At 42.9% G+C, this 403,321-nt stretch carries 394 protein-coding genes, 4 tRNA genes and 5 pseudogenes (1 of these 403 only partly in view); 206 read left to right on the forward strand and 197 right to left on the reverse strand.

Going from position 1 to position 403,321, the window contains the following annotated elements; all coding sequences use genetic code 11:
* Positions 1-46 carry the 5' end (the start) of a PAS domain S-box protein gene (locus UH38_RS24570; RefSeq protein ID WP_052672204.1) on the reverse strand. It extends 2,741 nt beyond the left edge of the window, so the window shows 46 of its 2,787 coding nt (coding positions 1-46); the start codon lies at positions 44-46; the stop codon falls past the left edge of the window.
* A 74-nt stretch (positions 47-120) separates the two neighbouring features.
* Complete coding sequence (locus UH38_RS00570; RefSeq protein ID WP_045052661.1) at positions 121-669, reverse strand: response regulator; 549 nt, start codon at positions 667-669, stop codon at positions 121-123.
* 367 nt (positions 670-1,036) lie between these two features.
* On the opposite strand from UH38_RS00570, the gene lipA reads away from it, so the two are divergent.
* Positions 1,037-1,939 (forward strand): lipoyl synthase, encoded by a 903-nt coding sequence (lipA, locus tag UH38_RS00575; protein ID WP_045052662.1) that lies wholly within the window; start codon positions 1,037-1,039, stop codon positions 1,937-1,939.
* Between the two features lie 152 nt (positions 1,940-2,091).
* Positions 2,092-2,235 carry a photosystem I protein PsaX gene (psaX, locus tag UH38_RS00580; RefSeq protein WP_045052663.1) on the forward strand — a complete coding sequence of 48 codons (144 nt, stop codon included), beginning with the start codon at positions 2,092-2,094 and terminating at the stop codon, positions 2,233-2,235.
* A 60-nt stretch (positions 2,236-2,295) separates the two neighbouring features.
* Here the strand turns inward: psaX and UH38_RS00585 are convergent, their stop codons facing one another.
* Positions 2,296-3,165, reverse strand: coding sequence for a branched-chain amino acid ABC transporter permease (locus UH38_RS00585; protein WP_045052664.1), 870 nt, complete (start codon positions 3,163-3,165; stop codon positions 2,296-2,298).
* 200 nt (positions 3,166-3,365) lie between these two features.
* Here UH38_RS00585 and UH38_RS00590 point away from each other — a divergent pair, with 200 nt between their 5' ends.
* The 7 genes from UH38_RS00590 (at position 3,366) to UH38_RS00625 (ending at position 13,039) form a co-directional block, all read left to right on the forward strand.
* The gene (locus UH38_RS00590) at positions 3,366-5,165 is read left to right on the forward strand and encodes a response regulator (protein WP_045052665.1); all 1,800 of its coding nucleotides are present in this window, start codon (positions 3,366-3,368) and stop codon (positions 5,163-5,165) included.
* Between the two features lie 9 nt (positions 5,166-5,174).
* Complete coding sequence (locus UH38_RS24575; RefSeq protein ID WP_052672205.1) at positions 5,175-7,025, forward strand: sensor histidine kinase; 1,851 nt, start codon at positions 5,175-5,177, stop codon at positions 7,023-7,025.
* A 319-nt stretch (positions 7,026-7,344) separates the two neighbouring features.
* Positions 7,345-9,660 carry a GAF domain-containing protein gene (locus UH38_RS24580; protein ID WP_235354987.1) on the forward strand — a complete coding sequence of 772 codons (2,316 nt, stop codon included), beginning with the start codon at positions 7,345-7,347 and terminating at the stop codon, positions 9,658-9,660.
* A gap of 107 nt (positions 9,661-9,767) precedes the next feature.
* Positions 9,768-10,574 carry an ATP-dependent sacrificial sulfur transferase LarE gene (larE, locus tag UH38_RS00610; RefSeq protein WP_045052666.1) on the forward strand — a complete coding sequence of 269 codons (807 nt, stop codon included), beginning with the start codon at positions 9,768-9,770 and terminating at the stop codon, positions 10,572-10,574.
* Positions 10,575-10,621: 47 nt separating this feature from the next.
* On the forward strand, positions 10,622-11,308 hold the full coding sequence (locus UH38_RS00615; RefSeq protein ID WP_045052667.1) for a hypothetical protein: 687 nt from the start codon (positions 10,622-10,624) through the stop codon (positions 11,306-11,308).
* An 8-nt stretch (positions 11,309-11,316) separates the two neighbouring features.
* Positions 11,317-11,994: a histidine phosphatase family protein gene (locus UH38_RS00620; protein WP_045052668.1), complete on the forward strand. Its 678-nt coding sequence runs from the start codon at positions 11,317-11,319 to the stop codon at positions 11,992-11,994.
* A gap of 4 nt (positions 11,995-11,998) precedes the next feature.
* Positions 11,999-13,039, forward strand: coding sequence for a glucokinase (locus tag UH38_RS00625; protein WP_045052669.1), 1,041 nt, complete (start codon positions 11,999-12,001; stop codon positions 13,037-13,039).
* A 68-nt stretch (positions 13,040-13,107) separates the two neighbouring features.
* Here the strand turns inward: UH38_RS00625 and UH38_RS00630 are convergent, their stop codons facing one another.
* The 5 genes from UH38_RS00630 to UH38_RS00645 form a co-directional block, all read right to left on the reverse strand.
* Positions 13,108-14,463 (reverse strand): UDP-N-acetylmuramoyl-tripeptide--D-alanyl-D-alanine ligase, encoded by a 1,356-nt coding sequence (locus UH38_RS00630; protein WP_045052670.1) that lies wholly within the window; start codon positions 14,461-14,463, stop codon positions 13,108-13,110.
* Positions 14,464-14,616: 153 nt separating this feature from the next.
* The gene (locus UH38_RS00635; protein ID WP_200892224.1) at positions 14,617-14,991 is read right to left on the reverse strand and encodes a hypothetical protein; all 375 of its coding nucleotides are present in this window, start codon (positions 14,989-14,991) and stop codon (positions 14,617-14,619) included.
* 281 nt (positions 14,992-15,272) lie between these two features.
* On the reverse strand, positions 15,273-15,434 hold the full coding sequence (locus tag UH38_RS26990; RefSeq protein ID WP_200892225.1) for a hypothetical protein: 162 nt from the start codon (positions 15,432-15,434) through the stop codon (positions 15,273-15,275).
* A gap of 212 nt (positions 15,435-15,646) precedes the next feature.
* The gene (locus tag UH38_RS00640) at positions 15,647-16,570 is read right to left on the reverse strand and encodes a histone deacetylase family protein (protein ID WP_045052671.1); all 924 of its coding nucleotides are present in this window, start codon (positions 16,568-16,570) and stop codon (positions 15,647-15,649) included.
* Between the two features lie 55 nt (positions 16,571-16,625).
* Positions 16,626-16,838, reverse strand: coding sequence for a hypothetical protein (locus tag UH38_RS00645; protein ID WP_045052672.1), 213 nt, complete (start codon positions 16,836-16,838; stop codon positions 16,626-16,628).
* A gap of 228 nt (positions 16,839-17,066) precedes the next feature.
* Here UH38_RS00645 and gyrA point away from each other — a divergent pair, with 228 nt between their 5' ends.
* Positions 17,067-19,676, forward strand: coding sequence for a DNA topoisomerase (ATP-hydrolyzing) subunit A (gene gyrA / locus UH38_RS00650; RefSeq protein ID WP_045052673.1), 2,610 nt, complete (start codon positions 17,067-17,069; stop codon positions 19,674-19,676).
* Entirely contained in the window at positions 19,657-21,207 is a 1,551-nt protein-coding gene (lnt, locus tag UH38_RS00655; protein WP_072044860.1) for an apolipoprotein N-acyltransferase, read from the forward strand. Before gyrA ends, lnt begins: the two co-directional genes overlap by 20 nt.
* A 56-nt stretch (positions 21,208-21,263) precedes the next feature.
* Here lnt and UH38_RS25795 read toward each other — a convergent pair whose 3' ends face one another.
* The 5 genes from UH38_RS25795 to UH38_RS00675 form a co-directional block, all read right to left on the reverse strand.
* A complete protein-coding gene (locus UH38_RS25795; RefSeq protein WP_082065267.1) occupies positions 21,264-26,444 on the reverse strand; it encodes an ATP-binding protein in 5,181 nt (1,726 codons plus the stop codon).
* A 33-nt stretch (positions 26,445-26,477) separates the two neighbouring features.
* Positions 26,478-29,471 carry an ATP-binding protein gene (locus tag UH38_RS00665; protein WP_045052674.1) on the reverse strand — a complete coding sequence of 998 codons (2,994 nt, stop codon included), beginning with the start codon at positions 29,469-29,471 and terminating at the stop codon, positions 26,478-26,480.
* An 83-nt stretch (positions 29,472-29,554) separates the two neighbouring features.
* On the reverse strand, positions 29,555-30,601 hold the full coding sequence (locus UH38_RS00670) for a response regulator (RefSeq protein ID WP_045052675.1): 1,047 nt from the start codon (positions 30,599-30,601) through the stop codon (positions 29,555-29,557).
* 271 nt (positions 30,602-30,872) lie between these two features.
* Positions 30,873-31,001: a hypothetical protein gene (locus UH38_RS27810; protein WP_268748853.1), complete on the reverse strand. Its 129-nt coding sequence runs from the start codon at positions 30,999-31,001 to the stop codon at positions 30,873-30,875.
* Between the two features lie 51 nt (positions 31,002-31,052).
* Positions 31,053-31,259: a hypothetical protein gene (locus UH38_RS00675; protein WP_045052676.1), complete on the reverse strand. Its 207-nt coding sequence runs from the start codon at positions 31,257-31,259 to the stop codon at positions 31,053-31,055.
* 301 nt (positions 31,260-31,560) lie between these two features.
* Here UH38_RS00675 and topA point away from each other — a divergent pair, with 301 nt between their 5' ends.
* From topA to UH38_RS00690, 3 genes are all read left to right on the forward strand, one after another.
* On the forward strand, positions 31,561-34,212 hold the full coding sequence (gene topA, locus UH38_RS00680) for a type I DNA topoisomerase (RefSeq protein ID WP_045052677.1): 2,652 nt from the start codon (positions 31,561-31,563) through the stop codon (positions 34,210-34,212).
* A gap of 175 nt (positions 34,213-34,387) precedes the next feature.
* On the forward strand, positions 34,388-35,335 hold the full coding sequence (gene queG / locus UH38_RS00685) for a tRNA epoxyqueuosine(34) reductase QueG (RefSeq protein WP_082065268.1): 948 nt from the start codon (positions 34,388-34,390) through the stop codon (positions 35,333-35,335).
* Positions 35,336-35,516: 181 nt separating this feature from the next.
* Positions 35,517-36,161 carry an HAD-IA family hydrolase gene (locus UH38_RS00690; protein ID WP_045052678.1) on the forward strand — a complete coding sequence of 215 codons (645 nt, stop codon included), beginning with the start codon at positions 35,517-35,519 and terminating at the stop codon, positions 36,159-36,161.
* Here the strand turns inward: UH38_RS00690 and UH38_RS00695 are convergent.
* Positions 36,156-37,745, reverse strand: coding sequence for a GAF domain-containing protein (locus tag UH38_RS00695; protein WP_052672206.1), 1,590 nt, complete (start codon positions 37,743-37,745; stop codon positions 36,156-36,158). The genes UH38_RS00690 and UH38_RS00695 overlap by 6 nt on opposite strands.
* A 209-nt stretch (positions 37,746-37,954) precedes the next feature.
* Here UH38_RS00695 and UH38_RS00700 point away from each other — a divergent pair, with 209 nt between their 5' ends.
* A complete protein-coding gene (locus tag UH38_RS00700; RefSeq protein WP_052672207.1) occupies positions 37,955-38,959 on the forward strand; it encodes a PstS family phosphate ABC transporter substrate-binding protein in 1,005 nt (334 codons plus the stop codon).
* Positions 38,960-39,090: 131 nt separating this feature from the next.
* Here the strand turns inward: UH38_RS00700 and UH38_RS00705 are convergent, their stop codons facing one another.
* Positions 39,091-39,462, reverse strand: a complete 372-nt coding sequence (locus UH38_RS00705; protein WP_045053024.1) for a hypothetical protein — start codon at positions 39,460-39,462, stop codon at positions 39,091-39,093.
* Positions 39,463-39,664: 202 nt separating this feature from the next.
* On the opposite strand from UH38_RS00705, the gene UH38_RS00710 reads away from it, so the two are divergent.
* Complete coding sequence (locus tag UH38_RS00710; RefSeq protein WP_045052680.1) at positions 39,665-40,195, forward strand: orange carotenoid protein N-terminal domain-containing protein; 531 nt, start codon at positions 39,665-39,667, stop codon at positions 40,193-40,195.
* Positions 40,196-40,279: 84 nt separating this feature from the next.
* On the opposite strand, the gene UH38_RS00715 is transcribed toward UH38_RS00710, so the two are convergent.
* The 3 genes from UH38_RS00715 to UH38_RS00725 all read right to left on the reverse strand — a co-directional run bounded on the left by UH38_RS00715 (position 40,280) and on the right by UH38_RS00725 (position 43,837).
* Positions 40,280-41,044, reverse strand: coding sequence for an ABC transporter ATP-binding protein (locus UH38_RS00715; protein WP_045052681.1), 765 nt, complete (start codon positions 41,042-41,044; stop codon positions 40,280-40,282).
* Between the two features lie 112 nt (positions 41,045-41,156).
* Positions 41,157-42,374 carry an ABC transporter permease gene (locus UH38_RS00720; protein ID WP_045052682.1) on the reverse strand — a complete coding sequence of 406 codons (1,218 nt, stop codon included), beginning with the start codon at positions 42,372-42,374 and terminating at the stop codon, positions 41,157-41,159.
* Positions 42,371-43,837: an efflux RND transporter periplasmic adaptor subunit gene (locus UH38_RS00725; protein ID WP_045052683.1), complete on the reverse strand. Its 1,467-nt coding sequence runs from the start codon at positions 43,835-43,837 to the stop codon at positions 42,371-42,373. Before UH38_RS00725 ends, UH38_RS00720 begins: the two co-directional genes overlap by 4 nt.
* 191 nt (positions 43,838-44,028) lie before the next feature.
* On the opposite strand from UH38_RS00725, the gene UH38_RS00730 reads away from it, so the two are divergent.
* Positions 44,029-44,958 carry an alpha/beta fold hydrolase gene (locus UH38_RS00730; protein WP_045052684.1) on the forward strand — a complete coding sequence of 310 codons (930 nt, stop codon included), beginning with the start codon at positions 44,029-44,031 and terminating at the stop codon, positions 44,956-44,958.
* A 50-nt stretch (positions 44,959-45,008) separates the two neighbouring features.
* Here UH38_RS00730 and tyrA read toward each other — a convergent pair whose 3' ends face one another.
* The 22 genes from tyrA to scyA all read right to left on the reverse strand — a co-directional run bounded on the left by tyrA (position 45,009) and on the right by scyA (position 71,691).
* Positions 45,009-46,124 (reverse strand): bifunctional chorismate mutase/prephenate dehydrogenase, encoded by a 1,116-nt coding sequence (gene tyrA, locus UH38_RS00735; RefSeq protein ID WP_045052685.1) that lies wholly within the window; start codon positions 46,122-46,124, stop codon positions 45,009-45,011.
* A gap of 113 nt (positions 46,125-46,237) precedes the next feature.
* On the reverse strand, positions 46,238-47,302 hold the full coding sequence (gene aroF / locus UH38_RS00740) for a 3-deoxy-7-phosphoheptulonate synthase (protein WP_045052686.1): 1,065 nt from the start codon (positions 47,300-47,302) through the stop codon (positions 46,238-46,240).
* Positions 47,303-47,471: 169 nt separating this feature from the next.
* A complete protein-coding gene (gene trpD, locus UH38_RS00745; protein ID WP_045052687.1) occupies positions 47,472-48,545 on the reverse strand; it encodes an anthranilate phosphoribosyltransferase in 1,074 nt (357 codons plus the stop codon).
* Positions 48,546-48,681: 136 nt separating this feature from the next.
* A complete protein-coding gene (gene trpB / locus UH38_RS00750; RefSeq protein ID WP_082065284.1) occupies positions 48,682-49,914 on the reverse strand; it encodes a tryptophan synthase subunit beta in 1,233 nt (410 codons plus the stop codon).
* A 31-nt stretch (positions 49,915-49,945) separates the two neighbouring features.
* A complete protein-coding gene (gene trpA, locus UH38_RS00755; RefSeq protein ID WP_045052689.1) occupies positions 49,946-50,773 on the reverse strand; it encodes a tryptophan synthase subunit alpha in 828 nt (275 codons plus the stop codon).
* Between the two features lie 32 nt (positions 50,774-50,805).
* Positions 50,806-51,624: an indole-3-glycerol phosphate synthase TrpC gene (trpC, locus tag UH38_RS00760; RefSeq protein WP_045052690.1), complete on the reverse strand. Its 819-nt coding sequence runs from the start codon at positions 51,622-51,624 to the stop codon at positions 50,806-50,808.
* Positions 51,625-51,743: 119 nt separating this feature from the next.
* Positions 51,744-53,987 (reverse strand): anthranilate synthase, encoded by a 2,244-nt coding sequence (locus tag UH38_RS00765; protein WP_045052691.1) that lies wholly within the window; start codon positions 53,985-53,987, stop codon positions 51,744-51,746.
* A 642-nt stretch (positions 53,988-54,629) separates the two neighbouring features.
* Positions 54,630-56,000 (reverse strand): alkaline phosphatase family protein, encoded by a 1,371-nt coding sequence (locus tag UH38_RS00770; RefSeq protein ID WP_045052692.1) that lies wholly within the window; start codon positions 55,998-56,000, stop codon positions 54,630-54,632.
* A gap of 25 nt (positions 56,001-56,025) precedes the next feature.
* Positions 56,026-57,252, reverse strand: coding sequence for a metabolite traffic protein EboE (eboE, locus tag UH38_RS00775; RefSeq protein WP_045052693.1), 1,227 nt, complete (start codon positions 57,250-57,252; stop codon positions 56,026-56,028).
* Between the two features lie 47 nt (positions 57,253-57,299).
* On the reverse strand, positions 57,300-58,490 hold the full coding sequence (locus UH38_RS00780) for a 3-dehydroquinate synthase (RefSeq protein ID WP_045052694.1): 1,191 nt from the start codon (positions 58,488-58,490) through the stop codon (positions 57,300-57,302).
* Positions 58,474-59,130 carry a DsbA family oxidoreductase gene (locus UH38_RS00785; RefSeq protein WP_045052695.1) on the reverse strand — a complete coding sequence of 219 codons (657 nt, stop codon included), beginning with the start codon at positions 59,128-59,130 and terminating at the stop codon, positions 58,474-58,476. The genes UH38_RS00780 and UH38_RS00785 overlap by 17 nt, the downstream gene beginning before the upstream one ends.
* Before the next feature lie 102 nt (positions 59,131-59,232).
* Positions 59,233-60,141: a UbiA-like protein EboC gene (eboC, locus tag UH38_RS00790; RefSeq protein ID WP_045052696.1), complete on the reverse strand. Its 909-nt coding sequence runs from the start codon at positions 60,139-60,141 to the stop codon at positions 59,233-59,235.
* Entirely contained in the window at positions 60,141-61,040 is a 900-nt protein-coding gene (locus UH38_RS00795) for a TatD family hydrolase (protein WP_072044861.1), read from the reverse strand. The genes eboC and UH38_RS00795 overlap by 1 nt, the downstream gene beginning before the upstream one ends.
* Before the next feature lie 120 nt (positions 61,041-61,160).
* A complete protein-coding gene (locus tag UH38_RS00800; protein ID WP_045052698.1) occupies positions 61,161-61,865 on the reverse strand; it encodes an EboA family metabolite traffic protein in 705 nt (234 codons plus the stop codon).
* Between the two features lie 38 nt (positions 61,866-61,903).
* Positions 61,904-62,944, reverse strand: coding sequence for a PEP-CTERM sorting domain-containing protein (locus UH38_RS00805; RefSeq protein ID WP_052672208.1), 1,041 nt, complete (start codon positions 62,942-62,944; stop codon positions 61,904-61,906).
* 114 nt (positions 62,945-63,058) lie between these two features.
* The gene (locus tag UH38_RS26120; protein ID WP_045052699.1) at positions 63,059-63,730 is read right to left on the reverse strand and encodes a PEP-CTERM sorting domain-containing protein; all 672 of its coding nucleotides are present in this window, start codon (positions 63,728-63,730) and stop codon (positions 63,059-63,061) included.
* Between the two features lie 45 nt (positions 63,731-63,775).
* Positions 63,776-64,942, reverse strand: coding sequence for a scytonemin biosynthesis PEP-CTERM protein ScyF (scyF, locus tag UH38_RS00815; RefSeq protein ID WP_045052700.1), 1,167 nt, complete (start codon positions 64,940-64,942; stop codon positions 63,776-63,778).
* Positions 64,943-65,016: 74 nt separating this feature from the next.
* Positions 65,017-66,378, reverse strand: coding sequence for a ScyD/ScyE family protein (locus UH38_RS00820; RefSeq protein WP_045052701.1), 1,362 nt, complete (start codon positions 66,376-66,378; stop codon positions 65,017-65,019).
* A gap of 112 nt (positions 66,379-66,490) precedes the next feature.
* Entirely contained in the window at positions 66,491-67,744 is a 1,254-nt protein-coding gene (locus tag UH38_RS00825; RefSeq protein ID WP_045052702.1) for a ScyD/ScyE family protein, read from the reverse strand.
* A gap of 6 nt (positions 67,745-67,750) precedes the next feature.
* On the reverse strand, positions 67,751-68,713 hold the full coding sequence (gene scyC / locus UH38_RS00830; protein WP_045052703.1) for a scytonemin biosynthesis cyclase/decarboxylase ScyC: 963 nt from the start codon (positions 68,711-68,713) through the stop codon (positions 67,751-67,753).
* Positions 68,714-68,727: 14 nt separating this feature from the next.
* Positions 68,728-69,780: a tryptophan dehydrogenase ScyB gene (gene scyB / locus UH38_RS00835; RefSeq protein ID WP_045052704.1), complete on the reverse strand. Its 1,053-nt coding sequence runs from the start codon at positions 69,778-69,780 to the stop codon at positions 68,728-68,730.
* A gap of 78 nt (positions 69,781-69,858) precedes the next feature.
* The gene (scyA, locus tag UH38_RS00840; RefSeq protein ID WP_045052705.1) at positions 69,859-71,691 is read right to left on the reverse strand and encodes a scytonemin biosynthesis protein ScyA; all 1,833 of its coding nucleotides are present in this window, start codon (positions 71,689-71,691) and stop codon (positions 69,859-69,861) included.
* 1,005 nt (positions 71,692-72,696) lie between these two features.
* On the opposite strand from scyA, the gene UH38_RS25805 reads away from it, so the two are divergent.
* Complete coding sequence (locus tag UH38_RS25805; RefSeq protein WP_200892226.1) at positions 72,697-74,778, forward strand: scytonemin biosynthesis sensor histidine kinase; 2,082 nt, start codon at positions 72,697-72,699, stop codon at positions 74,776-74,778.
* Positions 74,779-74,811: 33 nt separating this feature from the next.
* Positions 74,812-75,639, forward strand: coding sequence for a response regulator transcription factor (locus tag UH38_RS00850; RefSeq protein ID WP_045052706.1), 828 nt, complete (start codon positions 74,812-74,814; stop codon positions 75,637-75,639).
* A 97-nt stretch (positions 75,640-75,736) separates the two neighbouring features.
* On the opposite strand, the gene UH38_RS00855 is transcribed toward UH38_RS00850, so the two are convergent.
* A complete protein-coding gene (locus tag UH38_RS00855; RefSeq protein ID WP_045052707.1) occupies positions 75,737-76,081 on the reverse strand; it encodes a phospholipid-binding protein in 345 nt (114 codons plus the stop codon).
* A gap of 199 nt (positions 76,082-76,280) precedes the next feature.
* On the opposite strand from UH38_RS00855, the gene ilvN reads away from it, so the two are divergent.
* Positions 76,281-76,802, forward strand: coding sequence for an acetolactate synthase small subunit (gene ilvN, locus UH38_RS00860; RefSeq protein ID WP_045052708.1), 522 nt, complete (start codon positions 76,281-76,283; stop codon positions 76,800-76,802).
* A 37-nt stretch (positions 76,803-76,839) separates the two neighbouring features.
* Here ilvN and UH38_RS00865 read toward each other — a convergent pair whose 3' ends face one another.
* Complete coding sequence (locus tag UH38_RS00865) at positions 76,840-78,990, reverse strand: pentapeptide repeat-containing protein (protein WP_052672225.1); 2,151 nt, start codon at positions 78,988-78,990, stop codon at positions 76,840-76,842.
* A 190-nt stretch (positions 78,991-79,180) separates the two neighbouring features.
* On the opposite strand from UH38_RS00865, the gene UH38_RS00870 reads away from it, so the two are divergent.
* A complete protein-coding gene (locus UH38_RS00870) occupies positions 79,181-80,518 on the forward strand; it encodes a Mur ligase family protein (RefSeq protein WP_045052709.1) in 1,338 nt (445 codons plus the stop codon).
* Between the two features lie 69 nt (positions 80,519-80,587).
* Here UH38_RS00870 and UH38_RS00875 read toward each other — a convergent pair whose 3' ends face one another.
* Both UH38_RS00875 and UH38_RS00880 read right to left on the reverse strand, forming a co-directional pair.
* Positions 80,588-80,875: a type II toxin-antitoxin system PemK/MazF family toxin gene (locus UH38_RS00875; protein ID WP_063124287.1), complete on the reverse strand. Its 288-nt coding sequence runs from the start codon at positions 80,873-80,875 to the stop codon at positions 80,588-80,590.
* Positions 80,875-81,111, reverse strand: coding sequence for a ribbon-helix-helix domain-containing protein (locus UH38_RS00880; RefSeq protein WP_045052711.1), 237 nt, complete (start codon positions 81,109-81,111; stop codon positions 80,875-80,877). The genes UH38_RS00875 and UH38_RS00880 overlap by 1 nt, the downstream gene beginning before the upstream one ends.
* Before the next feature lie 85 nt (positions 81,112-81,196).
* On the opposite strand from UH38_RS00880, the pseudogene UH38_RS28035 reads away from it, so the two are divergent.
* Positions 81,197-81,310: pseudogene (locus UH38_RS28035) on the forward strand (DUF1016 domain-containing protein); the annotation flags it as partial.
* Positions 81,311-81,337: 27 nt separating this feature from the next.
* Here the strand turns inward: UH38_RS28035 and UH38_RS00885 are convergent.
* Together UH38_RS00885 and UH38_RS00890 are read right to left on the reverse strand one after the other, a co-directional pair.
* Positions 81,338-81,604, reverse strand: a complete 267-nt coding sequence (locus UH38_RS00885) for a hypothetical protein (RefSeq protein ID WP_045052712.1) — start codon at positions 81,602-81,604, stop codon at positions 81,338-81,340.
* A complete protein-coding gene (locus UH38_RS00890; RefSeq protein ID WP_045052713.1) occupies positions 81,591-81,863 on the reverse strand; it encodes a BrnT family toxin in 273 nt (90 codons plus the stop codon). Before UH38_RS00890 ends, UH38_RS00885 begins: the two co-directional genes overlap by 14 nt.
* Positions 81,864-82,038: 175 nt before the next feature.
* Between UH38_RS00890 and UH38_RS00895 the strand changes: the two genes are divergently transcribed.
* From UH38_RS00895 to UH38_RS00935, 9 genes are all read left to right on the forward strand, one after another.
* Positions 82,039-82,836: a type 1 glutamine amidotransferase gene (locus tag UH38_RS00895; protein ID WP_045052714.1), complete on the forward strand. Its 798-nt coding sequence runs from the start codon at positions 82,039-82,041 to the stop codon at positions 82,834-82,836.
* A 226-nt stretch (positions 82,837-83,062) separates the two neighbouring features.
* Positions 83,063-83,314 (forward strand): UPF0175 family protein, encoded by a 252-nt coding sequence (locus UH38_RS00900; RefSeq protein ID WP_045052715.1) that lies wholly within the window; start codon positions 83,063-83,065, stop codon positions 83,312-83,314.
* Positions 83,315-83,367: 53 nt separating this feature from the next.
* Positions 83,368-83,799, forward strand: a complete 432-nt coding sequence (locus UH38_RS00905; protein WP_082065270.1) for a DUF3368 domain-containing protein — start codon at positions 83,368-83,370, stop codon at positions 83,797-83,799.
* Positions 83,800-84,115: 316 nt separating this feature from the next.
* The gene (gene alr, locus UH38_RS00910) at positions 84,116-85,300 is read left to right on the forward strand and encodes an alanine racemase (RefSeq protein WP_045052717.1); all 1,185 of its coding nucleotides are present in this window, start codon (positions 84,116-84,118) and stop codon (positions 85,298-85,300) included.
* Between the two features lie 283 nt (positions 85,301-85,583).
* Positions 85,584-86,096 carry an SH3 domain-containing protein gene (locus tag UH38_RS00915; protein ID WP_045052718.1) on the forward strand — a complete coding sequence of 171 codons (513 nt, stop codon included), beginning with the start codon at positions 85,584-85,586 and terminating at the stop codon, positions 86,094-86,096.
* A 1-nt stretch (position 86,097) separates the two neighbouring features.
* Positions 86,098-88,212 (forward strand): phenylacetate--CoA ligase family protein, encoded by a 2,115-nt coding sequence (locus UH38_RS00920; RefSeq protein WP_045052719.1) that lies wholly within the window; start codon positions 86,098-86,100, stop codon positions 88,210-88,212.
* Positions 88,213-89,490 carry a glycosyltransferase family 2 protein gene (locus tag UH38_RS00925; RefSeq protein WP_045052720.1) on the forward strand — a complete coding sequence of 426 codons (1,278 nt, stop codon included), beginning with the start codon at positions 88,213-88,215 and terminating at the stop codon, positions 89,488-89,490.
* The gene (locus UH38_RS00930; protein ID WP_045052721.1) at positions 89,478-90,290 is read left to right on the forward strand and encodes a glycosyltransferase family 2 protein; all 813 of its coding nucleotides are present in this window, start codon (positions 89,478-89,480) and stop codon (positions 90,288-90,290) included. The genes UH38_RS00925 and UH38_RS00930 overlap by 13 nt, the downstream gene beginning before the upstream one ends.
* On the forward strand, positions 90,287-90,991 hold the full coding sequence (locus UH38_RS00935) for a galactosyltransferase-related protein (RefSeq protein ID WP_045052722.1): 705 nt from the start codon (positions 90,287-90,289) through the stop codon (positions 90,989-90,991). The genes UH38_RS00930 and UH38_RS00935 overlap by 4 nt, the downstream gene beginning before the upstream one ends.
* 45 nt (positions 90,992-91,036) lie before the next feature.
* Here the strand turns inward: UH38_RS00935 and UH38_RS00940 are convergent, their stop codons facing one another.
* Positions 91,037-92,320 carry a glycosyltransferase family 4 protein gene (locus UH38_RS00940; RefSeq protein WP_045052723.1) on the reverse strand — a complete coding sequence of 428 codons (1,284 nt, stop codon included), beginning with the start codon at positions 92,318-92,320 and terminating at the stop codon, positions 91,037-91,039.
* Between the two features lie 431 nt (positions 92,321-92,751).
* On the opposite strand from UH38_RS00940, the gene UH38_RS00945 reads away from it, so the two are divergent.
* Positions 92,752-93,147 (forward strand): hypothetical protein, encoded by a 396-nt coding sequence (locus UH38_RS00945; protein ID WP_045053028.1) that lies wholly within the window; start codon positions 92,752-92,754, stop codon positions 93,145-93,147.
* Between the two features lie 54 nt (positions 93,148-93,201).
* On the opposite strand, the gene UH38_RS00950 is transcribed toward UH38_RS00945, so the two are convergent.
* Both UH38_RS00950 and UH38_RS00955 read right to left on the reverse strand, forming a co-directional pair.
* Positions 93,202-93,696, reverse strand: coding sequence for an RNA recognition motif domain-containing protein (locus UH38_RS00950; RefSeq protein ID WP_045052724.1), 495 nt, complete (start codon positions 93,694-93,696; stop codon positions 93,202-93,204).
* Positions 93,697-94,255: 559 nt separating this feature from the next.
* Complete coding sequence (locus UH38_RS00955) at positions 94,256-96,352, reverse strand: M48 family metallopeptidase (RefSeq protein ID WP_045052725.1); 2,097 nt, start codon at positions 96,350-96,352, stop codon at positions 94,256-94,258.
* Between the two features lie 845 nt (positions 96,353-97,197).
* On the opposite strand from UH38_RS00955, the gene UH38_RS00960 reads away from it, so the two are divergent.
* Together UH38_RS00960 and UH38_RS00965 are read left to right on the forward strand one after the other, a co-directional pair.
* Positions 97,198-97,995: a glucose-1-phosphate cytidylyltransferase gene (locus tag UH38_RS00960; RefSeq protein WP_045052726.1), complete on the forward strand. Its 798-nt coding sequence runs from the start codon at positions 97,198-97,200 to the stop codon at positions 97,993-97,995.
* A gap of 84 nt (positions 97,996-98,079) precedes the next feature.
* Positions 98,080-98,733, forward strand: coding sequence for a PIG-L deacetylase family protein (locus UH38_RS00965; protein ID WP_045052727.1), 654 nt, complete (start codon positions 98,080-98,082; stop codon positions 98,731-98,733).
* 98 nt (positions 98,734-98,831) lie between these two features.
* Here the strand turns inward: UH38_RS00965 and prfC are convergent, their stop codons facing one another.
* Positions 98,832-100,469: a peptide chain release factor 3 gene (gene prfC, locus UH38_RS00970; protein WP_200892229.1), complete on the reverse strand. Its 1,638-nt coding sequence runs from the start codon at positions 100,467-100,469 to the stop codon at positions 98,832-98,834.
* A gap of 136 nt (positions 100,470-100,605) precedes the next feature.
* Here prfC and UH38_RS00975 point away from each other — a divergent pair, with 136 nt between their 5' ends.
* From UH38_RS00975 to hemB, 3 genes are all read left to right on the forward strand, one after another.
* A complete protein-coding gene (locus tag UH38_RS00975) occupies positions 100,606-100,950 on the forward strand; it encodes a DUF4870 domain-containing protein (protein WP_045052728.1) in 345 nt (114 codons plus the stop codon).
* 147 nt (positions 100,951-101,097) lie between these two features.
* The gene (locus UH38_RS00980; RefSeq protein WP_045052729.1) at positions 101,098-101,838 is read left to right on the forward strand and encodes a CPBP family glutamic-type intramembrane protease; all 741 of its coding nucleotides are present in this window, start codon (positions 101,098-101,100) and stop codon (positions 101,836-101,838) included.
* A gap of 155 nt (positions 101,839-101,993) precedes the next feature.
* Positions 101,994-102,974 (forward strand): porphobilinogen synthase, encoded by a 981-nt coding sequence (gene hemB / locus UH38_RS00985; protein WP_045052730.1) that lies wholly within the window; start codon positions 101,994-101,996, stop codon positions 102,972-102,974.
* Here the strand turns inward: hemB and UH38_RS00990 are convergent.
* A complete protein-coding gene (locus UH38_RS00990; protein WP_045052731.1) occupies positions 102,966-103,442 on the reverse strand; it encodes a hypothetical protein in 477 nt (158 codons plus the stop codon). The two genes, hemB and UH38_RS00990, sit on opposite strands and share 9 nt — an antisense overlap.
* Before the next feature lie 113 nt (positions 103,443-103,555).
* On the opposite strand from UH38_RS00990, the gene UH38_RS00995 reads away from it, so the two are divergent.
* The 6 genes from UH38_RS00995 (at position 103,556) to UH38_RS01020 (ending at position 108,289) form a co-directional block, all read left to right on the forward strand.
* A complete protein-coding gene (locus UH38_RS00995; protein ID WP_045052732.1) occupies positions 103,556-103,777 on the forward strand; it encodes a helix-turn-helix domain-containing protein in 222 nt (73 codons plus the stop codon).
* Between the two features lie 89 nt (positions 103,778-103,866).
* Positions 103,867-104,850, forward strand: a complete 984-nt coding sequence (locus tag UH38_RS01000; protein ID WP_045052733.1) for an alpha-ketoacid dehydrogenase subunit beta — start codon at positions 103,867-103,869, stop codon at positions 104,848-104,850.
* A gap of 73 nt (positions 104,851-104,923) precedes the next feature.
* The gene (gene secD / locus UH38_RS01005) at positions 104,924-106,333 is read left to right on the forward strand and encodes a protein translocase subunit SecD (RefSeq protein WP_045052734.1); all 1,410 of its coding nucleotides are present in this window, start codon (positions 104,924-104,926) and stop codon (positions 106,331-106,333) included.
* Positions 106,330-107,280: a protein translocase subunit SecF gene (gene secF / locus UH38_RS01010; protein WP_045052735.1), complete on the forward strand. Its 951-nt coding sequence runs from the start codon at positions 106,330-106,332 to the stop codon at positions 107,278-107,280. Before secD ends, secF begins: the two co-directional genes overlap by 4 nt.
* A gap of 1 nt (position 107,281) precedes the next feature.
* Positions 107,282-107,692 carry a hypothetical protein gene (locus UH38_RS01015; RefSeq protein WP_045052736.1) on the forward strand — a complete coding sequence of 137 codons (411 nt, stop codon included), beginning with the start codon at positions 107,282-107,284 and terminating at the stop codon, positions 107,690-107,692.
* A gap of 126 nt (positions 107,693-107,818) precedes the next feature.
* The gene (locus tag UH38_RS01020; protein WP_045052737.1) at positions 107,819-108,289 is read left to right on the forward strand and encodes a GNAT family N-acetyltransferase; all 471 of its coding nucleotides are present in this window, start codon (positions 107,819-107,821) and stop codon (positions 108,287-108,289) included.
* Here UH38_RS01020 and UH38_RS01025 read toward each other — a convergent pair.
* The 6 genes from UH38_RS01025 to UH38_RS01050 all read right to left on the reverse strand — a co-directional run bounded on the left by UH38_RS01025 (position 108,249) and on the right by UH38_RS01050 (position 112,857).
* Positions 108,249-109,196, reverse strand: coding sequence for a sensor histidine kinase (locus UH38_RS01025; RefSeq protein WP_045052738.1), 948 nt, complete (start codon positions 109,194-109,196; stop codon positions 108,249-108,251). The genes UH38_RS01020 and UH38_RS01025 overlap by 41 nt on opposite strands.
* 15 nt (positions 109,197-109,211) lie before the next feature.
* Complete coding sequence (locus tag UH38_RS01030) at positions 109,212-109,796, reverse strand: L-threonylcarbamoyladenylate synthase (RefSeq protein ID WP_045052739.1); 585 nt, start codon at positions 109,794-109,796, stop codon at positions 109,212-109,214.
* 97 nt (positions 109,797-109,893) lie between these two features.
* Positions 109,894-110,838 carry a peptide chain release factor N(5)-glutamine methyltransferase gene (gene prmC / locus UH38_RS01035; RefSeq protein WP_045052740.1) on the reverse strand — a complete coding sequence of 315 codons (945 nt, stop codon included), beginning with the start codon at positions 110,836-110,838 and terminating at the stop codon, positions 109,894-109,896.
* Positions 110,839-110,863: 25 nt separating this feature from the next.
* Positions 110,864-111,652 (reverse strand): Tic22 family protein, encoded by a 789-nt coding sequence (locus UH38_RS01040; RefSeq protein ID WP_045052741.1) that lies wholly within the window; start codon positions 111,650-111,652, stop codon positions 110,864-110,866.
* 504 nt (positions 111,653-112,156) lie between these two features.
* Positions 112,157-112,230, reverse strand: a tRNA-Pro gene (locus UH38_RS01045).
* A 93-nt stretch (positions 112,231-112,323) separates the two neighbouring features.
* Positions 112,324-112,857, reverse strand: a complete 534-nt coding sequence (locus tag UH38_RS01050; protein ID WP_045052742.1) for a GNAT family N-acetyltransferase — start codon at positions 112,855-112,857, stop codon at positions 112,324-112,326.
* Between the two features lie 234 nt (positions 112,858-113,091).
* Between UH38_RS01050 and UH38_RS01055 the strand changes: the two genes are divergently transcribed.
* A complete protein-coding gene (locus UH38_RS01055) occupies positions 113,092-114,057 on the forward strand; it encodes an alpha/beta fold hydrolase (protein WP_045052743.1) in 966 nt (321 codons plus the stop codon).
* 29 nt (positions 114,058-114,086) lie between these two features.
* Here the strand turns inward: UH38_RS01055 and tsaD are convergent, their stop codons facing one another.
* The gene (gene tsaD / locus UH38_RS01060; protein ID WP_045052744.1) at positions 114,087-115,130 is read right to left on the reverse strand and encodes a tRNA (adenosine(37)-N6)-threonylcarbamoyltransferase complex transferase subunit TsaD; all 1,044 of its coding nucleotides are present in this window, start codon (positions 115,128-115,130) and stop codon (positions 114,087-114,089) included.
* 319 nt (positions 115,131-115,449) lie between these two features.
* Here tsaD and UH38_RS01065 point away from each other — a divergent pair, with 319 nt between their 5' ends.
* The 3 genes from UH38_RS01065 to UH38_RS01070 all read left to right on the forward strand — a co-directional run bounded on the left by UH38_RS01065 (position 115,450) and on the right by UH38_RS01070 (position 116,933).
* The gene (locus UH38_RS01065; RefSeq protein WP_045052745.1) at positions 115,450-115,953 is read left to right on the forward strand and encodes a photosystem I reaction center subunit III; all 504 of its coding nucleotides are present in this window, start codon (positions 115,450-115,452) and stop codon (positions 115,951-115,953) included.
* A 35-nt stretch (positions 115,954-115,988) separates the two neighbouring features.
* Positions 115,989-116,138, forward strand: a complete 150-nt coding sequence (locus UH38_RS25220; RefSeq protein WP_072044862.1) for a PsaJ protein — start codon at positions 115,989-115,991, stop codon at positions 116,136-116,138.
* A 273-nt stretch (positions 116,139-116,411) separates the two neighbouring features.
* Positions 116,412-116,933, forward strand: coding sequence for a photosystem I reaction center subunit XI (locus UH38_RS01070; RefSeq protein WP_045052746.1), 522 nt, complete (start codon positions 116,412-116,414; stop codon positions 116,931-116,933).
* A gap of 136 nt (positions 116,934-117,069) precedes the next feature.
* On the opposite strand, the gene gmk is transcribed toward UH38_RS01070, so the two are convergent.
* Complete coding sequence (gene gmk / locus UH38_RS01075; protein ID WP_045052747.1) at positions 117,070-117,657, reverse strand: guanylate kinase; 588 nt, start codon at positions 117,655-117,657, stop codon at positions 117,070-117,072.
* A 144-nt stretch (positions 117,658-117,801) separates the two neighbouring features.
* On the reverse strand, positions 117,802-118,062 hold the full coding sequence (gene remA / locus UH38_RS01080) for an extracellular matrix/biofilm regulator RemA (RefSeq protein ID WP_045052748.1): 261 nt from the start codon (positions 118,060-118,062) through the stop codon (positions 117,802-117,804).
* A 394-nt stretch (positions 118,063-118,456) separates the two neighbouring features.
* On the opposite strand from remA, the gene UH38_RS01085 reads away from it, so the two are divergent.
* A complete protein-coding gene (locus tag UH38_RS01085) occupies positions 118,457-120,193 on the forward strand; it encodes an Rqc2 family fibronectin-binding protein (RefSeq protein ID WP_045052749.1) in 1,737 nt (578 codons plus the stop codon).
* Between the two features lie 138 nt (positions 120,194-120,331).
* Here the strand turns inward: UH38_RS01085 and UH38_RS01090 are convergent, their stop codons facing one another.
* From UH38_RS01090 to UH38_RS01100, 3 genes are read right to left on the reverse strand one after another with little or no spacing between them, the layout of a single operon-like run.
* On the reverse strand, positions 120,332-120,598 hold the full coding sequence (locus UH38_RS01090) for a type II toxin-antitoxin system RelE/ParE family toxin (protein WP_045053030.1): 267 nt from the start codon (positions 120,596-120,598) through the stop codon (positions 120,332-120,334).
* Between the two features lie 2 nt (positions 120,599-120,600).
* Complete coding sequence (locus UH38_RS01095) at positions 120,601-120,807, reverse strand: hypothetical protein (RefSeq protein ID WP_045052750.1); 207 nt, start codon at positions 120,805-120,807, stop codon at positions 120,601-120,603.
* Positions 120,808-120,866: 59 nt separating this feature from the next.
* A complete protein-coding gene (locus UH38_RS01100) occupies positions 120,867-121,328 on the reverse strand; it encodes a hypothetical protein (protein ID WP_045052751.1) in 462 nt (153 codons plus the stop codon).
* A 96-nt stretch (positions 121,329-121,424) separates the two neighbouring features.
* On the opposite strand from UH38_RS01100, the gene UH38_RS01105 reads away from it, so the two are divergent.
* Entirely contained in the window at positions 121,425-122,006 is a 582-nt protein-coding gene (locus tag UH38_RS01105) for a Uma2 family endonuclease (protein ID WP_045053031.1), read from the forward strand.
* Between the two features lie 69 nt (positions 122,007-122,075).
* Here UH38_RS01105 and UH38_RS01110 read toward each other — a convergent pair whose 3' ends face one another.
* Positions 122,076-123,164 (reverse strand): CobW family GTP-binding protein, encoded by a 1,089-nt coding sequence (locus tag UH38_RS01110; RefSeq protein ID WP_045052752.1) that lies wholly within the window; start codon positions 123,162-123,164, stop codon positions 122,076-122,078.
* A gap of 146 nt (positions 123,165-123,310) precedes the next feature.
* Between UH38_RS01110 and cysS the strand changes: the two genes are divergently transcribed.
* Entirely contained in the window at positions 123,311-124,744 is a 1,434-nt protein-coding gene (gene cysS / locus UH38_RS01115) for a cysteine--tRNA ligase (RefSeq protein ID WP_045052753.1), read from the forward strand.
* Between the two features lie 215 nt (positions 124,745-124,959).
* Here the strand turns inward: cysS and UH38_RS01120 are convergent, their stop codons facing one another.
* From UH38_RS01120 to coaD, 3 genes are all read right to left on the reverse strand, one after another.
* The gene (locus UH38_RS01120) at positions 124,960-126,960 is read right to left on the reverse strand and encodes a WG repeat-containing protein (RefSeq protein ID WP_045052754.1); all 2,001 of its coding nucleotides are present in this window, start codon (positions 126,958-126,960) and stop codon (positions 124,960-124,962) included.
* 73 nt (positions 126,961-127,033) lie between these two features.
* Complete coding sequence (locus UH38_RS01125) at positions 127,034-127,675, reverse strand: ATP synthase subunit B family protein (protein WP_052672209.1); 642 nt, start codon at positions 127,673-127,675, stop codon at positions 127,034-127,036.
* Positions 127,657-128,136, reverse strand: coding sequence for a pantetheine-phosphate adenylyltransferase (gene coaD / locus UH38_RS01130; RefSeq protein WP_045052755.1), 480 nt, complete (start codon positions 128,134-128,136; stop codon positions 127,657-127,659). Before coaD ends, UH38_RS01125 begins: the two co-directional genes overlap by 19 nt.
* A 260-nt stretch (positions 128,137-128,396) precedes the next feature.
* Between coaD and UH38_RS01135 the strand changes: the two genes are divergently transcribed.
* On the forward strand, positions 128,397-132,185 hold the full coding sequence (locus UH38_RS01135; protein WP_052672210.1) for a CHAT domain-containing protein: 3,789 nt from the start codon (positions 128,397-128,399) through the stop codon (positions 132,183-132,185).
* 167 nt (positions 132,186-132,352) lie between these two features.
* Positions 132,353-132,757, forward strand: a complete 405-nt coding sequence (locus tag UH38_RS01140; RefSeq protein WP_045052756.1) for a hypothetical protein — start codon at positions 132,353-132,355, stop codon at positions 132,755-132,757.
* Positions 132,758-132,778: 21 nt separating this feature from the next.
* Here UH38_RS01140 and ppc read toward each other — a convergent pair whose 3' ends face one another.
* The gene (gene ppc, locus UH38_RS01145; RefSeq protein WP_045052757.1) at positions 132,779-135,799 is read right to left on the reverse strand and encodes a phosphoenolpyruvate carboxylase; all 3,021 of its coding nucleotides are present in this window, start codon (positions 135,797-135,799) and stop codon (positions 132,779-132,781) included.
* Positions 135,800-135,932: 133 nt separating this feature from the next.
* Positions 135,933-136,154, reverse strand: a complete 222-nt coding sequence (locus tag UH38_RS01150) for a hypothetical protein (RefSeq protein WP_045052758.1) — start codon at positions 136,152-136,154, stop codon at positions 135,933-135,935.
* Between the two features lie 311 nt (positions 136,155-136,465).
* Between UH38_RS01150 and UH38_RS01155 the strand changes: the two genes are divergently transcribed.
* The 4 genes from UH38_RS01155 to UH38_RS01170 all read left to right on the forward strand — a co-directional run bounded on the left by UH38_RS01155 (position 136,466) and on the right by UH38_RS01170 (position 138,995).
* Positions 136,466-136,804 (forward strand): STAS domain-containing protein, encoded by a 339-nt coding sequence (locus tag UH38_RS01155; protein WP_200892246.1) that lies wholly within the window; start codon positions 136,466-136,468, stop codon positions 136,802-136,804.
* Between the two features lie 153 nt (positions 136,805-136,957).
* Entirely contained in the window at positions 136,958-137,419 is a 462-nt protein-coding gene (locus tag UH38_RS01160) for a Mini-ribonuclease 3 (protein ID WP_045052760.1), read from the forward strand.
* Positions 137,420-137,555: 136 nt separating this feature from the next.
* Positions 137,556-138,629 (forward strand): 23S rRNA (guanosine(2251)-2'-O)-methyltransferase RlmB, encoded by a 1,074-nt coding sequence (gene rlmB / locus UH38_RS01165; protein ID WP_045052761.1) that lies wholly within the window; start codon positions 137,556-137,558, stop codon positions 138,627-138,629.
* A gap of 75 nt (positions 138,630-138,704) precedes the next feature.
* Positions 138,705-138,995: a DUF1816 domain-containing protein gene (locus UH38_RS01170; RefSeq protein ID WP_045052762.1), complete on the forward strand. Its 291-nt coding sequence runs from the start codon at positions 138,705-138,707 to the stop codon at positions 138,993-138,995.
* A 53-nt stretch (positions 138,996-139,048) separates the two neighbouring features.
* Here UH38_RS01170 and UH38_RS01175 read toward each other — a convergent pair whose 3' ends face one another.
* Both UH38_RS01175 and UH38_RS01180 read right to left on the reverse strand, forming a co-directional pair.
* Positions 139,049-139,927 (reverse strand): alpha/beta fold hydrolase, encoded by an 879-nt coding sequence (locus UH38_RS01175; RefSeq protein ID WP_045052763.1) that lies wholly within the window; start codon positions 139,925-139,927, stop codon positions 139,049-139,051.
* A 43-nt stretch (positions 139,928-139,970) separates the two neighbouring features.
* Positions 139,971-140,549, reverse strand: coding sequence for a Uma2 family endonuclease (locus tag UH38_RS01180; RefSeq protein WP_045052764.1), 579 nt, complete (start codon positions 140,547-140,549; stop codon positions 139,971-139,973).
* A gap of 202 nt (positions 140,550-140,751) precedes the next feature.
* Here UH38_RS01180 and clpB point away from each other — a divergent pair, with 202 nt between their 5' ends.
* Positions 140,752-143,373: an ATP-dependent chaperone ClpB gene (gene clpB / locus UH38_RS01185; protein ID WP_045052765.1), complete on the forward strand. Its 2,622-nt coding sequence runs from the start codon at positions 140,752-140,754 to the stop codon at positions 143,371-143,373.
* A 156-nt stretch (positions 143,374-143,529) separates the two neighbouring features.
* Here the strand turns inward: clpB and UH38_RS01190 are convergent, their stop codons facing one another.
* Complete coding sequence (locus tag UH38_RS01190) at positions 143,530-144,258, reverse strand: Crp/Fnr family transcriptional regulator (RefSeq protein WP_045052766.1); 729 nt, start codon at positions 144,256-144,258, stop codon at positions 143,530-143,532.
* Positions 144,259-144,437: 179 nt separating this feature from the next.
* On the opposite strand from UH38_RS01190, the gene UH38_RS01195 reads away from it, so the two are divergent.
* Complete coding sequence (locus tag UH38_RS01195) at positions 144,438-145,070, forward strand: chemotaxis protein CheB (RefSeq protein WP_045052767.1); 633 nt, start codon at positions 144,438-144,440, stop codon at positions 145,068-145,070.
* Positions 145,071-145,096: 26 nt separating this feature from the next.
* Here UH38_RS01195 and UH38_RS01200 read toward each other — a convergent pair whose 3' ends face one another.
* Entirely contained in the window at positions 145,097-145,537 is a 441-nt protein-coding gene (locus UH38_RS01200) for a GNAT family N-acetyltransferase (protein WP_045052768.1), read from the reverse strand.
* A 169-nt stretch (positions 145,538-145,706) separates the two neighbouring features.
* Here UH38_RS01200 and UH38_RS01205 point away from each other — a divergent pair, with 169 nt between their 5' ends.
* Positions 145,707-146,432: a DUF3891 family protein gene (locus UH38_RS01205; RefSeq protein WP_045052769.1), complete on the forward strand. Its 726-nt coding sequence runs from the start codon at positions 145,707-145,709 to the stop codon at positions 146,430-146,432.
* Positions 146,433-146,434: 2 nt separating this feature from the next.
* Here the strand turns inward: UH38_RS01205 and UH38_RS01210 are convergent, their stop codons facing one another.
* The 3 genes from UH38_RS01210 to crtD all read right to left on the reverse strand — a co-directional run bounded on the left by UH38_RS01210 (position 146,435) and on the right by crtD (position 148,575).
* Positions 146,435-146,644, reverse strand: coding sequence for a hypothetical protein (locus tag UH38_RS01210; protein WP_045052770.1), 210 nt, complete (start codon positions 146,642-146,644; stop codon positions 146,435-146,437).
* Positions 146,641-146,979: a hypothetical protein gene (locus UH38_RS01215; RefSeq protein ID WP_045052771.1), complete on the reverse strand. Its 339-nt coding sequence runs from the start codon at positions 146,977-146,979 to the stop codon at positions 146,641-146,643. The genes UH38_RS01210 and UH38_RS01215 overlap by 4 nt, the downstream gene beginning before the upstream one ends.
* Before the next feature lie 87 nt (positions 146,980-147,066).
* Positions 147,067-148,575, reverse strand: coding sequence for a C-3',4' desaturase CrtD (crtD, locus tag UH38_RS01220; RefSeq protein WP_045052772.1), 1,509 nt, complete (start codon positions 148,573-148,575; stop codon positions 147,067-147,069).
* Between the two features lie 145 nt (positions 148,576-148,720).
* On the opposite strand from crtD, the gene UH38_RS01225 reads away from it, so the two are divergent.
* The 4 genes from UH38_RS01225 to UH38_RS01240 all read left to right on the forward strand — a co-directional run bounded on the left by UH38_RS01225 (position 148,721) and on the right by UH38_RS01240 (position 150,563).
* Entirely contained in the window at positions 148,721-148,951 is a 231-nt protein-coding gene (locus UH38_RS01225; RefSeq protein WP_045052773.1) for a hypothetical protein, read from the forward strand.
* A complete protein-coding gene (locus UH38_RS01230) occupies positions 148,941-149,330 on the forward strand; it encodes a type II toxin-antitoxin system VapC family toxin (RefSeq protein ID WP_045052774.1) in 390 nt (129 codons plus the stop codon). The genes UH38_RS01225 and UH38_RS01230 overlap by 11 nt, the downstream gene beginning before the upstream one ends.
* Before the next feature lie 72 nt (positions 149,331-149,402).
* Positions 149,403-150,248 (forward strand): urease accessory protein UreD, encoded by an 846-nt coding sequence (locus tag UH38_RS01235; protein ID WP_045052775.1) that lies wholly within the window; start codon positions 149,403-149,405, stop codon positions 150,246-150,248.
* 12 nt (positions 150,249-150,260) lie between these two features.
* The gene (locus UH38_RS01240; RefSeq protein ID WP_045052776.1) at positions 150,261-150,563 is read left to right on the forward strand and encodes an urease subunit gamma; all 303 of its coding nucleotides are present in this window, start codon (positions 150,261-150,263) and stop codon (positions 150,561-150,563) included.
* 114 nt (positions 150,564-150,677) lie between these two features.
* Here the strand turns inward: UH38_RS01240 and UH38_RS01245 are convergent, their stop codons facing one another.
* A complete protein-coding gene (locus UH38_RS01245; RefSeq protein WP_045052777.1) occupies positions 150,678-152,273 on the reverse strand; it encodes a peptide ligase PGM1-related protein in 1,596 nt (531 codons plus the stop codon).
* 252 nt (positions 152,274-152,525) lie between these two features.
* Between UH38_RS01245 and UH38_RS01250 the strand changes: the two genes are divergently transcribed.
* Positions 152,526-153,332 (forward strand): MOSC domain-containing protein, encoded by an 807-nt coding sequence (locus UH38_RS01250; protein WP_045052778.1) that lies wholly within the window; start codon positions 152,526-152,528, stop codon positions 153,330-153,332.
* Between the two features lie 103 nt (positions 153,333-153,435).
* Positions 153,436-153,915, forward strand: coding sequence for a GFA family protein (locus tag UH38_RS01255; protein ID WP_045052779.1), 480 nt, complete (start codon positions 153,436-153,438; stop codon positions 153,913-153,915).
* A gap of 103 nt (positions 153,916-154,018) precedes the next feature.
* On the opposite strand, the gene UH38_RS01260 is transcribed toward UH38_RS01255, so the two are convergent.
* The 7 genes from UH38_RS01260 to UH38_RS01290 all read right to left on the reverse strand — a co-directional run bounded on the left by UH38_RS01260 (position 154,019) and on the right by UH38_RS01290 (position 159,684).
* Positions 154,019-155,308: a glucose-1-phosphate adenylyltransferase gene (locus tag UH38_RS01260; RefSeq protein ID WP_045053034.1), complete on the reverse strand. Its 1,290-nt coding sequence runs from the start codon at positions 155,306-155,308 to the stop codon at positions 154,019-154,021.
* A 171-nt stretch (positions 155,309-155,479) separates the two neighbouring features.
* Positions 155,480-155,755: a MoaD/ThiS family protein gene (locus UH38_RS01265; protein ID WP_045052780.1), complete on the reverse strand. Its 276-nt coding sequence runs from the start codon at positions 155,753-155,755 to the stop codon at positions 155,480-155,482.
* Positions 155,756-155,846: 91 nt separating this feature from the next.
* Positions 155,847-157,139, reverse strand: coding sequence for a threonine synthase (thrC, locus tag UH38_RS01270; protein WP_045052781.1), 1,293 nt, complete (start codon positions 157,137-157,139; stop codon positions 155,847-155,849).
* 328 nt (positions 157,140-157,467) lie between these two features.
* Positions 157,468-157,728 (reverse strand): MoaD/ThiS family protein, encoded by a 261-nt coding sequence (locus UH38_RS01275; RefSeq protein ID WP_045052782.1) that lies wholly within the window; start codon positions 157,726-157,728, stop codon positions 157,468-157,470.
* A 3-nt stretch (positions 157,729-157,731) separates the two neighbouring features.
* On the reverse strand, positions 157,732-158,316 hold the full coding sequence (locus UH38_RS01280) for a J domain-containing protein (protein WP_045052783.1): 585 nt from the start codon (positions 158,314-158,316) through the stop codon (positions 157,732-157,734).
* 57 nt (positions 158,317-158,373) lie between these two features.
* Positions 158,374-158,964, reverse strand: coding sequence for an ATP-dependent Clp protease proteolytic subunit (locus UH38_RS01285; protein WP_045052784.1), 591 nt, complete (start codon positions 158,962-158,964; stop codon positions 158,374-158,376).
* A 30-nt stretch (positions 158,965-158,994) separates the two neighbouring features.
* Positions 158,995-159,684 (reverse strand): ATP-dependent Clp protease proteolytic subunit, encoded by a 690-nt coding sequence (locus UH38_RS01290; protein WP_045052785.1) that lies wholly within the window; start codon positions 159,682-159,684, stop codon positions 158,995-158,997.
* Between the two features lie 238 nt (positions 159,685-159,922).
* Between UH38_RS01290 and UH38_RS01295 the strand changes: the two genes are divergently transcribed.
* Entirely contained in the window at positions 159,923-161,170 is a 1,248-nt protein-coding gene (locus UH38_RS01295) for a vWA domain-containing protein (protein WP_045052786.1), read from the forward strand.
* Positions 161,171-161,407: 237 nt separating this feature from the next.
* Here UH38_RS01295 and UH38_RS01300 read toward each other — a convergent pair whose 3' ends face one another.
* The 3 genes from UH38_RS01300 to UH38_RS01305 are packed head-to-tail and all read right to left on the reverse strand — an operon-like array spanning position 161,408 to position 162,969.
* Complete coding sequence (locus UH38_RS01300; protein WP_200892231.1) at positions 161,408-161,659, reverse strand: hypothetical protein; 252 nt, start codon at positions 161,657-161,659, stop codon at positions 161,408-161,410.
* Between the two features lie 43 nt (positions 161,660-161,702).
* The gene (locus UH38_RS25225; RefSeq protein ID WP_072044865.1) at positions 161,703-161,888 is read right to left on the reverse strand and encodes a hypothetical protein; all 186 of its coding nucleotides are present in this window, start codon (positions 161,886-161,888) and stop codon (positions 161,703-161,705) included.
* A 1-nt stretch (position 161,889) separates the two neighbouring features.
* A complete protein-coding gene (locus UH38_RS01305; RefSeq protein ID WP_045052788.1) occupies positions 161,890-162,969 on the reverse strand; it encodes a PIN/TRAM domain-containing protein in 1,080 nt (359 codons plus the stop codon).
* Between the two features lie 332 nt (positions 162,970-163,301).
* Here UH38_RS01305 and hemW point away from each other — a divergent pair, with 332 nt between their 5' ends.
* The 5 genes from hemW to UH38_RS01330 all read left to right on the forward strand — a co-directional run bounded on the left by hemW (position 163,302) and on the right by UH38_RS01330 (position 168,971).
* The gene (hemW, locus tag UH38_RS01310; protein ID WP_235354994.1) at positions 163,302-164,513 is read left to right on the forward strand and encodes a radical SAM family heme chaperone HemW; all 1,212 of its coding nucleotides are present in this window, start codon (positions 163,302-163,304) and stop codon (positions 164,511-164,513) included.
* A gap of 254 nt (positions 164,514-164,767) precedes the next feature.
* Positions 164,768-167,302, forward strand: a complete 2,535-nt coding sequence (nirB, locus tag UH38_RS01315; RefSeq protein ID WP_045052789.1) for a nitrite reductase large subunit NirB — start codon at positions 164,768-164,770, stop codon at positions 167,300-167,302.
* A gap of 109 nt (positions 167,303-167,411) precedes the next feature.
* Entirely contained in the window at positions 167,412-167,765 is a 354-nt protein-coding gene (nirD, locus tag UH38_RS01320) for a nitrite reductase small subunit NirD (protein ID WP_045052790.1), read from the forward strand.
* Between the two features lie 45 nt (positions 167,766-167,810).
* Positions 167,811-168,380, forward strand: coding sequence for a Uma2 family endonuclease (locus UH38_RS01325; RefSeq protein ID WP_045052791.1), 570 nt, complete (start codon positions 167,811-167,813; stop codon positions 168,378-168,380).
* An 81-nt stretch (positions 168,381-168,461) separates the two neighbouring features.
* Positions 168,462-168,971, forward strand: a complete 510-nt coding sequence (locus UH38_RS01330) for a DinB family protein (protein ID WP_045052792.1) — start codon at positions 168,462-168,464, stop codon at positions 168,969-168,971.
* 92 nt (positions 168,972-169,063) lie between these two features.
* Here the strand turns inward: UH38_RS01330 and UH38_RS01335 are convergent, their stop codons facing one another.
* Positions 169,064-170,551, reverse strand: coding sequence for a tyrosinase family protein (locus UH38_RS01335; RefSeq protein WP_045052793.1), 1,488 nt, complete (start codon positions 170,549-170,551; stop codon positions 169,064-169,066).
* A gap of 253 nt (positions 170,552-170,804) precedes the next feature.
* On the opposite strand from UH38_RS01335, the gene UH38_RS26590 reads away from it, so the two are divergent.
* Entirely contained in the window at positions 170,805-170,960 is a 156-nt protein-coding gene (locus UH38_RS26590; RefSeq protein ID WP_160295916.1) for a hypothetical protein, read from the forward strand.
* Positions 170,961-170,980: 20 nt separating this feature from the next.
* On the opposite strand, the gene UH38_RS01340 is transcribed toward UH38_RS26590, so the two are convergent.
* Positions 170,981-171,907: a LysR family transcriptional regulator gene (locus UH38_RS01340; protein WP_045052794.1), complete on the reverse strand. Its 927-nt coding sequence runs from the start codon at positions 171,905-171,907 to the stop codon at positions 170,981-170,983.
* Positions 171,908-172,137: 230 nt separating this feature from the next.
* Positions 172,138-173,085 carry a LysR family transcriptional regulator gene (locus UH38_RS01345; protein ID WP_045052795.1) on the reverse strand — a complete coding sequence of 316 codons (948 nt, stop codon included), beginning with the start codon at positions 173,083-173,085 and terminating at the stop codon, positions 172,138-172,140.
* A 537-nt stretch (positions 173,086-173,622) separates the two neighbouring features.
* On the opposite strand from UH38_RS01345, the gene UH38_RS01350 reads away from it, so the two are divergent.
* The 5 genes from UH38_RS01350 to UH38_RS26595 all read left to right on the forward strand — a co-directional run bounded on the left by UH38_RS01350 (position 173,623) and on the right by UH38_RS26595 (position 179,179).
* A complete protein-coding gene (locus UH38_RS01350) occupies positions 173,623-174,993 on the forward strand; it encodes a CmpA/NrtA family ABC transporter substrate-binding protein (RefSeq protein ID WP_045052796.1) in 1,371 nt (456 codons plus the stop codon).
* Positions 174,994-175,049: 56 nt separating this feature from the next.
* Positions 175,050-175,886 carry a nitrate ABC transporter permease gene (gene ntrB / locus UH38_RS01355; RefSeq protein WP_045052797.1) on the forward strand — a complete coding sequence of 279 codons (837 nt, stop codon included), beginning with the start codon at positions 175,050-175,052 and terminating at the stop codon, positions 175,884-175,886.
* Between the two features lie 107 nt (positions 175,887-175,993).
* Entirely contained in the window at positions 175,994-177,994 is a 2,001-nt protein-coding gene (locus UH38_RS01360) for an ABC transporter ATP-binding/substrate-binding protein (protein ID WP_045052798.1), read from the forward strand.
* A 93-nt stretch (positions 177,995-178,087) separates the two neighbouring features.
* Positions 178,088-178,942 carry a nitrate ABC transporter ATP-binding protein gene (locus tag UH38_RS01365; protein ID WP_045052799.1) on the forward strand — a complete coding sequence of 285 codons (855 nt, stop codon included), beginning with the start codon at positions 178,088-178,090 and terminating at the stop codon, positions 178,940-178,942.
* Between the two features lie 96 nt (positions 178,943-179,038).
* Entirely contained in the window at positions 179,039-179,179 is a 141-nt protein-coding gene (locus UH38_RS26595; RefSeq protein WP_160295917.1) for a hypothetical protein, read from the forward strand.
* Here UH38_RS26595 and UH38_RS28005 read toward each other — a convergent pair whose 3' ends face one another.
* The 6 genes from UH38_RS28005 to UH38_RS01395 all read right to left on the reverse strand — a co-directional run bounded on the left by UH38_RS28005 (position 179,180) and on the right by UH38_RS01395 (position 183,599).
* Positions 179,180-179,938, reverse strand: coding sequence for a carbon dioxide-concentrating mechanism protein (locus UH38_RS28005; protein ID WP_045052800.1), 759 nt, complete (start codon positions 179,936-179,938; stop codon positions 179,180-179,182). It lies immediately after the preceding gene.
* A gap of 38 nt (positions 179,939-179,976) precedes the next feature.
* On the reverse strand, positions 179,977-180,582 hold the full coding sequence (locus UH38_RS01375; RefSeq protein ID WP_045052801.1) for an LbetaH domain-containing protein: 606 nt from the start codon (positions 180,580-180,582) through the stop codon (positions 179,977-179,979).
* A gap of 234 nt (positions 180,583-180,816) precedes the next feature.
* The gene (locus tag UH38_RS01380) at positions 180,817-182,484 is read right to left on the reverse strand and encodes a ribulose bisphosphate carboxylase small subunit (RefSeq protein WP_045052802.1); all 1,668 of its coding nucleotides are present in this window, start codon (positions 182,482-182,484) and stop codon (positions 180,817-180,819) included.
* A gap of 73 nt (positions 182,485-182,557) precedes the next feature.
* Entirely contained in the window at positions 182,558-182,860 is a 303-nt protein-coding gene (locus UH38_RS01385; RefSeq protein ID WP_045052803.1) for a EutN/CcmL family microcompartment protein, read from the reverse strand.
* Positions 182,861-182,863: 3 nt separating this feature from the next.
* A complete protein-coding gene (locus UH38_RS01390) occupies positions 182,864-183,217 on the reverse strand; it encodes a carbon dioxide-concentrating mechanism protein CcmK (RefSeq protein WP_045052804.1) in 354 nt (117 codons plus the stop codon).
* A gap of 73 nt (positions 183,218-183,290) precedes the next feature.
* Entirely contained in the window at positions 183,291-183,599 is a 309-nt protein-coding gene (locus UH38_RS01395; RefSeq protein ID WP_045052805.1) for a carbon dioxide-concentrating mechanism protein CcmK, read from the reverse strand.
* 522 nt (positions 183,600-184,121) lie between these two features.
* On the opposite strand from UH38_RS01395, the gene UH38_RS01400 reads away from it, so the two are divergent.
* The 7 genes from UH38_RS01400 to UH38_RS01430 all read left to right on the forward strand — a co-directional run bounded on the left by UH38_RS01400 (position 184,122) and on the right by UH38_RS01430 (position 192,128).
* Entirely contained in the window at positions 184,122-185,957 is a 1,836-nt protein-coding gene (locus tag UH38_RS01400; protein WP_045052806.1) for an NAD(P)H-quinone oxidoreductase subunit F, read from the forward strand.
* Between the two features lie 154 nt (positions 185,958-186,111).
* Positions 186,112-187,614, forward strand: coding sequence for an NADH-quinone oxidoreductase subunit M (locus tag UH38_RS01405; RefSeq protein ID WP_045052807.1), 1,503 nt, complete (start codon positions 186,112-186,114; stop codon positions 187,612-187,614).
* Positions 187,614-188,756 (forward strand): CO2 hydration protein, encoded by a 1,143-nt coding sequence (locus UH38_RS01410; protein ID WP_045052808.1) that lies wholly within the window; start codon positions 187,614-187,616, stop codon positions 188,754-188,756. The genes UH38_RS01405 and UH38_RS01410 overlap by 1 nt, the downstream gene beginning before the upstream one ends.
* A gap of 104 nt (positions 188,757-188,860) precedes the next feature.
* Positions 188,861-189,976 carry an ABC transporter permease gene (locus tag UH38_RS01415; RefSeq protein ID WP_045052809.1) on the forward strand — a complete coding sequence of 372 codons (1,116 nt, stop codon included), beginning with the start codon at positions 188,861-188,863 and terminating at the stop codon, positions 189,974-189,976.
* A gap of 12 nt (positions 189,977-189,988) precedes the next feature.
* Entirely contained in the window at positions 189,989-191,014 is a 1,026-nt protein-coding gene (locus UH38_RS01420) for an ADP-ribosylglycohydrolase family protein (RefSeq protein WP_045052810.1), read from the forward strand.
* 78 nt (positions 191,015-191,092) lie between these two features.
* On the forward strand, positions 191,093-191,341 hold the full coding sequence (locus UH38_RS01425; RefSeq protein WP_235354996.1) for a hypothetical protein: 249 nt from the start codon (positions 191,093-191,095) through the stop codon (positions 191,339-191,341).
* A gap of 82 nt (positions 191,342-191,423) precedes the next feature.
* Entirely contained in the window at positions 191,424-192,128 is a 705-nt protein-coding gene (locus tag UH38_RS01430) for a hypothetical protein (protein ID WP_045052812.1), read from the forward strand.
* Between the two features lie 221 nt (positions 192,129-192,349).
* Here UH38_RS01430 and UH38_RS01435 read toward each other — a convergent pair whose 3' ends face one another.
* The 5 genes from UH38_RS01435 to UH38_RS01460 form a co-directional block, all read right to left on the reverse strand.
* Positions 192,350-192,664, reverse strand: coding sequence for a helix-turn-helix domain-containing protein (locus tag UH38_RS01435; protein ID WP_045052813.1), 315 nt, complete (start codon positions 192,662-192,664; stop codon positions 192,350-192,352).
* 2 nt (positions 192,665-192,666) lie between these two features.
* On the reverse strand, positions 192,667-193,008 hold the full coding sequence (locus tag UH38_RS01440) for a type II toxin-antitoxin system RelE/ParE family toxin (protein WP_045052814.1): 342 nt from the start codon (positions 193,006-193,008) through the stop codon (positions 192,667-192,669).
* Between the two features lie 549 nt (positions 193,009-193,557).
* A complete protein-coding gene (locus tag UH38_RS01450) occupies positions 193,558-193,983 on the reverse strand; it encodes a hypothetical protein (protein WP_045052815.1) in 426 nt (141 codons plus the stop codon).
* A gap of 17 nt (positions 193,984-194,000) precedes the next feature.
* Positions 194,001-194,630 carry a tRNA (adenosine(37)-N6)-threonylcarbamoyltransferase complex dimerization subunit type 1 TsaB gene (gene tsaB, locus UH38_RS01455; protein ID WP_045052816.1) on the reverse strand — a complete coding sequence of 210 codons (630 nt, stop codon included), beginning with the start codon at positions 194,628-194,630 and terminating at the stop codon, positions 194,001-194,003.
* An 11-nt stretch (positions 194,631-194,641) separates the two neighbouring features.
* A complete protein-coding gene (locus tag UH38_RS01460; protein WP_045052817.1) occupies positions 194,642-194,890 on the reverse strand; it encodes a Ycf34 family protein in 249 nt (82 codons plus the stop codon).
* Positions 194,891-194,953: 63 nt separating this feature from the next.
* Here UH38_RS01460 and UH38_RS01465 point away from each other — a divergent pair, with 63 nt between their 5' ends.
* The 6 genes from UH38_RS01465 (at position 194,954) to UH38_RS01490 (ending at position 201,715) form a co-directional block, all read left to right on the forward strand.
* On the forward strand, positions 194,954-196,195 hold the full coding sequence (locus UH38_RS01465) for a CCA tRNA nucleotidyltransferase (protein WP_045052818.1): 1,242 nt from the start codon (positions 194,954-194,956) through the stop codon (positions 196,193-196,195).
* A 40-nt stretch (positions 196,196-196,235) separates the two neighbouring features.
* Complete coding sequence (gene blaOXA / locus UH38_RS01470) at positions 196,236-197,099, forward strand: class D beta-lactamase (RefSeq protein ID WP_045052819.1); 864 nt, start codon at positions 196,236-196,238, stop codon at positions 197,097-197,099.
* Positions 197,100-197,191: 92 nt separating this feature from the next.
* The gene (gorA, locus tag UH38_RS01475) at positions 197,192-198,532 is read left to right on the forward strand and encodes a glutathione-disulfide reductase (protein WP_045053036.1); all 1,341 of its coding nucleotides are present in this window, start codon (positions 197,192-197,194) and stop codon (positions 198,530-198,532) included.
* Between the two features lie 35 nt (positions 198,533-198,567).
* On the forward strand, positions 198,568-199,944 hold the full coding sequence (gor, locus tag UH38_RS01480; protein ID WP_045052820.1) for a glutathione-disulfide reductase: 1,377 nt from the start codon (positions 198,568-198,570) through the stop codon (positions 199,942-199,944).
* Between the two features lie 3 nt (positions 199,945-199,947).
* A complete protein-coding gene (locus UH38_RS01485) occupies positions 199,948-200,580 on the forward strand; it encodes a YqiA/YcfP family alpha/beta fold hydrolase (protein ID WP_045052821.1) in 633 nt (210 codons plus the stop codon).
* A gap of 1 nt (position 200,581) precedes the next feature.
* Complete coding sequence (locus tag UH38_RS01490) at positions 200,582-201,715, forward strand: histidinol-phosphate transaminase (protein WP_045052822.1); 1,134 nt, start codon at positions 200,582-200,584, stop codon at positions 201,713-201,715.
* A gap of 108 nt (positions 201,716-201,823) precedes the next feature.
* On the opposite strand, the gene UH38_RS01495 is transcribed toward UH38_RS01490, so the two are convergent.
* Positions 201,824-202,384, reverse strand: coding sequence for a hypothetical protein (locus UH38_RS01495; RefSeq protein WP_045052823.1), 561 nt, complete (start codon positions 202,382-202,384; stop codon positions 201,824-201,826).
* A gap of 483 nt (positions 202,385-202,867) precedes the next feature.
* A complete protein-coding gene (locus UH38_RS01500; RefSeq protein WP_045053037.1) occupies positions 202,868-203,485 on the reverse strand; it encodes a GNAT family N-acetyltransferase in 618 nt (205 codons plus the stop codon).
* A gap of 169 nt (positions 203,486-203,654) precedes the next feature.
* On the opposite strand from UH38_RS01500, the gene UH38_RS01505 reads away from it, so the two are divergent.
* Positions 203,655-203,725: transfer RNA gene (locus tag UH38_RS01505), tRNA-Gly, on the forward strand.
* Positions 203,726-203,938: 213 nt separating this feature from the next.
* Here the strand turns inward: UH38_RS01505 and UH38_RS01510 are convergent.
* From UH38_RS01510 to UH38_RS01525, 4 genes are all read right to left on the reverse strand, one after another.
* Positions 203,939-204,316: a hypothetical protein gene (locus UH38_RS01510; protein ID WP_045052824.1), complete on the reverse strand. Its 378-nt coding sequence runs from the start codon at positions 204,314-204,316 to the stop codon at positions 203,939-203,941.
* Between the two features lie 170 nt (positions 204,317-204,486).
* The gene (locus UH38_RS01515; protein WP_045052825.1) at positions 204,487-204,780 is read right to left on the reverse strand and encodes a hypothetical protein; all 294 of its coding nucleotides are present in this window, start codon (positions 204,778-204,780) and stop codon (positions 204,487-204,489) included.
* Positions 204,781-204,826: 46 nt separating this feature from the next.
* Positions 204,827-205,870 carry an ABC transporter permease gene (locus UH38_RS01520; RefSeq protein WP_045052826.1) on the reverse strand — a complete coding sequence of 348 codons (1,044 nt, stop codon included), beginning with the start codon at positions 205,868-205,870 and terminating at the stop codon, positions 204,827-204,829.
* A 245-nt stretch (positions 205,871-206,115) separates the two neighbouring features.
* Complete coding sequence (locus UH38_RS01525; protein ID WP_045052827.1) at positions 206,116-206,628, reverse strand: adenine phosphoribosyltransferase; 513 nt, start codon at positions 206,626-206,628, stop codon at positions 206,116-206,118.
* Between the two features lie 363 nt (positions 206,629-206,991).
* Between UH38_RS01525 and UH38_RS01530 the strand changes: the two genes are divergently transcribed.
* Positions 206,992-207,618: a DUF3038 domain-containing protein gene (locus UH38_RS01530; protein WP_045053038.1), complete on the forward strand. Its 627-nt coding sequence runs from the start codon at positions 206,992-206,994 to the stop codon at positions 207,616-207,618.
* Positions 207,615-208,574 carry a DUF4335 domain-containing protein gene (locus UH38_RS01535; protein ID WP_045052828.1) on the forward strand — a complete coding sequence of 320 codons (960 nt, stop codon included), beginning with the start codon at positions 207,615-207,617 and terminating at the stop codon, positions 208,572-208,574. The genes UH38_RS01530 and UH38_RS01535 overlap by 4 nt, the downstream gene beginning before the upstream one ends.
* Before the next feature lie 40 nt (positions 208,575-208,614).
* Here the strand turns inward: UH38_RS01535 and UH38_RS01540 are convergent, their stop codons facing one another.
* Positions 208,615-210,882, reverse strand: a complete 2,268-nt coding sequence (locus UH38_RS01540) for a transglycosylase domain-containing protein (protein WP_045052829.1) — start codon at positions 210,880-210,882, stop codon at positions 208,615-208,617.
* Between the two features lie 207 nt (positions 210,883-211,089).
* Here UH38_RS01540 and UH38_RS01545 point away from each other — a divergent pair, with 207 nt between their 5' ends.
* Positions 211,090-211,725 carry a hypothetical protein gene (locus UH38_RS01545; protein ID WP_052672211.1) on the forward strand — a complete coding sequence of 212 codons (636 nt, stop codon included), beginning with the start codon at positions 211,090-211,092 and terminating at the stop codon, positions 211,723-211,725.
* Positions 211,726-211,855: 130 nt separating this feature from the next.
* Here the strand turns inward: UH38_RS01545 and lspA are convergent, their stop codons facing one another.
* The 3 genes from lspA to bioB form a co-directional block, all read right to left on the reverse strand.
* Complete coding sequence (gene lspA, locus UH38_RS01550) at positions 211,856-212,332, reverse strand: signal peptidase II (RefSeq protein ID WP_045052830.1); 477 nt, start codon at positions 212,330-212,332, stop codon at positions 211,856-211,858.
* A 49-nt stretch (positions 212,333-212,381) separates the two neighbouring features.
* A complete protein-coding gene (locus UH38_RS01555) occupies positions 212,382-212,969 on the reverse strand; it encodes a biotin transporter BioY (protein WP_045052831.1) in 588 nt (195 codons plus the stop codon).
* A gap of 89 nt (positions 212,970-213,058) precedes the next feature.
* Entirely contained in the window at positions 213,059-214,159 is a 1,101-nt protein-coding gene (gene bioB / locus UH38_RS01560; RefSeq protein WP_045052832.1) for a biotin synthase BioB, read from the reverse strand.
* 305 nt (positions 214,160-214,464) lie between these two features.
* Here bioB and pstS point away from each other — a divergent pair, with 305 nt between their 5' ends.
* The 8 genes from pstS to tilS all read left to right on the forward strand — a co-directional run bounded on the left by pstS (position 214,465) and on the right by tilS (position 222,900).
* Positions 214,465-215,565 (forward strand): phosphate ABC transporter substrate-binding protein PstS, encoded by a 1,101-nt coding sequence (pstS, locus tag UH38_RS01565; RefSeq protein WP_045052833.1) that lies wholly within the window; start codon positions 214,465-214,467, stop codon positions 215,563-215,565.
* Positions 215,566-215,616: 51 nt separating this feature from the next.
* Positions 215,617-216,576, forward strand: coding sequence for a phosphate ABC transporter permease subunit PstC (gene pstC, locus UH38_RS01570; protein ID WP_045052834.1), 960 nt, complete (start codon positions 215,617-215,619; stop codon positions 216,574-216,576).
* 31 nt (positions 216,577-216,607) lie between these two features.
* A complete protein-coding gene (gene pstA / locus UH38_RS01575) occupies positions 216,608-217,498 on the forward strand; it encodes a phosphate ABC transporter permease PstA (protein WP_082065271.1) in 891 nt (296 codons plus the stop codon).
* Positions 217,499-217,697: 199 nt separating this feature from the next.
* Positions 217,698-218,504, forward strand: a complete 807-nt coding sequence (gene pstB / locus UH38_RS01580; RefSeq protein ID WP_045052835.1) for a phosphate ABC transporter ATP-binding protein PstB — start codon at positions 217,698-217,700, stop codon at positions 218,502-218,504.
* 209 nt (positions 218,505-218,713) lie between these two features.
* Positions 218,714-220,375 carry a DUF3352 domain-containing protein gene (locus UH38_RS01585; RefSeq protein ID WP_045052836.1) on the forward strand — a complete coding sequence of 554 codons (1,662 nt, stop codon included), beginning with the start codon at positions 218,714-218,716 and terminating at the stop codon, positions 220,373-220,375.
* 107 nt (positions 220,376-220,482) lie between these two features.
* Positions 220,483-221,481 carry a c-type cytochrome biogenesis protein CcsB gene (gene ccsB / locus UH38_RS01590; protein WP_045052837.1) on the forward strand — a complete coding sequence of 333 codons (999 nt, stop codon included), beginning with the start codon at positions 220,483-220,485 and terminating at the stop codon, positions 221,479-221,481.
* Positions 221,482-221,574: 93 nt separating this feature from the next.
* Positions 221,575-221,913, forward strand: a complete 339-nt coding sequence (locus tag UH38_RS24590) for a KGK domain-containing protein (RefSeq protein WP_052672212.1) — start codon at positions 221,575-221,577, stop codon at positions 221,911-221,913.
* A complete protein-coding gene (gene tilS / locus UH38_RS01600) occupies positions 221,914-222,900 on the forward strand; it encodes a tRNA lysidine(34) synthetase TilS (protein WP_045052838.1) in 987 nt (328 codons plus the stop codon).
* A gap of 27 nt (positions 222,901-222,927) precedes the next feature.
* Here tilS and hmpF read toward each other — a convergent pair whose 3' ends face one another.
* Entirely contained in the window at positions 222,928-224,649 is a 1,722-nt protein-coding gene (hmpF, locus tag UH38_RS01605) for a pilus motility taxis protein HmpF (RefSeq protein WP_045052839.1), read from the reverse strand.
* Positions 224,650-225,822: 1,173 nt separating this feature from the next.
* On the opposite strand from hmpF, the gene UH38_RS01610 reads away from it, so the two are divergent.
* The 4 genes from UH38_RS01610 (at position 225,823) to UH38_RS01625 (ending at position 232,855) form a co-directional block, all read left to right on the forward strand.
* Positions 225,823-226,188 (forward strand): response regulator transcription factor, encoded by a 366-nt coding sequence (locus UH38_RS01610; protein ID WP_045053042.1) that lies wholly within the window; start codon positions 225,823-225,825, stop codon positions 226,186-226,188.
* Between the two features lie 11 nt (positions 226,189-226,199).
* Positions 226,200-226,736: a chemotaxis protein CheW gene (locus tag UH38_RS01615; protein ID WP_045052840.1), complete on the forward strand. Its 537-nt coding sequence runs from the start codon at positions 226,200-226,202 to the stop codon at positions 226,734-226,736.
* 23 nt (positions 226,737-226,759) lie between these two features.
* Complete coding sequence (locus UH38_RS27570; protein ID WP_045052841.1) at positions 226,760-229,387, forward strand: methyl-accepting chemotaxis protein; 2,628 nt, start codon at positions 226,760-226,762, stop codon at positions 229,385-229,387.
* A 117-nt stretch (positions 229,388-229,504) separates the two neighbouring features.
* Positions 229,505-232,855, forward strand: a complete 3,351-nt coding sequence (locus UH38_RS01625) for a hybrid sensor histidine kinase/response regulator (protein WP_045052842.1) — start codon at positions 229,505-229,507, stop codon at positions 232,853-232,855.
* Positions 232,856-232,962: 107 nt separating this feature from the next.
* On the opposite strand, the gene UH38_RS01630 is transcribed toward UH38_RS01625, so the two are convergent.
* Positions 232,963-234,447: a site-2 protease family protein gene (locus tag UH38_RS01630; protein ID WP_045052843.1), complete on the reverse strand. Its 1,485-nt coding sequence runs from the start codon at positions 234,445-234,447 to the stop codon at positions 232,963-232,965.
* Between the two features lie 368 nt (positions 234,448-234,815).
* Between UH38_RS01630 and UH38_RS01635 the strand changes: the two genes are divergently transcribed.
* From UH38_RS01635 to UH38_RS01645, 3 genes are read left to right on the forward strand one after another with little or no spacing between them, the layout of a single operon-like run.
* Positions 234,816-236,078, forward strand: coding sequence for a class I SAM-dependent methyltransferase (locus UH38_RS01635; RefSeq protein WP_200892235.1), 1,263 nt, complete (start codon positions 234,816-234,818; stop codon positions 236,076-236,078).
* On the forward strand, positions 236,075-236,974 hold the full coding sequence (locus UH38_RS01640) for a DUF928 domain-containing protein (RefSeq protein ID WP_052672213.1): 900 nt from the start codon (positions 236,075-236,077) through the stop codon (positions 236,972-236,974). The genes UH38_RS01635 and UH38_RS01640 overlap by 4 nt, the downstream gene beginning before the upstream one ends.
* A gap of 31 nt (positions 236,975-237,005) precedes the next feature.
* Complete coding sequence (locus tag UH38_RS01645) at positions 237,006-237,308, forward strand: type II toxin-antitoxin system Phd/YefM family antitoxin (protein ID WP_045052845.1); 303 nt, start codon at positions 237,006-237,008, stop codon at positions 237,306-237,308.
* A gap of 59 nt (positions 237,309-237,367) precedes the next feature.
* On the opposite strand, the gene UH38_RS01650 is transcribed toward UH38_RS01645, so the two are convergent.
* The 4 genes from UH38_RS01650 to UH38_RS01665 all read right to left on the reverse strand — a co-directional run bounded on the left by UH38_RS01650 (position 237,368) and on the right by UH38_RS01665 (position 239,254).
* Positions 237,368-237,640, reverse strand: coding sequence for a ParE family toxin-like protein (locus UH38_RS01650; RefSeq protein ID WP_045052846.1), 273 nt, complete (start codon positions 237,638-237,640; stop codon positions 237,368-237,370).
* On the reverse strand, positions 237,637-237,858 hold the full coding sequence (locus UH38_RS01655; protein ID WP_045052847.1) for a hypothetical protein: 222 nt from the start codon (positions 237,856-237,858) through the stop codon (positions 237,637-237,639). Before UH38_RS01655 ends, UH38_RS01650 begins: the two co-directional genes overlap by 4 nt.
* 79 nt (positions 237,859-237,937) lie before the next feature.
* Positions 237,938-238,852: an N-acetylmuramic acid 6-phosphate etherase gene (murQ, locus tag UH38_RS01660; RefSeq protein WP_045052848.1), complete on the reverse strand. Its 915-nt coding sequence runs from the start codon at positions 238,850-238,852 to the stop codon at positions 237,938-237,940.
* Between the two features lie 30 nt (positions 238,853-238,882).
* A complete protein-coding gene (locus UH38_RS01665; RefSeq protein ID WP_045052849.1) occupies positions 238,883-239,254 on the reverse strand; it encodes a DUF3110 domain-containing protein in 372 nt (123 codons plus the stop codon).
* A gap of 187 nt (positions 239,255-239,441) precedes the next feature.
* Here UH38_RS01665 and UH38_RS01670 point away from each other — a divergent pair, with 187 nt between their 5' ends.
* Together UH38_RS01670 and UH38_RS01675 are read left to right on the forward strand one after the other, a co-directional pair.
* On the forward strand, positions 239,442-244,856 hold the full coding sequence (locus tag UH38_RS01670; RefSeq protein WP_045052850.1) for a translocation/assembly module TamB domain-containing protein: 5,415 nt from the start codon (positions 239,442-239,444) through the stop codon (positions 244,854-244,856).
* Positions 244,857-245,287: 431 nt separating this feature from the next.
* Entirely contained in the window at positions 245,288-246,403 is a 1,116-nt protein-coding gene (locus UH38_RS01675) for an HAF repeat-containing PEP-CTERM protein (RefSeq protein ID WP_045052851.1), read from the forward strand.
* Positions 246,404-246,457: 54 nt separating this feature from the next.
* On the opposite strand, the gene UH38_RS01680 is transcribed toward UH38_RS01675, so the two are convergent.
* Entirely contained in the window at positions 246,458-249,880 is a 3,423-nt protein-coding gene (locus tag UH38_RS01680; protein WP_045052852.1) for a CHAT domain-containing protein, read from the reverse strand.
* Between the two features lie 172 nt (positions 249,881-250,052).
* On the opposite strand from UH38_RS01680, the gene UH38_RS27000 reads away from it, so the two are divergent.
* Positions 250,053-250,169: a DUF2887 domain-containing protein gene (locus UH38_RS27000; RefSeq protein ID WP_072044866.1), complete on the forward strand. Its 117-nt coding sequence runs from the start codon at positions 250,053-250,055 to the stop codon at positions 250,167-250,169.
* A 148-nt stretch (positions 250,170-250,317) separates the two neighbouring features.
* Complete coding sequence (locus tag UH38_RS27005) at positions 250,318-250,503, forward strand: hypothetical protein (RefSeq protein WP_045052853.1); 186 nt, start codon at positions 250,318-250,320, stop codon at positions 250,501-250,503.
* A gap of 103 nt (positions 250,504-250,606) precedes the next feature.
* Here the strand turns inward: UH38_RS27005 and UH38_RS01690 are convergent, their stop codons facing one another.
* Together UH38_RS01690 and arfB are read right to left on the reverse strand one after the other, a co-directional pair.
* A complete protein-coding gene (locus tag UH38_RS01690; RefSeq protein ID WP_045052854.1) occupies positions 250,607-251,272 on the reverse strand; it encodes an SDR family oxidoreductase in 666 nt (221 codons plus the stop codon).
* 54 nt (positions 251,273-251,326) lie between these two features.
* Positions 251,327-251,740 carry an alternative ribosome rescue aminoacyl-tRNA hydrolase ArfB gene (gene arfB, locus UH38_RS01695; protein ID WP_045052855.1) on the reverse strand — a complete coding sequence of 138 codons (414 nt, stop codon included), beginning with the start codon at positions 251,738-251,740 and terminating at the stop codon, positions 251,327-251,329.
* A 240-nt stretch (positions 251,741-251,980) separates the two neighbouring features.
* On the opposite strand from arfB, the gene UH38_RS01700 reads away from it, so the two are divergent.
* Positions 251,981-252,283, forward strand: a complete 303-nt coding sequence (locus tag UH38_RS01700) for an RNA recognition motif domain-containing protein (RefSeq protein ID WP_045052856.1) — start codon at positions 251,981-251,983, stop codon at positions 252,281-252,283.
* Between the two features lie 4 nt (positions 252,284-252,287).
* Here UH38_RS01700 and UH38_RS01705 read toward each other — a convergent pair whose 3' ends face one another.
* Both UH38_RS01705 and UH38_RS01715 read right to left on the reverse strand, forming a co-directional pair.
* The gene (locus UH38_RS01705) at positions 252,288-253,424 is read right to left on the reverse strand and encodes a WD40 repeat domain-containing protein (protein ID WP_144405600.1); all 1,137 of its coding nucleotides are present in this window, start codon (positions 253,422-253,424) and stop codon (positions 252,288-252,290) included.
* Positions 253,425-253,468: 44 nt separating this feature from the next.
* A complete protein-coding gene (locus UH38_RS01715) occupies positions 253,469-256,057 on the reverse strand; it encodes a CHAT domain-containing protein (RefSeq protein WP_052672214.1) in 2,589 nt (862 codons plus the stop codon).
* A gap of 152 nt (positions 256,058-256,209) precedes the next feature.
* On the opposite strand from UH38_RS01715, the gene UH38_RS01720 reads away from it, so the two are divergent.
* From UH38_RS01720 to UH38_RS01735, 4 genes are all read left to right on the forward strand, one after another.
* A complete protein-coding gene (locus tag UH38_RS01720) occupies positions 256,210-257,031 on the forward strand; it encodes an Rpn family recombination-promoting nuclease/putative transposase (RefSeq protein ID WP_045052859.1) in 822 nt (273 codons plus the stop codon).
* A 116-nt stretch (positions 257,032-257,147) separates the two neighbouring features.
* Complete coding sequence (locus UH38_RS01725; RefSeq protein ID WP_045052860.1) at positions 257,148-259,169, forward strand: FAD-dependent oxidoreductase; 2,022 nt, start codon at positions 257,148-257,150, stop codon at positions 259,167-259,169.
* A 158-nt stretch (positions 259,170-259,327) separates the two neighbouring features.
* On the forward strand, positions 259,328-259,654 hold the full coding sequence (clpS, locus tag UH38_RS01730; protein ID WP_082065272.1) for an ATP-dependent Clp protease adapter ClpS: 327 nt from the start codon (positions 259,328-259,330) through the stop codon (positions 259,652-259,654).
* A 6-nt stretch (positions 259,655-259,660) separates the two neighbouring features.
* Positions 259,661-259,951 carry a DUF2103 domain-containing protein gene (locus tag UH38_RS01735; RefSeq protein WP_045052861.1) on the forward strand — a complete coding sequence of 97 codons (291 nt, stop codon included), beginning with the start codon at positions 259,661-259,663 and terminating at the stop codon, positions 259,949-259,951.
* 2 nt (positions 259,952-259,953) lie between these two features.
* Here the strand turns inward: UH38_RS01735 and UH38_RS01740 are convergent, their stop codons facing one another.
* Both UH38_RS01740 and UH38_RS01745 read right to left on the reverse strand, forming a co-directional pair.
* A complete protein-coding gene (locus UH38_RS01740; protein ID WP_045052862.1) occupies positions 259,954-260,277 on the reverse strand; it encodes a hypothetical protein in 324 nt (107 codons plus the stop codon).
* Positions 260,278-260,543: 266 nt separating this feature from the next.
* Positions 260,544-261,023 carry a molybdenum cofactor biosynthesis protein MoaE gene (locus tag UH38_RS01745; protein WP_045052863.1) on the reverse strand — a complete coding sequence of 160 codons (480 nt, stop codon included), beginning with the start codon at positions 261,021-261,023 and terminating at the stop codon, positions 260,544-260,546.
* 179 nt (positions 261,024-261,202) lie between these two features.
* On the opposite strand from UH38_RS01745, the gene lepB reads away from it, so the two are divergent.
* Complete coding sequence (gene lepB, locus UH38_RS01750) at positions 261,203-261,772, forward strand: signal peptidase I (RefSeq protein WP_045052864.1); 570 nt, start codon at positions 261,203-261,205, stop codon at positions 261,770-261,772.
* 1 nt (position 261,773) lies between these two features.
* Here lepB and UH38_RS01755 read toward each other — a convergent pair whose 3' ends face one another.
* Both UH38_RS01755 and UH38_RS01760 read right to left on the reverse strand, forming a co-directional pair.
* Positions 261,774-262,286 (reverse strand): helix-hairpin-helix domain-containing protein, encoded by a 513-nt coding sequence (locus UH38_RS01755; protein WP_045052865.1) that lies wholly within the window; start codon positions 262,284-262,286, stop codon positions 261,774-261,776.
* 3 nt (positions 262,287-262,289) lie between these two features.
* Entirely contained in the window at positions 262,290-262,676 is a 387-nt protein-coding gene (locus UH38_RS01760; RefSeq protein ID WP_045052866.1) for an NINE protein, read from the reverse strand.
* 259 nt (positions 262,677-262,935) lie between these two features.
* On the opposite strand from UH38_RS01760, the gene UH38_RS01765 reads away from it, so the two are divergent.
* The gene (locus UH38_RS01765) at positions 262,936-263,259 is read left to right on the forward strand and encodes a DUF1825 family protein (protein WP_045052867.1); all 324 of its coding nucleotides are present in this window, start codon (positions 262,936-262,938) and stop codon (positions 263,257-263,259) included.
* 71 nt (positions 263,260-263,330) lie between these two features.
* Here the strand turns inward: UH38_RS01765 and UH38_RS25235 are convergent, their stop codons facing one another.
* The 3 genes from UH38_RS25235 to UH38_RS01775 form a co-directional block, all read right to left on the reverse strand.
* Positions 263,331-263,627: a pentapeptide repeat-containing protein gene (locus UH38_RS25235; protein WP_082065273.1), complete on the reverse strand. Its 297-nt coding sequence runs from the start codon at positions 263,625-263,627 to the stop codon at positions 263,331-263,333.
* Positions 263,596-263,907 (reverse strand): pentapeptide repeat-containing protein, encoded by a 312-nt coding sequence (locus UH38_RS25815; RefSeq protein ID WP_160295918.1) that lies wholly within the window; start codon positions 263,905-263,907, stop codon positions 263,596-263,598. Before UH38_RS25815 ends, UH38_RS25235 begins: the two co-directional genes overlap by 32 nt.
* A 159-nt stretch (positions 263,908-264,066) precedes the next feature.
* Positions 264,067-265,983, reverse strand: coding sequence for a transglycosylase domain-containing protein (locus UH38_RS01775; protein WP_045052868.1), 1,917 nt, complete (start codon positions 265,981-265,983; stop codon positions 264,067-264,069).
* A gap of 301 nt (positions 265,984-266,284) precedes the next feature.
* Between UH38_RS01775 and tyrS the strand changes: the two genes are divergently transcribed.
* From tyrS to UH38_RS01800, 5 genes are all read left to right on the forward strand, one after another.
* Positions 266,285-267,505 (forward strand): tyrosine--tRNA ligase, encoded by a 1,221-nt coding sequence (gene tyrS / locus UH38_RS01780; RefSeq protein ID WP_407640437.1) that lies wholly within the window; start codon positions 266,285-266,287, stop codon positions 267,503-267,505.
* Positions 267,506-267,576: 71 nt separating this feature from the next.
* Positions 267,577-268,290, forward strand: coding sequence for an orotidine-5'-phosphate decarboxylase (pyrF, locus tag UH38_RS01785; protein ID WP_045052869.1), 714 nt, complete (start codon positions 267,577-267,579; stop codon positions 268,288-268,290).
* Positions 268,283-268,852 (forward strand): hypothetical protein, encoded by a 570-nt coding sequence (locus UH38_RS01790; RefSeq protein ID WP_045052870.1) that lies wholly within the window; start codon positions 268,283-268,285, stop codon positions 268,850-268,852. The genes pyrF and UH38_RS01790 overlap by 8 nt, the downstream gene beginning before the upstream one ends.
* Before the next feature lie 44 nt (positions 268,853-268,896).
* Positions 268,897-269,661 (forward strand): Uma2 family endonuclease, encoded by a 765-nt coding sequence (locus UH38_RS01795; protein WP_045053047.1) that lies wholly within the window; start codon positions 268,897-268,899, stop codon positions 269,659-269,661.
* Between the two features lie 342 nt (positions 269,662-270,003).
* A complete protein-coding gene (locus tag UH38_RS01800) occupies positions 270,004-270,963 on the forward strand; it encodes an orange carotenoid protein N-terminal domain-containing protein (protein WP_045052871.1) in 960 nt (319 codons plus the stop codon).
* Between the two features lie 16 nt (positions 270,964-270,979).
* On the opposite strand, the gene UH38_RS01805 is transcribed toward UH38_RS01800, so the two are convergent.
* A complete protein-coding gene (locus UH38_RS01805) occupies positions 270,980-271,687 on the reverse strand; it encodes a uracil-DNA glycosylase (protein ID WP_045052872.1) in 708 nt (235 codons plus the stop codon).
* A gap of 226 nt (positions 271,688-271,913) precedes the next feature.
* On the opposite strand from UH38_RS01805, the gene UH38_RS01810 reads away from it, so the two are divergent.
* Together UH38_RS01810 and infC are read left to right on the forward strand one after the other, a co-directional pair.
* A complete protein-coding gene (locus UH38_RS01810) occupies positions 271,914-272,585 on the forward strand; it encodes a phosphoribosyltransferase (protein WP_045052873.1) in 672 nt (223 codons plus the stop codon).
* Between the two features lie 228 nt (positions 272,586-272,813).
* Complete coding sequence (infC, locus tag UH38_RS01815; RefSeq protein ID WP_200892252.1) at positions 272,814-273,350, forward strand: translation initiation factor IF-3; 537 nt, start codon at positions 272,814-272,816, stop codon at positions 273,348-273,350.
* Between the two features lie 112 nt (positions 273,351-273,462).
* Here the strand turns inward: infC and UH38_RS01820 are convergent, their stop codons facing one another.
* Entirely contained in the window at positions 273,463-273,672 is a 210-nt protein-coding gene (locus UH38_RS01820; RefSeq protein WP_045052875.1) for a heavy-metal-associated domain-containing protein, read from the reverse strand.
* Between the two features lie 248 nt (positions 273,673-273,920).
* Between UH38_RS01820 and alaS the strand changes: the two genes are divergently transcribed.
* From alaS to UH38_RS01860, 8 genes are all read left to right on the forward strand, one after another.
* Positions 273,921-276,557, forward strand: coding sequence for an alanine--tRNA ligase (gene alaS / locus UH38_RS01825; RefSeq protein ID WP_045052876.1), 2,637 nt, complete (start codon positions 273,921-273,923; stop codon positions 276,555-276,557).
* Positions 276,558-276,560: 3 nt separating this feature from the next.
* A complete protein-coding gene (locus UH38_RS01830) occupies positions 276,561-276,779 on the forward strand; it encodes a hypothetical protein (protein WP_045052877.1) in 219 nt (72 codons plus the stop codon).
* A 551-nt stretch (positions 276,780-277,330) separates the two neighbouring features.
* Positions 277,331-277,735: a RusA family crossover junction endodeoxyribonuclease gene (locus UH38_RS25240; protein ID WP_045052878.1), complete on the forward strand. Its 405-nt coding sequence runs from the start codon at positions 277,331-277,333 to the stop codon at positions 277,733-277,735.
* The gene (locus tag UH38_RS01840; protein ID WP_045052879.1) at positions 277,735-278,415 is read left to right on the forward strand and encodes a hypothetical protein; all 681 of its coding nucleotides are present in this window, start codon (positions 277,735-277,737) and stop codon (positions 278,413-278,415) included. The genes UH38_RS25240 and UH38_RS01840 overlap by 1 nt, the downstream gene beginning before the upstream one ends.
* 113 nt (positions 278,416-278,528) lie before the next feature.
* A complete protein-coding gene (locus tag UH38_RS01845; RefSeq protein WP_045052880.1) occupies positions 278,529-278,999 on the forward strand; it encodes a GNAT family N-acetyltransferase in 471 nt (156 codons plus the stop codon).
* Positions 279,000-279,198: 199 nt separating this feature from the next.
* Complete coding sequence (locus UH38_RS01850) at positions 279,199-280,101, forward strand: AraC family transcriptional regulator (protein ID WP_052672217.1); 903 nt, start codon at positions 279,199-279,201, stop codon at positions 280,099-280,101.
* A gap of 168 nt (positions 280,102-280,269) precedes the next feature.
* Positions 280,270-280,665 carry a nuclear transport factor 2 family protein gene (locus UH38_RS01855; protein ID WP_045052881.1) on the forward strand — a complete coding sequence of 132 codons (396 nt, stop codon included), beginning with the start codon at positions 280,270-280,272 and terminating at the stop codon, positions 280,663-280,665.
* Positions 280,666-280,761: 96 nt separating this feature from the next.
* Complete coding sequence (locus UH38_RS01860) at positions 280,762-281,277, forward strand: DUF1993 domain-containing protein (RefSeq protein WP_045052882.1); 516 nt, start codon at positions 280,762-280,764, stop codon at positions 281,275-281,277.
* A 248-nt stretch (positions 281,278-281,525) separates the two neighbouring features.
* On the opposite strand, the gene UH38_RS01865 is transcribed toward UH38_RS01860, so the two are convergent.
* Positions 281,526-282,686 carry an esterase-like activity of phytase family protein gene (locus tag UH38_RS01865; protein ID WP_045052883.1) on the reverse strand — a complete coding sequence of 387 codons (1,161 nt, stop codon included), beginning with the start codon at positions 282,684-282,686 and terminating at the stop codon, positions 281,526-281,528.
* Positions 282,687-282,772: 86 nt separating this feature from the next.
* Positions 282,773-284,284: a TM0106 family RecB-like putative nuclease gene (locus tag UH38_RS01870; protein WP_045052884.1), complete on the reverse strand. Its 1,512-nt coding sequence runs from the start codon at positions 284,282-284,284 to the stop codon at positions 282,773-282,775.
* Between the two features lie 104 nt (positions 284,285-284,388).
* Between UH38_RS01870 and UH38_RS01875 the strand changes: the two genes are divergently transcribed.
* The 4 genes from UH38_RS01875 (at position 284,389) to UH38_RS01890 (ending at position 288,316) form a co-directional block, all read left to right on the forward strand.
* Positions 284,389-285,570: an aminotransferase class V-fold PLP-dependent enzyme gene (locus UH38_RS01875; protein ID WP_082065276.1), complete on the forward strand. Its 1,182-nt coding sequence runs from the start codon at positions 284,389-284,391 to the stop codon at positions 285,568-285,570.
* A gap of 62 nt (positions 285,571-285,632) precedes the next feature.
* Positions 285,633-286,748 carry an anion transporter gene (locus UH38_RS01880; protein ID WP_082065277.1) on the forward strand — a complete coding sequence of 372 codons (1,116 nt, stop codon included), beginning with the start codon at positions 285,633-285,635 and terminating at the stop codon, positions 286,746-286,748.
* 81 nt (positions 286,749-286,829) lie between these two features.
* Positions 286,830-287,900 carry a glycosyl transferase gene (locus UH38_RS01885; protein WP_045052887.1) on the forward strand — a complete coding sequence of 357 codons (1,071 nt, stop codon included), beginning with the start codon at positions 286,830-286,832 and terminating at the stop codon, positions 287,898-287,900.
* 2 nt (positions 287,901-287,902) lie between these two features.
* Positions 287,903-288,316, forward strand: a complete 414-nt coding sequence (locus UH38_RS01890) for a secondary thiamine-phosphate synthase enzyme YjbQ (RefSeq protein ID WP_045052888.1) — start codon at positions 287,903-287,905, stop codon at positions 288,314-288,316.
* Here UH38_RS01890 and queA read toward each other — a convergent pair.
* Positions 288,303-289,505, reverse strand: a complete 1,203-nt coding sequence (gene queA, locus UH38_RS01895) for a tRNA preQ1(34) S-adenosylmethionine ribosyltransferase-isomerase QueA (protein ID WP_082065278.1) — start codon at positions 289,503-289,505, stop codon at positions 288,303-288,305. The two genes, UH38_RS01890 and queA, sit on opposite strands and share 14 nt — an antisense overlap.
* A gap of 176 nt (positions 289,506-289,681) precedes the next feature.
* Between queA and UH38_RS01900 the strand changes: the two genes are divergently transcribed.
* Positions 289,682-290,071 carry a hypothetical protein gene (locus tag UH38_RS01900; protein WP_045052889.1) on the forward strand — a complete coding sequence of 130 codons (390 nt, stop codon included), beginning with the start codon at positions 289,682-289,684 and terminating at the stop codon, positions 290,069-290,071.
* Positions 290,072-290,161: 90 nt separating this feature from the next.
* On the opposite strand, the gene UH38_RS01905 is transcribed toward UH38_RS01900, so the two are convergent.
* Positions 290,162-290,575, reverse strand: a complete 414-nt coding sequence (locus tag UH38_RS01905; RefSeq protein WP_045052890.1) for a YraN family protein — start codon at positions 290,573-290,575, stop codon at positions 290,162-290,164.
* Positions 290,576-290,589: 14 nt separating this feature from the next.
* Here UH38_RS01905 and UH38_RS01910 point away from each other — a divergent pair, with 14 nt between their 5' ends.
* The gene (locus UH38_RS01910) at positions 290,590-291,099 is read left to right on the forward strand and encodes a pentapeptide repeat-containing protein (RefSeq protein WP_045052891.1); all 510 of its coding nucleotides are present in this window, start codon (positions 290,590-290,592) and stop codon (positions 291,097-291,099) included.
* 149 nt (positions 291,100-291,248) lie between these two features.
* Here the strand turns inward: UH38_RS01910 and dnaG are convergent, their stop codons facing one another.
* The 6 genes from dnaG to holA form a co-directional block, all read right to left on the reverse strand.
* Positions 291,249-293,177: a DNA primase gene (gene dnaG / locus UH38_RS01915; protein WP_045052892.1), complete on the reverse strand. Its 1,929-nt coding sequence runs from the start codon at positions 293,175-293,177 to the stop codon at positions 291,249-291,251.
* A gap of 3 nt (positions 293,178-293,180) precedes the next feature.
* Positions 293,181-293,777: an urease accessory protein UreG gene (gene ureG / locus UH38_RS01920; RefSeq protein ID WP_045052893.1), complete on the reverse strand. Its 597-nt coding sequence runs from the start codon at positions 293,775-293,777 to the stop codon at positions 293,181-293,183.
* A gap of 77 nt (positions 293,778-293,854) precedes the next feature.
* Entirely contained in the window at positions 293,855-294,541 is a 687-nt protein-coding gene (locus UH38_RS01925; protein ID WP_045052894.1) for an urease accessory protein UreF, read from the reverse strand.
* Positions 294,531-294,971: an urease accessory protein UreE gene (ureE, locus tag UH38_RS01930; protein WP_045052895.1), complete on the reverse strand. Its 441-nt coding sequence runs from the start codon at positions 294,969-294,971 to the stop codon at positions 294,531-294,533. Before ureE ends, UH38_RS01925 begins: the two co-directional genes overlap by 11 nt.
* A 39-nt stretch (positions 294,972-295,010) precedes the next feature.
* Positions 295,011-295,493: a DUF4168 domain-containing protein gene (locus UH38_RS01935; RefSeq protein ID WP_082065279.1), complete on the reverse strand. Its 483-nt coding sequence runs from the start codon at positions 295,491-295,493 to the stop codon at positions 295,011-295,013.
* A 104-nt stretch (positions 295,494-295,597) separates the two neighbouring features.
* Complete coding sequence (holA, locus tag UH38_RS01940; protein ID WP_045052897.1) at positions 295,598-296,572, reverse strand: DNA polymerase III subunit delta; 975 nt, start codon at positions 296,570-296,572, stop codon at positions 295,598-295,600.
* A 95-nt stretch (positions 296,573-296,667) separates the two neighbouring features.
* Here holA and UH38_RS01945 point away from each other — a divergent pair, with 95 nt between their 5' ends.
* The 3 genes from UH38_RS01945 (at position 296,668) to UH38_RS01955 (ending at position 299,430) form a co-directional block, all read left to right on the forward strand.
* Positions 296,668-297,447: a DUF1868 domain-containing protein gene (locus tag UH38_RS01945; RefSeq protein ID WP_045052898.1), complete on the forward strand. Its 780-nt coding sequence runs from the start codon at positions 296,668-296,670 to the stop codon at positions 297,445-297,447.
* A 14-nt stretch (positions 297,448-297,461) separates the two neighbouring features.
* The gene (locus UH38_RS01950; RefSeq protein WP_045053050.1) at positions 297,462-298,052 is read left to right on the forward strand and encodes a cobalt-precorrin-8X methylmutase; all 591 of its coding nucleotides are present in this window, start codon (positions 297,462-297,464) and stop codon (positions 298,050-298,052) included.
* A 121-nt stretch (positions 298,053-298,173) separates the two neighbouring features.
* Positions 298,174-299,430, forward strand: a complete 1,257-nt coding sequence (locus UH38_RS01955) for a bifunctional cobalt-precorrin-7 (C(5))-methyltransferase/cobalt-precorrin-6B (C(15))-methyltransferase (protein ID WP_045052899.1) — start codon at positions 298,174-298,176, stop codon at positions 299,428-299,430.
* Here UH38_RS01955 and UH38_RS01960 read toward each other — a convergent pair.
* Positions 299,393-300,277, reverse strand: a complete 885-nt coding sequence (locus UH38_RS01960; RefSeq protein WP_045053051.1) for a CPBP family intramembrane glutamic endopeptidase — start codon at positions 300,275-300,277, stop codon at positions 299,393-299,395. The two genes, UH38_RS01955 and UH38_RS01960, sit on opposite strands and share 38 nt — an antisense overlap.
* A gap of 201 nt (positions 300,278-300,478) precedes the next feature.
* The gene (locus UH38_RS01965) at positions 300,479-300,895 is read right to left on the reverse strand and encodes an AbrB family transcriptional regulator (protein WP_144405601.1); all 417 of its coding nucleotides are present in this window, start codon (positions 300,893-300,895) and stop codon (positions 300,479-300,481) included.
* A 713-nt stretch (positions 300,896-301,608) separates the two neighbouring features.
* Between UH38_RS01965 and UH38_RS01970 the strand changes: the two genes are divergently transcribed.
* Positions 301,609-302,601 (forward strand): succinate dehydrogenase/fumarate reductase iron-sulfur subunit, encoded by a 993-nt coding sequence (locus UH38_RS01970; protein WP_045052901.1) that lies wholly within the window; start codon positions 301,609-301,611, stop codon positions 302,599-302,601.
* Positions 302,602-302,625: 24 nt separating this feature from the next.
* On the opposite strand, the gene UH38_RS01975 is transcribed toward UH38_RS01970, so the two are convergent.
* The 4 genes from UH38_RS01975 to psbX all read right to left on the reverse strand — a co-directional run bounded on the left by UH38_RS01975 (position 302,626) and on the right by psbX (position 305,234).
* Positions 302,626-303,150 (reverse strand): TolB family protein, encoded by a 525-nt coding sequence (locus UH38_RS01975; protein WP_045052902.1) that lies wholly within the window; start codon positions 303,148-303,150, stop codon positions 302,626-302,628.
* 161 nt (positions 303,151-303,311) lie between these two features.
* The gene (locus tag UH38_RS01980) at positions 303,312-303,884 is read right to left on the reverse strand and encodes a TolB family protein (RefSeq protein ID WP_045052903.1); all 573 of its coding nucleotides are present in this window, start codon (positions 303,882-303,884) and stop codon (positions 303,312-303,314) included.
* 55 nt (positions 303,885-303,939) lie between these two features.
* Positions 303,940-304,842, reverse strand: a complete 903-nt coding sequence (locus UH38_RS01985) for a Ycf66 family protein (RefSeq protein WP_045052904.1) — start codon at positions 304,840-304,842, stop codon at positions 303,940-303,942.
* Positions 304,843-305,114: 272 nt separating this feature from the next.
* Positions 305,115-305,234 carry a photosystem II reaction center X protein gene (psbX, locus tag UH38_RS01990; RefSeq protein ID WP_045052905.1) on the reverse strand — a complete coding sequence of 40 codons (120 nt, stop codon included), beginning with the start codon at positions 305,232-305,234 and terminating at the stop codon, positions 305,115-305,117.
* A gap of 279 nt (positions 305,235-305,513) precedes the next feature.
* On the opposite strand from psbX, the gene UH38_RS01995 reads away from it, so the two are divergent.
* A complete protein-coding gene (locus UH38_RS01995; RefSeq protein WP_045052906.1) occupies positions 305,514-305,804 on the forward strand; it encodes a YggT family protein in 291 nt (96 codons plus the stop codon).
* A 52-nt stretch (positions 305,805-305,856) separates the two neighbouring features.
* Here UH38_RS01995 and accC read toward each other — a convergent pair whose 3' ends face one another.
* A complete protein-coding gene (gene accC, locus UH38_RS02000) occupies positions 305,857-307,212 on the reverse strand; it encodes an acetyl-CoA carboxylase biotin carboxylase subunit (protein WP_045052907.1) in 1,356 nt (451 codons plus the stop codon).
* A gap of 311 nt (positions 307,213-307,523) precedes the next feature.
* On the opposite strand from accC, the gene UH38_RS02005 reads away from it, so the two are divergent.
* Together UH38_RS02005 and UH38_RS02010 are read left to right on the forward strand one after the other, a co-directional pair.
* Positions 307,524-307,606, forward strand: a tRNA-Leu gene (locus UH38_RS02005).
* Positions 307,607-307,731: 125 nt separating this feature from the next.
* Positions 307,732-308,340, forward strand: a complete 609-nt coding sequence (locus UH38_RS02010; RefSeq protein ID WP_045052908.1) for a chorismate lyase — start codon at positions 307,732-307,734, stop codon at positions 308,338-308,340.
* 28 nt (positions 308,341-308,368) lie between these two features.
* On the opposite strand, the gene UH38_RS02015 is transcribed toward UH38_RS02010, so the two are convergent.
* Both UH38_RS02015 and UH38_RS02020 read right to left on the reverse strand, forming a co-directional pair.
* A complete protein-coding gene (locus UH38_RS02015) occupies positions 308,369-309,787 on the reverse strand; it encodes a M16 family metallopeptidase (RefSeq protein WP_407640438.1) in 1,419 nt (472 codons plus the stop codon).
* Positions 309,788-309,856: 69 nt separating this feature from the next.
* Positions 309,857-311,440, reverse strand: a complete 1,584-nt coding sequence (locus tag UH38_RS02020) for an insulinase family protein (protein ID WP_045052910.1) — start codon at positions 311,438-311,440, stop codon at positions 309,857-309,859.
* Positions 311,441-311,558: 118 nt separating this feature from the next.
* Here UH38_RS02020 and UH38_RS02025 point away from each other — a divergent pair, with 118 nt between their 5' ends.
* Positions 311,559-312,173, forward strand: coding sequence for a TetR/AcrR family transcriptional regulator (locus tag UH38_RS02025; RefSeq protein ID WP_045052911.1), 615 nt, complete (start codon positions 311,559-311,561; stop codon positions 312,171-312,173).
* Positions 312,174-312,268: 95 nt separating this feature from the next.
* On the opposite strand, the gene UH38_RS02030 is transcribed toward UH38_RS02025, so the two are convergent.
* On the reverse strand, positions 312,269-313,195 hold the full coding sequence (locus UH38_RS02030) for a hypothetical protein (RefSeq protein WP_045052912.1): 927 nt from the start codon (positions 313,193-313,195) through the stop codon (positions 312,269-312,271).
* A 288-nt stretch (positions 313,196-313,483) separates the two neighbouring features.
* On the opposite strand from UH38_RS02030, the gene UH38_RS02035 reads away from it, so the two are divergent.
* Genes UH38_RS02035 through UH38_RS02045 form a run of 3 tightly spaced genes read left to right on the forward strand, consistent with a single transcriptional unit; the run spans position 313,484 to position 317,225 of the window.
* On the forward strand, positions 313,484-314,854 hold the full coding sequence (locus tag UH38_RS02035) for an aminopeptidase P family protein (protein WP_045052913.1): 1,371 nt from the start codon (positions 313,484-313,486) through the stop codon (positions 314,852-314,854).
* Positions 314,847-316,577, forward strand: coding sequence for an FAD-dependent oxidoreductase (locus tag UH38_RS02040; protein WP_045052914.1), 1,731 nt, complete (start codon positions 314,847-314,849; stop codon positions 316,575-316,577). Before UH38_RS02035 ends, UH38_RS02040 begins: the two co-directional genes overlap by 8 nt.
* A gap of 57 nt (positions 316,578-316,634) precedes the next feature.
* Positions 316,635-317,225: a DUF3124 domain-containing protein gene (locus UH38_RS02045; RefSeq protein WP_200892238.1), complete on the forward strand. Its 591-nt coding sequence runs from the start codon at positions 316,635-316,637 to the stop codon at positions 317,223-317,225.
* 36 nt (positions 317,226-317,261) lie between these two features.
* Here the strand turns inward: UH38_RS02045 and UH38_RS02050 are convergent, their stop codons facing one another.
* Both UH38_RS02050 and UH38_RS02055 read right to left on the reverse strand, forming a co-directional pair.
* The gene (locus UH38_RS02050; RefSeq protein ID WP_045052916.1) at positions 317,262-317,672 is read right to left on the reverse strand and encodes a GFA family protein; all 411 of its coding nucleotides are present in this window, start codon (positions 317,670-317,672) and stop codon (positions 317,262-317,264) included.
* A 97-nt stretch (positions 317,673-317,769) separates the two neighbouring features.
* On the reverse strand, positions 317,770-317,979 hold the full coding sequence (locus UH38_RS02055) for a hypothetical protein (protein WP_045052917.1): 210 nt from the start codon (positions 317,977-317,979) through the stop codon (positions 317,770-317,772).
* A gap of 129 nt (positions 317,980-318,108) precedes the next feature.
* Here UH38_RS02055 and UH38_RS02060 point away from each other — a divergent pair, with 129 nt between their 5' ends.
* Positions 318,109-318,372: an AbrB/MazE/SpoVT family DNA-binding domain-containing protein gene (locus UH38_RS02060; RefSeq protein WP_045052918.1), complete on the forward strand. Its 264-nt coding sequence runs from the start codon at positions 318,109-318,111 to the stop codon at positions 318,370-318,372.
* Positions 318,359-318,748, forward strand: a complete 390-nt coding sequence (locus UH38_RS02065; RefSeq protein WP_045052919.1) for a type II toxin-antitoxin system VapC family toxin — start codon at positions 318,359-318,361, stop codon at positions 318,746-318,748. Before UH38_RS02060 ends, UH38_RS02065 begins: the two co-directional genes overlap by 14 nt.
* Before the next feature lie 329 nt (positions 318,749-319,077).
* Here UH38_RS02065 and UH38_RS24610 read toward each other — a convergent pair whose 3' ends face one another.
* Complete coding sequence (locus tag UH38_RS24610; RefSeq protein ID WP_052672218.1) at positions 319,078-320,037, reverse strand: HEPN domain-containing protein; 960 nt, start codon at positions 320,035-320,037, stop codon at positions 319,078-319,080.
* 132 nt (positions 320,038-320,169) lie between these two features.
* On the opposite strand from UH38_RS24610, the pseudogene UH38_RS28040 reads away from it, so the two are divergent.
* A pseudogene (locus UH38_RS28040) lies at positions 320,170-320,388 on the forward strand (TetR/AcrR family transcriptional regulator); the annotation flags it as partial.
* 108 nt (positions 320,389-320,496) lie between these two features.
* Here the strand turns inward: UH38_RS28040 and UH38_RS02080 are convergent.
* Positions 320,497-321,108 (reverse strand): helix-turn-helix domain-containing protein, encoded by a 612-nt coding sequence (locus UH38_RS02080; RefSeq protein WP_045052920.1) that lies wholly within the window; start codon positions 321,106-321,108, stop codon positions 320,497-320,499.
* Between the two features lie 122 nt (positions 321,109-321,230).
* On the opposite strand from UH38_RS02080, the gene UH38_RS02085 reads away from it, so the two are divergent.
* From UH38_RS02085 to UH38_RS26605, 11 genes are all read left to right on the forward strand, one after another.
* Positions 321,231-322,472, forward strand: coding sequence for an FAD-dependent oxidoreductase (locus tag UH38_RS02085; protein ID WP_045052921.1), 1,242 nt, complete (start codon positions 321,231-321,233; stop codon positions 322,470-322,472).
* Positions 322,473-322,498: 26 nt separating this feature from the next.
* Positions 322,499-322,759, forward strand: coding sequence for a sarcosine oxidase subunit delta (locus UH38_RS02090; protein ID WP_045053054.1), 261 nt, complete (start codon positions 322,499-322,501; stop codon positions 322,757-322,759).
* On the forward strand, positions 322,756-325,638 hold the full coding sequence (locus UH38_RS02095; protein ID WP_045052922.1) for a 2Fe-2S iron-sulfur cluster-binding protein: 2,883 nt from the start codon (positions 322,756-322,758) through the stop codon (positions 325,636-325,638). The genes UH38_RS02090 and UH38_RS02095 overlap by 4 nt, the downstream gene beginning before the upstream one ends.
* On the forward strand, positions 325,635-326,303 hold the full coding sequence (locus UH38_RS02100) for a methylglutamate dehydrogenase (protein WP_045052923.1): 669 nt from the start codon (positions 325,635-325,637) through the stop codon (positions 326,301-326,303). The genes UH38_RS02095 and UH38_RS02100 overlap by 4 nt, the downstream gene beginning before the upstream one ends.
* Positions 326,304-326,327: 24 nt before the next feature.
* Positions 326,328-327,656, forward strand: a complete 1,329-nt coding sequence (gene glnT, locus UH38_RS02105) for a type III glutamate--ammonia ligase (protein WP_045052924.1) — start codon at positions 326,328-326,330, stop codon at positions 327,654-327,656.
* A 1-nt stretch (position 327,657) separates the two neighbouring features.
* Positions 327,658-328,122, forward strand: coding sequence for a GNAT family N-acetyltransferase (locus UH38_RS02110; RefSeq protein WP_045052925.1), 465 nt, complete (start codon positions 327,658-327,660; stop codon positions 328,120-328,122).
* An 8-nt stretch (positions 328,123-328,130) separates the two neighbouring features.
* The gene (locus UH38_RS02115) at positions 328,131-329,027 is read left to right on the forward strand and encodes a class II glutamine amidotransferase (protein ID WP_045052926.1); all 897 of its coding nucleotides are present in this window, start codon (positions 328,131-328,133) and stop codon (positions 329,025-329,027) included.
* On the forward strand, positions 329,015-329,764 hold the full coding sequence (locus UH38_RS02120) for a GltB/FmdC/FwdC-like GXGXG domain-containing protein (RefSeq protein WP_045052927.1): 750 nt from the start codon (positions 329,015-329,017) through the stop codon (positions 329,762-329,764). Before UH38_RS02115 ends, UH38_RS02120 begins: the two co-directional genes overlap by 13 nt.
* Positions 329,765-329,848: 84 nt before the next feature.
* On the forward strand, positions 329,849-331,186 hold the full coding sequence (locus UH38_RS02125) for an FMN-binding glutamate synthase family protein (RefSeq protein WP_045052928.1): 1,338 nt from the start codon (positions 329,849-329,851) through the stop codon (positions 331,184-331,186).
* 54 nt (positions 331,187-331,240) lie between these two features.
* Positions 331,241-331,936, forward strand: coding sequence for a hypothetical protein (locus UH38_RS02130; protein ID WP_045052929.1), 696 nt, complete (start codon positions 331,241-331,243; stop codon positions 331,934-331,936).
* Positions 331,937-331,987: 51 nt separating this feature from the next.
* Positions 331,988-332,155 (forward strand): hypothetical protein, encoded by a 168-nt coding sequence (locus UH38_RS26605; protein ID WP_160295920.1) that lies wholly within the window; start codon positions 331,988-331,990, stop codon positions 332,153-332,155.
* Between the two features lie 46 nt (positions 332,156-332,201).
* Here the strand turns inward: UH38_RS26605 and UH38_RS02135 are convergent, their stop codons facing one another.
* A complete protein-coding gene (locus UH38_RS02135; protein WP_045052930.1) occupies positions 332,202-332,600 on the reverse strand; it encodes a type II toxin-antitoxin system VapC family toxin in 399 nt (132 codons plus the stop codon).
* A complete protein-coding gene (locus tag UH38_RS02140) occupies positions 332,597-332,842 on the reverse strand; it encodes a type II toxin-antitoxin system Phd/YefM family antitoxin (protein WP_045052931.1) in 246 nt (81 codons plus the stop codon). The genes UH38_RS02135 and UH38_RS02140 overlap by 4 nt, the downstream gene beginning before the upstream one ends.
* Before the next feature lie 79 nt (positions 332,843-332,921).
* Here UH38_RS02140 and UH38_RS28045 point away from each other — a divergent pair.
* The 4 genes and pseudogenes from UH38_RS28045 to UH38_RS02160 all read left to right on the forward strand — a co-directional run.
* Positions 332,922-333,333, forward strand: a pseudogene (locus UH38_RS28045) (glutamate synthase-related protein); the annotation flags it as partial.
* Positions 333,334-333,584: 251 nt separating this feature from the next.
* The gene (locus UH38_RS25245; RefSeq protein WP_072044867.1) at positions 333,585-334,022 is read left to right on the forward strand and encodes a GFA family protein; all 438 of its coding nucleotides are present in this window, start codon (positions 333,585-333,587) and stop codon (positions 334,020-334,022) included.
* A gap of 77 nt (positions 334,023-334,099) precedes the next feature.
* On the forward strand, positions 334,100-334,447 hold the full coding sequence (locus tag UH38_RS02155; RefSeq protein WP_144405602.1) for a hypothetical protein: 348 nt from the start codon (positions 334,100-334,102) through the stop codon (positions 334,445-334,447).
* Positions 334,444-335,439 carry a PDDEXK nuclease domain-containing protein gene (locus tag UH38_RS02160; RefSeq protein ID WP_045052935.1) on the forward strand — a complete coding sequence of 332 codons (996 nt, stop codon included), beginning with the start codon at positions 334,444-334,446 and terminating at the stop codon, positions 335,437-335,439. The genes UH38_RS02155 and UH38_RS02160 overlap by 4 nt, the downstream gene beginning before the upstream one ends.
* Positions 335,440-335,614: 175 nt before the next feature.
* Here the strand turns inward: UH38_RS02160 and UH38_RS02165 are convergent, their stop codons facing one another.
* The 4 genes from UH38_RS02165 to UH38_RS02170 form a co-directional block, all read right to left on the reverse strand.
* Entirely contained in the window at positions 335,615-336,538 is a 924-nt protein-coding gene (locus UH38_RS02165) for an alpha/beta fold hydrolase (RefSeq protein WP_045052936.1), read from the reverse strand.
* Between the two features lie 154 nt (positions 336,539-336,692).
* On the reverse strand, positions 336,693-336,854 hold the full coding sequence (locus UH38_RS26610) for a hypothetical protein (RefSeq protein WP_160295921.1): 162 nt from the start codon (positions 336,852-336,854) through the stop codon (positions 336,693-336,695).
* A gap of 3 nt (positions 336,855-336,857) precedes the next feature.
* Positions 336,858-337,046, reverse strand: a complete 189-nt coding sequence (locus tag UH38_RS26135; protein ID WP_144405603.1) for a hypothetical protein — start codon at positions 337,044-337,046, stop codon at positions 336,858-336,860.
* 287 nt (positions 337,047-337,333) lie between these two features.
* On the reverse strand, positions 337,334-338,359 hold the full coding sequence (locus tag UH38_RS02170) for a DUF2235 domain-containing protein (RefSeq protein ID WP_045052937.1): 1,026 nt from the start codon (positions 338,357-338,359) through the stop codon (positions 337,334-337,336).
* Between the two features lie 119 nt (positions 338,360-338,478).
* On the opposite strand from UH38_RS02170, the pseudogene UH38_RS28050 reads away from it, so the two are divergent.
* From UH38_RS28050 to UH38_RS02185, 3 genes and pseudogenes are all read left to right on the forward strand, one after another.
* Positions 338,479-338,881, forward strand: a pseudogene (locus UH38_RS28050) (glutamate synthase-related protein); the annotation flags it as partial.
* A gap of 271 nt (positions 338,882-339,152) precedes the next feature.
* Positions 339,153-339,587, forward strand: coding sequence for a GNAT family N-acetyltransferase (locus UH38_RS02180; protein ID WP_160295922.1), 435 nt, complete (start codon positions 339,153-339,155; stop codon positions 339,585-339,587).
* Positions 339,588-339,962: 375 nt separating this feature from the next.
* Positions 339,963-340,538: a phosphatase PAP2 family protein gene (locus tag UH38_RS02185; RefSeq protein WP_045052939.1), complete on the forward strand. Its 576-nt coding sequence runs from the start codon at positions 339,963-339,965 to the stop codon at positions 340,536-340,538.
* Here UH38_RS02185 and UH38_RS02190 read toward each other — a convergent pair.
* The 3 genes from UH38_RS02190 to UH38_RS02200 all read right to left on the reverse strand — a co-directional run bounded on the left by UH38_RS02190 (position 340,535) and on the right by UH38_RS02200 (position 342,951).
* Positions 340,535-341,170 carry a class I SAM-dependent methyltransferase gene (locus UH38_RS02190; protein ID WP_045052940.1) on the reverse strand — a complete coding sequence of 212 codons (636 nt, stop codon included), beginning with the start codon at positions 341,168-341,170 and terminating at the stop codon, positions 340,535-340,537. The genes UH38_RS02185 and UH38_RS02190 overlap by 4 nt on opposite strands.
* Before the next feature lie 6 nt (positions 341,171-341,176).
* Positions 341,177-341,437, reverse strand: coding sequence for a hypothetical protein (locus tag UH38_RS02195; RefSeq protein ID WP_045052941.1), 261 nt, complete (start codon positions 341,435-341,437; stop codon positions 341,177-341,179).
* A gap of 68 nt (positions 341,438-341,505) precedes the next feature.
* Positions 341,506-342,951 carry a slr1306 family protein gene (locus tag UH38_RS02200; RefSeq protein ID WP_407640439.1) on the reverse strand — a complete coding sequence of 482 codons (1,446 nt, stop codon included), beginning with the start codon at positions 342,949-342,951 and terminating at the stop codon, positions 341,506-341,508.
* 419 nt (positions 342,952-343,370) lie between these two features.
* Between UH38_RS02200 and UH38_RS02205 the strand changes: the two genes are divergently transcribed.
* The 4 genes from UH38_RS02205 to UH38_RS02220 all read left to right on the forward strand — a co-directional run bounded on the left by UH38_RS02205 (position 343,371) and on the right by UH38_RS02220 (position 345,794).
* A complete protein-coding gene (locus UH38_RS02205) occupies positions 343,371-343,556 on the forward strand; it encodes a hypothetical protein (protein WP_045052942.1) in 186 nt (61 codons plus the stop codon).
* 60 nt (positions 343,557-343,616) lie between these two features.
* Positions 343,617-344,645 carry a zinc-dependent alcohol dehydrogenase gene (locus UH38_RS02210; protein ID WP_045052943.1) on the forward strand — a complete coding sequence of 343 codons (1,029 nt, stop codon included), beginning with the start codon at positions 343,617-343,619 and terminating at the stop codon, positions 344,643-344,645.
* Between the two features lie 102 nt (positions 344,646-344,747).
* Positions 344,748-345,218 (forward strand): helix-turn-helix domain-containing protein, encoded by a 471-nt coding sequence (locus tag UH38_RS02215; protein ID WP_045052944.1) that lies wholly within the window; start codon positions 344,748-344,750, stop codon positions 345,216-345,218.
* Positions 345,219-345,221: 3 nt separating this feature from the next.
* On the forward strand, positions 345,222-345,794 hold the full coding sequence (locus UH38_RS02220) for a PIN domain-containing protein (protein WP_045052945.1): 573 nt from the start codon (positions 345,222-345,224) through the stop codon (positions 345,792-345,794).
* Between the two features lie 651 nt (positions 345,795-346,445).
* On the opposite strand, the gene rlmN is transcribed toward UH38_RS02220, so the two are convergent.
* Complete coding sequence (rlmN, locus tag UH38_RS02230; RefSeq protein ID WP_045052947.1) at positions 346,446-347,504, reverse strand: 23S rRNA (adenine(2503)-C(2))-methyltransferase RlmN; 1,059 nt, start codon at positions 347,502-347,504, stop codon at positions 346,446-346,448.
* An 81-nt stretch (positions 347,505-347,585) separates the two neighbouring features.
* Between rlmN and lgt the strand changes: the two genes are divergently transcribed.
* The 7 genes from lgt (at position 347,586) to UH38_RS02265 (ending at position 351,609) form a co-directional block, all read left to right on the forward strand.
* Positions 347,586-348,476: a prolipoprotein diacylglyceryl transferase gene (gene lgt, locus UH38_RS02235; RefSeq protein ID WP_235355016.1), complete on the forward strand. Its 891-nt coding sequence runs from the start codon at positions 347,586-347,588 to the stop codon at positions 348,474-348,476.
* A 144-nt stretch (positions 348,477-348,620) separates the two neighbouring features.
* Positions 348,621-349,421 carry a precorrin-4 C(11)-methyltransferase gene (cobM, locus tag UH38_RS02240; RefSeq protein WP_045052949.1) on the forward strand — a complete coding sequence of 267 codons (801 nt, stop codon included), beginning with the start codon at positions 348,621-348,623 and terminating at the stop codon, positions 349,419-349,421.
* A 136-nt stretch (positions 349,422-349,557) separates the two neighbouring features.
* On the forward strand, positions 349,558-349,842 hold the full coding sequence (locus UH38_RS02245) for a type II toxin-antitoxin system RelE/ParE family toxin (protein ID WP_045052950.1): 285 nt from the start codon (positions 349,558-349,560) through the stop codon (positions 349,840-349,842).
* A gap of 7 nt (positions 349,843-349,849) precedes the next feature.
* On the forward strand, positions 349,850-350,155 hold the full coding sequence (locus UH38_RS02250) for a HigA family addiction module antitoxin (protein WP_045052951.1): 306 nt from the start codon (positions 349,850-349,852) through the stop codon (positions 350,153-350,155).
* A gap of 121 nt (positions 350,156-350,276) precedes the next feature.
* The gene (locus UH38_RS02255) at positions 350,277-350,897 is read left to right on the forward strand and encodes an SMI1/KNR4 family protein (RefSeq protein WP_045052952.1); all 621 of its coding nucleotides are present in this window, start codon (positions 350,277-350,279) and stop codon (positions 350,895-350,897) included.
* A 225-nt stretch (positions 350,898-351,122) separates the two neighbouring features.
* Entirely contained in the window at positions 351,123-351,356 is a 234-nt protein-coding gene (locus tag UH38_RS02260; RefSeq protein WP_200892241.1) for a DUF4258 domain-containing protein, read from the forward strand.
* A gap of 10 nt (positions 351,357-351,366) precedes the next feature.
* Positions 351,367-351,609 carry a YgiT-type zinc finger protein gene (locus UH38_RS02265; RefSeq protein WP_045052954.1) on the forward strand — a complete coding sequence of 81 codons (243 nt, stop codon included), beginning with the start codon at positions 351,367-351,369 and terminating at the stop codon, positions 351,607-351,609.
* 48 nt (positions 351,610-351,657) lie between these two features.
* Here UH38_RS02265 and UH38_RS02270 read toward each other — a convergent pair whose 3' ends face one another.
* From UH38_RS02270 to UH38_RS02310, 9 genes are all read right to left on the reverse strand, one after another.
* Positions 351,658-352,320 (reverse strand): Na(+)/H(+) antiporter subunit B, encoded by a 663-nt coding sequence (locus UH38_RS02270; protein ID WP_045052955.1) that lies wholly within the window; start codon positions 352,318-352,320, stop codon positions 351,658-351,660.
* Positions 352,321-352,887, reverse strand: a complete 567-nt coding sequence (locus tag UH38_RS02275) for a DUF4040 domain-containing protein (RefSeq protein WP_045052956.1) — start codon at positions 352,885-352,887, stop codon at positions 352,321-352,323.
* Positions 352,877-353,158, reverse strand: a complete 282-nt coding sequence (locus UH38_RS02280) for a monovalent cation/H(+) antiporter subunit G (RefSeq protein ID WP_045052957.1) — start codon at positions 353,156-353,158, stop codon at positions 352,877-352,879. Before UH38_RS02280 ends, UH38_RS02275 begins: the two co-directional genes overlap by 11 nt.
* Positions 353,155-353,406, reverse strand: a complete 252-nt coding sequence (locus UH38_RS02285; RefSeq protein ID WP_045052958.1) for a hypothetical protein — start codon at positions 353,404-353,406, stop codon at positions 353,155-353,157. The genes UH38_RS02280 and UH38_RS02285 overlap by 4 nt, the downstream gene beginning before the upstream one ends.
* Positions 353,403-353,789 carry a Na+/H+ antiporter subunit E gene (locus tag UH38_RS02290; protein WP_045052959.1) on the reverse strand — a complete coding sequence of 129 codons (387 nt, stop codon included), beginning with the start codon at positions 353,787-353,789 and terminating at the stop codon, positions 353,403-353,405. The genes UH38_RS02285 and UH38_RS02290 overlap by 4 nt, the downstream gene beginning before the upstream one ends.
* Complete coding sequence (locus UH38_RS02295; RefSeq protein ID WP_045052960.1) at positions 353,786-355,219, reverse strand: cation:proton antiporter; 1,434 nt, start codon at positions 355,217-355,219, stop codon at positions 353,786-353,788. The genes UH38_RS02290 and UH38_RS02295 overlap by 4 nt, the downstream gene beginning before the upstream one ends.
* A complete protein-coding gene (locus tag UH38_RS02300) occupies positions 355,216-355,551 on the reverse strand; it encodes a cation:proton antiporter subunit C (RefSeq protein WP_045053057.1) in 336 nt (111 codons plus the stop codon). The genes UH38_RS02295 and UH38_RS02300 overlap by 4 nt, the downstream gene beginning before the upstream one ends.
* 28 nt (positions 355,552-355,579) lie before the next feature.
* The gene (locus UH38_RS02305; protein WP_045052961.1) at positions 355,580-356,974 is read right to left on the reverse strand and encodes a cation:proton antiporter; all 1,395 of its coding nucleotides are present in this window, start codon (positions 356,972-356,974) and stop codon (positions 355,580-355,582) included.
* Between the two features lie 434 nt (positions 356,975-357,408).
* Complete coding sequence (locus tag UH38_RS02310; RefSeq protein ID WP_052672219.1) at positions 357,409-357,612, reverse strand: hypothetical protein; 204 nt, start codon at positions 357,610-357,612, stop codon at positions 357,409-357,411.
* A gap of 236 nt (positions 357,613-357,848) precedes the next feature.
* Here UH38_RS02310 and UH38_RS26140 point away from each other — a divergent pair, with 236 nt between their 5' ends.
* The 7 genes from UH38_RS26140 (at position 357,849) to UH38_RS02340 (ending at position 362,198) form a co-directional block, all read left to right on the forward strand.
* Complete coding sequence (locus tag UH38_RS26140; RefSeq protein ID WP_235355018.1) at positions 357,849-358,049, forward strand: hypothetical protein; 201 nt, start codon at positions 357,849-357,851, stop codon at positions 358,047-358,049.
* A gap of 100 nt (positions 358,050-358,149) precedes the next feature.
* Positions 358,150-359,280 carry a sodium-dependent bicarbonate transport family permease gene (locus UH38_RS02315; protein ID WP_045052962.1) on the forward strand — a complete coding sequence of 377 codons (1,131 nt, stop codon included), beginning with the start codon at positions 358,150-358,152 and terminating at the stop codon, positions 359,278-359,280.
* A 106-nt stretch (positions 359,281-359,386) separates the two neighbouring features.
* The gene (locus tag UH38_RS02320) at positions 359,387-359,719 is read left to right on the forward strand and encodes a P-II family nitrogen regulator (protein WP_045052963.1); all 333 of its coding nucleotides are present in this window, start codon (positions 359,387-359,389) and stop codon (positions 359,717-359,719) included.
* 345 nt (positions 359,720-360,064) lie between these two features.
* Positions 360,065-360,544: a flavin reductase family protein gene (locus UH38_RS02325; protein ID WP_045052964.1), complete on the forward strand. Its 480-nt coding sequence runs from the start codon at positions 360,065-360,067 to the stop codon at positions 360,542-360,544.
* 129 nt (positions 360,545-360,673) lie between these two features.
* Positions 360,674-361,027 carry a phenylpyruvate tautomerase MIF-related protein gene (locus UH38_RS02330; RefSeq protein ID WP_045052965.1) on the forward strand — a complete coding sequence of 118 codons (354 nt, stop codon included), beginning with the start codon at positions 360,674-360,676 and terminating at the stop codon, positions 361,025-361,027.
* A gap of 47 nt (positions 361,028-361,074) precedes the next feature.
* Positions 361,075-361,368: a small RNA NsiR4-regulated ssr1528 family protein gene (locus UH38_RS02335; RefSeq protein ID WP_045052966.1), complete on the forward strand. Its 294-nt coding sequence runs from the start codon at positions 361,075-361,077 to the stop codon at positions 361,366-361,368.
* An 80-nt stretch (positions 361,369-361,448) separates the two neighbouring features.
* Positions 361,449-362,198: a DUF561 domain-containing protein gene (locus UH38_RS02340; protein WP_045052967.1), complete on the forward strand. Its 750-nt coding sequence runs from the start codon at positions 361,449-361,451 to the stop codon at positions 362,196-362,198.
* A 128-nt stretch (positions 362,199-362,326) separates the two neighbouring features.
* On the opposite strand, the gene UH38_RS02345 is transcribed toward UH38_RS02340, so the two are convergent.
* A complete protein-coding gene (locus UH38_RS02345) occupies positions 362,327-363,451 on the reverse strand; it encodes a DegT/DnrJ/EryC1/StrS family aminotransferase (RefSeq protein WP_045052968.1) in 1,125 nt (374 codons plus the stop codon).
* Positions 363,452-363,545: 94 nt separating this feature from the next.
* Here UH38_RS02345 and UH38_RS02350 point away from each other — a divergent pair, with 94 nt between their 5' ends.
* The 4 genes from UH38_RS02350 to UH38_RS02365 all read left to right on the forward strand — a co-directional run bounded on the left by UH38_RS02350 (position 363,546) and on the right by UH38_RS02365 (position 367,428).
* Positions 363,546-364,322, forward strand: a complete 777-nt coding sequence (locus tag UH38_RS02350; protein ID WP_045052969.1) for an ABC transporter permease — start codon at positions 363,546-363,548, stop codon at positions 364,320-364,322.
* 41 nt (positions 364,323-364,363) lie between these two features.
* Complete coding sequence (locus UH38_RS02355) at positions 364,364-365,263, forward strand: SDR family NAD(P)-dependent oxidoreductase (protein WP_045052970.1); 900 nt, start codon at positions 364,364-364,366, stop codon at positions 365,261-365,263.
* Positions 365,264-365,359: 96 nt separating this feature from the next.
* The gene (locus UH38_RS02360; protein ID WP_045052971.1) at positions 365,360-366,547 is read left to right on the forward strand and encodes an ATP-grasp domain-containing protein; all 1,188 of its coding nucleotides are present in this window, start codon (positions 365,360-365,362) and stop codon (positions 366,545-366,547) included.
* On the forward strand, positions 366,547-367,428 hold the full coding sequence (locus UH38_RS02365; protein ID WP_045052972.1) for a succinate--CoA ligase subunit alpha: 882 nt from the start codon (positions 366,547-366,549) through the stop codon (positions 367,426-367,428). Before UH38_RS02360 ends, UH38_RS02365 begins: the two co-directional genes overlap by 1 nt.
* A 15-nt stretch (positions 367,429-367,443) precedes the next feature.
* Here UH38_RS02365 and UH38_RS02370 read toward each other — a convergent pair whose 3' ends face one another.
* The 4 genes from UH38_RS02370 to UH38_RS26615 all read right to left on the reverse strand — a co-directional run bounded on the left by UH38_RS02370 (position 367,444) and on the right by UH38_RS26615 (position 370,931).
* The gene (locus tag UH38_RS02370) at positions 367,444-368,271 is read right to left on the reverse strand and encodes a hypothetical protein (protein ID WP_045052973.1); all 828 of its coding nucleotides are present in this window, start codon (positions 368,269-368,271) and stop codon (positions 367,444-367,446) included.
* Positions 368,272-368,393: 122 nt separating this feature from the next.
* Positions 368,394-369,695, reverse strand: coding sequence for a glycoside hydrolase family 10 protein (locus UH38_RS02375; RefSeq protein ID WP_052672220.1), 1,302 nt, complete (start codon positions 369,693-369,695; stop codon positions 368,394-368,396).
* A gap of 448 nt (positions 369,696-370,143) precedes the next feature.
* Positions 370,144-370,347: a hypothetical protein gene (locus tag UH38_RS02380; RefSeq protein ID WP_045052974.1), complete on the reverse strand. Its 204-nt coding sequence runs from the start codon at positions 370,345-370,347 to the stop codon at positions 370,144-370,146.
* Positions 370,348-370,793: 446 nt separating this feature from the next.
* Positions 370,794-370,931, reverse strand: coding sequence for a hypothetical protein (locus UH38_RS26615; protein WP_160295923.1), 138 nt, complete (start codon positions 370,929-370,931; stop codon positions 370,794-370,796).
* 39 nt (positions 370,932-370,970) lie between these two features.
* Between UH38_RS26615 and UH38_RS02385 the strand changes: the two genes are divergently transcribed.
* On the forward strand, positions 370,971-372,335 hold the full coding sequence (locus tag UH38_RS02385; RefSeq protein WP_045052975.1) for an NB-ARC domain-containing protein: 1,365 nt from the start codon (positions 370,971-370,973) through the stop codon (positions 372,333-372,335).
* Here UH38_RS02385 and UH38_RS02390 read toward each other — a convergent pair.
* From UH38_RS02390 to UH38_RS02405, 4 genes are all read right to left on the reverse strand, one after another.
* Positions 372,332-373,558 (reverse strand): BaiN/RdsA family NAD(P)/FAD-dependent oxidoreductase, encoded by a 1,227-nt coding sequence (locus tag UH38_RS02390; protein ID WP_045053059.1) that lies wholly within the window; start codon positions 373,556-373,558, stop codon positions 372,332-372,334. The two genes, UH38_RS02385 and UH38_RS02390, sit on opposite strands and share 4 nt — an antisense overlap.
* A 110-nt stretch (positions 373,559-373,668) precedes the next feature.
* Positions 373,669-373,959 carry a hypothetical protein gene (locus UH38_RS02395; RefSeq protein ID WP_045052976.1) on the reverse strand — a complete coding sequence of 97 codons (291 nt, stop codon included), beginning with the start codon at positions 373,957-373,959 and terminating at the stop codon, positions 373,669-373,671.
* A gap of 11 nt (positions 373,960-373,970) precedes the next feature.
* Positions 373,971-374,129 (reverse strand): rubredoxin, encoded by a 159-nt coding sequence (rd, locus tag UH38_RS02400; protein WP_045052977.1) that lies wholly within the window; start codon positions 374,127-374,129, stop codon positions 373,971-373,973.
* A 75-nt stretch (positions 374,130-374,204) separates the two neighbouring features.
* Positions 374,205-374,999 carry a ChaB family protein gene (locus UH38_RS02405; RefSeq protein WP_045052978.1) on the reverse strand — a complete coding sequence of 265 codons (795 nt, stop codon included), beginning with the start codon at positions 374,997-374,999 and terminating at the stop codon, positions 374,205-374,207.
* Positions 375,000-375,100: 101 nt separating this feature from the next.
* Between UH38_RS02405 and UH38_RS02410 the strand changes: the two genes are divergently transcribed.
* On the forward strand, positions 375,101-375,439 hold the full coding sequence (locus UH38_RS02410) for a DUF4351 domain-containing protein (protein ID WP_052672221.1): 339 nt from the start codon (positions 375,101-375,103) through the stop codon (positions 375,437-375,439).
* 56 nt (positions 375,440-375,495) lie between these two features.
* A complete protein-coding gene (locus tag UH38_RS02415; protein WP_045052979.1) occupies positions 375,496-376,089 on the forward strand; it encodes an HAD family hydrolase in 594 nt (197 codons plus the stop codon).
* 6 nt (positions 376,090-376,095) lie between these two features.
* Here the strand turns inward: UH38_RS02415 and UH38_RS25255 are convergent, their stop codons facing one another.
* The gene (locus UH38_RS25255) at positions 376,096-376,278 is read right to left on the reverse strand and encodes a hypothetical protein (RefSeq protein ID WP_144405605.1); all 183 of its coding nucleotides are present in this window, start codon (positions 376,276-376,278) and stop codon (positions 376,096-376,098) included.
* Positions 376,279-376,520: 242 nt separating this feature from the next.
* Between UH38_RS25255 and UH38_RS02420 the strand changes: the two genes are divergently transcribed.
* On the forward strand, positions 376,521-377,057 hold the full coding sequence (locus UH38_RS02420) for an SRPBCC family protein (RefSeq protein WP_045052980.1): 537 nt from the start codon (positions 376,521-376,523) through the stop codon (positions 377,055-377,057).
* 237 nt (positions 377,058-377,294) lie between these two features.
* Here UH38_RS02420 and UH38_RS02425 read toward each other — a convergent pair.
* A tRNA-Ser gene (locus UH38_RS02425) sits at positions 377,295-377,379 on the reverse strand.
* A gap of 74 nt (positions 377,380-377,453) precedes the next feature.
* Here UH38_RS02425 and UH38_RS02430 point away from each other — a divergent pair.
* Entirely contained in the window at positions 377,454-377,822 is a 369-nt protein-coding gene (locus UH38_RS02430; protein ID WP_045052981.1) for a 2Fe-2S iron-sulfur cluster-binding protein, read from the forward strand.
* An 82-nt stretch (positions 377,823-377,904) separates the two neighbouring features.
* Here the strand turns inward: UH38_RS02430 and hepA are convergent, their stop codons facing one another.
* The 7 genes from hepA to UH38_RS02470 form a co-directional block, all read right to left on the reverse strand.
* Entirely contained in the window at positions 377,905-379,755 is a 1,851-nt protein-coding gene (gene hepA / locus UH38_RS02435; protein WP_045052982.1) for a heterocyst formation ABC transporter subunit HepA, read from the reverse strand.
* A 27-nt stretch (positions 379,756-379,782) separates the two neighbouring features.
* Positions 379,783-380,631: a heterocyst development glycosyltransferase HepC gene (hepC, locus tag UH38_RS02440; protein ID WP_045052983.1), complete on the reverse strand. Its 849-nt coding sequence runs from the start codon at positions 380,629-380,631 to the stop codon at positions 379,783-379,785.
* 510 nt (positions 380,632-381,141) lie between these two features.
* Positions 381,142-383,370 carry a GumC family protein gene (locus UH38_RS02445; RefSeq protein WP_045052984.1) on the reverse strand — a complete coding sequence of 743 codons (2,229 nt, stop codon included), beginning with the start codon at positions 383,368-383,370 and terminating at the stop codon, positions 381,142-381,144.
* Between the two features lie 36 nt (positions 383,371-383,406).
* Entirely contained in the window at positions 383,407-384,501 is a 1,095-nt protein-coding gene (locus tag UH38_RS02450; protein ID WP_045052985.1) for a glycosyltransferase, read from the reverse strand.
* 534 nt (positions 384,502-385,035) lie between these two features.
* The gene (locus tag UH38_RS02460; RefSeq protein WP_045052987.1) at positions 385,036-386,772 is read right to left on the reverse strand and encodes a TolC family protein; all 1,737 of its coding nucleotides are present in this window, start codon (positions 386,770-386,772) and stop codon (positions 385,036-385,038) included.
* Between the two features lie 540 nt (positions 386,773-387,312).
* A complete protein-coding gene (locus tag UH38_RS02465) occupies positions 387,313-388,959 on the reverse strand; it encodes an ABC1 kinase family protein (protein WP_045052988.1) in 1,647 nt (548 codons plus the stop codon).
* A gap of 104 nt (positions 388,960-389,063) precedes the next feature.
* Entirely contained in the window at positions 389,064-390,125 is a 1,062-nt protein-coding gene (locus UH38_RS02470; RefSeq protein ID WP_045052989.1) for a mannose-1-phosphate guanylyltransferase, read from the reverse strand.
* A 108-nt stretch (positions 390,126-390,233) separates the two neighbouring features.
* Between UH38_RS02470 and UH38_RS02475 the strand changes: the two genes are divergently transcribed.
* Positions 390,234-391,595: an LCP family protein gene (locus UH38_RS02475; protein ID WP_200892242.1), complete on the forward strand. Its 1,362-nt coding sequence runs from the start codon at positions 390,234-390,236 to the stop codon at positions 391,593-391,595.
* A 109-nt stretch (positions 391,596-391,704) separates the two neighbouring features.
* Positions 391,705-392,196: a pentapeptide repeat-containing protein gene (locus UH38_RS02480; protein ID WP_045052990.1), complete on the forward strand. Its 492-nt coding sequence runs from the start codon at positions 391,705-391,707 to the stop codon at positions 392,194-392,196.
* A 36-nt stretch (positions 392,197-392,232) separates the two neighbouring features.
* On the opposite strand, the gene UH38_RS02485 is transcribed toward UH38_RS02480, so the two are convergent.
* The 4 genes from UH38_RS02485 to pilM all read right to left on the reverse strand — a co-directional run bounded on the left by UH38_RS02485 (position 392,233) and on the right by pilM (position 397,498).
* Entirely contained in the window at positions 392,233-394,356 is a 2,124-nt protein-coding gene (locus UH38_RS02485; protein WP_052672222.1) for a type IV pilus secretin family protein, read from the reverse strand.
* Positions 394,357-394,843: 487 nt separating this feature from the next.
* Positions 394,844-395,599 carry a hypothetical protein gene (locus UH38_RS02490; protein WP_045052991.1) on the reverse strand — a complete coding sequence of 252 codons (756 nt, stop codon included), beginning with the start codon at positions 395,597-395,599 and terminating at the stop codon, positions 394,844-394,846.
* Entirely contained in the window at positions 395,596-396,384 is a 789-nt protein-coding gene (locus UH38_RS02495) for a PilN domain-containing protein (protein WP_045052992.1), read from the reverse strand. Before UH38_RS02495 ends, UH38_RS02490 begins: the two co-directional genes overlap by 4 nt.
* On the reverse strand, positions 396,377-397,498 hold the full coding sequence (gene pilM / locus UH38_RS02500; RefSeq protein ID WP_045052993.1) for a type IV pilus assembly protein PilM: 1,122 nt from the start codon (positions 397,496-397,498) through the stop codon (positions 396,377-396,379). Before pilM ends, UH38_RS02495 begins: the two co-directional genes overlap by 8 nt.
* 118 nt (positions 397,499-397,616) lie before the next feature.
* Here pilM and UH38_RS02505 point away from each other — a divergent pair, with 118 nt between their 5' ends.
* The 4 genes from UH38_RS02505 to pcrA all read left to right on the forward strand — a co-directional run bounded on the left by UH38_RS02505 (position 397,617) and on the right by pcrA (position 403,050).
* Positions 397,617-398,927 (forward strand): ABC transporter substrate-binding protein, encoded by a 1,311-nt coding sequence (locus UH38_RS02505; RefSeq protein WP_045052994.1) that lies wholly within the window; start codon positions 397,617-397,619, stop codon positions 398,925-398,927.
* 217 nt (positions 398,928-399,144) lie between these two features.
* Positions 399,145-399,525: a YkvA family protein gene (locus tag UH38_RS02510; RefSeq protein ID WP_045052995.1), complete on the forward strand. Its 381-nt coding sequence runs from the start codon at positions 399,145-399,147 to the stop codon at positions 399,523-399,525.
* Between the two features lie 45 nt (positions 399,526-399,570).
* Entirely contained in the window at positions 399,571-400,656 is a 1,086-nt protein-coding gene (gene cax, locus UH38_RS02515) for a calcium/proton exchanger (RefSeq protein ID WP_045052996.1), read from the forward strand.
* A 42-nt stretch (positions 400,657-400,698) separates the two neighbouring features.
* Positions 400,699-403,050: a DNA helicase PcrA gene (pcrA, locus tag UH38_RS02520; RefSeq protein ID WP_045052997.1), complete on the forward strand. Its 2,352-nt coding sequence runs from the start codon at positions 400,699-400,701 to the stop codon at positions 403,048-403,050.
* Between the two features lie 6 nt (positions 403,051-403,056).
* On the opposite strand, the pseudogene UH38_RS28055 reads toward pcrA, so the two are convergent.
* A pseudogene (locus tag UH38_RS28055) lies at positions 403,057-403,206 on the reverse strand (Uma2 family endonuclease); the annotation flags it as partial.
* Between the last annotated feature and the right edge of the window lie 115 nt (positions 403,207-403,321).

Below are 403,321 nucleotides of genomic sequence, written 5' to 3' on the forward strand. Positions count from 1 at the left end.
AGGCTTGCAGTCTGGCAGCTTCATTCTCAGGTAATGGCGCTCTCACTAAGTTATTCCTGTTAGTTACATAACCTCATGCTTTTCTACACTTCAAGTTTTTAAACTCAATATCAGCAAAAGTTACTTGTTTTTGTTGATATAGGCAACAATTTGCCCAATTTGTTGTTTTAAAGCATTAATTTCTGCTTGCATACTGGCAATTTTTTGTTGCATTACCTGGACTTCTGCTGTTCCAGTTGTCATCGAACCCGTGCGGGTAATGCCTGCCGATGTGCCTGTTCCTCGGCGCGGTTTTTGCGATTTTGCCATCGCCGATTTGATCGCCCCGATTAGTTCTTTTTGCTCGAAGGGCTTTAAGATGAATTCAAAATACTCAAAGGGTTCTTGAATTTTCTCTACTACTTCCTCTTTGCGCCCTGACATTAGTACCAACGGAATTTTCTGCAATTCTGGATTTTGTTGAATCTGTTGAAAAACTTCCCATCCGCTCATCTTAGGCAAGAGAAAATCGAGCATGATTAAATTGGGGTGTTCTTGGCGAATTAAGTTGATTCCTTCCAACCCGTCTTTGGCTTCTAACACCTCAAAGTTGCCTGGTGGCAGCATTTCTTTTACTCTGACCCGAATTACTCGACTATCATCAATAACTAAAATTTTGCGACTTGTCACGATAAAATCCTCTAATGGGAAAATTTAACTAAAGTAGTAATATTACAAATTTATGGTCAAGATTGCAGTATCAGATAGCAAGCTTACGTTCATAAACTTAACCCTACCGCCAATCTGCTTCAAGAGAAATTTTACTGAGAACTAGACATAAATTGATTTCCCCTGTTCAAGCACTTAAGTAAATATACGGTAATAATTTATATATGTTCATAACTACCCTACCCGTATATTTACACGTCAAATAAGTTGTATTGTAGCGTGCTGGAGTAATGACTTTTTTCTGGCTTGTCAGTTTGATAATGGGCTAAATTTGCCTCGATCGGGAGAACGATCGCACTTAAACTTAAACAATGTAAATAAATCCTATATGAGCGAGCGGAAAACTGCGGATAAAAAAGCTGAAGTTGAATCAATGCCTGCATGGTTGCGCCGCCCTATCGGCAAAGCTAGCGAAATTTCTACAGTACAGAGAATTATTAAGCAGCGGCAAATTCATACCATTTGTGAAGAAGGACGTTGCCCAAATAGAGGCGAGTGTTACGCCCAAAAAACAGCAACTTTTTTGTTAATGGGACCAGTGTGCACCAGATCGTGTGCGTTTTGTCAAGTAGATAAAGGTCATGCCCCCATGCCTTTAGACCCCCAAGAGCCGCAGAAGGTAGCAGAAGCAGTAAAATTACTAGGATTGAAGTACGTAGTCTTGACATCTGTAGCGCGAGACGATTTAGCCGATGGGGGAGCAAGTTGGTTTGCTGGGGCGATCGCTACTATCCGTAACTCAAGCAGCGAAACCCAAATAGAAGTATTGACAGCCGACTTTTGGGGCGGAAAAGGCGACGGAGAAGAACAGCAGCGCGATCGCATTGCCACAGTAGTAGCGCAAAAGCCAGTTTGTTACAACCACAACATCGAAACAGTAGAACGCTTGCAAGGAGTAGTTCGGCGGGGCGCTAAGTACCATAGATCGCTGCAAGTGCTGAAAATAGTCAAAGACATAGAGCCGCAAATTGCAACCAAATCAGGCTTAATGTTGGGACATGGGGAAACTGCTAGCGAAGTAGTCGCAGCAATGGCAGACTTACGCGCCGTAGGATGCGATCGCTTAACTTTGGGGCAGTATATGCGTCCATCTTTGGCACATCTACCAGTGCAAAAATATTGGACACCAGACGAATTTGACGAATTAGGTGAAATCGCCCGCAAGATGGGATTTACGCACGTACGATCTGGTCCATTAGTTCGCAGTTCATACCATGCAGGGGAGGCGTAGAGACGTAGCACTGCTACGTCTGTACAGAAACGTGGCACTGCTACGCCTGTACAGCAGATGGCAAATTTTAAAAAATATTTCTGCGGATTTCTAGTCAAGGATGGCGTTCTTTGGTATTTCTTAATTAAGTTACAAGATTAGGATTTGTACTTATGACAACTCAAATCAACGATCCCAAAGGTGCAACAGTTAACACTAGCACTGCGCCTTACCCGTTTCGGACAATTGTTTCTTTAATTCTCTTAGCAGGTAACTTTCTAGTTGCAGCTATCTACTTCCACGTTATTAATCCGTAGTATTTTAGCCGGAAAGGAAAAAAGGGAATTGATTTGCACCTTTTCCCTTTCCGCTTTAACCTAAGCGATTGTGCTTTTGAATAAGCCTTTGGGACGAATCAGCAAGACTAAAATCATAAATGCTAAGGCTACAGCTAGTTTGTATTGCGAACCCAACCAGGGAGTGCTGACTTCTTGAGTAATACCGATAATAAAGGCAGCAGCGATCGCCCCATAAGGATTGCCAATTCCGCCTAAAATTACTGAAGCAAACATCGGCAAAATCAAAAACCAGCCCATATTTGGACGCAAACCTGTAGTCAGTCCGTACATACAGCCGCCAATAGCTGTCAAGCTACCTGCTATTATCCAAGTCCAAATTACAACTTGTTCGACATCAATCCCCGATACGCGGGCAAGATCGATATCATCAGCTACAGCCCGCATTGCTTTACCAACTTTGGTGTACTGTAACAAGTAATGTAGTGCCAAAATTGCCAAAATTGCTAATCCGACTACAATTAACTGGTTTTGGGGAATTCTCAGTCCGGCGATCGCTAGTGCTGGGCTAACAGGCAGATCGTAGCTTTGGCTAGCACCGCCCCAAATAAAGATAATGCCGTTACGAATAAATAAAGCAAGTCCGATAGAAATAATAATTAGTGTTGTCGCCGAAGCACGACGATTACGCATATTTGACCACAACAATTTTTCTGATAATAGCATGGCGGCGACTGTGCCAATCGCGCCTAAAACCATTGCCAGCCATATATTTACGCCACTAAGGTTGGCACTCAAAGCTAAATAAGCCCCCAATGTCATAAAGTCACCGTGAGCAAAGTTGGATAGGCGCAAAATGCCGTAAGTCAAAGTTAGTCCGACTGCGGCTAAAGCAATAATGCTGCCTACAGCAATGCCATTAATAAATAATTGCGCTAGTTGTCCAGCCATTTGTCATTCCCGCAAAAAAGCATCTAACGCAGCCAGTATAGGTGTTAAAGTAGAGGCTTTCAACAAAGCCATACTCAAAGATTAGCAACTACACCTTTTTCCCTTTGCTTCTATAAAGTTGTGTTAGAGTGCGATTGGTTACATTAACTCTTTGCGTATGCAAGCAAAGTAGTCGAATATTTTTTATAGTCTGGCAAGTTATGCCGCACCCAAACGAACCCGATCGCAATTTAGAGCAACCTGGCAATACAGGCGACGATCTAGCGGCACAAATTGCCCATCTTCGCGCTGAACTCTGGCTAGAGCAAGGCATCAATCAAATTCAAAGCCACTTAAATAGTTGGCTGAGTTCTCATTTAACTGCTCAAACGCCTGCACTAGAGTTAGAAGCAGTATATTTCTATACCTTTATCAAACAGTTAAATCTGGTTCTGCAAACAGACAGCGTAGCGCTAGCCTTTAGCGACATGGAAGTTCGCAATAGTGCTTTACTCTCAGATGCGGCAAATTGGAAGATTTGTTATGAGGTTGCTGCCCAAAATCTGCAGTTATCAGAAAAATGCGATCGCGCTTTGGCAGTTGTTTTGCCATCAGGTAAACCTTTGGAATTGCGTTTGGGTGCAGAAATTGCTACAGCAGATTTACAATACCTCCAACAACAACCACAAAGAGCTTGGCAACTGCACAATACTGGTGGCTTAAATTGTTGGCTAATTGTTGTTCCTGTTATTGGCGATTTAAATGGTATTAGCCAAGAGTACAAACAACAGCTAATCGAGCGATCGCTGCTAGTATTGCTCTTAGGCGTAAGGACGATCGGACAACTCAAAGCATTAGCACTATACGCTCAACAACTAGCAACTCGTAACCGAGAACTTGTCAAGCTTAACCAACAAAAAAATGAATTTTTGCTAGATACTACCAAGGCAATTCACGCACCGCTAAATTCTCTTGTCAGCTTTATCAACGTGCTGCAATCTCACGGTTATGCTACGAACGCCCATCAACAGGAGTATTTCGATATTATTGCTAGTAATAGCCAGAAATTGCTAGCTTTGGTAGATGGAATTGCAGATTTGGCGGAAATTGAAGCAAATCAACTAACTCTTAACTTGACAGCCATTAATGTGGCTGATACTTGCCGAGAAGCAATTTCCTTAGTGCAAGCCAAGGCGCAACAAAAAAATTTAAACCTGCGCTTAGAAATAGACGCTCTAGCAACAATATTAGTAACCGACAAGTTACGACTCAAGCAAATGCTCGTAAATTTGCTCTTAAATGCGTTGAAATTGACTAATAGAGGTTCTGTAGGGTTGCAAGTCAAACACCAAGGCGTATTTGTCCATTTTACGGTTTGGGATACAGGGGTAGGCATGAACCAAGCAGAGCAAGCAATCCTATTTCAACCGCACAATCAAATTGCTCTTAATGCTCAAACCAATGAAAACCCTAGTTTGGGACTTGCGATCGCCCAAAAACTAGCAGCACTTCACGCCGGATGGATAGAAGTACGCTCGGAAGTAAATCGCGGCTCTCGCTTGACGCTAGTGCTACCTCTAACTCCCGCTGCAGGAGCTAACCAAGGAGCAGGGAGCGCAGCCTCTTTTGCTGCGATTGAATCTAAAGCCACAATTTTGTTAGTAGAAGATAATATTCACAACGCCAAATTAGTCACTACTTATTTACGAAAATTGGGTTATCAGGTTAATTTGGTGAGTAACGCCGCTCAAATGTGGCAAAGTTTAGAGCGCTCCAAACCCCAGCTAATTTTAATGGATATTCATTTACCTGACGTTGACGGCTTAACTTTAATGCAGCAATTGCGCGACCGCCCGCAGTATAGCCAAATGCCAATTATTGCTCAAACTGCAATGGCAAATCCAGGCGATCGGGTTACTTGTTTAGCTGCGGGAGCAACTGAATATATATCTAAACCAATCGATTTAAAGCTTTTAGCCGATTTGGTAGCTAAATATAGCGCAGAAACTATTAAAAAATAGCTACTAGCCATGCGTCGCCTATCTTTTACAAGTCTACGCTTTCGCTTAATCGTGCTGGTATTAATATGCGTTGTACCAGCATTAGCGATGACAATCTATAACAGCTTAGAAGATCGGCGTTTAGCAATCGTTCAGGTACGCAACAATCTGCACCAAGCTAGTAAAATTGCTGCTGCTCAACAATCGCAAACTATAACGAATGCCCAACAGTTGTTGTTTATTTTATCTAAGCTCAGAAGAATCGGCGGTAATGTTCCCGATGAATGTAGGTTGCTATTAAAAGAAATAATAAAATCCTACCCGCTTTACAATAATATTGGCGTAGTTAAGTCAAACGGTCAGATAGTTTGTAGTGCATCGCCACTGACAACACCCCAAAAGCAGCAAGTATGGTTGCAAACAACTATAAAAAATCGCAGTTTTACTGTGGAAAACTATGCTCCTCAGCAAAGCGATCGCCAAGCTCAGATTGTCTGTAGCCACCCCATATTTAACAATAGAAATGAACTAAAAACGGTTGTTTTTTTAACATTTAATTCTAGTTGGCTCAAGGAAATAACCCCTAAAATACCATTGCCTGCGGGTGCAACTTTGAGCGTATTCGATCGCGATGGCAAAGCGATCGCCCGTTATCCAGAACCGCAAAATTGGCAAGTAGAGTCTACCTTGAATGCACCTGTAATTAAAGATATGCTGCTTCAAGGCAAGGATATAGCTAAAGTTAGCGGTGTTGATGGTAGCGAATATTTGTACGTGCCAACAGCAAGGTACAAAGCTAATAACGATGCATATATGGCAGCTATTGGTATTTCCCAAGCCGATCCCTACGCCCATGTCAACCGCACGCTGCGGCGCAACTTATTGGGTTTAGGATTGGTATGTGCGATCGCTATAACTATTGCGTCGATTGGTAGTCATTTATTGTGGATTCGTCCGTTGAGGAAGTTGGTTTGTGCAACTCAACGGATCGCTAAAGGCGATCTAAGTACGCGCGTCAATTTGAGCGATCGCTATCAAGAAATCAGTCAACTAGCTATGGCGATCGATAATATGGCATCATCGCTAGAGCGTCAACTTACACAAATAAAACTAGCGGAAGCTGAAGTTAGAAAACTCAATCAAAATTTAGAACAACGAGTTGCCGAACGTACGGCACAATTAGAGTCGACAAATAAGGAATTAGAAGCATTTGCTTATTCTGTCTCCCACGATTTACGCGCACCTCTACGGCATATCAGCGGCTTTGTTGAAGCTTTAGATAGACAAATAAAGTCCAATCGTAGTTTGGGCGATCGCAAAGTGAATCGATATATAGATGTAATTCAAGATAGTACCCAGAGAATGGGGCAGCTAATTGAGGCTTTACTAGGTTTAGCGCGGATCGGGCAAAAACAGTTAGTTTACCAACCTGTTAATGTTCGCTTGCTAGTTGATGAAGCAGTGGCTTTAGTCAGCCAACATCCAGAGGTTGACGATCGACAGCATATAGATTTTACAATTGCCGAACTACCGATTGTTATGGGCGATCCTACCTTGCTGCAACAAGTGTTTAGTAATTTGATTGATAATGCTGTGAAATTTAGTCGCTTCAGCCATCCACCCCAAATTAATATCGGTTGTCTGACTGACGGCACAATTTTTATTCAAGACAACGGCGTTGGCTTTGCAATGGAATACGCTGATAAGTTATTTGCAGCTTTTCAACGCTTGCATCCCCAAAAAGATTTTCCTGGTACGGGGATTGGGCTTGCGATCGTGCAACGTATTATTCATAGACATGGAGGTAGGATTTGGTTTGAAAGTCAAGTGCAGCAAGGCACAACTTTTTATATTAAATTGCCTCAGCTATGTAGATGTTAGTATATAGCATATAAGCAACCAGCACGTCATTATAGAATAATTTTATACATTATACCTCGATAATTCAGCCCAAAAACACTGAGTTCTATTACGATTAGCATAAGCGCTGTACATCTATAAAAAATAGATATTAGGATATAAATAAAGTACGATTGCTGTTTTTTGGAGTAAATTGCTGCTGGGAGCAATAAAACAAAAAAATAATCTTATTCAAAGTAAAAAATATTTAGATAATTAAAGTATAAAAAGCACAATTTACATACAACTACAGAACCCAGGCAGTAAAAACCTCTGTAACCACTCCATAATTAGTTAACTAATGGACGAGTTAGATCGTAAAGCTATATCGGACAAGTTGCTGATGTCGGTAAACCCACTCGCGCAACTATCCTCCTCATGGCAAGATTTACCAATCGAGTCATCGCTACATTTATTGATTGTAGAAGATGCGATCGCAGATGTAGAACTGTTAGAGCTTGTTTTGGAATCAGCGAATATACCGTTTTCTTTTGATACTGTTGATACGTTGGCGCAGTGCCAGCAACTATTAAATTCCCAAACTTATGACGCGGTACTAGCTGATTATCGCTTGCCGCAGTTTACGGCATATCAAGTGTTGCAAGTATTAGTAGAAGCAAAGCAAGAAATTCCCTTAATTTTAGTTACTGGTAGTTTGGGAGAAGAAGCAGCAGTAGATTGTATCAAAGCTGGAATGACTGATTACGTACTCAAAGATCGGTTATTTCGCTTGCCAATAGTGCTAAAGCGATCGCTGCAAGAATTTACCATGCGTCGTCAGCAAAAAGCAGCGATCGCCCAAATCGAGCGTCAAGCCAATCAAGAGGCAGTTATCAATCAAATAGTACAAGCAATGCGCGGTACATTGGTATTAGAGGAAATGCTGCAAATAACAGCAGATAATCTTCACCAAGCTTTAAATGTTAGCCGCTGCTTGATTTTTCGCCCTGATTTGCAAGGAGAAATGTGGATCTACGATGTCAGTGCAGCTACAGCAGATCGGGAAAATTTTATTGGTATTAAATGTTGCTACTACCCGCACTATGAAGAAAAACTATTAAAAGGTGAAATAGTTGCACTACCCTTAATTGATAGCTCGGTAGTGCCAGAAATTCAAGATATTGCCACAGCAACAGGAGTGCAAAGTTTAGTAATTGCACCATTACTATATCAGCAAATGTATTTAGGTGGAATTATCTTACATCAATGCGATCGCGAACGCTTGTGGAATGATGAAGAAATAGCGCTACTGCAAGTAATTAGTGACAGATGTGCGATCGCTATTCATCAAGCGCAGTTGTTTCGCCAACTTCAAGATAAAGCGGCTAGAGAGCAGACATTAAATAAAATTGCTAGATCAATTAATTCTAGTTTCGATCCTGAATTTATTTTGCAAGAAATAGTACAACTAACAGGAGAATACTTCAAAGTAGATCGAGTAGTGATTGTGTGGATAGATTTAGAATCGGCGCAAATTTCTGTTCGCAATGAGTGGCGAGTAAACGAAGAAGTTGCTTGCCTTCAAGGCTTTCAAGAACCTATGTGGGAATGGCTCGAACTTTTAGAGCCGAGCGCAGATGTCAACCGCTATCAAATATTTCATGCTAGCAACGATCCAAACGTAGTTGAATCGACTAATCGATTAGCATTACTCGAACAAGGACAAATTCTTTCCGGATTAAAGATCCCGATTTATATCCGAGGTAAATTTTTTGGTGGAATAGCTTTGCATACTACTACTAAATATCGGGTATTTAGTCAAGAGGAAATAGATTTATTAGAACAAATTGCCGATCAAGCTGCGATCGCTCTTTATAATGCTCAAAGCTATGAAATGCTTGAAGAATTAGTTAAAGAACGTACTCACCAATTAGAACAGGAAAAGTTGCTTTCTGAAGCTGCTAACTTGGCGAAAAGCGAGTTTTTAAGCAATATGAGCCACGAATTAAGAACTCCTTTGACAGGGATATTAGGGTTTTCTAATATACTGTTGCAACAAATATTCGGCTTTCTCAATGACAAGCAAAAGCAATATATAGAAGGTATATACAACAGTGGCACTCATTTATTAGAGCTAATTAACGATCTACTCGATTTGTCTAAAATTGAAGCAGGCAAAGAAGAATTATTACTAGAAGGTTTCCCAATTGCAGAAATTTGTCAAAGCTGTTTAACTTTGTTTAAAGAGCGGTGCTGGCGCGAACATTTACAACTAAACTTAGCGATCGCAGACGATGTAGAAAACTGGATTGCCGATCGGCGACGGTTAAAACAAATATTGGTAAACTTACTATCTAATGCAGTCAAATTCACAGATTCGGGTTCTATTACCCTCAAAGTAGAACGCCAAGCAGACACTTTAAGCTTTTCAGTTATTGACACGGGAATTGGTATTGCTGAAAGCGAACAAACTAAGTTATTTCAACCATTTCAGCAACTAGATAGCGGGTTAAATCGCAAGTATGAGGGAACGGGTTTGGGATTAGCTTTGTCGCGCAAGCTAGCGCAGTTACATGGCGGCGATATTACGCTGCGATCGCAAGTAGGGCAAGGCAGTTGTTTTACGCTGCATTTACCAATGTTAGAATTACCACCGCCAGAGGAAGATGAGGCGTAGAGGAGCGATCGCCTGTATTCCAGTGACCAGAGGAAGACGAAACGTACAGCAGCGATCGCCTATACTTGCTCTCTACAATAAAGTAGGGTGATTTGAGTAACTAAGAAATGTTAGAGAAACTAGAGCAACTAAAAACTTTATTTAGAGAAATGGAGCAAGCGATAATAGCTTACTCTGGGGGCGTTGATAGTGCTTTGGTTGCTAAGGTGGCTTGCGACGTATTAGGCGATGGCGCGATCGCGATAACGGCTGTTTCTCCTTCTTTATTACCAGAAGAACTAGAGGAAGCAACTATTCAAGCTACAGAAATCGGGATCGCGCATAAAATCGTCCAGACGCACGAAATGGATAATCCCAACTATAGGGCGAATCCTGTCAATCGTTGCTATTTCTGTAAAAGCGAGTTGCACGATACTCTCAAGCCGCTTGCTAAAGAACTTGGCTATCCTTATGTTGTAGATGGGGTAAATGCCGACGATTTGCACGATTATCGACCAGGAATAGCCGCAGCAAAAGAAAGAGGTGCCAGGTCGCCTTTGGCAGAATTAGGTATTACTAAAGCGCAAGTACGGCAAATATCGCAGCATTTAGGCTTATCTTGGTGGGATAAACCCGCACAGCCTTGTTTGAGTTCTCGCTTTCCTTATGGGGAAGAGATTACGATTGCTAAGTTGCAGCGCGTAGGTAGGGCAGAAGTTTATTTACGCAAGTTGGGTTTTAGCAATCTGAGGGTTCGTTCCGAGGGCGATACTGCCAGAATTGAACTACCGCCGGAATTGATTAAAGATTTTGTGATGGCGAACGATTTGCAGGCGATCGTTTCTGAATTTCAAGGTTATGGGTTTATGTATGTGACTTTAGATTTGGAAGGTTATCGTAGTGGTAAATTAAACCAGGTTTTAACGCCCGTGTAGGAACAACATTGTCTGCACATCTTTACTATGTTTATCTCAGAAAATATATGGGTTTTAAATTAGAGAGCGTTGTTCCTTGGGGCAGATCCATGCAAGAATATGTTGGTATGTTCGCCCTTAAAGCTGACGAACTAAACCTAAAAATTCTAGATTGTGGTGGTGGTCCTGCTAGTTTTAATGCAGAGATGTTTCAGCAAGGATATAGCGTTGTTTCTTGCGATCCAATCTATCAATTTACGGCTGATGAAATTGCTGGGCGCGTACGAGATACTTATCAAGCAATTATTGATGGTACAAAAACTAATTACGATCGCTTTGTTTGGCAAGATATTCCATCCCCAGAAGAATTAGGCAAATTAAGAATAACTGCAATGAATAAATTTGTTGCAGATTTTCCAATCGGATTGCAACAAGGTAGGTATGTTATAGATGAATTGCCTAACCTATCATTCAATTTTTCTCAGTTCGATCTAGCTTTGTGTTCTCATTTTTTATTTACTTATTCCGATAATCTTTCCTTGGATTTTCATATAGCAGCAATTAGAGAAATGTGCCGCGTGGCGAAAGAAGTTAGAATTTTTCCGCTATTAGTCCAATTTTCAGGAGAAGTTTCGCTGTGGCTGCAACCAGTTATAGATGAAATGCAAAGATGCGGCTACAAAGTAGAAATTCAGCAAGTAGCTTATGAATTTCAAAAAGGCGGTAATAAGTTACTTAGTGTAGTTAATTATTAAAAGCTCGTATGTCTTCAATTACGAATGCGCGAATTACGAATTATTCCCAAACTATCTGGATTGCTAGACACGCCAATCGCCTTGACTTTGTTAACCCAGATTGGTTTAATACTGCCGAACGCCGCTACGATCCTCCGCTTTCTGATGATGGCTTAGTTCAGGCATCACAGCTAGCACAACGTCTCAAACAAGAAAAAATTACAGCTATTTTTGCTTCGCCGTTTTTACGTACAGTTCAAACAGCTAACCAAGTTGCAGAAGTTCTAGATTTGCCGATAAATTTGGAATCTGGCTTGAGTGAATGGCTAAATCCTGAATGGATGAGTGAAAATCCGGAAAGAATGGCGATCGCCGAACTAATATCGCTGTTTCCGCGTATCGATCCTAGTTATACTTCGCGCGTCCAAGCTGAGTATCCCGAAACAGAAGCAACAGCACTTGGGCGATCGGGAGAAACAGCAAGAAAACTGGCGGCTGAGTTTAAAGAGGAGATATTATTGGTAGGTCATGGCGCATCGGTACTCGGTGCGACATTAGGGCTAGTGGGCGAAATGGCTAGAACCGAAGTAAAAGCATCTTTGTGTTGCTTGATTAAGGTTGTAAGACAAAATCCAAATTGGGTGTTGGAATTGAATGGGGATACTTCCCACCTTAGTGAAGTAGAAGAAATTATCCGGTTTAACTAGGACAATGAACTTATTATTAGCGGGAGATATAGGTGGTACTAAAACCATCTTGCGGCTTGTGGAGGCATCAGACCAAGCAGTTTTGCTGACGCTGTTTGAGGAAACTTATCGCAGCCGCGATTTTCCCGATTTAGTGCCAATGGTGCAGCATTTTCTCTCTACTGCTGCCCAAAAACTAGGCGATGCGTCTCCACCCCAGAGGGCTTGTTTTGCGATCGCAGGTCCAGTAGTTAACAATACTGTAAAACTCACAAACTTAGCTTGGTTCCTTGATGCCAAGCGCTTAGAACAAGAATTAGGTATCGATCGCATCTCGCTAATTAATGACTTTGAGGCAGTTGGTCACGGCATTTTAGGCTTAGATGCTACTGACTTGTATACTCTGCAAAGCGGTAATATTCAACCTCTTGCACCTATTGCGGTAATTGGTGCTGGTACGGGCTTGGGTGAGGGGTTTCTAATTCAAAATGGAGACAGCTACCGCGTGTTTGGTTCCGAAGGCGGACACGCAGATTTTGCGCCGCGTTCGGAATTGGAGTTTCAGTTATTAAAATACCTGTTAGATAAGCACAATATTCAAAGCGTTTCTGTAGAACGGGTTGTCTCCGGTCAAGGTATTATTGCTATTTACCAGTTTTTGCGCGATTGGCAATTTGCTAGCGAGGCTTTAGATATTCAGCAAATTGTCAGGACTTGGGAACAGGAAGCAGGAAGAGGCGAAAGAACTGTAGATCCGGCGGGAGCGATCGCAGGGGCGGCTTTAGAAAAGCGCGATCGCATTTGCGAACAAGCAATGCAAATGTTTGTTGAAGCCTACGGCGCTGAAGCTGGCAATTTAGCTTTGAAATTATTGCCTTATGGCGGATTGTACGTGGCTGGTGGTATTGCTGCAAAGATTTTGCCTTTATTGGAAGATGGTTCTTTTCTCCATGCTTTTACGCACAAAGGGCGCGTTAGTTCGTTATTAAAAAGCGTACCTGTATATATAGTTCTCAATCCCCAAGTAGGCTTGTTGGGCGCTGCTTTGCGTGCTAGTCAGTTGTAAAAGTAGGGTGCGTTTTCAAAACGCACCCTACCAATCTATGGGGATCGAAATTGATTGATGCGCGGATTCTAAAGAAAACCTCCAGAATTAGATAGCGCGTTGACGACTCGATCTAGTCCGACAGAATGGGAGGCTTTGAAGAGGATGCGATCGCCTGCTTGGACAAATTCATGCAAGCGTTGCACTAAATTTGCGTGGCTGGAAAAACACTCTGTTTGTAAAGGAGTAGCCGCTTTTGCCATCGCTTCAGCATCAGCGCCATCAACTAAAACAAATAAAGCATCTAAGTTTAATTTCTGTGCCATAGCGCCTACTTGGGCATGAAAATCTGGCGATCTATCTCCTAATTCTTTCATCGCCCCTAATACTGCTATTCTCCGTTTACCTAGAGTTTGGGCTAATAGTTGCAAGGAAGCAAGCATTGATTCAAGCCCAGCATTGTAAGTTTCATCTAAAATTACAATGTCATTTGCTAGTTCGTAACGCTGCGATCGCCCCTGGGGCATATTAATAACTAAATTCGCAGCAAATAACCGCCAATCAATCTTTAATGCTTCTGCGACGGCTAAAGCGGCAAGAAAATTTGATGCATTGTGTTTCCCAGGTAGGGGTAAAGGTAGCTTGACACCTCTTACTTGCATCGTATCGTTATCTAATAATTCTCCTTGCAGGTCACCGCCTGTTAAACCATAAGTTATAGTTTGCCCTTGCCAAAATTGGGCAGCGGTATTCATTAATCGTGTATTGTCGCAGTTGAGGATGGCTGTACTACTATTAGGCAGTTGGTCTAGTAATTCGCATTTGGCGTTAGCGATCGCTTGTTCTGAACCTAAGCGCCCAATATGTGCAGTACCGACATTTACAATTACCCCAATTGTCGGACTAGCTATTTGAGTGAGTAGGGCAATTTCTCCTTTAGCCCGCATTGCCATTTCAATTACGGCAAAGTCATGTTCTGCACCTAGTTCTAGTAATGTTTTAGGTACGCCAATTTCGTTATTGAAGTTAGCTTGAGTTTTTAAGACTTTGCCTTGAGTTGCTAGTACAGCAGCAACTAATTCTTTAGTCGTTGTTTTGCCTACCGATCCGGTAATCCCAATTACAGGAATGGAAAATTGTTTGCGCCACCACTGAGCGATTTTTTGATATGCCTGTAAAGTATCTTCTACCTGTAATAGCGGCAGTTCGCTACTTGTAAATTTAAAGTCAACAATAGCTGCGATCGCGCCTTTGTCTATTGCTGCTTGCACGAAGTCATGTCCGTCAAAGTTTTCGCCGCGCAAGGCAACAAATAACTCTCCTGGTTTGATGCTGCGAGTATCTGTGGTGATGCTAGTTGACGATGCTAAAGCAGATGCAGATAGATTTATTGGCTGGGCTGTTAAAACTTCAACCAACTGGCTAACAGTGGCACAACAAGGCATACTCGATAGTGTCAAAATTCCTAAGTACGTGTGTTATTATCCCAGGAATTTTGCTACTTGCAAGCAAAAGTCAAAAGTCAAAACATTATGATGCTTACTCTACAACACCAACAGTTGCTTTTGGGCTTCTCAATTTTGATATTAGTTACTAGATTAGCGCGTGCAAGCTACAGTGCTTCTTGCGCGCTCGTTTAATAATAGTTTGCCTTCAGCATCGACACTGATATCTTTACCAGGAATAAACCCTTTGCCAATCAACTGTTTGTATAGGGTAATAGTGGTAAGTTTTCTAATTTCCTGCAATACATCGGCTGGAATTAGGTATTCTACCGTCCATAAAACTGCTTCAGTGTCAAACCACAAGATGCGTTCGATACTGACGATAGTTAAACCCGCAATTACTTCCAACGGTATCTGAGTTTTCAAATACGCAAATAAGTCTTGACCGATTTGGCGGTTGCGAGTCATCATTGCCCTCGCCATTCTCTCAATCTCTAGTTCAAACTGTAAGCAGTTCATATTGGGCATAAGTTCACTTTCCTTGTCTAAAAGGGTGATGCCCTGCGATTGGCGCGATCGCCGTTTGCAGTTCTGCTTAGTATATCTAAAGAATGTACTAAATCTACCTCTGGGAAGATGCGGAATTTTTAATTTACCTATGCGGTAACTAAGAGAAATTACTTAATTATTCGCAATAATAGTTTAAATAGCAGCGTATTTGAGAAATACTAGCAATAAACGCTATGGATGTATATGTCAATTTATACTTACTTTTGACTCGGCTGCGATCGCTTGAAAGCTAGTAATTTTTAGCTAAACCACTTGGTTTTAGAGGTAGAAGTATCGCCTTGTTCGATGACTTCGATTGCCATAATGCCCAAGTAAGAGGCGGCGATTAGCACGATTACTGATAGTAGGTAGCCGTTGGATATGATTCGCAGCGCTGTATCTAAAAGAATGTAGTTATTCATTGCTTAATGTTCTCTACTCTAAGCGGAATTTGGTTCTACTATATTTCTCCACAGGAGGACGGTTGCTTTCCACCGAGAAATTACTAAATTCTGCTTTGTAACAATATATTACACCAGTGATTGTACGAGGGCGCAAAAAGATTTTGTGAAGAGTTTGGGGATGGTGTAGGGGCGCAATGTATTGCGCCCCTACGGGATGTGGATTTTATTTTTCATGCTTGCTTTAAACATTGTTCGATTGTCGCTACTACCGATCGCGATAATGCATCTAAATCGTAGCCACCTTCTAGTCCAAAAACAATCTTGGTTGTTAAATTTAGACAATATTGGGTCAATATTTTGTAATCTTGGGGTTTTAGATTCACCCCTGCTAAGGGATCGGCGGCGTTTGCGTCATATCCAGCGCTGACGATTAATAAGTCTGGTTGAAAGTTAGCAAAAAATGGGATTACTGTTTTCTCAAATAATTGCTGATACACTTCAATCGTGCTGCCTGCAAGTATAGGTAGATTTAAAACGTTTTTGTATCCTCCTTGTTCGGATGCGCTACCTGTACCTGGATAAAAGGGAAATTGATGCAATGAGCAATATGCAATTTGAGGATTGTTTTCAACAACTTCCTGCGTACCGTTACCGTGATGTACGTCCCAGTCTAAGATAGCTACGCGGTTAATTTCAGGGCGCTTTAGGGCGTAAGTAGCAGCGATCGCAGCGTTAGAAAATAGACAAAAACCCATACCGCGATCGCTCTCTGCATGATGTCCAGGGGGACGCGCTAAGACAAAGGCAGGCTTATTTGTCTCTAAAACAGCATCTACACCATCTAGCCACGCGCTGACAGCAAGCAGCCCTACGTCATAACTAGCAGGCGAAACAGGCGTATCGGGGTCGATATAACCGCCGCCGCGTTTGGCTAAATGTTCGACGGTATTGATATGTGCTGCAGTGTGAACTTTGTAGATAGACGCAATTACTCTATCTTCATCTACTGGAGTAGGCGATCGCCATTCCAATTGTGGGGAAAATGCAGAAGCTTTTAGGGCTTTGGCGATCGCGCTTAAGCGTTCTGGTGCTTCGGGATGATATCTACCAGTTTTGTGATTGAGAAACTCGTCAGAGTAGATGACAGGTAGCATAGATTATTTGTGCGGCAGATGAATAAATGCTTTCTGCCATTGTATTAAAGCCTTATTAATCTCGCTTCATATCGTCTCTTAGGTCGCCTGGTTCGTTGTATGTTTGTGGAACTACAGCTGGATTGCTCATCAACTCTTCTGGACTAAGTTCGTTCATGACACTATCTATAGCTGGTGGATGCTTGATGCGATCTAAAACTGCTGGATCTATTTCTGTATCTTCTTCCTGCTCTTGTTCTGCTTGGCTGCGGGGTGTTTCGCTGTTCATAATCTTTGCTCAAAATAATTGCACTTGTACTTTGAGCTTAAATTTCCTTGCCCTCAACCATACACTATCTTCAGGCTTAGATTCCTAGAAGTGCCTGCATCCTTATGGACCGCAAAATGTGCTAAAATTGTAGCAGAAATTGATACATATTTAGCAGCTAGTTAGCACAACCTGGCGCTTTATTTAAGTTGTTTGCGGAAATCTCAGATTTTTGGAGTATTTTAGGCTATGACGACCTCAGAGGAGAGGATTATCCCGACCGATCTGCGTAATGAAATGTCTCGGTCTTACCTAGAATACGCGATGAGCGTGATTGTCGGTCGGGCGCTACCAGATGCTAGGGATGGTCTAAAACCCGTGCATCGCCGCATTTTGTACGCAATGCACGAACTGGGACTTACCGCAGATCGTCCGTTTCGTAAGTGCGCCCGTGTAGTCGGGGAAGTATTGGGCAAATATCACCCACACGGAGATACAGCCGTGTACGACGCGCTAGTGCGGATGGCGCAAGATTTTTCCATGCGATCGCCTCTCATCAACGGGCATGGAAATTTCGGCTCAATTGATAACGATCCCCCAGCCGCGATGCGTTATACAGAGTGTCGCTTGCAAGCATTGACGGGTGACGCGCTATTACGCGATATCGAAGCAGAAACAGTAGATTTTACCGATAACTTTGACGGTTCGCAGCAAGAACCAGTAGTTCTACCTGCGCGAGTTCCGCAGTTGTTGCTAAATGGTTCATCGGGAATTGCTGTGGGGATGGCAACAAATATTCCTCCCCACAATTTGGGCGAACTAATTGATGGGTTAGTGGCGCTAATTCATAACCCTGAAATTAGCGATATCCAGTTAATGCAATATATCCCTGGTCCTGATTTTCCGACTGGGGGGCAAATTTTAGGCACAGCAGCGATTAAGGAAGCTTATACCACAGGTCGCGGTTCGATTTGTATGCGCGGTGTAGCGGCGATTGAAACTATCGAACACCGAGGTCGTCCAGATCGAGAGGCGATCGTGATTACAGAATTACCTTATCAGACCAATAAGGCAGCGCTGATCGAGAAAATCGCGGAAATGGTGAACGAGAAGCGCTTAGAGGGAATTGCTGATATTCGCGATGAAAGCGATCGCGACGGGATGCGGATCGTCATCGAACTCAAACGAGATGCGTATCCCCGCGTAGTATTAAACAACCTGTACAAGCAGACACCTTTGCAGGCAAACTTCGGTGCGAATATGTTGGCACTGGTAAATAACGATCCCCAGTTATTGACACTCAAGCAGTTTCTCAACGTATTTTTAGATTTTCGGATTGAAGCAATTACGCGGCGCACCCGCTACGAACTGCGTAAAGCGGAAGAAAGAGATCACCTGTTGCAAGGCTTGCTAATTGCGCTAGCAAATCTAGATGCAATTATTGTTACCATTCGTCAAGCCGCCGATACGCCTACAGCCAAATCTGAATTAATTGGTTCTTACTCCCTATCCGAACAACAAGCAGATGCAATTTTACAGATGCAATTGCGTCGCTTGACTGCATTGGAAGCTGAAAAGATTCGTCAAGAACACGACGAATTACAAGTGCAGATTAACGACCTGCAAGATATCTTGGCAAGACGCGATCGCATACTAGAAATCGTTGAAACTGAAGTTCAACAGATTAAAACTGTCCATGCTACACCCAGACGCACAGTAATTGAGCCAGATTTAGGCGAAATTGGCGATATTGACTTAATTGCTAACGAAAAAGCCTTGATTTTGCTTACAGAACAAGGTTATATCAAACGGATGCCTGTAAGTACCTTTGAAGCGCAAAGTCGGGCAACGCGCGGTAAAGCAGCAGCTAGGATGAAAGAAGATGACGGCATAGAGCATTTCTTGACTTGCTGCGACCACGATAGCGTACTATTTTTCAGCGATCGCGGTGTAGTTTACTGCCTCAAAGCGTATCAAATTCCTGCCGCATCGCGTACTAGCCGAGGCGCACCTATCGTACAGATGCTACCAATTCCCAGGGATGAAAAAATTACTTCCATTGTCCCTGTAAGCGAGTTTAGCAGCGACGAGTATCTAGTAATGTTGACTCGTGGCGGCTTTATCAAGAAAACTGAGTTAGCAGCATTTAGCAATATTCGCGCTAATGGATTGATTGCGATTTCCCTAGAAGAAGGCGATCAACTGCGGTGGGTAAGACGGGCGAGAAACGAGGATAGTATTATTATCGGTTCGCGTTCGGGTATGGCAATTCATTTTAGATGCGATCGCGATCAGTTGCGCCCGTTGGGGAGAGCAACACGCGGCGTAAGAGCAATGAAACTCAAAGCTGGCGATGAGCTAATTGGCATGGATATCTTGCCTAGCGCAATTTTGGCAACTTTACCTGTAGACGAAGCAACAGAAGTTGAAGAGATAGAAACTGAAGAACTCGAAGTGGTTGCTGGTAACGATGAGGTAGAAATTGAAGAACTCGAAGTAGTAGCTGGTGCTAGTACGGGACCTTGGGTATTAATCGTCACTACAGGCGGTTATGGCAAGAGAGTACCTGTAGCGCAGTTCAAACTATACAACCGAGCGACTAAAGGTAAGATTGCTACTAAATTCAAAAACCGCAAGTCTCAAGATCAACTAGCAGCATTGCACATTGTCAACGAAGAAGATGAATTAATGCTCGTAACCAGTCGCGGCATTATTATTCGTCAAGTTGTCAAAGCAATTCCGCCGCAGTCAAGAACAGCAACAGGGGTAAGAGTGCAGCGTTTAGATGACGACGATGCGATCGCTGCTGTAGCTTTGGTTCCTCCCAGTGTCGGCGATGATGAAGTTGAGGCAGAATAAGCAAAAGCCAGAAAAGAGGCAAGAAAACAAGTATCTTGCCTCTTATTTATTACCCCTTGTAGCGCTTTTAAGCGGTATTTGCATGGGGTTAACAGTAGCACCATTCGGCGCATGGTTCTTAGCCTGGGTATCCCTAGCACCCCTATGGGTATTGGTTCGATCCCCCCTAGCCCCCCCGATCCTCCCTGCCCTCCTTTGGGGAATCGGCTATCATGGCATAGCGCTATGGTGGATTACAGGCGTTCATCCGATGACGTGGATGGGCGTACCTTGGCTGGCTAGTTTGGCGATCGCTGCTTTCTGTTGGACATTTATTACACTATGGGGAGCAGCTTTAGTTGTAGTTTGGGCAGTTATTACAGCTTGGCTGATTCGCAATGCAAACGCTCTAACTCGCGTGTTAATTGGCACAGCTTTATGGTGTGGGTTAGAAAGCTTGTGGAGTAAAGGGGCATTATGGTGGACGACTATTGCTTATACTCAAAGTCCTCATAACATAGCAATTTTACATTTAGGTCAACTATCAGGAACTACTACAATTACAGCGGCTATAGTTGCAGTTAACGCCCTACTTGCTGAAGCTTGGCTTAACCGCCAACACAAAAATACCTATTTAAGTTTGGCAGTTGCATTATTAGCAAGTTTGCACCTAATTGGCTGGCAATTATCTAACCAACCTCTAAATGAATCGCCGCAAACAGCCTTAAAAGTAGGCATAATTCAAGGCAACGTTCCTAACGAAATTAAACTATATTCCGATGGAATAAGTCGGGCGATCGCAGGATACACATCAGGCTACCAAACTTTAGCCGACGGGGGAGTTGATGCAGTTTTAACTCCTGAAGGTGCTTTGCCTTTTCGCTGGAATGATGTGGAACGAACTTCTTTTTATGCCGCAGTAAAGGAAAAAGGTGTAACAGCTTGGGTAGGAGCATTTGGACAACAAGGGCGCAGCATTACCAATAGCTTATTTACTTTAACTGGTACTGGGGAAATTTTCAGCCGCTACAACAAATACAAGTTAGTACCTTTAGGCGAGTATATTCCCTTCGAGCAATTTTTGGGAAGCCTTGTCGATCGCCTTTCGCCTCTAGATGCTCATCAAGTTGCAGGTGCATCTAACCAAATATTTGATACGCCATTTGGGCGGGCAATAGCGGCTATTTGCTACGAATCGGCGTTTCCTGAGCATTTTCGCCGCCAAACAGCAGCCGGAGGTCAATTTATCCTCAGCGCTGCCAATAACGCCCACTACAGCCCTTCTATGCCCGCTCAACACCACGCTCAAGATGTGATGCGGGCAATTGAGAGCGATCGCTGGGCAGTCCGCGCGACTAATACTGGTTATTCTGGAGTTATCGATCCTCACGGCAGAATAGAATGGATTTCTAAACTCAATACTTACCAATTGCACGCCGCCACTATTTATCGCCGAGATACTAAAACTTTGTACGTGCGCTCTGGAGATTGGTTGATGCCTTTATTGTTGGGATTAGGTTTAGCAAGTAAAGTTTTTACTGAATTTGGATAACAACGACGGCGTATCCAACAGAAAGCCCGTGTTTTTGAGCGCGGTGCGATTGAAGGTTAGGAATTATGGGTGATTGTATTACAGGGCATTGACGCAAGCAGCGGTAAGCGGACGATAAAGGTTGCGCCCTGCCCTTCCCCCGCACTTTCGGCATGAATTGTGCCGTTGTGGAGTTCGACTAAGTGGTGGGCGATCGCTAACCCCAACCCTAATCCATGCTTTGCATCAGCATCTCTGGCTTGACGGAAGCGATCGAAGACATGGGGTAGAAAATCGGCGGCAATCCCAATGCCCGTATCGATGACACGAATTTCGGCATAATTGTCATGGGCGATCGCTTCTTTCTTAAATGACAACTCAACATCTACCCGCCCTCCTTCTGGGGTGAATTTAATCGCATTTGACAGGAGATTGCAGATAACTTGCTGGAGGCGATCGCGATCGCCCATTACCATCTCAGCCGTTTTGACTGGAGCGGTGATGCCCCACCCCACTAGCTCGATTTCTTTGGCTTCAGCGAGATGATAGACCGTTGCGATCGCCGTTTCGATTACGGCTGCTAGCTCGACAGGTTGAAGCTGCAACCGGAGCTTGCCTATGTCGAGCCGAGAAACATCGAGCAAGTCTTGCACCAGTTTGGCTTGCAGCGTCGCGTTGCGCTCGATGGTGTCCAACGCTTTGGTCAACAAAGATGAACTAGGTGGACTATTTCGCAGCAAGCGCGTCCAACCCAAAATCGAGACTAGGGGGGTGTTGAGTTCGTGGGAAACTGTCGATAGCAGTTCATCCTTTCTGCGGATGGTAGTTTTTGCCTGATGCAGCGCTTGCGATCGCAGTTGTGCCATCTGAAGATGGGCATTGACGCGAGATATCAGTTCTTGCGCCGAGAAGGGTTTGATTAGGTAGTCGTCTGCGCCTGCTTCCAATCCTTCGACAATTGCTTCTTCTCCAGCACGCGCCGAGAGCAAAATGATGGGAACTTCTCTGGTACGTGGGTCAGCCCGTAATGCAGCAAGCAACTCAAAGCCGTCTAATCCTGGCATCATTACATCACTCAAGACGAGATCGGGGACTTGCTCTCTAATCGCTGCCAGTGCTGCTGCTCCATCTGCAACAGCTTTAACTTGGACGTGCTTACTTAGGATGCGCGTCAGATACTCGCGCATATCGGCATTGTCATCAACCAAGAGGACACGAGCCGAAGTAGAAGTTGGGAGTAAAAAGTCAGTAGTTAGGGTAGATTGTTCCTCGACTGCGAGCTCTCGGTGCTGCTCCCTTGTTGGTAGCCACCGATCTACGTCCTCAACGTAAGAGACTGCACCCATCGCGGTTGATGCTAGAGTACGAGTTGGTCCGATACGATCGCCTTCAAGATGAAGGCGATCGCTCGGTAGATGGTCTGTCCCAAATGGCAGGGCGATCGTAAAGCAAGTTCCCTCTCCTAGCGTGCTGCTCACCTCAATAGTGCCACCGTGTAGGCGCACCAGTTCATCTACCAGGGCGAGACCGATTCCCGCTCCTTCATAGGTTCTCCCTTTTGTTCCTCGCACTTGATAGAACCGCTCAAATAGGCGGGGGAGGTGTTTGGGTGCAATTCCCTCACCCGTGTCTTGAATCTGCAAAATGGCTCGATTGCCATCAGTGGGGTGCAATCTGACCGTAATTTCGCCTTCTTGGGTGAACTTAAAAGCGTTGGAGAGCAGATTGAGGACGATTTTTTCCCACATTTGGCGATCGATATAAACGGGTTCGGGTAATGGTGGGCAATCGACGATGAGGCGCAGTCCTGCCCGCTCAATGGCGGAACGAAATACACTCGCCAATTGGGTTGTAAACATTGCCAAATCGGTCGGTTCGTAAACGGCTTCCATGCGTCCGGCTTCGATGCGGGAGAAGTCGAGCAAGGTATTGACCAATTTCAGGAGTCTATTCGTGTTTCGATACGCCAGTTCTAGTCGTTCTTGTTGAGCGGGGGGCAGAGGATGAGTGCGATCGCTCAAGGCATCTTGCAGGGGCGCGATTAACAGCGTTAGCGGGGTGCGAAACTCGTGACTGACATTGCTGAAGAAGAGGGTTTTAGCGCGATCGAGTTCTGCCAGTGTTTCGGCACGTTGGCGTTCTTCTTCACGGGCGGATTGTTCTTGAATCCGTTGAATCTCCGATTGGCGCAAATCTTCTTCGGCACGGGCGCGTTCGATGGTTGCCCAGATGCGTTCGGCAGTTTCGCTCAATAGTTCAACTTCCGCCGCTGACCACTGGCGCGGTACAGATTCAGTGACGCAGAGTGCACCCACCAATGCGCCCGCTTTAATCAGCGGCAGGGAAATATGCGAGCCAATTCTAATCGCTGCCATTGCTGCCTTGTCGCCATCGGGAACAATATCCGCGCTCTGCGTATCCTCAACAATTACGGTTTCGCCCCTTTGGAGATGAGGTACAATCCAGCCGAAGTCTGTAAACCGATGAATGCCCACAAGCGTTGGCGAATCGCCGCGCAAATAATTCTGATTAACGCGGGCTTGATTCTCTGCTACGTTGACCTCAACATAGTAGGCGCGGTCAATGCCTAAATATTCGCCCAGCAGCCGACTAGCTTCCGCCTGAATTTGCACTGGGTCGGAGAGCGATCGCGGCGCATCCGACAACTTGACCCGAAACGCATCCATTTCAGCAGCGCGGCGCAATTGGTCTTCTGCTTGTTTGCGATCGGTGATGTCGTTAAACACAATGGCAATTTGGCGACTGTCCTCGCCATCGACCCGCGAAAGGTAAACGTCCAACCATCGGTTTAAGCCTTCGACGTAATCTTCAAGGCGGGTAGCAACGCCTGTCTGAACCACTTGGGCGATCGTTTCCAGCCATAAGGATTCAAAGTTGAGATTGAGTTCGACTGCCGTTTTGCCCACCACATTTTCTAAGCCAGTCAATTGCTCAAACGCCGGATTAACTTGCAGATACCGCAAGTCAACGGGTTTTTCGTTCTCGTCATAGATCAGTTCGCAGAGCGCGTAGCCTTCATCGATCGAGGTGAACAGCAATCGGTATTTCTCTTCCGATTCGCGCAAATCTTCTTCGGCACGGGCGCGTTCGATTCCGAGCCAAACGCGCGCGGAGATTTCCCGCAAAAGCTCGATTTCGTCCTCGCGCCAAACCGAAGGCTTGCTGCGCGCGACACCCAGATCGAAAACCCAGCGTCCATTGCTTAAGTAGGGCGTGTTGACGATCGAAGCGATGTCGAACGCCTCAAACGCTGCCATCTGTTCGGGCGATCGCGTTCCGTCGCGCACGTCGTTCATGACCATCGAATGCCCGGCACAGAGCAGGCTGTTTTCCTCTTCGGTGTGATAATCGGCGAGTCTGTAGCTCCCGCCGATTTCAAGCTGACCGGCGGGACGGCTGGGTAGCAGATATATGCATTCGCCCGCCTCCGGGTTAATCTCAACAAACAAGTAGCGAGACAGATCGAGATGTTTGGCGATGCGTTTGCCCGCCATTTCCATGATTTCTTCGGCAGTGGCAAGCGGCGCAAAATCGTTCATCAAATCGGCGAGGAAAGCGAGATTTGCTTCGCGGCGTTTGCGCTCGGTGATGTCAGTGAACAGAAGCGACACGCGGTTGTCGCCCGCCACGCCGACGCGCAGCGCGTAAACGTCATACCAAATGCCCATCGCTTCGGTGTATTGTACGAAGCGCACCGACTGACCTGTTCGGGCGACGCACGCGAACCGCTCGAACCAGAGGCGTTCGAGGTCGGGCTGAAACTCGCTGATGCGCTTACCGATTGGATTGATGAAGCCGGTCTGCTGCTCGAACGCCGAATTCGCTTCTAGATAAATCCAATCAACCGCGTTGCCCTCGTCGTCCTCGATTAATTCAAAAATGCAAAAGCATTCATCAATCGAATTAAACAAAGTGCGGTATTTTTCTTCTGAATCACGCAATGCGGCTTCTGCTTGCTTGCGATCGGTGATATTACTGGCTGCTCCGAACCATTCAATAATGTCACCCTGCTGATTCAGCAACGGAATGGCACGCGAGAACGTCCAGCCGATCGTGCCGTCTTCTCGAAAAACGCGGTGTTCTAATTCAAAATTGCTTTTGGTTTGGATGGCTGACTCAATGGCAGCCCACACTCGCGGCTGTTCATCTGCGGGAATGTATTCATCAAGCCAAGTGCGCTTCGGATTGGTGGTGCTGGCAATAAACTGCTTGCCTTCGAGGTGGTGCATCACGCTCCAATCTGCGCTCATTTTATACACAATGTCCGAACTGGCGTTGACGAGTGCGCGGAAATGCTCTTCATTCTCGCGCAGGGCGGCTTGGGCTTGCCTTTGCTCGATCAAGTCAGCGGCTTGGCGGGCGAGTAAATCGAGAAACCGCAGTTCGCGTTCTGTGGGTCGATGGTGTCTGCTCCAATGGGTGGAAACCATACCGATCGCTTTACCCGAACGGGTAACTAGCGGGGTGGACTGGGCAGAGAGATAACCCGCCTCGACGTGTATTCGCATCGAGCCGTCGGGGTCTTCGCTTTCTGGCACATCGAAATCAACAAAGGTGCGATCGCCATTTCTTAGTGCAATGCCGCAAGGAGTATTAGAACTAGCATTGACGCGGTAGAAATGCTCAATTACATTTCGCTCAAAGCCCTGAGTGGCAAGCAGCAGCAAGTCTTGCGTCGCTCGATCGAGAATTTGCACTGTTCCGGCATCTGCCCGCGTTAGCGCGATCGCTGTTGCCATAATCTCTTGATAAAGTGCCTGAATGTTGCCTTCGGTTACAAGCCTGGCGCTCAGTTCGTGCAGCAGCCGCGTAGCTTTCAGGTCTGACTCGATAGCTGCTTCGGCAAGTTTGCGATCGGTAATGTCGTAGGAAACGGCAAGCACGGCATAGACTTCACCGCTTGCAGAACGTAACGGCGTTCCCCGTGAGATGTAGAAGCGATCGTGGGCGTTGTGTTCAATTTCAAACACTTCTCCCGCCAGTGCTTTACGGTACAGCACCTCATACCTCGTGGCTAAGTCGGGCGGAAATACCTCAAAAATAGTTCGCCCCACCAAATCTTCAGGTTTGAAACCTGCAACCGAGAGCGCTTCTCCTTCAGCAAGCCGATAGCGCAAATTGAGGTCAACTACAAACGCGGCTCCACCTGGCAGATTTTCAATCATCGTCCGCAGGAGTGCTTCAAAATCCTGCAATGGGTCGCTGGTGTGATGCTGCCTGTTGCTTTTGAGTTGCATAGAATTTACGATTTCTGGGTGGGGCGTTTGAGTTCAATCAGTCGCTTTGATGATAGGCAACCTGATGGTAAACGTTGTGCCTTGTCCTTCTCCAAGGCTTGCTACCTCAATTGTACCTCCGTGCAATTGGACCAGGTGACGAGCGATCGCAAGTCCAATCCCCACCCCACCTGGTGTATGACGACTGGGGACTTCTGCTTGCGTGAAGCGATCGAAGACATTGGGTAGAAAATCAGGACGAATGCCGATGCCTGTATCGCTGACGGTAATCTCAATATCAGAATCAAGGCGTTCTAACCGAATTGTGACTTCTCCTCCTTGGGGTGTAAATTTAATTGCATTGTCTAGCAAGTTAGCAATGACTTGTTGGAGGCGATCGCTATCTGCCAGATGAGGGAGTGAAACATTAGATATTGCCTCAATCAGTTGAATATTCTTCGCTTCAGCCGATGGATGGAATGTTGCAACAACGCCTTGTAGCAGAAAAACTAAATCAACGCCTTGAAGGTTTAAGCGCAGCTTGCCCGAAAGAATACTAGAGACATCAAGCAGATCTTTTACCAGTTTTGCCTCAATCGCGGCATTCCGTTCGATCGTATCGAGGGCAATAGCCGCCTTAGCCCAGTCAAACGGTTGTTGTTTTAGTAAGGGCGTCCAGCCGAGGATATTTGCCAGCGGCGTTTGCAGTTCATGAGTAATCGTCATAAGAAACTCATTCTTGAAGCGGTTTGCCGATTGCTCCTGCCGCAATCGTGACATTTGCAGTTGCGTTTCCACTCGTGCAACCAATTCGCGGGCAGAGAAGGGTTTGATTAAGTAATCATCTGCTCCCGCTTCTAGTCCTTCGATTGTTGCCTCTTCGCCTGCTCGTGCCGAGAGCAAAATAATTGGAATACTTTTGGTAACTGGGTCAGCCCGCAGGCTATTGAGCAGTTGGAACCCATCCACCTCTGGCATCATTACATCCGTTAATACTAGATCGGGTAGTTGTTGCTGTATCATATCGAGAGCGATCGCACCATTGGCAGCCGTCTCCACCTGCCACCGCTGACTCAACAGCCGCTTCAGGTAGTCGCGCATATCGGCGTTGTCATCCACCAGCAAGATTCGCCTGGATGCGGATGAGGGGACGTGTGGGTAAGTCGCGAAGGCAACTTTTCTTCCTTCTCGGTTCTTGACTTCTTCGACGCTGCCATTCTCTGGGGTCAGCCACCGCAACGCTTCTTCTACGTAGGGTGATGCCCCCGCCAAGGTCAAAGCTAAAGTGCGATTTGCCCCCCCAATCTGCTGGGCGGGCAGATGAACGCATCCAGTTGGAATAGATACTCTAAAGCAGCTTCCTTCTCCAAGGGCGCTGCTAACCTGAACGGTTCCTCCGTGCAGTTTCACCAATTGCTGCACGAGCGATAAGCCAATTCCCGATCCCTCAAATGTGCGTCCTTGCGCTCCTTTAACTTGATGGAATCGTTCAAACAGACGCTCGATTTCTGCCTCTGGAATGCCAATGCCTGTGTCTTGTACGGCTAGTTCAACAAAGCTACCGATTTGATGCAAACGAACCGCAATCTCACCTGCAAACGTGAATTTGAAAGCGTTTGAAATCAAATTGAGAACAATCTTTTCCCACATCTCGCGATCGACGTAAACAAACTCAGGCAAAGGGGAACAATCAACGACTAAGCGCAAACCTGCTCGTTCGATCGCCGAACGAAAGACACTGGCTAACTCTGCTGTAAAAGTTGCCAGATCGATTGGTTCATAAACAGCAGAGGTGCGATCGCTTTCAATGCGTGAGAAGTCTAGGAGTGTATTTACGAGTTTTAGCAACCGCAAACCATTGCGCTGCATCACTTCAATTCGCTGCCGTTGATTGGGCGACAGCGGATCGGCTAGGTCGGTTAACGCATCTTCTAAAGGACCCAATATCAAGGTGAGTGGTGTGCGAAATTCATGGCTGACGTTGCTGAAGAAGGCGGTTTTGGCGCGATCTAGTTCTGCCAATGCCTCGGCTCGCTGGCGTTCTTGCTCATAGCTGCGAGCCGTTGCGATCGAACTTTCCACCTGTTGCGCCACCAATTCCAGAAAGGAACGGTATTCGCCATTGAACTGGAGTCGAGGGCTGATGCCTGCAACCAGCAGACATTCCACAATTTCTTTGTTGCCCGACAGAATCGGGAGAACGAAGGCAGAATGGGGACTTTCTCCCCACGGTTCGAGGGGGAGCGATCCGAAGCGATCGACCACATCGGTAATTAGCAGCGGTTCACGGCTCTTTTGAACGTCCACCAGCGACCAGCAACTTGAGCGCTCAGTCAAATCCATTTCTCTTGGCGCAGCGGCACTGTCTGCGGGCAGCCCGCTTGAAGCCACCAATTCTACCAAGTTGCCTTGCTCGTTGACCTGATAGAACAGGGCAAAGGGAATATCGTAAGGATTGAGCGCATCGGCGGCAGCAAGACAGGCGGAAGTGCGCGTTTTTGCCCCGTTCCCAGCCCTGGCTAGCTCTCGTAGCATTGTCAAGCGACGTTGACCAATCACTTGCCCGGTCGTCTCAGTCGCGGTACAGATCATCCCACTAACCTTGCCCATCTCATCCCGAACGGGACTATAGCAGAACGTGAAATAGGTTTCTTCCAGGTAGCCAAAGCGCGAGGGGTGAAAAAGCCGATCTGCCGCAAAGAAGGCTTCGCCCGTAGTCCTGACACTTTCAAGTATCGGCTTCGTCTGGTCATGCCAAATTTCTGCCCATGTCTCTCTAGCAGATTGCCCCAGCGCCTTGGGGTGAGTTGCGCCATATATGGGAATCACGGCATCGTTGTAAAGCTGGATGTAGTCTTCTCCCCAGAAAATGATTTGGGCAAAGTGAGACGGGAGCATGGTGCTGACAAGGGTTCGTAGGCTCTGCGACCAGTTTTCGACCGCACCTAATGGGGTGTTCGACCAATCGTGCGATCGCATTAACGCCGCCATCTCGCTGTTACCCGCAAAGATGGTCTCAGACAGAGTATTTGGGGCTTCTGGGGTCATCGTCATACCTGGCTCTCCAAAGGCAGCAATCTCGAAGTGATGGGGTTTGCCAATCTGTGTTCTTATTATCGGGGAATTATTCGCTAAACCTGCTTATCCCGATCGGAATCTGAAGCCTGTCCTACCAATTGACTCACCATCTCAATCCATTTAGTAGGGGGAGTTAACTTGTGCAAATGCGCCTCATAGCCTGCCAAAAGCGCCTTTTCTCGATCCTCGTCTAGATAAGCTGTGAGCGCGACGGCAGGAATATGCCCTCCCTGCCCAGCTTCTAAAGCACGGATTCGCCGAATTAAGCTATAGCCATCTACACCAGGCATCCGAATATCACTTACCAATACGTCAGGATGGAATTGCTCTAGCTCCTCTAACGCCGCTGCTGCGCTGGCAACTGTCTTGACATCAATGCCATAGGACTCGAAAACAGTAGTAATAAATTCGCGGATATCCGCTTCGTCATCGACTACCAGCACCCGTAAGCAATCTAGAGAATGAGGCAATGGCGACAAGGGAATTCTCCCTTCTTTGGGAATGGTTTCTAGGGACTGTTGCCCAGCTAGGGGCGCAAATCGCGATTCGCTGGGCTGGATAGGCGATACTACCTGCTGAGATGGACTCAACTTATACACCCCAATCCGCAAGCTTTCAATTAGCCCATCTAGATTGCGAGCGATCGCAATATGCCACTGCGACGCAAACGCTTGACCGTCTCGCGGGCATAAATTCATCTGCCAAACCTGCGATCCTCGGCTTTGGTCAAGCTGGTTCAATTGAGTCACAAAGGTTGAGCGATCGCCTTCTGCCACATACATAGCCAGAGGATTTCCGACTAAATAGCATTCGGGTATATTGAGGAGTCGGGCGATCGCTCTGTTTGCTTCTAGAATGACTCCATCTGTATTAGTGACTAAATAAGCGATCGGGCAGGACGCAAACAAATCGCGATAATATAGCAGATTGTCCTGAATAACTTCGGTTGCTTCCAAGTTTGTCTGCATCTGCTCGCAGATCACCTGCAGGTCTTCCAGTGTGGCATCAATTTCTCGCCAAGCTTCTGCATCTTCCCTTTGCAATGCTGTAATTCGCTGTCGAATCACTTGAAAATGCAGCCTAACCGAATCGTCACTCATAAATCATCTATTTATTGTGCCTATCTACTGGCTTTACCTGGTCGTCACTCCATGAGTTTCCGCTTTTTTAAGTGGCACAGAGGAAATTCAGCAGATAAATATATTCCTTTAGTCTAGTAAATTTGTAAAGGAAGTAACCACAGAATTTGAGAATTAAGCTGATAGACATTCAAATTACAGCAGCAAAAAACTCAGCTTTATTGTAGGGTGCGTTGCCTTGGAGGGCGGACTCTAATGCTTCCTCTGGCAAATTAAGTGTCTTTTAGCTTATTTAGCTGAAAAAAATTGGTAATGTTGCTGTATAGTGGCTGCGGTCGTATGCAAGACTCAAAGGGCGATCGCTACCAGTTTGATGCCGATTAGACAAATTTATTGGCTGCGATTGAAAATTCAGTTGCACAATCTAATTTCAAAGCACTGTTTGACTAAAAAGCGATCGCACTTATAATTTCTAAATCGGTGGAATCAAATAGCCCTGCGGATGCTCTGGCAATTGGATGAGTATCAATATTTGACCTTTTTCTAGTTTCAAGATGTATATGCTAGAAACTGATGGAACAGAGATAATTTCACCAGAATCTATGCTTTTGACAAGATAATTGCCAGTTTCTTCGTCTCTATCTTCGTATTGGACTATAGATGCCTTTATTTCGCTCATAGATTCTTTACAATAACCTATCTCTTTAACATAGGATAAAACAAATCTTTAGCCCACCCTAACTACAGGTACGATTAAGCACAATGGGCGAAAAATTGCAAAAGCTTGTCAGAACTAAATTTCAGGACTTTTTTTAGTAGTAAATGTAGCCGCTAATAGTAAATATAAGTTAAAGATTGATATAGCTTGGATCTAATGAATAGTTCCGCCACTTAAAAAAGTTGCCCCTTGACATTTGGCAGAAAATTCTTTAATCCTTGGACTTATTAGCCTTGCTGCTATTTGCCCTTTAAAAGTTCTCATGCCTACCCTCGTCATTGTCGAATCCCCTACCAAAGCTCGTACTATTCGTAACTATTTGCCCTCTGACTACCGTGTAGAGGCATCAATGGGTCATGTGCGCGACTTGCCGCAGTCGGCTAGCGATATTCCCGCTGCTGTCAAATCAGAGAAATGGGCGAATTTGGGGGTCAACGTTGATGCAGACTTTGAACCTCTATACATCGTTCCTAAAGATAAAAAGAAAATTGTCACACAGCTAAAAGAAGCGCTGAAATCGGCTGATAAGTTGATACTAGCCACAGACGAAGACCGCGAGGGAGAGAGCATAAGTTGGCACTTGTTGCAACTACTGAAGCCTAAAGTACCGATCGAGCGGATGGTATTTCACGAAATTACTCAAGAGGCAATTAAAAAAGCGTTGAAAAACTGCCGCGATATTGACGAGCAAGTAGTCCGCGCCCAAGAAACTAGGCGAATATTGGATCGGCTCGTAGGTTATACTTTGTCGCCCTTGCTATGGAAGAAAATATCGTGGGGATTATCAGCCGGAAGGGTGCAGTCGGTAGCGGTGCGGTTATTAGTGAATCGAGAACGCGATCGCCGCGCGTTTAAGCAAGGTAGTTATTGGGATCTCAAAGCCACCCTAGAACAAGCCAAAAAACCATTTACAGCGGTGTTAGTAACCCTAGCAGGCACGAAAGTAGCAACGGGTAGCGATTTTGATGAATCGACAGGAAAGATTATTGCTGGGCGCAATGTGGTACTGCTCAACGCACAAGAAGCCCGCAACCTGCAAGAACGCCTCTTAGGTAAACCTTGGCAAGTAACAGCGATTGACGAGCGCCCAGTAACTCGTAAACCTTATCCCCCATTTACTACTTCGACCTTGCAACAGGAGTCTAATCGCAAACTGCGAATGTCGGCGCGGGATACAATGCGGACGGCTCAGAGTTTGTACGAGCAGGGGTATATTACCTATATGCGGACAGATTCGGTGCATTTGTCCGATCAAGCGATCGCTGCTGCTCGTAGTTGTGTAGAAAAGCTGTACGGTAAAGAGTATCTATCACCTTCGCCTCGGCAATATACAACCAAAAGCAAGGGCGCTCAAGAAGCCCACGAAGCAATCCGCCCTGCTGGTAATACTTTCCGTACGCCCCAAGAGACGGGCTTAGGCGGGCGGGAATTTGCCCTTTATGACCTAATTTGGAAGCGGACTGTAGCTTGTCAAATGGCAGATGCGAAGCAGACGCAAATTAGCGTCCAAACTCAGGTAGAAGATGCAGGATTTCGTTCTAGCGGTAAGCGAATTGATTTTCCTGGCTATTTACGGGCTTATGTAGAAGGATCGGACGATCCGAACGCGGCTTTGGAAGATAAAGAAGTAATTTTACCGCCGATGAAAGTAGGCGATCGCCCAAATTGTACTAATTTAGAAGCGATTTCGCATGAAACGCAGCCGCCAGCCCGTTATACAGAAGCGTCCTTAGTCAAAATGCTAGAAAGTGAAGGGATTGGGCGACCGAGTACCTACGCTAGTATTATTGGGACGATTATCGATCGCGGTTACGCTCAAGCGATCGGAAACGCCTTAGTACCAACTTTTACCGCCTTTGCTGTTACAGCTTTACTTGAAGAACACTTTCCCGATTTAGTCAATACCAGTTTTACATCGCGGATGGAGCAAACTTTAGATGATATTGCTACAGGCGAAGTCAAATGGTTGCCTTATCTGCGCCAGTTTTATTTAGGCGATAAAGGGCTAGAGACTTTAGTTAAGGAACGCGAAAGCCAAATCGATCTTGCCAAAGCTAGGACTGTAGAACTAGAAGATTTGGATGTAAAAGTCCGCATTGGCAAATTTGGTCCTTATGTAGAAAAGGAAAATGGTAACGGTACTGTTACCGCTTCTATTCCGCAAAATGTTACTCCTGCTGATATTAATTCCGAGCAAATAGAGGCACTTTTACAAGGACCAAATAAAATAGGGCTGCACCCCGAAACTGGAGAGCCTATTTATCTGAAGATTGGTAGTAATGGTTATTACTTCCAGCTAGGCGATGCTACTCCTGAAAATAAAAAGCCAAAAACAGCTTCTTTACCTGCTGGTGTCAATCCTGAAAATGTGACATTGGAAATGGCTGTCAATCAGCTTTTATTGCCTCGCACTTTGGGGGTTCATCCCGCTACAGGGGGCAAAATTCAAGCTGGATTAGGCAAGTTTGGACCTTTTATCGTTCACAACGTAAGTAAGGATGAGAAAGACTATCGCAGTCTTAAAGCTGGCGATGATGTGTTTACAATCTCTTTGGAGAGGGCTTTAGAAATCCTCGCCGAACCCAAAAAAGTAGGACGTAATAAGTCTAAGCAAGCTTTGAAAGAGTTGGGTTCTCACCCTGCTGATAACGAGCTAATTAACATTTATGATGGTCCTTACGGTCCTTATATCAAGCATGGCAAAACAAACGTCAGCTTACCTGAAGGTCAATCTGTAGAAGATATGACGCTAGCTAAAGCTTTGGAATTGTTAGCTACTAAAAAACCTAGCAGCAAAACAAGTCGCAAATCAGCTAGTGCTAGTAGTAAATCAACTACTACGAAAAGAAAAACTACAACTACTCGCAGTTCGACTACTAAAACAACAAAAACATCGCGATCGAAAGCTAAGTAATTTTGAGAGTGAAGTTTGATGCAATCTCTGGCAAGATAACCTTTTGCTAGAGATTTTATTATGGAGGGAAAGGAACGCAGATAAACGCAGATAAAATAGCGACTAAGTTTGGCAAACAAGTGGATGATTAAACTGGTCACTGGTCACTGCTAACTGGTCACTGAAAAGAGGTCTGATGACTGAGATAGGAATGGATAAATTTAGTATTGAACAAAGAGCTTTGGAGTTAGGATTCCATAAAGTCGGCATTGCTAGTGTAGATAGTATTGACGCAGAAGTACAGCACTTGCGATCGTGGCTTAAGCAAGGTTATCAAGCTGATATGGCGTGGATGGACAACCCCAAACGCCAAGATATCCGTAAAGTTATGCCAGAGGTACGCAGTGTTATTTGTGTCGCCTTAAACTACTACACGCCTCACCAACGCCCTAATAGTCCTGAATATGCCAAAATTTCCCGCTATGCTTGGGGGCGCGACTATCATAAAGTATTGACCAAAAAGCTTAAAGCACTGACTAACTGGTTGCAGCAAACGCCAGGCGTACAAGCGCGTTATTATGCAGATACAGGACCAATTCAAGATAAAGTTTGGGCGCAAAAGGCGGGAATTGGCTGGATTGCCAAAAATGGTAATGTAATTGCTAGAGAATATGGTTCGTGGATATTTTTAGGCGAAATTCTCACAAACCTAGACTTAACGCCCAGTATCCCCCATACTGAACACTGTGGTAGTTGTACTCGTTGCCTCGATGCTTGTCCTACTGGTGCTTTAGCTAAACCTTTTGTTGTTGATGCTAATCGTTGTATTGCGTATCACACAATTGAAAATCGCGCCCAAGAGTTACCAGAAAACATCGTTCCTCATCTGCAAGGTTGGGTTGCTGGTTGCGATATTTGTCAAGATGTTTGTCCTTGGAATCAGCGTTTTGCAAGAGTTACTGATGTGGCTGAATTTCAACCCTACCCTACCAATGTTGCACCCAAGTTAACCGATTTAGCCCAGATGTCTGACGAATCGTGGGAGCAACGTTTTACAGCATCAGCACTGCGCCGGATTAAGCCAGATATGTGGCGGCGGAATGCGCGGGCGAATTTGTTGAGACAGGGACGTGTAGAGACGTAGCAGTGCTACGTCTCCACAGAAGTAGCACTGCTATGTCTCCACAGAACAGGAAGATGCAGAAAAATTTATGTAGGCGGTAGCGATCGCCAAATTTGGTAAACTTAGTTTTTACACGTATCCTAATATAAAATTGGCTTTTATTTATGACTTGTCCTAATTTAATCTTTAACAGTTCGCCGACATGAAGCAGAGAATAATAATATTTGATTTTGATGGCACTATTGCTGATTCTCTAGACACGCTTGTTAATATTAGTAATCGTTTAGCCAAACAACTAGGTTATAAACAAACAAGTCAATCTGAACTTGCCCAATTGAAAAACTTGACTTCTAGAGAAATCATTAAACAATCTGGTATATCTATTTTTAAAGTACCTTTTCTCCTGCGTAAAGTCAAAGCAGAAATGAGTTCGGAGATTAAGACTTTAAGCTTATTTCCAGGAATGAGAGAAACTTTAATCGATCTAGAGAGTATGGGGCATAAATTAGTGATAATTAGCTCCAATTCTAAAAGCAATATATTAGCCTTTTTAGAGCATAATAATTTAGAAAGTATATTTTACTATGTGTATTCTGGCACTACTGTATTTGGCAAAGATAAAGTAATTAATAAATTTATTAGACAAGAAAATATCAACGTAGCAGATGTTATTTATGTAGGGGATGAAACTAGAGATATAGAATCAGCAAAAAAAAGTAAAGTAGTGGCGATCGCTGTTAGTTGGGGTTTCAATACTAAAGAAGCCCTAGCAAAAGAAAATCCAGATTTTTTAATAGAGCAACCCCAAGAACTATTAAGTGTCGTTGAGAGCTTATCGAACTTATAAAAATGTTTCGCTCTCATCTAATAAACTGATACGATCTACTGCTAAACCTATTTGTGCTGCTAGCTGCGAGTACATATCTATTTCTGGCTTTTGCCAAATACGCGCCTCCGAGCATTGGTGAGTAATTAACAAACCAATTAGCTCATTTTTCCGCAATATTGGCGCGACTAAGTTTGCTTTTACGGCGAATTGTTCTAGCGTCCTTCTATAGCAATCAGTTACTCGCGCTGATTTATAAATATCGTTATTTAAAGTTACTTGACCGCTTTTGTAGAGTTCGAGATATTCATTTTTCAAACAAGGATCGGTGATTTTCATCTTCAAAGTTTGCGGTAAGTTAGGCGCAACAGATTCAGCTAAAACTACGCCACTCGAATCGATCGGACTTAAACCGAAAACAATTACGCGATCGCTTTTAATTGCGCGTCTTATCTCTTTGACTGATGTTTTGAGGATATCTTCTATACTCGTACACTCATGAATGTGCATGGTGATATCAGTAATTAGCTGCAATCTTTCAGCTTCGGCTTCTTGCTCTTCTAAAAAACTAACTTTATCGACAGCAAAACCAACTTGGTTTGCCAATTGAGTAAACAAATCTATCTCGGAATTTTGCCAAATTCGAGGTTCTGAGCATTGATGAGCGATCAGCAAGCCAATTAACTCGCTGTTGCGTAGAATTGGTGCTACCAAGTTGGCTTTAACACCAAATTGCTCCAGCATATTGCGGTAGCATTCTGTTACTCGTGGTTCTTGGTAAATATCGTTAATAAACGAAACTTGCCCGTTTCTATACCTTTCTACATGATTTTCGCGAAAGCAAGGGTCTTCGATTTTGACTTTGATAGTTTGTGGCAAGTTGGGTGCTACTGATTCAGCTACAATAATGCCATCCCAATTGCTGACATCAAAACCAAAAATAATCACTCTGTCAGATTTGATCGCGCGTCTAACTTCTTTGACTGTCGTTCTCATTAAATCCTCTAAGCAGATAGCTTCCCCCATGCGTAGAGTAATTTCTTTGAGTAACTGTGCGTGTTCTGATAGCGCTTCTGCATGGGCGCTATTAGTTCCGTTGTTAGCAAATTGCACTTGCTGGATCAGGGGAATTGAACTAGCGGTTTCCGGCGGCGGTGTTTGCTCGTCATCTGTAGCTGGTAATTCTGGCGTACGCATCGCGCGATTAGCCAAAAAAGTAGCAACCAACCCAATTAGCAATAAAGCGGCTACAACCATCTCGACAATCAACAACATTGGTAGTTGTCTTGGCGGTGTAGATGCGATCGCCCGTTCAGTAGCAGAATCTGCTGAAATGCTAGTTTGAGATTGGGAACGCTCTGAAAAATACTCAAATACAACGTTAGTTGCTAAAATTGGCAGCGCAGAAATAACTAGCAAAAATACGACAACTTTGGCGCTTAAAGTTAATTTTTGTCGCCAAAAAGGATTCAATCGAGCGATGCGACTGGTAGGGCGATCGCCTGTTTTGATATCTTTACTTGCAGGTAATGCTTTAAGATCGCGGACACTATTGCTGTGGCGATCGCCTGTGGTAGGCTCGCTAGGAGGGGAAACTGGACTCATTTTGCACTCGCTTCGCTAAATTTTGCTAGTTGCATTTGTAGTATTTTGATGCTAGAAAATCTTTGCTCAAAAAAACAATCTTAATTTATAGATGCCTGTGTTTCAAGTAAAATTATATACATTCTTTTCTGCAATTGTAGGCACATACTGCTTTTATAGGCAATAAATTGCACTTCAACTGGGCAAGAGTAAAATCATTTCAGTAGATAATGGGCAACGCTAAAAACTTTCAATTGTTATTAGGAATAGGTATTATCGCTAGCTTATTAGCTTTAATTAGTGCAATCTTTGGGTTTGTGAACACTACTAATCCACTCAACTCACATAAGCTTGTTAGTACAGCAACTACGCCGAAAGATTGTCAAACTTTTGCTCAAGTGCCTAATGTTCCTGAAGGATTATTTTATTATGGGGGAACAACAACTTTTGCCTCAATGCGCTTTACGAGCTTAGTTTCGGCAATTAATCAAGCCCATCCTCGATTTAGGTTACGTTATACTGAAAAAATTGGTAGCGTGTCTGACTCTACTAATAGCATGAAAATGTTGTTAGCAGGAGAAATAAGTTTTATCCAATCAGCACGACCGCTCAATAATAGTGAATTAAAGGCAGCGAAAGAGCGAGAAATAGTTCTCGACCAAATTCCTATAGCTATTGATGGAGTTGTATTTTTTGTCAATCCGCAGGTATCAATTTCTAGGTTAACCTTGGGACAAATTAAAGATATTTTTAAAGGTAAAATTACCAACTGGAAAAGCTTGGGGGGAAAGGATCTACCAATTACACCTATTAGCCGAGATCCTAATGTTAGCGATACTGCAAGTTTTATTCAAGAGCAAGTATTAACACGCACAAACTTTGGTAAAACGGTACAAATAGTAGACAATACAACCGCAGCTATTCGTAAGGTAGCAACAACGCCTGGAGGAATTAGCTATGCTACAGCTTCACAAGTCAATGGGCAAAAAACAGTTTCTCCTTTAGCGCTATCAAGAGAAGATGGAGAAGCTTTTATATCACCTTTTGCTGATACCAATAGAGTAGTAAACCATTTTGCCTTTACTGATGGTTCTTACCCACTAACTAGAAAATTATATGTAGTAGTTAAAAGAGGTGGCATAGACGAGCAAGCAGGTGTAGCTTATGCCAATTTGCTATTAACTGCTGAAGGACAAAGAGCAATCGTAAAAGCTGGTTTTGCACCTATTCGTTAAAGACAAATAAAAAGGGCGATCGCACTTTTATTGCCATAGCATTAATCGCGCTATATATATTACTTGCAGCGCGATTAATGTTAAAATTAACTAGGAAAACGACCAGCATTTATTACCTGGTACTAATAAATCTATTTACCAGGTTGACCTTTTTCTAAGGCTTTTTGAATTAGATCGTCACTGACATTGCCAACAGCTTCAGTTCCGGCAACATCTTTAGCCATATCCATATAATCGTTAGGATCGCCTGTTTCCTTGGCTTCGAGTTTTGTGTCATTTGATGAGTTAGACGTTTGAAAGTTAGGTGCTGTTGCTTCAGCAGCGGCTTTTTCGCCTTCATCGGTACGATCTATATCGCTAACGCTAAATTGCTGTGCAGCAGCATAATCAGCATCAAAATCAACTGACTGCATCTTTTCTCTGCCTTCAGCCATGCTTTCAGCAGCTAATTGTGCATCTTGAGTAGAAGCTTGGTTAGCATCAGGTTTGATTGTTTCTGACATATAAAAAGTCCTATGAGCTATTTTTAATGGTGCAGATATCGTATCAAAGCGATCGCCTACCTCCATAACCTCATAAAGATAGATTTTGAAAACTTATAGGAATAGCCAAATAATAAAACTCTCTCTCTTGGAGGGCGATTTAGCGTGTTAATCTCTGTTACGCCTAAGTTTGAAGAAACAAATTTAGATCGAGGATAAATTTATGGCTGGAAATCATGGTGAAAATCAACCTCAAGCTCTTACTCAAGATCCCCAAAATGCAGTAAAAGCGTTTGAGTCTTTAGATACTGACGCTAAACTTGCTTTGTTTTATTATATTTATGAAAAGATGGGAGATTCAGTTACTCCTGCGGCTCCTGCGGCAACTGAACCAGAACTCGCGCCCAGATTGCTAGGCGATTTTTATAACTTATCGAAAGACGAGCAGTTAGCAATTATGCGCCAAATCGTTAATTGTGAGGATACAGATTATTCTCGCGCTTATGGGGCTTTGAAAGAAAACAATCAACTAATGGTTTGGTACGCTTGGGCGCAAGCGATGGGAGATACAGTTGTAGGAATGCCCCAGAACCATCAAAAGTCGCAATCTTTGAGCGATACTCTATCTCAAATCGAAAAGTTAGAGTTTGAAGAACAAATTTCCATGCTACGCACAATTGCCAGCGACATGGGTTATACCGATGTCAAGCCAATTGAAACTCAAGCGCAAACAGGGAAAACAGCTAGTTTATAGAGTGCTTTGAGCGAGGGAGACAAGGGGGACTACAGGGGGATACTCCCCTAACCCCCTCTTTAATTACGAATTACGAATTACGAATTAAGAAGCTGCTAGCTGACCTAAATCTGCTGGTGTGAGGTTGGGGTGAATAACTTGCCCGTCGCGGAACCAGACAATTCGTTGAGTTTGGCGGGCTACGTCTGCTTCGTGAGTAACCATAACAATTGTGATGCCAGTAGCGTTAAGTTCGCCAAAAATGTCCATTACTTCTTGCGTAGTGCGCGAATCTAAAGCCCCTGTAGGCTCGTCAGCAAGTAACAAAACAGGTCGATTGACGATCGCTCTAGCAATTGCAACTCGTTGTTGTTGTCCGCCAGATAGTTGATTGGGGCGATTGTTGACGCGATTTTCTAAGCCTACCCGTTTTAACGCAAGCATAGCGCGATCGCGCCGTTCGGCATTGCTAATACCTGCATAAACCATTGGTAACATGACATTTTCCATCGCGCTTAACTGTGATAGCAGATGGAATTGCTGAAAGACAAAGCCAATTTTGAGATTGCGGATATGGGCAAGTTCGGCATCATCCAACTTAGCGACATCTACCTTATCTAGATAATAGTGTCCATCAGTCGGGCGATCGAGGCAGCCAATAATATTCATAGCCGTAGACTTTCCCGAACCAGAAGCGCCCATAATCGCACAGTATTCGCCTTGTTCTACAACCAAGTTGACATCAACAAGCGCTTTTACTTCAGTTTCCCCTGCCCCATATACTTTAGAAATGTCTTCCAAGCGGATAATAACAGCTTTGTCAGCAGGTTTAAGCTTTGGTTCAGCAGTTATAAATTTATTGACTGACATATATTTATATTATTTTTATTAACTCTTAATTAGTAACTCACCCATCCCCGCTTTAACTCAAAACTACTTCTAATAACCTCATAACCTCTTTAACTAAAAACTAAAAACTACTTCAAGCGCTGCGTAAAGCAACAATAGGATCGAGCCTAGCGGCGCGACGGGCGGGGATAACGCCAAAAAATAGACCAATCCCACCAGAAACACCAACAGCAAGAGCGATCGCGATAGGGGAAATTCCTGCTTCTAAAGGAGTAAGCGCTCCAACTAACAGCACGCCGCTAACACCGAAAGCCGTACCTAACAAACCACCAGCAACAGCCAGAATCACAGCTTCAATTGTAAACTGCACTAAAATATCTTGCTGAGTAGCGCCAATAGCTTTACGCAGTCCGATTTCTTGGGTGCGCTCGGTTACAGAAACGAGCATGATATTCATGATGCCGATACCGCCAACAAATAGAGAAATTGAAGCGATCGCACCGAGCATAATTGTTAAAGCACCTGTGACTTTACCTACAGTTTCTAAAGCATCTTTTTGCGATCTAATAGTAAAGTCATCTTCGCCCGTTAGTTTGTGGCGCAGCCGAAGTAAGTTACGTAACTGAAATTCTGCTGCATCTACGCTGTTAGTGTCTCTAGCAGAAGCGACAAGATAAGTTAAAGGAATGCCATAAGGAGAAGTGCGCCCGACAATACGATTTGCCATTGTCGTGACTGGCACAAAAGCAGCATCATCATAATCAGTCCCAAAGCCCGAACCTTTAGATTCTAGTACGCCGACTACTTGATAAGTGGCATTTTTGATTCGCATTTGCTGACCGATAGGCTGCGTGTTGCCAAATAAGCGATCGGCTAAATCTGCACCTAATACAGTAACTTGATTGCTGCGTTGGATATCTATCTGTGTCAAAAAGCGCCCTTTAGCTGTTTCAAAGTCGCGTACCGATAAAAAACTTGGAGTTGTACCAATCACATTGACATCGGTATTTCTGTTGCGGTAGGTGACTACTGCTCTAGAATTGACTTCAGGAGCTACTCCAACTATTGTTGGCACTTGATTGGCGATCGCTTCTGCATCTGCTAGCACCAATGTTTTAGGTAAGTCAAAGGTGATGCGTTGAGTTTCTCGGTTGCCAGGAATTACAAATAGTACGTTTGGTCCTAAAGATTCTAATTCGCCAGCAATATACTTTTGCGCTCCTTCCCCAATACCAATCATGGCAATTACCGAGGCATTGCCAATAATAATCCCCAACATAGTTAAGCTGCTACGTAGCTTATTTGCTAGTAGCGTAGTCGCCGCCATTTTGAAACTTTCTACAGGATTCATTCAACCTCTACATCTGGAAGATCTATTTTGTAATCAGGTGGCGGGGACAAGAATATGCGATCGCCTGGTTCTACTCCCGATATAATTTGGGTTTGGTCTTGAACAGCCGAACCAATTTCTACTGGACTAAACTTTGCTTTATTTTTATCATTGGGAATTAATACGCCTGTTTGTCCCTGTTTGTTGGTGACGATAGCGGCTGTCGGTACTACTAGCGCATCTTTTACATCTGCACCGAGGATTGTAAGATCGACATTCATGCCCGATCGCAATGCATCTTGTCCTGTAACTAAAGCTATCCGCGCTTGAAAGGATGTAACGTTTTGCTCGACTACAGCTTCAGGGGAAATTAGCCGGATTCGACCTTTAAATACTTGGTTGGGATAGGCATCGGCAACTATTTCTACTGATTGTCCTGACTTAATTTGCCCGATATCGACTTCGGGAATTTGGGCGAGGACTTCTAAGCCACGCGCGATCGCGACAATCGATGTAGATGTAGCTGAAGCTGTACTAGAAGCTGAGGTTGTGGGCGTAACAAATGCGCCTTCTGTAGCGTATTTCTGCGTGACGATGCCAGCAAAGGGAGCGCGAATAATAGTATCGTTTAGCTGCACTTGGATTGCTTTAAGTTCGCTAGCTGCGGCGGCTACTGCGGCTTGTCTTTGGGCTATTTCTTCGGGGCGCGAACCATTTTGGAGTTGCTGCAAAGCTTCCCGCGCTTCTGCTACTGCGGCTTGTCTTTGGGCTATTTCTTCCGAGCGGCTACCGCTTCTGACTTCTGCTAACCGCCTTTGGGCTTCTTGTAAGTTGGCTTTGGCACTGCGATCGTCGGCAATGACTTCATCTAAGGTATCTTGAGCGATCGCACCTTGGCTTGCTAGGTTCCGATTGCGCTGTACTCGGCTGCTAGTCAGGTTTACTCGCGCTTGTGCTGCCTCTACTTGCGCTTGTGCTTGGGCTATTTCTTCGGGACGATTGCCTGTACGTGCTTGGTCTAACTGTGCCTGTGCTTGGTCTAGACGCGCTTGTGCTTGGGCTATTTCTTCAGGGCGGCTTCCGGCGCGGGTTTCGTCTAGTTGGGCTTGAGATTGGGCGAGGTTGGCGCGAGCTTTGGTTAGTTGCGCTTGGAGGTCAGTATCGTCCATGCGGGCAATAATTTGCCCTTGCTCTACTTTATCTCCTTGGTCTACAAGTAGTTGTACTAAACGACCAGAGGTTTTTGGACTGAGGTTGACGCTTTGGACTGGTACGACTTTGCCGCTGGCTGTGATGCGGAGGGTGACATCTTTGGCTGTGACGGGTACTGTTAAGGCGGCAATGTCTAATTTGGGTGTGGCGCGATTAGCAATTATAAAATAGGTCGTCCCACTAACTAAAATACCAGCACTTAATATGCCTAGCAGCCACTTAGAAGGATGTTTGACTTTACCAATTAGTGGCAGTTGCATGTGGGTGGTCATGGAGTAAGGAGTTTTAAGCTGATTTGGTGTTGCTTATATTGATTTTAACAATTTGCGATCGGTTGCTATGGGGGGATTAACGAACCATAGGAGGGGTAGGGGCGCTGCGGCATTGTGCCCGTACAGGGGAAAGATAAAATTTGATATGTATGAGATTGTTATAGTGGAAGGTGGTAGCGCTTTATGGGCTGATGGTTATTTCTCTTGATTGGCAGCATCGGGTTGGTTCTCAAAGAGACTGGGTTTGGCGGGGCTGGCAAACTCGTTATACTTATATTCGCTCGGAGAGTAAGACGGGTACGCCGCTGATTTTGTTGCATGGGTTTGGCGCTTCGATTGGACATTGGCGCAACAATTTATCGGTGTTGGCGCAGTCTCACACTGTTTATGCTTTGGATATGTTGGGTTTTGGCGCTTCGGAAAAGCCTGCGGTTGATTATAGTGTGGCGCTTTGGGTGGATCAGGTTTATGATTTTTGGCGGACTTTTATTCGCACTCCGGCGATTTTGATTGGCAATTCTACTGGCTCTCAAGTGACTTTGGCAGCCGCAGCTATGCATCCTGAGATGGTGCAAGGGGTGGTGATGTTGAGTTTGCCGGATTTGTCCGTTAGAGAGGAGGCTATGCCAAAACTACTGCGTCCGGCGATCGCTGCAATTGAAAATTTGGTTGCTTCTCCGCTATTACTAAAGGCAATATTTCGGGTTGTACGCCGACCTGGTATTGTGAAGCGTTGGGCGGGGATGGCTTATGCTAATAGTGAGGCGGTGACTGATGAGTTGGTAGATATTTTGGTAGGTCCGGCTCAAGATCGCGGTAGTGCTAGTGCTTTTGCTGGGGTACTAAGGGCGATGATTGGTTCGCAGTTTGCGCCCAGTGTAAAATCTGTGTTACCGAGTTTGAAGATGCCGATATTATTGATTTGGGGGCAGCAAGATCGGATGGTTCCCCCAATTTTTGCCCGTCAGTTTGCTGACTATAATCCTGAGTACGTGCAATTATTGAGTCTGGAAAATGCTGGACACTGCGCTCATGATGAATGTCCAGATGAGGTCAATCAAGCAATCTTGGACTGGATTAAAGGTTTTAATAGTAGGGCTATGCGTGCTGCAATTGCGTAGATTTTTCCGTTACGCGTTATCTGTGAAGACATAGCAGTGCTACGTCTTCACTACATTTTTGGTACGGGTGCAATATATTGCTGCTTGACTGCTTCTCTACTTTGTTCTGCGTCGTTGGCTGCGATTAGGAGGCTGAGGCTGTCGATAATGTGCTTGGTTTCTTGCATGGCGCGGCTGGCTTCTGGTTGGAAGGCGCGGCTAGTAGATTCAAATTCGCGTTTGAGGGCTACTTTGTCTTTTTGGGCTACTAATTGTGCTAGGCGAGTATATGTGTCTGCTAATCTGCCGATCGCTTGACGGCGTTCTTCGGCAGTGAGCATGATGTCTACATATAAGGATGGATCTTGGGCAAATAAGCGGCTAACTATATCTATTTCTACGCGATACAAGGGGCTAGCAAAGTCTAGGCTGCGGCTGATGTTGATGCCTTCTTCGGCGAGAAATACGCCTAAGCTAAATGTGGAAAAGTGACGGATTGCTTGGATGGCGATCGTCATGCGATCGTGTTCTTCTGGCGTACAAGTAATTAGTTTGCCGCCTCTACTGGCAATTAAATCTAACAGCCATTGAAATGCTTGTTGTTCCCGTCCTGGACAAACTATAACGTTTTGCGATAAAAGCGATCGCACTCCTGGACCAAACATCGGATGCAAGCTCAATACAGGTCCTTTGTGGTGTTGGAGTAATGCTTCAACTATAGGAGTTTTAATACTGGTAATGTCGGCTAAGGCTGTAGTCGGTTTAAGGTAAGGAGCAGTTTTAGCGATTACATCTATTGTGCGTTCGATCGGGACGCAGATTAAGACTAATTCTGCATTTTCAAGGATTTGTTCGGCATTGTCCCAATCTTTGCGAGCAAACACACTAACGTTATGCCCTGCTAATGATAGTTCTCGCACAAAAAAGCTGCCTAAACTGCCATTACCGCCAATTACAACTATATTTCGCGGTTTAACGCCGTTTGAGGATTTAGGTGTAGCGATCGCCGCAGCGCAGCTAGTGTTAATACTTTGCCAAACAAACTCAGGTACGCCAGCTTGCGCCAAGAGTTGATTAGTATCGTCTGATTCTGTTTGTACGGGTAGATTTGATGCATTTAAAATAGCAATTCTCTTACCTAGTAAGTTAATCAGTTCTCGGTCGATATCTCTAAGCATTTCTGACATGGCGATCGAACTCCAAAATTGACTATCAACTGGCTGTATTAATAGTGACCAGTTAAAGAGTTAACAGTATTAACTCTTTAACTGGTCACTGGTCACTGGTTACTGGTCACTGATTAAGCAGTTGCCATTGCAGGCTGAGTTGACCAACGATCTACGGCTTTGCCGATTACTGCCATTTCTCGCACTAAACTATCGAAACTGTCGAAAGTTAGTGATTGGGGACCGTCTGATAGGGCTTTGGCTGGGTTGGGGTGAACTTCAATCATTAGGGCATCTGTTCCGGCGGCGATCGCACCTAATGCCATTGGCGGTACGTATTCAGATTTACCCGTACCGTGACTGGGGTCGATGGTGATGGGGAGGTGAGTTAGACTTCGCAATACAGGGATAACTGATAAATCTAAGGTGTTACGCGCATACTTAGCATCAAAAGTCCGAATACCGCGTTCGCAAAGGATAACGTTGGGATTGCCCGCAGCTAATAAGTATTCTGCTGCCATCAGCCATTCATCAATCGTTGCAGACATTCCTCGCTTGAGTAAGATGGGCTTATCTTGAGCGCCTACTTTTTTTAATAGGGCGAAGTTTTGCATATTCCGCGCCCCAATTTGCACGATGTCAGCTACACCTGCTACTGCATCTAAATCGGCAGTGTCCATAATTTCGGTAACAATGCCTAAACCTGTAGCGGCGCGGGCTGCGGCAAGTAGGTTTAAAGCGCTTTCACCATGTCCCTGAAAGGCATAAGGTGAGGTGCGGGGCTTGTATGCTCCTCCACGTAAGAACTTTGCGCCTGCTGCCTTGACTCGCTTGGCAGTTTCGACAATCATTTCTTCATTTTCTACTGAGCAAGGTCCAGCAATCAATACTACTGGATGCCCTTCGCCGAAGTGAACGGGACCGTTGGGAGTTGATACAATAACGTCGCTAGGTTCTCCGTGACGAAATTCGCGGCTGACGCGCTTGAAAGGTTTTTGTACTCGTAATACTTGCTCGATCCAAGGGCTAGTTTCTTGGATTTGCATTGGATCTAGGCTGGCTGTATCGCCAATTAAGCCGATGACTACTTTGTTGCGTCCAACGATTTTCTCGGACATTATGCCCCAAGATTTATACAATTCTTGCCCAATGCGACTAATTTCAGCTTCGGGTGTACCAGTTTTGATAACGATAATCATGGTTTTCCTGGGTAATTATGTTTGCATGGTGGAGATAGGCGAATCTTGGGCGATCGCCTTGACAATTTTGAGCAGTAGATTTTGATGCACGAACGCAGATAAACGCTGATGAATGCAGATAGCACGCCACATTCGTTGCGTTGGTGATGTGCTTTGGAGAAAATTTGCGTTACTGCATGAATTTGACTAATTGCTCTAATTTTGACCAAGCTGCACCGCTAGTGAGGATGTCGCTGGCGATCGCAATTCCTTGTCTGTAATCTCCAGGTTCGGTTACGCTGCCTACTTGTAGGGCTAAGGCTGTGTTTAAGGCGACTACATCTTGTTGTGCTTTTGTGCCTTTGCCTTGCAGGACGTTTTTGAGAATTTGCGCGTTTTCCTCGACATCTCCGCCGCGAATTTCTGCGGTTGCTGCTGTTTGTAGTCCAAGTTCTTCAGGGTTTAATGTTGTTAGGCGTACTTGCTTGTTTTCTAATACCGCTAGATCGTTGATATCTGCTAATCCTGCTTCGTCTAATTTTTCCCTACCGCGCACGACGATCGCTTTTTGCGTGCCTAGTTGCGATAATGCTTTGGCGATCGTTTCTACTAATGCTGGATCGCAAACGCCAATGATTTGCCCTGTTGGTTGCATGGGGTTGACTAATGGACCTAGCAGGTTAAATATGGTACGCACCTTTAATGTTTTGCGTAAAGGCGCTACAGCTTTGAGGGCGGGATGCCAACCTGGCGCAAATAAAAAGGTAATGCCAACTTCTTCAACTGCGGCTGTAACTTTCTCTGGATGGGAGTTGAGATTTATGCCTACAGCTTCTAATACATCTGCCGAACCTGTTTTGCTAGATGCCGAACGATTGCCGTGTTTGGCTACTTTGACTCCTGCTGCTGCTGCAACGAAGGCTACAGCAGTGGAAATATTAAAAGTAGACGCTCCATCTCCCCCAGTTCCACAGGTATCTATTAAGGGAGTAGTCAGGGAAAATTTGTTAGTAGGAATTGACGATTGGGCGTGTAAAACCTGCGCCATCCCAACTAATTCTTCAGTAGATACTCCTTTGGCTTGAATCGCTGCTAATATTGCGCCCGATAGTACGGGGGGAATTGTTTCTGTCAGCCAGCCTTGCATCAAATCAGCCGCTTGCGGAACGTTAAGACTTTGCCCGTCTAATAGTTGTTGCAACAAACTAGACCACGCAATCGAGTCAATAGAAGTTAAGGCTGGGGCTTGAGTTGTAGCTATCATGGCTGTATTTATAGTTATTTAGCAATTAGCAATAGAAGAGAGTAGAGGAAGTTTTGTCAAGCAGGGAGAGATTTAATATAATTAATCTCCCTTGTCTCCTTGTCTCCTCATCTCTCATTCCACCACGCAAGGCGCTTTAGTCTTTGTGCAAAACCTTGGCTACAGTTTGCACGTCTTTGTCGCCTCGACCCGAACAGTTGATGACAATTTTGGGACTACCTGTAAGTTGAGGGCAAAGAGTGTCTAAATAAGCGATCGCATGAGCGGTTTCTAAGGCAGGAATAATCCCTTCTCGCTGCGATAATAGTTGCAACGCTGTTAATGCTTGTTCGTCGGTAACGCTGTAATACTCGGCGCGTCCAACTTCTTTGAGGAAACTATGTTCGGGACCTACACCTGGATAATCTAAACCTGCACTAATTGAATGCGCTTCTACTACTTGTCCATCTTCATCTTGCAATAAGTAACTCATTGCGCCATGCAACACGCCAACTCGTCCTTTGGTTAAAGTGGCGGCGTGTTTTTCTGTATCTACACCTTCACCTGCTGCCTCAACGCCAATTAATCTAACATTGCGATCGCGGATAAATTCATGGAATATACCCATTGCATTCGATCCGCCGCCTACACAAGCAAGGAGAATATCAGGCAATCCGCCCCATTTCTCCATAGCTTGCCAACGAGTTTCTTGCCCGATCACAGCGTGAAAGTCGCGTACTAGCATTGGATAAGGGTGAGGTCCTGCAACAGAACCGAGGATGTAGTGAGTGTTTTCTACATTTGTCACCCAATCTCGAATCGCCTCTGAAGTGGCATCTTTGAGGGTTCCCGTACCTGCTGATACTGGACGTACTTCCGCACCCATTAATCGCATCCGAAAGACGTTAAGTGCCTGGCGTTCCATATCTTGAACGCCCATATAAATCACGCAGTCGAAGCCAAAACGAGCGCAGACTGTAGCTGTAGCTACTCCATGTTGTCCTGCACCTGTTTCGGCAATAATCCGCTGCTTGCCCATGCGTTTTGCGAGTAATACTTGGGCGAGGGCGTTATTAATTTTGTGTGCGCCTGTATGATTGAGGTCTTCGCGTTTGAGGTAAATTTGCGGGCTGCTGTTTGCTGTGGCGTAATGGGCTGTCAAGCGTTCGGCAAAGTATAAGGGTGTAGGACGACCGACATAATCTTTTAATAGACCTTCTAACTCTGTCTGGAAACCTGGATCGTTGCAATATTTGTTAAATGCTGCTTCTAATTCCTCAAGCGCAGGCATGAGGGTTTCTGGCACGTATTTACCGCCAAATTTGCCAAATCGTCCCAAGGCATCTGGTCTTTTGGGGTCGGTTGCCGTTATATCATAAATTTCTTGGATGCTTACCACTTATTAAAATCCTCTAAATTAATTAATGAACGGGCGCAAGGCGTTGTACGCCTTCTTGTTTTGTTGGCGCGATCGCACTTTTCAATTCTTTGCACAATGATTCTACTGCTTGCAACCCCTCATCGCTGGATAGGGCTTTAACGAAGGCGCTACCGACAATTACTGCATCTGCACCCCATTCTTTGACTTGACGTGCTTGTTCGGGCTGAGAGATGCCAAAACCTACGCCTATGGGCTTATCTGTGACTTGGCGCATTTGAGTTAACAAGTCCGCAACGCGGCTTTGAATTTGCGCTCGCATTCCGGTTACGCCTGTAACGCTGACAAGATAAATAAATCCTTGAGATTTACCTGCGATCGCATCTATTCTGGTTTGAGAACTGGTCGGTGCAACTAATAAAATTAGTTCAATGCCCCAATTTGCAGCAGTAGCAATTAATTCGTCTGCTTCTTCTAAAGGTAAGTCGGGGACAACTAAGCCTTTTACGCCGACACTAGCGACTTGCTCTAAAAATGAGCTAATACCTCTATTTAAAATCGGGTTGTAGTAGGTAAACAAAATTATCGGCGCTTTTAACTTAGGAGTTACTGCTTGCAACATTTCTAGCACTTGTTCTAACTTAGTTCCTTGTTGCAAAGCACGAGTTGCAGCCGCTTGAATTACAGGTCCATCAGCCAGAGGATCGGAGTAGGGAACGCCCAACTCAATTAAGTCTGCACCATTGCTGTCTAATACTTGCAAAGCCTCGGCGGTAGTGGCTAAATCAGGATCGCCAGCAGTAATAAAGGGAATTAATGCACATTGGGAGCGATCGCGTAAAGATTGGAGGCGTGAAGAAATAGCGTTCATTTTAATATTTCACCTAAAAATAAAGCAGTTATCTATGAAAGTAAACTTCTTACTGCTTGTTCTATATCTGGTTGCTTGACTAAAGATTCTCCCACCAAAACACTGCGAACTCCAGCTTTGGCGACTAAAGACAAATCTTGGGGGGTAAATAAACCGGATTCGCTGACAGTTGTAATCCCCAAACAGTGTAATTGTTGTCTTCTACTGACCATCAACTGCTGCGTAGTAGCCAAATCGACGGCAAAAGTATCCAAATCGCGGTTATTAATCCCAACTAGGCGCAGTTGCGAGGACAATACTCTATCGAGTTCAGCAAGGGTATGTACTTCTACTAAAGCCTCCATCCCCAGAGATTGAATCAGGTGCAACAACTCCCACAATTGCTTGTCTGGAAGAATAGCAGCTATTAACAGCACTGCATCAGCACCCGATGCCCTTGCTAAATATACTTGATAAGGGTCAATGATGAACTCTTTACACAACAAAGGCAAATCTACGTTTTGGCGAACTAGGCGCAGATTGTCAAAACTACCTTGAAAAAACTTGCTGTCAGTAAGCACTGAAAGGCAAGCTGCACCACCTTTTTCGTAAGCTTTAGCGATCGCTATAGGGTCAAAATCAGCGCGAATAACGCCTTTGCTAGGAGATGCTTTTTTTACTTCGGCAATTAGGCTAGGATAGCTGGGACTGTTTTTTAAAGCGCCAAGAAAGTCGCGTGGCTTGGGAGATGCGATCGCTTGTTTTTGCAAATTTGCGATCGGTTGCTGCTGCACCATTTGGGCGACTTCTTGTTCTTTTTGCTGCACGATTTTGGCGAGAATATTTTGGGGATTCGCCTGCGTAACCGTCACTATTTTCTCCTATTTTGGGATGTTGCGGGGGCGGTAGAGACGTTGCAGTGCAACGTCTCTACATACGTTGGCGGTTATTTTGTCATATTGCGATCGCGGTTGTTTGACAACATCGCAATTTACGAACCTGTTAGGACTGCACCGTTTAATGTATTACCGTCCATTATTTGGTTTTCGTGGGGTCTATCTTTGGCGTAGGTGAAGATGACGTTAGAAATAATTGATAGTCCTGTTTCCCCTGCTAAAGTCATAATTGACTCTGGATGGAACTGAACGGCGGCGATAGGTAAAGTTTGGTGTTCGATACCCATAATTACATCATCGTGAGAAATTGCCGTTACCTTCAGTTCTGGTGGTAATTTTTGCGGGATGGCAAATAAGGAATGGTATCTACCTACTTCAAAAGATTCAGGTAAGTCTTGAAATAATCCAGAGTTAGAGTCTGTAACAAAAATCCGCGATGATTTGCCATGTTGGGGATAGTTGAGGACTCCTAATTCCCCGCCAAAAGCTTCTACGATGCCTTGCAAGCCCAAACAAACACCAAAAATGGGGATTTGACGGCGAATACAAGCAGCAACGGTGTCTGGTACGCCAAAATCGCGGGGTCTGCCTGGACCTGGAGATAATACAACTAAGTCAGGATCTTCTGTATCAAATACTGATTCCGAGAAACCATGACGCAAAGTTGTTACAGTTGCCCCTGTTTGGCGAATATAGTTAGCTAAGGTGTGAACGAACGAGTCTTCGTAGTCAATTAGTAAGACACGCTTGTTATGAGTATCGTTGATAGGCGATCGCTCTTTGACAATTTCACTATCGGCGACTACACCGCTTGTTACTTGTTTGGCGTTGTGAATTGTCTCAAACAGTGCGGCTGCTTTAGTTCTAGTTTCCTTTTCTTCCGCCTCTGGCAGAGAATCATACAGTACTGTCGCCCCCGCCCGTACTTCGGCGATTGAATCTTTGAGGCGGATAGTGCGTAAGATCAAGCCTGTATTTAAGTCTCCATTGAAGGTCAAACAGCCTACCGCACCACCATACCACCGCCGCACGCTATGTTCGTGTTGTTCGAGAAACTGCATTGCTGCCCGCTTGGGTGCGCCTGTAACGGTCACTGCCCAAGTATGAGTCAAAAAGGCATCTAAAGCATCAAACTCAGGTCTTAGCAAGCCTTCTACGTGGTCTACAGTGTGAATTAAGTGGCTGTATAATTCAATTTGACGGCGACCGATGACTCGTACCGATCCAGGTTCGCAGATGCGCGACTTGTCGTTTCGATCTACGTCCGTACACATTGTGAGTTCGGCTTCGTCTTTGTTGGAGTTGAGCAATTGCAAAATTTGTTCGGCATCGTCAATTGCATCTTGTCCTCGGCTAATTGTGCCACTAATTGGGCAAGTTTCAATGCGTCTACCTTCAACTCTGACAAACATTTCGGGAGATGCACCAATTAGATACTCTCCGCCTAAGTTGAAAATAAAGCCGTAAGGACTGGGGTTGATTTTCTGTAATGTCTGAAATAACTTACTAGGGGATTCTTCACAGGCTGTAAAGAAGTTTTGGCTGGGAACAACCTCAAATAAATCTCCTCGGCGGAAGTATTCTAAAGCTGTCTGCACTTTGCTAGCATACTCGCCTGGTGCGTGATCTGCTTTTTGGCTAGGAACTAAGCGATCGCCCCGATAATCAATTGCTTCACCGATGCGAGGTAAACCAACTGTACTACCTTGTTGCGTTTCAAATTCGTACTGCAACAAAAATGCACTTTGCAAGTAGTAGTCAACAATTACCAGTTCGTCGGGTAGGTACAGCACCACATCCCGCTGATCTTCTGGTCTTTCCCGTAATTTGGCAATAGACTCAAACTGATATACCAAGTCGTAGCCAAATGCGCCGTACAACCCTAAATGTTCGTCTTCGTTGCTAGCAAAAGTATGTAGTAGTTCGCGGACGATTGTAAATGCTGAAGGTTGCTTGCTGCGTTCTTCTTCTGCAAATAACTCGTCTGTTTGCACTACAGCGCCAGCGATACAGGTTTCGTTTACTGTGAGTTGTTCGAGTTGCGACTTTCTCGCTAGACGTTCGGCGAGGAAGGGTAAAAGTATCTTACCGCGTTCGTTTAATGCCTTGAGTGTGAAAGAGCGATCGCACGTACTCAGTTCGAGTGGTGGATTAACAAATCCCATCGCCCATCTTTTATATCTACCTGGATACTCGTAGCTGCTATTTAACAAGCCACCACGTTGAGAATTTAGGCTCCATAAGATATCGTCGAGGGCAGTCTCCATCACGATTTCTGTGACAGATCGAGATATACTAACACCACTTTTTGTTACATAGCAGTGGGAATCAAACATCATAGGTAACTTCTCTGATTACTGCTTGGATATAGGAAGGAAAGCGATCGCTTCTTCACAAGGCTGATTTTCAATAGTAAATAAGTTAACTGCTACAGCCTTTTCAAATGCCATAAATTCGTTAATTTACATACTATTTGGTAGATTACACCCTAAAACTTTATTACCGTTACGAACGTAAAAACTAAATGTAATTTTGATAGCGATCGTGCAGTTTCTATTTTTCTGCTAAATAAAGCCGTTCTATAAGAAGATTAATTGATATTAACAAATAATTACAATGAAAATTTTTTCGATCGGCGCATCAATTCTTTTGATTTCATTGAATAACAATCATTTTCTTCTTAGTAAGATACTTTGCTATTCGTCCTCTTTAAAATTAGTACGTTCTCTAACTTAAGGAATAAACTAAATTGATTTTTATAATACTTTAGACATAGACAAAATCGAGTTTTGCAATATTTTCTATCGAATGTAATTCGCGATCGCATAACAAAGTTTGCCTGCGCGGACTGAGAAGATGCTTGGATAAAACAATTTGGTATTTGCAAGTTTTAATTAAATTGGTCTTTGTTACTTGAAAATTAAGCGGTAATTATAGTAATAAGTCATCGTTTTAATTGTTATCAAGATAACAATTACTATTTAATTAGTAAGGTGTTGCAAAATTAACTGACAAACATCAGTAGCAGCGATCGCATTAGTATGTAAACAAGCACTATTTTGGCTGATAAATAAAGGTTCCTCTTGAGGTGGAACATTGATAGAACCGTGAGAACCGCGAACTAAAGATGCATCTAAAGGAATAACATCCATCAAATAGCGGAAACCTAATTTTTTCTTCAGAAGTTTTGCACCGACATTAAGCAAAGGAAACTTAAACTGCGGATTGATAAAAAGTTCAACCGGATCGTATCCAGGTTTACGGTGAATATCTACAGTTTGGGCAAAATCAGGAGCAAAAGAGTCATTTAACCAATAGTAATAAGTAAACCAGCTATCAGGTGCAGCGATCGCTACCAATTCACCGGATCTAGCATGATTGAGATGATAAGATTGTTTGTCATCCTCTAATACCTGCGCGACACCCTCTATTGATTCCAGAATGTCCCGTACTTTAGCAATATAAACCGGATCGTTGACATAAACATGAGCAACCTGGTGATCGGCAACAGCAAAAGCGATACTAGCACCAGGATCTAACAATTCTCGTCCTAATTCTTCGCGTACTTGCAACAAACCATTTTCCCTTAACACGCGGTTGAGGTGAACTGGGCGCGAAACTTCAGAAATACCGTACTCTGATAAAACAATAACTTGAGCATTACGAGACTCATAGAAATTAATCAAATCAGCGCAAACTGCATCAATTTCCTGCAAATCTGGGTAAATTTTGGCATCGTTAGGTCCAAAACGCTGCAAACAGTAATCTAGATGAGGTAAATAAACTAAAGTTAAAGTAGGGTTGTAGCGTTCCTCAGTCCATTTTGCCGACTCTGCAATCCATTTACTAGAGGCAATAGAAGTATTAGGACCCCAAAAATTGAATAATGGGAATTGACCTAGATCGGCATTAAGATGCGATCGCATTTCGCTAGGCTGAGTATAGATATCAGGAATCTTGCGTCCATCAGCTGGATACATCGGGCGCGGCGTAACTGCGTAGTCTACCGAAGAGTACATATTGTACCACCAGAACAAGTTGGCACAAGTAAAAGTAGGATCGATAGTTTTAGCAATATCCCATAATTTAGGAGCTTGCACCAGTTTATTTGACTGCCGCCAAAACTTAACTTCGCATTCATCGCGGAAGTACCAGCCGTTAGCAACAATACCATGTTCGTTAGGCAGTTTCCCAGTTAGATACGTAGCTTGCACAGAACAAGTGACAGCAGGTAATACAGGTTTAATATTGGCTACTTTTCCTTTACTTACCCACTGAGATAAAAAAGGGGTATGTTCGCCTAATAAGTTGGACGTTAAGCCAACAACATTCAGCACTACTGTTTTTTGCATAATATTTATATATAACTGTTGACTTTTAACTGGTCACTGGTAACTGGTCACTGGTCACTGTTAACACCCACTCATATTCCCTTTGAATAGATGCAAGCAAATCGATTTTCATCTCGCTTGGGAGTACATCCCAGGTATAGGTTTCAATCTCTAGGTGCTGACAGACAGGATTATTTTGCAGCAAGTTTAGAACTGTAACAATATCGTCTTGAGTAGACTGCAATACCTGGTAATCGTGGATAAAAATCGGTACGTGGAAATGAGTGCGCCATTCTTTAGCTGGAGAATCTTCCAAATATGGCAAAGCAGCAGCTAAATCCGCATAATGATGCAATGAACCATCTTCCCAACGTTCAATTACCTGATGCAAATAAGTTGATTCAGCAAAAGGACGCAACCTTTCTAGCAACAAACGCCGATTACCATTCAAAGCAACTTGAATAGCTGCACTAAGTTGAATTTTACCGATTTTGATACCTGCTGCCTGAAAACGAGCGAAAACCTGGCTTGGATCTTCATATTCCACTGCAAAATGACAAGTATCGTAGCAAATCTGGGTGTAATTTAATAAATGCGCCTCAGCGAGTTCTCTAGCCATACCTAAATGTTCGGCTAAATAAGCACCACCAACAGGTAACAACCATTCCTGGAAAAACTCAACAACTTCCAGCGAATTTTCAATTAAGCCATCCGGTTCAGGTTCAATATCAATATGGATAAACTTCCCTGTTTGCTGACGAATTTTCATTAGTTCGGCTGTCAGTAAAGCAAGATGATGACAACTATCTCGAAAAACCTGTTCGCAAGCAGCTTTATCCGTTTTCCACCAAGGTTTATAAGATAGAGGCAATGTTGAAATGCCCCCATCTATTCCTTGTGGCAACAAAACTGCTAAAATCTTTGCCAAGCCTACTGTATAGTCTAACCGTTCTTGCTTTGTCCAATCAGGCGCATAAACGCGATCTTTGACAACCTGATTGTGAAAACCCCCATAAGGAAAGCCATTTAGGGTAAATACGTATAAATTGCGCTCGCCAAGCCAAGTCTGGAAACAGCTTAAATTATCTCCTGCTAATAATTCTCGCACAGCAACATCAGCTAGACGCAGCCCGATGCCAAATGACTCTTGGGGCGACAAACGCGATCGCAAAATAGGAATATACTGCTCTAAGTTGCCGAAAACTTCGTGCCACTTTTCACCAGGATGAATGTTAGAGCAATATGTTAGATGCAAGTTATTTCCGATTTTCATTGCTAGAACTTTTTTAGATCGCTAAATCGCTACTAAACCTCTTGGCGTTATCTCAACATTTCAATCGCCCGCCAATACAAACTCACATCCACTTCATGCACCTCTAAACCACGCCCTACACCTTCTAGCAGCATCAAAGTCAACTCTCCTCCTAAATGTTCTCTAAACTCTGTAAGCCCAGCTAACAAACAACGAGAAGATAGAGGAGATGCTAACTGTTCGGCAAGTTCTGGTACAAATAGATCGAATCCTAAAGCCCGAAGTGTATTCAAAATCTGCTGCCACTGGTTTACTGAAAGCAGCCCAGCTAAATAGGAATACGTACTATCTAAAGCAATCCCAATCGCAACCGCCTCACCATGACGCAAGCGATAATTAGTCAAATGTTCTAACCTATGCGCCGCCCAATGTCCAAAATCCAACGGGCGAGAAGAACCCTTTTCAAACGCATCGCCACTACTAGCAATATGTTCTAAATGCAACTGGGCGCAACGATAGATCGATTGTTGCATCGTTTCCATGTCTCTACGTGCCAATTTCTCGGCATGAGACACAATAAACTCAAAAAAGTCAGCATCTTTGATTAAAGCTACTTTAACAGCTTCAGCAATACCCGATCGCCAATCGCGATCGTCCAATGTTTCCAGCCAAGCAAAATCATTTAAAACAGCATAAGGAGGAGCAAAACTGCCTAAAAAGTTCTTCTTGCCAAAAGCATTGATGCCATTTTTCACGCCCACACCAGAATCGTTTTGTGCCAATACTGTTGTCGGAATGCGAATCAAACGTACGCCGCGATGTGCAGTTGCCGCAGCATACCCTACCATATCTAAAACTGCACCACCACCGATCGCTAAAACATAAGAATGGCGACACAAACCCACATCATTAATAACTTGGTGAATTTGCGCTAACAACTGAGGATCGTTTTTAGCTGCTTCTCCACCTGGTACAACTAAAGGTTCGGTGACTAAAGTTAAAACATCGTCGTAGTGGTTGGTATAGGCTGTTATTTGCTCTACTAAATCCTGATAATGAGGCAATAAACCAGAGTCAAATACTGCGATCGCTCTTTTTGTCCCTGGTTCGCCATCTGCGGCTACAACGTCTGCCAGCATGGGATTATCTAATTCAAATAATCCAGTTGTAAACAGTACGTCGTAGTCAAAAGTAACAGCAACTCGTTGCCGAATGGGTTGTGGATTGTAGGAATGCTTGCGCTTAAGATCGATAACCATGATTTTGAGATAATTGCTTTGAATCTGCTTGCTGTAATGCTTGGAGAGATACTGCTACTGATTGCGAACCACTCACATTAATTTGCTCGTTAAAGCGGAAAAATGGTACGCTACTAATACCTTGAAATCTTGCTGCTTGAGATTGCGCCACAACTTCAGCTAGCGCTGCGTTGCCATGCAATTGTGCGCGTAATTGGCGATCGCTAAAACCAAAATTTTGAGCTAAATTTACAAGTGTTTCCACATCGCCAATATTTAAACCATCTTCAAAATAAGCTTGATAAACTGCTTCGACAACAGCGTTTTGATGTTCTGCTGGTGTCAACGCAATTAGCCGATGAGAATTAGTTGTATTGACAGCCAAAGGAATGTTATTAAAATCTAACTTAACTCCAGCGATCTCACCTGCTTGTTTGGCATAGCTAAATAGCTGCGATAACTGGCTCTCTCCTACACCCTTTCGCTGCATCATAAACGTGCGAAAATCAATCCCTTGGCTCGGAATAGTGTCATCCAACAAAAAAGGCTGCCAGCGAATAGTTACCGCCTCACCTTGCCATTGCGATAGTGCGTCAAACAAATATTTTTTGCCAATCCGACACCAAGGGCAAGCCGTATCGTGAAAAATGTCAATCAACATAAAATTTACATAATTTGTAATAACCACCCACCTGTAGAAACGTTGCAGTGCAACGGCTCTACGGATATGGCAACGTCCATACGGGATACCACAACATTAAATTCACGTCACCGCAAACAATTTCGCCAATCCCATCGACACCAACAGCAAACCCAAAACTAGCAAACCGTACAACCAGCCAGCAAAACCAGCCGCCACAGTAGCATCTAAAAGAATTAGCGATAAAACGCCAGTTTTTACAGCTTTGCGGATAGTATCAGCACTAGGATCGTAAGTAGCCCGAATAAAAGGTGGTAATACCCTACCTGCAAACAACACTAAAAAAGGTAAAGCCGCAACAACAAAGTAATTAGGCAATAATCCCAGCGCTATCAACCCCCCCAAAACGATCGCCAGTAATAGAAGAGCAACTTTTCCTGTGCTACTTTTACCCCCGTGTACCTCGCCTCGGCTAATGGCTGTAATTGCGGCAATATACAAAATGGGAATAAGTGCTAAAAACCAACACTCTCTGACTAGCAGCGGAAATGCACTCATCCCCAAGAGTAAATTACCACCACGACAACAGCCCATATTTAAAGGACCAAGTATGGGATGGTGTTTGTTCCAGGCATCGTAAACTAGCGCCGCCAAAGCAATACTTGCAGCAATTAGAGCGCTAAATAATGAAACTTGAGCCGCTGCAACTACACCAACTATTAATAAACTACTCCCTAAGATAGTTGCCCCGCGAATGGAGGCTCTACCAGTAGGAATTGGTCTTTCTGGACGCTCTTGGGCATCTAATTCGGCATCAAACACATCGTTAAAAACAACACCACCGCCATAAAGTCCGGTTGTTGCTAATAATAGCCAAGCTAAAGGCAGAGGGTTATCTAAACTTGTGACAGCAAAACCAGTTAAGATATCTGCCCAAGCAGTGACAATATTAGCTGGGCGAATTATCTGCAAATAAGCCCAAATGCGATCGCGTACGCTGTAGTTTTGCTGGCGATCTAAGGAAATACTCATTACTCAATTAGCGCATAATCGCGCTCTCCTACTGGTTCTTGTCCGCGCAATACAGAATTATCGTTAAATAATTGCCGTCGATCTATAGGTTGAGGATCGAGCCAATCAGAAGCTTGCATTTGTCCGCTTTGACTGTAAACAGCAAGGGCATTTTCGTAACAAACAGCGCGAATATGACTTTCAAAAATACCCCGTTCTTGCATCAACTGGGCAGTTTTCGGTACAGCTAAAGGATCGCTAATCCCCCAATCAGCACTACTATCGACAATAATGCGATCGCATCCATACTGGCGCACTACTTCCACCATCCGCGCATTACCCATTTTGGTATGCGGATAAATTGTAAAAGCCGCCCAAAAGCCGCGATCTAAAACTTCGCGTACAGTCTCTTCGTTATTGTGGTCAATAACTACTTTGGCTGGATCTAAGCCATGTTCGATACAAACATCCATACTCTGACTCGTACCTGCTTTTTTGTTGCGGTGAGGAGTATGGATCAATACCACCATATCTAACTCTTTGGCTAATTCTAGCTGCGCTCGAAAACACTTATCTTCTGCCTTAGTCATGTCGTCGTAGCCAATTTCACCAATAGCTACAACACCCTCTTTACAAGCAAACAAAGGCAATAATTCCATTACTTCCGCAGCCAAGGCTTCATTATTAGCTTCCTTCGGATTCAAGCCAATTGTGCAGTAATGACGAATGCCAAACTGCCCGGATCTAAAGCGTTCCCAGCCAACCAAGCTACTAAAATAGTCTTGGAACGAGCCAGCATTAGTCCGAGGTTGTCCGAGCCAGAAAGCAGGTTCAATCACCGCCACAATACCCGATTCGCGCATAATCAGGTAATCATAAGTAGTCCGAGCGGTCATGTGAATATGAGGATCTATATACATAAATAATGCCTATATATTGTGTTATGCATTACGTAGAGACGTAGCACTGCTACGTCTACCCGCCACATCTAGCAGAGAAAAAATCAATGCCTACCCACCACGCCCAACAGAAAAAACCGATTATTTTTTACAAATTTCAACCAATTGCCAAAGTTCGGGAGAAACAGAACGATGAGCAGCCAGACGCTCGTTAGCATAATCAGTTAACATCTGTCCTAGTTGGGTGTTAGCGCGATCGCCTAATCCCTGAATTTGATGCAAAGGACTACCTACAAATAGCGCCTTCAGTACCATTTGATTCCAAGCAAGATCGTCAAAATACTCTTGAGGATAAGGATTGCGTAAAGCGATCGCATTAAATACAGCAACGATGTTACTCCGCAGTCCTTCCGCTGCTCGATTGCGAAACTTTTCTGGGTAAGGTAACAACGGCAAGGCTTGATATAACGCTACTAATTCCCCCATATCAGCAGTAGTAAAAACTTGCTCTAATGCCAGTACATACTTTTTTGCCTCATCTTGAGGTAGCGCTAATAATAACAACGTCCGCGCCGCTTGATCTACGCTCCAAGCTTGAGGATTCCAGCCTTGCCTATAGGCTTGTGCTGTTTGTAGTTCTGCTTGTGTTAATGCTAAATCTTGCTTTCCCGTGTAGCGCGGTACGGCACTAAAAGTTGTAAAAAATACTCTTAAAGCAGCACCTTGGGCAATTTGCTGGCTTTTTTGGTCTAGCCAAGCATAAGCCTCTGGGGTTATATGTTGCGAAAGCCAGCGACGTAATAAGTCACTGGTAGAAATTAAGTCAACACCAATTGTAGAAGACATAAAAGTAATATTTATATGTGTTTGAGCGATCGCTAATTTCAGAAATTGTTGGTTGCTCTACTTTTAAACTTCTTAGACCAGAAGAAATACCCTAATCCCAGTGCTAATAATGGCAATGCCGAACTCGGTTCTGGTACAGGCTGCGAACTTATCGGGCGATCGCCACAGCCTATAAAGCAAGCAGCGTTATCGTTACCATTACCTGAAAATCCACTGACCGCGCCTAATAATTGCGCTATGTCAGCTTCAGACATATCGCTCAAACCTTTACCGTCATCAGGACCTTGAGCAAGAATTAATTTATCAAATGTCTGAGCGCCTTCTGCATCAAGATCGCTTGTTAATCCTGCATTTACAAATTCATTACCAAACCTACCCATTAGGTAGTCAACCAAACTATTTACATCCTGTTTTACCTCTGGAGATAAACTCTCTAGAGTATTGATATTTTGATTGGCGCTACCAGTAGTGCCATCGCTATTTAGAAACCAGTTGCCATTACCAATAACTATGTTGTTATCGGTAAACAGCCAATTGCCGTTGCCAATAACTAAGTTGTTATTGCCATAGTCCCAGTTACCGTTACCAATGGTTGAGTTGTCGCTACCAAAGTGCCAGTTACCATTACCAAGAGTAGAATTATCGCTACTATCCTTCAAGTACCAGTTACCGTTGCCGATGGTATCGTTGTTGCTAGCAGAACCACGTTTCCAATTGCCGTTGCCAATGGTGGCATTGTTAGTAGCAGAGTCGGTATTCCAGTTACCGTTACCAATGGTAGCGTTATTATCGCTTAAATCCCAATTACCTGTACCAACGGCAGCGTTATTGTCGCCTGTGTCTCGATTGATAATAAAGGGGTTTTCTCCACCAGCAAGAGGATTACCGCTAGCAAAGGGGTTTTCCTCACCAGCTAAAGGATTGCCACCAGGAATATGGCTAAAGGGATCTTTGCCTTCAGTAGAGGAATTTTCTTTGCTACCATCAGCGAAAGGATTGCTACTACCGCCGCTAGCATAAGGATTGCCGATACCGTTACCAACAACAATGTTGGTTGTACTAGGTTCGTTAGCTGACATTAGTAATCATCCTCCTATTTTTGCTTGATACAGCTTGCAAGAAAAGGAAGATTAAAGCAGTATTTTACCAGTGTTACTTAGACTTTAATCTTCCTTATGTGAGTGCGATCGCGCTTATCGCTCAAATTGGCTAGCTTTTGTTGCCCGCCGGCGCTGCTTAAATTTGCCAGCAGCAATTCCAAATCCAATAACTGCAACACCAATCATTGAAGAAGGTTCTGGAACTGGCGTACTTGCATTTCCTTGGCTGCTGGCGACAAATGCTTGTGAGGGCAGATTTTCGCTAGAAAACTCAGTGGGGTCAACACCACCAGCAAAGGTATCCCAAAAGTTGTCGCCTTCAAGGGGATTGACAGGAGTGCCATTGCCGCCGCCACCGCCGGGGAAGCCACCAGCGTTACCGCCGCCACCGCCGGGGAAGCCACCAGTATTACCACCACCGCCGGGGAAGCCGCCAGTATTACCACCACCACCGCCGGGGAAGCCACCAGCGTTGCTACCGCCTGTGGTAGATGGATTAGAAGGATTTACACCACCAGCAAAGGCATTCCAGAAATTATCACCAGCGAAGGGATTGCCACCATAGGGCGAGTTCTGATCGAAGGAGGGCGCACCACCGCCACCAAAAGCAGCGCCACCACTTGGGGGGTTGATGTTACCGAAAATATCTTCTACACCATCAACGCCAGGAATGTCGAACAACGGACCAAAGGGTGATTGTCTTAGTAACTCTTCGGGATTGCCTTGAGTGCTGCCACCTGTTGCTATAACTTCATTCTCTTCCATTGGTATCTGTCCTCAAGTATTTTGTAGAAAGCTCTGTAATTCTCTTTAACCTTTAACCTTTGCTTTATTTGCAAGACGTTGGCGCTGCTTCAACTTGCCAGCAAAAGCTCCGCCACCTAGCACTGCTAAACCCAACATTGTTGAAGGTTCTGGCACTGGCTCTGAGTTGTTAACGTTTAATACCTGGACGCGACCTTGGAAGAAATCGCCCACATAGAGCTTGCCATCTTTTAGGTCTGAACCTGCCGTCCAATTAAACTTACCTGGTTCGAGGTCTAGGGGATCGCCATAGGGAGAGGGTGCGCCCAACGCTAAAGGTGGTACGATATTTCCTTCTGCATCGCGGGCAGGTTCGCCAAATGCACTCAGAAAGTCACCATTGCTATCGAATACCTGGACGCGGCTATTGATAGAATCTGTCACGTAAATATTACCGTTCTCGTCCACTTCGGCATCGATTGGCTGATTGAACTCTCCCTCTCCAGTACCTTGTTTGCCGAAAGTTTGCAGCGCATTGCCTTCTTGGTCGATCACTTGAATGCGGTTGTTGAACTGGTCAGTCACAACTAAATTTCCCTTAGGCGTAAGTGCTATGCCTGATGGACCTTGAAATTGTCCTGGCGCAGTGCCGTTGCTGCCAATAGAACCAGTTATTTCGCCACTTGATGTATCGAATTTCAGGATGCGATCGCTACTATAGTCGCCCACGAATCCATTGCCGTTATTGTCAAATACAATCCCCGATGGACCGAAGAAAGGTCTGCCTTCAACTAATCCGCTAAATTGACCTTGAGCAATGGATTTGAGATAGTTACCTTGGGGATCGAATATGTTAATCCGGTTGTTGTTAACATCACCCGCATATAAATTTCCAGTCTTCGGTTCAAAAGCGATCGCTGATTGCCCGTCAAATTGCCCAGGTCCGCTACCCGTACCACCAAAGCCTTGAATAAATTTACCCCCAGAATCGAAGACCTGGATTTGATCGGTTACGTCATTGGCTATGAAGACATTACCTGTTTTATCCTGTACGGCTACACCTTGGGGAATGGCAACCGTACCTGGAGTAAATGGAGTTTCTCCTGCGGCGAAGTTAGCTGGTCTACCGATGGAACTTTCGTAGCTAAGAGTAACTGCTTGGGCTTCGGTTGTTGCTACTAGCATCAAGCCGCTACCAGCAACAACTAATGACAAATTTTTGATTAATTCCATGATTTTTACTCCTGATGAGGTGCAAGCTATTTAGATGCGATCGCCCTACATAAGAGCGATCGCGTGCCATTGAATTAAGCCTTAACTTTGCTTGTTAGCTGCTTGAGTTTGCCCTTGAACTTAGCGCCAACTCCAGTAGCACTCAAAGCTAATATGCCTAATACAGATGCAGGTTCGGGAACTGGTTCTGCGCCTCTATTTACCCGCACGACGCTACCATTTTCAGGACCTACGCCGCGTGTTGTGACGTAAATTTGGTTGTCAGGACCAATCGTTAGACCGTCAGCAGACTCTAAGCCTTCGCCCGCAGCAACTAAAGTTGTGCGCGTGCCATCAGGGGCTAACTGAATCAAAGAACCAGGCAACTGCGTCAAGTCGCCTGTAAGCTGGGACTGGTCGCTAAACTGTAAAACTAATAAGTTGCCATCTTTGTCAAAAGTTAGTTCGCTGATATTATTAAATCCTTCAGCAAAAACTTCCGGTTTGCCATCGTCGCCGATGCGGAAGATCCGAGATTTATTTTCAGGATAAGGAAAGCCTGTGTACTCGCCTACATACAAAGCACCATCAGGACCAACTACTCCACCTGTAGGTACAGATTGCAGCCCCAACTTACCATCTTTTTCTTCTAACAGACCTGGCGGAATGGTAGCACCTGGTGGCAGAGAACCTTCAACAACACCTTTATCAATGAAGTTTTTAGGAACTGCTGTTGCTGTTGCATTACCGCTACCTATGTCAATGCTATAAACAGCGTTTCCGCCACCATCTGTAACATAAGCCTTATGACCGTCAATGTCTAGATCGTATGGATTGGTGACAATATCACCGCCATCTGGATTGTTAACAATTTCATATTCAGCAAAGTCGAAAATACTGGTTAGTTCGCCAGTTGCTAAGTCTGCTTTGTATAATTGCGCCAGCTTTGGTGTATTTAATACTTCGTCTGGTGTCGATGGTGGGAAAGTAGCAAGTTGCGATTCGGGGATGGGGTACTTAGAACCAAGTTCGAGAGTCTCTTTATCGCGGTTGCCTGGATAGCCAGCAAACCCAGTTAGCAGATAAGCGTTGCCGTAGGAATCAAACTCTAAAGCTGCAGGACCAGCACCCTGATTGCCAGAGGGTTGTTCTGCTAGAGATTCAAAGTTTTGAAATATCCGTTCTTGTTTGCCATCAGTGCCAACTTTGACGATCGAGCCTGTATTGCCAGCACAAATTGGCTGAAAAAAGGTGCTTGGCGATGGTTGACAATTGCCGTCTCCGCCGACACCTGGCTCTGCTACGTAGAGCGAACCATCAGGACCAAAGCTAACGCCGCGTGCGTTGCTAACTCCCGAAACGATCGTTGTCAAAGAGGCAGCTTGAGCGGTAGTTGTGCCTGCCACAGTAGCAAGACAAACAGAAAAAAATGTAAAAGCAGATAACTTAAACTTCATATTTTTCGAGATTTGACGGCTGGTAGTTGGTGTAATCAAAGTGCATCCCCAGTAATGAGTTCTCGGTTCGAGGGGAAAGTTATACTTTTGCCCTACTTACGGGCAATAAGAACTAATCGCAGTTGCGAGTACGGCGGTTTTTGATTCCCATACCCAAAACACCGAAAGCTAAGATACCGAGCATCGATGCAGGTTCGGGAACTGGCTTGGTATTGTCAATTCGCCAAACTTTGCCACCGCCTGGGCGATCGCTTTGGCTACTAACGTAAAGTGCGCCATCGGGACTAATCGCCAAGCTAGAAGCGGCTTCTAGCCTTTCTCCACTGACTAAAGTAGAGCGAGTCCCATCTGCGGCAATTTCAATTAAGGAAGCATCGAGATTGCCCTTCCAAGCGGACTCGTTGGCATACTGCAAGGCGTATAAATTGCCTTGAGCATCAAATTCCAAGTCAGTTAGCTGTGTAAAGCCATCTGCATAAACTGAAGTTTCCCCATTAGGATCTACTCGGTAGACCTTAGCTCCACCCTCTGGAAAGGGAAAACCAGTAAACAGGCTGACATAATAAGCACCATCAGGACCCTTAGCAACACCTGTAGGTGTCGGTTGAATTGCAATTTGGGCTGGTTCGCTAGGAGAACCATCACCATTTGGGACTTGGGTAGGGTCAAAAGGTACGGAATCAGAAGGTGGAAAGACTGGATTATTTACGATCTGCTCAGGCAATGTGGCAATTGCTTGTAATTTGCTGCCGTCAATATTGCTTCCTAGCAAGGTATTTGCCCCCGCATCAGCAATAATGGCTTTGTCGCCATCGAGCAAGAACGTAGTAGGATTGCTACCAATGTCAGCGCGATCGGGATTATTTGCTACTTCATAGTTAGCCAAATCGGCGACGGTAGTCCAAGAGTTGGTAGCAAAGTTGGCGCTGACAAGTTTGCCTAAATCGGCATTAGGTAATACCGAATCGCGCAGCGCTGGGTCAGCACCATAGCCAAGCAGCACATAAGGATTGCCCGTAGGATCGAACTTGATATCTTGAGCGCCAAAAGAACTGCTGCCCTCGGCTGCTAAAGAAGGCAGGTTTGTCAACACCCGCTCTTGAGTGCCGCTTTTTGGCTGAATTTTTGTTACAGCGCCGCTAGTGCCGTAACATAGATCGCTACCATTTGGCGAAGGCAAACAAGCACCAGTACCGCCGGAACCTGCTTCAGTAACGTACAAAGCGCCATCAAGACCAAAGCTCAAACCCCTTGGATTATCTAAACCGTCTGCAACTAGCGAAAAAGTTGCTGCTAGTGTAGCTTGCGGCGATAAAGTAGTGATGCACCCTGTAATGATAGCGAGGACAGATAGCGATAGTCTCATAACTCTTTACTTCGCACCTACCAAGGAGCGAGGAATATAGCTCATTCCGCGAGCAAAGGTTTCGGTATTGCCAGCTTTGGCTTCTAAGGTGCGCTTGATATTCATGCTCTCAGCGCCGTAATCTTCAATCTGGAGTTTGCCATGAGGCAGTGTTTCACCTACTTTCCAGAAAGTGATGCGGTGCTGAATAAATCCCGATGCTGCTGGATCGTTAAAGGCATAAGCACAAGGAATCAATATTGCAGGCGATCGCTGATAGAATCCGTATTCAGGATAAAAATATTCTTGTTCGAGCAGGTAATACTTGCTCAAGCTATTGAGGCGGAAAGTGACTTTAACTTTTTGCCCGTACTCATCGATAAATTCGCCGCCTTCGGGTGATATCTCGCCTTGAGGATGCAATAAGTGCGCCCACTCATCGACATTGCGGACATCTTTCAGGTATTCCACACCCATTTCTATCGGCGCATCAACATAAATGGTGTCTGTATCGATGTAATAACTCCCTTTAGCTGCTTGAGTATGTCCGGCTTTGCGTTCCAAGTTGCCTTTGAGCGAACGACATTCAGAGCTATGTACTGTATGAATCCCTTCCATAATCATCTGCGGGCGACGAATTGGATCGACAAAGCTCAACCAGTGGAAATAAACACCTTGTTCGTCTGTTCCCGGTTCTATATAGTCGGGAGGAAATAGTAAGACGGGATAAACCTGGAAGTATTGATTGTATTCAATACCGCAGTGCCACTCTATGCCGTAAAACAAAGGGTGTTGCAGCTTTTTGATGTGATAGTACAAATTGTTTTGATAGCCGGAGGCAGTACCCAACCACGTATCGTCATCAACTTGCTCGATCATCCGACTAAATAAAGTCCACTCATCGAGGTTTTTCAACTCGCACAGATACTTAAAAGCTGTCTCTGGCGCAGTGGCGATAAAAGCAGACGTAGCGAATGTATTTTTTTCCACTATTATTAACTCCTTTAAGCTGCGATCGCTTTCAATTTGGCTTTGCTAATCCGCTCTTCTGCCAAGCGCTGAGAAGCTGCAAATGTAGTAATTTCTTGCTTTTGGGCAATCCCAAAGATTTCTAGCAGCGTGTCATAAATGTTATGCAACTGCTTGAAGGCTTTAACTTCGTCATAACCAATCATTTCGTTATAAACGTTGATCAATCCGCCGCCGTTAATGACATAATCTGGGCAGTACAAAATTCCCATCGATGTCAAAACTTGGCTGTGCAGTTGTTCGTTTTCCAACTGGTTGTTAGCAGCACCAGCTATAATCGGCGCTTTAATCAAGGGAATATTCGAGCTATTGAGTATTCCGCCCATAGCACACGGCGAGAACACATCAACATCAAGAGCATAAATTTCGTCAGGCGCTACAACTCTAGCGTTGTATAAGCGCTCCATTTGCTCTGTCCTCTCGCTGCGAACGTCAGTAACGTATAGTTCTGCACCCTGTTCGTACAGGTATTGACAGAGGTTGCTGCCAACATTTCCCAGTCCTTGAACGGCAACTTTGAGTCCGTTGAGTTCTTGACTTCCTAATTTAAACTTAACAGCCGCCTTCATCCCTAACAGCACTCCTTGCGCTGTAATTGGTGCGGGACCGCCAGATTTTTCGGATGTACCAACTACATAACTTGTTTGCCGCCGAATTTTGCGGACATCTTGAGGAGTAACATTGACATCTTGCCCGGTAATAAAACGTCCTTGCAAGCTTTCAACGAAACGTCCGTATGCCTCAAAAAGTCCGTCAGTTTTTTCTTGGGGATTAGCAATAATCACTGCTTTGCCGCCGCCAACCGGAATATTGGCGCAAGCAGCTTTGTAAGTCATGCCGCGACTGAGGCGCAAAACATCTTTTAAAGCAGCTTCCTCGCTAACGTAAGGAAACAAGCGGGTTGCACCCATTGCTGGACCCAAACTCGTGTCGTGGATGGCGATAATTGCGGTAATATCTGGGTCTTTGCTGTGGCAAAAAAGAACCTGCTCGTGACCCATTTCTTTTACTGTCTCAAAAAGCTGCACGCATTTCTCCTAATGGAAGTGAAGGGGTAATAAGTAATGAGCGCCTGACTAGAAAATCAGCATTTTGTACTTGAGGTGTTACACCAAAGGAAAAGAAACTTGTTTGTGTGTAGTCCCTTTAATACCTTGAGCCGCCAAACCTTGATTGCGCCCTTTAGATGGTGCAGGGCGGGTAGGATCGATCAGGACATCCAGCACAAAGGGACCTTCAGATGCGATCGCTTTTGCTAAGGCAGCTTTGATATCGGCTTCTTTGGTTACGCGGATGCCATCGGCTCCCATTCCCCGCGCAATTGTGACAAAATCTGTTTCTGGGATCAGGGCATCTGCACCTGTTAGTCCTAGCAATTTCATCCCTTGGTAGCACATATTGTAACGAGCATCGTTAAGGACAATCCAAATTGCCGGAACTTGATACTTAACGGCGGTGCTAATTTCGTTATTCATCAGCATTGCCCCATCGCCCACAATTGCCACAGCTTTGCCTTTGCTAGCTTGGGCTGCACCCAATACACCAGTTACAGCATGACCCATCGAGCCTACGCCAGTGCTGACGCGGTAGCGCCCAGCTTGAGCAAATCGCAATAAGTGAGTTGACCATGTAAATGAGTTACCCGACTCCGCGAGGATAATGGCATCGCTCCCATCGACAATCGCGCTTTGAATCGCCTGCATCAATACTTCCGGGCGAACTAAGTTATCGGCACTATCAGCTATTTGTTCGCGTTCGGGGCGGGGATAGGTAATATTTGCTGGGGCAATATTTGGCATTTTTTCAAGTAGCGATCGCACAAATACGCCAATATCTGATTGCACTGGGTAAGTTTCAGCGTCGTGATAAGCTACTCCAGGCACTTGCGGATCGATATCTACATGAATAAATCCATTAGGCGGAACCATTGCTTTGCTCCAAAATGAAGTTGGTTCGCCCAAGCGCGTCCCTAGTACCAGCGTCCGTAATGGCGTTTGCTCTTGCATATATGTCATTACAGAGGCGTGTCCGCCCAAGCCTGTTACGCCGACATATTGGGGATGATCTTCAGGAAAAATGCCTTTTGCACGCGGCGATGACATCACAGCCGCCCCAGTTCTTTCGGCTAGCTCTAAAATTTCTTTTGCCGCCCCACTTGCACCAAAGCCCAGCCAAATAGCGAAAGGTCCTTGCGACAATAATCCAACACAATGAGCGATCGCCTCCTTGCTTGGCGTTGCCCAACTATGTGCTAAATCTAAGCTGGGTAAGTCTTGCTCGCACAAACTTGTTTGTACTGCTGTTGGTATGCTCAAGTGCGCGACAAAGCCGCCTGGTTGCGATAATCCTAAAGCAATTCTGCGGAAAATCTGCGGTAGTTGCGCTGCATTGTCAACTATAGTTGCATAGTTGAATAATGCACCAGAAGTAAATATGCCTTCTACTGGTAAGGTGTGAGCAGTAGTTTCTTGAATCGCCCACTTGCCACGTTGCGGTGCTGATGTGCAAGCAGACAGAAATATTACTTTTGCTCCTTCACCACGCGCTGCAAATAAGCCAGTCAAAGCGTTGGTAATACCTGGTCCTGCGGTAGTAAAAATTACTGTAGGGCGCGAATTAGCAAAGTAAGCTTCTACAGCAGAAAATGCGGCTCCCGATTCGTGACGGCAGTTTAATACTTGTATCGAGCTATTGGAGAGCGCACCCCACACCGTTGCCATCGCCCCGCCAGCAACGCCAAAAGCACATTTAACGCCTAACTCTTCCAGCATACTAACCACAGCTTTAGCAACGGTTGGAGGCTCTGGCGCGATGGCTGCACCATCATCTACTGCTAATTCTTCGGGTTCTAGGTATGCATAAGTAGGGTCTGCGGCTGTAGCTTCTACGACATAGCTGTTCGATCCAGTGTCGATGGGACGAGTATAGTTTTCAGTCATTGCTCTTACGTACTCATAGAAATTTACGTTGCAGGTAATTTGCGGTCAATATAGTTGCGATCGCCACTTATAGCTGGAGTAGAAAATTATCGAATACCGAACTTTACGCTGGAAACCTCAAATGCAGCCTTGCTGACTAAAACAGGATTCGTTGTCAGTACGACTAACCCCATTGCTAGTTAAACACTGTAAATAATGTGTCTCTCAGACAACCACACTAGAAGATTTAAACAGTTAGCTGCAATGAAAATTTTATCGATCGGCATATCAATTCTTTAGATACTGCCAACTTTACTCAAGCTGAAATGCTTGCACAATCCAGCTTGAGGATCTATACCATTTGATAGTTACAAGGTGTTGCAACTGACATTTAATTCATCTGTATTTAGTATGTTTTCTTACCTATTTAGTTAGCGATAGGTATAATTAAAAACATCAAACATTAACTTACATTTGCAAGCTTTTTATTACCAATCTTTTTCGACATTGGTGTTCTTATTAATACTTGAATAATTAACACTACCTATGTCTTTAGGAAGATGGGGATTTTACCCATTCACGTTAGATTACTGAGAAAGTTGTTAAGAAAAGTAAATATAAGCTGAAAATGTTGCCTATACAAGTAAACGACGCGATAGCGATCGCATCAAATAGAGTTTTAAGGCGAGTGCAAGTAGCACAATTTAGAAGTTTTTTGCAGATATCTTTACTAATAAGCAGGAGAGTTTTATCTAGCAATAGCTTGGGTTTGAGTTGCATACCATCCCCAAGAAGTAGGCTTGCTATATTAGTCAATCTAAATTTTATTTAATGTTATCTAAATGCTTTGGCAAAATAGGTTTGTTACAATCTGCTCAAGAACAATATTTTTGTCTGAGAATAAAGTTTCCAGCCTGATTTTCAAACTTAAACATATCTTATACACATCTTAGACAATTTTTGCTCCTCTAAGCCTTGTAAAGTTTTTGTAAGTTGTTTTAATAGTTAGGTAGAAGCAAGTTCAACTTGCAAAACAAGAAATCGCCAGACGGAGGTAGCGATCGCGCCAGTAAGTTATCAAAGGGAGTGCGTGGAACTGTGGCTAGCAAACACATTTCGGTTCAACCAAACTCTATAGTTGCAACCCAGGGGGAACAAAAGCTGCAACTGAGTGAAATCATTGTCAACTGCATGAGCGATCCCGCTTTCTGTTTAAGTTCAGAGGCAAAGTTCATGTATGCAAACGATGCAACTTGCGTTCTTGTAGATTATTCTGCCAATGAATTATGCTCTATGAGTTTGCAGGATATAGAAGCTGACTTTTCCTACCAAAGTTGGTCAGAACGCTGGCAAACACTCAAACAACAAGGAAAAGTTGCCTTCAAGTCTCGGTATCGCACGAAAAAGGGGCAGATATTACACCTGGTAATATCTATGCACGATGCAGACATTATTAATGGCGAAGAAGTAAGTTGCGTTTTTGCCAAGCCACTTGGCGAAGAAACCTCTAAGCCAGCAGGAGAGATATGTGCAGCCAAATTAATTGAGACAAACCAGCATTTACGTCAAGAAGTTGACGAACTAAAAAAACAAGAACTTGCCCTAGAAACATCACTTGCAGTATTGCACTCTACTTTAGAATCTACAGCCAACGGAATTGTTGCTTTAAGTTTTACTGGAGACATACTTAGTTGCAACCAAAAATTTGTAGAGATGTGGCAAGTTCCAGATACAACTTTGCTCTCGAAAAAATGTCCCCGCACGCAAACCTTTTTTGAGAACCAAGTCAAAGATCCAGAAGCCTTCCGCAAGTCTATATGGGAAGTACCAAGCAATTCAAAGGCAGACAGCTATGACATTATAGAGCTAAAAGATGGCAGAACTTTCGCTCAGTATTCCCAGCCTCAATGGCTAAATGGTGAAATAGTAGGCAGAGTGTGGAGTATATGGGACATTAGCGAGTTTAAGTGGACGCAGGAAGCCATTATTAGCGATCGCCCTGACCTTAGCACTATAGCCCAAACAACGCAGACAATTATCTGGATTGCTCAAGATCTGCGGATATGCTATGTCAATTCAGCAATGGAGGCAGTTTCGGGCTACGACAAAGATGAACTACTCAGCAAATTGGACTTACCGCAATTAGTCAAGCACGCTTGCCGGAGATCGCCTTCATCTGTGCAATCTGCATCACTTCCTCAGTATCAAGAGATGCAGATTGTAACCAAAAGTGGCGAAGAACGTTATTTAGCTTGTTCTGTAGGAAAACTTAATTTTGCTGGCAAGCCTGCGGAATTAGTCATGGCAATTGATATTACCACTGGCAAGCACGCAGAAGTAGAACTAAAACAAGCATTAGATCGAGCTAAACAAGTAAGCGAAATCAAAGAGCGGTTTGTCTCAATGTTATGCCATCAGTTTCGCACGCCGCTAAATATTGTTTCCTTTTCTGCAGACTTGCTCAAACGCCACGCCTACAAAGAGACAGATGAAAAACAATTACCATATCTCACACATATTCAAGTAGCTGTAGAGCAAATTAGTCAGCTATTGGATGAGATTTTATTCTTTGGCAAGGCAGAAGCAGCGAAACTAAAATGCGAACCAAAGTTGCTCGATTTACAGCAGTTTTGTCTCGATATTGTTACGCAAGTACAACTAGCAAGCGAAAGTCAAACAGAAATTAAGCTGACGTTTAACTGCGATCGCTCTAATTTTCATTTTGACGAAAAATTGCTGCAACCTATATTGGATAATTTGCTTGCCAATGCCCTGAAATACTCGCCATCAGGTAGCACAGTCGATTTAGAGGTTAGTTGTCAAAGTAACGAAGTAATCTTTCAAGTCAAAGATCGCGGGATTGGCATTCCCGCACGCGATCGCTCCAAACTATTTGAGCCATTTCATCGCGGCAGCAACGTAGATAGTATTCCAGGTACGGGGTTAGGACTAGCAATGGTTAAAGCCCTTGTAGATATACATGGCGGGCATATATCTGTCAGCAGCCAAGAAAATACAGGTAGTACCTTTACAGCGGTGCTGCCATTAGTTAGAGAAGACTGCAACACCCCGATCGACACCGAACCAGCAATTTTGGCAGTCAATTGAGCCACAGCACAATCCACCTACTAGGAACGAATAATGATAAAGGAATCTGCAACCAAAATTTTGGTAATTGAAGATGATGCCCGCACTCGCAATATTTTTGTTGATTGCCTCGCGGCTGAAGGTTATTATGCCATTGGCGCAGAAAACGGGATAGTAGGCGTTCAGCAAGCGCAAGCGCATCTACCTGATGTAGTTATCTGCGATATTGCCATGCCTAGACTAGATGGTTATGGCGTTTTAAAAGCATTACGCAGCGATCCAGCAACAGCAATTATTTCCTTTATTTTCTTAACAGCCAGCGTCACCAAAACCGAAATCCGTAGAGGGATGGAAATGGGAGCCGACGATTACCTCACCAAACCAACTACAGTAGAGGAATTGTTAAAAGCGATCGCCGCGAGACTAGAAAAACGGGCAACATTGCGATCTTGGTATGACGCTAAACCCGCATCATTCAGCAAAACCCTAGCTACCGAACCTGCCAAAGCAGTGATGGCTGCTAAATCAATTTTTCCCTCTGTACCTGAATTAAAGGAAGTATTCGACTACATAGAAGCCAACTATCATCAGCCGATTACTTTATGCGATGTCGCGCAAGCAGTTGGTTACTCGCCAGCATATTTGACAAATCGTGTAGGCAGTCAAACAGGGCATACAGTCAACCGCTGGATTGTCGAACGGCGTATGGTTGCAGCGCGGTACTTATTGCAAAATAGCGATCGCTCGGTAGAACAAATTGCCACAGAACTAGGCTATCAAAACACTTGTCATTTTTCTCGCCAATTTCGCCAACATCACGGCGCACCACCTCAAGCATGGCGCAAAGTCCATCAAGGACGTGCTTTAATGAGTATTGCCTGAAGAGAGCAGGGGGAGCAGGGGAGCAGAGGGAGATAATTGGTATTTACATTCTGTCTTTCTTGTCTCCTTGTCTCCTTATCCCCTTATCCCTCACAAATTAACCAATACTCACCTGATCTGCATCTACACTGGTTGCGCCGTGTACCTTTTGAGCAGTAGCAATCATTTTATTGAGAATCTGCTGACTCGGTGCTGTGCCTTTCAATACTACTGTGCTGCCTGTCTGCGCTACGTATAAGGTATCAACATCATCAATATCAGGATCTTCATCAAAAGCTAAGGCTACACGCTTGGCAAGTCCGCTTTGATCGTACTCTCCGCTCAATCCTACACGTTCTGGGGGAATAGATGGTTCCGCGCTTGGCGCTGCTACTGGTGCAGCTTGCGCTTGCTGCCTTGCTTGCGGTTTTTCCATCCCAAATAGGCGTTTTAACCAACCCATAGTTACTATTGCTCCAGTTAATTGACTTAAATTTAATTAAGCATATTATTCTTTCAGTAACATCCCTCTGGAATTAGAGCGATCGCTAACCCTGGACATATATCCATAGTGCAATAAGCTAAAATAAAGGGCTTAAACGGTGCTACTTTTTAGTAGTAGCCTCGCATTAATGCAGCCCTAGCAGACTCCCTTGGCGAACATGAAACATACACTTTCAGTTTTAGTAGAAGATGAAGCCGGAGTTCTTTCCCGCATTTCTGGTTTATTTGCCCGTCGCGGTTTCAACATTGAAAGCCTAGCAGTAGGTGCAGCCGAACAGGGGGGAGTCTCCCGCATTACTATGGTTGTGCCTGGGGATGATAGAATTATCGAACAACTTACCAAGCAACTATATAAGTTGGTAAACGTACTTAAGGTACAAGATATTACTGAGATTCCTTGTGTAGAAAGGGAATTGATGTTGTTAAAGGTAAATGCAACTAGCAGCAGCCGTTCGGAAATAGTGGAACTAGCGCAGATATTTCGGGCGCGAGTGGTAGATGTAGCCGAAGATTCTCTGACATTAGAAGTAGTCGGCGATCCTGGTAAGATGGTGGCGATCGTGCAAGTATTAGAAAAGTTTGGGCTAAAAGAAATTGCTCGTACAGGTAAAATTGCCCTAACGCGTGAATCTGGAGTAAATACAGAATTACTCAAGTCTTTGCAAGCCAAAGTCTTTTAAAGGTAAGGGCGCAGTGCATTGCGCCCTTATCTGCCTGCTATTTCAAATAAATCAACAGATTCAAGCCTGGAATCGTGCGCGATAGCGTCCACAATAATAAAGTGATATACAACAAGCCAATAACCCACTGATACCAAGCTAAAGTAGTAACGATCGCAGGTAAATGTTCGTCACGCAAGCGAATATCGTTAAAGCCTAACTTCAGTAAATTATTCAAACTAAAGTCATAGTAGTTCAGCCAATTCCAACGACGTTCCCAAAGTACGGGCATATAGCGTTCCCGAAATAAGGGAAACCTGGGCATAACTGGCAAACGTCCAATTAATAATCTTAACTGCCGCATACTGCCATCTTCAACAAAATAGCTGCTATTCATTAAATCGTGATAGCGCCCTTTTTGATACAGCCTAATTACCAAAACTGTAGGCAGAGGAAAAATTATCGCTACCAAACATAATAAAGTAAATCCAGGATGCGGTGCAGTACGAAACACAGCAATCAAACCACACAGCACCAAAAAACTAAAACTGCATAATACGCAAATAGTCTCGTAAGTAGAAGGTAAAATCTTTTGCGGGCGCAATCTTCGCCACCTATCGATCAGCCAAAATATTAACCCGAAATAGGCGATCGCAATTGTCCCTACTCCCAAAACTAACCACGAACTCGTACCATAACGACTAAGTAGCAATAACAAACTTAAAGCCAACCATTGCCAGCCTAACAGCAAAAATTCTGCTGAAGATAGCGGAGACGCAGCAACCAAGCGATCGCGTACTTTAATATAAGTATCTAAATCGATCGCTTCTAAGCTCAAAACTTCGCTCAGACTGCGAAAAGGCTGTTTTTGACGATATTTAGCAACTTCTGCCACTTGTTCGGGTGAAAACCCTAATTTAATTAAGCTTTCTGAGTTAGCTGTATTAATATTGATCCCCAGCAAGCGACGGCGCAATTCATCGCGGCGTAGCTTTTGCGTAGTAAAATCTAACTGATTGGCATCGCCTATTTGCTGCAATTGCCGAAAATTCTGCACCAAATTACGCAAAACATTTTCATTTCCTTGCAAAGTCGGTACTTGAATTGCGCTACCAATTTGCCCAGGATTGCCCAAAATCTTTGCTTCCTCAGCATCAAAAGACAAGTTAGAAACATTTATATAAGCACTTTTAGCAAACGCCGCATCGCTAAAATCAGCTTGATTGAGAATACTAGCACCGCGCAAGTTTACAGGCTGATTGAATTGCGTCTCGCGAAAAGTCACTACTTGGTTAAAAGTAGCATCAGTGAGAAACAACGCTTGATTGAAGCGATTTTTGGTAAACAATGCAGGTGCGCCATAACGAACTTGGGAAAAATCGGCATTTCCCAACCACTGCACGCGATTAAATCTAGCTTGGGCTTTAAAATTTGCCCCGCTAAAGTTAGCCGTATCTTCAAAAGTGCTACCGCTAAAAATAGTATCTTCTTGAAACGCAGTGCGATTAAACCCCGCACCTGCAAAAAAAATACTGCTACGAAATAAAGCTTGGTGGCGAAAATTAGCTTCAGCAAAACTAACATTACGACTAAAGCGCGTTTCCGTCCAATTAGCATTTTGGTTAAAAACAGCCCCAGAAGCTTCAACACTTTGGAGGAAAAAAGTATTAGTAAAATTTACTTCGCCATTAAACCGAGTTTGTACCAAATTCAAATTGCCGCGAAACACAGTAATTTGTGCGGGTGCAGCATTTTGAAAACCTAGCAGTGATTTAGACAATTGATTTAATTGTACAAACCGACGGCGATCGCGTTGCAATTGTGCTTGTTCGGCGCTTGTAAATATAGGTGCTAAAGTTTGCCCGTATAAAGGCGATCTTAATCCCAAATTACTACCAATAAAATCGCCCTGAATCGAACTATAGCTCAAATCCAACCCCAAAGGACTAGATCCTGCCCGTTGCAACTGCCCTTGCAACAGTTGGTAGAAAGACTCCGAAAAACCAGCATTTTCTGGACGTAAATCGATGACAAAATGCTGCAAATTAATTGTAGCTACACCTGCGATAGTTACGGGCGATCGCAATCTTTCTTGCAATAGTTCCAAAGTTAATTCTTTTCTTTCCGGTGGTGCTGAGGCGGCGATCGCACTTTGAGGTAGCAGCAATATTAGCAGTAATATAACTAATGCTACAAGACGAACGAGCATTGCTAGAGGTTTGTTGATTTTTTCAGGCATCGATTGAAGTTGTAACACTTCAGTATTGCTAGGCTGAGTCATTACAACGGCTTGCATTATTGTGGTAAAACTATCGCCAATAGAAATATAACTTGCAAAGCAAAAGCGATCGCGGTATAAATAAGCCCAAGTCTAGGAAGCAGCAGCAATAAAGGGTAGCGTGGGCAAGCAAATTCAACCAATCGACAGGCTAAAACTTGGTTTAGCTGTATCAACGGCAAAAACAGTCACATTTTTAGTGCGGCTTTTGCGTTTAGGCGCAGCTAGCGTGCTACCAGGAGAAATTGCCCGTCGCCTCCAACCCAAACTATTGCAACTATTAAGCTTCCAAGTAAAACGCGGCGTAATTCTAGTTGCAGGTACAAACGGTAAAACCACCACATCGCTGCTGTTAAAGACAATGTTAGAACGCCAAGGCTGGAAAGTAGCACACAACGCAACAGGCGCAAACTTAGAAAATGGCTTAATGACAGCACTACTAGAAAGCACCAATATAGTAGGGAAACTAGAAGCTGACTTCGCAATTTTGGAAGTAGACGAAAATATCTTGCGGCGGGTATTGCAGCCAATTCAACCTAGGCTAATTTTGTGTTTGAACTTATTTCGCGATCAGTTGGATCGCTACGGCGAAGTAGATACAATTAGCAAACGCTGGGGAGAAGCGATCGCAACTTTACCAACAGACACAGTAGTAGTTGCCAATGCTGACGATCCTACTCTTGCCTACATGGGGCAACAATTACCACAAAAAGTACGGTTTTTTGGACTAAAAGAGCCAAAACAGTATTTGGACGAAATTCCCCATGCTGTAGACTCCATTTACTGCCCCAAATGCGGTCATTTACTATCTTATGCAGGGGTATATTTATCCCATTTAGGCGATTATGAATGCCCAAGTTGCGGCTTTGCCAAAAGCAAACTCGATATTGACAGCAACCAATGGCAGCAAATTCTCATCGGTTTGTACAACAAATACAACACCTTAGCGGCGGTACTAGCAGCCCAAGAATTGGGTGTAGATAAAAGCATCATCCAGGATAGTATCAGCACCTTCCAAGCTGCATTTGGACGTGCAGAGGAGTTAGAAGTTGAAGGAGTGCGCGTACTAATTTTGCTGTCCAAAAACCCTGTAGGGATGAACGAAACTATCCGCGCCGTCAATCAAGCAGGTGGAAAAACAAAGTTATTAGTATTAAATGACAGAACCCCAGATGGTACAGATGTATCGTGGATTTGGGATGTCGATACAGAAAAGTTAGTAGAAACAGGCGGAACATTAGTAGTTAGCGGCGATCGCGTGTACGATATGGCATTGCGCTTGCGTTATAGCCAGCTAGAAACCAGCGCCAACGTACAGTTGATTATTGAAGAAGACTTGAGAAGTGCGATCGCCACAGCCTTAGATCGCACCCCAGCAGATGAAACCTTGCACATTCTACCTACTTATTCTGCAATGTTAGAAGTGCGCGAAATTCTTACAGGGCGAAAGATTCTTTAATAGCAAATTCAAGCATTGCTATAGATACAAAACTGTTCGCAGTCCTTCGTCTACTTCTACTTGTAATTGTTATATTATTGCTCCAACTCGCTCGACTAAAAATGCTTTATCAATAGTAAAAATTTGCGATATATTAGCTACCGAATCTTTAGGTAAACCTGTGGCTGCGCGAGGTAGTAAAACATTGCCTGGTGCTACCGCTAATTGAATATTAGAGGTAATAATCACAACCAATATTGTACTGATACGGCTTTGAGTAAAAGTATCATCCTGAACGATTAAAACAGGGCGGCGATATCCAGGTTCAGAACCAATAGGATTGGGCAAATTTGCCCGCCAAATCTCTCCACGATACATTACCAATCCTCGTTTGGCAGCGACATAAATTGCATTGTCGACAGCACTGGATCTAGTTCGGAGAATTCCTGCTCGTAAACTTGATTTAGTTTGTTCAAGATTAAATTTTGATTATATTTGCGTAAATATGCTTGCAAAGCTTTCGTGTAGAGTTCGCTGCGCGATAATCCTAACTGTTTAGCTAGTGCTTCTGCCTCTGCAAAAATTGAGTCTGGAAGTGAAATTGCTGTTTTCATTTTTACTTCATGGCGATCGCTATACGCGTAGTTATACCAAAAATTCTTAGGATATTCAAACTGATTGATTTGGAGGGAAAAATATAATAAACCGATTGGAGTAGCTACTTATCAGATGGTTTCAACTTTGCCTCAAGAATTGCAAAACAAGCTGCCCACACAAGAGCAAGTAGCGAAGTTGTTAGCAGGTGTAGAGTAATTGAAAAAACTAACCGAGTGGAAGCAATTAAAAACTTTTATCCGTCTGCTCTAGGGTCGTTCTATTTTGTGCTGTAGAACTTGAGGCTTGACTGTCGCGCATTACACGGATTAGCAGTCGTAGAGCTTCATTGACAGCATCGGCACTAGGAAACATTTGTGCTACATCAGGTTCTAAACGTACTATTGTAGAACCAAAACTTTTACGATTTTTACCTAATTTTCTAACTTTAAGGCTCTTTAAATCGTACTCTGGTTGTAGCTCGTCTTCCATTTTTGATCTATCCTTCCTCATAAGCTTTTATTTCAGTTTTTGTTAGTTCTCTAGCGCTGATAAGCCGAATAGAATTAATTGTCTCTGTGTAGGAGACAATCAACAATCGTCCCTGATTTGATTGTCCAATAATCAAGTAGCGCTCCTCATCCTCTGAATGTTTGGGATCGTAAAAATCAACATACAGTGAATCATCGAAAACAGTTTGGGCTTCCTCAAAAGAGACTCCATGCTTGGAGAGGTTGCTTACTGCTTTATTTGCATCCCACTCGAAATTCATAAGCTCATTCTAACTAAGCCTTACTCTAAGGTTAGAAGACTGGAACAATGCGATCGCTACAGCCGCAGAACATACTCTAATACCTACTTATTGTGCAACCTTCCCAAACCTCTAAACCTCAATTGCAACCCAGGCATTACACTACAACAAGTGCAAAGTTGTAAAATTGCTTGTTATGAATCCTGAAATTACGATTGGTTGGCTTTACCCGACGCTGATGAGTACCTATGGCGATCGCGGTAATGTTATCTGTATTCAAAGGCGCTGTCAGTGGCGCGGTTTTGCAGTCAATATATTACCTCTCGATCGCGCTGCTACCGCAACCGAAATCCACCAAGCAGACATATTAGTAGGCGGCGGCGCACAAGATCGCCAACAAGAAATTGTCATGCGCAACTTGCAAGGCGCTAAAGCAGAAGCACTACGCCAAAAGATTGAAAATGGCACTCCTGGAGTATTTACGTGCGGCGCACCGCAGCTATTAGGACATTACTATGAACCTGGGATCGGACAAAGAATTCAAGGCTTGGGATTATTTGATTTTGTTTCGGTACATCCTGGCGAAAATGCTCGCCGCTGCATTGGTAACTTGGTAATTGAAGTTACAGCCAAGCGTTTAGCGCAAGAACTAACAGCGATGACAGGTTCTACACCTTACCTAGTAGGCTTTGAAAATCACGGCGGACGCACTAAACTCGGACAAGTAGAAGCTTTGGGGCGCGTAATATCGGGGTTGGGCAATAACGGCGAAGATGGTACAGAAGGAGCATTCTATCAAAATGCGATCGCTACATATTCTCATGGTCCCTTGTTACCGAAAAACCCTTTTCTTGCTGATTGGTTGATTCAAACAGCTTTGAGACAGAAATATCAGGAAGAAATTGCGATCGCACCTTTAGATGATAACCTTGCAACTCAAGCTAGAGAAGCTATGTTCAAAAAATTGCGCGTTAGCGTTCCTGCTGCAACTTAAACTTTAATTCATTGCTATCCTAATATTTGCTGCCGCGATCGGTTAGGTGCTTCAACCTTCATGCCTTGACTCGATGACTTGACGAGCAATTCTCGTTCTCAAGCGATCGCCTCAATTGGTACTTGCCAACAACCTCTTTGCCATCCGCACCAACGTAGTATTCTACTGCCACTTACGATCGCTTATCCTTGAATCAAGATAGCCCAATTATCTCCAGCAGAAAACAATGAGCATTGCGATCCCTGACGACATCGTCAAAGCAACTAAAATGACTGAGGATGAATTGAAGCTAGAAATCGCTATTATGTTGTATTCACAACAAAAAATTAGTAGCGGCAAAGTTCGTGCTTGGACTGGGTTGACGGTTCTTCAATTTCAAAAGGAATTGGCAAAACGAGGACTTTGTATTAACTATGATGTAGAAGATTTTCAATCGGACGTTAAAACCTTGCAGTCACTAGACTTATTGCGATCGTAGTTAGCGATACCTCACCCATTACAAACCTCGCTGCCATTGGTCAGTTAGATTTATTGCGCCAACTTTATGAAACCATCGTCATTTCCTTAGCTGTCTATAACGAAATGGTTGCCGTAAGTACAGTTGTCCCTGGTGCAGTTGAAGTACAAACTCTCTGGTGGATTCAAACTCAAACAGTCGCTAATGTTCAAAGTGTTGTAGCCCTTCAAAGCATCCAAGATGACATTGATTTGGGCGAGGCTGAGGCGATGGCTTTAGCACTGGAACTTAAAGCGGACTTGCTTTTAATGGATGAGCGTCGTGGCAGAGCATTAGCAGCAAATTATGGACTTAGCGTGACTGGACTACTAGGCGTTTTATTACAAGCTAAACGTAATGGTTTTATACCTTTTGTTAAACCTGTAATGGATCGATTAATTGAGGAAGCTGATTTTCGGGTAAGCAGTCAATTGTATGCAACTGTTCTAAAAACTGCGGGTGAGTAGTTGAAGAATTAAGGTATCTCAAAACCGCTTCTCTCACCGCGATACCTATGTTTGAATGATATACAGATTTTTTCAGTATCTAAAGGTATTCATCCAGAATTTCCCTAGATATTTTCCCTTTTTATATTAAATTATTTTGTTAAAGATGTTCGCGTGCGAGTATCAAATATAACAAGCTTATGAAAAATCTCCCGAAAAACATAGTTGATTGTTTAAGATACATGGTTTATGGTTGGGATTACTTTCACTGTCCTGCCTAGAGTGTACGCAAGAGGCATAATTACAAAGGTTGTGGTGTTGAGGGAGCGATCGCGTAATGTTGAGTCAAGATGAGCCGCAAATTGCCTCTATTGGGTATAACATCGGTGCAAGTTCGCGCCAACGTGCTTGGGTAGAGATCGATCTAGCAGCGCTAACACATAATGTGCGGCAGTTAAAAAAACTCCTGTCGCCTAAAACCGCGCTGATGGCAGTAGTCAAAGCTGATGCCTACGGACATGGAGCGGTAACGGTGGCAATGGCAGTGCTGCAAGCGGGAGCAAGCTGGCTAGGAGTAGCAACTATACCTGAAGGTATTGAACTACGGGCAGCAGGGATTACAGCGCCAATTTTGGTCTTGGGTGCAACTTTTGCCCCCGAACAAGTTAAAGAAATTGCCTATTGGCAGCTACAACCAACTTTATGCAGTTTTGAGGCAGCTAAATTATTTGCTCAAACTCTCACTGCGATCGACTATGACGGAGCTTTACCCGTACATATTAAGCTTGATACTGGAATGTCGCGTTTAGGTCCTTGTTGGCAGCAAGCGGCTGAATTTGTGCAGTTAGTGCAAAGTTTGCCTCACTTGCATATTGCTAGTATTTACTCTCACTTAGCAACAGCAGAATGTATAGACCAAACTGTGTTAAGAATGCAACAACAGCGATTTGAACAAGCGATCGCTAAAGTTAAAGCTAGTAGTAAATTGCCTTTACCTTGCCTGCACTTAGCTAATTCTGCTGCTACTTTGACTGATTCTAGTTTGCATTACGATTTGGTGCGTGTCGGATTAGCTGTTTATGGACTTTATCCAGCAACTCATTTGCAATCTGTCATTGAACTAAAACCTACTTTACAAGTTAAAGCGCGAGTAACTCAAGTCAAAATAATTGAGCCTGGTACTGGTGTAAGTTACGGGCATAAATTTGTTAGCGATCGCTCTTTACTTATGGCTGTTGTTGGTATCGGTTATGCTGATGGCGTACCGCGTAATTTATCTAACAAAATGACTGTGTTAATTCGAGGGCAGAAAGTTCCCCAAATTGGTGCAATTACGATGGATCAATTAATGTTAGATGTCAGCGCTATACCGGATTTGCAGCCAGGTGAAATTGTAACTTTATTAGGAAAAGACGGTGATGAAACAATTCTTGCTGATGATTGGGCAGAACTGTTAAATACTATTTCTTGGGAGATTCTTTGCGGTTTTAAACATCGTTTGCCGCGTGTTGCTATGTTTTAAGAGAAGATGTAGCGAACGCAGATGCACGCAGATAAACGCAGATGAATAGGCGGATTTGTTGATGGAATTATAGATTTTATCGCTATATTAGGGAACAAAATACTAGCGGTCGCGTCTTGATTTTGCATACATTTGTTTGAGATTAGTTTTATTCTCAAGTTTGTGCTGCTTTCTGCTCAATTTTAAGAAAAATTATCAATGTATTGATGTATAAATCTTGACGCTTGAATGTTTTAAAAGTTAAGTTGTAGCAATCAGTTAGTCTTGAAGTTAATTGCATAAAATGAAAAGCAGTATAGGGAGATCGATTTTAAGTTTTATAACATTAATTGTTTTATCTGTATTAGGAATTAAAACTGAAATTGCAACAGCAACCAGTCAAATTGAGCGACAAACTGTTAATAATGAAACAGTAATAGGTCAAGCTTGCCCTTATGGAGGCAATCGATTAAGGTACGGTAGAGTAGCAACTCTAGATGGAGACGATCTTTATATTCGTTCTCGTCCTAATGGGAAGGTTATTGGCGCTGTTCCTTTTGGTTGGGCAGTAGTTACGGTGAAAAGGGATTCTACTCAAAAGTGGGTTTATATTGACGAATATCCTGCTGTCTCTGCTCCTGCACTTAGAAGCGGTTGGGTAGCAGCAAAGTATATCAAACCACTAGGGCGATTCTGCGAAAAACCGATGTCTCTAATTCGTACTAACATGAATGGTTTGTTTGCGAACAAAAAAATTGTAGTCAATGAAAACTGGGTGCAAATTGGCGATCGCATCTCTACACAAGTAAACTCGTAGCATGGATGGAGATGTACGTCTCAAGCGAGTTTTAGAAGCTGCGGCTAAAGCACCAGGAAACCAGGCTCGTTTTATAGCCGCAGGAATAAATACGCAGGTAAGCAATTGGTATGATGCTTTTTTGCAACTATCCCCAGTTGATAAACAAACAGTACGCCAAAATCCAGGCTTGTTTCTAGCCGATGCGCGAGATGTTGTTTATCGCGGTAGTACAAGCGGTAGTCGAGGTCAATCTTTTGTTTATTTTGCTGGTAAGGAGTGGAACCAAGCACGAATTGAGGCGCGTCGTCAGTCTCTTTCTTGGTGGGGAATTGACGACAATACACCCATTATTAATGTAGCTAGCCGTCTATTACCTATAAGATCCGTCGATCTAGCGATCGCTGGCACAATCGATCTAGACTTTATTCGGCAACTACTAGCTTTAATGCGCGAACGTCCTTGCGTGCTACGTGGCTATCCTAGCCGTTTGTGCGAAGTAGCAAGTTATCTAGTAAGTGCGCCCCCAGTAATAGCGATTATTTGTACCGGAGAATGCTTGTTCGATTACCAAAAAGCTTTGCTGCAAGATGTTTTTCAAGCTCCTGTCATTAATGAATATGGGTGTCAGGAAACGGGTATTTCTGGGTTAACTTGCCCGCAAGCTAACAGGTTGCATTTAGATAGCGATCGCTGTTTGTATGAAATTATCGACGGGCAATTAGTTACAACGGATTTGTATAACTACACTATGCCTTTGGTACGATATAAATGCGGCGATGTGTTGCAATTAGATAGCGGTTGTACGTGCGATCGCCCTGGACTAACAGCCAAAATTCTCGGCAGAATAGAAGATAAAATTACTACTCTTAGTGGCAGCAAGTATCCAGGCGAAATTGTCATGCCACAGTTTGATGGTATTGCTACTTATCAAGTAGCGAAAACCAATGATAATCGCTTAAATATCGCAATTTGCCCTACTGATGAGCCTAACTTAGCACCTCTGGGCAAATGGGTAAACAATACATTCGGTAATATTCCCGTTCAAGTATTTGTAGATAACTTGCAAAATCTAGATAATTTACCTAAGCGCAGTTATGACGATGCTAGTTGGATTGATAGCGTAACGCAAAAACCTTGGGCAAATTGGCTGTATCAACCCCTATCTTTTACAGGCGAAGGGAAGAATATTGCTCAACTACTCCAGCAATTAGTAGCGTCTACAGTTATCGTCAATTCTGGTATCGCACCGACAACTAAAGTTTTATTAGATGAGATTATCGCAAGTCCAAGAGATCGCAATCCTGCATTAGAAAGAATCAAAGCGCGAGTATTATTATTTGCCTGTAGTTTCCTTGATGATGCAAGCCTGTACAACCAAGCTGCACAACGCGCAGATACCAGCGATCGTGCTACATCGATCGACTTATTAGTTCCGACACTATATTTAGATGCAGTTAATCCTAATTTAAATGTGGACCTAGAAGGTAAATTAGATACATTCAACGTCCATCACTTGCTGTATAGTTTTGAGCTAGCTATCCGCAAAGCGACTTCTCCAATCGTAAAACAGCGCCTACTACCAAGTTTGGCTGTGTTGATGGGCGACTTGAATTTTTTTGCATCTCGATTTGGCGTTTGGCTGCTTGCTGCTTGGTTTGAATTATTACGTGGAAAACCTTTTCCTCAATTAGTATCTGTTCCTAGCGACGATTTTTCCCTAGCTTGGTTAGCTTGGCGCAAAGCAATAATGAATAGTGAAAAAAGTAGTTATACTCTGTGTCAGTTGCAAGAAGCAGCAAAAACTCCTGACGAGAAAGCACGAGTTTATCTAGAAAAAGGTTATGGATTGCTGCTAGCAGGGGAAGAACTCAACCCTTACGAGTGGCTAGAAATTATTAAAGCTAATACTACACCTTTGCCTGACTTTCTTCAGCATACCAATAATATAGATATAACGCCTTGGTTGCCAATTGTGCGATCGCTTTGTTCTCCTTTGCTTGCTGTAGGAGATAGAGAAATGGCTTATCAATGTCTAGTCGCCAGTGCGCCGCCTTCGTCTCGTATTTCAGCTTTTGAGCAAATTGCTTTTCAAGTTAACGACAAACAATCGGTTATTTTTGATGAGAATATGTAGATGGTTGCTATATTGCCGATAGTTAATAATGTAGAATGTCTGAAATTCCTCAGTAAGAAGGTTTTTAACTATCGCCAGCAAGTTATAGTTATCGATTCGTTAGTTGATGTTTCTACATTTGGCGATCGCTATTCTATCCAAATCGTATCTTCTCCAGCCGAAATTATCCAACTCCTGCCTACACTACAAGCCGATTTTCTCGCGTATATTCCTTTTAGGCATAACTTTGCGCTACCAGATATTCATTTATTAGCGGCTAACTATTTAGCGCCTTTAGTGCCTGCTGTAACGTTACCTCAAGAAAATGCTAGAGAAATGCCGTCTGAGGCACTAGGTTGGATTGCATCGCTGAATATTGCTAAATTTGCCCTACCAAAGCTTGAAAGCTGGACAATTTTAGAAATTGCTCGAATTTTAGAACTAGCTGGTGTTTCGTTTCGCTGGGGTGGAGTTCGTGCTAGCGATGATGTTAGGCAAGAAAAAATAAATTCCACTTCTTCTATAATGGCGATCGTGCCGCATTACCGCTGTGAAGCTTGGCTGAGAAGATGTTTGCAGAGTTTGGTAGATCAAACTAGAGCGCTAGATAGTATTGTTGTTATCGATGATGGTTCTGGCAATCCGCCTGTCAGTATAGTTAAGGAATTTTCCAATGTTACTTTGCTGGCATCTGCTGTTAATGTTGGACCTTATAGGTTAGTCGAGCAAGTAATATTAGATACAAATTACGACGCTTATCTATTTCAAGATGCAGATGATTGGTCAACTTGCGATCGCTTAGAAAAATTATTGCAAACTGCGGCGCATACTGGTGCTGAATTAATCGGAACGCAAGAATTGCGAGTTGCAAAAGGGCAAATTACACCTGTATGTTATCCATTGGATGTTAATACTGCGCTAGCTGAAAAACCAGGTCATGCACTTATCCATCCTAGTAGTCTAGCCACGCGAGATTTGTTCATGCGTTTGGGTGGATTTGCTACAGGCTTAAAGTTTGGCGGCGATACAGAGTTTCTACTACGAGCAAGATTTGCAGCGAAAATTGTCAATATCCCCGACTACTGTTATTTTCGCAGCAAGCGGACGGGTTCTTTAACTACTGCGATCGCGACAGGGTTAGATTCTCCCGCCCGTTTGCAACTCCTTAAAACTTTGAAAAATAGAGCTTTAGCAAATAATACACTGGTAAAAGCAGGGCAAAATCCATGTTTAGTTCCGTTAGTAAAAGCCAACCCGATTGAGCTTAAATATATCGCAGGTTTGCAATGGCACAATTAGAAGCGATAATTCCTGTCAAGGATCGAGGTGAGTTACAGCAGTGTGTAGAATCACTGTTGGCTGCGATCGCTATAACTAAAATTACCATCTGTGACGGTGGTTCGAGCGATCTTGAATGCCTTAACTATCTCCACGAAATTGCTAAAAACGATCGCATCTGCGTGCTGCGTTTACAGCAGGAAGGATTCAATAAGTCAAAACTACTCAATTATGCGATCGCTTGCTCTAGTAACGAGTTATTGTTGATTTCTGATGCTGATATTATTTGGAACCAAGCTGCCTTAAATGTAGTAACGAGTACAGTCAATGTTAGTACAATCTGCTGTGTTGCAGAGGTAGAAGAATCGCAGCCAAGTACAGTTGCGCTTACGCGCGATCGCTATACTTACAATATTTCTATAGATAGCGATCGCGCTTTAGTTGAAATTATACCTTGGTCGCAGGTAGAGCAATTTCGACCTGGTTGCGGGTTGATCTGTGCAAGTAGAAATACATTAATTAGTTTGGGCGGTTACAAAGAGATTTTTACGGGCTGGGGTTGGGAAGACCAAGATTTATTGATGCGTGCTAAACTGCTGGGCATTAAGGTTGAAGTTGCAGGGAAAGTCATACATCTTTCCCATAGCGATGCAATCCGCAATCGCTACTGCAACAATCTAGAACCAAGCCAAACTCGCAACGACAACATAATTACCTGTTTGAAGTCTTTGTCTCAAGGTATTTTAAGCGGCGACTTGCAGGTAAAAGTCCCCCAGCTACTAAAACCATATATTCTTGACGTGCGGCTGCCAATACTGTGAAACTATCTTTGATTGTTACCTACCGCCAACGCGAAACTCACCTCAAAGCCCAACTTGAGTGGTGGAAACACCAAGCTACGCAAGATATTGAGCTAATAATTGTTGAAGCAGACGAGCAACCTTCTACGTGGATTAAAGCTGCGATCGCATCTCCCATTACATATACTTTTTTACCTTGCCAGGGCGTATTTCACAAAACTAAAGCTTTAAATCTAGGGCTATCTTTAGCGCAAGGTGAGTTTGTTGCACCGTTTGATGTCGATTTGATTCCTTTAGGTAATACTTTATGCCAGCATTTACAAATCGCCCAGTTAGCACCGCAGCTATTAGTTACTGGCTACCGAATTATGTCTCCAACGGAAGAACCAATAGCGATAGATTCTTGCACGATCGCACCTGAAGATATGCCCACAGCGCTATGGAAGCAATTGATTGATGGCGAACGATTTGGGGTTGTACCCTACTTTAACCGCGATCGCTTGCTAAAAATTGGCGGTTGGGATGAAAATTTTGTTGGTTGGGGTGGTGAGGATCAAAATATCATCGAGCGATATCTGCAAACTAGCTACCATCTATGTAGATGTCCAGAACTCGTATACTTACATTTGCCCCATGCGCCTAATCAATTGTGGACAGAGACAGCGCTTGTCGACCAAAACCGCAAACATTACTACTATAAGAGGGAAAAGCTTAAACAGTAGTGGACTAACTACCTAATAAGCTTTTCCCTACCTGCAGCCCTCAAATTAAGCAATCGCTACTGCTTTCGGCTTAACTTCCTCTTCTACACTGGGTTTTTGCAACTCCTCGTACAATTCGCCTAGTTGAGTTGCTACACCTTCCCAACTAAACATCTTTTCTACACGCTTTCTTGCTGCTCGACCCATTTTATTTCTATCATCAGGGTCTAGAGATAAAATGCGGTCAATCGCCTCTGCAAAAGCTGCATCATCTTTAGGGGGTGCAAGTAGTCCAGTTTCTTCTGGAACTACAGTAAATTGCAAACCACCAACATCACTAGCGACTACTGGAGTGCTACTTGCCATTGCTTCAATCGCTACCAAACCAAAAGGTTCGTAGTGGCTGGGAACTACACACACATCAGCAGCAGCATAGTAATTGTGCAGCGTATCGTCGCCCAAACGACCTGGGAAGATTGTCATATCGCTCATTCCCAATTCTGCAACAATTTCCTCAATGCGATCGCGTTCTAGTCCGTCGCTTTGTCCAGGGCGAGAACCGCCACCAATAATCAACTTTATATCTTTCTTGCCGCGTAGCTGCGACTGTCCTACTGCTCTTACTAACGTTTCGATACCTTTGCGGCGATCGAACCTACCTACATACAAAACTACTGCCGCTTCTTTGTCTATGCCTAAAATTTCCCTTGCTTGTTCTTGACTTACAGAACCGAAGCGATGAATGTCTGTACCGCAAGGAATGATATCGATATTACCCTTACTAGACACTAGCGATCGCATATGCTGCTTTTCTTGCGGGCTAGTCGCTACAACCCTTTCTGCTGTTTCTAATAATGTTTTTTCAACTTCCAAACGAGTCTTAGCAATTAAGGGAATTGTCGATACTGACTTGTACTTGACGCAACCTAAAGAATGATAGGTATGAACTTGCTTGCTACCTTGTCTTTTTTTAAGTTGCATCCCTACCCAACTTGATAGCCAGTAGTTCGTGTGAAACAAAGTGTATTTGATTCCCTCGTCTGCTTGAAACTTTAATACTTGCTCTACAAATTCTGGCAAGTATGGGAATAAATTATCTCTTGATATGAATTCTTCTGGTCCGGCGGTTAAACGAATTGTCCGACAATTGGGTAAATGCTCTACAATTCTGGCATCTTCTGCGCTAGCCTTGCGGGTGAACATATCTACTTGCCATCCGAGTTTGGCTAAAGCCTCACCCACTTGACGCACGTAAACGTTTTGTCCCCCGGCTTCTTCTTTCCCAATTTCAATTGCAGGATCGCCGTGTACTGAAATCAGGGCAATGCGCTTTTGATTGGAGGTATTCATGGCTTATTATCACCGGAATTCAACTGTTTTTTTAATGGAGGTCGCCAAGCGTGGTTTCCTCTGGGTGGATAAGATATCGATCTTATGCCTTACTTTACATTTTCTTTACATCATTGACATCCTCTATGGGAAATACTTTTATTGAGGTTGCTTTCATTCTTCAGGATTTGATTTGCACTGGCAGGTATGCCAATAATAGGTTTCACTCTATCTGGAGGTTGAGTAGTTTTTACTGCGTGCCTCCTATTGAACCCAACGACAAGTTTTTTACTACCCAGAGAAAACTTGCAAACTGCACCAGTATTATCTCCGAGATCCACTATACATAACTACAATAAATCTTATGTCTAAGATAAGCAAAGCTAATCAGACAATTATTCTCAATCTTAATGCCGCTCGATATGATAGTTTCCGCTGATAATAAGAAGTCTATGAAATTAGAATTTGTCCCCATCGAAGAGTTTTATTTTGCTTTAACCTTAGCAGTGCGTCCCTTAGAAGACTTAGGCGATCGCGATTTAGTTATGCAAGTGCGATCGCGCCTGCAACAAGAATGTGGCGAACCTTCAACAATCGCTGCTGCTAGGCAAAATAACTTTAACTATGTATTCCGCATCAATGACTACGACAATAGCCCAGCGCCTCAATTAGTCGTATCTGTAGCTGACTGGCAAGACAAACTCCGCCTCAGCAGCGATTACGGTTGGACGTTAGATAACGAACGTAAACCATTACGTACCGAACGCTACGAACAAAGAGCGGCATTTAGTCAACAACTGCGATCGCATTTAGCAACTTGGTTGCAAGTCCCTCTATCTGTCGATTAGAGCTAGCTAGTTGAACTTAGAAGTTAGAGCCTTGTCTAACTTCTAAGCAAAGTATTAACCATTAGTAGTTTGTGCTGCCAACATTTGCTTTAACTTCTCAAGTTCTGTAGCCCAACGCGGATCGGGTTGAACTGCATCTGAGCTTTCGCTTGTATTGCTAGTGCTAGCTGGGCGACGAGACTTTTTATTATTGTTGTTGCGACGGTTAGATGCTGCTTTTTCAGGATGCCCAACGCTAGAGTTACCAGCACTTTCATTAGTAACAGGACGACTTTGCCCTTCTTCGTCTTGTCCTTTAGTTCGAGGTAAAGCTTTTTCAATTTTTATGGGGCTGTCCTTAAATAATTGACCGTTGTATTTTTCAATTATTTTGTCAGCGTGTTCGTCGTCGTTAACAGTTACAAAACCAAAACCGCGACATTTGCCTGTTTTGCGGTCTTTAATTACTTTAGTTACAACTGATTCACCTTCTTCGGCAAAAACTGCTTGCAGTTCTTGACGCTCTACTTCTTCTTTGGGTAGGTTGCCAATATACAGACGGACTGACATGAAAAATACCTCTACATTTGAGTGGAAATAATTTGGTGATAAAACCGTTTACTTAGATTAGTCGTTAATAATTTTAGATTGACCTATGCTGCCACAAATTAACTTTTAACTTGAACAACTAACCTTTGGTGCTTTCGCGCATTAACTATACGTCATAGAAACACTTTAGTTAAACAACTGCCCTTTCTGTTGTAATTAGCAACTTTTTAGCTACGAAAGATACCTCTAACGCTGCTTGCCTGTAACGGTAACACTATTTTTTACAATATCATGCGTGTGACTGCTGCAGTAGCTATTTGACTATATTTACACCTTTAGCGATATTCGCACTTCGATCTATCTGTTTCCATCCTCCTTATGTATGGAATTTGTGTTTGTTTACTATCATTTCTATAGATTTACTCAAAATAAAAACCAGCCATTGGCTGGTTTAATTACTGCTGTGTTGGAACTAGGAGAATTTTGGAGGCAATTACCAAGCTGGGATAGCAATTTAGGTTTGGTAAACTGGCTCATGTAAAGTAATGTAACAGAGTAAGTAGATAATTGCAACATATCTTTACGAATTGGCTAAGAGATAAGCGCCCCAAACAGCGATCGCGATCGCCAAGATCGTAGTCCAGAGGGGATGATTGCTACGGCAACTTTTACCAGACTGGGTTTGTAAAGTATCTACATCAATCCAGCAAGTTGCACCGCGTCGGAACCAGCCATTAATAACAATATGTCGCCCTAGCAAGTCTTGGGGGTTGAGAGATTGACGCAAGAAGATATAGCCAATAGGTCCGAGTAAAGACTGATAATGCAAAGCGATCGCCCCTTGAGGAGATTGTAAAATCAGATCTTGTCCCAACCAGTTACCAATACCACGCCGCCCTAACAGCTTACCTTGCAAGCGTAGAGGCTGACTATTGATAGGTAAAGCCGCAGGATTAGCTGAAAGCTGGGCTAATGTGGGGGCATGGCGCACAGACTTAGAAGTAATATCAGGAAACAAAGGATTGATCCGCACAAAAGTACCAATACTAAAAGCAATAGGCAAAAAAGCTTTAATCAGCAGCCAATCGCCAAACATCCAAGCAAGCTGAGGAATCCACACGATTAGGGAAATTCCGCCGATTAGCCAAAATAAGCCGCTAACCAGCAAGCCTAATAAAACTGCTAAATAAGGAGCAATTTGGAGTAAGAACTGGCGCTTGGAGACAAGCGTTTGAGCAGGAATATTAAGTAAATCTAGCTCAGATTCTAAGTGCCACTGCTGACACAAGCGCTCAAGACGTTGCAAGCGATCGCCAAGTAAAGGATGAGTATTATTAATAGTTAACCAAAAGCGATAAGGGTTGAGGCAATCCCAAGCAAGAACAGGTACAAAATCGGTATGAGGATAAAGACTGCCCAAAGTAATAGATTGGTAATAGCTAGTAGGCAAAAACATATTTAAGCTTTCTAAGAGCGTACTTGTTTGCTCTTTTTGCTGCGTATCTTTAGCAATACCGACAGCAATTTTGAGTAAAGCGCGAGTTAGCCCGTTAGGATTGCCCGTGATATTAACAGCAAAGCGATCGCTATAATAAACGCGCAACTGCGACAGCCATACACCAGGCAAGCCAAGCCACCACCACAAGCCATAAGCCGCGCTAGCAACCGCAGCAGATACGTATAGAATAGGTTGTGACTGGCGATCGCCCCACACAGATATTTGCTCGTAAACTGTATAAACTATTTGCCTTACTAGCAGCAACAGGGACATAAATACAAAATCCCCATGAGCAATATGTGCTAATTCCAAAGCGCAAATTGCCGCAATTTCATCATCTGCTAATTGTTCGAGCAATCCTTGACTAACAACAATTCGCGCAGTACGAGGCAAGTTACCATAAGTCAAAGCCAAGGGTGCAGTTGTAGGCAGAATGCGTAACTGCGGCAAACGCCAATTATGCTGACGGCAATAGCGTTGTATAACTCGACTAGCTTCTGGACTAATTTTAGAAAGTTGAATTAATGATAGTGGTTGCAATCCATAAAACTGCTGCAGCAGTAGATCGAGCAACCAAGGACAGAAAACTGTCAATAGCAATAGTAAACAGAATATTAGTTCAGTATTATTGGAATAAAAAGGTTGATAAGGCTCAAGATAAGGTAATTTGACTAAAATATCGTTAAATAGAAGCATAAAGACCGTCAAAGTAGCGCGAATCAGCCAAAACAAAGCGATCGCGCTACCAACAGCCAAAAGCCGCAAAGGCAACAAATTCACCTGTTTCAAAGCTTGCCAACGCGTAGCCCTCGGCGCATAGCGCCACACAAAAGGTTCGATCCCCCTGTAGTCCTCCTCAACCCCAGATGGCTGTTCAAATGCAACAAACCCAGTCTCATCGCCAACCAATGACGCAACTAATTCAGGATGACTGCTAAACACCCATTCTCTAACTTGCGGTTCGGTACTCTGACAGAGTTCTTGGCAAAGTGCGATCGCCTTTTGCTTTTCCCCGTTTTGTTTGTATGCTTCTAGCAACGCTTTCTGTGCTTGTAGCTTATCTAGGGTATTTTCTTGATTTTGACAAACTACCTCTAAATGAGCGATCGCATCTTGAAAATCGCCTGTTGCTAAAGCAGCTAAACCAGCCTGCAAAGACGATTCGGGAACAGCAGCCATAAAAATTCTTCGCCTCTTGTTTCTTTGAACTTACCCTTAGTTTTACTGGTTGCGATCGCTCATTCCCGCCAGCTTATACAAAAACTTTGGACTTTTTCCCTTGCTGCATATTTGTGGTTAGTTTGACTAAGGAAGGCGCTAAAACGGGCAAAAGATATATAAATCTAACTTATATTAATTCCTATTTTGTTTATGTTTTGTGAGCCTTGTTCTGCAAAGAAGCCACGATTGCATTCGTTATGTGTTTGCTAAATGGCGATTGATAACACTATTTTCGAGATAAACAAGTATAAATACTGAAGTAAATAATAGACTTTCCTCATAATATCTTTATAATTATCGTCTTTCTTAAAGAGTTAATAAAGACTACATACTATGGTTACACACAATATCAAGTGTCAAGATACTTAAGACATAGCTTTGCAAGTAGCAATTTACACTTGCAAAATTAGCGAAAAAATTGACATAAATCTTCCCTAGTCTATAGGACTTCGCAGATAAAATCTAATATTAAAGTATAGATATAGTGCGATTAAATAATATACACTCGACCTAACGTATTTAATCGAACTATCTGCTTGCTATATGCATATATAAACACGTAGGAGAGTAGTAGAGATAGTAAAAGTTGTTGCAGTCAAATTTTTGATTGCTAGGAATTAAAAATTTGCAGCATTGTAGGTGCTTGCAAAGCTTATTCGGTGAAAAGCAATTGTAGAACTAAATAATTTGACCAAATGCATAGAGTTTTTATTTTGTTAGCGGCAGCTTGGGTAACTTTTAAATTAAGCACAAGCTAAATGAAATAATTACTGATTATTCGCTCAAAAAAAGAAGGAGTATTGATGAAAGTAGTTTTATTTTGTGGTGGACTTGGTACAAGATTAAGAGACTATTCGGAAACTATTCCTAAACCATTAGTTCATATTGGCTATAGACCAATACTATGGCACGTAATGAAATATTACGCTCATTACGGACATAAAGATTTTATTCTTTGCCTTGGTTACAAAGCGGACTTAATTAAAGATTATTTTTTGCGATATAATGAATGTATCTCTAATGATTTCACCTTAATGAATGGAGGAAAAAACATAGAGTTAATAAATAGCGATATTCATGATTGGAATATTACTTTTGTAGACACAGGATTAAATTCAAATATTGGCCAAAGATTAAAGGCAGTTCAAAAGTATGTAGAAGACGAAGAAGTATTTTTAGCAAACTACAGTGACGGCTTAACAGATTTATTTTTACCTAAAGCTATAGATGAATTTTATCGACGAGACAAAGTAGCAAGTTTTTTGAGTGTAAGACCAGCACAAACTTTTCATATAATTTCTTCAAATGATAACGGTTTAGTAACATCTATCCAAGATGTTAAACAAGCAAATATTAGGATTAATGGAGGTTACTTTATTTTAAAAAATGAGATCTTTGACTACTTACACGAAGGAGAAGAGTTAGTGTATGAGCCGTTTGAGAGATTAATTCACAAGCAACAACTATTTGCTTATGAATACAATGGCTTTTGGGCTTGTATGGATACTTTTAAAGATAAACAGCAATTAGAAGATATGTTTTCCTATGGTAATGCTCCTTGGGAAATTTGGCGACACGCAGATAAAGTATTAGCTTTTTAAGTACAAAAACAAGCTAATATATCATTGATTTGGATTGTTCAAAAGTAAGTTGAGCAATCTATTTTTATTGATTAGGAAACTAAAATGCTTAAAATTGAGCTAGGCAAAAATAATAATTCAGCTTACAATATACTCTGCTTAGGCTCTCATTGCGATGACATAGAAATTGGCTGCGGCGGAACAATATTAAAATTAATCGAAACTTATCCAAATATTGCTATTTATTGGGTAGTTTTTAGTTCAAATTCGCAAAGAGAGAAGGAAGCTAATATTAGTGCTAATCAGTTTTTAGCAAATATTGAGAATAAAAATATTATCATTAAAGATTTTAGAGATGGATTTTTACCTTTTCTAGGTATAGAAGTTAAAGAAGCTTTTGAGCAGTTAAAAAAAGATATTAATCCCGATTTAATCCTAACTCATTATCGCCATGACGCTCATCAAGATCATCGACTAATATCTGACTTAACTTGGAATACATTTAGAAATCATTTAATTTTAGAATACGAAATTCCTAAATACGATGGCGATTTAGGAAATCCTAATTTTTACGTTCATTTGGATCGCTCCATTTGCCAAAGAAAAGTTGACTATCTAATTGATAGTTTTACAACTCAAAAGAATAAGCATTGGTTTACAGAAGAAACCTTTTTTTCACTGCTAAGGATAAGAGGAATAGAAGCAAATGCACCTGACAAGTACGCAGAGGCATTTTACTGTCGCAAAATGGTTTTTTAAGCAACAGGGACCAGTGCAGTAGTTACCGCTAACAAGATCGCTTTGCACTAACTATTTAAGCAGTAACAACTACGACTAACTGATAAATCTTTAACTGGTCACTGGTCACTGTTATTACTCTGTTGGCTAAAAGTAAGAGGAGCGATCGCACTCAACTTCAATTCTGGATTATCTCCTTCTACCTGCTGGCAATTCCATTCATTGCGAAATAGTAATACTGGTCGTCCCAAGCTATCTTTAACTGTGACGGTATTAAACAATCGCCCAACCTTTTCCAAAGCCTCCCAGCCGCCAGTTACCCAGCGCGCAACGCTGTAAGGTAATAAATCTAACAGCGTCTCTACACCATATTCTTGCATCAAGCGGAACTGCACGACTTCAAATTGTAATTGTCCTACCGCAGCCAAAATCGGTTCGCGTTTAGTTTCATCAGCAGAGTACATAATTTGCACTGCACCTTCTTCGCGCAACTCGGAAACGCCTTTATGAAACTGTTTGAACTTAGAAGGGTTGGGATTGCGTAAAGTCGCAAATAGTTCGGGAGAAAAACTAGGAATACCCTCGTACTCTATTTTTTGCCCGTTATAAATAGTATCGCCGATCGCAAACACGCCAGGATTATTTAAACCAATTACATCCCCAGGATAAGCATAGTCGATAGATTCGCGGTCTTGAGCAAATAATTTTTGCGGACGCGACAGGCGAATAATCTTCCCACTGCGGGAATGATTTACCGTCATATCCTTTTCAAACTTACCCGTACAAACGCGAATAAACGCCACGCGATCGCGGTGTTTGGGGTCCATATTTGCTTGCAATTTAAACACAAACCCCGAAAACTCTGGATAAGTTGGAGGAATTTCGCCTATATTGCTAACACGGGAACCAGGTTTAAGAGCGTAATCGAGGAAAGTATTTAAAAATAGCTCTACACCAAAATTAGTCATCGCGCTACCAAAGAATACAGGAGTCATTTTTCCTTGGTGGACTAAATCGGTATTTAGTTCTGAGCCTGCGCCTTCTAGTAGCTCTAAATCGTCCTTAAATTGATAATACAAGTCTTCTTCTAGCAACTCTTCGATGCGGGGATCTCCCAAATCTACTACTGTGCTAGCGGCTTCACGGCTACCATGAGCGCTACGTTCAAATAAATGGATCTTTTGCTCCCTACGATCGAACACACCTTTAAAGCGATCGCCTATACCAATGGGCCAATTTACAGCATACGTCTGCAAACCTAGTTCTTGCTCAATTTCGTCCAAAAGTTCTAATGGTTCGCGTCCAGGACGGTCGAGTTTATTTACAAACGTGAAAATCGGCAATTTCCGCAGCTTGCATACTTCAAACAACTTGCGCGTCTGCGGTTCCAAACCTTTAGCTGCGTCGATTAGCATCACAGCATTATCCGCTGCTGCTAAAGTGCGGTAAGTATCTTCACTAAAATCTTGGTGTCCTGGAGTATCGAGCAAATTTATTTGACAATGGCGATACTCAAATTGCAACACAGTAGAGGTGATGGAAATTCCTCTTTGCTGTTCCATCGCCATCCAGTCAGAAGTAGCTTTACGCTGCGCCCTCCGCGCTTTGACAGCACCAGCTTCATGAATTGCACCCCCGTACAGTAGGAGTTTTTCTGTTAGCGTAGTTTTACCAGCATCGGGGTGAGAGATAATAGCAAAATTGCGTCGATGCTCAACGGCTGTTTGCAATTCCGCCTCAAGGTCAGTGGATATCATGAAGTTTAGCTAGTAGGATGTTACAGGAGTACAAGATCGGAAGTAAGCGCGAGATTAGGCTTATTTTTAAGATTAACAATGGATGATATAGGTTGTAAGTCCCAAAAAAACCTATTACGAGGAGAAACTTAGTCTTATGTACGACGCAGATCAGCGGAAACTCTTATCAGCACTTTCTCATGGCTCAATATTTTTTAGTGCTGCTTTAGTGTCCATAGGTATTCCCATTGCGATTTTTTTAGTGTCTAGCGACCCAGTAGTGAAAGAAAATGCCAAAGAAGCTATCAACTTCCATTTTAATGTGTGGTTGTATGGAATTATTGTTTTAGTCCTGAGTTTCATTAGTTTTGGCTTACTTGGCTTATTCTTAGGACCGGTGTATTTTCTATTCCATTGGGGATTAGCAATTTTGGCTATCTACCAAAATCTCACCAGTCCCGATACAGCCTACCGCTATCCGTTTATTTTTCGTCCTTTGTAGGTTGAGCGGGCGATCGCTTCACATCGATTGCAAGCTGTCAGCTAAAACTTACGTTATGGTGCATGAGGCGATCGCATACTTAGCGATCGCCTTTACTATATCTATTTACAACGTTGCGGATAATGTGTCATAGATTTCCAGAAAAGTATGTTATTTACAATTGTGTGGTTGATGGGTATGACGGGCGTAGTTTCCCTTTACTGGCTAGCACTACCAATTCCTAAAGAGACGCAACTTTCTGTTACAACTATCAAACTATTGGCTCTGATTCAGCCTACGCTGTTGCTAACTCTAGCAGTCTTTATCGGTGGAAACTTAGCCCCTAAAGTAGGTCTGAGCGCACCGTTAACTGAAGCTATATCTCAATCTGATTCTTGGCTACTAGCAATCAAACCTCAAATATTACCAGGTATAGTAGGTGGTACAGTTAGCGGTATTGCCCTTTTCTTTATATCTACGTGGTGGAAAACATTTTTACCAGCAGATTTCTTAGCAAAAGGCGAAGCATTATCTGAAAATACGCCGTTACTAACTCGGATTCTCTACGGCGGAGTCACTGAAGAAATTTTGCTGCGCTGGGGATTAATGACACTTTTAGTTTGGGTATTGTGGCGCTTGCTACAACGAGGGCAGGGTGTACCTAGTGTAAGTTGTTTTGTCATGGCGATCGCTAGTTCTGCTTTGCTGTTCGCTTTAGGGCATTTACCGCTAGCATTTATTCTCAGTACAGAAATTACTTCCTCATTACTTGCCTACATTATTATTGGCAATGGCTTTTTTGGCTTAGTTGCAGGCTATCTCTATTGGCAGTACGGTTTAGAATCAGCAGCGATTGCTCATATTCTAGTACATATAGTCATGGCAGTAAGCGATCGTTTAAGCAGTTGAGGTATTTGCAAAAACCCTTGGCTGACAATTTTTAACAGCGCTGTTTTTTAGCAAAACTTAAGTTGCAGACATACTATACTGCAAGAAATAAGCATATATGTTGGCGTGGATTGCTTTAGCGCCACTTAATTCAGGTTGTCACTTTAACAAAAACCATGTTTCCCACCCATCGCCCTCGCCGTCTCCGCACCCATCCACAATTACGCCGCATGGTACGCGAGACTGTTTTAACAACCAACGATTTAATCTACCCCTTATTTGCCGTACCAGGTGAGGGAATCGCCAAAGAAGTTAAATCGATGCCTGGAGTCTACCAGCTATCGGTAGATAAAATTGTCCAAGAAGCTAAGGAAGTTTACGATCTTGGCATTCCTGGCATTATCTTATTTGGCATTCCAGCAGATAAAGATACCGATGCTACAGGTGCATGGCATGATTGCGGTATCGTCCAAAAAGCTGCTACTGCCGTCAAAGAAGCTGTACCCGATTTGATTGTAGCTGCCGATACTTGTTTGTGCGAGTATACAACTCACGGACATTGCGGTTACTTGCAAGTAGGCGACTTAACCGGAAAAGTTTTAAACGACCCAACTTTAGAATTGTTAGGCAAAACTGCTGTTTCTCAAGCTAAAGCTGGTGCTGATATTATCGCTCCTTCGGGGATGATGGATGGATTTGTGCAATCAATCCGCATTGCTTTAGATGAAGCTGGCTTTCAAGATACGCCGATTATGTCGTATGCTGCTAAGTATGCTTCGGCTTATTACGGTCCTTTTCGCGATGCTGCTGAATCTACGCCGCAATTTGGCGATCGCCGCACCTACCAAATGGACCCAGGTAACGCCCGCGAAGCTTTAAAAGAAATTGGCTTAGATATTGCTGAAGGCGCTGATATGCTCATGGTGAAGCCAGCTTTGGCATACATGGATATTATCTGGCGCGTCAAAGAAGCTAGCAATTTACCTGTTGCTGCCTACAATGTCTCTGGCGAATACTCGATGGTTAAAGCCGCCGCCCTCAATGGCTGGATTGATGAGGAGCGGGTAGTGATGGAAACTCTAACAAGTTTTAAACGCTCTGGCGCAGATTTAATTTTGACTTATCACGCTAAAGATGCCGCCCGCTGGCTAGCGTAACTCAGATTTAGAGGCGCATAAATAAAGTTGCGTCTCTAAATAAGACTTTTCTTCTACATAAATACTTCTAAGCGCTATTATTATCTGCTCTGACAGTAATAGTTTAATTGTGCCGAGCAGTTGCCCCCAGTTAAATAATTCTGCAATATCTCTACATTGCCCAAACCGATTAGCGTAAAAAGTCGCCCAAAAATCCGGTGCGTGCTTAATTTTTAGCTTCCGCCAGCGCTTGCTCCAGTAGGTAAAATCCTGTCTAGTCGGTGCTTCTACTCCTACAACTGGGGGCAAATCGGCGTAACTAACAAACCTACTCAAACCTTGCCCTACAACCAATATTACCCTTGCCCAACAGCGAATCTCTCTAATCTTTTCTACTGGTACTTTCAGGATTAAAGCGATCGCTTCTTCACTAACAAACCGAGCTAAAGGATGAACGTACTTGGATTGCGGCTGCAATGTTGATATCATATAGTTACTTCCCACATTGTGGGTTTGTTTTGAATCAGGCGATCGCTTTTCAGTTTGCCGACTTTGGGCGATCGCTTTTAATCATAATTTATTTCAGTTGACAAGTCAACTGTATGTCAAACAACGGATTAGTTAGATTAAAAATTAAAGAATTTGCCGCTAGAGAAGGTTGGACGCTAAAGCAAGTTGCAGACAAATCGGGAGTAGCTTATGGCACAATCAAAACTTATGCCGTATCTCCAGGGATGGCAATGGCTGACATCAATGCCTTACGCAAGTTGGCGATAACGTTTGATATTTTGATAGAAGATTTATTAGAAGTAGTGCAGGAATAAGCGATTGCGCTTTGGATAAAGCGATCGCATTATTATTAGTCCCAAGGCGCTAAGATTTTAGATTAACCAGCAAAATAAGTAACGATGTAATGGCTGAAACCTTATTTTTTAACGCCCTGTGTCAGGCTATAGACGAAGAAATGGCGCGTGATTCCACTGTACTTGTATTAGGTGAAGATGTAGGACACTATGGCGGCTCTTATAAAGTTACCAAGGACCTTTACAAAAAATATGGCGAACTGCGAGTTTTGGATACGCCCATTGCTGAAAATAGCTTTACAGGGATGGCAGTCGGCGCAGCGATGACAGGCTTAAGACCGATAATTGAAGGCATGAATATGGGCTTTTTACTCCTTGCCTTCAACCAAATTTCCAACAACGCGGGGATGCTACGCTACACTTCTGGAGGCAATTTTACAATCCCAATGGTAATTCGCGGTCCAGGCGGCGTAGGCAGACAGTTAGGCGCAGAACACTCGCAAAGACTAGAAGCCTACTTTCAAGCTGTTCCAGGTATCAAAATCGTTGCCTGCTCTACACCTTACAACGCCAAAGGACTACTCAAATCTGCCATTAGAGATAATAACCCAGTGCTATTTTTTGAACACGTACTGCTCTATAACTTAAAGGAAAATCTGCCAGAACAAGAGTATTTGCTACCTTTAGACAAAGCTGAAGTAGTCCGTCAAGGTAAAGATGTCACAATTCTTACCTACTCGCGGATGCGTCACCACGTCATGCAAGCAGTAAAAACACTAGAAAAAGAAGGCTGCGATCCAGAAGTAATCGACCTAATTTCCTTAAAGCCATTAGATTTTGATACAATTGGCGCTTCTATCCGCAAAACTCATCGCGTGGTAATTGTCGAAGAATGTATGCGAAGCGGGGGAATAGGTGCAGAACTGACAGCCTCGATCAACGATCGCTTATTTGACGAATTAGACGCACCAGTATTAAGGCTATCTTCTCAAGATATTCCCACACCGTATAATGGCACTTTGGAAAGATTAACAATCGTCCAGCCAGAGCAAGTCGTCGAAGCAGTACAAAAAATGGTAGCGCTGCGAGTTTAAATAATCATGAGATTGCTGCTGCTGACTCGTTCAAAACCTATTATCATAGCATTTGTTAGGAACGGGTCAGAGTATGCAGAAACAGCGCGGGGTATTAGCGTTAATTATAGTTTTGATAATCGGTGCGATCGCCACGATTGCAAATATAGATATTCCTTTGGGACTGGATTTGCAGGGCGGTTCTCAGCTAACAATTCAGGTTAACCCGACTAAAGAAATTAAGCAAATCACTCAGCAGCAGTTAGAAGACGTGCAAAGAGTGATTGAAAATCGAGTCAACGGTTTAGGCGTGTCCGAACCTGTAGTGCAAACGGTAGGACAAAATCAAATATTAGTACAACTGCCAGGAGTAAGCGACCCCCAGCAAGCCGAAAGAGTGCTAGGCGGTACGGCGCAATTAGCCTTTAGAGCGCAAAACCCAGGTACAGAAGCCCAATTTTTTGCCTATCAACAGTCGCGCCAAGAACTTTTAGCCAAACGAGAAGAATTAAGAAAATCGGGCGATAAAGCAGCAATAGAGAAAAACCAAGCAGACTTGCAAAATAACAACGAAGCCATCTCCGAATTATTTGAACCTAATGGCATAACAGGTAGAAACCTTAGAGATGCCTTTGGCGAACCAACTCAAGCTAGCAACAACTGGAACGTAGCTATCCGTTTCGATGCTGAAGGCGGTAAGTTATTTGCCGATTTAACCAAGAAATTGGCTGGTACGGGACGAACTATAGGTATTTTTCTCGATAACGAATTAATTAGTTATCCCACAGTAGGTCCTGAATTTGCTGCTACAGGCATTACAGGCGGTAGCGCCGTAATTACAGGTCGATTCACCCCCCAAGAAGCAAATGACCTCAGCGTGCAGCTACGTGGCGGTTCTTTGCCCGTACCTGTAGAAATTGTCGAAAATCGGACAGTTGGGGCAACTTTAGGACGCGATAGTATCCAACGTAGCATCTACGCGGGAATAGGCGGTCTAGTTTTGGTATTGATATTTATGGTTTTCTACTACCGCCTACCGGGACTAATTGCCGATATAGCTTTAGTTATCTACACTCTACTTACTTGGGCAACTTTTGCCCTTTTAGGCGTAACTTTGACTTTGCCAGGAATTGCCGGATTTATCCTCAGTATCGGCATGGCTGTTGATGCCAACGTGCTAATTTTTGAGCGGACGCGGGAAGAATTGCGGGCTGGCAAAACTTTGTATCGTTCGGTAGAATCTGGCTTTTTTAGAGCTTTTTCTAGCATCTTAGATGGCAACGTAACGACAGTAATTGCTTGCGCTGCGCTATTTTGGCTGGGTTCTGGATTAGTACGCGGCTTTGCTTTGACTTTGGCTTTGGGGGTAGCAGTAAGTATGTTTACAGCCCTAACGTGCAGTCGCACATTCATGTTCATTGCTATTAGTTTGCCTGCACTGCGGAAGCCAGAACTGTTTTGTCCAAATCTACCAGCATCAAAGAAAGCATCGGGGGCAGCATGAAGTTTAGTGTCAATAAACAGCGCAATTTATGGTGGGGTATATCTGTAGCCCTGATCGTAGCTAGTTTGATTTCAATGTTTATTTCGTGGCAACAAATTGGTGCGCCGTTGCGCCCTAGTTTAGATTTTGTCGGCGGTACGCGCTTGCAGCTAGAACGCGACTGTAGTGCAGCGCAAAATTGCGATCGCCCTATCGATTTAGCTGCTGTACGTCAAGTCATGACAGAGCAAGGCTTAGGCAATAGTACCATCCAGCTTGTAGACAAAGAGCGCGATTCCAACAACCAAATTTTGTCAATTCGCACCAAGAACTTAAGTGCAGACGAACGAACACGCCTGCAAGATGCTCTTGCTCAAACAATTGGTAAGCTCGATTTAGAAGCAAGTCAAAACGATACTGTTGGTCCGACAATTGGTAGACAGCTACTTACATCTGGTTTACTAGCTTTAATTGTCTCTTTCGCTGGCATTATCATCTATCTGAGTATGCGCTTTCAGTTTGACTATGCTTTTTTTGCGATTGTGGCGCTATTTCACGATGTTTTGATTACTACTGGGATCTTCTCGATGTTAGGTTTAGCTCAAGGCATTGAGGTAGATAGTCTATTTATCGTTTCTCTGCTGACAATTACTGGTTTTTCAGTCAACGATACTGTCGTAATTTACGATCGCATCCGCGAAGTAATCAAGCTCAGTCCCGATAGACCAATTGAGGAAATAGTCGATGAAGCGGTAAATCAAACATTAGGGCGCTCTATCAATACCACTTTAACCGTGTTGCTGACGTTATTTTCCATCTTCCTATTTGGTGGAGAAACCCTGAAAAACTTTGCTTTGGCGCTGATTATTGGTTTTACTTTAGGAGCTTATTCTAGTATCTTTATCGCCAGTACACTATTATCTTGGTGGCGAGAAAGAAACGCTCAATCAAAACCCGTTAATGCCTAGTATGGAGCCTCCATCAGATCGTTTCTTGGAATTAGATACCCTCAAAAAAGATCCTCAGTTTCAACAGCAAGTACAGAAGTTACACCAAATTACTGTTTATAGTAGGTGGTTGCTAGTTGGTTTGTTGTGGCTGACAATCGCACCAGTAAGTTTGTGGAGTTTGCGATCGGAAATTGCTTTACTACAGCAGTATTTTACCTGGACTGCGGTGCGCTTTGGTCTTTATTACCATCCCTTGGCTACTTTTGGTCTAGCTTTGTGTATTGGCATGACTGTTTCTGTTTTAGTCTGGCAAAGCCGCAATATTTTAGTCGGCTTGCCAGCAGACGAACAAAGGCGTTTAGAACAACAAGTTAGTAAAATTCGCCAGCAAGGTTCTACCCATCCTTTATGGAAATGGGTTTGCCAGTAACAGTTTTGTTTTACTGCCGAGTGCAGAATTAATTTATGTTCGGGCAGTGCTAAATGCCTGAGCGTAACAACACTTGAACAAATATAAAGTAAAATTTACAATAACTGGCAACACCCACAGAGAATTATGGACGGAAGTCACATTCAGTTTTGCGATCGCAAGTCTCAAGTTGACCTCATTCAATTACAAGCCTTATTTAAACTAGGAGCATTTTGGGCAAAAGAGCGCAGCACAGACGACTTACGCATAGCGATTGAAAATAGCGAACCAGTAATCAGCTTATGGGATGGACAAAAGTTGATTGGTTTTGCTCGTGCAACCTCCGATGGCATCTACCGCGCCACAATTTGGGATGTAGTCATTCATCCTGACTATCGGGGTGCAGGATTGGGAAGCAAATTAGTAGAAACTGTTCTTAGCCACCCACGCATGAATCGTGTAGAGCGAGTCTACTTGATGACTACTCATCAACAAAGGTTCTATGAAAAAATTGGCTTTGAGCCTAATTCCACTACAACAATGGTTTTATACAATCAACCACTAGGCGATTCTCTGCCTAATCAAGAGATGTTGTTTCAGGAATCAATAAGGGGATAGCAATTTGAATTCGCGTAGCTGCATCGTCTGTAGGTACTGGCAAAATCTCGCAATTACCATGCATAACTTCTAATAGAGTCTGAGATAGCAGCAAAGTTAGTCCTGGTAAGCTTTTTGCAGGTACTTCTGTAAGCAAGTCTGCTTTTTTGGTAGTAAATGGTGCAGACTGCATTAAGTCTACAGGTTCATTCCAAGTGCTAGCAGCTACAGGTACATCTAACCAAATATAAGCAAGATTATTTTCTGGCATAGCTTGAGCAGAAATATAAATATTGCCTTCATCCATATAAGAAATTGCCGCATCAATTAAGTTTAAAATAGCCTGTCTAAACCAGCGGGGATCTGCCAAAATGTAAATTTCTGCATTAGGTGCTGTTAGTTGCAAGCGATAGTTGCGATTTGCTGCCATCATATAAGTGATGTTGTAGACTTCATCTAAAACAAAACTCAGTTGCAATGGTTGAATTTCCAGCTTGTTTGTCCCATGCTCTATCCGTGAGACATTGAGAACTTCATCCATCAGTTTGAGTAGCTGCAAAGCTGATTGATGAGCTTGAGACACAAACTTTCTTTCTTCGGCTGGATCGTCGCATAAATCGGACAAAATCAATTGATGCAGTCCAATTAGGCTATTAAGAGGCGATCGCAATTCATGGCTAGTGCGCGCCAAAAACCCGCCTTTAAACTGGCTCATTTGTTGTGCCATCAAGTAAGCAAGTTGCGAGTGCTTTAATTCGGTGGCGAGTGACTCATCGTTTAAAACTTGTGCAGGTAGTTGTTGCGCCTGGTTCTTATCTAGATGAGCAACAGATGGCGGTAAAACTGGTTTTGACTTGTTTAACAAAGCGCGACTTGCAAAACCCAACCCCAATCCAATTGCTAAATAAATCCAGTTAGTCAAGTTCATAATATTTCTAATAGTTTAGAACTCTAACTTAACCGCTCCTTGGCGTAACGTCTGCCAATTACCCCCATTCCATTTAACTACTGTAGAGGGAACGCCAATAGACTCTTCTATTGCTAACTCTGTAGGCAACAAAGTTAAAACATCAGGAAATGCCGATTCAATTTCTGCAACTGTTTGCAAAGGTGGTTGACCTGACAAATTAGCGCTAGTAGTAGCCAAAGGTCCTGTCTGGGATAGAATATGCTGGGCGATCGCACTATTTGGCACGCGCAGTCCAATGGTCGTCGGATCGGCTAAATTCATTTCTGGCGGTACGCGCTCTGATGCTGGCAATACTAAAGTTAACGCACCTGCCCAATATTTAGCCGCTACTTGCTGCCAAAGTTGTAATTCCTCACTACTACCAGTCACATAAGACCATAAATCTTCTGCTTTAGCACCCATCAAAATCAGCGGTTTATCTTGACTGCGCTGCTTGGCGGCAAAAATTAGCTCTGCTTTATGCGGCAAAGTCGCCAAAGCTGGCACAGTATCAGTGGGAAAGCTGACTAACGAGCCAGAGAGAGCGCCTTTTACTAGATCCTGGATTGATACTTGCATTTTTTACAGTGACCAGACAATTAACACTGGCTAGCCAGTGTTAATTGTCTGACCTATTAACTATTTCATCATCAGCAGTTACTTAATTATCAGCTACCTAAACAAAAGTATTTTCCTCATTCTCTTTTACCTGATCGCTGTTTCGCTGTGCTTGGGCAAAACGCTCTATTCCAGCAAAATCGGTGTGAATTTGAATATTTGTGTAACTTCCTTGCTCTTTTAATAATTCAATTACGGCTTCTGCTTGCCCTGCCATCATTTCTACTAACCATATTCCCCCGGTTTGTAAATAATCGGGCGCAGTTGTTACTAAATGGCGAATGCAATCTAATCCATCTTCGCCGCCGTCTAGCGCTAGCCTTGGTTCGTGATTGGCAACTTCTGGCTGTAATTGCGGTACTAAAGCACTGGGAATATAGGGCGGATTTGACACCATACCACTTAACTTACCTTTGAGGAATGCTAATGGTTCCCACCAATTGCCTTGATAGAAAGAAATACGATCGCTAAAACCTAAGTTCTCTGCATTTTTTTTGGCGATCGCAATTGCCTCATTGCTGCGATCTACAGCGTGAATTTGCGCTTGGGGAAATGCTTCCGCAAGTCCTAGGGCGATCGCTCCGCTACCTGTACCCAAATCTACCCACTGCCCTTGTTCTACTGGTAAGGGGCTACTTTTAGCTGCTGCTACTGCTAAATCTATTAACTGCTCGGTTTCTGGGCGGGGAATTAATACTGCTGGCGATACTGCAATTTTGAAGTGTCGCCAGGGCGCAACACCAGCAATGTACTGAATTGGTAAGCGATTGTACAGCCTTTGCTGCCACAGTCTATCTAATTCATCAATATCTAGCTGGAGTTGAATTTGCGGCAAATCTTTAAAAGATTCTAGCTTTAGCGCTAACCGCTCTAATGGGGCGATCGCGCTCAATAACCAATCTACCTCCATAACAGAAACATTGGCAGCAAGCGCTTGCTGTTGAGCAATTTTGCGCCACTGCCAAAGTTCTTGACCTGAAATCAAGCGCTGCCGTTGAGTCATAGCAATTATCGACGCGCTAGGTTATTTACTTCTTGCGTCTTTGTTGCTGGGGGCGATTTTGCTGCCCGGAAGCAGGCTTGAGATTTTGCACGAACTCAACTGATTCGCGAGGTGGAACCAGCATGATTTGCTCTAACTGTTTGTCGTTGCGGCTTTGCAGAGTTTGAATTACTCCTTCTAAGTTAACGACTTGAATCTCAACTGTAGAAGCCAAGTCTGGCTGCTGTTTTTTGAAGCGCTCCAACATTGTTTGCAATTCCTCTTGGTTAAAGAAGAAAGGAATTACTTGTCTGTTGTCTGCTTGTTTTACAGTCAAGTAACCTTTCTCTTTGCCTGCTCTAGCGACAAATAGAGGGGTTCCTTGAAACTTCTTGGCATCTTGTCCTGATTTTTTCATTAGTGACATTGCCGCATCAACTTGTTGCTTACCTGGAACATAGGCAAAGTCTAGAGAGTTAGGCTTGTTTTGAGTCGATTGGTCTAGCTTGTAGACTTCTCCTAGAGACACGGGAACTACCCTAACGTTCTTCGCTAGCTCTGGATTTTTTGTTTTGAGTTGATTGACAAAGTTTTCTGCATCGCGTTGGTTGATAAAAACGCCTGCTACTCCTCCTTGTTTTTTGTTGTCGTTGCTAGAAGCAACCAAGGGTGCGCCGTTGTTATCAGTGATAGTGAATACTGGTACAGGTCCTAACTTTTGCACAATTTGATCTTGTGGCAAAGCAAAAGCTGCGCCAGTACCCATAACTGCAGAACCAAACATGACGCTGCCTACTAATCCCAACTTTGCACCCAAGCGAAACATTGATTTCATAACTACTCCTGGCATCAATAGCCAACTATAGGAAGACAAATGGTTATAAGTTACCAAGTGTGATGAAGGACGAATGTGTAAAGGAGGAACAATTATATGTGAGATATTCTACACTCCATTGTTCTTTTTAACCGCGCTTAACTGTTTTTTTTCTAAAAAACTCTCGATAAATTGGCTTTATAGCGTATTATTTTCTATCCCCGATTATCAATTTTTGTTATTTTTGGGCAAAATTGGTGTTTCTTCCCGCTCTGAAAATTTGATAAATAATTCTTTTGCTAGGTATAACTACACAAAATATTTTCTTTTCATAAATAGATAAATATTAGCTGAGTTGCCAATTTTTTACACTCAAAGGCAAGTGACGTTGGCATCTTAGGCATCGTTCCTGACTAGATGGACAAAAATCTTTATCTGTCTTAACTCTTTTCATTTATAGCTGCAAAACAATTTAGCTATTTACTGATTAAATCTAGCAATCGCTCTGTTATTAATAATTTTTAATCGGGATGACAGGATTTGAACCTGCGACATCCTGCTCCCAAAGCAGGCGCGCTACCAAGCTGCGCTACATCCCGAAACAATTTCAGTCCGCATATTAACTTAACATAGAAAAGCGACTTTTTAACAATTTAGTTAGTTAAATTTATCAAAATTTACTTGTACAGCGTTCAATTAGGATACCAAAACATACCTTTGATGCCCTCTGGATCGGAAACAAACCCCAGACCGCGATAAAAGTCAACAACTTGAGGGTCAGCAAATAAAGTGACATTGCTAATGTCTTCGCTTCTGAGTTTTTTGATCGTGTATTTCATCAGCGCCTTACCTAGCTTTTTGCCTTGAAAATCGGGATGAACGACGACATCCCAAATAGTGGCATTGAAGGCATGATCGGAAGTAGCGCGAGCGAAACCAACCAGGCGTTTTTGAGTACCGCGCACCTCCCACATCGAAGCGACGAGAAAACTATGTTCCAGCGCTTTTTTGACCTTACGTAAAGGGCGACGCGACCAACCAACCGCATCGCAAAGTTCCTCTAATTCATAAAGGTCAATATTGCGATCGCAACTAAAAACAATCGAGCGATCGCCATTTTGGGGAGAACCGTTCACAGATTCAAGGGCTGTGTACTCCTCACCTGGCGTTATCTTGGTTCCTGCGGTGGTTTCCGAGCCGCTGAACCAGCTTTTCCAAAAACCCATGCCAACGTGGTGCGATTAGTAAAACTTGTATTTGACTATACTAGCTAGTTTGACAAAGCGATCGGCTAAAGAAGATCAATTTACTATTTGCTTATAAAGTAAAATCCCTCCTCAAATTAAGCGCCTCTAAATCTAGCCATTCTCAACTCTAACACTTTGTCTCCTGTTATTCTTCAGTCTCCTATCTAGCTTTAAAGGTTTTAGAGGTGCAGGTCTTAAGGATAGGATAGAGTAATGGCAACAATTGAGATTCTGGGAATTCAACACGCTTACGAGCTAACGGGTCCTGCGGCAGGTCCCCACACTTTGGTATTTATTCACGGTTGGCTGTTAAGTCGAGAATACTGGCAACCTTTAATCGAGCGCCTATCACCAGATTATCAATGTCTAGCCTACGATCTGCGCGGCTTTGGGCAATCAGCTAGCGGTTTAGAAGTGACAAAGCTAGGTATCTCAGCGGCTAATTCCCTCAATGGGCAAAATTCTCTCAGCCTAACTGCTGACAATGTGGATTTGGTAGCATCAATAACGCAGGAAGATCCACTTACCGAGTGTAATTCTCGCTACACTGCTGCAGCATACGCTAATGATTTGGTATCGCTATTAGAACAGTTAAATATTAATAGTGCTTGGCTTGTAGGTCACTCGTTAGGCGCGACAATTGCCTTATGGGCAGCCGAACAATTACCCGATCGCATCAAAGGCGTTATTTGTGTCAACGCTGGCGGGGGAATTTATCTCAAAGAAGCCTTCGAGCAATTCCGTTCTGCTGGCAGGCAGTTAGTCAAAATTCGTCCGCGTTGGCTGTGTTATTTACCTCTAATAGACCTGTTATTTACCCGCGCTAACGTAGTACGCCCTATAGCTCGTAGTTGGGGACGACAAAGAGTAATTGATTTTGTTGTCGCTCACCCTGAAGCCGCTTTAGGTACTCTGCTTGACTCCACAACAGAGGAAGAAGTCAACCGCTTGCCGCAATTAGTTTCGCAGCTATCTCAGCCAGTTTACTTTTTAGCTGGGGAGCAAGACCAAATCATGGAATCAAAATACGTACGGCATTTAGCTAGTTTTCACCCTTTATTTGAGGAATGCGGCAACAACGTAGTTGAAATTCCCCGTTGCGGACATTTGGCAATGCTAGAGCAAACAGACACCGTTGCCCAGGAAATTCAGGCGATTTTGAACCGTCACCAAATGTAGAGACGTTGCAGTGCAACGTCTACGGTAATTTAATGCTGGTAGAGTTGCATGACTTCGGTTAAGGGCAAACGAGATCGCGTCCCTAATGTAATTGGCGATGTATGCCCTCTATTGAGGTGTTCGGCGGCGGCGCAACCGATCATAGCAGCATTGTCGGTACAAAACTTCATCGGTGGAAATAACACGCGCAAGTTGCGCTCGGCTGCGGCGGCTTGTAAATGCTGCCTTAGTCCGCTATTTGCTGCTACACCTCCACCTACAGCAATCGTATTTAAGCCGTAATCTGTAGCACAAGCGATCGCTCTTTTGGTTAGCGATCGCGCTACTGTGGCTTGAAAGCTTGCAGCAATATCCGCAACGGGTACAACAGGCGAATTTTGCTTTAGCTGTTGCACAAGTCGCATTACTGCCGTTTTTAAACCGCTGAAACTAGAATCGTAAGGATGAAAACCACCATGAGGCAAAGAGATTTTGCCCTCTGGAAGCGCAAATGCTTCAGGGTTGCCTGTTTGTGCCAAGCGATCGATAGCTGGACCACCTGGATAGCCCAAATCTAGCAATCTTGCGACTTTATCAAAAGCTTCTCCTGCAGCATCGTCGCGGGTTTCGCCTAAAGTTTCGTATTTGCCGCAATCTTTGACATAAATCAAGCTAGTATGACCGCCAGAAACTAGCAAGCTTAAAAACGGTGGTTCTAACTTTGGTTCGCTCAAGCAGTTGGCGTAAATATGCCCTTCTAGGTGATGTACGCCCAAAAATGGCAATTGATGCACGATCGCCAATGTTTTGGCGGCTGTTAGCCCTACAAGTAGCGCTCCGACCAGTCCTGGCGCACAACTAGCAGCAATTCCATCTATTTTTGCGATCGGAATTTGCGCTTGGGATAAAGCCTCAGCGATCGCCTGATTAATAATCTCTAAATGTTGGCGCGATGCAACTTCCGGCACTACACCCCCATACTGTTGATGGATAGGAATTTGCGAAGTTACTACGCTACTACAAACATGGCGATCGCTCACAATCGCCACAGCAGTCTCATCGCAGCTAGTTTCTATTGCTAATACAGTTGCCATTTTTTAAAGAAGGGAAAAGGGGGACTACAGGGGGATTGAAGACAAGGAGGACTTTCTCCCCCTGCTTCACTGTTCTAAGGCGTAAATAGGCGAATTATGAATTAGACCGCTTGCTACTCTCATTGCGAAACCTAAACTTTTATTTACTTAAACGATGAACGGATCGCCTGCAAGAGTATGATATCTTCCAAGTTCTGTAAACAACACCTGTACAAGCCGCTTCAATGTCTTGAGAAATTTGATGGGCAGCATTGCTTCGCGCCAAATTTTTGCTTGTACACGTAACTTTATTTCTTTTGTAACAAAGGGAAACAATTTCATGCGACGATTGTTTGCTCTGGTTCTAGTCATTGGTATTTGGTTTAGTTTTGCCCCGCAGGTCATGGCAGCACCGCAATCTAACCTAGTACCTTGTAGCGAGTCACCAGAATTTATTCAAAGGGCAAAAAATGCCCGCAACACAACCTCCGATCCCCAGTCAGGCATCAAAAGGTTCGAGCGTTATGCTCAAGCTCAATGCGGTCCTGAAGGCTTACCACACTTAATTGTTGATGGTCGTCTCGATCGCGCTGGTGACTTTATCATTCCTAGCATTTTATTTTTGTATATTGCTGGCTGGATTGGTTGGGCAGGTCGTTCTTATATTCGCGCCGTCAAGAAAATTGAAGGCTCGTCTCCCGAAAGCAAAGAAATTGCTATTGATGTGCCTTTGGCGCTGCAATGTACCGCAGGTGGCGCTACTTGGCCCTTGGCAGCTACTACGCAGTTTTTGTCAGGCGAACTATACGCTAAAGACGAAGAAATACCTGTTTCACCACGCTAATTTAGCTTATCTACTCTGCTTTTGGAGATCGATTGATGCAAAACAAAAACGACCAAAAAACATACTTCCTTCAGTATCTTTCCTTAGCACCAGTGCTTGCTGTTTTGTCTGTATCTGTTGCTTTTAGTACCTGGGCTATATTCAATTACATTTTCCCCGATCTACTTTTCCATCCTTTGCCGTAGAATTAGTTAGTAGTTAGCTGAAAATTATCTATTTTGTCTTACTAGAATGTAGGCAAATTGTCTAATTTATTGTAGCTAACAGCTTTATTAATTAAAGGCATATTCCTAAAGGAATAAACTCGCTCTCTCTTAGGAGATGGCGAGTTTATTTGTTGTTTGTTTAGCAAAGAATAACTTAATTAATTTTTCTAAAGTTAATAGTAGAAATAGATATTTAGCTGCAAGTATTAACCTAAAATAATCCCACTACCTGTTTAAATACTAAGAGCAAATATGGCGCAAGCAATAGATGCATCAAAAGATCGTCCCTCCGATCCTAGAAATCGGGAAGTTGTGTTTCCCCCAAATCGTGATGCCCAGTGGGGAGATTTAGAAACACCGATTAACAACTCTGGTCTAGTAAGATGGTTTATCAATAACTTACCAGCTTATCGTCAAGGAATAACCAACCAAAGACGAGGTATAGAAGCTGGAATGGCTCACGGCTATTGGATGCTAGGTCCTTTTGCTAAGTTAGGTCCCCTGCGCGATACTGACATTGCTAACATAGCTGGATTATTATCAACTTTGGGTATGGTGGCAATTTCAGCACTAGCGATCGCACTTTATGCTAATAGCAAGCCACCCCTACCCGTAGCAAATGTTACTACCAATAATCGCGTACCAGATACCTTCAAATCTCAAGAAGGTTGGAATACTTATGCTACAAGTTTTCTAATTGGTGGAGTTGGTGGAGCAGTTGTTGCCTATTTCTTACTAGACAACATAGAAGTTATCCAAAGAGTATTTGGATAAATTGACAAAATAACAAATTTCCATACTAAAAGCACGATAATGTGCGAAGTTCCGGCATAGAGCAAGAAAAGTAAAGTTTGCTTACTTAAAGGTAAGGAGTTTTATTTTTCTGCTCTATTTTTATGACTAGGACAAATTACCCAAATATTGCCGTTTCTAATTGCTGCAAAGCTGTATCAAAATCGTCATTAACAATTTGCAGATCGAACTCACTAGCAGCATCAACTTCTATTCGAGCGCGTTGGAGACGACGAGAAATCGCTTCATCTGGATCTTGGCGGCGATCGCGCAAGCGTTTTTCGAGTTCGGCAAATGAAGGAGGTAAAATAAAAATGCGTAAAGCGCTAGGAAAAGATTGACGAATTTGCCTTGCTCCTTCTAGTTCAATTTCCAACAAAATGCTTTTGCCTTGGGCAATTTGTTGTTCTATGGGTAGACGAGGAGTACCGTAGCAATTACCAGCAAACTCAGCCCACTCCAATAGTTGATCTTGGGCAATCATCTTTTCAAAATCGCTGCGACTAACGAAGTAATAATGTTCGCCATCAATCTCGCCCGTACGAGGCGAGCGAGTGGTAGCAGAAATCGACAGATATAACTGCGGATGACGTTGCAGGAGCGATCGCACCAAAGTACCTTTACCAACGCCGCTAGGACCTGTTAAAACAATTAACCTACCTGCTTGACAGTCATTGGCAGTTTGCACAGAATTATGAGTTTGCATTCACACAAGAAAGAGCAATCTATATAATTCACATCCTACCGCCGAAATTGGTCCTGCACTTTAAAGCTAACCTAACGTCAACCACCAGTTTTAGAATAAAGTATTAAATGCACCCATTAATATTTCATTGGTCACTGGTCACTGTTAACCATCTGGTTGCTCGCGGCTAATTACAAACCGATTTGCCACCGTCTCCGGTTGAATTGCTGACAAAATGACATGACTTGAATCAGTAATAATTACTGCTCTAGTACGGCGACCGTAAGTAGCATCAATCAGTTGTCCGCGATCGCGCGCATCGGTAATAATGCGCTTGATAGGAGCAGATTCGGGACTGACGATGGCAACTACTCGGTTGGCAGATACGATATTACCAAAACCGATATTAATTAGCTGAATATCCATGAGAAACTAACACGAAGCGCCGTGTAACAAGCTTTCAAAAATCTAATTTCATGTTATCTACAAAAATTTTGAGTTACAAGCCTAAAATTAGCAAAAAACCTAGTTTTTTCGTCTCTTAGACCCTTTTTTTGCAGTTTTCTACCTTTTGAGCGATATCTAAAGGTAGAGCTTTCACAGTGACCAGCGATTAGTGACCAGTGACCAGGTAAAAGAAAGAGAGGAAAATACTCTTGTCTAAGTAGCCGAGCGCTAATAACTGCTGATGATGAAATCGTTAACAGGTCAGACAATAAACAGTAACTATTTAATGCTTCTTAACTGGTCACTGTAATAGTCCCCCTTGTCTCCTTGTCCCTTGCTTGTTTGATATTCTAAGAAATAAAGAAGAATTGCTTTGCAACCTGTTGACTTTACAACCTTAACCGCTGCTGGTAATGAAATACGCGATCGCTGGCTTCCGGCGCGTAGCGAACAAGTATATCAGCGCGATCGCTATACAATTGCGATCGCTTTACGTACCCTAAAAGAGCGAGGATGGCTGGAAATTTGCTGGCATCCCCAAGCTGCTCATTTTTGCATCGGTTCGCCGCCTCCCCGCACGCCCGATACTTTTACTTTTAGCCAGCAATTGCTGCATCAATTAAATGGTTTAGCATTGGTAGCAATTGCCCAAGTTGCCCCTTGGGAGAGAGTTTTCGATTTACAATTTGCCCGTCGTCCTGGGGAAGATGCGCTTTGGCATTTGTATGTGGAAATTATGGGCAAATATAGTAATGTCATCCTGACTGACGCTAGTGGGGCGATCGTTACTGCGGCGCATCAAGTTAGCCAGCAACAATCTAGCGTGCGTCCAATTCAAACAGGGCAACCTTACGAACTACCACCGTCATTAGGTGGAGCAATCCCAACATTAGAAGAATCTCAAGCCCGTTGGCAAGAAAGAGTCAGTTTAGTACCGCAAGAACTCGCCCGTTGTTTGCTGAAAAATTATCGAGGCTTGAGTCCGGCTTTAGTACAATCGATGGTGCGAGTAGCCAGGTTAGATCCCGAACAGTCTACCGATAGCTTAAATGCAGCCGATTGGGATAGCTTGTTTAGTCGCTGGCAAGAATGGTTACAAGCTTTAGATAAAGGCAAATTCTCACCTGGTTGGACTACCAAAGGTTATACGGTACTTGGCTGGGAAGTAGCCACGCCAGCCAAAGATGTCCAAGATTTGCTCAACCGTTACTATACAGATGAGTTAAATCAACAGGAATTTCAGCAACTTAGCAATCAATTAAGTCAAAAGCTGAAGAATATTTTAGATAAATTGCACCTGAAGGCTAATACTTTTAAAGAACGCTTGGAACAATCAGATCGAGCAGATGTATTTCGTCAACACGCCGATCTATTGATGGCTAACTTGCAACAATGGCAACCAGGGATGAAAGAAATTGTATTGGCTGACTTTGATACCAACGCGCCAATTGCGATCGCTTTAGAACCTGAGAAAAACGCCGTCCAAAATGCCCAAAAACTCTACAAGCAAGCAGGTAAACTCAAACGCGCTCGTGGTGCAGTTGAGCCACTTTTAGCAGAAGTACAGGCAGAAGTAGATTACTTAGAACAAGTAGAAAATGCGATCGCGCAAATAGATAAGTACCAGACAGCAGAAGATTTAGAGACACTCGTAGAAATCCGCGAAGAATTGATCGCGCAAAAATACTTAGCAGATCCAGAATACGCTCGTCGAGATAATCCTGACTCAAGTACAAACTTTCACCGTTACCGCACTCCTAGCGGCTTTGAGGTATTAATCGGGCGCAACAATCAGCAAAACGATCGCCTAACTTTTCGGCTAGCAAACGATTACGATTTGTGGTTTCACGCTCAAGAGATTCCTGGCAGTCACGTTTTATTGCGTTTAGAACCTGGTACTGTGGCAGAACAGGCAGATTTACAATATACTGCCGATCTTGCTGCATACTACAGCCGTTCTTGTCAAAGCGATGCTGTGCCGATTGTATATACTCAACCTAAGCACGTCTATAAGCCTAAAGGTGCTAAACCTGGACTCGCTATATACAAGCACGAACGGATATTATGGGGGCAACCAAGGCAGGGAGAAAAATATCTGGTAGCAACCTAGCTTTGAGGTCAAATGCGATCGCATCCTTGATTAGTTATGATGAATTGCGATCGCGTCTTGCATTTAGAACAGCCATCAACTGTTGCTGAACGCATCCAGAAATTTGGACAAGCTAGTATATAGCATTTTCTCGGCTGCTTAATACACTTCGTCATGGCTACCGATGTCTACAAATACAGCCTTTCCGTCTTCTGTAAAGTAGAACAGTACCCTCTGATCGTAGTCTAGGCTAAAACTCCAAAATTCCTTAAGTTTGCCCGATAGTCTGTGCGTTTTCAAGCTTGGAGCGAATGGATCTACAGTAAACAATTCTAGTTTTTGCCAAAACCGTGCTTCTGAATCTGCGTTGCCTTTGATACGTTTTTTATAGACACGTTTGAACGAAGAACTGAAACTGACTTCCAAAATCACTCCTCTATCAGTTGTTTCAATTCATTAGTATTGGCGGAAAACTTCAGTTCACCTTTTTGTTGTTCGATTTGTGACGATTTGAAGTTGGCATATATATCATCGCGGCGCTCCTCGCGGAGATACTGTTGTAATAACAGTTGAATTTCACGTTTTTCATCTGTAGAAAGGCTTTTGATTACCTCAACCACATCACTGAAAGTCATCGGTTTCAACACCTCATCGTGCTTATCCAATCAATCTAACACGCTGATTGCCTCAAGGTTTACACTTGCGTCCTTACTGATTTGACCCATTCTTGCCGAAAAGCTTCTTGCTCCTCAACTGATACTGGTTCAACATCATCGCCAAAGTCAAAAAGACCGACTAATTGATTGCGAGTTGGAAAAGTATTGAGCGTCGCTCCTTTATATATCTTCATTCCTAAACCCATATCGATTGCCATGCCTGTAATTACAATATTACGGCTTGCACCGTAACATAAGGGGTAAAGACCTAGTAAAGCCAACTGTTGGCGCACTTGTTTAAAAGACTCAAAAAAATTCCAATCTACACAATTAACCTCACTATCTGCCCATTTAAGCGTTATTCTGCACTCTGTACGTCTTCTTCCGCCTTCATTCCAGTCAAGGCAACCTAAATCGACTATTGCTGGTAACAAATGACCGTGTGCGTCCTTGAGGTAAATTTCGCGTTGTCCCAAAGATTTTTCGGGAATGTCTAACATATAAAACTCCAATTATGTTGAGATAGCCCGCTAATTAACCTCAAAACATTGTCTTATCAACAAATTGCAGTTATTTTAACCTTAAACAACAAAAAAATGTCTCAAACATCAACCCTAAACCTAACTTTTGAGGAATACCTTGTATATGATGATGGGACAGATAACCGTTACGAGCTTGTTAATGGTGAACTAATAATGGTTCCACTGCCAAGCGCTGACCATGCCGATATAATCGATTTACTCTTAGAGATTTTTAGAGCAGAAATCCGCAAACTTAATTTACCTCTAAAAGCCTCCGATAAAGTTGGAGTTTACATTGGTAAATCCTCAGCAACAGGTAGGGAATACTCGCGCAATCCTGATATTTGCGTAATGCAGTCCGAAGCTTGGTTATCCCTTAAAGCTAATAAAACAGCCGCCGTCTTAAAAACTCCGCCTGTGTTAGTTGTTGAAGTTGTCTCAAAGAACCGCGCAGATGACTATGTAGATAAAGTAGATGAGTACCAACGTATAGGAATTACTGAGTATTGGATTGTAGACAGGCGCGAGTATAAAATTTCTGTTTTGCTGTTAAATGACGGATGTTATAACGTAACTGAGTTTCGAGGTAGCAATCGCATCATTTCAGCAACTTTTCCTGAGATAGCTTTGAGCGCAGAACAAATACTGTCCGTATAAAAACCTTATCATTAGCTCTCTACAAAATTGGGAAAGGATATAAATTTAACCCTTTCCCTTACACCTGCTTTATTTCCCGAAACCTTTACCCCGACTTGTGGAAGCAGTTGTTACACAGTTTTGTAATTGTGTCATTAAAGTTTCCTTGTCTAGATTCTGTCCGATTAAGACAAGCTGGTTTTGGCGATCGCCTTTCCACTCATCATCATCAATACTAAACCGCTTGCCGCACAAGTGGAAAATATGCCGCTTAGGACTTTCATCAAACCACATAATTCCTTTTGCCCGAAAGACATTCTCTGGTAATTGATTATCGAGGAAATATTGAAACTTCCTAATCGAAAGTGGTTTATCGCTTTGGAAAGATATTGAGGTAAACCCGTCGTTTTCTAAGTGATGGGAATGGTCGTGGTCGGGATGATCGCAGTTATGATGGTCGTGGTCGTGGTCGTGATGATGGTGATGGTCGTGATGGTGATGTTCTTCTGATTTAGTAGCAAAATACTTATCGGACTCAAATAGACCAACGCTAAGAATTAAGGGAATTGCAACTTGCGATCGCGTAGTGCGGATAATTCTCGCACCTTCCTTAATATCTCTAATCTTAACTTCCAACAAATCTAAATCGGCTTCGTCAACTAAATCTGCTTTATTGAGCAAAATAATATCGCCGTATTGAATTTGATTTAAAGCTGCTTGGGAGTTAAATAAATCTAAGCTGTAATTGGCTGCATCTACAACTGTGACAATCGAATCTAAACGAGTCAAATCGCGTAGTTCTGTCCCTAAGAAGGTTAAAGCTACAGGTAAAGGGTCAGCAAGTCCAGTTGTCTCTACAACTAAATAATCGATTTGGTCTTGACGTTCCAAAACCTTATAAACCGCTTCAACCAGGTCATTATTGATAGTGCAGCAAATACAACCATTATTTAGCTCTACCATATCTTCGCCAGTAGAGATAATTAGCTCGTTGTCGATGCCAATTTCACCAAATTCATTGACCAAAACTGCTGTTTTCACACCTGCTTGGTTAGTAAGAATGTGATTGAGTAGAGTTGTTTTGCCACTACCCAAAAAACCAGTAATGATAGTCACTGGCAAACCACGTTTTGAGATTTCCATTACTTGAGATTGGTCGGGACTCACTGCTGATTGCATAGCTACGTTGTCAGTCTAAACGTCAAAAAATTACAGTTGTGGCGTGGAGAGCGCATCGAGCTTTAGCATATAAATGTGCTAGCGATCGCACTATGACCCTCCTCCCTTATTATTAGCCTATCTGCTAATTTCTTCATTGCTCGACCATGACCTTAAAGCTTTACAACACCCTGACTCGCCGCCAAGAAGAATTTGCGCCGTTAGTAGCTGGTAATGTCACAATGTACTACTGCGGCGTAACAGTTTACGATTACTGCCATTTAGGTCATGCGCGGGCTTGTATTGTCTGGGATGTAGTGCGCCGTTACTTGCAATTTTTGGGTTACAAAGTCCGGTACGTGCAGAATTTTACCGATATTGACGACAAAATCCTTAATCGGGCAAGGCAAGAAAATTCATCTATGCAGGAAGTCGCAGAGAAATACATTCAAGCATATTTTGAAGATATGGCGCGGTTGAATGTCAAAGAAGCTGATGAATATCCCCGCGCTACGCATACAATCGACGGCATCAAAAGGCTAATTCACGAACTAGAACAAAAAGATTGCGCTTATGCCACAGGCGGCGATGTTTACTACAAAGTCCGTTCCTTTGCTGAATATGGCAAGCTTTCGGGGCGGAAGTTAGAGGATATGCAAGCAGGTGGTAGTGGAAGAGTTGATGCAGCAGATCTAGAAGCACAAAAAAAGCAAGATCCCTTTGATTTTGCCTTGTGGAAGGGAGCAAAGCCAGGAGAACCAGCTTGGGAGTCATCTTGGGGCGAAGGACGACCAGGATGGCATATAGAATGTTCGGCAATGGTACGCGATCGCTTAGGCGATACGATAGACATCCACGCTGGGGGCGCAGATTTAATTTTTCCCCATCACGAAAATGAAATAGCTCAATCAGAAGCGGTCACAGGTAAACCTTTGGCGCGTTACTGGCTGCATAACGGTATGGTAACGGTAGATGACGAGAAAATGTCTAAATCTTTAGGCAATTTCATCACAATTCGAGAATTACTAGATCGTCCTACAGATCCAATGGCGGTGCGATTGTTTGTATTAATGGCACATTATCGCAAACCAATTGATTTTAGCGATCGCGCTCTTGAATCTGCCCAAAATGGCTGGCAAACTCTAAAAGAGGGGCTGCTGTTCGGTTTACGCTACGGAGAACAACTAGGCTGGTCTAGTAATGGTAAGACTGATTTGGAGGCTACAGAGCGCTTCCAAGTGGCTGTAAATGAAGATTTTAACTTCTCCTCTGGCTTGTCGGTATTATTTGAAATTGCTAAAGACTTGCAACGCGAAGGAAATATTTTAGTCCATCAAGGAAATACCGTTACATCGCCTACCCAGCTACAATCAATGTGGCAGACATTAGTTAAGTTAGCGGATGTGTTAGGATTAGAAGCTCATTTAGAAGCTGAGAGCGTAGAAGGCTTAAGTGATGAGGAAATTGAGCAATTAGTAGAGCAAAGGGCGATCGCACGTAAAGCTAAAAATTTTGCCCAATCTGACCAAATTCGCGCTCGATTACTAGAACACGGGATTACTGTTATTGATAGTGCTGATGGTTCCAAGTGGCATCGCTAAAACTATCAAGACGCTAACCAAATTGCTAAAAATTTCCTCTAGCAATCCGCGCTTCAAGAGTCGGCGTTGCATTTCCCCAAATTTTGGGATGTACTAATCCTGGTTGATTTATATCTTTATTTAGCAACACCCCTGACTTAATTTAGTTTTAGCCTTAAATTGTCCCATACGGGTACAATACGGATTAATTAAGCAATAATTCTGTTAACCCGCGCTCACTTTAGGGGATTGCGAATATAGCCATACTTTTTACTATTTGGTTCCCGTATCCAAGCCAGCCCCTCAAAAAAGCGTCCACCCTCATCAAATTGCGGCTGAATTATAAAATTCCCAGTCTTATCGATATAGCCAATCTTGTCGCTAATTGTCACCCCTGCCAGCCCTTCGGAAAATCTATAACCCCGCTCAAATTGTGGCTGGATTACACGATTCCCGCTCTTGTCGATATAACCCCACTTGTCGCCAATCTTAACTACTGCCAGCCCTTCGGAAAAGTATCCAGCCCTAGCAAATTGCGGCTGGATTACACGATTCCCGCTCTTGTCAATATAGCCCCACTTGTCGCCAATCTTAACTAGTACCAGCCCTTCGGAAAAATCATAACCCTCATCAAATTGCGGCTGGATGACAAGAGTCCCAGTCTCGTCAATATAGCCCCATTTGTCACCAATTTGAACCCTTGCCAGCCCTTCGAAAAAGTATCCAACCCTAGCAAATTGCGGCTGAATTGCAAGAGTCCCGCTCTTGTCAATATAGCCCCCCTTGTCCCTAATTTGAACCGCTGCCAGCCCTTCTTTAGAAAATGGTCCAGCGCGACGAAATGTCCGTTCTATAACAAAATTTCCAGTTTTGTCGATATAGCCACAAGTATTGACGATACAAGCACCTGCCAATCCTTGGGAAAATTCTCCAGCACTATTTTCAGTAAAATCCCAGTTAGTAACAAAGTTTCCTTTCTTGTCTATATAGTTCCAGTTTTGACCAGCAATCCACACTAGCGCCAATCCTTCGGAAAAACTATTAGTTTTATCAAATTTCGGTTCAATGACAATGTTGCCACTCGTGTCAATATAGCCCCACTTACCATTAATTTGAATCTCCGCTAGCCCGTCCGAAAAGTCTCTAACGACCTCAAATTGTGGCGCGATCGCAAAATTGACATTGGTTCGCCTTACAGAATCAGTTGGCGATGGAGATAGTGTTGGTGTAGTGGAAGTCGCTGTTGGTGACGGAATTGGAATTTGTCCAGATGGGTTGAGCGGTTGAGGACGATTGATGAAGGCAAAAGTTGCTAGTATTCCTGCTCCTAATCCACCTATACCAATTAAGCTGCCTCGCACTATAGGTTTAGGAACTTTTGAGATTAAACGAGCAAATGGATGAGTTGGTTGTGGCATTAAAGCATTCACCGCTTGTAAAGCCTCCTTTGCTGATGGGTAGCGCTGGCTGAAGTGAGAGCGCACCATTTTGGTTAAGACTGCCATTAACTCATCACTCACCGATATGTAATGGCGTAATCTCAGTTCCCCTGTATTATCTCGCTGTAATTGTTGGGGGGACAAGCCTGTGAGAGCTTGAATACCAATCATGCCAACTGCATAGATATCGCTGGATAATTTGGGGTCGCGATTGTGTTGTTCGATCGGTATATATCCAGGAGTACCAATAGCAATGGTCGGTGACACCTGACCTTTTGCATTAACTACTAAACTTCCAATCTCTTTAACCGCCCCAAAGTCAATCAATACAATTTTCTTATCCTTTCGGCGGCGCATGATATTTTGGGGTTTGATATCTCGGTGGATAATGTTTTGTTGATGGACAACCTCTAAAACTTCTAGAATATCGTGCAATAGCTTTATCACTTCCTCTTCGCTGAAGCGTCTACCAGGAGTGAGTTCGTGACCTAAGTCGCGTCCATCAACTAATTCTTGAACTAGATAGAATTCCTCATTTTCCTCAAAATGGGCTAACAGTCTTGGTATTTGGTCGTGATGACCTAATTCATCTAGAACTTGTGCTTCCCTCTTAAATAAACGCCTTGCGATCGCTAAAACGGCTGGATTAGTATGTGTCTGTTTGAGATGTTTGACTACACATTGGCTGTTTTTTGGTAAATCGCTGTCTTCTGCAAGATAAGTGTCGCCAAATGCTCCACCTCCTAAGTGTTTAATGATTTGGTAGCGGTTGCGTAATACTATTCCTTGGGCAAGCATATAATCTACTCGAACTTGCTAAATAGTTAAAAGCATTTTGCTTTTAAACTTCAGTTTATATCTGCTTTGTTTCCTACTCCGCCATTGGTTGCTGCAACTGCCTGCGCCCATTTTGAATTATTTGCAGCATATCTTGCAATTGTTGCTCGATATTTTTGAGACTATTATCAGCGTAGGTATCGGCTCCTTGCTGAATTTCTAGAGCTTCGGCGATCGCATTTTGCCGCATTTGAGTCAATTCTTGCTGTGCTTGCAGGCGCATTTGGTCAATTTCTACGTGGTTTTGCTCTAAAGCAAGTTGGCATTCTTGTTGTACCTGAGCTTGCAGTTGCATGGCTGCTTGCTCTGCTTGCTGAAATATCTCTGTTTGGTTGACTAATTGCGCTGCTCTAATTTTTGCTGCTTCAATAATCTGCTCGGCTTCTAATTGCGCTTGTAATATAATTTCCTGTTTTTGGCTAATTAGTGCTTCAGCTTCGCGAAAAACTATCGGTAGATGCATTCGCACCAAATCTAACTGATCTAATAACCGTTCTTCGTCTACCAAGGTGCGGCGAGTTAAAGGAATATTTGGACTAGCAAGGATCGTCTCTTCTAGTCGGTTTAATTCCTGCTGAATATCTACGCCTCCAGTACCATTAATTGACGGTTGGCTAGGAGGGCTAGGGATATTTTGAGCAGTAGGTTCTATGTTGGTTAGGTCTTGGCGTGACATCGGTAAATTTCTATGGCGACGTGCTGGGGAACGAGGTGATCGATAGAACCACCAAATTTGGCAATTTCTTTGACTTGACTGCTACTTAAAAAACTATACTCATTTGAGGTGGCTAGAAACACAGTTTCTATGCGATCGGCGAGGGTTTTATTAGTATGAGCCATTTGTAGTTCTACTTCAAAGTCTGAAAGCGCTCGCAAACCCCGAATTAGAACTTCTGCTTGCCGCATTTGGGCATAGTTAACGGTTAAGCCGTTGAAGCTGTCTACTTCTACATTAGATAAATGCAATGTAGATTGACGAATTTGCTCGATTCTTTCTTGGACTGTAAATAACGGCGTTTTGTTTGGATTTTTGAGAACGGCGACAATTACCCGCTCAAATAACCGACAACTGCGCTCAATAATGTCGAGGTGTCCTAGTGTAATGGGGTCGAAGCTTCCAGGGTAAATGGCAATCACGCTTGAGGTATGAAGTATAAAATTAGCTTGCTGATGGAAAGAAAATGCTTAACTCACGTCAAATATTTGTCTGCTTGCCTACGCTGTTGCCACATATACGCCAACATTTTGTCATCCTCTACATTTAAGAATTCTTTACTCAAAGTTATCTTTGCAATTATATCGATTATCGATCTACAAGTTTAATTTTAGAAAATCATCAAGGTATAAGTTATAACTAGAGGCGCAAAATCTAAATAGAGCCGTTCAGAGTTGTAACTATGCGCCGTCACTTAAATAACTTGAGTTTGCTTGCTGTTACTAGCTTGCTGTTACTTTCTCCCATACAGCTTAAGAATTTATCCTCAATAGTACAAGCACAGACTATCCAAGAGCGTACTAATTCAGCAAAATGGCAAGAATTTTCTACTCAAGAGGGCGGCTTTAGCGTATTGTTACCTGGAAAACCGCAACAAGAGACAAAACCTATAGAGCCTGGTTCTGGTACTTTAAATAACTTTTTTGTCGATCTAAAATATGGAACCTATGGCGTGAGTTATGCTGACTTTCCCAATGCTTCTAATCAACTCGATCCCAAACAAGTAGATGACTTGCTTAATTCAGTCCGCGATAGCGCTGTGGGTAAAGGCAAATTACTAACCGATCGCAATATCACTCTAGATGGTTATAAAGGCAAAGAAATTGAATACGTATCAGCAGGTTTAACTTATAAAACTAGAATATATTGGGTAAAACAACGCTTGTATCAACAGATTGTTGTCCTAGCAAATCCAAAATTAGCTGCTAATAGCGATCGCTTTTTTAACTCATTTAAGCTACTTGCACCTACAGTTGCGGCTAATAGCAATCTAGATTTAGCTCAAACAGGTAGGCAGCAATTAGCAGCAGGTCAATTTAAAACCGCTTTAACAACATTACAACAAGCTTTAGCGATCGCCAAATCTCAAAACGACAAGGCAGGTATAGCTACTATTTTAAATAATCTTGGCGAAGCTTATCGCGGTCAGGGCGATTACGTCCAAGCTTTAGACTCCTACCAGCAAGCCTTACAGATTGTTAGAGCAATTAAAGACAAAACTACTGAAGGGACAATTTTAAATAATATTGGTCTAGCTTATCAAGGTCAAAGTCAGTACGACCAGGCACTTAAGTTTCATCAGCAAGCTTTGGCGATTCATAAGCAAACTAACAATCGCGCGATGCTGGGTATATCTCTAAATAATATTGGCTTAATTTACTACAGTCGCGGCGATTATGCCCAAGCACTACAGTCATTTGAGCAAGCATTGACTATTCAAAAAGCAGCTAATAACCGTCTAGAAGTAGGTACGGCGCTAAGTAATATTGGCTTAGTTTACACCGCGCAAGGTAAGTTCGATCGCGCATTAGAGTCATTTGAGCAAGCTTTAGCTATTCACAAAGCTGCTGGTAATAAAGCAACAGAAGGAACGATCCTCAATAATATTGGCTTAATTTACTACAGTCGCAGCCAGTATCCTCAAGCCTTAGATGCGTTTCAACAAGCGGTAAACATCTCTAAAGACATTGGCAACCGCTCAGGAGAAGCAACTAGCCTCGCGAATGTAGGATTGACTTATACTGCCCAAGGCGAATACGTTCAGGCACTAGCAACTTATCAGCCAGCTTTAAAAATAGCTCAAACTATTGGCGATCGCGCAATTGAAGGAGCGATTATTACTAGCATGGGGCTAGTCTATGTCAATCAAAGCCAGTATGCCCAAGCCCTCAATTCCTACCAACAAGCGCTAGCAATTGCTGGAAAAATAGGGGATAAAGCCAGCGGGGCAAATATTCGCGCTAGTATTGGCGAAGTTTACCTCAATCAAAGCCAGTATCCTCAAGCCTTGGAGTCTTATCAGCAAGCATTGGTAATTGCTAGAGAAATTGGCAATCGGGCAATTGAAGGACAAATTCTCAGCGGTATAGGTTTGGTGCATACTTATCGCGCCGAGTATGCCCAAGCACTAACATCTTTGCAGCAGGGACTAGCTATATATCAGGCTATTGGCAGCCCCGCAGGTGCAGGTAGACTGCTCAATAATATTGGTTTAGTGTATCAAGGTCAAAGCCGCTATGCTGAGGCTTTAAAGGCTTACCAGCAAGCTTTAACGACTGTAAGAGCGATCGGCGATAAAGCTGGAGAAGCAGCTAGTTTTAGTAATATTGGCTTGATATATGACAGTTTAGGACAATACAATCGCGCTTTAGATTCGTACCAACAAGCTTTAAAAATTAGTCAAACTCTAGGCAACCGCTCAGGCGAAGGAACGGTATTAAATAATATTGGTGGAGTTTACTTGCGGTGGGGAAATTACCCTCAAGCACTCAAAAATTACGAACAAGCTTTAGCACTTTTGCAAGCAGTAGGCAATCGCGCAGGTATAGGCACAACTTTAAATAATATTGGTGAAGCTAATCGCCTGCAAGGAAAATACCCTCAAGCATTAGCCTCTTACCAAAAAGGACTAGCAATTACCAAAGAAATCAGCAACCGCGCTATTGAAGGCACAACTTTAAATAATATTGGCGAAATCAATCGCTTTCAAGGTAAATACACCGAAGCCTTGGCATCTTACCAGCAAGCATTAGTAATTCATAGAGCAATTAGCAACCGCTTAGGCGAAGGGCAAACGCTAACTAATATCGGTTTTACTTTATTTAAATCTGGCAAGACAGTTGAGGCGCAGAAAGCTTTAGAAAATGCGATCGCAACTTTAGAATCTTTGCGCCCAGGTTTAAGCGATGCCAATAAAGTTTCTATCTTTGACACGCAAGCAGGTATATATCCAATTTTGCAGCAGATATTAATTGCCCGCAATCAGCCAGAACCAGCGCTAGAAATTGCCGAAAGAGGGCGGGCGCGGGCGTTTTTGGAATTATTAGCAACAAGATCGAACGCTCAGACTGTAGAATCCGTACCTTTGCCTAATATTGGACAAATTCGTCAAATTGCCAAGCAACAGCAAGCAACCTTAGTAGAGTATTCAGTTATTAGCGACGAATTTGAGATAGAAGGTAGAATCCAGCAGCGCCAGTCGGAGTTGTATATCTGGGTTGTCAAGCCGACAGGAGAAGTAATATTTCGGCGCAGCGATTTGAAACCTTTATGGCAGCAAAAAAATACTTCCTTGCTTCAATTAGTTACTAACAGCCGTCAAGCTATTCCAGGGAGAAGCCGCAGCAGCTTACAGCAACTATATCAGCTACTAATTGCCCCCATCGCCGACCAACTACCAACCAATCCAGCGGCGCGGGTGATATTTATTCCCCAAGGTGCTTTATTTTTAGCTCCTTTTCCAGCCTTGCAACAAGCAAATGGTAAGTATTTGATCGAACAACATACGATTTTGACATCGCCTTCAATTCAGCTACTAGAAGTTACTCATCGGCGCAGCCAACAGGGATCGAAGCTGCGAAATGCGGTTGTAGTCGGTAATCCAATTATGCCCAAGGTAGCCCCAGAAGTGGGCGCTACGCCCGTACAATTACCTAGCTTGCCTGCGGCAGAACAAGAAGCAAAAGCGATCGCGCCTTTACTCAAAACTCAAGCAATTACTGGTAGCAAGGCGACTAAAGCTGAGATTGTGTCTAAGTTGCCAAATTCCCGCATCGTGCATTTAGCGACACATGGGTTGTTAGATGATGTACGTGGATTGGGAAGTGCGATCGCTCTTGCGCCTACAAGTAAGGATAATGGTTTATTTACGGCGGAAGAAATCTTGGGCTTGAAACTCAATGCCGATTTAGTCGTGATGAGTGCTTGCAATACAGGTAGAGGGCAAATAACTGGCGATGGGATTATTGGACTATCGCGTTCTTGGATTAGTGCTGGGGTATCGAGTGTAATTGTCTCTTTATGGCTAGTACCAGACACGCCTACAGCCACATTGATGACCAATTTCTATCAAACTATGCAAAAGAACCCTGACAAAGCTCAAGCGCTGCGCCAGGCAATGCTAACAACGATGAAACAACATCCTAATCCCAGAGATTGGGCGGCATTTACATTAATTGGCGAAGCCGATTGAGATCGGGGGTGCGTTGCAAGTCAACGCGCCCTACAGTGGCTTGCGGAAAATACTTATAAACTGATTTTTTCGCCACGATATCTAAATAATGTCAGTGCGATCGCTGTTGTGAGCAACAGTAAATTCAACTTACTCTCAAAGTTAGCTAAGTTACTTCGAGCAGTGCCATGTCTTCTTCACATCCCATACCTAAAGACCGTTCTTTGCAAAAGGCTCTAGCTAATAAAATTGTCGATGAGTATTTCTCAAGTTATGAAAGCTGGCTAAGAGCAATTTTACGGATGTGTATCTTTTCTATGACTTGGGTAGATAGATACCCCGCCTTGGTAATTGAATGCCCAAATCAAGCTGTCGCCAGAAGATTGAGCCGTAAAACTTTACCTTTGCAAGAACTAGCCCAGCACTTTACAAACCATAAATCGATTAGCAGGCGCGTATTAATCTGCGCCCCTGAAGCTAATCGCAAAACTTGGCGCTGTTTTGATACTAGGACAAATAGTTGGAAATCTTGGGAAGATTGCCAAAAACGTATTGCTTCTAAAGGCGATGGCGGTAAAGGCAAAAAAGGCTAAATTACTAGCCTTTTTGCAACTTCAACCCGTATTTCGCATTCCCGCCGCAATGCCGTTAATCGTTAACAGTGCGCCTCTAAGCAATTCCCCTTTGCTATAACGAGAATGAATTATTCCAGAATTAGCGCTATTAGATTGACGCAGGCGCTTGAGCAGCGCGACTTGTAAAAAGCCTAATGGGACAATTGTGCCATTACGTAATTGTACGGAGCGCTGCAAAACAGGATCGCCGTCTAACAAGCGTTTGTGACCAGTAATTGTTAGTACCAGATCGCGGGTAAGGTAGTATTCGTTAGCAATTTGCTCGTAAACTCTTTCTAAGCGAGGTTTATCTTCTGGCAAACACAATTCATCTACATAATGTTGTGCCATTTGAATATCTACTTTTGCTAGAGTCATTTCTACCTTAGAAACAACCATTTTGAAAAAGGGCCATTTGATATAGAAATAGCGCAACAATTTCAAATGTTCTTCTGGCTTTTCTTGCACGAACTCTTGCAAAGCCGTACCTACACCGTACCAAGAAGGCAACAAAAAGCGCGTTTGCGTCCAGCTAAATACCCAAGGAATTGCCCGTAAACCACTCAAATCCTTATTTCCAGATTGACGGCGGGCGGGACGAGAACTAATTTGCAATTGGCTAATTTCCCCAATCGGCGTAACTTGATGGAAAAAGTCGATAAAATCTGGTTGCTCGTAGATCAAGTTACGATAATGGGTACGCGATCGCGCTGATAGTTCCTCCATGATCTCATTCCAAGGCTGAATATTATCAAATCCAGTCCGCAGCAAGCTAGCTTGAATTACCGCTGTAGAAATAGTCTCCAAATTGTAAAGCGCCAATTGCGGCAAAGAATACTTAGAAGCTAGCACTTCTCCTTGCTCGGTAATTTTGATTCGCCCGTTGATACTATGACCTGGTTGAGCCAAAATCGCCTCGTGTGCGGGACCACCACCACGCCCTACAGAACCGCCGCGCCCGTGAAAGATGCGTAAATTGACTTGATAATCTTCAGCTATTTGTTGCAGTGCTTTTTGAGCTTTATGAATTTCCCAATTGCTACTCAAAAAACCAGAATCTTTGTTGCTATCTGAATAGCCGAGCATAACTTCTTGTAAGTTAGGAGTAAGGCTTGTTTCTCCTATTTGCGCCTCGTACCCACCCGCTAAAAGAGCGCGGTATAAAGGCAATTCAAAGAGTTTTTGCATTACCGCCGGAGCGCGTTGCAAATCTTCGACGGTTTCAAACAAGGGTACAACTTGAATTGTGCCTTGAGCAGTGCCAGGATCGTATAGCCCAGCTTCTTTAGCAAGTAGCAATACTTCCAATAAGTCGCTCAGTTCGCGGCTCATGCTGATGATGTAAGTTTGACAGATATTGCTGCCAAATTCTTGTTGCAGACTGCGGACGACTCGAAATGTTTGAATTAGCTCGTTAGTTTTATCGGAAAAGGGCAACTCAGCCGGAATTAACGGACGGCGAGTTTGCAGTTCGCTCGTCAACCAGGCAACTCGCTCGGCTTCTGATAGCTCGTGATATGGTTGGGGTAATATTTTTAGGTATTCTAGAACTTCATTTAAAACATCTGCATGACGCGATGACTCTTGGCGGATATCTAAGTGAGCCAATTTGAAATCATAAATTTCTACTTGGCAAATGAGATTTTCGAGTTCTCGGCAAGTTAGCCCTGTTTCTTGCAAATTGCTGTGAATTAGCCGTAAATCTGCTAAAAATTCGGCTCCAGATTGATAAATTTTTTGGACGTTAACTTCTTGGATTGGCTTTTGCTGCAAGTCTTTGTCATACAAACTGGCATTGCGATCGCGCGTATTTTCCAATCTTTTGAGGATATAGCACAATTTGAGCCGATAAGGTTCTTGGCGATAGCGCAATGCTTGAGCTTCGTACACTTCGCTCATTATTGATTGTTCTTGCTCCAAAGATTCGAGCAAATCTGGCAAAACATCGCTCCAGTGCAGCGACAAACTTAATAAATCGATCAAGCGCTTGACTGACTTGATATATTTCTCTAGCACCATTTGCCGCTGGTAGCAAGCAGTTTGCCAAGTAACTTGCGGCGTTACTGATGGGTTGCCATCTCGATCTGCGCCTACCCACGAGCCAAATTTGCAGAAATTTTTGCTCGGTGGTTTTAGTCTGGGGTAGGTAGTAGCGATCGCATGAGTTAGTCTTTGATACAGCTTGGGAATTTCATCAAATAGCACTTCTTGAAAGTAGTGCAAAGCATATTCTACTTCGTCTAGTACCGCAGGTTTGAACTGGTGCAGTTCGTCTGTGCGCCACCACAACCGAATTTCTTCAGTCAATTGATCTTTTAGTTCTGCTACTTCCCAGGAATTTGCGGTATCGACGGTTGTTATTCCTTCTTCTTGGCGATCGAGTTCTTGCAGCAATTTTGCCATCCGCCTTTGCTTGTCACGAATCGTATGGCGAACAATTTCTGTTGGGTGTGCTGTAAATACTAACTGCACGTCAAGCTGATCGATCAAACGCTGAATCTGCTGGGGTGGCACATTCATATTGTGCAAGTGGGGAAACAGCGTATGGAACGTTTCTTGATTTTGGCGATCGCTATTAATTACTTGCCAATTTTTTTCTAGTAAGTCTACTTCGAGCGTACCATTACTAAATTGCAGGTGTTCTTGATGCGACTTAATAGACACTGCTGCAGTTTTTTGCTGGAAGCGACTAATTTGCTGGCGTTGTTCGTAATGCTGCTCGACGATATTAATTAGTTGGAAGTATAAAGCAAAAGCACGAGCCGCTCTAATTGCTTCGTTAAGATCCAATTGCGAGATCAACTTAGCAACTGAAGCAGCTTGATCGTTAGTTGCTTGTCCTTCTGGAGAACACAAATCGCGCAGGTGTTCTAAAAGATTGACTAATTGTTGACCGCACTCTTGGCGAATTACAGACTCCCACAAGCCCTCTACCACCTGGAGACGCTGGCGTAGGAATAGATCGATGGGAGAAACAGTAACGTCTAATGCGTCAGTAGAGGAGTGAAGGAGCGAACTCATAAGTGTTTGTACGGGTAATAACCGAGAATAATCTAATGATTTTAGGGTTCAAATTCGATTTAAGTAGTTGCACAAACAACAATCTGGCTATTTATTGCAGTGCGATCGCGTTCAATTGCAACCTACAATCAATTTACTCCTGCGTGGGGAAAGGCAGAATAGGTAAGCGATCGCCCCGAAATACTTCCTCACTACTTTGTCCAATTGCTTGCATAGTTTCGGCTACAGCTTTTCCTGCTACCAACGCTGCTAAAACTGGTACTGTGCTAATTTGCAGCAAAATTTGATTGGGAATAGTAAATAAGCCTAGATTGAGTCCATCGCTAGGCAATGTTTGACGACGAGAATCAGCCATAGTTAACTTTTTGCTAATTAATAATATTAAAGATACTTGAGGTTCGGGCAATTTCTACGTTAAGGCTAGTGTAGCGTTCTTCCACCCACAATACTGATACCAAACAGCTAAATTTATATCTCCTGCTTCTACCTGTAGATATAGAATGCTACATTTGCTTCAAACTATTCAAAACTTAAAATTTTAAACTCAAAACTACCTTCCCAGACTGTAGACAATAACTCAACAAAGAATTTATACTTGATCCTCAACTTTACAGCAGACACCACAAGGAGGGTATTATCGCTGAACCACTAAACCTAACTGTTAGCCTGCGAGGTACGCGTGAAGTCCAAGATAACTACCAGCTATTTCGCCTTACAGGTCTGTTAGATGCTTTTTCTGAACCAACTTTCCGCAAAGTTATTAGCAAATGTATTGAAGAAGGACCAACACATATAATTTTGGACCTATCTCAAATAGATTTTGTTGATAGTTCTGGCTTAGGGGCTTTGGTACAACTAACTAAACAGGCTCAAAGCGCCGGAGGTACATCACAAATTGTTACTAATGCCCGTGTCACTCAAACGGTAAAGGTAGTTCGTTTAGAGCAATTTTTGTCTCTGCGCCCAAGCGTAGACATCGCTTTAGAAAATGCTAAACAGTCTTAGCTACTTGCAGCAAGATAAATTATTTATTGCTATCCGATTTTTGCGATTTGGATAGCTTACTTTTTAGATTTTTCGCCTAACTGCGACAATCGAGCCAAGCGATCGCTCATCAGCAGTTATATTAGCTTTGGTGTTAGGAGGAATAGTTGCTTTGTGACCGAGGAGGATTGTTTAATTCGAGTACCAGGGGAAAATTCGGCGGCACAATATTTACAGCCGTTGGCGGGGTTATTAATGGCAGCACAAATTCAACAGGTGTCGCCCGCAGCATTGGCTTATATTGGCGATGCGGTGTACGAACTCTATATTCGGACTAATTATTTACTGCCGCCAAAAAAGTCGCATCTCTACCATCAATTAGTGGTAGAACAAGTACGTGCCGAAACTCAAGCATTACATCTCGCTTCGCTTACTCCTCACTTAAATGCTACTGAATTAGACATTGTCCGGCGCGGGCGCAATATTGCTCACAAACACTCAAGACGAGTCAATCCTGAGATTTATCAACAAGCTACTAGCTTAGAAACCTTAGTTGGTTATCTTTACCTGACTGACTTCCCGCGTTTAAGTCAGTTGCTAGCAAAACTGAGTTTAGTAGCTGAAGCAGAAAAATAATGTAAAGGTTTGCATTATACCATTGCGGGGATCGCAAAGCAATAGCAAAGATCGATCTTTGGATACTAAAATAGATTTTTGATTTCTTTAAATTAGTAATTGGTACGGACGACCAGATTTAAAACAACAAAAGCAAATGGCTGATAAACCTTATAAAAAAATAGCTGCTGGCAAACCGCATCATGGTAAACCGCAAAAAAGTCACGGCAAAGGCATCATTAAGCCCGTACTGAAAAAGCAAGTAACTAAAAGTTACGATCGCGATTTCCCCAAAAAATCTGCCAAGCCAGTGAAAATAAGTTTGTCCGCTCCACAAACTGCAGAGCGTAGCTACAACAAAGAGCGCGAACCAAGATTTTCACCTCCACCGCAGGAACGTACGCCCAGATTTTCCCCGCCACCGTCTGTCGATCCAGAGGAAGATAACGATTTACTCTACGGTCGTCATACAGTTTTATCAGCATTAGAAAACCAACGTCGTCTCAACCGCATTTGGATTACTGCGCGATTGCGCTACGATCCCCGTTTTCATTCTTTGATTGCTCAAGCCAAAGACAACGGCACAGTAATTGATGAAGTCGATCCCAAACGCTTAGACCAAATTACTAATCGGGCAAATCATCAAGGAGTAGCAGCGCAAATTGCTCCTTACAACTACAGCGAACTAGGCGAGTTGATCGAAAAAGCAAAATCTAGCTCCGATCAACCTGTAATTGTAGTTGTCGACAGTCTTACCGATCCTCACAATTTGGGGGCAATTATTCGCACAGCAGAAGCAATTGGCGCTCAAGGTTTAGTTATTCCCCAAAGAAGGGCAGTAGGAGTAACATCTAGCGTCATGAAGGTAGCAGCAGGCGCTTTAGAGACGTTTGCTGTCGCTAGGGTAGTCAATCTCAGCCGCGCCTTAGAAGAATTAAAGGATGCAGGTTTTTGGATCTACGGCACAGCAGCAAATGCTAGCCAACCATTACATACAGTAAAATTTAGCGGTGCGATCGCCCTAGTTATTGGCGCAGAAGGTGAAGGATTGAGTTTGCTAACTCAACGTAATTGCGATGTATTAGTGTCTATTCCTTTGGTCGGAAATACGCCGAGTTTGAATGCTTCTGTAGCCGCAGGTATGGCTTTATATGAAATTTATCGCCAACGCTGGGGTGACAAATTATATTTAGATAAGTTACAAACAGATAAATTGAAAAAAGAAGCGTAAACAAGTATAACAAGTTGGGAATTATATTAACAGCAATTGGACTGGTCAACTTACAAACAGCAGAAGGCAAGAACAATGGGAAACATTTGGCAAGACATCAAAGAGATTTTGACTAATTTCTTCCAAAGCTTAGGTTGGGCTTGGTGGATAGAGATAACAACACAAAACCCTCGTTGCACTTATTACTTCGGTCCATTCTTAAGCACAAAAGAAGCGCATACAGCGATGAATGGATATGTAGAAGATTTGGAGCAAGAAGGAGCAATAGGCATTAGTGTTGCCGTCAAGCGCTGCAAACCAGTAAATTTGACAATTGCCGAGGATATAAGCGAGAAACCCCGTCAGATTCAGCCAGTTTATCAATAAAAGCGATCGCTTTTGGGGATGAGGGGACAAGGAGACAAGGAAGACACATTAAGTTAAATCCTCCCCTGCTCCCCCTGCTCCCCCTGCTCCCCCTGCTCTCTTACCTGTGGATGTAACTCAAGCCAGCAGTCTATGTCGCTAATTACTTGCTGGGGAATTTCCCAAGGAAATAAATGGGCTGTGTTGGGGTAACATTGCCAATCGCAATCTTTGAGGTGTTGGGCAGTTTCTAGGCTCGATTGGGCGGTAATGTGTCTATCTTCTGCGCCAGCTAGCATTAAACAAGGACATTGAATCTGTGCTAATGCTTCTAGACGGTTGTAGCCAGCTTTGAGGGCAGTATTTAGGGCGTTATTAGCTGCACTAGAAGTTTGCAAATAAGCTGTCATGGCATCAGCAGCGAGATAGCGGTAGGTAGCAGGAGTATGTTGTTGGACGAGATAGCGGTAAAGTGACTTTTTGCCAAATGTATCGATATTCCACTGCCAGCTAGGTTGCAGTTGATTGATAATTGAGGCTACGCCAGTATATAAATTATCTTGCCAGCTAATTGGTGGATGGTTGCCTCTAGGTCTTGCGGCAGTAGCAATTAAGATTAAGCCAGTAACTCTTTGTGGCAACTTCAAGGCAAGTTCCATTGCTAAAATGCCACCTAATGACCAGCCGAGGACAAGGCATTTTTCAATCTTTAAACGCTCTAGCAACGCCTCTAAGTCAGCTAAATGATCTTGCATGACAAAATTGCCTTGATAGCGGCTTTTACCGTATCCACGCAAGTCAGGAGCGATCGCCATAAAGCGTTTAGACAAATGTTGAGTAAATACAGACATACTACTGCCCGAACCTGGATGCCCGTGTAAGCAGAGAATCGGAAAGCCTTGCCCTTGAATATGAACGTTAAGCTGATGTGGTTGTCTAATATTGGATGTCACAGCAGAAAGTAATAATTAGCTCAAATTGAATAGAGATCGCACCTCAATCCCAAATCTCTGATAAATCTAGCTCAAACCCAGGCAATACATCCTCACCAGACAAGGAAACAGGATTGCTAAGAACTTCTACATCCCGATTGAGGCGATAAATTTCTACCTGGCGATTTTCAGGAATAATTAGCCAGCCTAGACGAGTACCATTATCTAAATATTCCTGCATTTTGCTTTGCACATCGGTTAGGCGATCGCTAGGCGAACATAACTCCACAACAAAATCAGGACAAATTGGCGCAAATTTACGCTTTTGTGCCTGACTTAAGGTATCCCAGCGCTCTTGTTTTATCCAAGATAGATCGGGAGAACGAATAGCACCATTAGGCAACGTAAAACCAGCCGAGGAATCAAAACCCACACCAAGACGAGTTCTTTGATTCCATATCCACAATTGCCCAGCTAGTCCCCAATTTTGTCTTCCTGTGTCGCTTCCGGCGGGTGACATGACTACTAATTCTCCTTTAGCACTACGCTCAAATCTCAAATCTCGGTTGGAGTGACAAATCTGCTCGAATCGCTCATCGGTGAGTTCCATAGTAGAGTTTAGGTCTAAAGTTAAGGCAGTCATGGCGTTTGTAATAGTTATTTAGCCTATATCCATCATTTTAGAACGATCGCCCAGAGAAACTTGCCGAGGAAGGACGGAGATCCCCGCCGAGAATACGCGATCGCCGATCTAGGAAATCGCCTGCTAATTTTTACAATTAACGGTATAGATACTTTTTACTTTATTAAATATATCTGTCCCTTCGTCTCTACCTAATCAGCCTATGCAACCAACTAACCCCAATCAATTTACCGAAAAATCCTGGGAAGCGATCGCCCATACCCCAGATATTGTTAAAGCCGCAGGACAACAGCAAATAGAGTCCGAACACCTGATGAAATCCTTGCTAGAGCAAGATGGACTGGCAAATAGCATTCTTACCAAAGCCGGAGCTAACTTGCAAAAAGTGAGCGATCGCACCGAGCAATTTATTCAAAAACAACCCAAAGTATCAGGTAGTAGCACTTCTGTATTTCTAGGACGCAGCTTAGATACATTACTAGATCGCGCTGAAGCTTACCGTCAAGAATTTGGCGACGAATTTATCTCCATAGAGCATCTAGTTTTGGGCTATGTCAAAGACGATCGCTTTGGCAAAAACTTACTGCAAGAATTTGGTTTAGATGAAACCAAACTCAAGAATATCATTAAAGAAATTCGTGGGAGTCAAAAAGTGACCGATCAAAGTCCAGAAGGTAAATATGAATCGCTGGAGAAATACGGGCGCGACCTCACCGAAGCCGCCAAACAAGGTAAACTTGACCCTGTAATTGGACGCGACGATGAAATCCGCCGCACAATTCAAATTCTGTCGCGCCGGACAAAAAACAACCCAGTGCTAATCGGCGAACCAGGTGTAGGTAAAACTGCGATCGCGGAAGGTTTGGCGCAGCGCATCGTTGCTGGCGACGTACCCCAATCGCTCAAAGACCGCAAATTAATTGCTCTAGATATGGGTGCATTAATTGCTGGTGCTAAATTTAGAGGTGAATTTGAGGAGCGTTTAAAAGCTGTTCTCAAAGAAGTTACCGAATCGCGCGGCAATATTATTCTGTTTATTGATGAAATCCATACCGTTGTTGGTGCAGGTGCAACTCAAGGCGCGATGGATGCGGGAAACTTGCTCAAACCCATGCTGGCGCGGGGAGAACTGCGTTGTATTGGTGCAACTACTCTAGATGAGTACCGCAAGTACATTGAAAAAGATGCCGCCCTAGAAAGACGCTTCCAACAAGTGTATGTAGATCAACCCAATGTTGAAGATACAGTTTCAATTCTGCGCGGGTTGAAAGAGCGCTATGAAGTCCATCACGGAGTCAAAATATCTGATAGTGCTTTAGTAGCTGCAGCTACTTTGTCCAATCGTTATATTAGCGATCGCTTTTTGCCAGATAAAGCAATCGACTTAGTAGACGAAGCCGCAGCTAGGCTGAAAATGGAGATTACTTCTAAGCCTGAAGAACTCGACGAAATCGATCGCAAAATTCTCCAGCTAGAAATGGAGCGGCTATCGCTGCAAAAGGAAACTAGCGCAGCTTCTAGAGAACGGCTAGAACGACTAGAAAAAGAACTTGCCGATCTTAAAGAAGATCAAAGAGCAATGAGCGCTCAATGGCAGTCGGAAAAGGATGTAATTACAGATATCCAGACAATTAAAGAAGAAATCGATCGCGTCAACGTTGAAATTCAGCAAGCAGAACGCGACTACGATCTCAACAAAGCCGCTGAGTTGAAATATGGCAAACTCACTGACTTGCACAGACAGTTAGAAGCAGCCGAAACTCGCCTTGCACAAGCGCAAACTAGCGGTCAATCGTTGCTGCGCGAAGAAGTAACCGAATCTGACATAGCTGAAGTTATCTCCAAGTGGACGGGAATACCAATTAGCAAGTTAGTTGAAACCGAAAAAGACAAACTCTTGCATTTAGAAGACGAGTTGCACCGCCGCGTCATCGGTCAAGATGAAGCTGTAACAGCCGTAGCGGATGCCATACAGCGATCGCGTGCAGGACTTGCCGATCCCAATCGTCCTACTGCTAGCTTTATTTTCCTCGGTCCTACAGGTGTAGGTAAGACGGAACTTGCCAAAGCGTTAGCAGCATATCTCTTCGACACCGAGGAAGCGATAGTACGCATCGATATGTCTGAATATATGGAGAAACACGCAGTTTCTCGGCTAATTGGTGCGCCTCCAGGATACGTTGGCTATGACGAAGGCGGACAACTAACAGAAGCTATTCGTCGCCGTCCTTATTCTGTTATCCTGTTTGACGAAATCGAGAAAGCGCACCCAGATGTATTTAACATTATGCTGCAAATTCTTGATGATGGGCGCGTTACCGATGCTCAAGGTCATACGGTAGATTTCAAAAACTCCATTATCATCATGACTAGCAATATTGGTTCGCAGTACATCCTCGATTTAGCCGGAGATGACACGCGCTATGATGAAATGCGCCGTCGGGTAATGGACGCTATGCGTAATAGTTTCCGTCCTGAGTTTCTCAACCGCATCGATGAAATTATCATCTTCCATGCGCTGCAAAAACAAGAGTTGCGTCACATCGTTCAATTGCAAGTAGCAAGACTTGCCGAGCGATTAAGCGATCGCAAGATGTCTCTAAAACTATCTGACCCTGCGCTTGACTTTTTGGCAGAAGTAGGCTATGACCCCGTATTCGGTGCGCGTCCGCTCAAACGAGCAATTCAAAGAGAGTTAGAAACTCAAATTGCTAAAGCCATATTAAGAGGCGAATTCAACGATGGCGATACCGTATTTGTGGATGTAGAAAACGAACGTCTTGCCTTCAAACGATTGCCATCTGAGTTAGTTACAGCACAGTAAGCCATTGGGTGTTAGGTAAGATAGTTCAAAACCTAACACCTAATATTTTTATCTATTTTATTCAAATTCATTGCAGCAGCCAAAAACGCCGATATATTGGCGCGATTAAGGTAAACAAGAGCCAATTGCTTGTATTTTAAAACTTATTTAAAAAAGTTATTTTAAACCATAATTGTTGCCGCCAATCAAGCGCTCGAACTCCGCTTTGATCGTTTCGTAACACTCACAGCTTGTTGCTTCTAAGCCGTTGCGATCTAGAATGACTATCTTGCCATAACGGTAGGACATAAAGCCAGCGTTTTGTAACCTAGAAGCTACCTCACTTACACCTGCTCGCCGCACTCCTAACATTTGGGACAAAAACTCATGGGTTAAAGGAAATTCATCGCCTCCTACGCGATCGTGAGTCAAAAGCAGCCAACGGCAGCAACGTTGCTCGATTGAATGTACGCGGTTACACAGTGCTGATTGAGCAATTAAATTAAATAATGCTTGCGTGTAGCGGTGCAGTAGCTCGTACAAAACTGTACCAGGGGTAACTTGAGTTTGCAAATCCTCTGCCCGCATTCTCAAAGCTTCTCCTGGAACTTGAACTATTGCTATCCCTGGAATTTGGTTTGCTCCCAGAAATACTGGCAGCCCAACCATACCTTCATTGCCTATGGTTGCTACTTCTATCAGTTCACCTTTTGATGTCAGCGACAGCAGCGAGCAAACTCCTACTAACGGAAAATAAACAAACTCGATCGGCACGTTTGGCTGATAAAGCTCTAGTTTGAGGCGGAGGTCAACCAATTCTAAATAGGGTTTAAGCCGTTCGTATTCTTCTAGTGGCAAGCTAGCTAGAAGCCGATTTGTTACAGAATTTGAGAAGTTCTGGGACACAAATCCTCGCTATTTAATTAGATCGCTCATAGCTAGCAAGATAATCCAGAACATGAGGGAAGAATCTCTAGCGCAAGGGGAACATAATTGTAAACAAACATTGTACTCTAGCGTACAATATTGACAGAGGTGATTGTACGCCACAGTCCATTTTCAAATCTCAATTGAATTGAACCCCTATGAACTGCGCGATCGCAATTGGGCAACATCGCATTTTCTCTCACTTTCCAAATATCGCGTTCAATGTCGTTGCCTTAGCGGCATCTGTAGGCGGGATTGAGGCAATTAAAACTATTTTGTCTGCATTGCCTGCCAATTTTCCCGCAGCTATTTTAGTTGTCCAGCATCTCAGCCCCAACTACTCTAGCCGTCTTGCTGAAATTTTCAGCAAGCACACAGCGTTGCAAGTCAAACCAGCCGCAACCGGAGATGTTCTGCGTCCAGGCATAGTCTACGTTGCGGTTCCTGCTCATCACCTGGTGGTTCAACCTAATGGCACGCTACTACTTTCAAATACACCAAAGATGAACTTTGTTCGTCCTGCTGCCGATAAACTGTTTATTTCGATAGCCAGCATTTACAAGTCACGAGCGATCGCTGTTGTGCTTACAGGTAGCAACTCTGACGGTGCTTTAGGCGTGCTATGTATCAAAAAGCATGGGGGTATAGCGATCGCTCAGGATGAATCGACATCTGAGTTTTTCCATATGCCAAAAGCGGCAATTGCCACAGGAAAAGTAGATTTGGTGTTACCTATAGAGGCGATCGCATCTACGCTGGTTAATTTGGTTACTATAGATGCGATCGCATAAACCTTGCATTGTTTAACGCCAAACTTTTAACTCTGGCGCTTGGTAAATTTGATTAGCTCGTCAGGTTGAGATTCGTCAGCGATCCAACCAAGATGCTGATAAAAGCCGTAAGCTCTCAACTTAGGGTCATTGGCAGTTAATAACCAAATTTCTGCAAAGCCTTGCGATCGCAACCATTCCTCTGCTTTTGCCATTAAAGCTCGACCAACTCCACGCCCTGCAAATGCTGGCAAAACAGCAATAACAAATATAGAACCTTCTTGGGCATTTGCCATTATAAACGCGATCGCTTGAGAATCAATTTCAGCTAACCATGCATGACAATTAGTTTGCAGCATTCTGGCAACTGTTTTTGGTGTAACTCCTAAAGCCGCCAACTCTTCACGCGATAAATGATTTTCCTCAACGCTAACTCTAATATTAAATAGCGTTTCTATATCCTCTAACTGTGCAGAGCGAATCTTCATCGAACTAATACAAGTATTGGACTAGCAAAATTTTAAACGTCCTCTGCTTGTTTGTAGCAGTAGCATCCTCAGATTTATCGCTAAATTCTTGTCAATCCTTATTCAGGAAGAAGCAAAACCCGCGCGATCGCAGCGATGATAACAAAAGAAAACTAGAAAGATAAAAGCTGTGATTGCCAACCAACACGAGAAAGGATGGGAAATCATTTACCATCGCGCCCATGCATTGCTAGCTGCGGAACTAGCAGGACATTGGCATAGTAAAGACCGCCCTGAACGCATAATTGAAACAGTTGCAGCAATTTCCCATCATGACGACTTAGAACGCGAGTGGGAAGGCAAAAATATTACACCTGCTGGCACTCCCTTAGATTTTACCCTGGACAAAGAAACCGACCTCAAAAAGCTCAAAGAACAGACTACAAATTCCCGCTACCGAGGACGGTGGGTAGCAATGTTAATTTCGATGCATAATAGCTTCCTTAATGAAGGTAAACGCGGAGAATCGCCAGAATTAGATAGCTTTTTAGACGAACAACTCAAAAATCAAGAAAAATGGCGTAAAGAGTTGGGGGTCTCTAAAGAAGAAGCTGAAAAAGCTTATGCATTTTTTCAATGGTGCGATCGCTTGTCCCTGATTCTCTGCAACCGCGAATTACCAGCCGGACAAAGAGCGTTAGAAATCAGCAAAGGACCTGATGGGAAGCGCTACGACATCATGGAAACTAGCGACGGTTCTGTAACTGTGCAACCTTGGTGTTTTAAGCAAGACAAATTTATAGTCTCAGTTGAAGCGTGTTATTTAGACCAAGTGCAATTCAAAGATAGCGCCGAACTTACAGAAGCACTGCAAAATGCACCGATAAAACTATTAGAGTGGAAGTTTGTCAAGTAATACTAGGCATCTACTTGACTATTTTCTGGTGCAGGTGACTTGATTTTGCCCAAGCGGTAAGCATTCAAAGGACTATTACGGATGTCTGCTTCTGCTAGGGCGATCGTTTCATCTAACATCAAATTAAGGATGTCAAATTGACGACAGACCTCACGCATTCTCTCAACAGATCGTCTTCTTGTTTCTGGATCGGGAATTCTAGATTGGTTCATGACAAATTCCAATTTCTCTTTGTTTCTTCGACGCTTGCTTTAGCCGCAGCATCAGTAGCATCTGCTTGCTCGATTGAGCTTTCCAACAACTTTAAAATAGCAGAAGTAGGCAATGGTTGAGACTCATACACTCTCAATAGTAGATTATAAAGTCGAGAGTAAGACGATGTTGCCCTCTCTCTAATATTCTGCAATTGTGCCAGTTCAGGCATTGTTTCTTCTATTTCCCCAAACCGCTCAAAAATAGTTGCTTCTGTTGCTTCATCAATACGATCTAATAATTGCTTTTGCAAGTCAAAAATAATTGTTACTGTCTCTGCTGGTAGCTTTGCCATATAGTTTTATTTGTAGTTAGTGCGATCGCTCTCACCAGATATTAGCCTGCCAAGTAACTAATATTACTAGCAACTCTACGTAAGCAACTAGCGCTCGGCTTCAATTTGTCTAACTACTGTCAAAGCTGAATAACTAACGCCCGCCGTTCCTTCACCAGGATGAGTTGAATCGCCAACTAGCCACAAATCCTTAATTGGCGTGCGGTTAGCAAAGCCAAAAGGACCAAAAGTAGGTATCCTTTGCCCAATCCCGCCAACAATACCCAAATCACGGGCTGTATAGTGGGCAAAAGTGCGGGGAGTTGCAGCTTCTTGATACTTAATTGTCTCTGGTGTTAGGTAGAAAAATTGACCCAATTGAGCGATCGCTTTTTCAGTAAATTCTTGCTTCATTGCTGCATAATCGCCTCGCCACCAAGGATTAGGATCGACAAATGAAGAAGCAATAATCGTCGCCAATCCATTAGGGGCGCGTCCATCGCCTGGATGGCTGACAGAGACAAATAACGAATTATTCTCGCCAATTGGTCCCTCAGCGTCGTAGAGAAATTGCAAATGTGGCGGACAATTAGCCGGAATTGCCTCTTGTTTTACACCCAAATACACTACAAAAGCGCCTGAAGCTTGCGGGAGTTTGTCTACTCTATGTTTATAACCACCAGGTGCATTTTCACCTAATAATTGGACTAAATTTTGGACGGTGACATTAGCAACAATGCGATCGCACGTTTGCGTCCATACTTCGCCTGTCTTTTGGTTGCGGATGACTACGCCTGTTACTTTACCTTTGTCTACCTGGATGCTTTCAACTGTATGGCGCATCAACAGTTTACCGCCATCTCTTTCTAAAGCTGCGACTAAGCGATCGCTTAATACCTGCATACTTCCTTGCAAGTGAAACAATCCTTGAGGTAATTGCGACACATTCAAAGCTGTAGCTGCATATAGTAAAGCTGTCTCTTCTGCATCTACTTGGGAATAAAGCTTGAGTTGCAAGTCAAGGAAAGTCCGCAAACGGCGATCTTGCTCTAATCCACAGCCTCGCAGCGCGTCTCCTACCGTCAAAAAGGTGTAGGGTAAGGTAATCAAAGTTCCAGGGCGTACAGCCTTAGTTAGCTGCCACAGATCCCACAAATTGCGCGGAGGTAATACCGGATCGCGTCCTTGGAACTCCCAACTAGCACCGAATAAATCGTCTAACAATTTCCAAAAGTCTGCGCTACCAGGAAATTGCTTTAACCTTTCCTCATGCCATTTAGTGCGATCGCGCCAGACATTAATCGGCGTACTTTCTCCTGGTAAATATACCGCACAAGCCGGATCGCAGGGTGTAGCGGATGGTAAATCTATCTCTAATTCTGAGAATATGCGGTGATGAATTCCACCAGGTTCTAAGCCTGCTACTTGAGTAGCACCCACATCAAAAGTAAATCCTTGGCGTTTAAAAGTAGAAGCGCAGCCGCCAGGAACTAAAGCTTGGTCTAAAATCAAAACTTCATAGCCGCGATGTGCTAGTAATGCCCCAGCCGTTAGACCACCTATTCCGGCTCCAATTACAACTATACGAGATTTACTAGCAACGGAACTATTTGACATGGATAAATAATGAAAGCTTAGTATATAAAACTTAACATTATTTCCAAGAGGCTTGCATCTTCTTAGATAAAGAATTGCCAGTCAGTAATTATTCAGCAGAGGTATGGCAACTAGAATATATCTAACCTAATCAGGAGCAAGCAAAATGAATTCATCTATTATTGACGAAGTATATGAGCGATTGAAAGTTATGCCGCCAAACTTGCAGCAACAAGTGCTTGAATTTACTCAAAATTTAGCAGATTCAACTAAAAAGCAAGGTGTTCCAGGTTCTCAACTACTACGTTTTGCAGGTACTATCCCACTAGACGATTTGAAAGTGATGAGCGAAGCTGTTAACCAAGACTGCGAACAAGTCGATATCAATGAGTGGTAGTTACTTAATAGATACGAATATTGTTATTGCACTTTTTGCGGATGAGGTAGAGGTTAAAACCAGTTTTGCAGGTGCTAGTAAGGTATTTATTTCTAGCATTACGGTTGGTGAATCGTGCTATGGTGCAATGAAATCTGCACGCTCAAATGAAAACTTGCAGCGGATTGGAGAGTTTGTAGCAAATATTACGGTGCTTAAATGTGATGTAGAAACTGCTCATCACTATGGAAACGTTAAAAATAAGCTTCGTTTGAAAGGGCGACCTTTACCCGAAAATGATATATGGATTGCTGCTATTGCACTTCAGCATAATCTCACGCTAGTTACACGCGATGCCCACTTCCACGAGGTTGAAAATTTGCAACAAATCAGATGGTGACAAATAGAGAAAATCTGATTTATTGCAAACTAAATCAATTGTCGTGCAAATCGAGAAGTATCGCCCTTAAATATGGAGAAAATTGCGGCACAATCTAATAACTGGCATGGCAGCCTCAACCTAGTTTATGCCCAGCATCAAGGGAAAACCCAAGTAATTCACGCTCAAGTAAAAGCGCCCTTAAAGGTGCAACGCCCATTTTACCCAGAAGACGGGGTTTGTCATAGCGTAGTATTACATACCGCGGGGGGAATTGTTGGGGGCGATCGCAATACGCTTTCTTTCCATCTCCAACCCCAATCTCAAGCCTTAATTACCACAGCAGCAGCAAGTAAAATTTATCGCAGTAATGGCAGCAGCGCGAGTCAAAACGTACAAATACAAGTAGATGCCAATGCTTGTTTAGAGTGGTTGCCGCAAGAAACAATCGTATTTAACGGGGCAATATATCGCCAAGACTTACGAGTAGAATTAGCCCCAGGCGCAAGCTGGCTGGGGTGGGAAATTACTCGCTTTGGGCGTACAGCTAGGGGAGAAAGATTTTTGGAAGGAGAATGGAAGTCACATACTGAAGTTTGGCAGCAAGGTAAACCTTTGTGGATTGACAGGCAATGGCTACCAGCAACAGAAACAATTATTAATAGTCATCACGGTTTAAATGGGCAGCCAATTGTCGGTAGTTTCGCATGGATAGGACAACCAGTAACAAAGGAAATTGTAGAACAAGCGAGAAACCTGTGGCAGCCAACTAATTGCCACTCTCTAACAGGTGTAACTCGTCTTCCTACTGGTTTATTATGTCGATATCGTGGATCTTCGACAACGGAAGTGAGACACTGGTTTACAAATGTGTGGCAGCTAATACGTTCGTCTTATTTAGAACGCCCTGTTTGTCTGCCGCGAGTTTGGCAACTTTGAAGGAATCCTTGAATGCAACTGTCGCCGCAAGAAAAAGACAAACTACTAATTTTCACTGCTGCTTTGGTAGCAGAAAGACGTAAGAATAGAGGCTTAAAACTCAACTACCCTGAAGCTGTCGCTTATCTATCAGCGGCAATTTTGGAAGGTGCAAGAGACGGGCGCACAGTAGCAGATTTAATGAGTTACGGTACAACCTTACTAACGCGAGATGATGTTATGGAAGGCGTACCAGAAATGATTGCCGAGGTACAAGTAGAAGCTACCTTCCCCGACGGTACAAAATTAGTTACAGTTCATCATCCGATTTTATAAGTAGGGGGCGGCATTTTTGGGGAGAATCCTTCTTCCCAAAAGATACGAGAGATTGGGGGAGGAAGGATTCCACCCCCAACTCTCTCGCCTTCGCAATGCATTGCGCCCCAACCATTACGCAAAATTGTGATTCAACGTTGTTAATTCAGGATCGATAATCGTGCGTGTCTCGTCGTCTAACACTTTCACAACTTTGTGATAAATTTCCTGCGCCTGTTGAGGAGAATCACCAATACTCGTTAATCCCAGCTTGCCAAATTCAGACAAACAACCCATCAGGTGAAAAATTGTTCCAGTCTCCGTACCCGAATCAAAATGCAGCCTGTGGCTGGCAATAATATCCATCAAATCGTTAGGTAACAAGCCTTGATAGCGTGGTTTTTGCAGGTTATCGGTAGCTGTGTAGTATTTTGCCCGTCCTTGTTGGCTGTAAAATAGCCCAGTAGAAAGGTCGTAGCGTCCATTAGTGAGCAGTTTTAATGACATAAATGGGTGCGTAGTACCACCTTTACGCAGATTTATTTCAATTGCTTGAATATCCCACGTATCAACACCATCAGCATTAGGTTGACGCACAGCCAGAAAATCTACGCCAAAACGCTCCAATGCTCCTTTTTCTGACAGTATTCTGCCAACCTTAATGCCCAAGTCTTGTATCCGCAAACGGTAAGTTTCGTCAGCAGGAAAACGACAGCCAAGATAGATTTGTCCGTCAGGTCCACCTAATATTTGATCGTGGGTAGATAAGATTTCGACTTCGCCGCTAGGAGTAATTCTACCTTGGACGCTGGGCGAGCGCTTTTCTTCTCCATCAATAAATTCCTCTACAATCGCCCCAATTTCGGGAATCCGCTTAGAAAAATTATCCCAGTTCTCTGATTTAGCTTGAAAGCGTAATTGGGCAAATTGCTTGCTCAATGCTGCTACTCTATCAGCATGAGATGCCGATTTTGGGGCAAAATCTGCAATCGGTTTTAGATCCAACAGCGCATTTGCTTCACCAGAAATGCCTTCATTGAGTTTAACTACCATGCGTTTTAGCTGCGGCTGACGTTCCCATAATTGGGCTGCGGCTGTTGCTAATTCTTCTACACTCCACAAACTTTCATCGCTACCATCAGGATAAGGAATACCAGCTTGAGCGAAAATTTGCCGACTACCGCTTTTTGTTCCCCAAATTTGCAATGCTGGATCTGCTGCATATAAGGGTACTCCCAACTGTACGGATAAATCTCGCTCCCAATCTGAGGAGTTATAGCAAATCATAAAAGATTTATCCGCTCGCAATGCTTGCCGAATGCGAGCAATCAATCGGGGACGTTCTAAAATTTTCTGCGTCAGTGGTTTTTGGGAAGAATCGTAAGTAGAAAGCAGTAGCAAGCGATCGCGGGCGTGGGAAAATGGAATACCTGGCAGCAATTGCAAATAGTAATCGATCACGCTAGGGTGCAACGGCTGGGAAGTAACGTATATTAACCGCGTGCGTGGATTTTGCAGGCGAATTAAGGAAAACAGCAAGCGTTCTTCGTAATGGTGAACTCCCTCTATTTTCTGCAATTCCTGCTGATTGACGCTGAGAGATGGTATGACCAAAATATCGCCATCGCTGCGATCGAACACTTCTACACTATGCCAGCGATCGCGCAAAACATCCTGCAACTGGTGAAATTCCAATTGCTGTTCTGATGAAGAATAATCTAAAGTTTGCATCGCCCCAGCCCTACCAAGCGCCCATACATAGCGATCTTACTCTGGCACTCCAGTTAAGCAAAATATATCTGTAGGAACAATCATATATTAGTTTTGGGTTATAAATAACTTTGTCACCTTTTACTGTTTTAGCGGCTCAATTTTTTATATCTCAGCAGTTTCTTTCTTCTGTGCGTAGTATAAATCCCGTGGCACTTGAAGATTCAACCAAAAGTCGGGTGACATTCTATAACAAATATTAGGGGCTTGGTTATGGCAGATGAATCAGTAGTTGGCTCAATCGTTTCGCTGTGGCGCTATCCGGTAAAGTCAATGATGGGCGAAGAACTTAATGCTAGTGAGGTTACAGACAGTGGCTTGTTAGGCGATCGCGCTTACGCGCTGGTGGATGCTGAGACTGGCAAAATTATCAGTGCTAAACTGCCGCGCAAATGGGGCATTTTATTCGACTGTCGCGCTGCGCTCAATTCACCTTTGCAGGTAAAAATTACCCTGCCAGATGGAGAAGTCGTTATGGGTGATACGGCAGATGTAGATCGAATTCTCTCTACGACATTTGGGCGTAAAGTGAAGCTAGAAACCGCCGCACCTGAAAATCCCAGCATTGAAATGTACGCGCCAGACATTGAAGGCTTACCAGATGCCGATGCCGAAACAAACGCAGACATTCGACCTAGCACTTTCTTTGATGCGGCTACTGTGCATTTGCTGACAACAGCGACACTCAATCAATTGCAGTCACTCACTCCCACATCGCGGTTTGAAACTCGGCGGTTTCGCCCCAATTTAGTAATTCAGCCTGCTAATAATGCAACTGGATTTGTAGAGAATAACTGGGTAGGCAAGACCTTAGCAATTGGCAACGATGTACGACTGAAAATTACTGAACCTTGTCCGCGCTGCGTCATGACTACCATGCCCCAGGGAGAACTACCCAAAGATCTCGAAATTCTCCACACCGCAGTCAAGCACAATGACGGTCATATCGGTATCTATGCCAACGTTTTGCAGGGCGGTACGATTCGACGTGGCGATACGGTGGAGATCGTTACTGGGTAGGAAGTTTGAACCTTGCGCGATCGCAAGCCACCGAATGCGCTTAAACCTTGAATAGTTCTGAACAACCGTGCAGTATTACAAATAAAGAACAAGAACGGGTATTATGGACGACTGGAATTTACCCTGGGAAGGCGGATGTCGTTGCGGACAAGTACGGTTTAAGGTGAGTGTCCCGCCTCTACTGACAATGGCTTGCCACTGTACGGGCTGCCAGCGGATGACCGCTAGCGCTTTTTCTTTGAGCATTGCCATCCCCAGTGTTGGATTTTCAATCCTCAAAGGCGAGCCGACTATTGGTGGCTTACACGGCGCAGCGCGACATTACTTCTGCCCATATTGCAACAGTTGGATGTTTACTCGACTGGAAGGAATTGAGGAATTCGTCAATCTGCGTCCGACAATGCTAGATGATGCATCATGGTTCGCGCCTTTTATCGAAACTTGGACGCAAGAAAAGCTACCCTGGGCGAAGACTCCTGCCATTCATAGCTTCGAGACACTACCTAACTATGAAGACTATGCAGGATTGACAGAAGAATATGCCAAACAAGCGTCGAAACCTGCATTCAGGAGTGCAGATTGAAGGCTATTCTAATCTTTAAGGCAGCAACTCCTAGTATTTTTGAGTTGTTTGAGGAGTGGGAGAGCGGGAATCCCCCTGTAATCCCCCTTATCTCCCAGCTTAACTAAATAATCGTGCCATCCTTAATTACGGCATTTTTCATCACTACAACGATGCCGCTACGGATATAGAAACCTTGACTTTCTCTTTCAGCTTCTTCTACTCGATCTTTATTGATAATCTGCACGTCGCAACCTATACGAGCATTTTTGTCAATAATTGCCCGACGAATTGTACTGTTGGAACCGATTCCCAAGGGAACGTTATTGCCTTCGCATTGCGATTGCTCTTCTGCAAAGGGCTGGTAGAAGTCTGCGCCCATGAGTAAGGAATCGTCAATAATACAGCCTGATTCTACACGCGATCGCACTCCTAATACTGAATGCTGAATCCGACAATTTTTTAAAATACAGCCTTCACCGATAATTGATTCTGTCACCTGGCAATCTAAAAGTTTGCTCGGTGGCAAATAACGAGCGCGGCTGTATATTGGCGCAAGCTCATCGTAAAAGCTAAAAGGCGGATGCGGTTGTTTTGTCAGTGCCAAGTTAGCATCATAAAAAGCTTCTATTGTTCCAATATCTTCCCAATAGCCATTAAACAAGTAAGCTTGGACGTTGTGATTCTTGGCTGCTGCAGGAATAATCTCTTTACCAAAATCAGTTTGTTCTAGCGATTGCCGGAGCAAATTGATCAAAACTTCTCTTTTGAAAACATAAATGCCCATTGAGGCAATATATGGCTGCTGCTTGGCTTGTTCGGCACTTAAACCCAACACCGTAGTATCGACTTGCATTTGCCTTAGCTCTTCACCTGTGGGCTTTTCGCTAAAGTCTACTACCCTACCGGAATCGTCAATTTTCATCAAGCCAAAACTCGATGCTAGGCGTTCGGAGATGGGAACAACCGACAGAGTAATATCTGCCTGCGTCTCGCGGTGGCGCTGCACGAACAAGCGATAATCCATCCGGTACAAATGATCGCCTGATAAGATGAGAAATTCATCGACTTCCCACTCTTCTAGCAACCAAATATATTGGCGCACAGCATCGGCTGTACCCTGGAACCAGTTAGGATTTTCTGGTGTTTGCTGGGCAGCTAGCACTTCGACAAAGCCATCTGTAAAGCCAGGAAAACTATAAGCGCGAGCGATATGACGATTGAGCGAAGCAGAGTTGAATTGCGTAAGAACGTAGATTTTGTATATTTCGGAATTGATACAATTACTAACTGGAATATCAATCAGGCGGTATTTGCCTGCTAATGGTACTGCTGGCTTGGCGCGTAGCTTAGTAAGCGGGTAAAGCCGAGTACCCGCACCGCCGCCTAAAATGATCGCTAATACTTTCTTCACTAAAATTCCTCCAGGCTGCCTATCAACTCTCAAGTTTAGTGTCTGATTGTGTGGCTCGGTTGGCAAGGGGGTTAGGGGGATCTCATACCCCCTAAAAGATAAATAGGGTGCATTAATCAATGCACCCGTACCACACCAACTATTTAACAAGTACAAGATTAGCTAATGTTATCAACCGCCAGCAACAGCAGGAACTATACTAACTTCGTCACCTTCTTTTAGCGGTGTATCTGTGCCTTCTAGAAAGCGGATATCTTCGCTATTGACGTATAAGTTCAAAAATCTGCGTGGCTGTCCCTGTTCGTCACACAAACGGGCTTTGATACCAGGGCAACTTTGCTCTAAAGATTCAATTAATTCTGCAATAGTCGCACCACTACATTCTAGGGTAGGCTGGTCGTTGGTAAATTTTTGCAGGGGAGTGGGAATTAGAACTTTGACGGACATATTTGGAGATGGGAAGACAAGGGTTAATAATTCGTAATTCGTAATTCGCGCATTCGTAATTACTAGGGGACAAGGGGGACTACAGGGGGATCTAAACCAACACTGGCTGCCAGTCTAGACGATCTAGCGTACGCGCTCTTTCGATCGCTCTTTCAAAGCTGTCTAACTTAGCTTCAATCGTTAGTGGTTCGCCGATATAGCCTTGTACGGCTTCCTGGGTTTTTAGCCCGTTGCCTGTAATATATACTACTGTGGTTTCTTCAGGATCGATTTTGCCTGCTTCTACTAGCTTTTTGAGTACGGCTACTGTCGTTCCGCCTGCTGTCTCTGTAAATATGCCTTCGGTTTCTGCTAGTAACTTGATGCCTTCAATAATTTCTGCATCGTTGACTGATTCAATATTACCGTTGGTTTTCCGAGCTATATCTAAAGCATATACGCCGTCTGCTGGATTGCCGATCGCAATTGATTTAGCAATTGTACTTGGCTTGACTGGCTTAATAAAGTCTCTATCTTCCCGATAAGCTTGAGCAATCGGCGAACAACCTTCTGCTTGTGCGCCGCTAAAACGGACTTTTTTCTCGTCTACTAAGCCAACTTGAACAAATTCTTGGAAACCTTTGTAGATTTTGGTAAATAACGAGCCAGAAGCTAAAGGCGCAACAATATGGTCTGGTAATTGCCAGCCTAGTTGTTCGGCAACTTCGTAACCGAGAGTTTTTGAACCTTCGGAGTAGTAAGGACGCAAATTGATATTGACAAATCCCCAACCGTATGTATTGGCAACTTCGCAGCAAAGACGGTTAACTTGGTCGTAGTTACCTTCTACTGCCATGACTGTAGGACCGTAGATTAAAGTACCGAGGACTTTACCAGCTTCTAAGTCAGCAGGAATAAATACGCAACAGTCTAGACCAGCATGAGCGGCGATCGCTGCTGTAGAATTAGCTAAGTTTCCGGTACTAGCGCAAGAGACAGTTGTAAATCCTAGTTCGCGGGCGCGGGTAAGAGCGACGGACACTACTCTATCTTTGAAGCTCAGAGTAGGCATATTGACGGCATCGTTCTTGATGTAGAGATTTTTCAATCCCAAGCGTCGCGCTAACCGATTTGCCTTGACCAGCGGAGTCATCCCAGTACCGACATCAATGGGGTTATCGGTAGCTACAGGTAAAAATGCTTTGTAACGCCAAATTGAATTTGGTCCAGCTTGAATGCTTTCGCGGGTGACGCTGCGACGCAGAGCATTGTAGTCATAAGTTACTTCTAATGGTCCAAAGCAAAATTCGCAAACGTGGCTAGCTTTTAGTTCGTATTCTGCGCCGCATTCTTTACACTTTAGGGCGCTAAATGTGGCTGTTGTTTGTGCGATCGCGCTGGTCATTAGAACTGCTCTCCGTCTCTTAGTCCGTCAACTTCGTTTGATACTAACACGCGCTATTTTGCACGTCAAACAAACCCGACTTTTTTTATCGGGTTTGCTTTGTAACATGATAACTAATTAACTAAACGTCTTGTATAGCAACAGTTATAGTTATTGCAGGTAAGTAAAAACAACGATTATTCAGCGCTCGAAACAATAAAAGTCCACGATTTATAAGTAAAATTAATATTTTTCTTTATATTTAGCTTTATCAACAGCCATTGGCTAATCAGTTAAAAGTTCAACATTTGCGTACTAATAACTGGTCACTGGTCACTGGTCACTGTTATTACCCGCCGCTAACAGGCGGAATCATAACTAACTCGTCGCCGTCTTGCAGTAGAGTTTCAGGCGGAACAAACTGCAAATTGACACCGAAGCGAGTGATATTTTGCCATTTTTGCAGTTCGGGATGTTCGGCAATCAATTGTGCTAAGACTGTAGCTACTGAAGTTTGCGCGGGAAGTTGCAGCACTAACTCGGATCGCCCATAAGCTTCTTGATATGCTGCAAATAGCTTGAGCGTGACAGTAATTAAAGACTCAGACATAAGCTACCACAAGCGTTCCAAGCGACGAAAATCTCTTTCTACTTCAGACCACAACTGACGGTTGTGAGGGTCAGTATTTAAGGCTTTTTTGAGGAAAATTCGGGCTTTATCTAGCTGTCTTTGGTCAACTAACTGACTGCCATAACGCTGATATGCGATCGCCTGCCACGATTTTACCTCAAGGTCGTAAGGTAAACGTTGCGCTAATGCTTCGACAAGTGCGATCGCTTTGACAAACTTTTTGTACTTCCACAACTGCTGTAATTGTTGATGGTAGTCGTTTTTCAGCTTTTGTTCGGCAACAGATAACGGCGGCGATTGAGGATAAGGATCTTTGCGCGTTACCTTTGTTTTGGCTGACTGCGTTACTTTTTCCTGAGATTCAACCGAACGTTCGAGCGACGGTTGAACTGTACTCAGTAACAACTTATAAGCATCGCTCAAAGCAATAAACTTTTCTTTAGCTGCGTTGCTAGGATTGATATCAGGGTGGTATTGCCTTGCTAGGCGGCGGTAGGATGCTTTGATTTCAACTAGCGTAGCTCCCGACTTTAATTCCAACAAGTGGTAACAATCTGCAATGTCCATAGATGAAATAATAGCCCCCAGTAGCTAAAGATTTTAACTTGCTGGAGGCTAAAGCAGTTAGACTCGTTCGATAACGCGATCGATTAAACCATAAGCTACTGCTTCTTCAGCAGACATGAAATAATCGCGATCGGTATCTTTCTCAATTTTTTCTAGAGTTTGTCCAGTTTGATCGGCAAGCATCTGATTTAGTTGATGCCTTAGCCGCAAAATTTCTCTAGCTTCAATTTCGATATCTGTCGCTTGACCTTGTGCGCCACCTAGCGGTTGGTGGATCATAATCCTAGCGTGGGGAAGTGCAAGCCGTTTGCCCTTAGTCCCAGCAGCTAGCAAAAACGAACCCATAGAAGCAGCCATACCAACGCAAATAGTCACGATATTTGATTTGATATGACGCATAGTGTCATAGATTGCCAAACCTGCTGTAACCGAACCACCAGGAGAGTTGATGTAGATATAAATATCTTTGCTTTGATCTTCAGAATCTAGATAAAGCAATCTCGCAATGATGGAATTTGCCATACCATCACTAACTTCTCCACTTAAGAAGATAATCCGCTCCAACGAAAGACGCTCGTAGATATTAATCCACTGTGTAAAAGGTTCGCCAGGAAAGCGGTGGGGAACTCTAGGAATACCAATAGGCATAAAATTCTCTCCTGTAAATGAAAATAGAAATTAACGAGGCAGAGCAACAGGTTGAGGAAGATCGCGAGAACTTGCCAAAACTCGATCGATTAAGCCATATTCTTGAGCTTGTTGAGGAGTCATATAGAACATCCGATCCATATCTTTAGAAATTTTCTCTTTCGGCTGACCTGTATTATTAGAGAGAATATCTAAAATAACCCCCTTATTTGCCAAAACTTCTTTAGCTTGGATTTGGATATCTGTAGCTTGAGAGTAAGGAGCGCGACGGCGGGCTTGGTGCAATACAATCGTAGCGTTGGGAAGACTAGCTCTAAAGCCTTTTGTCCCTGCCGATAAAATCATTGCTGCCGTACCCATCGCCTGACCAATACAGATAGTATGAACTGGTGGCTTGATGTAGTTTAGCGTGTCGCAAATGGCAAAAGCTTCGGTTTCAAAGCCGATCGCATCGCCGCCATACCAAGAAGTACCTGTAGAGTTGATGTAAATATAAATAGGTTTTTCTGGGTCATCGTATTGCAAGTAGAGCAATTGAGCAATAATTAGCTCGGTAACATCTACACCAAGTTGCTGCTTATACTCATCGGGAGATACCAAAGGTAGCCCTAGATAAACAATCCGTTCCTTTAAAAGTAAAGACGGTAAATCTGGCGGTGGTGTGCGGTAGGAGGAATCGCCGTAATAAGGCGCTTGAACAGCTTTGACTGGTGAGTTCATAGCAACTGATGCCTGAAATAATGCCGTTATCTGTTAATACATCCTAACGCGACGCGCAACTTCACGAGCAGTACGGATTTCCAGAGGGCGATCGCTCTATTTGTTAACCTACAACTGGGGAAGACCTAAGATATCCTGGGTATTGATAGTGTAGCTATATGAATGACTTTTGATGGCGTTGATGTAACGCTGTTTTGCTCGCTAATAATTTCTCTAGCTTTAGTTAGGAATCTACTTCATGAAAGTTTTATTGCAGCCAGCTTTAAATGATGCCAATTTAGATGCAAATCAAGCAAGTAGCCAGCGTCAGCTAGCCATTTCTATTGGCGCGACTTCTGCAAATAACGGTCGTGCTGTACCCTTAAATTTATGCTTAATTCTCGACCATAGCGGCTCAATGAACGGACAACCGATGGAAACGGTCAAACAAGCTGCTAATCGTTTGGTAGATAGATTGACCTATGGCGATCGCTTGTCTGTTATAGTATTCGATCACCGCGCCAAGGTATTAATCCCCAATCAAGTAGTAGAAGATCCAGACAAAATCAAAGCCCAAATTAACCGCCTCAATGCTGATGGCGGTACGGCAATTGATGAAGGAATGAAGCTAGCCATTGAAGAACTGGGTAAGGGGAAAAAAGAAGCAATTTCTCAAGCCTTTTTGTTAACAGATGGCGAAAACGAACATGGCGACGACGGACGCTGTCTTAAATTCGCTCAAATTGCTGCAGATTACAATTTAACGTTAAATACATTGGGATTTGGCGACTATTGGAACCAAGATATTTTAGAAAAAATTGCAGATGTGGCTGGTGGTAAACTTTCTTACATTCAACAGAGCGATCGAGTAGAAGAAGAGTTTGGACAGCTATTTAGTCGGATTCAATCGGTAGGACTAACTAACGCCTATTTGCTATTTTCTCTAGAGCCAAACGTGCGGTTAGCCGAACTCAAGCCAATTTCTCAAGTTGCACCCGATACAATTGAGTTGCCATTGCAGCGCGAAAGGGACGGACGTTTTGCAGTACGCTTAGGCGATTTGCTCAAAGATACCAATCGGGTAGTATTGGCAAATATGTACGTAGGCAAGCTTCCCGAAGGAAAACAAGCGATCGCTACTCTTCAAGTTCGCTATGACGATCCAGCCCAAGATAAAGTGGGGTTATTATCTGAGGTTATTCCAGTCGAAGCAAATGTTGTCAAAGTTTACCAAAGCGCTCCCAATCCCCAAGTACAAACGCATATTTTGGCTTTAGCTAAGTATAGGCAAACGCAGATGGCAGAAGCAAAATTGCAACAAGGCGATCGCTCTGGCGCGGCGACTATGCTGCAAACAGCAGCAAAAACAGCTTTGCAAATGGGTGATAATAGTGCGGCAACTGTATTGCAAACTAGCGCAACAAGGCTGCAAGCTGGGGAGGAACTATCGCAGAGCGATCGTAAGAAAACGCGGATTGTGTCTAAGACTATATTGCAAGATTCGTAAATTTATTGTGTTAAGGAACGCAGATGCACAAGGCAGTACGCTCAAAGCGGCTTTGCCGACTTGTAGCACCTGCCGCGCAGATGCACGCAGATAAAACAGGATAATTCTTGCAAAAGCTCTAAGTTCATAGCAATTGTTTCAAAATTTTGCAAGTCCTCCTGCGCGGACTTTGTCTGCAACATAGCGAATTATATTCACCCTATACTTTTGCGAAGGTCAGCAAACAATATGGAGGATTTAACTGGTCACTGTCATGATAGAGTCATAGTTATCGTAAATGCTCATTTCTGGACTATTCCAATCATCTGCGAACGAGCCTAAATTAGCTCGTAAAGATTCAGCTTGTAGGCGATCTATTCCATAGGCGCTTAGTTCAATATCATTTGACTCAATAAAAGTAACAATTACTCGTGTTTTATCATTGATGTTAGTTGGCAACTGTGAGAGTTCAATTTTCCCATTACGGTAAATGCCTTCGGTGCTAGTCATTATTACTATGTCTATAGGTTAGATAACTAAACAGTAATGGTAGCTATCGTTTTTTCTTAGCTTTCCAAGTACCACCATAAGTATAGAAGGGATTATTGTCCTTAACCGCAGGCAAACAGGTGTCGCAGACAAATATCCAATCGCCTTCCTCTTCGTACTTCACCCGATACAAAATCGGTACAGTTAGACTGCACCGATCGCATGATTTTTCTCGAATTGGACGGGACATATTAGGCAAAGGCAGAGGCTTGAGGCTTGGCAAATATCATTCTGCCAGCAGAAGTCTGTAAGGCGCTAGTTACAACTACTCTTACTTCTCCGCCAACGTAACTGCTGCCTTCTTCTACTACAACCATTGTGCCATCTTCTAAGTAGCCGATACCTTGACTGGGTTCTTTGCCTTCTTTGAGAATTTTGATATCGATGTTGTCGCCTGGTAGGTAACTAGGACGTACGGCATTAACTAAGTCGTTCACATTCAATACAGGTACTTTCTGCACGCTAGCGACTTTGGATAAGTTGTAGTCGTTAGTTAGCAATGTGCCATCAATTTCTTGGGCAAATTTGACTAACTTAGCATCTACTGTGGTGATATCTTCATAATCCATTGAGTTGATCGCAATGCGATCGGGGTAAGCTTCTTTAATCCGGTTGAGAATTTCTAGTCCTCGTCTTCCCCGTACTCGTTTTAGATCCTTAGCGCCATCAGCTAGCTGCTGTAGTTCTTGCAAGACAAATTGCGGCACTAAAATTTGTCCTTCTAAAAAGCCAGTTTCTAACAGGTTTTCTATCCTACCATCGATAATGCAGCTAGTGTCTAAAACTTTGGTAGGAGAAGGTTTTAGCGATCCTTCTGCCAACAGCATTGTTTCTACGGTATGGGGATTAATTAGCCGCAAGAAGCTACGTCCGTGAGTATCAGCTAGGCTAATTCCCGAAAAGGCAGAGATAAAGCTACCTAAAATAGCAACTAATGGCTTAATAAAGGCAAAGTCTTCAGGGATGGGTAGTAAAAATAAGGGTGCTAGCATTAAATTGGCAACTAATAGCCCTACTACTAAGCCGATCGCCCGTGTCAATAATACATCGACTGGCATTTCTCGGACTTTGGTTTCCACACGATGATAGGTAATTTGGAAACTCAAACCCACTGCACCGCCAACGATCGCCCCAAATACGCCGATAATCGTGCGTAAGGCATCAACATTGCTTACTTCTTTTTGTACTGCTATTGGCAGCAATTCTAGACTGTAGAAGCCAATTCCGGCTCCTGCTATGATAAATGAAAGGACTATGATTGCATCAAGCATTGGTTAAACCCACTTGAATAATTATGTTGCCGTTCCTTGGTCGGGAATCAAACAACCTATATTGATATTGATCTATGATAATATCTTTGTTCTTCTCAGGTAATAGCCAGCTTTGTTCGGCGATCGCACCCTACTAATAAATATGAGAATTTTCTGAAAAAGTTATAGCTTAAGTTAGAGTAAAAACCTTTATTCAGCGCTATTTAACCTGAAAATTGTATAGCAAATTTCACTTTTAATAAAAAATACTTAAATAAATTAATTATTAAATATTTCTGTATTTATTGCACAATTTCAGTTAGTAAAATTAGGCAGAATTTTAGCAAATTAAGGTGTTATTAGATTTATTTACAAAGATAGAAGAAACAAAGCTTAATTCCCCAACTTCTGCCTACGTGCATATTCCTTTTTGCAGGCGGCGGTGTTTCTACTGTGATTTTCCGGTGGCTGTTGTGGGCGATCGCTCGCGTGGGGAAAACAGCGATCGCATTGCTACTTATGTTGATACAATCTGCCAAGAAATTGCTGTAACTCCAGCTTTAGGTAAGCCATTAGCAACTGTGTTTTTTGGTGGCGGTACTCCTTCTTTACTATCAGCTAGTCAATTAACTCAAATTGTAGAAGCTTTAAGCAAACATTTCGGTATCAATGCAGATGCCGAAATTTCAATGGAAATAGATCCAGGTACATTCGATTTCAACCAGTTGCAAGGTTATTGTCAAGCTGGAGTAAATCGGGTCAGTATGGGCGTACAGGCATTTCAGCAAGAATTATTGCAATTATGCGGGCGATCGCACTCTGTTATCGATATCTGGCAAGCTGTAGAGATAATCCGCCAGGTAGGAGTACCAAATTTTAGCCTAGATTTGATTTCCGGATTGCCTCATCAAACCATAGAACAATGGCAAGAATCGCTTTCCAAGGCAGTAGAAATTGCGCCTAACCATATTTCGATCTACGATCTTACTATTGAGCCAGTGACAGCCTTTGGACGTTATTACAATCCTGGCGTTCAACCTCTACCAACTGATGACACTACGGCTTTAATGTATCGTCAAGCACAGCAAGTTTTGACGCAAGCTGGTTACGAACATTATGAAATATCTAACTACGCGCAAAATGGATATCAATGCCGTCACAATCGAGTCTACTGGGAAAATCGCCCGTATTATGGTTTTGGGATGGGTGCAACTAGCTACGTTCAAGGACAGCGCTATACAAGACCCCGCAAGACCAAAGAATACGATCAATGGTGTGCAGAGTATCAAGCAGCCAATGGCGTGTTAGACTGCCCGCCAACGCCCGCAGATGAAGTATTGCTAGAAACGTTAATGTTGGGTTTGCGTCTCAAAACAGGCGTAAGGTTATTGACGTTGCAGCAAATATGTGACGAACCTACATTAAGGCGAATTTTGCAGTGCTTGCAACCTTATCAAAAGCAAGGCTGGGTAGATGTTGAGGATGGATATATGAGATTAACCGATCCAGAAGGTTTTTTATTTTCTAACGTTATTTTAGCAGCTTTATTTGAAAAATTAAGTTAGGAAACAACAATATCCTCTTTGATTTAAAAACAACTTACATTTAGTAACTAAGAATACAGATATATTTGCTCGTTTAGACATAGCCATAACAGCTATTAAATATTTAGTAGAAATTTTCACTTATGCAGAAATTGAATAAATATAGTTCATTTATCGCATCATTTTAGCAATTCTGTTGCTTTTGCTACAAAACAACTAGGGAATTACTCTAAATGTCTTATTAGGATAACTGAGACATCATATAACAAAAATCAATGACAGCCAAAAAGAACCTTGTTGTAATTGGCAATGGCATGGTAGGACATAAGTTCCTAGATGAAATAATTGCCAAAGGTGCGATCGCAAATTGGAATGTAACTACATTTTGCGAAGAATCCCGTGTAGCCTACGATCGCGTTAATCTTAGCGGTTATTTTTCGGGAAAAACAGCAGCAGATTTATCTTTGGTTGAGCCTGGTTTATATCAAGACAATGGGATTAAAATCTATATTGGCGACAAAGCAGTTTCGATAGATCGCCAGCAAAAAATAGTCTACAGTGCCAATGGCGTAAAAGTTTCCTACGATAAAGTTGTACTAGCAACAGGTTCTTATCCGTTTGTACCGCCAATTAAAGGCAAAGAATCTACAGGTACATTTGTTTATCGCACAATTGAAGATTTGGAAGCAATGTCAGCGTATGCCAAAAATTGCCAAACAGGGGTAGTAATTGGTGGCGGATTATTAGGCTTAGAATGTGCCAACGCGTTGAAAAACATGGGTTTGCAGACTCATGTAGTTGAGTTTGCACCGAGATTGATGCCAATGCAAGTAGACGATCTTGGTGGTAATGTTTTGCGTAACAAAATAGAGGAAATTGGCGTTAGCGTTCATACCAACAAATCAACTACAGAAATTGTTAGTCCTGATGGTAAAGTTACCAAAATGACGTTTGCTGACGGTTCAGAATTAGCAACAGACATGATTGTTTTTTCGGCGGGTATTCGTCCCCGCGATGAGATTGCTAGAGAATGCGGAATAGAAGTAGGAAATCGCGGTGGTATAGTTATTAACGAATATTGCCAAACATCAGATCCCGATATTTACGCGATTGGTGAATGCGCCTTACATCAAAATCGAATTTATGGTTTAGTTGCACCAGGCTATACAATGGCGAGTGTTGTAGCTAATGTATTTAGTAACATTACCAGCACTTTTGACGGCGCTGATATGTCTACAAAACTCAAACTTTTGGGTGTAGATGTAGCTAGTTTTGGCGATGCATTTGCTAAAACTTCTGGTGCGAAAGAGATTGCAATCACTGATGCAATTTCGGGAGTCTATAAAAAGCTGGTTGTTAATGAAGATGGTAGCCGTTTATTAGGTGGAATTTTAGTCGGCGATGCATCTAGTTACGGTACATTATTGCAATTCGTGCAAAATAATATTGCCTTACCACCACATCCAGAAGACTTACTGATTCCACCACGAGAAGGGAAAACTGCTGTGGGTATGGGTGTAGAAAGTCTCCCAGATACAGCGCAAATTTGCTCTTGTAATAATGTCAGTAAAGGACAAATTTGCAGCGCTATTGTTGAAAACAACTTTACCGATATAGCTAGCGTCAAAAAATGTACTAAAGCTGGTACTGGTTGCGGTGGTTGCGTACCATTAGTAACCGATTTGCTTAAGTCGGAAATGAAAAAAGCAGGGATAGAAGTAAAAAATCATCTCTGCGAACACTTTGCTTATTCGCGTCAAGAAATATATCACTTAGTCCGCAGCCAAAAGATTATCACTTTTGAGGAATTGCTAGCAAAACACGGTCAAGGAAAAGGCTGTGAAATTTGCAAACCTGCAGTAGCTTCCATTTTGGCTTCTACTTGGAATGATTACATTTTAGATCGGTCTCATGTAGGACTTCAAGATACAAACGATGCATATTTAGCAAACATTCAAAAAGATGGTACTTATTCAGTAATTCCGAGAGTACCAGGCGGCGAACTAACTCCAGATAAGTTGATTGTTTTAGGTGAAGTAGCAAAAGACTTTGGACTTTATACAAAAATTACTGGCGGACAAAGAATCGATTTGTTAGGTGCGCGTGTCGACCAATTACCGCATATTTGGCGGCGATTGATAGATGCTGGCTTTGAATCGGGACACGCTTACGGTAAGGCATTAAGAACAATCAAGTCTTGTGTAGGTAGTACCTGGTGTAGATTTGGCGTGCAAGATTCTACAACTTTGGCAATTGATTTAGAACTAAGATATCGCGGATTGCGATCACCCCACAAACTAAAATCGGCTGTATCTGGCTGTACGCGGGAGTGTGCGGAAGCACAAAGTAAAGATTTTGGCGTAATTGCTACCGAAAAAGGCTGGAATTTATACGTCTGTGGTAATGGTGGAATGAAGCCACAACACGCAATTTTGCTAGCAGAAGATATAGATAAAGAAAGGTTGATCAAGTATTTAGATCGTTTCTTGATGTTCTATATTCGCACCGCCAATAGGTTAGAAAGAACGGCGACTTGGTTTAATAAGCTAGAAGGTGGAATTGATTATCTCAAGCAAGTAATTATTCACGACTCTTTAGGTATCGGCGAAGAGTTAGAAAAAGAAATGCAGCACTTGGTAAATACCTACGAATGCGAGTGGAAAGCAACAATTGAAGATCCTGAAAAACTTAAGCGCTTCCGCCATTTTGTCAATTCAGATAGTACCGATCCTAGCCTAATTCAAGTAGAAGAGAGAGGACAAAAGCGCCCAGCTTACGAGCATGAAAAATCGCTGATGGGTATTTCTTAACAGTGACCAGTAAACAGTAACCAGTGACCAGTTAATCAAAAAATTGAGGGCATTTTACCTACTAAATGGTAAATGATTTAGTTGAGCAAAAAGTAATTAGGAGAACACAATGGTTCAAGCATTAACTAAGAAGGATACTAAATGGGTTGATATTTGTGCAGTCACAGATATTAACCCGAATACAGGCGTATGTGCATTAGTTGCAGGCGAACAAGTAGCAATTTTTCGCGTAGGTGACGGCGATGAAGTGTACGCGCTGAGTAACTACGAGCCATTTAGCAAAGCTTTTGTACTATCTAGAGGTATAGTAGGCGATCGCAATGGCACAATCAAAGTAGCATCGCCAATCTACAAGCAAAACTTTAACCTTGCAACCGGACAGTGTTTAGACGACGAAACAGTTAGCATAGCTACCTATGCAGCAAGAGTTGTGGAGGACAGAGTACAGATAGCTACAAGCTAACTGCATTATCCTAGAAGATAGAATGCCAGGATAAGGAGTTTCGCCATGAGCCAGACTACAACCGATAGAGTGCGCTGGACTACAGCAGATATAGAACTCTTAGCCAATAACGATGGTACGCGCTATGAAATCATTGACGGAGAATTGTTTGTGACCAGAGCGCCTCATTGGAGACATCAAAAAACTTGCCTTAAAATTGGGACAAAGTTAGAACTGTGGTCAGAAGCGAAAGGCTTAGGGGAAACTACTGTTAACCCTGGCATAATATTTACAGATGCCGATAATGTAATTCCTGATGTAGTTTGGGCAAGTAATGAACGATTAGCAGTTTTGCTAGATGAAGCAGGACATCTGACAGGCGCACCAGAATTAGTTGTAGAAGTATTATCTCCTGGTGCAGAACAAGAGCGGCGAGACAGAGAAGCTAAACTCAAACTCTATTCCTTAAGAGGAGTACAGGAGTATTGGATTGCAAACTCCCAGTTGGAGACAGTAGAGATTTATCGCCGCGAAAATGCCGCCTTAGTATTAGTCGCAACGCTGACAGGTGATGATGAATTAAGTTCGCCCATATTGCCAGATTTTGCTTGTTCTGTAAGGCAGTTTTTTGAGTAGAAAAGGGTTGGATGCGATCGCCTCTTCAATGGTAAAAAGCGATCGCTACAATAATAAAATTACCTAGCAACACTTAAATATATGTATGACGGCAGCTATTACCAGTTGATGGCTGAGTACAATCTGTGGATGAATCAAAAGATTTATACAGTTTGTGCAGATATTCCCGACCAAAAGCGCAAGCAGGATCTCAGTGCATTCTTTAAGTCAATTCACGGAACTTTGAATCATTTACTGTATGGCGATAAAGCTTGGATGGGGCGCTTTACAAACCAACCATTTACAATTACAGCGACTTCTCAAGAAGTATACTCTGACTTTGATGCGCTCAAAGTAGAACGAGAAAATACAGATCGAGAAATTTTAGAATGGTCTCAACATCTTACTCCAGAATGGTTGAGCCAAGAGTTTGAATATATTAGTAATGTAGATGGTAAACGTCGCATCCTACCAACTTGGATTTTAGTCACCCATATGTTCAATCACCAAACTCATCATCGCGGACAGGTGACAACTCTAATTAAACAACAAGGCTACGATCCAGGTGTGGTAGATGTTCCCTGGCTACCAAGCTTAAATGCAGTTGTTTAACTTACATTTAGAGTGGCATAAAAAGCGATCGCCTAAATTTTCTATATACTACCAAGCCAGGTAGATATTCCCCTGGCTTATATTTTTTCTGACTACTCCCTAGTAATAGTCACTCCGCTAAAGCGAACTGCTTGTTGCACTTGATTGGGACGACCTCGCCGCCTTCTGTTGCGTTGTTTTTCTTGCGGTGGAACAAATGTTATTGCAATAGAATTTCCTGCAATTAGATTGCGCCTTTGTAACTCGCTGACTACATCAGTAATATCTAGGCTAAAAGTGCCTTGTTGGTGCAGAGAAAATAGCGACAATATCCCAGCATAGTAAGGACTATTAGGATTTGGAGCAACACCTTGAGGCAAGTTGATATAGATATCGTATGCAAGTGGGTTTTCTGCATCGTACTCAACTTCTATGACGTTGAGAGTAACTGTAGAATCCTCAACTAACACCGTACGCGCTAATAGGTTCTGAGCTTGAGCAGTTAAAGTTAAAGGAGTATCGCCAAGTACAAATGTTACTTCTTGTCCGTTAGCAGATACAGCGACTTCTTCTGGCGTGCTAGCAACTGTGCGTTGACTATTTATATCTGCATTTGGGGATAAAGCTACAGCATTACTGCTTCTCGTCAAAGGATCGTCATAGATATAGTTTAGTTGTGTTGCTGTATCGAGGATATTTCTAGCGCTCATCCGCACCGCATTTCTATTTTCATCAAAGAAGGTAAATGTATCATTCATCCAATCAATGTCATCTGTAGGATTGACTCTTCCACCTCCTTGCCTTAGCCAGCGCTCCCAAAGGCGATCGGTATTGGCATGATGGAGCCAAAAAATCGGATCTTGAGCAGCAGTAATTGGATTGCCCATCAAACCACCTATACTGGCATGAACTTGGTCATGGGGTCTTCTTTCCAGTTCTCCTTTACCACTAGCTGTATGACTTGTCTGACTTACCCTGCGCCCACCAAAGCTTGAGCCTGTTGTTGTATGGAAAAAGTTGGTGCGCCGAAATGCCGATGCATATCCTACAATCGTTGCTGGCAATGCAGCACCGCTATTGACATTAATATTGCCAGTGCGATCGCTTTCATACAAAGAATTTGTACTCTCGTTGGCTGGAATCCGAAATGGTGCGGGTAGAACGCGCTGCGCTCCAACATCTGAATAGTTCCAATAGGGAAGCGCTAAAGTAGAGTCGCCGGAAGCTTGGCGGAGAATCCGCTCGAAGTAATATAAGTACATCCGATGCCAAGGGAAGAAAAAGAAAGTCCCATGATCGCAGGTATTCCATGATGCTAGCAACGGTCGAATAGTAGTCCCATGAATGTTTGCCTGATAAGCCCAACTGGTGGGATTGTTAGCAGGTCGGGACTTCATTACCTGAACGCCTCTTCTTAAAGCCGCAACTTTTGCAGGCGACTGCATGAAAGTGTATATGTTCTCGCGCACGAAGGTAGCAGTCTGGGCGTTGGCTTTTTCAACGAAAAACCTGCTAATCAATGGAACGCTACCAACAGCAGTTCCTGCAGAGGCATAACTGACAAGCTTTAAAACTTGACGGCGGGAAAGCTCGTGGCTCATAAATTTCGCTCATACTTGCAATATAACTGTTTGCACGAGAACTCATATAAGTTCTTAGTTAACAAACAATGTTTTCTACAAGAATGAGTAAAGATTTTTAGGTAGCAAGCGGATTTATTTACTCAAAATTCATCAATATTAGCTAAATATAAAAAGTCTGTAAATTCTTACCAATTATACTTTTTGTCCTACTTACCCTTATTTTTTGGCGAAAAATTAGTCGTAATTCTACTTGCACGCACAAGATTACTAAATGACTATTGATACATTACTAAGTGCATCTTATATGAATTTACTCCTACCTAGTTGCCAAAATAGCCGATCTGGCACGAGCAAATATAAAACAAGTCAGACAAAGATTCTAGCGATCGCCATAATTCCCGATGCGATCGCCAACATCCACTTATAGAAAAATTGCTATCCACCCTATCAAAATACACCTTGCAAGCTAGTTTTCTGAGCTATTTCCTTGCCCTCATCGAGTAAATATTCAAAGAAAGTCCGAGCAACGACTGATAGCTTTTTGCCTGTAGGATAGACAACATACCAATAACGCTTGATCGGAAACTCCTGCACATCTAAAACTGTAATTTGGCTGTTTAATCCTTCCAAAGCAAGTACGTGACGGGATAAAACAGAAAGCCCCAAACCACCAGCGATCGCCTGCTTGATAGCTTCATTGCTACCTAAATCTAGCTTGACTTTGACGCTAACTCCATGACGCTCGAATAAGGCTTGTACGGCTTTGCGCGTCCCCGAACCTGGTTCGCGCATGATAAAGGGTTCGTCAGCAAGACTTTCGATGGGGATATTTTTCTCTCCCGCTAAAGGATGCGATCGCGGTGCGAGTACGACTAAAGGATTTTCTAGAAATGGGTGGAAGCTGACATCGATATCTTCAGGCGTTTGGCTGACTATATATAAGTCGTCTCGATTGTGCAGCAAATTTTCGAGGACTCTTTCGTGATTTGTCACTGTCAGCGATACATCAATGCCTGGGTAACGCTGGCAAAATGGTCCTAACAAACGGGGAATTACATACTTAGCTGTGGTAATTGTCGATAGTCGTAAGCCCCCCTGTTTTAACCCTTTTAAGTCTGCAACAACTATTTCAAACTGAGATATCTTCTCGAAAACGTCATGACAAGTTGCGTATAATTCTTGACCTGCTGTAGTTAAATATAGTTGCTTACCCACCTGCTCGAATAATGGGAGTCCAACTGCTTTGGCTAATTGCTTGACTTGCATAGAAACAGTTGGTTGCGTGAGAAATAGTTCCTCAGCCGCGCGGGTAAAACTACTGTGACGAGCTACAGCTTCAAAAACTTTTAGCTGATGAAGAGTTGCTTGCTTCAATCAAGTTTCTCCTAGACAGAGCGCTCATAGATAAAACTCTATCATATCAATCAGAAACAAAGACTGTTCTTTATAAAAGTTCAGGAGTAAGATGAATATACGTAAGACAGAAGCAATCCCTTCCATAACTGGCGTTGTACTATGAGATGGTGTACAGCGCCTTTTTATTTGCTCAGTTTTCAGCCTCACAAGATAGTTTATTCAGCAGCTACAAAGAGAATTGGCAGACATTAGAAGCTCTTGACCAAAGTTCCTTGCATATATTCTAAAGTTGTCTGCTCGGCAATTTGTTTGCCTTCTTCTAAGAAGTAATCCAAAAAAGTCCGCGCAACAACAGATAGTTGCTTGCTAGCAGGGTAAATAATATACCAATGCCGCTGGATGGGTAAGCCTTCCACGTCAAGCACAGTTAATGGACCATTTGTACCTTCTAAAGCCAAGGAATGGCGAGATAGAATAGATAGTCCTAAGCCGCCAGCGATCGCTTGCTTGATTGCTTCATTGCTACCAATTTCCATTTCTACATTTAGCTCTACTCTATTTTCTTTAAAAAATCCTTCGACTACCATCCGCGTCCCCGAACCTGGTTCGCGCATAATAAAAGGCTCTTGAGCTAGACGTTGCAGAGAAATATTTTTCTCTTTAGCTAAAGGATGGTTGTGGGGTGCGATCGCCACTAATGGATTTTCTAATACCGGACGCAGATTGATATCTAAGTTGTCTGGCGGTTGTCCCAATATATAGAGATCGTCTAAATTCTCGTTCAGGCGTTCTAATACTTGCTGGCGGTTGATTACTTGCAAGGAAATATTAATTCCTGGATAGCGATGGCGAAATGGTCCGAGTACGCGAGGAACGAAGTATTTAGCAGTTGTAATTACGGCTAAACGCAAATTTCCTTGCTTTAATCCGCGAAAATCAGCCAATTTCATTTCTAGCTTAGATAAGCGCTCGGAAATATCTTGGCATACTGTCAACACCTCTTGACCTGCATCTGTTAAATACAGACGCTTACCAACTTGATCGAACAAAGGTAAACCAACAGCTTTAGTCAGTTGCTTGATTTGTTGAGAAACAGTCGGTTGCGTCAAAAACAGTTCTTCTGCGGCGCGGGTAAAACTACCAGAACGCGCGATCGCTTCAAAAACCTTCAATTGATGAAGAGTGGCGTGCTTCAATGTCTATTCTCCTGGGAACTGCTCTCATAGAGAAAGTCTATCATCAATTTCTAATTGGTAATGTACGTCTATTCATCAAAAAACGGTAGATCATAGATATTTCGCTATCTTATCGATTCAAATAGACTACCCCTAGGGCTTTTAGCTAAGATTTATGTGCTTACTGCAACTGCTGTTTGCTAACGAAGCGCTATTTGGGACAAAAACCCCAAACTTAAGCAAAAATTAACTATTGACTTTCTCTATACCATGTATCAAAAATTATAGCTTGCTTCTATAGTTGCATCGCGGTATTCTCATATCAATGGAGAAGCGGCACAACGCCCTTCCTCAACGCAGAGACAATCGTGAGTTTTGCAAGCCAAGATTTTCTCATCTCAATAATATTCGCGCTCAGCAATAAGCCAGCTTAGTAAACTACGCAGATTTTCCCAGCAGTTTCCTGGCTTTATTTAGCGCATCTGCACCTAGTGCTATTGATGCGCCTAGCGTCGGCATAGGTTTAGTTGCAACTTGAGTTGTTTACCAGGAGATTTTATGAGTCAGTTTTCTCACCCAGTTTCCCGCCGCAAATTCCTAGTTACTGCTGGAGCATCTGCCGTAGGATCTTTATTACTTAAAGGTTGCTTGGGCAACCCCCCAGATACAATTACTGGTGCTAGTTCTGGTAATCAAGCGACCCAAGTAGCAGCAGTTGACCTTAGCCCCGAACAAACACCAGAAACTACTACAGTCAAGTTGGGATATATCCCTATTGTCGAAGCAGCACCGTTCATTATTGCCAAAGAAAAAGGCTTTTTTGCTAAGTACGGCATGAAGGATGTCAACTTATCTAAGCAAGCCTCTTGGGGTTCGATGCGAGACAATACCGAGATTGGCGCATCAGGTGGCGGCGTTGATGGCGGTCAGTATCAAATGCCTATGCCGCATTTAATTACTGAAGGTCGCATTACTAAGGGCAATCAAAAGATTCCCATGTATGTGTTGGCGCAATTGATTACTCAAGGAAATGGCATTGCCCTGGCTAGCAAGCACGCGGGAAAAGGCTTAGGACTAGACCTATCTAAGAGTGGCAAAGGCGTATTCGACCAACTGAAATCATCAAACACACCTTTTACAGCAGCTTATACCTTTGCCCAAGTTAATCAAGACTTTTGGATTCGCTACTGGTTAGCAGCAGGCGGAATTAACCCAGATACAGATGTAAAACTAATTCCCGTTCCTGCCGCCCAAACTGTCGCCAACATGAAGACAGGAACAATGGATGCTTTTAGCACTGGCGATCCTTGGCCCTCGCGCATTGTCAAAGACAAAATTGGCTTTATGTCGATGCTGACTGCCGAAATGTGGAAAAATCACCCTGAAGAATACTTTGCCCTAAGAGCAGATTGGGTTGATAAAAATCCCAAGGCGACTAAAGCACTTTTGAAAGGAATTATGGAAGCCCAGCAGTGGTTGGATAACTTTGACAACCGCGAGGAAGCAGCCAAAATCTTAGGTTCGCGCAATTACTTCAACTTGTCTCCAGAATTTTTAATCGAACCATTCCAAGGTAAGTACGACATGGGCGACGGGCGCGTAATTGATGATAAATCATTGGCTGCTTACTACTGGAAAGATGAAAAAGGTAGCGTTTCTTATCCTTATAAGAGTCACGATCTATGGTTCTTGACTGAAAGCGTTCGCTGGGGCTTTTTGCCAGCAGACTATTTGACTAACGCTAAAGCGTTGATCGATAAAGTTAACCGCGAAGATATTTGGAAAGAAGCAGCAAAAGAAGCAAATATTCCAGCGGCAGACATTCCCACAAGCACATCTCGCGGTGTTGAAGAATTTTTTGATGGTGTCAAGTTCGACCCAGAAAATCCCCAAGCTTATTTGCAGAGTCTCAAGATTAAGCGAGTTTAAAGCAAGTTATAAGTTTTTGTCCACTAATTACAAATGTTTTGAGGAGAATTTAGTCCATGACAACGCTGCAAAGACGCGCGATCGCCAAGCCCCAAAATACCTGGGCAACTAAGCTCAAAAAGCAATACCCTGACCTAATTCCACCCATTGTCGCGCTGCTCGTGTTTCTAGGTATTTGGCAGTTATTTTCTTGGATTCCAGGCGCGACTTTGCCAGGACCGATACAAGTTGTTCAAGATACTTGGATTCTCATATTTTGGCCCTTTTACGATCGCGGTGGTACTGATAAAGGTCTGTTTTGGCAAATTTGGGCTAGTTTGCAGCGCGTAGCAATTAGTTATACCCTAGCCGCAATTGTCGGGATTGGTTTGGGCATCTTGATCGGTACAAATAAAATGATGTCCAAAGCTTTAGATCCGCTGTTTCAACTACTAAGAACAGTTCCACCTTTGGCTTGGGTTCCTATCTCTTTGGCAGCTTTGCGCCAAAACGAACCAGCCGCTTTATTTGTAATTTTCATTACGGCGATTTGGCCCATTTTGATTAATACGGCAGTGGGAGTTAAGCAAATTCCTCAAGACTACAACAACGTTGCTAAAGTTTTGCAGCTAACTCGCAAAGAATATTTCTTCAATATTTTGATTCCCTCGGCTTTACCCTACATCTTCACGGGCTTGCGAATTGCGATTGGTCTTGCATGGCTAGCAATTATTGCCGCAGAAATCGTTATGTCTGGAATTGTCGGTATCGGCTTCTTTATCTGGGAAGCTTATCAAAACAACAATGTCAGCGAAGTAATTTTGGCACTAATTTACATCGGTATTGTTGGTCTGCTGCTAGATAAGCTGATGGGTTGGGTGCAAAACAAGATTGTGCCAGAAGGACAAAAATAATTGGGCAGGGGCGTTTTGGAAAACGTTGATGCCGCGATATTTAGGAGACGTTGCAGTGCAACGTCTCTACATGAAACAACACACAATTACCAACACAAATAAAGATTATGTCTGTTTTTGTTGCTATAGATTGCATTGATAAGGTTTTTGAATTAACTGGCGGCGGATCTTATATTGCCCTCAAAGGTATCGATTTACAAATAAAAAAGGGTGAATTTGTCTCTTTAATTGGTCACTCTGGTTGCGGTAAGTCAACTTTGTTAAATACGATCGCAGGCTTGGATTTACCTACAGAGGGCATAGTTACCTTAGAAGGACAAAAAATTACTCGCCCAGGTCCCGACCGCATGGTAGTGTTTCAAAATTATTCGCTTTTACCTTGGCGGACTGTACGCGAAAATATTGCCTTGGCTGTAAATGCAGCAATGGCGGATCTGCCAGTAAGCGAACGTCGCTCGATTATCGAACATCACATTGATATGGTGGGCTTGCGCCAGCACGCGGACAAACACCCAGGAATGCTATCGGGGGGACAAAAACAACGAGTTGCGATCGCTCGTGCTTTGGCTATTCGTCCTAAGTTACTGCTACTAGACGAGCCTTTTGGGGCTTTAGATGCGCTGACGCGGGGTAATTTGCAAGAGCAATTGATGCAAATTTGCGAGGAAAACCAAGTTACAGCCGTGATGGTAACTCACGATGTTGATGAAGCAGTGTTGCTATCTGACCGAATTGTGATGCTGACTAATGGACCTGAATCAAAAATCGGGCAAATCCTTGAAGTAGATATCCCCAGACCCCGCAAGCGGATGGAAGTAGTCGAACATCCTAGCTACTACAGCTTGCGAAGCGAGATGATTTACTTCCTCAACCAGCAAAAACGGATCAAGAAGATTCGGGCGCGGAAAACTGCCGTTGTTGCGCGTCATGGCTTAGAAAAAGTCAATCTCGATATCGGCTTTGTCCCCCTAGCAGCTTGCGCCCCTCTAGCTGTTGCCAAAGAAAAAGGCTTTTTTGCCAAACACGGACTTGATGAAGTTAATTTAGTGCGGGAAACAAGCTGGCGCGGCATTGTAGACGGTATTTCTGGCGGTTACTTAGATGCAGCCCAGATGCCTTCAGGAATGCCTGTGTGGATGACTCTAGGCGGTGTAGAGAACAAATCTATTCCTGTGGTCAGCGCTCTTACCCTTACCCGTAACGGTAATGCTATCACCTTAGCAAAGCACTTTTACGACGAAGGTGTATATTCTTTAGCTGATTTCAAACAGTTTTTGCTGCGGACTCGCGACCAACGCCATACATTAGGTATGGTTCACCCTTCCTCAATGCATAACTTACTGTTGCGTTATTGGTTAGCTGCTGGCGGTATTGACCCCGATGTTGATGTCAATCTCAAGACTATTCCTCCAGCTCAAATGGTGGTCGATTTGCAAGCGGGAAGTATTGACGGCTATTGCGTCGGCGAACCTTGGAATATCCGCGCGGCGACAGAAGGAGTTGGCTTTACGATCGCTACAGATCAAGAAATTTGGTTAGGACATCCAGGTAAAGTCTTGGGCGTGCGCGAAGATTGGGCAGCAGCTTACCCCAATACTCATATTGCTTTAGTCAAAGCTTTGTTGGATGCTTGTCAATACTGCGCTGATGAAGCTAATAGCGAAGAATTACGTTACTTATTAGCGCGACGGGAATATTTGAGTACCGATGTGTCTTATATTTATCTTGGCGACCCCAATCCTGATGCTTGCAATTTGTCTCAGCCTATGAAGCAATATGCCCACCATCAATTTTTTGGACAAGGCGTAAATCGTCCTAGTCGTACCGAACACTTGTGGATTATGACCCAGATGGCACGTTGGGGTGACGTTCCACTGCCGAGAAACTGGGTAGAAATCTTAGAACGGGTGTGCCGAGTTGGTGTGTTTAGCACGGCAGCAAGAGAATTAGGTTTAGATGTCAATTACAGTCGCAGTTCGATTGAGCTATTTGATGGCGTATCTTTCAATGCTGAAGATCCGATTGGCTATCTCAATAGTTTGGCGATTAAACGCGATTTCTCTGTTGCGGAAGTTGCCCTAGATTCTCGAACTCTTGCAGTCGCTTAGTTAAAAATCGTATGGGGTTAGACGTAGCAGTGCTACGTCTCTACAACAACTCACTTTCTGCTCTGTTTGTTGACCTTCTATTTATACAAACTCATGTTTAATCGCAATTCGGCTTACACTACGGACACATCGACAGCAACAGCGACTTTAACTCGCAACCGCAATGCTTTTTTAGAAATTGAGGATGTTTCTAAGGTTTACCCCACATCAAAAGGTCCGTTCACGGTTTTGGATGGCGTAAATTTAACTGTCAACGAGGGCGAGTTTATTTGCGTTATCGGTCACTCTGGTTGTGGTAAGTCTACGCTGCTAAATATGGTGGCTGGGTTTAGTACGCCTAGCAGTGGTTCTGTACGGCTCAATTCTAAGCCGATTGTCCAACCAGGTCCAGACCGGATGATGGTGTTCCAAAACTACGCTTTGTTGCCTTGGCGGACGGCTTTTGAAAATATTTATATTGCTGTTAATGCTGTTTACCCCAACAAGCCTAAAGCTGAAAAGTCAGCAATCGTCCGCGAACACTTAGCAATGGTAGGACTCACAGAAGCGGCGGATAAAAAGCCAACGCAACTATCTGGGGGGATGAAGCAGCGCGTAGCGATCGCTCGTGCTTTGGCAATCCGCCCGCAAGTGTTGATTCTAGACGAACCTTTTGGAGCGTTAGATGCGATCACCAAAGAGGAGTTGCAAGAGGAATTACTAAAAATCTGGACAGACCATCAATGTACTGTATTGATGATTACTCACGATATTGATGAAGCGCTGTTTCTTGCCGATCGCTTGGTAATGATGACTAACGGACCTGCAGCTAATATTGGCGAAGTATTAGAAATTCCTTTTGCCCGTCCCCGCGATCGCGCCCGCATTATGGAAGATCCGCAATACTACAAGCTGCGTAACTACGCCCTAGATTTCCTCTACCACCGTTTTGCCCACGACGACGAATAATTATTATCGTAGAGACGTAGCACTGCTACGTCTAGATATGGAGACGTAGCATTGCTACGTCTCTACCGCTAAACAACGGCAACATAAAGAGGAAATATGATGCGATCGCCATTTATCCATTTTCTGTTACTACTGGGCTTAATTGCTCCCCTAACAGCCTGTGATTTCGGCGGAGGAGATGCTGAGGAAGGACAAGAAAATACCGAACAGCAAGATAATGATGACGATGATGACTAATTACTCATCTAAGCGCAAAGGCTCCTCTAAAGGAACGGGTATTTGCTTCAAATCTGGCAGTTCTACTAATTCCAATTCTTTTTCTTTCTCTACAATTTTTGTCGGTATCGCTAAAGGTTGAGGCTTTTCGATCCAACAACTTGCTAGCGGTAAAGTCTGCTCCAAATCTTCCAAAGGTCTAGGAATCACCATTACAGCATTCAATTCGCCAATCCGCGCCGCTTCGTGCATTCCTGCCTCTAAAGCGACAGCAACATCAGCTACCGAACCGCGAATAATTGCCGTACATAATCCCGCGCCGATGATTTCGTGAGCGGAAAGCTCAACTTCTGCCGCTTTGAGCATAGTATCGGCGGCTCCTACCATTGCCGGAAAACCGCGAGTCTCTAATAAGCCGATCGCTTGATTGCTTAATTTACTACTACCACGACCGTAAGTAAGTTGAGCTAAACGACTACCAATCGGCAGCACTACTTCTAAATTAGGTAATGGTCTTGCAATCACTAAGCTAGAAATCAATTGCCCGTTTTGCTGGGCGTTTTCTGCGCCTACCTCCACTGCTAGGCGGACATCAGAAATTTTCCCGCGCACAATTGCCGTACAGTGACCGCTACCAATTTTCTCATAGCCAACTAATATTACTTCCGAAGATTTCAGCATTGCATCAGCAGCACTGACAATCGCTGGAAAACTACCAGTTGAGACTAAACCTAGTGCCTTATCTTTAAAGTCCTCTGTGTGCGGCTGATATACCCCCATCTTTAACCTCAAATTAAATGCTGCTGCTTTATCCTAATCTAACTGGCGTTTGAGGTGGGATTGTCGTTTTGGAGCGGACTATTTAATGTTTGTCTGTGAGGCAACAATGTTGAGAGTAATTGGTTTAAGCGTGCCTGTCCGTAAACTGGAGTGTTATTGTCTGCTGAGGATGAAATTTCTTCTGGTTGTGGAGCAACTTCTGAGCGATCGCTAGTATCTACTGCACCATTATCAACATTTGGCTCTGGTTCAGAAATGCGATCGTCTGTTTCGATAACTTTTTGCTCGGCTTGACGACTTTTATCTCCAATTAAAGAGCCTGGAGAAATTACTTCTCCTCGACTGACAGAACTATTAAAAATAGTTGTCATAGAACCAATACAAGCATTAGCGCCAATCTGACAATCGCCAACTATCAGCACTCCTGTACCAACATTTGTTCCTTCTGCGATCTCCAGTTTGCCTTTGTGCGCGTGCAAAATTGCTCCCATGCCAATACAAACCCCAGATGCAATCTTAATTTCACTGTCTGGATCTGCTTGGAGCAAAACACCTGGTGCGATCGCGGCTCCAGGATCGACAGTTACATTGCCACTAACATAAAACTGAGAGTTACTAATTGGCTGTAGCGGCGGCAAATGCATTGGAATTGAGTTCCTTTAGCGGACATAAATACTGCATTGATGAAGAATAAGGGAAAAGGGAAAAAGGTTTTCTTGTCCTTTTCCCACGCCGAAGAAATTTGCAACGGCTAATTCATCCGTCAAGCAGAAGTTTAGACATGGGAAGGACGACAGGAGAAACGCTGCTTTACAACAGTTATTTCTGACTGCCAATCTTTAAATTTGCTGGGAAACTAACGCTGCTAGAGCGCTGTTTTATTTACCCGGACGTTGAATAATCATTTCTACAACTCTACGCTTGGCTTTAGGGTCAATACCAATTAACCTGACGTATGCGTTGCGCTGTTCGGCCGATCTATTTTCAAGTTCAGCCATTACTTGAGATTGTTGCTTGGTTTGAATTACACCGCCACTTTGCCAAGAGCTAGTTTTAAACCTCCGCTCGTCAGCGTACTCGGTGCTGATCGTGTAACCTTGCGCGAGTAATTGCCTAACTTGGTCAGCAACTTCCGAGCTAAGACTTGAAGAACTAGAAGAATAATTGCTGTAGCTTTGCTCTTGAGGCTTGCTAGCTGCTGGACGGTAGCCATTGCTAGAAGAAGTTGTTGTAGATTGATTGTTACCGTCTGGTCGTTGAATAATTGCTTCTAGCGTCCGGCGCTTACTCTTGGTGTCAATCCCAATTAGACGCACGTATTCACCACTATGGTTGTCCATGCATTCTTCTAAAGCGGCGATCACAGTTGATTCTTGCTTAGAATCTATCGGCGAGCAACTTTGCCAAGAGCTAGTTTGGAAGCGGCGCTTGTCAGCGTGTTCCGTACCAACTTTGTAGCCTTGAGAAAGGATGTGGCGTACTTGATCTACGGTTTCTGGGCTTAACTTGGAACTACCCGAACTGCTATAGCTGGAATTGCTAGAATAAGAACTCTTAAAGCCGCTACTTGCAGATGAAGTAACGCGCCCATCGCCTGGGCGATCGCCTGGTCTTTGAATAATACTTTCTAAAACGCGCTTTCGAGATTTTGTATCAATTCCTAACAAACGCACGTATTCACCTTGGTGTTCGTCTAAGCAGCTTTCCAATTCTCGAAATACATCTGCTTCGCGCTTGGATTCTATCGGAGCGCAGCTTTGCCAAGAGCTAGTTTGGAAACGACGAGCATCGGCGTGTTCCATGCCGATGCGGTAGCCTTGTGCTAATAAGTTGCGGATTTGGTCTTGGACTTCTTCATTTATAGAGGAAGTCGAACTGTAGCTGGTGCGGTTATTATATTGAATCATGCGATCGCCGCCTTTAGATATTTCTTCTCTAACTGATTTAACGGGAGTAAATTTATCAGCTTGCTGATAATCGGAGCGCAGAGCATCATTAATGCCTACTATATGAGTTGCAAATTTCATGTCTGACTCTTGCACGTCAGGCAAATTATCTGCTTGTTGTTGATTGACAATCACCGAACCCGAAGGCACGTACTTACCTGCGGGGACTTCTACATCTTGGATCAAGGCGTGCATCATGACAATACAGCCAGAGCCTATCCTGGCGTTAAATACGGTGGAGCGAAAGCCGATAAAGCAATTGTCGCCAATATAGGCAGGACCGTGAATTAATGCCATGTGGGTAATCGAGACATTTTTTCCCACCCAAACCGAGTAAGAATTATTATCGTCGCCGACAACTCGACCTCGATCTAAGCCATGAATGACAACACCATCTTGAATATTTGTGCCATCGCCAATAATGAATGGATGACCTTTATCAGCGGTGATTGAAGTTCCTGGCGAAACTAACACATCAGCGCCAATGCGGACATCGCCGACAATATTGCTAAAAGAATGTACGTAAGCAGTTTCGTGAATTTTTGGTTCGCCGATACTAGGCGCGGGGGTAGGGGGAGCCGCAGGACTACGGACTGCCATGATTCGGTTCTCCTAACTAAAAGAATGCAATGAGCGATCGCTTGCTCAATTTGCAAAAATATTTTGCTAATATTTAGCGATATTGGTCTCTTTTGCTGTATACAGAACGATTTTCCACGCTTACCGTGTCTATAATCGCTACTACGGCTGCATCTACAGGACGTTGTTCGCTACCTGGTACTTGACGAGCAGCACTGCCACGACTGACAAGTACCCACTCGTCAACCCCTGCCCCCACGTTATCGGCTGCGACTTCGTATTTTGGTAGCTCTTGTCCCTCCTCATCCACAAATTGGAGGAGGAGGAACTTTACGCCTCTAAGACTAGGCTCTTTGTGGGTACTGACAACTGTGCCACGAACTTTGGCAATTTGCATTGATTATGGTCTTGTGTAAGGACCAGCGTGTAAGGCTCTACCACTTACGCTATCGCGAAATTGCTCTACATCGTCAGTGTAACGAATTGGCAATACATACTCTAGGTTTTCGTGCGGACGAGCGATGATGTGGGTAGACAATACTTGTCCGCCATTTACTCGCTTGACATTATCTACACCTGCTGCTACCGAAGCTTGCACTTCCGAAACGTCGCCCCGAACGATTACAGTTACGCGACCGCTGCCGATTTTTTCGTAGCCAACTAGAGTTACCCGCGCTGCTTTCACCATTGCGTCTGCTGCTTCTACAACAGCGGGGAAGCCTAGCGTTTCAATCATTCCTACGGCAATAGCCATGAGTTTTGCTCCTAAATACTTTGCTGATAAATGGACTTAATTAACACAATTTTGCAGGACAGCGTTACCTATGCTACAACCTAAATTGTTCTACTTCTTCGGTGTAGCGAATTGGTAGGACGTACTCAAGATTTTCGTGGGGACGGGCAATAATGTGGGTTGATAAGACTTCGCCACCGTTTACCCGCTTGGCTGATTCCACCCCAGCCGCAACTGAGGCTTGTACTTCCGAAACATCTCCTCGGACGATTACAGTTACGCGAGCGCTACCGATTTTTTCATACCCAACTAGGGTGACGCGGGCTGCTTTAACCATAGCATCGGCTGCTTCTACAACAGCAGGAAAGCCTTTGGTTTCAATCATTCCCACAGCAATTGGCATTTTTTTCTCCTCATGAAGCAATCCACAAAGTTTTGACACGCGAGTTTCACGGCAATACCCACCTGCTAAATTTTGACGGGCAGAGCCATTATTTGCTATATCAAAGTTTTTTGCGTTCTAAATCTAAGAATAGAGCGCGCGCGATCGCTTTGGCAATATAAGCTTTGATGATAATATTAAATTATTAATATTAAATAAGTTAATCGATCCCCCTGATAAACCAGGAAATTCACTAAAATTGAGGTATGTATAGATGTTTTACAATGGCTGATATAGATTTTCTTGGAAAAATCCAATACCTAGTTAGACTCTTAAGTAAAGATGAAGTAAGGCATTAGTTATCTAACTAGCCAAAGATTTTACTTTTGATCTAGATCGAGAGTAATCTGAAACAAAGATAATAATAGCAACTAAATAAAAATAGGTATTGTTTTAGCCTTGATGCCTCAAGCTAGTCAAAACTAATTTGGGTATAGAGACTAAGCAAGGCAATTATGTCAGAAATTTCAATGGTAATTTTCAATGGGTCAATTCCTCCTACAATCGAGTTGGTGGCTTCCTTGTTATGGCTTAATCGGTGCGGTATTGACTTTACCCTGGTCTGCTAATATCGTCCGGCGTACAGGTCCAAGACCAGCAGCGTACTTCAACTTATTAATGACAGTCTTAGCATTCGTGCATGGTGGTTTGTTGTTTAGACTGATTGCCACTAACGAGCCGCAACACTTAGTATTTCACTGGTTGCAAGTTGCAGACTTAGACCTGACATTTTCTTTAGAAATCTCCTTAATTACTGTAGGAGCAATGGAACTGGTAGCGGGTCTAAGTCTACTGGCTCAATTTTTTGCTCTAGGCTACATGGAGAAAGACTGGGCATTAGCGCGGTTCTTTGGAATAATGGGGTTTTTTGAGGGAGCAATGAGCGGGCTTGCCATCAGCAACTCTTTGCTATTGACCTACTGCTTTTTGGAAATGCTTACCCTCTCAACTTATTTGTTGGTAGGGTTTTGGTACGCACAACCATTAGTAGTTACTGCCGCGCGAGATGCATTTTTAACCAAAAGAGTAGGAGATATATTGCTATTGATGGGGGTTGTTGCCCTAGCATCGCTAGCAGGTAGCTTAGATTTTCCTGACCTTTATCGCTGGGCAGATACAGCTTCGTTACCGCCCGCAATGACAACGCTACTGAGCTTAACTTTGATTGCTGGACCTGTAGGCAAATGCGCTCAGTTCCCATTGCATTTGTGGCTAGATGAGGCAATGGAAGGACCTAACCCCGCCTCAATCTTGCGAAATTCAGTAGTAGTATCTTGTGGAGCTTACGTACTAATTAAACTCCAGCCGATTATCGAACTATCCCCAGTAGGGCAGACAGTTTTGATTTGTATCGGTACAGTTACAGCTATTGGGGCTTCCTTAGTAGCGCTAGCGCAGATTGATATTAAACGCGCCTTATCGCATTCAACTAGCGCTTATTTGGGGCTAGTATTTGTTGCCGTCGGGCTGCAATGGACTGGTTTTGCCTTACTATTACTATTTACTCATGCGATCGCCAAAGCATTGATGTTTATGAGTGTGGGTTCGATAATTTCCACCACCCACAACCAAGACCTGACCGAAATGGGCGGATTGTGGTCGCGGATGCCTGTAACTACAACTGCTTATGTAGTTGGTTCGGCTGGATTAGTCGGCTTGTTACCATTGGGAAGCTTTTGGGCATTGCAATTAGGGTTTGATGACTTTTGGCTAGACGAACCTTGGCTAGCAGGAGTTTTGTTAGTAGTTAACGCTCTTACAGCCTTAAATTTGACCCGCGTATTTCGTCTAGTATTTTTAGGGCAACCTCAACCTAAAACTAAGCGTACCCCAGAAGTAGCGTGGACGATGGTTGTACCGATGTTGTCGTTGATTATTACTAATTTATTAGTTCCCTTAATGTTGCAACGCTTGTCATTGCTGCCAACATGGGAATACGTCAGCAAAACATCTGTATCGCTATTAGCTTTATCTGGCTTGATTGGCTGCGCGATTGGTTCGACTATTTACTTACACAAAGCTTGGTCTAGACCGATAGAACTACCTTGGCGAGTAGTACAAGACTTGTTAGCCTACGACTTCTACATTGAGGCGCTTTACAAAGTCAGTGTAGTATTTGCAGTCGATTCCATGTCCAAATTAAGCTACTGGTTCGACCGTTATGTAATTGATGGCGTAGTAAATTTTGTGGGTTTAGCTTCTATCTTTAGCGGCGAGAGCTTGAAATACAGTGTCTCTGGTCAGTCTCAAGGTTACTTATTGACAATTATCGTGGGCGTTAGTCTTTTAGGTTTAGTTATGACCTGGACTATGTGGTAAACGTGGCAAAGTAGCATTCAAGAAGTTTTAGGTATTGAATGCTATTTAACCAAGGAAAGCTTGTAAATCAAAGGTCAAATAAGTAGCTCAAACCATTGTGGGATTAGCATCATACTTTTGACTTTTAACTTTTGACTTTTGACTTTTGACTTTTATGCTCAGTATTTTAATCTGGATGCCCGTGTTAGGTGCTGCTGTAATCGGGTTATGGTCTGGAGGTGAAAATGCTCCTCAACGTTCCCGAATTGTAGCTTTAGTAACAATCTCTTTTTCGCTCATCTGGACGCTTGTATTGGGCAGTCAGTTCGCGATTGGCGGTACGCAGATGCAGTTTTTAGAAAACATTCCTTGGTTAGATCAAATCGGTTTGACCTATCAAATAGGGCTAGATGGTTTATCTTTACCTTTAGTATTTTTAAACAGTCTGCTTACTTGGATTGCTATTTACAGCACAGAAAAAGGTATCAGCCGACCTCGGTTGTATTATGCCTTAGTTTTGCTGCTAAATACTGGAGTAGTAGGCGCTTTCGTATCTCAAAACTTGTTGCTATTTTTCTTATTTTACGAACTAGAACTAATCCCCCTATATTTACTAATTGCGATTTGGGGAGGTGCTAGACGGGGTTATGCAGCAACAAAGTTTCTTATTTACACGGCTGTATCTGGAATCTTGATTTTGGCAGCGTTTTTAGGCATAACTTGGCTTGGTGGTTCTGGTAGCTTTGATTATCAGCCACTACTTGCTCAAGCTTTACCCTTAACGCAGCAATTTGTCTTACTAGGCGCATTGTTGGTAGGATTTGGAATCAAAATTCCCCTAGTTCCATTTCATACTTGGTTGCCTGATGCTCACGTTGAAGCTTCCACACCAGTTTCCGTATTGTTAGCTGGCGTACTTCTGAAGTTGGGAACTTATGGAATATTGAGATTTGGGCTAGGGATGTTTCCTGAAGCTTGGGCTGTTTTAGCGCCTTCTTTAGCAACTTGGGCAACAGTTAGCGTATTGTATGGGGCATTTACAGCGATCGCCCAAACGGATATGAAAAAAATGGTAGCCTATAGTTCGATCGCTCACATGGGCTACGTATTGTTAGCTATGGCAACGGCTACACCTCTAAGTCTTGTCGCTGCTGTGTGCCAAATGATCGGTCACGGACTAATTTCTGCCTTACTATTTCTGTTAGTAGGCGTGGTTTATCAAAAAACTGGTACTCGTGACATCGGTATTTTGCGCGGCTTATTAAATCCCGAAAGAGGTTTGCCTTTAATTGGTAGCTTAATGGTTTTAGGCGTAATGGCAAGTTCCGGTATTCCTGGAATGGTGGGATTTATCAGCGAATTTCTAGTTTTTCGCAGCAGTTTCCCCACTTTCCCAGTTCAAACTCTACTTTGCATGGTAGGAACTGGTTTAACAGCCGTTTACTTCCTATTGTTAGTAAATCGCGTCTTTTTTGGGCGACTTTCCGAGCAAGTGATGAATTTGCCGCCCGTACAATGGTTCGATCGCACGCCAGCTATCATTTTAGCAATATCTATTGTTATTTTAGGATTGCAGCCTAATTGGATGACACGCTGGAGCGAAACGACAACTGCAAATCTTATTCTCCCAAAAGCAGCAGTAGTCGCCCCCATCTCTATGTCTCAGGAGTCTCGGTAATGCTTGATACTACTAAAAAAGTTTTAAAACCTTCAAATCACCCCCTAAACTCATATATCGAGCGGCTCAAAACTGGGGGTGCATTGCTGCCCGATACCAAGGAAAATGTATTAGAAGTTGTTGGCATCCTCAAAAGCTACGGTGTAGTGTTAGATGCTTACTACAAAAACCTAATATACATATCCGAACATCAATTTTTAGTATTTTTCCCCTTTTTCAAGTATTTCAACGGCGATGTTTCCCCGCAAAAACTGTTGCGCCACTGGTTCCACGACAGAATAAATTTTGAGTATGCCGAATACTGCATGAAAGGGATGTTGTGGCATGGCGGTGGGGGTTTGGATGCTTATTTAGATACGCCTGAATTTGCCGAGAGGGCGGAGCAAGCAATTCAAGCTAGAACTAAGCGAAGTTTGTTACTCAAAAGCCTGCATCCCTTGTTTCCAGACTTTTTACCCGAACACATTAGGCAACTTGCTTATTACAGCGGATTGGGGCAGTTTTGGCGAGTAATGAGCGAAAACTTCCTGACATTATCCGATCTTTACGATCGCGGTAAGATTGTGTCTATTGCCGAAGTTGTCGAACATATTAAAGCAGGTTTGGTTGCAGCGGCAGGGATTCCGATTACTTACTCGGTTACTTTAAATAACAAAACTTATGACATCATTCCTAAATCTGCGGGCTTGACATTTTTGCCAGATGTAGCTGTACCTTACGTAGAAGCAGTCTTCTTTCGCGGTACGCCCTTTTCGGGTACTGTTTCCTACAACGCCCAAGCGCATTACATTTCTCCAGATCAAAGTCGCTTTACTTATGGCGCTTTGTATGCAGATCCCTTGCCTATCGGTGGTGCAGGGATTCCCCCTACTTTGCTGATGCAGGATATGCGTCACTTTTTGCCAGAGTATTTACACGAGTTGTATCGTAACAGTCTGCGCGGAGAAGATGACTTGCGAGTAAAAATTTGCCAAACTTTCCAAAAATCAATGTTCTGCGTAACTACAGCAACAATTTTAGGACTAGCACCTCATCCGTTAGATTCTACCGATCCAGACCATATTCAAGCAAATCAAGCGTATTTAGAAAAGTGGATGGATCGTTTTGTAGATTCTCGCTTACACGACGTGCAAGTTGGGTAAAGCTTAATCAGTAACCATTTATAACTGGTCACTGGTCACTGGTTACTGGTCACTGTTTTAAATGCGCTAATCTATTTCTATTGCACTGAGTAGGAAAGATGTAAATGAACTGGTGGCAACGACTGAAAAAAAATCCCTTAGCCCGATTTGGCGCAATATTGCTACTGATATTTTATCTAGCGGTAATTGCAGCGGATTTTGTTGCCCCTTACGATCCTTACGACTCGCAAGCAAATGGTTCGCTTTTGCCACCAACACAAGTTTACTGGCGCAACCAAGCAGGGCAATTTGTAGGACCTCACGTTTATCCTACAACTCAAGGGCAAACAGAATTAGCAACAGGCGATCGCAAATTAATTGTAGATCGCCAAAAACCTGCTGGCTTAAGTTTATTCGTTCAAGGTTCGCCTTACCAACTATTTAAGCTAAGTTTGCCTTTGCCGCCGACATTTGATGATGTGGAGATATTTAGCGGTATTCCCGCAAATTTGCATTTATTTGGCACGACAGGAGCAGCAAGGTTTAATTTATTAGGTACTGACGAACAAGGACGCGATCAATTTACGCGGTTGTTATTTGGTGGCAGGATTAGTCTGAGTATTGGTTTACTGGGAATTGCCATAACTTTTCCCTTGGGAATGATTGTCGGCGGTATTTCCGGCTACTTTGGCAAGTGGACAGATAGTATAATCATGCGCTTGGTAGAAGTGGTGATGACGATTCCTACTTTATATCTTTTAGTTGCCCTAGCTGCAGTTTTACCACCAGGATTAACCAGTAGCACAAAATTTGCCTTAATTGTCTTAATTACATCTTTTGTATCGTGGGCAGGGTTAGCGCGAGTAATTCGCGGACAAGTGCTATCAATTAAAGAGCGAGAATTTGTCCAAGCGGCAAAAGCTATGGGTGGCGATTCATTTTACATTATCCTGCGACACGTTTTGCCTCAGACCGCAAGTTATATTATTATCTCGGCAACTTTAGCAGTACCTAGCTTTATCGTAGCGGAGTCGGTACTAAGTTTGATTGGGTTAGGGATTCAGCAGCCCGATCCTTCTTGGGGTAATATGCTCTCGCTAGCTACCAATGCTTCTATTTTGGTACTGCAACCTTGGTTAGTATGGCCCCCAGCGTTACTGATTATTTTGACAGTATTAGCTTTTAATTTGTTGGGTGATGGTTTAAGGGATGCTTTAGATCCGCGTAGCGTCAGAAGGTAGTTAGAGTTATTCATGACAGTTGAAGATAAAGTCAAAGGAAGTCTATTCGGTCTTGCCTTCGGTGATGCTTACGGCGCACCGACAGAGTTTATGTCTATTGATGAGATTATTAGTAGATGGTCTATTTACGGTCCGCTTGACCTAGAAGGCGATCCCGCTTGCGTGACTGACGATACCCAAATGGCGATCGCTGTTGCTAATGCTTTAATCTCATGTAAAGCTAATTCGTTAACACCAGAATGCCTAGAGAGTGCTTTACGTCATTCCTTTATTGAGTGGCTCAACTCTCCTGACAACAATCGCGCTCCAGGTATGACTTGTCTAACAGCTTGCGAAGCACTAGAAGTAGGCAAACAATGGGTAGAGGCAACAGTCAAGAACTCAAAAGGTTGCGGCGCTAATATGCGCGTGACACCAGTGGGATTATTGCAGGTAAACGGTAGCAATTTAGCAGATGAAACTTGCGCTGCGATCGCTCAATTCCAAGCTGCACTCACACACGGGCATCCAACTGCTTTAGCCGCGTCTAACCTAACTGCTTGGGCAACAAAATATCTGCTGAACCAAAGCAATCTCAACACTTTTAGCAAAGATTTGCGCGAATACGCCATCTCACAACGGCACATTTATCACGCGCAATGGCTGGGTACTCTGTGGCAAAGACCAGCAGTAGAATCGTCTCAACAATTTATAGCTCGTGGTTGGGATGAAGTTTTAAATGTATTAGATCGGCTAGATGCAGCTTTACAATCTCCTGACTACGATGCAGATCCATGTTTAGCAACCGGAGCAGGTTGGGTAGCAGAGGAAGCATTAGTTACAGGACTACTGTGTTTTCTGTTGTACAGCGATCGCCCCAAAAAAGCATTGCAAAGAGCAGCAACCACATCAGGAGACTCAGATTCAATCGCTTGTCTAACAGGAGCGTTCGCGGGAGCATATTTAGGCATGAGCGCTTGGTCAGAAGACTGGGTTTCCAGAATCGAGTATCGAGAACAATTAGAGCGGCTAGCGATCGCCCTTACTAGCAGAAGTTGACGATTTTCAAGAATGCGATCTCGTTAATTAAAGCACTAGCAAAATACAATTAAAAGAAAGACAGCTTTAGGCAAGAAAATGCTGATGTCGTTGCAAGAAGTGCAAAAGCAGGCATTACAACTACCAATTGGCGATCGCTGGCGTTTGGTTGAGTCTGTACTAACATCGATTCAACAAGAAACGCGATCGGCTAATTCTTTAGATGCAACCGTAAAACCTTTAACAGACCTCGATCCTTGGACTCAAAGTTTACTCGGTGCAATTCAGGTAGGAACCAAAGATTCCACAGAATCATATGTGGATTATTTAGAGGAGAAATATAGTTGAAGCGGGTGTTGTTTGACAGCAATGTGTTGCTAGATGTTTTGGCACAACGTCAACCATTCATTAAAGATAGTGTTTATAAGCAATGTCAACTGAGATAGAAGTAGTTAAAGCCAGTATTTTCAAATATTTATCTCATCTTCACGATGCTGATTACCTGGGTGCGATCGCTACTTCCATGCCGTTATCGAAATTTTGCAATATAGTTAGTTTACTTCTCCAGTCTGGGGATAACGAGACTGTCGGTTTAACTATGCTTTTCATTACAGACTTGGTAATGGCTGGTTCTCATCATCCGCAATGTGCAGAATTTGGGGAGCAATACCCAAACTCTCTAGTTGTTAAAACACTTGAGCAAATGGTTTTTTCTCTAAACCACTATATTTGTACTCAATCCGTTTACACTTTAGGGAAAACTTGTAGTTACAATAGCGTTGATGCCATCAATCAAGCTTTTTTTAAGCTGCGAGATATTGCTCCTTTTGCACTACCTAGATTAATGGGAGAGATGGGATGGCTTGGAGCCGATAACTTTTGGGAACTGCTTGAATCAATGATATCTAGCCCAGTTTATGCAACTCGTTGGGCAGTTCTAGACATCTTACATGAATTTAATGGCGACCAACCGACAGAAGAAGATGAACTATATCAGCATAAATGCAAATTAGTCGAGGAGTTGCGCCAAGACTCAAATATTTACGTGCGTTTAGAGGCTGAGTATGAGTACCAACTACTAAAGTTTCGCAGTAAGAGTTACGAATTACCGAAAGCAGAGCGTAGAAAGCAGTGAAAGAATTTGCAACTTCAATACCAACCACGTACTGCTTTGCAGCGATTTCATCTAAGTTTTTAAACACTTTAAACAATAAGGGACAAAAAGAGTATTCCATATCCGAGCTTGAATCATTTATTGATTCACTACTTGAGTAAACTGTAAGTTGTAGATACATCTCTACTTGTTGAACGTTAAATGCTGAATAAGCCTTATGTTGATTATGATATTTCAGATATTTATCCAACTTCCGCTATAACTTTACCTATGTCTTGAGGAGTTGCGCCTGTTGCTAGCATTGCTCGGATTAATAACTCAATCGAAACTGAAGCATCGCCATTTTCTGCATTAGCAATACGTGGTTGGCTAGACTGAATTTTCTTTGCTAGTTCAACTTGGGTCATTAATTTTTGTCGTCTTGCTTTTAAGCTGCGACTAAGAGCTAATTTGATTTCAATCAGGATGTTTTCTTCTGGCGTTAACTCTAGAAATTCTGAAACTGTACCTATATTCCAGCCTTTTGCTTCTAAACGTTCTTTTTTCAATCTGTCCATAACTAATCCTGTATATCTTTATCGTACTTACTCAATCGCTTTTTACAGTTTTCAATAACTTGAGTAGGTGTTGTTCGTGTAGTCTTATCAAACACATCAAGAATTAAAATGGCATCGCTATCGATTCGATAAACAATTCGCCAATTTTTATCCACATCTCGGATTCGTAATTCATGACAATGCGCTCCTACACTTGGCATTGGTCGTGAGTGGGGTAATTCTAGGTTATCGCCTTGCTGTAAGCGTCTCAGCAGAAAACCTGCTTCAATACGCGCTTCCTGGCTAAAAGGTGGAGTTTTGACCTCACCACGTAACCAAATCAAGGGTTTATCATCTTTGTCCATACTTCTTTTATATCATATCTGATATAATAAAGTTGCATTAGTGTACTGAAGTTTAAATGTAGGAAAAAATCAGAAGATTATGATGTTGAGGTGGCTATGAGAACATAAAGAAGTCACCCATTTTTCTCTGTCTTATGACTACAGCAGATTTATTTCCAAGGCTGAGAGAATTACCTCGTGCAGAAAAATTGAAAGTTATGCAATTTCTAATTGCGGAGTTAGCGAAAGAGGAAGAACCAACCCTCCAAGCTGGAGCAACGTAATCCCTTTGGTCGCCCCTCAATTCTCATCGAGCAGCGCACAAGCTTAGTCAACTCCTAAAATCGGATCGAAACGTTTAACCGACAAGTTTGAAGGTTGCTATGACTAAAATACAAGCCCTATGCTCAGAATTCACTATGAGCGATCGCTATCAAACTATAGTTGACGCTGAAATCGAACATTAGACCTCTTGCGCGAATCAAAGAAAGCCCCCTAAATCCCCCAACTTTGGGGGACTTTAAATCCGGTTCCCCCCAAAATTGGGGGGCTAGGGGGGCAAAAGATTATTCACGCAGGAGGTCTATTCATCAAAATTCGTAAATCTTCTTTCTTGTTGACACTGGGTGGTTGCAGACGATTCAAATCAATCCCTAGTTCTTGCTCATCTTCAGTGTCTAAACTTTCAAATCGACCATACTCATCTTCCATCAGTTCAATCGCCGCCGCTGCTTCATCCTCGCAATAGATAGTTCTTCCATCCGAATCAAAAACTTCAGCCTGTAAATCATCAAATACTTGCAGCCGCGCCCATAATACATCTACAAATTCTCCACTCAGGCTGACCGTCCAATCTAGCCACCATTCCTCTTTCATCAACGATCTTACTTTTTTAGCATTGACAAGATTTGCTGCAATCAACTGAAGTTCTTGGCGAAGTTCAGGCAAGCGATAATGATCGCCCTCGCATTCATTAAATGGGGAGTTCAGTGTCAACGTAACAGCCGATCTTCTTACAACTCAACTGGGTGTTGTCCGTAGAAGGGTAATGCTTCTGTCCATGTAGGAAGTTTACCTTGTTGCCAATTTAAATATGCAAGCTCTAAAACGCTGGTGACTGTTTTACCTAACCCACTTTCAGGTTGGATTAATTTATAAGGTGTATGCCAAATTTCTAAGGTATTTTGCCATGCGTCTATTGTCATTACGCTGTCTGGCAACAATGGAGTTACGCTATTACCAGCAGTAACTTGGTAAATTGCTGCATATACACGATCGCTTTGTGCTGGTAGTTGAATTGCTAGTATTTCTGCTTGGCTTTTTTCTGAGTGGGCGATCGCTTCTAAACTAGATATAGCAAATAAAGGTACATCCAACTGTTGCGCCAATGTCCTCGCTGTAACTACCCCCATCCGAGTGCTAGTATAGCTTCCAGGACCTTTAGCTACAGCAATAAAGGCTAAATCTGCCCAAGTTTGGGGCTGGAGAAATGCTGCTAAATGATAGTGTAAATGAGTAGAAAGCGATCGCCCTAAACCCCATACCTGAGAACGCGAGTCACCCGCGAAGTTGCTCAGTGCTAAACCAAGTTCTGGGCTAGTAGTATGTAGGGCAAGAGCGTATTTATTTGTCAAATTCTCCATACCCTCTTACTTCATGTTGGCACTAATTCGCCTGGGCGTAATTTTGCCCATTTGCCATTTTCTTGCTTAAAACTCAAGCAACCAACAACATCCCACTCCATTTGAATTTCATCTTCAGTTGTGCGGATGTTCACATTGATTGATGGTTCGTTTGGTTCAAAATCAGGTGTTTCGCTCAGGTGCGGCTGTTGGTGCTGGTGTTCTACTGCATTGTAGGTGATGCAGCGATCTACATAATGGCAGTTTACGCAAATACACATAAATCTGTCTCCAAAGGCTTTTCTGCTAATCTAGCTCAATTGACAGTTAGTTGATGGCTATTTATGTCTCTTTCTGCATTATCTCCCGAAACTTGGTGTTTTGACTTAGCGTGGATACCCCAAAATGCTTATTTGGTAGGTGGTGCGGTACGCGATGCAATCTTAAAGCGCGAATCTGAATATTTAGATTTGGATTTTGTTCTACCAGATGTAGCAGTACAAGTAGCCAGAAAAATCGCTAGTCACTATAAGGCTGGTTTTGTTTTATTAGATAGCGATCGCCAAATTGCTAGAGTTGTATTCAAGCAAGCTACGGTAGATTTTGCCCAGCAGCAAGGGGAAAGGCTAATAGATGACTTGCATAGACGAGATTTTACAATTAATGCGATCGCTTATAGTCCCCATACTCAAGAATTTATCGATCCCCTAAAAGGATGTAACGATTTGCAGCAGCGCATTATCCGTATGGTATCGCCTGCAAATTTACAAGACGATCCTTTAAGACTACTACGAGCTTATCGCCAAGCTGCTCAACTTGGGTTTGAAATTGAAGCAGAAACTCAAGCAGCTATTGTTAATTTTGCACCTTTACTGAGTAATATAGCGGCGGAAAGAGTACGAGTAGAACTTGGCTACTTGTTAAATAGTTCTATGGGTAGTCGAGGGTTGATAAGTGCTTGGCAAGATGGATTGCTAAAAACTTGGTTTGCTAATACCGAGCGATCGCATTTATCTAAATTAGCTCTAATAGATGCAAGTGCAATTACTCTCAAGCAACTGCCATTATCGCAACCTTTGAGCGACACGATCAAAACTACTTGGTTAGGCATTGCTAAATTAGCGTGTTTAGTTACTCATAGCATTGAATTAGCAGAAATTGAACTACAACAACTAACCTACAGCCGCGCCGAAATTCGTGCTGTAACAACTGTGTTGAAACTACTGCCACAATTACAAGCTACAGCAGGCGATCTGAGCTTAAAAGAGCAATATTTGTTATTTCGTCAAGCTGGAGTAGTTTTCCCCGCCTTAGCGGTGCTAGCAGCAGCAAATGGGATGTCAAAAGCAGACTTAACCCCGTTAACAGATCGCTATCTCAACCCCACAGATCCAGTTGCTCATCCACAGTTACTTGTAAATGGTAAAGACCTGATGCAAGCATTGCAAATAGCTCCTAGCCCTTTGGTGGGAGAATTGTTGAATAAAATTGCGATCGCCCAAATTGAAGGTAAAATCTCTACACCTATTCAAGCTATAGACTTAGCAGCTACCTTGCTAAAATCTGCGGGAACTATAGACCGATAAATTTCTACTAGGTAAACGACTAAATTGCAGAGGTAGTTAAATGTCTTTACTTCGTGGGATTGCGATCGCATCAGCTTGTCTTATTTTGCTACCATCTGCGATGCCGAAGGCGGTTCGCCCTGCGACCATCGCTACAGCTTCACCTACTCAAGTTTTACTTACTCAGCAGACAAAAAGTACCTGGCAAGAACGCCCAGATTTTGCTAAATATTTTCAAAAAGCAGGTGTCAAAGGTACTTTTCTACTGTATAACCGCAAACAAAATCTATATCTTGTCTATAATCGTCAAAGCGCTAACTCTCGCGTCGTTCCTGCTTCTACTTACAAAATTCTTAACTCCCTAATCGCCCTGGAAACTGGCGCAATAGCAGATGAAAATGAGGTTATCAAATGGGATGGCGTAAAAAGAGAATTTCCAGTTTGGAATAAAGACCAGACAATGAGAACTGCAATTAAAGACTCTGTTGTTTGGTTTTACCAAGAACTAGCAAGGCGTATCGGTCAACAGAGGATGCAACGCTATATCAATCTAGCAAATTATGGTAATCGAGATATTAGCGGCGGCATCGATCGCTTTTGGCTAGATGGAGGTTTGAGAATCACCCCTAAAGAGCAAATAGATTTTTTGGTGAAGTTGCAACAAAATAAGTTACCTTTCTCTGAACGTTCGATGGCGATCGTCAAAAATATTATTATCAACGAAAAAACCAGCGATTACGTGCTAAGAGGTAAAACAGGCTGGCAAAAACAAGTTGGTTGGTATGTAGGCTACTTAGAACGCGGTAGTGATGTCTATTTCTTTGCTATTAACATGGATATCGCTAAACCAGAGGATGCTAAAGCTAGAGTGGCTATTACCAAAAGTATTTTGCAAGATTTGGGATTAGTAGCAAAAACTAAATAAATCCACCATGCGGACGTTCCCTAAATCTAGCTTCTAGAGCCAAGATGCAAATTATCCGCTTTTTTGAGCTAGAAATATTTGCATCTATACTCATGACATTTGACTACGATCTATTTGTAATTGGTTCGGGTTCAGCAGGAATAGCAGCTTGCAAACAAGCTGTCACCTATGGGAAGCGCGTCGGCGTTGTCGAACAAGAAGATTTTGGCGGTACTTGTATCAATCGCGGTTGCATTCCTAAAAAATTTATTGTCTATGCTGCTGATTTTGCCTTGCAAAACCAAGTTGCATCTAGTTATGGATGGGATAACATTCAAGGTAATTTTGACTGGGGACGTTTTATTCAATCAGTACACCAGCAGATTGCCAAGCGCCAGCAGTCATACTTGCAAAAGTTACAAGCAACCGGAGTAGAAATGCTCCAAGGTAAAGCAACTTTCGTCGACGCGCATACTGTAGAAATTAGCGATCGCAAAATTACAGCAGACAAAATTATTATCGCTGTAGGTGGAGAAGCGATAAAACTAGATATACCAGGTGCAGAGTACGCCATTACCTCCCGCGAGATGTTTCTGCTAGAACAATTACCCAAACGTTTAGCAATTGTTGGCGGCGGCTATATCGGCGTGGAATTTTCTAGCATGATGAATGCTTTTGGCGTTGAAGTTACCTTGATGGATAACGACGAGTTGATTCTATCGGGCTTTGATGGCGATATTCGCTCTGGCGTACAATCAGGGCTAATGAAAAGGGGAATAAAGTTTCTTGGCAAAACTACAGCCGAAGAGATTGAGAAAACCGATCGAGGATTGCAGTTAACTTTATCAGGCGATCGCAAAACAATTACTGTAGATACTATCTTGTTTGCTACTGGTAGAAGCCCCAAAACCAAAAATCTCGGTTTAGAAAATGCAGGGGTAGAAATTACCGAAAAAGGTGCTGTGCAAGTAGATGAATACAGTCGCACTACTCAAGATAATATATTTGCAATTGGCGATTGTACTAGCCGCATTCCTCTAACTCCCGTTGCTAGAGCAGAAGGTAAAGCTGTTGCTAAAACAATTTTTGACAGCAGTTCTGTCAAGCTAGATTACAATTGCGTCCCCTCGGCTGTATTTGCGCGTCCAGAAGCCGCTAGCGTGGGTATGAGCGAGGCGAAAGCCAAAGAAAAGTTTGCAAGCGTTCAATGTCATCGCACTGAGTTTGAGGCATTATTTGAAAGCATGACAGAGCGAGAAGATTGCACGATGATGAAGTTGGTTGTAGATGGTAGTAGCGATCGCGTTTTAGGCGCTCACATGGTAGGAGAACGCGCTGCTGATATTATTCAATCTCTGGCTGTAGCCATCAAAAAGGGCATAACTAAACACGATTTTGATGCGACAATTGGCATCCACCCGACCACAGGAGAAGAGTTTCTAGTGCTAGATTGAACTCAAATGCAGCTATAAGGGGTATCAGGTAAGTCATGACGTTTGATTACGATCTTTTTGTAATTGGTGCGGGTTCTGGGGGTTTGGCAGCCTCTAAACGCGCCGCTAGCTATGGGGCGAAAGTGGCGATCGCCGAACAAGATTTAGTCGGCGGTACTTGTGTTGTGCGCGGCTGCATTCCCAAAAAATTAATGGTTTACAGTTCTCACTTTCCCCAACTAATTGATGGTGCAGCAGGATACGGTTGGCAAGTGGGCGATCGCCAGCTAGATTGGCAGCATCTAGTTAAGGTTGTAGATAATGAAGTCCGACGATTATCAAATTTGCATATCAATTTTTTAGAAAAAGCTGGCGTAGAACTTATTCCCAGTCGCGCTACTTTGTTAGATCCTCACACTATAGAAGTTGACGGGCGCAAAGTTACTGCTGACAAAATTTTAATTGCTGTAGGCGGTCGTCCTGTTAAACCCAATTTACCAGGTATGGATCTAGCAATTACATCTAACGAGATGTTCCACTTACCAGAAAAACCCAAGCATATTGCAATTATTGGCGCTGGCTACATTGGCGTAGAATTTGCCTCGATTATGAGAGGTTTGGGTTGTGAAGTTACGCAAATTATTCGTGGCGATTTGATTTTACGCGGGTTCGATCGCGATATCCGTAACGAGATTCAACATGGCATGAGCCATCATGGTGTCAAAATTTTAACTAACACTGTAGTCAAGCAAGTAGAAAAGGTAGCAGAAGGATTAAAGCTAACTTTAGCTGGCGAGCAAGAAGAACCTATAATTGCTGATACTTTCCTAGCTGCAACCGGAAGAGATCCTTATTTAGAGGGATTAGGTTTAGAAAACGTCGGAGTTGAAGTTATTTCTAGTCACGTCGATGGACTTGGCTATAGTACCAGAAGCGCGATCGCTGTCAATGAATTTAGCCAAACTTCCCAGCCAAATATCTTCGCTGTAGGCGATTGTACAGATAGAATAAACCTCACTCCCGTAGCAATTGGCGAAGGTAGAGCGTTTGCTGATACCGAATTTGGTAACAATCGGCGATCGCTCAGTCATGAAAATGTCCCCTCTGCAGTATTTTCAACGCCTGAAGCCGCGACTGTAGGCATGAGCGAAGATGATGCCCAAAAACAATATGGTGACGATATCAAGTGCTATCGCGCCCGTTTCCGCCCGTTATTTCACAGTCTCACCGGACAAGATGAAAAAACAATGGTGAAGTTAGTAATAGATGCTAAAACCGATAAAGTTTTAGGCGCTCACATGGTAGGCGAAAACTCAGCCGAAGTAATTCAAGGCGTAGCGATCGCTGTTAATATGGGCGCAACCAAAAAAGACTTCGATGCTACTGTAGGCATTCACCCATCTACAGCCGAAGAATTCGTTACCCTGCGCTAACAGGTGGATTATATTTATCTTCACGGTTTTGCTTCTAGTCCTAGTTCTACCAAAGCTAGGTATTTGCGCGATCACTTTGCAGAACTAGGCATTGACTTAAAAACACCCGATCTAAATCAAGGCGATTTTTCGCAACTTTCCATTACGCGCCAAATTCTGCAAATAGCGGCAGAATTTCCCGCAAATTCTGCGCCTGTAACTCTCATCGGCTCTAGTTTAGGTGGTTTAACGGCAGCTTGGCTAGCAGAAAAATACTTGCAAGTTCAGCGCTTGGTACTGCTAGCACCTGCATTTGAGTTTCTATCTCACTGGTTGCAGCAATTAGGCGCAGACAAGCTAAAGCAATGGCAATTAGAGCAATATTTGCCGATCTATCACTACGGTGAGGGGCGATCGCTTCCTCTTAGTTACAATTTCCTCTTAGATGCTGCTAACTACCAAGATCGGCTATTACGTGCTGTTCCAACTTTGATTCTGCATGGCGTTGGCGATGAAGTTATCCCCATTGAGGCTAGCCGTAATTTTGCTAAGTCGCATCCACAAGTTAAGTTAGTTGAATTAAATAGCGACCATGCGTTAGGCGATGTCATGGTAGACATTTGGCAGCAAATTCAAGTTTTTTGTCAGTTATATTAAAATGCTTCCATTCATTCGTTCGGACTTAGATGATATCCGCGCTTACAAAGCCCACCCTGGCAGTACGAATAGCGCACCTGTAACCTCTACAATCGATCGCTTAGATACCAATGAAAATCCCTACGATTTGCCTAGCGACATCAGACAAAAGCTAGCTTGGACTTATCAAGAAATTCTAGAAAACAATCGCTATCCCGATGGGACACACGAACACTTAAAAGCTGCGATCGCTAAGTACGTTAGCGAGTCAGCAGCTACAAATATTACTACTGATAATATCTCTGTAGGTAATGGTTCAGATGAAATTATCCGCTCGATTTTAATTGCTACTTGTGCGGGTAAAGAAGGTACAGTTTTGGTTGCCAATCCTACCTTTAGTATGTACGCAGTTTTGGCGCAAGCTTTAGGTATTCCTGTCGTTACCGTAGAGCGATCGCTTGTTGATTTTTCTCTAGATATAGCTGCTGCCAATAAAGCGATCGCTCAGACTACTAACCCGCCTATCCGCGTCGTGTTTGTCGTTCATCCCAATTCGCCTACAGGGAATGCTTTAACTAGCCAAGAACTATCATGGCTAAGGAGTTTACCAGAACATATTTTAGTAGTAGTTGACGAAGCTTATTTTGAATTTAGTCAAAATACTGTATTAGGTGAATTATCAAAGCGTCCTAACTGGATAGTATTGAGGACATTTTCTAAAGCCTTTAGACTTGCCGCCCATCGCGTCGGTTATGCTATTGGACACATAGATGCGATCGCTGCTTTAGAAAAAATTCGCTTGCCCTATAATATTCCTAGCTTTTCTTTAGCTGCGGCTTTAATTGTGCTGCAAAACCGCCAACAGTTACTCAATGTTGTTCCCCAAATTTTAGATGAGAAGGCTAAATTAACTCAAGCTTTAACTCAACAGCCTGAATTACAATTCTGGGAAAGTGCAGCTAATTTTATCTTCGTACGCCTGAACCCCAGTTTTGGGCTAGCAGAAGAACAATTAAGTCATATCCACGCCCAATTAATGTCTAACGGTACTTTGGTTCGTTACGTTAGCGGTGGATTGCGAATTACTGTCGGTAGTCCCCAAGAAAATCACAGAACGATAGAACGCCTACAAACGGCATTGAAAAATTATCGTTGATATAAATGACGTACCCGTACGTACCCGTAGAGACGTAGCATTGCTACGTCTCTACACCGATGGCAATCCCACGTTTGTTTGCGACGACAATCCCACATCGCCCACGCATTATTTTTTCTGATTCAAATTGTAAGAACGGCGTACTGCATTAACTGTTTGCGGTAATACACCTACTAATAGTGCAAATGCCTCATCAGGTAATTGGGCTACAGTCTCCGCGTCGAAATATTGCTCAAACTGTTCTAAAATTTTCTGTACGCGCTGCTGGGGTACGGGTTTTTCGGTTATTTGCTTCAGCAGGCGAATCCACTGTCGCCTAATCAAATACGCTTTTTGCCTTTCTTCATGAGATTCAGGAGATAGTAAAGAAAGATTACCTACTGGCAAAGCTAATTTACAATCTTGGTCGTAGATACTGCCAACTGCTGCCCCAGGTCCAGCAAATTCTGCATGAAAATCTTTGTAGAGAATCAAGCCATTGCGACGACGACTGTTCACTACTAGCACTTGTCCGCTGTGCAGCATTTTCACAATTTCTGGAGCATTTTTTTCTTTACTAGGGTTGGTCATTTCACTAGCGCCCACAGAACTAGCGCTCCGAGTACCTTGGGCGGCAAAATCAGCTAATGCTATGGCGGCTTGATAGCGCTGATAGTTTTCGCTATCCATTGGGTTTCCTGTGAGTTTATGCACTACGAACAACCGAAAGCAAAACAAAAGTTTTGCTTTTCCTTCATATATTGGTACTATGACAATCGAGTTAATAAAAACAAGATTAGTCTTTGAATAGAAACAAAGGTAACTATATTTTATTGCATTTAGCTGGACTAATTCTCAAACAACATTCCTAAAACTTGAAGCCTTAATAAAGATTAGTTAATAAGAATGTAAACCTTTCGTAAAGTAAAATAAAATACCTACACAAATAGTTTGAGCGCATTGATTTTACATTTGTTAACAAAAACAATACTGTATAACTTTAGTAGCAATTAATACTAATATTTAAGTGAAAATCAAGCTCTAATAATGTTAATTCGTGTAAAAAAAGCTACCTAAATGAAAAGTAGATAGCAAATATTACAGATATAATTTATAGCTATATTAGTTGAAAACATTGGTTAATTTACTTGCAATCCTATTAAACGCGATCGCTTACTTCAAGCATTTATGTAATAATATTTGCCTCGGTCGTCCCCATAACCAACTACTCCAACCAGCATCTATTTGATGCAACTGATAGCCTAGTTTGAAATAAAGCTGTCGTGCTTGATAGTTATTTTCTAGAACGTGCAAGTATATGTCATGAAATCCCCATTCTAGGGCAGTACGTTCGCAAGTTAGGAGTAATTGTTCGCCAATACCGCGTCGGCGATCGCGCGAATGGACTGCTAAATTTGATAAATACGGGTATTTATTGCCTCCCCACAATCCAGTGGTAGGGCGCACCGCCATTTCTACGGTTCCAGCTAGGGTTGAAGGACTACAGACATAGGAATGAGCCAAATTATTTACTTGAGCAGAACCATACGTTGCTACCAAACAAACATGATGGGGCGCTGAATTTTGCAAGCGACTACGCAAATCCTCATAAATACCTAAACGTAGTAAAGGATAAGCCCATCCAAACGTTCCTTCTTTAGAGTGAAAGCTATCACAGAGGATTTCCGCAACATCGCTCAAATCTTGATGCTCTACAGCCCGTACTTGTACGTATAATGAGCCATCAGCTTGACTATCTTCGGCTGGCTGACGATCTGTAAAAGAAGACAAGGGTTTCAAAAGTAAAGATACACGCCGTCAATATCCTAAACGATTTCTCAGCTAAGTGAAGAAAGGAAAAGGCAAGGATTGAAAGGAAAGTTTCACTTTTTCTCCATAAGTATGCAATTGTGATGAAATCGTGTTATTATTATATTTCTGCAATATCCAATATTGAATTGCGGGCGTAGTTTAGTGGTAAAACCTTAGCCTTCCAAGCTAATGATGCGAGTTCGATTCTCGCCGCCCGCTTAATTAAGAACATTGAATTAGAAGAAGATCGCTTAGTGCTAGCGATAAATACGATCGTACATAACAAAATACCCCACAGCTAACATAAGTGTAGGGTAGGGAGTATTTCAAGGCTTTCTAGCAGTAATGAATGCCAAATGCTACTGCTGCCACAAATAAGTCGCGATCTTGAGAGGTTTTGAACGTAACAAAGCGATCGCCCAACTACAGCAATTAATCTTTATCCTTTTTGCCAAGAATTCCTTCTAGGAAATTCTTAGACTTGTCTTCAACGGAAATAGCATCTCCAGAATTTTCAGGGCGATTCATTTGATCGATATCAGCAGTTCCCTGAATTTCATTAAGACCTTGATTAGCCTTAGCTGTAGTTTCCTCTCGCGAATAAGGATCTTTTAAAACTGCTTTTTGTGCTTCCTTTTCAATAGATTGAAGATTTGCTTCGCCTTGTTGAGGAGAACTGCCCCTTGCAGTCGGGTTTACAGGATCGCTGAATGCAGGTGAAGCGTTAGAGAGTAACAATAAAGCGCAAACACAAGCAGCGACTAAGAAACGGACTGGACGTAGGTTAGACAAATTGAAGCGGATACGCATATCGACTTTCTCCTAGCAATATCAATTATTATTCAGGCTTTTATGAACTAAAACTAACTAAAATCCCGAACAATGATATATGTTAGCCTACTCTCTTGTCATTAATCCATCTACATCAAGATAGATATGTTTATTAATATTTTTCGTTCGTGAATAATCAATAAAATTATTTAACTTTTAGCTACAAAATTGATGTTTGGTAGTATTGGATCTTGCACTATTCCTACACCCTTGAAGCCCCACCTTTGCATTAAATTAGCTATTTGAGTTGCCGCAATAGACTCCACCGCAAAGCGATCGCTTACATCTTTGCCATGAGTATTAAGATAACTCAAAGCATCAAAATGTTCGTTAAACATCAACAAATAATTAGAGGTTTTAGCTGCTGGTGCTTCATCATTATTTATTCGAGCAACTAAGTAGCTACCATCAGCTTTAGAGCGAAGAAGATAATAAACTTGCATAACATATACTAACGTGAGCGCTTTCCAACTTGAGCGATCGCACGAACTAACTATTTTCTAGACGAATGCGCGGATCTACAACTTTAAGTAACAAATCAGCAAGCAAATTGCCCACAATTAACATCACAGCGCCCATAATTAAACTTGCCATTACCAAATAAATATCTTGAGCAGTTACAGCTTGCAAAATTAATCGCCCCAAACCTGGCCAATTGAAGAAAAATTCAGCAATAAAAGCGCCACTTAACAAACTAGCTAACTCAAATCCCAACAGTGTAATTAAAGGATTAATTGCATTTCTGAGGGCGTGAACGTAGATAACTCGATTTTCTGGTAATCCCTTAGCACGTGCTGTTTGAATATAATCTTGGCGCAATACATCTAACAATTCCCCGCGCGTAATGCGTTGCAAGCCAGCAAAGCTAGTAATGCTCAAAGCAATAGTAGGCAAAATCATGTGCCAACCGATATCTAAAATTTTACCAAACGGCGATAAATCTGCATGATTGATACTCGTCATATCTCCTACAGGAAATAGAGGAGAGACATTTTGCGCCAGAATTAACAGTAATAAAGCTGTAATGAAGCTAGGAAAACCTTGTCCGGCGTAGCTAATAACTTGCAAAATCCTATCTATCAAACGATTTTGTTTGACAGCGGCGAGAATACCTAGCGGAATAGCGATCGCCCAAGTAACAATTAAAGAAGAAATAGCTAGCAGCAGCGTAGCCGGAACGCGCTCCCATAATAGCGAAGCTACCGAACGTTGATAGACAAAACTCTGACCAAAGTTGCCTTGAGTTACTACTTGCACTAGCCAACGCCTATACTGTTCTAGCCAAGGTAAATCTAAACCAAATTGGACTCTTAATTCTTCAATACGTTCTGGAGAAATTTTGGGATTAGCCTTCAGCGTACTCAGATAATCGCCAGGAGCTAGCTGAATGATAAAAAAGCACAGAAACGAGGCTAACAGCAGCGTCAACAAAGCTTGCAACACTCGCTTAACTACATAAACGAACGTCTCGTTATTGATTAGTCCATTCAACCAGTCCCAAGCTGCCGTTACGGATACTTTAGTAGAAGTCATATCTTAATTAGCTTTCGCTTTCCTGCCAGAACCCAGAAGCTTGATAATTCGTAATTAATTTGGGTACAAGCCCCATCAAAAATCTTTGGTGCAAGGAGGTTTTTGATTGGTAGCGCTTTTTTACTTTCACTGATTGTAATGCGCGAATGTGCAAATTATCAATTACAGATTGCGGCTTGGCGCGATCGCTAGCCGAGCCTCCTGTAGTCCCTTTTGTCTAGTGAATCATAGGCTTATGAAAAGCTCTAGTATTCTACCAGCGTTACAATCGGCACATCGGGCAGGCGATCGCGTCCTTGTAAATCTCGTAGCTCAATAATGAAACCAAAACCTACCAATTGACAGCCGATTTGTTGGACTAACTTTGCTGTAGCGCCAGCAGTACCGCCTGTAGCAATTAGATCGTCTACAATTAGCACGCGAGTTCCTGGTTTTAAAGCATCTTGGTGTACCTCTAAGCAATCCATCCCGTACTCTAGCTCGTACTCGATGGAATGAACTTCACCAGGCAACTTACCAGGCTTGCGGACGGGAATAAAGCCTACATCTAACTTGTAAGCTAAAGGAGCGCCGACAATAAACCCCCGCGACTCCATCCCGACAATACACTCAGCGCCCAAACTCTCAGTTTTTTCTGCCAAAGTATCAATCGTATAACGCAACCCAGCCGGATCGCGCAACAAAGTAGTAATGTCTCGGAACATAATCCCAGGTTTGGGAAAGTCAGGAATATCGCGAATTAACGACTGTAAATCCATAAGCTTGATGAGCGCAAAGATAACTTAACAAAGATATACAATGAATTGCTTGAGCCAACTAGATAGGCTCTGAAAATCGTACACTAGAAAGTTATATTGGTTTGAATTATCTATTTTTATTGACTATTGTTGACTTATTACCTGTAAATTTACTAGGACTGGGTTTTAACGGTATCAAACTATGACACCGTTAAATTATCTGACACAAAGAGTTTAAATTAAAAAACAAAAAGCCCCAGTAACCGAACCGATAAAGTAAAACTTGATTAGCCACTTACCTAGATGGAGACGATTAGGGAAAAGTTGGCGAAAATATAAATGCTATTGTGGCTAAGTGCCTATGCACCTGTCCAGTTTGTGAGGATTAATGCTTTTGTGAACGTAAAGCCGTTAGATAGTTCACCTGTTGAATCGCTACCGATAATTTTAGACAGTTTGCCCAACTTATCTGTCGAGGAAAAACCGTGTCCGCAAAGAATTAGGGTACAGATTGACCTAATTTTACTAGCTATTGAAGCTTTGGAGCTTGGCTCTTCAGAGGCAATTTTAGCTGTGGCTGAAGAATTAGAACTCCAAGACATTATTAAAAATAGAGTAAATCTGTGGCGATTACGCAGTACCAACCCTTTGAGAAGGGCGCATACTCGTCGCCCCTTAAGCGTTATTGAAGCCAAAGCCCTAGTAATTATTGCCTGTTATTTGGCGCGGCGATTGACAGTTGTAATTCGCCAATTAGTGCTAGCCAATCAACAGATGAGCGATAAACAAATTCCCTTAGAACAAAATTTACGCCTAGCTAATTACTTAGAGCGTTTTCAAGCACACTTTAGAAGCCGCATGAATCCTCGACGTTCGGGAGCGATCGCCTATAATACCAAAGAAAAATCAAATCAATTGGCTTTGAGCCTCTTAGAACAACTACTATTTTGTACGGGAACGGCGGGAATGCAACGGTTTTGGGTTAGTCTGTTTGACGGTGAAGTAGAATGACGATTCAACGCAAGTACAGCCTACCAAGCTGCATATTAATTTTAGAAGGATTAAGCGAGGCAAATGCCCAGTCTCCTACAGATGGGCGATCGCTAATTTCGATGTTAGTCAATGCTGAGTGTCATTTCCCCAATTCCCAGCAACAGCCTTTAACTGGCGGTAGAGACTTTTTAGAAAGTTTAGTTAAAGCCGTTAGCGCTTACGCCCAGGAGTTTTTAAGTAAAATTCCTCACCCTGAAGCCCACAACTTCGAGCAAGAGTTAGTACAGGTACAAAAAGTAGAGAAAAATCGGCATAGATTGACTGTACGCTCTAACCCAGCAGGTCCAAGCGATAATTCTGACTCGGCTGTAGTCAGCGTAGATTTAACCACAGTACAACTATTTGACTTAGTTGAAGCAGTAGACCAATTTTTAGCCGATAGTCGCACATTACCAAACTTATCGCTAGCGATCGCACCTGTTTCCCAGCGCCATGTAGCTTCGCGTCAAGACATGGCAAAACAAGCCGTACCTGCAACAGTTGGGCTATCAAGTTTAGCACTAGCAGCGATCGCCTTTTTCTTCGTCCCAATTCCTGAAGTTCAGCCACCCAAGCCAGTACCCCAATCTAGCAGCCAGTCTAGTTCTCCTAGCCCAGCGCCAGCAATTACCGATCCCACCCAAATAGAAGCTTTGAATAAAAAGCTATACGAGCAGCTAAACACAGCTTGGAAAACCCGCGCTACATTAGATCGGGATTTAAGCTATCAAGTAGTCGTATCTCCCCAAGGTGCGATCGTTGGGTATAAGTCTGTTGATGCTACAGCTAACGAGCAAATAGAGCGCACTCCCCTCCGCAGCTTGCTTAAGCCGCCTTTAAATACACCTAATTCCACACCCCAACCAGTAGCCCAGTACAGAGTAGTATTCACCAAAGGCGGGCAGGTACAAATTACCAATTGGGAAACTAAATAATTCGTAATTCGTAATTCGTAATTCGTAATTATCAGGGGGACTACTGCACAACGCGCCGCATATAGTTGCCCCACAGCCTTGCTGCTTGAGCGCTACTACCTGATGTGGGCGAATTGTTGTCATTTCCTAGCCAAACTCCAGTTACAAGTTGGCGACTGGGGACAAAGCCTATAAACCACAAATCTACGTTGTTGTTGGTAGTACCAGTTTTTCCGGCTTCTCGCCAACCGATAGCCGCACTTTTACCTGTACCCCGTTGCACAACGCCTTGGAGCATATCAGTCATAGTATCGGCAACTCCTGGCTGCAATACCTGGACATTCGCATCAGTGCTTTGATTAAAAGAGTAAATCACGCGACAAGTTTTGAGATTATTGCGATCGCGACAATCGCTGCTATCAAGTATGCGGCTAATTAAATGAGCGCGATTCCATTTGCCATTGTTAGCTATTGCTCCAAACGCCCCTGTCATTTCTAAAACGCTAGCTTCACTTTGCCCCAAAACTAAGCCAGGTACGGGATTTAAGGGCGATGTAATTCCTAGCCTCTCAGCCATGCGGACGACTTTATTTAGCCCTACATCTCTTGCTACCCGCAGCGCGATCGCATTTTCTGATAAAGCCAGCCCTGTCGCCATATCTACGCTACCACTCGATCGCTCGCAACCCCGATAAGCCTGCCCTTGCCAACTAATCGGCGCACAGGAATATATTTTTCCTGGCGATATGCCTTGCTCAACTGCTGCTGTATAAGTAAATAGTTTAAATGTCGAACCAGGTTGGCGTTTGGCTTGAATCGCCCGATTGAATTGGCTGGCTTTGTAGTTTTTGCCGCCTACTAGCGCCACTACTCCCCCAGTGCTAGAATCAAGCGTGACAACAGCCCCTTGAGAAAAACCATAGCTACCGCCTGCGGTGCTGACAGTGTTTTGCAAGGCTGCTTCGGCTTGTGCTTGAACTTGAGGATCGAGTTGAGTTTCGATAATATAATTGCCTTCTGTTGCCAATTCCTTGCCTAATATGCGTTGCAGTTCTTGAAATACTGAGGCGTAGAAATATGGCGCAATGGTACTAGCTTGACGTTCGCAGACTTTGCGGCTAATTGTTACAGGCGATCGCCTAGCTCTATTTGCTTCTTCTTGGCTGACTTTGCCTTGCTCTAGCATCCGCGCAATCACTCGGTTGCGGTAGTCTATAGTTTGGAAGCTACTGCCATCATTACCGCAGAGATCGAAACCGTTGGGTGCAGGCAAAATTCCTACTAAAGTAGCTGATTCTGCCAAAGTTAAATCTTTAGCTGATTTATCGAAGTAATAGCGTGCAGCATCCTCAAAGCCGAAGGTATCTGCACCTACATAAATCCGATTTAAGTAAGTTAATAGCAAAAAGTCTTTACTGTAAAACGTCTCTAACTTGAGCGCAACTACAGCCTCTTTAAGTTTGCGTCCTAAAGAATCTTCTGCACCTACATAATCGCGAAATAAGCTACGAGCAACTTGCTGGGTGACAGTGCTAGCCCCTTGCTGAAATCCTTTGCCTTGAATGTTGATAACTACAGCCCGTAAAATCCCGATCGGATCTACGCCAAAATGCCAGTAAAAACGGCTATCTTCTGAGGCAACTACAGCATCTGGAAGATAAGGCGAAAAGTCAGATAAACGTTGCATATCTACGTGCGCTGTGTTGCGGGGCTGACGTAGAGGCGTTTCCCCGTCGCGGGCGTAAATAACTACAGGTCCTTGGGTGGGAGTAGGTAGAGGTGTAACTGCAAATTTTGTCCACTCTACACCAATTGCAAGAGCTAATAACGCGGTTACGCCACCAACGCCGTAAGCTGCCCATGCCGCCGCTTTAAGGTAGCTGGGTGGTGGATCGAAGTATTGGACTTTTACTGCCGCTGCAAGCTCCGGCGGACCGAGGCTAAATACATCTCCATGACGCAGTTCTAAAGTGTTGACGCGGCGCTTGCCGATATAAATGCCATTAGTGGAGTTTTCATCCTTGATGACGAAAGGCGATCGCGCTTTATGTGAATCTCTAGATATTGATAGATGAATTTGGCTGACAACTGGATTACGCACCACAATGTCACAGGATTTTGAACTGCGACCTAGTAAGTAGCGATCGCCCAATAAGGGGTATATTTCCGCCTTGTCTGCTCCCGCCTCTTGTACCCACAGTTCCGGCACTTTTGCCTTGGGGTTGAGTGCTAATGCCTGAAAATTTACTTTTGCCTGAATTGTTTGTACTGCTTGAGTTACTTGACTCAAGATTGTTTTCGGCTTGTTGGGAGGCGAAGGAGAACTCATGGGCTGATGTTGTCAGTGCTAGGCGACAAAAAATGTTGCTTTTTAACCATTTTACTTATAACCCACGAAACTAAGTATTAGACTATACTTCACCGCTTTAGCGATCTCTATTTATACCTATGTTATTTACACATCCCCTTTAAGGTAGATTTTTCCGAGTGCTTCGTTTGTTGTAATATTCCCAGAGCCTAATTGAGGTTAATTGGTGTGAAGGCAAAATATTTAACGATCATTTGTACGACATTTGCATTAGCGGTAACTGGAAGTGTAGCGATCGCGCAATCCAGCACTACTAATGAAAAACCTGAAGAAATCGAGCTTTCTCCTGAAGGCAGAGAAATTCTATGTAAGCGCTTCCCGCTTAACTCCCGTTGTCAAGGAAGTGCTGAAGGCACAACTGGTGGCGACACTAGCGGTTCTGGCACTACTGAAACTGAAACAACTCCACCGACCGATACAACATCGCCTACTGTCCCTGGTGGAGCAGATCCTAACGCTCCTGGTAGCACTACAGGTCCCGGCAGCACTGACTCGACAACTCCATCTCCTGAAGCATCACCTGCGCCAACTGACGGCACAACTCCACCGACTGATACACCACCAGCAGGCGACAACACGCCAGATCCGAACAATCCAGCGCCAGACACAACAGCGCCTACAGATGGAACCACAGTGCCACCTACAGACGGAACCACAGCGCCACCTACAGACGGAACCACAGTGCCACCTACAGACGGAACCACAGTGCCACCTACAGATGGAACCACAGTGCCACCTACAGACGGAACCACAGTGCCACCTACAGACGGAACAACTACTCCAACTCCTGCTCCTTCTCCCTAATTAAGCAGAAGCAACAAGTAGAGTGAAAATTTAATAGAGTTACAACTAGCTCTGTAAAGTTAATTGCCCAGATTTAAAGATGAAATTAGTTTTTCATAAATCTGGGCAATATTTTATTAAAAAATAACATTTATCGAGGATTGCGACTAGAATTTGATGGCTCAGAAAAATTAGCAATTAACCAACAAATGATCCCAATATTAATAAATACATCTGCAAAGTTAAATACCGGAAATCTAATTAAGCGAAAATCTAGAAAATCTACAACGCTACCAGCAATAAATCTATCGATTCCATTGCCTAAAGCTCCTCCTAATAAAAAACCATAACCAATTTGTTCGAGCTTTTTGAGCTTGTTGCCAAACAAAGCGTATGCCATCAAACATAAGCTGACAAGTAAAGATAGCCAACGCAATATATCTGCTCTGCCAGCTAAAATACTAAAAGCTGCACCTGTATTTGTGACATACGTAAGGTGAAAGAATCCCACAATCAGCGGTCGAGTTTCTCCCAAGTTAAAGTTTTGGACTACCCAATATTTAGTTAATTGATCGAAAACAAAACTAATAACAGCAACAATCCAAAATATACTATTTTTAAAATTCATATTAATTAGTAGCTAGCTAGCTTCCTGCTGTGTGTAAATAGTTAATATCTCAATAAAACATTAAATGTCTCAAGCAGTAAGCTAGAACAGTAACGGCACAAACTACTACTAGCTGCCCTGGTAAAGGATATAACGAATATTTTAGGACAGTTTGAAATATTGATAAATTTTGCGGATTCATCCAGTTAAAAACGTAACTAGAAACCAAATAGATCAGTCCAGTAATGTGAATAGCAAATAAACCACAAATGCAACTAATAGCAAGCGATTCTAACTTCGGCTGGGCTTTAAAGGCAAGCCATCCACAAATCCAAGCACCAGGAATAAATCCTAATAGGTAGCCAAAATAAGGCTGTTTTAAGTATTCTAGTCCTCCCCCTTGAGCAAAGATAGGCAGCCAAGTTAGACCGAGGACTAAATAGGCAATTTGGGCGATCGCCCCTGCATTTTTGCCACCCACACAACCAACTAATAGTACAGCGCCAACTTGATAAGTAACGCCAATATCAAAAGATTGAACGCCATTATGGTTCCAATTCCAAGGCGAACTGGTGAAATAAGCTTCTAGGAAAGTTCCTCCAATAGTTAGGAGTAAACCAATAAAAGCCCATAGTAGTTGATTGGGGACAGCCACTATTGTTTAGAAAGTAGGGAGCAAAAAATGTAGAGACATAGCAGTGCTACGTCTAAGGGACAAAGCAGGGGTTGATAAATTTTCTTTCTAAATTATTCCCGATCTTGCTGCCATTCACCAGGAATTGGAGCTTCGCCGCCAGTAAGTCCAAGTTCTTTGAGCATTGCTCGATCTTGTTCTGGTGGTTGTCCCATTGTGGTGAGATAATGACCGACTAGCATAGCATTTATGCCTGCTTTTAAACCTAATGCCTGGAGTTCTCCCATTACAGCTTCGCGCCCGCCAGCGTAACGTAAAATTTGCTTGGGTAGTATGAGGCGGAAAATAGCGATCGCTTTGAGTGCTTCGTAAGGATCTAGCTTGGGGCGATCGCTTAGTGGCGTTCCAGCACGAGCATTGAGCAAATTCAAGGGTACTGATTCTACTTCTAGTTCCCTCAACGCCAAAGCTAAATCTACTCTATCTTCCCAGCTTTCACCTAAGCCCATAATTCCCCCACTACAAGCTTGAATTCCTGCTGCTTTGAGGTTTTTAATCGTAGCGACGCGATCGCGCCAACTATGGGTAGTAACTATCTGCGGGAAAAAGTCCTCTGCTGCTTCTAAATTGTGGTTGTAGCGGGTTACTCCTGCTGCTTTTAGCGCTTGTGCTTGTTCTGGCGTTACTTCTCCTAAAGCACAGCAGGGTTTAATATTTGTCTGGGCTAAAATTTGCTTGACAGTTGCCAAAATTTGCTCGAACTCTGTGGATTTAGAGTTAGCATACTTAGGACCGCGCCCTTGGCTGACTAAGCAAAAACGCTTTGCCCCCGCAGCTTCGGCGGCTTTGGCTTGAGCGATAATTTCTGTTTCTGACTTTAAGCCGTAAATTGGAGAATCGTTACCAGGATGATGCGCTGATTGCGAGCAAAAGCCGCAATTTTCCGAACAATTTCCTGACTTGACGTTGACAATGCTGCATAAATCTACCGTGTTACCACAGCAAGCTTGACGTACTTTATCCGCTGCTTGGCACAGCAGTAAAATATTTTCTTGCCCTTCTATTTGGGTAAGCGCGATCGCTGTTTCTCGCTGTAGTAATTCTCCAGCAATAACACTATCAGCTAAATTATCGAGCCACAGTTTTAGTTCTGCTTGACTACTTAGCTGAGGATCGACGCGATCGCACTTTGTTGATGGGGGTGCTTGAACCACTTTTTGCCCCTCGGTTGCATGACTTAGGTGTTGGCATTTTACCACTCGATTTGTCCTGGTTACTACAAGCTAAAATAGAAAGTAAGAGAATACATCAATACTGGCTATTTATTTAAGTAACTTATATTGCTAACTCTGTTATTGACATCTAATAACATTTGATACATCAATGGAATAGATACATTAATTAAATTAAATTAATCTTCGGCAACAGCTTTTTTTATCGTTAACCTTTTCTTTACCCTGTGTTTACCACAAAGCGCTAATGTCGAAACGAATACTCGTAAAAGTACGCAGAGCTTTTTATGTTTTCTCGCATTGACTCAACTCGTAGAGCCTTTTTGCTGCCTATAGTAGCGCTTTCTTTTGGTATAGCTTCTTGTCAGCCGCAGACTTCCAACGCTCCGAGTGCAAATACTAATACATCAGCTAGCCCCGCAGCCAACACAACAGGCGGCGATAGCGTAACTTTAAATGGTGCTGGAGCATCATTTCCCGCTCCGCTATATCAGCGTTGGTTTGCTGAGTACAACAAAGAAAACCCCAATGCCAGAATTAGCTATCAATCAGTAGGTAGTGGTGCTGGAGTCAAACAGTTTACTGCTGGAACGGTAGATTTTGGTGCTAGCGATACTGGCATGACTAAAGAAGAAATTGCTAAGGTATCGCGTGGAGTTCTTTTAGTCCCAGCGACAGCAGGTAGCGTCGTACTTGCCTATAATTTGCCTGGCGTAGAAGGTTTGAGACTATCGAGAGACGTTTATCCAGATATTCTCTTAGGCAAAATCACCCGTTGGAACGACCCAAGAATTGCCAAAATTAACCCTGATTTGAAGTTACCTGATGAACTGATTACAGTTATTTATCGTTCCGATGGTAGCGGTACAACTGCAGTATTAACCAAACACCTCAGCGCTATTAGTCCAGCGTGGAAAAACGGACCGGGAGAAGGCAAATCTGTTAGTTGGGCAGTAGGCACGGGAGCTAAAGGGAACGAGGGAGTCACCGCCCAAATTCAACAAACCCAAGGTGCGATCGGTTACACTGAGTACGGCTACGCCACCCAGAATAAAATTCCTTTTGCTACTTTGGAAAACAAAGCAGGGCAGTATGTAGCAGCAACTCCAGAGTCAGCATCAGCAGCACTTGCGTCAGTAACGCTACCAGAAGATTTCTTAGGTTTTGCGCCCGATCCAGCAGGAGATAAGTCCTACCCCATAGTGTCTTATTCTTGGATTATGGCTTACAGAACCTACGACGACCCCACTAAGGCGCAAGCAATGGAAAATATGTTGAAGTGGGGCTTGAGCGAAGGACAAAAGTTTAGTAGCGAACTTGGTTACGTACCTCTACCAGAAAATGTAGTTAGCAAAGTCGAAGCAGCAGTAGATACTCTGAGTAAGTAGAGTAGTTTGCAGCCAATAAATGCCCCCACAAGTCTATTTTGAAATCAACCTATGAGTTCGTTAGCTCCAGAAGCTCAAACAACTATCAAACCACGCGCTAGCTGGGAAAAAAATCTCGATAGGGGTTTTGTCTGGCTGACAAGATTGTTAGCAATGGCGATCGCTGGGGTATTGCTGTGGATCGCTTTGGAAGTAGCGATCGAAGCATTCCCAGCAATTCAAAGATATGGTTTAGGATTTCTTAGTTCCACAGCTTGGAATCCTGTAGCTGAAGAATACGGCGCATTACCTCAAATTTACGGTACTTTAGTCACTGCCTTTATTGCTTTGCTCTTGGCTGTACCAATTGGAGTCGGAACAGCAATAGTGGTGAGCGAGAACTTTCTACCCGCATCGGTGCGAACTGTAGTTGTATTTCTCATCGAACTACTAGCAGCAATTCCTAGCGTAGTATATGGCTTGTGGGGCATTTTTGTCTTAATTCCCTTTCTCAATCCTATAGGTAGATGGCTTCATAACTACTTAGGTTGGCTGCCGATTTTCAGCACTCCCCCAGTAGGTCCAGGGATATTGCCTGCGGGTATAATTTTGACAATTATGATCTTGCCAATTATCACGGCGATATCCCGCGATGCCCTTGTCTCTCTGCCTCCCGACTTGCGTCAAGCAGCTTACGGGCTAGGGGCGACACGCTGGGAGACAATTTTCCGAGTTTTGCTACCAGCGGCAACATCTGGCATTGTAGGAGCGACAATGCTAGGGCTAGGTAGAGCAATGGGGGAGACAATGGCTGTTACCATGATTATCGGCAACTCCAACCGGATTAGCCCTTCTATCCTGACTACAGGCAATACAGTTGCTTCTTTGCTAGCAAATCAATTTGCAGAAGCAGATGGCATTCAAATTTCCGCATTAATGTATGCAGCGCTAATTTTGTTCGGGCTAACACTGCTCGTAAATATTTTGGCAGAGTTGGTAGTCCGCAGAGTTGGACGCATCCGATCGCATTGAAACGCCACCTTAAAGCAAAAATACATCAAGTATGGTATCTAAAAAACAAGAGCGGTTTGCATCTTCAGGCGGAAAACAAAATTTTATTGGTGCAACGCAGCCTCATAGAGCAATATTTGGCAAGGTAATGAGTGCGATCGCGTTTGCCTGCGCGGCGATCGCTCTTATCCCTCTAGTGGCAGTTTTAAGTTACGTCACGATTAAAGGCTTGAGTCGGCTAAATATCAGTGCTTTTACCGAACTACCGCCCCCTCCTTTAGTAGAAGGCGGCGGCTTTGGTAGCGCAATTGTTGGCACTTTAATAATGGTAGGAATTGCTGCTTTAATTAGCATTCCTATTGGTGTATTGGCGGCAATATATCTCACTGAATTTAGCAGGGGCAAAATAGCTGACGCGATCAGGTTTGCAACTAACGTTCTTAGCGGCGTACCTTCGATTATTGCTGGGGTATTTGCTTATGGTGTAGTTGTACTAACTATGGGTAGTTTTAGCGCGATCGCAGGTGGGATTGCACTGTCAATTTTAATGTTGCCAATTATTGTCCGGACTACAGACGAATCTTTGCAGTTAGTTTCTCAAGACTTGCGTCAAGCTGCTGTAGGAATTGGTGCAACAAAGTTTCAAACTGTTGTTCAAGTCGTTTTACCAGTAGCTATTCCAGCTATTGTTACTGGCACAACTTTAGCGATTGCGCGGGCAGCAGGAGAAACTGCACCTTTGTTATTTACTGCTTTATTTACGCAGTTTTGGCCTACTAGCTTAACAGAGCCTACACCTTCTTTAGCCGTTTTGGTTTACAACTTTGCGATCGTGCCATTCGACAACCAACAAGAACTTGCCTGGGCTGCTTCTTTAGTTTTGGTCATGTTAGTTCTAATTACTAGCATTATCTCTCGCCTGGCTACCCGCAAACGTTTCTAATTAGTGTCAAAATACTGAAAGTAAACAGCATCGCTCTAAAGATAGAAATATATATATCCTCGCGTTAAGTTTTAAATTTTTAGTAAGTATGTTTGCTTGTCATAGGCACTAATTTAATTAGCCAAAATTTTATTGCTCCTGTTATCTTGCGCGCTCGCTCATTACTACTGTCTACAACCAATCTCAAACCCAATCCTATATGGCTACTACAACCCCAACGCTCAATCAAACGCAGACTGTTTTGCGTACAGAAAATCTGAATGTCTACTACGGCAATTTCCTTGCTCTTAAAAACATTTGCCTAAATATCCCCAAAAACAAGATCACGGCTTTTATCGGTCCTTCAGGTTGTGGTAAAAGTACCTTATTGCGCTGCTATAACCGTCTCAACGATCTAGTTGATAGTTTTCGCTGTGAGGGCAAGGTTTATTACTACAATCAAGACCTTTATGCCTCTAGCATCGATCCTGTAGAGGTACGCCGACAAATTGGGATGGTATTTCAAAAACCGAACCCATTTCCCAAGTCAATTTACGAAAATATCACCTTTGGCGCTAAAATTAACGGCTATCGCGGCGATATGGATGAATTGGTAGAGCGATCGCTCAGACAAGCTGCTTTATGGGATGAAGTTAAAGATAAACTCAAGCAAAGTGGTTTATCACTCTCTGGCGGACAACAACAACGCTTATGTATTGCGCGTGCAGTTGCAGTCCAACCGCAAGTAATTTTAATGGACGAACCTTGCTCTGCTCTCGATCCAATTTCTACCATCAAAATCGAAGAACTACTGCAAGAACTCAAGGAACAATACACAATTGTGATTGTTACCCACAATATGCAACAAGCCTCGCGGGTATCTGACATGACAGCTTTTTTCAACGTCGAACCTACAGGTAAAGGTGGGAGAATGGGCTACTTAGTAGAACACGACAACACAGAAGTAATTTTTCAAAATCCTCAAGAAAAATCAACTCAAGAGTACGTCAGCGGACGTTTTGGCTAAAGCTTCACAGTTATAGCAATAGGAGCAAGCAACAGTTGCTCCTATTGAGCAAAAATTAATTCTACAATTATCTTTTATTTAAAAAAGTAACCCGCACCTCAAGATAAGACTTGTCTTCAACCTGAGATTGTTCGGTCAACAACCGCTAGCAATTAGCTACAGTATCAATGGCACTGCATAGCTTGTTCGACTAACTGCATTAAAACTCAATGATTAAGAAAAGTAAATCTTCTCTGCTATTGACTATAGGGGCAGCTAGCTTGCTCGTAGGTGGTGGGATAGCAGCTTACTGGTTATTAATTCAACCGCAGAAATTAGCTGAAAATTTGCCCCCTGGCATTAATATTGTGCCGCAAAATGCTTTGTTAGTAGTTTCTGTCTCTACCGAACAAGCTAAGTGGCAGCAATTACGCAGCTTTGGCACGCCTCAAACCCAAGCTGCGGTAGATAAATATCTAGTAGAGATGCGCGATCGCTTTTTAACCGCCAACGGTTACAACTACCAGCAAGACATTCAACCTTGGGTAGGCGAAGAAATAACTCTAGCAATTGTCCCACCACAAGCTAATCCATCAACGCCTACAGGGACGCAGCAATCAATAGTAGCAGTATTACCAATTGCCAAACCCGATGTTGCTCAACAGATTCTCGCTCAACCCAAATCGGGGAAAAGTCGCAACTATAAAGGCGAAGAAGTCAAGGAAACCAAAGGTTATTCAGCAACAGTATTGGATCGGCGTTTTTTAGTAGTCAGCGACAATCCCCAAGCTACAGAAAGAGCCATCGATACCTTTAAAAATCGTAATTCCCTAACTAAGCTAGCTGGTTACAGCGAAAGTTTAAGTAAAATTAGCGATACCGATCGCTTTGCCCAAATATATGTCAACGTTCCTGCTGCCGCTACAGTAGTTAATAACAATCCTCGGCGATCGCTTTCACCGCAAGCGTTAGCCAAACTCCAGCAAAATCAAGGTTTAGCAGCGACAGTTGACCTAAAACCAGAAGGCATAGAATTTAAAAGTATTTCCTGGTTGAAACCAAATAGCGATCGCACTCATGTAGTCCAAAATAATGCTGGCAAAATGCAAAGCCGCCTACCAGCAGAAACTCTAATGATGCTCTCTGGGGGTAATTTACAGCAGTTATGGCAAGACTACGTCAAAGGAGTAAACGCTAATCCCATTGCGCCCTTTCCGCCCGAAAATCTGCGTTCCGGTGTCAAAAGCCTGACAGGTTTGGATCTAGACGAAGATTTGCTCAGTTGGATGAACGGCGAATTTTCACTTGCTGTAATTCCAGCTACGGCTAAAACAGATTCTACACCTAATGATTTTGCGCTCTCGCTAGCATTTTTAGTCCAAGCAAGCGATGCTGGTAAAGCTAAAGAAGCAATTGGGAAACTAGATCGAGCAATTAGCGATCGCTATCAATTCAAAATCCAACAAGCGCAAGTTGCGGGTAAACCAGTCACAAACTGGGTAGCTCCCTATGGCACAGTTACAGCCACTCACGGATGGTTAGATGATAATGTCGCTTTCTTTGCTTTGGGCGCACCTGTAGCCGAAAAAATTCTTCCTCAATCACCTGCTAACTTAGCAAGCACCGAGGAATTTCAAAAAACTGTGCCTTCCGAACTTAAAGCTAATAACGGGCAGTTTTTCTTAAATATAAATCCTACTTTCAAAGCCCTACCGCTACCGCAATTTATCCCCAATCAACAAGATTTCCTAGCCGCAGTGCGCTCTATAGGAGTAACAACCGCCGTTAGCGATCCCCGCAGCATCCGCTATGACGTATTTATGATGCTCAACAAAGCCGGAAATCCTCAGCCCTTACCAAGCCCTAGCGTACCAGCCACACCGTCGCCTTAACTATTGCTAACGATTTCTTTAACAATCAAATCGAGACTAAAACCTAACTTGAGGATAGGATCGAAACAAATACTAATTTTTAGTACCCGATCGGGAGAACGCACTATATGAACCTAGTTTTACTACAAAATTGGCTAGATAACGCCTCTTTTGCTGTTTTATTTGCCACCATGCTCGTTTACTGGATTGGGGCAGCATTTCCGCAACTAAACTATTTACCTGCTTTAGGTACAGCCGGAATGGCGATCGCTAATTTGTGTATTGCCACATTGTTAGGCGCAAGATGGATAGAAGCTGGCTATTTCCCTTTAAGCAATCTCTACGAATCCTTATTTTTCTTAGCTTGGGGCATTACTACCATCCACCTGATTGCGGAAAACAACAGCCGCAGCCGTTTGGTTGGAGTTGCTACCGCACCTGTAGCAATGGCGATCGCCGCTTTTGCTACCCTAACTTTACCTTCAGAAATGCAAACATCGGAACCATTAGTTCCAGCGCTGAAATCAAACTGGCTGATGATGCACGTCAGTGTCATGATGCTGAGTTATTCAGCTTTGATGGTAGGTTCGTTACTGGCGATCGCTTTTTTAGTCGTAACTCGCGGCGCAAATGTCGAATTGCATGGTAGTTCTGTAGGTACTGGCGGCTATCGCCTGCACCGCGCTACTGATTTAGCTACGAAGCCGCAAGTTAATGCTGCTGAATTTAATGGTAACGGTAATACTGCCGTACTCAAGCTGGCAACTGCAACTGAGTCTATAGCAGCACCGCTTTCACCTCAACGCCTCAGCCTTGCTGAAACTTTAGATAACATTAGCTATCGGATTATCGGGCTAGGTTTTCCCCTCCTGACAATTGGTATTATTGCTGGCGGAGTTTGGGCGAACGAAGCTTGGGGATCTTACTGGAGTTGGGACCCCAAAGAAACTTGGGCATTAATTACCTGGCTAGTATTTGCTGCTTACCTGCATTCTCGCATTACACGCGGTTGGCAAGGTCGTCGTCCGGCTATCTTAGCTGCTGCTGGGTTTGTAGTCGTTTGGGTTTGCTATTTGGGTGTCAACTTATTAGGCAAAGGCTTACATTCTTACGGCTGGTTCTTCTAAGCAATTAGCAAAAATTAAGTAGCGGTCAGCAACAGTAGAAGCTGACCGCTATTTTTTGGGAATTATAGTTTTTAGTCATTCAAGGTTAAATATATGGAATTTGAGTTTATAGATAACGAAGACACTGTCTTGTCCGTACCAAAATCTAATGAAAGAATATGGCTCTCTCATCCTATGTTTAAGACAGGCGAATTGTTAAAACACATAAATTCAAAAGCAATAGGAATAGATTTTCATCATTGGGAAGATGAAAACGCTTATAAAGAGCGAAAAAGATGGTATGAGGAGGGTGTAGATTGTGAAATGCTTCAGCCTAACAGTAATTGGAAAAAAGGCAAGTTAAAAATCCGCATTAGTCTAGAATTTCGCCCCGATCGCCCAGAATCACCTTTAGACGATATCCGCCAGCAAATTAAAGCTTTAGAAAACTAAATGAGCGCTCGCCCCCCTTGGACTTCTCTACACGCTCAAATCCACCGTACTTTGCGATCGCGCCACCTCTTACCCCGCGATCGCCGCTTGCTAGTTGCTGTATCTGGGGGACAAGACTCTTTATGCTTAATTAAGTTACTTTTAGACTTACAACCCAAATGGGGCTGGTTTCTGGCGATTGCTCATTGCAATCATCGTTGGCGTGATGATTCCGCCGCCAACGCCCAACACGTAGCCAACTTAGCTAAAACTTGGGCAATTCCCTTTTACTGCACTACCGCCGATCGCTCTTTACCTAGCGAAGCCGCAGCAAGAACGTGGCGCTATCAAGCCCTGAGCGCGATCGCCTGCCAAAATGACTATCAATACATAGTTACAGGTCATACGCAAAGCGATCGCGCGGAAACACTCCTCTATAACCTCATGCGTGGTAGCGGTGCAGATGGATTGCAAGCTTTAACTTGGCAACGCGATTTTAGCGATCGCCTCCAGCTGGTACGCCCATTGTTGGAAGTAAGCAGACATACAACAGCGCAATTTTGTCAAGATATGCAGTTGCCTATTTGGGAAGATGCTACCAATCAAAATTTACAATACGCCCGCAACCGCATTCGCCTTGAATTAATTCCTTACTTGCAAAATAACTTTAACCCGCAAGTAGAGCAAGCCTTAGCCCAAACTGCAGAACTATTACACGCTGACGTAGAATACCTAGAATTTGCAGCCCAACAACTAAAGCACCAAGCAACACATCCCCAAGATCCGCTTAAATTAAATCGTCACATTCTGCAAACTGCACCTTTAGCCCTCCAGCGCCGCGTTATGCGCCAGTTTCTATGTCAAGCTTTAGATCGCAGCCTTACCTTCGAGCAAATCGAGAAACTAACAGCCCTGATAACTGCTCCCAACAAAGCTCAAACCGACCCTTTTCCTGGAGGAGCGATCGCTAAAGTAGAAACAGGCTGGATTTATTTAGTTTTGAGTTAAGGTTTGAGTTTTAAGTTTTTTCCTAATTTAACCAGCCATCATACTTAGCAACCGCTCGCGCATTTGACTGACAGCTTGTACTTGATGTTCTCCTGTATCTTGGACGTGTTCTATAGTCGCCGCTATTGTTTCTAATTTATGCCTCAACTCATCCAAATTATCTTGAACTGGTTGAAGCATCTCTTGGTAAAGATTTACCCTACCCCAACATTGGGCCGTTGCAACTTTTAATGACAGCAAGCTTTCTTCCCAACTTTGCAACTCTTGGCGTTGCGTTTGCTGCTCGTTACTTTGGCGATTTACATCCTCCTGCATTGGTTGTAGTTTCGCTCTCAATTGCTCAACTTCTTGCTCTCCAAATTGCAGTTCGTTCGCCTGTTGCTGTTTGAGGGCATCCACCTGAGCGATTATTGGACTTAAATCAGTTCTATAGTCATCCTGCTTATTTCCTGGTGCAAGTCCTTGTCGCCGCCACAATATTGCCTGATGCTGGCTTAAAATTTCCTTACGTTCGTGGAGATTTTGCCGCTGACCAACTAATGTTTCGTTGAGAAATTGGTAGGTGTCGCGCTCATCAGCTAGTTCTGCTTCTATACTAAAGCGATCGCTATCGCTAGCTTGTCCCAACTTGCCTTGCAGTTGATCGATTGTTTGCTGCTGCAATCTTAGTTCTTCTTCTTGATCGTTAACGAAACGAGAAGCGCTATCTAGTTCTCTTTGCAAATCTTGGACAACTTGCTGTAGCTGCTCTACAGGCATTTTTTCCAAAGCTTCTACATCTACCTTGACATCGCTGCTAGGCTCGATCAAACGGTAAATTTGTTGATAGATTTCTTCTTGCTGGCGCAGTTTTGTTCCTAGCGTTTGCACGTAACTTTGCCTGCAATTGAGCATCGCAGTTTGCGCCTGTAATTGCGCCTGTGCTTGCTCAAAAGCCGCTTGTGCTTGCTGCCATTGGTCGCGACGGCTTGCTAGGCTAGCACTTTGACGATCGACTTCTGCTTGCTGAGTTTCCGCCGTCCCGCGTTGCTGCTCTAAGTTTTGCCAGTGCTGGTTTAAAATATTTTGTTGGCTGGCGATCGTCTCAAATGAGAGGCTTATTTGCTCTCGCAAAGTCACTATCGGCGGCACACTACCAGATAAACGGTCTAATAGTTCTTGTAACTGCTGCTTAGTCCCTTCATCTAAGACCGTGCTTTGCTGTTCCTCCATACGCCGCTGTTCGCCTCGCAAGTGTTCCCAAGCGCCTTCTAGTTCGCTGCGATTGCGATCGATTTCTGCTTGCAGTTCGGCTACAGTTTGCCTATTTGCTTCTACTTCTTGCTGCTGTACTTCTAGCCTCTGCACATCTTCTTCGATATGCTGCAACTGATCTAACCGCGCTTCCATTTCCATATTGCGGCGGTTTAGTTCCTCACTTTGATAAGTTAGAGACTGTTTCCATTGCTCGATTTCTTCTTCCTGAGCTTTGGACTTTTCTAATTGGCGAGAAAATGCCTGTAAAATCCCAACTAAAGGTCGTCCCGCTTCTCTAACTTGCTGCACTTGCCGATTGGGATTTAAATCTGCTAGGACTAATGCCCCAGGATTTAAGTGGTTTACCTCCTCTGCGGCGATCGCTTCTTCTCCCGGTACGGGAGTCCAACTTTGATCCGCTCGTTGATAAGCTAGTAGTTTTAGTTCTGCTTTGGCAGAACCCATAAATCCAGACTTTACTTTTTGCTTTTGTACTTCTGCTAGATACAGCACACCGATCGCCTCTTAAATATATTTAATGCCCGATGTTAGGGCTAAACCTTGCCTCAATGGTTTAGTCCGTCTGCTTGAATCTAAATTTAAGCGCCAACAACAGATTAGGATTTCTGCCCTGTTATTGGCGTGCAGACTACGCCAGCAAAACCATCTCACTTCTATTTTGAATTAGTGACGGCAATTACAACTACTAATAACCTGTAACTACTTATAAGTAAGTAATTTGTGCAACCAGACACTAGAGGTATCCGGCTTAACACCACAATTTAATTATTGCTCTAATCTATTTTGCACTGTTTGCTAAGAATTGTCGCCTATTTCCTCATACTTATTTCTATATGGTAACAAATTTATTCATTTTAGATATTATTTATACCCGTGAAAACATGGAACAATATCGCGGGTAAACTTAACTTGCGATCGGGACTTTTCACCTGCGGGCGCTTGGACATAAACAGATGCAGCCATTTCTACATGGCTATAGATAATTAAAGCTATCCCCCTGAAACTACCTTTCGCTTATAAACCGATGGATGACTCAAAGCCACCTGCTTTTCCACCCTACGTTAAAAAAGTTACTTTCAGCACGTAGTTAAACTTGCGATCGCTTCTTTGGCAGACTCAGGCGACGTGCTGCCTACTTGAACTATTACCAGCGCTATTTTATTTATGCTGGTAGAAAAACAGCTAAAGATCAGTAGCATTAATGAGGTCAATCAAAGCTAGCATTTAAAGGCTGGGATAACCAACATGAAGTATTATCTTATATCTCCGTACATCCACTGACCTAAAACCTTACTGTAGGGGAAACGAAGCCACTTCTCAGTGAAATTTCGCTTGGATACATAGCATCGATAGCGTTAAGTTTAACTTGTACTTTAGTTGTGTAGGCTAGTTGAAAACAACCGCGTGCGTTCCAGCATTATTCTTTTTTAAGCTGAAGCGTTTAATTTATACATTTTCTGCTGGATCTCAGTTCTATTAAGCATTAATACTTGAAAATCCATGAAATAAACAGCCCATTACAAAATCTAGTTTACATTTCATTTTTACTGTTTAGTCAAAAAAGTAATCTACTAGGCTACTAAATTGATTAATCATTATTTACGATAAATCATGGTAGTTCGTTCCTCGGCTGGAGCGTTGAAACCACAAGGCAAATTAACAATTATGAGTACAGTTTTAGTTGTAGAAGATAGTCCTACCCAAAGAGAGATGATTACCGATCTGCTTAAAGGTAATGGATTAACAGTCAAGATCGCTCACGATGGGATGGAAGCTTTGGAGCAAGTTCAAACTTTTCGTCCAGATATAGTAGTCCTAGATATCGTCATGCCCAAAATGAACGGCTATGAAGTATGTCGGCGGCTGAAAACCGACCCCAATCTTCAAGGCGTACCAGTAGTTATGTGTTCTTCCAAAGGCGAAGAATTCGATCGCTACTGGGGCATGAAACAAGGTGCAGATGCTTACATAGTCAAGCCGTTCCAACCAAAAGAATTGGTCGGAACAGTCAAACAACTACTACGAGGTTAACTAGAGGTGGCATGATGGAAAATCCAGGCTCTTTAACAACAAGTAGTAAAAAGCACAATCTGACTGAATTCCAAGATTTAGAAACAAAAGAAGGCGAACTATACTTGCGTTTTTACGTTACTGCGGAGCGGGAATTTGCGCTACCAGCAACGATAGTTCGAGAAGTGATTTCCGCTCCCTTAGATCGAATTACACCAATTCCCAATGCCTCCTACTCGTTACTAGGGACGATGAATCTACGCGGTAGAGTCATCTGGGTAGCAGACCTTAGCTATGTAATTGGGGAAACAAGCCCCCTGAATACAGAGCGCTCGGAAATGCCTGTAATTGCGATCGCCGAACAAGACACAATGGTAGGGCTAGCGGTTGACCGAATCGTGGGAATGGAATGGTTGGATGGAGAAAAAGTGCAGACGCACCAGCAGGCTTTGTCAGAGAAAGTGACAAACTTTGTCAAGGGCGAGTGGTTGCTAGATGAACGTACCCACAAAAGTCTGCAACTGTTAGATCAAACAGCAATTATACAGAGCGAACTGTGGGCAGCATAATATCTAAGCAAGCAGAGGGGCAAATGACATCAAGTATAAATCACGAGCAAGAATATCAAGCGGCGCAAAAAGCTTATATTCAAGGTAATTATCAAGAAGCGGCAACTTTAGTTGACCGTTTAATCGAACACTTTCCATCCGACGCGAACAGTTGGCTGTTAAGAGGTCACATCTACTGCATTTTAGAGCAGTACGATGTAGCTCACAAGCAGTATGAAACAGTATTAAACTTAACTGACGACATCGATCTAGTTGATTGCGCTAAAAGCGGCTTAGAAGCGGTCGAGCAATATCAAACATCGGAGCCATCAAGCAACGCTGCACCTGCGGATGCAGAGCTAGAAAATACATTTTTAATTGGTAGCGATTATTCTGAGCCGAGCGCAAATGGCTCGTCAGTACAGCACCAAGAAGATGTAGCACCATTTGCCGATTTTGAGGCTAATAGTTTTGATATTGACTCAAATATTCAACCAGAACAGCCTTTTGGTAGTTTTGACAATGCCGAAGACAGTTACAATCAGCAAGCAGGCAACCTGGACGCGCTAGAAACTTATGCTAACCCTTTTGCTTGGGACCAACAAGCAGAAGCGGACGACCTAGAGCAACCAACAGATAATGCCTTTAGCAATGATGATAATTACAGTAGCGATCGCCCATTTGCAGACAATGAAGTAGATGCTGGCGATGATGAAGATCCCACCTTGTTGATTGCTGGTACAAATGCACCAGATACATTTACGCAAGAGATTTCCTTCGAGCAGTTTCGTTTGGTTAACTCAGAGCAAGCAGTAGATTTTGGCGAAACAGAGGACTACGAACACAATTCCCACAACGGTCATCACAGCCAAAACGGCTCATCTCAAAACGGTGCGTATTTGGAAGCTAATGCTGCCAACGATTTGCCCCTAGAGTACGAAGATCGGGAAGAAATCATCGAGCAACCCGATAGCAATAGTAATTTTGCTGACGCAGATGATTATGTCACGCCGTTAGGTATGTCGTATGCAGCAAATATGAATGATGCCTATATGCCAGATTCGTCTTTAGAAGATATGTCGGGGGCGCTATTGCTACCTGACGACAATGACGAACCAACTAGCGGCTTTTTCTTAGAAGATAATACAACTAGAGATCCTGAAGCCGAAGTATTTAGTATTAATAGTTCTGAACCTACCAAATATCTTAAAAATAATTCTCTAAATCAAACAGACGCAAATTCTACAACCCAAGCTCAATCTTTAGCACCTTGGGACAATGCATCGCTAAACAAAAAGCAACTGCTAACAGCCGGAACGGTAGGCATTGTTTCTGCTTTAGTAGTAGCTGCTGTAACTTTAGGCGGACAGTTACTTTCACCAGTTAATAGTCGCGCGGCAGTCCGTAACAGCGGTTTAGCAATGGCAGCCGCCGCCGGAATTGCTGGTTTTGCTACTAGCAAAGTGCTAGAAGGTAGATCGGCAAAGCGCTTGCAACAAACAACAGCCGACCTCAAAGCACAATTTGAAGTGTTGCAATCTGGCAACTTTAACGCTCAAGCAACGGTTTACTCTCAAGATGAATTTGGGCAGTTAGCAGCAGATTTCAACGCGATGGTCAAAGGGCTATCTCAAACTACTGGGGAAGCTCAACGCAAAGCGCAAGAACAAGAGCAAGCTAAAGAAGAACTGCAACGGCAAGTAATTCGCTTGTTAGACGACGTAGAAGGAGCCGCGCGGGGAGACTTGACAGTTCAAGCTGAAGTTAGTGCAGACGTTTTGGGTGCTGTTGCCGACTCCTTTAACCTAACAATTCACAACCTGCGTGAAATCGTGCAACAAGTAAAAACAGCCGCCCAGCAAGTAAACCAAGGCGCAACAGATAGCGAACTATTTGCTCGCGATTTATCGTCAGATGCCTTGCGTCAAGCTGAAGAACTCGCTGTCACCCTCAATTCTGTACAAGTGCTAACAGATGCGATTCAAAGGGTAGCAGAAAATGCTAAAGAAGCTGAAATCGTTGCTCGTTCTGCCTCAAGTACAGCCCAAAAAGGCGGTGAAGCAGTAGATCGGACGGTAGCAGGTATTTTAGAAATCAGACAAACAGTAGCCGAAACAACTCGAAAAGTAAAACGTTTGGCAGAATCTTCGCAAGAAATCTCCAAAATAGTTGCTTTAATCTCGCAAATCGCTTCGCGCACCAACTTACTCGCTCTCAATGCCAGTATTGAGGCAGCAAGAGCCGGAGAAGCAGGTCGAGGTTTTGCGATCGTAGCTGATGAAGTCCGCCAGCTAGCCGATAGAGTTGCTAAAGCACTCAAAGAAATCGAACAAATCGTCAGACAAATCCAAAGCGAAACGGGTTCGGTTATGACAGCGATGGAAGAAGGTACTCAACAAGTTATTCAAGGAACAAACCTAGCCGAACAAGCCAAAAAGTCTCTCGATGACATCGTGCAAGTGTCCAATCGGATTGATAGTATAGTCCGTTCGATTACTGCCGATACCGTCAAGCAAACTGAAACATCGCGCACAGTAGCAACAGTAGTACAATCTGTAGAACTAACAGCCCAAGAAACGTCTCAAGAAGCTCAACGAGTTTCTGGTTCGCTGCAAAGCTTGGCAGGAGTAGCAGGCGACTTGCTGACCTCTGTAGAACGCTTCCGAGTGTAACAACTTGCTGCGTCTGGTTTATCTAGCCGTAGGTTAACTACGGTAAGCAGGCGGTAGGTAACACCAAATGCCGCCTTAAATTTATCTCTTTTTAAAACCCCATACCCCAAACCTACTATGCTGCCGGAACAACAACAGCGTATCTTGGGCTACTTTATTGAGGAAGCCAAAGACCACCTTATCACCATTGAGCAAGGTTTGCTAAACCTGCAAACTACGCTGCAAGACTCGGAAATGCTGAACGATATTTTCCGAGCCGCTCATTCGATTAAAGGCGGAGCCGCGATGCTAGGACTTAATAGCATTCAGCGTACGGCTCACCGCCTAGAAGACTTTTTTAAAATTCTTAAAGAATCTGGCAAGATTCAAGTTGACCAAAATTTAGAATCGCTATTACTGCAAGTATTCGATACTCAGCGCGACTTGTTAGAACATCTCGAAAGAGGCGCTTTAACTGAAGAAGTATCAAGTGCGCTGATGGCAAAAGTAGAACCAACTTTTGGCAAAATTGACATTCATTTGACCTCGCTGGCAAGTTCCGGTAGTAGTGCAACCGCTGAAAACTCAGCGCTAACAGCATTCCAGACCAAAGTACCGCAACAACTGCGCCAGATGTTGGAGCTATTTAAGCAACCACCAACGCCTACTTCTCGCCAGCAACTTCAAGATTATTGCCAGGAACTTGTTGCCTTGGGTAGAGAGTTTGACTTAGCAAATTGGTGTCAGTTATGCGAAAGCGCTCAAGCTGCGATCGCTAAACCTAAAAATACTTTCCGCACTTTAGCACCAATTATTATTAAGGAGCTTAAACAAGCCCAAGAATTAGTCGCTCAAGATAGTGCTGCAGATATTATTCCCAGCAGGCAGTTACAAATTTTAGGGCAAAAAGATTCAGCAGTCATCAATGATTGGGGCGATCACGATACTGATGACTTGGGCGATTTATTTGCTATGAATGAGTCCTCAGATGACGATCTTGTAGGTCTATTCGATGCCACCCTTGACGATGAAAATAGTTATATGGGAGCAGATGCCGACTCTGTAGAGGAGATGTTGGCGTTAGATCGTTTATTCAATGAAACTCCCGCCGAGGCTGAAGAATCTACATCTGAAGAATTTAACTTTATCGATTTATTTGCGGATTCAGAAACAACTGCAACAACTGATGATGAGTCTCTAGGCGATTTGTGGCAAGTAGAAGCCTCTGCACCTATTGAAGAAAGTACCCAATTAGATTTAGATGCAGACTTATTTGTTAGTAATAGCGATGATTCCTTAGAATTGCCACCAGTTTCCCTAAATGGAGAATTTAGCTATGACGAACAACCGCTAGAATTTAGCTTCAATCTCGAACCTGCTCAAGACTTGCCAGATGAATCTGTTGATAGTCATTGGGAAGCAGAAGCAGATGAAGCCTTTGAAGACTTAGATAAGCTGCTAGAACCAGAAATTACCTTAGTTGAAGTAGAAGTTCCAGAGGCAAATACAGCAGAACCTAACGCTGCTGCAAGTCCGCGCCGAGCAGTATTTGAACAAATGATGCGAGTGCCAGTTAAGCACTTAGACAACATTGGTAACTTAGTCGGCGAATTAGTTGTATATCGTAATAGCTTAGAACAAGACCAACTCAGGCTCAGACAGTTTTTAGATAACCTGCTCAACCAAGTGCAACAACTTAGTGAAGTAGGCTTCAAGATGCAAGAATTGTACGAGCGCAGTTTGCTACAAAACTCGCTGCTCAATCGCAACAAAGGAGCGAACAATGCTGTTAACGCTGAGGAATCTACTCACTCTACAGGTGTTAACTTTGATGCTTTAGAAATGGATCGCTTCACTGGCTTCCATACCTTAACGCAGCAAATGATCGAGTTGATTGTTAGGGTGCGCGAGTCTTCATCAGACATCGAATTTGTTACCGAAGAAACCGACCAAGTAGCGCGTCAGTTCCGCCAAGTGACAACTCATTTACAAGAAGGTGTAGCGCAGTCGCGGATGATCCCATTTGCCGAAATTGCCAATCGTTTGCCGCGTGCAGTGCGCGATATTTCGATCAAATCTGGCAAGCAAGCAGAGTTGATTATTGACGGCGAACAGACCTTAATTGATAAGGTACTCTTAGAGCAACTGTACGATCCGATGAGCCATTTAGTAAATAATGCGATCGCTCACGGCATCGAATCTCCAGAGCAACGCGAGGCTTTAGGTAAGTCAGCTACAGGCAAAATTACGCTGCAGACTTTCCACCAAGGCAACCAAACAATTATCTCGATTAGCGATGATGGCGCAGGAATTGATACCGAGAAAGTCAAAGCCAAGGCAATGCAAAAAGGCTTGATTACCGCCGAAAAAGCTCAAACAATGTCTGATTTGGAAGCTTACGACCTACTTTTCCATCCTGGCTTTAGTATCAAAGATACAGTAGACGAATTTGCTGGGCGAGGTATTGGCATGGATGTCGTTCGCACTAGCCTAAGTCAAATTCGCGGCACAATCAGCACTGATTCAACTTTGGGCAAGGGTACGACATTTACTATCCGCTTACCTTTGACTCTGAGCATTTGTAAAGCGCTATGCTGCTTGAGCGATAAGGCACGTATTGCTTTCCCAATGGACGGTGTAGAACAAATGCTCGATATTCCTGCCAAGGATGTCGTTACTAATGGCGAAGGCAAATCTTGCATAGTTTGGCGCAATGGAATGTTACTGCCATTCCAACACCTCAAAGAAATTCTCACCTACAATCGCCACCTCAGTCGCGGTAGTATTTATGGCAGCGGTCGTTCGGAAGATACCATTTCGATTATCGTGCTGCGTAGCGGTGGAACTTTCCTTGCCGTTCAAGTAGACCAAGTATTGGGCGAACAAGAAATTGTAATTAAGCAATTTGAGCGCCCAGCGCCTAAACCATTAGGAGTTGCAGGTGCAACGGTAATGGGAGATGGTCGCATTATGCCGATTGCTGACGTACTGGAATTGATTGACTTATCGACAGGTAAGCTGCAACGCAAGCTAGACGACTTGACAGCTAATGGGGAAGCCAGAATTCCTGTTATGCCTGCGGCTAAGAGCGAACCAATGGTACTCATTGTTGATGACTCGATTACGGTGCGAGAACTGCTATCGATTACTTTTAACAATGCTGGCTACCGTGTAGAACAAGCTCGTGACGGTCAAGAAGCTTGGGATAAACTCAATGACGGGTTGCCCTGCGATATCGTATTCTGCGATATCGAGATGCCGAGAATGGATGGATTAGAGTTGTTATCGCGCATCCACGAACATCCCAATTTACAAAATCTACCGATCGCTATGTTAACGTCGCGCGGTTCTGACCGTCACAGGCAAATGGCAGTGCAATTAGGTGCAAGTGGTTACTTTATTAAGCCTTATTTGGAAGAAGCTCTGTTAGATGCAGCCCAAAGAATGCTTAAAGGTGAAGTGCTAGTTACTGCTCCTAGTAACGTTTAAAGCAGTGACCAGTGACCAATGACCAGTGACCAGTTATTAATTGTCGGGTAGTATAGTGGGGGCTTAAACCTTGCGCTCTTGACTGATAACTGGTCACTGTTAAACTATTACGTTCCGATACCTAAGCGCCCTGCTAAGGCTGGGGTAAGGGGTAGAAGGACGGAAATCATTAAGAACAAGGCGAGCAGTCCTAATGCGGCTCTAGCATCGTCTGGTTCGGTGATTTCGTTGAGGCTGGGGCGTTCTGCATCTCGTTGTAGAAAGACAATGACGATTGCCCAGTACATGGCGACGGGATTGGCTAATGAAGCGATCGCTAGTACAATTAAGGTAGCAAAAGTTGTACGTCCTGCTGTTTTGCGTCCGTATATAGCTTGAACAATCCTTCCTCCATCCAATTGCCCAGCAGGCATTACATTTAAAGCTGTAATTACTAATCCCAACCAACCGACTACAGTTAGCGGATTGACATCAATTAACTGATTGTGTACTTCGGAACCCAAAATTACCCGCGCTAGGGTTCCAACTAAAATTGAACCTTGAAAAAACTCCACTGGCACTTGAAATAAACTGCCTGGATGAGACAAGATTAATCCAACTATCAATATTAATAAAGATAGCGCCCCGCCTGCAGCAGGTCCTGCAAAAGCAATATCAAATAAGGCTTTGCGGTTAGGAACTAATGACAAAAAGCGTGTAATTGCCCCAAAGGAGCCTATTTGCAAAGTTGGGAGGAAAAATGGTGGGCTTAAAGTGACTTGATAGCGTCTGGCGATAACTCGATGGGCAATTTCGTGGGCGATTAAAACTGCAATGATGCCAATACTAATTGGTAAAACTTCTGGCAGCCTAGCAGGATTGGTGAAGAAATCGAAGTTTAATAACAAGCCTGCTGTTTCTAAACTTGTGGCGATTGTGGCTATAAATAGCAGCGCTGCAAAGATTTTTTGCCCTAAAGTAATCGATCGCAAGTCAGTACGGCTAGGAAGGACAATTACTACAGGTTTAGCATCTAAATTTTCGACTAAAAACAGGCGGTAGCTATCGCCTAATTTTTCGTGCAAGCGTGCAGTTAAGCGTTGGTGTACTTCCTCTGCTTCTCCTCGCAGGTTGCCTTTACAAATTACACCTTCTTGGTAAGGAATTGTTTCTACGGCAAAATATGTGTCGATGCTAAAAATTCCTTTAATTGCAGCTAAATCTTCGGCTGGAATTGGGGCTATTTGCTCTACAGGTGTTTGTTCGGTAGACTTAGGATCTAGCGTAACTGGTTGACCATTGGGCATTGATGCTTTGGGTTCTTCTTTGCGCAGGATGTTTTGCGCGTTTTCCGCCCGCAATCGATTGCCAATAAATACATAGGCGATCGTTGAAGCTACAATGAGTAGCAAAATTCCGGCAAGATTTATATAGATACCTGCGGCGAAGGAACCAAAAAAGAGTAACCAGGGAGCAATTAATACAACGGACTGCAACCACGCAAGAATGCCTAGTTTGCCAAAAGGTTTGGCGCGGTAAAATCCCCAACCTAATATACCAAAAGCCACCAGCACAACTAAGGCGATGACTGTAGATTCCGATCCTGTGTACATTTTTTATAAAACTACTTTCTCTATAGCCTACAAGTTTACCGTAACTGAGCCGACTACCCAAAATTTAGCTGGGTTGGCAGGGAAATATTGCAGTTCTATCTATGCTTATGGTGGCACGATTCGAGCAAGCTGAGATATTTAAGTATTTATTGCAGACACAGTTTTTTCAGTCTAGTGTTGTCTGAGCAGTAGCAGCGATCGCAAGTAAGATCTAAATTACTTAGCAGCTACTCAAAGCCCAGATTACACCGCAGGGCAGCTTTTGGCTGGCAAGGCGAGTGGAAGTAAATAGATTGTGGGATGAAAAGCTTGCCAGATATATGCAGAAGTTGTAGGCTGAAGCCCATCAAAACTAGCGCATGAAGTATATGAATCGCAAGCTAGATAACTTACCCAGCGCCGAACGCTATCTATATCAACTTTTCAGTCTAATTGAAGTAGGGCATTTGACGGTAATTAACCCTCAAGGAAAGGAATTCAACTTTGGGAATAAAGAATCGTCTCCTCAATTACAACTATTAATTCACAACCCCAATACCTACGATCGCATTCTTACATTCGCCGACTTGGGGTTTTGCGAGGCTTATATGGATGGTTGGTGGGATGAAAAAAGCGATCGCATATTTGATTTGATTGGCTTGTTTCATTTTAATGGAGTCTATGCCAAAGCCCGCGAACGCATAACGCTGCCGTTAGTATTAAAAATTATTGCTCAACGCCTGCAAACAATTCCAGTAATTATTCAAAATAGCCGCAAAAACGTTCAACACCATTACGACTTAGGCAACGATTTTTATCAGCACTTTCTCGATCCGACGCTAACTTACTCCTGCGGCTACCGCCTTCGAGAAACGGATACTTTAGAACAAATGCAGTTGCAGAAGTATGAATTGATTTGTCAAAAACTATCTTTACAGCCGGATGAATCGCTTATAGATATCGGCTGTGGCTGGGGAGGAATGCTAATTTATGCTGCCGAACGCTATGGCGTGACTGGAACGGGTATTACCCTAAGTTTAGAACAGGCAAATCTAGCTAAAGAAAGGATAGAGCAAAAAGGACTAAGCGATCGCCTCAAAATTGTTGTCGCCGATTACCGCCAAGTGCAAGGGCAATACGATAAGTTTGTCAGTATCGGGATGTTTGAACACGTTGGTAAAAATAACTTTGTTACTTTCACGCGCAAAGCAGCAGAACTGTTAAAGCCTAAAGGTATTGGTTTATTGCAAACAGTAGGAACAGAAAGTAATTTAAGAAATGGTGCTTGGGTAGATAAATACATTTTCCCTGGAGCGTATGTACCCCAACTGCATGAATTAGCTAAAGCACTGCTATTAGCAAAACTATCTGTTGCTCACGCGGAAAGCTTAAAGCCTCATTATGCCGAAACTTTGCGGCACTGGGCAAATAACTTTACTCAAAATAGAGCTAAAATTGCCTCGCTCTCCGCAACCTATGACGAACGGTTTTTGCGGATGTGGTATCTTTACTTGCAATCTTTTGAGTCTGCATTTAGATATGGAGGCACTCACCTCTACCAAATTTTGTTCTATAAAAACAAGCAATGGGTGTTGAATGCTCCTTTAACATTTTCTGCAAATACTATATCAACTGCGATCGCCGCCAAATGAAAAGAATTTTACTTGTATTTCTGCTATGTGCTGGCATTAGTCCTATTGCACTACCAGCAAGTATTGCAAATCCAGTTAATGTTGCTCAATTTCGTTTGAGTTATGACAAGTATATGCAGCTTGGCTACGCGGCTAATGCGAGACGAGACTATAAAAATGCCTTAATTAATTTTAGAAAAGCGCTCAAGCTACGCCCTCAAGATAAATATGCTACTAGGGCAATTAGTAATGTTAGTAGATATGCTAAAGCCCTGCGTCCTGGACAACTTTATACTTTTGTACCTGCAAATAGAGGTACGCCCAATAATCGCCAATCAGGAGGAACGCGCGGCTGCGCCACAGCAGGTAGCGAACAATTAGTTGCTTTAGTACCGGAAAAAGAGGCGTTAACTACAGCAGAGTATCCTGCGCTATTTTTCTACATACCGCAGCATTCATCCCCAACTATAGAATTTGTGTTGCTTGACAACCAAGATCGGGAAATCTACAAAACAAATATCACCCCGAACACGAAAGCAGGAATTGTCCGGCTCGATTTAGCTGAATTTCCAAATATTCCAGCTTTAAAAAACAACCAAAAATATCATTGGTATTTCTCGTTAGTCTGTCAAGCAGAAGATCGTTCGGGAGATAAATATGTCGAAGGATTTATTGAAAAGATAGCACTAGATCCATTTTTGGCTGGTGAGTTGAAAGCAGCAAATCCACGCGATCGCGCCTCGCTGTATGCTGCTAATAGTATTTGGTACGATGCTTTAGCTGCACTATATCAAGCTCGTCAAGAACGCCCGCAAGATCCAGCATTGGTCAAAGGTTGGGCAGATTTGCTTAAGTCAGTAGGCTTAAACACAGTTGCTCAAAAGCCTTTATTACCCTGTTGTAACGCTCGAAGATAGAATAATATGTACCTAATCGCGTACATTAGTCATGTTTTATTACGAAATTACTTCTCCAACCGATGCTAGAAACGGATTTTTTCAGTTACTAGAACAAGTAGTCGAAAACCATCAAGTATATATTATCAATCGCCGCGATGGTGAAAATGTAGCAATGATAGCAGAGTCAGATTTAACAAGCTTAGTTGAAACAGTGTATTTATTACGCAATCCTGCTAACGGTCGTCGCTTGCTAGATGCGATCGCTGAATCAAAAGCAGGCAAAATTCAACCTCAATCCATAGCAAAACTCAAACAGGAGTTGAATGCTGTAGTTACTTCTAATAATTGTTAATTGCGGCTCTAAAATTACTATTTCGGCAACTAACATAATCTCGTAAAATATAAATTTATCTATAAGTTTCTTAGCAGCCGATCGTAGTTGCTATGTGAGCCAATCCAAAACCACACAATTGTATCAGGGTTTTTCATTACTGCTACAGCACGCCAGCCAATACCTGCCCTCACTGAGTATATCGGTTGCTTCGTATTGAGTTTTTTGAACTCTAAACTTGGATGTAAAGGATTCTGCTGCCAAAGTTTGTAGTTTTTTCTTGCTGCTTTTTGAACTCTTTCAGGTAACTGTGCAAAGTATTCGATAAACTCTTCGGTCAATTCTGACTTCATAGTTCGTCAAAACCTAATGCCTTAGTTTTTCCATTGATAGAATCGCTTAAAGCTTTTGCTGCTAATTCTTCCAGTTTCGCGTTTTGTGGTTGAGATAGCGATCGCTGCCATTTTAGCTCGTTTTCAACATCATCAATAAGCTGCTCGGCAAGTTCGTTTTGCAAATAATCTGGCAGATCTTGTGCTTTTCTAAAAGCTTCTGCTAGTAGGTCGGTCATGATGTTCATAATGTATCAGAAACTACACTTAGTCAGAATAACTTATTTTACTAACCAATGATTTGAGCTAATTGCGTACTCATTTTTGATGGCTATCAACTGCGGCTCTAAGATTACCATTGTGTTGTGCTAACAAGCGATCGCACCCCTCCCTACCTAATCCCGTCCAATGCATCAGCAAAGCTAATTTAACTGACTTGCCGCTTTGTTCTAATAGTATGCCTGCAGCTTCTCTATTTAAGCCTGTCAAGTCTTGCAACATCCGTAATGCGCGATCGCGTAATTTCTTATTAGTTACCGCCACATCTACCATGCGATTGCCATAAACTTTGCCTAACTGCACCATTACGCCTGTAGATAGAATATTTAAAGCAAGTTTAGTTGCCGTACCAGCTTTGAGCCTTGTCGAACCTGCCAATACTTCCGCACCAACTAACAAGCGAATATCAATATCAGCCTCCGCACTTACTTGATTTTCGGGTACGCAAGCCATAAAAATAGTTGTTGCACCCCGCCGACGCGCTGCTTGCAATGCGCCATGCACAAACGGCGTAGTACCCCCAGCGGTAATTCCTACTACTACATCTAACTCAGTTATTTGCCGTTGAGAAATCGCTGCTTCCCCATCTTCAGCACGATCTTCCAAATCTTCCGAACTGCGTACCAAAGCCGCCGCACCGCCAGCAATAATTCCTTGTACCAATTCTGGCGGACTGCAAAAAGTAGGCGGGCATTCTGCTGCATCTAATACGCCTAATCTGCCACTGGTTCCCGCGCCAATATAAAACAATCTACCGCCATGACGTAGTGCCTGCGCTGTGCGCTCAATCGCCTCTGCTAGCTGAGTTTTTGCTGCCGCTACAGCCGCGATCGCTTGTTCGTCTTCTTGGTTGAACAATTCTACTAATTCTAGGGAACTTAACTTGTCTAAGTTCTGACTATTAGGATTGACTTGTTCTGTAAGTAAATGACCCCGCTGTTCCAAATTATCAATCCTCTTCTATTTACTTAGTTTTGAGCTACTTTACAACAATCCTTCAAATTGCCGCCGAATGCGATCTAACTCACTATCAGACATTTGTTCATCTACATCCGGTTTGGGATTATCCTTTTGCCAGTCCAATTCCTCGACATTCGCCTCCGGCGGTACTGCTAAAGCACCTTCAGGCACTATTTCCCAATCGTAGTCAGCACTGGTACAAAATTCCTCAAGTTCTTCGCTATCCATAGGTTCTACAGTAGCAGGGGGAAAATCTTGAGCTTCTAACATGAGCGCAAAACGGGTAGCATCGTCCTCTGACTCGAACATCAGGAGTTTATTGCGATCGCCTACTCGAATGGTATGAATTCCCTCATTTTCGGTACGGGCATTAAACAGTAAAACAAACACGCGCATGATGCGATTATTTTCTCTCTTCTCTAATTGTTATTTATCTTAATGTCATAGATTCCTAGTGCAAACAACTATTTTTATAATTTCTTCCATATATTACTAACTGCACTATCTTCAAGTTGGCATTCATGATATACCAGTTGTACTATTTTGGGCAGTGGTGAGCAGGCTGATACATTGTGAGGCGTGAATGACAAAGTTATCTGACGAAACCGATAGCCAACAATCATCTAATAATTCCGGCAGGCGTTTCTGGTTAGTATGGTTGAGACGCACAGGAATCTATTTAGGTATCCCGCTAACTATCGGACTTAGTGCGGGCGCTTGGTGGTTGTGGGTTTTCGTTCAAGAACGTCTAGCGCCTTTAGTAGAACAAAATCTGACTCAAACTCTCAATAGACCTGTGCAATTAGGCGCAGTTGAAGAATTTTCGCTCTCTGGGTTACGCTTTGGCAAGTCTTCTGTACCAGCAACATCCAGCGATCCAGATCGCGCTAGTGTTGAGGCAGTAGAAGTAAACTTTAACGCGATTCAGCTACTACTTACTCGCACTCTGCAGTTAGACGTAACTTTAATTAACCCTGATGTTTATATCGAGCAAGATAACGAAGGTCGCTGGGTATCTACGACTATTGCCTCCGAGGAAGGAAAAGGCGCTTTTAAAACTCAACTAGATACTATTAATGTTAAAAATGCTGACATAGTATTAGTGTCAAATCAACAGCCTAAGAGCAAAAAGCGCGTATCTTTGGCTCAAGTTGACGGTTCTGCTCAGTTTTTGGAAGATAACGAGTTAGTTAAGTTTAATGTCAGTGGCAAACCTCTAACTGAGGGGAACTTACTCGTACAAGGAGAAGCACGTCCGCGCTCTTCAGAAATTAACGTGCAAGTGCGGGGACAAAACCTTTTAGCCTCAGATTTAACTCGATTAATTAAGTTGCCTTTGGAAATTCGCTCAGGTAGAGCCGATGCCAATGTAAGAGTACAAAGTAAACCAGATGAGCCAACTTTATTGTTTGGTACTGCCAATATTAGAGCAGTTACAGCCAAGGTGCCGCAATTACCGCAAGCCTTTAACAAGGCTACAGGCACTCTACTATTTAGAGAAACGCGGATTGGACTGGATAATGTCAAAGCAAGTTACGGTCAAGTTCCAGCGATCGCTAATGGTACGCTCGATCCTGAAGTTGGCTACAATCTGACTGCTCAAGTACCATCAGTTAGTTTATCAACAGCCCAAAATACCCTAAATTTAAAGTTGCCCGTTGCTACTAGCGGTGTAGTCAAAGCCGATTTGAAATTTGCCGGACCGATTAAAAAACCCATACTATCAGGCAACGTTGCCACAATTAAGCCTGCTCGGATCGATCGCGTCAACTTTAGTAGTGTGCGATCTCAGTTTGCGTTTTCGCCAGTAGACGAGGTAATTGCCTTAAGCAACATTCAAGCAAAACCAGCGGTTGGCGGTCAAATTGCAGGTAATGGCATTATTAAACTAGGGCAAACACCGCAATTAGGTTTTACAGCAGTAGCAAAAAATATTCCTGGTGATACGCTCGCTCGCCTTTATAATGTCTCTGCGCCGATTAAAATCGGTACAGTCAGCGCCAAAACCCAAGTTGGCGGCACGATTGATAAATTACAAACCATCGTCAACTGGGAAGCGCCGCAAGCGACTTATCCTGGTAGCGGTCAAATTGTTATCGAAGACACAAAGACTTTTACCTTCCGCGATACGAAATTGCAAGTAGGCGGAGGTACTGTAAGAGCGATAGGACAACTAGCAGGCGATCGCTTCCGCGCCTCTGTGCTAGCAAGCAATGTCAGGTTAGGACAAGTATTAACTGTTCCTCCGGCTTTGCAGTCGCCATTAAGCGGTAGATTTAACCTTGTTGGCTCAACCAATAACCTTAAACCAGAAGCTATTACTGCTGTAGGTGAAGGTAGATTAAATGTAGGTGGCGGCACAGTTACAGCCACGAATATTCAGCTAAGTCAAGGACGCTGGCAAACTCAACTTCAAACTCAAAACGTACCTATAGGACAGTTAGCACAAGTTCCCCCGCAGTTGCAAGGCAGGCTAACAGGCTCATTTAAGGTAGCTGGTATTACCCAATCTTTTGCGCCAGAGACTATTAATGCTGTAGGTCAAGGGCGCTTAAACATTGCTGATGGGACAGTTACAGCGACTAATATTCAACTAACTCAAGGACGTTGGCGATCGCAAGTTCAAACCCAAGGCGTGCAAATCGGACAATTATCGCCGCAAATTCCCCCCCAATTTCGCGGTAGATTGACAGGCTCATTTCAAGTTGCAGGCATTACTCAATCTTTTCAACCCAACACAATTAGCGCTACAGGTCAAGGACGCTTAAATGTTGCCAATGGGACAGTAAACGCTACTGATATTCAGCTAAATCGCGGTCAATGGCAAGCACAAGTTAATGCGTCAGGACTTCAACTCGATCGCTTTTCCGAACAACTACGCGGGCGCTTGAACGGTCAACTGCTGGTAGCTGGTAATTTGGATAATCTCAATTTGAGCGGAATTCGCGCTGCTGGTCAAGTGCGCTTTTCTCAAGGCGTGGCTGTAGTCGAGCAACCACTTACAGCCGATATTCAGTGGGATGGAGAAAAGGTAATAGTCAAAGAAGCAACGGCTCCAGATTTGGTTGCTAGCGGGTTAATATTTGTCGAAACTCAAAATACTCCATCGATTCAAGCGCTGAACTTGAATGTCAAAGCCCAAAATTACAACCTGCAAGATTTACCATTTAAGCTACCTGATACAGTGAGTTTGGCAGGTCGTGCTGATTTTGCAGGCAGAATTAGCGGGAGTTTGCCATTACCGAATGTCGTCGGTGGTTTGCGCTTGCGCGGTTTGGTAGTAAATAATCTTGCCTTCGATCCGGTATTAACTGGTAACGTGCAGGTAAACGATCGCAAAGGTATAAATTTAGATGTTACAGGTACGGGCGATCGCATTGCTGTCAATCTTAACTCCAACTATCGCCCCACTTCTTTTATCGTCCAGCGCGATCGCGCGATCGCTAGAGGACAAGCTCAAGGACAAAATCTGCTAGTTAATGTAGAGAATTTCCCCTTGCAGACGCTCAAACTAACTTTACCTCCTTCTCCTTTGGGGAGAGGATCTGTAGCTGGATTGCTGACAGGGGATTTTACTATTAATCAAAACACATTTGCTGTTGCTGGCGATGTGGCGATCGCCAATCCCGTTTTAGGTCAACTTAAAGGCGAGAGATTTTCCGGTCAATTTAGCTATAACGAGGGAGCAATAAGTTTAACTGATGCCCAATTTGACAGTGGTGATAGTCTTTATGCTGCTTCGGGAAGATTTACGCCTACTGCCAATGGTCCCAAAATCCAAGGTCAACTCAATGTTACTCAAGGCAAACTTCAAGATGTAATCGCTGCGGCGCAAGCTTTAAATTTCGGCAATTTGGGCAGTTCTAAAAAGCCACCATCAGATGCAGGTGCAGTTGCTTTAGCGACAGAATCAGTAGGATTGCCGAATGCATCGTTGCAAGCTCAATTGCGCCGTTTCTCAGAAATTAATATGTTGCTAGCGATGCAACAAAACCAGGGACCAGGTAATATGTCTCTGCCAGGGCTGGAAGACTTAGCCGGAACTTTCAACGCCCAAATTGCTGTAAATGGCTCCTCTTTAGATGCTGTAGCTGTTAAATTTGACGTTACGGGGCAAGATTGGAAATTAGGTAACGATTATACGGCAAGTCAAGTCGTTGCCCAAGGTAGCTATGTTAACGGTATTCTTACGTTTGAACCTTTGAGGCTGCAATCGGAGAAATCTTTGTTAGCATTCAACGGTCAAATTGGTGGCAAACGGCAATCCGGTCAGTTGTTGGTAAATAATTTTCCTATCCAAGCGATCGATAATTTTGTCGAATTGCCTGTGGATTTAACAGGTCAACTTAATGCCAAAGCAAGCTTATCGGGGACACTTGCCAATCCGCAAGTGCAGGGAGAAATTAGTTTAGCAGATGGCACGCTCAATGAAAAAGCGATCGCTTCTGCATTAACAAGTTTTAGCTATAACAACGCGCGTTTGAACTTTGATAGTAATATTGTGGTTGATGGACCAAAACCCATTACTATTAGCGGCAATTTGCCTGTGGCGTTGCCTTTTATTGCTGCAAAACCAGACACTAACGCCATTAGCCTTGATGTCAATGTCCAAGATGAAGGTTTAGCGTTGCTCAACTTATTTACTAACCAAGTAGCTTGGCAAAGCGGCGAGGGACAGGTAAATCTGCAAGTGGACGGTACTTTAAACGCACCTGTAGCAACTGGTATTGTCACAGTCAACAATGCCACGATTACGGCTCAAGCTTTGCCAGAGGCGCTAACTGATGTTACAGGGACGATAAATTTCAACCAAGACCGCATTCAAGTAAACAACGTACGGGGGAATTTTTCTCAAGGTCAAGTGGTGACTCAAGGAGTAATTCCCATATTTAAGCGTTTGAGTGCAAACGACCCAGATTTAGCTAATCCTTTAACAGTCAATCTCGACCAGCTAGCGCTAAATTTGCGCGGATTGTATCGCGGTGGCGCGAGTGGCAATGTTACCGTTACCGGAGCAGCACTTAGTCCAGTTATTGGTGGTGAAGTGTTATTAGCTAACGGTGAAGTGTTGTTAGGTGAAAGACAAACAGCTACACCTTCTAGTCAAGTTGCAAATTCTTTGCGTCAAGACAACAATACCAATCAAATCGCTACAGCACCAGAATTTAACAAATTACAACTAACCCTAGATCGAAATATTAGGATTACTCTACCGCCAGTATTGGAGTTTGAAGCAAACGGCGGTCTTACTCTTAATGGCAGTTTAGACGATCTGCGTCCTAGCGGCACTATTGGCTTGCGTCGCGGAGGAGTAAATTTGTTTACTACTCAGTTCGTGCTAGCGCGCGGGTATGAGAACAAAGCAACTTTCCTACCGGAAAGAGGTCTAGACCCCAATCTTGATGTGCGTTTAATTGCGAGAGTTCCAGAAGTTACGCGAGCAAGGGTTCCTGCTTCTGCTGCATCTACAGAAATTTCTGATAACGTATTGGCTTCAGATTTGGGGGCTTTAAGTACCGTACGCGTCCAAGCTAGAGTCAAAGGTGCTGCTAGCGAAATTTTTGACAATCTCGAACTAACGAGCGATCCTACCCGCAGCCAAAATGAAATTATTGCTTTAATTGGTGGTGGATTTGTCGATACTTTAGGGCGGGGCGATAGTACATTGGGACTAGCAAATTTAGCAGGCTCGGCAATATTAGGCAATTTTCAAGGAACTGTCAGCCGCCTTGGAAATGCGCTCGGACTTGATGAGTTGCGTTTGTTTCCAACTGTTAGTAATTCTGAGGAGTCGCGCAATTCGACTTTGGGTTTAGCTGCTGAAGCTAATATCGATGTTACGCGCAATCTCTCTGTTTCTGTATTGCGGATTCTCACAACTAATGAACCTACTCAATTTGGTCTAAGTTATCGCCTTGATGACAATTTCCGCGTCCGAGCTTCTAGTAATTTATCGGCAGAAAGTTTAGCAATCCTCGAATACGAAAATCGGTTTTAAATAAAAGCCTATTAGAGGTAGATAGCTATGCATGAATTTGAGAGCGCAAATTTGCAGAAAAATGAACAACGAGCGCTATAAGTGAATTAGGAAGCAAGCGATCGCTAGGCTAAGTTTATATGCTTTATACTGAGTCGAAAGTAAGCTCAAATCACCTTTGCTCATACAGAGTAAATGTATATTGTTTATTACACCACAGATAGATTTTTTGATGTAATCTCATATATATTCAAGCTTATATTACTTGTCAAGATTGAGAAAAGTTATATTTTGCCCGTGAAAGAAAGTTAAAATTAGGTGTAAGATATTAAGAGAAAATCTCGATCAATAAAAGTTAATTAGTAATAAAATAACTACTTAAATACAAAATATTTTTTAAACAGTTAGGTTAAAAATTTTAACATTTTTACTAATTTTAAAGAGGAGTAATAATGCCTGCGCTAAGGAAACTATCAATTGCAAGTCTTGGAACTGCTGTAATTAGTTTGGGAGCAGTTGCACCAGCTAACGCCGCCGCTTTTTATAACATTACTGGATTAGACTTTTTGCCCTCAGACATCAACGACAAAGGCGAAGTAGTTGGGGAGCAATACTTGTGGCAAGCTGGCAAGGTGACAGATTTAACAACCATTCCTGGCGCTAACAATAGTCCCATCTCTGCGACAGCTATTAACAACAATAGCAAAATTGTTGGCGGTGGACTAAACGCAGGTGGTTTTAGCGATCAACCCTTCATCTTTGACGGTACTGCAATAACAGACTTAGGTAGACCTGGTGATTTTTGCAACGAATTTTGTCCTCCTACCACTGCTGCTGACATTAATGATGCAAATGTAGTAGCTATAGGCTATGTCTTATATAGTGGTAGTGAAAGACCCGTCACTTATATCCAGGATGAAAGCGGTACTCAAACAGAGGTGCTTTTTGATACATTTGCAGTAGGAATTAATAATACAAATCAAGTAGTTGGCTATTCTCCTGCTAGAGCAAGAGGTTCTGGTGAAGGTCGTTTGTGGACTGAGAACAACACAACTACTTTGCTACCTGCTAACGCACCTGAGTTTGCGATTTTTGGGACATCCATAGCAGACATAAATAATTTAGGTCAAGTAGTTGGTGCTGGACCTGAATTTAGTTTTCCCGATAACAGCCAAGCACAAATATGGAGCGACCCGCTGAATAATTCTATTGGCACTATTTTAGGTACTCTAGGCGGTAGTACAAGTCGTGCTAATGGAATAAATGACTTAACTCAAGTAGTTGGTGCTTATAGTCTTGCTGATGGCTCTACAGAACACGCTTTTCTATGGGAGAATGGCGAACTGGTTGACCTCAACACCTTAATTGACTCAGCTTCAGGTTGGGAATTGACCTCAGCAGTCGAAATTAATGAACATGGCGATATTATCGGTATCGGCAACTTTAACGGCGAACAACGAGGCTTTATTGCTAGTGCTAAACCAGTCCCCGAACCAACTTCTACTTTGGGAGTATTAGTAGGTGTATTTGGTCTTGTAAGTTGGCGCAAACGACGAGTAAAGCGATAAGAAGTAGGGTGCGTTTTGAAAACGCACCCTACCAAAGAGCGATCGCACTGTATATTAGCTAGCATCGCCAATGAGAATAAATGGCGACCAATATAAAGGATGTTTGTCAATTAAACTAAGTTTTGCTTGCCGCAACGCTTCACCTTTGGTTTTACCTTGTTTGAGGTTTTCGTAGAACGCAATCATTAGTTCTTTAGTCTCCTCATCTTTGGCTAACCACAAACTTGCAATCACGCTATCTGCGCCAGCACGTTCAAATAAGTAAGCCATACCCGCAAATTCCTCACCATTGGACTTAGCTTGCACTGCTGTTTGACAAGCACTAAGCACAACTAAGTCGGTATTTTTTAACCCTAACAAAGCTGCATCGGCGATATTGAGATTACGATCGCTAAATAGCAATGTATTCGCCTCCATGTTCAAGTCAGGACAACCTTGAGTCTGAAAACAGCCATGAGTAGCCAAGTGCAAAATGGGGAAACGCAGTGATTGATTTTTGAAATTGCTCAAAGTAGCGCGATCGCCAATATATGCCTCGCTGCCTGGTAAAATTGGCGTAATACTTTCTACTTCTTGTTCTGCACCCGCTAATTTGCGGCGATCGCCAGGAGAAGGATTACCAAGAGCTAGCATAGCGCTCTTTTTCTGTGTTTGCGGCAATGCGCGACTAGATAAACGAGTCAGATTGTTAACTGGATATTTCTCAATTAGATACTTACCCGTTTTGCTGTCGATTAGCGTTTCAAATGGAATATAACGCAGCTTACCTGTAGCAATAATGCTCAATTGTTGGGGATTAGCAGCCTGAATTTGCGCTTCGATAGGACGAATCAAAATATCGTAGAGTTTGGAGCTATTGGCGCGGAATCTTTTGGGAAACCTAGCATCAGTAAGTTCGCTGCGGTATTGGGTTACTAATTGGTCAAATAATGCTGGATCGAGCTTTTGTTTGGTAACTGTAAGCTTATCTTTAGTAATCACAAATAAAGCGATCGCATTTGGGACATTAGTGACATCAGTAAGTAAAACTGGCTGCACAACTACTGTGTTAGCAGGAATATTCGCCCGCAACTTGGCAACATCTTGAGGTGTAGTTTCAAATAATTCTGCTACTTCAGGAAACTGGCGAGATATACTTTCTGCTTGTTGGTTAATTTCTGCTTGTAATTGGTTAATTTGCGCAGATAGCTCTACAGAAAACTTAGTTTGCAATTGCTGGCGCAGGCTTTCTAAACGCTGATTAGATTGGTTCCATTTTTCAATTGCTTGTTGCGCTTGAGGGTTAGCCACTTTTGCGTCAATCAAGCGCGAGTAATCTGCTAAATCGGCTGTAGTAGTCAGGTTTACCCATTGGTAGGCGCGTTCTGGCTGTTTTTGGTCTATCAGTAAGTCAATCAAACCAATTGCTCTTCCTCTACTTGCGTCTAGAAACTGCTGGCGATTTGCTCTTTCGAGTCCTTTACGAACTTGCAATGTTATTTCTACTGCTTGTTCGAGGTTTTCGATCGCTTCAGTTGGTCTATTGCTGTCTCGATAGGCTACACCGACATTACCTAGAGTTGCAGCTTTAATGCTAGCATCGCCGATTTTATTGGCAATAGGTAAAGCTTGGTTATAAAATGTCAACGCTTTGTCAGGCTGAGAGTTTGTATAGTAAACTAGCCCAATATTATTTAGTGTTGTTGCTTCTCCACTCAAATCGCCTACTTTGCGCCGAATTGGTAAAGCTTGGTTATAAAATTCTAAGGCTTTTTGTTGCTGTCCTAAGTTTCTATACACTTCGCCAACATTACTCAAAGTAGTAGCTTGGACGCTGATATCTTTGACTTCTTTGAGAATCGGCAAAGCTTGATTATAAAATGCTAGCGCCTTTTGTGATTCGCCCATAGCTGCGTAGATTACGCCAATATTGCTCAAGGTACTAGCTTGCTGGGATCTGTCGCCTACTTGCTTGAATATCGGTAACGCTTGATTGTAAAACTCTAATGCTCTTTTAGGTTGCCCAATATTATTGTAAACTCCACCAATATTATTTAATAATATAGCTGATTGCCTTGTATCTCCTACTTGCTTAACAATAGGCAAAGCTTGATTATAAAACTCTAATGCCTTTTGCGGTTGTCCTATGTTATTGTAAACTTCACCAATATTATTTAATACTGTGGCTTCTTGAGCGCGATCGCCAGATTTTTGCACGATCGGTAAAGATTGATTTAGAAACTCTAAAGCTTTTTGCGGTTGTCCGGTTGCTAAATAGATACCAGCAATATTATTAAGCGCAATAGCTTGTCCCGCAGAATTTTGTATAGTTCTAGTTATCGACAATGCTTGATTATATAGGTCGAGAGCCTTTTGCGTTTCTCCAGTTGCGCGATATACAGCACCAATGTTATTTAGAGTTGCTGCTTCTTTATAGCGATCGCCTGTTTTTCTAAATATTACTAAAGTAGAATTAAATGCCTCTAGAGCTTTCTGCGGTTGTCCGGTTTCTAGATACAAGCCAGCAAGATTGCCCTGAGTAACTGCTTCTTGACTAGAATTACCTGCTTTTTTACTAATCGATAAAGATAAATTGTAAGACTCTAAAGCCTTCTGCGGTTGCCCTGTAGATTTATACAATTCACCAATACTATTAAGAGTATTGGCTTCTCCCCCAGTATCGCCTACGGCTCTATTGATGGGCAAAGCCGAGTTGAAAAACTCTAGTGCTTTCTGTTTTTGCCCAAGCTGGCTGTAAACTATCCCAATACTATTTAAGGTATTAGCTTCTTGGGATCTACTGCGAACTTCTTTGAAAATTAGTAAAGCCAAGTTGAAAAACTCTAAAGCCTTCTGAGATTGTCCAGTAACTCGATAAATTTCGCCAATATTACTCAATACAGTACCTTGTCCCGATCGATTGTTAATTGCTTTAAAGTTATCTAACGCTCGATTGTAGGCATCTAATGCTTTTTGAGTTTGCCCAATATTGTTGTAATTTAAACCAATACCTAATAAGGCTGTAGCTTCAGTTTCTTTGTCATTAACCTGGCGATTGAGTGCTAAAACTTGTTCAAATGTAGCGATCGCTTGTTGGGGTTGTCCTTGCTTAGTCTGCTGGATACCTTGTTGCAACAATTTTTGAGTGTTACCAGCTTGGGAAGTAGAAGGCTGATTTGACGGTGTTTGAGGAGTTGTACTAGGACTTATTGCCAAGAAATTACTAATTAAGTTAATAGCAGCAAGGATTTCTCCTTCTGTTTTCTTATCCTTGAGTTGTCTGGCTAAGACTAAAGCTTGTTGCAATGTACCAACTGCCTGTTGAAATTGTCCTTGTTCTGTATATTTAACTGATTGCTGTAGTAATTTTTCTAATTCTTGCTTGGGCGATCGCGTTTGGGCGGAAGCTATGTGAATTGTTGGCGGTACAGCGATAGAAGCTAGACTAATAGAAACGGTTAAAAGGCTACTCAATAGTTTTTTTACAGGCTGGCTCATAAAAACTTTGTCTTGAAAAGAATAATTATCCTAATAAGAGAATAAATGCAAAATAGTCTACCTAAAGACTAAATATAGTATTATGCTGGCGATAATGCTTAAAAATAGCTGAGTTAACCCTGAAAAGTAGCTGATACTGCTAGGATTTTTCAACAGCTAAAAGAGATCGCCTGTGAAAACCGACACAATCTTCTACTATTTGTTCCAAGAATTTCCCACTATATTCTTTGAACTCATCGGTCAATCTGCAACACTCGCCAACGACTATCAAGTTAGTTGTAGAGACTAACAAAAAAGCCACAGCAAAAGCTACAGATCTAATTTCGCAAGCAAGGCAACAAATAGCAGATCGACAAATCCAGTAGCAAATCTTAGAATTTATAGAGACGATAGTTATATACAAGTTTCCTCATCTCAGCTGTCAGGAGATAGAAGCAATGTTAGGTTTAGACATAATTAGGAATACTAGAGTTTATCAAGAAGCCTATGCAGAAGGCGAACAGAAAGCCAAGTTAGAGACAGTACCTCGGCTGTTGAAAATGGAGTTGACTGTAGAGCAAGTAGCGGAAGCTCTAAATTTGGATATTGAAGTTGTACAGCAAGCCGTACCAAAACAACCGTAAGTTGAAGCGATCGCCCAACCTCGAATTATTATCCTGCCGGACTCCAAGTTAGGAAGTTGAGGCAAAAAGGCAGCACTATCAGTATTTTTGCTTCTGGTACTTGCTACCAAGGTAATATTTCACCGTTACTATGCCAAAAAGTACCTGTAGTTTCTAGCGTCAGTTCATCAATTCGCGCTAACAATCCTCGCACCGATATTTCTGGCGTGATGCCGTTAGCTGTAAAATTAGTCATACGAGTTTGCACTAAGCCTGGGTGCAAAATAGCAACAGTAATGCCTTGTGGTTTGAGATCGACAGATAAAGATTTACCTGCCATTGATAGGGCAACTTTAGACATCCGGTAGCCGTAGGAACTTCCAGAAGTATTATCGGCAATTGACCCCATACGGCTCGTCATCAGTATAACCTTTCCACCCACCTGAAGACGGGGAAGCAATACCTGAGTTACCCGCAACGCACCCAAGGCATTGACTTCAAACTGCTCTCTAATACTGTCAAAATCAAGATGTTCCAGGGTTACGCGCTTGATAATCCCAGCATTGTTGATTAAGACATCAATTTGAGTTTGTCCTAACCGAGCAAGTAAGTCTGCAACAGAATCATCAGAGGTGACATCGATGCCTTCCTCTACTCGGACTCCTAACGCCTTCAATTCGTTAGAAGCCGTCCGACAAACTGCGATCGCGCTATCCCCCCGCGCCTGGATTTGACGGCAATATTCGTAGCCGATACCGCGATTTGCCCCTGTAATTAAGTACGTTGCCATAGTAATTTGACTACTCGCTCCACTCTTTTCAACTTTGGAGAAGCGGAGATTGAATTATTCAGTAACCTTAGCTCTATTTGCTTTAATTTGCGATCGCCTGCTTTTGCTATCGAGCCGCTTTAGCTGCGAACTACGAGATGGCAAAGTTCGCCTGCGCTTTTTGGGGACTACAATAGCGCTTTTAATTAGTTCTTGCAATCGTTTCAGTGCTTCCTCACGATTTTGTTCTTGGCTGCGGTGTTCCTGTGCCTTGATGACGATTACGCCTTCTTTGGTAATGCGATGGTCGCTAAGTTGTAATAGCCGCTCTTTATAAGTATTGGGTAGAGAAGAAGCCTCAATATCAAAACGCAGATGGATCGCTGTTGCTACCTTATTGACATTTTGACCTCCTGCTCCCTGAGAACGGATAGCGCTAAGTTCGATCTCGCTTTCGGGGATGATAACTGTTGGAGAAATTTGTAGCATATTTTAATTTTATACTTTGAATAGGTACTATATCTACCTTCAAATTTAGAGGAATTGCCAAGGGCGATAATTGCTCCTCCTACTTATCTCAAACAGATGAGCAGAAATTTAGTGCAAAACTATTGATATTTATGCTAGGTTAGCTACTAAGATTACATTCGGCTGTATAGGTTATTTTTAAATATTATAAGTCTCTCTCCGAATCTAACTCTAAACACCTAATGATTCTGGGAATTTTTTATGTCACTGTATGTTGGTAATCTTTCCTACGATGTTGAGGAAGACGATCTCAGACAAGTTTTTGTAGAATACGGAACTGTTAATCGGATTCAAATGCCTACAGACCGCGAAACAGGTCGCAAACGCGGCTTTGCTTTCGTGGAAATGAGCGCAGAAGCAGAAGAAGATGCAGCAATTGAGGCGCTTGACAGCGCTGAATGGATGGGTCGGTCTTTGAAAGTCAACAAAGCCAAACCCAAAGAGGATAGAGGTCCTTCTGGTGGCAGAAGAGGCGACAATAGTGGCGGCTACTCTAGACGTTAATAATTCAGCGCAGAATATTAATGGTTTGGTTGCCTTGTGCGATCGCCATCTGTTGAGCATCGGGGCTAAAGACTACGGTCGTTAGCCCACTTGTTGGACTGAGGTTTTGCGGAAAATCCCAAGAGTTTCTAGTCTGGAAATTACCGATATGGTATCCAGTCACATCTCCTCCGTAGACATACGTTTGTGCGTCAGGACTAAGAGATAAAAGGCTATCGGTGCGATCGATAGGTAGCTCTGACGAGCTTTGTAACTTACCTGTTTTAATTTGCCAGCGATAAAGGCGGCTAAATATGCCGCCATCGGATGTAAATGCGATCGCCTCTTGTTGATTGGGACTAAAAATAGCATCCAAAATCAACATTACATACTTACCATCTAGCGCTTGTAGTTTGGCTTGCAGTTTGCGGGCGCTTAAATTCCACAAGTGCAATTGAGAATTGCCAGTAACAAATCCTAATACCGAACTGTCTGGGCTGAAGGCAAGCCGATTTATATAGGTTACAGCCGAGCGAGTAATTTGTTGCAGCGTTCCTTGTCTAGCATTCCAGATCCGCACTCCAACTTGAGGGTTACGAGAACGGCTGCTGATGCTTGTAGCGAGGAAGCGACTGTTTGGGCTGAACTCAATTTGACAAGCTGGGGTTTCATTGGTTTGGATTGCATGAGTTTGAATAGGGCTTGTCCATTGCGCTTGTTTAGTCTTTAGGTTCCAAACTTTGAGTTCGACTTGGCGCTTGGTTGGCAAAGTAGGAGCAGAAAGGGAATACATTAAGGCAGCCGCCAAATACCCATCAGCACTAAGCGCAACATCACAAAGGGCAAACCCAGATTTTGCTGGAAAGGCGTAGATTTGTTTACCTGTCGTCAAGCTCCACAGTTCGGCAGATTGTTCGTTAGCGCCGTTGGTTAGTAGCGTTTCACCATCAGCGCTAAATTTGAATTTGGTGGCATTAGTTGGCAAAGAAATCCGCAGCGTTGGACGTTCCCAAGATTTTGCCAAGGCTGATGCAGAAAGTGCAATGCTGGAAACTTTGGACTGGGTGTTAATCGCTCTACTAGGAATCTGTTGGGCGATCGCCTTTAGTGAAGCTGCACAAGTGACACCTGACAATAATACAACTGTAACTATAGATTTCATAGGAAAAATTAGATTGAATTCAATCTAATGATGCGATCGCCCACTTAACGAGCATTGCCAATGAGGATAAATGGCGACCAATATAAAGGATGCTTGTCAATTAAACTTAGTTTCGCCTGACGTAATGCTTCTGCTTTAGTTTTACCTTGTTTGAGATTTTGGTAAAACGCAATCATCAAGTCTTTTGTCTCCTCATCTTTGGCTAACCACAGACTTGCAATTACACTTTTAGCGCCAGCGCGTTCAAATAAATAGGCAATTCCAGCAAATTCTTCACCGTTGGAATTAGCTTGCACCGCCGTCTGACAAGCGCTGAGGACAACTAAATCTGTGTTTTTGAGTCCCAGCAGCGCCGCATCAGCAATATTAAAGGAGCGATCGCTAAACAATAAACTATTTGCCTCTAACTTTAAGTCTGGACAACCTTGGGGTTGAAAACAGCCATGCGTCGCCAAATGCAAAATAGGAAAACGAGGAGCAAGAATTTCAAAATTACTTAGAGTAGCTTGTTTACCAATGGCAGCTTTACTTCCTGGCAAAATAGTTGTGATATCTTTTACTTCCTCTTCTGCGCCTGCTAAGTTGCGGCGATCGCTAGGAGAAGGATTGCCAATAGCTAAAATTGACGGCTGCTTATCTAACTTTGATGAATTGAAGCGCTCGGAAAGACGAGTAAGATTGTTGATAGGATATTTCTCAATTAAATACTTGCCTGTTTGGCGATCGATTAGCGTTTCAAAAGGAACGTAACGCAACTTACCAGTTGCAACAATACTTAATTGTTTGGTAGAAGCTGGAATTTGAGCTTCTATAGGGCGAATCAGAATGTCGTAAAGATCGCGGCTAGTAGCTTGATACTTGCGAGAGCTTGCAGTTGTTAGTTGAGTACGGTATTGAGTAACTAGCCCGTTAAATACTTTTGGATCGAGTTTTTGTTGTTTGACAGTGATTTTATCTTTGGTGAGGACAAATAGAGCAATAGTATTTGGTACGCTACTAACGTCTGTAAGTAAAACAGGTTGCACAACTACAGTATTAGGTGGAATATTCGCCTGCAACCTAGCAATATCAGCAGGCTTAGTTTCAAACAATTCAGCAACTTCAGGAAACTGGCGAACGATTTCTTCGGCTTTTTGGTTAGTTTGAGCCTGTAATTGATTGATTTGCGCTGATAATTGAGGCGAAAATTTTTGTTGCAATTGCTGCCTTAATGCGTCTAACTGGCGATTAGCTTGATTCCAGCCGTCAATTGCTTGCTGCGCTTGAGGGTTTGCAACTTTAGCATTAATTAGACGAGAGTAGTCGGCAAGATCGGCTGTAGTAGTTAAGTTTACCCATTGGTAGGCACGTTCAGGCTGTTTTTGAGCGATGAGTAAGTCAATCAAGCCGATCGCCCTACCGCTGTTATTGTCCAAAAACTGGCGACGATTGACTCTTTCTAGCCCTCCCCGCAGTTGTAAGGTAATTGCTACAGACTGCTCTAAATTAGCGATCGCTTCAGTCGGTCGCTTGAGATCTCGATACACTGTACCAATATTCACCAAAGTAGCAGATTCTCCAGCTTTGTCGGCAATTTTTCGCCACAGGGGCAAAGCCGATTTGTAACTGGCTAAAGCTTGTGGTAGTTTGCCCATACTGGCATAGATTACGCCAAGATTATTAGTAGTATTAGCCTCGCCGCTAACATCGCCAACTTGTTTATAAATTGCCAAAGCCGAGTTGTAATACGCTAATGCCGATTGAGATTGCCCAAGTTCGTTAGTAATTGCCCCAAGATTATTTAATGATGCGGCAGCACCCAGCCGATTTTCTGTTTTTTGATGAATTGGCAAAGCCTGTTTGAAAAATGATGCTGCTTGCTGGGGTAATCCAAGTTCGCGGTAGGCTACACCAAGATTATTTAATATTGTGGCATCTTGAGTGCGATCGCGAGTATTACGGCGAATCTCTAAAGCTTGCTGAAGAAATTTCAATGCTTGCTGCGGTTGTCCAATAGCTATATATGTTTCACCAATATTATTTAGCGCTGTGGCTTCTCTGGGGCGATCTTTTACCTCCCTATACAACGGCAAAGCTTGATTGTAAGCTGCTAATGCTTGTTGAAATTGTCCGATATCTTTATAAACAGCGCCAATATTATTTAGAGTTGTAGCTTCCCCAGCGCGATCTTTTACTTGTTTGCGTAACACAAGCGACTGCTTGAGAATTGATAAGGCTTGCTGCGGTTGCCCAAGATTGAGGTAAATGACGCTTAGATTATTTAGTACGCTAGCTTCGCCATTTAGATCTTTAACTGTTTTGAAGATGGCAAGTGCCTGGTTGTACGACTTCAAGGCTGATTGGAGTTGTCCGAGAGTGTTATAGTTTAGACCAATTCCTAGTAGCGCGGCAGCTTCAACTTTTGGCTGTTTGAGCTTGCGGGCAAGGGCGATGAGTTGCTCTAGCGTATCAATGGCTGCACGCGTCTGTCCTTGTTGAGTTTGAGCGATCGCTTTATCGATTAATTGGTTTAATGCTTGAGATTCTGGAGAATTTTGCGTTTGGGCTGCGACATTTTGAGCTACTAGCAGTAAATGTAGAGGAGTTATGCCAATACTTAGTGCGAGAAAACTACTTAAAAGCTTGTTTGCCATATTTACATTGTTATCAATTAGGGCGTAGCAGTATATCTTTTTAAAGACGAAGCGATCGCTTGCGGCAAGCTGACAATATATTGTCACTCGCTCTAAGTATTATTATCGCCATGCAACACTAAAAGTAACTTTGGACGATCGCGCGATCGCCTATGAAAACTGATACCCTTTTTTACCGTTTGTTTCAAGAATTTCCCAGCATCTTTTTTGAACTAATTAGTCAACCTGCTACTCAAGCCGATGCTTATCAATTTACATCCATCGAACTAAAACAACTTGCCTTTCGCCTAGATGGGTTATTTTTACCACCTAGCAACCAGCCAAATCTACCAATTTATTTTGTGGAAGTGCAGTTTCAAAAAGATGAGGGGTTTTACTACCGCCTGTTTGCCGAAATCTTTCTCTATATCTACCAGTACAAACCAATCCAAAATTGGCGTGCAGTTGTAGTTTACCCCCGCCGCAGTGTCGAGGCACAACAGCCAATACAATATCAACTACTTCTAGCTAGTAACCAAGTACAAATCCTATATTTAGACGAGTTGGAGGAACTTGCAGAAAACTCTTTAGGGGTAGGTATTGTGCAGTTAGTTGTTGAAAGCCAACAAACAGCTACCCAAAAAGCCAAGCAACTAATTTCCCAAACAAGACAACAAGTAGCAGATGCGCAAACTCAGCAGCAAATCTTAGAATTTATAGAGACGATAGTAATATACAAGTTTCCGCATCTTAGCCGTCAGGAGGTAGAAGCAATGTTGGGTCTAGACTTAATTAGAAATACCAGAGTTTATCAAGAAGCTTTTGCAGAAGGCGAGCAACAAGGTAGATTAGCTGGCGAGCAACAAGGCGGATTTGTAGCTAAATTAGCAGCAGTACCGCGATTATTAGAGTTGGGTTTGAGTGTAGAGCAAGTAGCACAAGCTTTAGAATTGGACGTGGAAACTGTCAAACAGGCAGTACCAAAACAGCCATAGAATTAGTTGATAAGCACTAGATCGCTAAATTCATCCTAAAAAAGCTTGCATTGAACAATTTTGGAGTGTTAACGTCTATGGCTAGCTATATTGAAAAGTCAAATAGACTTTAGACTATGAAGCGATCGCTCGTTAGCCTTACTCTAATTTCAACTTTATTTACTCCTGTCGCCTTTGCTGCACCACCTAGAACCCCAGACCAAACTGTAGAGTGTGAAATATTAGTCGCTGGTGGCGGACTTGCTGGCGTTGCTAGTGCATACGAAGGTTTACTCGCTGGTAAAACAGTTTGCTTAACTGAAATCACCGACTGGGTAGGCGGTCAAATTTCCGCTCAAGGAACTTCTGCTCTTGACGAACGACCGACGCAAAGAGCCAAGCTATTATATCCGCGCGGTTATATAGAATTACGCCAACGTATAGAGCGCAAGTATGGAGAGCTAAATCCTGGGGATTGTTGGGTGAGCGATTCGTGTTTCCTTCCCCATGACGGCGACGAAATTTTGCTTTCCTTGTTAAAAGATGCAGCCAAAAAAGGCAAGGGGAAGTTTAAATTCTTTCCTGCTACTGTAATTAAAGAATTAAATACCGCCCAATCGGGGAAAATAATCGATAGTGCGATCGCAATTACTCACAAACCCGCCAAAGGCGCACCCCCACTCAATACCGAACCGCTATCAAAAACTATTACTGAAGCATATACTTACGCAAATTCCTCGCGGTTCGACAAAACTATTGTGCGTTTTGTCCCTGCAAAACCGAAAAAAAATAGTGCTTTAGCAAAAAGCAATGCTCCTAATTGGTACGTTGTCGATGCTACGGAAACAGGCGAGTTAGTTGCTCTTGCTGATGTCCCCTACCGACTCGGTATCGATGCGCGTTCTTACCTTGAACCATCATCATCTAGCGCTACAAGCGACCCTTACTGTACCCAAGGCTTTACCTACACTTTTGCAATGGAGGAGACTGAGGAACCGCAACCCCAGAAAATGCCGCCTTTTTATATGCAATACTCCGGCTACTACAGTTACGAGTTGCAGCGGCTAGCAAGTTTTCCTTTAGTTTTTACCTATCGCCGTATCTGGAGTCCCGATGAAGGTGAAACAATCAGTTTTGGCGGCGTTAACTTTTCTGCTCCCGTACCGAAAGATATTTCCATGCAAAACTGGACGTGGGGAAATGACTACCGTCCAGGTACTAGCGCCGATAATTTAGTCTATACTCGCAACCAACTACAAGCAACCAAACAACTGCAACCTGGTCAATGGATGGGTGGATTGCGCCAAGAAAGTTTGCGTAAGGCTGAAGAAATTTCTCAAGGCTATTATTACTGGCTGGTCGCTGGAACTACCGATTCTCAGCTAGGAACAGGAGTCAAGGAACCTCACCCCAATCACCGCTTTTTAGCTGGCTTAGATTCGCCGATGGGAACGGTTCACGGCTTATCTAAGTATCCATATATGCGCGAAGGACGACGAATAATTGGTAGACCGAGTTGGGGTCAACCTCAAGGCTTTACTGTCTGGGAAATTGATATTTCTCGCCGCGATTACAATGACGACTATTACAAACAAACTTTATCGCCAGATACTTATCGGCGGCTGAAAGCAGCGCTAGCAGGTTTAGAAACAACAGCAGTAATTAGCGGTGCTGAACCAGCTACTAAAGCGATGCGGCGAACTCGTTCGACAATTTTTCCTGATTCTGTAGGTATTGCTCACTATGCAATAGACTTTCACCCCTGCATGGTCAAAAGTCCCCCAGAAGCGCCAGGAAATATCGAGCGTCCTGGCGAACGATTAGGTGCAGGACAAGCTTATCCCTTCCAGATTCCTTTGCGGTCGATGATTCCCCAAAAAATCGATAATATGCTGGTAGCTGGGAAGAGTATTGCGACAAGTCATATAGCTGCTGCTGCTTACCGAGTACATTCTTTTGAATGGTCATCTGGTGCTGCGGCTGGTACTACTGCTGCTTTTAGTTTAGAGCGGGCGATCGCACCATTTCAATTAGTAGACCAATTACCACAACAAGAACCCCAACTAGAAGCTCTAAAACGCCGCCTCAAAGAAAACGGCAATCCTACAGCTTTCCCTGATACATCCATATTTAACGAAAACTGGGAAGACTGGAAGTAAAACAGTGACCAGTGACCAGTGACCAGTAACCAGTTAACTAATTGATACTTTAGTAATATTAGAGTTGAGAGTATGTTACTGAAAAAAATCTCGCTCGCTGATAACTATTCTTCTGGTATGTTGGAATGTAGTTTAGTCAAGCTTGTTTAAATTTTGTTATGGCTAGATTGCATTCCACCTTTATTCGCGCTATGACAACATCTCCGACAATTGCTCCTGAACGTTCTAGTCAAGTTACTCGAAAGCTCTACCCCAACTACAAAATCATCGTGTTGAACGATGACTTCAACACCTTTGAACACGTAATTAAATGTTTGTTAACTTACATTCCTGGCATGAGCGGCGATAGAGCTTGGGAACTTACCAACCAAATCCATTTTGAAGGACAAGCGATCGTTTGGGTAGGTCCTCAAGAGCAAGCAGAACTGTATCACCAGCAATTAAAACGTGCAGGTTTAACAATGGCTCCTCTAGAGGCAGCCTAAAATAATATGCAACCCGCTCATGCTCGACTTGTTCTCAATCACTCCACTCACATTCCTGGACTGATCCGCATTTTAGAAACTTTAACTAAACATAGCGGCATTCAAACAATTACACCAGGCGTAATTGGTAGAGTTAAAGGTCATGCCCCGCGAATGCAATTAAGAATTTCTGTGCCAATTCGCGGGGGCTTTAAAGTCATCGCCAGGCAGGGTAAAACAGTCCAAGAAGTGTTTATTTTGACTATTTTAAGCCAAGAGCAGTTGACAGATGCGATCGCATCTGCCCTAAAAAAGTAAAATTATTCCTGTACTTGCTTGACTGACAATCTGTGCAAAGGCAAGCATAAAACGCAAGCGAAGGTAAGGAAGTAAGACAAAGCAGAGGTAATTTTCACGCTCATGACCATAACTTCCCAATCTGGTAAGCCAACTTTTTGCATTCCCGCGCAAATACAGTAAACCATCCAGTAAGCAAAAGTCATTCTAAACAGGATTTGTTCGCTTTCTTCTAACTCATTTACTTGCTCTTGTTTCGTATCGATTAGTAACAATAGCCCTGTAATACAAGCAAAGAAAGAAGCGATCGTGAGAAGCTCGTGCCAACCCAAATTTAGCATCTGCATATAGCTGTATATCCCAAGATTTTTTATTCCCATCAGTCTAAAGGAATAGTGCTTGAGGATACAGAATTAGTAACAAACTGCAATAATCAATACAAAAATCAGCGATCGTTTGCAACAAAAAACCTGATGCGTACGGGCGCAATACCAATGCGCTCCTTTCTTAATTACTAATTCGCGCATTAGCCCATTAATACCCCAAAACTAAGTCAGGGCGAGATGTTTGGCTTGAAACCATAAATTACGAATTACGAATTACGAATTACGAATTATTTGGTCACTGCTTCTTCGCAAGCGCCAATACTTACCCAGGTACTAGAACCATCTTGCCAATGCTCTTTTTTCCAGATAGGAGCATTATGTTTGAGCGTATCTATAGCATAGCGACAAGCCTCAAAAGCCTCAGAACGATGCGGACACCCCACCGCTACCAAAACACTAATTTCTCCCACCTGCAAGCGCCCAACACGATGATGAATGACTACTCGCTGCACATTACTCCATTGACGACGAATATCAACAGCAATTTGTCGAAATATCTGTATCGCCATTGGTTCGTAAGCTTGATACTCCAAAGCAACTACTGGTTTACCTTCGGTTTGATTGCGTACCATTCCGCTCATCACTACTACCGCCCCGTTGCCTGGATCGTCGGCTAGGGCGTAAACTTCTGCTAGAGATAAAGGCGCAAAAAATATTCCAAAATTATCTTCTGTAGTTTGAATTGGCGGTATTGTAACTTCAGTCATGATATTTGCTATTTCAACAGTGGGGATACTTTTATTGTGTATGGATTAGCTAGAAATCCTGGCAACCAAGCAGAAATAGTAGAATGAGGTTGCTAACAGCGTCCAATTAAGCAAGCGATCGCGTCTTACTTTAAAATTATTAATTCCTATATATTTAGCTAAGTAGTCTCAACTTTTCTATGACATCTAAAGAACAAAATTCAATCGAAGCGCCATTGTGGCTGCGAGTATGGCGTTCTCAGCAAGAGAACTTTCAACTTATTGTTATTGCTTTATGTTTGGCGCTACTAATTCGCGTGTTTATTGCCGAACCGCGTTATATTCCGTCTGATTCTATGCTACCAACATTGCACATGGGCGATCGCTTAGTAGTAGATAAACTAGCCTATCGTTTCGGTCAACCTGCAACCGGAGATATCATTGTTTTTGAAACTCCCGAACAACTACAAGGTAACTACGCCAAGGATCAAGCGTTTATCAAACGCATTATTGGTACGCCAGGAGAATTAGTTAGCGTCAGCAAGGGCAAAGTATATCTCAACAACCAACCGCTCAAAGAAGACTATATCGCCGAACCACCAGAATATAGATTATTGCCACAGCAAGTCCCCGAACACGAATTTTTTGTCATGGGCGATAACCGCAACGACAGTAACGATTCTCATGTGTGGGGCTTCTTACCAGAAAATAACATTATCGGTCGCGCCCGCTTTCGCTTTTGGCCCCTCAATCGCATTGGTTTTGTTTAGATTAAAAACGCAGGTAATGCATAATCTGACTAACAATTTTCCCTGATAGCGCTAATCGCTGCTGTAAATCTACTAAATTGCGATATTTACCTTGCAGGCGATTTTGAACGATAGTATGAGCTAAAGGTAGCTCCACTCCAGGAATCTCCATTAGTTGCTCAATTGTCGCTGTATTGGGGTTAATTGGAGCAATTGTCGTACTTTCGTCGTAATAGCAAAACTTAATTACTGGTACTAGCGGTTGTAAGTGTTGCACAGAGACACCTAAAGCTGCTGCTATATCTTCTATGCTGTAATACTGTACTCCTGCTTGACTAAGTTGCACCAGACTCCGCGCTTGGTGAATTGATAATCCTGGAAGCCGCAGCCAGTCATCTACACTAGCTTTATTGACATCTATTTGAATGCCCAATGCGGCGGCGGCGTTAATTTCTTGTTGCGATCGCAAGCGGTAATATGGATCGTTGAGAATCTTACTTTGAATAGATTGCGGCACTGGTAGCCAATTATTCATATATCAGGAAATTCGCTCTAGCATTTGGCGGCGCTTTTGTTCAAATTCGTACTCAGAGATTAAACCATCTTCGCGCAAGCAATCTAGCTGACGTAAGGCTTCAGCCATTGCTGAGACGTTATTTTTGGCGGCTATTGCAGGCGAGTATTTTTGCTGCGGCAATTCTTCACCATTAAAATTGCTGTCAAATTCACATTCGTCTTGTAGTAAATACCATACACCTTCTATTGCACTAGCAGCATGAGGTATTGGTGTCCATGACAACAGCAGGTAAACTAACCCCCATATAGGTTGTCCGAGATAAAACTTGTGCAATCCAGCAATAGGGATTAATGTTCCTGTTAAAGCTAATACAGCGGCTATTTTCCGGCTTTTTGGTTTATCCAACATTTTCAGGGCAACTCCAGGCTGCTGACCCGACTAAAATAATTGTCTTTTAATATATCGCAGAAGGCAGAAAGCAAAAGTAGGGTGCGTTTTCAAAACGCACCCTACCAATCAACTTATTGGCTAGCATAAAAATGGCATATAGTCAAGTGATGAAATCTCACTGACGGAGGAATTAAAGCTAAACCTAAAGTCTAGACTAGAATGATACCAGAAGGCATACAAGCTACTGGGCGATCGCACTCAGTTATAAATAAGCGCTATGGGATTTTTTGACTCTGAGATAGTTCAGCAAGAAGCTAAACAGTTGTTTGAAGAATATCAAGCTCTAGTTAAGCTAGGAAGTAATTACGGCAAATTTGACCGCGATGGCAAAAAGCTATTCATCGAGCAGATGGAAGCAATGATGGATCGCTATCGTATTTTTATGAAGCGCTTTGAGTTATCAGAAGACTTTATGGCGCAAATGACTGTAGAACAGCTAAAGACGCAGCTAAACCAGTTTGGCGTTACACCTCAGCAAATGTTCGACCAAATGAATTTTACCTTAGAGCGGATGAAAGCTGAGTTGGAGAAACAAACGTAAAATAGTTTGGAGGTGCTTCAAAACCCTTGTTACACTGTGACATTCTAAGCGATCGCTAATACCTCAATTCCTTAGGGAGCGTGAGTACGAATACTCCCATCAGGCATAATAGTTTCATGGAAGATAGTTCCATCCCAGTAGGCTAAATCAATGCCATCGGCTCCAGTCAAGTCCGCATAGCTAAGATCCGCTCCAGAGAAATCAGTTTCTTCGATAAAAGCTCCTCTAAAAGTAGCTCCTTCCAACTTAGCTTCGATGAACTTGGTTTTATTCAAACTAGCCCCATTGAAGTTAGCATTGCTCAAATCGGCTCCTTTGAACCAGACATGAGCCAGTTCAGCACTTAGCTTCGATGAACTTGGTTTTATTCAAACTAGCCCCATTGAAGTTAGCATTGCTCAAATCGGCTCCTTTGAACCAGACATGAGCCAGTTCAGCACCTCTGAAATTGGCACATCTGAGACTAGAACCTCCCAAATTCAATCCTTCTCTCAATTCAGCACCAGCAAGATAGATACTATCGAGTTGAAATTTGACAGGAGAATGAATATCTTGATTCCAATCGTAAGGGGCATCAATGATAATTCCAGTATTGTAACTCCCTCCAGTTTTGTACCCGCTAATCAAGTCTTCGATAGAGATTCTCATAGCCATAACAGAGCCTCATCAATATAAGCTGAGTTCTTGCTTTAAAATAGTCAAATCCTTGCCCACACTGACAATTAGCAATGATACCTTGTAGCAAAGCGATCGCTATGGGAACATAGTTAAGTGCGATCGCATTACGACTAGCTAAAATCTCTATAACTACGATCTTCTAGGGCGCTCAAAATCGGAAGCTGGTCTAAAATTCTGGGATGGTGAGTTTTTCAAAGCTTTGAGCATGAAATCGCGCCAAATCGGTGCAACAAAAGTACCACCAGTAGAACCCTTACCTAAAGGTCGATAATTATCATTTCCTACCCATACAGCCGTTGCTAATTGCGGTACATAGCCTACGAACCAAATATCGCGTTCGGAAGAAGTCGTACCTGTCTTTCCTGCGGCTGGACGACCGATTTGTGCCGCTTTACCAGTACCGTTATTAATAACTCCCCGCATTACATCTGTTAGCGATGCTGCTGCCCAAGGTTCGAGGACTAATTGAGGTTTGGGCGTATTATCTAGCAATACATTACCCTTACTATCAGTTGCGCGGACAATAATTGTCGGCGGTGACTGCCAACCATAGTTGGCAATAGTAGCATAGGCATTAGCCATCTCCAAAGGAGTTACCCCAATTGCTCCCAAAGGCAAAGACGTGACTGGTTCCATTGGGCTATTAATGCCTAAAATGCGGCAGTTCTCGATTACCTTGTTCATGCCTACAGCACGTCCAATCTTAATCGCTGGAATGTTGCGCGATACTTCCAAAGCTTTGCGGATCGACATAGAGCCGCCAAAGGTACTATCGTAATTTTTGGGATAGTAATAGCCGCTAGCTTCTCTATATCTAACTGGAGTGTCAGCCACAACTGAATTGGGCGTATATTTGCCAGTAGCAAAAGCTGTGTAATAAACAAAAGGTTTGAACGCCGAACCTGGCTGACGGATAGCTTGAGTTGCGCGGTTAAACTCGCTCTTTTTCGGATCGACACCACCAACGATCGCTTTGATAAAATGAGTGCGCGGATCGATCGCTACCAAAGCCATTTGATCGGCACGAACACCTTGTCCGCGTATCCTTCTATGCCACTTAGTCACAGTTTCTTGCGCCTGTGCTTGCATTGTGGCATCTACTGTAGTTTGTACCCGCATTCCCCCTTTTAACATCGCATCGCGTCCGAAGCGCCCGATTAATTCCCGCGAAGCTGCATTTGTTACGTAGGGACTTGCGCTACCTTGGAACGATCTAATCTTGCCTAGTGTTATCTTTTGTTCGCGGGCTTTAGTTTCTTCTTGTGCCGTAATCCAGCCTAAATCTCGCATCCGTCGCAATACAGTGCGCTGCTGCCTTTTTGCCTCTTCCATATTCACAAACGGACTATATTCTTGGGGCGCTTTAATTAAACCTGCCATCATTGCTGACTCAGCTAATGTCAAACTCCCAACAGATTTATTAAAGTAGGTGCGGGCTGCTGTTTGTGCGCCGTAGTTATTATGACCCCAATAAATTTGATTGAGGTACATTTCTAAAATTTGGTCTTTGCTTAAAATCTGCTCGATGCGAATAGCTAGCACTCCTTCAGCTAGCTTGCGGCTAAAAGTCCGTTGGCGGGAGAGAAAGACATTTTTCATCAACTGCATAGTTAGAGTTGAGCTACCTTCTCTAACTTCACCCTTTTGCCAGTTTACTACTATCGCCCGCCCCACACTGACAGGATTTATGCCTTTATGAAAATAGAAATTACTATCTTCGATCGCAATTACAGCCCGTTTTAAATCTGGAGAAATCTTATTTAAAGGTACAACTTCGCGGTTGGCTTCACCGTGAAGACTAGCTAAGAGTTTGCCTTTGATGTCGTATATATAGCTAGTTTCCGCAGGCGTAAAGGTGCGTAAAACTCTTACATCTGGCAGGTTGCGAAAACTAATTGCTAACCCCACTAATCCGCCTGCTGCGATCGCGCTCCCTACCATAGTTATAGCAAGTAGAGTGCCGCCAGTTACTTTACCAATATCTTTTATAAAGTCAAAACTAGGACTAGAACCTTTAGTTTTTTTGCGAACAATGCTTGATGACACAGTTATTTCAATTCCTCACTTGTAATAGCAATGACGTAAAAAAAGCAGAACGCGGATCGGGCTTGGAAAATAAATCTTACTTGGAGAAAAGGTTTATTAAATTTTCAGGAAACAAAGATCCTTAATTTTTGCAATTATAGTAGTCTGACAGCCAAACTACATAAGTATATTTCTAGTGAATGTAATTAATTTAACCAAAAACTTGCCAAAAAGTTGTCTGGAGTCAAGAGAAAATAGCACTTCCCCGTTTCACAGTCAATATTCTCATCGGCTGCACCAAGTAATAAATAATGTTACTGAAATTAAAGGCAATGTCTCCACTGCTAATAATTGGCTGCGTCGAGGTATTACAGAAATTTTCCCCGATCGCCCTGATTCTGACAATCCAGCGGAAAGCCTAGAGTGCTTGCTAGCTAATGCAAATCGACCTTTGCGAGTAAAGTTAGGCATAGATCCAACTGGTTTGGACATTCACCTAGGGCATAGTATTCCAGTGCGGAAATTGCGATCGTTTCAAGATGCGGGACATACAGCAGTTTTAATTATCGGCGACTTTACGGCGCGAATTGGCGACCCTACAGGCAAATCAGAAGTGCGCCGTCAGCTAACTGAGGAGATGGTAGCGCAGAACGCACAAAATTATCTAGATCAAGTCCGCCCGATTTTAGATTTTGACACGCCAGGTAGGTTAGAAGTTCTTTACAACTCCCAATGGCTAGCAAAGCTAGATTTAGCAGAAATATTAGCCTTGCTCTCAACTATGACTGTAGGGCAAATGCTCGCCAAAGAAGGCTTTAACGAGCGCTTTTTGCAAGAAAATCCAATTTACTTACACGAATTTCTCTATCCATTAATGCAAGGCTACGACTCGGTAGCTGTAGATGCTGATGTAGAATTAGGCGGAACAGATCAAAAATTTAATATTGCTGTCGGGCGAGATTTACAAAAGCATTTTGGCAAAAAGCCTCAATTTGGGCTATTAATGCCAATTTTGATCGGTACAGACGGCACGCAGAAGATGTCAAAGTCTTTAAATAATTATGTCGGCTTATCGGAAGATCCGCTGTCGATGTATTCCAAGTTAGAAAAAACCCCCGATGACTTGCTAGAGCAGTATTTTGAGTTGCTGACAGATTTACCATTAGAACAATTACCAGCACAACCGCGCGATCGCCAAAAATTACTAGCTTTAGATATTGTTACCCAATATCACGGCAAGGAGGCAGCTTTGCAAGCCCAGCAAGCAGCTTTATCTTTGGTTGGCGGTAATACTACTGCATCTTCTGCTGTACCGGAATTTTCTTTGTCAAGGTTGCAGTTTCCTACTAAGCTGGCAAATATTCTCAGTGCTAGTGGTTTGTGTAAGAGTAATGGCGATGCTAGAAGGCAGATTCAAGGAGGTGCTGTACGCTTGGATGGAGAGAAAATCGAGCAAGCAGATTTAGCGTTTGATAGTCCTGAAGATTTGTACGATAAGGTTCTCCAGCTTGGTAAATCTAAATTTATCCGTTTATCTCGATAAAAATAAACGTGCTTTCTTTTGTTTTCCCGCGATATATCTAGACGTAGCACTGCTACGTCTCTACATAAAATATGGCATCTTCTCAAATTATTGTTCCTTTGGATGTATCTACCGAAATAGATGCGATCGCTCTTATTGACCTATTACCAGAGGTTACTTTTTGGAAGGTTGGTTTAGAATTATTTGTTAGCACTGGCGCTAATATCTTAAAAACTCTTAAAAGTCGCCAAAAACGTATATTTTTAGACTTAAAACTGCACGATATTCCTAATACTGTGGCTGGAGCAAGTCGGGCGGCGGCTCGTTATGGCGTGGATTTACTAACTATTCATAGCACTTGTGGCAAAGAAGCTTTAACTTTAGCTCATGCAGCTATCCAACAAGGTGCATCTGAGGCAGGTGTCCCGCCGACTAAATTAATTGCGATTACTGTACTTACAAGCTTATCTGCGCGGCAGCTAGCGTTTGAATTGAAGATTCCTTTGGAATTGCCAGATTACGCCTTACAAATGGCTCTAATGGCTCAAGAAGCAGGGCTAGATGGTGCTGTTTGTTCTCCCCAGGAAGTAGGGCAATTGAAAGATAGTTGTGGTAAAGATTTTCTGCTAGTATGTCCAGGAGTACGACCGAGTTGGGCAGATGCAGGCGATCAAAAGCGCAGTATGACTCCAAAACAAGCGATCGCATCTGGTGCAAATTATTTAGTTATCGGTCGTCCTATTACTGCTGCTAAAGACCCTGAAACAGCTTGGCAGCGGATTTGTGACGAACTTGGAGATGTGTAGAGATAAGGGGGCTGGGGGGATCGAGTTTTATATTCTAGCTTTCTGGTTGGGAATTTTTGCTCATTTTTCTGTTAATGCTCAACAAAAGCCTGTTTCTAGTTGCCAACAGCAGGATGTAGAGACACTAACTAACCGATTAATCAAAGATTTACCTAGTTATACTAATCGCGTTACCCAGCGATCGCGTCGTCTTAAAAGAGTAGTTGATATCTACAGCTATGTCCTCTTAGCCGGAAGACCTGAATTTGCGCCATTATCTCTCGGTCCTGGTGTCTATGCTCCTACTGAGCCTACTTCTAGTCAAGAACCTCAACAAGTCTTTATCACAACGTTAGAGCGTCAATATACAGCAGGTAAGTTAGTGCAATTGCAACAATATCATTGGCTATTTTTCACGCGCACAGATAGCGGCTGGCGACTTGCTTTTATGTTTTCTCGTACTGGTAATTATCCCAATAATCGACCGCCTACACCGCCTAGAGAAAGTAGTAATGGTGCAGTTGCTCAAGCTGTGCGGATTTGGTTGCGCGATTGTCAAGCTGGAACTTTGCGTTCTGGTTGAATCAACTTGCTAAACTTACATTAGCGATCGCCCCAAAAGCAATTATGTCTGTTGCCAAAGACTTAGAAATCATTGAAAGTCCGCCAGAAGATGTTATCTTTCCTCCAGGAGATTTATATAGCGACGAACCACCCTTGGAAAGCGACTTGCACCTGTGGCAAATATTTCTCTTGCTGCAATGCCTAGAATGGCACTGGCGAGATAGAAATGACTTTTATGCTGCGGGAAACTTAACAATTTATTACAGCCACAGGCGACGCAAATCTGAGGACTTTCGCGGACCTGATTTTTTTGCAGTTTTGGGAACTGAACGCAAACATCGCAAAAGTTGGGTGGTTTGGCAAGAAGACGGCAAGTATCCCAATATAATTATCGAATTATTATCTGACTCTACGGCTAAGGTCGATCGCGGCTTAAAAAAACAAATCTATCAAGATACATTCCGCACGCCTGATTACTTTTGGTTCCACCCAGAAACTTTAGAATTCGCAGGTTTTTGTCTAATTAGCGGTTCGTATCAGCCGATAGAACCTAACGATCGCGGCTGGTTGTGGAGTCAGCAACTAGAACTGTATTTAGGTATTTGCGATCGCAAGTTGCGCTATTTTACAGCAGAGGGGATATTAGTTCCCACTCCCCAAGAATTCGCCCAAGCACAAATTCAACTAGCACAGGAACAAACTCAACTAGCCCAGGAACAAACTCAGCTAGCCCAAGCACAAACTCAACTAGCAGAAGCACAAACCCAGCGAGCGGAAGCTTTAGCGGCTAAGTTGAGAGAATTAGGTGTAGACCCAGAAAACCTATAAGAATTGTAGTGTGTGTTGCCTTGCCAACGCGCCCTTGTGTCATCTCGCGACTAAGGTGCGAATCGCTACTTGTTACCGCATAAATTGTATTTCGTACAATTAGTTACAAAAACCTTTACAAAAATTATCATCTACGTTACATTCATTACAGCAAAGACCGCAGACAAACAGATTTCTTGTAAAGAATGTATATTGCGTCGCGCGATCGCACGAGGTTAATCAATGCCTCTAGTTTTGCCTGTCTCATCGGCTTGCAAGTTCGTCAGGAAGTTAGCTAGATGGCTGTTGTTGCCATGTTTAGCTGCAATTTTTAGGTAATTAATAATTTTGGAGTCGGTGACAATGACTTATACAATCGAGTCTGCTCAAAGCATTTTTTCTAACACGCAAATTCCCAGCCAAATTCCCGCTATTATCGCGCTATTTGACCAATTAAGTGTAGACGATCGCTTGGCATTACTTTGGTATGCATACACCGAGATGGGTAAAACAATTACCCCCGCAGCCCCAGGCGCAGCCCGCCTGCAATTTGCAGAACGCTTGCTCAATGAAATTAAGCAAATGCCAAACGAAGGGCAAATGCAAGTTATGCGCGAACTTGCTCTGCGCTCCGATACTCCAATTAGCCGCACCTATGGATACTTCAGCGTTAACACCAAGTTAGCATTCTGGTACGAATTGGGAGAATTGATGAAACAAGGACTTGTTACTCCCGTACCAACTGGATATCAAATGTCTCCAGGCGTTGAGGTAGTTCTAGAAGCAATCAAAAAACTTGATGCTGGGCAGCAAATTACTGTACTTCGCAACGCAGTTGTAGACATGGGTTACGATTCTGATGCTGCTAGCAGCGAAAATCGAGCAGCAGAACCAATGTTTAAACGTGCAGTACCAGCGCCAAGCAAAATTACAATTGCTGGCGTTATGGAACCTGCTGTACTTAACTATGTAGAAGCAATGAACGCCGATAACTTCAAGGCTGCTGTCGAGTTATTTACAAGTGATGGTGCATTGCAACCGCCATTCCAAAAGCCGATTGTGGGGCGCGAAGCGATCGCCAAATATATGCAAGAAGAAGCCCAAGGACTCAATATGATGCCTCAACAAGGTATTTGCGAGACTAAAGCAGATGGTTCCAAGCAGATTAAAGTTACAGGTGTTGTGCAAACTCCTTGGTTTGGTGTCAATGTAGGCATGAATATTGCATGGAGATTTTTAATCAATCCCCAAGGCAAAATCTTCTTTGTCGCCATTGATATGCTTGCTTCTCCTCAAGAATTGCTCAATTTGCGTCCTAGATAAGTTTTCGCTCCTTAAATTAATTTTCTAATTCGCTTTCATTAGGTTGAGAGCGAATTTCGTCTAATTTAGTCTTTACTAATTGAATATCTTGCCACATCAACCATTTCGGGCTACCTTGTTCGCGGGATGGGTTTCGCAGTAAATAAGCTGGGTGCAATATAGGCATACACAATCGCCCTTCCCATTCAATCCACGTACCGCGAATTTTTGTAATTCCGCTTTTATTTCCCGTTAAGCCTTTAACTGCGGTTGCACCAGTTAACAAGATAATTTTCGGATCGACTAAGCGGATTTGTTCTAAGATATAAGGCTTGCAAGCGGCAATTTCATCTGTTGTCGGGACGCGGTTATTGGGCGGACGACATTTGATAATATTGCAAACATAGGCATCTTCTTTAGCATCTAGATTGACAGAAGCAAGAATTTTGTCTAATAATTGTCCTGCTTTGCCCACAAATGGCAATCCTGTCTCGTCTTCATTTTGCCCTGGCGCTTCACCTACAATCATTATCGGTGCTTTGAGATCGCCTTTACCAACAACGGCGTGAGTGCGACTGTCTCCCAATCCACAGCGGTGACACTGGTTGCAATGTTGCGCTATCTCAGTTATGTCATTGTACGTACCAGGAGGAATAGGAATTTTGGCATCAGTAGGTATCAACTCTGGTTGAGTTGCTGTTAGTGGCGTGGATTCAAAGAGTGTAAGTTGTTCTTCGCTAGTCATGAAATCGGCTTGTAGCTTCTTTGTCTGCCTCTAATTCTAAACGTTGATAAGGACAAAGCTTGCTTAACATAGCTACGTCAAAAGTTATGAATTTAGGCGAATACTGTATAAAATAAGTCATGATTAAAGATAAGTCCACTATATTGACCGCCCTCGTACAAATTTGAGACGTTTAATTTAGCAGTAATTCAAAACTCATAACTCAAAACTATTATTTTGGGTGCTTATGGCGAATTTTCCCCTATTTCGCGATCGCACTGATGCAGGCGAACAGCTAGCGCAAGTTATTGATGCAACTATCTCGCAGGCAATAGAATCACCTCCACAAGTTGTTTATGCTTTACCTAGAGGCGGCTTACCAGTTGCGCTACCAATAGCTCGCAAACTTAAATGTCCTTTAAGCGTTATTGTCTCTAAAAAAATTAGCCATCCCAAAAATCCCGAACTAGCTATTGGCGCTGTTACTACAATAGGTAACGTATTATGGAACGAACAAAACCCTTATCCCAAGGACTTTGAACCACAAACAGCATTGCAACAAGCAGTCGCTACCGCCGAGGCGCAAATGGCTCAATTTAACCCTGCTTGTCCCCAAGTCTCGGCAACTGGGGCAGTTGCTATCATAGTAGATGATGGTATTGCTACAGGTATGACGATAGCAGTTGCCGCTCAAGCTATTAAAAAGCAACAACCTGCGGCGATTTGGCTGTGTGCGCCTGTTGCTCCTCCCTCATTGCTAAGTTGGCTGCAAACTTGGGGCGATCGCTTAGTTATACTGCATACGCCTGAATCTTTTTTCAGCGTCAGCCACTTTTACCAACACTTCGAGCAAGTCAAAACTATTGAGGCTATTGCTTGTCTGCATCAACAATACGACTGGTTAAGTAAGACGAATTAAAAGAATCTTTACAAACTCTCGCTTGTATGCATTAGCCATTTATAGGTAAAAAATGCTATGTTGAATTGCAAGTACAGAGGAAGTCATCTGTTTGACATTGACTGACTGCATTTAGTTGGAAATACCTTGAGGCTGCAAAGTTTCTAAAGATCGAGCTACTTGCTAATCAGTTGATATTTCAAAGCTTGAAGTCAAGCCAGGTTAGTACCAAACAGTTGCTATTAAATCATAACACCAGTGATAGAAAAAAGAAGAACCCGCGATTTACCCCAAATAAACGAACGAATTCGCTTCCCCCAAATTCGAGTAATCGATAGTGATGGTTCGCAGCTAGGAATTATTACTCCTCAAGAAGCGCTAAAAATAGCTGAAGAACGAGAGCTAGATTTAGTCTTACTTAGCGATAAAGCCGAACCACCTGTTTGCCGAATTATGGACTACGGCAAGTATAAGTTTGAGCAAGAAAAGAAAGCTAGGGAAGCTAGAAAAAAGCAGCATACAGCGGATGTCAAAGAAGTTAAGATGCGCTATAAGATTGAGGAGCATGATTATAAAGTGCGGATCAATCAAGCCGAGCGTTTTCTAAAAGACGGCGATAAAGTAAAAGCGACGGTAATGTTTCGCGGTCGAGAAATTCAACACAGCGACTTAGCAGAAAGTTTGCTAAAGCGCATGGCGACAGATTTACAAGCTTTTGGGGAAGTGCAGCAAGAACCCAAAAAAGAAGGGCGCAATATGATGATGCTAATTTCGCCTAAGAAGTAATCAAGCTTGGCTGTAATTGAAAAGAGACGTTGTTAAACGTCTCTTCTTTTATGGGATGTAGTCCCCTTTTGTCTCATCAAAATAAAGGACTCATACAAGCCAGCGAACTATTTTATCCCTGCTGATAGCCTTCGACTGTAAAGCCAGCAGCGACAATTGCTTGCTTAATAGTTTCTTCTGAGGCGGCTGAATCTACGGTGACAGTTTTATCTTGAACGTTTACATCGACTTTGGCATCTGGTTCCATTGTATGGATAGAGTCTGTAATTGTTTCGCCGCAGCCAGCACACATGATATTTGGGACTTTGAGTTTAAGAGCCATACGAGAATACAAGTAGATTTCAGGCTTTAATTCTAAGGCTTAGAGGTGCGATCGCTCATTACCCTACAGTCAGATCGTGGGAAATCTACCAAAATGCGAAAATATCAATTACAAAATGTCACCATTGTAGAAGAAACGTTTTGTTATTTACTGTAGAGACGTTGCTGCAACGTCTACCGTAGAGACGTTGCAGCAACGTCTCTACACATACGAACATCAATCCACGTTCAAATCTAATTAAATTTATTATGGCTTCTCATCTCCAATATCTTAGCGGTAATGACATTCGCACAAAATTTCTGAATTTCTATGCTGATAGAGGACATCAGATTTTGCCTAGCGCCTCTCTCGTACCAGAAGATCCGACGGTGCTGCTAACAATTGCGGGGATGTTGCCATTTAAGCCGATATTTTTAGGACAAAGGCAGTCTGAGTATAAACGCGCTACTACTTCGCAAAAGTGTATTCGCACCAATGATATTGAAAATGTTGGGCGCACTGCAAGGCATCATACTTTTTTTGAGATGCTGGGGAATTTTAGCTTTGGCGACTATTTTAAAGCACAAGCGATCGCTTGGGGATGGGAAATATCTACGCAGGTATTTGGACTGAAAAAAGAAAACCTAGTTGTCAGCGTATTTGAAGACGATGACGAGGCTTATGCTATGTGGCGCGACCAAATCGGCGTAAGCGAGGCTAGAATCAAGCGCATGGGGGAAGATGATAACTTTTGGGTATCAGGTCCTACAGGTCCATGCGGTCCTTGCTCGGAAATATACTACGATTTTCACCCCGAACGCGGTGATGACAATATCGATTTAGAAGACGATACTCGCTTTATTGAGTTCTACAACTTGGTATTTATGCAGTACAACCGAGATGTAGAAGGCAATTTGACACCGCTGCAAAACAAAAATATTGATACTGGATTGGGACTAGAAAGGATGGCGCAAATCCTCCAACAAGTCCCAAATAACTACGAAACTGACCTTATTTTCCCGATTATAAAGACAGCAGCAGAAGTTGCTGGCGTTAACTACAGTGAAAGTAACGAGCAAACTAAAATATCTCTCAAAGTAATTGGCGATCACATCCGCGCTGTAGTTCACATGATTGCAGATGGAATTACAGCATCTAACGTTGGACGCGGTTATATATTGCGGCGGTTAATTCGTCGGGTAGTACGTCACGGACGCTTAATTGGCATTGAAGGAGAATTTACTACTAAAGTAGCCGAAAGCGCGATCGCACTTTCTGAAGATGCTTATCCCAACGTACGTCAGCGCGAATCAGCAATTAAAAACGAGTTGCAAAGAGAAGAATCTAGCTTCCTCAAAACTCTAGAAAGAGGAGAGAAATTGCTAGAAGAGATTTTAGCTAAGTCGCCTCAAGAAATTGCAGGTAAAGATGCTTTCGAGTTGTACGATACTTACGGTTTCCCCTTGGAACTTACTCAAGAAATTGCCGCAGAACATGGCTTAAGCGTCGATTTAGAAGGCTTTGAAGCGGCGATGGAGGAACAAGTAGGACGGAGTAAAGGAGCGCACAAATCTATCGATTTAACCGCTGCTGATTCGCTCAATCAATTAGCATCGGGAATTAATTCCACCCAGTTTCTCGGTTATACGCAACCATCAACGCCTGCTCAAGTTATGACATTAATTACTAATAACGAGCAAGTAGAGTCAGCAGAAGCAGGAAGCGAGGTACAGATAATCCTCGACCAAACACCATTTTATGCCGAATCAGGGGGACAAATAGGCGATCGCGGTTATCTAACTGGCGATACTGTTGTAGTGCGAATTGACGATGTAAAACAGCAATCGGGTATATATATCCATTACGGACGCATCGAACGGGGTACGCTGCACGTAGGCGATCCTATAAATGCACAAATCGATCGCACTTGTCGTATCCGCGCTCAAGCTAATCATACTGCTACTCACTTGTTGCAAGCAGCACTTAAGAAAATAGTCGATCCCTCAATCTCGCAAGCAGGTTCTTTAGTTGCTTTTGACAGACTGCGTTTTGATTTTAACTGTCCGCGTCCAATTACCCCAGAAGAGTTGCAACAGATAGAAGAACAAGTAAATACTTGGATAGCTGAAGCACATCATGCAGACATTGAAGTAATGCCTATAGCCGAAGCAAAAGCTAAAGGTGCGATCGCTATGTTTGGCGAAAAGTACGGCGATATGGTGCGGGTAATTGATTTTCCTGGCGTATCGATGGAATTGTGCGGCGGGACTCACGTCCGCAATACGGCAGAAATTGGCGTATTTAAGATTATCTCCGAAGCTGGGATATCTTCTGGTGTAAGAAGAATTGAAGCTGTAGCTGGACCTGCTGTTTTAGAATATCTCAACGTGCGCGATAAAGTAGTTAGGGAACTGAGCGATCGCTTTAAGGTAAAACCCGACGAACTACCAGAACGAGTTACAGTTCTACAAACAGAACTACGAACCACGCAAAAGCAACTAGAAAGCCTCAAAGCAGAACTAGCCTTAACTAAATCGGAAGCGTTGTTAAATACGGCTGAAATAGTAGGCGATGACAAAATTATAGTTGCCGAACTTGGAGAAGTCGATGCAGAATCGCTGAAAACAGCAGCCGAAAGATTGCTGCAAAAACTAGGTAATGGTGCGGTAATTTTAGGTTCAGTTCCCGATAAAGGAAAAGTTAGCTTAGTAGCGGCTTTTAGTCCTGATGTGAATAAAAAAGGCTTGCAAGCAGGTAAATTTGTCGGTGAAGTCGCTAAAATCTGCGGTGGTGGTGGCGGCGGAAGACCAAATCTTGCACAAGCTGGAGGAAGAGATGCAAGTAAATTGCCAGAAGCACTAGAATATGCGCGTACTCAGTTAAAAGTCACCTTAAGTCAAACTTAAATTATGGATGCAACTTACCTAATTTTATGGGCAGTTGGTTTAGGCATCATTTGGTTAGGTTTAAAAACCAAAGATGAAGTATATCGGCTTGGTGCTGGAGTTGCGGCGGCAATTTTTCTAGTTTGGGGTTTTGCTTTAACCCCGCCGCAACTCCAATTTTTCTTAGAAGCGATCGCGCTTATTGCCGTATTTCCTACTTGTATCCGTTGTTTAAAGGAGTAGCAATTAATATTTATCGTGGGATGCTGTCAAGGCGCTATCTAGTAAACTTTGATTAAAAAAGTTGGGTAGTGCGATCGCGTCCAAATGAGATATTCATATGCGATCGATTAGTTTTGTATTCTGTATATTTTTAGGTTCAGAAGCAGTCAAAATAACCTTCAACTTAAGTTGTATTTTGTACTGTCTAAACTTTTTGCAGATGTTTTTTATGATGTTTAACCACAAGATTCTGTTTAATACTTTAGATAAGGATGTTAAATAGAAAAATTCTCGATAACACCAAGGGATATATGGAAAAATTCTGTATAATACCCTCGTGTAAGGTAGATATACGGAAAAATTCAGTACGATACCCAGATAACGGTGTTATCAAGAAAATTCTGTCTTATTCTACTTAAGCGTAACTGTGATGCTTGTATATTCTTATTAAGTAAAAGATTATACGGAAACTTTCCGTATAATCAATAGTTAGTCTGCCCAACCTTTCGGAAAGGTAGTTGTACCGCTCATAGGCGTATAAAATAATTCATAGTCTTCTAGTTGAAAGCACGTTGGCGAGATTTGAGTTCATAGTAGATGGACCACCCGTATCACAACAGACTCGTAGGCGTGAACGTCTTAGAGCCTGGAAAATAGTAGTACGGCAAGAGGCAGAGAAATATTGGTCAACAGGGCAAAAAGCAGCTATTGGTCTAATCATGCTACAAATAACCTATTTCTATGATTCTGTTGCTATAGATGTGGACAATATTGTCAAGCCAATTCAGGATGCCATAATTGGATTAGCCTACATTGACGACGATCAAGTTACCGATGTTCTTGTCAGGAAGCGAAATTTGTCAGGTAACTTTAAAGTAGAAAACATGACCTCGACCCTAGCGGAAGGTTTTTCTCGTGAAAACGAATTCTTGCATATTGTCGTAATTGAGGCTCCTGACCAAGAGGTACTTATCTGATGGCAACCCCAACTGCAAACCTAGAAAGAGAGCGATTACTGCAACTAGCAGAAGAATATCGTGACAAGGGATACGAGATTTCTTTTCATCCAAACCCTGAAGACCTACCTGATTTTCTTAGGAATTATCGTCCTGACATGATTGTGCGGCGGGGGGATGAAGCTGCGATCATTGAAGTGAAGTCACGTCGCTCACTTAATTCTTCCTCTAGGCAATATTTGCAGAATCTAGCCCAATCTGTGGAGCAGCATCCTGGCTGGCGATTTGAGTTAGTGATGACTAATCCAGAGGATGCTGTAAATTCTCCAAAAGCTGAAAGCTCTCTTCAACAACTTGAAATAGAAACAAGACTGCAAGTGGCGAGGCAACTTGCAACACAACATCCAGAGTCAGCCATCCTTTATTCCTGGTCTCTTGTTGAGGCAACTTTAAGGCTTGTTGCAGAGCATGAGAGAATGAGTTTGCAAAGACTTGATCCGCTTTATTTAGTAAAACAATTAGTGACTGAGGGTGTGATTTCGCGTTCTGAGTATCAGTTACTTATGGATGCGCTTTCATTACGTAATGCAATTGCTCATGGCTTCAAAGCAACCCAAATTACGCAAGAGTCCGTATATCAGCTAATTGATGTCGCAGAGCAACTGTTGAAAACTTTGCATATTAATGCCGAAGCAGACTAACAACTCAAATGCAGCGGACGATTTTGAGCCACTGGTGCTGAGTTAAAGGTTATCTGTCGCCGCTGATTTGAACCGTTATACGGAATTCTTTCATAAAGAGATGGAGTGAATTTGTGAGAATCAAACTCCGCACAGCAGGTTTGGATGACCTTACCTCCATCTATGCGATTCGTCGAGATTCCATTCTTGGAGTTCCATCTGAGGCTAGTTTAAGCGATCGTCAGGCTTGGGCAGACAAGCGATCGCCTAATTACTACCAAGATCGCATTACTGCTGGTCATGTCTTTATTGCCAGTTTTGAAGAAGACAATATCGGTTGGGGGAGTAGTTCCGACGATTGTATTACTGGACTATACGTTTGCTCATCATGGTGTTGCAGAGGTATTGGTCGTATGATTATGGACAGTCTTGAAATGGAAATCTTGAGACGTGGGTATCCGTGCGCGAGACTAGGATCGAGTCCGGATGCTGTCGGCTTCTACACTAAGCTCGGTTATGAATCAGTTGGATTTCCGGATGAAGATAGAGCAGTTCCAATGAAGAAACATCTTAGAATAACTGACTCTAAATCTACGGCTGTATAACAAGCCTGTTGCAACGGGCAGTTTGAGAATCTTGGTTACAGTTCAAGGTTGTCTGCCGCCGTTGAACAGGGTCGTTGGGCTGCTTTCTTGTGAATCCGAGAAAACTGCCCGAATGTGGTAAAGGCTAGTAAAATTTACCTGAAGCACAATTGTTCAAGAATGGCACTGGCTCGAATAAATAAGTTCAAAGCCGAGATAGATGTTGAAAACAAAAACTGTGACAGGGAACCTTCCTAAAGCGATCGCACCCAGACAAAGGTTTGATAATACGACTCCGGTGTTATCTAGTCGGCAAATGGGCTGGAACGGGATTTTGGTTGAGCAGTATCAGCATCTTTCAGATTCATTTGAAGTTGAATTTCCTGCCCCATCAGATCATTGGCTCGTCTTACCTTTAGGGCAACCTGTCCTTGTAACCCAAAAGTCTGACGATCGCCTGCATGAATCTATCATTCAGAGGGGCGACAGCATCCTTGTTCCTGCTGGACAACCGAAATACTGGTGTCGGCGCGAGGGTATCTGCTGTTCGCTGCACATTCACTTAAAACCGGAGATGATTAGGCAAACTGCTGAAGCATCTGAAATAGATACAAAACGAATCGGTCTGGTGGACTGTTTCGGTAAGCAAGATCCACAGATTCATCAGATTGCTATGCTGCTTTTAGCTGAATTGGAGTCTGGTGGGATGATGGGTCAATTGTATGTTGAATCACTGATCCAAGTATTAGCCATTCATCTACTGAGACATTATTCTAGCGTCACGCAGACCATTACACCTGAGAATAGAAGTTTAACTCATACTCAGTTGCAGCAGGCGATCGACTATATTCACGCTCATCTCGATCGAGACTTATCATTAGCGAAACTTGCAAGCATCATCAATATCAGCCCAACTTACTTTGCCAGTTTATTCAAACAGTCGATGGGGGTTGCTCCACATCAATATGTGATTCAACAGCGAGTAGAACAGGCAAAATTTATGTTGTCGAAAACAGATTTAGCGATCGCGGATATTGCCTCAAAAGTAGGCTTCTCCAGCCAAAGTCATTTAACACAGCAGTTTAAGCGGCTCACGGGAATGACACCCAAGCAGGTTCGCTAACACCATAAGAATATGACAAATTGTCATAAGAATTTGAAAGAATCCGATCGCTAGAACTGGCTACACTCCAGATAGCCAAGAAAAAATGGGTCGAACGCAAGGTTACAGCCTGAAATAGCTGGGCTGCTTTCTTGTTTTAATGACATTCGTATTGGATGGTGAATAATTATGAGTTCAGATCGACAGTTTCTACAAAATTTATACGATGCCTTTAACAAACGCGAGATTGAAACAATTATTTCGGCGATGCAGCCCGACGTGAAATGGGCAAACGGGTTTGAAGGCGGCTTCGTTCGCGGACGCGACGCGGTGCGCGAATACTGGACGAATCAATTAAAGGTTATTCAACCGGAACTTGAGATTTTGAAATATGAAACCGACGAAAATAACCGACACATCGTCACCGTTCGCGAAGTTGTCAAAGATTTAGACGGCAAACTGCTCGCGGATATGACGGTGCGGCAAATTTACACCATCGAAAATGGCTTGATAAGCCTTTACGAAATCGGCGGAACGGAAACAATCCAAGACGCGATTCAAAAGACGAGAACTCCCAACGAGTAATTGGGATGACAATTTGAGCCGTTGCTTGTAGCGATCGCAGTGGACAGGGGCTAGTAGCTTCGGTAGGATTTTGTATAGACCTTGAGGGAGCGCAAAATGCACAACCAGAATATAGATTCAATCAAAAGCCTCTTTCAAAGCCGCTTATCAACGCTTGAGCATCTCTTAAAGTCGGCTCAGACTCATTTTTGTGATGACGAGTCGTTCCTGCAAAAGCGCATTGCGGCTGATATGTTTCCCTTTGGTACGCAGATTGCTTTCACCTGTAATCAACCCCGTAACTTTGCGTTCTGGTGCGATGGTAAACCTATGGATAATTTAGATCCAGATGTCACATCTGTTGCACAGGCATACGAACATATAGCAAACACGAATGAACTTCTTTTGAGCGTTAAGGTTGAAGATACAAAGCTAGCTGAGATGACGCGCATTTATGACCAGAGCTTCTATATCGATCTATCTGGTAGTGCTTATGTAAATGAATTTCTAATTCCAAACTTTTACTTTCATCTGGTTACAGCTTATGACATTCTTCGCATGGTTGGTGTACCAATTGGCAAACGAGATTACATGATGCATCTAGTGCCATTAATTAGAGGGGGGAAAGCCTAACCATATTAGTAGTTATTTGCCATGTAAAGATGATAAGAATCTACATTTTGTAGCTTGTAATATCCCAAAACGTTAATACAGAACTGGCGGAATTTATACTGATGTCTCGATGGCTCGTTCACAGGGTCTATTTACTAATAAAGATTCACTTATAACTAGGTAAAGCTGATAATTTGCTCAGAGTATGATAAGACTAAACTGGGTTGATAATTTCTCCGTTGTGGCATGGTCTAATAATACTGTTAAAACTAACGCTGTTCGTTATAAGCTTTTGGTGTAACTCCCACACTAAAAACTATAAACTGCGTTTTCTGAGTAGGACTAAAGTTATTATCGCTGACGACAATTAAAGAGCGCCTTCCATCTGTTAAATTAGGTCCAAAAGTTAAACCTTCAATATTATCCAATGCTAAATTTAGCTTATCAAAATTAAGTATTAACTTTTTCTTAACTGCTTTAATACTTTTAATATCAACTGTCTTAAGACTAGCAATATTACTAATATCTTCGGCTTCTTTTAGAGACACTTCATATAGCTTAATTGTAGTTCCTGTACCTGCAGAGAAAGAACGCTCTAAACTTATTAAATGTTTATCATCTATTGCTAATAAATCTACTAAACCGTTGTTATTTAATCCATTAGCTGTTGTTGGAGGTTCGGCAACTTTGTCAGCTATATATAAATATTCTGCTGCTGGTTTATTTGTATCTAAGTTAAACCTTAATATTCGAGACAAACTACCATTATTTACTGTAGCAACAGCACCATCCTGAAATAATGCATTTTCTGTAGCTGTAAATAGATATTTTTGACTAGGCACTATTGTCAAACTTTCAAATGCTAAATTGTTACGAATACCCCTAGTTTGTTGCTTTGTGGGTAAATATTTAGGAGGAATTGGCAAAGCTTGTAATTGTTTGCCAGTTAAAGAAAACTCACGTACAAAAGGATTAGTTAAATTAGCAGCCGTTCCGTCTCCCTCTGAAGAAATAAACACACTTCCTTTATTTGTAAAAGCAATTCCTTCTGGATCGAGACTTAAAGCCGGAAATTTTTGCCCCTCTTGGTTCTTTAAAAAAGTAACGCCAGTAAATTTAATTGCCCCTAAAGAGCGTTCGTTAACGTCAATAGTTAGAGTATAAAATCTAGCAGGATTGTTTTGACTGCGATCGTCAGAAACACTGTAAAAAACGTTTTTATTAGGATTGTAAGTAATTCCTGAAAGTCCGCCAACTTGAGTATTTTGTACTTGAGTGTCTGTAGTAAATGCAGCCTGCCCTATAAATTCTATATCTTTAATAACAGAAGCTAAACTAGGCATATTTGTAATTAATATGCCTACAAATCCACTTAATAAACAAAGACAAGTAACTTTAAAACTTGGCAAAAACTGAATAATTTTACTCATAAACAAAAGGTATACTAATTTACATCAGCAGATTATTAGGATCGAGATAAGCAAGTATTAAAGAAAGGTTAGTTAAATAGTATCGCTTAATAGCTTTGAATAAACTTAACAAGCCAATCTTTAAGATGGCGCGTAGCAAGACAGTCATCTTCATTGTATTGGACGATCGCATCCAATAAAGTGCGATCGCCTGTTTCTAACCAGCGATCGTACCAAAATATCGACTGCGAACCACTCGCTTCTGGATTGCGCCACTCGAAACCCAACCACCGCGCTACTGTTTTTAGGGCATAACTTTCTGTTGGCAATACTACCATTTGCGTCATTTCTTCGTAGACATCGATAAAGCGCTCTAATAGTGGCTTTAATTGCTCTTTAGGAGTATTGTAAAGCTGCGCCAATCGTTTCACTGTATCGACTTCATAAGGGCAAAAATGAAAAATTGGCGCTTGGGGATATTGGTTAACTAAACTCTGAAACTCCTGCCAAATTCTGCCTTCTTCTGCTTGACTTTCTGCTAAAAATGCGTAGTAACTTTCGGTATTTGCCCAGCGATCTACAACTAAAACGCCTAACAAGTAATCAAGGTTTAAATCTGGTTGCGCTTCAATATCAAAGTAAAGCTCAATAGGCGCAACAAATTTATCAATATTTGGCGGGTAGTATTTGCCTTTAAATAGTTCTTTGAGGGTAGTTTGTGAAGTTGGTGTTAATGTTTGTCGAACTTCGTAAGCATTACCAAAAGGTAAAAGAATTGGACTATCTTGAACTACAGATTGAGCTTGCAAAACTACCTGCTGCGCCATTCCACCCTCAAATCCTGGCAAACTATCTAAAGTATCGGGATTTGTCTTTGCTAAAGGTTCTAAAGAAACTACGTTAATAGCTTGCAATTCGCTGTAACGATTAGGTGAAATTCCTGGTAAAAGCGATAAGTGTTGCTGAGATTTTGCTTCAGCGTAGCATTGCTTAAACCAGCCGCAAAGATTGCATTTTTGCCGTGAAATAAATACTTCAGGAACTTGAGATGATTTGAGAGTTTGAATGCAGTCTGCGACTGTTACGTGCATTTGGGGAATCCATTTAGCCAAATCCACTGTATAAACGTCTTTGCGCCGCAGAAATAGCCAAGCTTTAGCGGGATCTGCTGCTTGAGCGATCGCTAGCATCTCTGCATCGTAGGCGGCAACTATCTGATATTCTAGTTTGGGGCGCTTGCCAAGATGGATATTTGCTGGAATATATTGCCAATCGCCAAATTGAGATTTTCCTGACTGCTTGATTAATAAACTTGGGCGACTTAATAGTGTAATATCCTCATACTGGGTTAAAATTACGCCCTTGAAAATAGACTCAACACCCTGTTGCATTAGCTCTAAAGTAGCTTTTGCTCCTGCTTCCCAGTCTCCTTTAGGATAATCTGGACGTTGATAGTTGTATTGAGCTAAAACAGTCTTTTGATGAGCAAATTTTTCTTGCTGCAATTTCAGCAGCAAATCGCCAGCAGGTTCCCTTTGGCTCAAATCTCCATTAGTGTCTAGATAAGCCTTGCGCTGGCAACGTATGTATTGTAAAAGTAATTCAGCATTCAGCAACATTATTTTAGACTAACAAGAATTGCTCGGCGATCGCCGAGCAAAAAATCAAAAAGATGTCGAGCTACTGAATTACAGTTAAAGAAGCTGTTATTTTTAAAAATCGGGTGAGTATTTCTACTTTACAAACCAAGCTTGAGCTACACAGACAACAGTTTCCAGCTTTGGCAAATAAGACTTATTTTAATTATGGCGGGCAAGGTCCAATTCCCCAAGCGGCAATTGAGGCAATAAATAACGCCCAAGAATATATACAGGTTAATGGTCCTTTTTCCAATCAAGTAAATGCTTGGGTTACTAAAGAAGTAGAGGAAACTAGAAATGCGATCGCATCTGAACTCAATACTCCTAGTGATACTATTACCCTAACTGAAGATGTTACAGTTGGCTGCAATATTACTTTGTGGGGTATAGACTGGCAACAAGGCGATCGCATCTTACTTACAGACTGCGAACATCCAGGGATTATTGCTACAGCAAGGGAAATTGGACGCAGATTTGGCGTAGAACTCGATACTTGTCCAATTATGGCTACTTTAAATGCAGGCGATCCCGCGCAGGTTATCGACCAATACTTGACTTCGCGCACTCGTTTGGTAGTATTAAGTCATCTACTGTGGAACACAGGACAAGTTTTAACCCTTGACAAAATAGTGCAAGTGTGCAAGCAAGCTAATGTGAGAATTCTTGCTGATGCAGCGCAATCTGTTGGCTGTTTGCCCTTGAATTTAGCTGATTTAGGCGTGGATTTTTATGCTTTCACAGGACATAAATGGTGGTGCGGTCCTGCGGGTGTAGGTGGCTTGTACGTGCATCCAGAAGCGAGAGCAAGCTTGCAGCCGACATTTATCGGATGGCGGGGGATTACCGTCGATAATCGCGGAAATCCGACAGGCTGGCAGCCAGACGGACGCAGATACGAAGTAGCAACGTCAGCTTATCCACAGTATGCAGGATTGAGGGCAGCGATCGCAACTCATCAACAATGGGGAACTGCCGAGGAACGCTATCAGCAAATTTGCCAGTTAAGCAAGTATTTGTGGGAAAAATTGACTCAGCTACCACAGATTAAATGTTTGCGAACATCACCACCAGAAGCGGGACTTATATCTTTTCAAGTAGATGGTAATAAAAATCGCCAATTGGTAGAGTTTTTAGAGGCGCAAAAAATCATGACGCGGATACTGTTAGATCCCGATTGCGTTCGTGCTTGCGTCCATTATTTGACGCTGACATCAGAAATAGATCGATTAGTTGAGGCAATTGAAAGATTTTTCAGCAATACTTAGCTTACATTGCGATCGCCATAACTTATTTAGGTTTAGGCTTAGGCTACTTACCTAAATTGCGGATGAATCGGGCGACAATCGCTTTAGTCGGTTCTACTGCAATAATTACGCTGGGTGTTTTGAGCCTCAAAGAAGCATGGCAAGCTATTGATGCTACAACTATAGTCTTTCTCTTGGGCATGATGGTTGTCAATGCTCATCTTGCTTATGCTGGCTTTTTTCAACTTACGCTTGTTTATCTTTTGCGCTTAACTCACAGTCCTTTTGGCTTGTTAGTATTGTTGAGTTTTGGTAGCGGTATCTTGTCAGCCTTTTTTCTCAACGATACTATAGCGATCGTGCTAACTCCGTTAACTTTGGCATTAACTCGGAGTTTGCAGCTAAATCCCATTCCTTATCTGCTGGCTTTGGCGGCTGCAACTAATATAGGTTCTGTAGCTACTATTAGCGGTAATCCGCAAAATATTCTGATTGGTTCTTTTTCAGGGATTAGTTACCTAGAATTTTCTAGAGTGCTTGCGCCTGTGGCTTTGATAGGGTTAGTTGTGCAAATTGCTTTGCTGTGTTGGTTTTATCCAGAAGTGCGACTTCTGCAACCAGTAGCGCATAACTCTATTAAAGTACGCGATCGCATTTACAAACCCCTATTTACCAAAAGCTTAGTAATTACCGCCGGATTACTTATAAGTTTCCTTTTGGGTGCGCCATTAGCCCAATCCGCCTTAGTCGCAGCAGCACTATTATTAGTTACTCGACGCTTAAAGCCAGAACGTATATTGCAGGAAGTAGATGGGAATCTTTTGCTGATGTTTTCTGGCTTATTTATTTTGGCGCATGGTACGCAAAAACTAAATTTGCTGCAACCCTTTACAGGTTGGATTAACCAGCCAATAGGATTAGTAGCAGTAACGGCAATTTTATCTAACTTAATTTCTAACGTACCAGCAGTGCTACTACTAGGAGCGCTCTTACCTCAAGAAAATAATCAATCTTGGCTGTTATTAGCCGCAGGCTCAACTTTAGCAGGAAATTTGACGTTATTTGGTTCGGTAGCTAACCTGATTGTGGTCGAAGCAGCAGCTAAGTTAGGTTATAAACTAACATTTTGGCAACATTTACGCTTTGGCTTGCCTTTAACTGTAGTAACTTTGCTGATAGCTTATCTATGGGTGAAGTAAAAAGCACGCTCTCTATATAAATTAAACTTAAGAACGATCTTCTTCACTGGTAACTGGTCACTGATTACTGGTCACTGTTAAATGCCGATTATTTATATAGCTATCACCAATCACGGTTTTGGTCATACTACTCGTGCAGCTTCTATTGCTGCAACTATACAAAAACTTTGTCCTGATGTATTGCTGATAATAGTCACAACTGCACCACGCTGGCTGTTGGAATCATACATTGAAGGAGACTTTATCTATCGCCCGCGTAGCTTTGATATTGGTGTCGTGCAGGCTGATAGTCTAAATATGGATAAAGTCGCTACTTTAGAGAAATTGCAAGCAATTAAAGCAAAACAGCGCAGTTTAGTTTCTTCCGAAGTCAACTTCATTCGCCAAAATAGAGTAGGTCTAATTTTAGCTGATATTCCGCCTTTAGCGGCTATATTTGCTCGAAATGCGGGTATTCCTTGTTGGGCGAGTAGCAATTTTAGCTGGAACTTTATTTACCAAGATTGGGGAAAAGAATTTAGAGAGATAGGCGATTGGATGAGCGAATGTTATAGTCAATGCGATCGCTTATTTCGGCTACCTTTTCACGAACCGATGAGCGCTTTTGATAATATTACCGATGTTGGTTTAACTGGCGGTTCTCCTCGTTACGCAATAGAAGAATTACGCGCAACTTGGCAAATAACTACGCCCATAGAACAAACAGCCTTACTTACCTTCGGTGGCTTGGGTTTGCAGCAAATACCCTACCATAACTTAAAAAACTTCCCCGATTGGCAATTTATTAGCTTCGATGCTGCTGCACCTAATTTACCCAATTTAATTAAAATCGCCGATAGAAAGTATCGCCCAGTGGATTTTATGCCGCTATGTGGCAGAGTAATCTCTAAGCCAGGTTATAGCACTTTTGCTGAAGCAGTACGTTTGGGTATTCCCATTGTAACGATAACGCGCGAAGACTTTGCCGAAGCGGCTTTGCTATTAGAAGGTATTACCAACTATTCTCAACATCAAATTCTCACACCAGCAGAGTTTTTCCAGGGAAATTGGGAATTTTTGCATCAATCGCCCAATCAGCCACACAAAGTAGAATCTATAGCCAAAAATGGAAATGAAGAAGTTGCACAATCCGTTATTAGCTATTTTCACTAAATATGCACTACCAACAACTACTCAAAATCCCTACTAAAGGCAAGTCCCTATACAAAATTACATCCAAAATAGAGTCTGTAGTTGCCGAATCAGGAATTAAAACAGGATTATGTACAATATTCCTCCGTCATACTTCTGCTAGCTTGATAATTCAAGAAAATGCTGACCCAGACGTATTATTAGATTTATCGAACTTCTTGGCAAAATTAGTTCCTGAATCTGCACCATACATTCATAATGCCGAAGGTCCTGACGATATGCCAGCCCATATTCGCACAGTATTAACTCATACTTCAGAGCAAATACCCATCGCCCAAAATAGATTAGTATTAGGCACTTGGCAAGGAATTTATATTTGGGAACATCGAGATAGAAGCCATCAAAGAGAACTTGTAGTACATATTATGGGTGAGTAACCCTAGCTTCTGGCAAAATTAGCATTGCATCGCCAAACGAGTAAAAACGGTAAGCATTGGCGATCGCTTCGGTGTATAAATCTAATAAACGCTGCCTGCCAATTAAAGCACTCACAAGCATCATCAAACTAGAACGCGGCAAGTGAAAATTAGTAATTAAGCCATCAACAACCCGCCATTGATAGCCAGGATAGATAAATAGCTGAGTTTTGCCACAAAATGGCTCTAATTGCCCCGATAGGGCTGCCGCCCCTTCCAAAGCTCTTACAGCAGTAGTTCCTACCGCAATTACGCGCCCGCCTCTAGCTTTAGTAGCGCGGATTTGTTCTACAGTTGCAGCAGAAACATCTATCCATTCGCCATGCATTTGATGGGTTGTAACGTCTTCTACTTCTACAGGGCGAAATGTACCTACGCCTACGTGCAAGGTAATAAAAGCTGAATTTATGCCTTTTTCTGCCAATTTTTGCAATAACTCTGGGGTAAAGTGCAAGCCAGCAGTAGGCGCTGCGATCGCACCTGCATTTTGGGCGTAAACTGTTTGATATTGGTCATCTTCTGCCTGCGAATCTGTAATATAAGGCGGTAAAGGTATTTCCCCAAAAGAATCTAAAATTTGTAGCAAAGACACGCCATTAGGTAAATCAAACCGCAACAATCGCCCCCCAGTAGCTTCATTAACTTCTAGCACCGTAGCAGAAATCGAAACATACTGAGCCTCCCCTGCTTCCCCTGCTTCCCTTGCAAACACAATCCTCGCCCCTTTTTGCAAACGCTTCCCAGGCTTAACTAAAGCTAGCCAAGTATTGTACTGTTTTTCCTCTAATAGCAAAACTTCTACTGCTGCGCCGCTAGTTTTCCGCCCATGTAGACGTGCGGGGATAACTCGCGTATCGTTCATTATCAATAAGTCACCTGGTTTGAGCAATTGGGGCAAATCGCTAAAAATGCGGTGACAATGAGTATGAGGCGAATCTACTACCAGTAACTTAGCACTGTCTCTGGGAATAACAGGATTTTGGGCGATCGCACTAGGTGGTAGTTCATAATCGTAACTAGATAGCGATCGCTCTTTATCTTCTCTTCCTCTACCACTACTTGGTTCTGATTGTATCGTCTTTGGGAAAGAATTCAGTGCTTTTACTGTGTTTAAACGCGGCTTTGAAGCTTTAAATTGAAAATTATCCATGTTACGAGCGAGTAATCTATCTATAGTCTGAAAATTAGTCAGAATTTATTAAATTAAAATTAGCTGTTATATTTGGGTAGATCCACCCAAATATTAGTGGGTGTTACCCCTAGTAATTGCTGTGCAAGGTTTGCCACAATAAAACTGTAGGATACACTTGTCTACAGAACGCGGCAATGGAATACCTCTATTATCTTGCTAATGCTAGCCTCACCTTGAGGATTATAAAATACCTACACAGCAGACCCCAGATGCCCGTTAGCTTTGTTAGTGTAATTCATCAAATTGACGGTTGGATAGTCAAAGTCAAGATGAAGTCTCCTTTAGCTTCTCAGCAAGATGGAGATTTTAGAGCTTTTTTAAATGAATTGGGCATTCCCTACGAGCCGCCTATGAGAGTAAATATGGCTCTATGGAGTTTAGAAGCAGGACAATCGCCAATTGAGGTAATGCGCCGCTACCAAATCGCTATAGTTTCTCATGGTAGCCCAGAGCGAGAGGAAATTGAAGCATTCCGCCACCAGTTCGTGCAAGGATTGGGATATTGCCCAGAAACATTGGCATAATCGGGAATTATTGGGTAAAAATTGTTGTTTGGTCATATTGTAGAGACGTAGCATTGCTACGTCTCTACGTTTACGCGCCCGTACAAAAAATTAAAATGCACCCGCAATATATTCATACAACGATAAATTATATTTGCAATCAAATGATGACTGCTGCACCTTACTAGGCAATTTCTGACAACAAACTAGCGCTACGTCAAAGCGACAAGGATATTCAGCAAAATTCTGATACGTAGCCAAAAAGCTTTGAGCAGTTTTCCAGAGTTTAGCTTGCTTTTGAGGAGTAATTGCTAATAACCCTCCCTCATCCCAACTTCCCGCACTACGGGTTTTGACTTCCACAAAAGCCAACGTCTCTAAATTACTCGCAATTATATCGATTTCTCCCCAGCGACAACGCCAGCGGCGATGCAAGATTTTCCAGCCGCTAGATTGTAACCATTGAGCAATGAAATCTTCTCCTAGAACACCTATATCGGGATAATGAGATGATGAACGTGCCATTGGCTGAAAATAAAATGAATATTCATAAGCTATACAAACGGATTTGCAAAAGTGCAGTTGCTTTACTCCTCTTGACTTTAGTAAGTTTGGCTAGTTGGGCGGTTTCCTCCCCAGCATTTGCTCTCGACTATAACAGAGAAAACTTAATCAACACTGATTTTTCCTCTCAGGTGTTGACTGATGCTAGTTTTACCAAAGCCAATCTACGCAACAGCAATCTTAGTCACAGCGATTTGACAGGTGTAAGCTTCTTTGCAGCAAATTTGGAGTCAGCAAATTTAGAAGGGGCAAATCTTACTAATGCTACTTTAGATGCGGCTCGAATTATCAACACTAACTTAACTAATGCTGTTTTAGTCGGTGCTTTTGCTGCTAATGCTAAGTTTGACGGCGCAACAATTGATGGCGCTGATTTTACCGATGTTTTGCTGCGTCAAGACGAGCAAGATAAACTCTGTAAAGTGGCTAAAGGTGTTAATCCAACTACAGGTAGAGATACCCGCGATACTTTATTATGCCCTTAATAACAGTGACCAGTTAGAGAGTTGTCAATTAGTAAAGTTAACCTTGAGTAGTTACTAAACTTGTTTTCTGAACGCAGATGCACGCAGATACACGCAGATAGAAGTCGATGCTTTAGGTAGGGTGCGTTTTCAAAACGCACCCTACTGCTTTATGACAACAAATCTGTTAAGCCGAATTGGCGCATCCGATCTAATTTTTGCAATTTTTTTTGTTCGGCGTAGAGCGACTGGTAGTAAAATTGCGATCGCTCAGGTTCATTGGTTGGATCGCAATTTTGCCACAACTCCAGAAATAGGCGATACTGTTTTTCACATAAAACCCTTTCTATACAAGCTGTAGCTGCTTGAATTACTTGAGTGGCGCGAAGCAAATCTTGCTGCGTCTTTTCATCTAAATGGAATAAGGGAGTAACTTGAGCTATTTCATTTTCCATCTGCAAACAGCGAGTTTGAATGCGGGAAATTAAACTCTGTTGTGTCTCTGTTATCGAAAAGTTTTCGGCTTTCTCATTAAGAATTTGCTGCCACAAAAATCGGTGGTGAGAAAAATTAAATTGCAAACCCCGCTCCTCTAAAGCGCTACAAACCGCTTGACGATGTTCTGGGTAGTGGAGGTAAATTTGCAATAATAGTGCCTCTGCTTGCTCCAACAGGCTGCGCTCCTTAGCTGGAGCTTCATCTTTAGATTGCTGCTTTTGAGTTTTGATCGGGATTGGTTTGCGCTGATGATAGGGAGCTATTTGCGCTAAAAGATTTTCTGCTCTTAGTGCTACAAGTCTTGCATCCCCTAAACTTAGGATTTCTGCACAGCGACTAACGTAGTAGTTTCGGGTATCGCTGTTATCAATTTTTTTAAGTAGTTTAACTAATTCTTGCGCTACTTGTTGAAATTGAGTAGCTTGTTTGAGATCGCGCCCTAGTGTAATTTGCTCGATTTGCCAATCAAGCCATAAAGGAGCAGATGCTAAAAGTTCTCTATACTGTTCGGCTGTATATGTATGCAAATATTCATCAGCATCTTTGCCATCTGGTAGATTGAGAATTCTTAGCTGTACTTCACCATGATAAGCAAGCTCGGCAATTTCGCCAATTGCTCGTATTGACGCTTGTTTGCCCGCAGCATCAGCATCAAAATTAAGGATAAGTTGCTTAGATTCGCTATAACGCAACAATTGTCTGACTTGTTCCAAACTTAAAGCCGTACCCAAAGAAGCAGCAACATTTGTAATACCCGCAGCGTGCAGTGCGATCGCATCAAAGTATCCTTCGACAACTACAGCACTGTCAAGCTGCGATATAGCCGTCTTCGCTTTATCTAAAGCAAATAAAGTTTTACCCTTACTAAAAAGCTCTGTTTCTGGCGAATTGAGATACTTGGGTTGCTCGTCGCCAAATGCTCTCCCACCAAAGCCGATAATTCGCCCTTGTAAATCGCTAATTGGGATTGTCAAGCGATCGCGAAAATAGTCATAATAGCCATCTCCAGATTGCCTTTGTTTTATCAATCCGGCTTGTTGTACCAATTGTACCGAGTAACGTTTTTGTTCTACTAAATAGCGATACAAAGTTTCCCAACTAGCAGGCGCATAACCCAAGCCAAATTGTCCAATAGTTTCATCACTCAGTCGCCGTTCTAATTTTAGGTAATTTGAAGCTTTTTCGCCTAACGGTTGATGCAAGGCGTGTTGGTAGAATTGATTGGCGATCGCTAATATCTCGTATAATTGCTCTCTTAGCGTCAATTGGCGCTGTAATTCTTGACGTTGTTCGGGTTCTAAAGTTTTGACACTAACTTGATAGCGCCTAGCCAAATCTAGTACAACCTCGCTAAAAGATTGCTTTCCCAACTCCATGAGAAACTTAATCGCATCTCCCCCAGCACCGCAGCCAAAGCAGTAATACATTTGCTTGACTTGACTTACACTAAAACTCGGTGTTTTCTCGTTATGGAAAGGACATAAACCTACATACCCTTTACCACCCTTACGCAAAACAACGTGTTCTGAAACAATATCGTAAATATCAGCGCGTTGCTTGACTTGCTCAACCGTATCGGAATGGAGGCGGGGAACTTGCATAATTTAGCAGATATGGCTTTGGACAAAATCAATTACAGTTGAAAGACCTACTTGAGTTTTGAGATTGGTAAAGACAAAAGGCTTATTACCGCGCATTTTCTTAGTATCGCGTTCCATCACACCCAAATCGGCTCCCACATAGGGCGCAAGATCGATCTTATTAATTACTAGCAAATCTGACTTAGTAATTCCAGGACCACCTTTACGGGGAATTTTATCGCCAGCAGCCACATCGATCGCATATATAGTTAAATCTACCAACTCAGGGCTAAAAGTTGCTGCCAAATTATCGCCACCACTTTCCACAAATACTAGATCCAAATTGGCAAAGCGTTGTTCTAACTGCTCAATCGCTACCAAATTAATCGAAGCATCTTCACGGATAGCAGTATGAGGACATCCACCCGTTTCTACACCCATAATGCGATCGCTATCTAACGCCTGACTTCGCACCAAATACTGAGCATCTTCTTGAGTATAAATATCATTTGTCACTACGGCAATATTATACTGGTGGCGCATTGCCTTACACAAAGCATCAACCAAAGCAGTCTTCCCAGAGCCAACTGGACCTGCTATACCTACTCTTAATGTACTCATATCTATTTATATCCCCGTTCTCTCTAGTAGACGTAGCAGTGCTACTTCTCTACTCTTCCCTGTCTCCCTATCCCTACTCAACTTCTAAATAATCGGCTGTATTGAGTCTCATGCATCATACTCGCCAGCGACAACCCCCAATTACAACTACTAAGTTCGTCATCTGCTAACCTGAGAATTTCCGCAGTTGCTAGTTCGATATTTGGTTGTAGATTTAGTAATAAATTTTGCCCTACTGTTTGCCCCAAAGGAATTAATTTTACGCCAACTGCAACCAAATTTGTCGCCCAACTATGCAAATATCCTAACAAGGCAGCAGTAAGATCGATTTGCCAATATCCTGCTGTAATGCCAAAAGCGATCGCCCAATTACAAGCATTTCCAGCTATCAGCGACGATACTATTGGTTCTATACCTGGTTCTATTTCTACAATTAGCTTAAGTAAACTCCGCCCCATTTGCCAGCTTGATAAGCGCAATTCCTCTGTTTCCCTCAAGGCAGATAACCAACTATTCCAATATTCTAAAGCTGCTGTATCGCCTATTTGAGTACACTTATAAGTTCTAAGGGCTACTGCTGCATCTACACGTACTGCACCACAACTTAATTCTTGTCCCAACCAGTGTTTTAAACTACTAGCATTGCTAATTGTACCTGTTTCTATCAGCGTCTCTAGCCCTTCAGAATAAGTATAAGCTCCCACTGGTAAAGCTGGACTAGCTAGCTGCAGCAGATATAAAATCTGACTGCTCTCAATGTTCATGACTGTAAGCGCCAGGTTGGGGTTGAAAAGGTAAAACTGCTTCTACAACTTCAACCCCCAGGTTTGCTAGCATTTTCTCCAAAACAGGATCGGGAGACAAACATAAATAGTCGCTACCAATTTCTACGGGTACGTGACGATTGCCTAAATGATAAGCTGCTTGTAGTAATTTAATTGGCGTTGCAGCTTTAACAACGATAACTGGTTCGGGTTTTGCCAAAACTCTAACAATTGCCTCTGTTGCATCGTCAGATTTTAGCAAATCGCCATCCTGCAACACCGTACCTCTAGATAAGCGCAAAAATACTACTTGCCCCTCTATTGTCTCAAAACGATGGCGGCTGCGATCGCGCTCGGTTGCCGTCAGTGCTAAAGTATAGCTGACTTCTACAGCCGGATTTGCAGGTAAGCGTTGGGTTAAAGTTAACAAATTAGATGCTTGCGCTTGTCACTATACTATTTTCCCAGATTACGAGCCACCAATGCGGCGTAATTCGCTATCAACCCGTTTTTTTACGGCTGGGTTGCTATTATAGTTGTTTTTGATAGCATTAAATTGTCCTACAGTCAAGTCGTTACTTTGAATTGTCTGTTTGGAAAACTTACAGAAATCGACGAATACATCGCGCACATTATCTGGTAACTTTGCCAAATTTCCTGGGCGATCGCAACCAACTTGCGGCACATTACCGCCTGTCATGCTGCTAATTTTTTGTTCGATGTTTCGGCGCTCAATTTCAATCGCAAACGCCGCACGCGCAAACTTAGCAAGATCCCCATCACTAAAATCTTGAGCGTAAGCAGCATTGCTAAAAGCTACGCGCCCAAAATGACCTGATAAATCGGGTGCAAGCCCTGATAATAAGCCTATAGATGATAGCGTGACAAGAAAAAGCGATCGTGACAACATCCGGTTTGGGTGAGATGCAAATAAATGGCAAAGTTTGAACATAATTTCAGTCTAAACAAACAGAACTACAACACGGATCGGTGTCATTTATGTTGAATTATTTTCTAGCGTAGAAGTTCCAACGATTCATTGTTATGCAAGCAAATTTACCTTTGTGAGAAAATTTGGCAAAGTTCGATAATTTTTGTCTGTAATACCGCCTTTTCTTCTCCTCCCTGCTTGAGACTAAGTTCTAGTGCCAATAATACAGGTAATGTAGAGGCTAGTTGCTGTACGCTCAGAGTTTGGACTTCTTGCTGCAAAAAATAAACTCGATTGGGATTGCTAATTTCCGCAGCTTGAGCAATTACTTTTTTATCGCGTTCGCCTGTATCTGTAGCAATTTTTACCCACAACCAAGTGCGAAATTGCCCAATTAACGTAGCGACAATCCGCAATGCTGGTTCGTTGCGATTGAGCAACTGAGCTATTAAAGTTAACGATTTTGCTATATTTCCACTAGCGATCGCTTTGACTAAATCTAAGCTAGTTTGAGAATTAGCTTCGATCAGCCGCGAGACAACATCTATATCTAAGGCTGCTTTGGTATCGCCTGCATAAAGCCGCAACTTTTCTAATTCGTTGTATAGTTGCCTTGTATTGTTGCCTACAGCTTCAGAAATCGCATTAACACTTGCTTGTGTCAGCTTTACTCCTACTTCCTGAGCTACTTTTTGCACTTGCTGGAAAAGTTTGCTGGTTTCCCAAGGTGGAATTAAAGCAAATTCGCGGATATCAGCGTATTTTTGCAATAATTTGGTAGACTTTAGCCTGCCATCAGCTTTATTAGTGCTAGTTAGCAACAATACCGAATTTTCTGGTAGTGCGGGGAAAGTACGTTCTAGTTCTACTAACAAATCTTCAGAACAGTTTTGTCCTAAATTAGTATCTGCTAACCAAACTAAGCGATCGCCACAACCAAAAGGCGGAGTCATTGCTTGATTCAAGCCTTCAACAGTGGCATCGGCTGGGTATTGAGTATAGTTAAAACTAGCCCAGTTAGGATCGATACGATTTCGCAACTGCTCTACAGCTTTAGCAATTGTAAATTCATCATCTCCCCAATAATAGTAAATTGGCATAGTAATACAAAATTAAGTAAATAAAAGCACTTTCACTCTTCTCGAATTAGCCAGAAGTTTCTTAAAATCTAGCAAGTAATGCGAGGCGATCGATCTTGGATGACAATTATCAGACTTACTTAAATCGGGTGGCAAAATCAGCTTTGCCAGAAACTTATAAATCGCAATTGCAGCATATCCAGGCATCTCCCAAATTTCAACCTTTGCCCGATGGCAGGAGAAAGGCGGTAGCTTTCCCAGGATATACAGTAATGACTCCACCAGCCGAGGAAGACGCGCAAAATACCGCTTTGTATCAAAGTCTGGAAAAATGCCAGCAGCAATTACTACAGTTTACAGATAATTTAATTGTACCTGTCCCGCCTAGTAGCTTTCATTTGACGCTGGCAGATTTAATCTGGGAAAACGCCTATCAGTACGCCCAAGAAAATACTGAAAAGTTTGAACTGCAATTGCACAGCGCGATCGCCAAAATCTTTGAGCAGTTTCCTCAAATTACCGACAATAACCCGATTCGCTGGCAAATACTAGGATTATTAATTATGCCTAGAGCTATAGGTGTTGCTTTAGTACCGCAAAATGAAATTGCTTACAATCGCATCTTACAGCTACGGCGGGCAATTTATCAAAGCCCCGAATTAACGGCGTTGGGAATGGAACAGCACTATCACTTTACAGCGCATATTACATTAGGATACTTTGGCGAAGTCACCCCAGAACTAGATCGCGATCGCCTCAGCACCACAATTGCCGAACTAAATTATCAATGCTTAGAAAATACGCCAGAACTCAGTATTTATCGAGCCGAGTTAAGGAAATTTGACGATATGACACGCTACTACCGCGAACAAAATTGGACGGTGTTAGAGTTTTGAATAGCGCTATTCCTATGCATCCAATTATGGAGCAAAGTTTTGCTGTAATTGACAGCGAAATTGGCACTCATAACTTCAACCCTTGCGAGTACGCAATTATTCGCCGGATAATTCACAGCACTGCTGACTTTGAATTTTTAGATTTAGTTAAATTTAGCCCAGAAGCGATCGCCTCTGGCATTGATGCTTTGCGCCGTCGCCTACCCATTGTTACTGACGTAAATATGGTTAAGCAAGGTATAGTTAGCTTAGTAGCGCAAACCTTCGATAATCAAATAATAAGCGCTGTAGATAGGGTAAAAAGTCCGCTTCCTGGCAAAACGCGCACCGAGACAGGATTAATTGAATGCTACCAGCAATATCCAGAAGCAATATATGCGATCGGTAATGCTCCTACGGCGCTTTTAGCCTTGTGCAAACAGTTAGAATTCTCTTCTATTAGCCCTGCATTAGTAATTGGCGCACCTGTGGGGTTTATTTCCGTTTTAGAGTCAAAAACAGCATTAGCAAATACCCCCGTCAATCAGATTCGTATCGAAGGGCGCAAAGGCGGTTCGCCAGTTGCAGCGGCAATTGTCAATGCATTAATTGTTTTGGCAATGTAGAGACGTTGCATTGCAATGTCTGTACGGGCGGCGATCGCCAAGGCATTAATTTTGGCATAGGAAAAAATCGGAAATGTAGAGACGTTGCACTGCAACGTCTGTACGGGAGGCAAGAAATTTCGTGAATCAAGCGCATATTGTCGGAATTGGATTAGATGGCGCTGCAGGATTAACAGATGCAGTACGCCAGATAATCGATCGCGCAACTATATTAATAGGCAGCAATCGCCATTTAAGCTATTTCCCCAATCATCCCGCCCAGAAAATCCTATTAGGCGACTTTACCCAAGCGAGCGATCTAATTCGCTCCTCAATTAATGAAAGTTATATTGTTGTTCTAGTCACAGGCGATCCCCTATTTTTTGGCTTAGGGCGGTTACTACTTGCCCAATTACCACCCGAACAACTAACTTTTCACCCGCATCTAAGTTCCGTACAGCTAGCTTTTAGCCGGATCAAAGTGCCTTGGCAAGATGCGCGTATAGTCAGCATTCACGGGCGTTCTAGCAATGAATTAATTCAAGCTTTGCAACAAGGTAATGAGAAAATTGCCGTACTAACCGACGGCGTAAATACACCAGGAGCGATCGCCAAATTATTTTTAGCTTTAGATTTGCCTAGTAGTTACCAATTCTGGGTTTGCGAAAATTTGGGCGGCAATGATGAGCGCGTACAATGTTGTGATGCCACAGAAATCCTCGATCGCACTTTTGCCCCCCTAAATGTAGTTGTTTTACTGCGCCAAGCAGAGTTACAGCCATTGGATGACAAAATACCGCAACTGGGGATAAGCGATCGCTTATTTCTCGGTTTTAGCGATCGCCCTGGCTTAATGACAAAGCGCGAAATCCGCTTGCTGATACTAGGAGAACTTGCCTTGCAGCCAGGGCAAGCAATTTGGGATATTGGCGCGGGTACAGGCTCAGTTTCTCTAGAAATTGCTCGTTTATGCCCTGATTCCCAAGTATATGCAATTGAAAAAACTGCTGCTGGCTTTGCCTTAATTACTCAAAATTGTCGCCGCTTTCAAGTAGAAAATGTTGTGCCAATCCAAGGTACTGCGCCCGATATTTTGGCTGACTTACCTGCGCCCGATCGCATTTTTATCGGCGGTAGCGGTGGTAATTTAAACCAAATTTTAACAACTTGCCAATGTCTAGCGCCTGGTGGCGTTATTGTTCTGGCGCTGGCTACTTTGGAACATTTAAATGCCGCGTTAGCGTGGTTCGATAAGGCAGGTACTTGGACTTATCAATTATTGCAAGTACAATTGTCTCGTTCTGTACCCGTTGCCAATTTAACTCGCTTTTCGCCGCTCAATCCCGTGACGATTTTGACAGCTAGCCGCGCCTTACCAACCACAAAATTGCTCCCGTAGCAGCTAAAAATATAATTCCCGCTATGCCAGCTAAAGGTTTGCCATACTTACCCGTTATCCATTCGGGAGCATTGCCAGTATAAGTTACAAGTCCGGCTGTATCTAAAGTTGCGATCGCCCACACCCAACCGCTATGCAATCCCCAAGCTAAACCTAAGCTGCCACTATTTATATATCTAGCTAAAACTAATACCATCCCCATCAACCACAAGCCTGCAAGCTGGGGTTTAGTCTCTGTTTGCTCCCAAATTAGATGTAGTAGAGCAAAAATTAAACTGCAAATTGCGGCTGATATTACCACTGAGTATTCTTGCTGTAATTGGGTAAAAACAAAGCCGCGAAATATTAATTCTTCTATGCCACTAATCCAAATTGCTAATGGCAAAATAGGTAAGGAAACTGATATGATTTGTTGCTTGGGGATTTGCTGCCACTTTACCCAACCTAAGACAGTTTGCCCGCCAAATAATATAGCTAAACCAACTACACCGATCCCAAAACCTACGCCCAAAAACTGTAAAGTTGACCAATTTACGATCGCACCGTAATCAGCAAAAGAGTAGCCAATTACACGATTTGCTCCCCATAAAACTAGGGGAGCAATCAGATAAAGCGATGCTAGTAATGGTAGTTTTTGCTCTGTTGTTATCGGGTTAAATGGCTGCCAACTAGCAGCGAGTACCTTTATTTTTTGTAAAATAATTGTACTTGCGATCGCCAACGGCAACCATAAACTAACCCAAGCCGCGAAAAAGCCTATTACCCTTATCGCTGCTACAGGTAATTCGCTGCCAAACGATAGCAAAAAAAGTTTTGCTACGGGCAAATTTGACACTATACTAGCCATGAAAATGCCATATTTTTTGAGCAGAGATTGATAAAAGCTCAAGTATGAGGCAGTCAAGATTTAACTATTTAGCTAGATAAACTTGAAAGCTGCAACATATTTCTCTTTTGCTTCCATCGGTCGCTGCACTATTTTTGACTTTTGGTACGCGACTTTAGTATAATTCCCTGCCTAATCGATCGCACTTCGACTTATCGGGATTTAGTCTTTATCCTTACCATTATCGTCATCGTCATCGCTATCATCTTTGTCACTGTCAATCTGAATTAAGTGAATATGCTTGTAACCCAGCTTGATTTCAAACTGATCTCCGCTCTTTAAACCCATTTGCTGGGTGTATGTTGCGCCGATAACAATCTGATAGTTTTTGTGAACGCTAACTCTGTTAGTTGGTTCGCGTCCGCGACCATCTTTTTGCTTTTCAGGACTAAGAGGAATTCCCCTCGCTGCTAGCAATGCATCGTAAAAATCAGTAAGATTAACGCGAGTCTGATTATTTTTAGTTACAGTGTAATATCCACAACGTTTTGCTCTTTCTCTTCGTGGTAAGTCCGAAAGTTCTTTAACCTTTTGCAGTAGTGCTTTACCTGTTAGTGGTGCAGTTTCAGTAGTCATCACACTCTAAGTATCCTTACAATTTCCAATCTGGCAAACAGCGGTTCATGCTATTTTATTGACTTAATAAAAAATATAGCCTCAAATCTCTGCTTTTCAACATTTATTATACTTATTTCTATTTTATTTCGCTGCTAATAAAGTTATAAAAGTAATTTTGTCACTTTAAAAGCTTACCTCAATAAAGTCTCGCTTCAACAATGTATAACTTTTATCGTTAATTTTGACCTACTGTTCTTAATTTCTCCGCAACGATAAGTATAAATGTAAAGAGCGATCGCTTTCTATTTTGGGGTTATCTAGCCGTACTTTGAAGAACGATAAGGTAGCTTGGGATGTTTAAGTATCTTTGCACAGTGGCGATAAATGCGATCGGTTAACATCAGCCTCAAGATATATCTCTACCTAGCAAGCTATTAGATATTAATTATTGTGACAGGAATGGTCTGGCAATAAAACCAATACAACTAAGAGCAAACATATACTTTGACGCTATCTTTTATTAAATGCTTGTAAAACCCCACCCTTATCCGAATAGCTGAATGGTTACTCATAAGATTTAACAGTAAAGTATTCAAGTTATAAGTAATGGCACTTTGAGGCTGGAAGGAGTGCGTAAACTCAAAAAACGGTTATTTTAAGAATAGTGCGTATTATATAGGCAAGCAGGATTTACAGTCATAAATAGATAAACTTACCAAACTTCTTGACTAAAAATGCAAGTTATTTTTAAAGTTATCAGGCAAAACCCTAACTCTTCCCCTCAAGTTCAGAGCTATCAGTTAGAAGTAGAAGCTGGTAGTACAATATTGGACTGCTTAAACCAGATTAAGTGGGAACAAGATGGCACGTTAGCATTTCGGAAGAATTGTCGCAATACTATTTGTGGTAGCTGTGCAATGAGAATTAACGGTCGTGCTGCTTTAGCTTGCAAAGAAAATATTGGCAGCGAACTAAAGCAAATATATGGCGAAGATTGCTGCAACAGTAGTATTACTCCAGAAATTACTATTGCCCCAATGGGTAATATGCCTGTAATTAAAGATTTAGTAGTAGATATGAGTAGCTTCTGGAATCATTTAGAGGCAGTAGAACCATATATTAGTACGGGCGCAAGAATTATTCCTGAAAGAGAATTTTTGCAGACACCTGAAGAAAGAGCAAAGCTAGATCGCACTGGCAATTGCATTATGTGTGGTGCTTGTTATTCAGACTGCAATGGTAGAGAAGTTAATTTAGGCTTTGTTGGTCCTCACGCGCTAGCCAAAGCCTCCCGCATGGTGGCAGATTCCCGCGACGATACTCAAGATCGCCGTTTGGAAGCGTATAACAAGGGTACGCAAGGAGTTTGGGGCTGTACTCGTTGTTTTAACTGCAACGCTGTATGTCCGATGGAAGTAGCGCCTTTAGATCGGATTACAGAAATTAAACAAGAAATATTAGCTAATGAAGATGTACCGAATAGCCGCCAAATTCGCCATCGTCAAGTATTGGTAGAGTTAGTCAAACAAGGGGGTTGGATTGACGAACGTGCTTTTGGTTTGCAAGTAGTAGGCGATTATTTCCGCGATATCAAAGGCTTGTTAAGCATCGCACCCTTGGGTTTAAGAATGCTAATTAAAGGTAAGTTTCCCCTGACGTTTGAAGCATCAGAAGGAACAGAGGAAGTGCGATCGCTAATTGAATCAGTACAAGCAGAGACGAGGTAGACAAGGGGGACCACAGGGGGATCTCTAGCGTGGTTCTTGGGGTATATTTAGGCGATCGCCTGAACGGTTGTAGACTAAAATATCCCATTGACCGTTAGCACTTGATTCAAAAGCAATGGTGTTACCATCGGCGCTAATTGTGGGGTTGCGAACTTGGGCTTGCAGATTGGCGCTAAGATTTCTAGATTGACGGTTTTCGCGGTCGTAAAGAAAAATGCCCGTACGTCCTTGACGGCTAGCTGTAAATACAATGTAGCGCCCGTTGTCAGAAATATCGGGGTTGGATGCGATCGCATCAAATTGATTGAGTCCAGGTAAATCGACGATACTGCGCGTTGCTGTATCAAATAAATATATGTTCTGACGGTTAAAGCGATCGCTCGTAAATACTACATATCTACCAGCAATTTGCGGAGTCAAATCGCTAGCAGCACTATTAAGACTTCTTCCACCTGGATCGAAAGGATAGCTCAACAGCCTGGGATAGTTAGCACAGCTAGTCAACAAACTAGCCAAAGCGATCGTCAAGCCAAAATTTAAACCATTCATATCCGCCTTGTCCCCATCCTCCTCAATAGTTACCAGTGAAACTTTTTGTTGTATATCATTTGGGAGCTGTGAATCCCCCACCTTTTAGGTGGCGCTATTCTACATGGAGTCAAATCTGCATTTGAAAACTGGTCACTGGTCACTGGTTACTGGTCACTGATTTAAGGAGATACCGTCGATGACGATCCTGGTACGGGAGAATCAGGTAAATCCAATTCAACATTAGGTCCTCGGTCTAATACTTCAATATCCCACTGACCGCGACTGCTGCTTTCAAAAACGACAAACCGACCGTCAGGGCTAATGCTAGGGTTGCGTACCCAACCTTGATACCACTGGTTGAGAATTTGCGGCTGCCGCGTCACGCGATCGTACAATACCAACATTAGTCTACCTTGTTCGCTAGTTAGGTAAACGATATAACGTCCCGTGTAGCTAATACTCGGATTTTCTGTAATTGCATCGCGGCGATTTAACCGAGGTAAGGAAATTAATTGCTGCAACTGCAGGTCATATAACAAAATATTGCGATCGCCGCCCCGATTGGAGACGAAAGCTAAATACCGACCGTTACCGCTCAGGGCTGGTTGTTCGTCAGTGTAGCGACTATTAAGAGATGATGGACCGCTAAAAGGATCGCTTGGACTGCAAGCAACAGCCAAACCAATTAAACCCAAACTAAAACTCCAACGCAGACAACGTTGGAGTAAAAATAGAGATGAAAAATTTTTCACAGTTTTGTCTGCTTCCCATCGCTACTTTAGCAGCGATCGCTCCCGTCAATATTGCTTAATACTCATCAAAATTTGTGGAGTTGTCTGGTTCGGGATCGTTAGAGGGATCTACAGGTTTGTAATCTACATAATCTGTAGGGATAGCATCATCATCTCGTTGACGCGAAGATCTCCGATTTGGTTGTTCTTGAGCAGAACGGCGCTTGCGGGGTCTGGGCGTGACATCTGTATCGCTTTGCGAACTTGGTGGAGTATTGTTGCTACGAGACGATCTTCTTGGCGAAGATGTATTCCATTCATCTTCAGGATTTTTGGGTGAATCCCATTCATCTTGGTAGCGAGTCTCTACCTTTGTCTGGGGCGAGCGACGCTTGCGCGGTTTGTCTGCTTGTCCTAGCCTATCTGTATTAGTACGATTACTAGAACGCCGAGGTTGTTCGTCATCGTAGCTATCGCTGCGACGGCGAGGGCGAGGATTTTCATCTTCGTAGTTATCGAGGCTGTTGGGGCGCGAATCGCGGCTACCTGGAATGCGGGGGCGAACTGGGCGATCGTAATCAAATTCTAGTTCGTCTAACTCTGCTACTTGTTCGTAGTAATTGCTGACTGGGCGATCTTCATCGACAATCCGTGTATTGCGCTTGGCTTGTTCTGTTGCTATACCCCGCAATCTGACACTTTCCACCGCAAAAAATACTGTAGAACCAACCAATAGCACTTGCCCAAATTGCAAAATTGGGTCTAACCGCCAGCCTTGAGAGATGAGAATAATGCCGCAGACTAAACCTATAGCTGCAAAAAAGATGTCATGATCGCGCGATAGTTCGGGACGCACCGATCGCAAAAAGTACAACGCCGCCCCAGCCACAGCTAACAAAATACCTAGTAGGGTATGCGTTCCACCCCCAAAATTTACCTGGGCGAGAATACTCGCTGAGTTCAGCCCAAAATTTATCATTACCGTTTACCCAATATCAAATCTATGTTAACTATTCGCTATGAAAATCTCTAGTCTAACTATACGTCTGCGGTCAATGTCTGGAAATTTTTACCCTAACAAAGTGCTGTGGATACCAAATACGTTTTTTATATTTAGCACTTTATCAAGTAAAAAGCCTCGGTTTATTAGCCCAAATAGTTTATGGCTTGCCGAGGACATACGTAGCGCGATCGCTATTTAAGCATATTATAGTCGGGGCAAACAGGTGTTGCCCCCTGATACCAACAGTCTTAAGAACGTTGAATTTTATCTTTTTGGCTAATAAAAATCAGACCAACTGTTGCGGGAATAACAACGATTAGCGTACCTGCAAGCAAGCTATAAAAGAAGTTCATTAAAGAAGGAGTCATTGACTGGCAACCTTTGTTTACACTCTGCACTTTAATTTTAATGCTCTGTTACACGCTTGCAAAGTCGTTTCTCATTTTTGCTAGTCCAATCCCACTACATTTATAAAGGCGTGACAAAGATTCATTGCTACTTGCGCTTGTCCCAGCACGTTACGCACTACACAGAGTAAGTTAAAATAATATGTATGTTTATTGACAAATTTTAAGATTGCTGAGATTGCAGTCCTGCCGCAGAAGGCAAGCACGATCTCTTCTTGTTACCTAAATTAGTTACAAATTATGAGCGCTCTTACTATAACTGACTGGGTTTTAGGCTTATTTTTGGGTTTGATGACTCTGTTATTTATTTTCCGCATTGTTCTTACCTGGTATCCGCAAGTAGACCTCAATCGCCTGCCATTTAACTTGGCAGCTTGGCCAACTGAACCCTTTTTAGTGCCATTACGCAAGTTAGTACCACCCATCGGCGGTGTTGACATTACTCCGGTTATCTGGGTCGGTATTTTCAGCTTGATTAGAGAACTGTTATTAGGTCAGCAAGGATTATTAAGAATGGCGGCTCATTTGTAATTCGTAATTCGTAATTCGTAATTAAGAAAATGGCGGCTCACTTGCAGTAGGGTCACTGTTTGGGAGGTAGCATAACTTTTTCCACAAAATCGGTGTAAACTTCACCACGCAGAAATTCTGGCGTTTCCAAAATCTTTTGGTGGAAGCCGATTGTAGTTGGTACGCCAGTAAGGGCAAACTCACGTAACGCCCGCTTCATCCGCTTAATGGCACTAGGGCGATCGCTTCCCCAGACAATTAACTTACCAATGAGAGAATCATAATAAGGCGGGATTTGGTAATCGGTATAGATATGAGAATCTATCCGCACTCCAGGACCTCCAGGAGGCAAATAGCCGCTAATTCGCCCTGGTGCGGGACGAAAATCGCGATCGGGATCTTCGGCATTAATCCGACATTCGATTGCGTGACCCCGCAAATTTACTCGATCTTGGGTTAATTGCAGTTTTTCGCCTTGAGCGACTCTAATTTGTTCGGCGACTAAATCGAACCCTGTAATCATTTCCGTTACTGGATGTTCGACTTGAATGCGAGTATTCATTTCCATAAAATAAAACTCGCCATTTTGAGATAGCAGAAATTCTACTGTACCTGCTCCAGTGTAGTTAATTGACTTGGCAGCTAAAATCGCCGCTTCACCCATTTTTGCCCGTAGCTCCGCGCTTAATGCAGGGCTGGGGGCTTCTTCTAGCAACTTTTGGTGGCGGCGCTGAATCGAACAATCGCGCTCTCCTAAGTGGATAACATTGCCATGACTATCGGCAATAATTTGAAACTCTATATGGCGGGGACGTTCGATAAATTTTTCTATATATAGCCCAGGATTGCCAAAAGCAGCTTCCGCTTCGCCTCTAGCAGCCAAAAATAGCTTTACAAGGTCGTTCCCATCTCGTACCAACCGCATTCCACGTCCGCCACCGCCAGCAGTAGCTTTAATCATTACAGGATAGCCAATTTCATCGGCAAGTTCTTGAGCTTCTTGTTCGTCTTGCAACAAGCCGTCGCTACCAGGAACAGTAGGTACGCCAGCAGCAATCATCGTCTCTTTGGCGGTAGACTTATCGCCCATAGCGCGGATAGATTCAGGCGTTGGTCCGATGAAAGCTATTTTGTGATCGGCACAAATTTCTGCAAATCTAGCATTTTCTGCCAAAAAACCATAGCCAGGATGAATCGCAGTAGCATTGCGAGTTAAAGCCGCAGCAATGATCCCTGGAATATTGAGATAACTTTTGCTACTGGGAGCTTCGCCGATGCAAACAGCCTCATCAGCAAGTTGAACGTGTAAAGCGTCGCGGTCAACTGTAGAATGCACTGCAACGGTAGCAATGCCCATTTCTTCACAGGCGCGAAGAATGCGTAAAGCAATTTCTCCACGATTGGCAATCAATATTTTATCGAACTGCATCTTCTAGCTTTGATTCGGATCAGTTAGATTGACATCCTGCAAAAACTAACTGTAACAAGTATCTTAGAGTAGTTTTGAGTTTTTAGGTTTAAGTTTTGAGTGGAAGATCTTTTGTCTTAGAGGCTGGGGTTTTGGTAGGTGCGATCGCCCTAGTGGATCGGGATAACATAACTACGTTAGTAAATCGAGTGTTTGGAATATAAATAGCAGAGGAAGGAAAATTAGTAGTTTACAACCTACAACTCAATAATCCTACTAACTCAAAACTCAAAACTATTGAAAAAAGGTGCTACAGTATTTATACAAAATATGCGGATGTGGCGGAATTGGTATACGCGCACGCTTGAGGTGCGTGTGGGCACTGCCCTTGCGAGTTCGAGTCTCGCCTTCCGCACTGTTATACCTATATAACTATTTAAGTCCTGAGTAAGTATATATTCAGGACTTTGGCTTAATAGGTAAGTAAATTTCCCCAGAATTGTTATGATTTAAGATAGGTAATTAAGTTTTGTAAATAAATTGACTGTAACTAGCACTGCAAATAGCCGAGCGTTGCCAACAACTTGGCACTGCCTAGAATCACTTTGGCAGGGAGATGAAGCGATCGTGCAACAAGGCTTACCACACACTCAGCTAGCACCTGCTTGGCAGCTATTACTACTAGGAGATGGTTCGCCCACACGACACTTGCAATTACTGACAGGAGAACTTACAGAAGTAGATGTAATTGATATGTCAAATATTGGCATGGACTTAGACAGTGCGCCCGACTTAATTCAAGCCGTACCAGGACCAAGATTGAGGCGGCAAGTATGGCTGCGTACTCCTTCTGGTCAGAGATTAGCTTATGCTACTTCGTGGTGGGAGGCAAGTCACGTAGATGAGTATTTACAGAATCGTTCCTTACCAATTTGGGCTAGTTTGACTCGCTTGCGTACCGAGTTGTATAGAGACGTGCAGGGAATCTATTACGGCAACAGTGCAACCTTAGAAGTAGCTTTTGGGCAAAAAGGACCATTCTGGGGGCGACATTACCTATTTTGGCATCACGGGCAGCCCTTAACGTTAATTTACGAGGTATTTTCTCCTTATTTAACTAAGTATTTAGGTTCCATGCACCCCCTGTAGTCCCCCTTGTCCCTTTTGTAATTACGAATTATTTCATCCCTACAGGAGTAGGAATAGCAATATCTACAGGCGTTACTTGCGTGGAAAGTGCAGTTAAGGGTGGATTAATCGCACCTGCATTCCCTACAACCATAGTTACAAGCTGTTCTGGTTTGAGATAAGTTTTAGCTACCCGTTGCACGTCAGCGGCGGTAGTTGCTTCGACACCACGTTGGTAGCGAAAAATAAAATCTGCTGGATATCCGTAGTATTCGTAACGCATTAGCCTCGACAAAGTTTGAGTGGGATCGGCAAAATTAAATACAAACGAATTTAGTACTGAATCTTTCGCAAAACTAAGTTCAGCAAGCGTTACAGGTTCAGCTTGGAGACGTTCAATTTCAGTTCGCACAGCCTGAATAAAAGGCACAGTAGCATCAGAGCGAGTTTGTCCGCCAGCCAGGAAAATACCAGGATAATCGTACTTAGCACTCCAAAGCCCGTAGACAGTATAAGCAAGACCTTGACGCGATCGCACAGAATTAAACAACCGCCCGCCAAAACCATTTAATACGCCACTCAATACATCTAGCGCCGCATAATCAGGACTATCAAACTTGCCCCCCAGATGACCAATTTGCACATAGCTTTGAGTAAGTTGGGGAAGACTTGCGACAAAAACTCCACCTTGTTTCGCCTGAGACACAGCAGGTAAAGAAGGTTTAGCAAGATTGGGATTTGGTTGCCAATCGCCCAAATGTTTTTCAATTAGCGATCGCATCTCCTTCGCTTCAAAATCGCCCACAATCCCCAAAATTATATTATTGGGGTAAAAATACTGCTGATAAAAACCAACAACATCATCGCGGGAGATATTATCTAAAGTCGCATACTCCACAGTACGAGCATAAGGACTATCACCGCCATAAATCAGCTTTTGAAACTCCCGTTCGGCAACACTTTCAGGATCGTCATTCCGACGGGCAATACCGCCCCTTATTTGAGTTTTAGCTAGTTCTAGCTGTTGGGGATCGAAACGAGGCGATCGCAGCACCTCACTAAACAACTCAAACACAGCAGACAAATCTTCACTCAGGGCATTAAAACTAGCACTACCAGAAGTAGTATTAATCCCCGTCTCCACAGTAGCCGCCCGTTGTTCTAACAACTGATTCAACTTTTGCGAGGGATGCTTAGTAGTACCACCACTACGCATCACCGTACCAGTCAACCCAGCCAAACCAATCTTATCAGCAGGTTCCAAGCGATCGCCAGTACGCACCAGCGCCGTACCACCCACCAAAGGCAACTCCCGATCCTCCAGCAAATAAACCACCAAACCATTCTTCATCACAAACCGCTCGTACTTAGGCAGTTTCACCTCTGGCAAAGGCGCAAACTCCAACTGCGTATAATGCTTCGCCGTAGCAGCCATAGCAGGCAAACCCACCCACAAAGCTACCAACATCGCCACAACAACAACTACCCACCTAAATCTCTTCACTCTCATTTCTTCCTCTGCGGTTCGTTAACTCTTCTAACTCTCTTTAGGCAACAAACGCCCAACAGTCCGATTTTCCGGCACAAAAGTAGCCTGAGCCACCCGTTGCACATCAGCCGCCGTCACCGCCCTAAGCGCCTCCAACTGCTCAAACAAATTGCGCCAAGAGCCAGTTTTTACTTCATATTCCAACAACAACTGAGCCATCCCCGCGTTAGAATCAAGCGATCGCAAAACACCCGCCCGCGCCTGAGTCTTCACCCGATCCAACTCCACAGCCGAAACAGGCTCAGTTTTCAGCCTCTCAATCTCCTTTCTCAACCCCGCCGCTACCTCATCAACAGTTCGATTAGGAGCAGTCAAAGCATAAAAAAGCATCAAATTGGGATACTTATCGCCAGGAAAACCGCTAAAACCTTGAGCAGCTAAAGCAATACGCTGTTGTTCTACCAAAGACTTATACAGCCTTGAAGTACGCCCATTACTGAGCAGACTACCAATAATTTCATAAACAACATGGTCTGGATGCATAATCGCAGGGCGATGATACGCTTCCAAATACCAAGGTTGAGAAGGAAAGCGCACTTCAACTTCTCTAGTTTCCTTTTGAGTGGGTTCTACAGCTTTTAACTTAGGCGGTGCAGGTTTTGCTTGAAAGCGTCCAAAATAAGTTTGAGCTAATTCCTTTACCTGCTTGGGGTTAACATCGCCGACAATAGCGATCGTTAGATTGCGCGGAACGTAATAAGTATCAAAAAACTGCTGTACATCTTCCCGCGTCAGATTGCGGATGTCTTGTTCGTAGCCAATTGTCGGGCGCTTATAAGGATGGACGTTGTAAGCCTTATCTAGTAAAGCCTCAATCGTCGTACCTATGGGCGAATTATCAACCCGCAACCGCCGTTCTTCTAAAATTACGTCTTTTTCCTTATAAAACTCCCGAAACACTGGCTCCAAAAATCGCTCTGATTCCAGCGACATCCACAGTTCTAACTTATTGGCTGGGAAGCTATAAAAATAGCGTGTGGCTTCTACAGACGTAGTAGCATTTAAGCCTACACCGCCTGACTGTTGGACAATTTGCCCTAGCTCATTTTGCTTGACTAATTTGAGGGCTTCAGCTTGAACTTTGTCGAACTCTGCTTGTAATTTAATTAGTTCTACTGGCTTTTTAGCGGTTTTAGCGGCTTGAATTTGCTCTGCTAAAGTATCTAGGCGATCTAGCAGTGGCTTTTCCGCAGCGTAGTTTACCGTACCAATACGCTTAGTTCCCTTAAACGCCAAATGCTCCAAAAAGTGAGCTACACCTGTTTTGCCATCAGGTTCATTTGCCCCACCCACATCGGCATAAGTGAGAAAAGAGACAACAGGCGCTTGATGGCGTTCCAAAATAATAAATTTCATGCCATTATCTAGACGGAACTCAGTTAAGCGATCGCTCACGCTATCTAAATATGGTGCAATTGATTTATCAGTAGCAGGTGCTTGGGTACGGGCGAAAGCCGCTGTGGGGAACAATTCCCAGCCAAACAGCATGACTACCAGCAAAGTAATTAAAAACCGATACCATGTATGAGGAATAGGTAAAAGCGATCGCAAACGATTAATCGGCTGGCTCATAATAGGAGGAAGTCAAAGTAAATCCGTTAATAATGTATTAAACTTTCAAGTTGTTATAGCTCAGTATTAGACAATAAGCCTACAAGCGGTACTGCGGTCATCCAAACATAAATTATATATGCAAGTTTTTCACCGTCCTTCTCAATCAGAAGATTCTTCCCGCACTCGCATCTTGAAAGCAGCGCAAAAATTGTTTGCTTCTCAAGGATTTGATGGCACTACTACCCGCGATTTGGCACAAGCTGCGGGTGTAGCTGAAGGCACGCTTTTTCGTCATTTCGCCAACAAAAAAGCAATTTTAATTGAAGTAGCAACTCAAGGCTGGGTAGAAATTTTGACAGACTTGCTGACAGAATTAAGCGAAATGGGTAGCTATAAGGCTGTAGCACAAGTAATGAAGCGAAGAATGTGGAATTTCCGTAAAAACGCCGATTTAATGCGAGTTTGCTTTATGGAAGCTCAATTTCACCCTGATTTACGCGATCGCATTCAGTCAGAAGTAATTGGCAAAATGACTGATGTAGCGGAAGCTTTCTTTCAAACTGCAATGGATCGAGGTATCTACCGTAAAACGAATCCAAAAATTGTCGCGCAAGTATTTTTAGGGATGTTTGCTGTAGCAGGCTTTAGCCATAATACATTGATGGAACCCGATGCATCCCCTCAAGCGATGCAAGAAATGGCAGAAGGATTAGCTGATATTTTCCTAAATGGCGTGTTGGCTAAAACTTAGATAGGGGCATGAGGGACAACAGTTTTGGCTTTCGTGCCTTTGAGCGCATCAACGATGTACCATATTAACTCTCGACGCGAAATAAGAACAAATTACTACTTTTTGCTTGCATGAGAACGATGTTTGCGATAGAAATCTCTAATCTCTTGCTCGCTCAACTTTTTGTCATTCTTTATACTATGAATTAAACTATATCCTCTAGATAAGAGATTTTCAGGCGTATCTGCTAGTCCAGCATATTTAACTGCAAAAGGTTGATTTTGCTCAACTAACCCATAAAGTTGCATATTTGTAGCTTTAACGTACATTCCCATCATTGAATCTTCGCCAACAGGTGTATATAACCAAAGCAGAGGATCTTCTAAGTAGCCATTGGTAGCCATGTGAGAGATCAGTTTGCTAGAAACTGCATATGCACCTCCTTGGCAGTGTTCGCCTGGTTCATAGCCATTTTTCAATGCTGAGTTGATATGTCTGCGAATTATCGCCGATTTTCCCCAAAAGCCCAAGTGAAAATAAATTTTTCTGCCAACTCTAAAGATGCTCATGGGCGAGGACAAGTGCCTAAAATACTTTGCCCAATCTGAAAAATCTCTAAGATCGCCGTTGCAAGTTTGCTTATACGAACCGAGAATACCAACATTTGGCATCGCAGCAAAAGCACGATTAATTTTTTCTGCAAATGGAGCAATGACTAATGCATCTGTGTCCAACTTTAAGGTAAAACTTGTATCCGTATGTTTGTTAATCCACTGCAAGGCTGACAAGGTAGCAGTATTTAATCCGCCTGTATGCCCAATGCCTTTTCCCTGACGTGGATTGATGATACTTACAGCTTTACAAGTATCTGGGAAACGAAAATATTTGGTCAATTGACGATCTTGCGTGCTATCGTCAATAAAAACCAACCAGGGAGTATATGGTTCATAAGTCCATAAGCTATCTAACAGGTCGGCAGTACGCTCAATTTCTTGTTGACTGGGACCTACTGCCAAATATACAGCAAAGTTAATCATATTCATGTTGATAATTTCTGCTCAATCTCGCTGTTGAGGAAAATTTATGAATTTGTATTTTTAATAATTAAATCTTAGATTGATATATCTGTAAAATTGTAATCTCAAATACGGTGATGTTGCAATAGACAAGCAAGCTGTTAGGGTAAAGAGTTTATCTCCTCTCAAATCAGTTTAAAAGATTAATTAATCTAGGGCTAAAATTCAATTTTTTAACTGTTTCCTCTCCAATTGGCAAAGCTAAAATCCTAGATTTGAATTTATTGATAAAAACAATAATCACACCAAATATTTATGCACTTTGCTTCTAGTGCTACTTCCTTAGTTGGTACATTACGCGATCGCCGACAAAAGCTTGCTAAATTAGTTAATTTTCCGGTAGTTTTATGGTCGGGAGCGACTATTTCGCGCAATTTTGCCGCTAATACGTTCCCTTTTCGCGCTAGCAGCCATTTTCTCTATTTTGCTGGGCTACCTTTAGAAAATGCAGCGATTCGTTTAGAAGATGGCAAACTACAACTATTTATGGACGATGCGCCCGATAGTAGTACGCTGTGGCATGGAGAAACAGCAAAACGTGAAGAAGTTGCAGAAATTATCGGCGCAGATGTTGCTTACCCCTTGACAGGATTGAAGTTCAATGTATATAAATCGGCAACAATTCCCGTCCAAAATATTGTTACTAGGGAATGGCAGTCTAAGTTATTGCAGCGTAAAGCTAGTTTAGAAGGAATTGACTTTAAGTTAGCAAAAGCGATCGCACAATTGCGACTAACTCATGACGACGCGGCTATAGAAGAATTAAAAAAAGCTGCCGCTGTTACTGTCAAAGCACATAAAGCAGGTATGACAGCAACTAAAAATGCTAAATCTGAGGCAGAAGTCCGCGCGGCGATGGAGCAAGTAATAATAGCTAATAACATGAGTTGCGCTTACTCTAGCATTGTCACCGTACGCGGCGAAGTTCTCCACAATAACCACTATGACAACTTATTGCAGCCAGGCGACTTATTATTAGCAGATGTTGGCGCTGAGACTAGCACAGGTTGGGCGGCGGATGTTACCCGTACTTGGGCTGTTTCTGGTAAATTTTCCTCAACGCAGCAAGATATCTACGATGTAGTGTTAGCAGCGCATGATGCTTGTATTGCTAAAATTTGTCCTAGTGTCGAATATCAAGATATACATTTACTTGCAGCTACGATAATTGCTCAGGGATTGGTAGATTTGGGTATTTTGCGGGGAATACCTGAAGATTTAGTAGCAATGGACGCTCACGCACTGTTTTTCCCTCATGGAGTCGGACATTTATTAGGCTTAGATGTTCACGATATGGAAGATTTGGGAGATATAGCAGGATATGAAGAAGGGAGAACAAGAAGCGATCGCTTTGGGTTATGCTATTTGCGGTTAAATCGCCCTTTACGGGCAAAAATGCTAGTTACAATTGAACCTGGTTTCTACCAAGTACCAGCAGTTTTAAACAATCCAGATACTCGCGCTAAATACCAAGATGTCGTTAAATGGGAACAATTGGCTAAATTTGCTGACGTACGCGGGATTCGGATTGAGGATGATGTGTTAGTAACGGAAAATGGTAGCGAAGTATTGACAGAGGCGTTACCGACAAGTGAGGATGCGATCGCGAATTTAGTTAATGAATGAAATAATCAACTGCGATATTTTAGTAGTAGGCGGCGGTACAGGCGGTACAGCCGCAGCTATCTGTGCAGCAAGGGCGGGTGCTAAAACTATTCTTGTTAGCGAATTTCCCTGGCTAGGGGGAATGTTAACCTCAGCAGGCGTAGCTGCACCCGATGGTAACGAACTACAAGCATTTCAAACTGGCTTATGGGGTACATACATACAAGAATTACAACGCAGACAAGCAGGCGGATTAGATAATAGTTGGGTAAGTTTTTTTAGCTACGATCCGCGTGTAGGTGCAGAAATATTTGCTAATTGGGTGCAAGAATTACCAAACCTAGATTGGATTGCCAATAAAGTACCCTTAGAAGTTATTAAAAAGAGTAATAGAATTACTGGGGTAAGATTTGCCGATTTTACAGTTACAGCCAAAATTACCTTAGATGGCACAGAATTAGGCGATTTACTAGCTTTAGCGGAAATTCCTTATCGTTGGGGTTGGGAATTACAAGCCCAATGGGGAGAACCTAGCGCACCTATCGCTGCTAACGAACTAACAAATAAATATCCAGTGCAAGCGCCTACCTGGGTAGTAATTATGCAGGATTTTGGCGAAGATGCCCTAGAAATTCCTGCACCACCTAACTATAACCCAGCAAAATTTACTGGTGCTTGGGAAGGCTATGGGCAAAAAGAATTTCTGAACTACGGGCGTTTGCCAGAAAATATATTTATGATTAATTGGCCCCAGCGTGGTAATGATTATGCTGAGGGTGTAGAACGTTTAATTTCCTCTGATAGTACCAAACGAGAGTTTTTGCAAGAAAGCTTGTGGCATAGCCAAGGTTTTGCTCGTTATATTCAAACTAATTGCGATCGCAAGTATGGATTAGCAACTAATATCTTTCCATATAGAAAAGATTGTCTTGGTGGTGGTGCATATGCTTTGCATCCTTACTACCGCGAAAGCCGTCGCTTAGTAGGTTTAACTACTGTGCGAGAACAAGATATTTTGCCCGTACCTGGGGGAAAAGTTGCCCCGTTGCAGCCAGAAACAGTAGCAATAGGAAATTATGCTAACGATCACCATTACCCAGGCGTAGATTTTCCCCTTCAACCTAAATCTATCCGTTGGGGCGGACGTTGGACGGGTACGCCCTTTACTATTCCTTATAGTTGCTTAGTTCCGGTAGAGACTGATGGTTTATTGGTATGCGAGAAAAATATCTCTGGTTCTCACATTGCCAATGGTGCAACTAGGCTGCAACCTATAGTTATGAATATAGGGCAAGCTGCAGGTATGGCAGCAGCACTATGTATAGAATTGGGATGTCAACCGCGAGAATTATCTATAAGCAAGCTACAAAAAGCTTTGTTACAAAGTAAAACTCCTGCTGCGATTGTTCCATTGTTTAACTTGTCTCCTAATAATCCTGATTGGTTGTACTGGCAGCAATATTATCTAGAATATCCAGAAGCTTATCCAGCAAGCGGTAATTGCCCTAATCCTCAAAAGGTTTCCTCACTATCAAATCCTACTTCTCGCCTCTTCCAAGGCACTTTTCACCACCTTGGAGAACAAGATTACACGCTTACCTTAGATGATTCTTGGCAATTGGTGACATTGCGATCGCACATAGACGAGCAGTTACAAAAATGCATCAATAACCAGCATCTCACCTTTAGGGGAACTCTTAATTGCTCAGGTAAGTGGTTATTAGTTGAGGAAATTGAGAGTTGATTATATGGAGCGATCGCCAAACTGCTACAGTAGTTGTGGAGAGTGGGAAGTAGGTGATTGGTTTTAAGCAGAACTAAAGTAGTAATGCGGTGTTTGGCGATCGCTAGCGTAATATGTATTATGCTCCTATCTGGTTGCAACAATACCAGCAGCAATAATCCCTCTCCAGCCACAACTTCAGAAGTTCAACCTTTGACGCGGATTGCTCAAGGCGATCGCGGTGTATCTGTAGCACCCGAACCAATTACCATCAGTAGAGGACAAGTAATATTTGTACCTGTTTACTCTCACATCTATCATGGCAACAAACAAGAGCAATTTCCTTTAGCCGTAACTCTAAGCATTCGCAACACCAGTTTGACTGAACCTATTACAGTTCGATCTGTACGCTACTACAGTTCTGGCGGAAAATTAGTCAAAGAGTACGCCAATAAAAACTTGCAACTTGCAGCACTAGCAACTACAGAATTTTTCATTCCTCAACAAGACTCAAGTGGAGGTTCAGGAGCGAGTTTTATTGTTGAGTGGGTTACAGACAGACAAAATGTCACCGAACCAATTACAGAGGCAGTAATGATTAGCACGAGCTTTCAACAAGGAGTATCGTTTACTAGCTACGGGCGGGTCATTCAAGAGATTAAATCTTGATGAGATGCGATCGCGTGCAGCGATGTGTTAGCCGCTTCAAGTATTCTCAATCGATGCAAATTTGGCAAATATTTCTGCTTCTGTCAGATTTGAGGTTTGATTGGCAAATTCATAGTAACTAGGTTTTCTGTCTATGAAGATTTGCTCGGTAAACTCAAACTCAATTCCATCTTGAAAAAGACCTACTGGGACAAAATATTCGTTAGTAGGCAATAACTTGTAGTAAATGTGCGTACCGCATTCACCGCAGAAAGCTCTTTGCGCCCAATCGGAGGACTGATACACTTTGAGTTTATCATCGCCATCTACCTGCACATTTGAGCCGCAAGAAACACCTAATGCTGGTCCACCTCCCCACCGCCGACACATCCCGCAATGACAGGCATCTATGCTCTTTTTGTCTGGCGTTCTTACAGTTATTGCACCGCAAAGACACTTACCTTCCATTGGTATCTCCTGTATAGCTAGCGATCGCTGTCTAATTTTTGCACATTAAAGACCAGCCGCCGCAGATAACCTCTTGAGTGTCGGCTTCAAGCCAATATTAAACTGATACAGACTTCGCAATCTTGGCAAGCAATCGCAATGCTTCATTAACGGATGCGGAGTCTCGAAAGATTTCTGCTACATCTGGATCGAGAACTACAACGTTACTAGATTGCGTATAGGCTTCATAATATTTGCCACGAACTCCGCCTGAAAAATCGTATTCAGGTCTTATCTCGTCATTAATTGCTTTAGGTTCCTGATTCATATTTTCTTCTCTCCTATCGCGTATTGCTATCCGTTGGCAAGGTTTTCAGTTTGGCGATCGCTGCAAGCACTTTCAAGACGCTAGTGCTAAAATTCTTACATATGTCTTACTTTTTAGACGCAGAATCTAATGGAAGTAACTAAGTTATCGAGTAAAGGACAAGTTATTATTCCCAAAGCCTTACGTGCTGCTCGTAACTGGGAAGCAGGTCAAGAACTTATTGCTATTGATGTTGGTGATGGTATTCTGCTAAAACCCAAAAAGCATTTTCCAGAGACTACATTAGCGCAGGTTGCAGGTTGCTTGAAACATCAAGGAAAGCCGAAAAGCTTACATGACATAGAAAATGCGATTCGCCAGGGAGTAATGGAACAGTGGCATGATTGCAGTTGATACAAACATTGTTGTACGTCTCTTAACTCAAGATGATGAACAGCAACACAATAAAAGCCTCAAGTTATTTCAGGAACAAGACATATTTATTCCAGATACAGTAATCCTCGAAACCGAGTGGGTTCTACGTTTTGCATACCATTTCAAACCCGATAAAATTTGCGAAGCATTTAAAAATCTATTCGGTTTACCTAATGTCCAGCTTACGAACGGAAATTTAATGGCACAAGTTCTGCAATGGCATGAAAATGGGTTGGATTTTGCTGATGCACTTCATTTAGCACAAAGCCAAAACTGTTCCGCAATCTACACCTTTGATACTAAGTTTGTTAACAATGCTAAAGAATTAACGCAATGTGTGGTTCAGCAACCCTAAGATATCTCTAAGTAATTGGTATTGTGGAAAATGCGATCGCTTTAAAACACAGCATAAGCGATCGCTAATAGATAAGCTTGCACCTTTGCTCTCCTTTCTGGTGCAATAAATTTTAGGTGTTTAGTGGTAACAGTTGTACAAATCCCTCTTGCTCAAAGTGAAAAGGGGTGGTTAATGCCTCAGCAAGACCGCGCTGGCGTATTAAAGCAAAGCTGACTGAATCATACAACGAATAAGTATTGTCTTGCCGATTTACTAAAATCTGCATCGCTCGTTGATGAAGTTGCTCATCTTCGATATTGGAGCCGGATATGATTAATCCCGTAAACTCAGGTGTTGAGGATCAACTTATGGAAATAAGTTTCAACCCCTTCATTGTGAGAATCAAATACTCTTAACAACTGTTCCTGAGAAAATAAAGTATTTATAATTTCACGCAGATGTTGATCGCAAGTCCTACTAATTAAAGGTAATTCTTCTATCTGCTTTGCACTAAGCGTGTCACCATGCGTTAGTTTTGAACGTACAGTGTAGGCTTTTTTAATATTACTGAAGACTTTTTCTTTGCTATGTCCTTGAGCACCTAGAAAAAAAGCGACTCTCTCTGATAGCTTGTGAGCCAACTCAGCCGAATCTGTTGTAAAAAGAGTTTCAAGAGCGCTGCAATAATGAGTAATTCTAAAGGCTAAATTTGGAGAATTTCTTGCAGCAGCAATAAACTTTAGGGCTCTACCAGTGCGACTAAATCCCTTTTCCATCATAAAACTTATACTTGAGGATTGCTTTGTATGGAGATATGACTCAATCTGGTCATTCTTAATACCCCAAGCCTTTAGTTCATCAATAGACATCAATATTTCTTCAGAGTAAGTACCGTCGGAGAAAGCAGGTCTAGCAGCTAGATAATTGCTAAATAGCTGCGAATGTGATTCATTATAGTTAACTTGTAAAAACGCAGCATCACATTCCATCGCATGATCCTTAATCAGCCAAGCATTTCTGAAAAGTGCTTCAATCCACCAAATTATCGCCAATAATAACACTTCGGGATGGTCTTCCATGTCTTTTAGAGTATCATTATCATACTCACCAAAAACAATATTTGGTGCATTAAGCAGATAGTCAAATTCTAGAAAACCTATTGCTTGAGCAAGCTTTGGGGTCAGCAATTTTTTAAATATACTCTTGTTATTTGTAATATTAATTCCTGTTATTATTTCTATATATTCATCTATCTGTTCAGTAATCTTTAAGTGTCTAAAGGAGGTGATCAATAAAGCTTGATTCATTAGTAGTGTGGTTATTGAGTAAACGCAACTCATCTAGTTTAAATTGAATACTAACTTGCAAACGAATGATAAAAGTGATGAAAGCATGACCCAAGAAGCTATCAACTTTATGGCAAGGATTTCAAGCAACGTAACTTAAACATGAGTGCAGCAAAATTTAGTCTCTTAGCCAAAGTGTGTGTTCACAGTGGCAATACTGTTGTTTCGCCAGCACTTCGCAACCCTGGCATTGAGAATCGTCAACAGTTAATGCAGCAAACTAAGGATTTATTAGTTTCATATTCGGAGCTATATATAGGTAATCGCATATCCGATAATGTAATGAAATGCCACCATTGTCACTCACAGTAGTTATCTAGAATGGCTATCGATGTGGGAAGCAATGCTACCGTTGTAAGGATTGTAGTAAACATTTTGTAGAAAAATCCAAGAGTATAATACAGGTTTGGGTTTCCAGAATTAGCTTTCAACGGGTGGCGCAGCATAATAAATAATCGCTAAAAACACTATCGGTAATTCAATCAACTTTTCAGGACCATGAGGAATATCACCCCGAAACGTCAGCGCGTCTCCTGGTTCTAATAAATATGTAGATTGTCCGTGACGATATTCAATTTTGCCTTGCAGCATATAAATAAACTCTACCCCTGGATGCTCAAAGGTAGGAAAAGCCTCGGAAGCATCGTCCATTGCAATTAAAAATGGTTCAAATAACTTAGTAGAACCGCGATCGTAAGCTAATAGATGGTAGGTATGACCTCTCTTAGTTCCCCGCCGCACCACTTCCATTCCTTCCCCGCTTTTAACCAGTTGCGCGTCACCTTCAGGCATATTGTAGTTGCGAAATAAAGTTGACAGCGATACGCCTAACGCGCTAGCTAGCTTGGCTAAAGTGTCTAAACTGGTTGCAGTTTGAGCATTTTCAATCTTTGACAGCATCCCGCGCGAAATATTGGTGCGATCGCAAACTTCAGCGATCGTCAATCCATGCTTCTGCCGCAGTTCGCGGATAGTATTACCGATATAGCGTTCTAGGGAATTATCGGTATTATTTGCCGCCGCTTCTACCATGTATCTAACCTTCTCCTGCAATTATTTTGCATCTTATCAAGAAATTTTGTTGACATATAAGAATTAAAAGTGCATGATGTTCAATAAAGTTTCCTATCGTGAATTTTTAGGCTGCGCGTCCTATGCCCTTACGCTTACTAAAATTTGGGCTGAACAAGAAGTATCCAGAACCGAGGATGTTTCGCCAACGCGATCGCCTCAAATCGAGTTACGATGCAGTAATTATTGGTGGTGGCGGACACGGATTAGCCGCAGCTTATTATCTAGCACGAGATTATGGTTTAACTAACGTCGCCGTTCTCGAAAAAGGCTACATCGGTGGTGGTAATACAGGACGCAATACCACTATCATTCGTTCTAACTATCTCACGCCGGAAGGAGTGAAGTTTTACGACGAGTCGGTGAGATTATGGCAAGATTTATCTCAGGAATTTGACTTAAATCTGTTTTACTCAACGCGCGGACACTTTACACTAGCGCATACAGACGCATCAGTAAGAACAATGCGCCATCGGGCAGAAGTAAATAAGCATTTTGGTATTGATAGCGAGTTAGTTAGCCCTCAAGAAGTGCAAAAAGCTTGCCCGTATATGGATGTAAACTGTGGTGGGAATGTCCCAGTTTTAGGCGCGTTGTATCACGCACCAGGTAGTATTGCGCGTCACGATGCAGTTGCTTGGGGTTACGGACGCGGTGCAGATTTGCGTGGGGTAGAAATTCATCAACAAACAGAAGTATTAGGAGTTGAGGTAACTGGTGGCAAAGTTACGGGAGTTAAGACATCACGCGGTCATATTTCCACGCCCAAAGTATTGTGTGCTGTTGCCGGATCTACACCCCGAATATTGCAAATGGTGGAATTGCGATCGCCTATTTACATTCACCCGTTGCAGGCTATGGTCAGCGAACCGATGAAACCTTGGTTAGATCCAATAATTGTCTCTGGTAGCTTGCACGTTTATGTCAGTCAAACAGCTAGAGGTGAATTGGTTATGGGTGCATCTTTAGATCCCTACGAATTGCACTCAACTCGCTCTACTTTTGATTTTACTGAAAGTCTTGCCGCTCATATGTTGGAACTATTTCCCATGCTTTCTCATGTCAAAGTAGTAAGGCAATGGGCGGGAATGGCAGATATGACACCGGACTTTGCGCCAATTATGGGGAAAACACAAGTTGAGGGATTTTATTTAGATGCAGGGTGGGGAACTTGGGGATTTAAGGCAACTCCAGTATGCGGTAAAACTATGGCTTATACAGTAGCAAGCGATCGCAACCATGACTTAATTAAAGACTTTTCTCTATCTCGGTTTATTAACCATGCTTTAGTTGGTGAAAAAGGAGCGGCTTCAGTAGGACATTGAAAACAGTGACCAGTGACCAGTTGAGAATGAAAGTTGTTAATTGCCCGATTAATGGTGCTAGACCTGTTTCTGAGTTTATTTGTGGTGGTGAGGTGCGTTCGATGCCAGATCCGCAGATAACTGATGATGACTCTTGGGCTGATTATGTATTTAATCGTAATGGACAAGCGGGGATAAAGAAAGAGTGGTGGTGTCATACGCCTAGTAATACATGGTTTATTTGCGATCGCAATACTCAAACAGATGAAATCATACGTACTTATCTATTTCAGGAGGCGGGTATATGAATAAGCGACTGTCTCCTGTGGTTGGTGAATGGATAAATCGCACGCAACCGATTGATTTTATCTTTGAAGGTAAACGTTATTGGGGCTATGAGGGAGACACTATCAGTAGCGCTTTGTGGGCATCTGGGCAACGTATTCTTGGACGCAGTTTTAAATACCATCGTCCGAGAGGAATTTTGAGTTTTGCAGATCGTGATATCAATGCTTTGATGCAAGATGGGCAAAAACTTAACATCAGGGCAGATGTTACGCCTCTAACGCCAGGAATGCAGCTAGAAGCAGTAAATACGTTTGGTGGTGTTGAAAGCGATAAGGCTAGCGTTATCAATTTCTTCTCGCCTTTTCTCCCTGTAGGCTTTTATTACAAAGCTTTTCACAATAAAAGATTGTTTCCTTTTTGGGAACGTACTATCCGTAAAATTAGCGGTTTAGGGAAAGTAGATCCACTTGCGCCTCACATCCGTACTCCAAAACGCTATGACTTTTGCGATGTATTAATCATAGGTGCGGGTGCTTCAGGCTTAACAGCAGCATTAGCCGCCGCAGAATCGGGCGCAGATGTAGTAATTGTTGATGAGAGTGCTGAAACTGGTGGTTCAGCTAGATATCAGCTTGTAGAGGGCTTATTAAAAGCTGTAGAATATCATCCTCAAATAAGAGTTTATACAGGAACTCAGGCAGCAGGTTATTATGCTGATAACTGGATACCTTTAGTTAATAGCAATTATTTGTCTAAAATGCGGGCGAAAACAGTAATTGCAGCAACAGGTGCTTACGAACAACCTGCTGTATTTCGCAATAACGATCTGCCTGGTGTAATGCTAGCATCCGCCGCCCAAAGACTCATTTATCGCTACGCTGTTAAACCTATGCAACGGGCTGTTGTTTTGGTAGCTAATAAAGATGGCTATCAGGCGGCTTTAGATTTGGCAGATAATGGCGTAACGGTGATGGCAGTTGTGGATTTAAGAAAAGATCCGCCTGTAAATGAGTTGATGCAGAAAGTGCGATCGCTTTCTATCCCCATCTACTCCGGTTACTACATCTACGAAGCAAAACCAAATCCTGGTGGTGATGGAGTTGCAAGTGCTGTAATTTCTTCTATTGATAATCAAGGAATAACTGAAAAAATTGCCTGCGATGGCATTGTTATGAGTGTAGGTTGGGCTGGTGCGGCTAACTTGCTGTATCAAGCAGGAACTAAAATGCGCTTTGATGACTTTTTGCAGCAATTTGTGCCGGAAATATTACCCTCTGGCATCTATGCTTGCGGACGGGTAAATGGGGTATTTGATTTTGACCAAAAACTACTTGACGGTCGCCGCGCAGGGCTAGAAGCGGCTAAATTTCTGGGCTTAGGGGATGAAAAAGTAGATATAGCGATCGCTCCAGAAAATGAGTCTCCAACTTGCGAATGGGCAATCTTTCCGCATCCAGATGGTAAAGAGTTTGTAGACTTTGATGAGGATTTGCAATACAAAGACTTTATCAATGCGATCGCTGAAGGTTTTGACAATATTGAATTATTAAAGCGCTACACAACAGTAGGGATGGGACCTAGTCAAGGTAAACATTCTAATATGAATGCCCTGCGTATCTTGGCAAAAGTTACAGGCAAATCTCCAGGTGAAGTTGGTACAACTACAGCCCGTCCATTTTTTCATCCTGTACCGATGTCGCATTTAGCAGGTAGAGGTTTTACTCCCTTTAGGCAAACTCCTCTACATAGCCGTCATGTTGCATTAGGCGCTAAGTTTATGCAGGCGGGAATGTGGCAACGACCAGAGTATTATATGCAGTTAGGGAAGAGTAAACAAGAGTGTGTTGAAGATGAAGTTATAGCAGTACGCGATCGCATTGGCATCATAGATGTTGGCACTTTAGGCAAAATAGAGATTCGCGGCGCAGATGCGGCAGAGTTTTTAGAGCGAGTCTACACTGGACGCTACAGTAATATGAAAGTTGGTACTACTCGCTACGCGCTGATGTTAGATGAGTCGGGGGTAATTGTTGACGATGGTGTAATTGCTAAAGTTGAAACCGAGCATTTTTACTTTACAACTACAACTGGTGGCGCAACCAATATTTACCGCGAACTATCTCGTTTACTGACAATGTGGCAATTAGATTGCGGTATTGTTAATTTAACTGGGGCGCGATCGGCTGTTAATTTAGCGGGGCGTTATGCGCGGGAAGTTTTAGCTAAATTAACAGATCTCGATCTTTCTAGTACAGCCTTTCCTTATCTTGCAGTGCGTGAGGCAGAAGTTGCAAACATTCCTGCTTTATTAATGCGTGTAGGTTTTGTTGGCGAGTGGGGTTATGAAATTCACATTGCTGCTGAATACGCTGCAACACTTTGGGATGCGTTGATAGAAGCTGGAAAAGACGATCGAATTGCTGCCTTTGGAGTAGAAGCACAACGAGTATTACGACTAGAAAAAGGGCATTTAATTGTTAGCCAAGATACTGATGGTTTAACAACACCTAGAGACGCAAATCTAGAGTGGGCGGTGAAGATGGATAAACCCTTTTTTACTGGGCAGCGTAGCTTACAAATTGTAGCTAAACGCGAAGTAAAACAAAAGCTTGTAGGTTTCATGTTGGATGCAGATATTGTTACTCCTCCACAAGAATGTCATTTAGTTATAGATCGCACTGAAATTGCTGGGCGCGTTACTAGCATTGCTTTTAGTCCAACATTGCAACGTTACATCGGACTTGCTTCCATTACACCAGAACTAATGACCAAAGGAAAATTTGCAATAAGGTTAAGCGATCGCTCTTTTATCTCTGCAACTATTTGTCCTACACCATTCTACGATCCCGACAACACGCGCCAAAAAGAAGTAATCCAACGTCAGGAGGTGAATGTATGAACTTTCCTGCGCGTAATAGCCTAATTCAAGATTATTTGCAGCAATTAGGCGGAAATTGGCAGAAAATCAATGAAATGCAATGTCTTTACTCTTTGCCTAACGATGAAGTAAATGCAGCACGTTTAGGAATTGCCGATTTATCTTATTTAACTCGATTTGGCGTTAAAGGTGCAGGTGCAGCCGCTTGGTTATCTACCCAATCTATACCTATACCCGATCGCTCGAATAGTTGGTATCCGCTTGCAGAAACAGGAATTATTGCCCGTTTGGGGATGAATGAATTTCTAATTGAAAGTACGATCGCACCACAATTAACAAAAGCTTGTAAGTCTCCTCCAGATAAGGTTTATCCAGTATTGCGTCAAGATTTAGCGATCGCATTAATAGGCACGCAAGTAAACGAACTACTATTACAAATTTGTAGCTTTAACTTCCAGGCGATATCAATTGCAGAACGTCCCGTAATTTTAACCTCAATGGTAGGAGTAAGCGTAACAGTAATACCAGGCGATCGCAACGGACTACCTTTTTACCGGATTTGGTGCGATGGCACATTTGGAGTGTATTTATGGCAGACATTATCAGCAATTGCCATTGAATTAGGAGGCGGCGTAATCGGTGTAGAGACGTTGCACTGCAACGTCTCACCTCCCCGCAACGTCTAATGTCTATAACAGGAGAATAATTAAATGACACCAGAACAAGCCAAGCAATTTTTAGCCGAACACCAAATCAAGTTTGTACTGGCGCAATTTGTAGACATTCACGGCGCAGCTAAAACCAAAGCAGTACCAGCAAATCATTTTGACGACATCCTCAATCCAGGCGCAGGTTTTGCAGGTTTTGCAGTATGGGGATTGGGAATGCAGCCAAATAGCCCTGATTTTATGGCTGTAGGCGATCCGGCTACCTTATCTTTAGTCCCTTGGATGCCTGGATTTGCTCGTGTTGTCTGCGTTGGTAATGTCTTAGGACAACCTTACCCTTATGATGCTCGATTTATCTTAATGCAACAGTTAGAAAGACTGGGGCAAAAAGGTTGGACTTTATACACCGGATTAGAGCCAGAATTTTCCTTACTTTACCAAGATAAACGCGGCAACATTTACCCATGCGATCGCACTGACACTTTAGATAAACCTTGTTACGACTACAAAGGACTATCTCGCAGTCGGAATTTTATTGAAAAATTAGTAGAAAGCTTGCAGGCTGCTGAGTTTGACATTTATCAGATCGATCATGAAGATGCTAACGGGCAGTTTGAGATTAATTATACATATACAGATTGTTTGACATCGTGCGATCGCTACATCTTCTTTAAAATGGCAGCATCAGAAATAGCGAAAACAATGGGTTTAGTTTGTTCGTTTATGCCTAAACCTTTTGCCAATCGTTCTGGTAACGGGATGCATATGCATATATCTATTTCTGATGGCAAAACTAATTTATTTGCTGACGATGGTGATGTACGCAGATTAAGACTATCAAAACTTGCATATCATTTTTTAGGTGGATTGTTAGCCCACGCCCCAGCCTTAACAGCAATCTGCGCTCCGACAATTAATTCTTACAAGCGGCTAGTAGTGGGTAGAAGTCTTAGCGGTGCAACTTGGGCTCCTGCTTATGTTACTTATGGAGATAACAACCGTTCTAGTATGGTAAGAGTACCAGGAGGAAGATTGGAATTGCGGCTTGCAGATGGTTCTTGCAATCCTTATTTAGCAACTGCTGTTACAATTGCTGCTGGTTTAGATGGGATTGAAAAAGAGTTAGAACCTGGCGAACCTTATAACACTAACTTGTATGACTTTTCTCATCGCGAACTCAAAGATAAAGGCATTCAAACATTACCCCAAAGTTTGCAAGAAGCTGTAAATGCTTTAGAAGCTGACGAAGTAATTACAGACGCTTTAGGAGTGCTAGCAGAAGAATTTATTAGCCTCAAGCGAATGGAATGGGTGGAATATATGCGCCATGTTTCAGATTGGGAAGTGAAAAAGTATTTGGAATTTTTCTAAAATGATAGAGCAAATAGCGATCGCTCCTGAAAACCCAACTTCCTTAGCTGTACGTGAATTAATAGCAGAACTTGACTGCTATTTAGAATCTCTATATCCGCCAGAAAGCCGTTTCGGGTTAAGCATTACCCAATTGCAAGATGAATCTGTTACTTTATTTGTTGCCAAAGTTGATAATAAACCAGTCGGCTGCGGTGCTATCCAAATACAAGCACCTGGTTATGCAGAAGTTAAGCGGATGTACGTGCGCCCAGAAATGCGGGGAAAAGGAATTGGTAAACGGATAGTCAACCAAATAGAAGCTTTTGCGGGGCAAGCTAACACTCACACTTTACGTTTAGAGACTGGTGTTTATCAACTAGCAGCTATTAATCTTTATCAAAAACTTGGATACTATCAAATTTCTCCTTTTAATGACTACAAGCTAGATCCTTTGTGTTTGTTCTTTGAAAAGAAACTGAGTTAGAACTTATTATGTGTGGAATTGTCGGATTATTAGTTAAAAACCCTCAATTACGGGAAAATTTAGGCGAATTAATGGTTCCGATGTTGATTGGCATGAGCGATCGCGGTTCGGATTCAGCAGGGCTTGCAGTATTTACAGAACCATTATTAAATGGCGATCGCAAATATAGTTTGTATTCTGGAACTAAGTTCGATTGGCAAGGATTAGCCCAAGCTTATCATGCTCATTTTGGAATTGAGTCTAATTTAAGTGTACCAGTAGGCGATCGCTCTGTACTAATTTCCAATCTTGCTCCAGATCCAGTCAAGTCGTGGTTAAAACAACATTACCCGCAATTACATATACTTTCAACTGGTCGCACAATTGACCTATACAAAGATATTGGCAAACCTGCAGATGTAGCCCACCGTTACAACTTCCAGTCTCTCAAAGGTTCGCATTTAGTCGGACATACGCGAATGGCAACAGAATCAGCCGTTACGCCAGATCGCGCCCATCCTTTTACAGCTGGAGAAGACTTTTGTTTAGTACACAACGGATCTCTATCCAATCCTTATGAGATTCGTCGCAAACTCGAACCGCGTGGAATTAAGTTTGAGACAGATAACGATACAGAAGCAGCTTGTCGGTTTTTAGAATGGCGGATGCAGGAAGGAGACGACTTAGAAGCAGCTATTAAAAGAGGGTTTGAAGAGTTAGACGGATTTTATACATTTTTGATGGGTACGGCAGATAAACTTGCCTTAGTACGCGATGCATTTGGGTGTAAACCTGCGGTTGTAGCGGAGACAGATGAATATGTTGCGATCGCATCTGAATTTCGTTCGCTTGCACATTTACCCGATGTCAAACACGCCCATATTTACGAACCCGTACCAGAGGAGATGTATGTATGGAAGATATAATTTTCGATCTAGCGCAGACATCTGTGCGGGAAATCAATCAATATTTACATCACAATCTAGCATTAACGCACAACAATGTTGACGACGTAGAGACGTTGCAGTGCAACGTCTCTACAGATATCGCCAACATTGCAACAAACATCAAAATTATCAATCCAGATGGCGCACACAATCTTGCAGTAGGTTTAAACGCACCTGTAGACGTGGAAATTATCGGACATACAGGCTATTACGCTGCCAGCATGAACAAACTAGCCAACGTAACTATAACAGGCAATGCAGGGGCAGGAGTTGCCGAAAACATGATGTCAGGGCGAGTTCATGTCAAAGGTTTTGCTTCTGTCTCTGCTGGGGCTTCAGCGCATGGCGGCATACTAATTATCGATGGTAATGCAGGCTTACGCTGCGGTATTTCCTTAAAAGGTGCAGATATCGTTGTTAGTGGTAACGTAGGAAGTTTTTCAGCCTTCATGGCGCAAGCAGGAAGAATCGTAATTTGTGGCGATGCAGGAGAAGCATTAGGCGATTCGCTATATGAAACAGTAATTTACGTCAGAGGTAATATCAAATCTTTAGGCGCAGATGCTCAAATTGAACCAATGTCAGAAGCAGATTATCAAGCTGTAGGGGAATTACTCGATAAAGCAGGTTTTTCCTATAAACCCAAAGAGTTTAAACGAGTAGCATCAGCAAAGCAGCTATATCACTGGAATGCAGACGCACAGCAAGAATATTAAATTTTCATCTGCGTTTATCTGCGTGCATCTGCGTTCGTTATTAATTCGCTCAAACTGTTACATAGCAAACACTGTATTTTTAATATGAATCCTATTCAATCTAACGAACAATCTTGGGGATACGATCGCAAAATTCTCAACTACATCCAAAACGCCGCCGCACACGGTTTATATGAAATTCGCGGGCTAGGGGCGAAACGCAGAGTACCGCATTTTGACGATTTAGTATTTTTAGGTGCATCTTTATCGCGCTATCCATTAGAAGGCTACCGAGAAAAATGCGTAACCAAGACTGTTCTAGGTACGCGCTACGCCACTAAACCAATCCAATTAGAAATCCCCATCACCATCGCCGGAATGAGTTTCGGATCGTTATCAGCAAATGTCAAAGAAGCCTTGGGAAGGGCGGCGACGCAGATGGGAACATCGACAACTACAGGTGACGGCGGGATGACACAAGAAGAAAGACTGTCATCCAAAACATTGATTTACCAGTGCCTACCGTCGCGCTACGGCTTCAATCCTGATGATTTGCGATCGGCTGATGCTGTGGAAATTGTCATCGGACAAGGGGCAAAACCAGGCGGTGGTGGAATGTTATTAGGGCAAAAAATTAATCCTAGAGTTGCCCAAATGCGGACTCTACCAGAAGGGGTAGATCAACGTTCTGCTTGTCGCCACCCAGATTGGACAGGTTCAGACGATTTGACTATCAAAATTCAGCAATTACGCGAAATAACAGACTGGGAAAAACCGATATTTGTTAAAGTCGGGGCTTCCCGCACCTTCAACGATGTCAAATTAGCCGTTCATGCAGGCGCAGATGTAGTTGTTGTGGATGGAATGCAAGGGGGAACAGCAGCAACTCAAACAGTATTTATCGAACACGTAGGCATTCCGACATTAGCCGCCGTCCGCCAAGCTGTAGAGGCGCTAGAAGACTTGGATATGAAGGGGAAAGTGCAATTAATAGTCTCTGGGGGGATTCGTACTGGTGCAGATGTGGCAAAAGCGATCGCACTGGGCGCAGATGCAGTATCAATAGGTCAAGGTATTTTAGTAGCTTTAGGCTGCAATAGCGAAACCTATATTCAAGATGGCACGTATCATTCAGCAGTTAATGATTATGCAGCCCTCGGTACTGCACCAGGAGTTTGTCACCACTGTCATACAGGCAAGTGTCCAGTAGGCGTGACAACTCAAGATCCAATGTTAGAACAAAGGTTAGAAGTTGAAGTAGGCACAAAAAGAGTAAAAAACTACCTACAAACCTTAAACATGGAGTTAACAACAATAGCCCGCGCGTGTGGCAAGCAAAACGTGCATCATTTGGAACGAGAAGACTTAGTTGCTTTAACTATAGAAGCTGCGGCGATGGCACGTTTACCTCTAGCTGGAACTTCCTGGATTCCTGGGGTTTAAATACCATTTATAGTTCTTATAGCAGTTTCTTCAAGCAATTTTCTATAAGGTATTATGAGCAACTTTGTAGAAACTATCAAACAGTTTTACTCTCAAGGCTACAAGAAGGTTTACGATGAAGGTCAACCATTGGAAGTTGCTAGAAAAAAGTGGTCTTTTCATATTCATGGTTTAGGAGTTGAGCCAGCAGCGGAGCTTGATGAAAGTTCAATTAATTCCTACATCCATACATTACGATTCGACTTCAATCTTGAACTGATTTGGCATACTCCTGAGCCTAGGAATGCAACATATACAACAAACTTCGGAGATTATCTCGTTAGCGATAGTATGCTCAGGGACGATGACTTAGTACCCGATCGGGAAACTATAAGAGAATGGAATGATGATCTAGAATATGAAATACTGGAGGACTTAGAGATCGACCCAAGGTTTTTAGGGATTGAAGATAAGATTAACCAGTTACCAGATAGTGTTTGGGAATCGTGCAGGTTTTACAGCAAAAATATCTCGGAGCAAGACTGGGGAAATGTCTATACACTCAGAATCACGATTGAAAATCAGGACACATTAATTATTAGAACGACCACAGATGGTTCAGATGGTTGGCTAGAAGTATTTGACAGTCAAGGAGTTTATCTTGCGGCGGCACGGATTTCTGAAAATGGGGATGGAATTGCTTGGCGACCAATGCATCAAATCCGTGAATATGTTTTAGGAGAGCGCCGTTATCCACCAGAACTGGAGTAGAAAATATTTTAGTAGGTTAACACTGCTCTGGTGCGGACAGGTGAGATTGGAGTGGTAAAAGTTAGAGTTTTTTGCTTACGGATGAGTTCAGCCTTTATCAGTACAGAATTTATAGAAAAAGTTGCTCAAGTGCGATCGCTTTCCAGAAAGCCTAGACTACTATCCAGCACAAAGTTAGTAAAAAAAGTTGCTAAAGCGCGATCGCGCTACTTATATTAATGCTTAAGCAATTCTTATTCCGAGTGTATTTTCTTGGACTATGGTTTCAAGAACTAGCTGCCCAGAGCACAGCAACTTCATATTGATTGAACATTGAATCTGCACTCATAAGTGTCATCTCTTCATTCTGAGCTTGGGCAATCAGCATTCTGTCAAAAGGATCGCGATGATGTAAAGGTAATGCAGCCGCCCGTAAAGCATGAAATGCTGTAATTTCTAATGTTCTCGCTCCTAATTGAGTCATACGAGCAAAGATGTAATCATCTATTTGTTCCGGAAGAGGCAGCTTACCAATTGCAACTTTAATCCCTATCTCCCACACGCTGGCAACCGAGAACCAAAGCTCATTAGTTTCATCAGCAATTTGTTCTATTGCTTCATTGCTTAACTTTTCTGGCTGAGAAAACCACCACAACCAGCATTGGGTATCTAGCAAAAGTCTCACTCTACATCGCCCTCAAATGCCGCTAAAATCTCGTCAGGCAAAGGTGCGTTAAAGTCATCTGGCACGACAAACTTGCCTCGATCTTGTCCTAAACTAGCTCGCCTATTTGATGAAGTACGAAACGGAATCAATTTGGCAATTGGAATCCCTCGATTTGAAATCACAATTTCTTCTCCATTCTCTACGCGAGATAACAGCCGCGAGAGATTGGTTTTAGCTTGATGAATATTTACAGCTTCCATAGCTTCAAACTAAGTTTGTGAACTAAGTCTATTTTAAAAGTTGTAATAGTGCAAGTCAAGGTAAAAAAATTTAGATAGTGCGATCGCACTGGGGGCAGATGCAGTATCAATAGGGCAAGGCATCTTAGTAGCTCTAGGCTGCAAAGCGCGAAACTTATATTCAAGATGGTACGCATCATTCAGCTATTGAAGACTACGCCGCCCTCTGTACTGTACCAGGTACTTGTCACCACTGCCATACAGGTAAGTGTCCAGTAGGCGTAACTACCCAAGATCCGGTGTTAGAAAAGAGGTTGGAAGTTGAAGTAGGGACAAAAAGAGTTAAAAACTACCTGCAAACTCTAAATATGGAATTAACTACAATTGCTCGTGCGTGTGGCAAGCAAAACGTGCATCATCTGGAAAGAGAAGACTTAGTTGCATTAACTATTGAAGCGGCAGCAATGGCGCGATTGCCTCTAGCTGGAACTTCTTGGATTCCTGGGGTTTAAATAATATTTGTACTTGCCACAACATTTTTTATGGCGGTTTTCTATAGAATGTTAAACGAATTTTTCTGTATAGTACCCTCGGAAAAAGTGGATACACGGAAAAATTCTACATAATCTCTAAATATAGGTGTTATGTGGAAAGTCTCCGTTTCACATCCTCAAAAAATAACTATGATGCTTGTGTCTCGTTCTTGAGTATCCGATTATACGGAAAGTTTCAGTACAATAAGTAGTTAGCCAAGAGGGAGAAAATGATTGGAAGTTGCTTGTGTGGGAGTGTTGAATTTGAGATTGATGGTGATGAATTCAATATCTATCAATGTCATTGCTCATTGTGCAAAAAGCAAAGCGGCACTACTTCAAATTCTTCAACGATTGTTGGTAGTGATAGTCTTCGATTCGTTAAAGGTAATGATTCCATAAAATCATGGATCAAGGATACTGGCTTTCGGTCAGATTTCTGTTCCAATTGTGGTTCACCTGTTCCAAATCCTTTGAGGGACCTCGATTTATATTGGGTTCCGGTTGGTTTGCTTCCCGCATCAGTAAAGGCTACTGTTGTTGCACATTTATGCACCAGCACAATTTCCACTTGGCACTTAGTGGGTTCTGGTGTGGCTAAATTTCAAGACGTTCCGGCTCTTGAACTGTTAAAACAAATGCTGGCAGGTCGTTCTTGTCGTGGCTAACAAGTCGTTCAAGCTGACGGCGCTACGCGTCGCGGCTTAACTCCGGCGTTGTGCTTCTGCGCGCAGCCGAATGGAAATTGTTACAATCAGAATATGGCATTCGAGAAGTTGACCGAGAAAGAGCTTTTTTAGTTCTGGGAGAACCGAAAGAAAACCGTAACAAGCTTAAAAAAGCAATCAATTCAGTTTACGAATACAGATCTAAGTATGTTCATGGTAGAGTTTTTATACCTAATCCCATGTCAATGAAGCTTGCAGATGAGTCATTAGATAAGTTTCAAGATAAACTGCTAAAACACATAGATCTTGCGATGTTGTTGCTAGTAGCCTCTCTACAGAAACTTATTATTGAAGATGGGGATGAATTCAAATTCTCGGAAACTGTGTTAATGAGGTCTCAAGTCGAGGAAGGCAGTATTCCATGACAGACCCTTTACAACCCCAATTTACTGAAGTTCTCACTCTCATTCAATCTGCCCAACAGAAAGTTATTGCCACCACGAACCAGGAGTTAATCAAACTCTATTGGAGTATCGGGAAATACATTAGCGATCGCCTTACCGCATCAGAATGGGGACAAAAAACAATCGAACAGCTTGCAGCCTTCATCCAAGCTCAAGAACCTGGCATCAAGGGCTTTGAAAAGCGCAATCTCGAAAGAATGCGTCAATTTTACGAAACCTACCCTGATTCGCAAATTACGACCGCACTGCGGACGCAATTGAGTTGGACGCACCATCGGATCGTCATGTCGCGCTGTAAGACCGAAGCCGAGCGATTCTTTTACCTTGACCTTGCTGCTACCGAACGCTACAGCACCCGCGAACTAGATCGTCAAATCAACAGCAGCATCTTCGAGCGCACTCGCCTTGCTGATGCTAAACTCCCACAGACGAGCCATCCTAAACCGCTCACTGGAGTCTTTCGCGATAGCTACGTCCTCGACTTTCTCAATCTACCTCCCAATCACTCGGAAAACGACCTGAAAACTGCTCTTGTCAATTGTTTTAGAGATTTCATTCTTGAACTCGGTCGAGACTTCACTTTTCTAGGACAAGAATACCGTCTCCAAGTCGGCAACAGTGACTTTGCGATCGATCTACTCTTCTTCCACCGCGAACTCCAGAGTCTCGTTGCCTTTGAACTGAAAGTTGATAAATTTCAGCCCGAATACCTGGGACAGCTTGAATTCTATCTTGAAGCGCTCGATCGCGACATCAAAAAGTCTCACGAAAATCCAAGTATTGGTGTCTTGCTCTGCCGTGACAAAGATGATGAAGTAGTTGAATATGCGCTCAGTCGAGCAATGAGTCCTACCGTTGTCGCTGAATACGAAATTAAACTAATTCCGAAAGAAGTTCTCCGCAGAAAACTGAACGAGTTATATGAATTACTAGCAACCAGAGAAGACCCATGATTTTAGGGCTGATTTGCTCAGATCGCATATTCGTCGCTCATCGAGTGCGGTGAGTTGCGCACCGCAGAACGCTTAATCGCAACGGCATTATCTGGTAATCCACCCCCAGAAATTGCTCAAGAACTCACAGATTTATTCAAATTAATTTAAGCTAGTATCTGAAGCGTCAAGGAATTCACATCGATGTTGAATTTTTATTTTCAAACGCTGCTAACGTAGCAGTAAAGTCACTTGTTGACTCGTAGGGCAGGACATTACGACCAGCAATCTTCACGCCTTCGCCATGAGGCAAGCACTTGAGGTAATCTGCTAATCTTTGCTCTGGAGTATCCTGCTTATCTCTACTAATACTTGAAGAGCGATCGCCCATGACAACTAATGTTGGTTGATTAATTGCGGCGATCGCTTCTCGATAATTCTGCCGCCAGAAACCAGCTAAAAAGGAAAAGACTGCGTGACGGCTAGCGGGATTTGCCGCACCTTTGACCAGCATATCCAACCATTGATTATCGACTAGATCTGCATTGGCAAACAACTGGCGAGTAGAAAAAGAACTCAAAAATTGCGGTCTTCGAGCATAAAGGTAAAAAGCAGCCCCAAGGGGTGAGTCTAGCAAATTCCAAGTTAATTTCTGCTTTCGCTTTCCTGTTGGTTGAGTCATCAGTGCCATAGCTGGGGGGCTAGCCAGTACCAACTTTTGGATTAGATTTGGTTGAGCTTGCATTTGAATGGTTTCAAGTGCTACGGGTAGCAGCGCCCCTTGTACGACTAAAGTTACAGGTTTTTGGATAACTGTTTGCAAAAAGTGTTGCAGTTGGGCAGCCCAATCAGCGGGAGTGTAAGCGATATGTGGCATATCGCTCTCACCGCAACCTAGCAAATCAGGATTGTAAATAGGGTTGGTGTGTCCGTTTTCATACCAAGCATCACAGAAGCGATGCCAAAATCGGCGGGATAAGCCAACACCAATCGGGTGAATTAGTAATAAAGGAGTGCTATGTCGATCTTTTGGAACATCTGGAGAGTAGTATTCGTAAGCACAACGATAGTTTTTCCAGTTATAAAACTGTGTACTTGGGGTTGCAGCAGTCTGAGTCATGACCTACACCTTGACTTACAATAGATGCCAGTATTCGGCTAGCTGTCCATCTTGACCATACACTGGATCGGTCTTAGGCAGAGGCACTTAAGCAATATTGCGCTCTACTTGGGGACGTTCGCCTGGGTTTCTATAATAGTTACATCTAATATATCTACATCCTTGGCTGGATAAACAGAAGCTTGCACTCCTCTATACAACTGATTCTGGGGTTTTGCCCGTACCGCTCTTTGTACGACTCATTTGCCCACATCTCAATCTTCATCCGTCGATCGGCGCTAATTTCTACTCCTAAATGTTTTGCCCTCTGCTGCACGAATCAAAATTCAGGCTCCTTACGCGCGATCGCCGATCTAGCCTTACTACCAGACGAGCAAGTAGCTAGCTGTCCTTCTAAAAATGCCACCTTCTCAGACAAAGCCACAATCTTACTTTGTAATGAATGCTGACGAGTTGCTAGATATGCATCCACGCTGGCTCTAACTCGCTCGTCAAAGCGCTGAACCAATGGGTCTATATCTAGATCGTCCAGGGAACTATCTAAGTAAAGTTTGATGAAGCGGGTAAGTATAGCGGTTGCCGTTGACCCTTTTTGCTGACATCGACTCTTAAAGCTATCCTACAGACCTTCATCACAGTTGAATGATGCTAACTTCTTATCTCGTCCCGTATTGCTTATGTCTAGATATATACAGGTGGAGCAAAAAACTCTAACTTGTTACGTACCAAGATATCGCCTAGATCGTATCAGGGTGAGCGATCGCAGTATCGCAATTGAGCGCAGTCCTGCCATTGTTATCTATAGGCTGATAGGGCAGTTTGAAACTTCCGCAGATTCTCTGGGCGGTAATCACTCCGGGCTTGCCAACGTTTTTTCACGCTCTCATGGAGAGCGTCAAAACTACCTGTGATTTCACGCGGTTTTGTCCCCGTTACTTGGTAAATAATTCCTGGTTCATTGTCAAAATTGATAGCGGGATCGGTCTGGATGCCATCTTCAACATTATTTGGCTCGAAATCAAGTCCTAGCCCTAACTTGCCAATTTCATTCATCATCCATTGCAAAGCGCCATCTGATAGCCCTCGCTCTCTCTTTGTACCGCCGCCAATGCAACCATGTCCGCCTGGGAACCAAACTTGACGTACAACTTGAGCGTCAAACTTAGGACTTTTCTGCATAGGAGTTACGTCAAATACTGTTCGCAACTCATCTATTGCTACAGCGTGTAATGCCTTTTGTACGATCGAACTCAAAGTAGTGTCGTGAAACTTATACTTAGCATTGATCCAATCATCTACAGGTAACAAAGGTATTTGATCTGGTACGCCCAGAGAACCAACAGTATCCCAACAGCCGAGTAGTGTAATCGGTACGCGCTCTCCACAGGCAGCACGAAACCCTTGTGCCTCTGGGTGACTTGGTTTGATATCGCGATCGCGGTAGATTCTATAGGCTTGGGGTGCAGAACGAATATTGGGGCGTGATAGCAAACCTGAGCAATAAATCATCCCAGCCAAGCTGCGTACAGTGTACGCGCCGCGACTGAAGCCAAATAGGTAAATTTCATCACCCTCATTATAGTTAAGGCAAAGAAAGCGATAGGCATCTTGAATATTCTGGTCGATGCCCCAGCCAAATGCTCCACCTACAAGCCGATCGAGTTCGTCTCCGCCTCCAAGTCCCTCATCATAGAATACGATTTGAGACGTTCCATCGTTGCCCACTGGTTTGACTGCTTGAGCCATTTTGACTACGTTAGTTGGATAGGAACTACTGAGCTTTTGCCAAGTTCCATCGCAGCAGACAACAAGACGCTTCATATTTTCTCCTCCTTGGGTGAAAAGTATCTAATCGCGCCTACTCTAAACCAGAATCCAACAGCCTACTTGCTTTCTAATTGTTTCTTAACTAGGACTTATGTCAGTGGCATATGGGTGTGGTCAAAAGTGCGATCGCCCTGGGCGCAGATGCAGTATCAATAGGTCAAGGTATTTTAGTAGCTTTAGGCTGCAAAGCGCGAAACTTAAGTTCAAGATAGTACGCATCATTCAGCGGTTAAGGATTATGCAGCCCTCGGTATAGCACCAGGATGCCACCACTGTCATATAGGCAAATGTTTGGTAGGCGTAACTACTCAAGATCCAGTATTAAAACAAAGGCTAAAAGTTGAATTAGGCACAAAAAGAGTGAAAAACTACCTGCAAACTCTCAACAAAGAGTTAACAACAATCGCCCGCGCTTGTGGCAAGCAAAACGTGCATCACTTGGAACGAAAGGACTTAGTTGCATTAACTATAGAAGCGGCAGCGATGGCACGTTTACCTGTGGCTGGGGATTCATAGACTCCTGGGAGTTAAATAAGATTTGTAGTATGTCATGACAGATTTTTAGGACAATGTTTCAGCAAGTATTAAACAGAAAAATTCAGTACAATCTCCAAATATGAATATTACAAAAAACTTTTTATATATCATACTTCAAAAATGCTTGTAATGCTTGCATATTGGCATCAAGTGAAAGATTATACGGAAAGTTTCAGTAAAATAAATATTTCTGCAGCGCGGCTTGATGCAGGCGCAAGGTTTGAATAGGTAAGAGTGCAAATAGATGGAAATGTTAAAAGATAAATTGACTTTTGCCTTTCTGGCAGACAGACAAGATGCTATTGTAACTGTAGCACAATGGTATTACGAAGAATGGGGCAAAGTTCCTGGCAATTCGGTTGAGCAAACAATTGAACGGATAAAAGGCAAACTCAACCGCGACAAACCCCCTCTACACATTCTGGCAATTTCAAGGGATAGATTTTTGGGTGTTGCTCAGTTAAAGCTACGCGAGATGAGCATTTACCCAGAAAAAGAGTTTTGGCTTGGGGGTGTTTTTGTTTCTCCTGAGTTTAGAGGGTGTAATGTCGGCTCTGCTCTAGCAGAAAAAATTGCCGTCATTGCTAAAGGGTTTGAGGTCAAAGAGCTTCATCTGCAAACGGAGGCTGTAGATGGAGGCTTGTATAAGCGTCTTGGCTGGAACATCATCGAGACTACTGAATAGAATAGTGTGCGAGTGGTTGTCATGATGCGGCAATTGGTCTAGTGACAGATTAAGCAAAAACACACTAACAGCAGCAGAACAACATCCGTTTAGAGTTTATTAGTTAAGTACCAGAATTTATTGGCAGCGGTTGATGGATGCCGTTATGGAGTTCAGAAATCGCAAAGTGAGGTGCAAAAGCGCGATCGCTTACTGGAAAGCCTAGACTCTTATCCAGCACAAAGTTAGTAGGAAAAGTTGCTCAAATGCGATCGCGCTCAATGTCTATTTTTACGATAGAGATCGTCACAAGTAAGTCAAATTAAAGTATTTCTTTTTCTGCTTGCGATCGCGCAACTTAAGAGCTACATCTATACAAGTTGACTAAGGTTTTTCATGCCCTGGGTAAAAAATCTAGTAGCCGTATTTACAGTTCTTTGCTGTACTACTATAGCGACAAAAGTACGTGCTGATTCCTTCGACCAAGATGTATCTCGTGTCATTTCTAATGAAGGCACTATTATTTATTTAGGAACGGGTGTCGCCTTACCTTTACTACTAGATAGCAAAAATGGTAAAAATCAATCTCTACGAGCTTTAGATTCTCTCGGTACTAGCCTAATTGTCTGCCAAGGACTAAAAGCTGTCATCGATGTCAAACGTCCTGACTCTGACGATCGCGATAGTTTTCCTAGCTGTCATGCTACCTTAGCCTTTACTATAGCTACGATGCAAAGCGAGTACCAGCCAAAATATGCATTGCTTTGGTATGCTGGGGCAAGTGCGATCGCTTATTCGCGAGTAAATCTCAACCGCCATCGTTGGACTGAGGTGTTAGCTGGTGCTGCTATAGGTTACGGCATTGCGAAGTTAGAATTAAGTCAACCTAATGGACTAATTTTATTTCCTTTGATTGGTTCAGATGATGAAGGGGGAACAGTTGTCGGCTTGCAAATGAGCAAGTCTTTTTAAGTTGCTTTGGTTGCAACTCCGATAATATGCGGTGTAACTAAGGGAACTGGTGCGTCAAAGTTTTGGTAGTCTACGCTAGCAAAACCAGCTTGTTCTAATGCAATCCCTGTTTCACGATTGGGGTTGCAACCATCTCCTAATACTTGCCATAGTGGTTTGATAGTATTTTGTACTTGGCGCAAGAATGTCCCGTTGGGTGCTGCTACGTGTTCGATAAATAAAAATCTGCCGCCTGGTTTTAGTACCCTCAACACTTCCTGCAATGTTCGCTCTAAGTTAGGCACAGAACACAATACCAATGTACTGATAACAGCATCAATACTATTGTCCTCTGCATCTAATTTTTCTGCTGTTCCCGTACGGATGTCGATATGTAAGCCTAATTTATCTGCCTCTTTTTGCAAATAAGAATGCATAAAAGGGTTAGGCTCGATTCCAATCCACTCAATATCTGGTGGATAGTAAGATAAGTTAGGACCAGTACCAGGACCAATTTCTAATATTTTGCCGTGTAGGTTAGTAAATAATGAGCGTTTGCGATCGCTTATTTTCTCTTCATACTCAGCCGTTCCATTCGCCATTAACCAAGCAAATAGGCGTTTGTACCAGTGATAACTTACTTGTTGTGCCATATATAGTCAAGCATGAAGGTTTGCTTGTTCTTGCAGCCAAGGATCTGTTGGTTGTCCATCCCGACGACGCAGTTCAATTTCTACTACCATGACTTCTTTTGAACCAGGAGGTGCAGGTTTTTGATGAAACAAGATTTCGTAGTCAGCTGGGTTGTGATTGCGTTCTTTGAGCCAATCTTGAACTTTTGTTAGAGCAAAAAATGATTGTCCTTGCTCAAACATTCGCGTAATCTGCATCTGTAGCGTATAAGGATTTAATCTGCCCATAATCTATTTCTCCTGATGCGCGATCGCATACCATAACACTTACATAAGCGATCGCACTTTTGATTAATTTAAGAAGCGCTAACTTCAGCTTCGCCACCAGAAGTTGGTAATATCCGGCTTACACCTTGCTGTACGAAAGTCTGTAAGAAAGCAACTTGCTGATTTTGCTGAAATACCTTTTGCAAAGTTTGCCCTAACTTATCTAAATTCAAACCACTTTCAGTATTTATTGTTACTTCTTGGCTTTGGAAGTATTCAACCAAACTCAATGCTGCAACGCGAGTAAGATAAGCTGCACTAACTCCCTGCAAAGCACCGCCAGCAACATAAGTAACAACGTTACTCTTTAATACTGTGGCGATCGCTTTTGTCGATAATTCTACTAAACCTAGTTTTAGCATCAAGCTACCCATGTTCCCAGCTACAGTTTGCGCTTGCTGCAAGGAGAATTTTTGCTGGTAGATATTGCCTAATTCAACTACCAACTGAGCGTTAATTGCGGCTGTTGCTAGTAAATCTAACGCTGGTACGGGGTTAGCAAAAGCAGCAGCAGCGGCTATCCACTGATATTGTTCGATAATTGGCGTGGCGCGATCGCGTCTGACTGCATTTATAACTGTTTTTGCTTCAGCTTTAATAATTCCAGCATTGCGAATTGTTGTCGCCCAAATTAGCTGTTGCCCTTCATTTGCTAAAATTTGCTGCAAACCGCTAGTTAAGTTAGCAATTTCTGGTGCTGGTGTATCTAGGCGTTCGCTTACTGTTCCGTCTACTTGATGCTGGCGGACTTTTACAGGATTTGGGCAAGCTGCGATCGCTACTACATCTTTTGCTGTTTGCTGCAATGAATGCAATACTATCGCTCTTTCTTCTGGCAAATATCGATCTTGTTTGTTAAAAATTAGCAATGCCCGTTGCTCGACCTCTGCTAATTTTTGTAATACTTGCCATTCGGAGTATTTTAAATCGCTGTCAGTAACAAATAATACTAAGTCTGCGGCGATCGCTTGTTGCCAAGGATCTATTTCTGCCTCATCTTTAACTATTTGATTAAATAAAGCTGCTGTTTCTACAAGACTTACAGTATGCTTGCTAGTATTTTCCCAATTAGCAGACAAAACTTGTATCAATGTAGTTTTTCCTACACCCTTACCACCAGCGATCGCTACATTTATATTTTGTCGTTCTAATTGTTCGTTAAGTTGCGTAACTTTCGCTTGTATTTGTGGTAACAACTCATGTTTATCTGCTTCTATTTGTAATTGATTAACTACATTTTGTGCAGAATAGATGGCTTTTTCTACCTTTTCTCGATTTGGAGGAGAATTATCTATTAATTGAGCTTTTTTAGCTTTACTTTGTTGAAATAACCAAATACAAACACCAAGAGCGATCGCGCTAAATATTCCTAATTCGCTGATTTGTCCGAGCGAGCGATCGAAACTTTGCCATAGCCATAGAGCTAAAGTTAAGCCAATTCCGCCCGCTAAAATCGGTCGCCGCAATATTACCATCAATGCCTCCTCAAACTCAGCCACGCTAACACCCTATCGTTATCTACTGCTTTTCTTATGCTAGTAGAGGTAAATACAAACTGCCCACGCTCAAATTTATATTAATTTCCAGTTTCGTACAGCCAAACTTAGATTTCTGCATGGGGATCGCACTAAACAGGTTCGCCATTGATTAATGATCCCCAAGATAGATAGGCGATCGAAGCAGTAGCCCTTATCTTAGTTAGTATAGTAGCGTCTGTTAACAATAAAAAATAGTATTACAACAATGTTTTAGAAAAATATTGGTCATAACTTACCAGTTTTATAAGTAAAAAACCATCATTGCAGAGTTATTTTCACATTTGTTTAAATTAGAGTGTTTTTGTGACAAATCCAGCCTTGTAGTCTAACTATTTTTTAAAAGCGGAGATGAGATTATGCACGTACAAAATAATAACTGTCCATGCTGCGGTACTCCTTTGTTGCGTCATATCCGCCAACGCGGTATTTATTGGTTTTGTACCTCGTGCTGGCAAGAAGTACCAATTATAGCTGTAAGCAGATTACCAATTAAAGAAGAAATTACTACTAAAGCACAACCTACTGTTGCCACCAAAGGTTAAAAGCTAAATATCTATATATCCCTGATAAAATCGTGACACGCGATATATAGATAATTAGTTATGCTTGCTGCCCTACTTTACGGTAAAGAAGAATTACGCTTAGAACAAGTTGCCGATCCTACCCCTACAGACGATGAAATTGTTATCCAAGTAGGAGCAGCCACTACTTGCGGCACAGATTTAAAAGTATGGCGGCGCGGCGGTCATGCTAAGATGCTACAACTTCCTACTTTGTTTGGACATGAAGCGGCGGGAAAGATTGTTGCTGTAGGAAAAAGCGTGCAAAGTTGGCAAATAGGCGATCGCGTTGTTGCTAATAACTCCGCTCCATGCACAGAATGCTTTTTTTGTCAAAAGCAAGAATACTCATTATGTCCGAATCTTACTTGGAATAATGGCACGTTTGCCGAGTATTTGAAAGTTCCAGGGGCGATCGTACAGCAAAATTTATTACCTATTCCCGAAGACTTGCCAGATGCACTAGCAGCAATGACAGAACCTTTAGCCTGCGTACTGCATGGAGTAGCAAGATCGAACGTCAGATCGGGCGATCGCGTAGTAGTGTTAGGAGATGGAGCAATTGGCTTAATGTTTGTCGCAGTATTAGCCAATCAATTAGGTGCAGCAGTATTTTTATTTGGTGGTAGTGAGGCGCGGTTGCAAATTGGGCAAAAGTTTGGTGCGGCGAAAACGTTTAATTATCGGCATATAGAAGATACACCAGCAGTAGTTAAAGAATTAACTGATGGCTGGGGTGCAGATGTAGTCATTGAAGCAACAGGCGTACCTGCTGTATGGGAGAATGCGATCGCACTCGCTCGTCCTGGTGCAACAGTTAATTTATTTGGTGGTTGTCCGCGAGATACAACAATTACTGTAAATACAGAACAATTGCACTACAGCGAGTTGACCTTAAAAGGTGTATTTCACAACACGCCACAATATGTCCGCACTGCTTTGTCGCTGCTAGCAAGTAGAACCATACCTTTTGAGCTATTAATTAGCGAACAGCGCCCGTTGCAAGAGTTGGAGCAAGTATTTCAGGATATGAAACAGCGTAAAGTTGTGAAAGTTGCGATCGCGCCGTAACCTCCCTATTAATTTCGTTCATTTCGTACGTTTCGTTTGTTTCGTAAATAGTTTAAAATAAAACTGCATCTAGCTCCTTGATTGGAGAATTGAGCAGTATTCATGAAAGTTTCCATACATCAAAGTTCAACTCCCCTTTTACCTACTGAAGCAGAAGCAAGTCTCGCTCAAGCTAGCAGTCGAAAATTAGCAGCTTACGTGCAGAAATCTGGAGATTATCAGAATATAAAACTTGTTAAAGACGATACTACTAGCGAGACAATTGCTGTACCTGCAGTAGCCTTTAATCTATTAATTGACATTTTGGCACAAATGGCTAATGGTAACGCTGTGACGCTGATTCCCATACACGCCGAACTTACTACCCAAGAAGCTGCAGATATTCTTAATGTCTCTCGTCCTTATTTAGTAGGTTTACTGGAGTCTGGAGCAATACCTTATCGTAAAGTAGGAACGCGCCGCCGCGTGCGCTATCAAGATTTAATAGATTACAAAAATAAAATTGATGCCGAACGTCGGCAAGTCCTTGACGAGCTTGTTGCGGAGGCGCAAGAACTGAATATGGGATATTAGAAAATCGTGGCAAATTTCACTGCTATTTACGATGCGTGTGTTCTATATCCAGCACCGCTTCGCGATTTTCTGATGGAACTTGCGCTCACCGATCTATTTAAAGCCCGTTGGACAGAGGAGATTCATGATGAATGGATAAAAAACGTTTTAAAAAATCGTTCTGACCTTACAAGCGAAAGGCTAACTAAAACTAAAACTCTCATGAATATTGCTGTGCGAGATTGCTTGGTGACAGGTTATCAAGCGCTAGTTCCAGGTTTACAACTTCCAGATCCAAACGATCGCCATGTTCTTGCTGCAGCAATTCGCGCTCAAGCCGATATAATTGTCACTTTTAACTTAGATGACTTTCCTATGCAAATACTTAGCGAGTTTGGGGTTGAACCTCAACACCCAGATGAATTTATTTTGCATCTAATTGACCTTAATCCGGCGAAAGTATGCACTGCAATAGAAAGGCAACGAAGCAGGCTTAAAAACCCACCTAAGACTATTGAGGAACATTTAGATACACTCTTAGCACAACAGTTGCCGCAGTCAACAGCTACGCTACGTCAGCTATATTTTGAGACATAATCTAAAACTTGCAGCGATCGCATGATGAAGCCGTCAAGCCGTAGAACTATTATATCAGCAGGATTTATCATGGCAAGATTAGCAATCAACGAGCCTAATTGAACAAGATATAGATGCTTTATGTGCTTTTAAGCACTGAATATCTGCTCAATCTTAAAGGATTAACTTTTAGTTAAATTTCTAGGTAATTTATGTATAAAGGCTAGAATACAGAGGAATTACCATCGGGGATCAACAATTATAGAGATAGGAGGTTGCAGCAAAAAGCTTAATAGTCTGCCTAAAGTTATACGCAAGTGACTGAAATTACTTGCACAATAAAAGTGAGACAACAGTATATAAATCGCGTCATCTAGGCTTTAGCAGACAAAAAATCTCCAGCAACTTTAGGAGGTTTTCCGTACTTTTTTGGGAATTTTTGATTATTTACCTTTATTCTTGCTTTTTTTCCACTAATTAAGAGGTTACTACAAAATGCAATATTTTCAAAAAATTCGTTGCCCAAATTGCGGCAGCGAAGGCGAACGCCACTACATAACACATAGTAAACTAACTCGAACGCAATGCCCAAGTTGCGACTATCTGATGGTAACTTGTTCGGAAACAGGTAGAGTAATTGAGGCTTATTCGCCAGGAATAAGCTATCGCCGTCTAAACCTGCGTAGTGCGGAGTTGCCCGCAAGCAGCATTTGCATCCAATCCACGCGAGTAACGCACGCTAACAGCGATTTGATGTTGCGTTAGGATGCTCGTAAAATCTTGAATAGCACGAGAGCTTGGACGTTTGTATTCTGCCTCAGCAATGGGATTGTAGGGAATTAAATTAACATGACATTGAAAACCACGCAGCAGTTGGGCTAGTTCAACTGCTTGCTCTGGCAGATCGTTCACTCCCGCAAGTAAAATATATTCAAAACTGACGCGACGACCTGTAACTTGTACGTATTCCCGACATTCAGTAAGTAAGTCTTGAATGGGATAATTGCTAGCGCTAGGAATAAGTTTTGCGCGTAAAGCTTGATTAGAGGCGTGGAGGCTGACAGCAAGAGTAACTTGCAGTTGGTGTTGAGCAAATTTCCGAATGCGATCGCGAATCCCAACTGTGGAAACAGTCATGCACCGTTGCCCAATCCCCACATCTTGATTGAGAGATTTAATCGCTTTTAAAACGCTATCAGTATTTAACAATGGTTCGCCCATACCCATAAATACGATATGGCTGACGCGGCGCTGAAAGTCTGCTTGGACAGTCAGGACTTGATCGATAATTTCATAAGCTGCTAAATTGCGTAAGAAACCACCTTTACCAGTAGCGCAAAAATCGCAAGCCATCGGACAGCCAACTTGAGTAGAAACGCAAACAGTTAGCCGTTTGTCGGTAGGAATACCAACAGCCTCGACAATTTGCCCGTCTGCAAGCTTCAGCAAGTATTTTACAGTTCCATCGGTAGCTTGAGAACGAAAGTGAATAAGAGAACGCCCAATAGGGAAATCAGCTACAGAAGAGCGCCACTGTTTGGAAAACACAGAAATATCGTTGAGGCTGCGTGCGCCTTTATGGTAGATCCAATCGTGTAATTGTTTGCCACGATAGGCAGGTTGATCGCGCTCGACTACCCAATTAGTTAATTCTTCTAAACTTAAACCTAATAGCGGACTTGGTTTAGGCTTATCTAGAGTATTTGTAGTAATTTGGTCTTGACTGCCCATATAAGGAAAATTAATTAATATACTTCGACGTTAACTTATTAGTTGGGTTAAAACCAAGTGTGGCGCTGCAAAGCTAAAATTATGCGATCGCCCGTTATTTATAGTTGTATGGTTTTACCCTTAGCTTGGCAATTTACTTCACCAGGTCCGATATTAGTCGATCTTGGACCGATAACTATTCGCTGGTATGGTTTGTTAATCGCATCAGCGGTAATGATTGGCATTACTCTATCTCAATATTTAGCCAAGCGCCGTCATGTTGACCCCGATTTATTGGGCGATTTAGTTATTTGGTTGATAATTGGGGCAATTCCCGCAGCCAGGTTGTATTACGTTATCTTCGAGTGGTCGAGATATGCCCAAAATCCAGAGCGCATTATCGCGATTTGGGAAGGGGGAATTGCCATTCATGGCGCAATTATCGGTGGGACAATAGCGACATTAATTTTTGCTCGGCTCAAACATATTTCTTTTTGGCAATTAGCAGATTTGGTTGCACCCTCTCTGATTCTAGGACAAGCGATCGGGCGCTGGGGCAACTTTTTCAACTCGGAAGCTTTTGGCGATCCTACCAATTTGCCTTGGAAACTGTATATTCCTCCAGAACATCGCCCCTTACAGTTTGCTAATTTTGAGTATTTTCATCCCACATTTTTATACGAGTCGCTATGGAATTTAATGGTATTTGGCTTGCTACTTACCTTATTTTTCCGAGGTTTGCAAGGTAAGCCTCGTCTGAAAACAGGTACTTTGTTCCTAGTTTATTTAGTAGCTTATAGCTTAGGGCGAGTCTGGATAGAAGGCTTGCGTACAGATAGCCTAATGCTCGGACCTTTGCGGATGGCGCAAGTTGTCAGTTTGGTAGGAATTAGTTTAGGATTAGCTGGATTAGTATGGTTATATGGTTACAAACGTTCTTTACCCGATGTTGTCCCCGTACAGCACGAAGATAAAGAACTATCGCGCCGATGAAGTGTAAGAAAAAAGCTCTAGATTTTGACTCTAGAGCTTAACCAGGGTGCATCTACCTTTTGTTACTACATAAGTCGATAATTGAGTTCCGCAAAAAAACGGAAATTTTGAGAAACTTTTTTAAAGAATTAGCGATCGCCCTCTATGTCCGAATCTACAACTTTATTAACACCAGCAGTTTACCTTGTGGGTGCAGGTCCAGGCGATCCTGACTTATTGACAGTTAAGGCGCAGAAACTTATCAGCCAAGCTGATGTACTTTTATTTGCTGACTCTTTAGTACCGCAGCAGATATTAGAATTATGTCGAAAAGATGCAGAAATTATCCGCACAGCCAATAAGACATTAGAAGAAATATTGCCCTTGATGGTGGAGAAAGTGCGATCGCATAAGTCTGTAATCCGCTTGCAATCAGGAGATCCCAGTCTTTACAGCGCTATCCACGAACAAATGCAAGCTTTAGCTGCTGCTGATATTCCCTTTGAAGTTATTCCTGGAATTAGTGCCTTTCAAGCCGCCGCAGCCAAACTCAAAGTAGAATTAACAATTCCAGGACTTGTACAGACAATTATTCTCAGTCGCATCAGCGGACGTACCCAAGTACCTGCAACCGAAGAATTAGCATCCTTAGCCGCCCATCAAGCTAGTTTGTGCCTGTATCTAAGCGCCCGTCATATAGAAGATGCTCAATCTCAACTATTAGAACATTACCCAGCAACAACACCTGTAGCTATTTGCTATCGCTTGGGTTGGGAAGATGAAAAGATTGTAGTTGTATCACTTGACAAAATGGCAGAAGTTACTCATAAAGAGAAGCTAATTAGAACAACTTTGTATGTGATTAGTCCAGCATTGCAGGATATGGGTGAAGTGCGATCGCGTTTGTACCATCCCGAACACAATCATTTGTTTCGCCCCAGAAAGAGTACAGATAGAGTTTTTTAGTTGAGCGATCTCGTTTCTAAAAAAAGAATCACTTAGTCTAATTTCAGAGCATAGATTATGGACATCCGCTGACTTAATTGACAAAAGTATAAATCTTTACTACTGTTTGACGATACTAACGTCAAACAGTACAATCGTGATTATAAGTTTTAAGTCTGATGAGACAAGGCTTATATTTGAAGGCTTGGTATCTCGCTACTACCCAATTGATATTCAAAAAATTGCTTTACGCAAGCTTCTTCTACTTAACGCTGCGGTGTCAATTAACGATTTACGCATCCCACCTGGTAATAGATTAGAGAAATTAGTTGGCGATCGCCAGGGGCAGTATAGTATGCGTATCAACGATCGTTGGAGAATTTGCTTTGTTTGGACAGATGAAAATAACGCGCAGCAAGTCGAAATTGTAGACTACCACTAAGATTAGTATGAACAACCGTTTGCCAAATATTCATCCTGGGGAAATCCTCCGACTAGATTTTTTGGAACCACTCAACATCACACCCTATCGATTAAGTAAAGATATAGGTGTCGCTCAGACAAGAATCAGCGAGATTTTAGCTCATAAGCGTAGCATTACAGCAGATACAGCTTTGCGTTTGTCACGATATTTTGGTAACAGCGCTCAATTTTGGTTGAACTTACAGTTGCAATACGATCTGCGGCAAGCTCAGGAAGAAAATGCAGAGATTTACGATCGCATTCCAGTAGCTCATCTTGCACATTTAGGCTAGAAATGCGATCGCACTTCGTACCATCTCAAACGCGATGTTTATTTCATTCATAAAACTGCAAAGTATACATTAATACAGCAAAATCTGCTTGTAAACTATGAGAAGGTAAAAAATTGGCTTTATGACAGTTTTAACAGAAACGCTCGATCGGCTTGAATATTGGCTGTGGCAGAATCATCCAGGTGTAGCAGAATTATTAAAGCCAGGGCTAACCTCTGAAGAGATTGATAACCAAGTACAAGATTTACCTGTTCAACTAACTCAAGAAATTAAAGAGTTATATCAGTGGACAAATGGCTGCGATTTATTCTTCACGCCCTTTTATGATGAAACTCTTTGCGCGATGCCATTAGAGAACGCGATTCAATATAGCTACCATCAACCTTATGTAGCCTCTGAATGTGAGTTAATCGTGGAAAAATTGGAAGTCCCAACCTTTGTTATGTTTCCAGATTTTGATGACTGGATTCACTTCGCGATTTGTGATGGAAATGAATCATCGCCAATTCTTGTAGTAACTGATGATGGCTACAGTAGATTGGCTTACTCAAGCATAACTAGCATGGCTCTCACAACTCTTGAATGTTACGAGCAAGAAATTATACACGTCAACTATGATTGGGGAAGACTATTTATTCCTAATGAATCTCTACTTAAAGAATTTAACTTTATTCGCAAACGAAATAATACAGCATTCAAATCAGACTCTATTCGAGAAAGGTACAAAATCGATCTTGAGTAAATGGAGGAGGTAGAGCGCGATCTCATTTGTCTTGATAACTCACCTAATTTTAAATCTCAATCGCTGTTGTATAGGGGCGATCGCGTTTATACCATCCCAAACATAATCATTTATTTCGTCCAGAAAAGACTAATAAAAAGGTTGTTTAGTTAGTAATTGAGAGCTTCTGTGTCTCGTAGCGATATTGACCGTATTAGAGAGAAAGTTCGACTTCGCCAGTACGATATGTCAGCCCATGCAATGGAGGAAATGGCTGAAGATTACCTGACCATTTTGGATGTGGAAGCAGCAGTTTTAAACGGTCAAGTTATTCGAGTTGAAAAAGATGACCCTAGAGGCACAAAATATGTAATAAAGGGGACAGCACTCGAAGGGCAAACTCCTGTTGGCGTGGTTGGAAGGTTTGCTAGCAACGGACGATATTTAATTATTACAGTCTATGAAGTCACTGAATTGTAGAGATAAGTATATGTATGGTTATAGTTGTGAATATTGTGAAGGTACAGTTCAGCCTCGCACAGTCAAGCGTGAAGCATTCAAGCATCGGGATGGATTTGTCATTCTTGAGAATGTCACAATTGGAGTCTGCGATAACTGTAGCAATCGATATTACTCAGCAGATATTCTGCATCTAGTTCATGAAATTGCAACGGGCGTAAAATCGCCAGAGAGAACCGAGCAGATTCCAGTTACTCATTTAGAATCAGCGTAATTTGTGTACCAGAACAATTTAGGTAAAGCTGACCGCACTTCACCCTATTTACAACAATCCTCGATAGCGAATAAATACTAAAATTACTGCCCACGATCCTAAAGCAACTTTGATTGCTACTAGGATATTAAGGATAGGAATAATCCCGCCGCTAAATAGTTCGCCTAACTTACCGTGAGGTAATTCAATCCCAACCAGCGTCACCGCCGCCAGCACGATGAACGCCAAAACTGAAACCTTTTCCCAAGAAGCAGCCTGCCAACGCTCGTAAATTGACTCCATCAACTCTGAAGAGGAAACGATCGCCACAAGTCCAATAGCGGTTCCGCCTGCTACTCCTGCAGCAAATCCACCGCCAGGGCTGAGATGCCCCCGAATTGCTAGTTCTACCCCAACAATTGCCGCAATAGTTGCACCTAGTTGTGCCAAAACAACGGAGGTGCGATCGCTAAACCGATGGACAATCTTGAAAGGTCGTTCATTTGCCAGCAAAAATTGAGCGCCCATAATCGCGATCGTAAACACGATCACTTCAAAGATCGTGTCGTACAACCGATTTCTGAAAATTATGCCCGAAACTGCATTGGGTACGCCGCTATCTAGCACAACGGCTTCTACAATCGAGAGATCGCCAGCCTCGGCAATTGGGTTGGGTACGAATAGGAATTTAAAAAATATAGCAATGCCAGCGGCAACGTATAGCCATTTCATTTAATGCTCATCTCCTAAATCTGGTACTGGAGTGTAGGTTAGGCAGGTGGCGGGTAGTGTCAGTTCGGTTTGCAGGATGTTGTGCAAGCGGCGGATGCGGATTGTTGTGTGATAGCGTTGCCCTTCAGGCTCAAAATCTTGAAGATCTGTTGGCGATCGCTCTTTGCAAGTAGCATGAACTTCTTTTGCCATCAATGCTTGCTGTAAAGACTCTGGATCGGGATAAGGAAGTAGTTCTAGCCGCAGATGATATTTTTTGGCAATTGTTCGTAAGTCAGCGAAAGTATCTGCATCCTTCGTCTGACTTAATTCACGATCGAGAACTCCAATTCGCATCACAAGCGACGATCGCACCGCGATCGCATACAGGGCAATTGCCAGCATCGTTCCCACCAATGCCTCAGTTAAAGCCACATCTGCCGCTCCCAAAACAGCATATACCAAAGCAGCGATCGCTCCTAAAATACCGCGAACAACCAGTGCCTTATAGGGATCGACCTGGATGGTGAGTATCACCGCAGCCAAAGGTAGCAAAGCAACGATGACATAAATGTAGCTATCGTCCATCACTTTCTCCACTGCTGGAGCAGTATGCCAGCACGTACCCCAGCACCGTATTCCAAATTGCTAATGATATCAACGCCAGCACGAGTAACGACCATTGGTTGGGAATTTTGAGGAGCAACCCGAAAATGATGCTCATCGAGCCGAGGGTGTCGGCAACTGAAAGGCTGTGCAATTTGAACAAAAGCGATCGCTCGCCGAGTAGGGGAATAGTACCCCAAAACCAGAAGACAATGCCCACGCTGATGCAGATATAGCTGAAAATATCAATCATTGTTCGTTCATCTGTTTAATTGTATGTGCTAGTAACATTAATCCAGCATTGCCTACACTCAAAACGATCGCCCCCACAACTCCAATCATCCAATCGCCACGCGCTACAGAGACAACTAAAATCATCACCGATGCTTTGGTAGCAATACTTGTGAAGGCAAGCATCTTCTGCCAAATATCCTCATCCTGCCATGCCTTATAGATGGGAATCAGCAACGCTACAATCATCGCAATTAACAGCACATTCATTGTTGCCTTTGCCTAACTCGATGAACTTCGTACCAGCCATCTTCGTGGTACTTCACTACAATGGTTTTGGGTGTAAAGGTAATGAGAAATATATCTAAAAATATTAGTCCTGGCGATCGCCTCGGTTTGACTCGTTCCCTTGTGATGTATTCCTGGGTATGGGGACGAAATATTAGTTCAAATGCTTCTACATACGCTTGCGGAATCGCCACCACAATTTTGCCCAATGCCCGCAGCCAGTCTTTTACGGCTCCAGGGGCAGTACGAGGGTGGGGTAATAAAAGGGCGACACAAACGCCAATGATGATATTTGCCACACTCAAGTTAGCTGTGAGCAAAAACCAGATGACCAATCGCAAAATAATATGGAGATAGCCGATCATGCCAGCACCATCCAGAAAAGTACAATTAAAGTCAAACTCATTACCCCGATCAGGTGATCGAATTGCTCCAATAAACGCGGTAGTTTGATAACAAGTTGGCGAAAAATGAATAAATATGCCAGCCAACCTAGAGCGATCGTTGCTAAAGGTTTAACAACATTGGCGAAACTGTAAGCTTCGTAGTACGCTATATTCGCTATAAATAATCCTGCAATCAACAAAGCGATCGCCGCCCAAAAACCAGGTTGAATTTTTGCTTGTTTCTCCTGCCAGTGATGGGGCAGAAAAATGAATTTAGCAAAAGCGATTGCCGTTCCTAGTGCCGCAACGTTCATAGCGATCGCCTGCCAGGGCAATAAACTTTTCATCGTCAATACTTTTGCCCCAAATCCTGACAGTAGCGGAAATCCTGAGATAGAAAAACTAGCGATAACTAGAGCAATCCAGATAGAGGTATGGATCGGCTGCTGTTGCAGTTCCTTGAAGTTGCGACTGGGGAGAACTCCAGCAATCAAAAACAGTGCCGATTTTACTAACCCGTGAGTTAGGGCATAAAATCCACCGACTTCTGGTGCTGCGAGAATAAAGCCCAACTGCGAAACTGTACTAAACGCCAGCATTCGTTTGGTGTCTTTTTCAAAGACGGCATAACCAACTCCTAATAGAGCAGTTCCCACACCAAACAAGCGAATTAGAGGATCTACTTCCTCTACCAGCACAGCGCAGCGCACCATCGGCAGGATGCCTGCTTTAACTACCGCGCCTGACAGCATTGCCGATACAGGCGTTTCCGATTCAGAATGAGTTAAAGGCAGCCACAATCCCGATACAAAAATACCTCCTTTAACCAACAGTCCCGCAAAAATTAGAGCTACTGCTTCTGGGGGCGCTTTGGGCAATCCAGCAAACGTGAAAGAATGGGTGGCTTTGTAAACTAGCACTGCGCCTACTAGGTAAAACAACATGGCAACGTTGCTAGTAAAGAGATAGCGCAAGCCCACCCAAATCGATCTATCCGTTCGCGGGTAAGCAATTAATAAAAATGCGGCGATACTTATTACTTCTAAGGCAACATACAGACTGATGAAATCTGTGCAAGCAAATGCAGCATTGACGCTACCATGCAGAATGGCAATCTGCATATAGAAAAAAGCGCTTCTACCACTGTTCCAGCAGTAGAGAATGACGGCTGCTGTTACTAACGCATTGGTGAGGATAAAAAAGCCGCTCAAGCGATCGAGCAGTAAGGTGACACCAAAGTTATCTAGTAATTGTAGGGTTAGGGTTGGTTGCGTAAACAGCCACAGCGCATAGATTGTAGAAGCGATTGCTACCCCCAACGAGCAGATGCGATCGAACCGAGGGAACAAATAACTGATAAACCCAACGAAAAACGGTAAGGCAATCCAGATAATCGTTAGGGTATTCATGGCGCATTACTCTGCTCGATTTCGCTAGTCTCCAGGGTGGGATTATCCCTTGCTAATTTCATCACCCCTACCAACATTAGTGCCTGAATCGAAAAGCCGATAACGATCGCCGTTAAGATTACTGCTTGGGGAACCGGATCGGCGTAAGTGTCTGTTTTACCATCGGCAAGAATCGGAGTAAATAAGCCATCCCGCGATGCAATTAGCACGTAATAGGCAATTACCCCCGTACTCATCACATCCATTGAGATGATTTTCATCACCAAATTGTTCTTGAAGATGATGCCGAAAAATCCACACAAGATAGTTGCAAAAACACACGCTTCTAACATGGCAAGGATGACAAAATGCACTTAATTTTTAGGTTTTACTTACCGCCGTTGCTTCCATTGAGGGTTCGCCACCTGTAGGTGGTTCCTCAGACTGTCCAAAAGCGACTCGGAGGAAGGGCGGTGCGAGGAAGGTAGTCAAAATCACCATGATGATGATGGCAGCTTCTAAGGGTTTGTCGAGTACGCCACTAGCAGAACCAATGCCTGCAAATACTAGCCCCACTTCACCGCGCGGAATCATACCTACCCCAATTGCTAGGCGATTAATTCCTGGTTGACCGAAGACCGCCCAACCCGTAGCAACCTTACCAACGATCGCCACGACAATCAAAAATACGGCGATCGCCAAGCCAGCGCGGTTTTCAGGGATTAACGGATTGAGAACGCTTAAATCTGCCCTCGCGCCAACGGTAACAAAGAAGATGGGAACTAATAGATCGGCGATCGGTTTTACCAGTTCGTCTAACTCGTTGCGGGCATCAGTTTCGTCTAAAACTAACCCAGCGGCGAAAGCTCCTAATATTGCTTCTAGGTGAATTGCGTTGCCTAAAAACGCCATGAAGAAGGCAAAGATAAATGCTGGAATGATAATATTGCCACGAGTTTCGAGCTTGTTTACAAGGGCAACAAAGGTTTTGTTGAAGATGCTACCTAATAGGATCGAACCGAGCAAAAATGCAGTTGCGCTCACAATTAAGTAAATTACATTCATGACATCGACTTCACCTGTTTTGGCTAAACTGGCAACTACTGCTAGGACAATGATGCCTAACACATCATCAATCACCGCAGCGCCGACAATAATTTGCCCTTCCTTCGACTTGAGCCGACCTAATTCAGACAGCACTTTGGAAGTGATGCCGATGCTAGTTGCCGTCAAAGCCGCCCCAGCAAAAATTGCCGGAATCGCCGCAACATTGAACAGCATCATTAGCCCAACTGTACCTACTGCAAAAGGAACAGCCACCCCAACAAAGGCGACAATCGTTGCTTGAGTGCCGACTGCCTGCAACTGGCGTAAATCTGATTCTAGTCCAATTTCAAACAGCAAAACGATCGCTCCTAGCTCTGCTAGCACCGAAATTACTTCGCTTTGGGATTGGAATACGCTATTTAATGCTTCTGGCGTTAGTCCGTTAATCCATTGCAGAACAGACATCACAGCCGAATCAGTAGCTTGCAGCCCACCTTCAGGAAAAATCACTAAATGCAAGGCAGATACGCCGATAACCACTCCAGCAACCAGTTCGCCCAAAACTGGCGGAAAATCTAACCGTTTTGACACCTCAGCACCTAGTTTGCTGGCAAAATAGATTGCCACGAGGCTTAGTAACACGCCAGAGGAAACAATTGGCGCATTTTCTGCTTCAGCAGTTGCTAACAAAGGAGGAAATAAAGGCGCGATCGCAGAAATAAAAAACATGAGTCAGGGTTTTTCTAACGACAAGTTCAAATCAAATTGCCTGTAGGACGGGCGGTTGCGCGTCCTTACTAACAATCGTTCTTTAAACAGTAACAACTTTGCTATACGCATGGTCAACCGTTTGACGCAGAGCTTCAGTGCGGTTGGGGTGCAAGCGAAAATAGTTGGTAAGCGGGTAAATTCAAGCTAACTAGAAATACGATAGTGTTTGTAGTGTTAAAGAAAGCCTATTTGTTGAGTATATCCCTGGAATTGATATTGAATCGACATGAATAACTAAAAATAATTACATTAACATTTATGCTCAGAAGTAATCGCATTTAACGATGCCCATCACTTGCCGCTAATGAACTCCTGCTCCCAACAGAAAACCTGAATATGCTTGGGTGTATGGGCGTAGTTAGATAAAGAGCTAGACTTAATCCTCGATAGCCTCAACACCAAGTTGCCGCAGTGGTAATTGGAAGTTCTCGTCTTTTGAATCCTCTCTTGATTGTTTCGGTTTCGCCAATTTCATAAAGACTAATCGAACCATCCTCAATAGTAAAGATTTGCTCAATTGTCGCATCCGCCAGCAAATTGCCTTGCAAATCTCTGCCGATCTGATGAGCCGTAACGACATTTCGACGAGTTTTCATCCATCTCGAATTTCAACGTCTTAAGCTGCACTTGAATACTCTTAAAACGACTTGTTGGGCTGCTGCCCCCGACTGCTGGCTTCGCGAAGCTAGCGATCTAAAAACCATAGAGAATCTCTATAGAGACAAAAACTTTTTTCTCGATCGTCCAATAAATACTACTACCCGAAGTAGCGTACAGTTAAAAATATTCAAATGATTTAACTATTGGGATTTATCGTAGACGTGAGATTAGTTTGAGACTCAATTTGACCAAACATCAATTAATCGAGGTGTCCTATCATGACTTAGTTTTTCAGGGATTGAAGTCGCTCGGCAATCATTCTCGGCAGTCTGTTGTTGAGACATATTTGAGTGCGCGATCGCAGATGCTAGATTCCATTTTTCAGCCAATTTTATCTACAGCCGACCCTTTCTATGAAATGGGTTGCTTATAGTTATTTCGCTCTAGTGAAGCACCTCACTCTTGCTCTCTTTAGCTATTGAAAGTTCATTTATTGCAATCCTCTTCATCAGAGGAGGCACAAGGAGGTATTCGTGGATTTTTGGTCCTTTTTTTTAATGGACTTTGTTAAGCAGTTGCAGTCCCCAACACTCGCCTTTTTGATTGGTGGGATGGTCATTGCTGCTCTCGGAAGTGAATTGGTAATTCCCGAGTCGATTTGTACGATCATCGTCTTTATGCTGCTCACCAAAATTGGTCTGACCGGTGGAATTGCCATCCGTAATTCCAACCTGGCGGACATGGTGTTACCCACGATCAGTGCTGTAGTAGTAGGGATCCTTGTTGTCTTCATCGCGCGTTATACATTAGCCAAGCTGCCGAAGGTCAATGTCGTCGATGCGATCGCAACTGGGGGGTTGTTTGGAGCCGTGAGTGGATCCACTATGGCTGCTGGTCTGACGGTACTGGAAGAACAAAAAATTTCATACGAGGCATGGGCTGGCGCACTCTATCCCTTCATGGATATCCCAGCGCTTGTAACGGCAATTGTTGTAGCCAACATTTATCTCAACAAGAAGAAGCATATTGCAGCAACCCAAGCTACCAAGCAGGAGTATCTCAGCAAGCAGCCTGTTGCGGTAGGCGATTATGCCGATAAACAGGATTATCCCAGCAGCCGCCAGGAGTATCTCAGCAAGCAGCAGGGTCCTGCGGCTAATCGGGTCAAGATATGGCCGATCATCGAGGAAAGCCTTCGGGGTCCTGCCTTATCGGCAATGTTGTTAGGACTCGCTCTTGGCATATTCACCCAGCCGGAAAGTGTCTATAAAAGCTTCTACGATCCCCTCTTTCGCGGCTTGCTTTCGATCTTGATGCTGGTCATGGGTATGGAGGCTTGGTCAAGGATTGGCGAACTGCGCAAGGTTGCCCAGTGGTATGTCGTGTATAGCGTGGTGGCACCGTTTATTCATGGGCTGCTCGCCTTCGGTCTTGGCATGATTGCCCACTACACCACGAACTTCAGCATGGGCGGCGTTGTGATTCTGGCTGTCATTGCCGCCTCTAGTTCAGACATATCAGGTCCGCCCACGTTGCGAGCCGGCATCCCGTCAGCCAATCCCTCCGCCTATATAGGCGCGTCCACAGCCATCGGTACGCCAATTGCGATCGGCTTGTGCATCCCGTTCTTCGTCGGTCTCGCTCAAGCGATCGGCGGACTCTAATCCCAGACGGGTCGCGGTCTGTCGGTGCTACGTTGGCTTGGCAGACCAAGTAGATCGATATAATCGATATACAAGATCGATATAGATATGTAAGGAGGTAATCAATATGGCCAAGCCAGCCAAAAAGCTCGTCATCGTCACCGAAAAGGTTCTGCTGAAAAAGATTGCCAAGATCATTGATGAAGCTGGGGCGACCGGTTATACGGTGGTGGAGACTGGCGGTAAAGGCAGTCGTAACGTGCGATCGTCGGGACAACCGATCGTTTCTGACACCCAGGCGAATGTGAAGTTCGAGGTGCTCACCCCCGATCGGGATATGGCCGAGGATATCGCGGATCGGATCGCAATTAAGTTTTTCATCAATTATGCGGGCATTATCTATATCTGTGACGCGGAGGTTCTGTACGGGCATAGTTTCTGTGGACCAGAGGGCTGTTGAATTGAGACGACGCAGACCTCAAAAACTGGGGGCGTAACTACCCGCCGCTAATCGCAGTACAGCTATAGCGGGGGCATCTTGGGGGGTTAGGTGATGTTTCTACTAGAGAAAATCTCTTGCTGTTCTCAAGAAGCCTTTAGATGGTAGATAGCTTCAATAGCTAACTAGCAATCAAAATAACTTACGAAAATCTATATTTGCGTAGTTGACATCGATTACTTAACGATTGACTGCTAATAATGTAATGCTCTAGAGCGATCGCAACTGCACATCTAAAACTTACCTTGGCGCTTTGAGCAAAACCATATAGCATCAAAAGTGTAGGACTAAGTAGGAGCATCATCCTTGCTAGACGAACAAGCTAAAAAAACTATGCTGCGGAAAATCCCTCACGGGCTTTATATCTGCGGGGTCAAAGATGGGGAAGAAGTCAACGGCTTTACTGCAAGTTGGTTGATGCAAGCTTCTTTTAAGCCACCTTTGGTCGTCAACTGCGTCAAGCAAGACTCCAAATCTCACGCCATGATTAAAAACAGCGGTGTTTTTGCTATCAGCTTTCTAGATGCAGAACAAAAGGACATAGCACAAAAGTTTTTTCAACCTCAGCGTCGAGTCGAAAACAAGTTTGACGATGTAGAATTTTACCCCGGCGAAACAGGCTGCCCGATTATTTCGGATTCTTTGGGTTACATTGAGTGTCAAGTTGTTGGGGCAATAGAAAAAGGCGATCATACCGTTTATGTTGGTGAAGTAATTGCTGCTGGGGTTCACCGCGAAGGCGAATCTCTCCGCCTAGAAACTACAGGTTGGCAATACGGAGGCTAGTAATAGTTTTGAGTTTTGAGCCACTAAATTAGCTCAAAATTCAAGACCATTTAATAATATAGTTTTGAGCCAGTGAATCAGCTGAGAATTAAAGACTATCTAACAATTAAGTTTGATGCGAGACTATGTATGCCGTTAATTAAAGTTCAGACTTCTGTTGCTCATACTGATAAATCTGAAGTAGAAACATTGCTGAAAAATCTTTCCGCTAAGTTGTCTAAGCATTTAGGTAAGCCGGAAAGTTATGTGATGACTGCGTTTGAATCGAACGTGCCGATGACATTTGCAGGTACTTTAGAGCCAGCGTGCTACATCGAGATTAAAAGCGTTGGCAATATGAAACCAGAGCAAACTAATACGATGAGCCAAGATTTTTGTCAGCAAATTAACCAAGCGCTAAATATAGACAAAAATAGAATTTATATTGAGTTTGCCGATGCTAAAGGGGCAATGTGGGGCTGGAATGGCTCGACTTTTGGTTAACTACAACTGGTAAAATACCTTTGCTCTAGATGTAAGTTTTATTCAATATGAACTCAGATACTCAAGCAACTACAGGCGCAGATGCTATCGATCGCGCGATTGCTAATGGGATTGATTTTGATGGTTCTCCTATCCCCCCAGCCAAGCTAGAACTCTACAACAAAGTCATGGCGATTGAAGCAGGTAGGCAGCGCAGCGGAGTATCCAATACAATGCGATCGCGAATTGTCCGCATTGGTGCAAAGCATATTTCTCAAACAGAACTCAACCAGATGCTAGTTGATGCTGATTTTGCCCCTCTCAAAGACAAGGAAGTTGCTTTTTACTACGGCGGCAAATAGCTAATTTTGCTAGAACCTAGTTTAAAAGTTCGGGTAATGTCAGAATAGACCTTACCCTTTTTTGTAGTTGGAGACTCATCATGACAATTCATTCATCTTTGCAACAAGCTTTTGATTCTCGTCAAGCACTCAAAGTCATTAGCGGTTTGCATAATTTTAACCCCGATCGCGTAGCTGCTACTGTGCGCTCTGCCGATCTTGGTGGTGCTACTTTTGTTGATATTGCCGCCGATCCTGAATTAGTTCATTTAGCTAAAAGATTGACAAATTTGCCTATTTGCGTGTCAGCAGTTGAACCAGAGTTATTTGTGCAAGCTGTAGCTGCTGGCGCAGACTTGATTGAAATTGGTAACTTCGATAGTTTTTACGCCCAAGGCAGAAGATTTGAAGCGGCTGAAGTATTGGCTTTAACATACCAAACGCGATCGCTATTGCCTGATATTACTTTATCGGTAACAGTGCCGCATATTTTGGCACTAGACTTGCAAGTACAACTAGCAGAAGATTTAGTCAAAGCTGGCGCAGACATCATTCAAACCGAAGGTGGAACGAGCAGCACTCCCGCACATGGCGGCACGTTAGGATTAATAGAAAAAGCAGCCCCTACCTTAGCTGCTGCTTATGAAATTTCTCGCGCTGTATCAGTTCCCGTACTGTGTGCTAGTGGTATATCGAGCGTTACAGCACCACTTGCGATCGCATCAGGAGCCGCCGGAGTAGGCGTTGGCTCCGCAATCAACCAACTCAACAGCGAAGTAGCAATGATTGCGGCTGTACGCTCCTTAGTTGAATCGCTAGCAACTGCAAGCCGGAGTCGGGCTGTTGTTTAATTAGAGACAAGGGGTGCAGGGGGTGCAGAGGGTGCAGGGGAAACATAGAAGATTAATGCGCTTACTCTTCTTCTTATCTCCTTGTCACCTTGTCTCCTTGTCACCCCATCTCCTTATGCGAGCAGCATTTAACTCAAGCAATCTTTGATACTATAGACAACTTGCTCCTGTTGTTCTACCGAAAGCTCAGGAAACATGGGTAAAGATAAGACTTCGCGGCTAGCTTGCTCGGCTATTGGTAATTGCCCTGATTGATAGCCAAGATGTGTATATACAGGTTGCAAATGTAGGGGGATGGGGTAATAAACCATCGAACCGACTCCTTGCTGCTGCAATTGCGATCGCACTTCATCGCGCCTGTCTGCCAAAATCCTCACCGTGTATTGATTCCACACGCCTTGAGAATCAGCTAATTGTTGAGGTGTAATAATTCCTGGAATGGGACTGAGTAATTCGTGATAGCGATGGGCGACTGCTTGACGCGCTTGGTTCCACTTATCTAAATAACGTAGTTTAATCTGCAAAATAGCTGCTTGCAGAGCATCTAAACGGCTGTTAATGCCAACTTCTGTATGGTGGTAGCGATCGCTCGCTCCATGTACCCGCAACCTCCGCATAATCTCGGCTAGCTCAGAGTTGTTAGTTGTGACTGCACCGCCATCACCGCAAGCACCGAGGTTTTTAGTCGGGTAAAAACTAAAAGTGCCAATATGTCCGATGCTACCTACTTTCTGTCCCTGCCATGAAGCCCCAGTAGACTGAGCGCAATCTTCAATTACAGCTAGCTGATGGGCTTCGGCGATCGCCATAATTGCTGTCATATCTGCTGATTGTCCGAACAGATGTACTGGGATAATTGCCTTAGTTTTGTTTGTAATCGCAGATTCTACCTGCTGGGGGTCAATATTAAAGGTTTGGGCATTAATATCTACAAATACAGGCTTTGCACCTACAGCATCAATGGTTTCTGATGTAGCAAAAAAGCTAAAAGGCGTGGTAATGACTTCATCGCCCGCACCAATGTTTAAAGCCCGCAGTGCTAAATAAAGCGCATCAGTTCCAGAATTACAGGCTATACACTCTGACACACCTACATAATCGGCAAATTGCTGCTCAAAACCTTCAACCAAAGGACCGCCGATATAACCGCAAGAAGATAGTACCTGTAAAACTGCTGTGCTAATTTCTGCTTCTAACGTGGCGTACTGTTGCTTTAAATCGAGGGGAGGAATAAAGTTCACGCTTTGACCCATAAGTTTTAATCGTAAGATTAATCAAACCAAATTTTGTATAACAAGAAAATCTTACCGTAAGATATTTAGACTCCAATATAGGAGAATTTGAGCCATGCAAGGTTTAATTGAACTTGACTTATGGGATTTAGCATTAGCACTAGGTATGATGGCGATCGCGATCGGTTTATCTGCTTGGGAGCGATTGGGGTTAGAGTGGACTTTAGCTTTAGCTACTTGCCGGACGCTTTTACAGTTGCTAGTAGTAGGCTATATTTTAGCTTTTGTCTTTGCGCTCAATAATCCTTGGGCTGTTTTAGCTATTTTGCTAGTGATGCTGACAATTGCAGCAATTGTAGCCCGCAACCGCATTGGCAAGAAAATTCCCCAAGTATTACCTTTGGTTTGGGGTTCGATTTTTATTAGTACCGTATTAACGCTCGGTTATACTACGATCTTGGTAATTCAACCTCCCAACTGGTACGAACCTCAGTACCTCATTCCCCTAGCAGGAATTGTTTTAGGCAATTCCATGAACGGTGCGGCGATCGCTGGAGAAAGATTGGCAAGTATCATCAATAGCAGTCAGCTAGAAATTGAAACCCATTTAAGTTTGGGTGCAACGCCTCAGCAAGCTGTAAGTCAGTACCGTAAAGATGCAATCAAAGCAGGGCTGATCCCGACAATTAACTCAATGATGGTTGTGGGCATAGTAACTTTACCAGGAATTATTACCGGACAATTGCTGAGTGGCGTAGACCCTTTAGCTGCTGCGTCTTACCAAATATTAATCATGTTTATGCTGGCTTTTACCAATATAGTCACAACGATATTAGTAACTCAGGGGCTATACCGTCAGTTTTTTAACAGTGCCATGCAGCTAGTTCGGTAGGCTGAACTACTATAGAAACAGCGTGTCGAACTCACAACACAATGCATAACTTGTCAGAACAAGTTGTCCTCGTTACTGGTGCTTCTGCTGGGATTGGTACAGCATTAGCAATGCTTTTAGCGCAAAAATTTCCAGGAATTAAATTAATCCTCGCCGCCCGAAATGCCGATAAATTAGAACAAGTTGCCGATTTATGTCGCAAAGCTGGGGCGGAAGTATTAGTTGTACCTACAGATTTAGAAGAAATAGAACAAGTAGAGAATTTAGCCAAAACTGCGATCGCTCATTTTGGCAAAGTAGATGCATTAGTCAATAATGCTGGTTACGGGCAAATGGGACCTCTAGAATTGATCCCTAATCAAGCAGTAGAAAGACAATTTAAAACTAACGTGATCGGACCATTAGCTTTGATTCGGGCAATAGTACCGATGATGCGCGATGCAGGGGGCGGCAGAATCATCAATATAAGCTCTTTAGGTGGGCGTTTGGCTTTTCCCTTTGGCGGGATGTATAGCGCCTCTAAATTCGCTCTAGAAGCACTGAGCGACTCTTTAAGGATGGAATTAGAGCCATTTAATATTAAGGTCAGCGTCATCGAACCAGGTCCAGTAAGTACAGAATTCTTTATAGTCGCCGCTCAAGCTGTGGAAGACACTGTTGCTACACCCGAAAATACCCCTTATCGGGCTGCTTTTAAGCATTTAGAAGGATTGGAACAAAGAACCCGCAGCCGCGCTTGGACATCAGAAAGAGTAGCGCAAGTAATTATTCAAGCCTTGCAAAGCCGCAACCCCCAGCCGCGTTACATTGCCGCTACAGGTGGTAAGTTTTTGTTGTTTATGATGACCAAAGTATTGCCTACTAAACTTGTTGATAAGTTTTGGCAGCGTTTTTATGGGATTAATCTAGTTGCCCAAGAATGGCAAAACAGCCCTAAATAGCTACTACTAAAGAAGTTGGAAAATTAAGCAATAGGTTGTAGGGTAGGGGTAGTTGGCAGCGAAATTAGCGCCGATAATTGCCCCAAATAGCCAAAAATGGATTTATTAGAGTACCAAGCCAAAGAATGGTTCCGCGAGATGGGTATTCCCGTCCTCCCATCCCAAAAAATTAACTGTATCAGCGATATTAAGGGGTTAAAAATTCCTTACCCTGTGGTACTCAAATCGCAAGTACGTACGGGTGGTAGAGGACGCGCTGGGGGAGTAAGATTTGTCACGACAACAATCGATGCGATCGCAGCAGCGCAAACAATTTTTCATTTGCCTATACTGGGGGAAGTGCCGGAAGTTGTGCTAGCAGAAGCTAAATACGATGCAGATAGAGAGTTTTATTTAGCAGTAGTGTTAGATACAGCTACTCGCAGACCTGTACTTTTAGGCTCTCCTCAAGGTGGAATTGATGTAGAGTCATCTTTAGAATTGCTACAGCAAGTTGTCGTTGATGGCGAATTTTCTCCATTCTACGCCCGCAGACTGACAATCAAAATGGGCTTGCAAGGAGCTTTGATTAATTCGGTTAGCGATATTGTGGAGAAAATGTATGGATTATTCGTGCAAAAAGATTTAGATTTAGTCGAGATCAATCCTTTGGGGGTAAGTGCCACAGGCGAATTGATGGCGCTAGATGGCAAAGTTACTGTCAACGATCGCGCGATCGTTCGTCATGCAGACATCAGTCTAATGTCGCAGAAAATAGCTCGTCGTCCTAGCGGGCAAAACTATTTTGATAGTTTGGGCAATTCTTACCAAGTCGAACAATCTGGCAATATCGGCATTATGGGCAATGGTGCGGGACTTGTGATGGCGACATTGGATTTAGTTGCAGATGCGGGGGGTAAAGTTAAAACTTGCTTGAATTTGGGGCATGGCAGTAATTTAAATCCATCTTTACCTAGTTTTGGCGATCGCATCGAACAAGGTTTGGAGTTTTTAGAGCAAGATAAAAGTATTCAAGTGGTGTTAGTCAATATTATCGGTAGCGTGCCTAAAGCGGTAGAATTGGCAGAATTTATCGGTAAATTTATCCAACGTCACGAAAGTAATAGTACGAACAAACATCGGGCGGCGACATCCTATCCTCGGATAATTGCCCGCTTTTCCGGTTTGGCATTAGAATCAGCCCAAGAGCAATTTACCGCTCTTAGCGTTCCTTTAGTAGAAAGTTTGGATGAAGCCGTATCTCAAGCAGTTCGCCAAGCTAAGTCTTCTAGCCATAGAAAATAATGATTTTACAGCCAGACAGTAAAGTTTTAATTCAAGGCATCACCGCAGACATCGCCTCAACTCATGGTTCACGGATGAAAGCGTACGGTACAAATATAATGGCTGGAGTTAATCCAGGTTCGGGCGGACAAATTTATCACGATATCCCAAGCTTTGATTTAGTAGAACAAGTAGTGGCAGAAATTGGTGCTATTGATACTACTTTAATATTTGTACCTGCTTACCAAGCTTTAGACGCAGCATTAGAAGCGATCGCTGCTGGTATTCGCCAAATTGTGATTATCTCGCCAGGAATGCCGCCTTTAGACATGGTACATTTGCTGCGTAAGGCAGAAGCAACGGAAACTATTATTGTCGGTCCTAATAGTCCAGGAATTATCATACCAGGCAAGTTACTATTAGGTACTCATCCGAGTGAATTTTACACGCCTGGATCGGTAGGGATTGTTAGCCGTAGCAGCACTTTGACTTATGAGATTGCTTTGGAGTTGACTAAATCGGGTATAGGGCAATCAATCGGGGTAAGTATTGGTGGCGATACGATCGCTGGTTCTTCGTTTCTGCAATGGTTGCAAATGCTAGATGAAGACGAAAATACTAGCGCGATCGTTTTAGTTGGCGAACCTGGTGGTAATAGCGAAGAAGCCGCCGCCCGTTATATTGCCGAAGCAATAGATAAACCTGTAATTGCTTATATAGCTGGCAGAAAAGCCCCTGCAGGCAGGCATTGGGGGCATACAGGGACTTTGGCTATGGTTGTAGGTAGAGGTGAAGATGTGGGTACAGCGCAGAGTAAATTAGCGGCATTTAAGTCTGCAAAAGTGCCTCTAGCAGAACGCCCTGCTCAAATACCTGAGTTGGTGAAGAAAGCTCTCAAGTGATATAACGCTGGCAATCTATTGTGAAGGTGCTGAAGGTTGAATCGTAGAATTAAATCTTGTTACTATTCCTCCAATATCATTAACACCTGTAGCATCAAAACCGATTGGTATTCTATTCAATTGGGCAATTTTATTATCAATGCGGTAAATAAATTGATTAACATCTAGAGGGTTGACTTTATCTTTAGTAGGAGCTTCTGGATCTACTCCTAATACAGTTCCCCCAGTAGCTAAATAACTAAGTATTTCATTTCTTAAGGCAATGTGTTCGAGATATAAATTTCCATAGGCTTTAAAGTTTTCTTCCTCCTTAAAATTACCTGGTAAATCGCCAAAAAAGATAACAGCAGTACAGGCAACAATAAAAACATTAATTAAACTGTTATGCGCTTTTTCCCATCCTATTTTACTAATGAAAAACAAACAAATAGCAGCTAATAATGCTGACGCAGACGTTAAAACAATTGAGGTGTAGTAATGGTTAGAGAAAAACACCATTATCTCAGCGTATCTATTAATTTGAAAATTTACTACCTTCAGTTGTTCTGCTATCCTAAGCTTTTCGGCTTCTTTAGCATTTATCTCTGTAGTTGCGGGTATAAGTTCTACTTGACCTTTTAACCACTGCTTTGCTTTGTTACCAGCATATAAATTTAATGAAAAATAGCTGGTACTAAGCAAGATAACTAAACTACTTGCAATCAAACAATGTCCTAAAAAGGTAGGTTGTTTATTATCTCCTCCATTAAAGTTTGTGTTAAAGAATGTTTTTATTTTTGACTGTCTATGGATTAAATTATTTGTATCTAAATGCTTGTTCGGCTCTAAATTTACTGAAGTCATGTTTATATTTCCTTCTAAAATATTTACACTTGTTTAAAGTAGTCGTATAACTTTTGTAGTAGCTTAATATTTTCACTATTAAGACAATTAATAGCTGTGATATTATCTCATGTTTTCTCTTGTCAACCAAACAAATCTTGCGGTTTAGTTAAATTTCTAGATACTATTGGTGGTTTTGATTTGTCATTTAATTCATTTAATACAGTTTCATAAAAGAAGAAAGAAGCACCAGCAAATTTTTGCTTGCGAGTTTTTTGAATTTGCTGTTTAATCAAGTGCAGACTGGCTGGAAAATTTTTTATTCCAGCAAGAATACCAATGCTAACGGGAATATGTTGACAAGCTTCTATAACTTCCTGCTTTTGAATTTCATTTACAAAAGATAGCACGTTGCTACGATAAACTTGTAAAACTATTTCTTCTGCTAAACCTGCTTGTTCCCACAATTTCCAATCTGCCAAGTAGAATTTTTTAGAAAATCCTTGAGGATTAGGAGAAATAGAAATTAAACAATTAGGTTGTTCTACTTTAACCGCATCAAAAATTTGCTTTAGCAATTGAGTAACCTTGCTAGACGCCCATTTTACCCAAGCTTCATCTGTATGGTTTTGTGGAGCAATTAATCCTCCATTTTCTTTTTGATAAAGTTCTTGAGTAGATGTATCGTAGCCCAATTCTACAGGAAAGCCGAAATGGTCATCTAATTGAATACCATCAATTTGTGGATACTTTTGCACAAACTCAGCTATTAAATCAACTATAAATTTTTGCACTTTTGGTTGACATGGATTCAGCCATACTTGCTCGTCAGGTTTATTATTGTCATGGCTTTTCAATCTAATTTGTTCTTCTCTATCGTCTAACGTCAATAAATCTTGATGTCTCTGCGCTAAAGGTGAGTTAGGAGGAGTCATTAAGCCATATTCAAACCAAGGAATAACCCGAAAATTGTGATGTTTTGCTTCTACTAAAATTTCAGCTACTATATCTCTATTTTGAAAGTTAGTATCTGGAGTAATAGAAGAGCCAATAAAAGATTGAGCGATCGCACTTTCATATAGTGTAAATCCACGCTGCCACACTACAGGATATATAGTGTTAAATCCTAAATTTTTCAGTTTTTTTAAACCTTTAGCAATATTAGGTTGAGAATGCAAGACAGCGCTGTCAACATTCGTTAACCAAATGCCTCGCATTTCCTCTACCTCAACATTAACGTCTTTTTGAAAAAAGTAGCCTAATTTACCAACGCTGCCTAGTTCTTGCTGTAATTTGACAAAACAATGTTCTCCAACTTGAAAAGCATACTGAATATCTAGTTTTTCTCCAGCTTTGACTTCAACTTTGTCTTTATCAAGCAACTTATTTACATCACTATTGCTTTTCTGAAAAATCGTATTTTTGGCTGCTGTTAATAAAACCATTCGTATATCTCTAAAAGTTTACCAAGAAGTTGAAGCTATAAGGTGAATGAACTGCTAACTAATGCCACTATTTATAAATGCCTAGCGTGCTATTTTTAGCATAAGTCTCAAAAATAGCACTGTTGTACAAGGGAACGCTGTTTTATTTAATTTTTGAATCTTGGGTCTAAAACAAATTGAATACCTTTTTCTTGACAGTAGTCTGACAACTTATTTAAAGAATTTTTAAAATTGCTGTTCGACATTCCCTGAAAACAATGAAAAGCAAGTTGATATATCAAGTTTCTGCCTAAACTCTCTTTCAAAGTAACCACCATAAATATTAATACTAAAAGTATCAAATATTATATATGTATTTACGTAAGCGATCGCTTATTGGTTTTCATCGTACATAAAGCTAAATACGTAGAGATCGCTTATTTGTGAGGGTTTAAACAGATATAAGCTACTAAAAAATATCTAGATCGATTATTCCTAGTTCTTTCTCTTTATCTGGGTGTGGAGGTAGATATTTCATTACTAGCGACACACCTAACCCTTTAGGACGAACAGCAAGTTGATAACGATCGGGGTTTAAGTCTTTTCCACCTTCATTAATAATAAATTTAAAGAGATTAGCTAAAACTTTTGCAGAATCTACAGTTACAGACATAATAACTTCTCCTGTTTATAAAGCAGCAACAACTATTCAAGACTATCAAATTAAATATTTTTCTAGACAACCTAGCTTAAATAAATTTGATGGTGAATATAACTTAGCTGTTAGCCGCAAATATTGGCAGTCGGTAAAAGTCAGGTAAAAGTCAGATAAAAGTCATTATTTTTATTAGTTAGCTTGCTTTGCATTTAGTATCGAAATAGCTGCAAGTTAAATGTAAGTATGCTAACTACCTTTGAAAATATAATTTTCTAATTTGTATGCGGTTTGACATTAAAAAAAAATTAATCGTGCAGTAGATAAAAGTTGTAAAACTATACTAAAAATTTCCGAAATAGCTTTGCTTGAAAGTGTAAGTTTATTGTTGATGGAAGATAAATCGAGCTTCCAAGTTGCTTAGTGTAACTTCAACGCTAGGAATTATTAAGCCCGTCAACGCGCTATCTAATTCTGGAGGTCTCCTCCAGAATCCGCGCGTCAAATTCAACAAGCGATCGCTCTTTACAAGCAAATAAGACAGCGATCGCACGTAAATAACTTTTCGTCTCAGCGCTGTAATAAAAATATAGACGCGCCATTATATAGCCGCATAACTAAATAATCAATAGGTGTGTAAGATGACAATTGATGAAGCGATAGGAATTGTGGAGACGGTTTTAGCAAAAGGACGCTTGAGTAAAGTCGAAGAAATTATCTTTCGTCAGTCTTGGGAAGGACTATCTTATCTAGAAATTGCTAAAAGTTCCGGCTACGATACAGGTTATCTCAAAGATACTGGTAGCAGCTTATGGCGATCGCTTTCTCAAGCTTTTGGCGATAAAGTCAGCAAAAATAATTTTCAACTAATTCTCAAACGACACGCCCAAACTCAAACGTCAACAGTATCTATAAAACCCAATATTCCTAGCAGCCATCATCTGCAAACTACGCAATGCGACTGGGGGGAAGCAATAGATACATCTATCTTCTACGGACGAAATGCAGAATTAACTACATTAGAAAAATGGATAGTTAGCGATCGCGCTCGTTTAGTAATGTTATTAGGTATGGGTGGAATTGGTAAAACTACATTATCGATAAAGCTAGCAGAACAGATTCAACAAAAGTTTACTCATGTAATTTGGCGATCGCTGCGTAATGCTCTAACCATCCAAGATATTTTGACAGATTTACTCGCGCATTTGTCTAATGGGCAAGCAATCGCTCTACCAGAGAGTGTAAACGGGAAAATTTCCTTATTAATTAACTATCTACGTGCCTCGCGTTGCTTAGTGATATTAGATAATACAGAGACAATTTTACGCGCTGGCGATCGCGCTGGCAATTATTGCCCTGGCTATGAAGGTTACGGGCAATTATTTAGATGCATAGCAGAAACTACTCATCAAAGTTGCTTGGTACTAACAAGTAGAGAAAAGCCTAGAGGTTTAGCAACTTATGAGGGTTTGACATTACCAGTGCGATCGCTCTACGTACTTGGATTAACAACAGAAGCCGCACAATATATTTTTCAAGCTAAGGGGCTTTGCATCTCATCGGAGCAAGGTAAAGTATTGGTAGAACGTTATGGTGGCAATCCTTTAGCCTTAAAGATAACTGCAACAAATATCCAAGAATTGTTTGATGGCAATGTTTGCCAATTTATCTATCAAGGCGCAGCGCTTTTTGGTGATGTCTGGCAGCTTTTAGAGCAACATTTCGAGCGGCTATCAGATCTAGAGAAGCATATCATGTATGTCCTGGCAACTCGCAAAGCATGGGTATCGATCCCAGAATTACTTGATGATATTGCGTTTGTATCGTTGAGAGATTTATTAGAGGCACTAGAGTCATTAAAAGTGCGATCGCTAATTGAAAAAGCCACGCTAACAACACCGGAAAAAACATCTCCCTGCTTCATGCAACAACCCGCAGTCATGGAGTATGTAAGTAGTAAGTTACTCGAACAAACAAACCTTGCCCTAGCTACGTTAAGTTGCTAATTTCCGATTGCTTGACCTGCTAGCCATGCTGTTGTCCAAGCGCTTTGAAAATTGAAGCCGCCAGTAACGCCATCGATGTCCAAAATTTCACCAGCAAAGTACAGTCCTGGTGTAATTCGGCTTGCCATTGATTTGAAATCAACTTGTTTGAGAGTAACGCCGCCGCAGGTAACAAATTCCTCTTTAAATGCGCCTTTGCCTTGGATTTGATAGCTACCTTGAGTAAGTTCGCAAATTAGTTGATTGAGGGTTTTATTAGATAATTCTGCCCACCTTTGTTCTGTGTCTATTCCAGCGCGGACGATTAGATATTGCCAGAGGCGATGAGGTAAGTCAACACCGCGATGTAAGGCGATCGCTTTTTTGCTATGTTCTGATTTTACTTGCAGCAGTTTTGCCCGTAGTTCTTCGCTATTAAATTGGGTTTGCCAGTTTATTAGTAAAGTGGCTTGATAGGCGCGATCGTGTAATACTCTTGCACCCCATGCTGATAGTTTTAGCACCGCAGGACCGCTTAAACCCCAATGAGTAATTAATAATGGTCCCGTTTGTTCTAGGGAAGTTTTGCTATCTACTGATAAGCGCAGTTTTACAGGATTGGCGCTAATTCCGGCTAAATCTTTCAAGTGCTTGTCGATAATGTTGAATGTAAATAGCGATGGAACTGGCGGTTCGATGGTATGACCTAGAGATTTAGCAACTTGATAGCCTAATGGGTTGCTACCTGTAGCCAAAAGGAGGCGATTGCACATTACCTTCTCTCCTGTCTTTAATTCAATGACAAATTCATCATTTTGCTTAACAACTGATACAACTGTTGTACCTGTAAGCAGTTTTACTCCTGCAAAATGAGCGGCTTTCATCAAGCACTCAACAATAGTCTCCGAACTATCTGTAGTCGGAAACATTCTGCCATCTGGTTCAGTTTTTAGCTTCACGCCTTGGCTAGCAAACCACTTAACTGTATCTATAGATTGAAAGCGACTAAAAGCACCGCGCAAGGCTTTCCCGCCTCTAGGGTAATTGGGGACTAATCCCGCCGGATCGAAGCAAGCATGAGTAACGTTGCAACGTCCTCCGCCAGATACGCGGACTTTGGCTAAAGGTTGGCGGCTAGCTTCTAATAAACTAACTTGAGTATGGGGATGGGATTTGGCACAAGCAACAGCACCAAAAAAACCTGCTGCACCACCCCCAATGACTACTACTCGTAACGGTTGCAAAGTTGTTAATTCCTTAGATACTTTCTCCAACTCCAGCCTAACTAATTTAGGCAATTGCACCACGCCAAACCGTGAGGAAGATTAGTTGCTGAATACTCAATATGCACTACTCAGCGATGAGAAGGTGTCTTGTCGAATAAAATTGTTTTGACAGGACGCGCTGAGGCGTGGATAACTGTGTTAGCTAAGGCAATAATTGGCTGACTGCAAGCAAGGCTATGAATTTCAGAAATTAACAGCGCGTTGCGGATAGCATAAGTGCTGTTATAGCGCTGTTTAGCGAAGGTACTATTATTTGCTCGTGCGACTTCTTGTACTAATAACTCAATATTGTCAGTATCCAGCACATTTTCTGCAACAGCGAAGCCATCCTCTATTACAGCAGATTTAATTAAACTCATTAAACAGTTGACTATTCAGACTCAAATTGATCTTTAGTTGCACCGCAAACTGGACACACCCAATCATCAGGAATATTCTCAAAAGGCGTACCAGGTTCTATGCCGCTGTCCGGATCTCCTACTTCTGGGTCGTACTGGTAAGCGCAAACAGTACATACGTAACTTTGCATGGCAGTGTCTCTAAAATAATTAAAGCCTCTAGAATTTGCTTCTAGAGGCTTATTGTCACTGTTTATCAAAAACTACTATACAGTCATTTTAGACTTTGACCATACACCATGTTCGTCTTGTTCAAACTGTTCGCGGACGATATCCCAAGCGTGATGTTCGGCTTTAGATTCATCGCTAGAGTTTGCTAGTTCTGAGTTGTAGTTGGCAATGTATAGCCGTTGCGCGTCTTGGGAAAGGTGAGAACGAATTTCGGGCGACAAGTGGCTGGGATCTTCTATTTGTCCCGAACGTCCGCGCGGTAATGCTGTTTCGTTAGTGTGGATTTCTTCGCCACCAGCACTTTCTAATAGTAGTTGAATTTCGCCTGATTTATCCGCAGGGACTTCTACAGCTACCATGAAGTCACCAGCTTCTATGCGGGTTTGGTAAACGGCGGCTTTGTCTTCTGGCATTCCCAATGTTACTAAAGCAGATACTAATCCAGCGCCAGCACTTCCAGCGATCGCTCCACTAGCTGCTCCTAGTAATGCTGCGCCCAAAGGTCCTGCTGCTACTAGCGTACCGACAAAAGGAACAAATAATACTCCTACGCCAGTTAATAAAGCCAATGCAGAACCAAATAAGGAACCAAAGATCGCACCTTGTCTGAGTCCGCCGAAAATTACATCTTTTTTGGTAATAAAGCCAGCAATTTTTGTTTCGGAGTGGAAGTTTTTGCCGACTACTGAAATATCGTCGCGGGAAATACCCCGATCTAGCAAGCGGTGAATTACACCATCAATTTGTTCGCGTTCTTTAAAAATTGCCGATACAGTGCGTTCTGCTGTGGAGACACTAGGTTGTGAGGCTGTCGGATTTGTTGCTGTCATTTAGTTCTCCTTGAACTCTTTGCTCTCTATTTCTTCTTGGAGAATATCTAAATAGCTATCTGTGTTACTTCATCCATAGGGTTGATTAGTTAGGGTAAGCAATGTTGTTTATTCTCAAGAATTTAGCCGCAGCGACAAGTATTTTGGCGGGCTTAGAATTAGAAGCACAGACGATCCAACAATTGATGAGGAGTCTGGTAATGCGCGAATCGACTATGTATCAGGCTATTCTACGCGAAGGTCGTGCTGAGGGGCTAGAACAGGGTCGCACAGTCGGAGAAAGAACAATAGTTATCAAGCAGCTTACTCGGAAGTTAGGTAGTCTATCACCTGACGTAATTACAAAAGTGAGTAGTTTGAGTCTTGAGGAATTAGAATCTTTGGCTGAGGCTTTGTTGGATTTTACCAATGTTGGGGATCTGGAATCTTGGTTAAAGTAATCCGAGCTAACAGTTTCGCCAGTAGAATTCAACTAACGCTGTAATTTTCTCACTCTATGTCAATTGCCCCAATTCCACCTTATAACGCTTTAATTTTTGACTGTGACGGTACTCTAGCTGATACTTTACCCGTTCACTTTCAAACATGGTTGGCATCCTTGCAAGCAGTGGGAGCAGATATTTCTAGAAATTGGTATTACCAATACTGCGGTACGTCTGCACAGGAGATGCTGCAAATTCTTAAAGTTGAATTTGGCTATCAGTTTGACTTAGAAGAAGTCGCACAAGCAAGACAAAAGCATTACCAATCTCTGCTCAATACTGTTAAGGAAGTTCAAGCTGTTGCAGAAATTGTCCGCAACCATTACCAAAAAGTACCGATGGCGGTGGCTTCAGGTGGTGAAAAAGTAGTATTAGAAGTCACACTTAATAATATTGGACTGCGCGATTACTTCGATGTTGTAGTCAGTATTGATGATGTAGAAAAGGGAAAACCCGAACCAGATATATTTTTGCTAGCATCGCAAAGGTTGGGTATCGCTCCCCAAGATTGCATCGTTTATGAAGATAGCGACGGCGGTTTAGAAGCTGCTCGTCGTGCCAAAATGCGCTCGATTGACGTGCGCGTTCTACTGCAACCTGAAGCTTAACAGCAGTTAAAACCTACTCCATCTATTTTGCCAAATCCCAAAAATTGCTGTAGCGATCGCCATCAATACCAATAGCCAAATAACTCCACCTGGAATAAATCCCAATATACCAAAGCCTCTTAACACCCAAACAGCGATGGTAATGCTGATAACGATCGCTAATATCTGTATAGTCTTTCGGTTACGCAAATCCCTAAATAGCCTCGCAATCTTATTGGCTTTCTCTCAAGTTATCTATATACATCCTATTTGGTAATTTTTGCCTATTAATTCATTTCCAATAAATTATTGGAACTTTCACAGCAGATTTAGCATCTCTTTACAAAAGTACAAGGTGGATTGACGATAATAAGTGATTAGGCTAACACATAAGCTGTATGTGTTTATACTATAGGGCTTATTTATATTGGTGTGGGAGCAGACGCAGGTTTATGGATAGATTTTCTCCGAAATTGGGCAACGAGTGGAACGATCGCAATACAACAGCATTGATGCATGGAGAAATTTTAGTAGAGACGCGATCGCATTCAGCGTGGGGAGGAGCGGTAAGTGCAACAATGTATTTACCCATGCAGCGATCGCACGTTTGGCAGCAAGTAACAGATTATCCTCGGTGGGTACAGTATTTTCCCGATGTGACAATCAGCGAAGTTTTACACAGAGGTGAGGTAAAACGCTTGTATCAAGCCGCTAAAAAAGCTTTTATATTCTTTACCGCTCAAGTCGAAGTATATTTAAATGTAATTGAAGTCGTACAGCAACAGATTCAGTTTCGGCTAGAAAGAGGCACTTTTACCGATTTTACTGCCGATTTGCACTTGCAAGATTGCCAATCCGGAACATTACTAACGTATGCAGTGCAAGCTACGCCTAATATTCCTATTCCCAGCATATTTATCCAACAAGCAATGAATTTAGAGTTGCCAGCTAATATGCGGAAAATGCGTCAAGTGATTTGTGGCAGTTAGAGCAGCACATTAACAGTGACCAGTGACCAGTGACCAGTTAAATATTCAGCCCTTGGGTTTAATTCTCCCCTCTTGAAAAGGTTTTTGCTAAGGGGCACAGAGAAAGACCGCAAACTTTCCGCAACTTAAGCCTGCGTTGTAGGTTTAAAGTTGGGGTTTAACAGTGACCAATATTGTTCGCAAGCGAACGTCTTAAACCTGGTCACTGGTCACTGGTCACTGGTCACTGCTTTAATACGGAGAGGGTGGGATTCGAACCCACGTTAAGTTGCCCTAAACAGCATTTCCAGTGCTGCGCCTTCAACCACTCGGCCACCTCTCCAGATGCCAGGAATTCTAATTATACAATGCGATGAAGCGCTAAGGTGAATAAAGACAAAAATTTTTCATATAGATATGCCTGATTTGTTTAAAATCGCAATTCGCGATCGCCAACTTAACAAAACCTACACGCTCCAAGTACCGGAAGATAAATACATTCTGCAAAATGCAGAACAACAAGGCGTAGAATTGCCTTACTTATGTCGCAACGGCGCTTGTACTACTTGCGCGGTGCGGGTAATCTCTGGAGAAATCTATCAGCCAGAGGCTATGGGACTATCGTCAGAATTGCGCCAGCAAGGTTACGCTTTACTATGTGTCAGCTATCCCCGCTCGGACTTGGAAGTAGAAACTCAAGATGAAGATGAAGTGTACGAACTCCAGTTTGGACGTTATTTCGGTAAAGGTAAGGTAAGAGCAGGTTTACCATTGGATGAAGAGTAGAAGCTAATAAATAATAAAGGAGATAGATGAGGTACATCTATCTCCTTTACTTTTAACTCTTCACTGGTCACTGGTCACTGTCTTATCCTGCTTGACTTGTTTGATTTTGCATTCTGTGATAGTTCCAAAGCTTACCGCGCTGTTCTAGCAAATCTTGATAGGAACCTTGCTCGACGATTTTGCCTTGTTCTAAAACTACAACTTTGTCTGCTTTGGCAATTGTCGATAAACGGTGAGCGATCGCAATTACAGTTCTACCAACTGCTAACTTTTCTAGCGATGCTTGAATTAACCGCTCGGAAACAGAATCGAGGGCGCTGGTAGCTTCATCTAGAATCAATATTTCTGGGTTACGCAGCAAAGCTCTAGCGATCGCAATTCTCTGCCTTTGACCTCCAGATAAGCGCACTCCGCGATCGCCCAACTGCGTTTCAAAGCCTTCAGGCATTTCTAATATAAAGTCCCAAGCATTCGCTAACTTCGCTGCTTCTTCTACTTGCTCTGGAGTAGCATTTTGCGAACCATAAGCAATATTGTCGTACACCGAGGAGTTGAAGATAAATGTATCTTGGCTAACGACTGCCATGCGACGGCGGACAGTATTGATGTCAAACTCGCGCAGATCGATGCTATCTAGAAAGACATGACCTTGAATAGGGTCGTAAAAGCGGGGAATCAAGTCAGCTAAGGTAGTTTTACCTGCTCCTGAAGCACCTACCAAAGCTGTTGTCTGACCGCGTTTGATTGTGAGAGTAATATTATTTAGGACTAGGTTACTAAAGTCGTAACCAAAATCTACCGACCTAAATTCAATTGCTTGCTGTAAGCCTGTAAATTCCCGCCTGCCATTTTCCAAGTATTTTTTGTTGTCAGTGCGTAACAGTTGCATGACGTTGTGGATTGAGCCGCGAAAATTGCTTAACATGGCTCTATTCCCGTTCATTTCGTGGATGGATGGGACGAGGCGAAATAAGATAAACAAAAATGTTAGTAATGATGCTATTTGCAGCGTGCCATTAGCAACAAATATAGTAATTGCGACAATAATCATGCTCACCAGTACAGTTGTCGCTGCACCTTCAGCAATTGGTTTAACTAATGCTAGTCCTAAAGTTGCTTTAATTGAATTGTCAACTACATCTGAGCTTGCTTGATAGTAGCGCTTGCGTTCAAAATCTTGGGTAGCAAAGGCTTGGACGGTACGAATACCGTTGATTAGTTCGATCGCTCTAGTGGCAAATTTGCCATTGGCTTTAGACACTGCAAAACTAGCTTCTCGTACTCGCTTGTTTAGATTAGACAGTGCTACCGCTAGCAGAGTAAACAGCATAATAGCGAGCATTGACAACTGCCAAGACAATTGAAACATCAAAACGGCATAAACTGCTAGCGTCATGCCCTTAGTAATGATAAAAGAACTTAACCCAAATGCCTGCTGCAACCTACCAATTTCACCAGTAATTGTATTGATAAGTTCGCCTGAATGACTGGTAGAAAAATAGCTTAAACTTAGTGACTGCAATTGCTCGAAGATTCTCTTTCTCAAGCGATCGACTAATTTAAGCTGAGTCATTTCTGTATAAACTTGGGTCAGATAGTTAAAAACTGCCCGAATCCACGTTGCTACCAAAATCAGCGTTGATACTCGGTAAAGCCGATTGGTTGACGATTCATTGATGCCTAAAATTGAAACGTCAAACCATCTTACTCCTGTTTGGATTGCTGGAGATTCTGGGTTGACCAAACTTTGTAAGAATGCTAGCAGAAACCCTAGTCCAAATCCTTCAAAAGCTGCTGCCCCCAACGCAAAAACTATAGCTAAGGTAGCAATCCAAGGAAAGTATTTGAATTCTCGCAAAATCAGATAGTTATCTTTCCAAAAATTAGTAGCTTTAAGTGAATTGCGAACAGGAGCGGGAAGATTGAAACCCATAGTTATCTGCTGACGGTAGTAATTGAATTAGTTGATGACACCTGAGAATAGTTGCGGCACTGTTTGGAGAAGAACTTTTAAATCTTTGCCCAAAGACCAGTTATTTAAGTATGCTAAATGCGTGCGGCTAACAGTTTTTAGATCGAGCAATTTTTCCGTTAATTGTGGTAATCCTGTAATTCCTGGTAGGGCATTTAGCTGTTGTTGTTCTTCCAAATAAGCTAGCCTTGAAGCATCAGATAAAGTCCAAGGACGCGGACCTATCAAAGTCATTTCTCCACGTAACACGTTAAGTAACTGCGGTAAATTTTGCCAGTTACAAGTCATTTGCTCGGCAAAAGATTGATTATTTGTGCCTATTGCTGCCAACTTATACGCTTGAAATAGTTTACCTCGTTTACCTACGCACCAATGCTTATTTAAGAGCGACTGCTGCGGAAATCGCCATGCTTTCCAAGCCATTAATCCTAAAAACACAGGGCTTAATATTGTTAGGAGTAAAGCTGAGACAATGAAATCCGATAGCCTTTTTAATAACCAACTACCAGGGTAAAGATTGCTTGGTTGTTGGTGGGCTGGATTTAGTCGGAGGAACAATGGTTTTTGTGCTTGCTCGCACGCTTGCGCCCATACTTCTAGATTGTCTTTTTGCAATTTAGCATCAATGCGTACTAATTTTACGGGCGATCGTTTTAAACGCTCTATTAACCACTCTTGGTTTTCTTCGGCAAGTAGTTGAGACTGTTCGTATGGTTCTTTATTTACCAGTAGTTGTTTCTGTCGCCATTTCAATGTCCAGCCCATTTTTTGCTGTTCTGATTTTTTGTTACTTACTAGAACGTATGTTGGTAGATGAGAAGGTTTAGTTGCTAACATTATCTTGCGATCGCTTTTACAAATATCTGCTGAAAATTACATCTTAGACTCAGAGAAATTATATTCTCACTTTTTCGTTTGATGCTTAGTCTTTGATATTAGTTCCTACAACAGCAAACTTTTCATTCTGATTTGAGCGTTAGGTTTTAATTTGTACTTCGAGCAAAGCATACAACAACTCTATTGTCTGTAGCTCACAACACAATATACAAACTATGATATTTATTTAGGCATTCTTTACATTTCTTTTCAGTTTATCTTATCCATAATTTTTTTGCTATCAAAGTGTACCGCCTTCATCGATTCTTTAAAATGATTATTATTAGCATTACTTAGATATTTGTATATAGAAACTATCTAAGGAATGAGTGAGTAACTTAGAATTTTCTTTAATTATTTAAGCCAAAACTATCAGCTAAACTTCCACAGCAAATTAGAGCCTGCAAAAGTTTCATTGCAGGCTAGATTTGCTAAAGGCGATCGCATATTCCTAGTCAATTGCCTGAATATTTACTGCCCCCAGCTTTGTTGTAAAACAACGCCCTGTTCTTTGCCATAGTTGGCGTAGCTATGACTTACACCATGCCCTTGATTGGCGACGACTCCAATCATATTTAGCTTACTTAGCATTGCTGTAGCTTGAGTTAATTCGGTGCGCGTTACTTTACCCATACGCGATACTAATACAACACCGCTACAGAATGATGCTGAAAGAATAGCATCCACCATTCCTAACACAGGTGGTGCATCTACCAATACTAAGTCGTAAGTATCTTCAAACTTTGCCATTAATTCGCGCATCCGCTCTGAACTGAGCAAATTAGCGGGATCTGCAGGCATTGGTCCAGCAGTCAAAATATCAATGTAAGAACCAGATGACTGAATGCCAGCATTACTGGGGACATTCGCATCGCTTGCTAGCAGCGTTGACAGTCCTTCTTCATTAGGCAAATTCAACATTTGATGCAAATTAGGACGGCGCAAGTCAGCATCAATTAGCAATACTCTTTGGTGCAGACGAGCCGCACTCAGGGCTAACCCCAACGCCAAAGTTGATTTACCTTCCCCAGCAACCGCCGATGTCACCATAATCGACTGTAAAGAAGCAACTGCTGTATTAAGCAACTGAATGTTTTTATAAATTAAATCCAGCGACTCCCACGAAGGGGGCCAATTGCTAACTTGAACAGTCCAAGGTGCTAAGACATTTGGTTTACCAAAAGGCAAACTGACAACTGGTTCGCTAGCTTTGGTTTGGGGCATTTCTGGAGTCATGCCTAACAAGGGGATGGAAACTTGTTTTTCCAATTCGTCAGAAGTATGTACGGCATCGTCTGTAGCTTCGCGCAGAAACGCTGCAACGCCTCCTAACATCAAGCCAGCAACTAAGCCAAGCAGCAAGTTTTGCTTAATATTTGGACCTACTTGCAATCCTAGTACAGGTTGTTCTAAAGCTTGCCATTCAAAGCCGCCTCTAGCAATCTCTAGGCTCAATTCCTGTTGCGCCCGCAATAGTTGTTGCAATTTCTCGCGGTTGATTTGCACTATTGGTAGCAAGCGATTGTACTCTTCTAGCAGCTTGGGGAAGCGGTTAAGCTGACTACGCAAGCCTTGTTCTGTTTTTGCCAAACTAACATCTTGAGCTTGGAGAGCGCTTAAACTTGTTTGTACTTCCGCAAGTTGGGCTGTGATGTTGAGATCGAGACCACCTCTTTGTCCTTGCGAGAGCAAGTCACCTGCGGCATTAGCTTGAGCTACATTTGCCCCCACTACTCGCGCCTGTTCTGCTTGCAATAGTGCCTGTTGGCTTTGCCTCAGTTCGATTAACTTTTGCACGCCTGGGTCGGCATCTGTAAACGTGCCTCTTCTTGCTGCTAACAGCAAGTCTGTTCTTTGCAGTTCGTTGAGCAACGATTGATAGCGCGGCGATTGACTGAGGCGCGATGATGACAATGCTACTTGTGGCGTGCTACCTACTTGTTGTTGCAATACGCGGTAACGTGCTTCTGTATCTTGGAACTGAGCGCGGAGGACTTGCCGCTGCTGTACTACTGCATTGAGCGAGTTATTGATTGCTGCAGCTTGTTGTTCTGGGTCAATTAAGTTTTGATTTGTGCGAAATTTCTCTAGTTGAGCTTCTGACTGGGCAACTTGATTGCGAACTCCAGGAATTTGCTCGTTGATAAATTTCAAGCCTTTTTTCAGCCTTTGCTCTTGCTGCTCTCGGTTATAAGATTGATAGACTTGATAAATAGTTTGCAGAACTTTTTGCGTTTTAACTGGGTCGTTGCTGACATAGTTAGCTTCGACAATCTTGGTGTATTTTGTATTGCTATTTTCTTCTACTAAGGGAGTTAAAACTAAAGTTTGTTTTAGTTCTTTGACAGTCATATCTGGATACTCAGGCTTGAGCAAGTCTACTGCTCTTTGCAGCAATAGAGTGCTACGCATCACGTTGATTTGAGTTGCATAATCTATTTCTACATTGGCATCAGTAAATTCTGAGTCTGCACCAGGTTGAATATCTTTTCTGCCTTGATAGTTTGCTTCTATCAAGATTTGCATTGTACTTTGGAATGTAGGTTCGGCTGTCAAAGTCAAAGCAGTAGCGATAGTTAATACTCCGCCCAATACACCTAATAACCAATAACGACGGCGACTTAAAACTGCAAATAGCTGCCCATACCCTGGCTCAGTTTCATTTGCTACGTTAGGATTATTTTCAATTCCTCTTACCATAATTTGCGCTCCCTATTTGCGAATCAACTATTATATTTACAAAGCAGCTAAACTACATACTTCCGAAATTACTCGGTCAACTTTGCTAAAGAATGCTTGCTCGGAAAAATTAGCGATCGCATGATGGCGAATATCGTGATAGTTCCAGTCAATTTCACGAGCATTTAGCAAGGCTGATTGAATAGCATCTGGTGCTTGTCTTTTGAAGAATACGCCAGTTTTGCCGGGAATTTGCGTGTCTAATACGCCTCCTGCACCATAAGCAATTACTGGAGTACCACTAGCGTTTGCTTCTATCGGTACTAAACCGTAATCCTCTAGGGCGGCGACAACTACAGAACGAGCTTTCGCCATCAATTCGGTGCGTTCGCTGTCGCTGACGTGTCCTAAAAAGTGAATGTTACTCAATGCTTTGGCTTCTAAACGCTCTCTTTCCGGTCCGTTGCCAATAATATATAGTGGCAGTCCTAACCAATTAAAAGCTTCCACAATTACATCAATCCGCTTGTAGCTAATTAGCCGCGCTGATGCTAGATAGTAGTCTTGCTTGCGATCGGAAAATTCAAAGTTGCTAGTATCAATTGGGTAGTTGATTGTGATTGCTTGCTTGCCGTAATTTTCTTGAATCCGTCGCGCTACGGTACTTGAGTTAGCAATATAAAAATCGGGACCTTGGGCGTACTGCAAATCTACTTTCCGCATAGCTTGGAAAACACTTTCTATTAGCGGCGCAAAATAGCGATAGTCGCCATATTCTCTTAGATATGTCTTCGTATCCCACAAAAATCTGGTGACGTTGTGGCAAAAACAAATATGTTTGGCTTGAGGATTTTTGCGTACCGCTTTGGCAAAACTGGTAGTGCTGCTGATAATTAAGTCGTAGTCTTGCAAGTCTAAAGCGCGAAACGCTGGAAAGTAAAAAGGCGCTAACAGCCGAAAATATTTTGCTGCTTGGGGTATGTTTTGCAGTACCGTTGTCTTAACCGTACGCTCCTCTAAATCGATGCTGTTATCTGGATCGTAGATAGAGGTAAAGATATCGGCATCAGGATAATGCTTACAAAGCAGTTCAAAAACTCGCTCTGCCCCTCCTGGCTGAGTTAAATAATCGTGGACTAGAGCAATTTTCATAAGTCAGTATCAACAACATCTACGTATTTCTGCTGAACTATGAAGTTAGTCCAGATTTAGCTTTAACCCCCAGCTTTACTACCTTTATTTGCTGCATTCCTTTACTAGCATTGGTTTTATCACTTGCATTCGGCGATCGCATGAGTTAAGGGCTAGCAACACGATTGTACTTTTCTTTGCAAAACAATACATATATCTTAGGTCAGAAATCGATGCGATCGCCTAATCATTTTCTAAAATCTAGCAGTGATGAGCATTTTAGGTAAATTAGTATTTTATTGGTGAGAAATTTTACCTATCTATATTTATAAAGAATATTTATGTCATAAACTATTTGTTCCATGAAGATTATGTAACGTAATTGTAAATTTATAAAAAAATCATAAAGAATCTTCCAGGTAATTGCAACTAATATATAAAAAATTTGTATAAAAACCGAAAAAATCTCCGTATAAACCCTGAGAAGGGGAATTTTAGTAATTCGTAATTCGTAATTACAAGAGGACAGGGGGATCTCCTCTCCCCTGTCTGTTATCAACGCGGTTGACCTGTACTAATGGCTCGTTGCAAGTTAGCTAAAGCTCGGTTGTAGTCTAGGATGGCGCTGACTCGGTTGCCTTCAGCTTCGGTGAGATCGTTTTCAGCACTAATGACATCAGTTTGAGTGCCTACACCAGCTTGGAATCTTAGCCTTGCCAAACGTAAAGCTTCCCTAGCTTGTTCTAACGCTACAGAAGCAGTTTGAATATTGGCTAAATTTGATTGCAAATTTGAGTAAGCCTGTTCTACCTCAAACCTGACTTGATTGCGAGTATCGGCAAAATTAGTTTCGGCGATCGCAATATTGGCTTCCTCTGCTCTGGCTCTGGCTCTTGCTGCTCCCCCATCGTATAAATTCCAGCGCACGTTAGCACCTAACGAATAATCGTCACCAAAACTCTGCTCGTCGTTGAAAGTATCGCTGATGTTGTAGTTAGTGGTTAGAGCAACTGTTGGTCTATTGTCTGCTAGAGCAATGCGGCGGTTTTGCTCGGCAATATTGCGCCTTGCTAGCTGTTGCTGGAGTTCGGCGCGGTTTTGAAAAGCTTGAATAATACTTTCCTCCACCGATAAGTTCCATAACCCTGCTATTTCTACTGCATCTGCAGCAACAACGTTCGCTGACTGAGCAATACTGAGGCGATTGGCTAATTGGCGGCGGGCTATTTGCTGCTGGCTTAAAGAATTAGTTAAATTTTGATTGGCATTGGCTAGCTGAACTTGAAATTGCAAAACAGCAAACCGAGTCCCTACCCCCGCTTGTTCTAAAGCTTGAGCATCGCGTAAACTCGCTTCAGCATTCGTTACCGCCGCCCGATTGATTCTTACCTGTTCGTCTGCATCTTGCAGGTCGTAATAATCATTAGAGACATCCAAGCGCAATTGCTCAGATATACGTTCGTAATCTAGCTGGTCAAAGCGTAACTGTTCTTCTGCACCCCTAATTCGGGCTGTTCTTGCGCCTGCAGTGTAGAGATTATAACTAAGTTCTACAGTCCCACTTAAAGCGGTAGAACTACCACCACCTTGACCGTTCAGTTGATTGAGTAATTCAGATATCTGACCATTGCCCGCATTGCTATTTGTATTATTGCCAGAATCGCTCAATAAATCGCTACCGCGACTATTTAGCCCTGCTTGGACGCTCAGGTTAGGATATTCAGCAGCTTGAGCTTCGCGCAAATTCGCCTGACTGCGTTCTAAAGTTAGCAGTGCTACTTGCAATTGACGATTGTTGCGCCGCGCTAGTTCTAATGCTTGTTCTAAGCTAATAGCATCAATTGCTTCAATTCGTACTTCTTGCGGTAAGGTAGGGAATTGCAAGGGATTTGGATTTGGATTAAGTCTGCTAGGTGGTGGAGTTCTTTTGGGAGGGATATCCGCTGCGTTATTGGACGTAGGCTTTGCAGGAGTTGCAGGCGCAGGCGAGTTTTGCGGAGCCTTTGGTGCTGGCGATCGCTTTTGGGCAGTAAACGTAGTTCTTTTTGGTTTTTGCTGGCGCTGCTTGGCATTAGCGGAAGGATTAATACTTGCTTTGAGAAGGGCGACTAAATCTGCATCGAATTGCTTTACTGGCGCTACGGGCTTGCGGCGCTTAAATTTTAGGCTTTGGGGTTTACTGGCAATATTGCTATTGTTGTTAACTGCTTCACTAGCCCAAGCAGGCTGAGTTACTAATACAACTAAGGTACTAGCTAGGCATAACCTTTTACATATTTGCTGTCGTTTCACTACTTCTCCTCACCTGAAGATCGACTAACCGAACTACCACCAAACAGATTGCAGTTGAGTAAAATCTATTTTAAGTTAATTATTAAAAACTATTTCTCAATTCCTGTATAGGTACTATTAGTCTTAAGTAAAGCAACTCAATAACTATAAAGCGTACATTCGTAGCGAATAAATTGCTGACTCATCAATAAATACAGGCTAAAAATCCTTTATTCTAATATTTTCTAATTGTGTTAAGCTCTTTTAGCTGAGATTACATTAAATTCAACCGCTTGCTGCGAATATTATAGTTTTTCTATTAAGTTCTTGCCCACACATAAATACATTCATATCCTGTACCCAGTTGTTGGCTTGGTCAAAATTTTTAACTGGAAATAATCTCAAAATCATATTGCGATCGCATATATTCATCTCCGCTCAAATATTATAAGCAATTCAAGTTAGTTTTTAATAACTATTCTTTAGATAAAACCTGCTTATTTATATGAAAGTATTTATTAAATTGCCAAACAAAACGCGACTGCTTGGCAATCTTTAACTTTAGCGCAAACGTCCAGAACGCAGCGTACTAAAAATCAGCCATAACCCCAATAAGCTAGCGAATGCAAAAAGAATACTACTTATCCAAGACAACTCGCTAGTTTGAGCTTTGCTAGAGATAATTGCTGCGCCCATAATCATTGAACCAACTAAAATACTAAAAGAAAGGCGATTAGCAGAATCATCTACAGTACGGCGCAACCCATCAAAACCGCGTAAAGATAAATTCCACTGTAAAGTTTCCGAAGTAACGCGATCTAATAACAACTCGATATGACGAGGCGACTGCAACGACAAACTCTTAATATCTAGTGCAGTTCTTAACAGCGATTGTAGTGGATTATTACCAAATAATTGTCTTCTAAATAAGTCAGTAATTAAAGGCTTAATTTCATCAAGTAAATTAACTTCAGGGTTGAATTTACGAGTTACACCTTCTAAATTAGCTAAAGTTTTGGCATACAGACCTAAATTGCTAGGCAAGCGAATTTTGTTATTGCGAGCAACTTGCAGAACCTCGTAGAATACCTGACTAAAATTGATTTGCGAAAGACTCAAATTGTAATACTTCCGCAACATCCGATCGTAATCATTTTCCAACCGCGATAGAATCACAGGTTGAGCAGAATCAGCTAATTGCAAAGTTAATTGGCTGCACCTTTGGGCATCTAAATCGACGATCGCTAGCAACATCTCAGTTAAAATCTGTTGAGTGCGCGGATCTAATCGCCCTACCATACCGCAGTCTAACAAAGCGACGCGACCATCTTTGAGATAAAATAAGTTGCCTGGATGCGGATCGGCGTGAAAAAATCCATCTATATATACCTGTTGGAAAAAGGCGCGAAACAGTAAAGATGTAATTTCACCGCGTTCCTGACTAGAATTTTGTCCGTTTAACTCGCTATTAAGTTTAGCTGACAGCAGCGGTAAGCCATTTAGCCACTGCATTACCATAATTTTTTCTGTAGTTAAATCCCAGTTAATTTCCGCTACAACCAACTTGTCAGAATCAAACCAACGGCTATTGCTCAAATTTTGCCGCAACTGGTCGGTAAAGCTAGCTTCGCGAGTAAAATCTAATTCTGCTAGCAAAGCTGTAGCAAATTCTTCTGCCAAAGAATCTACTTCATAAGATTGACCGAATTCAGTACGAGCTACTAAATCGGCAACACCACGAATCAAAGAGATATCTTGAGCAACAGTAGCATCAATTCCAGGGCGTTGCACTTTGACAGCAACTTCCCGCCCATCGACTAAAATAGCGTGGTGAGTTTGGGCAATAGAACCAGCCGCTACAGGAACCGGATCGATAGAAGCGAATGTTTCATCTAGCGATTTTTTTAACTGTTTGCGGATAAAAACTTCAACTTCTGACCAAGGAACAGGCGGTACTTCGTCCTGCAAAGTTGATAGTTCTTCAATATAAGAACTAGGCAATAAATCTGGGCGCGTACTTAATAGTTGACCGAGTTTGACATAGACAGGTCCCAAATCTACCAATATATTGCGTAAAACGGCTGGCGTAGGCAACTGCGGCTCATCAGCTTTGCCACCAGTTAAGATTCTCCGCATATAATCCCAGCCGTTGCGGAGGAAAACTTCGAGGATTTCGCGCTGGCGAGAAGTAGTTTGAGTTAAAAACACAGGTAGTTCGGGGAGTAGGGGAGGTAGGCGCGATCGCGCTCTTTTAGGTTTTAGCTTAAATTAGCGATCGCTTGCCTCTGCCAAGGGTTAACTTTTGTGCTGGTTTATAAAAGATCGGTGAATTTGGGGTTATCTTGCAGCATTTTGAGTACCTGTTTAATTTCTTGAGTGCGGTCTTTTTTGACAATCAGGGTAACGTTGCGATCGCGCACTACAACAACATCTTCTAAACCGATGGTAACTATGACCTCCTGCTCGTCATCTGCGTACAATAGCGAACCTGTGGTATCTAAACATACGTGATTGGCAACTTCTACATTAGCTCCGTCTGTTTTTAACAACCGCTCGATCGCATTCCAATCGCCCAAATCGTCCCAACCAAAGTCTACGGGCAATACATAGGCTAACTTTGTTTTCTCCATTAATGCGTAGTCAATGCTGATTTTAGCTAATTGAGAATAAGCCGCAGCGCCTTGAGCTTCTAGTAGTGCCATCATTTCTGGTGCATAGGTGTTGAGTTCTTGCAATACTACACCAGCTTTAAAAATGAACATCCCGCTATTCCAGCTAAATTGTCCGGTAGAAATGAACGATTCGGCTGTTTGGCGATCGGGCTTTTCGGTAAAGCGATTGACGCGATAAGCCAGCACGCCATTGACAAATCCAGCTTGTTCGCCTTGTTCGATGTAGCCGTAGCCTGTAGATGGATAGCTAGGTTTTACGCCTAAAGTAACGATCGCTTGTTCTTTGGCTGCAAGTTCGGTAGCAGCTTGCAAAGTTTGTTGAAAACTCTGCTCCTCGTCAATCCAAGGATCGGCAGGAAAAAAGCCGACTATAGCCTCTTTGCCGTAGCGTTGGGCAATTTCTAAGGTAGTCCAAGCCACAGCAGGCGCGGTGTCTCTTCCTTCTGGCTCTGCAAGGATGTTTGCTGCTGGCAAGTCCGGTAATTGTGCTTGCACTCCAGAGGCTAACTGACTAGAAGTAACTACCCATAATTTGTCCCAACCGCCAGCTAAAGGTAACAAGCGATCGGCTGTTGCTTGCAATAAACTTTTGCCACTACCATCTAAGCTTAAAAATTGTTTCGGGCGATGCTTGCGACTGAGGGGCCAAAAGCGTTCGCCTTTCCCACCAGCTAGAATTACAGGTATCAAAGAGTTACTCATAAGTTAAGTTGAAGCCACGTTTTGCAAGAATAGTTTACTTCCCAGTGGCAATATTAGCAGCTTGGATTACCATACCTTTAGTGTGGGCTTATTTTGGGGACAATTGCTGTGGTTAAGGGAGTTCAAAGAGCAAAAAAATGGTCGCGTCTAGATGGCAAGCGCAGTCTTAGCACTGCAAAATGGAGTTTGGCTGGATTGCGCTATCAGGCATTAATACTTTGGCGCAAAAATCCTTTGCTGTCTTGGACCTGTTTGATTACCTTATGCGTGTTGTTGGGAGCGAATGTAGCACTGCTAACCCCAATTTGGAGCGATCGCGCATCTACTGATGGCAAGCAGTTATCAGACTTTCTTAATAAGGATAGTAAAGTTGACGGGGCGATCGCTAATTCTCTCCAATTATCTAGACCTGTGCATATTTTAGTCATGGGCAGCTTAGGCAATTATGCAGCTACTAGCGACACTATGCTGCTATTGCGACTAAATCCTGACAATCAGTCCATTAAGGTACTATCAATTCCCCGCGATAGTATGGTAGTTATCCCTGAAGTCGGCTTAGAAAAAATCTCTCTAGCTAATACTAATGGCGGTCCAGCTTTAGCTACGCGGGTAGTAAGTAAGAGCTTAAATAATGTGCCTATCGATCGCTACGTCCGCATTACAAATGACGGACTTAGAGAATTAGTTAATGTATTAGATGGTATAGAAATATTCGTGCCGCAAGAGATGGCTTACCAAGACAGCACGCAGAAGCTAGAAATAGACCTGCAAGCTGGATGGCAAACATTAGATGGCGATCGCGCAGCGCAGTTTGCTAGGTTTCAAGACAAGGAATCTGGCGATTTAGGACGAGTGCAAAGGCAGCAATTGTTAATTGAATCAGTACGCGATCGCTTGACTAATCCAGCTATTATCGCGCATTTGCCTCAGCTAGTGGGGATTATGCAAAAATATGTTGACACTAATTTAAGCCCAGAAGAAATGCTAGTGCTAGCAAATTTTGGTGCAGCAATAGACCCACAAAATTTGCAAATGGTTATTTTACCTGGCAATCTTAGCGCTTTAAGTCGAGATCCTAGCAGTTATTGGCTAGATCCTGGCGGACAAGATCGAGTGATGAGCAATTACTTTGGCGTAAATCCGGCTGTAGGTACGCCGAAAGTGCGATCGCTTGCTAGCTTGACAATTGCCGTTCAAAATGCTTCGGGAGAGCCGAATTTGAGCGATCGCGTTGTACGTAAACTCAAACAGCAAGGTTTAGAAAAGGTATCTGTTATCTCTGATTGGCAAGACGTACAAAGACAGACAGAAATTATCGTTCAGCGCGGAGACTTTCAAGCAGCGGCAGATTTACAAAAAGTATTAGGTTTAGGCAAGATGGAATATGCTTCTACTGGCGACCTAAACTCGCAACTAACAATTCGTGTGGGTAAAGATTGGAGCGAACAAACTCCTCTAAGCTCGAACTAAGATAGGCTAGATTGAAGTTTTAATTATGCAAATGAGATCGATTAAAGACTCCCGCCATTATCACAAAATTAATTCAATAAGTGCAATTTCGCCCTCGCGGCACATAATTATGCGCTTACTCAGTTTGCTAGTAGCTTTAATCTTAGCGGCGTTTTGGATACTGATAACACCGAAGCCAGCTTTAGCTCAAGATAATACAATCAACTACGGTAGTACGAATTTAGAAAACCGCGACTTTTCCCACGCTAACTTAGTTGGTGGATCGTTTGTCGCAGCCGAAATGCGCGGGGCGAACTTTCAAGGCGCAGATATGACTAATGCAATTTTGACTAAAGGCGTTTTATTAGGCGCAAATTTAGAAGGCGCGAATCTTACTGGCGCTTTGGTAGATCGCGTAACGCTAGATAATGCCAACTTGAAGAATGCTATTTTCCAAGAGGCGATATTAACTCGTTCTCGGCTTTATGATGCCGATATTACGGGCGCTGATTTTAGCGATGCATTAATAGATCGCTATCAAGTAGCTTTATTGTGCGATCGCGCTACAGGGACTAATCCAGTTACAGGTATAGCGACAAAAGAAAGCTTAGGTTGCAAATAAAAAAGGGGAAAGACTGCTTTCCCCCTCTCAGTTACTTTACGGATTTCCAGGAGTATTACCAGGAATTTGTTGTTGTCGGCTGCGGCTGCGTTCTAGCAACTGACGTGCATCTGTCCCTGGCGTGTAGTTGACACTACTATTAGATCGCTCTGAATCGTCAAGAATTTGCGGTGTTAGTAAGACAATTACCTCTTGACGCACATTTTCTCTTCTTGTACTTCTAAATAATGCACCTATCAGAGGTAAGTCGCCTAGAATCGGGACTTTGCTTACGTTAGTGCGATCGGAGTCTTGAATAATTCCTGACAAAATTAATGTTTGGTTGTCTCTCAGGCGAATTAGTCCAGAGTTAAGCGATCGCTCTGATATTAACGTAAATCTATCCCCATTCGTTGTTTCAAATTCTCCTTGAGGCGCGCGCACAATAGGCGCTACTGATAAAGCAACAAAACCATTGTCATCTATTCTTTCTATTCGGATATTAACAGTTAAACCTACATTTGCTTTGTCAATATTTTGCTCCTGTCTACTACTACCCTCAGTGTCAACAAAAGTTGTTCGTATTTCTCCTACGACTTCCTGAGTCAAATTAACGTTAGCCTGCTGACCCTCTTGAACGATTAGGGTAGGATCGGTTAAAACTTTAGCATTGCCGTTAAGAACTTGAGCTTGTAATGAAGAAATAAACCTTCTGGGAATTGACGATTCAGCTACGCTAGTATCAATATTTAACAAACCACTGGTACTGGAGAAGAAGTTATCGCCAATCCCAAATGAAAAGCTAGTGTTGAAGTCTTCAGTAGCTTGTAAGTTCACGTCTACAATTTTGACGTTCATTGCTACTTGACGACGGCGAGAGTCAAGCTGAATCAGTTGAGAAGTAGCTAGTTCAAGCTGTTTAGGAGTACCGATTAAAGTTACTGAATTTGTTCGCTCGTCTCCTAGAGCTTGCAAGCCTCTGAGCAGGGGAACTGAGTCTTGAAACTCTACCCTCTGCAATTCGATTCTCGTTTCTGTACTGGTCTGAGTTTGAGTAGCTGGAGTTGCTGAACCGCCTACAGGTACGGCGTTGACGCTCGTAATGGTTCTTTCTCTACTTACAGCGCTTTCTGCACCCATACCGACTAAAAAGTTCAGTGCTACTCCTACAGTCACCTGATTGAGTCTGAGGCTGCGAACTACTACATCTCGCGCTTGGTTGGGCAGTCTTGTACCTACAAAAATCGTGCGTCCTTGGCGGTTTGCTTGCAATCCACTGAGGCGCAGAACGTAGTTAAATACGTCTTGAACGGATTCGTTTTCAATATCTAGGGAAATCCTCGGTCCTTCTGCACCTGGGGCGTTGGGCGTAGTACCTTGATCTTGCTGTTGTCCTGGAGTCTGAGCGGCGGAAAAAGCGAGGTTGAGTCCTGCAGCGCGTGCTAATAGGGCTAATACTTCTCTAGCTGGAGCTTCGCGCAGTACCAAACGCGGTACGCGCTCTTCGGTTCCCAAGTCAATTTGTGATGGCGAAGAGTCAGTGTTAGAGACAGAGATATCTCCTACTGGAGGAGCAACTGCTCTTGGCAACAAAGGCGGCGTAGAACTAGGTACGGGAGCGCCATCAATTGTCACGTTGGGGTTGGGAACTAATACTCTTCCTGGTGGCGTTTGTGCTGTGGTTGTGGGGCGCTTGCTGTCAATTGCAGCAGGTGGTGCTGATACTTGCGGTAATGGGGCGCGATTCTGGGGAGGAGTTGCGGCTACTGGTCCTCCTGGGCTTAAACTGAGGGTTAGTCCTTTGGCAGTGCGATCGCTTATTTGACCGTTAGGAGCGCCTTTACTACCTGTAACTAATACGCGAATACTATTTGCATCTAGCTGGTTAACTGCAACTATGGCTACACCTGGTGCTGGATTTTCTTGCCGAAATGTCTTGCCTTGGGGTAGCTGCAATTGCGTATTAATAATATCGGCGATAAATGTATTTCCTTGTCTGCTAGTAAACACTTGCGGACGCTTGCCGCCCGATGTTTCCAGCACCAAATTCAACCCATTATTTGTTTGATTAACTTTTACAGATGTGACTTTTGCAGATTGAGCGCTTGCAGGTTGAGCAGCTATCAAAACTACTGCCGCTCCAGCTACGAATCCACTACTATTGTTTAGAATATTTTTCACAGTATTACACTTTTATATTGAATAACGATACTTACTTGGAAGCACAAATTAGCTACCAAATTTAGGATTTTCTTTATATATTAGTTCGCCCAAGTTTGGTATATTTTTGAGATTTAGATTGGCAAAGACAAAGCTTTTTTACTGTCCTTATCATCAAAATTTTAAAGTAGACTTAAAGTTCTTAGGCTTCAACAAAAAACTTATCTCTACCTGTATCTTGCAGACAAGCGAAAATTTACTGAGAACTTCACTCATATCTAAACTTCAGGTGATTTTAAATACGTAGATATACGGGGACAGATAACTGAATATTTTATCCTATGTAGATATCTAGATTTTAATTTACTTAGTTACAGTCATAGAGAAGTTGTACTGCATTTGCAACCCAACATTAATATACAGTACAAGTTCTTATATTTAGTAACAAGCAGCTTTATTTAATTGCTTAAAAATAGCTGTTTGAGGTTTATTTATTCAGTCTAATTGCTTATTTAGGAGGCGTTGCGGCTGCTTTGGCTGCGGCTGCCACTTCTTCTGCATTAGCTGGAATCAAAGCTTGCAATTGGAAAGATGTCGAAATCGTTGGTAGCGGTACAAATCCAGGCTGCGAACTAGGATTTTGAGTCAAAGTTGATTTATAGTCTTTGACAATCAAAAGCGGTTGCAAGCGCTCCATATTGCGGAGGATAGACTGAGTTTGTTCGTAGTTGCCTGTAAATTCAACATTTACTATGCGCCGTTTGAGTTTGCCATTAACGGCGGCTCCATAAGAACTATCATTAACAACTTCAGCGTTACTCTGATTTTGGGGTACAAAGCGCTGCAACCGCGCTATTACTCCATTTGACTGCGTAGCATTTCCTGACTCAACTAAACGGTTGAGGTCTAGCAGTAGTGTATCTAAAGTCTTTTCGTTGGCAAATAAACCTAAAATCTCTGTCTGTTGTTGTTTTGCCTGTACTAACTCAGTTTTTAATTTTTCACCTTGCTGAAGTACAGCTTGCTTTTGAGCAATTTGTCCTTGCTTCTCGGTGCGGCTTGTAGATAGTTCTCCATATCTTTGCCAAACTGGCATCACGTATGTAGTTAATACATACAAGGCTAAGGCTCCTAGTCCCAGAGCAATTAAGATACCGCTAATTTGGGGGGTTAGTTTGATGCCAAATAAACTGGGATAGCTAGGGGCAGATTCTTGTAGCTCTTGTCCTTCGCCAACGGTAATAAAGTCGTCACTAAACGTCATTGTTGGATTAGTCCTCTTTGTTGCAGCGTGCGAATTCTCGTCACTAAACCTAATGTACCCTTCCGCTCCAATTCTCTTAACAGTTCTGTTGCTCCTGCATCGGTAAAAGTTGAAGAAATTGTATATTTTACCAGTGGCGGCGTGGGATTCTGTCCACCTGAAGAATTGTTAACTAACTCTGCAGAGACAAGTTTAGTATCTTCTGGCTTGAGGAAAGATGATTGCTTGAGGCTAAGTAAAAAGTCATTGACATCATTGAATGTCCGAGCATTGCCAATAATTTCGATGCCGTTAGCAGGTGGTGCAACTGGAGCGGCGGCTTGCTGTCCTTGGGGTGGAGGCGATGCCGCAGGTGCGGGAGTTGCAGCCGCAGTTACTTGCTGGATATTCTCAATTTGGACGGCATTAGCTGGAATGCGATCGCGAATATCTTGTAAAATTGCCGACCAAGGTCTAATCTCGTTGAATACTGTAGCTAAGGCTTGGTTTTGGGTTTTAATTTGGGTAACTTCTGCCTGAATTTGTTGAATTTGCTGCTCTTGAATCCCCAATGCTGCCAATTCCTGGTCTAGCTTGGCGACTTCTGTTTCTAGTCCTGAATTTTGGGCGGACAAAATGCCCCATCCTGCTAGTACCAAAGCTAGCGATGCTAGCCCTGCTCCCAATCCTACATAAATGGGAGTCATATCGCTAGCGACAAAAGTTGTTCTTCTGCTAGCGCGAGTTGTTTGGTCGGCTTTTGGTTGCGATCGCCCTTTAATAAAATTAATATCTAAACTATACATCGCCCCATGCCTCTCTAAGTCCTAAACCCAAGACAATCCCTAGTCCTGGTCTTTGTGAATAATTAAATTGTTCTTCGTTTACTTGGATATCTAAAGCTGAAACAGGGTCTAATTGTACGGTTGGTACGCCTAGCTTGTGCCTGAAGAACTCATCTAGCTGGCTAATTCCGCCGCCTGGTCCTGCTAGCATGATTTGGGCTATTTCTAAGTTGCTATTTTGATTGAGATAAAAGTCTACAGAACGCCGCAGTTCATCGGTTAATTCTCCCAAAACTCTCACCAAAGAGGCAATACCTGGATTAGTGTCTGTGACGCTACTGCTGCCCATATCATCCTCGTCTACGCTGGGGATAGCAATGGTTTGCAGCATCCGTGTATCTCTAGTTGCAGGTAAGTTCATTGTTCTTAATAACGCGGCTTGCAATTGATAAGTGCCGATAGGTACGGTGCGAGAAAATTGTGGCACTCCATCGACGATAATAGCAATCTCTGTGTTATCAAACTCAATATCAACGAGTACCGCTGCTTCTTGAGGTGCTAGCTGACGCAATTGTTCGCGGATGGTGCGAATTAAGGCAAAACTACTGATTTCTAAAACATCTACTTCCAACCCTGCTTGTTGGAATGTATCCATGTAAGTATCGGTAATTTCTTTACGGGTAGCAACTAATAGTACCTGTACTTTTTCTATCCCGTCTTCATCAACGAAATAGCCTAATTTTTGATAATCAACGTCAGCTTCTTCTCTAGGATATGGTAAATATAAACCTGCTTCGTGGTTGAGTACCATGTCCCGCAGTTCTTGTTCGTCGAGTTCGGCGGGTAAAGGAATCAAACGGACTAAAGATTCTCTTCCAGGTACGGCAGTAGCCACTTTTTGCGCTTTAATTTTACTTTCAGCTAATGCTGATTGAATTAATTCTGCCAAAGCTGGCGAGTCAATAATCTGTCCGTCTTGGAAAATTCCTTCAGGAACGGGAAACGAGGATAAAGCTGCAAGTTTGAACCCCTGGCGTTGCTTTTGCAATTGAGCTACGTTAATTCTTTCCGGTGCAATTTCGATTCCTACCCCAACTTTACGTTTTGATAATATACTTTTTAAGCGATTAACCACTGTTTTGCCAATATAAGGTGATAAGTAGACTAGAGGAGATATTTATACTAATGTCTGCTACTAAAGATGTAGCCATAAGCGATCGATTCTGCCTCAATCAATTCATAAGTTATAGCAAATGTCAACACTACTAAGACAGTTTAAAAAGTGGAATAAAGTAGGAATTTTTGCCTTACTGGGATTAGTGTTAAGTTGGGTTGTTAGCTGTAGCACCAGTAATGTCAGTACGCAAACTCAGCAGCCAGGCAATAGCAACCAACCGCTAGAATTTTGGACAATGCAGTTGCAGCCAGAATTTACCGACTATTTTCAAAAATTAATTGGTACTTTTGAAGCAGAAAATCCTGGTATCAAAATTAACTGGGTCGATGTACCTTGGTCGGCAATGGAAAGTAAAATCTTGACATCTGTAGCAGCAAAGACAGCCCCCGATGTAGTTAACCTCAATCCTGACTTTGCTTCGCAACTAGCAACTCGCAATGCTTGGCTTGACTTGGATACGAAAGTTCCCGCAGATGTGCTGTCAACTTATTTACCTAATATCTGGAAAGCTAGTACCCTTAATGGCAAAAGTTTCGGTATTCCTTGGTATTTAACTACACGCTTGACTATTTATAATAACGACCTCTTGCAGCAAGCGGGCATAAGTAAGCCGCCAGCAAATTATACTGAGTTAGCCCAAGCAGCCAAACAAATTAAAGACAAAACTGGTAAGTATGCTTTATTTACTACATTCGTACCTGAAGATTCTGCTGAGGTGCTGGAGTCTATGGTGCAAATGGGAGTAAATTTAGTAGACGACCAAGGTAAAGCAGCATTTAATACACCGCAAGGTAAGGCAGCTTTTGCCTACTGGGTTAATTTATATAAAGATGGATTGTTACCGCGCGAAGCTTTAACTCAAGGACACAGACACGCGGTAGAAATGTATCAATCGGGCGAGACAGCGATGCTAGCTTCAGGTGGTGAGTTTCTAAAAACGATCGCAAAAAATGCCCCAGCAATTGCTAAAGTTTCTGCTGTAGCACCGCAAATTACTGGCGATACGGGTAAGAAAAACGTCGCCGTGATGAATCTAATTATTCCCCGCGACACCGAACAACCAGATAATGCCTTAAAGTTTGCTTTATTTGTCACCAACAACCAAAATCAGCTATCTTTTGCTAAAGCAGCTAATGTCTTACCTTCTACTGTACAAGCGCTGTCAGATAGCTATTTCAAAGATGCTAGTAACACTGATTCGTTAGTCAAAGCTAGGGTAATTAGTGCTGGTGAACTACCACAAGCAGAAGTGTTAGTACCAGCAATGAAGAATGTTAACGTTTTGCAAAAAGCTGTTTACGAAAACCTCCAAGCAGCAATGTTAGGGGAAAAAACAGTAGACCAAGCGATCGCCGATGCTGCCCAAGAATGGGATAATCGAGCGTAATTAACAGTGACCAGTTATAGCAGTGACCAGTGACCAGGTAAAAGAGAAAAGTGCATACCTAGTCGCTGTTCAATCAAAAATACTCTTGCCCTTGTAGCTGATACTTAATAACTCCTGATGATGAGATAGTTAATAGGTTAGACAATTAACACTGGCTAGCCAGTATTTCTTAACTGGTCACTGGTTACTGGTCACTGGTCACTGTTTCAGAGGTACTATGCAGACATGGCGACAACAGCTAAAAAAACTCCAGCAAGAAACTTACGCTATTTACATTGCTTGCAAAGATCCTAGAGTACCTTGGTATGCCAGATTATTAGCTGGGGTAGTAGTTGCCTATGCTTTTAGCCCTATCGATTTAATTCCTGATGTTATTCCTGTAATTGGCTATCTTGACGACCTAATTTTGGTTCCTTTAGGAATTGCTTTAGTAATTAAGATGATTCCTCCTCAAGTTTTACAAGATTGTCGCGAAAAAGCTGCAACAGCGATGGCTGAGGGTAAGCCAACTAATTGGACTGCGGCAATTATTGTTGTTGTACTGTGGTTTGTGCTGGGAATTGCTACAGTATTCTGGCTAAAAAGTATATTTGGTTAGTTAAGCATCTTCTAAAGGTGTAGCTATATATAGTGATACAGTTGTATGTCAATTAGAAAAATTCTGTCTATTGGTTTACTCATTTTCATCCCGATTTCGATTGCTGCAGAGTATCTGCACTGGGGTACGCTAACAGTGTTTATTACTTCTGGGATAGCTATTGTTCCTTTAGCTATCTGGTTAAGTACGGCGACGGAAGAAGTAGCTGTTGTTGCGGGTTCTTCTATCGGTGCGCTGTTAAATGCGGTATTTGGTAATGCTACTGAGCTAATTATCGCCTTAGTTGCCCTCAGAGCAGGCTTAGTGGACATTGTTAAAGCAAGTATTACTGGAACCATTATCAGTAACTTATTGCTGGTGATGGGGCTTTCTATGACTCTAGGCGGGATACGCTACAAAGAACAGGAATTTCAGCCGATTGTGGCGCGGGTAAATGGTTCGTCGATGACTTTGGCTGTTACGGCGATTCTTTTACCGACGATGGTGATATATACATCAAATGGCGTTGATAATCAGGCGATTCGCAATCTCTCGATTACAGTTGCGGTAGTGCTAATTGTTGTTTATGCTTTGACGCTGCTATTTTCCTTGAAAACTCACAGCTACCTTTATGAAGTAGGCTTGGTAGAATTGGAAGAGGAAGCACCAAATACCTCAATACCTCATAAGCCAAATCTATTCTTGTGGATTGGAGTTTTGCTAGCTGCTACAGTAGCCGTTGCTTTTGAATCAGAAATTTTTGTCGGCGTTGTCGAGGAAGCAACTAAAGGACTAGGTTTGACTCCACTATTTACAGGCGTGATTCTTTTACCTTTGGTTGGCGGTGCTGCTGAATATGTTACTGCTGTCAGCGTGGCGATTAAAAATAATATGGATCTATCGGTTTCTGTGGCGATGGGATCTAGTCTATTAGTAGCGCTGCTGGTAGCTCCTATATTAGTCTTAGTTGGAGTGGCGATCGCTCAACCGATGGATCTAAATTTCAATCCTTTTGAGGTAGTAGCTGTTGCAGTTGCAGTTGCGCTTGCTAATCTTATTAGTCTAGATGGGCGTTCTAATTGGCTTGAAGGTACTTTATTACTTGCAACTTATGTAGTTTTGGGCGCAGCTTTCTACTTTCACCCAGCCTAACTTTAATTCGTAATTAAGAACTACATCGCTATTTTACATACCATGACTACAACTACTGATTTTCTTAGCCATCTTAATTCTAGTCAACGCCAAGCTGTGGAACATTTTTGTGGTCCTTTGTTAGTGGTTGCTGGCGCGGGTTCTGGTAAGACTAGAGCGCTTACTTATCGCATTTCTAATTTGATTTTAAAGCACCGCGTACATCCTGAAAATATCCTAGCTGTTACGTTTACAAACAAAGCAGCGCGGGAAATGAAAGAGCGGATGCAAAAGTTGTTTGCCGAACAGGTAGCTGTTTCTAGATATGGTAAGCCGTTTGAGAAATTAGCCGCACACGAACAAACTCATTTGCGATCGCACGTTTATAAGGAATATATTAAAGAACTCTGGGTTGGTACTTTTCATAGTCTTTTTTCGCGGATTTTGCGATTCGATATTGATAAGTATCAAGATGAAAAAGGACGTAAGTGGAATCGTAACTTTTCTATTTTTGATGAATCGGATGCTCAAAGTCTAGTTAAGGAAATTGTTACTAAGCAACTAAACTTAGATGACAAAAAGTTTGAACCGCGTTCGGTGCGCTATGCGATAAGTAATGCTAAAAATCAGGGAATATCGCCTCAAGATTTTGAGCGCGAACAGCCTAATTATCGCGGTAGAGTGATTGCTGAAGTTTATAACCATTACCAAGATAGATTAGCAGCAAATAATGCTTTAGATTTCGACGATTTGATTTTAGTTCCAGTAAAATTATTCGAGCAAAACGAGCAAGTATTAGGTTATTGGCATAATAAGTTTAGACATATTTTAGTAGATGAATATCAAGATACTAATAGGATTCAATACGATCTAATTAGGCTATTAGCAACTAATGGCGAAACTAGAAAAAATGAGTGGGATTGGCGCAATAGATCGATATTTGTAGTAGGCGATGCTGACCAATCCATTTATAGTTTTCGGATGGCAGATTTTACTATTTTGCTAGAGTTTCAAGAAAACTTTGGCGATAATTTGCCCGATGAAGATACGCGCACGATGGTAAAACTAGAAGAGAACTATCGTTCTAGAGAAAATATTTTAGAAGCAGCTAACGAGTTAATTTCTAATAATAGTCAGCGAATTGATAAAGTTCTGAAGCCGACACGAGGAGCGGGAGAACAAATTTATCTATATAAAGCTGAAGATGAAATTGCTGAAGCAGATTTTGTCGTCAATCAAATTCGCAATCTAGAAAGCAAGCACCCAGAAATGCATTGGGGAAGTTTTGCAATTTTGTATCGTACTAATGCTCAATCGCGTCCGTTTGAAGAATTGCTAGTAAGGCGAGGCATACCTTATACAATTGTTGGTGGTTTGAAGTTTTACGATCGCAAAGAAATTAAAGATGTAATAGCATACTTAAGAGCGATCGCAAATCCAGCAGATACAGTTAGTTTGCTGAGAGTAATTAATACCCCCAGGCGTGGTATTGGTAAAGCTACTATCGATAACTTAGTTAAAGCTTCTCAGGAATTAAGCCTACCATTGTGGGAAATACTAAGCGATGAAACTTCTGTAAATACTTTAGCTGGACGTTCGGCAAAAGGTGTCAATAGTTTTGCCCAAATAATTCGCTATTGGCAAGAACAATTAGATACAGTTTCGCCTGCACAAATTGTCCAAGGAGTATTAGAAGATTCAAATTATGTTAAAGACTTACAAACTCAAGGAACTGATGAAAGTTTAGAGCGTGTTGCTAACGTTCAAGAACTTTATAACGCTGTACTGCAATTTGAGGAAGAACACGAAGATGCAACTTTAGGTTCTTTCTTAGCTAGCACTGCGTTGACTTCAGATTTGGATAATTTAAAAGAAGGACAAACAGCCGTTTCTTTGCTAACTTTACACGCTTCTAAAGGGTTAGAATTTCCTGTAGTATTTTTGGTAGGACTAGAACAAGGGTTATTTCCTAACTTCCGTTCTTTAGACGATCCAGCATCTTTAGAAGAAGAACGTCGCTTGTGCTATGTAGGGATAACCCGCGCCCAAGAAAGATTATATATTTCTTATGCCCGCGAACGTCGCTTATATGGTTCCCGCGAACCTGCCATTGCTTCCCAATTTTTAGGAGAATTACCGAAAGAACTACTAACTTCTGGTAAGCAAACAAGAGTTGTAAGTAATAGTTTCGCTGCTAAATCGCGCAGCACCTCAACGGGAGAATCGCGTAGTACCTCTGTTGGCGTGCAAAACTGGCAAGTAGGCGATCGCATTTTACACAAAACATTTGGCATTGGCGAAATTACTCACATTCTCGGCTCTGGGAACAAAGTATCATTAGCGATCGCATTTCCTAACCTGAACCAAAAAAAGATTATCGATCCTAGAATTGCCCAATTAGAGAAAGTGGACTAACTAGAGTTACCAGATTTTCGCCATTTGCAGCATTAATCCTGGTAATTCTGGCTCACCGCTTACGCTTTCAGGGTTATCTAAAACTTCTAGTTCTCGATTAGGGCGATAAAAGTAAACTTTTCGGTTTTGGCGATCTATTAACCAACCTAAGAGCTTGTTTCTAAATAAATATTGAGTTGAAGGTTTGTTGCTGAATGCTGGTACGAGGATAGAAATGTAGTTCTTGCGGATTGAGAAGATGCTTAAGTCTTATCCGAGCGACCTGACGGAT

It is taken from the genome of Aliterella atlantica CENA595 (assembly GCF_000952155.1).
Classification (GTDB): domain Bacteria; phylum Cyanobacteriota; class Cyanobacteriia; order Cyanobacteriales; family Chroococcidiopsidaceae; genus Aliterella; species Aliterella atlantica.

Coding starts and splice junctions, on each gene's coding strand:
- lipA (WP_045052662.1), top strand. CDS start 1,037: ATGAGCGAGCGGAAAACTGCGGATAAAAAAGCTGAAGTTGAATCAATG.
- psaX (WP_045052663.1), top strand. CDS start 2,092: ATGACAACTCAAATCAACGATCCCAAAGGTGCAACAGTTAACACTAGC.
- UH38_RS00585 (WP_045052664.1), bottom strand. CDS start 3,165: ATGGCTGGACAACTAGCGCAATTATTTATTAATGGCATTGCTGTAGGC.
- UH38_RS00590 (WP_045052665.1), top strand. CDS start 3,366: ATGCCGCACCCAAACGAACCCGATCGCAATTTAGAGCAACCTGGCAAT.
- UH38_RS24575 (WP_052672205.1), top strand. CDS start 5,175: ATGCGTCGCCTATCTTTTACAAGTCTACGCTTTCGCTTAATCGTGCTG.
- UH38_RS24580 (WP_235354987.1), top strand. CDS start 7,345: ATGGACGAGTTAGATCGTAAAGCTATATCGGACAAGTTGCTGATGTCG.
- larE (WP_045052666.1), top strand. CDS start 9,768: ATGTTAGAGAAACTAGAGCAACTAAAAACTTTATTTAGAGAAATGGAG.
- UH38_RS00615 (WP_045052667.1), top strand. CDS start 10,622: ATGGGTTTTAAATTAGAGAGCGTTGTTCCTTGGGGCAGATCCATGCAA.
- UH38_RS00620 (WP_045052668.1), top strand. CDS start 11,317: ATGTCTTCAATTACGAATGCGCGAATTACGAATTATTCCCAAACTATC.
- UH38_RS00625 (WP_045052669.1), top strand. CDS start 11,999: ATGAACTTATTATTAGCGGGAGATATAGGTGGTACTAAAACCATCTTG.
- UH38_RS00630 (WP_045052670.1), bottom strand. CDS start 14,463: ATGCCTTGTTGTGCCACTGTTAGCCAGTTGGTTGAAGTTTTAACAGCC.
- UH38_RS00635 (WP_200892224.1), bottom strand. CDS start 14,991: ATGCCCAATATGAACTGCTTACAGTTTGAACTAGAGATTGAGAGAATG.
- UH38_RS26990 (WP_200892225.1), bottom strand. CDS start 15,434: ATGAATAACTACATTCTTTTAGATACAGCGCTGCGAATCATATCCAAC.
- UH38_RS00640 (WP_045052671.1), bottom strand. CDS start 16,570: ATGCTACCTGTCATCTACTCTGACGAGTTTCTCAATCACAAAACTGGT.
- UH38_RS00645 (WP_045052672.1), bottom strand. CDS start 16,838: ATGAACAGCGAAACACCCCGCAGCCAAGCAGAACAAGAGCAGGAAGAA.
- gyrA (WP_045052673.1), top strand. CDS start 17,067: ATGACGACCTCAGAGGAGAGGATTATCCCGACCGATCTGCGTAATGAA.
- lnt (WP_072044860.1), top strand. CDS start 19,657: ATGAAGTTGAGGCAGAATAAGCAAAAGCCAGAAAAGAGGCAAGAAAAC.
- UH38_RS25795 (WP_082065267.1), bottom strand. CDS start 26,444: ATGCAACTCAAAAGCAACAGGCAGCATCACACCAGCGACCCATTGCAG.
- UH38_RS00665 (WP_045052674.1), bottom strand. CDS start 29,471: ATGACCCCAGAAGCCCCAAATACTCTGTCTGAGACCATCTTTGCGGGT.
- UH38_RS00670 (WP_045052675.1), bottom strand. CDS start 30,601: ATGAGTGACGATTCGGTTAGGCTGCATTTTCAAGTGATTCGACAGCGA.
- UH38_RS00675 (WP_045052676.1), bottom strand. CDS start 31,259: ATGAGCGAAATAAAGGCATCTATAGTCCAATACGAAGATAGAGACGAA.
- topA (WP_045052677.1), top strand. CDS start 31,561: ATGCCTACCCTCGTCATTGTCGAATCCCCTACCAAAGCTCGTACTATT.
- queG (WP_082065268.1), top strand. CDS start 34,388: ATGACTGAGATAGGAATGGATAAATTTAGTATTGAACAAAGAGCTTTG.
- UH38_RS00690 (WP_045052678.1), top strand. CDS start 35,517: ATGAAGCAGAGAATAATAATATTTGATTTTGATGGCACTATTGCTGAT.
- UH38_RS00695 (WP_052672206.1), bottom strand. CDS start 37,745: ATGAGTCCAGTTTCCCCTCCTAGCGAGCCTACCACAGGCGATCGCCAC.
- UH38_RS00700 (WP_052672207.1), top strand. CDS start 37,955: ATGGGCAACGCTAAAAACTTTCAATTGTTATTAGGAATAGGTATTATC.
- UH38_RS00705 (WP_045053024.1), bottom strand. CDS start 39,462: ATGTCAGAAACAATCAAACCTGATGCTAACCAAGCTTCTACTCAAGAT.
- UH38_RS00710 (WP_045052680.1), top strand. CDS start 39,665: ATGGCTGGAAATCATGGTGAAAATCAACCTCAAGCTCTTACTCAAGAT.
- UH38_RS00715 (WP_045052681.1), bottom strand. CDS start 41,044: ATGTCAGTCAATAAATTTATAACTGCTGAACCAAAGCTTAAACCTGCT.
- UH38_RS00720 (WP_045052682.1), bottom strand. CDS start 42,374: ATGAATCCTGTAGAAAGTTTCAAAATGGCGGCGACTACGCTACTAGCA.
- UH38_RS00725 (WP_045052683.1), bottom strand. CDS start 43,837: ATGACCACCCACATGCAACTGCCACTAATTGGTAAAGTCAAACATCCT.
- UH38_RS00730 (WP_045052684.1), top strand. CDS start 44,029: ATGGTTATTTCTCTTGATTGGCAGCATCGGGTTGGTTCTCAAAGAGAC.
- tyrA (WP_045052685.1), bottom strand. CDS start 46,124: ATGTCAGAAATGCTTAGAGATATCGACCGAGAACTGATTAACTTACTA.
- aroF (WP_045052686.1), bottom strand. CDS start 47,302: ATGATTATCGTTATCAAAACTGGTACACCCGAAGCTGAAATTAGTCGC.
- trpD (WP_045052687.1), bottom strand. CDS start 48,545: ATGATAGCTACAACTCAAGCCCCAGCCTTAACTTCTATTGACTCGATT.
- trpA (WP_045052689.1), bottom strand. CDS start 50,773: ATGAACGCTATTTCTTCACGCCTCCAATCTTTACGCGATCGCTCCCAA.
- UH38_RS00765 (WP_045052691.1), bottom strand. CDS start 53,987: ATGATGTTTGATTCCCACTGCTATGTAACAAAAAGTGGTGTTAGTATA.
- UH38_RS00770 (WP_045052692.1), bottom strand. CDS start 56,000: ATGCAAAAAACAGTAGTGCTGAATGTTGTTGGCTTAACGTCCAACTTA.
- eboE (WP_045052693.1), bottom strand. CDS start 57,252: ATGAAAATCGGAAATAACTTGCATCTAACATATTGCTCTAACATTCAT.
- UH38_RS00780 (WP_045052694.1), bottom strand. CDS start 58,490: ATGGTTATCGATCTTAAGCGCAAGCATTCCTACAATCCACAACCCATT.
- UH38_RS00785 (WP_045052695.1), bottom strand. CDS start 59,130: ATGTTGATTGACATTTTTCACGATACGGCTTGCCCTTGGTGTCGGATT.
- eboC (WP_045052696.1), bottom strand. CDS start 60,141: ATGAGTATTTCCTTAGATCGCCAGCAAAACTACAGCGTACGCGATCGC.
- UH38_RS00795 (WP_072044861.1), bottom strand. CDS start 61,040: ATGTATATAGATCCTCATATTCACATGACCGCTCGGACTACTTATGAT.
- UH38_RS00800 (WP_045052698.1), bottom strand. CDS start 61,865: ATGTCTTCTACAATTGGTGTTGACTTAATTTCTACCAGTGACTTATTA.
- UH38_RS00805 (WP_052672208.1), bottom strand. CDS start 62,944: ATGTCAGCTAACGAACCTAGTACAACCAACATTGTTGTTGGTAACGGT.
- UH38_RS26120 (WP_045052699.1), bottom strand. CDS start 63,730: ATGGAAGAGAATGAAGTTATAGCAACAGGTGGCAGCACTCAAGGCAAT.
- scyF (WP_045052700.1), bottom strand. CDS start 64,942: ATGGAATTAATCAAAAATTTGTCATTAGTTGTTGCTGGTAGCGGCTTG.
- UH38_RS00820 (WP_045052701.1), bottom strand. CDS start 66,378: ATGAAGTTTAAGTTATCTGCTTTTACATTTTTTTCTGTTTGTCTTGCT.
- UH38_RS00825 (WP_045052702.1), bottom strand. CDS start 67,744: ATGAGACTATCGCTATCTGTCCTCGCTATCATTACAGGGTGCATCACT.
- scyA (WP_045052705.1), bottom strand. CDS start 71,691: ATGACTGAAAACTATACTCGTCCCATCGACACTGGATCGAACAGCTAT.
- UH38_RS00850 (WP_045052706.1), top strand. CDS start 74,812: ATGATAAAGGAATCTGCAACCAAAATTTTGGTAATTGAAGATGATGCC.
- UH38_RS00855 (WP_045052707.1), bottom strand. CDS start 76,081: ATGGGTTGGTTAAAACGCCTATTTGGGATGGAAAAACCGCAAGCAAGG.
- ilvN (WP_045052708.1), top strand. CDS start 76,281: ATGAAACATACACTTTCAGTTTTAGTAGAAGATGAAGCCGGAGTTCTT.
- UH38_RS00865 (WP_052672225.1), bottom strand. CDS start 78,990: ATGCTCGTTCGTCTTGTAGCATTAGTTATATTACTGCTAATATTGCTG.
- UH38_RS00875 (WP_063124287.1), bottom strand. CDS start 80,875: ATGTATCGTGGAGAGATTTGGCGGGCAAATTTGCCCAATCCTATTGGT.
- UH38_RS00880 (WP_045052711.1), bottom strand. CDS start 81,111: ATGAAAACAGCAATTTCACTTCCAGACTCAATTTTTGCAGAGGCAGAA.
- UH38_RS00885 (WP_045052712.1), bottom strand. CDS start 81,604: ATGAGGAAGGATAGATCAAAAATGGAAGACGAGCTACAACCAGAGTAC.
- UH38_RS00890 (WP_045052713.1), bottom strand. CDS start 81,863: ATGAATTTCGAGTGGGATGCAAATAAAGCAGTAAGCAACCTCTCCAAG.
- UH38_RS00895 (WP_045052714.1), top strand. CDS start 82,039: ATGAATCCTGAAATTACGATTGGTTGGCTTTACCCGACGCTGATGAGT.
- UH38_RS00900 (WP_045052715.1), top strand. CDS start 83,063: ATGAGCATTGCGATCCCTGACGACATCGTCAAAGCAACTAAAATGACT.
- alr (WP_045052717.1), top strand. CDS start 84,116: ATGTTGAGTCAAGATGAGCCGCAAATTGCCTCTATTGGGTATAACATC.
- UH38_RS00915 (WP_045052718.1), top strand. CDS start 85,584: ATGAAAAGCAGTATAGGGAGATCGATTTTAAGTTTTATAACATTAATT.
- UH38_RS00920 (WP_045052719.1), top strand. CDS start 86,098: ATGGATGGAGATGTACGTCTCAAGCGAGTTTTAGAAGCTGCGGCTAAA.
- UH38_RS00925 (WP_045052720.1), top strand. CDS start 88,213: ATGGTTGCTATATTGCCGATAGTTAATAATGTAGAATGTCTGAAATTC.
- UH38_RS00930 (WP_045052721.1), top strand. CDS start 89,478: ATGGCACAATTAGAAGCGATAATTCCTGTCAAGGATCGAGGTGAGTTA.
- UH38_RS00940 (WP_045052723.1), bottom strand. CDS start 92,320: ATGAATACCTCCAATCAAAAGCGCATTGCCCTGATTTCAGTACACGGC.
- UH38_RS00945 (WP_045053028.1), top strand. CDS start 92,752: ATGAAATTAGAATTTGTCCCCATCGAAGAGTTTTATTTTGCTTTAACC.
- UH38_RS00950 (WP_045052724.1), bottom strand. CDS start 93,696: ATGTCAGTCCGTCTGTATATTGGCAACCTACCCAAAGAAGAAGTAGAG.
- UH38_RS00955 (WP_045052725.1), bottom strand. CDS start 96,352: ATGGCTGCTGTTCCCGAATCGTCTTTGCAGGCTGGTTTAGCTGCTTTA.
- UH38_RS00960 (WP_045052726.1), top strand. CDS start 97,198: ATGAAAGTAGTTTTATTTTGTGGTGGACTTGGTACAAGATTAAGAGAC.
- UH38_RS00965 (WP_045052727.1), top strand. CDS start 98,080: ATGCTTAAAATTGAGCTAGGCAAAAATAATAATTCAGCTTACAATATA.
- prfC (WP_200892229.1), bottom strand. CDS start 100,469: ATGATATCCACTGACCTTGAGGCGGAATTGCAAACAGCCGTTGAGCAT.
- UH38_RS00975 (WP_045052728.1), top strand. CDS start 100,606: ATGTACGACGCAGATCAGCGGAAACTCTTATCAGCACTTTCTCATGGC.
- UH38_RS00980 (WP_045052729.1), top strand. CDS start 101,098: ATGTTATTTACAATTGTGTGGTTGATGGGTATGACGGGCGTAGTTTCC.
- hemB (WP_045052730.1), top strand. CDS start 101,994: ATGTTTCCCACCCATCGCCCTCGCCGTCTCCGCACCCATCCACAATTA.
- UH38_RS00990 (WP_045052731.1), bottom strand. CDS start 103,442: ATGATATCAACATTGCAGCCGCAATCCAAGTACGTTCATCCTTTAGCT.
- UH38_RS00995 (WP_045052732.1), top strand. CDS start 103,556: ATGTCAAACAACGGATTAGTTAGATTAAAAATTAAAGAATTTGCCGCT.
- UH38_RS01000 (WP_045052733.1), top strand. CDS start 103,867: ATGGCTGAAACCTTATTTTTTAACGCCCTGTGTCAGGCTATAGACGAA.
- secD (WP_045052734.1), top strand. CDS start 104,924: ATGCAGAAACAGCGCGGGGTATTAGCGTTAATTATAGTTTTGATAATC.
- secF (WP_045052735.1), top strand. CDS start 106,330: ATGAAGTTTAGTGTCAATAAACAGCGCAATTTATGGTGGGGTATATCT.
- UH38_RS01015 (WP_045052736.1), top strand. CDS start 107,282: ATGGAGCCTCCATCAGATCGTTTCTTGGAATTAGATACCCTCAAAAAA.
- UH38_RS01020 (WP_045052737.1), top strand. CDS start 107,819: ATGGACGGAAGTCACATTCAGTTTTGCGATCGCAAGTCTCAAGTTGAC.
- UH38_RS01025 (WP_045052738.1), bottom strand. CDS start 109,196: ATGAACTTGACTAACTGGATTTATTTAGCAATTGGATTGGGGTTGGGT.
- UH38_RS01030 (WP_045052739.1), bottom strand. CDS start 109,796: ATGCAAGTATCAATCCAGGATCTAGTAAAAGGCGCTCTCTCTGGCTCG.
- prmC (WP_045052740.1), bottom strand. CDS start 110,838: ATGACTCAACGGCAGCGCTTGATTTCAGGTCAAGAACTTTGGCAGTGG.
- UH38_RS01040 (WP_045052741.1), bottom strand. CDS start 111,652: ATGAAATCAATGTTTCGCTTGGGTGCAAAGTTGGGATTAGTAGGCAGC.
- UH38_RS01050 (WP_045052742.1), bottom strand. CDS start 112,857: ATGGGTTTTTGGAAAAGCTGGTTCAGCGGCTCGGAAACCACCGCAGGA.
- UH38_RS01055 (WP_045052743.1), top strand. CDS start 113,092: ATGGCAACAATTGAGATTCTGGGAATTCAACACGCTTACGAGCTAACG.
- tsaD (WP_045052744.1), bottom strand. CDS start 115,130: ATGGCAACTGTATTAGCAATAGAAACTAGCTGCGATGAGACTGCTGTG.
- UH38_RS01065 (WP_045052745.1), top strand. CDS start 115,450: ATGCGACGATTGTTTGCTCTGGTTCTAGTCATTGGTATTTGGTTTAGT.
- UH38_RS25220 (WP_072044862.1), top strand. CDS start 115,989: ATGCAAAACAAAAACGACCAAAAAACATACTTCCTTCAGTATCTTTCC.
- UH38_RS01070 (WP_045052746.1), top strand. CDS start 116,412: ATGGCGCAAGCAATAGATGCATCAAAAGATCGTCCCTCCGATCCTAGA.
- gmk (WP_045052747.1), bottom strand. CDS start 117,657: ATGCAAACTCATAATTCTGTGCAAACTGCCAATGACTGTCAAGCAGGT.
- remA (WP_045052748.1), bottom strand. CDS start 118,062: ATGGATATTCAGCTAATTAATATCGGTTTTGGTAATATCGTATCTGCC.
- UH38_RS01095 (WP_045052750.1), bottom strand. CDS start 120,807: ATGACTTTCAGTGATGTGGTTGAGGTAATCAAAAGCCTTTCTACAGAT.
- UH38_RS01100 (WP_045052751.1), bottom strand. CDS start 121,328: ATGTTAGACATTCCCGAAAAATCTTTGGGACAACGCGAAATTTACCTC.
- UH38_RS01105 (WP_045053031.1), top strand. CDS start 121,425: ATGTCTCAAACATCAACCCTAAACCTAACTTTTGAGGAATACCTTGTA.
- UH38_RS01110 (WP_045052752.1), bottom strand. CDS start 123,164: ATGCAATCAGCAGTGAGTCCCGACCAATCTCAAGTAATGGAAATCTCA.
- cysS (WP_045052753.1), top strand. CDS start 123,311: ATGACCTTAAAGCTTTACAACACCCTGACTCGCCGCCAAGAAGAATTT.
- UH38_RS01120 (WP_045052754.1), bottom strand. CDS start 126,960: ATGCTTGCCCAAGGAATAGTATTACGCAACCGCTACCAAATCATTAAA.
- UH38_RS01125 (WP_052672209.1), bottom strand. CDS start 127,675: ATGTCACGCCAAGACCTAACCAACATAGAACCTACTGCTCAAAATATC.
- UH38_RS01135 (WP_052672210.1), top strand. CDS start 128,397: ATGCGCCGTCACTTAAATAACTTGAGTTTGCTTGCTGTTACTAGCTTG.
- UH38_RS01140 (WP_045052756.1), top strand. CDS start 132,353: ATGTCTTCTTCACATCCCATACCTAAAGACCGTTCTTTGCAAAAGGCT.
- ppc (WP_045052757.1), bottom strand. CDS start 135,799: ATGAGTTCGCTCCTTCACTCCTCTACTGACGCATTAGACGTTACTGTT.
- UH38_RS01150 (WP_045052758.1), bottom strand. CDS start 136,154: ATGGCTGATTCTCGTCGTCAAACATTGCCTAGCGATGGACTCAATCTA.
- rlmB (WP_045052761.1), top strand. CDS start 137,556: ATGGCTGATAAACCTTATAAAAAAATAGCTGCTGGCAAACCGCATCAT.
- UH38_RS01170 (WP_045052762.1), top strand. CDS start 138,705: ATGGGAAACATTTGGCAAGACATCAAAGAGATTTTGACTAATTTCTTC.
- UH38_RS01180 (WP_045052764.1), bottom strand. CDS start 140,549: ATGACTGCCTTAACTTTAGACCTAAACTCTACTATGGAACTCACCGAT.
- clpB (WP_045052765.1), top strand. CDS start 140,752: ATGCAACCAACTAACCCCAATCAATTTACCGAAAAATCCTGGGAAGCG.
- UH38_RS01195 (WP_045052767.1), top strand. CDS start 144,438: ATGAACTGCGCGATCGCAATTGGGCAACATCGCATTTTCTCTCACTTT.
- UH38_RS01200 (WP_045052768.1), bottom strand. CDS start 145,537: ATGAAGATTCGCTCTGCACAGTTAGAGGATATAGAAACGCTATTTAAT.
- UH38_RS01210 (WP_045052770.1), bottom strand. CDS start 146,644: ATGAACCAATCTAGAATTCCCGATCCAGAAACAAGAAGACGATCTGTT.
- UH38_RS01215 (WP_045052771.1), bottom strand. CDS start 146,979: ATGGCAAAGCTACCAGCAGAGACAGTAACAATTATTTTTGACTTGCAA.
- crtD (WP_045052772.1), bottom strand. CDS start 148,575: ATGTCAAATAGTTCCGTTGCTAGTAAATCTCGTATAGTTGTAATTGGA.
- UH38_RS01225 (WP_045052773.1), top strand. CDS start 148,721: ATGAATTCATCTATTATTGACGAAGTATATGAGCGATTGAAAGTTATG.
- UH38_RS01230 (WP_045052774.1), top strand. CDS start 148,941: ATGAGTGGTAGTTACTTAATAGATACGAATATTGTTATTGCACTTTTT.
- UH38_RS01235 (WP_045052775.1), top strand. CDS start 149,403: ATGGAGAAAATTGCGGCACAATCTAATAACTGGCATGGCAGCCTCAAC.
- UH38_RS01240 (WP_045052776.1), top strand. CDS start 150,261: ATGCAACTGTCGCCGCAAGAAAAAGACAAACTACTAATTTTCACTGCT.
- UH38_RS01245 (WP_045052777.1), bottom strand. CDS start 152,273: ATGCAAACTTTAGATTATTCTTCATCAGAACAGCAATTGGAATTTCAC.
- UH38_RS01250 (WP_045052778.1), top strand. CDS start 152,526: ATGGCAGATGAATCAGTAGTTGGCTCAATCGTTTCGCTGTGGCGCTAT.
- UH38_RS01255 (WP_045052779.1), top strand. CDS start 153,436: ATGGACGACTGGAATTTACCCTGGGAAGGCGGATGTCGTTGCGGACAA.
- UH38_RS01265 (WP_045052780.1), bottom strand. CDS start 155,755: ATGTCCGTCAAAGTTCTAATTCCCACTCCCCTGCAAAAATTTACCAAC.
- thrC (WP_045052781.1), bottom strand. CDS start 157,139: ATGACCAGCGCGATCGCACAAACAACAGCCACATTTAGCGCCCTAAAG.
- UH38_RS01275 (WP_045052782.1), bottom strand. CDS start 157,728: ATGTCTGAGTCTTTAATTACTGTCACGCTCAAGCTATTTGCAGCATAT.
- UH38_RS01280 (WP_045052783.1), bottom strand. CDS start 158,316: ATGGACATTGCAGATTGTTACCACTTGTTGGAATTAAAGTCGGGAGCT.
- UH38_RS01285 (WP_045052784.1), bottom strand. CDS start 158,964: ATGCCTATTGGTATTCCTAGAGTTCCCCACCGCTTTCCTGGCGAACCT.
- UH38_RS01290 (WP_045052785.1), bottom strand. CDS start 159,684: ATGAACTCACCAGTCAAAGCTGTTCAAGCGCCTTATTACGGCGATTCC.
- UH38_RS01295 (WP_045052786.1), top strand. CDS start 159,923: ATGAAAGTTTTATTGCAGCCAGCTTTAAATGATGCCAATTTAGATGCA.
- UH38_RS01300 (WP_200892231.1), bottom strand. CDS start 161,659: ATGACTAGCACCGAAGGCATTTACCGTAATGGGAAAATTGAACTCTCA.
- UH38_RS25225 (WP_072044865.1), bottom strand. CDS start 161,888: ATGTCCCGTCCAATTCGAGAAAAATCATGCGATCGGTGCAGTCTAACT.
- UH38_RS01305 (WP_045052788.1), bottom strand. CDS start 162,969: ATGCTTGATGCAATCATAGTCCTTTCATTTATCATAGCAGGAGCCGGA.
- nirB (WP_045052789.1), top strand. CDS start 164,768: ATGACAGCCAAAAAGAACCTTGTTGTAATTGGCAATGGCATGGTAGGA.
- nirD (WP_045052790.1), top strand. CDS start 167,412: ATGGTTCAAGCATTAACTAAGAAGGATACTAAATGGGTTGATATTTGT.
- UH38_RS01325 (WP_045052791.1), top strand. CDS start 167,811: ATGAGCCAGACTACAACCGATAGAGTGCGCTGGACTACAGCAGATATA.
- UH38_RS01330 (WP_045052792.1), top strand. CDS start 168,462: ATGTATGACGGCAGCTATTACCAGTTGATGGCTGAGTACAATCTGTGG.
- UH38_RS01335 (WP_045052793.1), bottom strand. CDS start 170,551: ATGAGCCACGAGCTTTCCCGCCGTCAAGTTTTAAAGCTTGTCAGTTAT.
- UH38_RS26590 (WP_160295916.1), top strand. CDS start 170,805: ATGACTATTGATACATTACTAAGTGCATCTTATATGAATTTACTCCTA.
- UH38_RS01350 (WP_045052796.1), top strand. CDS start 173,623: ATGAGTCAGTTTTCTCACCCAGTTTCCCGCCGCAAATTCCTAGTTACT.
- ntrB (WP_045052797.1), top strand. CDS start 175,050: ATGACAACGCTGCAAAGACGCGCGATCGCCAAGCCCCAAAATACCTGG.
- UH38_RS01360 (WP_045052798.1), top strand. CDS start 175,994: ATGTCTGTTTTTGTTGCTATAGATTGCATTGATAAGGTTTTTGAATTA.
- UH38_RS01365 (WP_045052799.1), top strand. CDS start 178,088: ATGTTTAATCGCAATTCGGCTTACACTACGGACACATCGACAGCAACA.
- UH38_RS26595 (WP_160295917.1), top strand. CDS start 179,039: ATGATGCGATCGCCATTTATCCATTTTCTGTTACTACTGGGCTTAATT.
- UH38_RS28005 (WP_045052800.1), bottom strand. CDS start 179,938: ATGGGGGTATATCAGCCGCACACAGAGGACTTTAAAGATAAGGCACTA.
- UH38_RS01375 (WP_045052801.1), bottom strand. CDS start 180,582: ATGCATTTGCCGCCGCTACAGCCAATTAGTAACTCTCAGTTTTATGTT.
- UH38_RS01380 (WP_045052802.1), bottom strand. CDS start 182,484: ATGGCAGTCCGTAGTCCTGCGGCTCCCCCTACCCCCGCGCCTAGTATC.
- UH38_RS01385 (WP_045052803.1), bottom strand. CDS start 182,860: ATGCAAATTGCCAAAGTTCGTGGCACAGTTGTCAGTACCCACAAAGAG.
- UH38_RS01390 (WP_045052804.1), bottom strand. CDS start 183,217: ATGGCTATTGCCGTAGGAATGATTGAAACGCTAGGCTTCCCCGCTGTT.
- UH38_RS01395 (WP_045052805.1), bottom strand. CDS start 183,599: ATGCCAATTGCTGTGGGAATGATTGAAACCAAAGGCTTTCCTGCTGTT.
- UH38_RS01400 (WP_045052806.1), top strand. CDS start 184,122: ATGGGTCAATTCCTCCTACAATCGAGTTGGTGGCTTCCTTGTTATGGC.
- UH38_RS01405 (WP_045052807.1), top strand. CDS start 186,112: ATGCTCAGTATTTTAATCTGGATGCCCGTGTTAGGTGCTGCTGTAATC.
- UH38_RS01410 (WP_045052808.1), top strand. CDS start 187,614: ATGCTTGATACTACTAAAAAAGTTTTAAAACCTTCAAATCACCCCCTA.
- UH38_RS01415 (WP_045052809.1), top strand. CDS start 188,861: ATGAACTGGTGGCAACGACTGAAAAAAAATCCCTTAGCCCGATTTGGC.
- UH38_RS01420 (WP_045052810.1), top strand. CDS start 189,989: ATGACAGTTGAAGATAAAGTCAAAGGAAGTCTATTCGGTCTTGCCTTC.
- UH38_RS01425 (WP_235354996.1), top strand. CDS start 191,093: ATGCTGATGTCGTTGCAAGAAGTGCAAAAGCAGGCATTACAACTACCA.
- UH38_RS01430 (WP_045052812.1), top strand. CDS start 191,424: ATGTCAACTGAGATAGAAGTAGTTAAAGCCAGTATTTTCAAATATTTA.
- UH38_RS01435 (WP_045052813.1), bottom strand. CDS start 192,664: ATGGACAGATTGAAAAAAGAACGTTTAGAAGCAAAAGGCTGGAATATA.
- UH38_RS01440 (WP_045052814.1), bottom strand. CDS start 193,008: ATGGACAAAGATGATAAACCCTTGATTTGGTTACGTGGTGAGGTCAAA.
- tsaB (WP_045052816.1), bottom strand. CDS start 194,630: ATGGAGAATTTGACAAATAAATACGCTCTTGCCCTACATACTACTAGC.
- UH38_RS01460 (WP_045052817.1), bottom strand. CDS start 194,890: ATGTGTATTTGCGTAAACTGCCATTATGTAGATCGCTGCATCACCTAC.
- UH38_RS01465 (WP_045052818.1), top strand. CDS start 194,954: ATGTCTCTTTCTGCATTATCTCCCGAAACTTGGTGTTTTGACTTAGCG.
- blaOXA (WP_045052819.1), top strand. CDS start 196,236: ATGTCTTTACTTCGTGGGATTGCGATCGCATCAGCTTGTCTTATTTTG.
- gorA (WP_045053036.1), top strand. CDS start 197,192: ATGACATTTGACTACGATCTATTTGTAATTGGTTCGGGTTCAGCAGGA.
- gor (WP_045052820.1), top strand. CDS start 198,568: ATGACGTTTGATTACGATCTTTTTGTAATTGGTGCGGGTTCTGGGGGT.
- UH38_RS01490 (WP_045052822.1), top strand. CDS start 200,582: ATGCTTCCATTCATTCGTTCGGACTTAGATGATATCCGCGCTTACAAA.
- UH38_RS01495 (WP_045052823.1), bottom strand. CDS start 202,384: ATGGATAGCGAAAACTATCAGCGCTATCAAGCCGCCATAGCATTAGCT.
- UH38_RS01510 (WP_045052824.1), bottom strand. CDS start 204,316: ATGCGTATCCGCTTCAATTTGTCTAACCTACGTCCAGTCCGTTTCTTA.
- UH38_RS01515 (WP_045052825.1), bottom strand. CDS start 204,780: ATGCAAGTTTATTATCTTCTTCGCTCTAAAGCTGATGGTAGCTACTTA.
- UH38_RS01520 (WP_045052826.1), bottom strand. CDS start 205,870: ATGACTTCTACTAAAGTATCCGTAACGGCAGCTTGGGACTGGTTGAAT.
- UH38_RS01525 (WP_045052827.1), bottom strand. CDS start 206,628: ATGGATTTACAGTCGTTAATTCGCGATATTCCTGACTTTCCCAAACCT.
- UH38_RS01535 (WP_045052828.1), top strand. CDS start 207,615: ATGACGATTCAACGCAAGTACAGCCTACCAAGCTGCATATTAATTTTA.
- UH38_RS01540 (WP_045052829.1), bottom strand. CDS start 210,882: ATGAGTTCTCCTTCGCCTCCCAACAAGCCGAAAACAATCTTGAGTCAA.
- lspA (WP_045052830.1), bottom strand. CDS start 212,332: ATGAATTTTAAAAATAGTATATTTTGGATTGTTGCTGTTATTAGTTTT.
- pstS (WP_045052833.1), top strand. CDS start 214,465: ATGTTTTCTCGCATTGACTCAACTCGTAGAGCCTTTTTGCTGCCTATA.
- pstC (WP_045052834.1), top strand. CDS start 215,617: ATGAGTTCGTTAGCTCCAGAAGCTCAAACAACTATCAAACCACGCGCT.
- pstA (WP_082065271.1), top strand. CDS start 216,608: ATGGTATCTAAAAAACAAGAGCGGTTTGCATCTTCAGGCGGAAAACAA.
- pstB (WP_045052835.1), top strand. CDS start 217,698: ATGGCTACTACAACCCCAACGCTCAATCAAACGCAGACTGTTTTGCGT.
- UH38_RS01585 (WP_045052836.1), top strand. CDS start 218,714: ATGATTAAGAAAAGTAAATCTTCTCTGCTATTGACTATAGGGGCAGCT.
- ccsB (WP_045052837.1), top strand. CDS start 220,483: ATGAACCTAGTTTTACTACAAAATTGGCTAGATAACGCCTCTTTTGCT.
- UH38_RS24590 (WP_052672212.1), top strand. CDS start 221,575: ATGGAATTTGAGTTTATAGATAACGAAGACACTGTCTTGTCCGTACCA.
- tilS (WP_045052838.1), top strand. CDS start 221,914: ATGAGCGCTCGCCCCCCTTGGACTTCTCTACACGCTCAAATCCACCGT.
- UH38_RS01610 (WP_045053042.1), top strand. CDS start 225,823: ATGAGTACAGTTTTAGTTGTAGAAGATAGTCCTACCCAAAGAGAGATG.
- UH38_RS01615 (WP_045052840.1), top strand. CDS start 226,200: ATGATGGAAAATCCAGGCTCTTTAACAACAAGTAGTAAAAAGCACAAT.
- UH38_RS27570 (WP_045052841.1), top strand. CDS start 226,760: ATGACATCAAGTATAAATCACGAGCAAGAATATCAAGCGGCGCAAAAA.
- UH38_RS01625 (WP_045052842.1), top strand. CDS start 229,505: ATGCTGCCGGAACAACAACAGCGTATCTTGGGCTACTTTATTGAGGAA.
- UH38_RS01630 (WP_045052843.1), bottom strand. CDS start 234,447: ATGTACACAGGATCGGAATCTACAGTCATCGCCTTAGTTGTGCTGGTG.
- UH38_RS01635 (WP_200892235.1), top strand. CDS start 234,816: ATGAATCGCAAGCTAGATAACTTACCCAGCGCCGAACGCTATCTATAT.
- UH38_RS01640 (WP_052672213.1), top strand. CDS start 236,075: ATGAAAAGAATTTTACTTGTATTTCTGCTATGTGCTGGCATTAGTCCT.
- UH38_RS01645 (WP_045052845.1), top strand. CDS start 237,006: ATGTTTTATTACGAAATTACTTCTCCAACCGATGCTAGAAACGGATTT.
- UH38_RS01650 (WP_045052846.1), bottom strand. CDS start 237,640: ATGAAGTCAGAATTGACCGAAGAGTTTATCGAATACTTTGCACAGTTA.
- UH38_RS01655 (WP_045052847.1), bottom strand. CDS start 237,858: ATGACCGACCTACTAGCAGAAGCTTTTAGAAAAGCACAAGATCTGCCA.
- UH38_RS01665 (WP_045052849.1), bottom strand. CDS start 239,254: ATGCGCGTGTTTGTTTTACTGTTTAATGCCCGTACCGAAAATGAGGGA.
- UH38_RS01670 (WP_045052850.1), top strand. CDS start 239,442: ATGACAAAGTTATCTGACGAAACCGATAGCCAACAATCATCTAATAAT.
- UH38_RS01675 (WP_045052851.1), top strand. CDS start 245,288: ATGCCTGCGCTAAGGAAACTATCAATTGCAAGTCTTGGAACTGCTGTA.
- UH38_RS01680 (WP_045052852.1), bottom strand. CDS start 249,880: ATGAGCCAGCCTGTAAAAAAACTATTGAGTAGCCTTTTAACCGTTTCT.
- UH38_RS27005 (WP_045052853.1), top strand. CDS start 250,318: ATGTTAGGTTTAGACATAATTAGGAATACTAGAGTTTATCAAGAAGCC.
- UH38_RS01690 (WP_045052854.1), bottom strand. CDS start 251,272: ATGGCAACGTACTTAATTACAGGGGCAAATCGCGGTATCGGCTACGAA.
- arfB (WP_045052855.1), bottom strand. CDS start 251,740: ATGCTACAAATTTCTCCAACAGTTATCATCCCCGAAAGCGAGATCGAA.
- UH38_RS01700 (WP_045052856.1), top strand. CDS start 251,981: ATGTCACTGTATGTTGGTAATCTTTCCTACGATGTTGAGGAAGACGAT.
- UH38_RS01705 (WP_144405600.1), bottom strand. CDS start 253,424: ATGAAATCTATAGTTACAGTTGTATTATTGTCAGGTGTCACTTGTGCA.
- UH38_RS01715 (WP_052672214.1), bottom strand. CDS start 256,057: ATGGCAAACAAGCTTTTAAGTAGTTTTCTCGCACTAAGTATTGGCATA.
- UH38_RS01720 (WP_045052859.1), top strand. CDS start 256,210: ATGAAAACTGATACCCTTTTTTACCGTTTGTTTCAAGAATTTCCCAGC.
- UH38_RS01725 (WP_045052860.1), top strand. CDS start 257,148: ATGAAGCGATCGCTCGTTAGCCTTACTCTAATTTCAACTTTATTTACT.
- clpS (WP_082065272.1), top strand. CDS start 259,328: ATGGCTAGATTGCATTCCACCTTTATTCGCGCTATGACAACATCTCCG.
- UH38_RS01735 (WP_045052861.1), top strand. CDS start 259,661: ATGCAACCCGCTCATGCTCGACTTGTTCTCAATCACTCCACTCACATT.
- UH38_RS01740 (WP_045052862.1), bottom strand. CDS start 260,277: ATGCAGATGCTAAATTTGGGTTGGCACGAGCTTCTCACGATCGCTTCT.
- UH38_RS01745 (WP_045052863.1), bottom strand. CDS start 261,023: ATGACTGAAGTTACAATACCGCCAATTCAAACTACAGAAGATAATTTT.
- lepB (WP_045052864.1), top strand. CDS start 261,203: ATGACATCTAAAGAACAAAATTCAATCGAAGCGCCATTGTGGCTGCGA.
- UH38_RS01755 (WP_045052865.1), bottom strand. CDS start 262,286: ATGAATAATTGGCTACCAGTGCCGCAATCTATTCAAAGTAAGATTCTC.
- UH38_RS01760 (WP_045052866.1), bottom strand. CDS start 262,676: ATGTTGGATAAACCAAAAAGCCGGAAAATAGCCGCTGTATTAGCTTTA.
- UH38_RS01765 (WP_045052867.1), top strand. CDS start 262,936: ATGGGATTTTTTGACTCTGAGATAGTTCAGCAAGAAGCTAAACAGTTG.
- UH38_RS25815 (WP_160295918.1), bottom strand. CDS start 263,907: ATGAGAATCTCTATCGAAGACTTGATTAGCGGGTACAAAACTGGAGGG.
- pyrF (WP_045052869.1), top strand. CDS start 267,577: ATGGCATCTTCTCAAATTATTGTTCCTTTGGATGTATCTACCGAAATA.
- UH38_RS01790 (WP_045052870.1), top strand. CDS start 268,283: ATGTGTAGAGATAAGGGGGCTGGGGGGATCGAGTTTTATATTCTAGCT.
- UH38_RS01795 (WP_045053047.1), top strand. CDS start 268,897: ATGTCTGTTGCCAAAGACTTAGAAATCATTGAAAGTCCGCCAGAAGAT.
- UH38_RS01800 (WP_045052871.1), top strand. CDS start 270,004: ATGACTTATACAATCGAGTCTGCTCAAAGCATTTTTTCTAACACGCAA.
- UH38_RS01805 (WP_045052872.1), bottom strand. CDS start 271,687: ATGACTAGCGAAGAACAACTTACACTCTTTGAATCCACGCCACTAACA.
- UH38_RS01810 (WP_045052873.1), top strand. CDS start 271,914: ATGGCGAATTTTCCCCTATTTCGCGATCGCACTGATGCAGGCGAACAG.
- UH38_RS01820 (WP_045052875.1), bottom strand. CDS start 273,672: ATGGCTCTTAAACTCAAAGTCCCAAATATCATGTGTGCTGGCTGCGGC.
- alaS (WP_045052876.1), top strand. CDS start 273,921: ATGGCTTCTCATCTCCAATATCTTAGCGGTAATGACATTCGCACAAAA.
- UH38_RS01830 (WP_045052877.1), top strand. CDS start 276,561: ATGGATGCAACTTACCTAATTTTATGGGCAGTTGGTTTAGGCATCATT.
- UH38_RS01840 (WP_045052879.1), top strand. CDS start 277,735: ATGGCAACCCCAACTGCAAACCTAGAAAGAGAGCGATTACTGCAACTA.
- UH38_RS01850 (WP_052672217.1), top strand. CDS start 279,199: ATGTTGAAAACAAAAACTGTGACAGGGAACCTTCCTAAAGCGATCGCA.
- UH38_RS01855 (WP_045052881.1), top strand. CDS start 280,270: ATGAGTTCAGATCGACAGTTTCTACAAAATTTATACGATGCCTTTAAC.
- UH38_RS01860 (WP_045052882.1), top strand. CDS start 280,762: ATGCACAACCAGAATATAGATTCAATCAAAAGCCTCTTTCAAAGCCGC.
- UH38_RS01865 (WP_045052883.1), bottom strand. CDS start 282,686: ATGAGTAAAATTATTCAGTTTTTGCCAAGTTTTAAAGTTACTTGTCTT.
- UH38_RS01870 (WP_045052884.1), bottom strand. CDS start 284,284: ATGTTGCTGAATGCTGAATTACTTTTACAATACATACGTTGCCAGCGC.
- UH38_RS01880 (WP_082065277.1), top strand. CDS start 285,633: ATGAATCGGGCGACAATCGCTTTAGTCGGTTCTACTGCAATAATTACG.
- UH38_RS01885 (WP_045052887.1), top strand. CDS start 286,830: ATGCCGATTATTTATATAGCTATCACCAATCACGGTTTTGGTCATACT.
- UH38_RS01890 (WP_045052888.1), top strand. CDS start 287,903: ATGCACTACCAACAACTACTCAAAATCCCTACTAAAGGCAAGTCCCTA.
- queA (WP_082065278.1), bottom strand. CDS start 289,505: ATGGATAATTTTCAATTTAAAGCTTCAAAGCCGCGTTTAAACACAGTA.
- UH38_RS01900 (WP_045052889.1), top strand. CDS start 289,682: ATGGAATACCTCTATTATCTTGCTAATGCTAGCCTCACCTTGAGGATT.
- UH38_RS01905 (WP_045052890.1), bottom strand. CDS start 290,575: ATGGCACGTTCATCATCTCATTATCCCGATATAGGTGTTCTAGGAGAA.
- UH38_RS01910 (WP_045052891.1), top strand. CDS start 290,590: ATGAATATTCATAAGCTATACAAACGGATTTGCAAAAGTGCAGTTGCT.
- dnaG (WP_045052892.1), bottom strand. CDS start 293,177: ATGCAAGTTCCCCGCCTCCATTCCGATACGGTTGAGCAAGTCAAGCAA.
- ureG (WP_045052893.1), bottom strand. CDS start 293,777: ATGAGTACATTAAGAGTAGGTATAGCAGGTCCAGTTGGCTCTGGGAAG.
- UH38_RS01925 (WP_045052894.1), bottom strand. CDS start 294,541: ATGAACATTGAGAGCAGTCAGATTTTATATCTGCTGCAGCTAGCTAGT.
- UH38_RS01935 (WP_082065279.1), bottom strand. CDS start 295,493: ATGTTCAAACTTTGCCATTTATTTGCATCTCACCCAAACCGGATGTTG.
- holA (WP_045052897.1), bottom strand. CDS start 296,572: ATGCCAATTTACTATTATTGGGGAGATGATGAATTTACAATTGCTAAA.
- UH38_RS01950 (WP_045053050.1), top strand. CDS start 297,462: ATGCATCCAATTATGGAGCAAAGTTTTGCTGTAATTGACAGCGAAATT.
- UH38_RS01960 (WP_045053051.1), bottom strand. CDS start 300,277: ATGGCTAGTATAGTGTCAAATTTGCCCGTAGCAAAACTTTTTTTGCTA.
- UH38_RS01970 (WP_045052901.1), top strand. CDS start 301,609: ATGCAAGTTATTTTTAAAGTTATCAGGCAAAACCCTAACTCTTCCCCT.
- UH38_RS01975 (WP_045052902.1), bottom strand. CDS start 303,150: ATGAATGGTTTAAATTTTGGCTTGACGATCGCTTTGGCTAGTTTGTTG.
- UH38_RS01985 (WP_045052904.1), bottom strand. CDS start 304,842: ATGATAAATTTTGGGCTGAACTCAGCGAGTATTCTCGCCCAGGTAAAT.
- psbX (WP_045052905.1), bottom strand. CDS start 305,234: ATGACTCCTTCTTTAATGAACTTCTTTTATAGCTTGCTTGCAGGTACG.
- UH38_RS01995 (WP_045052906.1), top strand. CDS start 305,514: ATGAGCGCTCTTACTATAACTGACTGGGTTTTAGGCTTATTTTTGGGT.
- accC (WP_045052907.1), bottom strand. CDS start 307,212: ATGCAGTTCGATAAAATATTGATTGCCAATCGTGGAGAAATTGCTTTA.
- UH38_RS02015 (WP_407640438.1), bottom strand. CDS start 309,787: ATGTTGGTAGCTTTGTGGGTGGGTTTGCCTGCTATGGCTGCTACGGCG.
- UH38_RS02020 (WP_045052910.1), bottom strand. CDS start 311,440: ATGAGCCAGCCGATTAATCGTTTGCGATCGCTTTTACCTATTCCTCAT.
- UH38_RS02025 (WP_045052911.1), top strand. CDS start 311,559: ATGCAAGTTTTTCACCGTCCTTCTCAATCAGAAGATTCTTCCCGCACT.
- UH38_RS02030 (WP_045052912.1), bottom strand. CDS start 313,195: ATGAATATGATTAACTTTGCTGTATATTTGGCAGTAGGTCCCAGTCAA.
- UH38_RS02035 (WP_045052913.1), top strand. CDS start 313,484: ATGCACTTTGCTTCTAGTGCTACTTCCTTAGTTGGTACATTACGCGAT.
- UH38_RS02040 (WP_045052914.1), top strand. CDS start 314,847: ATGAATGAAATAATCAACTGCGATATTTTAGTAGTAGGCGGCGGTACA.
- UH38_RS02050 (WP_045052916.1), bottom strand. CDS start 317,672: ATGGAAGGTAAGTGTCTTTGCGGTGCAATAACTGTAAGAACGCCAGAC.
- UH38_RS02055 (WP_045052917.1), bottom strand. CDS start 317,979: ATGAATCAGGAACCTAAAGCAATTAATGACGAGATAAGACCTGAATAC.
- UH38_RS02060 (WP_045052918.1), top strand. CDS start 318,109: ATGGAAGTAACTAAGTTATCGAGTAAAGGACAAGTTATTATTCCCAAA.
- UH38_RS02065 (WP_045052919.1), top strand. CDS start 318,359: ATGATTGCAGTTGATACAAACATTGTTGTACGTCTCTTAACTCAAGAT.
- UH38_RS24610 (WP_052672218.1), bottom strand. CDS start 320,037: ATGAATCAAGCTTTATTGATCACCTCCTTTAGACACTTAAAGATTACT.
- UH38_RS02080 (WP_045052920.1), bottom strand. CDS start 321,108: ATGGTAGAAGCGGCGGCAAATAATACCGATAATTCCCTAGAACGCTAT.
- UH38_RS02085 (WP_045052921.1), top strand. CDS start 321,231: ATGCCCTTACGCTTACTAAAATTTGGGCTGAACAAGAAGTATCCAGAA.
- UH38_RS02090 (WP_045053054.1), top strand. CDS start 322,499: ATGAAAGTTGTTAATTGCCCGATTAATGGTGCTAGACCTGTTTCTGAG.
- UH38_RS02095 (WP_045052922.1), top strand. CDS start 322,756: ATGAATAAGCGACTGTCTCCTGTGGTTGGTGAATGGATAAATCGCACG.
- UH38_RS02100 (WP_045052923.1), top strand. CDS start 325,635: ATGAACTTTCCTGCGCGTAATAGCCTAATTCAAGATTATTTGCAGCAA.
- glnT (WP_045052924.1), top strand. CDS start 326,328: ATGACACCAGAACAAGCCAAGCAATTTTTAGCCGAACACCAAATCAAG.
- UH38_RS02110 (WP_045052925.1), top strand. CDS start 327,658: ATGATAGAGCAAATAGCGATCGCTCCTGAAAACCCAACTTCCTTAGCT.
- UH38_RS02115 (WP_045052926.1), top strand. CDS start 328,131: ATGTGTGGAATTGTCGGATTATTAGTTAAAAACCCTCAATTACGGGAA.
- UH38_RS02120 (WP_045052927.1), top strand. CDS start 329,015: ATGGAAGATATAATTTTCGATCTAGCGCAGACATCTGTGCGGGAAATC.
- UH38_RS02125 (WP_045052928.1), top strand. CDS start 329,849: ATGAATCCTATTCAATCTAACGAACAATCTTGGGGATACGATCGCAAA.
- UH38_RS02130 (WP_045052929.1), top strand. CDS start 331,241: ATGAGCAACTTTGTAGAAACTATCAAACAGTTTTACTCTCAAGGCTAC.
- UH38_RS02140 (WP_045052931.1), bottom strand. CDS start 332,842: ATGGAAGCTGTAAATATTCATCAAGCTAAAACCAATCTCTCGCGGCTG.
- UH38_RS25245 (WP_072044867.1), top strand. CDS start 333,585: ATGATTGGAAGTTGCTTGTGTGGGAGTGTTGAATTTGAGATTGATGGT.
- UH38_RS02160 (WP_045052935.1), top strand. CDS start 334,444: ATGACAGACCCTTTACAACCCCAATTTACTGAAGTTCTCACTCTCATT.
- UH38_RS02165 (WP_045052936.1), bottom strand. CDS start 336,538: ATGACTCAGACTGCTGCAACCCCAAGTACACAGTTTTATAACTGGAAA.
- UH38_RS02170 (WP_045052937.1), bottom strand. CDS start 338,359: ATGAAGCGTCTTGTTGTCTGCTGCGATGGAACTTGGCAAAAGCTCAGT.
- UH38_RS02180 (WP_160295922.1), top strand. CDS start 339,153: ATGTTAAAAGATAAATTGACTTTTGCCTTTCTGGCAGACAGACAAGAT.
- UH38_RS02185 (WP_045052939.1), top strand. CDS start 339,963: ATGCCCTGGGTAAAAAATCTAGTAGCCGTATTTACAGTTCTTTGCTGT.
- UH38_RS02190 (WP_045052940.1), bottom strand. CDS start 341,170: ATGGCACAACAAGTAAGTTATCACTGGTACAAACGCCTATTTGCTTGG.
- UH38_RS02195 (WP_045052941.1), bottom strand. CDS start 341,437: ATGGGCAGATTAAATCCTTATACGCTACAGATGCAGATTACGCGAATG.
- UH38_RS02200 (WP_407640439.1), bottom strand. CDS start 342,951: ATGGTAATATTGCGGCGACCGATTTTAGCGGGCGGAATTGGCTTAACT.
- UH38_RS02205 (WP_045052942.1), top strand. CDS start 343,371: ATGCACGTACAAAATAATAACTGTCCATGCTGCGGTACTCCTTTGTTG.
- UH38_RS02210 (WP_045052943.1), top strand. CDS start 343,617: ATGCTTGCTGCCCTACTTTACGGTAAAGAAGAATTACGCTTAGAACAA.
- UH38_RS02215 (WP_045052944.1), top strand. CDS start 344,748: ATGAAAGTTTCCATACATCAAAGTTCAACTCCCCTTTTACCTACTGAA.
- rlmN (WP_045052947.1), bottom strand. CDS start 347,504: ATGGGCAGTCAAGACCAAATTACTACAAATACTCTAGATAAGCCTAAA.
- lgt (WP_235355016.1), top strand. CDS start 347,586: ATGCGATCGCCCGTTATTTATAGTTGTATGGTTTTACCCTTAGCTTGG.
- cobM (WP_045052949.1), top strand. CDS start 348,621: ATGTCCGAATCTACAACTTTATTAACACCAGCAGTTTACCTTGTGGGT.
- UH38_RS02250 (WP_045052951.1), top strand. CDS start 349,850: ATGAACAACCGTTTGCCAAATATTCATCCTGGGGAAATCCTCCGACTA.
- UH38_RS02255 (WP_045052952.1), top strand. CDS start 350,277: ATGACAGTTTTAACAGAAACGCTCGATCGGCTTGAATATTGGCTGTGG.
- UH38_RS02260 (WP_200892241.1), top strand. CDS start 351,123: ATGTCAGCCCATGCAATGGAGGAAATGGCTGAAGATTACCTGACCATT.
- UH38_RS02265 (WP_045052954.1), top strand. CDS start 351,367: ATGTATGGTTATAGTTGTGAATATTGTGAAGGTACAGTTCAGCCTCGC.
- UH38_RS02270 (WP_045052955.1), bottom strand. CDS start 352,320: ATGAAATGGCTATACGTTGCCGCTGGCATTGCTATATTTTTTAAATTC.
- UH38_RS02275 (WP_045052956.1), bottom strand. CDS start 352,887: ATGGACGATAGCTACATTTATGTCATCGTTGCTTTGCTACCTTTGGCT.
- UH38_RS02280 (WP_045052957.1), bottom strand. CDS start 353,158: ATGATTGATATTTTCAGCTATATCTGCATCAGCGTGGGCATTGTCTTC.
- UH38_RS02285 (WP_045052958.1), bottom strand. CDS start 353,406: ATGAATGTGCTGTTAATTGCGATGATTGTAGCGTTGCTGATTCCCATC.
- UH38_RS02290 (WP_045052959.1), bottom strand. CDS start 353,789: ATGATCGGCTATCTCCATATTATTTTGCGATTGGTCATCTGGTTTTTG.
- UH38_RS02295 (WP_045052960.1), bottom strand. CDS start 355,219: ATGAATACCCTAACGATTATCTGGATTGCCTTACCGTTTTTCGTTGGG.
- UH38_RS02300 (WP_045053057.1), bottom strand. CDS start 355,551: ATGTTAGAAGCGTGTGTTTTTGCAACTATCTTGTGTGGATTTTTCGGC.
- UH38_RS02305 (WP_045052961.1), bottom strand. CDS start 356,974: ATGTTTTTTATTTCTGCGATCGCGCCTTTATTTCCTCCTTTGTTAGCA.
- UH38_RS02310 (WP_052672219.1), bottom strand. CDS start 357,612: ATGAAAACTCGTCGAAATGTCGTTACGGCTCATCAGATCGGCAGAGAT.
- UH38_RS02320 (WP_045052963.1), top strand. CDS start 359,387: ATGGCCAAGCCAGCCAAAAAGCTCGTCATCGTCACCGAAAAGGTTCTG.
- UH38_RS02330 (WP_045052965.1), top strand. CDS start 360,674: ATGCCGTTAATTAAAGTTCAGACTTCTGTTGCTCATACTGATAAATCT.
- UH38_RS02335 (WP_045052966.1), top strand. CDS start 361,075: ATGAACTCAGATACTCAAGCAACTACAGGCGCAGATGCTATCGATCGC.
- UH38_RS02340 (WP_045052967.1), top strand. CDS start 361,449: ATGACAATTCATTCATCTTTGCAACAAGCTTTTGATTCTCGTCAAGCA.
- UH38_RS02345 (WP_045052968.1), bottom strand. CDS start 363,451: ATGGGTCAAAGCGTGAACTTTATTCCTCCCCTCGATTTAAAGCAACAG.
- UH38_RS02350 (WP_045052969.1), top strand. CDS start 363,546: ATGCAAGGTTTAATTGAACTTGACTTATGGGATTTAGCATTAGCACTA.
- UH38_RS02355 (WP_045052970.1), top strand. CDS start 364,364: ATGCATAACTTGTCAGAACAAGTTGTCCTCGTTACTGGTGCTTCTGCT.
- UH38_RS02360 (WP_045052971.1), top strand. CDS start 365,360: ATGGATTTATTAGAGTACCAAGCCAAAGAATGGTTCCGCGAGATGGGT.
- UH38_RS02365 (WP_045052972.1), top strand. CDS start 366,547: ATGATTTTACAGCCAGACAGTAAAGTTTTAATTCAAGGCATCACCGCA.
- UH38_RS02370 (WP_045052973.1), bottom strand. CDS start 368,271: ATGACTTCAGTAAATTTAGAGCCGAACAAGCATTTAGATACAAATAAT.
- UH38_RS02375 (WP_052672220.1), bottom strand. CDS start 369,695: ATGGTTTTATTAACAGCAGCCAAAAATACGATTTTTCAGAAAAGCAAT.
- UH38_RS02380 (WP_045052974.1), bottom strand. CDS start 370,347: ATGTCTGTAACTGTAGATTCTGCAAAAGTTTTAGCTAATCTCTTTAAA.
- UH38_RS26615 (WP_160295923.1), bottom strand. CDS start 370,931: ATGGCGCGTCTATATTTTTATTACAGCGCTGAGACGAAAAGTTATTTA.
- UH38_RS02385 (WP_045052975.1), top strand. CDS start 370,971: ATGACAATTGATGAAGCGATAGGAATTGTGGAGACGGTTTTAGCAAAA.
- UH38_RS02395 (WP_045052976.1), bottom strand. CDS start 373,959: ATGAGTTTAATTAAATCTGCTGTAATAGAGGATGGCTTCGCTGTTGCA.
- rd (WP_045052977.1), bottom strand. CDS start 374,129: ATGCAAAGTTACGTATGTACTGTTTGCGCTTACCAGTACGACCCAGAA.
- UH38_RS02405 (WP_045052978.1), bottom strand. CDS start 374,999: ATGACAGCAACAAATCCGACAGCCTCACAACCTAGTGTCTCCACAGCA.
- UH38_RS02410 (WP_052672221.1), top strand. CDS start 375,101: ATGTTGTTTATTCTCAAGAATTTAGCCGCAGCGACAAGTATTTTGGCG.
- UH38_RS02415 (WP_045052979.1), top strand. CDS start 375,496: ATGTCAATTGCCCCAATTCCACCTTATAACGCTTTAATTTTTGACTGT.
- UH38_RS02420 (WP_045052980.1), top strand. CDS start 376,521: ATGGATAGATTTTCTCCGAAATTGGGCAACGAGTGGAACGATCGCAAT.
- UH38_RS02430 (WP_045052981.1), top strand. CDS start 377,454: ATGCCTGATTTGTTTAAAATCGCAATTCGCGATCGCCAACTTAACAAA.
- hepA (WP_045052982.1), bottom strand. CDS start 379,755: ATGGGTTTCAATCTTCCCGCTCCTGTTCGCAATTCACTTAAAGCTACT.
- hepC (WP_045052983.1), bottom strand. CDS start 380,631: ATGTTAGCAACTAAACCTTCTCATCTACCAACATACGTTCTAGTAAGT.
- UH38_RS02445 (WP_045052984.1), bottom strand. CDS start 383,370: ATGGTAAGAGGAATTGAAAATAATCCTAACGTAGCAAATGAAACTGAG.
- UH38_RS02450 (WP_045052985.1), bottom strand. CDS start 384,501: ATGAAAATTGCTCTAGTCCACGATTATTTAACTCAGCCAGGAGGGGCA.
- UH38_RS02470 (WP_045052989.1), bottom strand. CDS start 390,125: ATGAGTAACTCTTTGATACCTGTAATTCTAGCTGGTGGGAAAGGCGAA.
- UH38_RS02480 (WP_045052990.1), top strand. CDS start 391,705: ATGCGCTTACTCAGTTTGCTAGTAGCTTTAATCTTAGCGGCGTTTTGG.
- UH38_RS02490 (WP_045052991.1), bottom strand. CDS start 395,599: ATGACGTTTAGTGACGACTTTATTACCGTTGGCGAAGGACAAGAGCTA.
- UH38_RS02495 (WP_045052992.1), bottom strand. CDS start 396,384: ATGTATAGTTTAGATATTAATTTTATTAAAGGGCGATCGCAACCAAAA.
- UH38_RS02505 (WP_045052994.1), top strand. CDS start 397,617: ATGTCAACACTACTAAGACAGTTTAAAAAGTGGAATAAAGTAGGAATT.
- UH38_RS02510 (WP_045052995.1), top strand. CDS start 399,145: ATGCAGACATGGCGACAACAGCTAAAAAAACTCCAGCAAGAAACTTAC.
- cax (WP_045052996.1), top strand. CDS start 399,571: ATGTCAATTAGAAAAATTCTGTCTATTGGTTTACTCATTTTCATCCCG.
- pcrA (WP_045052997.1), top strand. CDS start 400,699: ATGACTACAACTACTGATTTTCTTAGCCATCTTAATTCTAGTCAACGC.